Below are 455,068 nucleotides of genomic sequence, written 5' to 3' on the forward strand. Positions count from 1 at the left end.
ACAGAGGAGAAATCCTCGATGCGGATGTAGCGCAGTTGGTAGCGCATCACCTTGCCAAGGTGAGGGTCGCGAGTTCGAGTCTCGTCATCCGCTCCATTTTCTTTTTTCGGGGGCACTGCGGGGTATTAGTGTGCAGGGCATGGATCTTGATACCCTCCTCGGCCCCACCCTCCCCCTCGGCGACGCCGAGCTGCGCGCCATCGCCATCAGCGGCGCGGTGGGGACCGCCTCCCTCGGCGGCACCTCCGGTGCCCTGGGCAACGCGCTCGACGCCAGCCTCCTCCAGCGCCTGCGGCAGTGGTCCGACGCGGTGCTGTGCGCGGCGGGCACCGTCCGCGCCGAGGGCTACTCCGGGGTTCGCCTGAGCGAGCGGGCGCAGGCCGAGCGGCTGCGCGAGTCGCGGCCCCCGCTGCCGCCCATCGCCACGCTGAGCGCCTCGCTCGACCTCGACCCGCGCGGCGCGTTCTTCACCGAGGCCTCGGTGCCCCCTCTGATCTTCACCGCGCGCGAGCACTCCGGTTCGGCGCGGGCGCGCGGGCTCGTCCGCGCCGGGGCCGAGCTGTTCTACCTCGACGACCTCACGGCCCGAGGCGTCGTGCACCGGCTGCGCGCGCTGGGGTACCCCCGGATCTCCTGCGAGGGCGGCCCCCACCTCTACGGCGACCTCCTGGCCTCCCGCGCCATCGACGTGTTTCACCTCACCCTGGCCCCGTTCTTCGGCCCCCGGGTGGAGCGCCCGCTCGTCGAGGGCCCTCCGGGCGAGGCCGCCCGCTGGACGCTGGAGCACGCCTACCCGCACCCGGACTCCACGCTCTTCCTGCGCTACCGCCGCGCCGCCCCGGGAAAAGGGGTAAAGGGGCCCGGGCCGGGTACCATGATTGGGTGATTCCTTCGTTGCGCGATCGCCTGGCCACCACCTGGGTCTCCCCCGCCGCCCTCGGCACGCATCGCGCACACCCGCTTGGCCCCGCGGACCGGGTGCTAGGCCGCGTCCTGTGGCCCCTGGCCCTGCTCTCCATGCTGCACCTCGTGGCCTTCCCCGCCGCCACCGGGGCCGTCACCGATGACTTCGGCACGGTGTACAGGGCCGTGGGGCGCTTTCTGCGCGGCGAGGTGGTGTACAACGAGGCCTACTCGCAGGTGGACCCGCACTACCTCTACAACCCCGGGGCCACCCTGCTGCTCGCCCCGCTGGGAATGCCCAGCGACCTCGCCTCCGCGCGCATGGCGTTCATCGTGGTCAACGCGCTTGCCATCGTCGCGGGGCTGGCGCTGCTCACCCGCCTCAGCGGGCATCGCCTCCGCGGCTGGCTCCTGCCCGCCTCCGTCCTGGCGGCCTCCGCCACGGAGGCCGTGCGCAGCACCCTCATCTTTTCCAACATCAACGGGCTGCTCTTCCTCGCCCTGGCGGGCTTCCTCACGCTGCTGCTGGGCGGGCGGCCGGGGTGGGCGGGCGTGGTGCTCGGCCTGGCCATCGTGGTCAAGCCGTTCTTCGCGCCCCTGCTCCTGCTGCCGCTGGCCACGGCCCGGTGGCGCGCCGTGGCCTCGGCGGTGGCCCTGCCCCTGGCGCTCAACGCCACCGCCTGGCCGCTGATGAACCAGCCGGGGCGGTATTTCACGGTGGTGGCTCCCTACCTGGGCGAGGTACGCGATTACTCCAACCCCTCACTAGCCGGGCAGGCGGTGTACTTTGGCATGCCCGGCCTCCTCCACGGGGCCCTGGCCTGCTACTTCTACGGCTGCGTTCTCGTCGGCGTGGTGGCGCTGCTGCGCTGGCGCTACAGCGACGCCTACCTGTGGGCCATCACCACCTCCTCGGTGCTGCTCGCCGGGGTGTTCCTGCTCTCCTCGCTGGGGCAAAAGTATTACTCCCTGCTGCTGTTTCCCCTCTTCTTCACCGCCACGCAGGAGCGCGGGGTGGCGCGCCAGCCGCTGGTATGGGTCGCCGCGTACCTCTGCTTCACCCCGCTGGGCTTCCCCTCCCCCTCCTGGCACACGGAATACGTGCTCTCCACGCTCACGGCCACCCTGGGGTGGGCGCTGCTGCTCTGCGTAGTCGCGGGCAGCGCGATCGGCTGGTGGCGCGACGAGCCGCGCGCCCCGAGTCCCCGCCGCCCCGCCCCGGACGGCACGAGCCAGTCCCCGCGCACCCGGCACACCCGCCGGAGCGCGCGCCGGGGCCTCAACCCCCACCGGGGCAATAATCGGCGCGCCGCGCGTGTTATGAAGAACAGGACGATCCCCCAGACCCCGATCAAGGAGCACAACCGTGACGGATTTCAAGCTCATCAGCGATGACCAGTGGCGCGAGCGCCTCAGCTCGGAGGAATACCGGGTGCTGCGGCAGGCGGGAACGGAGGCCCCCCACGTGGGCGAGTACACCGACACCACCACCGAGGGGGTGTACTCCTGCAAGGGCTGCGGGGAGGAGCTGTTCCGCTCCACGGAGAAGTTCGACTCCCACTGCGGGTGGCCCTCCTTCTTCTCCCCTAAGGACTCCGACCGCGTGATCGAGCGCGAGGATCACTCGCTCGGCATGACGCGCACCGAGGTGCTGTGCGCCTCCTGCGGCTCCCACCTCGGCCACGTGTTCTCCGGCGAGGGCTACGCCACCCCCACGGACCTGCGCTACTGCATCAACTCCATCTGCCTCACGCTGGAGGAAAAGCCCGTAGAGTAGCGGGGCCTTAGCGCCCCCGCCGGGCCGATCAAGGCCCGGGCGGGGCGAGGCGACGAGGCGCGGCTAGGCGAGGCCCTCGAGCAGCTCGGCGGCGGTGTCCACGCGCAGCCCGCTGTAGAAGGGCACCTCCTCGCGCACGTGCAGGCGGGCCTCCGTGTAGCGCATCTTGTGCATGAGGTCCACGATGCGGTCCATGCTGCCCGCCTCGAAGGCCAGCATCCACTCGTAGTCGCCCAGCGCAAAGGCCGCGGTGGTGTTGGCGCGGACGTCCTTGAAGCTGGCGGCGGCGCGGCCGTGCTCCGCGAGGATGCGGCGCCGGTCGGCGGGGTCGAGCACGTACCAGTCGTAGGAGCGGACGAAGGGATAGACCGTCATCCAGCGCTCCGCCGCCTCGCCCATGATGAAGGAGGGCAGGTGCGCCTTGTTGAACTCAGACGGCCGGTGCAGCCCGTTGCCGCACCACACCAGTTCGGAGACCTGACCCAGGGTGGTCTCCCGGCGGAAGGCGTTCAGGGCCGCCTGGAGGTCGCTGAACTCCTCGGCGTGCCACCAGATGATGAAGTCCGCCTCCGCCTTGAACCCGGAGGCCAGGTAGACGCCGCGCACGGTCACCTTCCCGGCGTCGGCAAGCCGATCGAGGAGGCCCTGCACCTGCGCGGCCGCCTCCCCGCGCTCCCCGCCCAGCGCGCCGGGGGCGGTGCGGAAGACCGCCCACTGCGTGTAGCGCTGTACTTTGTTCAGTTCCTCCAGGTCAAGCTCTGCCATGATCCCGTGGCCTTTCCTTCCTTGTTGAGCCCACGATGTGCCTCGCGGGCGCGTACTCCCCCATCATAAGTTGTAGGCGCGCCGCATGGTTAACCCCCGTTCCTCGGCGCGCCTTCACAGGAAGGCACTGCGTAGTGTCTACCTTGGTGTGCGTGATCAATTCCGATTCCTCCCCGCAGCCGCAGCAGGACGCAGAGGCCTGGCCCGCTGATTTTTCCGCCGCGGTGGAATCCATGCACGCCGCCCGGCTACGCCCGGAGCTGTCCTTGGGTACCATCCGCCCACCTCAGCGCCTGGCACCGTACAGCCACGCCATCGGCCTGGAGGTTGATCCCGGCGAGGCGGACGTGGTCCCCCGCGACTCCGAGGGCGACGCCTTCGGTCGGCTCATCCTCCTGCACGACCCGAAGGCGGAGGACACCTGGGAGGGCTCCATGCGCCTGGTCGCCTACATCCAGGCGGACATGGACGACGAGGTGGCGGCCGATCCCCTGCTCCCCGAGGTGGCCTGGCAGTGGCTCACCGAGGGGCTCGAGGGGCAGAAGGCCGAGCTGAGCAACCTCGGCGGCACCGTGACCTCCACCTCCTCCGTGCGCTACGGGGACATCGGCGGCCCACCGCGCGCCTACCAGCTCGAGCTGCGCGCCTCGTGGACCGCCAGCTCCCTGAACCTGGCGCCCCACGTCCAGGCCTTCGCCCGGGTGCTGGCCAACGTCGCAGGTCTCCCCCCGGAGGGGGTCACCCCGCTCGCGCGCACGCGCACCCCATGACCGCCGCCGCGCTGCTCGCCCCGCGCGAGGGCACGCCCGATCTCGCGTCCTCGCCCCAAGACTTCGCCCGCGCGGCCGAGGCCCTGTCCCGGGGACGGGGCCCCTTCGCTATCGACACCGAGCGCGCCTCCGCCTACCGCTACGACGATCGCGTGTTCCTGCTTCAGGTGCGCCGCGCGGGGGCGGGCACCTTCCTCTTCGCCCCGGAGGGCCACCGCGCGGAGCTGCGCCGGGCCCTGGAACCCGTGCTCGGCGGCGCGGAGTGGGTGCTGCACGCCGCGCCGCCGACCTGCCCAGCCTCCACGCCCTCGGGCTGCGCCCCGCCACCCTCTTCGACACGGAGCTGGCCGGACGCCTGGCGGGCTTCGAGCGCGTCAACCTGGCCGCGATGGTGGAGGAGCTGTGCGGCTACGCGCTGGCCAAGGGGCACGGCGCGGAGGATTGGTCGCGCACCCCGCTGCCCCAGGCCTGGCTCGACTACGCCGCCCTGGACGTGGAGCTCCTGCTCGACCTCGCGGAGGCCCTCGCGGAGATCCTCGACCGGCAGGGAAAGCTCTCCTGGCTGGAGCAGGACTGCGCCGCCATGCTGGCCGCTCCCGCCCCACAGCGCGGCTGGTCCTCCCTCAAGGGGCTCGGCCGCCTGCGCCAGCCGCGCCAGCGGGCCCAGGCGCGCGGCCTCTGGCGGGCCCGCGAGGCACTGGCGGCGCGCCTGGACGCCGCCCCCGGCACCCTGCTGCCGGACAGGGTGCTGCTGGCCCTGGCCGCCGATCCCCCGGCCACCCCGGGCCGCCTGTGGCAGGTTCCCGGCTACTCCCGGCGGCACGACGCCCACCGGCGCATCTGGATGACGGCGCTCGCGGAGGGCCGAGCCCTAGGCCCGGCGGACTATCCCCCGGACCCGGCACCCTCCCCGGTTCCGCCTCACGGGCGCTGGCCGCAGGTGGCCCCGGCCGCCGCCGAGGCCCTCGCGGCGGCCAAGGAGGCCTACCGCCTGCGCGGCCGGGAGCTGGGAACGCCCCCGGAAAACCTCCTGCGCCCCAGGACGCTGCGCGCGGTGACCTGGGCGGCGGTGGAGGAGGGCCGCCTGCACGACGCCGCCGACCTGCGCCGGGCGCTGCGGGAAGAGGGCGCGCGGCCCTGGCAGGCGGACCTGGCCTGCGCGGTGCTCGGGCCGCTGTGGTGGGCCTAGCCCGCCCGTTCTAGTCCGCCTCGGGATACAGGGCGGCAAGCCACCCCTCGATGCTCGCGGTCATGCCCGCCGCGTCCAGCCCCACCTCGCTCAGTAGCTCGCCCCGGGAGGAGTGCGTGGGAAAGACGTCGGGGAAGGCCAGGTGGCGCACCGGGGTATCCACCTCGGCGGCGGCCAGCACCTCGCTGAGCTGCGCGCCGATCCCCCCGCGGATCACCCCGTCCTCCACCGTGACCACCAGGTCGTGGTCGCCGGCCAGGCCCACGAGGGACCCCGGGATCGGGGACACCCAGCGGGGATCCACCACGGTGACGCCCGCTCCCTGATCGGCCAGGGCTTCGGCGGCGGCCAGCGCCTCGCCCGCCAGCGCCCCGATGCTCACCAGCAGCACGCTCACCCCGTCCTCGGCGGCGTCGGCGTAGCGCAGCACGTCCACGCCGTCGGCCAGCGTGCCCACGGCGGGAAGATCCTCGGGCAGCTCCCCCTTGGGAAAGCGCACCACCGTGGGGCCGTCCTCCACGTCGAGCGCCTCCCGGAACAGCTCCTCGAGCCGCCGCCCGTCGCGGGGCGCGGCCAGCGCCAGGCCCGGCACGATGGAGGCCAGCGCGAGGTCCCACACGCCGTTGTGGCTAGGGCCGTCGGAGCCGGTGACCCCGGAGCGGTCCAGCACCAGAGTCACGGGCTGGTGGAGCAGTCCCACGTCCATGAGGAGCTGATCGAAGGCGCGGTTGAGAAAGGTGGAGTACAGCGCCACCACGGGGTGCAGGCCGCCCAGGGCCAGGCCTGCCGCCGAGGTCAGCGCGTGCTGCTCCGCGATGCCCACGTCGAAGAAGCGCTCCGGGTACTTTTCCCCGAAGGCCGCCAGCCCCGTGGGCCCCGCCATCGCCGCGGTGATGGCTACCACGTCCTCGCGCTCCGCGCCCACCCGCAGCAGCTCGCGGGAGAACACCGAGGTCCAGCTCGGCCCCTTGGCCGCGCCCACGGCCCGGCCCGTGGCCGGATCGATCACCCCGGTGGAGTGCATGAGGTCCGCCGACTCCGTGGCGGCCGGGGCGTAGCCGCGCCCCTTCTCCGTGACCACGTGAACGATGATGGGCCCCTCGTGGTCCCGGGCGTACTCCAGGGCGGTGTCCAGGGCCTTGAGGTTGTGGCCGTTGACCGGGCCCACGTACTTCATGCCCAGCTCCGGGAACATCTCCATGGGCAGCACCGAGGACTTCACGCCCTCCTTGAAGGCGTGCAGGGCCTCGAAGGCGCGCTCACCCACCCACCCGAGGGACTTCAGGGTGCTCTTGCCCTGCTCCATCACCCGGTCGTAGGTGCGCATCATGCGCAGCTCCGCGAGGTTTTCCGCGAAGCCGCCGATGGTGGGGGAATAACTGCGCCCGTTATCGTTGACCACGATCACCACGTTGCGCGTCTTGTCCCCCGCGATGTTGTTCAGCGCCTCCCAGCACATGCCGCCGGTCATCGCGCCGTCGCCCACCACGGCCACCACGGCGCGGTCGTCCTGCCCGCGCAGGCGGAACGCCTTGGCCAGGCCGTCCGCGTAGGACAGCGCGGCGGAGGCGTGGGAGGACTCGGTCCAGTCGTGCTCGCTCTCCCCGCGATCGGTGTAGCCGGACAGGCCGCCCTTCTTGCGCAGGGTGTCAAAGCGATCGCGGCGACCGGTGAGGATCTTGTGCACGTAGGACTGGTGCGAGGTGTCGAAGATCAGGGGGTCCTTGGGGGAATCAAACACCCGGTGGAGGGCAACGGTGAGTTCCACCACCCCCAGATTGGGGCCGAGGTGCCCCCCGGTGGCGGAGACCTTGGCCACCAGGAAGTCCCGTATCTCCTGGCACAACCGCTCCAATTGCTCGGCATCCAGCGCCTTTAGGTCTGCGGGCGACGATACGGCATGGAGAATATCCATCAGTCTGCTCGGCTCCTTCCGCCTCACACCGGCGATTAGCGTTTGTTCTACTTTACCCCCGCAGCCCGCCCCGGCAGCAGCAGGGCCAGCACTTCGCAGTGGTGCGTGCCGGGGAAGGCGTTGATGAGTTCCATCGCGCCCACCCGGTATCCGCCGTCCACCCAGGCGCGCAGGTCGCGGGCGAAGGTCGCCGGATCGCACCCGATGTGCACCACGGCCTCCGGGGCGGCCTGGGCGATGCCCCGCACCACCTCCGCGCCCGCGCCCGTGCGCGGGGGATCGAGCACCACCGCCCGCGGGGCGGGCAGGGTGCCCAGGCAGCGCTCCACCCGGGATCCGCGCACCACCACGTCGTACGGGCTAAGGCAGTCCTGCGGTGAGGCGGTGGCCGCGTGGGAGGCGTCCACGGAGTACACCCGGGCACCCTCGCCCAGCGCCGCCGCGAGCGGGGGCACGAACAGCCCCACCCCGCCGTAGAGGTCCCAGCCGACCCCGCCCGCGCCCTCGCCGCCGAGGGCCTCCGCGAGCCATTGCTGAATCCGCTGGCTGTAGGCCTCCGGCGCGCGCCGGTGCGCCTGCCAGAAGGCCGTCACGGGGAAGGAGAAGGCGTGCCCGCAAACGGTGTGGGTGACCTCCCGGTCCCCCTCCACGATCTTTTCGATGCGCTCCGTGCGGCGCCCGCGCGAGGCGCGCCGCGTCTCCACCACGTGGCGGCGTCCGTCGTCTCCCATCACGGCCACCACCTCCGCGCCGGGGCGGAAACGGCGGGCATCCGGGCCCACGAGGCCGTCGGTCAGCCCCGCCACCGGCTGCGCGCACGCGGCCTCGGTGACCAGCTCGTGCGAGCCCGCGCGGCGCACCCCCGCGCGGCCCTGCTCGTCCACGCCCAGGCGGGTGCGCGTGCGCCAGTGCCGCTGCGGCTCCAGGGACCGCGCCTCGAGGTTGTCCACGGTCAGGCCCGCGATGCGGGAGAGCTGGTCGCGCAGCACGGCCTCCTTGAGGCGCAGCTCCGCCTGCGGGGTGAGCGCGGCGAAGTCGCAGCAGCCCGCCCCGTGCTCCGCCGCCGCGCAGCGGGAGGTCTCCCCGCGCAGCTCGGAGGGCTCCAGGACCCGGTGCGTGGCGGCGCGCGCGAAGCTCTTTTTCACCTTGAGCACGCGGGCCTCCACGGTGTCCCCGGGGAAGGCCCCGGAGACGAACACCACGCGGCCCTCCACGGTGCCGATGCCCTCCCCGCCGTGCGCCATGCGGTCGATGGTCACGCGAACGAGGTCGCCCGCCCCCAGGGCGGATTCGGGGTGGTTGCTCGCACCAGCGTCAGTCATCGGTCGGCTCCTTTGGCTCGGGTTCGGTCGCCGCCACGGCGGCGTCGGCGCGGCGCACCATGAAGATAGTCAGCACGGTGACCGCCCCGGTCAGCGGCAGGCCCATGAGCAGGCGCGCGGTGGCCAGGGCCGTGGTGGAAAAGTGCTCGTAGAGGGCGTCCTGCACCAGGAAGCGGGCCAGGAACACCACGGCCCAGCCCGCCGTGGCCACCGCGTAGGCGCGGCGGGCGGGTGCCACGGAGCGCCAGCGCATGCCCTCCCCGTTGAGCCCCTTCCAGATCAGGCCCACCAGGGGCCACCGCGCCACGATGGAGACCAGCGACGCCACGGCCAGCACCAGCGAGACCCAGATGCCGTAGAGGAAGTACCCCTTGGCGTCGCCCACCGCCCAGGCGATGACCGCGCAGATGCCCACGCCGAGGAGCCCGGAGAAGGCGGGCTGAAGGGATTCCTTGCGCAGCAGCCGCCACACGAACACGAGCAGCGCCGCGCCCAGCGCCGCCACCAGGGCGGGGGTGAGGCCCCACGCCGCGTTGACCGGCACCAGCACCAGCACCGGGAGGGTCGAGGAGACCAGGCCCGTGACCCCGCCCATCTGATCGAGCAGGGTGGGCTCTGCGTTGTTCCGCTCTTCCACGAAGAGGCCTTACGCCTTCTGCTGCTTCTGCTGCTCGGCCCGCTGCTGCATGGCCTGATTCACCTGGTCCACGAGCTGCTTGGGCAGGGCCACCGGCAGGGAGTTACCGGCCAGGATGGGCTGCTCGCCGCGGTACACGAAGGTCCGGGCGGCCAGCTCGCGGCCGAGGGTGGCGAGGTCCTCCTCCACCTCCAGCGGACCGGCGAGGGTAAAGCGCAGCATCCAGCGCGGGCCGTCCACGCCGATGAGGCGGATCACGCCCGCCGAGCCCCGGGTGACCACCTCGCGGCCCCAGGGGCCGTCCTCCACCTCGGGATCGAGGCCGTCGCCGCGCATCTGATCCACGATCTCCGTGACGGCCTGCCGCCACTGGCTCCCGGAGCGCGGGGCGGCGAAGGCCACCGGGGTGATCCGGCCGTAGCGGGTGACCACGTGGAGCATGCGGGGCCCCTGCTCGCCCATCTCCACCTGCACCTGAGACTCGCTGGGCAGGGGCAGCTTCAGGGAGCCGAGGTTAAGGATTCCGCCGGCGAAGTCGGAGAAGTCGAAGTCCTCGATGTTCACGGAGTCCCCGTCGAAGGGGCCCGTGTCCCCGTTGATGGCGTCGTGCCGGACCCCCACGGAGGAAAAGCCCTCGCCGCGAGTCTCCGCCGCGCCCTGCGCTCCGGTCGGCTCCGGGGTAGACGCCGGGACGTGCTCCACCTCGGGACCGTTCGAAGGGGCCGCGGTGGCGGGCGCGGGCTGCCCTGCCTGCTCTTTTTCTTCCTTATCCTTCTTGCCAAACGGCCACAGCGCCATGCGTGGGTCACGTCCTTTCCTGTGCGGTGATGTGTTGCGAGGGGTCAACGATTTTCTTCAACGCCCCAGGATACCGATAAGAATGTCCCGGGCCGTCACCGGGAGCCACGGGGGTATCTTCAGCGGGTGCGCCCCGGCGATCCCGCGGGCCGCCGCTCACGCCCCGCTGCCCTACTCCAGGCCGGTAGAGCCGTAGCCGCCGTCCCCCCGGTCGGTGTCATCGAGGCTGTCTACCTCGCAAAACTCCGGCAGCTCCACCCGCTGCACCACGAGCTGCGCGATCCTCATGCCGCGCTCGATGCGGATCGCCTCGCGCGGATCGAGGTTAATAAGGCACACCTTGATCTCCCCGCGATACGCGGCGTCCACCGTGCCCGGGGTGTTCACGATGCTCAGGCCCTGACGGGCGGCGAGCCCCGAGCGGGGATGAATCAGGCCCACGGTGCCAGCCGGCAGCGCGATGGCGATCCCGGTGCCCACCGTGACCCGCTCCCCGGGAGCGATCTCCACGGACTCCGCGGCGTAGAGGTCCGCCCCGGCGTCGGTGGGAAAGGCGCGGCGCGGCAAGGGAAGCCCCGGATCGAGGCGCTTGACTTTGATGGCGTCGATAGGATTCACACGCACCAGCCTACGACCCACCCCCGAGCGGCGGTGCCGAGGGTTACGCATCGCCGCACGGGTTCCACCGCGCGGTGACGTAGGATTGAAAGCCGTGACTGACTCCGCTTCTTCCGCGCGCACTGTTCTCTATCGGGAACGCCAATGGGTGCCCCTGTACTGGTGGCTCCTCGCGTTCGGCCTGGTGGCCCTGCTCACCGCCCAGTTGGCGCACAACCGCTCCACGGTGTGGCTCGTCGCCCCCGCGATCGTCCTGTCCCTCCTGGCCGCGTGGTTCCTGGTGTGGCTCTCCTCCACCGTGATCCAGGTGGAGCGCGATTCCCAGGGGGTGCGGTGGCTGCTCGCGGGCGGGGCGATCCTCCCCGAGCACGCGGTGCAGCGCAGCCTGGCGGTGCCCGCCACCGCCAAGCGCAACGCCATGGGGCACCAGCTCGACCCGGCGGCCTTCGTGGTCTCCCACGGGTGGGTGCCCGAGATGGTCATGATCGTGCTGGACGACCCGGAGGACCCCACCCCCTACTGGCTGGTGGGCTCGAAGAACCCCGAGGCGCTGCTGGACGCCTTCCTGCCGGATGACCGCACCGCGCGCTAACCGCACCGGTGGTTCCAACGACGCCGCCGCTGCCGACAAAAGCCCCGGCGGCGATAGCAACGCCGACGCCGCCGTGTCCGCGTACTCCCGCCGCGCGGGCGAGTACGCCGCCGCCCTGGGGCACCACGGGGCCACCGCCGCGCCGGATCGCGCCTTCCTGCGCCGCTGGTGCTCCACCGTGGATGGCCCCCTCATAGACCTGGGCTGCGGGCCCGGGCACTGGACGGCTCTTCTCCACGATCTCCGCTCACGCGCCACGGGCGGGCACAACAAGGCCTCGGAGGTCTTCGGCCTGGGCCCCGTGCCGGAGTTCGTCGCGCACGCCCGCGCCGCCTACCCGGGGATACGCTACGAGGTCGGAGACGACGCCCACCTGCCGCGCGGCTGCGGCGGCGTCCTGGCCTGGTATAGCCTCATCCACCTCCCGCCGCCCCGCCTGGGGCTCGCCCTCGCGCGCATCGCGCGGGCGCTCCGGCCCGGCGGCTCCGTAGCGATGGGGTTCTTCGAGGCCCCGAGCCTCTCCCCCTTCGATCACACCATCGCCGTGGCCTGGCGCTGGCCGCTCGGGGCGATGAGCGAGGCCCTCGCGGCGGCGGGGCTGCGGGTAGAATACGCGGAGACCCGCCGGGATACCGGGAGCCGACCCCACGCCGCGCTCGTGGCGCGCAGGCCCCCGGGCTAGACCGGGCCACGGGGGCCCGGCGGGAAACCCCGCAGAAGGGAGGAAACCATGCACGCCTTTACCCAGCTCTCCACGCTGATCGGCGTGGTCGCGATGTGCGTGGTCATCCGGCTAATGTGCGGGGCGATCCGCAGGGGCTCGCTGCCCCGTCAGAGCCTAGTCGGCCTGCGCACCAACGAGACCATGCGCTCCGATCGCGCGTGGGACGCCGGGCACCGCGCGGCGCTGCCCGCGCTCATGGCCTGCGTCTACCTGGGCTACGCGGCGGTGGCGCTCGCGGTCGCCGCGTATCTGCTCTTCCCCGAGTCCCCGGCTCCCCTCATCCTCTCCCTCGGCGGGCTGCTCGCCCAGGGCGGAGCGGTGGTCTACGCCAAGGGACCGGCCGATCGGGCGGCCCGCAGCGTTACGTAGCCCCCCGACCGGGCCCACGGCCCGGCCCCTCCCCCGTGAAAGCCCCCGCTAGGCGCAGTCCTGGCAGATCACGGAGCCGTCGTCCTCCACGTGGGAGATGCGGTTCTTGCGCTGCACCAGGAAGCAACTGGAGCAGGTGAACTCGTCGGACTGCCGAGGCACCACCGTCACGTTGAGTTCCTCGCCGCTGAGGTCCATGGTGGGCGGCTCGAAGGAGTCCACGATCTCCCCGTCCTCGTTCATGGAGGAGTTCTCCGCCTCCGCGGCCTTGATCCCCTCGAGAGAATCGGTCTCGAGGTCGTCCTCGGCCCTGCGTCGCGGGGCGTCATAATCGGTAGCCATGCGGTTCACCTCTGGCGTCGTCGTTGTGCCACGCCAACCCCGTGCGGTTGGCAATGTGTTCTTGGACGCGCATATTAAACCACTCGCGCAGCCCTGTCATATCACCTGTACAGGCCGGTTTTCCCGGGCTCGGGCGGCGCCCTGAGGACTAGGCATGAAGGGACGTTCCCGCCCCTGCCTTATCCAGCAGCCGCGCCAGCTCCTCCGCCACGCCCGGGGTGGCGGCCAGGGTGCGGCGGCCCTCCTCCCCCGGCACCGAGAGCGCCGGGGCCTCCACCACCGCCCCGGCCTCCCGGGCGATCACCATGCCCGCCGCGTAGTCCCAGCAGTGGATGCCGTGCTCGTAGTAGGCGTCCACCCGACCCTGCGCCACTGCGCATAAGTCTAGGGCGGCGGAGCCCTGGCGCCGGATGTCGCGCACCTCGGGCAGCAGGCGCCCCAGCACACCGGCCTGCCGCGCGCGCCGCTCGGCCCGGTAGGAAAAGCCGGTGGCCACCAGCGCCCGATCAAGGCTGCTTGCCCCGGAGACGCGCAGCGGCTCGCCCGCCCCGGGCTCCCCGACGGCACGCACCCAGGCCCCGCAGCCGCGCGCGGCGTAATACAGGGAGCCGTCGGCCACGTTGATCACCGCGCCCGCCACCACCTCGCCGTCGATGGCCGCCGCCAGGGACACCGCGTAGTGCGGCAGCCCGTAGAGGAAGTTCACGGTGCCGTCAATGGGGTCGATGATCCAGGAGACGCCCGTGGTGGAGCGCTCCTGGGAGCCCTCCTCCGCGATGATGCCGTCGCCGGGGCGTCGGCGGCGGATCTCCGCCACGAGCATCTCCTCCGCCATCGTGTCCACCACGGTCACGGGGTCCACCGGGGAGGACTTGGTCAGGGCGTAGGCGCGCACGTCGCCCAGCTCCGCCCTCTTGGCGGCGATCGCGCGCGCGGCCCGCTCCACCCATTCCTGGGCGAGGCGGCACAGCGTCATTGGTTCGTGGTGATCCGTCATGATCCCCATTGTGCCGATTTTTGTACACTCTGAGGCTATGAGCAGCATCGGATTTGGCATAGACGTGGGCGGCTCCGGCGTCAAGGGCGCCCGCGTGGACCTGGGAAGCGGCGAGTTCGCCTCCGAGCGGATCAAGATTCTCACCCCCCGGCCCGCCACGCTGGAGGCCGTGGCCGCCGTGGTGGCGCAGATCGTGGAGCAGGCCGAGTGGGAGGGCCCCGTGGGCGTCACCGTGCCCGGCGTGGTGCGCAATCACGTGGTGGAAAGCGCCGCGAACATCGACGCCTCCTGGGTGGGCACCGACGCCCGCGCCCTGTTCTCCTCGCACCTGGGCGGGCGCGAGGTCGCGGTGCTCAACGACGCCGACGCCGCCGGGCTCGCCGAGGTCACCTACGGTATCCCGGAGGCCTCCCGGGGGCCGGTTATCTTTCTCACCCTCGGCACCGGCATCGGCTCCGCCCTGCTGATCGACGGCCGCCTCTACCCCAACAGCGAGCTGGGCCACCTGGAGGTGGGGGGCAAGGAGGCCGAGCGCCGCGCCTCCTCCGCCGTCAAGGAGCGCAAGGACCTGAGCTATAAGCAGTGGGCCAAGCGCGTGGATAAGGTGCTGCACGCCTACGAGGAGCTGTTCTCCCCGGAGCTGTTCATCGTGGGCGGCGGCATCTCGCGCAAGTCGGACAAGTGGGTGCCGCTGCTGACCTGCCGCACGAGGGTGCTTCCGGCCCGCCTGCTCAACACGGCGGGTATTGTGGGAGCGGCTATGGCCGCGCGGCGGGGCTCCACCCGTTAGCGCATTACCTGCTACACTGGGCGATCGTCTATTGTGGCCCGATCCCTAGCGGCCACGCAAACCCGCCCAGCGGCAGCGCCCGGCTTCAGCCCGGGCCACTGCCCGTTGTCCAGCGGGTATCATCCTTGGATGTTTGAGGAAAGCATAAGCAAGTCGAAAGGGCGTACGTGGTAGCCACCACTACTTCAGGAAACTCCGGTGCGGGAGACAACGAGGCGGGTCAGCCCGTGGCCGCCGCTACCGCGAAAAAGACTGCGAAGAAGACCGCACGCAAGGCCGCTCGCAAGGCGGCCCCGCGCAAGGCCGCCACCCCCGCCGCGGATACCGCGGGCGCGGCCGCCCCGGCCCCCACCGAGCCGACGCAGGCCGCCCAGGAGGCCCCCGCAGCCGAGGAGGCGAAGGCCCCGGCCAAGAAGGCCGCCACCAAGACGGCAAAGAAAGCCGCGAAGAAGACGGCCCGCAAGGCCACCAAGAGCGCGAAGAAGACCGCGAAAAAGACCACGCGCACCGCGGCCAAGAAGAGCCCCTCCCGCTCCAAGGCAAAGAAGGAGAAGGAGAAAACCCCGGCCCCCGTGGAGGAGGACGAGGCCCTCACCGAGGAGGAGCTGACCCCCCAGGACGAGGACCAGGACTTTGACCCCGTCCTGGATGACGAGGACGAGGACTTCGTAGACGCCGACGTGGACGATGTGGACGACGTCAGCGAGGACGAGGACCCGGACGCCGCCACGGACTCCGAGGACGACGACGAGGAGGACGAGGGGGCCTCGGTCTGGGACGAGGACGAGTCCGCCGCCCTGCGCCAGGCCCGCAAGGACGCCGAGCTCACCGCCTCCGCCGACTCCGTGCGCGCCTACCTCAAGCAGATCGGCAAGGTCGCCCTGCTCAACGCGGAGCAGGAGGTCTCCCTGGCCAAGCGCATCGAGGCGGGGCTCTACGCCACCTACCGCATGGAGCAGATGGACGAGGCCTTCGCCGCCGGGGACAAGGACGCCAAGCTCACCCCCGCCGTCAAGCGAGACCTGCGCTCCATCGCCCGCGACGGTCGCAAGGCCAAGAACCACCTGCTGGAGGCCAACCTGCGCCTCGTGGTCTCCCTGGCCAAGCGCTACACCGGGCGCGGCATGGCCTTCCTGGACCTCATCCAGGAGGGCAACCTGGGCCTGATCCGCGCGGTGGAGAAGTTCGACTACACCAAGGGCTACAAGTTCTCCACCTACGCCACCTGGTGGATTCGCCAGGCCATCACCCGCGCCATGGCCGACCAGGCGCGCACCATCCGCATTCCGGTGCACATGGTGGAGGTCATCAACAAGCTGGGCCGCATCCAGCGCGAGCTGCTGCAAGACCTGGGCCGGGAGCCCACCCCGCAGGAGCTGGCCAAGGAGATGGACATCACCGAGGAAAAGGTGTTGGAGATCCAGCAGTACGCGCGCGAGCCCATCTCCCTGGATCAGACCATCGGCGACGAGGGCGATAGCCAGCTCGGGGACTTCATCGAGGACTCCGAGGCCGTGGTGGCCGTGGACGCCGTGTCCTTTACCCTGCTGCAGGACCAGCTCCAGGACGTGCTGCACACCCTCTCCGACCGCGAGGCCGGGGTGGTCAAGCTGCGCTTTGGCCTGACCGACGGCATGCCGCGCACTTTAGACGAGATCGGCCAGGTCTACGGGGTCACCCGGGAGCGCATCCGCCAGATCGAGTCCAAGACCATGTCCAAGCTGCGCCACCCCTCGCGTTCCCAGGTGCTGCGCGACTACCTGGATTAGTACCCGCGCGCACAGAGCCGCAAAGGGCGGGGCCGGTCGCCCCCGAGAGGGAACCGGCCCCGCCCTTTGCGGCTATCGTGTGGGGTGATCCCTAGGCGGCAAAGGCGGTCTCGAGGACCTCCTGCACGCACTGGTCCAGCTCGCTGGAACCCTCGGGGTGCTGGTTGGCGCAGTCCATCACGTCGTTGGCGATGGGCGCCATGAACGCCACGAGCGCGATGGTCATCGCCACGCTGAGTACGAAGGACACGGCGGAGAGCACCAGGCCCGCCACGGACATCCCCATCCGGCGCCCCTGGGTGGTGTTCTTCTTGGCGCTGCGCACGGCCATGATGCCCAGGACGATACCCACCAGCCCCACCAGGAGGGGAAGAACAATGGTGAGCAGCAGCACCGCCGAGGCGATACCCAGGCCCAGCGCCCAGGCGGCCAGCTTGTTCTTCTCCTCGGCGGCCACCGTCCAGCCCTCGTCGGTCTCCTCGGCGGCCTGGAGCGCGGCGTCGGCCTCGGGATCGGTGCTCATGGGCACCGAGAGCAGGGCGGGCTCGTTGTTGTCCGCGCCCTCGGAGGAATTAGTGGGTTTCTTACCGTAGGGGTTGTCCGGGGAGGTCATCGCTCTTTATCCCTTTCACGCGATCGGCTTTTTAACACCAAAACCTTAACATTTTCCGGACGCTTCTTCGCCCCTTTCTTGTCGCTGCGGAGCCCACTGCTCCCGCAGGCCCTCCTTCCCGTAGCTCAGCCGCCGGTGCGCGCGCTCCAGGGGGCCGGGGCGGCCCAGGCGCTCCAGCACCACGGCGGCCAGGAGGGTGAGCGCCCACACCCCGCAGGCGATGAGGGACTTCCCGGCCGCGCCCATCCCCTCGGCCAGGTTGAGGGTAAAGGGCAGGATCACCACGAAGAAGATCAGGGACTGCCCCACGTAGCCGGACATGGAGCGCTTGCCCAGGGCCACCAGGGCGCCCACCACGGGGTTCAGGGATCCCTCGGCCTCCAGGCGGCGCTGCGCGGGCTGCGCCGCCAGCGCGATGAGGGCCACCAGGCCGGGGCCGGTGACGTACCCGGCGGCCTGGTTCAGGGCGTACAGCGGCGTGGCCCAGGACCCCGGCAGCACGCCGATCGTCGCCAGGCCCCAGGGCAGGCCCACGAGCAGGATGAAGGCCACGGCCACCCCGGCCCAAACGCGCAGCCCCCGGCGGTGCGCGGGGACGTCGTGCAGCACGAGCATCCGGGCCATGAGCAGGCCCACCAGCATCGGGGGCAGCAACTGCAGCAGCAGGAGGGGCGAGCCGATCAGGTAGGTGAGAATAGCCATCCCGCCCATGCCCAGGTAGTCCAGGTAGCTGTCGAAGATATAAACGGACATGCCCCGGCCGATGAGGCTCAACGGGAAGGACAGCAGCGCCCCCGCGCCCCAGAGCACCCCGGCGATCCACATGAGCTTCTTATTGTCGAGCCCGATGAGGAGGGTGAGCACGAGGCCGCACAGGCCGTAGGAGAGCATGATGTCCCCGTAGAAGAGGAAGAGCGCGTGGATCACGCCAAAGCCCGCGAGCCACCCATAGCGGCGCGCCAGCACCTTTTGCGCCTCGGCGCGCGGGTAGCCGCGCCGCAGCAGGCTCAGCGAGATCATGCCCACGCCAAAGCCCAGCAGGGTGCTAAACATCGGCAGCCCGCGCACGTGCACGAACATGGTTCCCAGCACCACCGCGACCTTGTCCGCCACGGAGCCGTCCCGTATCCCGCCGAGGCTCTCGGCGGACATGCCCTCGACCCCGGGCGCCCAGGCGGTGCCCACGTTGGCCAGGGCGATGGAAAGAAGCATGAGGCCCCGGGCGAGGTCCGGGGCGAGGAATCTGGTGCGCACGGCGCGCAGCGGTTGGCGTTCCACGGGCGTGGTCATACATCCCTTTCGCGGTAATATTCAAAGCGGCGATATTTAAATACGTAAAAGGTTGTGCTCCTTAAACGTCAATATAACCGCACCCAGGCCGCGTTCGCACAAGCTCGCATGAGCTCGCACGGGATACCCGCTACCACTTGCGCAGATAGGCGATCCGATCGCGCAACTGCTCCGCCGAGCACATCGCCGTGGGCGGCCCCCCGCAGACCCGGCGCGCCTCGTTGTGGATGGAGCCGTGGGGCCTGCCGGTGCGGGCCGCCGTGATGGACACGATGGCGTTGAGCTCCTTGCGCAGGGTGGGCAGCTCCTCGCTGCTCACCCGGTGGCGCGCGGCCTGGGCGCCCGCCGAGGCCTGCGCCTTCTCCTGGCGCTCCTTCTCCCGCTCGGCCTCGGCGCTGCGGGCGTCCAACTGGTCCTTCTCGCGCTTGCGCAGCAACGCCCGCATCTGCTCGGCGTCGAGCAGCCCCGGCAGCCCCAGGTAATCCGCCTCCTCCTCGGATCCGGCCAGGGTGCCGGTGCCGTAGGTGGAGCCGTCGTAGATCAGGGAGTCGAGTTCCGCCTCCGCGCCCAGGGATTGGTAGCTGCGGTCTACGTCCGGCTCGTTCTTTTCCTTGTTGGCGTCCGCGAGGAGGTCGTCGTCCAGCCCGTCGGAGGGCCGATCCGGCTTGCCCAGCACGTGGTCGCGGGACTTTTCCAGCTTGGCGGCCAGGTCCAGCAGCACGGGCACGGAGGGCAGGAACACCGAGGCGGTCTCCCCGGGGATGCGCGAGCGCACGAAGCGCCCGATGGCCTGGGCGAAGAACAGCGGCGTGGAGGCGGAGGTGGCGTACACCCCCACCGCCAGCCGGGGCACGTCCACGCCCTCGGAGACCATGCGCACGGCCACCATCCATTCGTCGGTGGAGGCGGAGAACTCCGCGATGCGCTCGGAGGCCCCGGCCTCGTCGGAGAGCACCACCGTCACGGGGCTGGAGGAGATGCGCTCCAGGATCTTGGCGTAGGCGCGGGCGGTCTTGGTGTCGGAGGCGATGACCAGCCCCCCGGCGTCCGGCATGTTCTGGCGCAACTGCTTGAGGCGGGTGTGCGCGGCGGATAACACTGCGGGTATCCACTCCCCCTTGGGGTCGAGCGCGGTGCGCCAGGCCCGCGCGGTCTGCTCGGCGTTGAGCGGCTCGCCCAGGCGTGCGGCGTACTCCTCGCCCGCGCTGTCGCGCCACCGGGCCTCCCCGGAGTAGGCCAGGAACACCACGGGGCGCACCACGCCGTCGGCCAGCGCGTCCGAGTAGCCGTAGGTGTGGTCCGCCTGGCTGACCAGGTGCCCCTCCCCGTCCTCGGCGTAGCGCACGAAGGGGATGGCGGAGTCGTCCGAGCGGAAGGGCGTTCCGGTCAGGGCCAGGCGGTGCGTGGCGTCCGCGTAGGCCTCGCGGATGCCGTCGCCCCAGCTCTTGGCGTCACCGCCGTGGTGGATCTCGTCGAGGATCACCAGGGTGCGCCGCGCCGTGGACACGGAGTAGTGCTTGAAGGGGTGCAGGGCCACCTGGGCGTAGGTGACCACGATGCCGTCGTAGGCGGGGTTGACGGCGTCGGAGTTGCGGAAGTGGGGGTCCAGGGAGATCCCCACGCGCGCCGCGGACAGCGACCACTGCACCTTGAGGTGCTCGGTGGGCACCACCACGATCACGCGGTCCACCGTGCGGTTGTCCAGCAGCTCCGTGGCCACGCGGAGGGCAAAGGTGGTCTTGCCCGCCCCGGGGGTGGCCACCGCCAGGAAATCCTTGGGCTTGCGCACCAGGTAGGTGGTCAGCGCCTTGCGCTGCCACTCGCGGAGCTGCCCCTTGACGCGTCCCGTCACTTTTTACGCAGGCCCTTGTACACCCGCTCGCAGTCGGGGCACACCGGAGAGCCGGGCTTGGCCTGCTTGGTCACCGGAAAGGTCTCCCCGCACAGCGCCACCACCATGGAGCCGTTCACGGCGGACTCCACGATCTGGTTCTTCTTCACGTAGTGGAAGAACTTGGGGGTGTCGTTGTCGGTGGTCGTTTCTTCCCTGATCTCTGGGCGATCAATCGTCGTCGTGCTCGTACTCACCTGACCCATCATGCCCCACACCCGCCGGCGCTTGCTACACGTGGGGCTACCCTGGGCTCATGGCTTCTGACGGTGACGGATCGCGGGCGCGCGCGGGAGCGCACGCCGAGGTGTACGAGGCCTCCGAGACGATCGGGGCGTCGGCCCCCTCCCCCACCCGCCCGGCGCGGGCGCGCCCCCTGAGGCGGGGCGGGCGCCGGGGCGTGGCGCTGATTACCGACGCCCACCGCACCCCCGAGCAGGACCGCCGCCACCGCGAGCGCGTGTACGGCGCCCTGCAGGCGGCGCGCCTGCCGATGATCGCCGTGGCGCTGACCACCCTGGTGGCGTGGGAGAATTGGTGGATTGCCGGTACATTGTTCTGCGTCTCCATTCCCATGCCGTGGATCGCCGTGGTGCTGGCCAACACCCGCGGGGAGCCCCGCGATTCCCGCGCCCAGCAGGTGTACAAGCCCGCGCTGATGCGGCAACAGGCCGCCACGGCGCAAGCCCTCGAGACCGCCACGTACCAGGCCCTTACTGAACCCGAGCCACCGAAGGATCTCTAACTCCATGCCTGTTTCCCGTCTTGCCGACGCCGCCCGCGCCCTGGTGCCCCTGCTCCGTCGTGCCGGGTGGACCGCCGCGGGCCTCCGCGAGCACCTGGGGGAGGCGGCCACCGCCGCCCTGTACCGCGGGGAGCCCGCCGCCGTGCGCCGGGCCGTCTCCGACGACTCCCCCCTGTCCTTCCTGACCCGCCTGCTGGTGCTGCGCGAGGAGGTGCCCTGGCGGCGCTGCGCGGAGGCACTGGGAGAGGACCTGGCCCGCGCCCTGGTCTCCGCCGAGGCCCTGGAGCGCCGCGAGGACCGGGCCCGCATGCTCATCGACGTGCGCCCGCACGTCCTCGCCGGGGTGGACCGCTGGGTGTTCTCCGACGCCGACGCCTCGATGACCTCCCACGTCCCCGGCCCGGATCACGTCCTCGGGGTGGGCTCGGCCAGCGTCTCCCTCATGCAGTCCGTGCCCGACTCCCCGGTGGATACCCTGCTCGACCTGGGCACCGGCTCCGGGGTGCAGGCCCTCGCCCAGTTCCCCCTTGCCCGACGCGTGGTGGCCACCGACGTCCACCCCCGCGCCCTGGACTTCGCCCGGGCCACCTTCGCCGGGGCGCTCGCCGACCCGGCGGGCTCGCCCGACGCCGTGCCCGGGGTGCCCGGTGTACCCGAGGTGCCCGAGGTGGAGGTGGCCGCCGGGGCCTGGTTCGAGCCGGTGGCCGGGCGGCGCTTCGACCGCATCGTGAGCAATCCCCCGTTCGTGGTGGGCCCGCCCGCCGTGGGGCACGTCTACCGGGACTCCGGCCTGGCCCTCGACGGCGCCTCCGAGCTGGTGCTGTCCCAGATGCCGCGCCACCTCAACCCGGGCGGCACCGGGCACGCGGTGGCCGCCTGGGTGCACCGCGAGGATCAGCCGTGGCAGGCGCGGGTGGCCTCCTGGCTGCCCTCCCACGGCGTGCGCGCCTGGGTGCTCCAGCGCGACGTGGCCGATCCCGCCCTGTACGTGGGCACCTGGCTGCGGGACGAATCGCTCGATCCCCGAGGCCCCGAGGCGGATCGCCGCACCCGCGAGTGGCTGGACTTCTTCGAGCGCGAGGGGGTCACCGGCGTGGGCTTTGGCTTCGTGGCCCTCACCCGCCTGGGCGACGACGAGCCCAGCGAGGTCGTGGCGGAGGAGCTAACCCAGGAGTTCAGCGATCCGCTGGGGCCCGAGGTGGAGGAGTACTTCCTGCGCGCCGCCTGGCTCGCTCACGCCCAGGGGCACGGGGAGATCCTTGCCTGCCGCTTCGGCCTGCGCCCCGGCGTGGCGCGCGAGCGCGTGGACGTGGCCGACGCCGCCACCGGGATGGGCTTTCGCCCCGCCGTGCAGCGGCTGAGCCGCACGGACGGCCCCCGGTTTAGCCACGAGGTGGACGAGCACATCGGCGCGATCGTCGCCGGGTTGCACCCGGAGGGGCTGTGCCTGGGCGAGGTGGTCCACCTCTACTGCGCGGCCCGGGATCTCGACGCCGCCGAGGTGGGCCCGCAGGTCAGCGCCGCGGTGGTGGACCTCGTGCGCCACGGCCTGCTGCTGCCCGCGGACCTGCTGGAGGGCGGCTCCCCGCTCGCACCGGCGGAGGCTGCCGTCTCGACGCGCCCGGCGGGCGCCGACGCCGAGGGGGCGCGATGAGGGCGGTGCTGAGCCGGGTCACCCGGGCCAGCGTGCGGGTGGACGGCGCCGTGGTGGGCGCCATCGAGGGCCCGGGCGTGCTCGCCCTGGTGGGGGTGCACCGCGAGGACTCCGCCGGGGACGTGGCCACGATGGTGCGCAAGATCGCGGAGCTGCGCCTGCTCGACGGCGAGGTGAGCGCGCAGGACTCGGGTGCACCCGTGCTGCTGGTGAGCCAATTCACCCTGCAGGGGCGCACCGCCCGGGGGCGGCGGCCCTCGTGGTCGCAGGCCGCCCCGGCCGAGGCCGCGCGCCCGCTCATCGAGGCCGTGGCCGAGGGGCTGCGCGCCCGGGGCATCCCCGTGGAGCAGGGCAGGTTTGGCGCCCACATGGAGGTGGAATCCGTCAACGACGGCCCCTTTACCCTCCTGGTGGAGACCCGGGGGAACTAATCTCCTCGCCCGCGCGTTGTACGTGGCAGCATCGGTGAGAACGAGGAGGCTTTCATGACACAGGCGTCGGTGACCGAGTTGGACTCTGAGGAGCAGGACCGCGGCAGCCGCCGAAATCAGACCAACGACAATCCCTCCGCCGACCTCGTTCGCGTGTACCTCAACGGCATCGGCAAGACCGCCCTGCTCTCCGCCGAGGACGAGGTGGAGCTGGCCCAGCAGATCGAGGTGGGCCTCTACGCCGAGCACCTGCTCGTGCACTCCGAGGAGCCGCTCACCCGCGCCAAGAAGCGCGACCTCAAGGTCCTGGCCCGCGAGGGCAAGAAGGCGCGCAGCCACCTGCTGGAGGCCAACCTGCGCCTCGTGGTCTCCCTGGCCAAGCGCTACACCGGGCGCGGCATGCCGCTTCTGGATCTCATCCAGGAGGGCAACCTGGGCCTGATCCGCGCGATGGAAAAGTTCGACTACGCCAAGGGCTTTAAGTTCTCCACCTACGCCACCTGGTGGATTCGCCAGGCCATCACCCGGGGCATGGCGGATCAGTCGCGCACCATCCGCCTGCCCGTGCACCTGGTCGAGCAGGTCAACAAGCTCTCGCGGATCAAGCGCGAGCTGTACCAGCACCTGGGCCGCGAGGCCACCAACGAGGAGCTGGCGGAGGAGTCCGGCATCGACGAGTCCAAGATCGAGATGCTGCTGCGCCAGTCGCGCGACCCGGTGAGCCTGGACATGCCCGTGGGCGCGGACGAGGAGGCCCCCCTGGGGGACTTCATCGAGGACGCCGAGGCCGCGGACGCGGAGAGCGCCGTGGTGGCCTCGCTGCGCCACTCCGACATCCGCTCCGTGCTGTCCACCCTGGAGGAGCGCGAGCAGGACGTCATCCGCCTGCGCTACGGCCTCGACGACGGCGTGCCGCGCACCCTCGACCAGATCGGCCGCCGCTTTGGTCTATCCCGCGAGCGGGTGCGCCAGATAGAGCGCGAGGTCATGAGCAAGCTTCGCGACGGCGAGCGGGCCAACCGGCTGCGCGATTACGCCCAGTAAAACGTCGCGTCCCCGCCCCCGCGCCCGCCTGATGGCGGCGGAGGGCATGCCGTGCGGGTATTGTGATGGTCACTTCCTTAGCGCGAACACACAACAAATGAGGTAACAGTGAAGGATCTCGTCGATACCACCGAGATGTATCTGCGCACCATTTACGAGCTCGAGGAGGAGGGGATTGTCCCCCTGCGGGCCCGTATCGTGGAGCGCCTGGAGCAGTCCGGCCCCACGGTGAGCCAGACCGTGGCCCGCATGGAGCGCGACGGCCTCCTCCACGTGCGCCCGGATCGCAGCCTGCAGCTCACGGAGGAGGGGCGGGCCCGCGCCACCGCCGTGATGCGCAAGCACCGCCTCGCCGAGCGCCTGCTCACCGACATCCTCCACCTCGACCTCAACCAGGTGCACGACGAGGCCTGCCGCTGGGAGCACGTGATGAGCGACGAGGTGGAGCGCCGCGTGATCGACGTCCTCGACGACGCCTCCTACTCCCCCTTCGGAAACCCCATTCCCGGGCTCAAGGCCCTGGGCGTGGACCGGGAATCCCCCGGGGAGCGCGGGGTGCGGCCGGTGGACCTGCCCGAGGGCAAGGAGATCCCGGCCCTGTTGCTCCAGGTCAACGAGATCGTGCAGATGGAGGGGCGCCAGCTGCGCGCCCTGGCCGAGGCCGGCATCACCGTGGGCTCCGAGGTCATGGTGCGCCACGACAACAGCGTGGTGACCATCGCCAAGGACGGCGCGGCCATCGAGCTGGCCGACGACCTCGGCCACGCCATCCGCGTCGAGCCGGTGGAGGGGTAAGCGATGAAGCTACTGGTCACCGGCGGCGCGGGCTACGTGGGCAGCGTGTGCTCCCAGGTGCTCATCGAGGCGGGACACGACGTCACCGTCGTGGATAACTTCTCCACCGGCAACCGGGACGCCGTGCCCTCCCGCGCCCGCCTGGTGGAGGGAGACGTGGCCGAGGTGGCGGACGCCGTGTTTGCCGAGGGCGGCTTTGACGGCGTCCTGCACTTTGCCGCCCGCTCCCTGGTGGGCGAGTCCATGGAGAAGCCGGACGAGTACTGGCGGGACAACGTGGGCACCACCCTGAGCCTGCTGGACGCCATGCGCCGCCACGGGGTGAACAGCCTCGTGTTCTCCTCCACCGCCGCCACCTACGGGGAGCCGGACAGCGTGCCCATCACGGAGGAGGCCCACACCTGCCCCACCAACACCTACGGGGCCACCAAGCTCTCCATCGACTACGCCATTACCTCCTACGCCTCCGCCTACGGCCTGGCGGCCACCAGCCTGCGCTACTTCAACGTGGCGGGCGCCTACGGCGGGCTGGGCGAGCACCGGGAGGTGGAGACCCACCTGATCCCCCTGATCCTGCAGGTGGCCCTGGGCCGCCGCGAGAAGATCCTCGTGTTCGGCAACGACTGGCCCACCCCGGACGGCACGGCGGTGCGCGATTACATCCACATCCGCGACCTCGCCCAGGCGCACCTGCTGGCCCTGGAGTCCAACCGGCCCGGGGTGCACCGCGTCTACAACCTCGGTTCCGGGGCCGGTAACTCCGTGCAGGAGGTCATCGACGCCTGCCGCGAGGTCACCGGGCACCCCATCCCCTCCGAGCTGGCTCCCCGCCGCGCCGGGGACCCCGCGGTGCTCATCGCCTCCTCGGAGAAGATCATCCGGGAGCTGGGCTGGAACCCCACCCGCACGGACATCCGCACCATCGTCTCCGACGCCTGGGAGTACACCCGCAACGCCTAGTAGCGCACCGGGTCCGCGCCCTGCGCCCCCTCCCGCACCGCGTCCAGCATGGCCTCGATCCCGCAGCGGACGGCCATCGCGTGCAGCAGGCGCGCCAGGTTGTGCCCCGGAGCCTCCTCCTGGGCCGCCTGCAGCGCGAACGGCACCCGCCATCGCCTGCCGCTTTGCGCGGCCGCGAGCGCGTAGAGGCACAGGGCGTTGGCCCGCACCTCTCCCCTGGTCTTACGCGCCACCTCCAGCATGGTCCGGTGCGCACCCTCCGCGTGCTCGAGGACCTGCGGGATCAGGGCGTCGCGCACAACGTGATGGCCCAGCAGGATCGCCAGGTGCCGCGCCTCCCCCTCGCCCTCCAGCAGCGCACCGGCCTCCGCCATGACCTCGGCAAACCCCTCCGGGCGGCGGCGGATCTCGCTCACCAGCGCCAGGCAGTCGCGGGCGTCCACCGGCCACGGCGCGCCCTGTGGGTCGAAGAAGGCCCGGGCCTCCCGCCGGTTGATCTCCGGCAGCTCCCCTCGCTCGATAAGGCACCCCATGGTGGGGCTGGCCGCAACCGATTCGATCACCCCGGCGCGCCACTGCTCCGGGACCGGGACCCCGCGCACCGCGGCGTAGCGCTCCCCGGTGGCGATGCCGGGGGCGTGCCAGCAGCCCCAGCAGAAGGGCGGGGACCCCTCGTCCCGCGCCCAGTCCCGCAGCACCGCGCGCAACCCCTCGGGCGGCGGCGCGCCGACGACGAACGCCACGAAGGCGCCGCTTCCCTCCGCCGCCAGGAGGGATCGCCCCTGGGCGAGAACGCCCGGCGGGGCGGAGGCGTCGGTGCGCAGCACCTGTCCCAGGGCGTAGGTGCCGCGCTCGGGGCGGCGCCCGAGGCTGGCCGGGGCGGATAGGCCGCGCCCGTGCGGCTCCAACCCCATGAGGACCACGGAGTCCTGGGGATAGAACCCGAGGAGGGCGGGAATGGTGGCAAAGAGGTAGCCCGGTATGCGGGCGAAGCTCGGCGTGCTCATGGCGTCGAATATGCCGGGTCGCCGCCGGCGAGGCGAGCGGGCGGCGCCGGGGGCTGTGGATAACGGGCGTTGTCCACAACCCGCCCTCCCGGCGCGTGCTGCGGGCGTGCGCGCGGGGTTGGTTAGAATGGCGGTCACTACCTCGCGGAAGCACCACTGATGACCCCTAGGGGAATGATCCCGGGGGTTGCGTCGTTACACCGGGTAGACCAACAAAGGAGGACGATCGTGCCGGAAGAATACCGCCGCATGTATGAGCTGGAGTATCCGTCGCCGGAGGTGTCCTCGGAGGGGGCCGAGGGCCCCACCCTTATCGTGGCCCTGCACGGGTACGCGGACGCGGGCCAGGCCGTGAGCGCCAGCGCGGATCACCTCATGGCGGCCCTGGAGAACCGCCTGGTGGCGTCCTTTAACACGGACGAGCTCATCGACTACCGTTCCCGTCGCCCCACCGTGACCATGGAGAATCACGAGGTGACCAAGATCGAGAAGCTCTCCCTGGACATGCGGGTCCTCCGCGACATTCAGGGGCGGCACTTCCTGCTGCTCAGCGGGCCGGAGCCGGACCTGCGCTGGGACGCCTTTACCCAGGCGGTGGCGGGACTGGTGCGCAAGTACAACGTGGCCAAGGTGATCTGCCTGTACTCCGCGCCCATGACGGTCCCGCACACCCGCCCGCTGGTGGTCTCCGCGCACGGCAACAACGCTGAGCTGATGCAGGATTTGTTCCGCTTTGACGGCTCGGTGGTGCTGCCGGGCTCGGCGGCCCTGCAGCTCGAGTCCGTCCTGGGCGAGCAGCGCACGGCGGTGGCGGGCTTTACCGCGCACGTCCCGCACTACGTCTCCTCCTCGCCCTACCCGGAGGCCACGCTGAAGCTGCTGCGCTCCGTGGCCCACAACGCGCACCTGGACCTGCCCCTGCAAACCCTGGAGCGGGACTGGGAGCGGGTGTCCCAGCAGCTCACGGAGCAGATGGAGGACTCCGCAGAGATTCAGCACGTGGTGGGCGCGCTGGAACAGCAGTACGACGAGGAGCTGGAGCAGTACCGCTCCCGGCACCCCAAGGCCATGCTTCCCGGCGAGGAGGACCTGCCCAGCGGCGAGGAGATCGGCCAGGAGTTCGAGCGCTTCCTCGCGGATCTGGACGAGGAGGACTAGCCCCTCCCGGGGGCCGAGCGCGCCCCGACCCGCGCGCCGGAGGTCTACTAGGGTGGGACGGGTGAACCTCTCCCAGATGCTCCCAGACCTCAGCGAAGTACCGGAATCGCTCTTCGACGAGTCCATCTTCGACTCCTTTAGCGCCTGGACCCGCGAGCGGGGCATCACCCTCTACCCGGCGCAGGAGGAGGCGGCCCTGGGCATCCTCGCCGGGGACAACGTCATCCTGGCCACCCCCACGGGCTCGGGCAAGTCCATGGTGGCCATCGCCGCGCACTTCATCGCCATGGCGCGCGGGCAGCGCAGCTTTTATACCGCCCCCATCAAGGCGCTGGTGAGCGAGAAGTTCTTTGCCCTGTGCGACATCTTCGGCCCCGATAACGTGGGCATGATGACGGGCGACGCCACCGTCAACGGCAACGCCCCCATCATCTGCGCCACGGCGGAGATCGTGGCCAACGTGGCCCTGCGCGACGGCGACCGGGCGCGCATCGACCAGGTGGTGATGGACGAGTTCCACTACTACTCCGACCCCGAGCGCGGCTGGGCCTGGCAGGTGCCCCTCCTGGAGCTGCCCCAGGCGCAGTTCCTCCTCATGTCCGCCACTCTCGGTGACACGGAGGCGTTGCAAAAGGACCTCACCGCCCGCACCGGGCGCACCACCTCCCTGGTCGCCGGGGCCGCCCGCCCGGTGCCGCTGGATTTCTCCTACGTCTACACCCCGGTGCACGAGACGATCGAGGAGCTGCTTGAGCAGGGCAAGTCCCCCATCTACGTGGTGCACTTTACCCAGCGGGAGGCCACCGAGCGCGCCCAGGCGCTGACCTCCATGCCGATGATCACCCCGGAGGAAAAGGAAGGCATCGTCGCAGAGATCGGCTCCTTCCGCTTCAGCACGGCCTTTGGCAGCCAGCTCTCCCGGCTGCTGCGCAAGGGCATCGGCGTGCACCACGCCGGCATGCTGCCCAAGTACCGCCGCCTGGTGGAGCGCCTGGCCCAAAAGGGACTGCTGAAGGTCATCTGCGGCACGGACACCCTGGGGGTGGGGATCAACGTGCCGATCCGCACCGTGCTCATGACGGGTCTGGCCAAGTTCGACGGCACCCGGCAGCGCATCATGAAGTCCCGGGAGTTCCACCAGATCGCCGGGCGCGCGGGCCGCGCCGGGTTTGATACGGAGGGCACCGTGGTGGTGCAGGCCCCGGAGCACGAGATCGAGAACTGGCGGCTGCGCCAGCGCGCCGGGAGCGACCCGAAGAAGCTCAAGAAGCTGCGCAAGAAGCACGCCCGGGAGGGGGAGGTGAGTTGGGGCGAGCGCACCTTTGACAGGCTCACTCAGGCCGAGCCCGAGCAGATGGCCTCGCAGTTTAAGGTGTCCAACTCCATGGTGATCAACCTGGTGTCCCGCCCCGGGGACACCTACGCGCACTTCGAGCGCCTCCTGCGCGGCAATCACGACCCGCGCGCCAAGCAGAACAAGGACATCCTGACCACCCTGGAGCTGGGGCGGGGCCTGCTGCGCGCCGGGATCGTGGAAAAGCATAAGGAGGGCTACCGGCTGACCCGCGAGATGCAGCGGGACTTCGCCCTCAACCAGCCGCTCTCCCCCTTCGCCCTGGCCGCGCTGAGCCTGCTCGATCCCGAGTCCGATACCTACACCCTGGATCTCATCAGCACCTTCGAGGCGATCCTCGACGACCCCCGCCCCATCCTGATCGCCCAGCAAAAGGCGGCACGCGGGGAACGCATCGCCGCGCTCAAGGCCGAGGGGGTGGACTACACCGAGCGCATGGCCATCGTGGAGGAGGTCACCTGGCCCATGCCGCTGGCCGAGGAGCTAGAGGAGGCCTACGAGACGTTCAGCGAGGGCGCGCCGTGGGCCAAGGAGTTCCGGCTGAGCCCCAAGTCCATCGTGCGCGACATGATCGAGCACGCCATGACGTTCTCCGACCTGGTGGCCACCTACTCCCTGGCGCGCTCGGAGGGCGTGGTGCTGCGCTACCTCACCGACGCCTGGCGCACGCTGCAGCACTCCGTCCCCGCGGAGTACCGCACGGACGAGCTGGAGGACATCGAGGTGTGGCTGGGCGAGCTGATCCGCCAGGTGGACTCCTCGCTGGTGGACGAGTGGGCGCACATGGCCGACCCCGACGCCCCCGTCTCCCAGGCCGTGGTGGACCAGGAGCTGGCCTTCGGGGTGGAGGACCCCACGGCGCTGACCGCCAACCGCCGGGCCTTTATCATCATGGTGCGCAACGCCATGTTCCGCCTGGTGGAGCTGTTCGCCTGGGAGAAGGAGGAGCGCCTGGCCGAGCTGACGGACTATCTCGACGACGCCCCGGACTTCCCCGCCGCGATGGACGAGTACTTCGACCAGTACGACGACCTGGATACCGGACCCCAGGCGCGCGGGCCGGAGTACTTCCGGCTGGAGACCTCCGGGCGGGCCTGGGCGGTGCGGCAGGTGTTCAAGGACCCCGAGGACGATCGCTCGTTTGCCTACGAGGCGGTGGTGGACCTGGACGCCTCCGACGAGGCCGGGGAGGTGCGCTTCTCCTCGCTGCGCATCGACGCCCACTGAGGGCGGGCCGAGGCGGCGTCGTGGAAGGTCACCGGGGTCAAGGGTGGAGTTATTAATGGCTCCCGCGCCGTCTCATAGGTTATGGTAATAACCATGCACAACAAGGAGTACCGGCCGACTCTTGCCCAGCTTCGCACCTTCGTGACCATCGCGGACAACAGGCACTTTGGCACCGCCGCGGCAAAGCTCAACATCTCTCAGCCCTCCCTCTCCCAGGCGCTCTCCGCCCTGGAAAACGGGATCGGCGTGCAACTCATCGAGCGCTCCACCCGCAAGGTCATCGTCACCCCCATCGGGGAGCGCCTGCTGCCCTACGCCAAGGCCGCCCTCGACGCCACCGACATCTTCGTGGCGCACTCGCGCGGCTCCTACGGCCAGCTCATCGGCCCGCTCTCCCTCGGCGTGATCCCCACCATCGCGCCCTACCTGCTGCCCACGCTGCTGCCGCTGCTGCGCCAGGAATACCCGGAGCTCGAGCCGCGCATCGTGGAGGACCGCACCACCCAGCTCCTGGAGATGCTGCGCGACGGCCGCATCGACGTCGCCCTCCTCGCGCTGCCCTCCGAGTCTCCCGGCGCGGTCGATATCCCCCTTTACCAGGAGGACTTCGTGGTGGTGGTGCCCTCCACGCACCCCCTCGCCGGGCGCCACGACCTCTCCCTCCAGGCCCTCGACGAGCTTCAGCTCCTGCTGCTCAACGACGGCCACTGCCTGCACGATCAGATCGTGGACCTGTGCCGCAAGGCGGACCTGAACCCGAGCGAGGCCGCCAGCGCCGTCACCCGGGCCTCCTCCCTGACCACCATCGTGCAGCTCGTGGCCGGGGGCCTGGGCGCCACGCTCGTTCCCGTCAGCGCGGTCGGCGCGGAGTGCCGCCGCCCGGGGCTGAGCACCGCCACCTTTGCCCCCGGCGTGAGCGCGGAGCGGCACGTGGGGCTGGTGCACCGCTCCTCAAGCTCCCGCACCCCGGAGTTCACCAAGCTGGGGGCGGTGATCACCAAGGCGTACCGGGCCACCACGCCCCACGAGTTTAGGCCGGTAATTGGCCGCCGCTAGCCTGGCGGTAGATGTGGGCGATCGCCAGGTAGCAGGCCGGGGTGAGGATCAACAGCCCCAGGCCGAGGGTCAGCAGGCCACCCACGAGGATCACGAGGGTGCTCAGGAAGGAAAACAGCAGAAGCTGCGGGTAGTTGCGCTTTCCGGCGGCAACGCCCAGCTTGATGGACTCCCCCACGCCGTGGCCGTCCGCCGCGTACCAGGTCCACAGGCTAAACAGGGGACCCAGCAGCCACACAGCGAGCAGGAGGCCGAGGATACAAAGTAGCCCTATAAACGTCGCTTCAGGAGCGATCATGTGCCCGACCCGCGAAAATACGATCAGCAGCACTACGAGGAACAACACGGTCCCCACAAGAAGAATGCCTTGAAGGATGGACACCCCCAGCACCTTGAAGTACGGGACGTTACGGAAGAAGTCCGCCAGGGAGATGCGCCGCTTGGTCACCTGCGCCAGCAGCCCCACCAAGAGGAACGGGGTAAGGAAAAACTGAGCGAGACCAACTGCGCCGTTGGCCACTGAATTAGCGTTCATGGAATAGTCCACGGCCTCCGCGTCGGACATCACTGAGTAATCGGGACCAGCAAGGTAAAAGCTCACCCCGGCGACCACGCCGATGACCAGGCCGATCGCCAGCGTTCCGAGGATCCAGATGTACCAGCTCGCAAAGACTGCCTTGAACGCCCACCTCACGGCGTCCATCACGTTGGCCTTCCCCGTTCCCACCGCGGGGGCGGTCCTGGCCCACTCCGGGGTCTCCGGCTGCTCGGGGCTGGCGTACGTCGGGTAGGCGTCAAAGCCCGAGGAGCCCTCGGGGTAGTTCGGGGGATTCGTCATTACTCCCTCTTCTCCTTAAAATCTACGTGCGCATCGGTATGTTTCCCGCGCCCATCATACCGGAGTTTTCACCCCGGATTCTTTCCCGTTAATTCCGCGCAGGCAACGGGCCGCCAAATGCCTGGCGCGCCATGTGGGCGTTGGCGAGAAGGTACACCGCCGGGAACACGAAAAGCCCCAACCCCAGGGTGAATACGATCGCGAAAACCATCACCATCGGGGCGATGAGTCCATAGAGCAGCAGCGCCCAGTAGTTGCGCTTCCCGGCGGTCAGGCCCCGGGATATTGCGGCCTTGGCGCTCTGCCCCTCGGCGGCAAACCACTCCCAGAAGAACACCAGAGGGGAAAGAAAAAAGGTGAGCAGGCCGCCGATCCCGAGCGCGAGGAGCACGAGCACCGCCTGAATATCGTCGTCGAACGCCTCCCCGGTGAGTCCCCCGACGAGGGCCAAAAGATAGGGAAGAAGACTGGTGACGGCGTAGCTCGCCAGCGCGGCGAGGAACACAGCGCCGTAGTTGAGGTTCTGGAAGAAGTACGCCCACTGCCCCTTTTTCTTGCTCACCTGCGCCAGGGCCCCGGCGCAGAGGAAGGGGGTGAGAAGGAGCATGGAGAGCCCCGAGACCAGGTTGGGCGTCAGGTTCTTCCATCCCTGCGGCAACGCGTCGATGGCCACCTCGGCGGAGCCGCCGCCCAGGCCAAAAACGGAGAAGGCCACGGCAAAGCCGAGGGCCCCGATGATGAACATCATCAAAAACGATCCCAAGATCCACACTCGTTTGTTGGAAAAGACCGCGCGGAAGGCCCATCCCACGGCCTCTAGCACGTCCACCTTGCCTCCGGGCCGAGCGGGCTGTTCCTCCGCCCATTGCGGGGTTTCCTGCACGTAACGGGGGTAGCCCTCGAATCCGGGAGAATCTTCCGGATGGGGCGTAGAGGGATACGTCATTGTTTCCTCTTATCTCTCGGAAATACGGAACCTCTCCCCATGCTACCTAGCCATTGGACTGCGGCCCGCTATCCCCTAAAATCGTCCCCTAGCATGGAAAAACTGAAAGACCACATCGCCTCCCGCCTCAGCTCCGTCCCCCTCGCCCGCGAGCGCGCCCTGCGCCGTCGCTTCCGCGAGGCCTCCTCCGAGCGCGACTGGGAGGCCCTGGCCCGGGACGTCGATACCGCCGTGGGCGAGGTGGAGCGCAGGGCGAGCGCCATCCCGGAGATCACCTTCCCCGAGGAGCTTCCGGTGAGCGCGCGGCACGACGACATCGCGCAGGCCATCCGGGATCACCAGGTGGTGGTGATCGCCGGGGAGACCGGCTCCGGCAAGACCACGCAGATCCCCAAGATCTGCCTGGAGCTGGGCTTCGGGCGGCGCGGGCTCATCGGGCACACCCAGCCCCGGCGGCTCGCCGCGCGCACGGTGGCCGAGCGGATCGCGGACGAGCTGGGCCAGGACATCGGCCAGTCCGTGGGCTACGCCATCCGCTTCGACGACCGCGTGAGCCCCAGCACCTCCGTGAAGCTGATGACCGACGGCATCCTGCTCGCGGAGATGCAGCGCGACCGCTTCTTCAACGCCTACGACGTCATCATCATCGACGAGGCCCACGAGCGCTCGCTCAACATCGACTTCCTCCTGGGCTACCTCAAGAGGCTGCTCCCCCAGCGCCCGGACCTCAAGGTCATCATCACCTCCGCCACCATCGACCCCGAGCGCTTCGCCCGGCACTTCTGCAACGCCCAGGGCGAGCCCGCGCCCATCGTGGAGGTCTCCGGGCGCACCTACCCGGTGGAGATCCGCTACCGCCCCGAGGAGGAGGACCCCGACGCCCTCGTCCACGCCATCGAGGAGCTCATGGCGGAGGGGCCGGGGGACATCCTGTGCTTCTTCCCCAGCGAGCGCGACATCCGCGACGCCATGGAGGTGCTCGAGGCCAAGAAGTGGCGCGCCACCCACATCCTCCCCCTGTTCGGGCGGCTGTCCAACCAGGAGCAGCACCGCGTCTTTTCCCCCCACTCGGGGCGGCGCATCGTGCTGTCCACGAACATCGCGGAGACCTCCCTGACCGTGCCCGGCATCCACTACGTGGTGGACACCGGCACCGCGCGCATCTCCCGCTACTCCACCCGCACCAAGGTGCAGCGGCTGCCCATCGAGCCCGTCTCCCAGGCCAGCGCCAACCAGCGCTCCGGCCGCTGCGGGCGCATCGCGGACGGCGTGGCCATCCGCCTGTACTCGGAGGAGGACTTCGCCTCCCGCCCGGAGTTCACCGACCCCGAGATCCTGCGCACCAACCTCGCCAGCGTGATCCTCCAGATGGCCTCGCTGCGCCTGGGGGACATCGCCCGCTTCCCCTTCGTGCAGCCCCCGGAGGCGCGCCACATCCGCGACGGCCTGCACCTGCTCCACGAGCTCGGCGCCATCACCCAGCGGCACAACGAGGGGCAGCCCAAGCTCACCCGCATCGGGCGCGACCTCGCGCGCATCCCCGTGGACCCCCGCCTGGCCCGCATGCTGGTCGAGGCCCACCGCCTGGGCTGCCTGCACGAGGTCATCGTGATCGTGGCGGCACTGACCACCCAGGACATCCGGGAACGCCCCCTCGACCACCAGGCCAAGGCGGATCAGTTGCACGCCCGGTTCCGCGATAAGCGCAGCGACTTCCTCAGCTACCTCAAGCTCTGGGAATACCTTGGCGCCAAGCGCTCGGAGCTCAGCGGCAACGGCCTGCGCAGGCTGATGAAGGCGGAGTTCTTGCACTACATGCGCTCGCGCGAGTGGCGCGACCTGGTGCGCCAACTGCGCGACGTGGCCAAGCAACTCGGGTGGAACATCCCCGACCCCACCGGCAACGCCGAGGCGATTCACTGCAGCCTGCTCGCCGGGCTGCTGATGAACATCGGCCAGCGCGACGGTTCCTCCAAGGAGTTCCGGGGCACCCGCAACACCCGCTTCATGGTCTTCCCCGGCTCCGCCCTGGCCAAGAAGCCGCCGGAGTTCCTCATGGCCGCGGAACTCGTGGAGACCTCGCGGCTGTGGGCCCGGGACGTGGCCGCCATCGACCCCGCCTGGGTGGAACGCCTGGCGGGCGACCTGCTCAAGCGCCAGCACTCCGATCCCTCGTGGTCGCGCTCCAAGGGAGCGGCGATGGTCCGGGAAAAGGGCACCCTGTACGGGGTCCCGCTCTACGCGGACAGGCCGGTGCCGTATCACCGGGTCGATCCCGAGGCCGCCCGCGCGATGTTCATCCGGCACGCGCTCATCGAGGGGGACTGGCACACCCGGCATCACTTCTTCCACGACAACGCCGCCAAGCTCGCCCAGGCCGCCGAGGTGGAGGACAAGGCCCGCCGCCGCGGCCTCGTGGCCGACGAGGACGCGCTCTTTGACTTCTACGATCAGCGCCTGCCCGACTCCATCACCACCGGGGCGCACTTCGACTCCTGGTGGAAGAAGAAGCGCCGGGATAGCCCCCATCACCTGGACTTTTCCCCCGAGGCCCTGCTGGACGACGCCGCGCGGGAGGTGACCGAGGAGCTGTTCCCCGACCGCTGGGGAAAGTTCCGCCTGGAATACACCTTCGAGCCGGGTGCCAAGGACGACGGCGTGCGCGTGCTCGTTCCCGTGCCCATGCTCGCCAGCGTGGACCCCGCGCCCTTCCGGTGGCTCGTGCCCGGCATGCGCGAGGAACTCGTCACGGAGATGATCCGCGGCCTGCCCAAGGGCCTGCGGCGCAGCGTGGTTCCCGCGCCGGACTTTGCCCGCCGGATTCTCCCCCTCCTTGACCCCGAGGAGGACCTGTGCGAGTCCGTGGCGGCGGCCCTGCGCCGGGTGGGCGGAACCGGCATCAACGCCTCCGACTTCTCCCCCGCCGCCCTGCCCGCGCACCTGCGGATGACCTTCGCGGCGGTGAACAAGCGCGGCAAGATCGTCGATTCCGACAAGGACGTGCGCGCGCTGCGCACGCGGCAGTCCGCGCAGATCCACTCCTCCATGGACCGGCTGAGCAACTACGCGGAGACCACCGAGGCCGCGGAGTGGCGCGAGGACACCCTGGGGGCCATTCCCGAGACCGTGGAGACCAGCGTGGACGGGCACACGGTCACCGCGTACCCGGCGCTGAGCCTGCCCAAGCAGGGCGTGGCGGTGGTGGTCTTTCCCACCAAGGCCGCGGCCGATCAGTCCATGTTCACCAGCACGCTCACCCTGCTCATGCGCGGGGTCTCCCTCAGCGCCAAGCAGATGGTCAAGGGGCTGCCCCTGCAGCAGCGGGTGGCCGTGGAGCACTACCCGCACGGCGGCATGGAGGGCCTCGTGGAGGAGGCGCGCGTGGCCGCCATCCGGGACCTTCTTGTGACCGCCGGGGGCCCGGCCCGGACCCCCGAGGGCTTCTCCCGGCTCCGGGCCGCCGTGGAACCGAAGGTGGCCGGGGAGGTGCGCCGCACGATCGTGGCGCTGGCCCCGGGGCTGGTGGCCTACCAGCGGCTCTCCGAGGAGCTCCAGGGCTGGGAGGGCCCCGCCATCGAGGACATGCAGGGCGAGCTGGCCTTCCTGCTTCCCCCCAAGGCCCTCATCGTGCACGGCACCGAGCGGCTCAAGCACCTCCCCCGGTACCTCCAGGCGATGTCGCTGCGCCTGGAGGAGATGCCCCGCGACCCGGACAAGGACGCCGACCGGCAGGACGAGGTGGACGCCGTGCGCGGGCAGCTCGACAAGGTGCTCAAGGCCAAGCCTCGGGGCTTCGAGAAGACGCGGGCGGTCAAGGACGTGCTCTGGATGATCCAGGAGCTCCGGGTGAGCCTGTTCGCGCAGCGCCTGGGCACCGCGCAGCCGGTCTCGCGCAAGCGGATCACCCGGGCCATCGACAAGCTGTGAGCGGCGTCGGCGGGACCTAGTCCTCGTGCGGGGCAGCCTCCCGGAGGCGGCGCCGCATCAACCGGATCTCCTTTTCAAAGTCCTCCGCGCAGTCGAAGGACTTATACACCGAGGCGAAGCGCAGGTAGGCCACCTCGTCGAGTTCCCGCAGCGGCTCCAGGATGGCCAACCCGATGGCGTTGGCGTTGATCTGGGAGCTGCCGTGGCTGCGCACGGTCTCCTCCACCTGCTGCGCCAGGCGCTTGAGCGCGTCGTCGGATACGTCCCGCCCCTGGCAGGCGCGGCGCACGCCCACGATCACCTTCTCGCGGCTAAAGGGCTCGGTGACTCCGTTGCGCTTGACCACCAGGAGTATCGCCTTTTCCACCGTGGTGAACCTTCCCGAGCAACTGCTGCACTCGCGGCGTCGCCTGATGGCGGCCCCGGCGTCGATCACGCGGGAATCAATGACCCGGGAATGCGCGTGGTGGCAAAAAGGGCAATACACGGGGGAACCTTCTCCTGGGGAGGAATCGTCTAGGGATGACCGCACCCCATTGTAGGAAAGCCCACCCCGGCGCCGTCATCGGGAGGCCGAGGCAACCGAGGCCCCGGAGGCCCCCGCGTGCACGCTCGGCGCCGGTTCCACCGAGGCGTCCGCGCCCTCCGTGAGAAACATCGTCCCCAGCACCATGCTGAGCCCGAACAATCCCCCGACGAGGTACGTGGTCAGGCGGTCCGCGGCGCTGCGTCGCGCGGGTGTTCCACTGCTCCACCGAGGCACATCGTACCCCCTCGATCCGCCCTCGCCGTGGGCCTCATTCGAAAATGTCAGCGTTCGAACATCGCCCTCGAAGAAGGCTCCGGAACGCCCCCGGTTGGGCTCCCATATGGCTGCGCTCGCAGGAGTGGCAGCGGGGAAAGAAGCGTTCTTAACAGGAAAAAGAGAGATCGTCATAGCCATTCCTTTCACCATCGCCCGCCAGGATAGGCTGCGGGCGCGACACTATCGAACACGACCACCGAAATCTTAGATCACCTGTTCGACTCCGATGTTCTGATCCCGTTATAGCACCCTCCCGTGGGAGTGTCTAGCCCCGCCGGGTATTTTTTCGAACACCCGTCCCAAACCCCGGCCCGGGTTGTGTAGAGTGAGGGGCAACGGAGTCACACAGGCACGAAGGAGTCCACGCATGCCGCGCACCTCGCACCGCCCCGACCGGGACGACGACACCCCGAATCTCGCCGACCTCTCCCCGCGTCAGCGGCGCATCCTCGAGGTCATCCGCGACGCCGTCGTGCTACGCGGCTATCCCCCGAGCATCCGCGAGATCGGGGACGCCGCGGGCCTCCAGTCCACCTCCTCGGTGGCCTACCAGCTCAAGGAGCTGGAGAAGAAGGGGTTCCTACGGCGCGATCCCAACAAGCCCCGCGCGGTGGACGTCCGGCACCTGCCCGGGGATTCCGCGCCCAAGAAGGCCCCCGCGCCCGCGACTATCCCGCCGGAGGCCTCCGCCACGTCCTACGTGCCCATCGTGGGCAGCATCGCCGCGGGCTCTCCCATCCTGGCGGAAGAAAACGTGGACGACTACTTCCCGCTGCCCAGCGACGTCGTGGGCGACGGCGAGCTGTACATGCTCAAGGTATCCGGCGACTCCATGCGGGACGCCGGCATCCTGCACGGGGACTGGATCGTGGTGCGCTCCCAGCCCGTGGCCGAGGAGGGGGAGTTCGTGGCGGCGCTCATCGACGGCGAGGCCACCGTCAAGGAGTTCCACAAGGACGCCACCGGCGTGTGGCTCCTCCCGCACAACGACGCCTACGATCCCATCGACGGCACGCACGCGCAGATCATGGGGAAGGTGGTATCGGTTATGCGCAAACTCTAGCGGCCGCCACCCCCACATTGAGGGGAACCGCGCGCGGCCTCCACCCGTTTCCCACTTTCTGACCTCACCTTTTGGCCCGAGCCCACACGAGGTCAACAAAAACCACAGAGACCATGTGGCTTTTATGGAAGAATGGGGAACACGCCGGGATCTGATGACCCGAATGTGCCCGATTGGAAAGGACAACCGCCGTGTATGCAGAGGAGCGCCGCCGCCAAATCGCCGCCCAGACTGCCGTTGAGGGCAGGGTGAATGTGACGGAGCTTTCCCGAAAGTTCAAGGTCACAGCAGAGACGATCCGGCGCGACCTCGCGGTGCTCGACCGCGACGGCATCGTGCACCGCGTGCACGGCGGTGCCGTGGCCACGCAGTCCTTCCAGACCACGGAGCTTTCCCTCGACGCCCGCCTGCGCTCCGCCCCCAACGCCAAGTCCGCCATCGCGCGCGCGGCCCTGGACTTCCTGCCGGACTCCCCCGGCGGCGGGCTCTTCCTCGACGCCGGAACCACGGTCACCGCCCTGGCGGATCTCATCGCGGACACCCCCCAGGCGCACCAGTGGTCCATCGTGACCAACAGCCTCCCGATCGCCCTGACCATGGCCAACAAGGGGCTCAGCGAGATCCAGCTCCTCGGCGGCTCGGTGCGCGCCATCACCCAGGCCGTGGTGGGAGACACCGCCCTGCGCACCCTGGCGCTCATGCGCGCGGACGTCGCCTTCATCGGCACCAACGCGCTGACCCTCGATCACGGGCTGTCCACCGCGGACGCCCAGGAGGCCGCCATCAAGTCCGCGATGGTCACCAACGCCCACCGCGTGGTGGTGCTGTGCGATTCCAGCAAGATCGGCAACGACTACCTGGTGAGCTTCGCCGGCATCACCGACATCGACGTGGTCATCACCGACGCCAACGCCCCGGAGTCCTACGTGCGCAGCCTCCGGGACCGGGACATCGAAGTCGTGCTCGCCTCGTAACCCCCTGCCCCACCCCCGTCCCGCGCTGCGGCACCGTGCCCTGGGGCGGGGCGGCCCCTACCGGCGGCCTACCGCTCTAGCGCCGCGCGCACCGCGTCCCTGGCCTCGGAGGCGCCCTCGGAGGCCAGGGCGGCCGTCGCCGCCGCCTGGCACTGCTCAAGGGTGACCTCCGCCAACTGCGCGCCCACCCCGGCCACCGCCGTGGAGGCGGCGGACAGGGAGTTCACGCCCAGGCCGGTGAGCACGCAGGCGAGCATGGGATCGGCGGCGGCCTCGCCGCACACGCCCACGGCGGTGTTGGTATCGCGGCCTACCACGCAGGTGTGCTGGATCAGCCGCAGCACGGCGGGCTGCCACGGGTCCGTGAGGTAGGCGAGCTGCGAGGAGAGGCGATCCGCCGCCATCGTGTACTGGGTGAGGTCGTTGGTGCCGATGGAGACGAAGTCGAGGTGCGGCATGATCTTATCCGCCATGAGCGCGGCGGCGGGCACCTCGATCATCGCGCCCGGGGTCAGCCCCCGCTCCTTGCACAGGGAGGCGAACCACTCCGCCTCGCGCGCGGTGGAGACCATCGGGGCCATCACCCAGGTGGGGGCCTGCTCGCCGCGCCCCTGCGCGGCCTGCGCGATGGCGTCGAGCTGGCGGGTGAGCAGGGCCTCGTTGTCGCGCGCGATGCGCAGGCCGCGCACGCCCAGGGCGGGGTTTTCCTCCTCGCTCATGTTGGCGTAGGCGATGGGCTTATCGGACCCCGCGTCCAGCGTGCGCACCACGACCTTGGACTCCGGGAAGGCCGCAAAGACCTTGCCGTAGAGCGCGGCCTGCTCCTCTACCGAGGGCTCCTCGGTGGCGGAGAGGAAGCTCATCTCGGTGCGGTAGAGGCCGATGCCCTCGGCCTGCGTCTCGGCGGCGATGCGCGCGGCGTTGGCGTCCTGCACGTTGGCCAGGAGCTGCACCCGGTGATCGTCCCGGGTGCGGGCCGGTCCCGTCCACCGGGCGATCGCGGCGGCGCGCTCCTGAGACTCCTTGACCAGGCGCGCGGACTCCTCGGGGTCGGCCCCGCTGCGCACCACGCCCAGGGCGCCGTCCACGAGCACCTTGTCCCCGGGACGGAAGTCCCGCACGGCGGCACCCGCCGCCACGATGCAGGGCAGGTTGAGCTGCCGGGCGATGATCGCCGTGTGGCTGGTGGGGCCGCCCAGCTCGGTCACCAGGGCGCGATAGTGGTCGGTGTCCAGGGCGGCGGTGTCCGCCGGGGAGAGGTCGTCCGCGAACAGCACGGCCTCGCCCTCAATCGCGGGCAGGCCCGGCTCCTCCTCGCCGCGCAACTGGGCGATCACGCGGTCCCTAATGTCCTTCAGGTCCGTGGTGCGCTCGGCCATCACGCCCCCGGCGGCGTTGAACATGGCCACGAACTTGGCGGTGGCCTCCACCACGGCCACGGCGGCGTCCGTGCCCGACCGGACGTTCTTGCGCACCGTCTTGCGCCAGCCGCGATCCCGCACCATGCCCGCGGTGGCCGTCAACACCTCGGCGGCGGCGCCCTCCGCGGCCCCGGCGCGGCCGTCGAGGCGCTCGGCCACGGCGTCGGCGGCGGCCACGAACCTCTCGTATTCGGCGTCGCGCTCCTCCTCCGGGATCGCGGGGCCGTTCGTGGGAAGCTCGGGTCGGGGTCGGACCCACACGACGTCGGCATACGCGATGCCCGAGACCACGCCGGTGCCCTTCACGGTGAGGCGATCAGAAGTGTTGTTTCCAGAACCTTCGGTCATGCGCCCCACTCTAGCCGGGGCTGCGCGCACCATGCCACAGCAGGCTGCCCGAACATCCCACATATTCACCGTAATCGGACATATGATCTGTTGACTTTTCGGGCACTAGGCGAAAGAATCAAAACATAATCAAACATCGACAGTGACCCTCATCCCACACCATCGAGGAACCCCGTGATCCTGACCTTCACCCCGAACCCCAGCGTCGATGCCACCCTGACGCTTCCCGAGCCCCTCGCCCCCGGCTCCGTGCAGCGGCTCAGCGCGCTCACCCACGTGGCCGGGGGCAAGGGCGTGAACGTCGCCCACGCCGCCCACCTCGCCGGGCACCCCGCCCTGGCGCTGTTCCCCGCGGGGCCGCAGGACCCCTTCGTGGACCTCGCGGCGCAGGAGTCCATTCCCTCCCTGGCCGTCCCCATGCAGCCGCGGGTGCGCACCAACACCACCATCACCCAGCCGGACGGCACCACCACCAAGCTCAACGGCCCCGGCCCCACCGTCGACACCGAGCTGCGCGAGCGCCTCGCCCGCGCGCTCGTGGAGGCGATCCGCGAGCACGACGCCCCCTGGGTGGCCATGTCCGGCTCCCTTCCCCCCGGCGTCCCGGTGGGCTGGTATGGGGAGCTCGTGGACCTGCTGCGCCGCGAGGCCCCCGCCACGCGCATCGCGGTGGACACCTCGGACGCCGCCATGATCGCGCTGGGCCGCTCCTTCGAGGCCGCCGCGCCCCACCTCATCAAGCCCAACGGGCTGGAGCTGGGCCAGCTGGTGGGCGCCGACGGCGCCGACCTGGAGGCGCGGGCCGACCACGGCGACTACGCCCCGGTGATCCGAGCGGCGCGCGAGATCGTGGGCCAGGGCGTGGAATCCGTGCTGGTGACCCTGGGCGGCGCCGGGGCGGTGCTGGTCACCGCCGGGGGCGCGTGGAAGGCCACCCCGCCGCCCACCACGGTGGTCTCCACCGTGGGCGCGGGCGATAGCTCCCTGGCCGGGTACCTGTTGGCGCACATCGAGGGCCTAGGCCCCGACCAGTGCCTCCGGCGGGCCGTGGCCTACGGCAGCGCCGCCGCCGGCCTGCCCGGTACCACCCTGCCGCGCCCGGAACAAGTGGACACAGAGCGCACCGAGGTCACCGCCCTGGACTAGCCGCACGGCGAGCCCCCAGGGGCGCCGCGATTTTTTCACCCACAAGTACATAGGAAGGACCCTCCATGTCTTCCCCCATCATCACCGCCGACCTCGTCGGCCTGGACGTGGACTACGGCGGGGACCCCGCCGCCGTGATCGACCACCTCGCCCGCCTCGTGGCCGCCACCGGGCGCGCCACGGACGCCTCCGTGCTCGGCGCCGACGCCCGCGCGCGCGAGGAGAAGTCGGGCACCGGGGTGCCCGGCGGCGTGGCCATCCCCCACTGCCGCTCCGAGGCCGTCACCGAGCCGACCCTCGCGTTCGCCCGGCTGAGCCGCCCCGTGGACTTCTCCGGCCCAGACGGGGACGCCTCCCTGGTGTTCCTCATCGCGGCGCCGGCCGGGGGCGGAAAAGAACACCTCAAGATCCTCTCCAAGCTCGCCCGCGCGCTGGTGCGCAAGGACTTCCTGGAGGGGCTGCGCCAGGCCGCCACCGCCGAGGAGATCGTCGCGCTGGTCACCGAGGTGGTCAACGCCGCGCCGAAGAAGAAGGCCGCCAGCGCCCCGGCGCCCGCCACGAGCGCCCCCCAGGCAAGCCAGTCCGCCCCCGAGGCGGCGCGCCCCGAGGTGACCCGCGTGGTGGCCATCACCGCCTGCCCCACCGGCATCGCCCACACGTACATGGCGGCCGACGCCCTCACCCAGACCGCGCAGGAGCGCCCGGACCTGGAGCTGGCGGTGGAGACCCAGGGCTCCTCCGCCGTGACGCCCCTGCCCGCCGCCACCATCGAGGCCGCCGACGCCGTCATCTTTGCCACCGACGTGGGCGTGAAGGACCGGGAGCGCTTCGCGGGCAAGCCGGTGATCGAGTCCGGCGTCAAGCGCGCCATCAACGAGCCCGGCGCGATGCTGGACGAGGCCGTGGCCGCCGCCCGCAACCCCCGCGCCCGCCGCGTGGCGGGTGCCTCGGATGCCTCAGGCGCCCGGGGCGCCCAGGCAGCCTCGGCCGCCGAGGCCGAGGGGCAGGGCCTGAGCTGGGGCAAGCGCATCCAGCAGGCCGTGATGACCGGGGTGTCCTACATGGTGCCCTTCGTGGCCGCCGGGGGCCTGCTGCTCGCCCTGGGGTTCCTCCTGGGCGGCAAGGAGGTGGGCAACCACTGGCAGGTGCTGGTCACCCAGTTCTCCTTAAGCAACCTGCCCGAGCAGCTCATGGCCGTCAACGGGCAGCTCGTGGAGTTCGACCAGTCCGGCCTGGTCCTGTACCTCGCGGCCGTGTTCTTTGCCACGGGGCAGGCGGCCATGACCTTCGTGGTGCCCGCCCTGTCCGGCTACATCGCCTACGCCCTGGCCAACCGCCCCGGCATCGCCCCCGGGTTCGTGGGCGGGGCGATCTCCGTCTCCCTGGGCGCCGGGTTCATCGGCGGCCTGGTCACCGGCGTCCTCGCCGGGTTGGTGGCCATGTGGATCGGCTCCTGGCGGGTACCCCGCTGGATCGGCTCGCTCATGCCGGTGGTGATCATCCCGCTGCTCACCTCCGCGATCGTGGGCCTGAGCATGTTCCTGATCCTGGGCCGCCCCCTGGAGGCCGTGATGACGGGCCTGCAGGATTGGCTCAACTCCATGTCCGGCTCCTCCGCCGTGCTGCTGGGGATCATCCTGGGCCTGATGATGTGCTTTGACCTGGGCGGCCCGGTGAACAAGGCGGCCTACCTCTTTGCCACGGCCGGGCTGTCCACCGGCGACGCCTCCTCCATGAAGATCATGGCGGCCGTCATGGCCGCGGGCATGGTGCCGCCCATCGCGCTCTCCCTGGCCACCTTCCTGCGCAAGGGGCTGTTTACCCCGGCAGAGCAGGAAAACGGCAAGTCCTCCTGGCTGCTGGGGCTCTCCTTCGTCTCCGAGGGGGCCATCCCCTTCGCGGCAGCGGACCCGCTGCGCGTGATCCCCTCGATGATGGCCGGGGGCGCGGTCACCGGCGCGCTGAGCATGGGCCTGGGGGTGACCGCCAGCGCCCCGCACGGCGGCATCTTCGTCATCGCCGCCATCTCCCCGGCCTGGGCGTGGCTGCTCTCCCTGCTGGCGGGCATCCTCGTCTCCACCGTGGCCGTGCTCGCCCTCAAGCGGCTCTGGCCCAACCGGGCCGTGGAGAAGGAGGCCGCCAGGGCTGCGACGGCTGCGGCGGCCCAGGAGAACAACCGGGGCAACAACCTGGCACCTCAGCCCGAGCGCGCCTAAAATTACAGTAAGAGTATTTTCTCACTCCGACCATGCCCCCGCGCATGGAAGAAAGGACAATCATGGCCTCTAAGACCGTCACCGTTGGTTCCGCCGTTGGGCTGCACGCCCGCCCCGCCTCCATCATCGCCGACGCCGCCGGCGACTACGACGAGGACATCTTCCTCACCCTGGTGGGCGGCGACGATGACGACGAGACCGACGCCGCCTCCTCCCTCATGATCATGGCCCTGGGCGCCGAGAAGGGCGATCAGGTCACCGTGACCTCCGAGAACGCCGAGGCAGTGGAGAAGATCGCCGCGCTCATCGAGAAGGACCTGGACTCCGAGTAAGTCCCGGCCTCCCCCTCCGCCCCGCCCGAGCACCTCGGCGGGGCGTTTTTCCTGCGCGCCTACCGCGCGCCCTCGCCCGCGTGGCGGTACAGCCACATCAGGATCGGGTACCCCACCATGATCCCCACGGACCCCCAGGCGATCCCCTCCAGCTCCACCGAGCCCACGCTCAGGGTGAGGTTGCCGATGCCCGCCACCAGGGCCACCGCCGCGGCGGTGAGGTTGACCGGGTGGCTGAAGTTCACCGCGTTGTCCTGCCAGATGCGCACCCCGAGCATCCCGATGAGCCCGTAGAGCACCATCGTGGCCCCGCCGAGCACGCCGGTGGGAATGGTCAGGATCAGCGCGCCGAACTTGGGGATGAAGGCCAGCGCCACCGCCGTGAGCGCCGCCACCCAGTAGGCGGCGGTGGAGTACACCCGGGTGGCCGCCATCACGCCTACGTTCTCCGCGTAGGTGGTGGTGCCGGAGCCGCCGCACCCGCCCGCCAGCGTGGTGGCCAGGCCGTCCGCGAGCAGGGCGTCACCGGCGAGGTCGTCGAGGTCGCGCCCCGTCATGGCGGACACCGCCTTTACGTGGCCCACGTTCTCCGCGATCAGCACGATGACCACCGGCAGCGTCACGCCGATGGCGGCGAGCCGGAACTCGGGGGCGTGAAGCTGCGGCGCGCCCAGCCAGGCGGCCTCGTCGATGGCCCGCCGCGCGCCCTCGGCCAGATCGCCGGTGGCGGCCGCGAAGCACCACCCCACCAGCACCCCGAGCAGAATCCCCAGGCGGGCCACCATGCCCCGCCCCGCCACGGTAAACAGCAGGATGCTCAGCAGCGTCACCCCGGCCACGGCGGGCTGCGACTCCACGTTCCGCGCCGCGGTGGGGGCGAGGTTGAGCCCGATGAGCGCCACGATCGCCCCGGTGACCGCGGGCGGCATCACGGCGTCGAGCACCGCGCGGCCCGCCGCCTTGACTACCGCGCCCACCGCCACGAGCGCCAGGCCCGCGACCATCACCCCGCCGAGCTGCACCGCGATGCCCTGGCCCTGCGTGGCCGCCAGCGGCGCGATGAAGGCGAAGGAACTGCCCAGGTAGCTCGGCAGCCGGTTGCGGGTGATAAGCAGGAAGAGCATGGTGCCCACGCCGGAGAACAGCAGCGTGGTGTTGACCGGGAAGCCGGTGAGGGTGGGGACCAGCAGCGTGGCCCCGAACATCGCTATCACGTGCTGCATGCCGATGCCCACGGTGCGCGGCCAGCTCAGCCGCTCCTCGGGGAACACCACCGCGCCGGGCAGCACCTTCTTGCCGTCTCCGTGGACGGCCCATCTCATGGAACTCACGGCATTGAGTATGCTCCACGAGGGGTCAGACGGTGAACTCCCGCAACTCCTCGGCCAGGCGGCGCGGCAGGCGCACGTCGATGCGCGTGCCCCCGGAGGTGTATTCCTCCCCCAGCACCGTGCCGAACTCGTGGACGCGGGATACCAGATCGCCCCGGGTGAAGGGGATCTCCAGCACCACGTGGCTGTCCAGGGTGTTCAAGAACAGCTCGATGCGCGACTCCAGCTCCCCGATGCCCTCCCCCGTGACGGCGGAGACGAACACCACGTCCTCCAGCACGTGCCGCAGCTCCGCCAGCGCCACGGGATCGGCGGCGTCGATCTTGTTCACCACGATCACCTCGGGCGGGGCCTGCGCCCCCGTCTCCCGGACGATGTCCGCGATAACCTTGTTCACGGCCTGGATCTGCTTGAGCGGGAAGGGGTCGGAGCCGTCCACCACGTGCAGCATGAGGTCCGCCTCCACCACCTCCTCCAGGGTGGACTTGAAGGCCTCCACGAGTTGTGTGGGTAGGTGCCGCACGAAGCCCACCGTGTCGGTGAAGATGATCGAGCGCCCGTCCGCGAGCTGCGCCTTGCGGGTGGTGGGGTCGAGCGTGGCGAACAGCGCGTCCTCCACCAGCACCCCGGCGCCGGTCAGGGCGTTGATGAGGGAGGACTTCCCGGCGTTGGTGTACCCGGCGATGGCGATCTTCGGCGTCAGGGAGACGCTGCGCCGGGAGCGCTTGACCTCGCGGGAGGTCTTCATGGCCGCCAGTTCCTTGCGCAGCCGCGCCATGTCCGCGCGCAGGCGGCGGCGATCCGCCTCGATCTTGGTCTCGCCGGGGCCGCGCAGCCCCACGCCGCCGTTCGACCCGGCGCGCCCGCCCGCCTGGCGGGAGAGGTTGCCGCCCCAGCCGCGCACGCGGGTGATGAGGTACTCCATCTGCGCCAGGGACACCTGCGCCTTGCCCTCCTTGGACTTGGCGTGCTGGGCAAAGATGTCCAGGATGAGCATGGTGCGGTCGATGACCTTGGTGTTGAGCGCGTTCTCCAGGGCCACGAGCTGACCGGGGTTGAGCTCGCCGTCGCAGATCACGGTGTCCGCCTCCGTGGCGGCCACGATGTCGCGCAGCTCCGCGACCTTGCCCGAGCCCACGTAGGTGCCGGCGTCCGGCTTGTCGCGGCGCTGGTAGAGCATCTCGATGACCTCGGCGCCGGCGGTCTGGGCCAGCGCGGACAGCTCGCCCATGGCGGCCTCCACCTCCGCCGCCGTGCCCTCGGTCCACACCCCCACCAGGATCACCCGCTCCAGGCGCAGCTTGCGGTACTCCACCTCGTACCCGTCCGCCTGCTCCTCGGCGTGGATCGTGGTGCGGCTGCCCACCCTGCGCAGGGAGTTGCGCTCGGCGAGGTCGAGGTCACCCAGGGTGGGGTTCTCCTCGTCCACGGGGCGATCGGCGGTGCGGCCAAAGGCCTGAGAAAGCAGCTCCTCGTGGTCTCGGGAGGCTGCGGAATCCATTGGGTTGTTCATCGCCGTCTATTCTGACACGGGGCGGCCCGTTGCCCCACATTCCGTGCCCGGTGCCGCCCGGTACTAGAGTTTGAGCCATGAGCACGGATCTCAAAAGCATAGGCCTGGGTTTTTCTACGTGGCAGGACGCCGTGGAGGCCGCGATCGCCTCCCAGTCCCTCTCCGTGACCGGGGAGGTGCGCGGCGGGCAGCTCATCCAGTTCTCGGATCGCTCCGGGGCGCGGATCAACATCCTGGCGGTGGAGCCCTTTGCCACGTTCGCGGGGTTTGACTCCGTAACCCAGACGTTTGCGCACGTGGACATGCTCACGGACGTGGTGGCGCTGTGCGAGGTGGTGGACCCGATGGGCAACCCGCTGGCCACCATCACCTGCAACCTCGCCCAGGGGCCGCTGCTCGCGGAGGACGGCCAGCAGCAGTTCCAGCAGATCGCCCTCACCGCCCTGGGCATCGACGCCGCCGTGTACCCCTCGGCGGTGGAGTACGAGAACGCCACCGGCGGCGTCCTCGGGGTGATCGAGTCCGACAGCGCCCGCGCCGTGGCCGAGGGCACCGGGGCCGCCGCGCCGGACGCCTCGGCCCGGTTCTCCGCCAGGGTGCTCGAGGCCGAGTACCGCACCACCGAGCTGACCGGGCAGCGCTTCATCCACGCCACCGTGGACGGCCCCTTCCCCTTCGACGTGTGCCTGCCCGACGCCCCCGAGCTTCCCCGGCGCGACGAGGTCCTCGCCGGGACCTTCGTGTTCGCGGGCTCCCTCACCGCCCCCGTGGGCGGCGGGTGCTGCGGAGGCAGCGGCTCCTGCGGGTGCGGGGGCCACTAGCCCCTCGACGCGCCCCTTACAAGACGGTGCGCCCGGTGGCGACGATCTCCGAGGGGCCGGTGAGGGTGGCGGCCTCCTCCTCGATGCGCACCGTGACCTCTCCCCCGGGCACGCGCACGGTGACCTCCCCGGTGGTCAGGGCGGCGTCGGCAAGCGCCGCCGTGGCGGCGGCCACCGTGCCGGTGCCGCAGGAGAGGGTCTCGCCCACCCCGCGCTCCCACACGCGCATGTCCACCGCTCCGTCCCGCAGGGGGGTCAGGATCTCCACATTGACGCCCTCGGGGAAAAACTCCTCGTCCCACTGCGGGCGCACGAGCGGCCACTGCGCCAGGCCCGGGGCGTCGAGCCCCGGGATCACCGCCGCCAGGTGCGGGTTGCCCACGTTGATCCCCAGCCCGGCGAAGGAGCGGTCCCCCATGCGGGCGGTGGACAGGCCATCCACCCGCGCCCGGCCCATGCCCACGGAGGCCACCGCGCGCCGGTCGGTGGCCTCGTGGACCTCCACCTCGCGCAGGCCCGCGCGCGTCTCCACGAGGAAGCGCGGGGCGTCCACGAGCCCCCGGGAATACAGCCAGTGCGCGAACACCCGCACCCCATTGCCGCACATCTCCGCCACGGAGCCGTCCGCGTTGCGGTAATCCATGAACCAATGCTCGCGCCCGCGCGCCACGCGCAGGATGCCGTCCGCCCCCAGGCCCCGGTGGCGATCGGCCAGGAGCGCCACGCGCTCGGGGGAAAGCTCGATCTCCCCGCGCTCGTCCGGGATGATGAGGAAGTCATTCCCCGTGCCGTGGCCCTTGGCGTAGAACAAACCTTCTTGAGTACTCACCCGAGCCAGTCTAGCGCCTGCGCAAGCGTGTCCCCCGCCGCGTCGATCCAGTGCACGCGCGGGTCGCGCCGGAACCAGGCGCGCTGCCTGCGCACGTAGCGGCGGGTGCCCGTCACCGTGCGCTCCCGGGCCTCCGTCCAGGTCAGCTCGCCCGCCAGGGCGTCGAGCACCTGCGCGTAGCCGATGGCGCGCCCCGCCGTGGAATCCCGGCGCAGGCCCCGGTGGCGCACCAGGTGTTCCGTCTCCTCCACCAGGCCGAGGTCGAACATCTCCCGCGTGCGCCGCTCGATGCGCGGGTTCAGCCACTCCGCCTGCGTGCGCAGGCCCAGGATGCGGGTGCCCCACCTCGGCGGGGCGCCGATGGGCGGCTGGCTGGCCTGGTAGGGCCGCCCGGTCAGCTCGATGACCTCCAGGGCCCGCACGGTGCGGCGCGGGTCCTTGTCCTCGATGATCCGCGCCGCCTGCGGGTCGCGCCTAGCCAGCTCCGCGTGCAGGGCCTCCACGCCGACCTCCTCGAGGCGCTCCTGCCACCGCCGCCGCACCGCAGGATCGGTGGGGGGAAACTGCCAGTCGTCCAGGAGCGACTGCGCGTACAGCATGGAGCCGCCCACCAGGATCGGGGTGCGGCCCCGCGCCCGGATGGCCTCCACGTCCGCCACCGCCGCGCGCTGGTAGCGCGCCACCGAGGCCGTCTCCGTGACCTCCCAGACGTCGAGCTGGTGGTGCGGTATGCCCCGGCGCTGCTCCACCGTGAGCTTGGCGGTGCCGATGTCCATGCCCCGGTAGAGCTGCATGGAATCCACGTTGACGATCTCCCCGCCGCAGCGCTGCGCCAGCGCCAGGCCCAGGGCGGACTTCCCGGAGGCCGTGGGGCCCACCACGGCGATGGGGGTGGGCGGCGCGGGGGGCGTCATAGCAGCCACTCCGCCACGTAGCGCCCCACCCCGGCGGTGGCGTCCGCGTCCACGAGGCAGGCGTGGCGGGGGGTCAGCGCCGCCAGCTCGCACCACAGCGCGGGCTCGATCACCCCGGCGGCCCGCAGCCGCCCCGCGTCCGCCTCCTCGCCCATCTCCTCGCCTGTCCGCTCGCCCGGCCGGTGGCGCCCGGCCAGCAGGTCCCGGCACCACTGATCGGCCCAGGAGGCGCCGTCGAGCAGCGAGAGCGGGGCGCGGGGGGTCAGCCCCGCCGAGCCGTCCAGGGCCACCACGGTGAGTACCCCCTCACGGGGGTGCCCCAGGCGATCCCGGGCCTCCACCACCTCGGCGGCCTCGAGGACGTAGCGCATCACCAACTCCGGGAGATAGTTCCCTCCGCCCACCCGCACCTGCGGGGCGCCCCAGGCGCGAAAGCTGCCCGTGTGGGCGGTAAACCAGCGGGGATCACGGCTGCCCACGAGGTGCACGGGCAGCTCCTCGTACTTCCGTGCCGTCCGGCGCGCGAGCGCGCACAGCCGCCGCGCCGCCTCGTCCCGGGGGGCCAGCGGGGCCACCAAAGCGGGGCTTCCCGGCATCACCAACATCTGAGCTGTCACACGCCCTAGGTTAGTGGGTTGACCATGACGCGCCGGGGCTGGCCCTGTACATTGGATAAGTGTGACGTGTGATGGTCGCGCGTAGCGCGGCGTGATACTAAACCAAAGGACGTGCTTTTCCGATATGACCAATCAGCCTGTTCCGAGCCCGGCGCAACTAGCCAAGAAGAAACCCACGCCAGGCCCCCGGCCTGCGGCTCAGGCACCCGCCGCGCCCTCCGCTCCCAGCGATCCCTCCCGGTGGGGGCGCGTGGAGGCCGACGGCACCGCGTGGGTGCACACCGGAGACGGTGAGCGGCGCATCGGCCAGTACAAGGCGGGCACCCCGGAGGAGGGGCTCGCCCACTTTGGCGCCCGCTACGACGACCTCGCCACGGAGGTGACCCTCCTCGAGAACCGCCTGCGGCTGCACCCCGAGGACGCCGAGGCGATCCGCGCCCAGGCCCAGGAGGTGCGCTCGCAGCTCGACACCGCCGCCGTGATCGGCGACCTTGACGCCCTCGACACCCGCCTGATGGGCATCGTCGCGGACTCGGACACCGCACAGGCCCAGGTGAGCCAGGAGCGGCAGCGCCGCCGCTCCGAGGCCATCGCCGCCAAGGAGAAGCTCGCCGCCGAGGCGGAGGACATCGCCGCGCGCTCCACGGACTGGAAGGCCGCCGGGGACCGCATCCGCGAGATCCTCGCGGAGTGGAAGACCATCCACGGGATCGACCGCAAGACGGACGATCAGCTCTGGAAGCGCTACTCCCGCGCCCGCGACTCCTTCAACCGACGCCGCGGCTCCCACTTTGCCGAGCTGGACCGCGCCCGCGCCCAGGCCAAGCGAGCCAAGGAGGAGCTGGTGGAGCGCGCCCGCGCCCTCCAGGACTCCACCGACTGGGCCGAGACCGCCCGCGCCTTCCGCGACCTCATGAAGGAGTGGAAGGCCGCCGGGCGCGCCCCCCGCGAGGCCGACGACGCCCTGTGGGAGCAGTTCCGGGGCGCCCAGGATCACTTCTTTGACGCCCGCACCGCCGCCAACAACGCGCGCGACAAGGAGTATGCCGACAACGCCGCCGCCAAGGACGCGCTGCTGGCGGAGTACGGGCCGCAGATCAACCCCGAGGAGAACCTGGAGGCCGCCCGCGACAAGCTCGCGGAGCTGCAGGAGAAGTGGGAGCAGATCGGCTACGTGCCCCGGGGGCGGGTGCGCGAGTACGAGGACAAGATCGCCGCCGTGGAGCGCTCCGTGAAGGAGGCCGCGGAGAGCAAGTGGCGGCGCACCGACCCCGCCGCCCAGGCGCGGGCCGCGCAGTTCCAGGCCAAGGTGGACGACTTTAACGCCCAGGCCGAGCAGGCCGCCGCCAAGGGCGACCAGAAGCGCGCCGAGCAGCTCCGCGCGCAAGCCGCCCAGTGGTCCGAGTGGGCCAGCGCCGCGGCCCAGGCCGTGGAGGATCGCTAGGGCTTAGCGGCCCCTCGAAGGGCCTCAAAAAAGGCTCGGGCACCTAGTGCCTGAGCCTTTCTCTGTGCGCGCTCTCCGCCCCCGCACCGGGGAACACGGGGAGCGTCGCCTGGCGCTGCCCCGCCCCCGTTCTACCGCGGCTCGCCGCGCTGCTCGCCCCTCGGAGCGGAACGCCGGGCCGCGCGCTCGCGGCGATCGTCCACGAGCAGGGGGTTCTCCCCGCCGCGCCGCTGCTGGCGCACCAGGGCCGCGCGCTGGGCGTAGCCCACCTCGTCGAGGTCGTCCGCCCGGGCGCGCTCCCGCGCGAGGCGCTCCTGCTCCGGGGAGCGGCGCAGGGCGATCAGCGAGTACACCACCACCGCCGCGAGCACCGCGAGGATCGCCAGGTACGCCCCCACCCCGGCGCCGGTGGCCTCCTCCCCGCCCGGGCGCGTCTGGCGCAGCCACATGGCCAGCAGGGACTCCACCAGCGCCACGGTGCTGAACATCCAGGCGATCAGCGCAAAGGCCGTGCGCCGCAGCGCGAGCGTCAGGCCGGTAAAAAGCCCCACCCCGGCGAAGGCGCACACCGCGAAGATGTACTCCGTGATCTTCACCCCGGCCTGCGCGGCGGCGTCGCTGAACAAGAGCACCTTGTAGCCCGGCACCCCCGTGACCTGGGGGAGAAACAGCGAGACCACGTAGAACACGAAGGCCCCCGCCAGCACGTAGCCAGGGGTGCCCAGCCACAGGCGCGAGGAGGCCGTGCGCTCCATCTCCGCGAGCTGCGCCGCCGAATACTTTTCCTGCTCCTGCGTCATCCTTAAGTTCCTTATGTAGGTCGTTGTGGCAGCGGGCTTAAGCGCCCGCCCTATCCGCGCGGGCGCAGGCCCGGCATGCCCAGCCCCACCCCCACCGGGGCGGTGGTCGGGGTGCGCCCGGCCTCCGCCATGTCCCCCGCCCGGGTGCGGCGGTGGCTGCTTACCCCGGAGTCCGCGATGAGGAAGAAGGGGGTGGAATCCGTGACGGTCACCTCCACCACGTCGCCGGGCCGCACCGGCTCGGCGGCGCCGACGGGGTCGAAGTGCACCAGGCGCCCGTCCCGCGCCCGCCCGGACATCCGGTGGGTGCGGTGGTTCTTGCGGCCCGCCTGATCCTGCACGATCAGCTCCACCGACGTGCCCACCAGCGCCGCGTTGTCCTCGGCGCTGATGCGCTCCTGCAGGGCGATCAGGCGCTCGTAGCGCTCCTGCACGACCTCCTTGGGCACCTGGTTGTCCATCTCCGCTGCCGGGGTCCCGGGGCGGGGGGAATACTGGAAGGTAAAGGCCGAGCTGAAGCGGGCCTTTTCCACCACGTCCAGGGTGGCCTGGAAGTCCTCCTCCGTCTCCCCGGGGAAGCCCACGATGATGTCCGTGGTGATCGCGGCGTGCGGGAACTTGGCGCGCACCTCCTCCAGGATGCCCAGGAACTTCCTGGTGCGGTAGGAGCGCCGCATGGCCTTGAGCACGCGGTCGGAGCCGGACTGCAGCGGCATGTGCAACTGGGGGCACACGTTGGGGGTCTGCGCCATCGCGTCGATCACGTCCGAGGTGAACTCCGCGGGGTGCGGGCTGGTAAAGCGCACCCGCTCCAGGCCCTCGATGGAGCCGCAGGCGCGCAGCAGCTTGGAGAAGGCGGAGCGATCCCGCTCCATCTCCGGGTCCGCGAAGTGCACCCCGTAGGCGTTGACGTTCTGCCCCAGCAGGGTGACCTCCATGACGCCCTGTTCCACCAGGGCCTGCACCTCCGCCAGGATGTCTCCGGGGCGGCGGTCCGCCTCCCTGCCGCGCAGGGAGGGAACGATGCAGAAGGTGCAGGTGTTGTTGCAACCCACCGAGATGGACACCCAGCCCGCGTAGGCGGACTCGCGCTTGGCGGGCAGCACCGAGGGGAACTCCTCGAGGGCCTCCACGATCTCCACCTCGGCGCGCTCGTTGTGCTGGGCGCGGTCCAGCAGGGCGGGCAGCGCCCCGATGTTGTGGGTGCCAAAGACCACGTCCACCCATGGGGCCTTGTCCACCACCACGGAGCGGTCCTTCTGCGCCAGGCAGCCGCCCACCGCGATCTGCATGCCGGGGTGCTGGTCCTTGACCTTTTTGAGCTGGCCCAGGGAGCCATAGAGGCGGTTATCCGCGTTCTCCCGCACCGCGCAGGTGTTAAACACCACCAGGTCCGCCTGCGCCTCCGCGTCCGCCGGGACGTAGCCCGCCTCCTCCAGCAGGCCCGCCAGGCGCTCGGAATCGTGGACGTTCATCTGGCACCCGAAGGTCTTGACCTCGTAGGTGCGGGGGTGGGTTTGTTGCTGCATCACGGTGCCACATTCTAGTGGCCCATGCGGGGCGGAACCCAAATGCGCCCGCCCGGCCTCCTCGGCATTCTCGCCGTGGTTTCCCTGGGCGTGTCCCGGGCGGAACTAGGCGGCGCGCAGCTCCGCGTAGCGCTCCTCGACGGCCTCCCTGGCCAGCGCCAGCGACATCCCCTCGGGGAAGCCGCGCCGGGCCAGGGCGCCGAGCACGCGCCGCACGTCCTTGTCGCGCTCGTGACGGCCCTCCGGCACGCCCCTGATGCCGCGCGCCTTCTTCCGAGCCACGGCCCGGGCGGTGGCCTCCTCCTCGGCCTCGCTGATCTGGTCGAGCGCCTCGCGGCGCTCCGTGGCCCCGACCCCCTTGTCCCGCAGCTCCCGGGCCAGCACCCGCGTGGACTTTCCCCGCCGGCGGGCGCGCTGGCTCACCCACTCCTGGGCAAAGGCGGCGTCATCGAGCAGACCCACCTCCTGCAGGTCGTCAAGCACCTCCTCCACCGTCTCCGGCTCGTACTCGGCCTTGAGCAGGCGCTGCCGCAGCTCGTGGCGGGACCGCGCCCGGTAATCCAGCAGTCTCAGCGCGCGCTCGCGCACCTTGGCCTTGGCCTTTTCCCGCTCCGGGTCCACCAACCCTGTGGGCTGGTAGTTGGCTATCGCGCTGCGCAGGCGCTCCAGCACCTCGTCCTGAGACAACAGCTCCCCCTAGTCCTCATCGTCGAAGTCCACGTTGGGCACCACGTCCACCGGGTCGTCGCTGAGCGCGTCCTCCCCGGCGCCCTCCTCCGGGGCGTCGCCCATGCCGAGCTTGGCCAGGATCTTCTTCTCGATCTCGTCCGCGAGCGGGGTGTTGTCCTTCAGGTTCAGGCGCACCTTCTCCTTGCCCTGCCCCAACTGCTCGCCCTCGTAGGTGAACCAGGAGCCGGACTTCTTGATCACTCCGTTCTCCACGCCCATGTCGATGAGCGAGGACTCTCGGGAGATGCCCTCGCCGTAGATGATGTCAAACTCCGCGACCTTGAACGGCGGCGAGACCTTGTTCTTGACGATCTTGATCTTGGTGCGGTTGCCCACCGCGTCCTGGCCGTCCTTGAGCGTCTGGATGCGGCGCACGTCGCAGCGCACGGAGGCGTAGAACTTCAGAGCCTTGCCGCCCGTGGTGGTCTCGGGGGAGCCGAACATCACGCCGATCTTCTCGCGGAGCTGGTTGATGAAGATGGCAGTGGTGCCGGAGTTGTACAGCGCGCCGGTCATCTTGCGCAGGGCCTGGCTCATCAGGCGCGCCTGCAGGCCCACATGGCTATCGCCCATCTCGCCCTCGATCTCCGCCTTCGGGGTCAAAGCCGCCACGGAGTCCACCACGATGATATCGATCGCCCCGGAGCGCACGAGCATGTCCGCGATCTCCAGGGCCTGCTCGCCGGTGTCCGGCTGGGACACCAGCAGGGCGTCCGTGTCCACGCCCAGCTTGCGGGCGTACTCGGGATCGAGGGCGTGCTCGGCGTCGATAAAGGCGGCGATGCCGCCCTCCTTCTGCGCCGAGGCGATGGCGTGCAGCGCCACCGTGGTCTTACCGGAGGACTCCTGACCGTAGATCTCCACGATGCGGCCGCGCGGGAAGCCGCCCACGCCGAGGGCGACGTCGATCGCGGTATTGCCGGAGGAGATGGCGCGCACCGGCGGGCGCTTGTCCTCCCCCAGCCGCATCACGGCGCCCTTGCCGAAGTCCTTCTCGATCATCGCCAGGGCGGCGTCGAGAGCCTTCTGGCGGTCCTCCCCGCTCCCCTTGGCGTTGGTGGTCTTTTTCTTCGCTGCCATGTCGCTTATTCCTTCAATGAGTAACGGTTCCACATCATGAGACCGCCGCGAGTGACCGATGGTTCCCCGCGTGGCGATCGGCTTCCACCCTAAGCGTCCGCCGTGACAGCTTCGAACATACACGCACGCATGTTCGAAAGCCAATCGCCGCCGGGCCGCGATTTGCCCACTTGAACACCGTTCAAGGTAGGTTTTTACCATGAACTCTTCGCTTCGATCCCTCACCGACCTCGCCCTGGCGGCGGTCTTTGCCGCGCTCATCATCGTGCTGGCCTTCGTCTCCATCCCCGTGGGCACCGCCGGGGTGCCCATCGTGCTGCAAAACGCCGCCTTCATCCTCACCGGCCTGGTCCTCGGCGCCCGCCGCGGCCTGCTGACAGTGCTCATCTTCTTCGTGCTCGGCCTCGCCCTGCCCGTGCTCGCCGGCGGCCGCAGCATCACCGCCGCGCTCAGCGGACCCACCGTGGGCTACATCGTGGGCTACATCGTCTCCACCGCCCTGGCCGGGCTCCTCGCCTACCACCTGCGGGGCAACCGCTACCTCGCCCTCTCCGTTGCCGCCGTGGTGGCCCTGGCCTCCCAGTACCTCTGCGGCGCGGTGGGCCTGATCCTGCGCGCGGACATGACCGTGGGCGCCGCCCTGGCCGCCCAGGGCCCCTTCCTGCTCATCGACGCCCTCAAGCTCGCGGTGGTGGTCCTCGCGGCCGCGGCGATCCACACCGCGCTGCCCCACCTGCTGCGTCCCGCCGCCTCCCCTGCGGCCCCCGCCTCCTCCACCGCGACCCCGGGCGGCCATGCCTAGCGTCGCCTTCCGGGACGTCTGCCTCGACCTGGGCTCCGGCCCCATCCTCAGCAACGTCACCGCCACCATCGACGAGCACCGCGTGGGCATCATCGGCGCCAACGGCTCCGGCAAGTCCACGCTGGCCCGCATGATCAACGGCCTGGCCACCCCCACCGGCGGCGAGGTGGAGGTGGACGGTCTCAGCGTGCGGCGCGAGGGCAGGCGGGTGCGCGAGCTGGTGGGATTCATCTTCTCCGACGCGGACAACCAGATCATCATGCCCAGCGTGCGCGACGACGTCGCCTTCTCGCTGCGCAGGCGCCGGGACCTGGCCAAGAAGGAGCGCCTGGACCGGGCGGACCGCGCGCTGGCCGCGATGGGCCTGCGGGGCCACGAGGAGCAGTCGCCCCACGTCCTCTCCGGCGGGCAGAAGCAGCTACTCGCCCTGACCTCCGTGCTCATCGCCCAGCCCCGCCTGATCGTGGCCGACGAGCCCACCACCCTGCTCGACCTGCGCAACCGCCGCCGGATTCAGCGGCGCTTCGCGGAGCTGGAGCAGCAGCTCATCGTGGTCACCCACGACCTCGACCTCCTCGACGGCTTCGACAGGGTGCTGTGCATCGACCGGGGGCGCATCGTTGACGACGGCCCCCCGGACGCCGTCATCCCCGCCTACGTCGAGCGCATCGAGGACGAGCAGGGCTAACCGATGGCTCCTCCCTCCCCGCGCATCCCCCTGGGCACCTACGTGCCCGGCTCCTCCCCCGTGCACCGGGCCGGGGTGGGGCTCAAGCTCCTCGTCCTGCTCGGCTACGTGATCCTCGGCGTCCTCGCCGTGGGCTCCCCGGCGCAGGCCGCCGCCTACGCGCTGCCCTGCGCGCTGCTCTACCTGCTGGCGCGCGTCCCCCCGGCGGTGGCGTGGTCGCAGTTCTGGCCGCCGCTGCCCGTGCTGCTGCTGCTCGGCGCCTTCCAGTGGTGGCAGGCCGGCCCCGCCCACGCCGCCACCCTGGTCATCACCCTGTGCGCCTCCCTCATGGCCGCCGCCCTGCTCACCCTGACCACCACCATCGCGGACCTCATGGAGGGGCTGGAGCGCAGGCTCGCGCCGCTGGGGCGCTGGGGCTTTCCCGCCGAGCGATTCTCCCTCGCCCTCTCCCTCACGCTGCGCATGATCCCGGTGCAGATGCGCACCGTGGGCGAGGTGCTCGAGGCGCGCAGGGCGCGCGGGGCCGGGTGGAGCGCGCGGGCCTTCGTCGTCCCCGTGCTGATCCGCTCCCTCAACCGCGCGCAGGCCATCGCCGAGGCCCTCTGGGCGCGCGGGGCCGGGGACGAGGCAGACGACGAACCCGCCCCCGATCCGCGCCGCGCGGAGGACTAGCCCCCTCTCCTGGCCGCGCTAGGCCTCGCCGCGCAGCTCGCGCATCCGCTGCTGCACCGCGTCGTCCACGGGGGCGCCGGTGGCACCCCCGGCGTCGATCGCCTTGGGCGCGGAGCCGGAGTTCATCTCGCTGCGGATCTGCTCCAGGCGCGAGTGGCCCGCCATCTGGATCCCCGCCTGCTGCACCTCCGCCATGCGCGCCTCCACGGAGTTCTCCGCCAGCTCCGCCTGACCCAGGGCGTTGGCGTAGCGCCGCTCGATCTTGTCCCGCACCTGGTCCAGGTTGGGGCCGGACCCGGAGGTCAGGGAGTTCATGGACTTGACGGACTCCGCCACCTTCTCCTGCATCTTGGCCTGCTCTAGCTGGCTGAGCAGCTTGGAGCGCTCGGCCACCTGCTGCTGGAGCTTGGCGGAGTTGCGCTCCACGGCCTGCTTGGCCTGCTGGGCCTGCTTGATGGCCTGGTCGTGGAGCTGCTTGGTGTCCTCCACGGACTGCTCGGCGGTCACGAGCTGCGCGGCAAAGGCCTCTGCGGCGTTCTCATACTCCACGGCCTTGCGCTCATCGCCCTGGGAGCGCGCCTTGTCCGCGAGCTGAAGCGCCTGCTTGGTGTTGGCCTGGAGCTTCTCGATCTCCTCCAGGCGGCGGTTGAGCTGCATCTCGAGCTGGCGCTGGTTGCCGATCACCGCGGCGGCCTGGCGGGAGAGCTCCTGGTGCTGGCGCTGCGCCTCCTCCATCGCCTGCTGGATCTGCACCTTGGGGTCGGCGTTCTCCTCGATCTTGCTATCGAAGAGCGCCATGAGGTACTTCCATGCCTTGCTAAACGGGTTTGCCATCGTGGGGGTCCTCCTTTTGCGTTGTCAGTGTGCATGGTACCGCGTTGCCCGCCGCGCACACGGCGCGCCGGGCCCGGGAACAAAAAGGCCCCCCGGGGAGTTACACACCATGATGGGTACACACACCGCTATCTTGGACACACGCCCCTCAGCAGGCAGCCTGGCCCCGCGCCCGGAGCCGCTCCTGCGGGAGGCCCTGGGAGACGCCCTACGCGCGTTCCGCTCCGAGCGCCGCATCACCCTCCGCGAGCTCGCGGAGGCCGCCCGCGTTTCCCCCGGCTACATCTCCGAGCTGGAGCGCGGGCGCAAGGAGGTCTCCTCGGAGCTGCTGGCCGCCGTCTGCCACGCCCTCGGGGTCACGGTGGCCGACGTCCTCATCGAGGCCGCCGGCTCGATGGCGCTCAGCGACGTGGCCGAGGAGCTGGCCACCGGGGATCTCTCCGCCCCCGCCGAGGCCTAGCGGGGAGCGCACAGGCGCAAGCCGCGCTACTCCTCCCCCGCGGCGGCCAGCAGGCCGCGCAGCGCCCGGCGCACCGACTCCTCCCGGATCGCGGCGCGATCCCCGCTCAGGCACAGGTTCCGCGCCTCGCGCACCCCGGGGCCGCACACCCCCAGCCACACCTCCCCCACCGGGTGCCCGTCCTGGGGCTCCGGCCCGGCCACGCCGGTCAGCGCCACCGCCCAGGTGCCGCCCAGCCGGGAGCGGGCGCCCTCCGCCATGCACAGCGCGGTTTTCCGCGCCACCGGGCCGTGCTCCCGCAGCACCTCGGCGGGCACCCCCGCCAGCGTCTCCTTGAGGTCGGTGGCGTAGACCACCAGGCCGCCACGCAGCACCGCCGAGGCCCCCGGTACCCCCGCCAGCGTGGCGCTCAGCAGACCCGCGGTGAGCGACTCGCAGCAGACGATCGTCTCTGCCCGGGCCGTCCAGCGCGCCACCACGCGCGCGGCCAGGGCCTGGGTGTTGTCCCCCATCCGATCAGCGCACGCGCGGAGTAGCGGCGGGCCGGGGCGCGGTGCCCTGACGGCGCCCGTCGAGGATGTACTGCACGCCCGTGACCACCGTGACGGCCACCGCCACCCCCATCACCGCGTGGGTGGGCCACGTCATCCACCCGGGCAGCGGGCACAGGTACATGGCCACCGCCAGGGACTGCAGCACGGTCTTGAGCTTGCCCCCCTTACTCGCCGGAACCACCCGGCCCCGGCGCAGCAGCATCATGCGCCACAGGGTGATGCCCAGCTCGCGCACCACGATCACCGCGGTGACCCACGCGGGCATAGCCCCCACGAGGTTGAGGCACACCAGCGCGGTGATCATGAGGGCCTTGTCCGCGATGGGATCGGCGATCTTGCCAAAGTCCGTGACGATCCCCCGGGCGCGGGCGATGTCCCCGTCGAGCTTGTCGGTGACCATGAGGGCCGCGAAGAGGCCGAAGGCCGCCCACATCCACCCCGTGTGGGTGTTATCCGCGCGCAGCGCCAGCCACGCAAAGACCGGCACGAAAACGATGCGCAGGCAGGTCAGGAAGTTGGGCAGGTTCCAGTTGGAGGAAGCCCGCGCGGGCGACCCGCCGCTCGTCGTCGATGCGTTCACGCCCATCACTGTACCCGCTACGGGCGCGCGGGTGTCCCCGAGGCCTGATCCTTTTTATTCTTCCACAGCGAGGCCACCACGGTGACCACCAGCACGCCCACGATGACGAGCAGGGAGGTCTCCGTCTGGATCTCCGGGACGCCGTGGACGGGCTGGCCGCCGTTGAGGAAGGGCAGCTTGTTCTCGTGCAGCGCGTGCAGGATGAGCTTGATGCCGATGAAGCCCAGGATCACCGACAGGCCGTAGGAGAGGTAGCCCAGGCGATCCAGCAGGCCGTCCAGGAGGAAGTAGAGCTGACGCAGACCCAGCAGGGAGAAGGCGTTCGTGGTAAACACCAGGTAGGCCTCCTGGGTGACTCCGTAGATGGCGGGGATGGAGTCCAGGGCAAACATCACGTCCACCATGCCGATGGCCACGAGCGCCACCATGAGCGGGGTGAAGTAGCGCTTGCCGTTCTTCTTCAGGGTCAGGTGATCGGACTCGTAGGTCTCCGTCACCGGCACCACCTTGCGCACCAGCTTAATCACCAGCATGTCCTGGGGGTCGGTGGGCGGGGCGTCGCGCACCTCGTCCGCGATCATCTTGGCGGCGGTAAACAGCAGGAACAGGCCGAAGAGGTAGAACACGTCCGACCAGGCGTTGATGATGGACGCGCCCAGGAGGATAAAGACCAGGCGGAACACCAGGGCCAGCGCGATGCCGATGAGCAGCACCTTCTGCTGGTACTTGCGGGGGATCTGGAAGGCTCCCATGATGAGCGCGAACACGAAGAGGTTGTCCACGGACAGGGCCTTCTCCGTGACGTAGCCGGTGAAGTACTCCATGCCGTGCTGGTGGTCCCACACGGCGTAGACGAAGCCGCCGAAGACCAGCGCCAGGAGCACGTAGATCACGGACCACCAGGCGGATTCCTTGATGGTGGGCTCGTGCGGCGTGCGCACGTGGGAATAGAAGTCAAAGATAAAGAGTCCGAGGATCACCGCGAAGGTGACCGCCCAGATCCAGAAGGGAACAGTCATGCCGCCTCAACCTCCGGTTCGATGGGAAAAATAACCGGAGGTCTCCCCCACTCGCTGATGGCCGAGCCGACATGACCGGGGGCACCTCGGTGCCAGCCGTGTTGACGATCGATGTCGTGGGCGGGGTACTCCCCTCCAATGCGTGATTACTCTAGCACTAGAAGGCCCCACCCGTGGGATTGTAGGCGGCCTCCACCGCGCGCGGCTCCTCCTCCGGCCCGGCGTCGCCTGGCTCCTCCTTGGGCGCCTCGGCGGGGTCGGCCCCCTTGATCATCCAGACGATCGTGTCCAGCTCCTCGGGCTTGACCAGCACCTCCCGGGCCTTGGACCCCTCGGAGGGGCCCACCACCCCGCGCGTCTCCATGAGGTCCATCAGGCGCCCCGCCTTGGCAAAGCCGATGCGCAGCTTGCGCTGCAGCATGGAGGTGGAGCCGAGCTGCGAGGTCACCACCAGCTCCACGGCCTCCAGCAGGTCGTCCATGTCCTTTCCGATGTCCTCGTCGATCTCCTTCTTCTCCGGGGCCTTCTCCTCGGTGACCCCCTCGGTGTAGTCCGGCTCCGCCTGCTCCTTGGCGGCCTCGACCACCCGCTGGATCTCCTCGTCGGTGACAAAGGACCCCTGGAGGCGCTGCGGCTTGCCCGCGCCCTGGGGGATAAAGAGGGCGTCGCCCATGCCGATGAGCTTCTCCGCGCCGCCCTGATCCAGGATCACGCGGGAGTCCGTGAGCGAGGAGGTGGCAAAGGCCAGGCGGGAGGGGACGTTCGTCTTAATCAGGCCGGTGACCACGTCCACCGAGGGGCGCTGGGTGGCCAGCACGAGGTGGATGCCCGCGGCGCGCGCCTTCTGGGTGATGCGCACGATGGACTCCTCGATCTCCTTCGGCGCGGTCATCATCAGGTCCGCCAGCTCGTCCACCACGCACACGATGAAGGGATAGGGGTGATACTCGCGCTGCGAGCCCGCCGGGGCCTGGATCTCCCCGGAGCGCACCTTGCGGTTGAAGTCCTTGATGTGGCGCACCCGGGCGGCCTTCATGTCCATGTAGCGCTGCTCCATCTCCTCCACGAGCCACTGCAGCGCGGCGGAGGCCTTCTTGGGCTGCGTGATGATGGGGGTAATCAGGTGCGGAATCCCCTCGTAGGGGGTCAGCTCCACCATCTTGGGGTCCACCAGGATCAGGCGCACCTCCTCCGGGGTGGCGCGGGTGAGCAGAGAGACGAGCATGGAGTTCACAAACGCGGACTTGCCCGAGCCGGTGGAGCCCGCCACCAGCAGGTGCGGCATCTTCTGCACGGAGGCGGAGATGAAGTCGCCCTCGATGTCCTTGCCCAGGCCGATGAGCATGGGGTCCTTGTTCTCCACGGTGGCGGGCGCGTTGAGCACGTCCGCCAGGCGCACCATCTCGCGGTCCGTGTTGGGCACCTCGATGCCCACGGCGGACTTGCCCGGGATGGGCGTGAGCAGGCGCACGTTATCGGTGGCCACCGCGTAGGCGAGGTTGGACTGCAGGTTGGTGATCTTGGAGACCTTCACGCCGGGGCCCAGCTCCACCTCGTAGCGGGTGACCGTGGGCCCCCGGGAAAACCCGGTGACCGCCGCGTTGACCTTGAACTCCTCGAACACCGCCGTGATCGCCTCGATCATGCGGTCGTTGGCCTCGGAGCGCTCACGCGGCGGGTCGCCCGCGATGAGCAGCCCGGTGGAGGGCACGCGGTAGTCGCCCCCGGGCTCCCCCATCGCCTCGGGCACGGAGAAGTCCTCGTCCATCCCCTCGTCCGTCCCCTCGTCCGCCGCGCTCGCACCGGCTGGGGCCGACGGCACGGACGACGCAGGCGGGCTGGACGGGGCGGGCGGGGTAGGCACGGCCTCCGGGGTCCGCCGGGAGGCATCCACCCCGGAGCGCGCGATGATCGCCTGGCGGATGGACTCGCGGCTGGTGCTCACGGCGTCGCGCGCGGGGGCCTCCTCGGGCTCCGGGTAGTCCGGCTCCTCGTCCACCACGGGGAACTCGTCCGTATCGTCCACGGCGGGTGCCACGGGCGCCTCCGGCTCGGGGCGCGCGGCCCGCTTCGGGCGCTTCGGCGCGGCGGGGCGGCGGGTCGGGGCGGCCGACGCCCCGGCAAAGAGGCCGTCGGGGGCGGGGCCCTCGTCCAGCTCCTCCCCCGGGGTCTCCTCGTCGTACCCGCGCGGGGCGGGGCGTCGGCGGCGCGGGGTAGTGCGGCGCGGCTCCTCCCCGCGCACGCGGTGCTCCAGCTCCTCGTCCACGTGGGCGTAGGCGTCCTCCGGGTCCTCGTCCTCCCGGTCCGCGTTGGCGGAGCTGCGGATCAGCTCCACCAGGTAGTCGTAGCCCTGGCGCACCGTGATCCCGGTGACCTTCAGCGCGCCGTAGAAGATCACGAGCGCCAGGATGGGGATGGCGAGGTAGCGGCTGAAGCCCATCGCCAGCACGCCCCCGGTGTAGGCCCCCACGATACCCCCGGCGGCGTCCCTGCCCGCCGCGTGGTGGGGCGCCCCGGCCAGCAGGTGAATGAGCCCGAGCATGGCCACCGCGATCAGGGCGGTCCCGCCCGAGACGCGCGCCACCGTCTCGCGGGGCTGGCTGGCCCCCATCATGAGCGCCACCGCCAGGGCCACCAGGGCCACGGGCAGCACGAAGGCCCCCGCGCCGATCACGGCGTGCACGCCCCGGGCGATGAACTCCCCGATGGGCCCCGCGATGTCGAACCACACCGAGGCCCCCAGCACCACGGCCACGCCGATCAGGCTCAGGCCGATGCCGTCGGAATGCTCGCGCACCCCTTCCATCAGGGAGGCGGACTCCTCCGGGGCCTCGTCCTCCTCGTAGCGTTCCCGCGCTGCCTTTTTCCTTGGCTTGCTGCTCATATCCTCCGTTTTCTCATCGTCGTCTCGCGCCCCACCCAGGCGTCGGGTCAGGCCCCCCACGCCCGCGGCGGCGGCGCCGAACAGGGACTTTATCCCCCCGCTCACGGCCCCCACGGCGCTGCCGGTGCGCTCCTGCGAGGTCTCCGCGGCCCGGAAGGCGGCCGTGGCGGGCACCGCGCCCCCCTCCCGGTGCAGCACGGTGGTGCGCTCCTCGGAGCGGCGTCGCGTCTCGCTGGGTCGGGTGCCGGAGCGGCGCGGCTTCCGGGGGGAGGAACTCGTGGCAGGCATGCGCACAAGAATACTTGTTCTAACCCCACGTTTCACATGCGCCACACCGGAACCCGGAAAAACGCACCGGGCCCCGCCAGTCAGCGCTACAGGCTTGACCGAACGACGCTGCCCTCCGGGCCCTCCACCTCGACCTCCACGGCGGTGCGCCCGCAGCACCACAGAAGGATCTCCCCCGGCTCCCCCTTGACCCGCACCACGTCGTCCCCGCGCTCGGCCACGCCCCGGCGATCCGCCGCCACCAGGGGGCGCATCCCGGCGCCCTCCAGCACCACGGGGCGCCCGCTGCGCCGCAGCAGCAGGGCCGACATCCGCCCGCACTGCCGCCACAGCGCCTCGTTGACCCGCCGGGAGAAGTCCCTCGGGGCCGCCTCCCCCGCCCCCCGACGCACGTCCTCGTGGTGGATGAAGTGCTCCGCCGTGTTCATCGCGGCGTCGAGGAAGCGCACCGGGGAGGCCTTGCCCGGGCCGGAGCCCCACTCCCGCACCACGGCCTCGTAGGGCCGGGCCTGCACCCGGCGGGTGAGGCTATTGAGGTGCCCCTCCAACGGGGAGACGAACATCCCCAGCGCCGCGTCCGGGCGGCGCTCCCGCAGCCAGAGGTGTGCCGCCATGTCCCGCGTGGCCCACCCCTCGCACAGCGTGGGGGCCTGCGGCCCCACCTCCAACAACAAATCGCGCAGCCTGGCCCGCTCGGTAGCAACAAAAGACATGCGCCCCAGCATAGCCGCCGGGGCGCATGGTCCTCGCCGCGCGGGCGCGGCGGGGGCGTATTTACAGGGACTCGCGCGCGGAGTCCACGTCCTCGTCGTCCGCCGGGCCATCCTGGTCCGAGGACATCGGGATGACCGTGGGCAGGATCATCGGCTCGCGGCGCCACTTCTGCTCCACAAAGCGCGAAACCTTGCGGCGCAGCTGCTGCACCATGCGGTAGGGATCGTTCTCGCCCTCGGCGGCCAGGTCGTCCATGGTCGTCTGGGCCAGCTCGCGCACCTGGGGCACCATGGAGCGGTCGTCCTCGGCAAAGCCCTTGGTCTGCACCGTGGGCGCCTCCAGCAGGCGGCCCGTGCGGTTGTCGATCACGGCGGTGATGCTCACGATGCCGCCCTCGCCCAGGGAGGTGCGGTCCGCCAGCACGTCCGAGTCCACCTCGCCCATGGTCACGCCATCGACGTAGAGGTGGCCCACCGGCACCTGGCCCACCACGCTGGCGCGGCCGTTGACCAGGTCCACCACCACGCCGTTTTGGGCCAGCACGGTGCGGTCCTCCGGCACGCCGGTGGCGATCGCCAGCTCCTTGTTGGCGCGCAGGTGGCGCCACTCGCCGTGCACCGGCATGGCGTTGCGGGGGCGCGCGGCGTTCCACAGGAACAGCAGCTCGCCCGCGTAGCCGTGGCCGGAGGTGTGCACCTTGGCGTCGCGGCCGGTGATCACCGTGGCGCCGATCTGAGAGAGCATGTTGATGACCCCGAACACCGCCTCCTCGTTGCCCGGCACCAGGGAGGAGGACAGGATGATGAGATCGCCGTCGCGCACCGTGATCTGGCGGTGCTCGCGGCGGGCCATGCGGGACAGGGCCGCCATCGGCTCGCCCTGGGTGCCCGTGGTAATCAGGAGCACCTTGTGCGGGGCCATCTTGGCGGCGTCGTCCATGGACACGATGGTCCCGCGCGGGGCCTTGAGGTAGCCGAGCTTCTCCGCGATTTCCATGTTGCGGATCATGGAGCGCCCGTTGAAGGCCACCTTGCGCCCCGCCGCCACGGCGGCGTCCACGGCGGCCTGCACCCGGTACACGTTGGAGGCAAAGGAGGCCAGGATCACGCGCTGCTTGGCCTCGCTGATCAAGCGGCGCAGCGTGGGGGCGATCTCCGCCTCCGAGCCGGAGACGCCGGGCGTGGTGGCGTTGGTGGAATCGCAGAGCATGAGGTCCACGCCCTCGTCGCCAAAGCGCGAGAGCGCAGGCAGGTCCGTGGGGCGGCCGTCCGTGGGGGTCTGGTCCACCTTGATGTCGCCGGTGTGGATCACCAGGCCCGCGCCCGTCTTGATGGCGATGCCCAGGCAGTCCGGCACCGAGTGGTTGACGTGCCAGAAGCGCAGGTTGAAGGGGCCGCGATTCTCGTTCGAGTCCTCGTTGACCTCGATGAGCTTGGGCCGCTGGCGGTGCTCCTTGCACTTGGCGGCGATGAGCGCCACCGTGAAGCGCGAGGCCAGGATCGGAATGTCCGGGCGCAGCTTGAGCAGCCACGGGATGGCACCGATGTGGTCCTCGTGTCCGTGGGTAATCACCAGGGCGTCCACGCGGTCCAGGTGCTTTTCGATGGGCCCGAAGTCCGGGAGGATCAGGTCCACGCCCGGCTCGCTCGACGTCGGGAACAGCACGCCACAGTCCACGATGAGGAGGCGGTTGTTGTACTCAAAGACGGTCATGTTGCGGCCGATCTCGGAGATGCCGCCGAGGGCGTAGATGCGCAGGCCGTTCTTGGGGGCCTTGGGCGGGGCGGGCAGGCGCTTGGTGAGGTCCGCGCCCTGCATGGACTTAACCACGTTGCGGCGGTTGCCGCCGCCCCCGTTCCCGGAGTTGTTGCGGCCGCCGCGGCGGCCCTTGCCGCCGCGCTTACCACCGTTGTTGCCGCCCTGGGCGCGGCCCTGGGGGGCGTCGTTCTTGGCGCCGTTGCCGTTTCCGTTGTTCTTCTCCGGGGCCTGAAACACCGGGGCTTCCTCCGGGGGCCCGGCCTTGCGGGTTACCTTGCGGGAACGGTTTCGGGTTTCGCTCATATTTATAGGACTCCAGCTTTCTGCATGTCACGGCGGAGCTCCTCCACCTGCTCCGGGGTCGGTGCGACCACGGGCAGGCGGGGATCCCCCACCTCGATGCCCTGCAGGCGCAGGGCTGCCTTTGCGAAGCTGACGCCGCCCAGGCGGGCGTGGGCGGCCATCAGCGGGTTCAGTGCGGCGTTGATTTCTCTGGCTCGAACGAGGTCGCCTTCCTCGAAACTGGTGTGCAGTAAGCGAAGCTGCGGCGCGGCCACGTGACCGATCACGGAGATGAACCCGCTGGCCCCCAGGGAGAGCCACGGGAGGTTCAGCGGGTCATCGCCCGAATACCAGGCCAGGCCCGTCTCCCGGATCAGGGGCGCGGCCGCGCCCAGGTCTCCCTTGGCATCCTTGACCGCCATCACGGTGGGAAGCTCCGCCAGCCTGCGGATGGTCTCCGGGGCGATCGGCGTGCCGGTGCGCCCCGGGATGTCGTACAGGCAGATCGGCAGGTCCGTCGCCTCAGCGACGGCCTCGAAGTGCCGGTACACGCCCTCCTGGCTGGGCTTGGAGTAGTAGGGAGTGACCACGAGCAGCGCGTCCGCGCCCGCCTCGGCCGAGGCCTGAGCGAGGCGGATGGACGCCCGGGTGTCGTAGGTCCCCGCGCCCGCGATCACGCGCGCCCGGGAACCCACCTCTTGCTTTACTGCCGTGAGCAGGCGCAGCTTTTCCGCCACGTCCACCGTGGGGGATTCCCCCGTGGTGCCGCCGAGAACGAGGGAGTCACATCCGCTGTCCACCAGGTGGGAGGCCAGCCGACGGCCGGCGTCAACGTCAAGGTTCCCCTCCCCGTCGAGGGGGGTCACCATCGCGACGCTGATCGCGCCGAAGTGCTCGACTCCCGCTTTCGCTGTCAAACCTGTGCTCATGCCCCTAAACACTACAGTCTCAGGGGCGCGAACGCGGCAACGCCCCGCCTTAGTCCAGGCCGTAGGCGCTTTCCACCCCGGCGGGCCCCTCCGCCGCCGGGACCTCCTCCAGGTCCACGAACAGCGCGGGCGCCACCGGGCGCAGGGCGCGCAGCAGGGCCACCGCCAGGGCCCGCCACTCCGAGTCCGCGTGCTCCGCCCCGCAGCCCAGGATCACCCCCCGCCACGCCTGGAGCGAGGCGGTGACCACCAGCGAGGTAGCCACCGCCGCCGGGGCCACCGCGCGCGCCGCCTGCCGGGCCTGGCGGGCGGCCCACACGGCGTCGCGGTCGCCGCCCCGGCCGTCCTCGTGCTCCCCCAGCGCCTGCACGAACTGCTCGTAGGCGAAGCGCGCCTCGCCCATCGCCCGCACGAACAGCCCGCGCAGCGCCTCGTCCCCCGCGATCTCCGGGGGGATGACCACCTCCAGCTCCTCCCCGTGCAGCGGTGCCGTGGCGCGGGTGATGGTGAGGTCGCCGCGCCCGGCCAGCGTCTCGGCGCAGCGGCGCGAGAGCCCCGTGATGTACACCGTGGCGGTGGCGTGCGCCGCGAGGTCCCACCGGGCCACCTCCTGGAGGTGCCGCAGGTAGGCCGCCGTTCCCCGGGTGCGGGGGCGGGGCCGCTCCAGGCTCTCCGATTCCAGACGGCCCGCGAACTCCACCACCGCCTCCGCCGCCGTGGCGCCCTCCCCAGGGGCCCAGGCGGTATCCCCCGGCGCCGCGAAGGCGGGCCGGGCGAGCACCTGCACCCGCAGCCGGGCCTGGCGTATCACGCTAGAGCCCCAGGTAGGAGTCGAGTCCCACCGTCAGCCCGGGGTGCTGGGCCACCTTGCGGACCCCCACCACCACGCCGGGGACAAAGGAGGTGCGGTCGTAGGAGTCCTGGCGGATCGTCAGCGTCTGCCCCTGGGTACCAAAGATAATCTCCTCGTGCGCGTTCATGCCCTGCATGCGCACCGCGTGCACCGGGATGCCCTCCACGCTGGCCCCGCGGGAGCCCTCGAGGGCCTTCTCCGTGGCGTCCGGGGCGGGCTCCATGCCCGCCTCTCGACGCGCCCGTGCGATCCCCTGCGCGGTGTGCACCGCCGTGCCCGAGGGGGCGTCCAGCTTATTCGGGTGGTGGTACTCCACCACCTCGGCGGACTCGAAGTAGGTGGCGGCCTGCCGGGCGAACGCCATGGCGAGCACCGCCGAGATGGCAAAGTTCGGGGCGATGAGCACGCCCACCCCCGGGTTCTCCTCGCACCAGGAGCGCACCTGGGCCAGGCGCTCCTCGTCGAAGCCGGTGGTGCCCACCACGCAGTGGATGCCGCGCTCGATGCAGAACTCCAAGTTGCCCATCACCTGATCGGGGACGGTGAAGTCCACGATCACCTCCGCGCCGGACTCCACCAGCCTGTTCTTATCGTCCCCGTGGTCCAGCGCGGCCACCAGCTCCACGCCCTCGACACCCTCTAGCCCCGCCACGATCGTGGAGCCCACGCGGCCCCGGGCACCCAGCACGCCTACCTTGATGCTCACCGTCATTCTCCTTCGCTCTAAGGGGTGCTAAAAATACGTGTTCCACGCTAGCGCAGCCGCGCTCGGGGCGCGTCTGCGGGGACGACGAAAACCCCGCCGCGCCCCGTACGGGGCGCGGCGGGGTGGTTGCGGGGTAGCTCCGGAGGGCCTACTCCTCCACGGGCACGAGGGAGAGCTTGCCGCGGTTGTCGATGTCCGCGATCTCCACCTCCACCTTGTCGCCCACGTTGATGACGTCCTCCACCTTGTCGATCCGCTTGTTGCCGCCCAGGTTGGAGATGTGGATCAGCCCGTCGCGGCCCGGGGCGATGGAGACGAAGGCTCCGAAGGCCACCGTCTTGACCACGGTGCCCAGGAAGCGCTCGCCCACCTTGGGCAGCTGCGGGTTGGCGATGCCGTTGATCTTCTCCACCGCGGCGTCGGCGGCGTCGCCGCTGGTGGCCGAGACGTACACGGTGCCGTCCTCCTCGATGGAGATCTCCGCGCCCGTCTCCTCCGTGATGGCGTTGATGGTCTTGCCCTTGGGGCCGATCAGCTCGCCGATCTTGCTCACCGGGACGGTCACGGTCACGATCTTGGGGGCCAGGCCGCTCATCTCGTCGGGGCCGTCGATGACCTCCATCATGGTGTCCAGGATGGTCAGGCGCGCCTCGCGGGCCTGGTCCAGCGCGGAGGCCAGCACCTTGGAGGGGATGCCGTCGAGCTTGGTGTCCAGTTGCAGGGCGGTGATGAACTCGCCGGTGCCCGCCACCTTGAAGTCCATGTCCCCGAACGCGTCCTCCGCGCCCAGGATGTCCGTGAGCGCCACGTACTGCGTCTTGCCCTCGACCTCGCCGGAAACCAGCCCCATCGCGATGCCCGCCACGGGGGCCTTCAGCGGCACGCCGGCGTTGTACAGGGACAGCACGGAGGCGCACACCGAGCCCATGGAGGTGGAACCGTTGGAGCCCAGGGCCTCGGAGACCTGGCGGATGGTGTAGGGGAACTCCTCGCGGGAGGGGATCACCGGGGACACCGCGCGCTCGGCCAGCGCACCGTGGCCGATCTCGCGGCGCTTGGGCGAGCCCACGCGGCCCGTCTCGCCCGTGGAATAGGGCGGGAAGTTGTAGTGGTGGATGTAGCGCTTGGACTTCACCGGGGTCAGCGAGTCGATCTGCTGCTCCATCTTGAGCATGTCCAGCGTGGTCACGCCCAGGATCTGCGTCTCGCCGCGCTCGAAGAGCGAGGAGCCGTGGGCGCGCGGCACCAGGTCCACCTCCACCCCGAGGTCGCGGATGTCCGTCAGGCCGCGGCCGTCGATGCGGAAGCCGTCGGTGAGGATCATCTCGCGCACGATGTCCTTCATCACCGCGCCGTAGGCCGCCTTGATCTGCTTGGCGGCGGCCTCCTCGTCCTCGTCCTGGGCGAGGCGATCCAGGAGCTGCTCCTCCACCTCGGCGTAGAAGGCATCCGTGGCCTCGTCGCGCTCCTGCTTGCCCGCGATGGTCAGCAGCTTGCGCAGCTTCTTGGCCGCCTTCTTCTCCACCGCCGAGCGAATCTCCTCGGTGTAGGAGGGGAACAGCGGGAACTCGCGCTCCTCCTTGGCGGCGCGCTCGGCCAGGCCCTCCTGGGCGCGGCAGAGGGTGGCCAGGAAGGGCTTGGCGGCCTCGATACCCTCGGCCACCACGGACTCCGTGGGGGCGGGCGCACCCTGGGCAATGCGGTCCACCACCGTCTCGCCCGCGCCGGCCTCCACCATCATGATCGCCACGTCCTCGACCGTGCGGCGGCCCTGGCGACGCTTGACGATGCGCCCGGCCACCACCAGCTCGAACAGGGCCTCCTCGTGCTGCTGCGCCGTGGGGAAGGCCACCCACTGCCCCTTGGGGTGGTCCTCGTCCGCGATGAGCGCCATGCGCACGCCCGCGACCGCGCCGGAGACCGGCAGGCCGGAGAGCTGGGTGGCGGCGGAGGCGCCGTTGATGGCCACCACGTCGTAAAAGTCCTCGGGGTCCTGGGACATCACGGTGATGACGATCTGCACCTCGTTGCGCAGGCCCTTGGTGAAGGTGGGGCGCAGCGGGCGGTCGATCAGGCGACAGGCCAGGATCGCGTCGGTGCTGGGGCGGCCCTCGCGGCGGAAGAAGGAGCCGGGGATGCGCCCGGCGGCGTACATCCGCTCCTCCACGTCCACGGTGAGCGGGAAGAAGTCCAGGCCCTCGCGGGGCTTGCTGGAGGCCGTGGTGGTGGCCAGCAGCATCGTGTCCTCGTCGAGGTACGTGGTCACCGCGCCGTCGGCCTGGCGGGCGAGCTGGCCCGTCTCGAACCGCACCTCGCGGGTGCCAAAGTCGCCGTTGTCGATGGTGGCGATGGCCTCGGTGATGCCGTACTCCTCGTCGAAGTTAAACTCGAGGTTCTTCTCGACGTTCTTCAGGGGGTTGGCGTCGTTCTTCCGGCCAGAATTGCTCTTCCCGGACTGAGATTTTCTAGGCAAAGGGGTGCCCTCCTATAGGCGCGTAGCAGCCTGGCGATCGTCGGTGCCGCCTTCTTCTTCATTTCTGCTACGAACAGCCCCAACCCTAACACGCCCGGGCGGCGCGGGCGCGGCGCCACCCCAGCCCCGCCCCTGCAACACCCCGACGGCACCGCCCCCACACCCCCACCTACGCCAACGGCCCCGCCTCGCCCCTGTGAGAGGGGAAGGCGGGGCCGGGAAACGCCCTGTGGGCCCTGCGGCCTAGCGGCGCAGGCCCAGGCGGGAGATCAGGTCGCGGTAGCGATCGATGTTCGTCTCCGAGAGGTAGTTGAGCAGGCCACGGCGACGACCGACCATCAGCAGCAGGCCGCGGCGGGAGTGGTGATCGTGCTTGTGGGTCTTCAGGTGCTCGGTCAGGTTAGAGATGCGCTCCGTGAGCAGCGCCACCTGCGCCTCGGGGGAGCCCGTATCGGTCTCGTGGAGGCCGTACTGGGACAGGATTTCCTTCTTCTTCTCAGCGCCCAGGGACATTGAGATCATCACCTCTTGGTTATTTCAGTCCACACGAAAAAGAACATACGGAGGCAACTACTGTGGACCGCAGTTGCCAGGCCGACGTACAGGATAACAGGAACTAGGCCTCCTGGGAAACCCTGCCCCAGGCATCCGGGTACAGGCGCGACTTCACCGCGAAGAACCACGCCAGGCCCGCCAGGAACACCCCGCCGAGCAGCAGGAAGATCGCGGAGTAGGTGGCCGCGGGGCCCTGGGTGGCCCCGGCGACGGTCACCGAGCTCAGCGCCGTGCCGTTCATCAGGCTGCCCACGATGGCCACGCCGATGGAGGGCGAGACGTTCATGGCGAGGTCGTTGAGCCCCACCACGCGCCCGGACTCCGAGACGTCCACCGTGCCCACCACGGTGTCCACCACCGGGGAGTACAGCATGGCCAGCCCGGCGAAGAACACCACCGCGCACAGCCCCACAGCCCAGATCCCCGCCTCGAGGGCAAAGGCCGCCGCGAAGCAACTAAGCGCCATGAGGCCTGCGGCCACCACGATGCCCAGCCCGCGCCCGATCCAGCCCACGATCCGCCCGGAGAGCATGCCCATCACCCCGCCCACCAGGTTGGCCCAGATGAGCACGAAGGACATGGCGGTCAGGCCGTAGCCGTAGAGCTGGGCGCCCACCGCGTTAAACAGCGGGGTCATGGCGTACTGGCCCAGGTAGAACACCAGGATCAGGGAGACGGCCATAAGGTAGGAGCGGTTGGCAAAGAAGGCGGGGGTGACAAAGGCGTGCGGCACCCGGGAGATGTACGCCCAGAAGGCCACCGCGAGCACCCCGCAGCCCAGCAGCCACCACCAGGACTGGGTGGTAAAGAACATCACCAGGCTGCCCACCGTCACCCCGGCCAGGAGGAAGCCCGGGATGTCCACCCTCCTGCCCCGCCCGCGCGCGTCCGGCAGGTTCCGGTACAGGGAGGGGGCGAACAGGACCGAGAGCAGCGGGATGGCAAAGAACCACAGCCAGTGCACCTGCCCGGCCACCACCACGCCGATGGCGGTGGAGAACTGGTAGGCCGCGGTGAACACGCCAAAGTACACCACCTTCTTGGGCCCCGGGACGTACTTGGTGGCCACCACCAGGTACACCGAGGCCGCCACCTGGCAGCCCCCGGTCTGAATCGCGCGGGCCGCGATCACCAGCCAGATCGACGCCCCGGAGGCAAAGCCCAGCACCGAGCCCACCAGGATCAGCCCCAGGCCCACCATCATCATGCGGCGCAGGGAGACGAAGTCCCCCAGCGAGCCGTAGATCACGCTCACCACGCCCAGCACCACGCCGGGAATCGCGGTGATCAGCGCGGCCTGCGCGGGGGCGCCCAGCTCCCGGCCGATGTCGTTGAACACAAAGTTAAAGGCGTGCAGGCACACGATGCCGAGCATGAAGATGAACACCAGGCCCGGCAGCGCCCGCACCGCGTTGCGGCGCGCCCGCTCCTCCTCGCTCGGCCCCGCGCCGAGCCCCACGGCTCCCACCGTCCCCGCGCTCACCGGAGCACCGACCCGATGCGCTCCATCAGCTCGCGCACGAAGCGCGGCGCGTCCACGGCCACCGCCGCGCGCGAGGTGCGCTCCGCGTCGTTGAGGCGCCGCTCGTCACCGATGGTGCGCCCCCGCGTGGGCCCCTCGAGGTCCACCTTGAGGTTGATGGGCAGCAGCGTGACCAGGCTCGGGTCCACCGCCACGGCCACCGCCAGGGGGTCGTGCAGCCCGCAGCCGCCCAGGTAGGGGGCGGTGGTCTCGTAGGCCTTGATGTAGTAGTCCGTGATGTCCGCCAGCGCCGCGCCCGCCTCGGTGCCCAGCGCGCGCCACCGCGCGGTCTCCTCGTAGGTGAGCAGCGTCTGCAGGGTCACGTCCAGCCCAATCATGGTGACGTCCGCCCCGGAGCGCAGCAGCACGTCCGCCGCCTCCGGGTCCTGGCTGATGTTCGCCTCCGTCCAGGCGTTGACGTTGCCGGGTACGGTCAGCGCGCCGCCCATGATGACGATGTGTGCGTTCCGGGCAAACTCCGGGTCGCGGTCGATGGCGACGGCCAGGTTGGTCATGGGGCCGGTGGCCACGATTACCAGGTCCTCCCCGTGCTCGCGCACGGACTCCACCAGGAAGTCCACCGCGCCGCGCTCCGAGACCGCTCGCTGCGAGGCCGGGATCTCCACCTCCCCGATGCCGTTCTTGCCGTGGATGAAGGCGGAGATGTCCAGCACCTCGAAGCCCTCCTTGGCCCGGGCGTGCGGCTCGCCCAGGAACACGGGCACCTCCCCGTGGCCGAGCAGGTCCAGCAGCGCGAGGTCGTTGGCCGCCCCCTGCTCCACGAGCACGTTGCCGTAGGTACAGGTCACGCCGATGAGTTCCAGCTCCGGGGAGCCCAGCGCGTAGGCAAGGGCAAGGGCGTCGTCCACGCCGGTGTCCAGGTCGAGGATGATTTTGCGGGTCACGGGTGATTCTCCTTATCGCCGGTTATGAGGCCGCGTCACCCCCACACTTTATCTCCCCAGGATCTCCCGGGCGCGCTGTACGTCGTCCCCCATCGCGTCGAGAAGCTCCTGCACCCCGTGGAACTTCACCATCGGGCGCAGGCGCTCCACGAACTCCACGGTGGCGGTGTGCCCGTACAGGTTGGCCTCCCGGTCGATCACGAAGGACTCCACGCTGCGCGGCTCGTCCCCAAAGGTCGGGTTGGTGCCCACGGAGATGGCCGCCGGGTAGCGCCGCTCCGCCACCATGTCCCCCGCGATGGGCCCGGAGTCCACCACCGTGAGCCACCCCGCGTACACGCCGTCCGCGGGCAGCGCCATGGACTCGGGAAAGTACTGGTTTGCGGTGGGATAGCCCAGCTCCTTGCCGCCGCGCCCGGCGCCGTGCACCACCTTGCCGGTGACCCTAAACGGGCGGCCCAGGACCCAGTTGGCCCCCTCGATGTCCCCCTCCGCCAGGTAGCGGCGCACCAGGGAGGAACACAGGCGCTGCCCTCGGTCGTGGTACAGCCCCACCACGATGTCCTCCACGCCGTACTCATCGCACAGACGGTGCAGCGTCTCCACGGTGCCCTCGGCGTCCCGGCCAAAGGTGAAGTTCTCCCCCACCAGCACCGCAACGGCCTTGAGCGTGTCCACCAGCAGGGAGGAGAAGTAGTGCCGGGGGCTCAGCCCCGCCAGCTCGCAGGTGAAGTTCACCACGAGCACCGCGTCCACCCCCTGCTCCCCGGCCAGCCGCAGGCGCTCCTCCAGGGAGGTCAGGCGCGCCGGGGCGCGCTCCGGGAGGAACACGGAGACGGGGTGGGGGTCAAAGGTCACCATCACGCACGGCACCCCGCGCCGGGTGGCCTCCGCCACCGCGCGGCGAAGCAGGTGCTGATGCCCCCGGTGTACCCCGTCGAACACTCCGATGGTCACCACCGATTCCGCGAGGTCGGAGGGGACCGCTGCAAGCCCGTGCCAAATATCCACGCACCTAAGACTACGACATAGACTACTGGGCATGACTGATCCCCTCGCGCGCTCCGGAATAGTAGTGGTGGACAAGCCCCGGGGGCTGACCTCGCACGACGTGGTCTCCCGGCTCCGCAGGGCCCTGGGCACCAGGAAGGTGGGGCACGCCGGCACCCTCGACCCGATGGCCACCGGGGTGCTGGTGGCAGGGATCGAGCGGGGAACCAAGTTCCTCGCCCACATGACCGCCGCCACCAAGGCCTACCGCGCCACCATCCGCCTCGGCCAGTCCACCGCCACGGACGACGCCGAGGGCGAGGTCACCGCCACCGCTCCCCCCGCCCGGGTGGAGGCGCTCGATAGCGCCGCGATCGAGGCCGGGCTGGACGCCCTGCGCGGGGACATCATGCAGCGCCCCTCCAGCTTCTCCGCGATCAAGGTGGACGGCCAGCGCGCCTACGCCCGCGCGCGTGCCGGGGAGGAGGTGGAGCTTCCCGCCCGCCCGGTGACGGTCTCCCGCCTCGCCGTGCTCGACCGCCGGGGCGCCGACCTCGACGTGGAGGTGTGCTGCTCGTCCGGCACCTACGTGCGCGCCCTGGCCCGCGACCTCGGGGCCGCCCTGGGGGTGGGCGGGCACCTGACCGCCCTGCGCCGCACCGAGGTGGGCCCCTTTGGCCTTAACGACGCCCTCGACCTAGAGGATCTGGCCGAGAACCCGCGCCTGAGCCTGAGCCTGGACGAGGCCCTGCGGCGATGCTATCCCCGCCTGGACGTCACCGAGGCCGAGGCCGCCGCCCTGGCCAAGGGGCAGTGGCTGGAGCCGCGTGGCCTGCGCGGCACCCACGCCGCCGTGGACCCCGCCGGGCGCAGCATCGCCCTCGTCCGGGAAAAGGGCGCGCGCCTGGCCACCGTGTTCGTGGCCCGGCCCTCCACGCTCTAGACCCCGCCCGGCACGGCGATGGCCGCGTAGCAGTGCCCCTCCCGGCACAGCCACCGCCCCTGGAACAGGGGCACCGGCGCGGGGCGGGCCAGGAGGCACGAGGTGAAGGTGCCGTCGCGGCGCAGCCGGATCTCCGCCTGGTCAAAGTCCAGCCAGCGCCCGGTGAGCGGGAACCACGCCTTGTATGTGGCCTCCTTGGCGCAAAACAGCAGGCGGTCGGCCCACTCCACGCCGTCGGCGCGCCACTCATCCACCGCGTCCACCTCCCGGGACAGGGCGATGCTGCCGAGCACCCCGGCGGGCAGCGGCTGGGCGGGCTCCACGTCCAAGCCCAGCGCCCTGACCGGGCCCAGCGGGGCCACAACGGCGGCCCGTAGCCCCTCGGTGTGGCTCAGCGACCCGGTGAAGCCCTCCGGCCACAGCGGCATGCCCTTCGGGCCGCGCAGGATGGGCGTGCTGGCCGCAACCCCGAACCCCTCCAGGGCGCGGTGCGCGCACCAGCGGGCGTCGCCAAACTCCGCCTTGCGCTTGTCCACCGCCCGGGCCACGATCTCCCGTTCCTCGGCGGGAAGCCGCAGGTAGCGCTCCAGGGAGGCGCCCTCGGCGCGGAGGACCTGGCACCGGACCGAGGGGGGAAACAGCTCGGAGATCACGCGGCCTCGCCCCCCAGCACCGGGTAGGGCCACGGCTGCGCGGCGGGACCACCCGGGCGCGCCCGCCACTCCCTGGGGTAGCCCAGGGAGGCCTCGATGTGCCGCACCCCGTCCACCTCGTAGGTGCCCGGGAGGTGCAGGTGCCCGTGGACCACCGCGCGCGCCCGGTAGCGACGCGCCCACTGGCGGGTGTGCGCGGTGCCGCACCACAGGGCCAGCTCCGGCAGGCCAAGGCGGTCCACCGGCTCGCGCACCAGGGGCCAGTGGTTGACCAGCACGGTGGGGGCGCCGCCCAGCTCCGCCAGGCGCCGCGCGCCGTAGAACAGGCACTCGCGGCACCACGCGGGGACGTCCGCGAAGGGGGCGAGGGCGAGGTCGTCGATCAGCGTGCGCCCCGCGCGCCGCGCCCGGGCCAGCGTCACCCCCGGCGGGGCGAGGGTGTGGTCGTAAAGCGTCAGCAAGGGGGCCACCACCGTGCCGAAGAAGGAGGGGTAGGCGTCCTCCGGGGTGTCCACGCCCACCTCGCGGCAGCGCCGAATCAGCTCCGCGTAGCGCTCCCGCCCCCGGTAGCGCTCCGTGGCTCGGCTGAGCAGCTCGTGGTTCCCCGGCGCCCACACCACGCGGGCAAAGCGGCCGCGCAGCCGCTCCAGGGTGGACACCACGACCTCCATGTTTTCCGCCACGTCCCCGGCCACGATCAGCCAATCCCCGGGATGGCGCGGGCGCAACCCCTCCACCCACCGGCGGTTGGCAGGCACCGCCGCGTGCAGGTCGGACACCGCCCACAGCGTGGGGGCGCTCACGTGCGCGCCCACCTCATCGAGCGGAACCGCCACACCACCGCCGCAAGGCGCAGGCCGATGAAGGCCACCAGCCCGCACCACACGCCCACCAGGCCGCCGCCGAGCGCGTAGGACAGCCACACCCCAGGCAGGAAGCCGCACAACACCGAGGCCACCGTGGCGTTGCGCAGGAAGGCGGCGTCCGAGGCCCCCAGCAGCACGCCGTCGAGGGCAAAGAGCACCCCGCCCATGAGCACCATGCCCACCATGAGCCACCAGGGGCCGCGCACCTGCGCCAGGACCTCCGGGTCCGAGCTAAACAGGCGCGGGATGAGGCCCGCGCCCAGGGCAAACACCGCCGCGAGGGCGCAGGCGAAGAGCGCGGAATACCGGGTGATCGCCCGCCCCACCGCGCGCGCCTGCGCGGCGGTGCCCCGGCCCAGGGCCGCCCCGGTGAGGCTCTGCGCCGCGATCGCCAGGGAGTCGAGCACCAGGGCGAGGAAGTTCCAGAGCTGCAGCATGATCTGGTGGGCCGCCAAGGCCGCCACGCCGAAGCGCCCCGCCACCCCCGCGGCGGAAAGAAACGCCACCTGGAAGGCCGCCGAGCGCACGATGAGGTCGCGCCCCAGCACCAACTGCTCGCGGATGATCCGCCACTGCGGGCGCCACGGGCCGCGATGCTCCCGGATAAGCGCCCAGGCAAAGAGCGAGGCCGCGATGCTCACCCCCACGAGGTTGGCCACGGCGGAGCCCACCAGGCCCATCCGCGCCACCAGGACGGGCACCAGGATCGCCCCCGGTATCACCCCGGCCAGGGTGAAGTAGAAGGGGCGGCGGGTATCCTGCACCCCGCGCAGCCAGCCGTTTCCGGCCATGATGACCAGCGTGAGCGGTATGCTCACTGCCGCCACGCGCATCCACCCGGCGGCCTCCCGCGCCACCGCCGCGTCCCCGGCAAGCCACCCCGCCAGGGTGGGCGCACACCCGGCCACGGCGAGCGCCAGGGCCACGCCCACCGCCAGGGCCACCCAGGTGGCCTGCACCCCCTCGGCCACGGCCAGGGGGCGCCTGCCCTGCCCGTAGAGCCGGGAGGCCCGCGCGGTGGTGCCGTAGGAGAGGAAGGTGAGCTGGGTGGTCACCTGGGACTGGATGGCCGCGCCCACGGCCAGGGCCGCCTGGGCCCCACCGCCCAGCCGCCCCACCACGGCGGTATCCAGCAGCAGGTACAGCGGGGTGGCCGCCAGCACGCCGAGGGCGGGCAGCGCCAGGGCGAAGATCTCGCGCGCGCTGACCGACTCCGCCGAACCGACCGCACCGGCCCGCGCTCTGCCGCTCCCCCGGGCGGTCACGGGGCCTCGCCGTGCTCGCGCAGCACCGCGATGAGGGAGTCGATGACCTCCTGGCGCGGCCCCTCGGTCGTGTACCCTGCGGCCGGGCGATGCCCGCCGCCGCCCAGCGCCACGGCGATGCGGGAGACGTCCAGGCTCTCGCTGCGCAGCGAGACCGCCCAGGTCCGCGCGGAGGTGGCCTTGAATACCACCCCGAGCTGGCACCCCTGCACCGAATGAACGAAGTCCACCAGGGACTCCACCGCGGAGGCCGAGTGGCCCACCACGGCCTCGTGCTCCGCCACGAGCAGCGCCAGGCTCAGCCCGTCGATGTGTAGCACCTCGATGCCCGCCAGCACCCCGCCGACCATCTTGAGGTCGTGCGCCGAGGCCCGGTCGATGAGGTCCAGGGCAATCTGCCTGCCGTCCACCCCCCTGCTCAGCAGCTCGGCGGCGATGGTGTGCATGCGGGTGCTGCCCCAGCGGAAGCTGCCGGTGTCCGTGACCAGCCCCGCGTACAGGCAGTGCGCGATCTGGGGATCAAGCTCCACGCCCATGAGGTGAAAGAGGTCGTAGAGGATCACCGTGGTGGACTCCGCCCGCACCGCCACGTGGTTCAGCGCCCCGAAGCCCGGGTTGGAGGCGTGGTGATCCAGCACGATGAGCCGGTCCGCCGCCTTTTCCACCTGCCCGCTGAGCAGGCCGGTGCGGTCGATCGAGCCGCAGTCCACCGCCACGTACACGTCCGCCTCGGGCAGGCTATCGCCCCGGCCGATCTCCTCCGCCCCGGGAATGGTATAGAGGTTTTCCGCGAAGCGCTGCTCCTGCCCGATCATGCCCCGGGCGGAGATCCCCCGCTGCCGCAGCGCCGCCACCAGGGCCGTGACCGACCCGATGGCGTCCGCGTCCGGCCTGAGATGCCCGAGCACCACCACGCTGCGCGCGGTTTTCAGCCACGCGGCTACCTGCTCTAGCTCCGCCACCGGCCCTAGCGCTCCTCTTCGGTATCGCTGTTCTTGTAGGGGTTGGCCTCCCCCGCCGGGGTCGCGGTGGCCTTGAGCCGGGCCAGCTCCGCGTCGCGGGCCCGGGCACGCGCCAGCACCTCCTCCATGTGCGCGGAGGTCTCCGGCACCGTGTCCAGGGAAAAGCTCAGCGTGGGGGTAAAGCGCACGCCCAGCTCCTCGCCCACGATCTTGCGGAGCTGCCCCTTGATCCGCTCCAGGGTCTGCGCCGCGGCCTCCTCGTCCGGCTGCGCGCCGATCTCCTCGCCACGCACGGTGTAGTACACGGTGGCGTCGTGCAGGTCCCCGGTGAGGCGGGCGTCGGTGATCGTAATGAGCTCCACGCGAGGGGCCTTAATCTGCCGTTCCAGCGCGGTGGCCACGATGGTCTGGATGCGCTTAGCCATCCGTCCGGCGCGTGCCTGATCGGCCATGACCATTCCCCTTTCTCTACGTATCCGTACGTATCTATGCGTACTTTCAGTAATTCCACGGAATTGTACCCCGGTGCCACCACGGGAAAAAGAGCGGGCCCGCCGTGGCACAAAGCTCACGGCGGGCCCGCTCCAAGGGAGCACGCGCTCTGGGGCCTTAGGCCTCGCGCGGCACCTCGACCATCTCGTAGACCTGGATCTGATCGCCCACCGCGATGTCCGGGTACGAGAGCACCATACCGCACTCGTAGCCCGCCGACACCTCGGTGGCGTCGTCCTTGCCACGGCGCAGGGACTCGATGGTGGTGCTGTCCGCGATCACGTTGCCGTCGCGCACCAGGCGCGCCTTGGCGTTGCGGCGGACCTTGCCCGACTCCACCATGCAGCCCGCGATCAGGCCCACGGCGGAGGCCTTGAAGATCTGGCGGATCTCCGCGGAGCCGACCTCGCGCTCCTCGTAGATGGGCTTGAGCATGCCCTTGAGGGCGGACTCGACCTCGTCGATGGCCTGGTAGATCACCGTGTAGTAACGGATGTCCACGCCCTCGGCGTTGGCCTCCTCCGTGGCCTTGCCCTCGGAGCGGACGTTGAACGCGATGATGATCGCGTCCGACGCCGCCGCCAGCGTCACGTTGGTCTGCGTGACGGCGCCCACGCCGCGGTCGATGATGTTGAGCTGCACCTCATCGTCCACCTCGATCTTGAGCAGGGCGTCCTCCAGGGCCTCCACCGAACCGGCGTTATCGCCCTTGAGGATGAGGTTGAGGGTGGAGTGCTCCTTGAGCACCTCGTCCAGATCCTCCAGGGAGACGCGCTTGCGCTTGCGGGCGGCCTCCGCGCTGCGGCGGCGGGCGTCGCGCTGGTTGGCGATCTGGCGCGCCACGCGGTCGTCCTCCACCACCAGCAGGTTGTCGCCGGCGCCGGGCACGCCGTTGAGGCCCTGCACCTGCACCGGGCGGGAGGGACCGGCCTCCTCGACGTCCTCGCCGTACTCGTCCACCATGCGGCGCACGCGACCGTAGGTATCGCCCACCACGATGGAATCGCCCACGCGGAGGGTACCGCGCTGCACGATCACCGAGGCCACCGGGCCGCGACCGCGATCCAGGTGCGCCTCGATGGAGGTGCCCTGCGCGTCCATCTCCGGGTTGGCCCGCAGGTCCAGCGCGGCATCCGCCGTGAGCAACACGGCCTCCAGCAGGGACTCGATGTTCTGCCCCTGGCGGGCGGAGATGTCCACGAACATCGTGTCTCCGCCGTACTCCTCGGGCACCAGGCCGTACTCGGTGAGCTGGCCTCGGATCTTCTCCGGCTGCGCCTCCGGCTTATCGATCTTGTTCACCGCCACCACGATCGGCACGTCGGCCGCCTTGGCGTGGTTGATCGCCTCCACCGTCTGCGGCATCACGCCGTCGTCCGCGGCCACCACCAGGATGGCGATGTCCGTGGACTTCGCGCCACGGGCACGCATGGCCGTGAAGGCCTCGTGACCCGGGGTGTCGATGAAGGTGATCGTGCGATCGCCGCCCTCGGCCTCCACGTTGACCTGGTACGCGCCGATGCCCTGCGTGATGCCGCCGGCCTCGCGCCCGCCCACGTTCGCGTTGCGGATGGTATCCAGCAGGCGGGTCTTACCGTGATCCACGTGGCCCATGACCGTGACCACCGGGGGACGCTGGGCGAGGTCCTCCTCGCCGCCCTCGTCCTCACCGAACTGCAGGTCAAAGGACTCCAGCAGCTCGCGGTCCTCGTCCTCGGGGGAGACGACCTCGACCGTGTAGTTCATCTCCTCGCCCAGGAGCTTCAGGGTCTCCTCCGACACCGAGGCGGTGGCCGTGACCATCTCGCCCAGGTTAAAGAGGGCCTGCACCAGCGACGAGGCGTCGGTGCCGATCTTCTCCGCGAAGTCCGAGAGCGAGGCGCCCCGGCGCAGCCGCAGCTTCTTGCCGCCGCCGTCCGGCAGATGCACGCCGCCGATGACGTTCGGCGCCTTCATCGCCTCGAACTCGTTGCGCTTCTGCCGCTTGGACTTGCGACCCCTGCGCGGTGCGCCGCCCGGACGCCCGAAGGCACCGGCCGTGCCGCCGCGACGCCCGCCGCGACCGCCACGGAACCCGCCGCCGGCCGGACCGCTGCCGCGGTTGTTGCCGCCGCGACCCCCGCGACCCCCGTTGGAGGAGGTGGCGGGCATCTGGTTCGGGTTCGGGTGCGCGGGCATCATCGCCGGGGTCGGGGCCTTGCCCGATCCGCCCGGACGCGGGGAGCCGCCGGAGCGCTTGGCCTGCTGGCCGGGGCGCGGTGCCCCGCCGCGATGGCCCGCGCTGCCGCCGGGACGCGGCGCGGGGCGATCGTTGCCGCCCGTGGAGAACGGGTTGTTGGCCACGCGGGGCGCACGCCCGCCCGGCTTCGGGCCGGGCTTGGGCATGGAGCGCGGCGTCGGGCGGTCCCCGCCCTGCTTGGCGCGCTGCTGCCCCGGCTTGGGCATGGCCTGACCGGCCTGGTTCTGCCCCGTCTGGCCGGGCTTGGGCGCGGCGGGCTTCTTCGCCGCCGGACCCGGCTTCGGCCCCGGCTTGGCCGCCTGGGCGCCTCGGGCGCCCTGAGCCGCCTGCCCGCCCTGGGCGGACTGGAAGGCCGGACCTGCCTGGTTCTGAGCGGCCTGGCCGGGCTTGGGCGCGGCGGGCTTCTTCGCCGCCGGACCCGGCTTCGGGCCGGGCTTGGCGGGCGCGGGCTGCTGCGCGGCGGCCCCCTGCCCCGGCTTCGGCGCCGCGGGCTTCTTCGCCGCCGGACCCGGCTTCGGCCCCGGCTTGGCGGCGGGCTTGCCCTGGCCCGCGGGCGCGGCCCCGGCGTCGCCGGAGGCGGCCTCGTAATGAGCGCGCATCTTCTTGACCACCGGGGGTTCGATGGTGGAGGAGGCAGTCTTGACGAACTCGCCCTGCTCCTTGAGCGTGGCGAGCAATTCCTTACTGGTAATACCGAGTTGCTTGGCTAGCTCGTGTACACGTAGCTTTCCGGGCACTTCTCTCCTTAGCTGTTTGTGCTAGGAACCGAGGAAGTACCCGCTTACCGCAGGGAACCCGTCAGTTCCTAGACGCGTTTCTTGACGTTCATCGCTGATGCTTCATCGTGTGCTCATCAGTGTTCGGTCTTCTTTCCTTGTTTCCGTTCCGTTCCGCGAACCCCGGGCGACGCCGCGAGGCGTTCCAGGAAGGCGCGAACTTCACTCGTGTCCGTATCCACGGGCACCTTCAGCGCGCGCGGAATAGCGCGGCGCTTCTCAGCAAGCTCCAATGCCGCAAGGTCCGGGGTGATCCACGCGCCGCGCCCAGGGGCTGTGCGGTGCGGATCGGGAACGATCCGCCGCCCGCCCTGGGGGCACACGACCATGCGCAGTAACTCAGAATCGGGGTGACGCCGCCGGGTGGCAACGCAGGTGCGGATTGGCCTTGTTCGCGTCAATCCCATCCCTTTCGCCTGATTCTTCCATGCACAACCGGACCCCGTAGGTACCAGGGCCGGGATACAGTGTACGCGACGATGGGGGGAAACTGTAGTTAGGCGGCTCTTTCCCTCGCCGCTCCCCGGCCGTCCTCCGCCCTGGGACGCTACCGCCCCCGGTGCCCCAGGTAGGCTCTTCTCGACCACGGCGGCCGAGGGCCGCCCCGGGCCACCTCAAGAACGAACCCCACGGCGAGGCACATCGCCGTGGGGTTCCACCATGAACATGCGCGAACTACTTGACGATCGCGTCCTGCTTGATCCAGAAGCGACCCTGATCGTCCTTGTAGATCGTGTCCCCGGACTCGGCGGTCTCAAACTCGTTGACCTTGAGCTCCCGCAGGTCGCGCGTCTCGATCTCGGGCTGCACGAACTCACCACCGGCGAACCACTCCTGGAAGGCCGCCACCGAGGTGGAGGACCCGGTGAACAGGTGCTCCTCGTAACCGGCTGCGCTCTCCTCCGCAGAGGCGGCGGAGGCCACGCCGAGGGCCATCACGGAGGCGCAGGCGGCGGCGATGCCGCCGCGAATGAACTTAGACATATTCCTTCACTCCTATCAATCATCGGAGATATGTTGATATCGAAGATAAAAAGCGGCACGGGGACTGTCAACCCCCTCATGAGGCCGGGTACCCTCGGCCGATACCCCCGCCACCGGGGCTCCGGGGGAGGATATGCAGGGCCCTCCGGCGACACCCAGCGGACAACAACCCCTCCACCGCACAGCCCTTACCTTCCCCTCCTCTACCAGCCTCCGATTCACCACAGTGCCCTTATTTTAAGTACAAGGCGACCCACACCCCACCCCCTGCCATGTGGCACATTCCCACGCGATAGCAATAGGATTCACAGTAAAGCGTGCCCAATAGACAAACGGAGGTAACCGTGCCCACCCGAAAGCCGCAAGGCGCACTCGCCCTGCTCGCCGGTACCCTACTGCTTACCGCATGCAGCCCCGGGGACACCGAAACCACCCCCACCACCAGCGCCACCGCGGCGGCCACGACGACGAGCAGCGCCGCGACCACCACCGCCACGCCCCGCCCGGAGGAGGAACCAGGGGCCACCGCCGACGCGCCGACCGGCGAGAGCACCAGCCCGGGCGAGCAGGGGGCGGCCCCACGGGGACGCGCCGTGATACCGGCCGATCCCGCCGCACCCGCCACGCCCATCGCTGGGCCCCTCGGTGACACCACCGCAGTGCAACCCCAGGCTCCGGCGGCGGAGCAGCCCGAGGCGGAACAGCTCGTACACCCCATTCCCGCACCGCAGCCCGCGCCCGCCCCGGCCCCTGTTCCGCAGCAACAGCACACCCCGGCACCCGCCCCTCCCGCCGCAGCGCCCGCTGTTGCGCCGAACCCCGCCCCCGCACCCGAGGAGGTGCCGGTCGAGTGCATCCACATCCCCGCCCGCGACGGGGACACGCCCCCGCAGTTCCCCGCCACCTGCCCCACCACCATCCCGGCGGACCTCAGCGACCCCAACGGGCACGAGGCCAGCGCCCGGCAGCGCAACATGACCGCCGAACCGACCGTTCCAGCAGAGCAATAGCACAGCACACTACCTCACCTAGGAAAGATTAACCGTGAGCCAGACTTATAACGTTTCCCCAAAAGGGAGAAAATTTGATATTGAATTGGCAGGGACGTTCGCATATAAGCGAAATATATCCCTCCTCATTAAAGAAAAGAAAATTAAAGAGTACGAGGAGGAATTTGTTGAGGTTGATCTGGTTTTAGAGCCCGATAATCCCCACGGGGACCGTGGTCATGCCATCTCCGTTCGATGGAAGGACCGTATAATCGGTTATCTTCCACAAGAAGAGGCTCATGATTACTGGCAGTTAGGCCGACTCGTTGCCAGTGGAATTACCCCTACTGCCAATTGTCGGGTTTGGTACCGTCAAGACGAGAGGAATAAAATCCATTCATGGATTAGACTCTCGCTCAAATCTCCACACCTCCTTTTCCCCCTGAACGACCCGCCATATGGGGACTATGCGGTTCTTCCAGACGTTTCCCGAATCCAAGTAACAAAGGAATCGGACCACCTTAACACCCTCCTTGACCATCTCCCACCAAGCGGGTATGGCCTACTTATTACAACCCTGCACGCCTTTGAGGGCGGCGTGCGGAAGAAATTTCCCCTGGTTGAAGTTCGTATTGACGGGGAGCGGGTAGGGGAATTGACACGCGGAATGAGCGAGAAAATCGTTCCCGTAGTGAGACATTTCAATGATCTTGGCGCAGATGCCGTAGCCCTGGCGATCATTAAGGGCTCCTCTGTCGCTATCGAGTTGGTTCTCAGCGCAGCAAAAGCGCATGAACTATCGGAAGAGCACCTGATAGTTCCCGACACCCCGCCCCTTCCCAGGCTTGTGAACTATGAGGCTGACCCCGATTTTTACGATATCCCCGACGCTTATCAGGGGATAACCAAAAAGAAAGCCATAACGGCCATAAATAAGATTGCCGAAAAAATGGAAAAAGGTAATGATGCCGAACCTCACACAGTAGAGAAAGCGGTAGAACTTACTCGATCTGCACCATCAGCACCAAAGTCTCCCCCTCAACCCGTCCATACTCCCTCAGAGCCGAAAATTACGACACCACCCACGCCTCAACACGAACCAGAGTCCACTCCACCAGAGCCGGAATCCTCTACATGGGAGTGGCCTATAACCGCGCAAGCCCAGCGGAAATCCGCACCTAAGCGGCAAATTAAAAGCCCAGCGCAACCCACCTCTACCCCAGGTTCCCCACAGGTCCAGGAGGCTCCACCGCGCCCCCCAAAGCAAGAAGCAGCGCAAGTGGAACGCTCAGCCACACCTCCGATAAAGAGTAAAACTTCCGAGAAGGAAGAACTTACACCTGAGTCCGTCAGAATCCTGGTCAATGCGTTCCTGTGGAGTGGAATTTTCGTAGGCGTGCTTTTGGCTTTCATCGGGGCAATATTGCTAGGCAACTCGCCGCTCTTTAGCCTTGGCTGGGTCATGATCGCGCTAAGCCATTTCGTTGGCTGCGGCTGGATTTTGCGGTGCCGAACCAAGGATCACGAAGATCGCAAAAGGGTACAGAAACACAATCGTCAGAATAATGAACTTTCTAAAGTTCTCGGTAACAAAGACGAAATAATACGCTCTGACCTTACCCCACTTCCTGAACCAGAAAAAACTCCACGTCATTGGGCAGCACTAATCGCTATCTCAATGGGCCTAGCTTTCCTCGGGTTTGTGTTTGTCGGAATAGGTGTCCCATCGCCCACGACTGGGTAATCCAACACATTGAAAAGAGCAAGGCGACCGCCCCGCGCATGAGAATGCCCCCGCAGTCCATCACTACTGCGGGGGCTGACCCATCTCTCCACCAGATACCACGAGAAAGGCACCCTAAAAATATCATGGCCCAGAAGAAAAAGACCGCTGCGGGCGCAACCCGGTGGGTAGGCCGCTACCGCGACCACCAGGGCAAAGAGCACTCCAAGAGCTTCAGCACGCAACGCGAGGCGAAAGCCTGGGAGGCGGAGCAGCAGCGCGCCATGCGGCGCGGGGAGTGGATAGACCCTGCTACTCACAAGACCACTGTCGCGGAGGCTTTAGAGCGTTGGGCTACTCGTCCGAGCCTCCGTGATACCAGCAAGACTGTCTACAGCACCGTAGCGGCCAACCTTGGCCCCATCGCAGACATCCCCCTTGTGGCGCTTCGCAGACGTGACGTAGATGATTGGGCGGCCATACTCACCAAGGCTCGCCCGTGGAAAGGAGGAAGGAGCATCACGGACAGCACACAAGGCGGTGGGTGCTCATCGTCTCTGCGGCCCTAAGCCTCGCTGTCGAGGACGGGCTGATGGCGCGCAACCCTATACGCGCTCCCCGAGCAAAGGCTTCGCGGAGTATATCCCGCGCTCAGATCCCCACCAGTGGGCAAATCTCGGCCCTGGTGGAGCAACTGGAGGTAGGCGGCGCGGAGTACATCGAGAAGGGGTCCATCCATACCCAGAAGCCGCGTCCTGACGTGGCTGACATGGTGCGCACGGCGGTGGGTACCGGTATGCGTGTCTCGGAGCTGTGTGGGCTGCGGGTTCAAGATGTGGATTTTCTGCGGCGGGTAGTGCGTGTGGAGTGGCAGGCTACTCCGAATGGGCAGGAGCTGCGTCCGCTAAAGACTCGGGCTTCTCGGAGGGAGATTGCCGTGGCCGATGATCTGCTAGAGGTGCTGGATCGGTGGTGTGTGGGGCAGTCCCCTACGGATCGGGTATTTAGGCGGGCTGATGGAGCTCCGCTGGGGCATACCCGCGCCGGAGAGGCACTGAGGGTCGCCGCGCAGGGCCTTGGGCTGTCGTTCACGTTCCACTCGCTGCGGCACTACTACGCCTCCCTGCTGATTGATAGCGGGGTTTCGGTGGTGGGTGTGCAGCACGCTTTGGGCCATGAGTCCGCGGCGATGACGCTGGAGGTCTATACGCACCTTTGGCCGGGTGCCGAGGATCAAACTCGTGCGACTATTTCCGGAGCGGTTTCTCGTGCGGGATTTTTGCGGGATCGCAGCCCCTCCCCCTCCGGGGGCATTTCTATTTCCGCAGTTCAATCGGGGTAAAGGTGGCGCTTTACTCCGCGTCCGAGTGGATGTCGATCTTCCAGCCCGTGAGCCGCGCCGCCAGGCGGGCGTTCTGCCCCTCCTTGCCGATGGCCAGGGAGAGCTGGTAGTCCGGCACCACCACGCGCGCGGACTGCTCCTCGGCGTCGAGGATCTCCACGCGCACCACCTTGGACGGGGAGAGCGCGTTGGCCACGAACTTCTTGGGGTCCGGGGAGTAGTCGATGATGTCGATCTTCTCCCCTCCCAGGGCCTCCATGATGTTGCGCACGCGCTGCCCGCGCGGCCCGATGCAGGCGCCCTTGGCGTTGAGCCCCTTGGAGCGGGCCTTGACCGCCACCTTGGAGCGGTGCCCGGCCTCGCGCGCGATGCCCACGATCTCCACGGAGCCCTCCACGATCTCCGGGACCTCGAGCTCAAAGAGACCTCGGACGAGTTCCGGGTGCGTGCGCGAGAGGTTGATCTGGAGGTTGCGCGGGCCTCGGTTCACGCCCACCACGTAGGCCTTCACGCGGTCGCCGTGGGTGAGCTTTTCGCCGGGGAGCTGCTCTGCGGGCAGCAGGATGCCGTCCTGGGAGTCCAGCTCGGTGCCCAGCTCCACCACCACGATGCCCTTCTGGTTAGCGTAGGCGTCGCGCTGCACCACGCCAGAGACCACGGTGCCCTGAATCTGCTGGTAGTTGCCGTAGGCCACGCCGGTCTCGGCCTCGCGCAGGCGTCGGATCAGGGAGGTGCGCACGGCGGGGGCGGCCACGCCCGCAAAGCCCTCGGGGGTGTCGTCGTACTCGGAGGAGACGGTGCCGTCCTCCTCGTATTCGGTGACGATGACGGTGACCGCGCCGGTGGTGGCGTCGATGTCCACGCGGGCGCGCTCGGTGTCGCTGGGCTCGGTCCCGCGATAGGCGCGGTAGGCCCCGAGCAACGCCTCGGCAACGGTGCGGAGGAGGTCGTCTACCTCGATGCCCCGGTCGTTCTCGATCGCCTTGAGCGCGCCCAGATCAATATTCACTTGTTCTCCTCCTGCCACCGCGTGGCGTCCTCGAATGAAAGCTCGGTGAGCGCCGTCTGCTCCGACGGCGGCTGTGCGAACTCAATTTGTACCACCGCCGTGAGTTCCTGATCCAATCGCAGCCGCTCGACCCGCAGCCTCTTGTCCCGCTTGCGCACCAGGATCACCTCGGACTCGTCCTCGGAGAGCGCGCCGATGCGCCCCTCTCGCTCCTCGGCAGCACCATCCGACCCCTCAGAGCCGCCCTCAGCGCCCTCCGCGCCGCGCACCCGCACCAGGCGGTGCCGGTTGCGCCGCCAGTGTCGCGGCGCGCTCAAGGGGGTGTCCACGCCGGGGGTGCTGACCTCAAGCGTGTAGCCGGGGCCAAAGCTGCACTCCCCGGCCTCCTCGGCGGCGTCGAGAACCCCCGAGAGCTCGTTGGAGATGGCCTCCAGGGCGTCGGAATCGGCGTCCACCAGCACCGCCACCAGGGACTTCTTGCCCGCGCGATTGATCCGCACGCCCTCCAGGGGGTATCCGTGCGCCTCCACCACGGGGCGGGACAACTCGATAATTTGCTCAGCGCTTGGGAATGGCATGGTCCAAGCCTAGCGCGGGACCGGTATGGTCGATTCACGTGTCTTTCGAGTTTCCCTCCCGCGCCAGCCTCGTCCTCGTTCTTTCCCTCAGCTCAGCCCCGCTGCTCGGCGGCTGCGAGGTCGATGAGTTCTTCGGCCCGCGCCCCAACGCGGCGGTGAGCGCGCTGGCCGCGGGCGCGCGGGAGGACGCCGAGACCCTCGCGGAGACCAACCCGGAGATCTCGGCCCTGCGCGCGGAGCAGGCCGAGACGTTCGACGCCGAGGTGGCCCGGCTCTGCGGCACCCTGGAGGACGGCTCCACCCCGGCCTCCTGCAAGCAGGACGAGGCTGACTCCGAGCCGCCGGAGACCACGGGGCTGGACCAGATGGTGGCGACCTTTGGCGAGATCCCGGAGGAATCCCGGCCCCTGGTGGCGCAGCAGGCCGTGATCCTCGCGGAGGCCGCGGGCAGGGTGGACGTGGCGGCCGCCGCCGAGCAGACCGACCTCGCCGGGGACCCCGAGGCCGCCGAGGCCGCCCGCGAGGTCCTGCGCCGCGAGCACGCGCTGGCCTACGGGGTGGGGGTGGCCAAGGCCTTCGGGGCCCAGGGGCTGGGCGATCTCACCGAGGCCATCAACGAGCGCATCGCCGCGCTGACCACGGCGCTGGACCCCACCGGGGACGTCCCCGTGGCCGAGGCGGGCTACGAGATCACGGGGACCCAAGCCCCCTCCGATCCCGAGTCCGCCCAGGCCTTCGTGGAGGCCGCCGCTTCCCAGGCGGCGGACGCCTGGCTCTCCGCCGCCGCCTCCGCGCGCGGGGAGCAGCACGGCTGGCTGCGGCTGGCCATCACCGGGGCCGCCCACGCGGAGCGCTTTCGCTAGACCCCGGGCACCCCACGGTGCCCCTAAAAAACGGTAGCTAGCCGCGCACCCACTCCACCAGCGTGGCAACGGCCTCGCCCGCCGGCACCTCCACGGACTCTCCCCCGCGCCTGCGCAGCTCGATCACGCCCTGCGCGTAGCCGCGCCCCAGCACGGCGGCAAAGGGCATGCCCAGCAGCTCCGCGTCCTTGAACTTCACCCCGGGGCTGACCTTGGGGCGATCGTCAAAGAGCACGTCCAGGCCTGCCTGGGAGAGTTCCTCGGCCAGGGTCCCGGCGGCCTCCACCGCGGCGGCGTCCTTGTTGGCCGCCACCACGTGCACCTGGTACGGGGCCACCTCCACGGGCCAGCGCAGGCCCTTCTCGTCGTGCATCTGCTCCGCCAGCACCGCCATGACGCGGGAGACCCCCACGCCGTAGGAGCCCATCGTGGGCACGGAGCGCTTGCCGTTGACGTCGAGGATCTGCACGTCGAAGGCCTCGGTGTACTTGCGGCCGAGCTGGAAGATGTGCCCGATCTCGATGCCGCGCTGCAGCGTCAGCGTGCCCTGGCCCTCCGGGGCTGGGTCGCCCTCCTTGATCTGGGCGGCCTCCACAAAGCCGTCCGGGGTGAAGTCGCGCCCGCACACCATGTTTGCCACGTGGCGGTTCTTCTCGTCCGCCCCGGTGATCCAGCGGGTGCCGCGCACCACGCGCGGGTCGGCCAGCACGCGCACGCCGTTCTCCGCGAGGCCGCGCGGGCCGATGTAGCCCTTGACCAGGAAGGGGTTGTTCTTGAAGTCCTCCTCCTCGGCCAGCTCCACCGTGGCGGGTTCCACGGCGGCCTCCAGGCGCTTCATGTCCGCCTCGCGGTCGCCCGGCAGCAGCACGCCGACGAGCTCGGGCTCCTCGGCACCCGGCTGGGTGAGTTTGACCATCAGGCACTTGAGGGTGTCGGAGAGCTGCACCTCGCGGCCGTCGATAGTCAGGCCCTCCGCGCGCGCCCACTGCACGAGGGAGTCCATCGTGGGGGCGTCCGGGGTGGCGTACTCCTGCGCCTCGGGCTGCCCCTCGATCTCGCGCTCCTGCCCCGGCTGGGTGACCACGGCCTCCACGTTGGCCGCGTAGTCGCCCTGCGTGGCGCGCACAAAGGTGTCCTCGCCGTTGGGGGAGATCGCCAGGAACTCCTCGGAGGCCGAGCCGCCCATGGCCCCGGAGGTGGCCGCGCAGATCACGTAGTCCAGGCCCAGGCGGTCGAAGATGCGCTGGTAGGCGCCCCGGTGGCGCTGGTAGGACTCCTCCAGCCCGGCGTCGTCCATGTCGAAGGAATAGGAATCCTTCATCACGAACTCGCGCCCGCGCAGGATGCCCGCGCGGGGGCGCTCCTCGTCGCGGTACTTGGTCTGGATCTGGTAGAGGGTCACCGGGAAGTCCTTGTACGAGGAGTACAGGTCCTTCACGGCGGTGGTAAACATCTCCTCGTGGGTGGGCCCGAGCAGCATGTCCGCGCCCTTGCGGTCCTTCAGGCGCAGCAGCGAGGAGCCATACTCCGTCCAACGCCGCGTGGTCTCGTAGGGCTCGCGCGGCAGCAGCGCCGGGAAGAGCAGCTCCTGGGCGCCGATGCCGTCCATCTCCTCGCGCACGATCGTCTCGATCCTGCGCAGCGTGCGCAGCCCCAGGGGCAGCCACGAGTAGATACCGGGGGCGACGCGGCGGATGTACCCGGCGCGCACCAGCAGCTTATGGCTGGGAACCTCCGCGTCGGCGGGGTCTTCGCGCAGCGTGCGGAGGAAAAGCGTGGACAAGCGAGTGATCATGGCCCCTGACTTTACCCGTTAGGCTAGTGCGCATGTTGATCGTCCTACCCCCATCGGAAACCAAGGCCCACGGGGGCGATTCCGGGCCGCTGCGCTGGGACTGCCTCTCCTTCCCCTCGCTCACCCCGCAGCGCCGCGCCATCGCCGCGGACCTCGCCCGCCTGCCCGTGGATAAGGCCCTGGGCGTGCTGGGAATATCGGAGCGGCTGCGCCCCGAGGCGGAACTCAACGCCCGGCTCCTCAGCGCACCGACGATGCCCGCGCTCGAGCGCTACACCGGGGTGCTCTACGACGCCCTCGACGCCCCCACCCTGCCCCCGCAAGCCCGCGCCCGCCTGGCCGTGGGCTCGGCCCTCTTCGGCCTGCTGCGTGCCGACGACCCCATCCCCCACTACCGGCTCTCCGCCTCCACCAAGCTGCCCGACGCCGCCGGGGCCACCCCCACGATGAAGGCCCGGTGGGGCGCGGCCATCACCGAGGCCCTGGGCGAGGTGGACGGGCTGGTGGTGGACCTGCGCTCGGGCGGGTACCAGCATCTCGGCCGCCTCCCCGGCGCGCTGACGGTGCGGGTGGAGTCCGTGCGCGAGGACGGCAGCCGCAAGGTGGTCAGCCACTTCAACAAGCACTACAAGGGGCAGCTGGCCCGGGTGCTGGCGCTCAGCGACGCCGCGCCCGCCGACGCCCCCGGGGTGGCCGAGGTGGCGCGGGCGGCGGGCATGACCGTGGAGGAGAACTCCCCCACGGAGCTGACGCTGGTGGTGTAGGGGCCTTTACCGCCACTCCTCGGGCATACCCTCGGCCAGCACGGCGTCCCAGGCCTCCCCGTAGGCGGTCGCGGTATCCTCCACCAGGGTACCGACGTAGTCGGCGGTCTCCACGGCGTTGTTGACCACGGCGCCCGCCTGGGTGGGGTCCTCGGCGAGCATTCCCACGGCGTCCTGGACCTGGAGCCGCACCTCGCCCACTCCAGCCTCCAGGTTGTCGTAGGCCCGCGCGTGGGCGTCGTCCAGGGTCGGCGGCTCCTGCGGGACGAACTCCTCCTCGGGGAGATTCTGCTCCGCCCACTCGACTGCCTGCCCTAGGTCCTCGACCAGGGTGTAGGCCGGGGTGTGCGGCTGCGTGGACTCCGGGAGCGCGAAGCGCTCGTTGACCTGGCCGTCCGGGATGCCGTAGGCCTGCTCCAGGGCCACGTCCATGGGCTGCGCGCGGCCCAGAAGACCTGCAAATCCCATCGAGGTCACGCCGATGGCCTCGCCGGTGGTGGGGTCGAAGTTCACGCCGCCGGAATCGCCGGGCTGGGAGAGGTTGGTGTGCCAGACGCCGTTGCTGGTGCGCATGAGCTGTATCCCGCAGGTGCGCCCGGAGGTCTGCCCGTCCTTGCAGATGGGCTGGCCGAGGTTGTCAAAGTCCACCTCCCACGGACCGAGGTCCCGGTAATCGCGCACCCCGGTGAGCACCACCGGGTCGCCGTGCCTGCGCCCGTACTGATCCACGGAATCGGCCACGCGGGTCATCTCCGCGCCATCGACCACCTCGGCGGTGGCCCAGTCCGGGCCGTCAAACTGCCGGATCACCGACTCCACGCCGCCGTCCTGCGTGGCCGGATACACCTTGTCCCCGTGCTCCCGCTGGGCAATGAGCCTCCGGCCCTCGGGCAGCGCCGCGTACACCTCGGGGTATGTTTCCACGCCCTCCCCCTCGATGCCGTAGAGGCAGTGCCCGGCGCTTACCAGCACGTCCCGCTGGGAACCGTCCGCGAGCGTGACCGTGCCCGGCACCCCCTGGGAGCACGCGGCCGTGGTCATCACCTCCAGCGGCACCTCCTCGGCCAGGCCCTCGAAGCTGTCCGTGGCCATGCGCATCGGCGCGCCCGGAGCCACCTCGGCGGCGGTGGCGGGAGCGACCAGCCCCGCCGTCGCACCCGCCACCAGGGCTGCCACCGTCACGTATCCCCTGCGGCGCATTACTCTTCCTCCTCACCGAACACGAGGTTGGCCAGGGCCTCGTCGTAGGCCTGCGCCGTCTCCTGCGCCAGGCCGCCGAGGATCTCCGCGCCCGTCGCGGCGTTCTCCGCCACGGCGTCCACACGCGTGGGGTCCTGGGCGAGGATGTTCGCCGCGTCCTGCGCCTGGCCCCGCAGCTCCCCCACGGCGTACATGGTGTTGCCCAGGGCCACCTGCTCGGCGTCCTCCATGGTGAGCGGCTCGGCGGGCTGCTGCGTCTGCTCCGGCATCTCCTGCTGCGCCCAGTCCTCCACGCGCTGCCCGTACTCTGTGGTGGTCAGCATCGGGTCGTGGGCCTCGGTGGACTCCGGCAGGCTGAAGCGCTCGTTGACCTGGCCGTCCGGGATGTCGTAGGCCTCCTCCAGGGCGACGTCGAAGGGCTGGGTGGCCATCATCAGCCCCAGCAGGGACTGTGTGGAGGCGCCCAGGGCCTCGCCGGTGGTGGGATCGAAGTTCACGCCGCCGGAGTCTCCGGGAAGGCCCACGTTGGTGGACCACAGGGTGTTGCGCGTGCGCATGAACTGGATGCCGCAGGTGCGCCCGCTGGTGGCGCCGTCCTTGCAGATGGGCTGGCCGAGGTTGTCAAAGGACACCTCGCCCTCCTCCAGGTCGCGGTAGTCGCGCACCCCGGTGAGCACCACGGGCTCGCCGTGTCTGCGCCCGTACTGATCCACGGAGTCCGCCACGCGGGTCATCTCCGCGTCCGGGGCGAGGTCGGCGGTGGCCCAGTCGGGGGTGGTATCAAACCAGTAGTCGGGGTCGAGGGGGTGATCGCCCTCGGTGAAGGTGGCCTTCTCTCCCCGATCCGGCAGCGCGATGAGGCGGTTTCCGTCCTCCATCGGGACGTAGAGGGAGGCAACGTCGCCCTCCACGCCCTCGGTGCCCTTGAGGCAGTGGGCCGCGCTGACCATCACGCGGCGCTGCTCCCCGTCCGGGAGCCTGACGGTGCCGGGCAGGCCCTGGGAGCAGGTGCCTGTGGCGTCGTATCCCGGCGGCACCTCGACGGGCAGGTCCTCGGCGGTGCCATCCTCCACCGTGAGCATCAGGGCTCCCGGCGCCACCTCGGCGGCGGTGGCCTGGGCCACGAACGCGGCGGGCAGGCCGGCCAGGGAGGCCGCGAGCACCAGGCGAATAGACTTCTTCATGGTTGTTCCTTTCAATGATTGCTGCTTATTCATCGTTTCTAGTTCACGCGCCCGGCGCGCGCCGGTGGCGGGTGGGAGCGCCACCCCCGTCGGCCGGGTAGTCCTTATGAGGACAGCGCCTCCGCGCTGTCTCTCACCGTCACCTGCGCTACCTCGATCAGATGGTTACCGATGCCCTGCTCGCGTTCGAGGATTCCCGGAATATGATCCACATCAAAATCCCCCTCGACCATGTCGTCAAGCATATGCCCGGAGAACCCCCGGAGTTCCCTTTCCACTACCTGAGCCATGTGACGTGTATTTGCCCTGATCACCGCCAGCGCGCCCTCGATCCCCTCGGGAGTATCCTCCCTGAGCACGGGGTTCCCCGTCAGTTCCGTGGGGGCCTCGGCTGCGGTGGCGGCCGGGGCCGCAAGCCCCAGGGCGGCGGTCAGGCATAGGGCCAAACCAATACGTGCTTTCTTCATGATCCTTTTCCTTTCGTAGGTGTGTGAAGATGGTGCCTAGTTCACGGCGCGACGGTTCACGGCCCGCCAGGCCAACAGCCCCAGCACCCCGACCGTGGCGACGACGATCCCCGCCGCGGCCGCCTGCCCAACGTCGGTTCCCATGCCCGCGGCCTCGACTCCCTGCACCGCAACGACGCTGTTGCGCAGGGGCAGGAACTGCGCCAACATCTCCGCCCAGTCCTTGCCCAGCAGCGGAAGGCTCACCTCGAGGACGAGCGTGTCCAGGATCATCAGCAGGGAGGCATAGACGGCGCGCCCCAGGATGTAGGTGAGCAGCAGCGCGATGGCGCCCAGCACGATCCACTGGGAATACACGGCGGCGACGTTCGCCCAGTCCTCCCCGCTCAGCCCAAAGTCCACGCGGAAGCCCAGGGCAAAGACCCCCAAGACCCCCACGGCCACGCCCAGGCTCGCCGCCGCGAGAAAGGCCGCCAGCAGCAGCGCCGCCTGCGCCACCACCAGGGCAAAGCGGTTCTTATGGGAGAGGTAGCACCACGCCGTGGCCCCCTTGGTCAGGTCCGAACCCGGGATCATCGTGGCCCCGAAGAGGACCACGATGAGCACGAGCTGCCCGGACTCGAAGAATCCGCTGAAGGGCAGGGAGTCCTCTCGGCTTGACCCAATGGTGAACAACATCGGGAGGGCGGCCATGCTCGCGGCGATGATCGCCATGTAGATCCAGGTGACGCGCAGGGAGAACAGGGCGCGCGCCTGGCTGTGAATGTGCAACATGCGGGTGGTTCCTTTCTGAGATGACTTACGCGGCGCGATATTCGGTGGCGTCGGCGGTGGCGGCGAGGAAGGCCTCCTCCAGGGAGGGGGTGCGGCGCTGCAACCCCGCCACGGTGAGGTCCAGGGCCCGGCACACGGCCCCCACCTCGATGGGGTCCTCCAGGCCAAAGACGCGCAGCAGGTTATCCGGCCCGCGCTCCACCCGGATGCCGTTGCCCGCCAGGGCGTCCTCAAGCTCGTTGGGGCGATCCACCCGCACCTCGATCGCGGCCTCCCCGCTCGCGCCCACGAACTCCTCCACGGTGCCCTCGCGCACGAGCTGCCCGCGCCCGATGACCACCAGGCGATCCGCCGTCAGCGCCATCTCGGAGAGCAGGTGGGAGGACACGAGCACGGAGCGTCCCTCGGCGGCCAGCTCCCGGATCCGATCGCGCATCCAGTGCACGCCCTCCGGGTCGAGGCCGTTGACGGGCTCGTCGAGCAGCAGGTGCTTGGGATCGCCCAGCAGGGCGCAGGCCAGGCCGAAGCGCTGCTTCATGCCCAGCGAGTAGCCGCCCACCTTCTTGTGCGCCACGCTGGCGATGCCCACGCGCTCCAGGACGTCGTCCACGCGGCTCATGGGCACCTGCTGCAGGGCCGCCATCATGCCCAGGTGCGCCCGCGCGCTGCGGCCGGGGCGGAACCAGGTGGCGTCGAGAAGCGTGCCCACCGTCCTTCCGGGGTGGGCGAGCCTGCGAAACTCCGTGCCGTCGAAGGTCGCGGTGCCCGAAGTGGGGCACTCCAGGCCCACCGCCATGCGCATGGTGGTGGACTTTCCGGCGCCGTTGGGCCCGAGGAAGCCGGTGACCACGCCGTCCGGCACGGTGAAGGAGAGATCGTCCACCGCCCGCTTGTCCTTGTACGTCTTGGTGAGGTTCTTGATTTCAAGCATGACCTCATCATCGCCGCGCGCACCCCCGCCCCACATCGCCCCGGGGGCTGAAAACTTGGATCAGCCTTGGGGATGATTGAGCAGTTCCTGTGGGCTGACCACCCCGCGCCGGTACGCGAACAGCACCGCCTGCACCCGATCCCGCGAGCGGGTCTTCATCAGAATGTGGCGCACGTGCGTCTTGACCGTGGCCATGGACACCACCTCGCGCTCCGCGATCTCCTGATTATTCAGCCCCAGCGCCATCAGGCGCAGCACATGCAACTCCCGGCGCGTCAGCTCCTCCACCGGCTCCAGATTGCTTGCCGACGCCTCCGGCCTCGGGATCGGAGGATCGGTGGGGCGCTGCGCTACCAGGTCCCGCAGGATATTGGCGGTGACCTTGGGCGCCAGGACGGCCTCGCCGGAATGCACCACCCGCACCGCGCGCAGCAGCTCCTCCGGCTGGGCGTCCTTGAGCAGAAAGCCGCTGGCCCCGGCGTCCACCGCGCCGCGCACAAAGCCGTGATCGTCAAAGGTGGTGAGCATGATGACCCTGGTCTGCGGGTGCTGCTCTATGAGCCGCTGCGCGGCGGTGATGCCGTCCACCCGCGCCATCTGCACGTCCATGAGCACCACGTCCACGGGGCCCTGCCCCGGCACCTGATCGCCGTCGCTAACGTCCCAGGCCACGCGCATATCGTCCTGGGAGTTCACCAGCATGGCAAAGCCCGTGCGCACCAGGGGCTGATCGTCCACCAGGCCCACCGCAATCTTTTCGCTCACCACGCCACCCTTGCTTCCACTAGGAACTCGCCGTCTTTTCTGTTCACGTCCAGGACCCCACCCTGGGTATGCAGGCGTTCCTGCATACCCACCAGGCCAAGACCTCCGGGAGAGTCTCCGTCCTCCGTGGGATTGCGCGAGTAGAGGGAGATGGTGCGCCCCGCCCTCTCCACCCTGATGCTGCCCGTCCTCGTGGAGGAGTACTTGAGCATATTGGTCAGCAACTCCTGCACCGTGCGGTAAAGGGTAAATTGCAGCAGGGGCGGAAGATCATCGGGAAGAGAGTCCAATCCGGTGACCATGAGTTCCAGACCATTACGGCGCGCGTCGCTCACCAGTGCCGAAATATCGGTGACTCCGGGGGCCGAGTGACGATCCCTCCCCTCTCCCTCTCGCAGCACCGAGAGCAACCCCCGGATCTGATGGAGTGCGTCGCGGGACGTCTCCGAGATCACCTCCAAGGTGTCCACCGCCACCTGCGGGTTGCGGACCGCGCTATACCGGGCTCCGTCGGCTAAGGCGATCACGCCGGAAAGATTGTGCGCGATAATGTCGTGCATCTCGCGGGCGATGCGGTTGCGCTCCAGGGTCCCGGCGAGTTCGGCCTTCTCGGAAAGGATAGCGAGCCTATTCTCCCGTTGGCGAAGCATTACGCCCATCAACCAAAAAGAAAATAAAGGAGAAAACCTTCCAACAAAAAGGCCGATAATCCAGTTGGCGTCATTAGTACCATAAAACCGAATCACACATGCGGCCAGAATGATGATCCCCATGGCAACGATGTAGTACAGAGAGAATCGAACCCTACACCGCGTGGATACAGACCAAGAAACAAACATCATGACGATGCCGATCAGGCTATCCCACCCAAAATGGCCAGAGAAAAGGAAGGCTGCGATAAGCAAAAACATGACCGACGCAAAAAAGTGCGGAAAAGACCATAGCCCTAGAATGGTGGCCACCATACACGCGACCACCACACTCCGCAGAGGACTATCGTCCCAATAACTAGCACTACCAGAAATACCTAAAAAGATGACTAACGGTACCCGCGCAAAGAACCAGAATCTTCTGAGAAAAGAAAAACACCGCTGCACCTTCATAATTCCCCCACGCTACCCCCGGAGCGTCCGGGCGCGCCTCATCCCCAGGGCTGATCCGCGCTCAGCCCGGCCACCTCCCCGATCACGTACACCGCCGGGGAACGCACGTCGTTGTCTCGCATGGCCTCCGCCAGGCCCCCCAGGTCGCACCGCACCACGCGCTGATTCTCCGTGCTGCCCTCCTGCACGATCACGCAGGGCGTGGCGGGGTCCAGGGCGGCGTCGATAAGCGCTCGCGCGATCGGCCCGGCCTGGCGCACCCCCATGATCACCACGATGGTGCCGCCGCTGCGCGCCAGCGCGGACCAATCCACCTCGGAGCGCGGATGACCGGGCGGGAGGTGCCCCGAGACCACGTGAAAGGAATGCACCATGCCGCGCTGCGTGAGCGGCACCCCCGCCAGCGCGGGGACCGACACCGCCGAGGTCACGCCCGGGACCACCTCGCAGGGCACGCCGTGGCGCAGGCAGTACTCGTACTCCTCGAACCCCCGGCCGAACACGTAGGGGTCGCCGCCCTTGAGGCGCACCACCTCCCGGCCTCGCCGGGCGTGCTCCACCAGCAGCTCGTTGATCCGCTCCTGGCTGGTCTGGCGCTCGTAGGGCAGCTTGGCCACGTCGATGATCTCCTTGGCGGAGGCGTCGCAGAGCATGTCCAGCTCCCCCACCGGGCCGAGGTGATCGGTGAGGATTACGTCCGCGCGTTGCAGGGCGCGCATCCCCCGCACGGTGATGAGGTCCCAGGCGCCCGGTCCCCCTCCCACCAGGTGCACGGTGCCAAGAGTTAAGTCGCGCTGCGCTGCCGTCATGGGGCACGAGTGTACCCGGAGGGGCCGGTCGCGCGGCGGTTTATATGCCGCCGTGGGACGCGGGTGATTCACTCCCGCACCAGCGCGGAATGACCACATTCTTTCATTCCGCACCGGTGGGGCCGAGCGCCCCACCCGTCACGCCGTGGCATGGAAACAACGTCGCGCGCACCACCCCACCCCGCACCCCCGAACGCGGACAAGCCGCGAGCCCTCCAAGGGCCCGCGGCTTGGCGAAGCGATCTCTGCGGCTAGTCCTCCAGCCGCAGCGTGCGCTGGGTATCCTCCCACACCCGGGCGAACATGTCCGGCTCCCCGGCGAGCTTGTGGCCGTAGGAGGGGATCATCTCGATGAGCTTGTCCGCCCAGTCGATCATGCGCTCGCCAAAGCAGCGCTCCAGCAGCTCCACCATCGCCGCCGGGGCGATGGAGGCACCCGGGGAGGCGCCCAGGAGGCCCGCGATGGAGCCGTCGGTGTCGTTGACCAGGGCGGTGCCGAACTCCAGGGAGCCGAAGCGGGGGGCGGCCGTCGGCTGGATCACCTGCACGCGCTGGCCCGCGATCACCGTCTCCCAGTCCTTGCCGTCCGCCTGGGGCATGTACTCGCGCAGGGAGTCCACGCGGCTGTCAAAGTTCTTCATCACCTCGGTGACCAGGTACTTGGTCAGTCCGAACTCCTGGACGGCCACGCCCAGGTAGGAGGGGATGTTATCCGGGCGGATGGACTTGAACAGGTCCAGGTAGGAGCCCTTCTTGAGGAACTTGGGCGTCCACCCGGCGAAGGGGCCAAAGAGCAGGCCGCGCTTGCCGTCGATCACGCGGGTGTCCAGGTGCGGCACGGACATCGGCGGGGCGCCCACGCGGGCCTTGCCGTACACCTTGGCCTGGTGCTGCTCGATGAGTTCCTCGTTGGTGCAGCGCAGCCACATGCCGGAGATGGGGAACCCGGCGATGCCGCGCACGTCCGCAACCCCGGCCTTGCGCAGCAGGTCGAGGGCGTAGCCGCCGGCGCCCACGAACACGAAGTTGGCCCGCACCACGGAGGTGTCCCCCGTGTGGAGGTTCTTCACCGTGATCCGCCACTTCTTGCCCTCGCGCTTGAGCGCCTTGACCTCGTGCCCATAGCGGAACTCGGTGCCCGCGCGCTGGCCGGCGTCGAAGAACTGGCGGGTCAGGGAGCCGTAGTTGATGTCCGTGCCCGCGTCCGTCCAGGAGATCGCCACGTCCTCGGAGTAGTCGCGCCCGGCGGCCATGAGGGGGAGCTTCTGGGCGAACTCGTCGCGGTCGGCGGTGAACTTCATGTCCGGGAAGAGCGGGTGGTTAGCCAGCACCTCGTAGCGGCGGCGCAGGTAGCTCACCTGGTCCTCGCCCTGGGCGAGCGAGACGTGCGGCACGGGGTTGATGAAGTCCCTCGGGGAGGGCAGCACGCCGCTGGTGACCTGGTGGGACCAGAACTGGCGGGACACCTGGAACTTCTCGTTAATCGCCACGGCCTTGGTGACGTCGATCTTGCCGTTCTTCTCCGGCGTGTAGTTGAGTTCGCACAGTGCGGAGTGGCCGGTACCGGCGTTGTTCCAGGGGGAGGAGGATTCCATCGCGGCGCCGTCGAGGCGCTCGAACACCATCTGCGTCCACGTCGGCTCCAGCTCCCTCAGCATCGCGCCCAGGGTGGCGCTCATGATGCCGGCGCCGATGAGTGCGACATCCACCTCGTCGCTGATCTTTGGATTCTCAGACACTTGCTCTTTACCTCTTCATCTTTATTGCGCTGGCGGCTGCCTCACTTGGCTCATGCAAGCCCGCGCGAGCCTCCATGTGCTCACGCGGGCCACAGTCAGTGACCTACACCTTACGCCCCCTGGGGTCCGGGTTCCGCACCGTGCCACGGTTTTTTACCCGAAAACGGGTGTTATTCCATGCCACGGCTGCCGAATACCACCCCCGGCCCCTCCCCCTGCTCGACGCCCGCCGATCTGTCTACACTGGCACAACATGGATGACTTCTCCGAGACAGACCTGAGTTGGGACGAGGACATACTGGGGGCCGGGTACCGCGCCGCGACCCTGAATCTTGGCGAAGACCCCGACGGCGAGGGAACAGCGGTGGCCACGCTCGTGCGGGCCGATCACGCCGTTCAGGCCACCGGCGACGATCCCACCGCCAGGCCCGCGCTGCTGTGGGTCCACGGCATGTCCGATTACTTCTTTCACACCCACGTGGCCGAGCGCTGCGCCGAGGAGGGCTACCCCCTCTACGCCCTGGACCTGCGCAAGTGCGGGCGCTCCCACCGCCCCGGCCAGCACTGGCACTACACCAGCGACCTCGCCCACTACTACCCCGAGCTGACCGCCGCCGCGCGGCTGCTGGCGCGCCAGCACGGCGCGGTGGTGCCGCTCGCGCACTCCACGGGGGGCCTCGTGGCGGCGCTGTGGCTGGACCACCTGCGCCGCACGGACCCGGAGCTGCTAGCACGCATCCCCGCCGCGATCCTCAACAGCCCCTGGCTGGACATGCCCTTCCCCCGCCCCGTGGTGGTGGGCACCAAGGCGCTGACCACCACGGTGGGCAGGCTGCGTCCCTTCCTCTCCCTGCCGCAGAAGGAGATCAGCGCCTACGGGCAGTCTCTGCACCGCTCCCACGGCGGCGAGTGGGACTACGACACCACCATGAAGCCGTTGAGCGGGCACCGGAAGTACTACGGCTGGATCGAGGCGATCTTCCAGGGGCAGGCGGCCCTGCGCGCGCAGCCCCCGCTGGAGCTGCCCATGCTCACCCTGTGCTCCTCCCGCTCCTGGCTGGGCCACGAGTACTCCGCCGCCTCCGATAGCGCCGATACCGTCCTGGACGTGGAGCAGATCCGGCGCCTGGCCCCGGACCTGAGCACCCGCTCCACCGTCCTCGCCCTGGACTCCGCGCGGCACGACGTCTTTCTTTCCACCCCGCTGGTGCGCGAGGAGGCCTTCGCCGCGACCTTCGACTGGCTGGCCGAGGCCCTGGGGCCCGAGGACGCCGACGCCGCCGACGCCTCAGAGGGACCGGCCCGCTAACCCGCCGCCACTCCCCGGCGCAATAAAAACCACCCGCAGGAGGTTAGTACCACCATGAGCACCCCGACCAAGCACTACGACCTCATCGTCATCGGCACCGGGTCCGGCAACAGCCTGCCCCCGGAGTTCGACGACCTCTCCATCGCCCTCGTGGAGGAGGGCCGCTTCGGCGGCACCTGCCTCAACGTGGGCTGCATCCCCACCAAGATGTACGTGTACGCGGCGGACCTGGCGCTGGCCACCCGGCACGCCTCTGCCCTGGGCGTGGACGCCCAGGTCAGCTCCGTGGACTGGCCCGGCATCGTCTCCCGCGTCTTTGACCGGCGCATCGACCCCATCGCGCGCGGCGGCGAGGAGTACCGGCGCGGCCCCAAGACTCCCAACATCGACGTCTACGACCGCCACGCGGTGTTCGTGGGCGAGCGCACGCTGCGCACCGGCCGGGGCGATGAGGAGGCCGTCATCTCCGCCGATAACGTGGTGATCGCCGCCGGGTCGCGCCCCATGATCCCCGGTGTGATCGCGGAGTCCGGGGTGCCCTATCAGACCAACGAGACGATCATGCGCCTGCCCGAGCAGCCCGAGTCCCTCATCATCGTGGGCGGGGGCTACATCGCCATGGAGTTCGCGCATGTCTTTGACGCCCTGGGCACCACGGTGACCGTGATCAACCGCTCGGACGCCCTGCTGCGGCACCTGGACGAGGAAATCAGCCAGCGCTTCACCGAGCTGGCCGCCGAGCGCTACGACGTCCGCTTCAACTCGGAGATCGCGTCCCTCACCCGGGAGCCCGACGGCACCATCGCCGCCTCCTTAAGCGACGGCTCCATCGTGCGCGCCACGCACCTGCTGGTGGCCACGGGGCGCGTGCCCAACGGGGATCGCCTGGAGGCGCAGGCCGGCGGCGTGGCGGTGACCAAGGGCCGCGTGGAGGTGGACGAGTACGGCCGCTCCACCACCGCGCCGGGGGTGTGGGCCCTGGGCGACGTCTCCTCGCCCTACCTGCTCAAGCACGTGGCCAACGCCGAGGCCCGCGCCGTGTGGCACAACCTGCTTCACCCCGAGGACCTGCGCCCGCTGCCCCACCGGCACGTCCCGGCGGCCGTGTTTACCCACCCGCAGATCGCCACCGTGGGCATGACGGAAAAGGAGGCCCGCGAGTCCGGGGCGGACGTGACCGTCAAGGTGCAAAAGTACGCCGACGTGGCCTACGGCTGGGCGATGGAGGACACCACCGGCGTGGTCAAGCTCGTGGCGGATCGCGCCACCGGCAGGCTGCTGGGCGCGCACCTGATGGGGCCGCAGGCCTCCACGCTCATCCAGCAGATCGTCACCCTCATGGCCTTCGACATCGACGTGCGCGACGCCGCGCGCGGGGAATACTGGATTCACCCGGCGCTGCCCGAGGTGGTGGAGAACGCGCTGCTGGGCCTCGACCTCCCCGCCCGGGCCGAGGGCTAGGGGCTACTCGGAGGGCCGCTCCGTGGGCAGCGTGAGGATCTCGTTGCCCTCCTCGGTGATCACGATGGTGTGCTCGAACTGCGCGGTGAACTTGCCGTCGCGGTTCTGCACGGTCCAGCCGTCCTCCCAGATGTCGTAGTCCAGCGAGCCCAGGTTAATCATGGGCTCCACCGTCAGCGTCATCCCGGGCTCCAGCACGTCGCGGTAGGCGTCGGAGTCGTAGTGCAGCACGATCAGCCCGTTGTGGAAGGTGGTGCCCACGCCGTGCCCGGTGAAGTCCGTGACCACGTTGTAGCCAAAGCGCTTGGCGTAGGACTCAATCACCCGGCCGATCACGTTGATCTCCCGGCCCGGCTTGGCCGCCCTGATGCCGCGCATGGTGGCCTCGTAGGTGCGCTCCACCAGCAGGCGGTGCTCCTCGGATACCTCCCCGGCCAAGAACGTGGCGTTGGTGTCCCCATGCACGCCGTTCTTGTAGGCGGTGACGTCGATATTCACGATGTCCCCCTCCTGGATCACGGTGCTATCCGGGATGCCGTGGCACACGATCTCGTTGAGGGATACGCAGCAGGACTTGGGAAAGTGCATGTAGCCCAGGGTGGAGGGGTAGGCGCCGTGCGCCACCATGTACTCGTGGGCGATGCGGTCGATCTCGTCGGTGGTCACGCCCGGGCGCACGGCGGCCCCGGCGGCGGCCAGGGCGTTCGCGGCGATGGTGGATGCCTCGCGCATGGCCTCGATCGTCTCCGGGGTCTGCACGAAGGGCTCCCCGATGTTCTCTTGCACCTCGTCCTTCCAGGCGTACTCCGGGCGCGCGATGTGCTCGGGCACGGTACGGATGGGGGTGGGTTTTCCGGGGGTCAGCTTTGCACGGGTTGCAGACATGCTGCCCATGCTAGCGGTTTCCCTCCCCACAGACTAGAATAGCACCAAACATAGGAGGAAAAATGAAGCCAAAACATAGACTAACAAAGAAGACAGACCCGAAGAGCAGGGTAGATTTTATAAACAATAAACTCATTCCAAAAAACAATCTAACAATAATAAAATTATCAAAGTCAATATCGGAACCGACGGAAGTTAACTACATTAATAAAATAAAAAATTCACTAGTGTATGCCGATGAAGTTAATGTAATAGACATACAAATGTCTATACTATTACTCCTAGATTCCACGCAGAGGACGGACGCTAAGACCTTCAATTCGGTTCTAAAATTACTATATGGAAGCCTATCCAACAGAAGAGACCAGAGCATACTAAATACATCAATAGAAATAAACTCATTGCCTGATAATATCGGAAATTTACTACGCCTTGTAAAATCAAATTTGGATCAAGTACTGCACCCGGTTAGGGATATTTTAACACCACAAACACCCTTAGTACTTGTTGAAAGAATTGTTGATTCATTTTTGGATGGGGTTGAAAAATGCTCAACTTTTGACCCGAACTCAAGTTTTCAAGAAGACTTTGCAGTTAATCAGACTAAGATGATAAATTCATTTAAGGAGAAACTTCTTCCTCAAACAATAAGATCTGCATTTCAGTCGAAAATAGTAAGGATAGACACACCTCACCCTCCTGTGGAAAATATAACCGGCTGCCTAGAAAATGACTTCTCAAAATTCATTGAATCCGTATATCGAAAAACAAACACTACTATATCATTCACTGATCAGGCTGAGATTTCTTTTAATAAATACAAAAATGAAAACATCGAAGAATTATCATCGATTAAACTATTGACAAAACTGCCAAACCTAGATACAAATAGTTTAATAGACTTCCGGAGAGAAAACCGTGAACTTAGAAGTCTATACTGGTCAACAATCAGAGAATACGCCCAAATATTAAGATCGAGCGAAAACGAAACCTCTGCAGAGCTAGTGGCAGACCGTATAGAAAAAGAGTACATTAAAAAGTACTCAGAATTTTTTTCCATAAAAAAAGATTCGGTATTTAATTCTTTATATAATTTATCCCTGTTTACATCCGAGGCTATGTCAGAATCTTTTACTATGCATTCTGAGATTTTCACACCCCAAGATGATTATATCCAAGCTTTTAGTAATGTCTTTAGGATAATGTTCACCTTCGGCGATAATGTAAGAAAAATAAATACAGCACGGAATAATATCCCTCCAGAAATAAAATACTATCATAAAATGATCTCCTTATAACAAAGTACAGAGTTCACCCGGCCTTAACCCGCTCGCCACGTCGGCGCGTTAGCCTCTCGCCATGACCTCACCGCAGCCCCTGCCCCGCCGCCGCTTCCTCTCCCTGGGCGCCCTCGCCCTGGGCACCGCCGCGCTCTGCCACCCCGCGCTGGCCCGCGCCCGGGCCAGCGCCGCCGACGGCTCCGGCTTTAGCCTCGGCGTGCTGCCGGACACCCAGTTTTATTCCCGCTACGCCACCCCGGATACCGGCAACCTGTACCGCGCCCGCTACGGCTCGGAGCCCTACGAGGAGCAGGTCCGCTGGCTCATCAAGCACCGCGAGGAGCTGGGCATCGCCTTTGTTGCCCACCTGGGCGACGTGGTGGACCAGGCCGAGGTCATCCAGGAATGGGAGGTGGCCAGCGCCGCCATGGGCCTGCTCGACCGCGCCGGCCTGCCGTACTCCATCCTGCCCGGCAACCACGACCTCTCCGAGGCCGCGCCGACGCACTTTGGCGAGTTCTTCCCGGCGTCGAGAAGCGCCTGCCGCGAGCGCTACGCCGCGCCGAACAACGAGTGCGAGTACCACCTCGTGCGCGCCGCCGGGCGGGAGTTCCTGGTGCTCGCCCTGGCCTGGCGGGCCGACGACGCCGCGCTGGCCTGGGCGCGAGGCGTCCTGGACGCCCACCCCCGGGTGCCCACCATCGTGACCTCCCACGAGATCACCGGCATCCGCCCCGACGGCGAGGTCTTTCTCACCGAGGAGTACGGCGAACGCCTGTGGCGGGACCTCATCGCCCCGCGCGACCAGGTGTTTCTCACCCTCGCCGGGCACCACCACGGGGCCGGGTACACCGTGCGCCGCAACGATCGCGGCAACGAGGTGATCCACGTGCTGCAGGACTACCAGATGGCCTACCAGGGCGGCAACGGGCTGCTGGGGCTGCTGCACCTCGACCTCGCCGCGGGAACGCTCAGCATGACGGCGCTTTCCCCCTGGGTGGCCGCCAAGCCCGCCGAGGCGCTCACCCGCTACGACGAGGCCCTGCTGGGCGAGCCGGACTCCTGGACCCACCCCCTGCCCCCGCGCGTGGCCTCCCCCGGTTCACCCGGCCCGGATTACGCCGAGCGGGCCCGCAGCATCATCTCCGCCGGGTACACCCCCGCCGCGATCGACCCCGGCCGGGCTCCCCGGGGCGTGGAGGACTACCCCCGCGTGCCCGCCGCCGCGCACTGGCGGCCCAGCGCCTCCCGGCCCGGGGTGCTGGTGGACGTCTCCGGCAACGGCAACCACGCCACCACGACAGGGCGCGCCGCCCCGCGCATCGCCCCCGAGGCGCACCCGCTCTCCGCCGACGGCTCGGCCCTCGTGTGGCCCGCCGGGCACCGCGCCTGGCTGCGCACCGCGCCGCACGCCCCGCTGAACTCGATGACCTTCGACGAGGGCTACACCCTGGAGACCTTCCTGTTCATCGACCCCGCCTTTGGCGAGGAGAACTTCTGGATGGGGGCGCTCGGCAGGCTGGGAAGGCGCGGCGGAGAGGAGCCGGACGAGCCGCCCGCGGTGCTCGCGATCTCCTCGCTGCGCGAGGTGCAGTGGTCGGCGGTGGCCACCCGGGGCGATACCTCGGGCACCTCCAACTGGTCCCACGAGGTCCCGCTGGACCAGTGGTTCCACGTGGCCGTGGTAGGCGACGCCGCCGCGAACACCATCGAGATGTTCATCGACGGCGCGCCCATCCTGCGTGACGTCCTGGGCGCCAGCGGGCTGGCCACCGCCGGGGAGCCGTGGCTGATCGGCGCGTCCGTGTGGGCGGGGCGGCCCGATACCCCGTGGGTGGGCGGCATCGGGGAGACGCGCCTGGTGGCCCGGCCGCTGGGCAGCCACGAGTGGCTGACCGCGCGGGGCTGACGCGACCGCGCCGGGGTGTGACGGGTGGGGTTTACCCGCGCCCCGGCGCGGAATGAAAGAATCCCGCCACGCCGGGGCGTGACGGGATTGATGCACTCCCCGCCCCCACCGGGGCGGAAGGGTATCAGGAGAACACGGCCACCAGCGCGGCGATGCCCGCGCACACCGCCACGGAGAGCGCCAGCCCCCGCCGGTGCGCTTCCACCCGTGCTGGACCAGGTCGTTGGCCACGATAGCGGGCAGGATGCAGAAGATGATGTTCTCCGCGCCGCCCACGCGGTGGCCGGTGAGCGCCACCACCAGCGCCTCCAGGGCGATGACGGTGAGGATGGACAGGGCGCACAGCACGATGAAGCGGTCCTTGCCAAACAGCGGCACCCGGCGCGCGTACGCGCTGTAGATCGCCCACACCACCACGGCGGACAGGGCCAGCACCGCGATGTAGCGGGGGTTGATGCTGCTGGCCACCAGCAGCCCCGCGGTGATGTACCCGCCGGTGCGCAGGCGGAGGTTCTTGAGCAGGCCGTCCTGGATCAGGATGGCGCACAGCACCGAGGCCGCCGCGAGGCCAAAGAACGTGGGCTCGGAGCGGGGGATCTGCTCGAAGAGCGCGCTGGAAAAGGACAAAGGCAGCGCCACGCTGGTGAGCCAGGTGATGCCCACGCCGATGAGCCCGGACAGCGGCACCATCCACGCCAGCGGCAGCAGGGTGTGGCGCGGCCCCTGCTTGACCAGGGAGTTGCACAGCATGCCGGGCACGATCACGCCGATGAGCGCGAACTCCATGCCGTGCACCTGGGTGCCAAAGAGGTACTCGCTGCCCACCACCCACAGCGCGCCGCAGACCACGCCCACGAAGAGCCCGATGGCAAAGATCTGCCGGGGGCGCGGTAGCCAGATCTTGAGCACCACGTACTTGATGAGCAGCCACGCCACCACGGAGACTAGGACGGTGAACACCACGTTCCACGGCATGTACAGGGAGGCCGCCAGGTATCCCACCGTCAGCGAGCCGCCCACGGAGACCTGCCGGGAGCGGAAGTAGAGGTAGCTCACCACCAGGCCCACGAGGAAGGTGACGTGGATGAGGTCCACCAGGAAGTAGTAGGAGCCAAAGTTGACGCTGATCACTGTGCCGCCGCCTCGCTCTCGCTGTCCGACGCCGCGGCCGGGAGCGGGGTGTGCTCCACCACGTGGGAGATGTAGCGCCGCATGGCGGTGACGTGGTCGGTGTGGATGTTGACCATGCCGAAGATGGCCACGTCGTGCCCCTCGAAGCCACGCCGGGCGCGGTCCACCAGCTCGCGGCCGTCCTCGTGGGCGTCCTCCACCTCGCAGTCGGCGGTGGTGATGATCCCCTCGTCCGGGAAGCCCTGGTCGATCAGGCGCTGGCGCACCACCTCCTGGAGGTCGCCGTAGAGCACCACGCGGTCGATCTCCTTGCGCAGGTCGGTGGAGACGAGGTCGATGAACATGGCGGCGCGGTCCGTGCGGTCGGAGCGGTTGTTGAGCGCCACCACGCGGCGGCAGGTATCCGGGAGGAAGGTCTCGGAGACGCTGTCAAACACGCGCACGGTGGATTCCCAGTCGTTCACGGCGAACATGGGCACCCAGAACATGGAGTCCGCGCCCTCCTGGATCTCCGTCACGGAGGTGGTGCCGGGGTCCGGGGCGGCCTTGAGCATGCCGCGCACCGCCACCTCGGTGTCCACGCCCAGCTCCTCGGCCACCGCCAGGGCCACGGCGATGTTCTCCTCGAACTGCTGGTAGCTAAAGCGCGGCACCAGCGAGTGCGAAAGCTCCGTCTCCTGCGCCACGATCAGGCGGCTGCCGCGCGCCTCGGCGTGCTGACGGATGATCTCCACCAGCTTGGGCGAGCGCTCCCCGGTAATCACCACGCCGTTGTGCGGCACGGTGTTGCACAGGGAGGCGGCGATCTCCTCCAGGGTGTCGCCCATGTCCTCCTGGTGGTCCAGGCGCACGTTGGTAATCACGGTGATCGGGGAGCGCAGGATCGTGGACTGGCAGATGTGCTGGTACTTGGGCTTGACCGCCATGCACTCCACCACCAGGGCGTCGATCTCCTCGGTGATCCATTCCTTGACAAAGCGGTACTGCTCGTTGATGTTCGCCGGGCCGGTGCGGCGGATGGGGTGCTCCCCGGCCTGGCCGTCGATGACGCAGGCGTAGGTGCCGGTGGTCTTGGCGATGGTGTTGTGCCCGGCCTCGCGCAGCACCCCGCCGATCATGCGCGTGAGCGTGGACTTGCCTCGGATCCCGTTGACGTGGACGTTGTAGCGCAGGCCGTCGAGGCGGGCGCGGTGTTGGCGTTCGTGGCGATGAAAGTAGGTCATGGACGTTCCGGCAAGGGCGCCGGACATCGCGAGGAAAGCAAGCATGTATCCGTTTCTCTCGTAGAGGAATCTCAGGGGTTGGTATCGGGTACGGTGTGCGCTGTTGTTATCCGCCGGCCACGGCACCCCCGCGGCGATGATCGGCGCCGCCCTCCCATTCGTCCGCAAGGCGGCGCACCACGCCCGCCCCGCTATCGGCCTCGGCCACGCTCAGCGGCTGGCCCCACTCGCGCAGCAGCCGCTGCAGGGAGCCCTGGTGGGTCAGCTCCTCCGTTCCGTACATCGTCTCCGCGTAGGCGCCGTTGCGGTTATCCGCGCCGAAGTTGGGCATGGCGATGGCCTCCGCCGGGCTCAGGCCCCACTGGGTCATGGCCACCAGGTTCTTGAGGTTGTAGGAGGGGATCTTGCGCCCGCCCGGGGAGCCGAGCGCCAGCACGGAATCCCCGGAGCGGGCGACGAGCGGAGCCATCATGGTCTTGGGCGTGGCGGCGTCCCGGCGCGCGTTGGGGGCCTCGGGGGCCACCCCCGAGGCGAAGTTGTCCAGGGAGTTGTTGAGGAAGAATCCCTGCACCATCAGCCCGCTGCCAAAGTTGCGCTGCAGGGTGGTGGTCATGGAGGCCACGTTGCCCTGGCTATCGGCCACGGTGATCTGGGCGGTGCCCTCCTCCTGGGAGTCCCGGTAGCCGCCGTGGCTGAAGCCCTCCAGGTCGGCGGGCTGCGGGTCCTCCACGCTGCTCTTTTGGTGCACCTCGCCCGCCTTGGCCTCCAGGTAGGCGTCGTTGGTCACCACCTGGTCCAGGTAGGCACGGGCGCGCTCGGGGTCGTGCTGCGGATCGTCCATCCAGGTGTTGGCGTCGGTAAAGGCCAGCCGCTCGGCCTCCGTCATCAGGTGCGCCGCCGTGGCCCGGGCCACCTCCGTGCCCTCCTCGGAGTAGGGGTCGAGCCGCCCCAGGTCGAGGTGGCGCATGATGCCCAGGGCCTGGGCCACCACCATCGTTCCGGTGGCGGTGGACGGGCTGCCGCAGGCGCTCATCCCGGCGAAGTCCGTGCACAGGGCCTCCCGGGAGGCCACCGGCTCGGCGGCCTCGCGCCGCCACTGCTCCACCAGGGAGTCCGCGTAGTCCCCGCCCTCGGTCTGCTCCCGCAGCTCGGAGCGGATCTTCTCGGCCGTCTCCTGGCTCAGCGCGCCGCCGTTGCCCGCCCAGTCCCGCAGGAACTCCGCGTAGGGCTTGTTGGTCAGCTCGTCGCCCTCGGCGGGGCGCTCCCCGCTCGCGTTGCGCAGCACCGCGCCGGGCTGGGAGAGGCGGAAGGGGCGCTGGTTGCCGTCGATGGCCCCGGCCAGGCGGGCGCTGGCGGCAAAGCCGGAGGTGCCCAGCCGGTAGGCCGGGTCCACCAGATCGGAGAGGTCCCGGGTGCCGTGATCCTCGTGCAGCTGGCGCAGCAGCCGCAGCGTCTGGGGGACGCCGATGCTCCCGGTGGCGGCGTCGGCCCCCTCGGCGGCGGAGGAGTCGTTCTCCAGGCTGTGCACCACGGCGTCGTAGGAGCGCACCTGATCCGTGGCGGCGTCGTAGTACACCGCCAGCGCCCCGCCGCCCGGCCCGGAGGACTGCGGCTCCACCAGCCCGAGCACCGCCTGGGCCGCCACGAGGGCGTCCGCGGCGCTGCCGCCCTCGGCCAGCACGTCGCAGGCGGCGCGGCTAGCCTCGGGGTGGGTGGTGGCCGCCATGTAGGAGGAGGCGGTGGCGGAGGTATCCCCCTCCCCCACCTCGCACTGGGAGTGCTGCGCTATGGCAGCGGGGCCGTCCCCGCTCGTGGAGCAGGCGCTCACCCCCGCGCCGAATACGAGGGTGCCGAGTGTGAGCGCGAGGGCGCGTCGCCCGCTGTGGCGCACAAAAATCTCTCCTTGAAGTTTCCCTAATAAAACATGTGAGGTCACGGAGATCGTCCGCGCCAACAGTTATCCGAACTTAGCAACGCCCGGGAGGTGCGACAACCCCCTCCGGCGCGCCGTCCTGGGCTTATAGGGAAAAAACCGGAAACTCGGTACTAAAGTACCTCCTCCTGCTCCGGGTGCTTGTACTTGTCCAAGGTATTAAAGAAGTGATCGGTGATCTGCACGGAGACCTCGGAGCCGCCGCCGAGCACCACGAGCGTGGCAAAGGCGATGTCGTCGCGGTATCCGGCGAACCAGGCGTGGGAGCCCTCGTTGATCTCGGCCTCGCCCGTCTTGCCGTACACCTCGCCCTCGGCCTGCATGCCGCGCGCCGTGCCCTGGGTGACCACGCTGCGCATGGAGCGGCGCAACTGCGCGATCGCCTCCGGGGCGGGCGCCTCCACCTTCTCGCTCACCGTGGTCTCGTGCCCGGTGATGAGCGTGGGCACCGGGGTGCGCCCGGCGGCGGCCGTGGCGGCGCTGAGCGCCAGGCCGAAGGGGCTGGCCAGGTCCAGGCCCTGCCCGTACCCGGCCTCCGTGCGGTCCAGCTCCGTCTCCCCCTCCGGCACGGAGCCGGTGATCGTGTCCAGCCCCGGGATCTCGTAGTCCACCCCCAGCCCAAACTGCTTGGCCGTGGCCTTCAGCTCGCCGGGCGCGAGGTTGGTGGAGATGTCCGCGAAGCTGGTGTTGCAGGACTGCGCGAACGCCTGCTCCAGGGGCACGCTGCCCAGGGAGAACTCGTTGTAGTTGACCACCGTGCGCCCGTAGATGTTCATCGTCCCGGGGCAGGGCACGATGGAGTCCGCGCTGAGCCCCTGGTGCTCGAAGCCGGCGGTGGCGGTGATCATCTTGAACACCGACCCCGGGGGGTACTGCCCGCTCAGCGCGATGTCGCCGTCCTTGTCCGCCTCGGCGGTCTGCGCCACCGCCAGGATCTCGCCGCTCGACGGCCTGATCGCCACCAGCATGGCCTTATCCCCCGCGCGGGTATTCACAGCCTCCTCCGCCGCGCGCTGCACGTCGTAGTCGATGCTCACGCCCACCGAGGGCGCCACCTGCGGGGCGTGGTACTCCACGTCGTCCAGCGCGGAGCCCTCCTCGTTGACCACGGACACCCGCCAGCCCGCCGCGCCGTCGAGGTCGTCCTCCACGATGGAGCGCACGCGGGACATGATGTCCGGGGCAAAGCCCGGCTTGGGCGTGACCATCGCCGCCTCCGGGTTAAGGCGCACCGACGCTTCCCCGGACAGCGCCTGGGACACCTGCTGCGCGACGGCGTCCGGCACCGTGGTCACCGAGTAGTCCCCCCGCGCGCCGCGCAGCGTCCCGGCCAGGGAGGCCGCCTCCACCGTGGGCACGCTGGGGTCCGCCTCCTTGGCCTTCTTCAGGGCCGCCTCGATGCTGCGGGCCGTGCGGGCGGGGTCCGTCAACTCCTCGGTGTTGACCAGCACGCGCTGGCGCACGCCGGGGGTGAGCAGGGCCACCCCGTCCGAGCTGACCACGCTGGCCCGCTCGGCGGCCACCGGGCGCAGCTCCAGGTGCTGATGCGCCCCGAGGGTGGGATGCACGATGGTGGGCTGCCAGCGCACCGACCACTGCTCCCCCTGACGGGTCAGCATCATGGAGGACTCGTAGGACAGCGTGCGCTCCCGGGGCAGCTTCCACTCCATGCGGTAGCGGGCGGTGGCCGACTGCTCCGAAAGGTCCACGCCCTCCACCGTGGCCTCCAGCCCCTCGGCCTGGAGTCCCTCCACGCTGGCCTGGATCAGCGGAAGCGCGGCCTCGGGGTCGTCCACGCGGCTTTCCACCGCCTCCCAGTCCCGCTCCGCGATGGCCTCCAGGAACTCCTGCGCCACCGGGCGGGCGTCCGCCGGCTTAGGGGTGCAGGCCACCACGCCCGACAACGCCATGACCAGCACCGAAAGCAGAGCGGGCAACCTTTTCATAGCGCCCAAGACTAGCAGCGCCCGGCCGCGCGGCTACTGAGTGACGCGCACCTTCGATCCCACCCCGGCGGCCTGCGCGGCCGCGAGCTCCTCGGGATCCATCTGCTCGACGATACGCATGGCCTCCTCGATCAGCGTCTCCACGATCTGGGACTCCGGCACCGTCTTGATGACCTCCCCCTTGACAAAGATCTGCCCCTTGCCGTTGCCCGAGGCCACGCCGAGGTCGGCGTCGCGCGCCTCGCCCGGGCCGTTGACCACGCACCCCATCACGGCCACGCGCAGCGGCACGTCCATGCCCTCCAGGGCGGCGGTGACCTCCTCGGCCAGGGTGTACACGTCCACCTGGGCGCGCCCGCAGGAGGGGCAGGAGACGATCTCCAGGCCCCGGGGGCGCAGGTTGAGCGACTGCAGGATCTGGTCGCCCACCTTCACCTCCTCCTTGGGGTCCGCCGACAGGGAGACGCGGATGGTATCCCCGATCCCGTCCGCCAGCAGGGAGCCGAAGGCCACGGCGGACTTGATGGTGCCCTGGAAGGCCGGGCCGGCCTCCGTCACGCCCAGGTGCAGCGGGTAGTCCGTCTTGGCGGCGAGCTGGCGGTAGGCCTCCACCATTACCACCGGGTCGTTGTGCTTGACCGAGATGGCGATGTCCCCGTAGCCGTGCTCCTCGAAGAGGCTGGCCTCCCACACCGCGGACTCCACCAGCGCCTCCGGGGTGGCCTTGCCGTACTTCTCCAGCATCCGCCGGTCCAGGGAGCCCGCGTTCACGCCGATGCGGATGGGGATGCCCGCGTCTCCGGCGGCCTTGGCCACCTCCTTGACGCGCCCGTCGAACTCCCGGATGTTGCCCGGGTTCACGCGCACCGCCGCGCACCCGGCGTCGATGGCCGCGAAGATGTACTTGGGCTGGAAGTGAATGTCCGCGATCACCGGGATGGGGGACTTCTTGGCGATGGCCGGGAGGGCCTCCGCGTCCACCGTCTTGGGGCAGGCCACGCGCACGATGTCGCAGCCGGACGCCGTGAGCTGCGCGATCTGCTGCAGCGTGGCGTTGACGTCGTGCGTCTTGGTGGTGGTCATCGACTGCACGGAGATCGGGTAATCCGACCCCACCCCCACCGAACCGACCATGAGCTGGCGCGTCGTGCGGCGCGGCGCCAGGGTGGCGGGCGGGGCTTCGGGCATACCTAGTCCGACGGGAATGGACAAGTTCTCATACTCCTTGAAAGGCAGCGCGCGGGCCGATCCACCCGCCACGCCGCCGTCGAATCAACACTCTGGGGCTTAATCTGCCAACACCACGAGCATACACCGGCGGGGATCAGCCGAAGAGCCTCACGGGGTTGACCACGTCGGCCACCACGAACACCAGGCCCAGGGTGAGCAGCGCCGCGCCCATCGCGTAGGTCAGCGGCATCAGGCGGGTGTAATCTGCGGGCCCGGCCGGGGCCAGGCCGCGCAGCCGACGCACCGCGTCGCGCGCCTTCTCGTAGAGCACCACCGCCACGTGCCCGCCGTCGAAGGGCGGCAGCGGGATCAGGTTGAACACCGCGAGGAAGAAGTTGAGGCTGGCCAGCAGCATCCAGAACATGCCCCAGTACGAGCGCTCCACCAGCTCCCCGCCCGCGCGCGAGGCCCCCACCACGCTCATCGGGCTATCGGCGGCGCGCTCCGCGCCGAAGATGGACGCCACCACGCCCGGCACCTTGGCGGGCAGCTGGCCGAGCGCCTGCACCGTGGAGACCACCAGGTCCTTGGTGTAGGAGGCGGTCACGCCTATGGCCTCCACCGGGCCGAAGGTGGCGATGGCGTCCTCCACCGGCGCGGAGGCCACGCCGATCACGCCCTGGCCCTGCTCCCCGCGCGCCACCGGCACCGCCATCTCGGTGCGCTGCCCGTGGCGCTCCACGGTCAGGGTGATCGTCTCACCTGGGCGCTGGCGGATGTCCTGCGCCATCTGGCCGAAGCTCTGGGTCTCCTGGCCGTCGAGCGCCACGATCCGATCCCCCGGCACCAGGCCCGCCTCGCGGGCGGGGCCCGCCGTTACCTCCGCCACCGTAGGCGTGAGATCCGCGTTGGGGTTGGGCAGCCCGGAGGTCATGGCCACCCCATAGAGGATGAGCACCCCCACGATCAGGTTCATGGTGATCCCGCCGAGCAGCACCGCGATCCGCTTCCACCACGCCTTCTTGTACATGGCGTGCGGCTCCTCCTGCCGGGTCAGCGCCGGGTCCTGGGCCGTCATGCCCGCGATGTCGCAGAATCCGCCGAAGGGCAGGGCCTTGATCCCGTACTCGGTATCGCCACGCCGGAAGGAGCACACCCTCGGCCCGAACCCGATGAAGTAGCGCCGCACCCGCATCCCGCAGGCGCGCGCCACCGCCAGGTGGCCCCACTCGTGCAACGCGATGGTCACCGCGATACCCAGCGCAAACAGCGCGATCCCCAGCAAGCCTGCCACGTCGGTCCTTTCCGCTCGGACGGCGCGGGGAGGGCTCGCCCCGCGCCGGAATACAAATCAGCCCGCCAGGGTAGCGAGAATCTCCCGGGCGCGCCGCCGGGCCTCCCCCTCCACGGCCAGCACGTCCTCCACGTCGCGCGGCTCCCCCGCCCAGCCCTCGCACCGGCCCAGCACGTCCCCGACCACGTCCACGATCTGCGGGAAGCGGATGCCGCCCGTAAGAAACACCGCCGCGGCCTCCTCGTTGGCCGCGTTGTACACCGCGGGATGGGTGCCGCCGCGGCGCGCCGCGGCGCGCGCCAGCTCCACGGCGGGGAATGCCTCGTTATCCACCGGCTCGAAGTCCCAGGAAAACGCCTCGCGGAAGTCCAGGGGCGGCTCCGCGCCCGCCACGCGGTGCGGCCACCCCAGCGCCAGGGCGATGGGGAGCTTCATGGAGGGCGGCGAGGCCTGGGCGATGGTCGCGCCGTCGCTAAAGGTCACCATCGAGTGCACGATGGACTGCCGGTGAACGGTGACGTCGATGACGTCCGGGTCCACGCCGAGGAGAAGGGAGGCCTCGATCAGCTCCAGGCCCTTGTTCACCAGGGTGGCGGAGTTCAGGGTGTTCATCTGCCCCATCGACCACGTGGGGTGCGCCGCCGCCTGCCGCGGGGTGACCTCCCACATCTGCTCCCGGGTGCGCCCCCGGAAGGGACCCCCGGAGGCGGTGAGCACCAGGCGCGCCACCTCGGACGAGGCGCCCGAGCGCAGGCACTGGGCCATCGCGGAGTGCTCCGAGTCCACGGGCACGAGCTGGCCGGGGGCGGCGGCCTCGATCACCAGGCGCCCCCCGGCCACGAGCGATTCCTTATTAGCCAGGGCCAGCCGTGCCCCGGAGCGCAGTGCGGCCATGGTGGCGGCCAGGCCCATCGATCCCACCAGGGCGTTGAGCACCACGTCCACCACGCCCTCCGCGTCAAGCGCACGGACCAGGTCGCGGGCGGCGTCGGGGCCGTCGAGCACCGCGCCCCCTAGCCCCCGGGAGACCTCCCGCGCGGCCTCCGGGCGGGCCACCGCCACCCTGCCCGCGGGCAGGCCCAGGGCGCGGGCCTGCCGGACCACCAGGTCCGGCGAGGACCCCCCGGCGGCGATGCCCACCACCTCGAAGAGATCCGGGTTCTGCGCGATGACCTCGAGGGCCTGCGTGCCGATGGAACCCGTGGAACCAAGAATAAGAATGCGCTGTGCCACGGCCTCCATTGTTCCCCATGCCCCGGCCGGGGCGGGCGGGGACGCGCCGCCGCGCCCGTGCATGCCGGTGGCGCGCCGGGGTCGGGGCCAGCGGTGGGCCGTGGTAGCCGTGGTGTGCCGCACCGTACGACGCCGTGCCCTACCGCGCCGCGCGCCAGGGGCAACCAAAAGATGGATTTGCCGATCGCGCCGGTGACGTGCGGAACCGCGAGTTCTCCCGGCGCGGCGCCTATGGCAGAATAAGGGGCAGTGTTCACCGCGCCTACCCCGGCGCCACACCCGCAGCATGTGTATGAAGGAGAGATACCGTGGCCGGTTCCCACCACCTCGAGCCTGAGATTCACAATGGCGTGTCCACCCTGGACGAGCCCTCGGCCGCCTGGGGATGGCACGACATCGGATTCCGTGCCACCCAGCTCGCCGGCTGGGTCTCCGTCATCATTCTGCTGGGGTACAACTTTGGCAACCACAAGGGCCACGTGGAGACGATCTGGCTGTTCACCCTGGCCGCCGTCATCGCCCTGGGGCTGCTGATCCACGCCTTCCGCCCCAAGCTCAGCCAGGTGCGCACCCTCAGCTCCCACAACAAGCCCGTGGGCCACAAGGAGCCGGAGTGGGCCTACCTGCAGGCCACCCTTCAGGGCCCCTACGCGGAGCTGAGCGATAAGGAGCTGCGCGCCCTCAACATCGAGCCCTCCCGCGTGGAGCACCTGCGCGCCCTGCCGCAGAACTAACCGCCGCCCGCGAAGAAAAGGGGCGCGCTCCGCACGGGGCGCGCCCCTTTTTTTTGCGTTTTTGCGCCCCGACTCGCCCCCGCTCCTAGCGCTCCCGGCCCGGCCGCCGGGGGTTCGCACGAGCGGCCCCACCCCGACGCCCCCTCATCGCGCCGGGGCCACCCCTGCCCCAGCACTAACCCCCTAGTTGCCCCTAATTCACCCAGGAACGGACCTTGGCGTAGATCTCGGGCCACTGCTGCTCCACCCGGCGGACGCTGCGGCGCAGGATCACCGCGTAGGCCACCGCGGGGATCGCCACGCAGGTCAGGCAGCCCAGCGCGGTGAGCCAGGCCCCCACGCCGTGGTATCCCACCAGGATCATCACCACGCCGGGGACGACGGGAATCCAGCCCAGGAACATGAAGCCCAGGCCGCTGACCATCGCCGCCGAGGAATACCCTGAGCGATCCGACCAGGAGTTGGTGCCCGGCCTGGAGGTGGCATAGGGGTTATAGGCGGTGAACATGAGGCCCGCCGCGGCACCCGAGATGAGGTATCCCAGCGCCGCCACGATCACCAGCAGGGCGATCGAGCGGTCCGGAAAGAGCAGGAGCACCAGCGCGGCGTAGAGGAGCCCGAAGATCGTCAGGGGCACCGCGGAGGCTGCGTGGCGGGCCAGCACCAGGGTTCGCGGGCTCACCCCGCTGGTCAGGTGCAGCCAGCCGCCGGGGCCGTCGTAGCCGAAGTCGTTGGAGCACATCGCGGAGACCATGATCCCCGTCACGAACAGCCCGTAATACCCCACGAAGGAGCCGGAGCTGACGCCCTGGAACAGGAAGATCGCGCACAAGAACGGCAGGGGGATGAACGATACCAGCATGCGGCTATCGCGGCGCAGGTAGCGCACGGCGCGGGAGAAGATCGCCGCCGCCGGGGTGTACGGCAGGCCGGGAAAGAGGATGGAGGGGAAGGAATCGCCGTCCTTCCGCGCCTTCTGCTTCCGCGTGACCGCCGCGCCGTGCATCTGCGGCTCCTCCATGTCCGCGCGCACCCCGCGCAGCCACAGCCAGCCGAGAATGACCAGCGTGGCCAGGGCGATCGCCGCCTGCGCGGCCGCGACGCCCCACCGCCCGCCGAGCACGGCCCCGATGACCCCGCCCGTGGCTCCCAGGGGCGTCCAGGCCAGGATCGCGCCGAGAGCATCGAGGGGGATTCCCTCCCCGTAGTTGACAAAGAGGTTAAAGGCCAGGATCACCAGGAGAAAGGCCAGGCCGCTGAGCACCGCCTTGCGGTCCTTGCTCCCGGAGGATCCCCGGCCCACCGCGCGGGCGATCACGTCCCCCGCCAGCACCGTGGTGCACAGGGAGAGCACGAGCAGGGGCAGCGCCACGATCGCCGTGGTGGCCGAGGGCGCGGCGACGCACAGGATCACCCCCGTGATGACGGTGCACAGGAGGGCCACCACGGGCCTGCTCTGCAGGAAAGTCACGCCCAGCAGGCCCGCGCGCACCTGTTCCGGGCGCACCGGCAGGGTGGCAAAGTCCCGCGCGCTCACCTGCTGCTCGCCGGAGGGCATGAGCGCCATGAGCGTGATGTAGCCCAGCACGCCCGCGGCGATGACGCAGGCGATATAGGAGTGCGGCCCGCCGTGGGCCCCGGTGTAGAGGAAGAAGCCACTAGAGGCCAGGCCGATGAGCCCGTAGAAACCCACGAAGCACATCATCACCAGCACGGCCGGGTTGGCCCGCACCATGCGGCGCCACAGGGTGAGATGAAGCCTGATCACCATGCCCGTCATGCTCACCGCTCCCCTCCCAGCCAGTCCAGGGAGTCGCCGCTGTAGGCGCCGCCCACGGCCTCCACGAAGGCGTCGCTGAGCGAGCGCCCGCCGCGGACCTCCTCCACGGGCCCGGAGGCCTGCACGCGGCCCTTGTTGATGATGGCCACGTGGGTGCACAGGCCCTCCACCAGCTCCATCACGTGGGAGCTGATCACCACGGTTCCCCCGGCGGCGGCGTAGCTGCGCAGGAGGTTCTGGATGGTCCGCCCGGAGACGGGGTCCACGGCCTCCAGGGGCTCGTCCAGGATCAGCACGGCGGGGTTGTGCAGCAGGGCCAGGGCGAGCAGGATCTTCTTGGTCATGCCCGCGGAGTAGTCCACCACCCGCTTGTCCCCGGCCTCCTCCAGGCCCAGGGCCGCCAGCAGCTCACGGCTGCGTTCCTCCACCACGGCGGCGTCCATGCCGCGCAGCCCGCCCACGTAGCTGAGCAGCTCCGGGGCGCTGAGGCGATCGAACACCGGCACCCCGTCCGCCAGCAGGCCCATCGCCCGCTTCATCTCCAGGGGCTGCTCCCAGGTGTGGTAGCCCGCCACCCAGGTATCGCCCCGGTCCGGGCGCAGGAGCCCCGCCGCCATGGAGATCATGGTGGTCTTTCCCGCGCCGTTGGGCCCCACTATTCCGTAAATGGATCCCCGGGGGATGTCCAGATCAATGTCATTCACGGCCACCGCGCCGTCAAAGGCCTTGCATAGCCCGCGCACCGCGAGGGCCTGCGTCGTGGGATCGTGGTGAAGCATAAAAGGGCACGTCCTTTCCCTGAAGAAGTATCGTGCCCTTAATCCTATGACCGGAAGGTAAACAAAAGATCACGCCATATCTATTGTGATTCTCTTTCCTCGGCCGCCAACTGCCCGCAGGCCGCCGCGATCTCCGAGCCCTTGGTATCGCGCACCGTGCAGGGCACTCCCTGGGCGATCACCCTGCGCACAAACTCCTGCTGGCGGGGCTTGGGCGAGGCGTCCCACTCCGATCCCGGCGTGGGATTAAGCGGAATCACGTTGACGTGAACCTTGGAGCCGAGGGCGTCGTGCAATTTCTTGCCCAACATATCCGCGCGCCAATCCTGATCGTTCTTATCGCGGATAAGGGCGTATTCCACGGACACCCTTCTTCCCGATTTATCAGCGTAATAACGCGCGGCATCCAGAACCTCCGCCACCGGCCAGCGGTTGTTCACCGGCACCAGGGTGTCGCGCAGCTCGTCGTCCGGTGTGTGCAGGGAGATCGCCAGGGTAACGGACATGTCCTCGTCGGCCAGCTTGCGAATGGCCGGGGCCAGGCCCACGGTGGAGACCGTGACGTTGCGCTGGGAGATGCCGAAGCCCTCCGGCACCGGGCTGGTGATCTGCCGCACCGCCGAGACCACCCGCTTGTAGTTGGCCAGCGGCTCCCCCATGCCCATGAACACCACGTTGGACAGTCGCCCGCCCTCAGCCTCCATCGTGGCCGCGGCGGCCCGCACCTGATCCACGATCTCCCCGGTGGAGAGGTTGCGGTCCAGCCCGCCCTGCCCCGTGGCGCAGAACGGGCAGTTCATGCCGCACCCCGCCTGGGAGGAGATGCACAGGGTGGCGCGGTCCGGGTAGCGCATGAGCACGGACTCCAGCAGCGTGCCGTCGTGCAGCCGCCACAGCGTCTTTTGCGTCTCGCCCTCGTCCGTGGCCGTCTGCGTCACCGGGCGCATCAGGGGCGGGAAAAGCGCCTCGCGCACCCGCTCGCGGGCCTCGGCCGGGAGGTCCGTCATCGTTCCCGGGTCGGCCTCGTACCTGCCGTAGTAGTGCCGGGCAATCTGATTCACCCGGAACTTCGGCAGCCCAAGATCCGTGACGGCGGCCACGCGGGCCTCGGCGTCGAGATCGGCAAAGTGCTTGGGCGGCATGCCGCGCTTGGGCGCGGCGAACTGGAGCTTGATTGGTTCAGCCATGATGGGCACCATTGTTCCACCTCGGGGACGGTGAATCTAATCCTGCGCCACCCCCTGTGGACCGCGCGGCACCGGGCACGATTGAATAGAGGGCATGACTACACCGAATGATCCCACGGCACGCGGCGACCTTGCCGACCCCACCTCCCCCGCAGCGGGCACGGAGCCGACGCCCGCGCCGGAGGCGTCGCGACGCACCGGCTCGAAGCCGCAGCGCACCTTCGCCGCCACCACCTGGGCCGCCCTCATCGTCGGGGCCCTGCTGCTGATCCTGCTGCTCGTGTTCATCATGCAGAACCAGCAATCCGTGGAGCTGACGCTCTTCGCCTGGAAGTTCAGCTTCCCCGCCGGGGTGGGCTTCCTCCTCGCCGCCATCGCGGGCGCCCTCATCATGGCCCTGGTGGGCGGGGTGAGGATGCTGGAGCTGCGCCGCCTGGCAAAGAAGAACTCCCGCTAGGACAGCCCCTGGGTGACCAGGCTGAGCAGCAGCCAGGTCACCATCGCCGCGGGCAACAGCCCGTCGAGCCGGTCCATCATGCCGCCGTGCCCCGGCAGCATGCCGGACATGTCCTTGATGCCGAGGTCTCGCTTGAACTGGGACTCCACGAGGTCGCCCAGGGTGGCGCACACCGCCATGAGCAGGCCCATGGCCACGCCCAGCCACCACGGCTGGTTGAGCAGCAGCACCACGCAGGCCAGGCCCACCCCCGCGCCGCCCAGCAGGGAACCCGCGAAGCCCTCCCAGGACTTCTTGGGGCTCACCGCCGGGGCCATCGGGTGCGAACCGAAGAACACCCCGGCGACGTACCCGCCGGTATCCGAGGCCACCACGCACGCCACGAAGGTGACGATGAACAGCGGGGCCGCCGCCACGTCGGACTCGATGCGGGAGATGAGCGCGGCGAAGGCCCCGAACATGGGTATCCAGGTGAGCACGAACAGCGAGATCGCCACGTCCCGCACGTAGTTGCGCGCCCGCACGCTATCCACCTGGACAAAGAGCCTGCCGTACATGACCACCAGGGCCACCGCCACGTAGGCGGCCGCCATGCCGCCCACCCCCCACGGCCAGGTGAGCCACACCAGGAACTGGCCGCCCACGAGGAGCACCAGGCGGCTAATCACGTAGTCCGCCTCCATGAGACGCGTGCTGACCTCCCAGGTGCCCAGGCCCACCGCCGCGCTCACCAGGAGGTACCAGCCGAGCGGGCCGAGGAGCACCCCGGCGATGACCAGGGCCCCCAGCCCCACACCCACGCCCACCGCTACCGGCAGGTTGCGCCCTGCGCTGTTCTTCGGCTTGAATCGCTCGGCGCTGCGGGTGACGCCCACAATGTGCTCCTTTCGGCTGGGGTGATAACGATCGAGGGCGCTAGACCTCCATCAACTCCGTCTCCTTGTTGGATACCACCTCGTCCACCTTGGCCACGTACTCCTGGGTGGTCTTATCCAGCTCCTTCTCCGCCGCGATCACCTCGTCCTCGCCGGCGTCGCCGTCCTTCTGCAACTTCTTGAGCTGCTCCATGCCCTTGCGGCGCACGTTGCGAATGGCGATCTTGCCGTCCTCGCCCTTGGACTTGGCGAGCTTAACCATCTCCTTGCGGCGCTCCTCCGTGAGCTGCGGCACCGTCACGCGCAGCACGTGGCCGTCGTTGGTGGGGTTCACGCCCAGGTCGGAGTTGCGGATGGCGTCCTCGATCTCCCCCATGATGGAGGGCTCGTAGGGCTTGATGAGCAGCATGCGCGGCTCCGGTACGGAGATGGAGGCCATCTGCGTGATGGGGGTGGGCACCCCGTAGTACTCCGCGATCACGCCGTTAAACATGGAGGGGTTGGCGCGCCCCGTGCGGATGGTGGTGAGGTCCTCGCGGGTGTGCTCCACCGTGTTGCCCATGCGCTCTTCGGCTTCCATCAAAATCTCGTCGATCATGCTCTTGTCACTCCTCCGCCACTCATGCGTGGCCGCTTATGCGTAAATTAAGGTAAAAATGCTGCCGGCCCCTTGGGGCCTTAATGTAGCAGGAGCGAGGCGTCCCCGAGGGACGACGCCCCGCCTCCCGCGCGCCACCAGGCTTCGCGGCTAGGACTTCACCAGCGTGCCGATGCGCTGCCCCGCCACCGCGCGGGCGATGTTGCCCTCGGTGAGCAGGTTAAAGACCAGGATCGGCATGTCGTTATCCATGCACAGGCTAAAGGCCGTGGCGTCCGCCACCTTGAGGTTCTTCTCGATGACCTCGCGCGGGGTGATCTGGTCGTAGAGGGTGGCCTCGGGGTTGGTGCGCGGGTCGTCCGAGTACACGCCGTCCACCGCCTTGGCCATGAGCAACACCTCGCAGCCGATCTCCAGGGCGCGCTGCGCGGCGGTGGTGTCCGTGGAAAAGTACGGCATGCCCATGCCCGCGCCGAAGATCACCACGCGCCCCTTCTCCAGGTGGCGGGCGGCCCGCAGCGGCAGGTAGGGCTCGGAGATCTGCGCCATGTTGATGGCGGTCTGCACGCGGCACTCCACGCCCTCCTGCAGGAGGAAGTCCTGCAGGGCCAGGCAGTTCATCACGGTGCCCAGCATGCCCATGTAGTCCGAGCGCGCCCGGTCCATGCCGCGCTGCTGAAGCTGCGCGCCCCGGAAGAAGTTGCCCCCGCCGATGACCACCGCGATCTCGGCCCCCGTGCTGGCCACCTCCGCGATCTGCCGCGCGACGTTTTCCACCACGTCGGGGTCGATGCCCACCTGGCCCCCGCCAAACATCTCCCCGCCAAGCTTCAGCATGACGCGGCGGTATCCTTCGCTTCTGGCGCTATCCTGCTCAGAGGTCACCGGGCAACTCCTTCTTTAGTACGTGTGCGGCTGGCTCGTCTCCGGCCTAGTCTACCGTGCGCCCCGGCGATCGCCCCGCTGCGGCACAGGCCCGGGGTGATCCGCGGTGCACACGCCGGGCGCATAGCGGGCGGGCGCGCGGCGGACAGCAAAAACCCGCGCCGCATCCTTCACGGATGCCGCGCGGGTTTGCCCGGGTATCCCCGGGTACGTCTCGGCGTGCGCCGGTGGCTACTGCTGGCCCACCTCAAAGCGGGCGAAGCCGGTCACGGTGATGCCGGCCTCCTTGGCCACGTCGCCCACGGACTTCTTGCCGTCCGCCACGGAGGCCTGCTCCAGCAGCACGACGTCCTTGTAGAAGCCGTTGAGGCGGCCCTCCACGATCTTCGGGATGGCCTGCTCCGGCTTGCCCTCCTCGCGGGTGATCTGCTCGGCGATGGAGCGCTCCTTCTCCACGACCTCGGCCGGGACGGACTCGCGGTTGAGGTAACGCGCCTTCAGCGCCGCCACCTGCATGGCCACCGCGTGGGCGGCCTTCTCGTCCTCGCCCTCGTAGGCCACCAGCACGCCCACGGCCGGGGGCAGGTCGGCGGAGCGCTGGTGCAGGTACACGGAGGTCTTCTCGGCGTCCAGGGTGACCGCGCGGCGCAGCTCCAGCTTCTCGCCGATCTTCGCGGACAGCTCCTGCAGCACCTCGGAGGCGGGCTTGCCGTCCACGTCGGCGGCGGCCAGCTCCTCGGCGGAGTTCGCCTTCACCGCGGCGGCGGCGTCTGCGATCTTCGCGGCGAGCTCCTTGAACTCGGCGTTCTTGGCAACGAAGTCCGTCTCGGAGTTGACCTCGATCATGGTGTTGCCGGAGACGGCGATCAGGCCCTCAAGCGCGTTGCGCTCGGCGCGCTTTCCGACGTCCTTGGCGCCCTTGATGCGCAGGTTCTCCACGGCCTTCTCGAAGTCGCCGTCGGTCTCGTCGAGAGCCTTCTTGCAGTCGAGCATCCCGGAGCCGGTGATCTCGCGCAGCTTCTTCACGTCAGCAGCAGTGTAGTTCGCCATTGTTGGGGCGATCCTCCTTGTGTAGAAACGGTTACCGTTGAAAATCGTAGCCGAGAAACGGCCTCGCCGTGGGCTACGGTTCCCCAGCGGCGTGATAGGGGGAAACTAAAGCGATAGGCCCTCGCGTGCGCCACCGATACAACCGGCGTTCACCCGAGGGCCTTACGCTTGAGCGGGCTGAGCACCCGGAGGGGTTAGGCCTCCTTGGATGCCTCGGCGGCGTCGGCCTCCTGGGCCTTCTGCGCGTCCTGGGCTTCCTTCTCCTGGGTGTCGCCAGCGGCCTCCTTGGCGGCGGCGAGCTGACGCTCCTCGCGGGACTTCTTGCCCTCGATGACCGCCTCGCCCACCACGTGGGTGAGGATGTTCACGGAGCGGATGGCGTCGTCGTTGCCCGGGATCGGGTAGGCCACGTCGTCGGGGTCGCAGTTGGTGTCCAGGATGGCCACCACCGGGATGTTGAGCTTGTGCGCCTCGTGAACGGCGATGTGCTCCTTGTTGGTGTCCACGATCCACAGGGCCGAGGGCACCTTGGTCATCTCAGAGATGCCGCCCAGCACGCGCTCCAGCTTGACGCGCTCGCGGGTGAGCATGAGGGCTTCCTTCTTGGTGCGGCCCTTGTAGCCGTCCTCGGCCGCGTCCATCGCCTGCAGCTCCTTCATGCGGGCGAGGCGCTTGGAGACGGTCTGGAAGTTGGTCAGCATGCCGCCGAGCCAGCGGTGGTTCACGTAGGGCATGCCCACGCGCTCCGCCTCGGTCTGGATGGCCTCCTGAGCCTGCTTCTTGGTGCCCACGAAGAGGATGTTGCCGCCGTGCGCGACGGTCTCCTTGATGAACTCGTAGGCCTCATCGATGTAGGTCAGCGTCTGCTGCAGATCGATGATGTAGATGCCGTTGCGATCGGTGAAGATGAAGCGACGCATCTTCGGGTTCCAGCGACGAGTCTGGTGCCCGAAGTGGACGCCAGCATCGAGAAGCTCGCGCATGGTCACGACTGCCATGGTGTGCTCCCTTTCTTGTTATGGTCTTTCGGTTTTAAAAGTGCAACAGGTTTTGTGTTTTTGTCCTGCGCCCTGGCGGCATAGCACCGCGCCTTCCAACACCCGAGCCTGTGGGATCGGGACCGCGTCGGAGGCACCGCATATGCCGCGCGTAGTCAGCGGCCCGGGCGTAAAACACGCCCAGACACACTGCTGGGAGCAAGCATATAGCCTTCCACCCCCGGCTTCAAACCGCGGCGGGGGCTTATCCACAGGTAAACACCACCTTTCACATTCACACCACCATCCACAGGCCGGGGAGATCGACCTCGCGGAACCGGCGGCGCGCCGCGCAGAGTTGTTCCCATGAACACCCGCAACCGCCTCCCCCTCGCCGCGCTCGTAGTCCTGATCGCCCTCATTGCCCTAGCCTCGGTGCTCTTTCTGGCGCCGCCGACCCACGCCTGGGTCTCCCCCGCCACGGGCACGCCCGCGCCCGGCGCCGTGCTTCGGCCCTTCGATCCCCCGTCGCGCGACTGGCTGCCCGGCCACCGCGGCGTGGACCTGCACGCCCCGCCGGGGACCCCGATCCGCGCCGCCGGGCGCGGGACCGTGACGTTCGCGGGCGCGGTGGCGGGCAGCCCCACCGTCTCCCTCGAACACGGGGAGGGAATACTCACCACGTACCAGCCGGTCCTCCCCCGCGTGAGCGCGGGGGACGCCGTGGAGGAGGGACAGATAATAGGGGTGCTGGCCGAGGCACCCGCCTCCCACCACCAGCCGGGCACCGGGCTGCACTGGGGAGCGCGCCCCCTGCCGGACAAGGACCGCTACCTCAACCCGCTGCTCCTGCTGCCCGCCCCGGCGATCCGGCTCAAGCCCGTGGATGCGCCTGCTCGTAGACCTTCCGCAGGCGGCTGGCGCTGACGTGCGTGTAGATCTGCGTGGTCTGCATCGAGGAGTGACCAAGCAGCTCCTGCACCTCGCGCAGGTCCGCCCCGCCCTCCAGCAGGTGGGTGGCCGCGCTATGGCGCAGGCCGTGGGGGCTCAGGCCCTCCGCCTCGATCCCGCGCGCCGCCACCTCCACGATGCGGCGCACCTGGCGGGGGTTGATCCTGCCGCCCCGGCTGCCCAGAAAGACCGCGTCCCGGCCGCTCCCGGCCTGGGTGGGGGCCGCCTTGCGCACCAGCTCCGGGCGCCCCTCCCCCAGCCACCTCGCCAGGGCCTCCCTGGCGGGCTGGCCGAAGGGGGCCACGCGCTCCTTGTTCCCCTTGCCCACCACGCGCACGGTGCAGCCGCGCATGTCCAGGCGGCCAAGGTCCAGGCCGCACAGCTCGGAGACGCGGATGCCCGTGGCGTAGAGCAGCTCCACCATCGCCCTGTTGCGCAGGGCCTCCGGGGTCCGCTCCTCCCCCACGGGCCCGCCGCCCACGGCCCTGCCCGCGCTCGTCCCCGCGCCCGCGCTCGCTCCCGCGCCGTGCGGCTCCGCAGGCGCACCGCCCACCCCCAGCGGCGCCGGGGAGGCGGCCCCCACGGCCTCGGCACGCTCGGGGGCGGGGGCGTCATGCCCCGGCCCCTCGATGAGGGCCCGCGCCTGCTCCTGGCTGAGCACCTTGGGCAGGGCGCGATGAATCTTGGGGGTCTTTAACCGCACCGACACGTCCACGCTCAGGTGCCCCTGGTCAAAGGCCCACCGGCAAAACGCCCGCGCGGCGGCGGTGCGCCGGGCGATGGTGGACCTGCTCAGCCCCCTTTCCACCGCGGCCCCCAGCCACATGCGGAGGCTATTGAGGTTCAGCTCCGCGAACACGGGAACGTGCTCCGCAAGGTCCGCAAGGTCGGTGCGGTAGGCCCGGATCGTGGCTTCCGCGCGCCCCAACACGAAGTGTTGATAGTCCGCGAAATCCTCTACCGCCTCACCGACCTGCGTCGCTGCCGCCTCGCTCATGGTGCCCTATGTTATTCCCCCTTCGCGCCTCCTTCCACACGAAGCCATTGGTCTCCTTCCAGGCTGACCAGGTTTTTTGCGGCGAGTTCCACCAGCAGGTGCACCGTTAGCGGAACCGAGAAACCGGCGCCGCGAGCAATGGTCTGAGTGTCCACCGCGCCCGCAACCGGAAGGGCGTCGAACACCCGCAGCTCGTTTCTGCTCAACCCCTGTATGGCGTCCGGCGCGTAACACAGCTCGTACTGCTCGGTCACGTCCAGCGCCCCGACGGCGCCGAGCAGACCCCGGACGTCGTCCGGGCCCGTGACCAACTGCGCCCGGCCCTCCTTGATCCGCTGATGACATCCGAGGGACCCCGCCCCGGTGATCGGCCCCGGCACCGCCATGGCGATCCTGCCCAGCCCCTCCGCCCAGCTCAGGGTGTTCAGCGCCCCGGAGCGCCAGGCGGCCTCCATCACCACCGTGCCCCGCGTAAGAGCCGCCACCAGGCGGTTGCGGGTGAGAAAGCGATGCCGCTGCGGGGTGACCTCCGGCGGGTACTCCGTGACCACCGCCCCCTGCCGCGCCACGGCGTCAAAGAGCCGCGCGTGCCGCGCCGGATAGGCGCGGTCGATCCCGCAGGCGGAGACCACCACGGTGGTACCGCCCGCCTCCAGCGCCGCGCGGTGGGCCTCCGCGTCGATCCCCAGCGCGCCGCCCGAGACGATCGCCCACTGGTGCTGCACCAGGCCCCGCACGAGGCACGCGGTGGCCTCCGCCCCGTAACGGGACTGCGCCCTGGTTCCCACCACGGCCACGGCCTGCGCGCACAGGTGCCGCAGGTTCCCGCCGCGCACCCACAGGGCGTGCGGGGGCACGGCGTCCGCCTGGTAGGTGCGCGCGTGCGGGCTCATGCCGCTGCGGGCAAAGCCGAAGGCGTGTTCCAACTGCTCGGCGGGCCATTCCTCGTGCCCCGGGTAGATCAGCCTCGCCCCGTGCTCGCGGGCGATCTCCAGGTCTCGCCGGGGCCTGTCCCAGTCGTAGCGCGTGGCGGTCTGCCCAAGAAGATCGCCCAGCCACCGCTTGCGGCCCCGGATGGCCTCCGCGATCTCCGGGGCCTCCCTCCCCCGTTCCAAGAACTCGGACAGCGCCCGCGAGGGGCCCTCCACCACGCGGGAAAGATAGGCAAAGGCCAGCTCCTCCCGGCTCCATTCCCCGTCACTCATGGTTCCTCCCATCCCGCCGCGCCCAGCTCTAAGGCCCCGGCGATCTCTCCCATGCCCGGGCGCTTTCTTCCCTCCAGGTCCGCGAGCGTCCAGGCGATCCTGAGTAGTCGATCCGCCCCGCGCTGGCTCGCCTCTCCCCGCGCGAGGTACGCCTCGATCAGGGCCATCGCCTCGTCCGACGCGGGGAACTCCTTGCGCAGCAGCGGCCCTGGTATATCCGCGTTGCGCGGAGGTGCTAACCCCTCCTTGTGCCACCGGTACCGCGCCCTGTCCCGGGCCTGCGCCACCGCCTCCGCGAGCTCGGCGCTGGCGGGGGCGAAGCCGGTGCGCAGCCGCGCGCCCGCAGCGTGGGTGCGCGCCACGATGTCGATGCGGTCGCGCAGCGGGCCGGAGATGTTGCTCAGGTAGGCGGCCCGCTCGCGGGCCCCGCACCGGCACAGGCTGGGCTCGCTGGCCGCACACCGGCAGGGGTTGGCGGCCAGCACGAGCTGGAACCGCGCCGGAAACACGTAGGAGCGGTGGGAGCGCACCAGCCTCACCCGCCCCTCGTCCAAGGGGGTGCGCAGCCCGTCCAGCACGCTCGCCGGGATCTCCGAGGCCTCGTCGAGGAAGAGCAGCCCGTGGTGGGCCAGGCTCACGGCGCCGGGGCGGGGAATTCCGCTGCCGCCGCCGAGCAGCCCGGCGGCGGTCACGCTGTGGTGGGGCGCGACGAAGGGCGCCCGGCGCACCGGGCCGCGAAAGGAGTCCGCGGCCACGGAGTGCACCGCCGTGGCCTCCATCGTCTGCTCCCGCGTCAGCGGGGGCAGGATCGTGGGCATGCGCGCGGCGATCATGGACTTGCCCGAGCCCGGCGGCCCCAGGAGCATGAGGTGGTGCCCGCCGGCGGCCGCGACCTGCGCCGCGCGCACCGCCCGGCGCTGCCCGGCGATGTCCGCGAAGTCCCCCGGTGCGGGTTCCTCGCCGCCCGGCTCGTCCGGCTCCGGGCCCCGCAGCGCGGCCTCTCCCGCCAGCCACCGCGCGGCGTCCCCCAGGGTCGGCGCGATCAGCACCGTAAGCCGGGAGGCCAGCGCGGCCTCGCGGGCGTTGCCCGGGGGCACCACCGCGTGCGTCATTCCCCGGCGGCGCGCGCACAGCAGGGCCGGAAGCAGTCCGCGAACCGGGCGCAGCGAGCCGTCGAGCGCCACCTCGCCTAGCAGCAGCGTGGACCCCAGCGCCGTGCGCGCGTGCCGGGCGCGGTCGCCCTCCCAGGCCGCGCCGAGGATCGCGGCGGTAATCGCCAGGTCAAAGTGTCCGCCGGACTTGGGCAGGCAGGCCGGGGAGAGCGAGACCACGATCTTTGTGCGGGGCCATCCCAGGCCGCTGTTGGTCACGGCCGTGCGGATGCGCTCCCGCGATTCGCGCACGGAGGCGTCTCCGAGGCCCACCACACGCATGCCCGGCAGCCCCGGCCCGATGTTGGCCTCCACCCGCACGGGATGCGCCCGCACCCCGTGCAGCGCCACGGTGTGGGCCACCCCCAGGCGGGCGCCGTGCTCCTCAGCAGGCACCCTGATCCACCCCCTCGTAGCGCTCCACATCGAACAGGACATGCTCCCTGCCCTCCCGGCGCTCGCGCCCCACCACCGTCAGCGCCAGGACGTCGAGACGCACCGGGGAGTACGGCCTTCCCCGCAGCCAGCGGGCCGCCGCCCTGCGCATGCGGGCCACCTTGCGCGCATCCACGGCCTCCGCCGCGCCACAGCCCCGCCCGCTGCGCGTCTTGACCTCCACGAACACGAGGGTGCCGGTGGGCTCGCGCACGATGAGGTCGATCTCGTCGCGCCCGCAGCGCGCGTTCATCCCCACCAGCCGGGCACCCCGGTCCCGGTAGTAGGCGGCCGCGAAGGCCTCTCCCTGGCGGCCCAGCTCCATCCCCGATGTCATCGTCCCCTGAGTCATGCCCCTTATCGTGCCCGCTCAGGCAGCGGGGCCGCGACGCGCGCACGGCCGGGGTGTGGATAACCCCCGCTATCCACACCCCGGCCGCATCGGGCTTGCCACGGGGCTAGCCCCGTTACTCCGGCATGATGAGGTCCGGCTTGTCCAGCTCCTCGATGTTGACGTCCTTGAACGTAATCACCCGCACGTAGCGCACGAAGCGCGCGGGCCGGTACATGTCCCACACCCAGGCGTCGGACATGCGCACCTCGTAATACACGTCGGCCCCGCTGCCGTGCGGGATCAGCTCCACCGCGTTGGCCAGGTAAAAGCGCCGTTCCGTTTCCACCACGTAGGAGAACTGGCTTACCACGTCGCGGTACTCGCGGTAGAGGGACAGCTCCGCCTCGGCCTCGTAGTTCTCGAGCTCTTCGGCACTCATCGCCCTGCCCTTCCTTTCCTCGTTCGTCCACCGGGATCGCCGGGTGTTCCCCCGCTCGCGGCCCACTGCCGGTGGGCGGCGATCACATTGGAGTAAGTGTATCTATGCTCCGGGCTCGCGCCGTGACGGCGCACCGCATCCATGTGGGCCTTTGTCCCGTAGCCCTTGTGCCCGGCAAAGCCGTACTCCGGGTGCCTCTCGCCCAGCTCCACCATCATGCGATCGCGCGTGACCTTGGCCAGCACGCTGGCCGCCGCGATGCAGCGGGCGGCGGCGTCCCCGCCGATGATCGGCAGGTGCGGCTGGCGCAGGCCGGGGACGCGCACGGCGTCGCTGAGCACGTATCCGGGGGCGTGATCCAGGGCCACCACGGCCCGGCGCATGCCGGACACATTGGCCCGCTGAATCCCCTCGGCGTCGATCTCCCGGGCGCCGACCACCACCACGGACCACGCCAGGGCGTGCCGCTTAATCAGCGGGAACAGCCGCTCGCGCGCGGCGGGGGTGAGCTTCTTGGAATCCGTGAGGCGATCCAGGTCCGCGATGGTGCCCTCCGGGAGCACGCATGCGCCAATGGTCAGCGGCCCGGCGCAGGCGCCGCGCCCGGCCTCGTCCACCCCGGCCACCGGGCCCAGGCCCGCCCGCGCGAGCGCCACCTCGAGGGTGCGCAACTGCGTCAGCCGACGCATGGGCTAGGCGGCGGGGTCCTGCACGTCCAGGGAATCCACCAGGCCGATGCGGTCGAGCGGCCAGATGCGCGCCACCGTCTTGCCCCGGATGTTCTCCACGGGGATGGTGCCCTGGTACTGGTCGCCCATGTGCGCGCGGGAGTCGCCGGAGTTGGTGCGGTTATCCCCCATCACCCACACGTTGCCCTCCGGCACAGTCACCGGGCCGAAGTACTCGCCGCCGCAGGCCTCGGAGCCATCCTCCTGACTCACAGGAATCTGCGGCGGGTCGAGCACAAAGGACTGATCGGTGGGCTTGCCGTCCACCATCACGGCCGGGTCGCCCTCCTGGCAGGAGACGGTCTGCCCCCCGGTGGCGATCACGCGCTTGACCAGGTTGTTCTCGTTCGGGGCCACCAGGCCCACGTAGGAACCCAGCTCCTGCATTCCGCGCAGCACCGGGTTCTCGGAGCGCGGGGACACAAACGCCCCGTTCCACGAGGGCGGCCCGGCAAAGACCACCACGTCGCCCGGCTCCGGGTCGGAGAAGTAGTAGGAGACCTTCTCCACCGCGATGCGGTCCCCCGTGCAGCCCGTGCACCCGTGCAGGGTGGGCTCCATCGAGCCGCTGGGGATCATGTACACGCGCCCGATGAAGGTCTGGAACACAAAGACGATGAGGAAGGTCACGCCGATGATCAGCGGGATCTCCAGGTACCAGGGCAGTTCCTTCTTGCCCTTCTTCTCTTTCTGCGCGGCAGCGGCGGGGGTATCGGCAGAGCCGGAGCCGTCGGGATTGAGGGAGGCGTTCGCGGAATCAGTCACGGCACCTGACTCTAGCAGCCGCGCGGGGCGGCCCACGGCGCGACGCCCGCTGTCGCCGGGCATATTCCGCGTCCCCCGCGCGGGGCGGCCCTTCCCCCGGTCCCCCGCACCGGCCCCGGAACGCCACGACGCCCCCGCCCGCCCGAGCAGTCACGGGCAAACGGGGGCGCCGAAAGCGGCAGCGACTAGCGGCGCTCCTTGATGCGGGCGGCCTTACCGCGCAGGTTGCGCAGGTAGTACAGCTTGGCGCGACGCACGCGACCGCGGCGGGTGACCTCGATGGAGGCGATGTTCGGGGAGTGCACCGGGAAGGTACGCTCCACGCCGATGCCGAAGGACACCTTGCGCACGGTGAAGGTTTCGCGGATGCCGGAACCCTGGCGGCGGATCACCACGCCGGTGAACAGCTGGGTGCGCTCGTTGGAGCCCTCGATCACCTTGACGTTGACGCCGAGGGTATCGCCGGGGCGGAAATCCGGGATGTCGTTACGCAGCTGGGCTGCATCAACCTTGTCGAGAATGTTCATCAGAAACAATCCTTCTTCTTCGGGACAGAGGACCCTGGCGGCTCTTCCCACTGCTGGGCGCTCGGCCGGTTCATCATCCGTGACATATTCGTGCCGCGTGCTCGCGGGAGCAGGCAACTAGAGCATTGTTCCACGCGCGGGAGGGAACGCAAAATCGCCGGCGGTGCCGCTCCCTCCGCGCGCTGCCGCGCTACACTGGGGCGCACCCTCACGGGAGCCCGGGGAACGCGGGCTGAGAACGCGCATACGCCGCGCGGACCGTCGAACCTGCCCGGGTCATACCGGCGAAGGAAGCAAGGAGAACCATGCTCGATCTGCGTTGTTACCTGGTCACCGGCCCCGGGAACGCCCCCGAGGTCGCGGCGGCCGCCGCGCGCGGCGGGGCGGGGATCGTCCAGGTGCGCAGCAAGCCCATCGGCACCCGCGCGCTGCTTAGCCTGGCCACCGAGGTGGCCCGGGCCGTGGCGCGGGCCAACCCCGCCACCAGGGTGCTCATCGACGACCGCGCGGACGTGGCCACCGCCCTCATGCGGCGCGGCGAGCACGTCCACGGGGTTCACCTGGGCCAGGAGGATCTGCCGCCGCGCGACGCCCGCCGCCTGCTCGGCCCGGGGGCGATCATCGGCCTGACCACGGGCACCCTCGACCTGGTGCGGCGGGCCAACAAGGAGGCGGACGTGATCGACTACGTCGGCGCGGGCCCCTTCCGCCCCACCCCCACCAAGGACTCCGGGCGCCCGCCGCTGGGCGTTGCGGGCTACCCGGCGCTGGTGCGGGCCTCGCGGGTGCCGGTGGTGGCCATCGGGGATGTCACCGCCGCGGACGCCCCCGCGCTGGCCGCCACGGGGGTGGCCGGGGTGGCGCTGAGCCGGGCGCTCATGGGTGCGGCGGACCCCGAGGCCACGGCGCGCGCGATCGTGGGGGCCTTCGCATGACTCTCGGGGTGGTCGTGGTGGGCGCCGGGCTCGTGGGACTGTGCACCGCCTTCGAGATCACGGAGATCTCGGAGGGCACGATGCCCGTCTCGGTGATCGACCCCGCCCCCGTCGGCGGGGCCACCCGGCACGCGGGCGGGATGCTCGCCCCGGTGGCGGAGGTGCAGTACCGCCAGGAGGCCCTGTACCCGCTCATGGCGGAATCCGCCCGCCTCTACCCCGACCTGGTGCGCCGGGTGGCCCGGGCCACGGACCTGCCCACCGGCTACCGCGACGAGGGCACGCTGGTGGTGGCCGCCGACCGGGCGGACGCCCACCACCTGCGCGACCTCACCGACTACCAGGAGGCCCACGGGTTCCGCGCGGAGCGGCTCACGGTGCGGCAGGCCCGCAGGCTGGAGCCCGCGCTCTCCCCGCTGCTGGCGGGGGCGGTGTCCATCCCCGGGGACACCCAGGTGGCCCCGCGGGTGTTCGCGGCGGCGCTCATCGACGCCCTCAAGCGGCGCGGCGTGAACTTCATCCCCACCAGCGTCACCGGCATCGAGGACGGCTGCCTGCGCACCGGCATCGGGGACCTGTGCACCATCGACGGCCAGGTGGTGCTCGCGGCGGGGCTGGGGGCGTCCGCGCTGCACCCCGGCCTGCGGCTGCGCCCCGTGTACGGGGACATCCTCCTTACCCGCTGCCCCGGCGTGCTGGACCGGGTGGTGCGCGGCTTCGTGGAGGATCGGCCCATCTACCTGATACCGCGCGGCGAGACGCTGGCCATCGGCGCCACCTCCCGGGAGGACCGACGCCCGGACATGCCCCTAAGCTCCGTGCGCGACCTGGTGCGCGACGCCTGCCGGGTGGTGCCCGCCGTGGAGGAGGCCGGGCTGCTGGAGTGGGGCACCGGGGCGCGCCCGGGCACCCCGGACGACCTGCCCTACCTGGGACGCGTGGGCCCCGGCCTGGTGGTCTCCACCGGGTACTTCCGCCACGGCATCCTGCTGGCCGCCCTGGCCGGGCGCGCGGGCGCGCGGCTCGCCCTGGGCGAGGACCCCGGCCTGGACCTCTCCGCCTGCGATCCCCAACGTCACAAGGAGTAATAGAGCATGATCGCCTACACCGTGAACAACGAGCCCCGCACCGGACCGGCCCCCAGCGTGGCGCGGCTCATCGACGCCGAGGTCGGCGCGCGCGAGGGGGTGGCCGTGGCGATCAACGCCCGCGTGGTGCCCGCCTCCCGGTGGGATCGGCTGATCGCCGAGGGCGACGAGGTGGACATCCTCACCGCCGTGCAGGGAGGTTAGCGTGCTGACCATCGCGGATCGCTCCTTCGACTCCCACCTCATCATGGGCACCGGCGGCGCCACCTCGCAGTCCCTCCTCGAGGAGGCGCTGGTGGCCTCGGGCACGCGGCTGACCACCGTGGCCATGCGCCGCCACTCCGCGCGCACCGCCACGGGCGGGGAATCCATCTTTGAGCTGCTGCGCCGCCTGGACATCGAGCCGCTGCCCAACACGGCGGGCTGCCGCACGGCGCGCGACGCCCTGCTCACCGCCCAGCTCGCCCGCGAGGCCCTGGGCACTTCCTGGGTCAAGGCGGAGGTGATCGCGGACGAGCGCACGCTGCTGCCCGACGTCCCCGAGCTCATCGAGGCCTGCGAGCTGCTCGTTGCCCACGGCTTCACCGTGCTGGCCTACACCTCCGACGATCCCGTGGCCGCCCGCCGCCTCGAGGACGTCGGCGTCGCCGCCGTCATGCCCTTGGGCTCGCCCATCGGCACGGGGCTGGGCATCCTCAACCCGCACAACATCGAACTGATCTGCCGCCGCGCGAGCGTGCCCGTTCTCCTGGACGCCGGGGTGGGCACCGCCTCGGACGCCGCCCTGGCGATGGAGCTGGGGTGCTCCGGGGTGCTGCTGGCCAGCGCCGTCAACCGCTGCCAAGACCCGACCCGCATGGCGCGCGCCATGCGCCTGGCCGTGGAGTCCGGGCGGCTGGCGCGCGAGTCCGGGCGCATCCCGCGGCGTCGCCACGCCCAGGCATCCTCCCCCTTCGAGGGCCTGGCGGACTGGGCGGATCGGGTGCTGTAAGCCCATGGACGCACAAGAACTGCGCCGGGTGGCCCGCCAGCTCTCCCTGCCCGGCTTTGGCCCGGAGCGGCAGGAGCGCCTGCACCGAGCGCGGGTGCTGGTGATCGGGGCGGGCGGGCTGGGCTGCCCGCTGCTGCAATCCCTGGCCGCCGCCGGGGTGGGCGGCCTCACCATCGCGGACGACGACGCCGTGGACATCACCAACATCCACCGGCAGATCCTCTTCGGCGCCTCCGACGTGGGCCGCCCCAAGGTGGAGGTGGCCGCCGAGCGCCTGCGCGCGCTGCAGCCCGGCGTGCGCGTCACCGCGCTCAACGAGCGGGTCACCGTGGACAACGCCCTGCGGCTCTTCCGCGAGGCGGACCTGGTGATCGACGGCTCCGACTCCTTTGCCACCAAGTACCTCAGCGCGGACGCCGCCGAGGTCACCGGCACTCCCCTGCTCTGGGGAACGGTGCTGCGCTTTGCCGGGCAGGTGGCCCTGTGGCACTCCGGGCCGGGCGTCCCCGCGCCGGGCGTGGGGCTGCGCGACCTCTTCCCCACCCAGCCCGGCCCCGGCTTCGCCCCCGACTGCGCCACCGCCGGGGTACTCGGCGCCACCACGGCGGTGGTGGGAAACCTCATGGCCACGGAGGCCATCAAGCACCTCAGCGGCCTGCACCCCGTGACTCCGGGGCGCGTGACCTCCTACGACGCCCTGGCAGGCACGCTGCGCGCCGTGACCGTGGCCGCCGACCCGGCGCGCCCCCGGGTGCGGGAGCTGGGGGCCTCCTACGAGGCCACGACCTGCTCCGCCTCCTCCCCAGACGAGGGCGCTCTCGCCCGCGAGCTGCTCGACGCGCTGCGGGCGGGCACCGCCACCGCGCTCGACGTGCGCGAGCCGCACGAGGCCCTGCTGGCCGACCTGCCCGAGCCGATCCGCCCCCGGCGGCTGCCGCTGAGCGCCCTGGCCGACCCCGATTCCTCGGCCGCCGGGGACCCGGCGGACCCCGGGGGCAGGGTCCGCGGGGCCTTGGACGCGCTGCCCACCCGGCGCGTGGTGGTCTACTGCGCCTCAGGAAAGCGCAGCGCGGACTTTGTGCGCCGCTACGCCGACCTCGCGGGCCCGGGGAAAGAACTGGTGAGCCTGCCGGGAGGGGTGGCGGGGCTGCCCGCGCCTCCGGCATAATCGATAAGCAAGAGACGAGACGTGCAATCGGGGGTGTGCGGTGTTTTCTTTGTCCTTGGCGTTCACGGAGGGATGGAACTGGGATCTCGTTTGGCGCGGGGTGCAGGCGGCGGTGTCCCTGCTGGGCTTCGCGGGCCTGGTCTGGGGCATCCGGCTTAACACCCAGGCCCATGTTCACCGGGCGGCGGCCGATAATCGCGCCGAGTGGTGGCGTCAGTTCGTGTGGGCGGTGGATAAGACCCGGGACGAGTGCGATCAGATGAGGATTCTTGGGTGCGGTGCCCTCGCGGACCTCAGCACCAGCGAACTGATTACGACCACGGAGCTATACTTAATCCAAGCAGCCATCGATGCCACCGCTCCTCCCTCGTCGCTCTGGTTACCAACGCATAGCACGCCAACGAACAGGAACAAGCAAGCATATCCCGATGCTCCCGGCTCATCACCCGCCCCGTAGGGAAAGGAACACGCAACCATGACCAGGCCTCTCCCTCCGGAAGCCCGCCACTTCCTCGCTCTCGCGAGGGTCACCGTGGCCGACCGAATCGGGGAACCCGTCGAGGATCGTTACTACTACGAGGTGGGCCGCACCCCTCCGCGCCTGCTGCCTCCAGAACCGCGATGGCGCAGACTCTGGGGCTTCCTGCCTTTTCCCGCGAGGCGGAACCGAGCGCGGTACCCCCTCCCCGCCCGCGAGCCTCGGGGGCTGGGCCCTACCCGCCAAACCCGGCGCGCTTGAGGGCGTCGGCCATCGACCCTCCGGAGGAGTTAGCCTCCCCGCCGCGCTGGCGGCGCCCGCGCTGCCGCGAGTCCTTCCCCGCCCGCGCGGGCTTCCCGCCCCGGCCTCCGCGCCGCCCCTTGCCTGCGGGCTTCCCGCCGGGTGCGCCGCCGGGCTCGTCGTCGAGCCGCAGCGAGAGAGAGATGCGCTTGCGCTGCACGTCCACCTCCAGCACCTTGACGCGCACGACCTGCCCGGAGCGCACCACGTCGCGGGGGTCGGAGACGTAGCTCTTGGACATGGCGGAGACGTGCACCAGGCCGTCCTGGTGAACGCCGACGTCCACGAAGGCGCCGAAGGCCGCAACGTTGGAGACGGTGCCCTCGAGGATCATGCCGGGTTGCAGGTCGGAGACCTTCTCCACGCCCTCCTTGAAGGTGGCGGTGGCGAACTCGGGGCGGGGGTCGCGGCCCGGCTTGTCCAGCTCCGCGATGATGTCCGTGACGGTGGGGATGCCGAAGGTATCGTCCGCGTAGTCCTGCGGGCGCAGCCCCTTGAGCAGGCGGGTGTTGCCGATGAGGTCGGCCACCGCGCAGCCCTGGGCGGCGGCGATGCGCTCAACCACGGGGTAGGCCTCGGGGTGCACGGCGGAGGCGTCGAGGGGCTCCGGGCCGTCGCCGATGCGCAGGAACCCGGCGCACTGCTGGAAGGCCTTGGGCCCCAGGCGGGGCACCTTGCCCAGCTCCTTGCGGGTGCTAAAGGCCCCGTGCTCGTCCCGGTAGGCCACGATGTTGCCGGCCACGGTGGCCGAGACCCCCGCCACCCTGGTCAGCAGCGGGGCGGAGGCGGAGTTGAGGTCCACGCCCACCCCGTTGACGGCGTCCTCCACCACGGCGTCGAGGGTGCGGGCCAGGGCGGTCTGGTTGACGTCGTGCTGATACTGGCCCACCCCGATGGACTTGGGGTCGATCTTGACCAGCTCGGCGAGCGGATCCTGCAGACGGCGCGCGATGGACACCGCGCCGCGCAGCGAGACGTCCATGTCGGGGAACTCCTGGGCGGCCAGCTCCGAGGCGGAGTACACGGAGGCCCCCGATTCCGAGACCACCACGGGGGTGGGCCGCGCCGCGCCCGCCTCGGCCGCGGCCTGCGCGATCTCCCGGGCGAGCTTTTCGGTCTCCCGGGAGGCCGTGCCGTTGCCCACGGCCATGAGCTCCACGCCATAGGCGGCGCACAGCCCGGCGAGGGCGTCGCGCGCCTGGTCCCAGCGGTTCTGCGGCTGGTGCGGGTAGACGATGGCGGTGTCGAGCACCTTGCCGGTGGCGTCCACCACGGCGCACTTCACCCCGTTGCGGTAGCCGGGGTCCAGGCCCAGCACCGGCCGGTGCCCGGCGGGGGCTGCCAGGAGGACGTCGCGCAGGTTGGCCCCGAAGACCTCCAGGGCGCCCTGCTCGGCGCGCTCCTTGAGCCGGGCGCGCGCGTCCAGCCCGGAGGAGACCTCGAGCTTGGTGCGCCAGCCCCAGCGCACGGCCTCGGCCAGCCAGGAGGAGGCCCGGGTGTCCAGGTCGAAGGCCCGGGCGATCATGCTCTCGTAGAGCTCGTCCTCCCCGGCGTCCAGGTCGAGGCTAAGCACCCCCTCGGTCTCGCCGCGCAGCAGCGCCAGGATCCGGTGGCTGGGCAGCTCGCGCAGCGGCTCGGAGAACTCGAAGTAGTCCTTGTACTTTGCCCCCTCGGCCTCCTTGCCCTCGATCACCCCGGCGCGCAGCGTGCCGCGCCGGAACACCTCCTCGCGCACCTCGCCCACGAGGTCGGCGTCGAGGGAGAAGCGGTCGATGAGGATGGCGCGGGCGCCGTCGAGGGCCGCCTTGGCGTCGGCGTAGCCCTCGGTGAGGTAGGCGGTGGCGGCGCGCTCGGGGTCGAGCGCGGGGTTAGCCACCAGGGCGTCCGTCAGCGGTTCCAGGCCCGCCTCCCGGGCCTTGTCCGCCTTGGTCTTGCGGCGCTTTTTAAAGGGGGCGTAGAGGTCCTCCAGGCGGGCCTTGGTGGTGCACTCCGCGATGAGGGCGCGCAGGGTATCGTCCAGCTTCCCCCGCTCCTCGATGGCGGTCAGCACGGCCTCCTTGCGGTCCTGTAGCTCCCGCAGGTAGGTGGCGCGTTCCTCGATGGTGCGCAGGGCGGTGTCGTCGAGTCCGCCGGTGGCCTCCTTGCGGTAGCGCGCGATGAAGGGCACGGTGTTGCCCTCCCCGAGGAGGCGCAGGACGGCCTCCACCTGGGCGTCGCGCGCCCCGATCTCCTGGGCAATGGTGGCTGCAATCATTCGGTTCATTGTAGCGGTAGCCACCCCGGCGGCATTGTGCTAGTTTTACTAGTTGTGCTAGTTCTTATCGACCCCCAGGACCCCCAGCCGATCTACGAGCAGATCGCCGCGCAGGTGACGCGGCAGATCCGCGACGGGCGCATCACCCCCGGCCAGCGCCTGCCTGCGGCCACGGAACTAGCCGCCTCGCTGGGGCTCAACCGCAACACCGTGCTGCAGGCCTACCGCCTGCTGCGCGATCGCGGGCTCGTGGAGCTGCGGCGCGGGCGCGGCGCGGTGGCACTCTCCCCGCCCCGGCCCGGCCCCGACGAGGAGGTGCGGCGCAGCGTCCAGGCGCTCATCGACGCCGCCCGGCGCCACCGCCTCTCCCTGGCCGACGTCACCGAACTACTCTCCCAAGGAGGTCTGCAATGACCCGCTTTCTTCTCAGCACCGCCCTGCCCATCGGCCTGATCAGCACCGCCCTGCTGATCTGGTCGCTCTTCCTGATGGACGGGGCACCCGACCCCGTGGCCGTGCACTTCTCCGGCTCCGCCCCCGACGGCTACGCCGCCCCGTGGGTGCTCTGGGGCTGCGCCGCCGTCCTCGCCGCCGCCCTGCTCGGCCTCTTCTGCTGGTTCTCCGCGCGCGGGCTGGCCCAGGGGCACATGGCCCGCTTCCACGCCACGGCGGTGGCCTTCGGCTGCCTCCTGGTCACGGGCACGGCGTTCCTGCTGCTGCGCCTCAACCAGGGCGCCCCGGACGCCGAGCATGTCTCCCTGCGCGCCGCCCACGTGGCGGCCCTCTGCGGCGGGGCGCTGCTCGGTGCCGCCCTCGTCGCGCTCCTCGCGCGCCCCGCGCCCCGCGGCGCCGCCGCCCCGGTGGTGCCCGGCTCGCTGAGCATCCCCGCAGGTGGAGCCGCCGCCTGGGTGGGCACCGCCTCCCTGCCGCTGCCCCTGCTGCTGATCCTGGGCGCCGCCACGGCGGCCCTGCTGCTGTGCGGGGCCCTCTGGGCCCCGTGGCTCCTGCCCGCCGGGCTGCTCGTGTTCCTGCTCGCCCTCGCCACCGCCTCCTGGCAGGTGCGCGCCGACGCCCAGGGCCTGACCGTGCGCTCCCTGATGGGGTGGCCGCGCCTGCGCGTCGCGGCCCGCGAGATCGAGCGCGCCGAGGTGGCCGACCTCAGCCCGGCGGACTGGGGCGGCTGGGGCTGGCGCGTCTCCCCGCGCGGGCGCGCCCTCATGCTGCGCGGCGGCCCCGGGCTGCGCGTGCGGCACGCCGGCGGCGCGGTGACGGAGGTGAGCTGCCCGGACGCGGAGCAGGCCGCCGCGGTTCTCAACTCCTACGCGGGTTCTCCCCGGGAGGCGGCCACGCGCACGCCCCGCTGATCCCCGGCTCCAGGTGCCCCGCCACGGAGGTGCCGTACCAGTACGTGCCCTCCGGCAGGCAAGCCACCACCGCGGCGGTGGCCGCGCGCAGGTCGAGGTCGCCGTAGCCGTTAATCACGATGCGGTGCAGCACCTCCGCAATGGGCGGGTGCCCCTCCACCTGGGCGTACTGGGTGACCAGCATGTTGTCCGGCTCGCAGGAAAGGTCCGCCTCCTGCGCCCACACCCGCTCCGCCTCGTAACCGCGCTCCCGCAGCGCGCCCGGAAGCTCGGCGGCGCACCGCCGCCACTCCGTGGGCAGCAGCAGCGCCTGAATGTCCGTGGCGACCCTAGGCACCCGGCCACCCCCGCTGCGCGAGGAAGGCGAGGTCCGCCTCGCTCAGCTCCGCGCCCTCCAGCAGCTCCGGGCGCACCTCGAGGGTGCGCAGCAGGGACTGCTCCCTGCGCCAGCGGTCCACGCGCGCGTGGTTCCCGGAGAGCAGCACCTCCGGGATCTCCAGGTCCCGCCACACGCGGGGCTTGGTGTAGCACGGCCCCTCCAGCAGGCCGTCGGAGAAACTGTCCTCCTCGTGGCTGCGCCGGTTGCCCAGCACGCCGGGGATCAACCGCACCACCGCCTCCGCGATCACCAGCACGGCCACCTCCCCGCCGATGAGCACGTAGTCCCCGATGGACACCTCGCGCACGCGGTAGCGGCGGGAGGCGTCGGCAAGCACGCGCTGGTCGATGCCCTCGTAGCGCCCGCAGGCGAACACGATGTGCTCCTCGCGGGACCAGGCGCGCGCGTCCTCCTGGGTAAAGGGCCTGCCCGCCGGGGTGGGCACCAGCAGCAGCGGCAGCCCGGTGTCCTCCTCGCGCCCGGCGTAGCGATGCTCCGCCACGCCCGCCAGCTCGTCGTGCCGGGCGCGATCCAGGTGCGGCAGCGCGCTCTCTAGCGTGGGGGCGCTGACGGCGCCGCTGGCGACGTCGTCCAGCGCCGGGCCCCAGACCTGCGGCTTCATCACCATGCCGGGCCCGCCCCCGGCCGGGGCGGAGTCTACGGACTTGTGCCCGTCCGTGGCCCAGGCGCGCAGGTCGTGCACGCCCACCTCCAGGCGGCCCTCCTCGATGGCCTTGCCCAGCAGGGCGTGGCGCAGGGGGTCGAGGTACTCGGGGAAGATCGTGAGGACGTCGAGGCGCATCAGAGATCCAGCAACCCCTCGGGCGGGGTGATCGTCAGCGTCCCGGCCCCCAGGTCCACCTCGGGCACGATGGCCTCCACGAAGGGCACCAGGGCCTGCCTGCCCGAGGCCAGAGTGACCTCGAGGAGGTTGCGGTGCGGGCCGTGCGTGATCCCGGTGACCTCCCCGATGTCCTCGCCGCCGTGGAGCACCCGCAGGCCCTCCAGCTCGTGGTCGTAGAAGCCCTCGTCGTCCTCGTCCTCCCGGGGCTCGGCAAAGAACTGCATCCCGCGCAGCGAGTCCGCCGCCGTGCGATCCGCGATCTCCTCGAAGGTCAGCAGCAGCCGCCCCTTGTGCGGGCGCACCGCGCTCACGGTCAGCTCCCGGTCCTTCTTGTTCTGCCGCCCGGTGAGCACCCGCCCCACCGCAAAGCGCTCCTCCGGCTCGTCCGTGGTGGCCTCCACCGACACCTCGCCCCGGATACCGTGGGACTTGATCACCCGACCGATCATTAACTCCATGACCAAGCAGTGTAATCGGTGGCCCCGCCGAGGCCGCCTCGGCGGGCCCGCGCAACACCCGTGCGCCCCGCCCCGGTGGCGGTATCCTGATCCCTGAAACCACCCCAGCCTCCCAAGGAGAACGCCCATGCCCGCCACCACGGCCTCGACCCCGCACATCCAACCCCACGGCGCGCCCATCGCGCAGACCGTGCTGCTGCCCGGCGATCCGCTGCGCGCCAAGTTCATCGCGGACACCTACCTGGACAACGTGGTGCAGTTCAACTCCGTGCGCAACATGCTCGGCTTCACCGGCACCTACCGGGGCCAGGAGGTCTCCGTGATGGGCTCCGGCATGGGCATCCCCTCCATCTCCCTGTACGCCCACGAGCTCATCGAGTTCTTCGGCGCCACCAAGCTCATCCGCGTGGGCTCCTGCGGCGCCCTGCGCAAAGACCTCAAGCCCTACGACGTCATCGTGGCCCAGGGCGCGTGCACGGACTCCCGCTTCCTGGAGCAATACCGGGTGCCCGGCACCTTCGCCCCCATCGCCTCCTGGCGGCTGCTCTCCGCGATCCAGCGCGAGGCCGAGCACCAGAACGTGACCACGCACGTGGGCAACATCCTGTCCAGCGACGTCTTCTACGGCGACGACGACACCGCGCTGGAGCGCTGGGCGCGCATGGGCGTGCTCGGCGTGGAGATGGAATCCGCGGGCCTCTACGCCGTGGCGGCCCGCGCGGGCGTGGACGCCCTGGGGGTGTTTACCGTCTCCGACAACATCCTCACCGGGGCGGCGCTCACGCCCGAGGAGCGCAAGACCTCCTTTACCGCCATGGTGGAGCTGGCGCTGCCGCTGGCCCTGGCGTAGGGGCGCCGAGCCGTTCGCGGGTAAGCGTTACGACGCCCCCGCTATGCCTAGATCGGTGGCCGCCGATCCGGGCTTTATTCATGGTGCCTTTTCGACAACCTATCCGGCTTCTCCTATTGCCCCGAGGGCTCCCCGGGAAGTCCTAACATTGGCGCTAGTGCGGCCTTTCACAGCCATTGTTCTAGGGGCTTAACCATGAGGGCTGCCGCGTGTTCGCGGAGGTATTCACGCAGATAGGGCAGGGAAAAATCAATCTCCCCCGGGCTGGTCTCTACGATCATCTCCGCGTCGAGAAGGCGGCGTCGATAGTTCCAGGCATAGGAAGGGGACACCCCCATGCGCTCGGCTATCTCGCTGGTTTTGGAGGGGGCATCATCCTGAGCCATGCACACCAGGAACGTGCGGTCCACCTCGGAAAGATCGGAAAGGGCCGGTTCGTGAACGAGCTGGCCCAGTTTCCTTTGCGCCATCTCCACGCCGGATTGCGCGGCGGCCACGGTAATGCAGTTTCCCTCTCGTCGGCGGAAGGAATACTGCCCCACCAACTGGATCATGAAGGGATAGCCCCGGCAGGCTTTCACCGCTATCGCCAGGGCCTCCTTGTCCCACGCGATCCCCATATCCGTGAGAGGAAAACCGAGCGCTTCTGCCACTGCGGCATCGGAAACGCGATCGAGTTCTATGCGCTCCGCACGGCGCAGGAACGTCACGGGATTCGCGGTTTCTTTGTCCGCCAGCAGCGGCTTGATGGCCGAGGGAATGCCCGCCATGGCCACGGCGATCTCCTCCCCCTCCCGCACGAGGTGTTGAACCGTGGCGCCGAACTCGACGATCTCCTCGCTGCGCTGGTGGTGCATCTCATCGAGGGTGATGAGCACGCCCGTAGGCGGCTGGCCGAGGCGTCGGTCCTCCTCGCGCTGGTAGGCAAAAAGATCCTTGAGCGCTTCGCGCAACGTGTAGGTGGGGTTATCGAGCACCGCGGATTCCCAGTTCACCCCGCCACCAATTCCAAAGATCGTGAGCTGCACTCCCCGCACCCGGGTCTTGTTCTGGGCCAGGATACGGACGATGTGGCTGCGTATGCGCTGCACAAAGCCGGTGGTAGCGGTCTCATTGATCACCGTCCAGCCCCGCTCGGCCGCCGCCTCATCGTCAAAGGCGTTGAGCAGGACCGTCTTCCCTACCCCGCGCGGCCCCACGACGAGGGAAACGCGCTCGTGCGCACCGGGGCCGTCATCGAGCGCATGGCCAAAGTTCTCCACCACCTCATCACGCCCCACCAGGAGGGGCGGCGTGGCACCCAGGGTGGCCTTGAACGGGTTCCGCTGAGGATTCATGCTTACGACCATAGCGGAGCGGGCTTATGAATCGGTATGAATCTTATGAATCGTTGTGAATCCTTGTGAACGCGACGGCCCCGATGGCGCGAAGCCACGTTGTGTTTTCCGAACCTAGCCGGCCTCCCGGACAGCGCAGTGGGCTTTCCTCGACGCGACCAGAAGCATGGCGACCACCAGGGCGGCTACCGGAATACCTATCCCACCAATAAGAGCGTCATCCCCCACCAGGCAGAGGGCACTACCCACGAACAAAGGAATGCTGCTCATGCTTATATACCTTGCCGCAGCCTTATGCCCCTTGATCCACGATTCATCGCTGGAAAGCAAAATGGGCGTTCTTATTCCCACCCACGTGTTTTTCGGAAGCGTTCCCCTGCCCGACTTCATGCCGATAGATAGGACCCCGATTCCGGCCGCGAGCCACACGATTGCCATGATGGCGGCAAAAAGCGTCACCTCAACCTCTCCTTAACGTATTTGCTTCAGTACACCCACAACAGGGGACGCGCTACCCTTGCCCATTGTCGCGCGGGTTTCTGGCTTGCCCCACCCCCAGCAGCCCCGCCACCTGCGCGCATAGCGCGTCTAGCCGGTCGAGCGCCTGGGCGCGCTCGGGCCGGATCGCCTCGACGTAGCACTTGAGCTTGGGCTCGGTGCCCGAGGGGCGCAGGATCACCCGGTCCTCGTCCTCCGTGCGCAGCACCGCACCGGGGGTGGCGGGCAGGCCCCGGTAGCCCGCCCCGAGGTCGGCCACCTCGCGCACCTGCGCCCCGGCCAGGCGGGCCGGTGGATGATCCAGCAGGCGGCGGATCGCGGCGCGGGCCTCCTCCGGGGAGTCCACGCGCACCGTCAGCGGGCGGGTGCGGTAGCAGCCGTAGGTGGCGTCGATCCGCTCGCCCAGCGCGCGCAGGTCGCACCGCGCGGCCAGCTCCGCCACGCGCAGGCAGGCGGAGATTCCGTCCTTGTCCCGCACCGCCTGGGGGTCCGTGCAGTAGCCGATGGCCTCCTCGTAGCCGAAGGCCAGCCCCGGCACCCGGCCGATCCACTTGAAGCCGGTGAGCGTGGGGGCAAAGCCCAGGCCGTGTCGGTGCGCGATGCGCTCGAGCAGGCGGGAGCTGACCACGGAGCACGCCAGGGTTCCGCCGCCGGGGCCCAGCCGCCGCGCGGCGTCCTCCCCCAGCAGCGCGCCCACGCGGTCCCCGCTAAGGCGGGTCCACCCGCCCCCACCGTCGGGGATGGCCACCGCGCAGCGGTCCGCGTCCGGGTCCAGGGCCAGCACCAGCCGCGCCCCGGCCTCGGTGGCGGCGGCGTAGGCCAGGTCGAGCGCCCCGGGCTCCTCGGGGTTGGGGAACTCAACGGTGGGAAAGTCCGGGTCGGGTCGCTGCTGGGCGGCCACCGGGGTTACGGATGCAAAGCCCGCCTCGCGCAGCACGCGGACCAGGAGGTCCCCGCCCACGCCGTGCATGGCGGTGACCACGATGGGCAGGTCGCGGCGGGCCGCCGCGTCCGCCCCGCCCGGCCCCGTCCCGGCGGCGGACAGCGCCGCGACCACCCGGCGCGCGTAGCGCTCCACGATCTCCCCGCCCAGCTCCGTGACGTCCTCGCTCGCGCGCGGCACCTCGTCCGCGTGGCCCACGGCGGCGATCTCGCGGGCGATCTGCGCGTCCGCCGGGGCGATGAGCTGCACGCCCCGCGCCTCGTCCGAGTCCACCGCGCGCCCGCCCAGGTACACCTTGTAGCCGTTATCGCGCGGCGGGTTATGCGAGGCGGTGATCATCACCCCGGCCTCACAGGCCAGCTCGCGCACGGCGTAGGCGGTCACGGGCGTGGGCTGGCGCGGCGGCAGCGCCAGGACCTCGCAGCCCGCCGCCGCCAGCACCTGGGCCGCGGCGCGGGCGAACTCTGCGGAGCCGTGCCGGGCGTCGCAGCCCACGACCACGCGCGGGCGCTCCACCTGGGAGACCAGCCAGCGGGCCAGCCCGGCGCTGGTGCGGATCACGGTGGCCAGGTTCATCCGGCTCTCCCCCGCGCCGAGCGGCGCGCGCAGCCCGGCGGTGCCGAACTCCGGCGGCCCGGCGAAGCGCTCGCTCAGCTCCGGGGAGCGCCGCGCAAGGAGCGCGTCGATCTCCGCGCGGGTGCGGGGGTCGGGGTCGTGGTCGCGCCAGCGGCGCGCCCGGTCCAGCACCTCAGAGCTAGGGTTCCGCGTGCCGCTCGGCATCGGCCTACCCCTCCACCACGGCGCGGCTGGACGAGCAGCCCAGGCGGGTGGCCCCGGCGTCGATCATGGCGCGCGCCGTGGCGGCGTCGCGGATGCCGCCGGAGGCCTTGACCCCCAGGCGCTCCCCCACGGTCTCCCGCATGAGGCGCACGGCGTGCTCGGTGGCCCCGCCCGCCGGGTGGAAGCCCGTGGAGGTTTTGACGAAGTCCGCCTCGGCGGCCTCGGCGGCGCGGCAGGCGCCCACGATCTGGGCGTCCTCCAGCGCGGCGGACTCGATGATGACCTTGAGCACCACGCCGGGGGCCGCCCGGCGCACGGCGCGGATCTCCTCCTCTACCAGGTCCATGCGCCCCTGGCGGGCGGCGGAGACGTTGATGACCATGTCGATCTCCTCCGCGCCCTGGGCGGCGGCCAGGGCGGCCTCGGCGGCCTTGACCTGGCCGTGGTGCGCGCCGGAGGGGAAGCCGCACACCACCGCCAGGTGCAGCCCCTCGGGCACCTCCAGGGGAAGCTGGGAGGGCGAGACGCACACGGAGTAGCAGCCGAGGTCCGCGGCCTCGGCCACGAGCTCCGCGACCTGCTCGGCGGTGGCCTCCGGCTTGAGCAGGGTGTGGTCGATCATGCGGGCGATGCTGGTCATGAGGTGAGGGCTCCTTAGCGTAGGCAACTTATGCGCCGGGGTGGGCGTCGATGGTCTCGTAGATCAGGGTGCGCGCGGCGGGTTGCTGCGGGCCGACGCCCAGCCCCGGCAGCACCGCCTCCAGGGCGCGATCCATGCGCTCCGGGGTGTCGGTGTGCAGGGTGAGCAGCGGCTGCCCCGGCGTCACGCGCTGCCCGTGCTCCACGTGCAGCTCGATGCCCGCCGCGGCCTGCACCGCGTCCTCCTTGCGCGCCCGCCCGGCGCCCAGGCGCCACGATCCTACCCCCAGGGCGAGGGCGTCGAGCGTATCGACGTACCCCTCCCGCCGCGCGCGCACCTGATGGGTGTGCCGGGCGGTGGGCAGCGGGGCGTCCGGGTCCCCGCCCTGGGCGCGCACCATGCGCCGCCAGGTGTCCATCGCGCGGCCGTCGTCCAGCGCCTCCTCCACCTCGGCGTCGGGGATGCCCGCGATCTCCAGCATGGCCCGGGCCAGCGCGCAGGTCAGCTCCCGCACGTCGCTCGGCCCGCCCCCGCCGAGCACCTCCACGGCCTCGCGCACCTCCAGGGCGTTGCCGATGGTGCGGCCCAGCGGCACGTCCATGTTGGTGAGCAGGGCGCGGGTGGCCACCCCGGCGTCCGCGCCGATGTCCACCATCGTGCGCGCCAGCTCCCGGGCCGAGTCCACGGTGCGCATGAACGCCCCCGACCCCACCTTGACGTCCAGCACCAGCCCGGAGGTGCCCTCCGCGATCTTCTTGCTCATGATCGAGCTGGCGATCAGGGGGATGCTGTCCACCGTGCCGGTGACGTCCCGCAGCGCGTAGAGCTTCCTATCCGCCGGGGCCAGGTCCGCGCTGGCGGCGGCCACCACCGCGCCCACCTCGCCCAGGATGGTGCGCATGCACGGGGCGCTCAGCTCGGGCGACCAGCCGGGAATGGACTCGAGCTTGTCCAGGGTGCCGCCGGTGTGTCCCAGGCCGCGCCCGGAGAGCTGCGGCACCGCCACCCCGAAGCTCGCCACCAGGGGCCCGAGCGCAAGCGTGATCTTATCGCCCACCCCGCCCGTGGAGTGCTTGTCCACCGTGGGCCTGGGCAGCGCGCCCAGGTCCAGGGTGGTGCCGCTGGCGATCATCGCCTCCGTCCAACGGGCCACCTCGCGGCGGCTCATGCCACGCAGGAAGATCGCCATCGCCAGCGCCGCCATCTGCTCCTCGCTGACTACCCCGCGCGTGTAGGCATCCACCACCCACGCGATGTGGGAATCCTCCCACTGCCCGCCGTCGCGTTTGATACGGATAATGTCCACCGCGTCGAAGCGCTCGGTGCTGCTCATGATCCCTGACGTACCCCTTCCAGCGTGGGAATATGCGGCCCGGGAAAGTTGTCCGGCTCCCGCGTCAAAGCCTATCATCAGAAAAAACTCAGGGAACCGCATGCGTATCCCTGTGACCTCCCCCGATAGCCCCGGAGACCACGCCCATGACCACCCCCGCACCCCCACCCTCCCCCGAGCCCGCCGAGCCCGCTAGGGTCGCTCCCCGGCTCCTGGCCGCCGCGCGCGAGGCCGCCCGCCGCGCCTGGGCCCCGTACAGCGCCTTCCCCGTGGGGGCGGCGGTGCTGACCTCCGAGGGCGAGATCGTCCTCGGGTGCAACGTGGAAAACGCCGCCTACGGCGAGGCGATCTGCGCCGAGCGCAACGCCGTGACCAGCATGGTGGCCACCGGGGCGCGCCCGGGCCGCGACGCGACAGACGACGGGGACGCGGGGGCCGCCGCCGGGGCGTCGAAAGCCCCCTTCCCCGAGGTCGGCCCGCCGCCCACCGTCGTTGCCGTGGCGGTCGTGGGCCTCAAGGCCGCCCCCTGCTGGCCCTGCGGCGCCTGCCGCCAGGTGCTGCGCGAGTTCCACTGCCAGCACGTCATCGTCGAGGACGAGTCCGGCCGACCGCTCATCCTCCCCTTCGACCAGATCCTGCCTCACTCCTTCGGCCCGGAGGCACTGGATACCCCCGCCCCGCACGCACCCGGAGAGTAACGTCATGGATCGCTTTCAAGGCCTCATCGGCATCGCCTGCATCTTTGCCCTCATCGTCGCCTTTTCCAGCAGCCGCCGCAACATCAAGTGGCGCACCCTCGGCGTGGGCTTCGGGCTCCAGGCCCTCTTCGCGCTCCTCGTGCTCAAGTGGGAGCCCGGCTTCCAGGCCCTCAAGGCCACCGCCAACGGAGTATCCCGGCTCATCGACTTCACCAACGAGGGCACCAGCTTTGTCTTTGGCTCCCTCTTTGACACCGAGGGCAACTCCTTCGTGTTTGCCCTCAACGTCCTGCCCATCATCGTGTTCTTGGGGGCGATCATCGGCGCGCTGTACTACCTGCGCGTGCTCCAATGGTTCGTGGAGATCGTGGGCACCGCGCTCAACAAGATCCTGGGCACCTCCAAGCTGGAATCCGTGTGGGCCTCCACCGTGATCTTCCTCGGCCAGTCCGAGGCTCCCCTCGTGATTAAGCCCTGGCTGCCCAAGCTCACCCGCTCCGAGCTCTTCGCCTGCATGACCGGCGGCTTCGCCTCCGTGGCCGGGTCCACCCTCATCGGCTACTCCCTGCTCGGCGCGCCCCTGGAATACCTGCTGGCCGCCTCCGTCATGAACGCCCCCGGCTCCCTCATCGTGGCCAAGGGCCTCATGCCGGAGACCGAGCAGTCCGTGGCCAGCGCCAACGTGCGCGACATCCGGGACGCCGAGAACCGCAACCTCATCGACGCCCTCGGCGCCGGGGCCCTCTCCGGCGGGCGCATCGCCGTGACTGTGGCCTGCCTGCTCGTGGCCTTCATCGCGCTCATCGCCATGGCCTCCGCCGCGCTCGGCGGCATCGGGCACCTCTTTGGGCAGGAGAACTGGTCCCTCGACGGCCTCTTCGGCCTCCTGTTTAGCCCCGTGGCCTGGGCGATCGGTGTGCCCTGGGACGAGGCCTCGCTGGTGGGCAACTTCATCGGCCAAAAGACCATCCTCAACGAGTTTGTGGGCTACACCAGCTTCTCCGAGCACGTGGACACCATGAGCGCCAAGGCCGTGATGCTCAGCACCTTTGCGCTGGCGGGCTTTGCCAACCTCGCCTCCATCGCCATCCAGATCGGCTCCTTCGGCGCGATATGCCCGGAGCGGCGTTCCGACGTCGCGGAGCTAGGGCTACGCGCGCTCTTCGCCGGGTTCCTCACCAACATGCTCAACGCGGCGATCGTGGGGGTTATCGCTTTTTAGGGAGGGGTGACACGTGCACTCACCCCTCCCCCTCCGAAGGCTCAATCCTTTATCACGTCAATAAAGTAGGCCATCATGGAGAAGTCCGGGTCCTGCGAGGCGACCTCCTCGATCACCGCCTCCACATCTGCCTCGCCCGGGGTAAACACCTTTTTGATAACAGGGTTCACCAGCATGATCTTCAGCTTTCCCGTGGCGAATATCGCGTTGATGGACGCGGCGATCTCCTCCCGGGTAGGAGCAAAGGGATCGTAGCCAAAGAAGCGGTACACATCGTACAGGGAGGGCCAGTCCCTATCCTCTTCAATGTACTCTTCTACCCAAGAGTAAAAGTCTTCCCTCATATCAGCTCCTCCGCTGTTCCTCCGTATTACTTTGCTAAAGCAGGAGCCGCCCGCACGCAGAACTGCCTCCACGTCGCTTCCGCCACGCTCGGGGTGAGGAGTTCAAAGGCCTCCGCCAGCCGCAGGGGCGTGAACTGCTTGCACCGCACCACGGTACTGTCCCCCTTCGAGTTCCTCACCCGGTACGGAATATGTGCGGCGCTGTCCGAAATATCCTGGAAGATCAGGCTAGGGTCCGCGTCCCGGTAAGAATGAGAGCGGATCAGATACTCCGGGCGGAGGGGCTGCCAGCCCCCACCACCCCGGCTGCCAACGCTCATGGCGAGGGACGTGGGAGCCACCGGGGTGAGGGCGGCAAGAACGAGCGACCACACCGCAAAAAGCGGGCGGAGGGGAAGGCGGTCCCCCGTCACCGCCACCGTGAGCAGGAATGTGGCACACTCCCTCTCCTCCGGCGCCTCCACCGACGTCGCGGGCAGATTGTAGTAATCGTGCACCTCCCAGAGCGCCGCGGAGGCGGCGGGGGCCGCGCTGATGCTCCACTCGGATTCCCCGGTGCACGAAAACCCTAAAATCCTTTCGCAGTCCCGAAAATCCCGTAGCGGGTCTACACCCTCATTCAGACCCGTTCCCTGCGGGTAGGAGGCGGCCAACTCCATGCTGGCGGACAGGCTATCCCCGCCGATTAACAGGGGTTTCCTTAGCCCCGCGTATTGCTCATCGTGCATATCTGACCCCGCCTGCTCACGCGCCGAGAACGCCCATCGGATGTAGCGCAGCTCCCCTCGCGGAGGTGCGCTGCGTAGAAATATATCCTCCCGTTCACCCACCCGCCATACCCCATTCACCTCCTCCCCCTACCATCGCCCCCATGCCTGTTTCCCGTCGCCTCTTCCTGGCCTCCTCCGGCCTCGCCACCGCCGGTGCCCTGCTCCCCGCCTCGCTCCCTTCCCCAGCCACCGCAACCGCCTCGGCCCAGAACCCCTCCCCGCTGTCCTCCTTCGGCGGCCTCATCCCGGAGCGCCCGCGCCTGACCCACGGCGTCGCCTCGGGCGACGTGCGCCCGGACGGCGCCCTGATCTGGACGCGCGCGGATCGCCCCAGCCGCCTCATCGTGGAGGCCTCCCCCACCGAGTCCTTCCGCAATCCCCGCCGCTTCACCGGCATGACCATGACCCCGGAAACCGATCACACAGGCAAGCTGCGCCTGGTGGGCCTGGACACCGATTCGGACGTGCACTACCGGGCCTTTGCCCAGGACCTCGATACCGGCCTGCTCTCCGAGCCGGTGCTGGGGACGCTGCGCACGGCGCCGTCGGCAAGCAGGAACATCCGCTTCCAGTGGTCGGGCGACGTGGCGGGCCAGGGCTACGGCATCAACCCTGAGCTCGGGGGCTGGACGGCGTGGTCGCAGATGGCGCAGCGCAACCCGGACTTCTTCCTGCACTCCGGGGACACCATCTACGCGGACAACCCCATCGAGGAGTCGGTGACACTGCCCGATGGCCGCGTGTGGCGCAACGTGGTCACGGAGGCGAAGTCCCGCGTGGCGCAGAGCCTGGAGGATTATCGCGGCAACTACGCCTATAACCTCATGGACTCCCACTACCGGGACTTCCAAGCCCGGGTTCCGCAGATCGTGCAGTGGGACGACCACGAGACGGTGAACAACTGGTACCCGGGCGAGGTGCTGGACCTGCCGGAGTACGCGGTCAAGGACGTCAACACCCTGGCCGGGTGGGCGCACCGGGCGTTCCACGAGTGGCAGCCCACGGATCAGAGCATGGCGGTGGACGGGCGCATCTACCGCAAGATCTCCTACGGCCCGCTGCTGGACGTCTTCGTGCTGGACATGCGCTCCTACAAGGACGATAACGAGCTAAACCATCGCGGCACCAGGGCCGACGGCGCGATCCTGGGCGAGCGGCAGGAGAAGTGGCTGATCCAGGGGCTGCAATCCTCCACCGCAACGTGGAAGGTGGTGGCCAACGACCTCCCCCTGGGGATCGTGGTGCCGGACGGGAAGTCCGGCAACCAGGAGGGCGTGGCCAACGGCGGGCCGGGGGCGCCGGTGGGGCGGGAATCGGAGATCGCCCGCGTGCTCCACGCCATCCGCGAGGTGCGCAACGTGGTGTGGCTGACCGCCGACGTCCACTACACCGCTGCCCACCACTATCACCCGGATCGCGCGGCGTTCCAGGAGTTCTCCCCGTTCTGGGAGTTCGTCTCCGGGCCTCTGCAGGCCGGGGCCTTTGGGCCCAACGAGATGGACCCCACCTTTGGCCCCGAGGTGGTGTACGTGCACGCCCCGGAGGAGCCCAACCAGTCCCCGCTGGACGAGTTCCAGCACTTTGGCGAGGTGGACATCGACGGCCAGACGCGGGAGATGACCGTCAAGCTGCTCACCACCCGGGGAACGGAGCTATACCGGGTGACGCTGCCCGCCGAGTAGCGCCCCGGCGCGCATGAAAAAGGCCGCCCCGGGTGGTTCCTCGGACCCCTCGGGGCGGCCTTCTCTATGCTTTCCGCGCTTTCCGTACTACTCGTGCGCGCGAGCGGGGAATTACTCGGCGGACTCCGCCTCGGCATCCTGCTCGCCGGCCTCGGCGGCGGCCTTCTCGGCGGCCAGCTTCTCGGCGGCGGCCTTGGCCTCCTTCTCCTCCTTGGCCTTGCGCTTCTTCTCCACCACGTCGTCCACGGAGGGGCCGTTGTTGGCCTCGGCCAGGGCCTCGTTGAACAGGTCCAGCTTGGACTTCTTCTCCGGGGCCACCTTGAGGGTGCCCTCGGCGCCCTCGATGCCCTTGAACTTCTGCCAGTCGCCGGTGACCTTGAGCAGGGCCAGCACGGGCTCGGTGGGCTGGGCGCCCACGCCCAGCCAGTACTGGGCGCGCTCGGAGTCGATCTTGATCACGGAGGGATCTTCCTTCGGCTCGTAGATGCCGATGTTCTCGATCACCTTGCCGTCGCGGCGGGTGCGGGCGTCCGCGATCACCACGCGGTAGTGCGGGGTGCGGATCTTGCCGAGGCGCTGGAGCTTGATCTTGACAGCCATGCTGGTGTGTCCTTTTCTGTGGTCACTGGGCAGTTCTGGCGCCCGCCCGGGGTGGGCGGGCCGGTTCAACCCTTAGGTTTAGCCTGCGTGTGAGCCTGCTGGCCGGCCGTGGCCGGGAACAGCGTGACGCAGGAACGTATCTGTGTGCTGCCCACGCGGGGCAACCCGCAAAATATTACTACAGCGGGCGCACCCGGCGCCAGTTTCCCCTACTTGCCCTTGCCCTGGCCGAAGTCCAGGTTGTTGAGGTCGATGTTCTCCATGCCCTTGGGCATCTTCGGCATCCCCTTGGCCAGCTTGCCCAGCCCGCCCAGGCCGGGCATGCCGCCCCCGGCCTCCATCTGCTGCTGCAACTGCTGGAGCTGCGCCATGTCCGGCATCCCCCCGCCCATGCCGGGCATCTTCGGCGGGGTCGGCCCCTTCTTCGCGGGCTTGCGCTTGCCGTTCTTGCCCTTGCGGCCCTTGGGCTTCTTCTTCGTGGCCGAGCGCATGGGCCCGCCCATGCCGAACTGCCCGGCCATCTTGCCCATCATCTTCTTGGCCTCGAAGAAACGCTCCACGAGCTGGTTGACGTCGGAGACCTGCACGCCGGAGCCCGCCGCGATGCGCTTGCGGCGCGAGGCGTTGAGGATCTTGGGGTTCTCCCGCTCGGCGGGGGTCATGCCGCGGATGATGGCCTGGATGCGATCCAGTTGTTTCTCGTCCACCATGTCCGCCATCTGGTTCATCTGCTTGCCGCCGGGCAGCATCTTGAGCAGGTTGCCGATCGGCCCCATGCGGCGGATCATGAGCATCTGATCCAGGAAGTCCTCCAGGGTCAGCTCCCCGGTGCCGATCTTCTGCGCGGTGGCCTCCGCCTGCTGCTGGTCAAAGACAGTCTCCGCCTGCTCGATCAGGGAGAGCATGTCGCCCATGCCCAGGATGCGGCTGGCCATGCGCTCGGGGTGGAAGACGTCGAAGTCCTCCAGCTTCTCGCCCGTGGAGGCGAACAGGATCGGCTTGCCGGTGACCTCGCGGATGGACAGCGCCGCGCCGCCTCGGGCGTCGCCGTCGAGCTTGGTCAGCACCACGCCGGTGAAGTCCACGCCGTCGCGGAAGGCCTCGGCGGTGCTCACGGCGTCCTGGCCGATCATGGAGTCGATGACAAAGAGCACCTCGTCCGGCTGCACGGCGTCGCGGATGTTGCGCGCCTGCGTCATCAGCTCCTCGTCGATGCCCAGGCGGCCCGCGGTATCCACGATCACCACGTCGTGCTGCGCGCGGCGCGCCTCCTCGATGCCCGCCTGGGCCACCGCCACGGGATCCCCGTGGGAGGTGCCCATCTCGTGCTCCGAGGAGTCCAGGGAGGTGCCGGGGTCCGGGGCGAAGGTGGGCACGCCCGCGCGCTCGCCCACGATCTGGAGCTGCTGCACGGCGCCGGGGCGCTGGAGATCGCAGGCCACCAGCATGGGGGTGTGGCCCTGCTTTTCCAGGTGCTTGGCCAGCTTGCCCGCCAGGGTGGTCTTACCCGCGCCCTGGAGGCCCGCGAGCATGATCACGGTGGGCGGGTTCTTGGCGAGGTTGAGTCTGCGGGTCTCCCCGCCGAGGATGCCCGTGAGCTCCTCGTTGACGATCTTGATGACCTGCTGGGCCGGGTTGAGCGCCTGGGAGACCTCCGCGCCGCCCGCGCGTTCCTTGATCCTCTTGATGAAGCCGCGCACCACGGGCAGGGAGACGTCCGCCTCCAGCAGCGCCAGGCGGATCTCCCGGGCCGTGGAATTGATGTCTGCCTCGGTGAGTTTTCCCTTGCCGCGGATGCCGCTGAGCGCTCCGGAAAGGCGATCGGACAAAGACTCAAACACTGTGGTGCCGCTCCCTCGTAGAACTACGGGTTGTTCACTGCTTCAAGTAGTCTACGTTACCGCCCACGGCCCGGGCGACGCCGCGTTCCACCTCGCCGCGATCCACCCCGGGAGGCATCTGGGCCTGCACGATCATCGTCCCCCCGACGTTGCGCATGGTCAGCCACCGGGCCGCCACCAGCGCCCCGGCCACCGCCGCGAGCGCGCCCACGCTATCGACGGTGCGCACCTCCACCACCGATCCGCGCCAGTACGTCGCGGCGGGGGCGGGCGCGATCGCGGGCAGCTCCCGGTACACCCCGGAGCGGTAGGCGCGCACCAGCCCCTGGGCGTCGAGCGCCGGGCGCACCGTGGAGCGCACCTCGAACTCCGCGTGCACCTCGCCGTTGGCCCGGGCGCGGATGCGGGCGGCGTCGATGGTCCAGGCCTTCGCCGCGATCACGGCCAGCACGCGCGGGAGGCGGCCCGGCCCCTCGGCCCGCCAGTACACCGTGGTGCCCCTCATGCCCACCTCCCCCGGCGCGCTGACCAGGGGCGGGCCGGGGGTTACCTCGCTGAGCTGCCTGCGCGCCCGGGTCACAAGCTCCGCGATGCCTCGCTCCAGGCGGAGGCTCCACACCCCGGGCCCGGTGGCCTGGGCGTCCGCCGGGGCCAGGGCCGCCAGGAGCTCCAGGGTGAGCAGGTCGTAGTGCACGGCGCCCAGCAGCTCGTCCACGGTGGACTCCGCCCCCGGGTCGCGGGTGGCGGCCAGGCGCGGCAGCGTGGTGTGCTCGGCCACCACCGTCTGCACGCAGCTTCGCTCGCGCAGGTTCAGCCCCAGGCGGGTGCCCATGCGCGCCACCAGCTCCGCGCCCACCTGCTCGTGCGGGCGGCCCCTCCCCTTGCCGATGTCGTGGTACAGCGCCGTGAGCAGCAGCAGGTCGGGGCGGGCCACGGTGGTCGTGGCCGAGGCGCAGCGGGCCAGCACCCGCAGCGTGTGCTCGTCGATGGTGTGGGCGTGGCTGGGCTCGGCGGGCATCCTGCCCCGGATGTGCCCCCACTCCGGGATCAGCGGCTGCCACAGGCCGTGCTCGTCGAGCTCCCGGATCACGCGCGCGCTATGGCGCGGGGAGTTCAGCAGGGAGAGGAAGTCCAGGGCCGCCTGGCGCGGCAGGCGCTCGGGCAGCGGCGGCAGCTCAGCCAGCCGCGCCCAGGTGCGCTCCGTGACCGGCAGCCCCGTGCGGGCGGCGGAGGCCGCCACGCGCAGCAGCAGGCCGGGATCGTCCAGGCGGGGCTGGCGGGCGAGCGCGATCCGCCCGTTATCCTCCACCACGTCCACGTCCAGGGGGCGGCGGGCGTGGCGGCGGGTGCGCCCGTGCAGCAGGTCCCGGGCCTGGGCCAGGGCTGCGGTCAGCTCGGCATCCACGCGCCGGGCGTTGGTGGCAAGCTGACGGGCCAGGGCGTAGCGGTCCACCATGCCCAGGTCCAGGGCGATGTCCGCCGCAAACTCCGGGTCGAGCACGTCCCGACGCCGCCGCGCGTACCGGTGCAGCAGGCGGCGGACGTCGAGCAGCAGCGCGCGCTCCGCGCTCAGATCCGGCATGTTGCACACGTGCCCGAGCGCCAGCGCGCGCAGCAGCTCGATGTCTCGCAGGCCGCCGCGCCCGTGCTTGAGATCCGGGCGCGTCATGGTCACCAGGGAGCCGGAGCGACGCCACCGCGCGATCGCGGTATCCACCACCGCGTTGAAGTTGCGGCTGAGCTCCCTGCGCCAGGTGCGCAGCACCAGGTCGCGGCAGCGCCGGGTAAGCTCCGCGTCCCCGGAGAGGTGGCGCAGGTCCAGCAGGGCGAGCGCCGCCGTGGCCTCCCCGGTAATCAGCGCGGCGCAGTCGTCGGGGCTGCGCACCGAGTGATCCAGGCGCCTGCCCGCGTCCCAGACCGGGTACCACAGCCGCTCCGCCTCCTCGCGGCTCGGCGGGCGATCCTGGGGGTGCAGCAGGAGCAGATCCACGTCGGAATGCTCCGTGGATTCGCCCCGCGCCACCGAGCCGGTGGCGGCCAGGGCGCACCCCGGCGGCACGGGCAGGCTGGCGAGCAGGTCCTTCACAGGGCGTCGCGGTCGCGCTCCCCGGTGCGCACGCGCACCACCTGCTCCACCGGGCTGACCCACACCTTGCCGTCGCCCACCTTGCCGGTGTAGGCGGCCTCGGTGATCGCGGCCACCACCTCGTCGAGGGATTCGTCGTTGACCAGCACCTCCACCTTGACCTTGGGCACGAACTCGGTGGCGTATTCCGCGCCCCGGTACAGCTCCGTGTGCCCGCGCTGCTGGCCAAAGCCCTGGGTCTCCGTGACCGTCATGCCATAGATGCCCAGCGCATCCAGGCCCTCCCGAATATCGGACAGGGTAAAGGGCTTGACCACTGCCGTTACCAGTTTCATCTTCCGCGTCCTTCCGCTGCTTGATGGCTTGTTCTTCGTACCTCTCGGCGTGCGCGGCCTCCACTGCGCTCCCGCTGGCTCATCCTACTGGCCCGCGGGCTTACGGCCGCCGTTGCTTCCTACCGGGCCCCGGCGGAGTCGTAGGCGGACTCCGCGTGCAGGGCGTAGTCGATGCCGTTGTACTCGTCCTCCCTGTCCACGCGCCATCCCATCGCCGCCTTGAGCGCCACGGCGATGATCGCGGTGACGGCCCCGGAGAAGAGCACGGCGGCCAGCGCGATGAGGACCTGCACCACGGTGAGCCGAATATCGCCCAGCAGGATGCCCACGCCCACGGTGCCCCACAGCCCGGCCACCAGGTGCACGCCCACCACATCGAGGGAGTCGTCATACCCAAAGCGGAACTTCAGGCCCACCGCCAGGCAGGCGAGCACCCCGCCCACCGCGCCGAGGATCAGGGAGGTCACCGGGGTCAGCGCCCCGGCCGCCGGGGTGATCGCCACGAGCCCGGCCACCAGGCCGGACGCCGCGCCCAGCGAGGTGGCGTGCCCGTCGCGCGCCTTCTCCGTGGCCAGCCAGGCCAGCAGTCCCGCCGCCGCGGCGGCCGCGGTGTTCACCCAGGCCAGGGCCGCCGTGGCGTCCGGGGCCAGGGCCGAGCCCGCGTTGAACCCGCACCAGCCGAACCACAGCAAGGCCGCGCCCAGCATCACCATCGGCAGGTTGTGCGGGCGGGAGACCCGGCGGGGAAAGCCCTGCCGCTTGCCCACCACGAGGGCCAGCACCAGGGCCGCCGCGCCCGCCGAGATGTGCACCACCGTGCCCCCGGCGAAGTCGATGGGCGCCACGGCGGCCTCCCCCTCGGCGGTGGTGCCGAAGATCCAGGCGGAGATCGAGTCCCCGCCCTCGGAGAGCAGGCCGCCGCCCCACACCATGTGCGCCAGCGGGAAGTACACCAGGGTGGGCCAGGCCGCGCTGAACACCAGCCAGGTGGAGAACTTCACGCGCCCCGCCAGCGCCCCGGAGATGATCGCCGTGGAGATCACCGCGAAGGTGAGCTGGAAGGCCACGTCCACCAGAGCGGGATAGCCGTTGCCCCCGGCGGTGGCGGCGTCGATGCCGCGCAGCCCGAAGAACTCCACCGGCGAGGCCACCACCCCGCCGAGGGAATGGGTGCCGTAGGACATGGACCAGCCCCAGAGCAGGTACACCACGGTGACCACGCCGAGCGAGCTAAAGCTCATCATCATCATGTTGAGCACCGCGCGGCGGCCCGCCATTCCCCCGTAGAACAACGCCAGGGCCGGCGTCATGAGGAGCACGAGCGTGGCCGCCACCAGCACCCAGGCCGCGTTGGCGGCGAGCGATTCTGTGACCATGAGGCACCTACCTTTCGTATTTTCTATCGGAATACAGGTAAGCCTAGACCAAAGGGGCCCTTTTTGGTTGTTCTACAGAAAATAATATGGCGTAGATCACAAGATCTACGCCATGCGCCGCTCCGGACGAGCGAACCCTACGCGGACTCCCCCAGCAGGGCGTCCACGAAGCCCTCCACCTCGAAGGGAGCCAGGTCATCCGAGCCCTCGCCCAGGCCCACGAGCTTCACCGGAACCCCCAGCTCCTCCTGCACCTTAAACACGATGCCGCCCTTGGCCGTGCCGTCGAGCTTGGTGAGCACCACGCCGGTGATGTCCACGACCTCGCTGAAGGTGCGCGCCTGCATCAGGCCGTTCTGCCCCACGGTGGCGTCCAGCACCAGCAGCACCTCGTCCACCTTGGCCTTCTTCTCCACCACGCGCTTGACCTTGCCGAGCTGATCCATCAGCCCCACGGAGGTGTGCAGGCGACCGGCCGTGTCCACCAGCACCACGTCCGCCTGCGTGGACACGCCGTGGGCCACGGCGTCGAAGGCCACCGAGGCCGGGTCCGCCCCCTCGGCGCCCCGCACGGTCTGCGCGCCCACGCGACGGCCCCACGTCTCGAGCTGGTCGGCGGCTGCGGCGCGGAAGGTATCCGCCGCGCCCAGCACCACCTTGTGGCCCATCGACACCAGCACGCGGGCCAGCTTGCCCGTGGTGGTGGTCTTGCCCGTGCCGTTGACGCCCACCACCAGCACCACCGCCGGCTTGCCCTCATAGGGCATGGCCTTGATCGAACGGTCCAGGCCCGGCTGGCAGGCCTCGATGAGCGTCTCGCGCAGCATCGCGCGCGCCTCCGCCTCGGAGGCCACGCCGCGCTCCGCGATCTTCTCGCGCAGATCCTCCACCACCCTGGTGGTCACCGTGGTGCCCAGGTCCGCCATGACCAGGGTGTCCTCGATCTCCTCCCAGGCGTCCTCGTCCAGGTCGCCCGCCGAGAGGATGCCCAGCACGGACTTGCCGATCATGTTCTGCGAGCGCGAGAGCCGCCCGCGCAGGCGGCCCAGGCGGCCCGCCGCCGGGGCGATCTCCTCCTGCGGCTCCTCCGGCTCCTGCGCCTGAGCCGGGGGCTGCTGGGGCTGCGGGGCCTCGGCGGGGCGCTCCGCCTCGGGCTCCGGCGCCGGGGTCTGCTCCAGCGCCTCCTCGGCGCCCCGGGCCGTCGCGGCGGCCGCGGCTGCGGCCTCCTGAGCCTTCTCGGCTTCCTCGGCCTCCCGCTGCGGCTCGGGGGTGGCCGGGGGCGCGGTGTCCTCGGTGGGTTCGGCGGACTCCGCCGCCTCGGGGGTCTCGACCGCCTCGACTACATCGGCCGCCTCGGGCTCGGCGTCCTCGCGGGCCTCTGTTGCCTCTGTTGCCTCTGTTTCCTCGTCTACCTTCGGCTTCTCCTCCTCGGGCGCCTCCGGGGCGATCTCCTGCGCCGGGGCCGGGACCACCGACTCCTCCGGGGCCTGCTCCGCCACGGGCTGCGGGGCCTCCGGCCGGGCGGTCTCAGGCTCGGCGGGCCGCGCAGGCTCCGCCGCCTCCCCCGCCTCGTCGCTGGGGCGCGGCGGCACGGTCGGCTCGATCGGCTCGGTCACGCGGGGCGTGGGCCGCTCGCTCGCAGCCGGGGCCGCGTGCTTCTCGGACGGCGCGGGCTGCGGCGCGGGGGCCTGCTTCTTCGGCTCCTCACGCGGCACCGGCTGCTTTTCCGGTTGCCCGGCGCGCCCCCCGGTGAAGGCCGCCACGCTGGCGTCCGCCGCGCCCCCGGGGGCGAAGTTAAACCCGCCCTTGGCCTGGTAATTGCCGGATTTTTCTTGCTGAGTAAGCTGCTTGGGCTCCTCGTCCTCCTTCTTGTCAAAGCTCACCGTCTTAGAGGCCGCGTGCTTGCGGCCAATAACCACGAGAATCGCCACCAACAGGAGGATGACGAGGAGCGCGATCCCACCAATGATCCAAAAATCCGTAGACATGGTTTCCATCATGGCAGGGCACACCCCCGTTGACCACCCCGCCTCCCCCCCTGGGCGGCCTCGCCCTGCCGACGCCACCACGGCGCAGCGTGACTGGTGGGGCTACCGCGCGCACGGAAGCGGAATGAAAAGATCTTCTCAGGCCGCGCTGTGGCGGATGTGATTCACACCCGCCACACTCAGACGCCCCCCGGGCTGGCCTCCTAGCCGCGCGCCGCCGAGGCGGCCAGGGCCATGGCCTCGGCCGAGATCACGTCCCCGGTGACCAGGTCCGGCACCACGTCCGCGAGCTGGGACCAGCCCTGGGCGGCGGCGTCGAGGGTCTTGGACTTCCCCATCAGCCCGTGCGCGTGCATGCGCGCGGACAGCGCGAACACCAGGGAGACCACCGGGGCCAGCGCCCACGCGTTGTCCTTGTCCTCGGTGTTCACGCCCTCGAGCTTGTCAAAGCGCACGCGCGCGGCGGAATACAGGGCGCGGTGTGTACTGCGCAGGGCGCGCAGCAGGGAGACTGCGGGCTTGACCAGCCCCTCCGAGGTCAGCAGGCGGTTGAGTTCCTCGCGCTTGCGGAACGTCTCGAACACCGCCATCAGGCGGGGGCCGTCCTCCATGATGGGGCCGGGCACGATGTCCGCGTTGGCAAAGAACATGCTCATGAGCTGCTCCTGCTGCGCGGAGTCCATGTGCGCGATGCGCACGGTGGAGGCGTCGATGCAGGCGGAGTCCAGCGTGGAGTCCCGACCCGTGAGCAGGGTGTTGACCAGGGTGGGCCCGGCGGTCTTTTTCAGCTCCGCCAGCAGCGCCTTGAGTTCCTTGGTGCTCTCCGCGCCGAGCGCGCCGCCCACCTGGCCGAGCTGCATCATGATGGTGATCCAGGGGCTGCGGTGATCCTCCGCGGCGGCGGCCTGCCCCTCCTCGAGGTTGAAGGAGTGGTTGACCAGGCCGGTCACGATCATCCGCCCCGGCTGGAGGTGCGCGGGCACCAGCGAGCCGGACAGCCCGCGCAGGGCCTCGCGCGGCGACTCCGCGAAGATCGCGTGCGCGACGTCGCGCTCGCGGCTGGTGGAGCCGAAGTGATCCCAGATCACCGGCAGCACCTCCGCGCTCGAGGGCGGGGTCTCCTCCTGCCCGGCGAGGAAGGCGGACAGGCGCGTCAGCTCCTCCGGCTGATCGGAGAAGTACCCGGGCTGCTCCACGCGGAAGGCCGTCTCCCCCGGGTGCTGCGGGGCGCGCAGGGTGCCAAACGGGTCCCCGGCGTAGAGCTGCACCACGAGCTCCCCGGCGTCCACGAGGGATTCGGGCAGCGGGGTGACCTCCTCCACCCGGCGCACGTGGCGGGCCGCGGACCAGGGGGCCGTGGCGGGCCACACCCAGGCCGCGAGGCCGCGCGATTCCGCGAGGTCCTCGAAGTGCAGGGCGCCGCCCTCCACCCGCACCCCGGTGGCGTGTGGGGTGGAGCTCATCACGGCCAGGGTCACGGACACGCGGTTGTTGCTGGCGGGGTCAGTCCACTCGAACTCCAGGCGCCCCTCCGGCATCACGGCCACGGACTGCGCGATGGCCGCCACCGAGGCGGAATACGTCACCGCGTCCTCCCGCTCGAGCGCCACGGTGCGCACCGGGGACCCGTGGTGGTTGCGCACGCTGACCCGGGGGCGGCCCAGCTCGCCGGTGGCCCGCACGCGGATGCGCCCCGCCGGGTCGATGTGGCGGGTGCCGAGGTAGAGGCGGCTGGTGCGCCACCGGGGCTGGTAGGTGGTCATGCCCAGCTCGAAGGAGAGCGCCGGGGGACTAAAGCGCAGCGGCAGGCTATCGCCCTCGTCCGTGCTCACCACGAAGTCCGCGCCCGCCTCGTGCGGGGCCACCGCGATCCGGCGCGGGGAGACGGAAAAGTCCTTCTCGCCGTGGCCCACGGCCAGGGTGGCCGGGGACAGCCCGCCCTGGGCCGGGATGCGCACGCTGCGCGAGGCGGCGTCGATGGTGGTCTCCCCGACCATGCCCTCCACGATGGCGTAGCGGTGGCGGAAGGACTCGTTGCGCGGGCCGCGCAGGCGCACGAGGTACTCGCCCACCCAGGGGGCGTCGTACGCCTCGGGGTCAAAGATCTGGAAGGCGCCGCCCTCGGCGGGCACCTCCAGCGGCTCCAGCTCCGCGATCTCCTCGGCGGTCTCCCCCACCCCGGAGTAGGCGGAGATGGAGAGGTACCAGATCTCCTCGCGCCCGGAGACGGTGGCCGGGAAATCCGCCACCAGGGATTCCGCGTGCACCGGCAGCCTGTTGAGGGTACGCACGTGCGGCACCGGTTCCGCCGGGTGGACGAAGCGCACGCGCTGGCGCGGGTCCACGCTGCGCAGGTGCGCCATCGCCGAGGGGGCCTGGCCCACGCGCACCACCTGGAGCGAGGCGATGCCCGAGGCGTCCACCCGCCGGTACTCCCAGCCCTCCCAGCCCAGGACCGGGTGGGCGTCGAGCACCGGCACGGGCTGCCCGGAGACCACGTCCACGAGCTGGGCGTCATCGGGCACCACCGCGAACAACTCCGAGTGGTGCAGGGAGGCCTTGTCGGTGAGGTTCTGGCCGTTGGCCGCGAAGAGGAGCACCGGGTCCTCGGCGTCCACCACCGGCACCACCCAGGTGATCCCGTTGGTGGTGTCCAGCACCGTGGCCTCGCGCACCTGGCTCTCCACCGCCACGTCCAGGGCCTCCGCGTAGGTGGGCTCGCCCCAGGGGCGCTCCGTGCGAAAGACCCGGGTGGTGCCCGCCAGACTCACGCGCCACGACACCTCCGCGTGCGCGCCCTCCCCCACGTACTGCGTGGCCACCCGCTGCTCGGGCAGGCGCAGGCACACCCGGCCGCGCCGGGTATCCAGCACCAGGCGGGGGCGCACCTCGCGGGGGGCCACGCCCACGGCGGTGGCGCGTTCCGGGGTGCCCACGGGCCGCTCGCGCAGCTCCGCCACCACGGCCTCCTCCACGAGGAGCGGCAGGGCGGGCCGCAGGTGGGAGCGGTCCCTATCCAGCCAGGAGGTGGGGTGCTGCACGGAAAAGGCCCGCACCTCCTGGATGCCCCGGATCAGCTCCTCCGCGCGCTGGGGGGCGTGCCGGGCGGTGACGGCGGCGCTGGGCAGGTCCTCCCCGCCCGCGATCTCCGCCACGGCCCGTTGCGCTAGGTCCTCGGCGCCCGCGCCCTCGGGGTCCAGCCCATCGAGCAGCTCGAGCACCCCGGCCACCTCGCCGTGGATCACCCCGGCGTGGTGGCACAGCAGGTCCACGCTGCTCATGCCCTCCGGGGTGTCCAGGCCCGCGCGCGCCAGCAGGCCGGGCGTGGCGGCCTCCAGGGCGCTCACCCACTCCGGGTGGGGGCTGAGCCCCAGGCCCGCGAAGTACTCGGTATAAAAGTCCGAGCGATCCAGCAGGCGGGTGGCCCGGAAGATCAGCGTCACCGAGGTCATCACCGGGGTCACCTCCCACAGGCCCGGCAGGTCCGCCCCGGCGGTGGCCTGGCGGGACAGGAAGATGCCAAAGAGCCTGTCGTAGCGCTCCAGCTCGTCGCCGCTGAGCCCGGCCTCGGGGAAATACGGGTGCCGAGCGAACCTCTCGGCGAGCTGTAGTTCCCCCTGCGAGGCCCAGCCCAGCAGGGAATCCGACATGTCGGCAAAGGGAGTACCCGCCTGCGCGCCCGTACCGTGCTCACTCATAACCGTGCTGTGTCCCCTTTTTGTCTCTCCGATGGGGCCGCGCCGCCCTTGTAGCGACACGACTGTGCCCATTTAGCCTAGAGCAGAAGCGGGCTCCGCGGTGTCGTCGGGCTGCATCCGCTGGCTGAGCACCCTGGTGACGCCGTCGCCGCGCATGGTCACCCCGTAGAGCACGTTGGCCACGTCCATCGTGGGCTTCTGGTGGGTAATCACGATGAGCTGGGAATCCCGGCGCAGCTCCCGGAAGAGGTTGATGAGGCGGCGCAGGTTGACGTCGTCGAGCGCCGCCTCCACCTCGTCCATCACGTAGAAGGGGCTGGGCCGGGCCCGGAAGATCGCCACCAGCAGGGCCAGCGCCGTGAGCGACTTCTCCCCGCCGGAGAGCAGGGAGAGCCGCTTGACCCTCTTGCCCGGCGGGCGCGCCTCCAGCTCGATGCCGGTGGCCAGCATGTCCTCCGGCTCCGTGAGCACCAGGCGGCCCTGCCCGCCGGGGAAGAGCGTGTGAAAAACCTTGGGGAACTCCGCCTCCACGTCCCGCCACGCCTCCGTGAAAAGCTGCAGGATGCGCGCGTCCACCTCCTCGATCACCCCCTCCAGGTCCTCCCGGGCCTCCTCCACGTCCGCCAGTTGGGTGGAAAGGAACTGGTAGCGCTCCTCGAGCGCCTTATACTCCTCCAGGGCCAGGGGGTTGACCTTGCCCAGGGCGCTGAGGTCCTTCTCCGCCTGCCGCAGCCGCGCCTGCTGCGCCTTGCGGTCAAAGCCGGGCCCCGGGGCGTAGCCCTCCAGCAGGTCCGCGATCGGCAGGCCCGTCTGCTCCACGACCTTGGCCTCCGCCTCGTCCAGCCGCACCTGCGCCTGGCCTCGCGCGACCTCCGAGGCGTGGGCGGAATCGCTCAGGCGGCCAAGCTGCTGGCGCACCGCGCTCACGGCGTCCTTGGCCCGAGACAGCCGGGTAGTAACCCCAGCCTTCTCCCGCTGGATCGCGTCGCGGTCTCCCGTGGCCTCCTCCAGGGCGCGCTCCACGCGCCGCGCCACCTGCGCCGCGCCCTCCATCACCGCGCGCGCCAGCTCGGCCTCGGCCCGCCGCCGGGCCACCGCCTGCTCGTGCCTAGCCTTGGCCTTGCGCTCGTGGGCCGCCTGGCGGCGCAACTGCTGGGCCTTGCCGCGGGCCTGCTCCACGCGGTCCTCGGCGGTGCGCGCGCTCAGCCGCGCCTCCATCTCCATGGCCTTGGCCTGGGCCAGCTCCGCCGCGGCCTCGTCCCGGGCCTGGGTGGAGGGCTCCTGCGCCGTGGCGTCCTCCGCGTCCACCTGATCCAGGCGCGCGCGCACGGCCGCCAGCTCCGCCTCGGCCTGGGCCAGGCGCCGCTCGACCTCGCCTACGCGCCGCCGCGCGCGCTCGTGGGCCTCCCGGCGCTCGCCCACCTCGCGCTCCAGGCGGCGCGCCTCGCGCTGCCACCCCTCGGCCTGGCCGTCGTGCTCGCGGAGCGCCGCGGTGGCGGAGGCCGCCTCGATGCGGGCCTCCTGGGCCGCCAGGCCCGCCCCCTCTACCGTGCCGGACAGCTCCCCCAGCCGGGCCCGCGCGGCGGCCAATTCCTCCTCGGCCCGCGCGATCGCGCCCGCCACCTCCACCGAGCTCGCGGCGGCGTGCCCCACCTGAGCCCAGCCCTGGCCCACCAGGTCCCCCTCGGGGGTCACGGCCCGCACGCGAGGGTCGGCCTCCACCGCCGCGCGCGCGGCCTCCCAGTCCGGCACCAGGGCCACGTCCGCCAGCAGGCGGTTGATCGCCACCGCCACGCTGGGCTCCACGGAGAGGCGATCGAGCAGCCACTGCGCGCCCTCCGGGAGGTCCGCCTCCAGGCGCCACCGGCTCTCGCGCCCGGCGTCCTCCATCACCACGGTGCGCTCCACCTCGGCCCCGCGCAGCCCGCGCAGCGCCTCTTCGGAGGCCGGGCCCACCACGGCCTCCGCGTGCGCGCCCAGGGCCGCCGCCACGGCCGCCTCGCAGCCCGGGTCCGGGTGCACCTCGCCGCTCAACCCCCGCCACCCCTGGCCGCTCAGCAGCTCCGAGGCCGAGGCCCTCGGCGCGGCCTGCCGCAGCGTCTCGATCCGCGATTCCAGCGTGTACACCTCGCGCTCGTGCTCCCGCTGCTCGGCGCGCACCTGCTCCAGCCGCTCCTCGGCGGCGCGCTGCTCCGCACCCGCGCGCTCGCCGGCCTCCTCCAGCGGGGCGCGCTGCCGCCGGGCCTGCTCCTGGCGGTCCTTGGCCTCCTCCCATTCCCCCTCGGCCTGCCGCAGCCGCGCCTGGGCCTCCGCCTCCGCGCCGCGCTGCCGCTCCAGTTCCTCGGCGGCGCCGCGCGCCGTGGCCGCGTGGTTCTCCTCGGCGGCCAGCAGGCGCACCACGCCCTCGCGGTGATCGGCCAGCGCCTTGATCTGGGCCAGGTGCTCCCGCTCGGTGCGCCGGGCGGTGTCCTCCCGCTGGGCCACCTCCTCGAGCAGCACCTCCAGGCGCTCCCGGGCGATCTCGGCGGCCTCCTCCAGGGCCTCGAACTGCGCGTCCGCCTCCTGGGCCCGCAGCTCGAGCGCCTCCGGGTCCGCCCCCGAGTACGGCACCTCGTGCCCGCTGGTCCTGGCGCGCTCGGCCGCGATCCGCGAGGTGGCGTGCACCCGCTCGGCCAGGGTGGACAGCCGGAACCACAACTTTTGTGCGGCCTCCTCCCTCGGGACGATCCGCGCCAGGTCCTCCTCCCAACCCATCTGCTCCGCGCCGCGCTCCTCCGCCTCCTCGGTCAGGGCCGCCACCCGTTCCTTCAGCGCCTCCGCCTGGCGGTCGGCGTCCTCCCACTCGGCGCGCAGGGTCACGATGCGATCCCCGGCCAGGCGCAGGCGGGCGTCGCGCAGCGTGGCCTGCACCGTGGCGGCCCGCTGGGCGGCCTCGGCCTGGCGGGCCAGGGGCTTGAGCTGGCGGCTCAGCTCCTCGGTGAGGTCGCGCAGCCGGTCCAGGTTCCCCTGCATCCCGGCGAGCTTGCGCTGCGCCTTCTCCTTGCGCCGCCGGTGCTTGAGCACCCCGGCGGCCTCCTCGATGTAGGCGCGGCGCTCCTCCGGGCGGGACTCCAGGATCTCCGAGAGCTTGCCCTGGCCCACGATGATGTGCATCTCGCGCCCGATGCCGGAGTCGGAGAGCAGCTCCTGGATGTCCATCAGCCGGGCCTTGGCCCCGTTGATCTCGTACTCGCTGGCGCCGTCGCGGAACATGCGGCGCGTCACCGATACCTCGGAGTACTCGATGGGCAGCTTGCCGTCGCTGTTGTCGATGGTGAGGGTGACCTCCGCGCGGCCCAGGGGCTTGCGGTCCCCCGCCCCCGCGAAGATCACGTCCTGCATCTTGCCCCCGCGCAGCGTCTTGGCGCCCTGCTCCCCCATCACCCACGCCAGGGCGTCCACCACGTTGGACTTGCCCGAGCCGTTGGGGCCCACCACCGCGCAGATGCCCGGCTCGAACTTCAGGGTGGTCGCGGACGCGAAGGACTTAAAGCCCTTGAGCGTCAACGATTTCAGGTGCATGATGGCAGGATTCTAGCAGGTCTGATCTGTGCGCCCTCGGCATCGCGCCTAGCGCTCCACAAAGCCGCTCTCGCCCTTGGGCTCGGCCCACTGCTCCACCACCGCGTCCACCCGGCCCGGGGTGGTTCCCCCGCGCAGCAGCCCGAGGAGTTCCTCGCACTGGGCGCGGGTGCCCTCCGCCACCACGCACACGCGGCCGTCGCGCAGGTTGGTGGCCGAGCCGCTCAGCCCGATCTCCAGCGCCCGGCTGCGCGTCCACCAGCGAAAGCCCACGCCCTGCACGCGCCCGTGGACAAAGGCCGTGAGGCGGGTATCTACTTGTGCCACTGGTAGTCCAGCTCCTCGTAGCGCGCGTCGCGTCGGGTGAGCGGGTCCTGCCCGTCCCAGGACTGCATGTACTTCCAGCCCCGGATGGAGCGCGGCATGTCATCCCGGTGGAACACGGGGTTGAGCCCGGCGCGGCGCTGCACGGCGTAGTGGCGCAGCACCGCCACCGCCACTCCGCTCAGGGGGATCAGGGCGATGAGGTTGATGGAGGCCATGACACCGCTGAACACGTCCGCCAGCGCCCACACCAGCGGCACCGAGCCGACGGCCCCGCCGAACACGCACAGGGCCACCAGCACGCGGAAGGCGGTGAGCCAGCGCTTGCTGCGGCGCGGCCCCGCCAGGTACTCGATGTTGGATTCCCCGTAGTAGTAGTTGCCGATGATGGAGGAGTAGGCCAGGAAGATGATGATGAAGGTGAGGAAGTGGATGCCCCACTGCCCCACGGAGGCCGCCAGGGAGGTCTGGGTGAGCTCCATGCCGCCCTCGGAGTTGTGGAGGTCCTGGCCCGCCAGCAGGATGATGAAGGCCGTCATGGAGCACACCACCAGGGTGTCAAAGTAGACGCCGAGGGTCTGGATGAGCCCCTGCTTGGCGGGGTGGGAGACGGACGCGGTGGCCGCGGCGTTGGGCACCGAGCCCATGCCCGCCTCGTTGGAGAACAGCCCGCGCCGCACGCCCTGGATGAACACCGTGCCCAGGGCGGCGCCGGCGAACTCGCGGATGCCAAAGGCGTGGGCCACGATGTCCACCACCATCCCCGGCACCTTGTCCACGTTGAGCCCGATGACCACGAAGGCCAGCACGATGTAGAGCACCGCCATGAGCGGCACCACCGTCTGGGTAAAGGAGGCGATGCGCTGCACGCCGCCGAACACGATGGCCAGGGTGATGGCCGCGAGCACCAGACCGATGATCGCGTTGGTGTTCGCCCCGCCCGCGTCCTCGCCCAGGGAGGTGGACACGGCGGCGCTGATCGAGTTGGACTGCACGGCGTTGAACACAAAGCCGTAGGTGACGCAGATGATCACGGCGAACAGCACCGCCAGGGGCTTCCACCCCAGCGCCCGGGACATGTAGTAGGCGGGGCCGCCACGGTAGGAGTCCTTGTCCCGCACCTTGTACACCTGCGCCAGGGTGGACTCGATGAAGGAGGTGGCGCCGCCCACGATGGCCAGGCACCACATCCAGAACACCGCGCCCGGGCCGCCGGTGGCCACGGCCAGGGCCACGCCCGCCACGTTGCCCGTGCCCACGCGCGAGGCCGCGGACATGGTGAAGGCCTTGAACGCCGAGATCCCCTTGGTTCCCTCGGAGATCTCGGAGGGCTTCTCCACCACCGAGCGGAACATGTCCGGCAGGAAGCGGATCTGCACCAGGGCGGTGATGATGCAGTAGCCCAGGCCGGAGAGAATCAGCAGCGGGACGACCCCCCACCGCCAGAAAAGAGTATTGAATGCCTCGACGGCCTCCACCACAAAATCCATGGACAGAAGATTACCGTTTTCCTTAGCCCGAATAACAACCTCGGCAAAAGTGAGGGGTACCACACGGGGGTACGCCGCCGCGCCGCGCCCCGGGCGCCGCCCCTAGCATGGGGTGCATGCACCCGAAGCCGCCCGCGCAGGCCGCGCAGCCGCTGTGCGACGGCCCCCGAGGCCGCCGCTTCCTTATCGAATACGCGCTGGAATCCGAGGCCCGCCGTCGCCCGCGCCACGGCGACCGCGACCTGTACGGGGCGGTCTTTGCCGCCGCCCATCACCTCGGGGAGGGATTCGGCTCCCCCGGCATCCCCGCCGTGCCGCCCGCTCGAGTGGCCCGGTTGGTCACAGCCCTCGCGGAGACGCAGCTCCTGCCCCCTGAGCCCACAACGATCCTGCGGTGCCTCCAGGCCGCCTCCGAGGAGGCCGCCTACTGGCAGCCCCCGAGCGGGATGGACAACCTCACCGCCACGGCCCCGGTCCGGGCCGCGCTCCGGCGCGTGGCACGGCACCTCTCCGCATGCGGCATGGACCCCCTCTGGTCCAGCCCGCTCGAGCCCACGAACCAGTGGGCCCTGGGCTGGGGCGATCACCCCCTGCCCGCCCCGCTGCGTGAGGACCGCGCCGCGCTCCGCGAGCGCCGGGCCGAGCTGCGCGCGGCGAGCCGCCACGGCGGCATGTGGTGGTCCATCCCCTCCCCCGCGATCCCCTCAAGCACCCCGCCGGTGTGCGGCCCGGCGCCCCTCGGGCTGTGGTGCGTGGAGGACTCCCTGGGGTGGACCCGCGCCCAGGCCGCGCGGCTGGTGGCACCCGAGGGCCTCCGCGTCTACGAGGTGGGCTCCGCCGCGGACTGGGCGCACCTCTGCGCGCGCTTTCCCCTGGACGTCACCCGGGCGGCGGGCCGCTCCTGGCGCCTGGCCACGGGGCGTCGCGGCCGGTGGGTGCTGCCCGACTGGGTGCGCGTGGCCCGCGAGTACGACGCCGTCCACCTCCAGCCCGGCGCGTACCTCGCCGCCGCGGGGACCGCCATCGAGGTCGGCGGCGGCGCGGCGAGCGTGATCGGCGGGTGGGACCCGCACGTCACCTACTGGTTCCACCCACGGGTCTGCTACTTCAGGGCGGCCGAACGCTGGGAATGGGCGGAGCGCGCGGGCGAGGGCGGCTGGGTGCGCGCCCCGCACCACCCTCAGTACCGCCGCTGGCACGCCGGGCAGTAGTGACTGCCCCGGTTCATGAAGCTCTCGCGCACGATGGGCTCCCCGCAGCGGGAACAGGGCCGCCCCTGCTGGCCGTAAGCGTGCAGGCTCAGGTCGAAGTACCCGGACTCCCCGTTGACGTTCACGTACAGCGAGTCGAAGGACGTCCCGCCCTGGTCCAGGGCCCGGCGCATGACCTCCCGGCCCGCCCACAGCAGCTCCTCCAGGCGGGCCAGGGCGATCCGGTCGGCGGCCTGCCTGCCGTGGATCCGCGCGGCCCACAGCATCTCGTCTGCGTAGATGTTGCCGATCCCGGAGACCACCTCCTGGTTCAGCAGCACCCGCTTGATCTCGGTGGGGCGGGCCTTGATCCGGCGCGCGAGCGCGGGCACGTCCAGCCGGGGGTCCAGCAGGTCGCGGGCGATGTGCGCCACCGGGAGGGGCACCCCCTCGACGTCGCAGGCGGTGGCCCGCCAGTACCCGAAAGTGCGCTGGTCGTGGAAGCGCAGCCAGGTCTCCGCCGGGGCGGCGCCCCCGGTTTCCCCTCCGGTCAGGCGGGCGCTGGCGCGCAGGTGGGGGTGGCGCAGCGGGGCGTCCTGGACGAGCATCTGCCCGCTCATGCCCAGGTGCACCAGCAGGTGCTGCGGGCCGTCGGTGCGCAGCCACAGGAACTTTCCCCGGCGGTGCGCCCCCTCGATCCGGGCGCCCTCGAGCGAGGCCTCCAGCTCCCACGCCCCGCCCGGCTGGTTGCGCGCCGCGCGCGGATGGTGGACGCGCACCTCCTCCAGCACGCGCCCCACGGCGTGGCGCTCGAGGCCGCGCCGCACCACCTCGACCTCCGGCAGCTCAGGCATCGCCCGATTCCGCGCTCACGGCGGCGCGCACCTGGGGATCGCTCAGCGCCAGGCACGCCCGGTGGGCGGCCTCCTGCTCCGCGATCTTCTTGTTCTGCCCGGTGCCGGTGCCCACCACCCGCCCGTTGAGCAGGGCCTGGGCGGTAAAGAGCAGGTCGTGCTCGGGGCCGGTGGAGGTGGACTCGTAGGAGGCCATGGGCAGCTTCAGCCCCGCCAGGCGCTCCTGCAGCACCGTCTTCCAGTCCTCGTGGCGCCCCTTGGCCGTGGCGGTGTCGATCTTGTGGCCGAACAGCCGCAGGATCACGTCGCGGGCCACCTCGAAGCCGTGCTCCCGGTAGATGATCCCCAGGATGGCCTCGGTGGTATCGGCCAGGATGGAGTCCTTGTTCCGGCCGCCGGTGGCCAGCTCGCCCTTGCCCAGCAGGACGTACTCGCCCAGCCGGATGTCCCGGGCCACGTCCGCGCAGCCGTAGCGGGAGACGATGCCCGCGCGCATCTTGGAGATCTCCGACTCCGGGCTGGAGGGGTACTGCGCGTAGAGCTGGGTGGCCACCGAGAGCCCCAGGACCGCGTCGCCCAGGAACTCGAGGCGCTCGTTGTTGGGCAGCGAGCCGTTCTCGTTGGCAAAGGAGCGGTGCGTCAGGGCCAGCCGCAGCCCCTCCTCGCTGATGTGCACCCCCAGCCGCTCCAGCAGCGGGGCGTGATTCATGGCGCTAAACGCCGCGTGGAGCGCCTCCTGGCCGCTCAACCTCCTGCGCCTGGTCACAGGAACTTCTCCAGGCCCGCCCAGCGGGGGTCCGGCAGGGAGCCCTCGTCCTGCCCCGAGACCCCGTCCGGGGCGGGGGCCGCCTCCGCGTTGTCCTCGGGGTCCTGCTCGCAGCCCTCCGGGCAGGTGGGGTTGAAGGGAAGGGACAGTCCCACCTCGTCGATCACCGCCTGCTGGATGTCCACCCGGTCGTCCACGATCTGCGGGGTGTCGTCCTCCTCCCCGTCCCCGTCGAGGTCGGTGATGAAGTCCTGCGACCCCGCGAAGGCCTGGCTGATGTGGAAGGACCCCTCCTGGCTCAGCTCCGCCAGGCAGCGCACGCACTGCCCGCGCAGGGCGGCGGTGACGTCGGCGTCCACGAGAATACCGCTGCCCAGGGGGGTCAGCACGGCCTCCACGGTGACCCGCTCCCCCTCCGGGATGGCGATCATGGCGGCGCCGATGCGCAGCGGGGCGGGGCCGGTCAGGGTGCGTCGCTCGGCCGTGGCCGAGGAATGGGAAAGGCCCGAGACATCAAAAACAAAAGGTGAATTCATAGCGTGCCCAGCCTACCTCCGCACCGATTAATCCTCGTAGCCGTAGGAATCGCGGGGCTGTCCGCCCAGCCCCGCCGCGCCCGCGCCCCGGCGCAGGGCGGCGCGGTCCCGCGAGACGGTGCGCAGCACCCCGGAGAGGGTCTCCTCGAAGTCCGCCAGCTTGCCGTCCACGAACTGATCGCACTCGCTGCGCAGCTTCTTGGAGTCCGCGTGGGCGGCGTCCACCACCCGGTGCGCCTCCTCGTTGGCCCGGCGCACCACCTCGGACTCGGAGACCAGGCGGTTCTGCTCCGCCAGGCCCTCGTCCACGCTGCGCTGGTAGGAGTCGTTGCCGTCCGCGATGAGGCGGTCGGCCTCCGCCTGCGCGCGGGAGAGCGTGTCCTCGGCCTCCGCGCGGGCGCGGCTGACCGTCTGGTGGGCGTCCTCCTCGGCGCGGGAGACCACGGTGGTGGCGCGGTGCTGGGCGTCGGAGACCATCTCCTCCGCCTCGCGGTGGGCACCCTCGACGATCTCCGAGGCCTGGGCGTCGGCGTCCGCCACGATGGTGCTGGCGCGCTCCTCCGCGCCGCGCAGGATCTCGTCCTGCTTGTCGAGCACGTCCTGGGCGTCGTCGATCTCGATGGGCAGGGCGTTGCGCAGATCGTCGAGGAGCGCGAGCACGTCGTTGCGCGGCACCATGCAGTTGGAGGTCATCGGCACGCCGTAAGCCTGCTCTACTGTTTGGACCAGTTCATCCAGGGCTTCGAATACGCGGTACATGCAAAAAATGCTACCCGTTGCCCCGCCGCCCTATCATTACCGCAGGTCACGCCGCCCACGAGGGGATTCCCGCGTCTCCTAGCGGTATCCCCGGCGCATGTCCTCCACGATGAAGGGCCGATCCAGGGTGGAGGGCGCAAGCTCACGAGGCTGATTGTCCCGCCCGAACACGGTGGCCGCCGCCAGGACCTCGTTACTCGCGTAGCGCAGCGGCGGCGCGCCCGGCGGCACCCGCAGGGGCTCCCCCTCGGGGGCGCAGAACTGAAAGCCCCAGTCCCCGAAGGTGGGCACCAGCACGTGATAGGGCACCACCTCCTCGCAGCCCGCCGCCCTCAGCGTGGAGTGGACCCGCCAGAACACCTCCGGGGTGGAGTATGCCGAGGAGGCCTGCACCGTCATGCGCCCCTCGGGGGCCAGCACCGACCGCGCCAGGGCGTAGAACTCCTCGGAGTACAGCCGCGCCATCGTCTCGTTATCGGGATCGGGGAGGTCGATGATGACCGCGTCGAAGGCGGTGCCGTCGCCGCCCCCGCGCAGCCAGGTAAAGGCGTCGTCCACGATGAGCGTCACGTTCTCCCCCTCCAGCGCGCCGCCGTTGTCCTCGCGCAGCACCGTGTTGGCCACCTCGATGACCTCCGGGTCCAGCTCCACCTGCACCACCTGGGCGTCCATGCGCGCCAGCTCCCGGGCCGCCAGGCCGTCGCCGCCGCCGATGACCAGCACGCGCTCGCCCCTGCCCCGCAGCACCGGGTACACCAGGGACTCCGTGTAGCGGTGCTCGTCGCGCGTGGAATACTGCAGCCCGCCGTTGAGGTAGAGGCGGCGGTCCCCGCCCCGCTGGGTCACCACGATGTCCTGGTATGGGGACTGGTGCGCGTACACCACGGGGTCCGCGTAAAGCTGCTGGCGGGCGGTGACCACCCAGGACGGGGAGAAAAAGATCAACCCGAGGATCATGGCGATGCCCACGAGCAGGCCGCCCCCGGCCACCCACATCCGACGCCGCGACAGCCGCGAGCGCAGCACCACGCACGCCAGAAAGAGCGCGGCCACGAGGTTGCACAGGCCCGCCGCCGCGGTGCCCCGGATCAGGCCGAACAGCGGCAGCAGCAGGAACGGCCAGGCCAGGCCGCCCAGCAGCGCCCCCGCGTAGTCGGCCACGTTCAGCGTGGCCACCACCCGCCCGGCGCCCCGGGCGTCCACCGTCTTGCCCTGCTGCACCAGCGTGAGCAGCAGGGGCAGCTCGGCGCCCACCAGGACGCCGATGAGCGCGGTAGCCGCCACGAGCAGGAGCAGGGACTGCCCCACCACCGCGAAGGACGCGTACAGGATCATCGCGGAGAAGCCCCCGACGATCCCCAGCACCGCCTCCACGCCCAGGAAGGCCTCCGCGGGCCAGCGCAGCAGCGGGCGGGCCGCCACCGCGCCCAGGCCCAGGGCCGCCACGTACCCGGCCACGATGAGGGAGGTCTCCACGATTCCCCCTCCGCCCGTGGAGGTGGCCAGGGAGATCAGGGCCAGCTCGTAGACCAGCCCGCAGGCGGCGCAGATCCCCACCGAGATCAGCAGCAGGAGGCGCCAGAGGCGGTGCCCGCCCCGCGTCATGACATGCAGGCGGCGTTGATGGCGGCCACCACCACGAGGGTCACGCAGATCACCACCGTGGCCGGGCGCAGGCGTCGGTCCTCCACCAGCCCGCGCAGCCGCACCGGGATGAGGACCTCCATGACCACCAGCGCCACGGCCTGGAGCACGAGCCCCACCCCGGCGTAGGCGGCCGTGGTGGCCAGGCCCGGGCCCAGCTCCGCAGGGGAATGCGCGATGGCAGCGCAGACGATGATCCCCAGGGACACCTGCTGCGCGCCCGCGATCATCGCCGCGTTGGGCAGGTGGTGCTCGAACACCAGGCGCACCAGCTTGCCCGGGGTCAAAAGATCAAGGATGCCGAACCCCACCAGGAGGATCGCGCAGGACAGCGCGAAGTAGGCCACGCTGCCCACCAGGCCGCTCATCAACATTGCCGTGTCCTTTCTACTTCCTACTTCACCGATCCCGCCCCGGAACCGGAGCCGGAGGAACCGCTCGAGGAGTTACTGGGGGCGCCGGGGGTAAAGCCCGGGCCGAGGTAGATAAAGGAGCCGCCGTGAACCCGGGAGAGATCCTCCACCGTGATCCGGCAGTCCCGGCCCTGGCCGGAGATTCTCACCAGGTTGTCCTTGTAGCGCAGGTACACGGTGCCCTTGTCCGTGGCCCGCGCCTGCGCGGTCCCGGCGAGGCGCTCCACCTCGTCGGCCGTGGCCTCCGGGTCCTCCTCGCAGTAGTACGTGTTATCCGAGGCGTGCTCGAAGTTCTTGGATATGGTCTGCACGCCCGAGTTGATCCCGGTGACCTTGATGGCCAGGATCAGGACCGCCAGCACCGCGCAGCACAGGGCCGCCAGGTAATAATGCACCGATCTCACAACGTCACCTCACTCCGCGTGGCCACGATGGTACTTTGCTCCGGATAGTAGTGCCGGGTTGCCCACCACCAGCGGTGGCCCTCCCCTCCGCAGCGCAGGGCGGTGAGGTGATACTCGCCGGCCCCCGGAAAGCGCACCACCAGCCACTCCTCCTCCGCCAGCAGGTCGCGGGCCTCCCGCGCGCAGTCCGCCCCGCGCGCGATGTCCACCTCCAGCCGATAGCCGCCCCGCCGCCACGCGGAGGGAAGCGGGCGCACGCCCTGGGGCGCGCTGGTGGAGATCTCCTCGCGCAGCACCAGGCCGCCGGGCCCGTACAGGCTCGCAGCGTGCGAGGCCCCCAGCACCGCGAGGTGCAGCCGGTGCTCGCCCCGGCGCACCACGCGCTCGGCGAGCGCCTCGGGCGGCGGGCCGTCAAGGCGCAGCGCGAGGTCCTCCGCCCGCACGTCGGCCGGGGCGATCTCGGCGTCCAGCACCCGGCTCATGCGCGCGGGGCGGGGTACACCGTGACCTCGCCCGGGGTGATGGGCTCGCCCAGGGAGGCCTCCCAGGCCCCGAGGCCGAAGCGCTCCAGGCCGAGGAGCTTGGCGCCGGATTCGTCGGCGTAATCGTAGAACTCCACGCGCCCGGTCTCCGGCAGCCCGGTGGTGCCCTCGCTGCCGAAGTCCGCCACCCCGCTTTCCCGGTAGCGGTACTGCACCTCCCCCAGGGTGTGCCCGTGGTCCGGCTTGAGGGCGAGGTCCTCGCGGGTGCGCCACCAGGAGAGCTTGAGCTGGCCCTCGTCGTGCTCCACGGAGAGCCATTCCCCGCCCTCGCCGCCGTCGAGCAGGTGCTCGTGCCACTCGTAGTATCCCTGGCGCACGGTGATGGTGCCGCGCACCACGTAGTCCACTCCGCCGCGCGCCACGATGGCGCCGGGACCCAGGGACTCGATGCCGAAGGAGCGGCGGTCCTGCGCCACGGTGTCCGCGAAGGGGTCGCGCCGCGCCGTCGGCCGCTCCGGCTGCTGCCGGGACTTCTGCCAGCCCAGGTACGCAAACAGGGCGGCCAGGAGAAGCAGCAGGATAACTACCACAACGAGAAGGTCCATCGGGAAAACGTCCTCACTGAATTACAGAATCACTAGATCACGGAATCACGGAAGGATGTGCGGCAAGGCCCGTGGCGGGCCGGAGCACGCCGGGGCGCGGCATAACGATGCCCCCACCCAGCGTATCGCACGGCCGGGAGGGGGCGCCGCCGCGTGGCCCCGGGGTCAGCGGCTATTCCCCGAACGTGGTCTCCGGGGAGGCGATCAGATCGTCGGAGGAGATGTAGTAGGTGTCCATCGTCCCGTTGAGCATCACCATCTGACCGGAAAGGGCGTCGGGCACGCCCACCCCCAGGGTGTGCAGCGCCTCCTTCAGCTCCTCCGGGGGCATGTCCGCGCTGAGGCTCAGCGGGACGGGCGAGGTCAGCCCCGCCACCTGGGGGGTTACCTCGAGGGCGTGCACGATGATGTGGAAGTTCCCGTTGAGCGTGGTGATCACGCCCGGGCCGCTGCGCTTCCACACGTCGGGAACGCCCGAGGCGTCGCCGGGGAAGCGCACGGAGAGGTTGTCCAGGATGGCGTGGTCCGCGTCGATCCTGATGCCCTGCCGGGGCCCCTGGGCGGTGTCGATGGTCACGTACGAGAACTTCACGTTGCCCACCAGCGAGGTCTTGTCCGTCATCACCGTGTAGCTGTTGCCGCTCGGGGGCACGGTCCAGCCGATGGGCTCCGGGGCGGCGAGGTCGATGCCGGGGATCGGCGGCAGCGGGGTCTTGCCGATCTCCTCGAGGAAGTCCCCGTTGAGGATGCCCTCCCCGCGCTCGCGCAGCTCGTCGAGGCTCGGCAGGCCGGGGATCCCCGGCAGGCCCGGGGCCGCGCTGCCCGGCTGCGGGGCCGGGGACTCCGGGGCGGCGGGCGGCGCGGGCTGCTCCGGCGGGCGCTCCTCCTCCTTGGGCAGGAAGGGGATCACGTCCTCGAGGCGCGGCAGGGACACCGGGTTGGCCTCCGCCTCGGGGGGCTGCGTCACCGCGCCGCCGACCATGGTCACCGCCACGGCCACAGCCACAGCCGCCGCGGCGGCACCGCCTCCCGCGGCGCGGCGGCGTCGCCTCCTGCGCTCGCGCGGCTCCTTCTCCTCCTCCGTCCAGGAGAGCGCCAGGGCCCCGCCGATTAAGGCCAGGAAGGTGCCCAGGCCGAAGCCCCCGAAGTTGGAGGTGGGCAGGGCCACGATGCCCAGCAGCAGGGAGACCACGCCGGTGAGGATGCGCCCCTCTCCCCTAAACCAGGTGAGAAAGCCGCACACGATGAGCAGCACGCCGATGATCAGCGTGGACACCCCGGAGATGGTGGAGATCTGCACCTGGATGTTGGAGATCTCAAAGGCCAGGTAGGCGGGGGTCATGATCACGGCCCCGGCGAACATCATCACCAGGCCCGCCCCGAAGGGGCGCTTCCTGCGCCACGCGGTGAAGCGCCTGTTCTTCTTCTCCAGGGACTCGCCCGTGCTCTCCCGGGGCGCGGCCTTCTCCATGCCCTCCTCCCCGGCGGCGCGCGACGCGCCCGACTCCCCGGAAACAGACGCGGGCACGCCCGAGGCCGCCTCCCGGCCCCGCCCGCGTTCCTCGCCGCCGAGGGGCTCGGAGGTACCAAGAACGGGCCCGAGGTCCCGGGTGACCTCGGCGGGCCCTTCCGCGTCCTCGCGCTTAGCAGGCACCCTTATCCCCGTCCTCGATCGTGATCTTGGCCCCCGCCGCGGTGAGCTTGTCCGCAGAGACGGAGGCCGCCTTGATCTTCTGCCCGTTGGCCACCAGGCCCTGGGCCACGATGGCGCTGGCGCCGGGCTCCGCCTTGTCGGAGAGCTGCTGGGCGTCCACGCCGATCTGCGGCTTGATCATGGTGAGCGAGCCGTCGAGGTTCTTGGCGCCGATGACCAGGTTGGACGCCGTGGTGCTGGGGCCGTTGGCCACCATCTGGAACTTGCGCTGCCCCAGGCCCGGCACGTTGACGGGCATGGACATGCACATGTCGCTGATCGTGGCGTCGTCCAGGCGCAGGCGAGTCACGCCGATCTCGCCGTCCTTCATCTGCTCGTTGTCCACGAAGAGGCTCATGCCCTGCGCGTCCAGGTTTCCCACCTGCATGGAAAAGATCGTGTTGGACAGGGCGAGGTTGGCGGAGAGCCCGCCCTGCGCCATCGCTACCCCCATGCCCGCCGTCACGAGCGCGCTCCCAGCCATGATGGCCGCGAACCGAATCTTCCTGATGTGCCCCATGGCTTTCTCCTCACCGAGCATTAGTGACTCATAACCCCTAGACCAAGCAAGGGTGACATGAATCATGGCATAGTTTCCTTTTACTATCAAACGGGATAGTAGCACCCCACCCCGCCCCCCACACAAGTTTCCCGGTAAAACATACCCGCCCGACAAGAGGGCCCGGCCACCACCCAAGGCGACCGGGCCTTACATCCCTAAGGAAAAGCTATCGGCTAGATGATCCCCTGGGCCAGCATGGCGTCGGCCACCTTCTTGAAGCCCGCGATGTTGGCGCCCACCACGTAGTCGCCCTCGTGCCCGTATTCCTTGGCCGTGCGGTCGGCGGCCTTGAAGATATTGGACATGATCTTGTGCAGGCGCTCGTCAGTGTACTCAAAGCTCCAGGAGTCGCGCGAGGCGTTCTGCTGCATCTCCAGGGCCGAGGTGGCCACGCCGCCGGCGTTGGCCGCCTTGCCCGGGGCAAAGTGCACGCCCTCCTTACGGAACACCTCGATGGCCTCCGCCGTGGAGGGCATGTTGGCACCCTCGGCCACGTAGCGGCAGCCGTTGGCCGCCAGCGTGCGGGCGTGCTCGCCGTCCAGCTCGTTCTGCGTGGCGCACGGCAGGGCGACGTCGCAGGCCAGGTCCCAGAGGCTGCCGTCGGTGTGCAGCACGGCACCCTCGGCCTCCTCCACGTACTCGTTCACGCGGGCGCGGCGCACCTCCTTGATCTCCTTGAGCAGCTCCACGTCCACGCCGTTGGGGGTCTCCACCCATGCCGAGGAATCGGAGAAGGCGATCACGGTGGCGCCCAGCTCCTGGGCCTTCTCGATGGCGTAGATCGCCACGTTGCCGGAGCCGGACACCACGACCTTGGCGCCGTCGAGCTTCTCCCCGTGAGCCTTCATCATCTCCTCGGTGAGGTACACCGCGCCGTAGCCGGTGGCCTCGGTGCGCACCAGGGACCCGCCCCAGGTCAGGCCCTTGCCGGTGAGCACGCCGGACTCGTGCTGGTTGGCCAGGCGGCGGTACTGCCCGAAGAGGTAGCCGATCTCGCGGCCGCCCACGCCGATGTCCCCGGCCGGGACGTCGCGGTACTCTCCGATGTGGCGGTGCAGCTCCGTCATGAAGGACTGGCAGAAGCGCATGACCTCTCCGTCGCTCTTGCCCTTGGGGTCGAAGTCGGAGCCGCCCTTGCCGCCGCCGATGGGCAAGCCGGTCAGGGAGTTCTTGAAGATCTGCTCGAAGCCCAGGAACTTGATGATGCCCAGGTTCACCGAGGGGTGGAAGCGCAGCCCGCCCTTGTACGGGCCCAGCGCGGAGTTGAACTGCACGCGGAAGCCCCGGTTGACCTGCACCACGCCCTCGTCGTCCACCCAGGGGACGCGGAAGATGAGCTGCCGCTCCGGCTCGCAGAGGCGCTGGATCAGGCCGTAGTCGGCGTAGTGGGGATCCTTCTCCAGCACGATCTTGAGGGAGTCCAGCACCTCCGCCACGGCCTGGTGAAACTCCGGCTCGCCGGCGTTGCGCTTGAGCAGCATGTCGTAGTAGCTGGATACCTGTTCTTCGATGGACACGGGGGTTCCTTCCTCTCGTGGCGCCTCCCTCCGGGAGCGGCACCGTGGTCTCAACGACATTTCAATTAAAGCACAGGTATTCCCCTCGCGCGGCACAGCCTCGACCCCAACCCTGCGTTTCCCATGCTCAGGGCGGGTAAGTACCATTGGTCGCGTGACCGAAAATAACAGCCCGCGCATCGTCATCGCACCCGATTCCTACAAGGGACGCGCCACCGCCGCCCAGGCCGCCGAATACCTCGGGGAGGGCGTGCGGCAGGTGCTCCCCCACGCGGAGATCACCCTGGCCCCGATGGCCGACGGCGGGGAGGGCACGGCGGCGTCGTTTAGCGGACGCACCATCACCCTGCCCACCACGGACGCCGCCGGCCGGCTCACCGAGGCCAGCTACGTCTACGACGACGCCTCCGCCACCGCCTACATCGACGTGGCCGCCGCCTCCGGCCTGCCCGCCGTGGCCGACCGCCCCGTGCCGCTGACCGGCGATACCTACGGCACCGGCGTGCTCATCGCAGACGCGCAGACGCGCGGGGCGCGCACCATCACCCTGGCGCTCGGCGGCAGCGCCACCATCGACGGCGGCACCGGCATCCTCGTGGCGCTCGGCGCCACCCCCCTTAACCCGCGCGGCTACGCGGTGCCCAAGGGCGGCGGCTACCTCTCCGCCGTGGCCAGCATCGACACCGCGCAGCTCAACATCCCCGCCGCCGCCAGCGAGTGGGTGCTGCTGTGCGACGTCCGCTGCCCCGCCACCGGCCCCCGGGGGGCCGCCGCCGTGTTCGGCCCCCAAAAGGGCGCGGAGCCGGAGGACGTAGAAATCCTCGAGCGGGGGCTGAGCCACCTCTGCGCGCTGCTCGGCGTCGATCCCGCCACCCCCGGCATGGGCGCGGCCGGGGGCCTGGGAATCGGCCTGACCTGGCTCTCGCGCACCCTCCACGGGGACGATTCCCACATCCGCCTGCTGCCGGGCGCGCCCGTGGTGGCCGCCTCCCTGGGACTGCCGGAGCTGGCCGCCAAGGCGGACCTCATCGTCACCGGCGAGGGGCGCCTGGACGCACAATCCACCGAGGGCAAGGTGGTGGGCACCCTGCTCGACCTCGCCCGGCCGCACCGCGTTCCGGTGGCCGTGGCCGCCGGGTCCGTGGACGGCCCCGTCCCCGAGGGCGCGCGGGTCACCGTGCTCTCCGAGGACCCGGACGATCGCGCCCAGCTTCTCGACGCCGGGCGGCGCATCGCGCAGGACTACCTGCGCACCTCCACCGTCCAGGGGTAGCGCGCGGGGCGCTCGTGCGCGGCCTCGTTGGCCAGCAGCACCGGGTCCTGCGGCAGCTCCGCTGGCGGGGTGAGCATCCGCGACAGGCTCATGGTCAGCTCGTTGACGGAGCCCTCCAGCCCGTCCACATCCAGGATGTAGCGGCGCACGCAAGCACCCTCGAGGTCGCGGCCCTCGTGCTCCTCCCGGAAGATCTCCCGGAGCTGCTCCACGACCTCCGCGGGCACCGCCGGGTCCGGGTCAAAGGACGCCTCGGCGCCGCGGGCACGCCCGGAGGAGCGCAGCTTGTCCGCCGCGGCGTCGAAGGCCGCGCGGAGGCGTTCGGCGCGGTCGTCGGGGATCAACACATCAAACTGAATCTGAGGCATGAGGCAAGCCTAACTAGAAAAACGAGCGAATGGTTCTATGATGGTGGGAACCCATATTTTTTCATAGGAGTGAAGCGACACCGATGGGCACCATCGCTCAGTTCTTGCAGTCCAATTCCGTCGATCTCAGTTTCCAGCGCGCCTTCTACGAGGACCTCCACGAGCACCCCGAGCTCTCCGGGCTGGAACGCGCCACCGCGCAGCGCATCGAGGCCATGCTCGAGCGGTTCCGCTGCGAGGTCATCACCCAGATCGGCGGCTTCGGCATCGTCGCCATCTTCCGCAACGGCGAGGGGCCCACCGCGCTCATGCGCGCGGACTTCGACGCCCTCCCCGTCAAGGAGGACACCGGCGTCCCCTACGCCTCCACCCGCGTGCAGGCCCGCCCCGACGGCTCCACCACCCCCGTGATGCACGCCTGCGGGCACGACATGCACACCACCGCCCTGATGGGCGTGTGCGCGCTCCTCGACGCCTCCCGCGAGCACTGGAAGGGCACCTTCATCGCCCTGTTCCAGCCCGCCGAGGAGACCGGCACCGGCGCGGACGCGATGGTGGCCGACGGCCTGGCCCGCCACATCCCCAAGCCCGACGTCTGCTTCGGCCAGCACGTCATGCCCGGCCGCGCCGGGGAGGTGCAGACCATGCCCGGCCCCCAGCTCGCCGCCGCGAACTCCATCCGTATCACCGTCACCGGGCGCAGCGCCCACGGCTCCATGCCCCACCGCGCCATCGACCCCTCCTACCTGGCCGCCATGATCGTGGTGCGCCTCCAGGGCATCGTGGGCCGGGAAGTCGATCCCAACGAGTTCGCGGTGGTCACCGTGGGCTCCCTGCGCTCCGGCACCACCAACAACATCATCCCGGACACCGCCGAGATCGTGCTCAACTGCCGCTTTTACAACGAGGACGTCAAGCGGCACGTGCTGCGTGCCATCCGCCGCGTGGTCACCGCCGAGTGCGAGGCCTCCGGCTCCCCGGTGCCGCCGCAGTTCGAGTTCTTCTCCCACGGGGAACTCACGGACAACTCCCCCACCGTGTACGAGCGGGTGCGGCCCGTGTTTGACGACGTCTTTGGGGCCGACTCCGTGGACTCCGCCCGCTCCACCGTGTCCGAGGACTTCTCCCACATCCCCCGAGCCCTCGGCGTGCCCTACCTCTTCTGGCTGGTGGGCTGCACCCCGCGCGGGGTGTGGGACACCGCCGTGGCCAACAACACCGTGGGGCAGGACGTGCCCGTCAACCACATGCCCACCTTCCTGCCGGACTACGAGCCCACGGTGGCGGCCGCCACCCGGGCGGGCGCGGCGGCGGTGCTGTCCTACCTGGGGGCGTAGGACCGAAAAACCAGAAGGGGTTCGCCCATGCGTGCCATAAGGCAGAGGCAACGGAGCGAACCCCACCGCGTGACCAAAAGCCAGAGGCGGTACGTCCCGCAATGGTACCATCTATCTATGTCACGGAAGATATCCTGGGTCTCACCTGCGCATTTCGAGCCTTTTTACCGTGTCATGACCCCACCTTCAATAAAAAAGACCCCCGCCTAGAGCGGGAGTCTTAAGAAAAGCGCGGAGCCTACTCGGCGCCCCGGGCGGACTGCGCCTCGGCCTTGCTGAAGCTATCGCCCAGCAGGTGCACGTGGATCATGTTGGTGTTGCCCTGGATTCCGGGGGGCGTACCGGCCACGACCACCACCATGTCATCCCGGGAGTACTCCTTCATCTCCAGCAGCTCCGCGTTGACCTCCTCCATCATGCGGTCCGTGGAGTCCACGTCGTCCACCAGGAATGTCTGCGCGCCCCAGGTGAGGGCGAGCTGGGAGCGCACGGACTCGTTGGGGGTGAACACCAGCAGCGGCAGGTGGGAGTGCAGGCGCGCCACGCGGCGGGCGGTATCGCCCGAGGTGGTGAAGGCCACGAGGGCCTTGGCGCTGAGCCGCTCCGCGATGTCGCGGGCGGAGTAGGAGATCACGCCGCGCTTGGTGCGCGGGATGTGGGAGAGCGGGGGCACCACGCCGTCGGACTCCGCCTGACGCACGATGCGCGCCATGGTGCGCACCACGTTGTGCGGGTCCACGCCCACGGAGGTCTCGCCGGAGAGCATGACGGCGTCCGCGCCGTCGAGCACCGCGTTGGCCACGTCGGAGGCCTCGGCGCGGGTGGGGCGAGAGTTCTGGATCATGGAGTCGAGCATCTGGGTGGCCACGATCACGGGCTTGGCGTTCTCGCGGGCGATCTGGATGGCGCGCTTCTGGAAGAGCGGCACCTGCTCCAGGGGGACCTCCACGCCGAGGTCGCCGCGGGCGATCATGATGCCGTCGAAGGCCAGGACGATGGACTCCAGGGCGTCCACGGCCTCGGGCTTCTCCAGCTTGGCCACCACCGGCACGCGGCGACCCACCTCGTCCATGACCTCGTGTACCAGGTCCACGTCGCCCGGGGAGCGGACGAAGGACAGGGCGATGATGTCCACGCCCAGCTCGAGGGCGAAGCGAAGGTCGCGGATGTCCTTCTCGGACAGGGCCGGGACGGAGACGTCCATGCCCGGCAGGGAGACGCCCTTGTGGTCGGAGACGGGACCGCCCTCGACCACCTCGCACACCACGTCGTTGCCGTCCACCTCCAGGCAGACCAGGCCCACCTTGCCGTCGTCCACCAGCAGGCGGTCGCCGGCCTTGGCGTCGTTGGCCAGGCCCTTGTAGGTGGTGGACACGCGGTCGTGGGTGCCCTCCACGTCCTCGGTGGTGATGCGGATAATCTCGCCGTTCTCCCAGCGGGTGGCGCCCTCGGCAAAGGTGCCCAGGCGGATCTTGGGGCCCTGGAGGTCGGCCAGGATGCCCACGGCCTTGCCGGTCTGCTTGGCGGCCTGGCGCACCCAGGCGTAGTTCTGCGCGTGATCCTCGTGGGAGCCGTGCGAGAAGTTCATGCGCGCCACGTTCATGCCGTCGTTGACAAGATCCAGGATGGCGGTCTCGCTCGCCACCGCCGGACCAAGGGTACAAACAATCTTTGTTCTTCTATCCACGTCTTCCACCCTACTGCTAATCTCTTCCGATCTCCACGGATGTATGCCCGAATGTGCCCACTCGTGTGGGTTTCCTCGCGGCCCATTCCTCACGCCAATCTACCCGCAGCGCACCCATCGCGCCGCCCGATCGGGGCGAACGTGACCGTTCCCGCATCGCGGCGATCACGCTGGCTCCCCCACGTCCCCGGCGGGCCTCGCCCCGGCGCGGCGCCGCATGGCGAAAAATACCGCCACCGCGCCGAGGAACACCACGGTGGAGACGATGGTGTTCACGCGCAGGCCCAGGACCATCGTGGCGGCGTCGTCGCGCATGAGCTCCACGCCGAAGCGCCCCAGCGTGTACCCGGCCACGTAGAGGACAAAGAGCTGGCCCTCGCGCAGGCGGAACCTGCGATCCAGCCACAGCAGCAGGGCAAAGACCAGCAGGTTCCACAGCATCTCGTAGAGGAACGTCGGGTGCACCGAGGTCAGCACCTCGCCCGTGGAGGTGCCGGTGACCGGCGCGTAGTTACCCTGCTCGTCCACGCGGCGGTAGATGTCCAGCGCCCAGGGCAGGTCCGTGGGCCTGCCGTACAACTCCTGGTTGAACCAGTTGCCCAGGCGGCCGATGGCCTGCGCCAGGATCACCCCGGGCGCGGCGGCGTCCGCGAACGGCCCCAGCGGCACCCCCCGGTGGCGCAGGTAGAGCCACACGGCCAGCCCGCCGAGGGCCACCGCGCCCCAGATGCCCAGGCCGCCGTTGGTAATCTTGAGCGCGTCGAGGGGGTTGGCGCCGGGCCCAAAGTACTTGGGCCAGTCCGTGAGCACGTGGTACAGCCGCCCGCCCACGATCCCGGCGGGGATGGCCACGAGCGCCACGTCCCACACCAGGTCCGGGTCGCCCCCGCGCGCCGCGTAGCGGCGTCCGGTCAGCCACAGCGCCACCACGATTCCGGCGATGATGCACAGCGCGTAGGCGCGCAGCGGCAGCGGGCCGAGGTGCCACACGCCTCGCGGCGGGGAGGGGATGTTCGCTAAGTAATCAACACGCACGCCTATCAGTCTGCCTCATCGCGCCGATCCACGCCGCCCCTCCATAGAGAGCGTCAGGTGGCCTTGCGGCCCGCGCAGGCCGGATGCTGCCCCGCCGCCGTGAACGCGCGCAGGCTCTGGCGCGCGTCGGCGTGGGGGCTCAGGGCGCGCCCCACCACCACGGCGTCCGCGCCGTTGGCGGCGTAGGCCAGCAGGTCCACCGGGTCAAGCACCCCGGTCAGCCCCACGCACACGGCGGACTCCGGGAGCCCGGCGGCGATCTCCGCGAAGACCTCGGCGTCGGCCGCCCCGGTGGCGCGGTCGCGGGCGTCGATCCCCAGCACCCGGAGCCCGGCGTCCAGGGCTCGCCCGGCCTCCTCCGGGGTGCGCACCTCCGCCAGCGCGGTCATGCCCAGCGACTCCACGCGATCCGCCAGCGCCACCAGGCGGTGCTCGTCGAGGTAGCCCAGCCGCAGGGGGATGGCGTCCGCGCCGAAGAGCCGGGCCTCGTGGATCTGGTACGGATCGAAGAACAAGCCCCGGGCCATCACCGGGACGCCGACCGCCGCACGCACCTGCGACATGAGGGAGAGCGCGCCGAGGAAGCGCTGCGGCTCCGCGTGGCAGGCGATCAGGTGCGCGCCCTCCGCCTCGAAGGCCCGGGCGTACCGGGCGGCCGCGTCCCCGCCGTCGTGGCGCTGCGGTATCCCCTTGATCTCCGGGATCACCCCGCAGCCGCGCCGCAGCAGGGCCGCCAGGGCGTCGCGCGCGGGCGCGGCCTCCCGGGAACGGGCCTTGACCTCGGAAAAGGGAAGGCGGGCCTCGCGCAGGGCCAGGTGGTGCCGGGCGAGGGCGGGGATGGGATCGACCGCCGTTGATAGGGTCATGGTCTCCTCCTCCCCTGGGCCCGAGCGTGACTCATACCACCAGTAGATTCCCTCCCGAGGGTAATGCCTGCCGCAAGAAAAGAGAAACGCACAGAGCACAGGGGTGTTTCTAGCTGGCGCCCCCGCCCGGGCGCCGCCCGTCGGCGTCCGGTTCACCCTCCTCGGTGGGGTCGATGTCCGCGTCCAGGGCGTCCCACAGCACCCGGCCGGAGTCCGGGGCCGCCTCGAGGTCGTGGCGCAGGCGCTGAGCCCGGCTCTCCTTGCGCTCGTAGCGGTTCATCGTCGCGGCGTCCGCCCCGGGCCGCAGCGCCAGCACCAGGCCCGCCACGAGGGCGAGGGCCGCCCCGGCGACGCTCAGGGCGGGGCCCGCGTAGTGGATGGTCACCGCGGAGATCTCCGCCCACTCGGACAGCCCCGCCGCCGCGCCGTGGCCGCCCGTGGCGGTGCCCGCCCCGCCCTCCGGGGTGCTGCTGAGCAGGCTGTGCACGCGCTGGGCGTCCACCCCCCGCACCAGGGCCTGCACCGGCACCCAGGCCAGGGCGGCGCCCGCCGCCGCGCACACCGCCCCCACCGCGCGCCGACCCACGCGCCGCAGCGCCAGGCCCGCCACGCACCCCGCGCACAGCAGCAGCGCCACGGCGGTCAGCTCCTTGGACCAGGTGCCGCCCGTCACGGAGGCGGTGGCGGCCCCGGACTTGTCGTCGAACGCCTCCACGCCGATCCACGTCATGCGCGAGGAGGCCCACTCCACCGCGCCCGCCAGCGCCAGGCCCAGGGCGGCGACGCGCCCGGGGCGCCGGGAGTCCGGGGCGCTCACCGCTCCTCCCCCAGCAGCACGTCGGCGTCGAAGCAGGTGCGATCCCCGGTGTGGCAGGCCCCGCCGCGCTGCTCCACCGCGAGCAGCACGGTATCGCCGTCGCAATCCAGGCGCACTTCCCGCACCCGCTGGGTGTGCCCGGAGGTGGCCCCCTTGATCCAGTAGTCTGCCCGCGAGCGGGACCAATACGTGCCCTGCCGCGTGGCCAGGGTGTGCGCGAGGGCCGGGGCGTCCATCCAGGCCAGCATGAGCACCGCCCCGGAGTCCGCGTCCTGGGCCACGGCGGGCACGAGGCCCTGCTCATTAAAGCGCACCCGGCGGGCGATCTCCGGGTCCAGCTCGCAGTCCCGCACGCTCATCGACGCACCTCCCGCCCGTCCCGGGCCAGGGCCTCCTTGACCTCCGGGATGGAGGTCACCCCGAAGTGGAAGATGGAGGCCGCCAGCACGGCGTCCGCGCCGGCGGCCACCGCCGGGGGAAAGTGCGCGGCAGCCCCGGCCCCGCCGGAGGCGATGACGGGGATGGTCACGGCGGCGCGCACGGCCTCGATGAGCTCCAGGTCGAAGCCGTCCCGGGTGCCGTCGGCGTCCATGGAGTTCAGCAGGATCTCCCCCACCCCGAGCTCCTGGGCGCGACGCGCCCACGCCACGGCGTCCACGCCCGCGCTGCGGCGTCCCCCGTGCGTGGTCACCTCGAACCCGGAGGGCTGCTCCCCGCTGCGGCGGGCGTCCACGGAGAGCACGATGCACTGGGCGCCGAACTGGGTGGACAGCTCCCGCAGCAGCTCCGGGCGGGCCAGCGCGGCGGTGTTCACCGAGACCTTGTCCGCCCCGGCGCGCAGCAGCTCCCGCACGTCCTCGGCGCTGCGCACCCCGCCGCCCACGGTCAGGGGGATAAAAAGCTCGTCCGCGGTGCGGCGGACCACCTCGATCATGGTGCCCCGCCCGGCGGCCGAGGCGCTGACGTCGAGGAAGGTGACCTCGTCCGCCCCCTCGCGCCCATAGCGCGCGGCCAGCTCCACCGGGTCACCGGCGTCCTTGAGATCGGTGAAGTTCACGCCCTTCACCACGCGCCCCTCGTCCACGTCCAGGCAGGGGATCACCCGCACCGCCAGCGCCATGATTCACCTCTTTTACGTATCGCCTCGTGCCGCGCTCGTTACCGCAGCGTCCTTATCGTACTCATCAGTATGGCGTGGGTGGCCGCGTCGCCCGCCACCAGCCCGGGGGCCTCCGGGGTCCAGGGGTTGCCCTCGGTGTCCGTGACCACGCCCCCGGCCTCGCGCACCAGCAGCGCCCCGGCGGCGTTGTCCCAGGCGTGGGGGGAAAAGGAGACGGCCCCGGCAAAGATCCCCTGGGCCGCAAAGGCCAGGTCCACGCCCACGGACCCGGTGACCCTGGGCCGCAGGTAGGTGTGGGACAGCGCGGCGAGCAGGTCGTGGCGCTGCCGGGTGGAGTATTCGCAGCGCGTCTGGGAGGACAGGGAGGAGAACCCCACCTGGGCGATGTCCTCGTCCTTGCCGCGCAGCGGCGCGGCCGGGCGGCCGTCCACGAACAGCCCGCCGCCCTCCCAGGCCGCGATGCGGCGGCCCAGCAGCGGCATGGAGCACAGCGCCAGCACCGGACGCTTGCCCACCAGGAGGCTCAGCAGGATGGAACACAAGGGGTTGCCCACCGCGTAGTTGGCGGTGCCGTCGATGGGGTCGATCACCCACACCGGCTCCTGCTCGAGGCGCCCGCCGCGCTCCTCCCCGTACACGGGAATGCCGGTGAGCTGGATGAGCGTGGTGCGCAGGTACTCCTCGATGCGCAGGTCCACCGCCGTCACGTACTCCCCCGGGGCCTTCTCGTGGCGCTCCTCGGCGCCCACCCCGGCCACAAAGAGGCCCTCCGCCTCGTCCATCGCCGCCTGGGCGATGGCCAGCAACTCCTGGGCGTCCACGGGTGCCTCCTTTTTATCCGGTCAGCCTATCCGGTCAGCGTGTATTGTCTCGGCGGCCTCGCGCCGCGTCAATCCGGGGTCAACCCCTCGCGCCGCGCAGCGCCCCAAGGGCGTCGCGCAGGCTAAACGCCCCCTCGTAGAGGGCCTTGCCCACGATGGCGGAGTCGATGCCCTCCTCCTGCCCGCCGAGCCGGGAGAGCGCCTCGATGTCCGCGAGACTGGCGATCCCCCCGGAGGCGGTCACCGCCGCGTCCGTGGCGGCGGCCACCTCCAGCAGCAGGTCCAGGTTCGGGCCGTCGAGGGTGCCGTCGCGGGAGACGTCGGTGACCACCAGGCGGCGGCACCCGGCGGCGTCCAGCCGCTCCAGGACCTCCCAGAGATCGCCCGCGTCGTGCGCCCAGCCGCGCGTCTTGGCCCGCCACTCCCCCTCGACCTCCTGGGCCGCGAGGTCCACCGCGATGAGGTCCCCGTAACGCTCCACCACGCGGGCGATCCACTCCGGGTTCTCGATCGCCGCCGTGCCGATGTTGATCCTCGAGACCCCCGTGGCCACGGCGCGCTCCAGGGAGTCCTCGTCCCTGATCCCGCCCGCAAGGTCTACCCTGACGTCCAGGGTCCCGGCGATCTCCGCGAGCGCCTCGTGGTTGCTGCCGCGCCCGAAGGCGGCGTCGATGTCCACCAGGTGAATCCACTGCGCGCCCTGCTCCTGCCAGGCCAGCGCCGCCTCCAGGGGGCTGCCGTAGGACTTCTCCGTGCCGGCCTCCCCCCGATGCAGGCGCACGGCCTTGCCGTCGGAAATGTCTACTGCGGGCAGGAGTGTGAGCGTCATAGGCACACAGTGTAGCCGCGCCCGCGGCGCAATAGCTATCGGCGGACTGAAAGCAATCTACAGCCGCCGCACCCAGTTGCGCAGCAGGTGCAGCCCCGCCTCCCCGGACTTTTCCGGGTGGAACTGGGTGGCCCACAGCGGCCCGTTTTCCACGGCGGCCACGAAGCGGTCTCCCCCGTGGCTAGCCCAGGTCACCCGGGGCGGCTCGGTGAGGTCGTCCCCCTCGAACTCCCAGGCGCGCACGCCGAAGGAATGAACGAAGTAAAAGCGCTCCCGCGGGGACAGACCCTCGAACATCGCGGAGCCCTCGGGGGCCTCCACGGTGTTCCACCCCACGTGGGGCAGCACGGGGGCCTGCAGCTCCTCGACCACCCCCGGCCACTGGCCGCAGCCGGGGGTGTCCACGCCGTGCTCCACGCCCCGATCGAAGAGGATCTGGTGCCCCACGCAGATCCCCAGCACCGGGCGGCCCCCGGCGAGGCGCTGGCCGATGATGCGCGGCCCGTAGATGGCGCGCAGCCCCTCCATGCAGTAGGAAAAGGCGCCCACGCCGGGCACCACCAGGCCGTCGGCCTGCGTGGCGATCTCCGCGTCCGAGGTCACGCTCACCCGCGCGCCCACGTGTTCGAGGGCGCGCTGCGCCGAGCGGAGGTTACCGGCGCCGTAATCCAAAAGAGCCACATGAGCACACATGCGGCCCATTCTAGCCCGCGCGCGGGCGCGCCTATCGACGCCACCGCACCCAGCGCCACGCGCGGCGCGCCGCGGGTATCCGGCGCAGGCGGGCCCGTGTGTTGTGCAGCTCCGTGAGCCGGTGCCGGCCCGCCACGGCGTCCGCTGCGGTGACCGCAACGCCCACGGCGATGAGCGCGGCCGCCGTGGCGAAGGCCCCCGAGTAGGCGGCGCGCGCGGCCACCGCGCCCAGCAGGAAGGAGCCGAGCCCGGTGCCGGAATCGTAGGCGATGTTCCAGATCGCGGAGGCCTCCGAGACCCGCGAGCGCGGCAGGCGCAGGAACATGGACAGCAGCGCCTCGTTTTGCACCACGCCGAATCCCCCGCCGAAGGCGGCCGCGCCCAGCGCGAGCCACCACACGGAGCCCTCCGCGAACAGCGCGGCGGCGATCAGCGCCACGCCCGCCCCCGCCAACACCTGGCCCGGGATCATGGTGGCCCCGGGGCGACCCCGGCGGTCCGCCACGGCCCCGGAGAGAAACCGAAAGACCATGGCGGCCCCGCCCGTGATCGAGAGCATGAAGCCCGCCAGGAGGGCGCCAAGCTCCGCGTCCAGGGCAGTGGAGGCCGCGGGGAGGAAGGAGGACACCGCCCCGAAGCTCATGGAGATGCTGGCCACCGCCAGCGCCGGGACCGTGACCAGCTTCCAGGTGGAGGCGCGGGGCACGGCGTGCTCGGCGGCGGTGCCGTCTGTGTCCCCGGAGCCGTCGGCGGCCTTAGTCCCCGCCCTACCCGCCGGGGCCGGGGAGGGCCGCAGGCGCGGGATGCGCAGGCACATCGCGCCCGCCAGCGCCCCCACCGCCGCCGCGAGCGCGTACACGCCGGGGTACCCCAGGGGCGTGTGCGCCAGCGCCAGGCCCAGCGGCAGGAAGATCATCTGCGCCAGGCCCACGAACACCCCGAGCATGCCCGAGGCCTTGCCCAGGAAGCGCACGGGCACCAGCTCCGCGACCAGGGCCGACTCCGCCACCGTCAGGGCGCCAAAGCCCACGCCGCGAATGGCGGAAAACAGCAGGGCCGGGGCGGCATCCATGCCCAGCAGGTACCCCAGGGAGGGAACGCCCAGGACCAGCGCGGCGGCCACCATCACCGGGTTATAGCCAAAGCGGCGCAGCAGCCCCGGCGTGCACACCTGGGTGACCACGGTGGCCGCCATGAAGATGCCGGTGGTGGCTCCCGCGAGCAGCTCCCCGCCGCCGCCGTCCAGGACCGCCGAAGGCACCACGGGGAGCAGCAGCGACCACGAGCCGAAGGCGCAGGCCACCGCCATCAGGGTGGGGATATACCCCGGGGCCTGCCACATGCTGTCGATCCGACGCTGCTCGCGCCCTCCCGCGTGGGCCTGCCCCTGGGATGCCACCTATCTCATTCCTCCTATCAGCCATAACACCGCGCCCGCAAGGGCGAGGGCAGCGAGAATACCACACAGGACGGTGAGTTTTCTTGCGCCGTTTTGATAGGCGGACCATGTGCCGCCCACCAGGATCCCCGCCACGGCGAACATGAGGTAGATGAACCAACTGGTCCCCGCCGCGTTCTGATCCGCCTGAGCCGCCATTGCTATCGTCTCCATGCTTTTACAGCGCCCCCTTGGTCGAGGGGATGTCCCGCACGCGGGGATCGGGCTCCCAGGCCTGGCGCAGCGCCCGGGCCACGGCCTTGTACTCGGCCTCCGTGATGTGATGGGGATCGCGGCCGTAGTGGCACACCAGGTGCAGGGTGACCTGCGCGTGGGTCGCCAGCGTCTCAAAGAAGTGCCGGTTGATCACCGTGGCGTAGTGCCCGCCGATGATCTGGTGCAGCATGTGATCCGGCTCCCCGCGCATCTCAAAGTAGGGGCGCCCGGAGATGTCCGCCACGGCCTCCACCAGGGCCTCGTCCATGGGAAGCTGCTGGGAGCCAAAGCGGCGGATACCCGCCTTGGTCCCCAGCGCCTGGGCGATGGCCCGCCCCAGCACGATGGCGGTGTCCTCCACCGTGTGGTGGGCGTCCACCTCCACGTCCCCGTCCGCGCGCACCGCGAGGTCCACGCAGCCGTGGGTGGCAAAGGCGGTGAGCATGTGATCGAAGAAGGGCAGGCCCGTGCTAATCCGCGCGGCCCCGGTTCCGTCGAGGTCGATCTCCACGCAGATGCGGGATTCGCTGGTGGCGCGCTCGGCGCGCCCCTTTCGGTGCGTTGTCGGGTCGGTCATCTCGGCGTCGTCCTTTCTCATTCTGCACAGACCTTCGCGGCGGCGGCCAGGAAGGCGTCGTTTTCCTCCGGCTTGCCGATGGTCACCCGCAGGTGCCCCGGGATGCCCACGTCCCGGATGAGCACGCCCTGGTCCAGGAACCGCTGCCAGGCCCGCGCGGCGTCGCCGGGCACCCCGAACAGCAGGAAGTTGGCCTCGCTCGGCGCCACGCTCAGCCCCAGGTCGGCCAGCCCGGCGCGCACCCGCTCGCGCTCGGCCACGATGCGCCGCACCGTGGCCAGGGTGTCCCCCGCGTGCCCGAGCGCCGCCAGCGCCGCCGCCTGGCTCAGCGTGGACAGGTGGTACGGCAGGCGCACCAGCATGATCGCCTCGATCACCGCCGGGGCGGCCACCAGGTAGCCCAGGCGCCCGCCCGCGAAGTCGAAGGCCTTGGACATGGTGCGCGAGACCACCACCTTGGTCGGGTACTCCTCGATCAGCCCCACCGCCGAGGGGCTCTCGGAGAACTCCATGTAGGCCTCGTCCACGATGACCACCCCGGGGGCCGCCTCCACCAGGCGGCGCAGCTCCGGCAGCGGCAGCACCGAGCCGGTGGGGTTGTTGGGCGTGGTGATGAACACCACCTCGGGGCGGCGCTCGCGCAGCTCCGCCAGCGCCGCCTCCACGTCGATCTGGAAGGAGGAGTCGCGCGGCACGCTCACCCACGCCGTCTGGGTGCCCTCACTGAGGATCGGGTGCATGGAGTAGCTGGGGGTAAAGCTTAAGGCGGTGCGCCCCGGCCCGCCGAAGGCCTGAAGCAACTGCTGGAGCACCTCGTTGGAGCCGTTGGCCGCCCAGAGGTTATCGGCGCTCACGCGCACCCCGGTCTGCGCGCTCACGTAGTCCGCCAGGGCCCGGCGCAGGAGCGTGGCGTCGCGGTCCGGGTAGCGGTTCAGGCCCGTGGCCAGCTCCCCCACCCGCCGGGTCAGCTCCTCCACCAGCGCCGGGGAGGGCTCGTAGGGGTTCTCGTTGGTGTTCAGCCGCACCGGGACGTCGAGCTGCGGGGCGCCGTAGGCGTGCTTGCCGCGCAGCTCCTCGCGCAGGGGAAGGTCCTCCAGCCGCGCCCGCGCGGCCACGGTTCCGGGGGCGTACCCGGGTTGAGGGGCAGGCATTACTTCTCCTCCTTGCTCTCGAAGCGGGCGCGGATGGCCTCGCCGTGGGCGGGCAGCCGCTCGGCCTCGGCCAGGGCGATGATCGCCGGGGCGATCTCCTCCAGCGCCGGGCGGTCGTAGGAAACGATGTTCACCGGGCGCAGGAAGGTGTGGGTGGACAGGCCCGGGCTAAAACGCGCGGTGCCCGAGGTGGGCAGCACGTGGTTGGAGCCCGCCGCGTAGTCGCCCAGGGGCACCGGGGAGTACGGCCCCACGAAGATGGCCCCGGCGTGGCGGATCGTCTCGGCGTCCCGCTGGGCGTTGCGGGTGTGGATCTCCAGGTGCTCCGCCGCGTAGGCGTCCGCCGTGGCCAGGGCGATCTCCGGGGAGTCCACGAGCACGATCCCGGACTGCTCGCCGCCCAGGGCCTGCGCCACGCGCTCGGCGTGCTCCGTCACGGTGTAGCGGGCCTCCACCTCTCTATCCACGGCGTCGGCCAGCTCGGCGGAGTGGGTAATCAGGACGCTGGCGGCCATCGGATCGTGCTCGGCCTGGCTGATGAGGTCGTAGGCGAGGTACACCGGATCGGCGTCCTCGTCCGCCACGATGGCGATCTCCGTGGGCCCGGCCTCCGCGTCCGTGCCCACCACGCCGCGCACCAGGCGCTTGGCCGCCGTGACAAAGATGTTCCCCGGGCCGGTGATCATGTCCACCGGGATCAGCCCCTCGGCGTCGTCGCCGTAGGCCATGAGCGCCACCGCCTGCGCGCCGCCCACGGCCCACACCTCCTTAACCCCCAGCAGCGCGCAGGCCGCCAGGATCGTGGGGTGCGGCCAGCCGTGGTTATCCGGCTGGGGCGGGGAGGCCACCACCATCGACGCCGCCCCCGCCTCCTGGGCCGGGACCACGTTCATGATGACGCTGGAGGGGTACACCGCCCTGCCGCCGGGAACGTAGAGGCCCACCCGCTCGATGGGGAGGAACCGCTCGGTGACCCGGGCACCGGGGGCCAGCTCGGTGGTGTGCGGCGCGGGCACCTGATCGGCGTGCACCCGCCGCACCCGGGCGATGGCCTCCTCCAAGGCCGCGCGCACCCTGGGGTCCGCCTCCCCGAGCGCGGCGTCGATCGCCTCGGCGGGCACCCGCACGGCCCGGGGGCGCACCCCGTCGAAGCGCTCGCCATAGTCCAGCGCCGCCGCCGCGCCGCGCCCGCGCACCTCCTCCAGGATGGGGGCCACGGCCTCGGCCACCGCCGCGACGTCGGTGCGCCCCCGGGGCAGGCGGCGGCGAAGCTGGGCCGCCGTGGGCCGGCCCCCGGTGAGATCAATCCTGTGCATCATGGGGCTGGCGCCGCCTTTCTGGATCGGAGTGCATCCTCAGAGCTGAGTTTCTGCTCCCCGATTGTAATCCCTGGGTGTGGCCGGGGCCTCAGCGCGACGCTCCTCCGCGTCCCCGGGCGCGACCACAAGGCAGCTCCAGTAGGCCAGCGCCGCCATGAACGCGGGAAACAGCAGGGACACCGGCGCCCCCAGCCCCACGGCGGCCAGCACCTCCACCGTGTCCCCCGGGCCCACCGCCTGCGGGTCCGGGATGGGGGTGCGCCAGCGCGCCAGCCCCACGCCGCACTCGTAGGCGATAAGGCCTCCCGCGCCGGAGACGAGGGCCAGCCACACCTGCATGGTCACGCCCCGCGCCCGGCCCAGGCGCAGGAAGAAGCCGATCGCCAGCGCCGCCGCCAGCGCACCCGCGCCCAGCACGAGGGCGATCCACGAGGAGAACTCCCCGCCCTGGGGCGCGGCGACGGAGACGGCCCCGCCGGTCAACAGCGTCCCCCGGTAGGTGGGATAGGCCATCCCCCACGCCGCGCCCAGCGCCAGAAAGAGCGGCACCGCCAGCGCCACCACGGCGCTGGCGGAACTCACCGCAGAGCGCACGCGCCCCGCCCGCCCCGGGGGTTGCCGGTTGCCGCGGCGAACGGCGCCCTCGGCACCTTCAGCGCCCTCAGTGCCCGCCATTTAGTTGCAGAACGTCCACTGGCCGTTTTCGCGGCTGAAGCGCTGCGTGGCCTCCGAGGGGCCGTTGTTGGTGGTGGCCACCACGGTGGCGGAGGCCTGATCGCCGTCCACCACGATGTCGCGCACCTCGGTCACCGTGGAGTCGTACTGCTCGCCGCCGGGCATCTCGTCCAGGTTCACGTCCGGGATGGCGGAGAAGTCGAAGGCCTCGGGCCCGCCGTTTTCCTGGATCACCCGCGAGCAGGTGTGCGCGGGGAGGTACTCCATCTTGCGGCGCATCGACTTCTCGTTGTTGAAGCCCGTCACCAGGGTGCGGATGGCCTCGGAGTCCTGGCCGTTGGCGGGCTGGCCGCCCGGGATGGGGTCCACGGTGGCAATCGGCAGGCCGCTGTTATCGCCCTGCGGGGGCAGCGGCTGGCCCTGCTGGCCCTCCTTGTTCTGCTCCCCCTGCGCCTGCACGCCCGCAGGCGGCGCGGCCTGCGGGGCGGGCGCGGAGGAGGGCGCCTGCTGCGGGGCCGCCGGGGTGGCCGAGGCCGTGTTCGCGGGGGCGGGCTGCGGAGCGCTCGTCGGGGCGCCCGACGTCGGCGCCGCAGGGGCGGAGGCGGAGGTCGTGGCGGCACCGGAGCCGTCCGTGGACTCCCCCGAATCCTTGCTGCACCCGCTGAGGATGAGCGGGGTGGCCACGGTAGCGACGATCAAGGCCTTGGTGGAAGCGGAAAGGTTCACCACGGGGCATTCTCCTTATGTGGTTGCGTCGGTGCATGCTGCCTGACTACGTCTCAACTCTATCAAGCACTATCGGCGCGCTCGGGCCCCGGCGTTACATGCTCTCGAGCGCGCCGCGCGGGGCGGGCGGGTGTACCGCCCGGCTAGGCTGGCACGGGTGCACCTTCACCGCAACGACATCGTGGCCGCCAGCCTGGAGATCGTGGACGCCTACGGCCTGGGCGACCTCTCCATGCGCCGCCTGGCCCGGCAGCTCGGCGTCACCCCCGGCGCGCTGTACTGGCACGTGGAGAGCAAGCAGCACCTCATCGAGATGCTCGCCCGCCGCATCCTGGCCCCCGCGCTCGAGCCCGAGGGGCCGCCCGCCGCGGGGCTGAGCGCCCCCGGCGCCCTGCGCCACGCCCGGCTGCTGCGCTCGTGCCTGCTGCGCCACCGCGACGGCGCGGAGATCATCATCGCCGGGCTGTCCATGCCCGCCCTGCACGGGGAGGTGGTGGCGTCCTGCCGCAGCGCGGCGGGCCTGGCCGAGGAGGACGCCGCCACGTTCCTGGCCTTCGTCCTCGGCACCGCCACCCTGGAGCAGGCGCGCAGGCAGCTCCGCGACCTCGCGGGCGGGCCCGCAGCCCCGCCCCCGGAGCCCGAGCCCGAATCCGCGCGCCGCTTCGAGCGGGGCGTGCGCGCGGTGCTCGCCGGGATCGAGGCCACCACGAGCGGGGCGAGCCCGGCGGACCCGCACCGTCCGAGCGATCCGGGCGAGGGGGACTAGGTCCCAGGGGCTGGCCCGCCCGGGCGGGGCGCAACCGGGGCCGCCGCCCGCACCGCCGGAGCCCCGGGGGCGGGGCCACGGGGGCCGGGTAGGCTATCCCGCGTGGGGCCACATCGGTCCCCTGGTCTGACGAGAGGATAGGGTTTCCAGGTGATTCCGGCGCATGGTGCACAGGTGAGCGTCTCCCCTAACGAGGTACTTATTACGTATTCCGACCTCGCCGCGGCGCTCGCCGGAGCCCCCTCCCGCGCGGTGCCGATCGCGCAGGTCTCCGGCGTGGACCTCACCGCGCCCACCGCCTACCGCGAGGGCTGGGTGGAGCTGCAGGGGGTGCGTCCCCCGGCGCGCCTGCGCTTTGCCCCCAACCAGGAGGACGCCGCCCGGCGGTGCGCCCGCGCCGTGGAGGCCGCCCTGCGCGGCGAGGACCCGGGCGCGGCGAAGATCCCAGGACTGAGCTTCGTGGCGCTGGACGTGGAGACCGCCAACGCGGACTGGGGCTCCATCTGCCAGGTCGGCGCGGTGCGCTTTATCGACGGCGCGGAGGCCGACTCCGCCTCGTGGCTGTGCCAGCCGCCGGTTCCGGGGTTTGACCCCCGCAACGTTGGCATTCACGGCATCGAGGAGCGGGACGTGGCGCAGGCCGCGCCCTTCGCGGACGTCCTGCCCGAATTTACCGCTTTCCTCGGGGACCTCCCCGTGGTGGCGCACAACGCCCAGTTCGACGTCACCGCGCTGCACCGCGCGAGCGTCGCCGCGGGCGTCGAGCCCCCCGCGCTGCGGTTCGGCTGCTCACTGGCCCTGGCCCGGGCGCACTCGCTCGACGTGCGCAACCATCGCCTCCCCACCGTGGCCGAGGCCCTGGGGGTGGACCTGGAGCGGCATCACGACGCCCTCGCGGACGCCCGCGCCTGCGGCGCGATCGTGGCCGCGCTGGCTGCGCGCGCGGGCTTCGACGGCGGCAAGGAAGGTTCGGTCATGGCCTTCTTTCATTCCCAGGGCTTTACCCTGGGGAGCCTGGGCGCCGGGGGCGTGTATCCGGTGCTCAAGGACCGGACCGGGGCGGGCATCGCCGCCCAGCGGCGCGAGCTCGGCGGCGGGCGCGCGGGCTCGGCGGCCGGGGCGGCGCGGGCCACCGAGGGCAAGGGCCGAGCGAAGCCCAAGGAGAAGCCCGCCCGGGCGCCGTGGCGCGCGGTTTCCACCCCCGAGGTGATCCCCGAGCCCAACCCCGACGCCGCCCCGGACCACCTGCTGTACGGCCACCACGTCACGCTCTCCGGGGACTTCGAGCCCTTTGACAAGGGCACCCTGTGGCAGCGGATCGCGGACCACGGGGCACACGTGGGCAAGAACGTGACCAAAAAGACCACGGTGCTGGTGACCGGGGCCTGGACCACCAAGACCTCCAAGCACAAGCGCGCGGAGGAGCTGCGCAGCCAGGGGCACCCCATCGAGATCTGGTCTCAGGAGGAGCTGCTCGCGGCCCTGGGGCTCGACGAGCAGCCGCCCTTCTAGGCCCCTCTGAAAACGATCCCCCGCCTGCGGAACCGAGGCGGCGGGAGCGGAGTCTAAGTAGACGTCTCGCCTCCCGCCGCCGAGAGAAGGGTCCGCCATGTCCGCACCGTGCGTCACCGCTCCTCCCCTGCTGCTGCCCGCGCTGATCACCCGCCGCCCGCAGCGCGACCCGCGCCTGGACGAGAGCTACCCGGACGCGCAGGCGGTGGTGCTGCTCTCTAGGGACTTCGCCGCCGGGCTGTGCCTGGACGGGGCCCCGCTCACCCACGACGCCATCGCGCGCCTGGGGTTGAGCCTGCACCAGGCGTGGGATAGAACCGCGGCGGAGCTGCTCACCGCCGCGCAGTCCGAGCGCGGCACGCGGTTTCGCACGCGCGCGGCCACCGCCCTGCACCCGGGCTTTCGCGGCCAGCCGGTGTGGCAGGTGGATTGCCCCGGCGCCCCGGCGGCGTCGTGGCTGGCCCACCCCTATCCCTTCACCGTCCTGCATCGCCACCTGACCTCCCTGGGGCGCGGCCAGGAGCCCTGGTACTACGCCCCGCGCCCCGACCTGCTGCTGGCCGCCCCGCGCGGGTACAGGGCGGACGTTTCCTTCGTCCCCGCCCGGATCTCCTCGCTGCCCATCGCCTACCGGCACGGCTTTCCCACCCTCCTCGGGGCGCGGGTATGATCGGGCACCACGATGTCCGATGCCGTTATCGCCCGCCTGGGCACCACGTACCACGAGTGGGTCCGCTCCCACCCCGACGCCGCGGATCGCTTTATCGATACCATCGAGGAACTGCTTGCCGACGCCGGCGTGACCTACGACCGCGTGGTGGCCCGGGTCAAGGCCTGGCCCTCGCTCAAGGCCAAGGCCCGCAAGCGCACCGCCGACGGCAGCCCGCTGTACCCGGAGCCCTGGAAGAACATCCACGACCTCGTGGGGGTGCGGGTAACCACCTTCCATTCCACCGAGATCCCGGTGGCGGTCAACGTGCTCGCGCAGTCCTTCCACGTCCTGCGCTCGGTGGACAAGGCCGCGGAGACCCGCGTGTCCGGGGACTTCGGCTACGGCTCCCACCACCTGGTGCTGCGGGTGGAGGACGATTCCGACGAGCTGGAGGACTACCGGGGCATGGTCTTTGAGGTGCAGGTACGCACCGTGTTGCAGCACGCCTGGGCGGAGTTTGAGCACGACATCCGGTACAAGAGGGGCACCGGCGCCCTCGACCCGCAGGTGGACCGGGCCTTTACCCTCGCGGCGGGGCTCATCGAGCTGGCCGACCAGCAGTTCGACCAGATCGCCGCGCTCAAGGGCAGCCGCCTGGAGGCGGGCGACGAGGCGGAGCTGACCCCGGAGACGCTGCCCGGCGTGCTCACGGTGCTGCTGGAATCGCGCTTCCCGCGCTCGCGCTCGGACCACTACCGCTGGCTGCAGGAGCTGCTGAGCGCGCACGGGATCGTGCGCGTGGCGGAGCTGCGGGACCTGCTTAACGAGGCGGACGTGCGGGCCGTGCGCGCGGCCATGCAGTACCGGTACCGCCCCAGCCAGGTGCGCATCATCGACGACCTGCTCCTGCGCCGCTATGGCCGGGAACACATCGCGCTGACGGGGCGTAGCGGCAACCGCGCGCAGCAGCGGCCGCAGCGCCTGGCCCGCAGGCTCAAGGCCATGCGCTCCGCGGGATAGCGCGCGGGCGCGGTCTTGCCGTTAGTATGGTTCCTACCGCCCGTTCCCCTGCCGAAAGGTTCGATAATGTCTTTTCTTTCCACTACCTCGGAGCGCCTCTCGGACTTCGTCCACGTGTGGGGCCTGAGCCTGACGGAGCTGCTGCGCCAGTTCGGCCTCTAAGCTCCCCTCGGCCCCCTCAGCGGCGTCAGCCCCGCCCGCGCAGGCGGTCGAGCTGGCGCCGCTCCTTCTTGGTGGGGCGCCCGGCGCCGCGTTCGCGCTGCGGGAGCCGCACGAAGGCCTCGCGCGGCGGGGGCGGCGGGGTGTGATCCACGTAGCACCGGGCGGCCACCGCCGCGCCCACCCGCTTGCGCACGGTGGCGGTGACCTCCACGTCCACCTCGCGGTGGTGCGCCCACACGCGCACCCGGTCCCCCGGCACCACCTGCTGGGAGGGCTTGACGCTCTCCCCGTTGATCTTCACGTGCCCGGCGCGGCAGGCGGTGGCGGCCTCGGAGCGGGTCTTGAGCAGGCGCACGGCCCACACCCAGGCGTCGATGCGCACCGGCCCGCCGGCGGGGGTGGTATCGGACTGCGCCATCAGTACTCGTCCCGGTGGTTGAGGATCCGCTTCACCTGCCGCTGGTGGTAGAACGCGGCCACCAGCGCCACGAGCACGATGGGCAGAACCAGCCACCGCGCCTCGGCGGCGAAGAGGATAACCCCCAGCGCCGCGACGCCGCCACCGCAGGACCACAGGATCATGCTGCGCAGGTGCGCCCGCACGGCCTGCTTGCGGGCCTCGATGGGGTTGGAGGGGCTCGGCTGCATAGTCATGCTGACCAGTGTACTTAGCTGTACTCAGCCCTCCACCCACGTGGTTCCGGCCGCCCTCGGGGCGGCGGCGCCGGAGGTCACGGCGGCGATGGTCTGAGCCAGGTCCGCGCCGCGCCCGGGGTCCGCGGCCAGGGTGAGGGTGACCTGCGCCCCGTAGTCCACCTGGGTGACCGCCACGCCCCGGGCGCGCAGCTCCGCCTCGTAGCGCCCGGCGTGGGCGTGGGGAAGATCCAGGCGCCACAGCTCCTTGCGGGCGCGGGTGGTGCGGGTGACCAGGGGCAGGGCCTCCCCCACGGAGTTGGAGTAGGCGTGCACCAGGCCCCCTGCGCCCAGCTTGATCCCGCCGAAGTAGCGCACCACCACGGCGGCGACGTCGAGCATCCCGGAGCCGCGAAGCTGCTCCAGCATGGGGGTTCCGGCCGTGCCGGAGGGCTCGCCGTCGTCGGAGGAGCGCTCCACCGGGTTGGAGCCCTCCACGTGGTAGATGTAGGCGCTGCAGTGGTGCCGGGCGTCCGGGTAGGTGGCGCGCACGGAATCCACGAAGGCGCGCGCCGAGGGCTCGTCGGTCACGCGGGTGAGGTGGGTGATAAAGCGCGAGCGCTTGATCTCCAGGGTGTGCGTGACGGTCTCTGCGGCGGGGCGGGTGTACATATCAGATGAGGAACTCGTACTCCGGGCTGCCCGGGTGCAACTGCCGGCAGTCCAGGCGCGACTTCTCCATGCGCCCCAGCAGGGGCTCGAGGTCCGCGGCGGCGCCCAGTTGCAGGCCCACCAGCGCGGTACCGGTCTCCCGGTTGTTGCGCTTGAGGTACTCGAAGCGGGTGATGTCATCCCCCGGGCCCAGCACCTCCTCCAGGAAGTGCCGCAACTGCCCGGGCTCCTGGGGGAAGCTCACCAGGAAGTAGTGCTTGAGGCCCCGGTGCACCAGGGAGCGCTCCATGATCTCGTTGTAGCGCAGGACGTCGTTGTTCCCGCCGGAGATGATGCACACCACCACCTCGCCCGGCTTGAAGCGCAGCTCGCGCAGGGCCGCCACGGAGAGCGCTCCCGCGGGCTCCGCGATGATCCCCTCGTTTTGGTACAGGTCCAGCATCTCGGTGCACACGGCGCCCTCGGAGACGTCCATCGCGTGCAGGCGCCCCAGGTTGGCCTCCACGACCTCCCAGTTGGACTGCCCCAGGCGCTTAACGGCGGCACCGTCCACGAAGGGGTCCACGCTGTCCAGCGTCACGGGGCCGTCGTTGCGGATGGCCGCCTGGAGGGAGGCCGCGCCCCGGGGCTCCACCCCGATCACGGCGGTGCGCGGGGCCATGTCCGCGACGTAGCTGAGCACCCCGGAGAGCAGGCCCGCCCCGCCCACGGGCACCACGATGGTGTCCAGGGCCTTGCCCTCGACGGTGAGCTGGGAGAGCACCTCGGCGGCCACGGTGCCCTGCCCGACGATGGTGGAGCGGTTGTCGAAGGGCTCGACCACCACGGCCCCCCGGGCGGCGGCGTCGGCGCGCGCGGCCTGGGCGGCCTCGTCGAAGCTATCGCCGGTGACCACCAGCTCCACGGCGTCGCCCCCGTGCACCCGGATGCGGTCCCGCTTCTGGGCGGGCGTTTGGCGGGGCACGAAGATCTTTCCCTGGATGCCCATCGTGCGGCAGGCGTAGGCCACGCCCTGGGCGTGGTTGCCCGCGGAGGCCGCCACGATGCCCGCCGCACGATCCTCCGCGCTGAGCTGGCTCACCGCGTTCATCGCCCCGCGGATCTTGTAGGAGCGCACGTCCTGAAGATCCTCGCGCTTGAGGTAGACCCGGGCGCCCGTCGCCTCGGAGAGGCGGGGGCAGTACTGCAGGGGGGTCTGGGCGATCGTCGAGGAGATCCTCGCCTGGGCGAGCTGGATGTCCGAGGCGTGGATGGGATCGGCGGACCGCGTGCTACTCATGCTCAGGGATTCTAACCCGTCGGCGCGATACCTCCATACGGGTGGTCACTTTGGTACTTTCCGCATTGCGTCATTTATATTCCTTTAGTCAATCTGTTATCAAGAAAGGTTATGGTTCGCATGAAGCGCACAGCGCTAGGCATTACCCTCGCCACCTTCGCCGCAACCCTCGCCGCACCCGGCGTGGCCCACGCCGCCCCCTCCTCGAGCGACCTGCCCACCCCGGATCACAACATCACGCTGCCGGTTCCCGAGGACCTGGCGGCCCAGGGCAGCACCGGCGTGGTGGCCACGGCCCCCTACGACGAGCCCGCTGGCGCCATCCGCACCGCCTTCGGCCAGGTCGGCCCGCACCCCGTGGCCGCCACGGCGGAGACCCACGAGTGCACCGACCTCGTGTTCTCCACCTACAACCAGATCCTGCGCTTCCAGCACGGCGTCCCCGACGGCGCCCCCTGCTACGACACCTTCCCCGCCGGGGAGGAGTCCCCCATCGGCCACAAGTTCATCTACCCGGCGGACATCGCCTCGATGGACAAGGCCCCGCTGGTGATCTTAAGCCCCGGCATCGGCGCCGAGCCCGGCCTGGTCTCCCGCCAGGCCGAGCTGTACGCCTCCCACGGCTACGTGGTGGCCCTGGGTTACTCCTTTGTGAACTGGTTTGGCTACCAGGTGGAGCGCGCCGCCGCCGAGACCATCGCCGCCAACCAGGACGCCTCCTCTCCCCTGTTCGGCAAGGTGGACACCTCGCGGACCACCCTGGTGGGCCACTCCGCCGGCGGCGGCGCCGTGGTGCGCGTCTCCGAGACCCTGGAGCAGGGCGCACAGGCCGCCGGGGATCCGAACTTCCGCGTCACCGGCGTGGTGGCCGTCAACCCCGGCCCCGCGGACTTCGGCCTGGCCTCCCCGGCCACCACCAAGCCGGTGCTCTTCGCCCTGGCCGAGAACGAGTCCCTGGTGCCCTACCCGCTGTCCCGGATGCTCTACGACCGCGCCACCGGGCCCAAGTGGTGGGGCGTGGTCAACGGCTCCTACCACGGCACCTTCACCGGGGACCCCAGCACCAACGTGCTCGGCGGCCTGGTGCTCTCCTTCGCGGAGTACACCACCACCCACAGCCCGCGCAGCACCGAGGTCTACGAGGGCAACGGCCTGGCCTCCGACTCCGAGCTGCACGGCGTGGAGCGCGCGGGGGTCTAGGCCCTCCCCCACCGCCCGCGCCACACCCCGCCGGGGGATCACCGACCACGGTGCCTCCTGGCGGGTTTTTTCTTGCAGGCGGCGGTAGGCTGCACACCGATGCCCTTTACACCCGTACCGTTCAAGCATGCGCTCGCGGGGGCGCTCACCCTGGCGCCCCTCAATGGGCTGTGCACCCTCATCGCCGCCGGGATAATCGACCGGCTCTGCCCACGCCGCCGCCTCGCGCCACGGCAGCGCCGCCTGCTCGGCCTGGCCTCGGGAGTGGGCGGCTCCCTCCTCCTCGCGCTGCTCACCCGCCCGCTGGTGCATCTCCAAGGCAAGCACTCCCCGCACGGGGCGGCGTCCACGGCCGCCCACCTCCTCGGCCCCGCGGCGGCGGGCGGGACGGCCGGGCTGGCCATCGCGGGCCCTCCCGCCTGGGCCGGGGCGCGCTGTGTGCCCTGCTCGGATTCCTTCCCCAGGCCTGCCTCGTCGAGCCGTGGAAGGACACCAACGAAACGCCCGAGGAGTCCGCGCGCAGGAAGCAGGAGATCTCCGAGCTGACCAGGCAGACCGTGGCGGACATCGAGGAGCACAAGCGGCAGGCGCGCAGGGAGTACCGCCGCAGGCTCGCGGAGAGGGAACGGGAGCGCCAGCGGCGCTACCGGCCTAAGAACCGGCCCCGGGTGGATATTCGGCTCTCCGAGGAGTTCTTCGAGGACTAAGCCCGACGCTCGGGACCGCGCGATCAGCGGCCCCGCCCCGGGCCTCCTAGCCCAGGATCCCCGTGCCCATCGTGGCCTTGAGGTCCCCCATCAGAGAGGCGGAGCGCTCCACCCGCAGGTGCTCGCCCAGCACCATGAGGGTGGACTCCTCCCCGTTGACCAGCTTGAGGTAAACGTCGGACTCGCCCCGGTTGGCCACCAGCACGTCCTTGAGCTTCTTGATGTTCATGGGCGTGCACTGGTCGGTGCGCATGGTCAGCCGCAGGGGCAGGCCGCTGCCGTTGCCCGCGCCCAGCTCCGGGACCTTGAGGTCGTCGCAGAACAGGCTCGTGCGCTCGTCCCGGATGGAGACGTGCGCCTTGGCCAGGATGATGTTGTCCTCCACGATCTGCGAGCTGACCAGGGCGTAGACTTTGTTGAACACCAGCAGGTCCGTCTGCGCGCCGTTGTGATCCTCCAGCGTGACGATGGCCCAGGGCGAGCCGTCCTTCTTGGAAAAGCGCCGGTCCACGCCGGAGATGATGCCGCCGATGGTCACCTCCTGGCCGTGGCGCAGCTCGCCGCCCAGGATGGTGGTGATCGCGGTGTCCGTCTGGGCCGCCAGGGCCTCCTCGAAGCCGTCCAGGGGGTGCCCGGAGACGTAGAGGCCCAGCATCTCGCGCTCCAGCGCGAGCTTGTGCTTGCGGTCCCACTCGGCGTCGGGAACCTCGATGGCAAAGACGTTGTCCATCGCCTCGTCCTGCCCGCCGAGGCCCGCGAAGAGGTCGAACTGCCCCTTGTCCGCCGCCTTCTTGGTGGCCGTCACGGCGTCCACGGCGTCCTCGTGGATCAGCGTCAGGCCCTTGCGCGGCAGGCCGAGGGAGTCGAAGGCCCCGGCCCGGATGAGGGACTCCGTGATGCGCTTGTTGCAGGGCAACAGCTCGATCTTTTCCAGGTAGTCCCCGAAGTCCTTGTACGCGCCCTTGCTCTCCCTGGTGCGCACGATGGAGTCCACCACGTCCTTGCCCACGTTGCGGATGGCCCCCAGGCCAAAGCGGATGTCCTCGCCCACGGCCATGAAGTCGTTGTGGGACTCGTTGACGTCCGGGGAGAGCACCCTGATACCCAGGTGGCGGCAATCCGCGAGGTAGATGGCGGACTTGTCCTTCTTGTCCGCCACCGAGGAGAGCAGGGCCGCCATATACTCCGGGGCGTAGTGGGCCTTGAGGTAGGCCGTCCAGAAGGACACCAACCCGTAGCCCGCGGCGTGGGACTTGTTGAAGGCGTAGGAGGCGAAGGGCTCGATGGTGCCCCACAGGGCGTCCACCGCGGCCTTGGAGTAGCCGTTGTCCTTCATGCCCCCGGCGAACTTCTCGTACTGCTTGGCCAGCACCTCCGGTTTCTTCTTGCCCATCGCCTTGCGGAAGTTATCGGCCTCGCCGGCGGTGTAGTTGGCCACCTTCTGCGAGATGCGCATGATCTGCTCCTGGTACACGATCAGGCCGTAGGTCTCGTCCAGGATCTCGCGCAGCGGCTCCTCCAGCTCCGGGTGGATGGGGGTAATCGGCTTGCGCCCGTTCTTGCGGTCCGCGTAGTCCCAGTGGGCGTTCACGCCCATCGGGCCGGGGCGGTACAGCGCCAGGGAGGCCACGATGTCCTTGAATCCGGTGGGCTGCATGCGCTTGAGCAGCTCCTGCATGCCGCCGCTATCGAGCTGGAACACGCCCAGGGTGTCGCCCCGGCTCAGCAGCTTGTAGACCTCCTCGTCCTCCGTCTCCAGGGACTCCAGCAGCACCTCCTCGCCCCGGTTGGCCTTGATGTTCTCGATGGCGTCCCCGATCACGGTGAGGTTGCGCAGGCCCAGGAAGTCCATCTTCAGCAGGCCGATGGCCTCGCAGGCGGGGTAGTCCCAGCCGGTGATCAGCGCGCCGTCGGCCGCGCGCTTCCACATGGGGATGTGATCCAGCAGGGGCACGGAGGCCATGATCACCGCGCAGGCGTGCACGCCCGCCTGGCGCACCACGCCCTCCAGGCCACGGGCCGTCTCGTAGATCTGCTTGATGTCCGGGTCCGTCTCGATGAGCGAGCGCACCTCGCCCGCCTCGTTGTAGCGCTCGTGCTCGGGGTCGGTGATGCCGGAGAGCGGGATGTCCTTGGCCATGATCGCCGGGGGCAGGGCCTTGGTGATGCGGTCTGCGATCTGGTAGCCGGGCTGGCCGAACTGCACGCGGGCCGAGTCCTTGATGGCCTGCTTGGTTTTGACCGTGCCGAAGGTAATCACCTGGGCGATCTTGTCCTCGCCCCAGCGGTCCGAGGCGTAGCGGATCATCTCGCCGCGCCTGCGATCGTCGAAGTCGATATCGATATCGGGGGCCGAGGGGCGCTCCGGGTTGAGGAATCGCTCGAAAAGGAGATCGTGCTCCATCGGGTCGATGTTGGTGATCGTCAGGGCGTAGGCCACCAGGGCCCCGGCGGCGGAGCCACGGCCCGGCCCCACGCGGATGCCCACCGAGCGGGCGTGCTTGATCAGCTCCGCCACGATGAGGAAGTACGAGGGGTAGCCCTTCATGTCGATCACGCTGATCTCGTACTTGGCGCGGTCAATGTACTCCTGGGGCACCTCCCCGCCGGAGAAGCGCTCCTTGAGGCCCTCCATCACCTCGTGGGTCAGCCAGGAGGTCGGGGTCTCCCCCTCCGGCACGTCCGCAATCGGCATGCGGTCGTGGGGGTGGTCCTCCCACAGCTCGCCGTAGTCCCCCACGCGCTCCGCGATCCACAGGGTGTTATCGCAGCCGTCGGGCACCATCTCGTCCCACAGCTCGCGCATCTGCGCGGCGGACTTGATGTAGTAGCCGTCCCCGCCGAACTTGAAGCGATCGGGGTCGTGCAGGGTCTTGCCGGTTTGCACGCACAGCATGGCCTCGTGCGGCTGGGACTGGGATTGCAGCACGTAGTGGCAGTCGTTGGTCACCAGCGGGGGCAGGCCCAGCTTGCGCCCGATCTCCAGCAGCTCGGAGCGCACCCTGGTCTCGATGTCCAGGCCGTGGTCCATCAGCTCCAGGAAGTAGTTGTCCTTGCCGTAGATGTCCTGCCACATCGCGGCGGCCTCGAGGGCCTTGTCGAACTGCCCCAGGCGCAGGCGCGTCTGCACGTCCCCCGAGGGGCAGCCCGTGGTGGCGATGATGCCGTCGGCGTGCTCCGCGATGAGGTCGGCGTCCATGCGCGGCCACTTGCCCAACTGCCCCTCGTAGGAGGCCATCGAGGACAGATAGAAGAGGTTGCGCAGGCCGGTGGCGTTCTCCGCGAGCATGGTCTGGTGCAGGTACGCGCCGGAGGCGGAGACGTCGTCGGACTTCTGGTGCGGCTCGCCCCAGCGCACGCGGGTCTTGTTGAAGCGCGACTCCGGGGCCATGTACGCCTCGATGCCGATGATGGGCTTGATTCCTGTTTCCACCATCTTGCGGTAAAAGGCGTTCGAGCCGAACATGTTGCCGTGGTCGGTGATCCCCACCGCCGGCATCCCCTGGCGCTTGACCTCGTCGGCCAGCATGTCCACCTTGGCCATCCCGTCCAGCATGGAGTATTCCGTGTGATTATGCAGGTGCACGAAGGAGGAGTTCTTGGCCATGCCGCTCAGTCTATCGGCTAGGGCAAATCTCCCCGCCCCGCCGCGGCAGGGGCTACAGTAACCGCATGATCTACGGTATTTTGGCGTATCTCCTGTGGGGACTTTTCCCGGCCTTCTTCCCGCTGCTGGAGCCCGCCGGCGCCGTGGAGATCCTGGCCCACCGCATCCTCTGGGCGGCGCTGCTCATGGCGCTCGTGCTCACCGTCACGCGCGGCTGGGCGGAGCTGCGCGCGGCGCACCGGGCCACCTGGGCGCACATGGGCGGGGCCGGGCTGCTCATCGCCGCCAACTGGCTCATCTACATCGTGGCGGTCAACTCCGGGCACGTGGCGGACGCCGCCCTGGGCTACTTCATCAACCCGCTGGTCAGCGTGCTGCTGGGGGTGCTCATCCTGGGGGAAAGGCTGCGCCGCCTCCAGCTCATGGCGGTGCTCCTGGCCGCCGCGGCCGTGGCGTGGCTCACACTCCTCGGCGGGCAACCCCCGGTGCTGGCCCTGGGCCTAGCGCTCTCCTTCGGCCTCTACGGGCTGCTCAAGAAGCAGATCCCCGTCTCCGGGCCCGCCGGGCTGGCCGCCGAGACCCTCGTCCTGGTGCCGCTGGCGCTGGGCTACCTCGCCTGGCTGGAGGCCACGGGGCGGGGCACGGCGCTGAGCATGGGGGCCGGGCACGCGGGGCTGCTCATGGCCTCCGGGGCGATCACGGTGGTCCCGCTGCTGCTGTTCGCCCGGGCCACCAAGGTCATCACGCTGTCCACCGTGGGCATGCTGCAGTACCTCACCCCCACCATGCAGATGCTCTGGGCGCTCTTCGTGGTCCACGAGCACGTCTCACCGCAGCGGTGGGTGGGCTTCCTACTCATCTGGGCGGCGGTGGCGCTCTTTATCCTCGACGCTACACGGCGCCGGGCTCGGCGGGCGCAGAGGGGGCAGAGGGGGCAGAGGGGGCAGAATCCTCGGCAGCCTCGGCGTCGGCCGCAGCGGCCTCGGGGAGCGTGAGCCGTATCCCGAAACCCTCCCAGGGGGCGTCCGGGGGCAGCACCTCCACCGCCGCGAGGACGTCCTCCTGCTCGGCGGCCCAGGCCCGCAGACGCTCCCCGGTATCGCGCACGATCGCCCCGCTCAGCCTCGGCTGCAACCCGGAGGTGGCCGCCAGCTCGCGCTCCATCCCCGTGGCGAGCACCTCGCCGCGGGTGGAACCTGCCACCGGCTCCGGCAGCGGGCGTATCCGCACGGCGTCGATCAGCCCCGCGTCCACCCTAGACAAGGGTTCGAGCCACGGCCCCGCCTGCTCCGGGGTGGCCCAGTCGCGGAACACCACCAGCGCGTAGGCCTCCCGGTCCGCCGGGGCCTCGTCCAGGGTTTCCCGGGCGCGCCGCTGGTAGTCGGCGTAGGACTCCCCGGCCTCGATGCCCACGGTGTCCCCGTTGAGCGGCAGCCCCTCGCGGTCCCGCTCGCTGGCCCACGTGCCCAGCAAGAGCACCACCCCCAGCAGCAGCACCAGCGCCACGGAGGGCGCGACCATGCGCACCACCCGGGCGGTCATGCCCGCACCCGTTCCAGGGCCGTCTCAAGGTCCTGCGGATAGGGGGCCTCGATCTCCATCCAGCGGCCGTCGGCGGGGTGGTGAAAGCCCAGCCGCACCGCGTGCAGCCACTGGCGGATCAGCCCCAGGCGGCGGGCCAGCTCCGGGTCCGAGCCGTACATCGGGTCCCCGCAGCAGGGGTGATGGATGGCGGACATGTGCACCCGGATCTGGTGGGTGCGGCCCGTCTCCAGGTGCACCTCCAGCAGGGTGGCCTCGGGGAAGGCCTCGATCGTCTCGTAGTGCGTGACCGCCGGTTTGCCGTCGGTGGTCACCGCGAAGCGCCAGCCCGAGGACGGGTGCCGCCCGATGGGGGCGTCGATGGTGCCGGTGAAGGGATCCGGGTGGCCCTGCACGAGCGCGTGGTACGTCTTGGTCACGGTGCGCTCCTTGAACGCCCTTTTGAGCACGGAGTACCCCCGCTCCGAGGCGGCCACCACCATCACCCCGGAGGTGCCCACGTCCAGGCGCTGGACGATGCCCTGGCGCTCGGGCGGGCCGGAGGTGGAGATGCGAAAGCCCGCCCCGGCCAGCCCGCCCACCACCGTGGGCCCCTCCCAGCCCACGGTGGGATGCGCCGCCACGCCCACGGGCTTGTGCACGGCGATGAGGTCGGAATCGTAGTAGAGGATGTCCATGCCCTCGACGTGCTCGGGCCGGGGCTCCGCGGAGGCCGGCGGCGCGGGGAGGGTGACCATGAGCAGGCCCCCCGCGTGCAGCCGCGCGGACTTGCCCACCGCCGCGCCGTCCACGAGCACGTCGCCGGACTCCGCGAGGTCCGCCACCGCGCTGCGGGAGAGCCCCAGCAGCTTGGACAGGGCGGCGTCCACGCGCATACCCACCAGGCCCTCCGGCACGGGGAGGGTGCGTACCTCGCGCGACATCAGCCCTCCTCCCCGGCGCGGGCGGCCGCGCGGTCGTCCAGGAGCATACCAATGATGAAGATCACCACACCGACGCTAATACACGCGTCCGCGATATTAAATACCGCGAAGCCCCCCACGGAGATGTAGTCCACCACATGCCCCAGGAAGAACTGGGGGGCGCGAAACAGCCGGTCGATGAGGTTGCCCAGCGCTCCCCCGCCCACCAGGGCCAGGCCCAGGGCCGTCCACGGGTCGCGCACCCTGGGGGCCGCCACGGCCACGCCCGCGATGAAGGCGATCTGGAAGCAGGTGAAAAGCCAGGTGGAGCCCTGCCCCATGGAGAAGGCCGCGCCGGGATTAAACAGCAGGAGGAAGCGGAACCAGTCCCCCAGCACCGGCTGCGGCACCCCCGGCTCCAGCCAGGAGACCATGAGCGCCTTGACCGCCTGGTCCAGCGCGGCCACCGCCAGCACGATGGCCGCCATGAATGCCACGAAGGGGCGTTTTTTCTCCGTTGCGCGCTGCGTCACGGGCTCCATTGTTCCTCATCCCCCGCGCGGCTGTCATACCGCGCGGGCGGTAGATTGGAACCCGTGCGTGTATTTTCCCTCCCGCCCCGTCCCCGGCTCCTTGCGGCCAGCCTCCTGGGGGCCTGCGCGCTCGGCCTGGCCTCCTGCTCCGCCGAGGACTCCTCCCCCACCCAGGTGGAGGCGCCCGTGGATCTCAAGGTGGACCCGGCCCGCGTGCTGCTCCAGGACCCCGGCCAGGACCCCCACCGCACCCTGCGCTACGCCGACCGGCAGGCCGAGCAGCGGGTGACCGTGGAGATCGGCAGCGGCTTTGACCAGCAGGTCATGCGCGCCGACGCCGTGCGGACCCAGGCCCCCGAGGCCACCGACAGCGTGGGCGAGGCCTCCACCCTCACCCTGCCGCTGCGGGCGTCGAGCAGCGCCACCGACCCGGACGGGGACTCCGCCGACGAGCGCGAGGTCACCACCGTCCTCGGCCAGCCCACCGCCGAGCCCGCGCGCGCCGAGGACCTGGAGGGGACGCGGGACTTTAAGCTCGGGTGGAGCGGGGACCACAGCGGGCGCGTATCCTCCGTGAACCTCGCCGCCCCCGCCGAGGCCAGCGACGAGGGCCGCGCGCTGGTGGAGCAGGCCCTGATGAAGCTGCTCTCCCTGCCCGTGATCTTCCCCGAGGAGCCCGTGGGCGTGGGCGCCGTGTGGAGCGTGGACTCGCGGGTGACCGGCGAGGCCACCCTGCTGCAAACCGCCACCTACACCCTCACCGCCCTCGACGGCGACGACGTGGAGCTGGCCGTGAGCGTGCAGCAGCGCCCGGCGCAGGGCGCGCTCACCCTCGACGCCCCCGAGGAGCAGGGCACCCAGACCCTGGACGTCATGAACGCCAACACCGCCAGCTCCGGGAGCCTGCGACTCAACCTCGGGGAGCCGCTGCCGCGCGCCGGGGAGGTGGCCCTGACCACCCGCGTGGTCTACGGGCAGGACGACTCCGAGGTGCGGGTGGTGCAGGACTCCTCCACCAGGGTGGGCTTTAGCGCCGCCTCCTAGAGGAGCGTGTAGGTGGTGCCGCGCACTCCCCAGCCACCGTTGCGCCGCACCAGCCCAGCACTCATAAGTTTTTCCACGGCGTAACGGACCTGCCCCTCGGTGAGATTCGTGCTGGCAACAAGCTGATCGAGGTCTGTCTCGGAACCATGGGCGGTAAGCGCCTTCATGATGGCGTCGCCGTTCTTTGTTACGACGCGGGCGGAGTTGTTCCGAGCGCGGAGTGGCCGCTTCTGTGGCGCCTTCTCGGTGAGTGGTAACGCTGGGGAGGCGGGACCATTCTCCTCCCCCGCTGGGGTGCCATACATGATCGCGGTGAACTGCACGCCAGTATCAATAAGAGTCGGCTTAGGCAGACCCGCTTCACGCGCCTGAGCAAAGACCTCCTGCACCCCAGCACCCTCCCCCTCGATCACACGGCTGCCGGAAACGGAGCGAACACGCTTAGCGATGTCGTATAACCGGGGATTCACGGCGTTTTTGGCAAGAGCGGCGCTTTCTAACTGCTGTGTAGAGACCCCACGCAGCCCACCCGGGTTAGTAATAATCAGCCGGTCTCCTTTAATGCGAATCTCCACCCACTTCCCCTCGGAGTTGGGGCTAAGATCCCGGTGTACCAAGGCATTAGCGATCAACTCACGCACCGCGCCAAGGGGATAAACGCACTCCTCCACCATGTTTCCGCTGCTCACATAGCGCCCGTACCTGGGGGCGTTTTCCCCTACCCAGGCGACGGCGTCCTCCAACAGGTCCGGCAGAGGGCCATCGAAGTCTCGCCGATTACGGTTGCGTATCCCTCTTCCGTTATGATCCGTCTGCACCGCCGCCGTAATCCGGAGTTGTGGGGCCTTAGCCTGCGGATACATACCAAGCGCGTACAACCCGGAAAGCGTTACCTCGTCGTCCCCGGTGACGATATTGAGCATCTCCAATAACGCAGAGTCGCTACCGACCCGGGAAAGGCGCTGGCTCTGAGCACGGGCGCTGCTCAAAAACTTTCCTACGGCGTCGGAATCCAGATCCTGCCGCCCGGAGTTGAACACCGGGGCAACATCAAAGCGATAGTGCTCCGAGTGTGCCAATTTTTGGATCTCAATGAGCGCAAGATCCGAGTCATTCATGACGTAATCGCCATCGGACTGCCGCAGATAAGCTCGGTTTTTATAACGAGCAGGGCGCACGGACAGCGGCACAGAAGCGACGTGAACCACCACCACGTCCTTGCCGTTCAGGGTAAAAACTTTCGCCTCGAGCTGCGGTGCCGGTACCACACAGGTGCGGGTTTGACTGATAACCGCATCCAGCATTGCCGGGGCATCCTCGATCCCCTCCACGGAGAAGTTATCCTCTTCCGAAATACCGAGAATAACCGTTCCCCCATCAGGCATATTCGCAAAAGCGCATATGCTTTCGGGCAGATTCTCCGGGAGACGCGAGGCACGCTTTACCTCCACCTCGGTGGTATCGCGATTGAGGTGCCGAAGTTCCGTGAGCCGCCGCTCCAGTTCCTCCAGAGTCCAAGTCACACCTCAGAGTGTAAAAATCCCCCGCCCAGAGTGCAACAGTGCAACTTTGTGCGCCCCACAGTTTCACACTCTTGAAAAACCGCGCCACCAGCGCCTCTCCCCAACAGTTAGGACAAAACCAAAGCGCAGTGCCTCACAGAGTCCCACAGTGCAACTTTCTCCCCGTACCCGCTGTTGCACTGTGGGACTCTGACTGTCTCCCCCTCCCCCCCCCCCCCCCGGAGAACGCCCCTAGGGCGCGGGCGCCTCGGCGGGTGCCTCCGGGGCCGCGGGAACCGGAGCCTCGGCCGGAGCGGGCGCCGGGGCCGGGGCGTCGGCGGGCGCGGGGTCGGGAACCGGGTTCGAGGGCACCTGATCCGCGCACATCGCGGGCGCCTGGTCCGGCACCACGCGGGTCACCAGCGTGCAGGCCCAGTCCTTGGAGAGCTTCCAGGAGCCGTTCTCATACACGAAGGTCACGTTGTCCGCCATCTGCTCGGGCTCGTTCGGGCGCAGGAACTGCACGCTGGTGAGCACCTCGTTGGCCGCGTACCCGGCGAGCACCGGGTCCACCACCTGGAAGTCCGCGCCGGACTCCTCCTTGGAGCGCGCCATCACGTCGAACAGCTCGGGCGCGGTCTCCCCGCCCTGCACCGTGGCGATCTTCTCCTCGATGGGCCGGTGGGCGTCGGTGGCCACGGCGAGGACCTGGTTGAGCTCGGCGGCGGTGGGCAGGGCGGGGGCCACCTCCTGGGCCGACGTCGAGGCCGGAGTCTTCGAGGTCACCTCCGCCTTCTCGTTCCCCTCATCGCTGGAACAGGCGACCACGCCGAGGCCGAGCCCCAGGGCGATCGTGGCGGCGGCGATCTTCTGCAACTTCACGGTGTCTCCTCCATAACGTCGGCGGCCCGCGCGGCATGGGAAGGCGCGCGAACGCCCAGCAGTTACTCTTGGGAAAGATGTTACACCTGTTGCTTTTGTGAGCATACCCGCCCCGCGCGCCCCGCCCCGGCGACCGCCTACAATGACCCCATCATGGATACCCCGCAGATCGTCTCCCTGCTCACCACCGGCGGCACCATCGCCTGCACCACCGACGCCGCCGGGGCGCTCGTCCCCACCCTGTCCGGGGAGGACCTCGCCGCCGGGCTGCGCCCGCGCCTGCACCCGGACCGCGTGCGTCTCCGGGTGCGCGAGCTGGGCCGCCTCGACTCCTCCTCCCTGCGCCCGCGCGACGTGGACGAGATCGTGGCCGCCGCGCACCGCGAGCTCGAGGATCCCGCCGTGGCCGGGGTGGTCATCACCCACGGCACCGACTCCCTGGAGGAGACCGCGCTCGCCCTCGACGCCTTCCACGGCGACGACCGCCCGGTGATCCTCACCGGGGCCATGCGCCCCAGCGACGCCGCCGCACCCGACGGCCCCGACAACCTCTTCGACGCCTGCACCATCGCGCTCGACCCCGCCGCCCGGGGCATGGGGGTGCTCGTGGTCCTCGGCCATAAGGTCCTGCCCGCCCGGGGCACCGTCAAGGAGCACACCTCGGATCTCGCGGCCTTCGCCTACCGGGGCCCGCAGGAGCCCACCCGCCCCGCCGCCCTGCCGGTGGCACCCCTCGACGGGCACCGGGTGGACGTCATCGCCGCCTACCCCGGCGCGCCGCGCGACGCGATCGACGCCGCCCTGGACGCCGGGGCCCAGGGCATCGTGGTGGAGGCCCTGGGCGCGGGCAACATCGGCACGGACCTGGCGCGTGGCGTGGAGGAGGCCCTGCGCCGGGGCATTCCGGTGGTGGTGACCACCCGCGCGGCCCACGGTGAGGTGCGCTTTGACTACGGCGGCCCCGGCGGCGGGGCCAGCCTGGGCGCGCTCGGGGCCATCGGCTCGGGCCACCTGCGCGCGGGGCAGGCGCGCGCGGCCCTGCTGGTGGCGCTGGCCACGGGCACGGACCCGCGCGCGTTGTTCTAGCCCTCGTCCTCCCGCCCCTCCAGCCAGTCTCCCCAGTCCAGGCTATCCACCGGGTCGGCGGGGCGCAGGGCGGGGTCGTCGTGGGCGAAGGTGCGGGTGCGCCCCGCCCGCGTGGTGCGCGTTTCAAAGCGCACCGTCACGATCCCGTGCCCGCTGCCCTGCACCCACCCGTGCCCGTAGTCGGGGTGGTAGACGTCCTCGGTGGCGCGCCACCCGGAGGGGGGCTCCTCGATCAGCACGCTCTGCGCCGCCCCCTCCTCCGTCGGGCCCGCCACCCCCACCTCGTAGTCGTTGTCCCCCTGGTCGGGCGGGGAGAGCCGCCGCTCCAGCTCGGGAAAGAGCACGTCCTGGCGAGCCGCCTCCAGCCCGGAGTAGCCCACGCCCACGAGGCGGATGGGGCCGACCTCCCCGGGATAGCGCGCCAGGCGACGCGCGGTGGACAGCAGCGTCTCCGGGTTATCGGTGGCGTACGGCAGCGTGGCGGAGCGGGACTCCACGTGAAAGTCCGCCATGCGCAGCTTCACGGTGACGGTGCGCGCGCCGCGGCCGTCGCGCAGCAGGCGCCGGTGCGCGCCCTGGGCGGCGCGCTCGATCGCGGCGTCCACCTCCGCCCTGGTGAGCAGGTCGCGGGGATAGGTGTGCTCGGCGGAGATCTGCTTGGCCTCCGCGCGCGGCTGCACCGGGCGGTCGTCGTGCCCGCGCGCGAGCTGCCACAACTGTATCCCCAGCGTGGAGCCCAGGGTGATCTCCACCTCGCGCTGGGTCATGGCGGCCAGGTCCCCGATGGTCTGCACGCCCACCGCCCGCAGCTTGCTCTGGGTCACGGGCCCGGCGCCCCACAGCTTGCCCACGTCCAGCGGGTGCAGCATGGCGATCTGCTTTTCCACGGGGATCACGCACATGCCGTCCGGCTTGGCCTCCCCGGAGCCGATCTTGGCGTACTGCTTGCCCGATCCCGCCCCGATCGAGGAGGGCAGGCCCGTCTCCCGGCGGATCGCCTCGCGCAACCGCTGCCCCCACTCCTCGACCTCGCCGGGGCTGGCCCCCGCCAGCTCCGGGGGCTCGAGGAAGGCCTCGTCCACGGAGAGCTGCTCGATCACCCCGGCGTGGCGCTGCACGATCTCAAAGACCCGGCGCGAGGCCGTGGCGTACACGGCGCGGCGCGGCTTGACCAGCACCGCGCGGTAGCCCACCAGCGCGGCGGCCCGATGGGTGGGCATGGCGGAGTGCGCCCCGTAGCGACGCGCCTCGTAGGAGGCCCCCGCCACCACCCCGCGGCCGTCCACGCCCGCCACCAGCACCGGGCGCCCCCGCAGCGTGGGGCGGGTGAGCTGCTCGCAGGAGGCGTAGAAGGCGTCCATGTCGATGTGAAGAACCCACCGCTGCATGTCCTTAAGGATACGTCCCCGGCACCGCTTTGTCGATCAGGTGTGCGAATGATAGCGGGGCAGGGGCGCTACTCCCACCCCTCGGTGGCGTCGCGCAGCCGCGCGTAGCGCCGGACCACCTCGGCCTGGTATTCGCCCTCGTAGGTGCGGGACTCCACCCCACCCCACCGGGGCGGGGCCTCCCCGCCCGCCAGCGCCCACGCGGCCTGCCGGGCCGCGCCCAGGGCCACGTACTCCGCGGGCCGGGGCACCGCCACGGGCAGGCCAAAGATCGTGGGCGCCACGGCCCGGATCGCCTCGGAGCGCGCCGCGCCCCCGATGAGCAGCAGCCGCCGCGCGCGCTCGCCCGTGGCGCGCTCCAGGGCCAGCACCGCGTCGCGCAGCGAGCACAGCAGCCCCTCCACGGCGGCGCGGGCGATGTGGGCGCGGGTGGTCGCGGTGGTCAGGCCCCGGAACACGCCCGTGGCCCGGGGCCGGTTGGGGGTGCGCTCCCCGTCCAGGTACGGCAGCAGGCACGCGCCCCGCGCGCCCGGCTCCGACGAGAGCGCCAGCCGGGAAAGCTCGGCGTGATCCACGCCCATCGTGCTGGCCGCGAAGTCCAGCACCCGCACCCCGTTGAGCGTGCAGGCCAGGGGCAGGTAGCGGCCCGTGGCGTCGCAAAAGCCGGCCACCATCCCGGTGCCGTCGTGCACGGAGGCCTCCACCACGGCGCTGGCCACCCCGGAGGTTCCCAGAGATACGCACACGTCCCCCGGGTGTAGGTCCAGCCCCAGGGCGGCGGCCATGTTGTCCCCGGTGCCCGCCCCCACCAGGGCGCCACCGGGGGTGCGGCCCACCGCCTCCGCGGGCTCGGCCAGGCGGGGCAGCCGCACCGCGCGCCCCAGGTACAGCTCCGCCAGGTCGCCGCGCAGCTCCCGGCGCGCCGTGGAGTAGTACCCGGTGCCGGAGGCGTCCCCGTGATCCGTGACGTACTCCCCGGAGCCCCCGCGCAGCCGCCAGGTGAGGTAGTCGTGCGGCAGGAGCACCGCCGAGGTCGCCTCGGCGGTGCGGGGCTCCCGATCGCGCAGCCAGCGCAGCTTGGCCCCGGTGAAGGAGGCCACCATCACGCTGCCCACCTCGCGGGCGCAGGCCTGCGGCCCGCCCAGCTCCTCCACCAGCCGCTCCGCCTGGGGCGCGGCGGAGGTATCGTTCCACAGCATCGCGGGGCGCACGGGCTCGCCCCGCTCGTTCACGGCCACCATGCCGTGCTGCTGGCCCGCCACCGCCACCGCGTCGGCGCGCTCGATCAGCCCCGAGGCGGCACGCCCCAGCGCGCGCTCCCACTCCCGGGGGTCCACCTGGGTTCCGGCCGGGTGGTCGGCCCGGCCCTGATCCACCACGCGGCCCGTTTCCGCCTCCACCAGCAGGGCCTTGCAGGATTGGGTGGAGGAATCGATGCCCAGCACCAGGCTCATGCGCGTTGTCCTTTCTCGTGTTCCGCCGGGGCTTCCGGCGCCGGGGCGTCCACCACGTGCACCCGGGCCCCGGTGGCCTCCATGAGCGCCAGCGTATCGCCGCTGACGTGGCAGTCCACCACGATCTCGTGGAACTCCTCTAAACCTGCCACGCGGTGCACCCCCGGCGCGCCGTCCTTGGAGGAGTCCCACACCAGCACCCGGCGCTGCCCCAGGCGCGCGCACGCGGTCTTGGTGCGGGCGGCCTCCTCGTCCGGGTGGTAGAGCGCGCCCGAGCGCACGCTCGTGGTGGACACGAGGGAGACGTCCGCGCTCAGCCCGGACATCTGGCGGCAGGTGGCCGCCCCCAGGAAGGAATCGGTGGTGGGCACGTAGCGCCCACCCAGGCCGATGAGCGGCGTGCCCGGCATGGCGCCGGAGAGCGCGCGCAGCAGCCCCAGAGAGTGGGTCATCACGGCCCCCGGGCTCAGCCCCGGAAGCAGGGGCGCCAGCGCCCCCACGGTGGTGGAGTCGTCGAGCGCCAGCACCTCCCCCTCTCCGAGCAGCTCCGCGACCCGGCGCGCCAGGGCCGCCTTGACCTCCGCGTTGGCGCAGCGGCGCACCGCCACGTCCCGCTCCACGAAGGGCCGCTCGATCAGGCGCACCCCGCCGCGCACCCGCTCCACCCGCCCCTGCCCGGCCAGGGCGTCGAGGTCGCGGTGCATGGTCATCGCGCTCACGGAGAAGCGCCGCGCGAGGTCGTCGAGCCGCGCGGTGCCCGCGCCCGCGGCGAGGCTGCTCAAGATGGCGGCGCGCCGGGCCTCGGGGCCGCCCACCGGTTGCTCCATCGCGGACCTCCTGTGTCCGTTGCGTGGGGCGGCGCGGGCGGAACCGGAGGAGACCGGCCCGCCGCGACGCCGCAAAACACCACATTTCCTAACAACAAAATGTTGACTTTTGTGAGATTCATGTTAGATCATGGGCGCGCGGTCATCCACATCACGCGCCGCCCCGACCCGGAAAGGTGACCGGAATGACTCATTCCCCCGCAGGAGCCCGCCGCGGGCTCGTCGAGCGCCTCCAGATACCCCGCCCCCTGCTCTGGGGATTCGTGGGGCTGACCATCTTCATGATCGGCGACGGCGTGGAGACCAACATCCTGGAGCCCTTCCTCAGCGACGAGCACGGCTTCACCGTCAGCTCCGCGAGCAGGCTGGTCACCGTCTACGGCGTGGCCGTGGCCATCGCGGCCTTCTTCGCCGCCGCCCTGTCCGACCTGTGGGGACCCCGCAGGGTGATGATCCTCGGCGCGGCGGTCTGGGTGACGTTCCAGATCGGGTTCCTCTGCCTGGCGCTCACCACGGACAACACCGCGCTGATCTTCCTGTGCTACGGGCTGCGCGGCTTCGGCTACCCCCTCTTCGCCTACGGCTTCCTGGTATGGATCACCGCCACCGCGCCCGCCCGCCAGCTCGCCAGCGGCGTGGGCTGGTTCTACGTGGCCTTCTCCGCCGGGCTGCCCACCCTGGGCGCGCTGACCGCCACGGTCTCCATGAGCCTGTTCGACCTCACCTACTACCAGACGCTCTGGGTCTCCCTCGTCCTCGTGGTGCTCGGCTCCCTCGTGGTGTTCCTCGGCGTCAAGGAGCGGCGCGGGCGCGGCCCCCTGGTGGCCAACGCCTCCGACGTCGGGGCCACCCTCGCCCGGGGCCTCCGCCTGCTGTGGACGGATCGCCGCGCGCGGTTCGTCACCTACATCCGCACCATCAACTCCATCCCCACCTACGCCATGGCGGTGTTCTTCCCCGCCTACTTCCACGAGGACCTGGACTGGCCCCGCTCCTGGTTCCTCCTGCTCACCGCCACCATCTACGCCGTCAACCTGCCCTTCAACCCCATCTACGGCCGCCTGGGAGATCGCTTCGGCTGGTGGCGCACCATGATCTGGGCGGGGCCGGTGTGCTGCACCATCACCCTGGGCCTGGTGTACTTCACCCCGCTGCTCGCCCTGGACGCGGGGCTGAGCGACCGCACCGCCTTCGGCCTCACGCTGGTGGCGGGCGCGCTCTTCGGGGTGGCCCTGGCCGGGTACGTGCCGCTGTCCCCCATCGCCGTGGCGCTCGACCCCACCCACCCCGGCGCGGCCATGTCCGCCTACAACCTGGGCGTGGGCGGGGCCGTGGCCGCGGGGCCCGCCCTGGTGGCGCTGCTGTACCCCCTCATCGGGGCCACCGGCCTAGTCCTGGTGATGATGGGCCTCTTCGTCCTCGCGGGCGCCATGTGCCTGGCCTTCAAGGGCCTGCAGCCGGGCTTCGACGGCGTGCCCGCCACCGCCACCCTTGCTTCTTCCTCCCCTTCCTAAGCAATCTTTCCAAGGAGAATCATCATGTCCCTCCCTCGTCTGGGTTCCTCCGTCCTCGACTCCCTGAACGGCACCGAGGTCGCCGTGCCCGCCTACGACCGCTCCCGCGTCACCCCCGGCATCGTGCACTTCGGCGTGGGCGGCTTCCACCGCGCGCACCAGGCCCGCTACCTCGACGACCTGATGAATCAGGGAAAGGCGATGGACTTCGGGATCGTGGGCATGGGTGTCATGCCCTCCGACGCCCGGATGCGCGACGCCCTCGCGGGCCAGGACCACCTCTACACCCTGGTGGAGAAGGCCCCCTCCGGCAGGCAACGCGCCCGCGTCATCGGCTCCCTCATCGACTACGTCTTTGCCCCCGACGACCCCCGCGCCGCCGTGGCCCGACTGGCGGACCCCGCCATCAAGATCGTGTCCCTCACCGTCACCGAGGGCGGCTACGCGCTGGATGCCAACCCCCACGTCCCGGCGGACGTCGCCGCGCTGCGCGCGGGTCAGACGGGAGACCTGCGCACCTTCTTCGGTCTCATCACCGCAGCCCTGGCGCGGCGCCGCCGCGAGGAAACGCCGCCCTTTACCATCATGAGCTGCGATAACATCCAGGGCAACGGGGACATGGCGCGCGAGATGTTCCTCCGCTTTGCCCGCGAGGCGGACGCGGACCTGGCTGGCTGGGTGGAGGAGAAGGTGGCCTTCCCCAACTCCATGGTGGACCGCATCACCCCGGAGACCACGGACGCCGACCGCGCCGAGGTAGCCTCCCGCCACGGCTACGCCGACGCCTGGCCGGTGGTGTGTGAGGACTTCAGCCAGTGGGTGATCGAGGATCGCTTCCCCCTGGGCCGCCCGCCCTACGAGGACGCCGGGGCGCAGATGGTGCGCGACGTCATGCCCTACGAGCTGATGAAGCTGCGCCTGCTCAACGCCTCCCACCAGGGCCTGTGCTACTTCGGCTACCTCGCCGGGCACCGCCTGGTGCACGAGGTGGTGCGCGACGAGCGCTTCTCCCGCTTCCTGCTGGCCTACATGGAACAGGAGGCCACCCCCTCGCTGCGCCCCGTGCCCGGCATGGACCTGGACGCCTACCGCCATCGGCTCATCGCCCGCTTTGGCAACGAGGCCGTGCGGGACACCGTGGCGCGCCTGTGCGCGGAGTCCTCCGACCGCATCCCCACCTGGCTTATCCCCGTGATCCGGGAGAACATGGCGGCGGGCCGCCCCGTGCGGCTCAGCGCCGCCATCGTGGCCAGTTGGGCGCGCTACGCCGAGGGCACGGACGAGCAGGGCGAACCCATCGCGGTGGTGGACCGCCTCGCGGATTCCCTGCGCGAGCACGCCGCCGGGAACCGCGAGGACGCCCTGGCGTTCCTGCGCTACCGCGAGGTGTTCGGGGACCTCATCGACCACCCCGAGTTCACCGAGCCCTACGCGGAGGCGCTGCGCAGCCTGCACTCCCGGGGCGCGCTGGCCACCGTGGCCGCGCTGGCGGACTCCGCCCGCTAGCGCAGCCTGGGTGAGCGAGGCCCCTAGCCCAGGAGCGCGTTAAACACCTCGGAGCTGCTGGGGTGGGTGTAGATGCCCGCCCCCAGCTCCGAGGCGGGCACGCCGTGGCGCATCGCCACCGCCACGGTGTTAATCAGCTCCTGGGAGTCCACGCAGTACAGCGTGGCGCCCAGGATGCGGTCCTCCTCCTCGTCCACCAGGAACTTCGCCCGGCCCTGCGACTGCCCCAGGATCTTGGGCCGGGGCATGATCGCGATGTCCGCGATGTCCTGGGCCCGCACCGCGAGGGTGTGCCCGCGCCGGGCCGCCTCCTCGCGGGCCTCCCGCTCCCCCATGCCGATCTGGGAGAGCGGCGGGTTGAGGAACGTGGTGGTGGGAAAGAGCCGCCCGGCGGCAGAGCGCGGCGCCGCGCCGGCGCCCCAGCGGTCCTCCAGGATGATCCGGTGGTCGTCGTAGGAGATGTAGGTGAACTGCGGGCCGCCCGCGACGTCCCCGGCGGCGTAGATCCCCGGCGCCGAGGTGCGCAAGTGCTCGTCCACCCGCACCGCGCCGCGCTCGGTCACCTCCACGCCCGCCGCCTGGAGGTTCAGGCCCTCGGTGTTCGGGCGCCGCCCGATCGCCAGCAGCGCGTAGTCCGCCTCCACCGTCTCCACCGGACCCGCCCCGCCGCCACCGCCGTAGCGCACGCTCACCCCGCCGCCCTCCATGGCCGCAAAACCCGTCACCCGCGCCCCGCCGACGATCTCCACGCCCTGGGCCTCCAGGTCCGCCCGCGCTACCCCGGCGATGTCCCGGTCGTAGCGGCCCAGGAAGGCCTCGGAGCCGTCGAGCACCGTGACGCGGCTGCCAAACTGGGCGAACATCGTGGCAAACTCCAGGCCGATGGGCCCGCCGCCCACCACCGCCAGGCGGTCGGGCAGCTCCGGCAGGCGCTGCACGGCGGTGGAGTCCACCACGCGGTCCAGATCCACCCCGGGGACGTCCGGGCGCACCGGCACGGCGCCGGTGTTGATGACGATGGTCGGCGCCGTGAGGGTGAGCGCCTCCGCTCCCCCGGTGACCTCCACGGTGTTCGGCCCGGTAAAGCGTCCGTGGCCGTCGATGACCCGCACGCCGCTGTCCACCGCCATCTCCTTGTTGGCGGCGTTGAGCCGGGCGACGAACTCGTCGCGGTGGCGCCGGGCCTCGGCGAAGGCCCCCGCGTGGTCCTCGCCGCCGCCGATCCGGTGCCGGTGGGCGGCGGTGAGCAGGGTCTTGGTGGGCACGCATCCCACGTTGATGCAGGTGCCGCCGTACATCTGCGGCGACTGCTCCACGATGGCCACGCGGTCTCCCGCGCGGCCCCGCTTCATGGCGATGGTCTTGCCGGCCTTGCCAAAGCCGAGAACGATCACGTCCAGCTCGATGTTCCTCATACCCGGTACAAGGCCGCGGCGGCGGCTTCTATTCCGCGCATGCCCCGCCACCGCTCCGCGCCACCCGAGGCCGCTCTCCACCGCTCGAGGCGGCTTGAGGCCGCTAGGCCCGGCGCACGGCGGCCCGCACGCCCTTGAGCACCTCGTGGGTCCGCTCCCCCTCCGGCAGCTCCCCGGTGGTGATCTCCATCGCGGTGGCCAGCACCTCGCCCGCGATGAGGTCGCGGTGGCGCCGGGCCCAGTCCTCCTTGTCCTGCGGCACCGCGAGCGCGACCTCGATGCGGTCCGAGACCTCGAAGTCCTCCGCCTTGCGGGCGTCCTGGAGCCCGCGGATCACGTCCGCCGCCCAGCCCTCGGCCTCGAGCTCCTCGGTGACCGTCATGTCCAGGGACACCAGGCCGCCCAGGCCCTCGATCCGGGCGGTGGACTCCGGGTTGGCGGCCACCAGGCGCTCGGTGAACTCCTCCGGGCCCAGCTCGATGCCGTCGGCCACCACGGTCTGCCCGGCGCGCTCGTAGTCGCCCGCCTTGACCGCCTTGATGGCGCGCTGCACGTCGCGGCCCAGGCGGGGGCCCGCGACCTTGGCGTTGACCACCACCTCGAAGCGGCCCACGGCGTCCACGTCGTCGCTTAAGCGCACGTCCTTCACGTTGACCTCGTCGCGGATGATCGCGGCGAAGTCCGCCAGGGAATCCGAGCCCGGCATCGCCACGGTCAGCGCCGGGAGCGGCAGGCGGTTGCGCAGCTTGTGAGCCTTGCGCACCGAGGAGGCCGCCGAGCACACGCCGCGCACCGCGTCCATGGCGGCCACGAGGTCCGCGTCCGCCGGGAAGTCCTCGGCCCGCGGGTAGTCGGTGAGGTGCACCGAGCGCTCGCCGGTCAACCCGCGCCAGATCACCTCGCTGATGTAGGGCAGCAGCGGGGCCGCCACGCGGGTCAGCGTCTCCAGCACGGTGTACAGGGTGTTGAAGGCCTCCGGGTGGGCCTCGTCGCCCGCCCAGAAGCGCTCGCGGGAGCGGCGCACGTACCAGTTGGTCAGGGCGTCGCAGAACCACCGCACCTGGTCGCAGGCGGCGGCGATGTCCGTGGCGTCCAGGCAGGCCTCCACCCCCGCCACGAGGTCGTGCAGCTTGGCCAGGATGTAGCGGTCCAGCACGTCCGTGGAGTCCACCGACCACCGGGCGGGCTTGGAGGAGTAGAGCTGGAGGAAGGAGTAGGCGTTCCACATCGGCAGCAGGGCCTGACGCACGCCCTCCCGGATGCCGCGCTCGGTGACGATGAGGTTGCCGCCGCGCAGGATCGGGGAGCTCATGAGGAACCAGCGCATGGCGTCCGAGCCGTCCCGGTCAAAGACCTCGTTGACGTCCGGGTAGTTGCCCTTGGACTTGGACATCTTCAGGCCGTCGTCGCCCAGCACGATGCCGTGGGCCACCACCTTCTTGAAGGCCGGGCGGTCAAAGAGCCCGGTGGAGAGCACGTGCAGCAGGTAGAACCAGCCGCGCGTCTGCCCGATGTACTCCACGATGAAGTCCGCCGGGGCGTGGGACTCGAACCACTCCTTGTTCTCGAAGGGGTAGTGGAACTGCGCGAAGGGCATCGAGCCGGAGTCGAACCACACGTCCAGGACGTCGGGCACGCGGCGCATGGTGGACCTGCCCGTGGGGTCGTCCGGGTTGGGGCGGGTCAGCTCGTCGATGTCGGGGCGGTGCAGCGAGGCGGGCCGCACCCCGAAGTCCCGCTCGAGCTCGTCGAGCGAGCCGTAGACGTCCACGCGCGGGTACTCGTCGTCGTCGGACACCCACACGGGGATGGGCGAGCCCCAGTAGCGCGAGCGCGAGATGTTCCAGTCGCGCGCGCCCTCCAGCCACTTGCCAAACTGCCCGTCGCGCACGTGCTCCGGCATCCACTCGATGCCCTCGTGGTTGAGCTCCACCATGCGGTCCCGGATCTTCGTCACGGAGACGAACCAGCTCGGCAGGGCCATGTAGATCAGCGGCTCCCCGGAGCGCCAGGAGTGCGGGTAGGAGTGCACGATGGTCTGGTGGCGCAGCACCCGGCCCGTGGCCTTGAGGTCCTTGATGATGCTCTTGTTGGCGTCAAAGACGAGCTGCCCCTCGTACTCGGGCACCAGGGAGGTGAACTTACCGTCCATGTCCACCGGCAGCACCATCGGCACGCCCTCCGCCTGGCAGGTGTTCATGTCGTCCTCACCGAAGGCCGGGGCCTGGTGGACGATGCCGGTGCCGTCCTCGGTGGTCACGTAGTCCGCGCCCAGGATGCGGAAGGCGCCCTCCTCGGCCTTGTCCGCAAAATGCGGGAAGATGGGCCGGTAGGTCAGGCCCACCAGGTCCGCGCCCCGGAAGGTGCCGAGGACCTCCGCGTCCTCGCCCAGCTCCTTGGCGTAGGCCCCGCGCAGGCCCTCGGCCAGCAGCAGCGTGGCGCCCGCGAAGCCCTCGGCGCCCTGTTGGCCCACCCGCACCAGCGCGTAATCCACCTCCGGGTTGACCGCCAGCGCCATGTTGGAGGGCAGCGTCCAGGGGGTGGTGGTCCAGGCGATCGCGGCGGCCTCGCCCAGCTCCGGGTGCTCCGCCAGCGTGGCCTGGGCCGGGGTGCCCTCCCGCGCGCCGGTGAGCGGCATGGTCACCGTCAGCGTGGGGTCCTGGCGCTCCTTGTAGGAATCGTCCAGGCGCGTCTCCTGATTGGACAGCGGCGTGTGCTCCGCCCAGGAGTACGGCAGCACGCGGAAGCCCTGGTAGATCAGGCCCTTATCGTAGAGCTGCTTGAAGGCCCAGATCACGGACTCCATGTAGGAAAGGTCCATGGTCTTGTAGCCGTTGTCAAAGTCCACCCAGCGGGCCTGGCGGGTGACGTACTCCTTCCACTCCTCGGTGTAGCGCAGCACGGAGGAGGCGCAGTACTCGTTGAACTTGGCCAGGCCCATGGCCTCGATCTCGCCCTTGTCCTTGATGCCGAGCTGCTTCTCCGCCTCCAGCTCGGCGGGCAGGCCGTGGGTGTCCCAACCAAAGACGCGGGGCACGCGGTAGCCGCGCATCGTCTTGAAGCGCGGCACGATGTCCTTGACGTAGCCGGTGAGCAGGTGCCCGTAGTGCGGCAGGCCGTTGGCGAAGGGGGGGCCGTCGTAAAAGACGTACTCCGGGCACCCCTCGCGACGGCTCAGGGACTCCTGGAAGGTATCGTCCCGCTGCCAATAGGACAGCACCTGCCGCTCCATGTCGGGAAACCTCGTCGATCCCCCGGTGAGGTCCACCCGGGGGTACACCGACCCCACGGAGGCGTTCTTCTGCTCGCTCACTGCGCGTTACTCCTTCACCGTCATCCAACACGACCGCAGGGACGCGGCGACGCCGCGCGGTACCACCCTGCTTGCCGCCCCGGCGGGATTCCCCGCCGCACGGGCGACCACTTCATTGGTGTAGTGAAGGCGATGACGAGCCTTAGCCGTTCGGTTCTACTAAGCGGTCCGCCCCGCCGTTCTTCCGAATGCTCCCCGGTGATGGCCGGATCGACGCATATGCACCACAGTATAGCGCTACCCGGTGGCCCCGCGCTCCACCGAATCCCCCGGCTCCGCGTGCCGCCCCGCCGGGTGCCGCTTGGCGCTGATGTCGATCACCAGCAGCGCGGCCGCCACCGCCACGAGCAGGAACATCGCCACCAGCCCCACGGTGTACCCCGTCACGATGACAACGACGAAGCTGACCAGGGCCAGGGCGGTGCAGATCAAGGCGGCGACGAGCATGGCCCCCAGTGTAGCCCCCGAGGCATAGCGACGCCCCCACCGCCAAAGGGTGTGGCGATGGGAGCGTGAGCCGGGAAACTACGCGAAGAAACCCGTGGCGTTCTTAGCTCTCGGTGGAGTTGGTCACGGTGGAACCGCGGGACTCCAGCTCCTCGAGCTGGCTCTGCAGCATGGTCTTGAGGCGGGTGCGGTACTCGCGCTCGAAGGTGCGCAGCTCCGCGATGCGGGACTCCAGCGCCGTCTGCTGCTGCTTGACGGTGGACATGATCTCGGAGTGCTTGCGCTCCGCGTCCTGCTTGAGGGCCGTGGCCTTCTCCTCCGCCTGGCGCACCTGGGCCTCGGCGCGGCTGTGAGCGTCGGCAAGCGTGCGCTCGGACTTCTTCTCCGCGTCCGCCACCATCGTGCGGGCCTTCAGGTCCGCCTCGTTGATCTGCTTCTCGGCGGCCTGGCGGGCCTCGTCCAGCATGGACTTGGACTCCATCTGGGCCTCGGTGGTGAGGCGGTCGGCCATCTCCTGCGCCATGCCCAGGACCTTGGCGGCCTGGACGTGGGAGTCCGCCGTGGCGTCCACGGTGGCGGCCTGCGCCGGCTGCGCGGGGGCGGACGCCGTGGTGGACTTGGCCTCGGCGGCCTCCTTGCGGGCCCGCTCGGCCTCCTCGCGCGCGGCCTTGATGTCCGCCTCGGCCTTCTGCGTGGCCTTCTTGGCCTGGGTGAGCTGGGACTCGTACTCGGAACGCAGCTCCGCCTCGATCTCGCGTCGCAGCGCGGCCTCGTCCGTGGAGGAGGCGGCAGAAGAGGAGCGGGACGCGGTGGCGGCGCCGGAGGAGGAGCCCTTCAGCTCGTCCACGCGCTGGCGCAGGTCCTCGTTCTCGTCCTGCAACTGTGCGAGGGTGTCCTCCACCAAGTCGAGGAACTGATCCACCTCGTCCTCGTTGTAGCCACGCTTGCCGATCGGCGGCTTGCTAAAAGCTACGTTGTGCACATCTGCTGGTGTCAGCGGCATCGGAGATCCCTTCGAGTTTGTCGCCCCGATGGGGCTAGGCGCGAGGCACGGGGGCGCCTCACGGTTGCGTTCTTAAGTTACATGCGGTTCTTCGCAGCCAGTGTAGCTGATTCCACACTGTCACCGAGTATAGTACCTGACCTAATTCTTTAGTTGATCTTCCGTACTTCCGTCAATCAGGAGGCCAATCACAAGGCAAAACATCCACGCCTCTCCGGCCTGGTTATCGGGCTATTAGCGGCCCCGGACTTACACGAAGAAGACCGCCCGAATGATGAGCTCCAGCACCAAGCAGAGGAGAAACAGCACGATCACCGAAAGGTCCAGCGCCACTCCGCCCATGTTCAGCGGGGGTATCGCCCGGCGCAGCGCCTTGATCGGCGGGTCCGTCACGCGGAAAAGAGGCTCCGCCACCAGATAAAAGGCGCGCGGGGGGCGAAAGCTGCGGGAAAACGATTGGATCATTTCCACCACGATTCTCACGATGAGCAAGAGCGTGAAAATGCGCAGCGCGATCAGGAGTATGTAGCCAACGTCAGTCACGGTGCACCAGTTTAATGGAAACCGCGCACGCGGGCGGTTGCGGGCGGTCGCAGGCACGGCAGCCCCCACGGCATCACAGCACAGCGCCCCCGCCTCGGATCACCGGGCAGGGGCGCGGGCGCCGGGGGAAGGGCGGCCTAGCGCAGCCGGGCGGCCTCCTCCAGCTCCCGCGTGGAGATGGTGGCGCCGTCGGGGACGATGGCAAACACGCGCGGAACCAGCTTCTTCATCTGCCCGCGCAGCGCGAAGCACAGCCCGGAGGCAAAGTCCAGCACCCGCTTGGCCTCGTCGAGATCCATCCCGCTGAGGTCGAACACCACGGCGTCGCCGTCGCGGAAGGGCTCCCCCACCTCGGCGGACTGCGTGAAGGAGGTCAGACGCACGGGCACCACGGCCGGGGTGTAGGAATCCATCGCCGGGCGCGCCACCGCACCCCGGCTCACGGGCTCGTGGCGGCTGGGCGCGGGCGTGCGCTCCCGCCCGTAGTCCGCGCCGTACTCGTAGCCCTGCTCCCGGCGGGGCTGGTAGGCGGCGCTGCCCTGCGCCTCATAGTGAACGTCCTCGCCGTAGTAGGCGTCGTCGTGGTAGGCGTCCGCCGGCGCCAGGCCGAAGAACTCCTTGGCATTCTTGATGATCGACATCTCTCACGTCCCCTTCGCTCGCGTCGGCGTCTGTTCCGCCGCGATGGCCAACTTGAATGCTCACTAGGCTAACGGGCGCGCGCCCATGATGCCCGTTCCGACACGCACAATATCCGTTCCCGCCGCGATGGCCTCGCTCATATCGGAGGACATCCCGGCGGACAGCCGCAGCCCGCGCCCCCACCGCCGCTCCTGCTCGGCGCGGATCTCGTGGGCACGGGCAAAGACCTCCGCCGGATCGCCGCCCACGGGCGGGACGCACATGATCCCATCGAGGCGCAGGTGCTCCGCCTGGACGATCAGCTCGCACAGCGGGGCGACGTCGCCCGCACCTCCCCTGTGGGGGTCGCCGTCGGCGCTCCACTGAACAAAGCAGGGCAGCGGGCCGGGGCGCTCGCCGCGCTCGCGCGCCCGCCCGGCACCGCGATCCAGGGCCGCGACGAGCCTCGGGGAGTCCACCGAGTGCACGCTGGCCGCCCACCGCGCCACGGCGTTGGCCTTCTTCGTCTGCACCTGCCCGATCATGTGAAAGCGCACCCGCGGCAGCTCCTCGGCCTTGGCGCGCGCCTCCTGCTCCCGATTTTCCCCGACGTCGGTCACCCCCAGCTCGGCCAGCAGCGCCACGTCCGAGGCGGGGTGGAACTTGGTCACCGGCAGCAGGGCGATCCCCTCGGGGTCTCGCCCGGCGGCCCGGGCCGCGCGCGCTATCTCCCCGCGCACCCCGGCCAGGTTGGCCGCCAGCGCCTCTTTCCGCTCTTGCTGTTCCTGCTGTTCCTTTTGCATCATCGCGTTTCCTCCGGGTTCAGCCACACCAGGCCCGCCTGGCGCCCCGTGACGCCCTCGCGGCGGTGCGAGAAGAAGTCCCGGTCCGCGATGGTATCGCGGGGATCAACATCCACGGCCCGCACGCCCGCCTCGCGGAGCTGACGCTCCAGGCCCGCGCGCAGGTCCAGGCCCGGGGTGCCCGCCTGCGTGCGGGCGTAGGAGCCGGGCAGGCGCTTGTCCACGTCCCGGGCCATCTCCTCGGGAACCTCGTAGGACTCCCCCGACGCCGCGGGTCCTAAGAGGGCGTGGATGTTGCCCGGGGTGGCACCGCAGCGCCGCATGGCCTCCACGGTGCGCGCGAGGATGCCGTTGCGCGCACCGAGGCGGCCCGCATGGACCGCCGCCACCACCCCGGCCGTGGCGTCCGAGAGGAGCACAGGCACGCAGTCCGCCACCAGCACCGCCAGCACCAGGTTGGGGGTGGTGGTGACCAGGGCGTCCGTGGCCGCCACCGGCTCCCGCGCCGGCTCCGAGACCACGGTCACGGTGTTCGTGTGGAGCTGCTCCATCCACACGAACCGCTCGGCGGGCACCCCCACCACCCGAGCCAGGCGCCGCCTGTTCGCGCGGACGGACTGGGGATCATCTCCCACGTGCAGGCCAAGGTTGAAGGACTCGTAGGGGGCAGCGGAAACCCCGCCCGCACGGGTGGTAAACACCTTGCGGACGGGGCGGGGGCTCTCGGTCAGGGGCATGCCTTCGGAATCTAGCGCAGGAAGTCCGGGACGTCGAGTTCGTCCCCGTCGTCCTCGCGGCGTCGCCAATCCCGGTCGCGGTCCTCCTGCCGGTGGGTGAACAGGCCGCTGCCGCCCTCGCGGCGGCGCGGGAAGTCCAGGCGGTGCCGCGCCTCGCGGGGCTCCGCCTCCTCCTCGCGGCGGTCGTAACGGTCGCGCTCGCCGCGATCCCGCTCCGCGAAGAGCGCGCCGCGCTCGCTCGGGGCCGGGGTGGGGTCCTCCGCCGGGGCGGCGGGGGCCTGCTGCTCGCGCTGCGGCTCCGCCACCGCGTTGGTGGCGGCGTCGAAGCCGGTGGCCACGATGGTCACGCGCACCTCGTCGCCCAGGTTGTCGTCGATGATCGTGCCCCAGATGAGGTTCACGTCCTCGTCCGCCTTGTCCTCCACCATGGAGTTGGCCTCGTAGACCTCGTGCAGGCCGAGGTCGGAGCCGCCCGCCACGGAGAGCAGCACGCCGGTGGCGCCCTCCATCGTGGACTCGAGCAGCGGGGAGTTGATGGCCTGCTCGGCGGCGTTCATCACCCTGTTATCGCCGCGCGCGGAGCCCACGCCCATGAGGGCGGAGCCCGCGTCCGCCATCACGGAGCGCACGTCGGCAAAGTCCACGTTGATCACGCCGGGGGTGGTGATGAGGTTGGTAATGCCCTGCACGCCGTTGTGCAGCACCTCGTCGGCCGCGCGGAAGGCCTCCATCATGGACAGCGTGGCGTCGCCCAGCTCCATGAGGCGGTCGTTGGGGATCACGATGACGGTGTCGCAGACCTCCTTGAGGGCGTCGATGCCCTCGAGCGCCTGGCGGGTGCGCCGCTTGCCCTCGAACTTGAAGGGGCGGGTGACCACGCCGATGGTCAGGGCGCCCATCTTCTTGGCGATGCCCGCCACCACCGGGGCCGCGCCGGTGCCGGTGCCACCGCCCTCGCCCGCGGTCACGAACACCATGTCCGCGCCCTTGAGGGACTCCTCGATCTCCGACTTATGATCCTCCGCGGAGGCGCGGCCCACCTCGGGGTTGGCGCCGGCGCCCAGGCCGCGGGTGGCCTCGCGTCCGATGTCGAGCTTGACGTCGGCGTCCGAGAACATTAACGCCTGCGAGTCGGTGTTCACCGCAATAAACTCGACGCCCTTGAGGCCCTCCTCGATCATGCGGTTGACGGCGTTAACGCCACCGCCGCCGACGCCGACGACCTTGATGACGGCGAGGTAGTTATTCGGAGAGGTCATAGGATGCGGCTCGCCTTTCAAAAGAGTTATTGAGGTCTATAAAAATCTTCTTGTCCATCATGAGTGAAAACCCCGCCGGAGTGGCGGACATTTTCGGCGGCGTGTCGGAACCCTCAAGTGCAACTAGAGGGTTGCGAACAGCGCCCGGTTCCCCAACCTAGCGCACCGTCACGAGCCTCGGGTTGGAGACGTCCCAGTGCTCGCCCGCGCGGGTGAGCACGGTGCGCATGGCCAGGGCCTTGTCCCTGGCGTCCTCCAGGGAACCCCAGTACACCACGCGCCCGTCCGCGAGGCGGAACTCCACCTCCCACTGGTGCGGGACAGACACGGACGCCACCTGGGCGCGCACGCCGGGGTCGATCTCGTTGACCGCCCGCACCAGCTCGCCCATCACCGCGGGGTCGTTGGTGGCCTCGCCGGTGGCCTCCATCGTGCCCTCCGGGGGATCCCCGTAGGCGAAGGCCTCGCCGTGCTCGTCGATGAGCAGCGGCTGCCCGTCCTTCCGGGTAAAAAGCACCGGGGTGTGCTCGGTGACCCGGATACTCACCGTAGAGGGCAGGGACCGCGCCACGGTCACGCTTTCCACCCACTCGAGCTGGGCCACCGCCGTGGCGGCCGCGGCCTCGTTCACGCGCACCAGGTTCTGGCCCTCGCTGATCCCGCTGGCCTCGTGCACCTCGGCGGGCTGGAGATGGCTCGTCCCGGTGACCTCCACCGTGGCGACCTTGAGCACGGGCCGCGTCCACAGCACCGCCCCGGCCGCCACCACCAGCGCCAGGAACACCGCCAGGCCCACGAGCACGGCCTTGCGGCTTATCCTCGGCAGGCGTCGCGTCCAACTCAGGGTGGGCATGGCGGCTCAGCTCCCCAGCGCGTCGAGGATGCGCGGACCCAGGGTGGTCACGGACCCCGCGCCCATGGTCAGCACCATGTCCCCCGGCTCGGCCAGCCCCGCCACGCGGGCGGGCACGGCCCCCAGGTCCCCCTCGCGCGCGACCACGCCGGGGTCCAGGTGCCGGGCGATCAGCCCGGAGTCCACCCCCGGCACCGGCCGCTCCCGCGCGCCAAAGACCTCCAGGAGGATCACCGCGTCCGCGAGGCTCAGCGCGCGGGCGAACTCCTCCGCGAACTGCCGGGTGCGCGAGTACAGGTGCGGCTGGAACACCGCGATCACCCGGCCGCGCCGCCGCCCGTCTCCCCGCGCGTCCCGGTTGGACCGGGCCGCCCGCAGCACGGCCTCCACCTCGGTGGGATGGTGGGCGTAGTCGTCAAAGACCTCCACCCCCGCTGCGGTGCCCTTGTGCTCGAAGCGGCGCCGCACCCCGTCGAAGGTGGACACGCCCCGGGCCACCTCCTCGGCGCGGCCCCCGGCGAGCACGCCCGCGCACAGCGCCGCCGTGGCGTTGAGCATCATGTGCTTGCCGGGAATCGCCAGCTCGATGGTCACTGAGGCACCCTCGATCTCCACCTCGGCCCGCGTGCCCTCGGCGGTGGGCTCCATGCTTAACACGGTGGCCAGCATCGGCACCTCCGGGTGGCGGCGCGCGGCCTGCGCCGTGCCGTAGCCGCGCACGGTCACCCCGCGCTCCCTGGCCCGCAGCCCCACCGATGCCGCGTGATCGTCGTCCACGCACACCACCAGGCAGCCCCCCGGAACGATCCGGGCGGCAAAGTCCTCGAACACCCGGAAATAGGCCTCGGCGCTGCCGAAGAAGTCCAGGTGATCCGGCTCCACGTTGGTGAGCACCGCGATCTCCGGGGAGTAGCGCAGCAGGGAGGCATCCGACTCGTCCGCCTCCGCCACGAACACCGCCCCGGCGCCGTGATGGGCGCCCAGGCCGTCACGGTTGAGCTGCCCGCCGATGGCGTAGCTGGGGTCCAGGCCCGCCTCCCGCATGGCCACCACGGTCATCGAGGTGGTGGAGGTCTTGCCGTGCGTGCCCGCGATGAGCACCTGGCGGGAGCCCTCCATCAGCAGCGCCAACAGGTCGGAGCGCCGGATGACCTCCACACCCCGGGAACGCGCGGCGATCAGCTCCGGGTTGTCCTTGGGGATGGCGGCAAAGGAGGTGACTACCACGTCCGGCAGGCCGCCGGCGAGGTCGAGGTTCTCGGCGGCGTGCCCCACCGCGATCCGGGCGCCCGCCTCCCGCAGCGCGGCCACCACGGCGGAGTCCGCCACGTCCGAGCCCGTGACCGTCACCCCGCGATCCAGCAGTATCCGCGCCAGGCCGGACATGCCGGCGCCGCCGATGCCCACCATGTGCACGCGCTCGGGGAAGGTGCTCGGGGAGGTCATGGAAGAGGATTCCTTTCTCGTGGGAAAAGCGGTGCGGCTGCGGGCCCGCATCAGGCCAGGGCGGCGGCCACCCTATCGGCGATGATCTCCGCCGCGTTGTTGCTCGCGCGCGCCGCCGCGGCGCGGCGCATCTCCTGGTGCGTGTGCGGGTTGGAGAGGATGTCGAGCACCTCCCGCGCCAGGACCTCGCCGGTGAGATCGCCATCGGCGATGGTACGCGCCGCCCCGGCCGCGATCACGTCCTTGGCGTTGAGCCCCTGCTCGCCGTTGCCGTGCGGCAGCGGCACGTACACCGCGGGCAGCTCGGCGGCGGTCACCTCGGCCACCGTCATCGCCCCGGAGCGGCACACGATGAGGTCGGCCACCGCGTAGGCGGCCGCCATGTCCGTGATGAAGGGCAGGCTCACGTAGCCCTCGTGGGGCTCGGGGGCGTCGTTCTTCTTGCCGTAGGCGTGGAGCACCTGGATGCCCTCCCCGGTGATCCGGTCCAGGGCCTGCGCCAGCGCCTTGTTGAGGCTCACCGCGCCCTGGGACCCTCCGGTGACCAGCACCGTGGAGCGGTCCACCTCGAGCCCCCAGGCGGCGCGCCCGCGCTCGGCGGCCTCGCCCTCGCGGTCCGCGGACAGGGAGGAGCGGATGGGGATGCCCACCACGTCGCCCTTCATGCCGGAGCCGGACACCGCGTTGAAGCCGGTGCCGCCCAGGCGCACGCCCAGCTTGTTGGCCAGGCCCGCCTTGGCGTTGGCCTCGTGCACGTAAAAGGGCAGCCCCAGGCTCGCGGCGGCCAGGTACGCGGGGGCGGCGACGTATCCGCCGAAGCCCACCAGCGCCTCGGCGGAGACCTCCCGCAGCACCGCGCGGGTATCGCGCACCGCGCCGCGCACCCGCAGGGGCAGGCGCGCGAGGTCGAGATTGAGCTTGCGGGGCACCGGCACCGGGGGAATCATCTTGAGATCGAAGCCCCGCGCGGGAACCAGGTCCTTTTCCAGGCCGCGCTCGGTGCCCAGCGCCGTCACCCTGAACCCGTGGCGATCCCGCAGCGCCTCCGCCACCGCCAGGGCCGGCTCGATATGCCCCGCCGTGCCGCCACCGGCCACCACCACGGATGGCCTCTCCGAATCATGCGCCATGTCTTACTTGTTTCTCCTTGGTCGTGCCTGCCGTGGCGCCCTGGGGCCGCCACCAGAAGCAGATCCTCGCGGGCGAGGATCGCGCGTAGAAAAACCATCGTAATCCCGCGGCGCCCGCCCCGAACGCACAGGGGCACCCGATCCCCTCGCCCCCTCGGGCGCTGCGGCGGAGCGCCTGGGGCGGCCGGTCACCGGCGCGCCGAACCGCGCCTGCCGATCCTCCGGGGCCCGCCCCCTGCGCACCCCGTGGGGGCGCCGAACGGTACCCGAGGGCTCCTCCGCGTCCGGCTCCGCGATCATGAGGATGCGGTCGAACATCGGGCGGCCGTAGGACTTCACCGCCGAGACCGCCTCCGGCTCGTGCCGGGCCACGTTGGCCAGCAGGCCCATCGAGGTGAGCGTGATGATGGCCGAGGTGCCGCCCGCGGAGATCATGGGAAGCTGGATGCCCGTGACCGGCAGCACGCCCACCACGTAGCCGATGTTGATGAACGCCTGGGACACCACGCCGGCGGTCAGGGTGGCCGCCAGCAGGGACTGGTAGTTATCGCGGGCGCGCAGCGCCGTGCGGAAGCCAAAGAAGCCGAGGACGCCGAAGAGGAGGATCACCACGGTGCCGCCCCACAGGCCCAGCTCCTCTCCGATGATCGCAAAGATGAAGTCGTTGCGCGCCTCCGGCAGGTAGAACCACTTGGCGCGCGACTGACCCAGCCCCACGCCGCCCACGGAGCCATCCGCCAGCGAGAGGAAGCCCTGGTAGGACTGGAACGCCGTGCCGCGCGTGTCCTCGAAGTGCCCGAAGAGGGCGTCGAAGTACACGTGGAAGCGGTGCGAGCGGAAGCCGCCGAGCAGCAGCACCCCCAGCATGCCGAGGAAGCCAAAGATGAAGGCCGCCACGACCCAGCGGTGCGAGATGCCCGCGAAGATGAGCACGAAGAGCACCACGATGCCAAAGGACACCGCCATGCCGAGGTCGCCCTCCGCCATGATGAGGAAGGCCAGGAGGGTGGCCACGCCCACAAAGACCGTGTAGGGGCTGCGCAGCCCGGAGTTGTCCACCCGGCGGTTGGCCAGGAAGTGGGAGCCGAAGATGGCGATGGCCACCTTGGCGAACTCCGAGGGTTGCAGGCGCAGGGGGCCCACCACGATCCAGGACTGGGAGCCCACCTCCTCGCGCCCGGTGCCCACGCCGGGGATGAGCACCGCCACGAGCAGCAGCACCGCGATCCCCAGCACCCACCAGGAGCAGCGGCGCACCGTCTGCGGGGGGATCTTCAGGCACACCCAGAACATGATGAGGCCCGCCGCCACCATGCTGCCCTGGCGCAGCGCGGTGCTCCAGACCGTGGCGCCCTCGATGATGGACCACGTCATCGAGGAGGACATCACCATCACCAGGCCGATGCCCGTGAGGAGGAACACCGTGATGCGCAGCATCAGGTAGTCCAGCCCCGGCTGCGCGTCCATGGCCCGCGTGAGGCGACGGATCGCCTGCGCCACCCGCGAGGGCGGCTCCGTGGGTACGGTCGGTGCAGTGGTGGCGCTCATCGTAGTTCCTCCCTCATCCTGCCGTTGCCGCCTGGCGTCGGATCATCGGCCCGCGCCCTCGGCGGAGTCGCGCGCCGCCACGCGCAGCGCGGCGGCGGCGAACATGTCTCCACGCTGCCCCATCCCCGCGTACATGTCGAGCGAGGCCGCCGCCGGGGCCAGCAGCACCGCATCGCCCGGCCGGGCGGCGTCCCCGGCCAGCTCGGCCACCCGCGTCATCGCGGCGCGCGGGTCCGCCTCCTCCACCAGGTGCACCGGCACCCGGGGGGCATGGCGCTCGAGCGCCCGCGCGATGATCGCGCGATCCTGGCCCAGCACGATCGCCGCGCGCATGCGGTGCCCGTGCTCCCGGACAAGGTCGCTCACGTCCGCGCCCTTGAGCTGCCCCCCAGCCACCCACACCACCGATTCCTCGGCGGCCAGCGCGGCCTCGGCGGCGTGCGGGTTGGTGGCCTTGGAGTTATCCACCCAGCGCACCCCGCCATGCTCGCTAACCACCTGGCCCCGGTGTCCGGCCACCTGGAAGTCGCCCAGCGCCTCCGCGATCGCCTCCGGGGAGACCCCCCGGCTGCGGGCGATCGCCGCGGCCGCCAGGGCGTCGAGCACCCCGGCCGGCCCGGGGGGCTGAATCCCCCGCGCCGGGGCCAGCCGCACGGGCTCGCCCCCCGTGGCGTCCACGAGGTATCCGTCCGCCACGCCCAGGCCGCCCGCCTCCGGGGCCCCCAGGCTAAAGGGCACGACGGCCGCGCCCAGGCCCAGGTCGTGGACCAGGCGGCGCACCTCCGCGTCGTCCATCCCGGCCACGGCCACCTCGCCGCGCAGCGCCTTGGCCTTGGCCAAGGCGTAGGCCTCGTAGGAACCGTGCCAGTCCAGGTGGTCCTCGGCCAGGTTGAGCAGCACCCCGGCGTCGGGGGTCAGCCGCTGGGACCAGTGGAGCTGGAAGCTGGAGAGCTCGGCCACCAACACGTCCACCCGGGGCTGGGCGTGCAGGGCGTCGCTGACGGCCGTGCCGATGTTGCCCACCGCCTCCGCCCGGTGCCCCCCGCGCCGCATCATCGCGGCCAGCATGGCGGTGGTGGTGGTCTTGCCGTTGGTGCCCGTGACCACCAGCCAGGTGCGGCGGGGGCCAAAGACCTCGGCCTCGTCCAGCCGCCAGGCCAGCTCCACGTCGCCCATCACGGGGATCCCGCGCCGCCGGGCCGCCGCCAGCAGCTCCGCCTCGGGGTTCCACCCCGGGGAGGTCACCACCAGCGCGTAGTGGTCCAGGCGAGAGATCGCGGTGGCCACGTCCAGAGCGTGCGGCGCCCGGTCGTCCACGAGGGTGTAGTCCACGCCGATGGCGTCCAGCATCCGGGCGGTGGCCATGCCGGACACCCCGGCCCCGGCCACCGCGATAGGCCCGGCCAGTTCCCCGGGCACGGGATTGGTGGGCACGGGGTTGGCGGGCGCGGCCCCCTCGGGGACCGCCGACGCCTCGGGGGTTCCCGACATTGCAGAAGCGGAGTTCCTCTCCCGGCTCATCGCGCCAGCACCCCCTGCGCCACCACGGTGTATTCGTCGGAGACGGCGATCCACTCCCCGTAGAACAGCGCCATGCCCACGGCCACGGCCAGGGCGGCGATGATCCAGAAGCGGATGACCACGGTGGTCTCCGCCCATCCGCCGTTTTCAAAGTGGTGGTGGATGGGCGCCATGCGGAAGAACCGCTTGCCGGTGGACTTAAACACCGCCACCTGGATGACCACGGAGGAGACCTCCATGACAAAGAGCACGCCGAAGAGGATCATGAGCAGCTCGGTGTGGGACACCACGGACAGGCCCGCCACGAGCCCGCCGAGGGCCAGGGAGCCGGTATCGCCCATGAAGATCTTGGCCGGGGCGGCGTTCCACCACAGAAAGCCCAGGCACGCGCCCAGGGCAGCGGCGCAGATCACGGCGAGGTCCAGCGGATCGCGCACCGAGTAGCAGCCCGAGGCGACCTCCTGGGAGCAGGAGTTGCGGTACTGCCAGAAGGTCAGCACCATGTAGCCGCCCATCACCAGCGCGGTGGTGCCCGCGGCCAGGCCGTCCAGGCCATCGGTGAGGTTCACCGCGTTGGACCACGCGGAGATCAGCACCACCATGAAGACCACGAAGAACAGCAGGCCGATGCCCCCGCCGAAGGCGAGGTCCACGGTGGAGATGTCGCGGATGAAGGAGAGGTTGGTGGAGCCCGGGGTGATCCCGTCCTCATTGGGGAAGCGCAGGATGAGCACGGCGAACAGGATGCCCAGGAGGAGCTGGCCCACGAGCTTGCCCGTCTTGTTCAGGCCCAGGTTGCGGGCCTTAAAGAGCTTGATGGCGTCGTCCGCGAAGCCCAGCCCGCCCAGGCCCAGGGTGAGGGCGAGGACCAGGAGGCCGGAGGCCGTAAAGCCCCGCGACCCCGTCTGGGTGACCATGCCGTAGAGCCCGGACGCCCCGTAGCCCACCAGGATGCCCAGGATGAGGGCGATGCCCCCCATCGTGGGGGTGCCGCGCTTGCGCAGGTGCGACTGCGGACCGTCCTCGCGGATCTCCTGCCCCAGCCCCTCGCTGCTGAAGCGCCTGATGAGGACGGGGGTAGTCACGACGGAGACGAGGAAGCTAACGATTCCTGCGATGATGATGTGGGTCACGGGGGTCCTTCGCCTTATGTCCTACTGATATTTAAGGGATGTTGTCTAAGAGTTGTCCTGCGCCACCAGGCGCTGCGCCACCGCCCAGAGGCCCTGGGAGTGGGAGGCCTTGACCAGCACGGCGTCGCCCCGGCCCAGGCGGGCCTGAAGCTGCGTCACCGCCTCCTCGATGCCGGGCACCACACTGGTGGATACCCCGCCGGCGGCGGCCTCCCGCGCCATCGCGCGGCACGAGGGGCTTTCCCCCACCACCAGCAGCGAGCCGATGTGGTAGCGGGCCACCTCCCGGCCCAGCTCGCCGTGGGCGGCCTCGCTCTCCGCGCCGAGTTCGCTCATCTCGCCCAGCACGGCAAAGGACGCGGCCTCGGGCCGCGCGGCGGCCGTGTAGGCCAGGGCCGCGATGCCCGCCCGCATGGAGTCAGGATTCGCATTATAGGCGTCGTTGATCACGGTCACGCCATCGGCGCGCGTGTGCACGTCCATGCGGTGCGCGGACGCCGTGACGTGCTCAGAGAGCGCCCGCGCCACCCGCGGCAGCGGTATCCCGCTCTCCAGGCCCACCGCCGCCGCGGCCAGGGCGTTGGACACCTGGTGCGCGCCAAAGACCTGAAGGTTCACGCGCTCGCGCTCGCCGCGCCAGTCCAGGGTGAAGGAGGCGCGGGCCACGTCGTCCAGCTCCACGTCCACGGCCCGCAGGTCCGCGTCCGGGCGGCCCTCGGCGGAGAAGGTGCGCACCGCGGCCCGGGTGCGCCCCGCCATCGCCGCCACGTAGGCGTCGTCGGCGTTGAGGATGGCCACCCCGGCGGGCGGCAGCGCCTCCACCAGCTCGCCCTTTGCCCGTGCGATGTTCTCCCGGGAGCCGAACTCCCCGAGGTGGGCGCTGCCCACGTTGAGTTCCACCCCGATCTGCGGCGGGGCGATGCGGGCGAGGTGGGCCACGTGCCCGATGCCGCGCGCGCTCATCTCCGCCACGAGGAACCTCGTCTCCTCCTCGCAGCGCAGGGCGGTGTACGGGTGGCCGATCTCGTTGTTGAAGGAACCCGGGGGCGCCACGGTGGGGCCCGCCTGGGAGAGCACCGAGGCGATGAGGTCCTTGGTGGACGTCTTGCCCGCCGACCCGGTCACGCCGATGACCCTCAGGCCGTGATCCCGGCTCAGGCGCGTGATCACCTCGCGGGCTAGGGCGGACAGCGCCTCCACCACGGCCTCCGCCGAGCCGTCCTCGTCGTGGGAAAACACCTCCGCGCCGCCCTGGCCCTTGCCGCGCGGGGGCACCACGATCGCGGGCACCCCCACCGGGCGGGCGGCCAGCACGGCCACCGCGCCAGCCGCCACGGCGGTGCGGGCAAAGTCGTGCCCGTCCACGCGCGCCCCGGGCAGGGCCACGAACAGCCCGCCCTCGGTGATCTTGCGGGAGTCGAACTCCACGAATCCCGTCACCCGGGCGGAGGGGTCGGGGACGTCGTGCAGCCGCCCGCCCACGGCCTCGGCTATCTGCTCCAGCGAAAGCGCTATCATGCCTGCTTCTCCAGTGCTCGTCGCAGTTCCTCGCGGTCGTCAAAGGGGTGGTTTATGCCCCGGATGAGCTGGCCGTTCTCGTGGCCCTTGCCGGCCACCACGATCGCGTCCCCGGGCCGCGCCCAGCGCGCCAGCGCCTCGATGGCCTCCCGGCGATCCCCGATCTCCAGGATCTCGACGTCCCGGCCCTCCTGCTCGGCCGCGTCGCGCGCGCCCTGTGCCACGGCCGCGCGGATCGGACCCGGCTCCTCGTCCCGGGGGTTATCGTCCGTAATCACCACGAGGTCCGCCCGGCGCGCCGCCTCCGCGCCCATGATGGGGCGCTTGGAGTGGTCGCGGTTTCCGCCCGCGCCCACCGCGATGCCCACCCGGCCGGGCACCTGATGGCGCAGCGTGTCCAGGATCTCCGCGACGGCTGCGGGCTTGTGCGCGTAGTCCACCACCGCGATGAACCGCTGTCCGGCGTCCACGCGCTCCATGCGCCCCGGCACCGCCACCCGCTCCAGCGCCCGCACAAAGGACGCAAAGGCCTCACCCTCCACGCCCGCCGCGCGCGCGATCGCCACGGCCAGGGCGGCGTTGGCCACGTTAAAGCGCCCGGGCAGAGGCAGCCGCACCTGCAGGCTGCCCTCCTCGGTGTCCAGGGCAAACCGCTGCGCGCCGCTGTCCTCCACCTGGACGTCGCGCGCCCGCACCCGGGCGTCCTCCCCCCGGGTGGACACCGTCAGGGCGCCTTGTCCCGCGATCTCGGCCATGCGAAGGCCCCAGGCGTCGTCCACGCAGATCACGGCGTGCTCGGCCCGCAGCCCGGAGTCCTCCCGGAAGAACAGGGCCTTGGTGTCAAAGTAGTCCTGCATGGTCGGGTGGAAATCCAGGTGGTCCTGGGAGAGGTTGCTAAAGGCCCCCACGGCAAAGCGCGTGCCCTGCACCCGGCGCAGGGCCAGGGCGTGGCTGGATACCTCCATCACCACGTGGGTTACCCCCTCGGCCACCATGCGCGCGAGGAGCGCCTGGAGCATGGGGGCCTCGGGCGTGGTCAAAGAGGAGGGCACGGGGTTGCCGTTGATCCGGGTTCCAGTGGTGCCGATCAGCCCCACCGAGCAGCCCGCCGCCATCAGGCCCGCCTCCACCAGGTAGCTGGTGGTGGTCTTGCCGGAGGTGCCGGTGATCCCGATGACGGTCAGTTCGGAGCTGGGGTGCCCGTACACCTCGGCGGCCGCGAGTCCAAGCACCTCGCGCACGTCCGGAACCTCGATCACCGGGCGGGTCTCCCCTGCCTCCCGCAGGATCTCCACGCCGGCCTCGTCGGTGAGGATCGCCCCGGCCTCGGTGCCCTGAGCAAAGGAGGCGCCGTGGGCGCGGGTGCCCGGCAGCGCGGCGAACAGCGCCCCCGGCTCCAGGCTCGTCGAGTCCAACCCCATCTGGACGAAGGAAAGCTCGGCCCCGTCCCCGCCGGGGCGCCCCAGCGCTATTGTGCCCTTGGTCACGTCCACGATCGTCGTCAGTGTCGCTGCCATGTTCTTCCCAAACTCCTTTTGCTCCCGTGGTTCCTTGGACCCGCTGCCTTATTGTCTAGTTGTAGGCTATCCGCGCCTATCCCGCTTGGAGAGTCAACAACCCCTCCATCGGGTCCGAGGTGGGCACGTTATCCCGATCCATCAGCCACGAGGCCACGTCGCGGAACACCGGGGCCGCAGACTGCCCGCCCTGGCCGCCGGGCTCCACGCCGCGATCGGGGTCGTCGAGCATGACAGCGATGACGTAGCGGGGATCGTCGGCCGGGGCCACCCCGGCGAAGGTGATCCAGAAGTCGCTCATGGAGTACGCCCCGGTGTTGGGGTCCACCTGCTGCGCGGTGCCCGTCTTGCCGGAGGTCTGGTAGCCCTCGATCGCGCCGCCGGGGCCGGTGCCCGACTGCACCCCGGTAGGGTCGGACTGGGTGACCGCCCGGAACATGTCCACCACGGTGCGGGCCGTCTCCGGGCGCACCACCTGCGTGCGCTTCGGCTCCGGCAGCTTCTCCTCCGTGCCGTCCGGGTTGGTCACGGAGCTGATGATCCGTGGCTCCACGCGCTCGCCGCCGTTGGCCAGCGCCTGATACACACTGGCCATCTGCAGCGTGGTCCAGGACATGCCCTGGCCGATGGGCAGGTTGGCGAACGTGCCGCCGGACCACTGCTCCGGGGAGGGCAGCAGGCCCGCGGACTCGTTGGGCAGCTCCACACCCGTGGGCTGGCCGATGCCGAACTTCTCCAGGTACCGCGCGTATTTCTCCTCCCCCAGGCGCTGGGCCAGCATGAGGGTGCCCACGTTGGAGGACTTACCGAAGATGCCGGTGGTGGTGTACGGAACCGTGCCGTGCTCCCAGGCGTCGTTGACCGTCACCCCGGACATGCTGATCGCTCCGGGGACCTGCAGCACCTCGTCCGGCGTGGTCAGGCCCTCCTCGAGGACGCCCGCCGCGGTGATGATCTTTGCCACCGAGCCCGGCTCGTAGGGGGCGCTGATGGCGGGGTTATCGAAGTCCTTGCCCCGCTCGAGCTGCTTCTCGATGTCCCCGTTGGGGTCGATGGTGCCGGTGTTGGCCATCGCCACCACCTCGCCCGTGCGGGCGTCCAGAACCACCGCCTCGGCGTCCTTGGCCCCGGAGTTCTCCCGGGCCTGCTCCACCTTCTGCTGAAGGTAGTTCTGCACGTCCAGGTCCACCGTCAGCCGCACGCTCTTGCCGTCGATGGCCGGGACCTGATCGCGCAGGGTGCCGGGGATCACCTGACCGTCGGTGGAGACGTCCTCCGTCATGCGGCCGTTGATCCCGGACAGGAGCGCGTCGCCGGAGGCCTCGAAGCCAAACTGCCCCTGGCCGTCCATGGACACCTTGCCCAGGATGTTCTCGCCCACCGCCCCGTTGGGGTACTGGCGGATGTCCTGGTGGTCCGCCGCCACCCCGTGGTACTTCTCCGCGATCTCCGCCGCGACGTCGGGGTCCACGTTGCGCACCAGCACCTCGTAGTGGGTGTCCGCGCGCAGCTTCTCCTCGATCTCCTTGGCGTCCACCTCATCGGTGGAGGCGCCGGCGTCCTTGATCATCTGCGGGATGCCCCGGGCCATCTCCTTGAGGGTCTCCTCCACCCGCTCGTCCAGGTAGGCGTCGCGGTTCTCCGGCGCGGCGTCCGCCCCCGGGGAGTCCGCCATGCGCAGCTCGAGGTCCGCCTGCTCGCGCAGCTCGCGGCGCAGCAGATCGGGGGAGACAGTCAGCGACCGCGCCTGCATCGTGTACGCCATCTCGCGGCCGTCCCGGTCCGCGATCTCCCCGCGCCGCGCGGGCTCCACGTAGATGCGGGCGCGCTGCTCCTCGGCCTTGGCCGAAAGCTCCGGCCCCCACACCACCTGCACCCAGGCGAGGCGGGTCACCAGCACCAGCGCCGTCACCAGCACGATGACCAGCACCATGCTCAGGCGGCGGCGCATCACCTGCTGCTGCGTCCGGGGCGGCCGCTGCGGCGCGGCCGGGCCCGGACGGTACGACGCCCCGGCAGAGTACCGGGGGCCCGCCGGGGCGCGGCGATCATGCGACGGATTCACTACCCAGTGCCACCTTCCCTCGTGGAGATCCCAAGTTAGCGCAGGTAAGGCGGCGTCGCCTGCCCCGCGGCGGGGGCGGACGGCTGCGGAGCCTGCTGCCCCTGCGGAAGGGCCTCGAGGTTATCGCCCAGCTCCTCGGTCTTGGCCGGGTTGCTCGACGCCGCGTTGGGCTTAACCCGCGCGTCGTTGACGTCGATGATGGGGCGCGAATCCCCTTCCGCCGGGCGACGCTCCGTCACCTCACCGTTTTCTTCTACGGCCAGGATACCGGGCTGCTGCGGCACCACCATCCTGCTCTCGTTGGCGCGTCGCACGGCCTCGGAGGAGCTGCGCGCCGTCTCCACGTCCCGGTTCAGGGTCTCGATCTGGTTATCGAGCTGCTTTTCCTGCGCGGTGAGCTGCTGCAGCCTAAAGGTCTGCTGGGTGGAGATGCCCGAGAGGCTCATGGCAAGCGCCACGCCGCCCACGAGCAGCACGATGGCCACCAGGCTGATGCGCGTGAGCCGCGAGGACTGGCGCGCCGTGGCCACGCGACGCCCCCGCACGGACACCACCTGGCGCGAGCCCAGCCGCCCCACCGTGGGCTTGGGCACCACCCGGCGCACGGGGTTGCCGCGTGCGCGGTGCGGGGCCCGGGGTGCGGTGCGCACGCCGCTCGCGCGGCCCTCGCGCTCGAGCACCGCCGTGGACGCCGCGCGCGCGGTGCCCTCCATGCTCATGTCCCTGCTGCGTCGAGCGCTCGTTGCGTTATGGGGGTTCATCGCTTTCCTCCGGGAATCGTGCTCTCAGCGTGGGTGTGGATTCTCTCAATGGCTCGGACCCGCACCGGGGCGGCGCGGGGGTTATCCTCTATCTCCTGCTCCGTGGCCTTCTCCGCGCCCCGGGTCACCACCCGGAAGCCCGGCTGCGTGCCCGGCAGGTCCACCGGCAGGCCCTGCGGGGTGCGGGAGGCGCTAAGCTCCGCAAAAGCGCGCTTGACCAGGCGATCCTCGTGGGACTGGTAGCTCATGAACACCGCGCGCCCGCCCTGGGCGAGGCTCGAGGTGATCGCGGGGACGGCCGCCCTGAGGGAGTCCAGCTCCGCGTTCACCTCCACCCGCAGCGCCTGGAACGTGCGCTTGGCGGGGTGCCCGCCGGTGCGCCGGGCCGCCGCGGGGATGGTGGCGTACAGCACCTCCACCAGGCGGGCGGAGGTGCTAAAGGGCTCCTTCTCCCGCTCGCGCACCACGGCGCTGGCGATCTTGCCCGCAAAGCGCTCGTCGCCATAGGTCTTGAGCACCCTGGCCAGCTCCCCGTGGGTGTAGGTGTTGAGCACGTCCGCAGCGGTGATCCCCGAGGTGGGGTTCATCCGCATGTCCAGGGGGGCGTCCGTCCGGTAGGCAAAGCCGCGCTCCGCCTGATCGAGCTGCATGGAGGAGACGCCGAGGTCGTAGAGAGCCCCGGCGACGCCGTGCGCCCGCGCCCGCTCCATGACCGGCCCCTCTCCCCGCTCCAGGGCGCGCTCCACCTCGTCGTAGCGGGCGTGCACGCCGCAGAAGCGCTCCCCCAGGCCCGCCTCGCGGATCCTGGCGGTGGCGTTGGCCAGCGCCTGGGGGTCCCGGTCGAAGCCGATGAGCACCGCGCGCGGGAAGGTCCGCAGGAGGTGCTCCGCGTGGCCACCCGCGCCCAGGGTCCCGTCCACGATCACGGCCTGGTCCCCGGCGCGCTCCACGGCCGGGGAGAGAAGATCGGTCACCCGGTCGCGCAGCACGGGAACGTGCCCGTGGTGCTCGTGGAGCCGATGGGCGTAGTCCTCGCGGCTCCTCGCCTCGTTAACCTCGCTGTCGCTCATGGGGCCGGTCATCCCCCTCTCCTGCCAATCGCGCTCGTTGATCCTTCGTGCTCGCGGGGCATGCGCCCGCAGCGCAGTGGGTGCAGGGCCCTGCCCGGGCGGATGTGGGTTCTGATGTCGGGGAAGTACACCAGAACAACCACCACGCCCGGGCAGAGTCCTTCACTCACTCCGCCGGGATGCCTCTCCCGCCGCCTACAAAAGGCCACCGAGGACGTCGTCGGCGTCCGCCGCCGAGAATGCCTCTTCCGTTTCCTTCTGGTAGGCCGCCCAGGATTCCGCATCCCAGATCTCCAGGAAGTCCACCGACCCGATCACCACGCACTCCTTGGTGAGGCCCGCGTAGCTGCGATGCGCCGCAGAGAGCGTGATACGCCCGTGTCCGTCGGGACGCTGCTCATCGGCGCTCGCGGCCAAGTTACGGATAAAGGCGCGAGCCTCGGGGTTCGTGCGGGACACCGCCGCAGCCTTGCGCGCCCGCTCCGCGAACTCCTCGCGCGGATAGACCGCCAGGCTGTGATCCTGTCCCTTCGTGACCATCAACCCGCCCGCCAGTTCGTCTCGGAACTTTGCCGGGAGGGTGAGTCGCCCCTTGTCGTCGAGCTTCGGAGTATAGGTACCGAGAAACACCCGGAACCACCTTCCTTCACTCGCCGCCGCGGGACCGGTTTCCTTCCCCTGTCCGGTGCCGCGCGGAGCCCGAGGCCCCACCGCATCGTCCAGTGCGCCCCACTCTACCCCACTTTGCCCCACCAAAACTAGCCATCGCGCCCCACCAATCACAGAGGCCCCACAAAAGCGCAGCTCACGGGGGAATTATCCGGTGGGGGAATTACCCCGGGCCCCACCCGGAGGTATTCACAATAATAACTTCAGTAACACTACCCGCCCCTAGCCTCACCACCCCAAGGGCCCACATGGGCCACTCTCTGCACCTATTACCCCAGGAAAAACCGCGGTCACGCCGAGGCCCCGCCCGCGCCGCCAGCTAAGACCCCGATCAGCCGGGCCGCGCCTCCCCAAGGGGGCCGGGTGGGAGAAAGTGGGGGAACCTCGCCGCCGCCAGCGCTACGGCTCGCCCCCCGCCCCGGCAACGGACGACGACACCCCGGTCTCGCGCCACCGTCACGCGCCACCCCTCGCGGAGGAGCCGGCGAGCGCCCCGCGCCCCGGCCACCCCCATGCTGAGGCCTGCGGCAGCCCGCCAAAGCACGGGACACCGCCACGGAGACGCAACAAGGGCCGCGCCCACACCCTAATGGATGCGACGCGGCCCCGACTCACGGCGCGGGCGCCCTCGGCGCCCCGCCGTCATGCGATCCGGCGCCTACTCGAAGCGGCGGCGAAAGTCCTGTTCCATGCGCTCGGCCACGGAGGAGCCCGCCCCGGAGCTGCGCCGCCCCCCGGCCCCGCCGGAGCCACGGCCGTGGGAACCCCGCGCGGCGGCCACAGAGCCGCCCGGCCCGGCCGAGGACCCGCGCAGCACCCACACGCCCGCGCCGAACATGAGCAAGAACCCCGCCACGCTCAGGGCGATGAACCACAGCGAGACCTGGGCCAGGGCCACACCCCCGACGAGCATGACCAGGCCGAGAACACCCAGGGCCACGCCGCGCAGCACGAGCACCGGCGAGGCGCCCAGACCGGACCCCCCGGAGACGCTCGCCCCAAACCGGGGATCCTCCGCAAGGAGAGACTGCTCGATCTCCCGCAGCGCCCGCTGCTCCTGCTCCGATAACGACACGATTCCTCCCAAGGTTTGGCTCTCTCGCTGCCTATCCGTAGGGTCTAACGACCCACCTCGCGGCAATGTTCCCACCCCGCTAGGCGGCAGCGGCAACGCCGAGAACGTCGCCCTCCACCTCCCCCAGAAACTCCGAGACGAGGAGGAGCAGGCGCCGCACCACGGCGTCCTCCACCCGCGATTCTAGCCCGGAGTTCAGGCGCGAGCGCAGCCGCGAAAAGGACTGAAACTCCTCGGCCCAGCGCCGTTCCCGGGGCCCCAGCGCGCCGAGCCGCGCCCACGCGCTCGCCGTCCCTCTCCGGCGCCGCCCGCCTTCCCTGGCGGCCAGCACCGCCCCCGCCACCCGCAGGGAACACCGGTAGGCGCACTCCAGGGCCTCGTCGCCGCGCCCCCGCTCGCTCTCCCTCGCGGCCTGTGCCAACAGAACCCGCGCCTTGTTCAGGAACTCCTCCGGGGAATGGGCGGAGGGCCGCGCCACCCGGGCCCCCGCGCCGCCCCGGTAGGCCCCCAACGCCGTAGCGGAAATCACCTGAGCCATCGCCGCGCCTCCTCAGTCCTTACTCGCCTCGGATGGGCGCTCCGGCGCCCCTCCCTTACGTGCCCCTCACGCTAAAACACGCCCGGGACCACACCCCGCCCCCATTCGAAAATATATTCGATAGACCTCCCCCGCCCTCCCTCGCGCGCCCGGCGTGGTTCCATAGAGACATGACCGTCCGCATCGTCCCCCTCACCGCCGCCGAGTTTGGCGCGGCCGCCCCCGCCCTCGTGGAGGTGTACATCGCCGCGATGGGCTACCCCACCCGCATTCACGCACACCGGGTGGCCGCGTGGCGGAGGGATAGCGCGCGCCCGGGCTTTCGGGCCTTCTGCGCCGTGCGGTCCCCCGCCGCGGATTCCCCGGCGGCCCTTCGGCCCGGTTCCCCTTCCAGCTCCCCGGCCGGGTCCGACGCCCGCGTCCTCGGCGTGGCCTACGGTTTCCACGGCTCGCCCCACACCTGGTGGCACCAGCAGGTGCAGCGCGGGGTGACGTATCGCCGCCTGCCCGCCGCGCTGCTGGACAGCTACTTCGAGGTCGCGGAGGTCCAGGTCTCCCCCGAGCGCCAGGGCCGAGGGCTGGGGCGTCGGCTCCTGCGGGCGCTGCTCGATGTCCGCGCTGCCAGCCCCGCGCACGGGACGGCCCCGGAGACCCACGCCCTGCTGTCCACCCCCGAGGTTCCCGGGGAGGACAATCGCGCCTTTCGGCTGTACCGCTCCCTGGGCTTCCGCGACGTGCTGCGCACCTTCTACTTCCCCGGGGACTCCCGCCCCTTCGCCGTGCTGGGCGCGCCCCTACCCCTCCCGGACCCGTAGCCGCACCCCCTCTGGGTATCGTGTGAGTATCACTGCGCGCTTCCCGGGAAGGTTTTTACAGCATCGTGGCCCATGACGTATATGACGCTCGCTCCCTGACCCTCCGCGATATTCCCGCGGCCACCCACCACATCCTCGAGGATTACCTCGATTCCCGCCTCCCGGAGGTCGCGGCCATCGGGGAGCCGGTGTCCCGGGCCGTGGAGCGCCTCCGCGCCTTCATTCTCAACGGCGGCAAGCGCATCCGCCCCCTGTACGGCTGGGCGGGCTTCCTCGGCTCGGCCGGGCTGGAGGGGGACGAGGACCCACGGGCCGTGCTCCGCGCGGTCAGCGCCCTGGAGTTCATCCAGGCGTGCGCGCTCATCCACGATGACATCATCGACGCCTCCGATACCCGCCGGGGCGCCGCCACCGTCCACCGGAGCATGGAACATCAACACCGCGCGCAGCGGTGGCTGGGCGCCAGCGATCACTTTGGCCGGTCCGTGGCCATCCTCATCGGAGACCTGGCCCTCACGTGGGCCGAGGACATGCTCAACGATTCCGGGCTTTCCGACGCCGCCCTCGCCCGCGCCCGCGCCCCGTGGCGCGCCATGCGCACGGAGGTCATCGGCGGGCAGCTCCTGGACGTGACCCTGGAGGCCACCGCCAGCGAGGACATCGCCCTGGCGGAGTCCGTCAACAGGTTCAAGACGGCCGCCTATACCGTCGAGCGCCCCCTGCACCTCGGCGCCGCCATCGCCGGCGCCGCCCCGGAGCTGACCCAGGCGTTTCGCCGCTACGGGCGCGACGTGGGGATGGCCTTTCAGCTCCGCGACGACGTGCTGGGGGTGTTCGGGGACCCCGCCGTGACCGGCAAGCCCGCCGGGGATGACCTGCGCGAGGGCAAGCGCACCGTTTTGCTCGCCCTCGCGCTGGCCGCCACCGACGAGAACGACCCCGAGGCGGCCGGCGCGCTGCGCGCGGGGGTGGGCACGGATCTCACCCCGGCCCGCCTCACGGAGCTGACCTCCATCATCTCCGAGTCCGGGGCGCTCGCGGCGGTGGAGGAGCGCATCGGCGCGCTCGTGGATTCCGGCCTTGCCCACCTGGACGCCGCCGACATCGCCCCGGGCGTGCGCGCGGCCCTGGCGGACCTCGCGGTGCGCTCCACCGCCCGGAAGAAGTAGGCCGGGGGCAGCATGGCTCTTCGCTTTTCCGATCTCCGCCCCGTGCCCCTGGGTGCTGCGGCCACCGCGCTGATCGCCGTGGGTTCCTTCGGCGCGGGCGCCACGCGCAACCGAGGCGGCGTGCTGCGGTCCCTGGGGCTTGACTTCTTCTCCTACGGGCACGGGGCCGGGATCGCCAACACCCTGCTGTGGCTGGGCATCATCCTCCTCGTGGGCGCCTGGGTTCTCGCGGGCCGCGGCGTCCTTTCCCGCCGCCCGGATAGCGCGGACTCCCTGCGCCTGATTCAGCGCTGCCTCGTGGCCTGGGTCGCCCCGCTGGTGCTCGCCGCGCCCATCCTCTCGCGCGACGTCTACTCCTACCTCATGCAGGGCGCCATGCTCCGCGACGGCTTCGATCCCTACACCCAGGGGGCGGCGATCAACCCCGGCCCGATGCTGCTCGAGGTGTCTCACGACTGGCGCAATACCACCACCCCCTACGGACCCCTGCACCTGTGGATCGGTGAGGGCATCACCCGGATCGTGGGCGATAACATCACGGCCGGGCTGCTGCTGTACAAGGTGCTGTCCATCCTCGGCTTCGCCGCCATGGCGTGGTCCATCCCCCTGCTCGCCCGCCACCTGGGCGCCTCCCCGGCGCTCGCGCTCTGGATCGGCGCGGCCAATCCCGTGATGCTGCTGCACCTGGTGGGCGGCATGCACAACGAGTCCATGATGGTGGGGCTCGTGAGCGTGGGGCTGGTGTGCGCCACCCGCCACCGCTACGGCGCGGCGATCTTCTTCATCGCGGTGGCGGTCTCCCTCAAGGCCACGGCGGCCTTCACGCTGCCCTTCGTGGTCTGGATGGCGCTGCGCCGCCACACCACCGAGGCCACCTCCCTCCCCCGGCGCGTGGGCGCCTTCCTCGGCATCGCCGCCCTCGGCGCCGCGCTCACCGTCGCGGTGGTGGCCGCCATCACCTGGGCCTCCCGCTCCTCCTGGGGGTGGCTGGCGGAAATATCCGGCAACTCCAAGGTCATCAACCCGCTGGCCCTGCCGTCCCTGCTCGCGGGCGTGGTCACGGACTTCCTGCTGCTCTTCGACGGCTCTTTGACCTTCAACGTGCCCCTGGGGTTCCTGCGGTCCGCCTCCATGCTCTGCATGGCGCTGGGCCTGGTGGCCGCGTGGTGGCTGTTCCGCTCCTCTGCGGCCCAGGCGATGCGCGGGATCGCGGCGGCCTACTGCGTGGCCTTCCTCTTTAACTCGGTGACCCTGCCCTGGTACTACGCCAGCCTACTGTCCGTCCTGGCCGTCACCCCCATCCCCCGGTGGGCGCTGGGCTGGGCCACGGGGCTGTCCATCGTGGTCACCCTCGCCTTCACCGGCTCCGGCAACCACCAGCTCTACAACCCCGCGTGGATGCTGTGCTCCGCGCTGGCGGCCTGGGCGCTGACCTCCTGGCTCATGCGGCCGCTCGAGTGGGAGGGCCGGAAGGCATCCGCGGCGGAGGCTACAGCGCCATCGCCTGCGCCCGCCGCATGACCTCGCGGGCCAGGTGGCCGTGCAGGGCGTCCACGGGGCGGCCGGGCAGGGTGTCGTCCTCCGTGAAGAGGTAGCGGATGATCTCCTCGTCGCTGTAGCCGCCGTCGGAAAGCAGCGCGATCACGCCCGGCACGAAGCGATTGACCGTGTTCTTCTCCCCCAGGAAGATCTCAGGGATCATGCGCACCCCGCGGCGGCGCACCGCGATGATCTTGTGGTCCCGGATCATGTCGATCACCCGGGTGACCACGATGCCGAGGCGCTCGGAGGTCTCCTCGAGGGTCAGCAATCCCTCGGAGACGGGAAGGACATCGGCGGAAACGGTTTGAAGGCTCACGGCACCCGATCTTAGACCATCCGGCTACCACTCCCCCTGCGGCTTCCGCCATACTGGGGGCCATGGCTCAACTTCAGGTGGGAGACGTCCTAGAGGGTCGGTATCAGATAGACCACCCGATCGCTCGCGGCGGCATGTCCACCGTGTACCGCTGCGTGGATCTGCGCCTGGGGCGCGCCGTGGCGGTGAAGGTGATGGACGACCGCTACGTGGATGACCCGGTGTTTCGCCAGCGCTTCCGCCGGGAGGCCCGCGCGATGGCCCGCATCAACCACCCGCACATCGTGGGCGTGTATGACTTCGGCTCGGATGGCCACCACGTATTCCTCGTCATGGAGCTGATTACGGGCGGCACGCTGCGCGAGCTCATCGCGGAGCGCGGACCCATGCCCCCGCACGCGGCGCTCGCCGTGATGCGCGCGGTGCTCACCGGCCTGGCCGCCGCGCACCGCGACGGCCTCATTCACCGGGACGTCAAGCCGGATAACGTCCTCATCAGCGCCGATCGCGCGGTCAAGATCGCGGACTTTGGCCTGGTGCGCGCCACCGACTCCGAGCAGCACACCACCGCCCACATCGTGGGCACCGCGGCGTATCTCTCGCCCGAGCAGGTGCGCGGCACCGAGCTTGGCCCGGCCAGCGACGTCTACTCCGCCGGGGTGCTGCTCTTCGAGCTGCTCACGGGGGAAACGCCCTTCACCGGCGCCACCGACCTCGACCGCGCCTACCAGCGCCTCGAGCGCAGCGTTCCCGCCCCCTCCTCCGTGATCGAGGGGGTGCCCCCGGAGATCGACGCCCTCGTGGCCCAGGCCACCCGGCGCGATCCCGCCGAGCGCTACGCCGACGCCACGGACTTCCTGGAGGCGGTGGAGGCAACCGTGAGCGACCTTTCCCTGCCGGGCTTCACCGTCCCGGTGCCCCGCAACTCCGCCGCCCACCGCGCGGCCGCCGTGCCCACGGACACCAGCTCCCTGCCCACCGAGATGATGGCCACCGGCGTCATCGCCCCGCCACCGGAGCCCGAGGATCGCACCTCGGTGCTCCCCGAGGTGGCCTCCCCACCCCCCGTGCCCCCCGCGATCGCCGCCGCCCCAGTACCCCAGGAGCCGGCGCAGGCGCAGCCTCCAGCCCCCGCCCCGGAGCCGCGCGTGCCCGCCTACTCCAACCGCTCCCCGGTGCGCCTCGCCGCGTGGATCACCGTGGTGGTGCTGCTCATCGGAGCGGTGGCCCTGGGCGGCTGGTGGCTGGGCTCCGGGCGCTACGGGGAGATCCCGGAGATCATCGGATCGGAGAAGATTGAGGCCCTAGCCCAGGTGGAGGAGGCCGGGTTCGAGGCCACCTCCCGCGGCGTGTACAGCGACGACGTGGCCGAGGACCGCGTGGTGGACACCGATCCCCCGGGGCGCCGCGCCGTGCGGGGCTCCGAGGTGACCCTGCTGGTCTCCCAGGGGCGCCCCACCGTCCCCGCGATCCCGCAGGAGGCCGAGGTCGAGCGCTACGAGCAGCTCCTCGGTGAGCGCACCCTGCGCGCGGAGGTCGCGGAGCGCCGCTACTCGGACGACGTCCCCGCCGGGGGCGTGATCGACACGCGGCCTGCGGCGGGCGAGGCCGTGGACACCGGCAGCACCGTCGCCCTCACCGTGAGCAAGGGTCCCGCCCCGGTGCGCGTGCCCGACGTCTCCGGGATGAGCGAGGAGGAGGCACGCACCACCCTCGCCGCCGCCGGGCTGGAGGTCAGCGGGGTGGACTGGGAGTACAGCCCCGAGCACGATCGCGGGGAGGCCGCCGCCACCGTGCCAAAGGCCCGCAGCGAGGCCGCGCGCGGCGACGGGGTCCGGCTGGTGCTCTCCACCGCCCGAACGGTGCCCGACCTCTCCGGGATGACCACCGAGGAGGCCGCCGCCGCGCTGACGGAGGCCGGACTGAGCCTAGCCTCCGTGGAGCGGGACGAGCAGGCCACCGGCAGGGCCGGGGAGGTCGAGAGCTCGGAGCCCCGGGCGGGCAGCCGCGTGGACCCCGAGGCCGAGGCGGTGACCCTGTACCTCCCGGGGCGCGTCTCCACCCCCCTGCTGCTGGGCAAGACGGTCTCCGAGGCCGAGCGGATCGCCGAGGAGCAGGGCCTGACCCTCGACGCCGGGCGGTCTGCCTCCGGCAACGCCCGGATCCTCACCCAATCCCCCCTGCCCGGCAAGGCCCTTTCGCTGGGTTCCCCCGTGACGGTGACGGCCCTCGGGTAGGGGCCGCCCCGCCCGCGGGGGCTAGCGGCGCAGCATCTCCGCGACGAGGAAGGCCAGCTCCAGGGACTGCTGGGTGTTGAGGCGAGGGTCCACCGCGGACTCGTAGCGGCCGGGCAGGTCCACGTCCGTGATGTCCTGGGCGCCGCCGAGGCACTCGGTGACGTCCTCGCCGGTCAGCTCGATGTGCAGGCCGCCCGGGTGCGTGCCCAGCGCGCGGTGCACCTCGAAGAAGCCCTGAACCTCGTCGATGATCTTGTCAAAGTGGCGCGTCTTGTAGCCGTTGGAGGCGGTGAAGGTGTTGCCGTGCATGGGGTCGCACTGCCACACCACCTTGTGCCCCGCGCTCTCCACGGCGCGCACCACGCCCGGCAGCACCTCGCGCACCTTGCCGTAGCCCATGCGGGAGACGAAGGTCAGGCGGCCCGGCTCGCGCTCGGGATCGAGCTTCTCCGCGTACGCCACGGCCTCCTCGGGGGTCACCGAGGGGCCGATCTTGAGCCCCACGGGGTTGGAGATCATGGCGGCGAAGTTGATGTGGAAGTCGTCGATGCCCCGGGTGCGCTCGCCGATCCACAGTTGGTGCGCGGAGAGGTCGTACAGGCGCGTCGTGTCGTTCTCGTCCTTGCCCAGGCGGAGCATGCCGCGCTCGTAGTCCGCCAGCAGCGCCTCGTGCGAGCAGTACACCGTGGCGCTGCTCAGGGAGTCGTCCCGCACCTGGCAGGCCTCCATGAACTTCAGGCCGCGCTCGATCTCCTTGGCCAGGGCCTCGTAACGCGCGCCCGCCGCCGAGGTGGCCACGAAGTTGCGGTTCCACTCCGTCACGCGGTGCAGGTCCGCCGTGCCGGAGGCGGTCAGGGCGCGCACCAGGTTCATCGCGGCGGAGGAGTTCGCGTAGGCGCGGATCATGCGGGCCGGGTCGTGCTGGCGGGCGGCCTCCGTGGGCTCCACGCCGTTGACGATGTCCCCTCGGTAGTTGAGCAGGCCGTTGCCGTCCCTGTCCGAGGAGCGCGGCTTGGCGTACTGCCCGGCGATGCGGGCCAGCTTCACCACCGGCGTGGAGGCGCCGTAGGTCAGCACCACCGCCATCTGCAGCAGAGTCTTGATGTTCGCGCGGATGTGCGGCTCGTTATTGGACTCGAAGGTCTCGGCGCAGTCTCCGCCCTGCAGCAGGAAGGCCTTGCCCAGGGCGACGTCGGCAAGCTGCCGCTGGAGGTCCCTGACCTCCGGGGCCACCACCACCGGGGGGACGGATTCCAGGATCTTGCGCACGTTATCCGCGCTCACGCGATCCCAGGTGGGCTGCTGATGCGCGGGCCGGGAAATAACATCCTCAAATACCTCTTGGATGCCGTCCGGCAGCGGGGGAAGATCGGGAAGGGCTTCTTTAGGAATATCTACGGTCCAACTCACACCCACAGTGTAGTCAGAAAGGCCCACCGCACGTGATTATTCTTTCATCGCTCCCCCGCGCGGTAACGCACGCGGTTGTTCTCGTCGAGCCCAAGGCGCTCCTGGCAGACGCGGAACTTCACCAGGTTGTGCCGGGCGTCCACGAGCGCGTCGTGCACCCCGGCGGGGGTGGCCGGTAGCTCGGGTCGGCCCGCCATCTCCCATAGCTGCTTGAGCTCCCTGGTGTAGCGCGGGATCTCCCGGGGCAGGCCCGCCATGTCCCCCCAGAGCTGGGCCAATACCACGTGGTCGTAGGCCCCCACCCACGCCCACAGCTCGGCGGGCCCCGCCCCGGCGGTCACAAAGTCAAAGACCTCCCGGCGGATCTGCCGTTGCGGCTTCCACTCCCGCGCGTGCGGGCTGGGCAGCTTGCTCAGCACGTGCTCGCGCACCCAGGGGTTGGCCCGGCGGGCGTCAAAGTCGGTAGATACCGCGTAATATTCCCGTCCGTCCTCGGCCACGATACCGATGGAGACCAGTTCGATCGTGCGGCCATCCTCCATAAACTCGGTGTCATAGAAATACCGCACGGATAGTCCTCATTCCCCTTCGAGCCGGTTCCTTGAAAGCGCGGGCGGCGCCCTTTTCCTCGTCGAGCCTAGCCGGTATCCCCCGCCCGCTAAACCTTGGGTTACGTAAACAGAGGATGCCTATAATATGTGAGTGCTCAACGATAACGCCCAGGCGACGCCCGGGCCCGCGCGTCGCTTTTCCTCCCCGCCGCGCTGGGCGCGGTGGGCCGGGCTCGTCCTCTCCCTGGTCCTCGCCGCCGCCTACATTCTCAAGGGCGGGACTCACCTGCGCTACTTCCTCGACCTCGAGGTCTACCGCGCCGGAGCGCAGGCCTTCCTCCACGGCGAGGCCATCTACGAGCGCGACTACGACATGGGGATCATCACCCTCCCCTTCACCTACCCGCCGCTGGCGGCACTCCTGTTCGCCCCGCTCGCGTGGCTGCCCTCCGCCCCGGCGGCCATCGTATTCCTCCTGCTCAATGTGGCCTGCGCGTGGTGGGTCATGGTGCTGGTCCTGCGCCGCTGCGCCCCGCACGCCTCCGCCGAGGGCTGGGCCGCGTGCCTGCTGCCCCTCGCCCTGCTCTTCGAGCCGGTGCGAGAGACCATCTTCTTCGGGCAGATCAACCTCATCCTCATGGCCCTGGTCTGCACGGACGTGCTGGGACGCCCCCGAGGCCTCCCCCGGGGCGCGCTGGTGGGGCTGGCCGCCGCCATCAAGCTCACCCCCGCGGTATTCGGGCTGTACTTCCTGCTCAACAGGGACTGGAAGGCCGCCGCCTGGGCCACCGGGAGCGGGCTTGGGTACACGCTCCTGGCCGCCGCGATCAGCCCCGGCAACTCGGCCACGTACTGGCTGGACACGCTGGCCAACACCGGGCGGATCGGCACCCCCTCCTACGTCTCAAACCAGTCCCTCCAGGGGCTCTTCTACCGCCTCGCGCTGGAGCCGCCCGCGCTCACCGCGCTGTGGCTCGCCGCGAGCCTGCTGTTCGTCGCGCTCATCGCGTGGGCCATGCACCGGCTCCTGCGCGCGCACGCCGCCCCCGTCGCCCTCGTGGCCAACTCCCTGATCGCCCTGCTGTGCTCCCCGATCTCCTGGACCCATCACTGGGTGTGGCTGGTTCCCGCCTGCCTCGTCGCCGCCAGCGCGGCGGCGCAGGCGGCCCTTACTGCGCGGGCGGCGCACGGCCCCGGGCACGCGCGGCGTTCCCGGGGCGGGCGGGCAGCGGGGGCACTCTGCGCGGCGATCGCCGCCGCCGCACTGATCAGCCCGCACTGGCTGCTGCCCAACGATCAGGGGCGCGAGCTGGACTGGCCGCTGTGGGCGCTGCCGCTGGGCAACGCCTACCTGCTGCTGGGCGCGGCGTTCCTTGCCTTGGTGCTGCTCACGCCCCGGTCCTTTGCCACGCCACGCGCGCGAACGGCCCCGCACCCCACCGCGACCTAACGCCGCTCTCCCCGAGAACCCCAGGCCGCTCTCCCTGCCCGAGCGCCGCGCTTATCCCTCCGAGCCCTCGGGCCCCTTCGCCGCCTCGACCGCCTTGGCACCGGGCAGCGGCACGAACATCACCAGCCCGATGAGCACAAAGAACACCGGCCCGGCCTCCAGGTGGTGGAACTCCAGGGCGGCCATGACCAGGTAGGCCGCGATGAGCACCATCGCGGCCACCATGCGCCCCACGAGAATCTTCTTCATAGCGCCATGCTCCTTACATCAGCCTTGCTCCGCCACTGCCACGGTACGCCTGGGAGCAGCATACTCCTTCTCCCCCGGTGTCCCGGCACCCGTGAAGCCCCGGAGCCGCCCCGCGCGCGCAGCGCGCAACCCCGCGCCCGCTGGGGGAGAGAAAGAAGGGCGGCGCCCGGCGGCGCGGCCCCCTCGTTGTCCCTAGCCCTCGCGTCCGGCGCGCCCGCTGTCCCCGCCGCGCTTGCCGTGCCCGCCGCGCTTGCCGTGCCACAGCCCACGCAGCCGCGCCGGTATCCCGGCCACCGGGGGCGGCTTGAGCGTCCACCCGATGATCGGAACCCGCTGCAGCGCCCACATCGCCAGGCCGCCGAGGGCGCTAAACACCAGGCAGGCGGCCACCCACAGGTGGGTGCTCTGCGCCCACCCCTCCGCTTCCAGGGCGATCTCCATCCCGCCGAGGCGAGCCATGGGCACGTGGAAGAGCAGCGTCAGGGCGAGCGGGTGGCCCAGGTAGATGGGCAGGGTGTGCCTGCCGAGGAACTGCAACGCCGGGGAGAGGTACCGCACCCGCGAGAGCCCCACCGCGGCCAGGATGGCGATGGGCAGCATGAGGATCTGCCCCACCATGCGGACCAGCGTCCACACGTCGTTGGCCTCCACGGTGGCGCCGGGCCACAGGGGCCAGCCCATCGTCTCGGGGCCGTCGGCGGAGATGAGGTACCACAGCGCGTAGGCGGCAAAGCCCGCCACATAGGCGGTGGTGGCCCCCACGATCCTCGGGGGCGTCACGGAGCTGCTGGCAAAGCCGCGCACCAGGCGGGAGAAGTGGGCCCCGGCCAGGAAGATCGGCAGGTACATCACGAACTTGCCCACCGTGTCGCAGTAGCTGTTGAGGGGAAGCGCGAGGATCGTGGAGAAGGAGGCCGCCACCGCCGCCCAGGGGGAAAGGCGCCGCGTGGCCCACAGCACCAGGTTGAAGGCCACCAGCACGTAGAGGAACCAGTACATGTTCTGCCCCAGCGCGAGCGTCTCCACGTAAAAGCCGATGTCCGCGGTGTCCGCCCCCTCGTAGGAGGCCCGGTGCCAGTCCATGAGCCCTACCTCGATGGGGGTCCACAGCACGTAGGGCACGAGGAAGAACCAGAGCCTGCGGCTGAAGAGCTGCCACAGGCTCATGCGCAGGACCTTGGTGGAGAACATGCCGCTGACCAGGAAGAAGAGCGGCATCCGCAGGGGGTCGAGGATGTGGTTGACCTGGGCGGCCAGCGTCTCCATGCCGAAGGGCACCGCCAGGCAGACGTGCAGCACCACGACCCCCACGATGGACACGCCCTTGGCCACGTCCGGCCACGCCAGGCGCTCGTGCCGAGACGCGCGCACGGGCGCGGAGGCGGAGAGATGCGGGGCCATCAACATCGGGGAAACGGAAAACCTATCGTGGGGGAACTAAAGCTTCAACCAGGTTCACCCTACAGTGAACGCCGTCTGGGAACGAACTCCCCGCCCGCGCACCGCCGCCGCATATTCCTCTGATTAGGGCGCTACAACGCGCCCCGGGAAGGCCCTAGGAAAAGCGCGGCTCCGCGCCGCGCGGGTAGCCCTTGCCCGCCTCCAGGGACTTCTTCACCTCCGAGGCGTACACATCCACGTAGTCGTAGCCGGTGAGTTCCACCAGCACGCTCATCACGTGATCGGTGAGCACGCGCACCGCCTCCTGGGAATCCGGCTGGAGCCCCTGGGCCTTGACAAACGCGATGGGGTCGATGGCCTCGCCCACCCGCATCCGCACCTTGCGCGGGCGCAACAGCCACGAGCCGATGGGGTTGGCGTCCCGGGAGCCGATCATGCCCACCGGAACGATCTTCTCCCCGGTGGACAGGGCGATGCGCGCCATCCCCGTCCGGCCCCGGTAGATGCGCCCGTCGGGGGAACGCGTCCCCTCCGGGTAGATGCCAAACAGGTCTCCCCGGTCAAAGACCTCCTGGGCGGCCTTGCTCATGGCCTCCGCCGCCCCGGCCTCGTTGCGGTTGATGGGCACCTGCCCCACCGAGGTAAAAAACCAGCTCTGGAGGCGGCCCACCACGCCGGGCGTGGTGAAGTACTCGGACTTGGCGGGGAAGGTGATCTGGCGCGGGCACATCAGGGGGAAGAAAAAGGAGTCCATCACGGACTGGTGCGAGGACGCGAGGATGGCCGAGCCCTTGGCGGGGATGTTCTCCAGCCCCTCGATCTCGGGCCGGTTCCAGGCCCGCAAAAACGGACCCACCAGGATGTACTTGAAGGTCCAGTACCACTTATTCTGCATTACTCATCCTCCGCGATGGGATCGGTTTTTTCTTCGGCTGCTACCCGGCCACGAGCCCCCGGGCCAAATCGGCTACGCCAATCATACCCGCATCGGGGCCCAGCTCGGCGGTGGCCACCCTCGCCAGGGGGCGGTACCCCGTGCCCACGATCTGGGAGGAAAACTGCTCCGTGGCCTGCTCCAGGTAGAGGTCCGCGTCCCGGGAGACTCCGCCGCCCAGGAGGATCAGCTCGGGGTCCAGGATGTCGGACACGATGGAAAGCCCCCGGCCCAGCCAGGAGGCGAACTCCTCCACCACCGCCAGGCCCGCGGCGTCGCCCTGCCGGGCGGCCTGCATGATCTGCAGGCCGTCCACGGAGGAGGGGTCGCGGCGCACCCGGGCCGCCAGGGCCGAGCCGGAGAAGCGACGCCGGTGCACCATCTCCACGGCGGAGTCCGTCAGGGCCGTCCCCGAGCAGTAGCGCTCGAGGCAGCCGAGCTTCCCGCACGGGCAGGGCCGTCCCCCCGGCACCACGGTGAGGTGCCCGAACTCGGGGGCCGTCCCGTAGGCCCCCCGAAAGATCTCGCCCCCCGTCATCAGGGTGGCGCCGATCCCGGTCCCCACCGCGAAGAGCACCCACGTGTCCACGCCGCGCGCGGCCCCAAAGCGATACTCGCCCCACGCCGCGGAGTTGGCGTCGTGCTCCAGGCGCACCGGCAGGCCCAGCTTCTCCTCCAGCGCGGCGCGCACCGGGGCGTCGCGCCACGGCAGGTGCGGGGCAAAGCGCACGACCTCGCAGGCGGGGTCCAGGAATCCCGCCACCGCCACCCCCACGGCGACGATCTCGTGATCGCGGCTCAACAGGTCCACGAGGCGCGCGATCCCCTCGCCCATGCCGTCGGCGTCGCGCGGGGAGCGCAGCGAGCGGGAGTCCACGATCCGCCCGTCTCCGTCCACCACGGCGGCGCGCATATTGGTGCCGCCGATGTCGAAGCCCACGGTGAGGCTGTTCGACGTCTCGGTCATGGCTCTCGCCTCCGTCAAACCGGGTTCACAATAACCGTCTCAGTATAGGGGACTCCCCGAGGCATCCAGAACCCGCCGCAGCCTCTCCCCCATGACCTCCCAGGTCCAGGACTCCTCCACGTAGCGACGCCCCGCCGCCCCCATCTCCGCGCGCCGCTGCCGCGACCCCAGCACCTCGACGAGCGCCCCCGCCAGGTCCTCCGCGTCGTCGCCCCGCACCACGCGGCCCGACGCCGGGGTCACCGTCTCCGGGGCGCCGCCGGAATCGCCCGCGATGACGGGCACCCCGCACGCCTGCGCCTCCAGGTACACGATGCCCAGGCCCTCCACGTCCAACCCGCCGCCGCGCGTGCGCGCCGGAACGGCGGCGACGTCCGCGGCGGCCAGCAGGGCCACCATATCCTCGAAGTCGAGGCCGCCGGTAAAGATCGCCGTGGGGTCGTAGCGGCCCGCCAGCGCCCGCAGCGTCGCCTCGTACCGCCCCTGGCCCACGATCACCAGCCGCGCCTCCCCCAGGGCGGCCCGCACGCGGGGCATGGCGCGCAGCAGCTGGTCCTGCCCCTTGCGCGGCACCAGGCGGGACACGCAGACGATCAAGGGCACCCCCTCCTCGATCCCCCACCGACGCCGCACCGCGCTCCGCTGGCCCTCCTCGATCGGGTGGAAGGCGTCCACGTCCACGCCCGAGGGCAGGTGGACGAAGTCCGGGCGCGTGCCGAACGCGCGCCGGAAGCGCCGCAGCGTGTAGTCCGAGATGTAGGTGACCACGTCCGCGTTGCGCCCGATGAGGCCCAGCACCTGGCGGGCCCCGGGGATCATGGACCAGCCCACCTCGTGCCCGTGCGTGGTGGCGATGATCCGCCGCGCCCCCGCGCGCCGCGCGGCTCCCCCCATCACGGCCAGCGGGGCCGCGGCCCCAAACCACACCGTGCTGATCCCGCGCTCCCGGATGATTCCCTGCATCCTCCGGGCGGTGGCCGGGGTGGGCAGCATCGTGGAGCGCGGCCATCGCACCACCTCATAGGGCACCGAGGCGTCGTGCTCGCGCGCCGCCGCCGCGTCCTGCGTGGAGGCAAAGACCACCACGTCCCGGGGATCGAGGAGGGAGACAAAATCCCGCAGATACGACTGAATCCCGCCCACTCGGGGCGGGAAGTCGTTTGTTACCAGCAGCGTCGTGGGCATGATCCCCACTGTAGCCCGTGGGCTAGAAGCGCACGGCGCCCGCCCACGGCATCGAATCCACGTCCACCACCTGCACCGGGATGCCGTAGTCGGAGGCGTGCACGATCTTGCCGTCCCCGATGTACATGCCCACGTGCGTGACGCCGGGGTAGTAACCCACCACGTCGCCCGGCTGGAGCTGATCGCGGCTCACCGGGGTGCCGCCGGCCAACTGGGACTGCGAGGTGCGCGGCACCGTCATCCCCTGCTGCTGGTAGGCCCAGTAGATGAGGCCGGAGCAGTCGAAGGCATCCGGACCCGTGGCACCCCAGCTATACGGCGCGCCGATCTTGGACAGGGCGGCCTGCACCGCTCCCGACGCCGAGCCGGAGCCCGCAGGCACGGAGGACGAGGAGGGACGGGAGGGGCCGCTGCTCGACGGCTGCGGGGTGGGCGTCGGCGTCTCCTCCGCCGAGCCCTCGGCCGCCGGGGTCGCGTCCTCGATCGCGGAGGAGGTCTCGGGCTCCACCGGGATCTCCTCCTGAACCGTCTCCACCGTCTCCTCGACGGTCTCGCGCAGACGCTGGGCGATGGCGTCCAGGTTAATCACCTGCGGCTGGTTCTTGCCCTCCCAGCGCTCGCGCTCCTCCTCGGTGAGGGCGTCGATGCGCTCCTTCACCTCGGCCACCTTGGCCTCCAGCTCCTCCTTCTCCTTGCGCAGCCCCTCGAGGGAATCCTCAAGCTTGGCGTGCTCGTACTTGGCGGTGGCGGCCTCCTCCTCCGCGTCCTTCTGGGCGGCCATGGCCTCCCGGGTGGCGTCGCTCAGCTTCTTGATCACCTGGTCCGCGTTGCGGGAGAGGGTGCCGAGGTAGGAGGCGCGGTCGATCGCGTGCTGGGGGTCGTCGGCGCCCAGCGTGGTGACCTCGCGGTTGAGGTTGGAGAGGCGGTAGCGGGAGCCCGCCAGCTTATCGAACTCCTTCTTCGCCTGCTCCCGCTTGCGCTGAGCCTCCTCCGCGAGATCATGCGCCTTTTCCGCGGCCTCCTGGAGCTTGTCCACCTCCTCGGATTCCTGTTCCAGCTCCTCCTCGAGGCCCTTAACCTCCTCGTTCTTGGCGGCCGCGTCGCGGGAAAGCTGCTCCATGGAGGCGATCAGGTCGTCCGTCTCATCCGCATGAACCACGGAGGATCCCCCCACGGTGAGGGCCAGAACGGTACCAGTGCCGATGAGGAGGCGCTGAGTATAACTCACGGCGCGGTGCGACTTGAACACTCTTGTACTCCAGGTGACGAGAAGGAAACAGAAGGATAACGAATAAAGACTATAGCGGTCCGCATGCCTTTCTGCCTAGCGGAATCTGAAAAAAGTTTGGGAGGTTACCCCCTACCGCCCAAAAGTCGACCTCACGAGGCACAAAAGAAGCCCCGTTCCCCCACGCAGCGGGGAGACGGGGCCGCAAGGGCGATTAGACGTTAGACGACCGATCACCTATTCCTTAAGCGCAATTAGAAACGCACGGCGGAGTGGAAGGGCATCATGTCCAGGGGGCGCTCGGCCACCGGGCTGCCGGAGTTCAGGGCGTCGATGATCATGCCGTTGCCCGCATAGATCCCCACGTGGGAGGCGCCGCCGTAGAAGGCCACGATGTCGCCCGGCTGCAGATCCTCGTAGGCAACCGGGGTGCCCGCAGAGGCCTGGGCCTGGGAGGTACGCGGGATGGCCTTACCCACCTGGGAGTAGACCCAGGAGGTGAAGCCGGAGCAATCGAAGGCGTTGGGGCCCGCAGCGCCGTACACGTAGGGGGAGCCGATCTTGGTGCGGGCGACGTCCACGATGCTCTGCCCGTTGGAGGAGGACGGGGCGACCGGGGCCGCGGAGTTCTGACCCTCCGCAGCAGCGGGCGAGGACAGCTCGGAGACCGCCGCGGGGGTGAACGTGGGGTTCACCTCGGAGCTCTGCGCGCCCTGACCGAAGGAAGTGAAGCTCTGGAGATACTCGTAGCCGGGGGCGTTCTCCAGGCCCGGGACGTCCACGGAGAGGTCCGTGGTGGGAACGTTCAGCGTGGCGGCGTTGGCGGCCACCGGGGCCACCACGGTGGCACCCACGGCGAGGGCAGAAGCGGCGGCGAAACGGCGGGCGGTGCGGTTCTCCTGCCGGCTGTGCTTAGTCACGAATGATCTCCAAATCTTCCTGTCCATGCCTACCGAGTTAGCTGTCGAGTGAGGAAACGGAAGGCTCCTCCCCTCAGTCCATCCGGCGGGGCAACGAGAACGCTGCGTCCGCCCGACTCTCCCGAGGGGTAAACCCCAGAAGCGAGTGGTTCCTCGGCCCTCCACGGCCCACGGGCCACGGAGGTTCGGCTTTTAGTTTTCAGTTCATGTACTTGCCCCAGGGCCCTGCCCCGCTGCAATGTCTCAATTAGGTTACGAAACGGCCACAAACCTTGTCCAACCGCCACGCCTCCCCACGGACGTTATCGAACCGTTATCAAAAAGATACTGAAAGTTTCCCTAGAACCCGCCGGACACCGGCACCCCACAGGGTCACCCACCATACCGGGGCGTCGCCGCAGGTCAAGCCGCACAAATCGCCCCCTCCGGCACATCGCAAGATCAGACCTCCCCCACCCGGCCCCCAGAAAGAATTAAGGGCGCAGCATTATTTGTGACCTTAGACACATAGGCTCCGCGAGGGGCATTCCTCGCCCCATCCGCCACACTCGTTACGCGCTCCGAGAGTGTCACGGGAGCGCTCCGAAACCCCTCTCGGCACGATCTTCGGACCGCCCCGCTCCCCCACTCGATCAGCCCGGTTTTTTGGGGCGCCACCGGCGATACGCACCCACCGCGCCAAGTATTCCCTTCCCTCGGCAGTCGGGCCCCTTACGCGCTTCGTATATATAGGGCTGCACCCGCAGGCCTCTCTCACGGCCCGGCTGGGAACCACCGAGCACGTGCCCTCCCCCAGCCGGGGCCACCCCGCCGCGCCGCCAATCCCGGCCAGAGGTCGCGCGACCGGGACGGCGCGCCCTACCGACGCAGGATGTGCGGATCTGCGCGCGCCCGCCCCGTGCCCGTCGCGCGCTCGCCCACCGCGCGCAAAAAAGGGGATGGCCGTCGTTACGACGGCCATCCCCTCAACCAAGGCGCTCATCGCTCCCGCGTGGCACCCGGGGAACGACTACTCGGACTGAGCGTCGTTCTCCTTGTTCGCGCGATTGAGGTTGTCCAGCATCTGGGCCTCCTCATGGTGGTTCTCGTGAGCGATCTTGCGCTTCCGCTCCTGGATGCCCTCCGGGTCCGCGGAGAACACGCCGTAGGACTCGGAATCCGCGAAGCCCAGCTCGTTGAGCTGCTTGGGCACCTTGGCACCCGCGTACGGCAGCGGAATCGCATGGCCGTGCTCGTCGACCCCGCCCAGCGGCTGGTGCACCTCGATGAAGGCACCGTTGGGAAGCTGCTTGATGATGCCCGTCTCGATGCCGTGCTCGAGCACCTCGCGGTCGGAGCGCTGCAGGCCCAGGCACATGCGGTAGGTGATGAAGTACGCCAGCGGGGGCAGGACCAGCAGACCGATGCGACCCACCCAGGTCATCGCGTTCAGCGAGATCTGGAAGTGGTAGGCGATCAGATCGTTACCGCCGGACAGCGTGAGCAGGATGAAGAAGGTCAGGCCCATGGCGCCCAGGCCGGAACGCACCGGCACGTCGCGGGGACGCTGCAGGAGGTTGTGGTGCGCGTCATCGCCCGTGATGGCCTTCTCGATGAAGGGGTAGGTGAACAGCAGCACCACCATCAGGCCCGCGAGCAGGGCCACCCAGAACACGCCCGGGATCGTGTAGTTACCCAGGTACAGCTCCCAGGCGGGCATGACGCGGGCCGCGCCGTCGGTCCAGAGCATGTAGATGTCCGGCTGCGACCCGGCGGAAACCTGCGAGGGATTGTAGGGGCCGAGCAACCAAATGGCGTTGATGGTGGTCAGGCCGGCCATCAGCGCGAGCACGCCGGCGGTCAGCAGGCCGAAGGCCATGCCCTTGAGCGCGAACACCGGCATGATGCGCACGCCCACCACGTTCTGCTCGGTGCGCCCGGCACCCGGGAACTGCGTGTGCTTCTGGTACCACACCAGGGCCAGGTGGGCAGCGATGAGTCCCAGCAGGATGCCCGGGATGATGAGCACGTGGGCGATGTAGAAGCGATCCAGCATGATCTCGGAGGGGAAGTCCCCGCCGAAGATCAGCCAGTGCAGCCAGGTGCCGATGATCGGCAGGCCCACGATGATCGCGGACATAATCCGCAGGCCCACGCCGGAGAGCAGGTCGTCCGGCAGGGAGTAGCCAAGGAAGCCCTCGGCCATGCCGAGCACCAGCAGGGTGCAGCCGATGATCCAGTTGGCCTCACGGGGGCGGCGGAACGCGCCGGTGAAGAAGATGCGCAGCATGTGCGCCACCATGGAGAACATGAACATCAGGGCGGCCCAGTGGTGCATCTGACGCACGAACAAGCCGCCGCGCACCTCGAAGGAGATGTTCAGCGCGGTTTCGTAGGCGCGGGACATCTCCACGCCCTTGAGCGGGAGGTACGCGCCGTCATAGATCACCTTCGTAATGGAGGGATCGAAGAACAGGGTGAGGTACACGCCCGTGAGCAGCAGAATGATGAAGCTATACAGGGCAATCTCACCGAGCATGAAGGACCAGTGAGTCGGGAAGACCTTGTTAATCTGCGGGCGGATGAGGCCCGAGATTGTGTACCTCTCATCAACGTTATTGCCGATGTGGGCAAGTTTATTACTCATTATGACTTACGCTCCCAGAATGCCGGGCCAACGGGCTCAACAAAGTTGTCCTTGGCGATGAGGTAGCCTTCCTCGTCCACCGTGATCGGCAGCTGCGGCAACGCGCGAGCGGCGGGTCCGAACACTGGCTTACCGTAGTGAAGGGCGTCGAACTGCGACTGGTGGCAGGGGCAAAGGATACGGTTGGTCTGCGCCTCGTACAGCGAGGTGGGGCAGCCAATGTGGGTACAAATCTTGGAGTAGGCGTAGTAGTCACCGTAGTGGAAGTCCTCCTGCCCCTCGCGCTCGACCACCTTGGTGGCGTCCGCGGAGCGCAGGCGGATCAGCATCACGGCGTTGCGCGGGCCGTGGATGGAGTGCATGTGGTTGGTGTACACGTCCCGCTTGGGGTCGTAGCGATCACCATCGTTCACGTCCTCATCGGCAAGGGGGAACACCGTCTCCATGGCCGCCGCGTCCAGGTCCTCCGGGCGCATACGCACCAGGCGGGAGACACCCTCGGTGGTCATGTGGGTGCCGGTAGCGCCCTTGTGTTCCTCGGCCACCGCACCGGTGTCACGACCAAGGTAGAGCTTCACACCGTTCTCGTGCAGTGTCCACCCGGAGGTCCACAGAGTTCCGTCACCGTTATAGTTAAGCTCGTGCCTCTTCCAGGGGTTCTTCACCATTCCGCCGAGCGGAGCGACGACCACAAGGCCCGCGAACACCGCGCCGGCACCCAGCAGGCCCTGGATGGCCTTGCGGCGCCCCAGCGTGGAGGTGGTCCAGGCGTCGTTCAAGAGGGCCGTCACCGTGCGACGATCCAGCTCATCCGAGGGGCCGTCGTGGCGCTTCTGTACGGAGATCTCCTCCGGGATGAAGTTCTTGACGTACTGGACCGCAAAGATACCAAGGCTAAGGATGCACAGCCCGGCGGTCACGCCGAGGATCGGGGTGTAGAAGGTGTACATCCACAGGCCCTCGTCCCCGAGGCCCTTGTACTGCCACGGCCAGAACAGGTAGGTGGCCAGGAAGCCGATGCCCGCGAGAATGGCGATGACCAGCCAGGCGCCGGCCACGCGGGCCGCGCGCTTCTCGGCGGGGTCGTTGGGCACGGGGAAGCGCTCCTTGCGGTAGGCCACCGTCACCTCGTCGAGCTCCGTGCCCAGGCGGGCGAGCTCCTCATTGCTCATGGACTTGAGCTGTTGTTCCGTATATTCGTGATGCTTTGCGTTACTCATGAGCGCGTTCCAATCCAGATAGCAGCGGCGATGAGCGCCACGATGCCGACGAACCACACGAAGAAGCCCTCAGAAACCGGGCCGAGGCCGCCCAGGGACCAGCCGCCGGGGCTCGGGGTTTCCTTCGCCGACTTGATGAAGGCGATGATGTCCTTCTTCTCGTCCGCGGAAAGCTGCCTGTCGGAGAACTTGGGCATGTTCTGCGGCCCCGTCAGCATAGCCTGGTAGATCTCCTGCTCGTTGGCGGGATCCAGCACGGGTGCGTACTTACCAGAGGACAGAGCCCCGCCCCTGCCGGTGAAGTTGTGGCAGGAGGCGCAGTTGAGGCGGAACAACTCGGACCCGCGGGCCACGTCCGCCGGGTTGATCTTTCCGTCGTAGTTGGCGCCGCGCAGCTCCTCCATCGCGATGGTGCCGTCGTCGTTGTACACGATCTCCGGCCCGCCGCCGTTGGCCGCAACGTAAGCAGCCATGGCGAGCGCCTGCTGCTCCGTGTAGCGGGGACGCTTGCGCTCCGCCTGCGCGTCGTTGGACATCATGGGCATGCGGCCAGAGTGCACCTGGAAGTACACGGAGCCCTCGCCCACGCCGATCAGGGAGGGGCCTCGATCCTCCACTCCCTGGAGGTTGGCGCCGTGGCAGGTAATGCACGCGACGTCGTAAAGATCCTTACCCTCCTGAATGAGGGCCTGATCGTCGCGGCTGGCGGACGCCGTCTGAGCATCGGGGGTGAGCGCGCTAGCCAACACACCAGCGCTGGTGAGCCCGAGGGTAAGGGCCAGCGCACCGCCCGCGGTCCGGCGCACCTTGCGGCGGTTGCGAACCTTCTTACCCGAGGCGGCGGACTCCCGCCGTTCGGTGTTCTTTGGGTTGGTATCCATCATTTCCCTTTATTCTTTGTGCGGGTCGTGGAGAGGTGAACAATCCGGGCTCGTGGCCGGATCGTCGCCCCTAGTGGATCACGTACACGACCACGAACAGACCGATCCAGACGACATCAACGAAGTGCCAGTAGTAGGACACCACCATGGCCGCCGTTGCCTGCGCGGGCGTGAACTTCGACTTCGCCACGCGCAGGAGGATCACCACGAAGGCCAGCACGCCGGCCAGCACGTGTGCGGCGTGGAAGCCCGTGGTGATGTAGAAGACGGAAGCGAACACGCTGCTCGGAATGGTCACACCATTCATGATGAGGTGCGTGTACTCGTACCCTTGGAGGCAGAGGAAGATCACGCCCAGCAAGATCGTCAGCGTGTACCACTTGCGCAGCCCATATACGTCACCCCTTTCCGCTGCAAACACGCCGAACTGCGAGGTCACGGAGGAGGTCACCAGCACGACGGTAATCATCAACGCGTACCACACGTTGAGATGCTCGGCCTGGTGTGCCCAGTCCCCAGACTGGCCATTAGCACGCGACGTAAAGTACATCGCGAACAGTCCGGCGAAGAACATCAATTCCTGCGACAGGAACACAATCGTGCCGACGCTGACCATGTTGGGGCGGTTCAGCGTGGGAACACGTTGCGGTGCTGCCGTACCTGAGTTTGAAATTGCGCTCGTCACGCCTATTAGTATGACTGCTCCAAGCCTGGAAGTCACTTCGGCTCCCCCTCCGAATTGTGCGGTTTTCCTGGAAAAAATCCAGGAACCAGACCCACCGCCCCCTCGCGGCGCCCGCCCACCCGCCCCGGCATCCCGAACGCACGGCTCCCCCGCGATATTTTCGCAGGTCATAGCCTCGACCAAAAAGGAAACCAGAAGGTTGAAACGTCAGCTTGAGCTACCCCCAAGAAGCTAGTGGTCGCACGCGCCCGTCCCACAGTTCCCGACAGTGGCACAACTCACATATAGGCCAGGCCCCCGCCGGCCGGTATCAAACTTTCGGATAACCCCCGCGGCTCATCCTTTTTACCGAATCCGATTCACCGCACGAGAAAAGGTCGAAAGGGAAATATAAAAGGCAAAAGAGAATTACCCACCCATTTATGCGGTGGGTAATTCTCTTCTACTCAAGGATTAGTGCTTTTCCTTGGGCTGCCCGTACTGCAGGCTCAGCTTGGTGGTGGTGTAGATCAGGAGCACGGCCCCCAGGGCGATCATCCACCAGTGCAGGTAGATGATGCCCAGGCCCAGCACCAGGATGGCGCCGGACATGGCGGCGGGCCAGATGGAGTTGGGACTGAAGAAGCCCAGGGTCCCCGCCTTGTCGGCCACCTCGGCCTCCTCCCAATCCTCGGGGAGGATGTCGGTGCGGCGCTCGGTGATGTGCAGGTACCCGGCCAACATCGCGGTCAGGCCGGAGGCCAGCACCAGGCCCACCACGCCGGCCCACTCGGTGCCGTACTGATAACCATCGTCCTGCACGTAGGTCGTCGCCAGGATGTAGATCACCGCCATGACCACCAAAAAGACGGTCATCGAGTACATGATCTTTGTACTTGGTTTCATGATGTTGCTCCTGAGCCTTTAGGCGTTGTTATCCACGTAGTTATCGCCGTCGCGGGTGCCCGCGCGATCGGAGTTGAACGGATGGGTGCTCGTCGCGTAGGGCTCCTCGCCAATCGCCTTCAGGGCGTCGGAGTTCGGGGCGCCGGGATTCGCCGTGCGGAAGGCCATGTAGTCGCGGAACTGCTCCGGGGTAACCACGCGCAGCTCGAAGTTCATCATCGCGTGATAGGTACCGCACATCTCGGCGCAGCGCCCCACGAAAGCGCCTTCCTTCTCAATCTTTTCCACCTGGAAGGCGCGCTGCTGCTGGTTGGCCTCCGGGTGCGCGTAGGCGTCGCGCTTGAACAGGAACTCGGGGATCCAGAAGGAGTGGGCCACGTCGCCGGAGGCGAGGCGGAACTCGATGGGGGTCTGGCTGGGAAGCACGAGCACCGGAACCTCCTCGGTGGTGCCCAGCGTCTCTACCGTGTTGTAGTTCAGGTAGGACATGTCGCGCTTGGACTTGCCGTGGATCGGGTTATCGCCGTTCGGGTTCACCTGGGTCTCGTCGGCAAGGCGCTGGCGCTCCTCGTTGACGCCCACGTAGTCCTGCCCGTTGGGCATCAGGGAGCCGTCCACCGCGGCGTAGCCGAACTTCCAGTTCCACTGGAAGGCCGTCACGTCCACGGTCACCTCGGGATCCTTGTCCAGCGCGGTCACCTTCTGCTGCGTCTGCACGGTGAAGAAGAAGATCACCATGACGATCACGATGGGAAGCGTGGTCAGCACCAGCTCAACGGGGATGTTGTACTGCGTCTGACGGGGGAACTCCCCCTTGCCATTCTTGGCGGCGCGCTTGGCGCCCCACCGGAAAATGGCGGTGAGGAACAGGCCCCACATGATGAGACCAATGATCCACGCCGCAACCCAGACCCAAACCCAGAAGTTGCCCATGGCCGTGGCCTCCGGGGTGATGCCCTCCGGCCAGCCCATGCGCAGCAACCGATCAACGGCCTCCGGCGGAGCAACATCGCAGCCAGACAAGGCGAGACCTGCGGCGGCAACGATGCCCCCCAGGGCCACCTTCCGGCCGAGGCCTGCTCGATTTCGCTGTTCCACGTGTGTCTGCCTTTCCTTCCACACAGCTTCTAAGAACACTGCGGTTCCATTCCTAACCAGCAGGATAGCCGATGTGAGCCCCGAAACCACGCCGAGCCCCTCCCCTCCTTCCCACAGGCGCGCCACAGAATATCCCCACCTGGGACTAACCTTACTGGCCTCGGCGTTTTTCGCCCGATCGGGCGCCTCCCGCACTGTGGCGCAGCCCTCAGCGGACATCCATCGAAAGTTGTCACCCGTTCGGGGAGAGGGTTAGGGAGCCCACGCGCGCCGGTGAGGGGCACGAATGAACATTTGTGCCATCATTCCTATAGTATTTCGCCATCCCTTCCCCCACCGTTAAGGAGTAGTCAAAGGATATGTGCGGGCTTCTTGGTTTTCTGTCCGCTGATGGGAAGGCTGCTGACTTCGTCAGCACCGTCTCCGCCGCCCTTCCCTGCCAGCGCCACCGCGGCCCCGATGACTCCGAGTCGTGGTCGGATAGCGACATCGTCCTCGGTTTCAACCGACTCTCCATCGTCGATCTCGAGCACTCGCACCAGCCCCTGCGCTGGGGCCCGGAGGAGAACCCCGAGCGCTACACCCTGACCTTTAACGGCGAGATCTACAACTACGTGGAGCTGCGCGAGGAGCTGCAGGCCGCCGGGTACGCCTTCCACACCACCGGGGACTCCGAGACGATCGTCGTGGGCTACCACCACTGGGGTGCCCGGGTGGTCGAGCACCTGCGCGGCATGTTCGCCTTCGGCGTGTGGGACTCGCAGGAGCGCAGCCTGTTCCTCGCGCGGGATCAGTTTGGCATCAAGCCGATGTTCCTTGCCACCACGGCCCGGGGCACGGCCTTCTCCTCCGAGAAGAAGTCCATCCTGGAGATGGCCTCCGCCCTCGATCTAGGCCTGGAGCTTGACCAGCGGGCCATCGAGCACTACGTGGACCTCCAGTACGTGCCGGAGCCGGAGTCCCTCCACCGCCAGATCTGGCGCCTGGAGTCCGGCTGCTACGCCACCGTACGCCCCGGGCAGGAGCCCCAGGTGCAGCGCTACTTCCGCCCGGAGTTCCGCACCACCGCCGTGTCGCAGGACCGCGAGCAGCAGCTCTTTGACAGCATCGCGCGCGTGCTTGAGGACAGCGTGGAAAAGCACATGCGCGCCGACGTCACCGTGGGTTCCTTCCTCTCCGGGGGCATTGACTCCACCGCCATCGCGGCCCTGGCCAAGCGGCACAACCCCGACCTGCTCACCTTCACCACCGGCTTCGAGCGCGAGGGCTACTCCGAGGTGGACGTGGCGGCCGAATCCGCCGCCGCGATCGGCGCGGAGCACATCGTCAAGATCGTGTCCCCCGAGGAATACGCCACCGCCATCCCCAAGATCATGTGGTACCTGGACGACCCGGTGGCCGACCCCTCCCTGGTCCCCCTGTACTTCGTGGCGGCCGAGGCCCGCAAGCACGTCAAGGTGGTGCTCTCCGGCGAGGGGGCGGACGAGCTCTTCGGCGGCTACACCATCTACAAGGAGCCGCTGTCCCTCGCGCCCTTCGAGAAGGTGCCCTCTCCCCTGCGTAAGGGGCTGCGCCGCCTGGGGGCCGTGCTCCCCGACGGCATGAAGGGCAAGTCCCTGCTCGAGCGGGGAACCATGAGCATGGAGGAGCGCTACTACGGCAACGCGCGCTCCTTCAACTTCGAGCAGATGCGGCGGGTCATTCCCTGGGCCACCCGGGAATGGGACCACCGCGAGGTCACCGCCCCGATCTACGCCCAGTCTCGCCACATGGACCCGGTGGCGCGCATGCAGCACCTCGACCTCTTTACCTGGATGCGCGGGGACATCCTGGTCAAGGCCGACAAGATCAACATGGCCAACTCCCTGGAGCTGCGCGTGCCGTTCCTGGACAAGGAGGTGTTCCGGGTCGCGGAGTCTATCCCCCACGAGCTCAAGATCTCCCACGGCACCACCAAGTACGCCCTGCGCAAGGCGATGGAGCAGATCGTTCCCCCGCACGTGCTGCACCGCAAGAAGCTCGGCTTCCCCGTGCCCATGCGGCACTGGCTCGCCGGGGACGAGCTGTACGGCTGGGCGCAGGACACGATCAGGGACTCCCAGACGGAGGAGATCTTTGACAAGAACGCGGTGCTCGAGATGCTCAAGGAGCACCGGGACGGCGTCTCCGATCACTCGCGCCGCCTGTGGACGGTGCTGGCCTTCATGATCTGGCACGGCATCTTCGTGGAGGGCCGGATCGACCCGCAGATCGAGCACAAGGACTACCCGGTGGACGTCTAGGCCCGGGTGGCGGCCCCACATGCATGAAGGGGAGGAGCGGATCCCGCTCCTCCCCTTTTTCACGAACAACGCATCAGTTGAAGGAATCGCCGCAGGCGCAGGACCCGCTCGCGTTAGGGTTATCGATGGTAAAGCCCTGCTGCTCGATGGTATCGGCGAAGTCGATGGTGGCGCCCATGAGGTAGGGCACGGACATCTTATCCACCACCAGCCGAACCCCGCCGAACTCGTCGGCCTTATCGCCGTCCAGGGTTCGGTCGTCGAAGTAAAGCTGGTAGCGCAGCCCGGCGCAGCCTCCCGGCTGCACGGCGATGCGCAGCGAAAGATCGTCGCGGCCCTCCTGGTCCAGCAGCGCCTTGGCCTTGGCCGCGGCGGCGGCGGAAAGCGTCACTCCGGTCTCGGTGGACGGTGCAGTCATCTCGGTCATCTCCTTGGGTGTTCTACGAGCTCCGTGCGCGGTTACTATGCCCCACACCCTACCCACGAACGCGGCGCGCGGTGGTGGCGCTAAGCACGGCCCTGACGAGTGTAACCGCGCGAGGAGGGCGATCATTCCCGGTGCGCCACGGACTGCTTGTAAGGTTGTACCCGTGAAATTACCGTGGCACAGCACCAGCGATAGCACACCGGCGGCCACAGCCCGCCCCGTGGGCGGCAGCGCCAAGGGCGCTAAGGACGCCAAGGATTCCGCGACCCCCGCCGCCCCCGAGAAGTCCGGGGCACCGAGCGCACGCCTGCCCAAGGGTTATACCGCCCCCAAAGGGCGCCCCACGCCCAAGCGCAAGGACGTGGAGATGGAGCGCGGCGTGATCCGGGGGTCCGGCATGGCTCCCACCACCCCGCAGCAGCAGCGCCAAAAGCGCAAGGAGCTCAAGGCCTCCATGACCAAGGAGGAGTGGAAGAGCTACAAGCGCAAGGAGCGCGAGGAGTCCCGCAGGCGGCAGCGCGAGGCGCAGGCCGCCATGGATCGCGGCGAGGAGCAGTATCTCCTTCCCCGGGACAAGGGCCCGGAGCGGGCCTTCGTCCGGGACTGGGTGGACGCGCGCCGCTTCATCAACAACTTCGTCATGCCCTTCGCGCTGGTGCTGCTGGTCTCCATGTTCATCACCAACGGCATCCCCGAGGCCGCGGCAGTCGTCTCGATCGTGTCCATGGTCTTCATCGTGGTCTTTGCCACGGAGGCCATCTTCATCGGCCGCCGCGCCAACCGGGCGGTGCGCGCGGAGTTCCCCAACACCACGCAGGCGGGCCTTGGGCTCGGCTTCTACGCCTACTCCCGTGCCATGCAACCGCGCCGCTGGCGCAGCCCCAAGGCGCGCGTCGCCGTCGGTTCCCCGGTGGGGCGGGGCACGAACAAGTAGGCGCGCCACCCCAGCAACCAACCCAGGTACGAGGTCATCGTGGAGTTACTGAGCACCATCGCCCCCCCGCCGGGCAGCACCGACCGCCTGCCCGCACCCCTTCCCGAGGACGCCGCGGGGCGGCTGCTCGACGTCGCCTCCTTCTTCGCCGCGGCGCAGGGGGCCTCGCCCGAGGCGCCGCTGCGCCCCGTCCGTCAGCCCCGCATGACGCTGTGGTCCGGGGAGCGCCCCGCCGCCGGGGCGAGCCTTCTCAGCCCGGAGCGCGCCGACGCCCTGCGCCGGGACTTCGAGCGGGGTGCGGGCCCCACGCGGGCCTTCGCGGAGTCGGCGGGAGTACCCGCCGAGGCGGTGGAGGTCTCCCCCGGGCTGGCTCTTGAGGAGGCCCTGTCCCTGGGCATCCGCACGGCGGACGCGCAGGCGGATAGCGAGGTGGACCTGGCGCTGCCCGCCTCCCTGGGGGCGGGCGACGAGGAGGAGGCCCTCGCCCTCCTCGGGCTGCTCACCGGCAAGGAACCCGTGGCCGTCCTGGGATTCCACGGCACCGCGGACGCCGCGTGGTCCGAGCGCGTGGCGCTCGTGCGCGACCTCATGTTCGCGGCCAGGGGGCATCGCTCCTCGGCGGAGAACACCCTGCGCCATCACGCGAGCGCCGCGATGGTGGCGCTGGTGGGGTACATCGCGCAGTCGGCCGCGCGGCGCACCCCCGTTCTCCTGGACACCACGGTGACCTGCGTGGCCGCCTGCTACGCGGAGGCCCTCGCCCCCGGCGCCAAGGCATGGCTGCTGGCGGGCCAGCTCACCCCGCACGCCGGGCACCTGATCGCCACCCGTCACCTGGGGATCACCCCCCTGCTCGCCCTGAACATGCCGCTGGGGATGGGCACCGGGGCGGCGACCACGCTCCCCCTGGTGCGCGCCGCCACCGCCCTCTACGCCCACGACCGGGACTAAGAACCAGGACCGCGAGCGGGGGCGTCGATAAGCCCTCGGTCGGGCCTAGCCCTCGGCGGGGACGAGCTGGTGCATCCAGCCGTGCGTGTCCTCCGCCGTCCCGTGCTGGATGTCCGTGAGGCGCTGCCGGAGCCTCATGGTCACCGCGCCCGCCTGGTTGTTTCCCACCACAAACTCGCCCTCGTTGGACTTGACCCGCCCCACCGGGGTCACCACGGCGGCCGTTCCGCAGGCCAGCGTCTCCGTCAGCGCGCCGGATGCGGCGTCCCGGCGCCACTCGTCCTTGGAGAAGCGCCGCTGCTCGGTGGCGTACCCGAGGTCGCGCGCCACGTGCAAGAGGGAATCCCGGGTGATCCCCGGCAGCAGGGAGCCGCTGAGCTTGGGGGTCACCAGCGTGACCCCCTCCGGGGAGTCCTCCGCCCCGTACACGAACATCAGGTTCATGCCGCCCATCTCCTCGATGTACTCGCGCTCGATGGCGTCCAGCCACACCACCTGATCGCAGCCCTTCTCGCTGGCCTGGGCCTGCGCCAGCAGGGAGGCCGCGTAGTTGCCCGCGAACTTGGCGGCCCCCGTGCCGCCCGGGGCGGCGCGGACGTAGTCCTCGGAGAGCCACACGCTCACGGGCTTCACGCCCCCGGCAAAGTAGGCGCCGGAGGGGGAGGCCATGAGCAGGAACGTATAGGAGCCGGAGGGGTGCACGCCCAGGGTGGCCTCGGTGGCAAACATGAGGGGACGCAGGTAGAGGGCGGCCTCTCCCCCGGCCTCGGGGACCCACTGCCGGTCCACGTCCACCAGCACCCGCACCGCCTCGAGGAAGTCCGCCACCGGCAGCTCGGGCATGGCCAGGCGGCGCGCGGAGTCCTGCATGCGCTGGGCGTTGCGCTCGGGACGGAAGGTCGCGATCGAGCCGTCCGGCATCCGGTAGGCCTTGATCCCCTCGAAGATCGCCTGGCCGTAGTGCAGCACCGAGGCGGCCGGGGAAAGCTCCAGGGGACCAAAGGGAACCACGCGGGCGTCGTGCCAGCCGCGCTCCTGGCTCCACTCGATGCGCACCATGTGGTCGGTAAACTGCTGACCAAAGGCGGGATTCCTCAGGATTTCCTCGCGGCGCTCGTCGCTGACCGGGTGGGTGCTTCGATCGATGGTAAAGGTGAGAGACGTCATTCTTTTACCGTACACTTCCCGCCGCAGGCGATAGCCTTATTAAGGATCAGTCTTTAATCTCTCGTTTCAGGAGGTCTCATGCTCAGTGGTTTGCCCGCGCGCGGCGCTCTCGCGGCCGCCAGGATCGCCAAGAAGGTACCCGAGGACGCCCGCGTCATCCTCCTGCCCGTGTTTCGCGGGGAGGAGGGGCCGGAGCTTCCCCTGACCGGGCTGCTGGACGCCGCCGCGGCCCGCGACGTCCTCTCCGCCGCCGAGGCGATCTCCTTCGAGGCCAAGCCCGAAAGCCTCGCCCTCCTCCCCCTCCCGGATTCCCTGCCCGCCCCGGGCGCGTCCTGCCTCGCGCTCGTGGGCCTAGGGGAGGCCTCGGACTTCGACGCCGAGGTGCTGCGCCGCGCGATGGGCGCCGCGGCCCGGCGGCTCCGGGATCGCGGCCCCGTGGTGGCCTCGCTCGGGGACCTGGGCGAGGGCACCGCCGAGGCCGCCGTGGAGGGCTACCTGCTGGGCTCCTACTCCTACGCGGGGCACCGCAGCGACGCCACGGAGCCCGGTGCCCTCACGCTGCTTGCCTCGGGAAAGAAGAACAAGACTGCAGCCGCAGTCCGGGCCGCCACGGTGCGGGCGGAGGCCGTGGCCCTCGCCCGCGACCTCACCAACACCTCCGCGCGGGATCTCTACCCCGCCTCCTACGCCGACGCCCTCGCCGCGCTGGCCTCCGAGCACGGCGTGGAGTCGGAGATCTACGACGCCTACCGGCTGTCCGCCGAGGGCTTCGGCGGCATCCTGGCCGTGGGGTCCGGCTCACAGCGCGCCCCGCGCCTGGTCCGCCTACACTGGGCGCCCGCGGACCGGGAGCCGCGAGCGCGCGTGGCGCTGGTGGGCAAGGGCATCACCTTTGACACCGGCGGTATCTCCCTCAAGCCGGCGGCCAACATGGAGGTCATGATCTCCGACATGGGCGGCTCCGCAGCCGTGGCGGCCAGCGTGTTTGCCGCCGCGCGCCTGGAACTCCCCGTGGAGGTCACCGCGTGGCTCCCGCTGGCGGAGAACATGCCGTCCGGCGCGGCCACCCGCCCGGGCGACGTGATCACGCACTACGGCGGCATCACCTCGGAGATCCTCAACACCGACGCCGAGGGGCGGCTCGTGCTTGCCGACGCCCTCGCCCGGGCCGCCGAGGACCGGCCCGACGCGATCCTGGAGGCATCCACCCTCACCGGCGGGCAGCTCGTGGCCCTGGGTACCCGCACCACCGGCGTCATGGGCTCCCCCGAGCTGCGCGACCTCGTGGCGCGATCCGGGCGCGAGGTGGGCGAGTCCGCCTGGGCCATGCCGCTGCTGGAGGAGCACGAGGAGGCGCTGCGCTCCCCCGTGGCGGACATCCGCAACACCCACAACTCCCGCAACGGGCAGATGCTCTTTGCCGGGTCCTACCTCTCCCGGTTCGTCCCGGACGGCATCGAATGGGCGCACCTCGACGTGGCGGGGCCGTCCTGGAACGAGGGGGCCGCCTACGGCTACACCCCGCAGCGGGCCACCGGGGCCCCGGTGCGCACCCTGCTTGAGGTCCTCTCCGCCATCGCGCGGCGGGAAACCCCCTCCGGCGAGTCCTGATCGCGCGCCCTCGCGCGTGCGATCAGCGCGGCCCGCCCGCCTCTCCGCGCTCCCACTGGGCGCGCCGCTCCCGCTGCTCCTCGCGCTTGCGCACTATCCGATCCCGCTCGATGCGCTCGCGCATGCGCTGCGGGTACCCCGTCTCCTCCACGTCGTAGACCGGGCAGTCGAGGAGCCGCACCAGGGCGTCGATCCCCTTCGGCCCCCCGATGCGCCGCCGGATGAAGGCGCCGGACTCGTCCACCACCACGGCGGACATCTCGTTGATGAACGTCTCCGGCTCCACGAACGCCTCCACGCAGGCCCGCCCCTGGGCCCACTCGCGCAGTTCCCGCGCGTCCTCGGGCCGGATCGTGGCCCCCGGGGCGCGCGGGGGCCGCGGGCCCGTCTTGCTCTTGCGGCGACCAAAGATATTGAACACGGCCTACAATTGTAGGTGTATGTGCCGCCATCCCGTAGCGATATATCGCGCAGATCGTGCCGCCGTATCGCTTCCCCGTGCGCGGGGGCACCTCCGGTGCGCGCCGTGAGCGGCAGGCGGGTACGGTTAACGTATTAGATCCACCTACACGATTATCGAGGAGTCTGACACACATGGCGTTCTCAGTAGAGATGCCCGAACTGGGCGAGTCCGTCACCGAAGGAACCATCACCCAGTGGCTGAAGTCCGTGGGCGATACCGTGGAGGCCGACGAGCCCTTGCTCGAGGTCTCTACCGACAAGGTCGATACCGAAGTCCCCTCCCCCGCCTCCGGCGTTCTCCTCGAGATCAAGGCGGAGGAGGATGACACGGTGGATGTGGGATCGGTGATCGCCGTGATCGGTGACGCCGACGAGGCTCCCTCCGGCTCCGACGATGCCGGGGCAGCCCAGGAGGAGGCCAGCTCCTCCGACTCCGCCCCCGCCGAGCCCAAGGAGCCCGAGGACGCCCCCCAGGAGGCCGCCGAGGAGCCCGCTGGCTCCAACGCCTCCGGGGCCGCCTCCGAGGTCACCATGCCGGAGCTGGGCGAGTCCGTCACCGAGGGAACCATCACCCAGTGGTTGAAGTCCGTGGGCGATACCGTGGAGGCCGACGAGCCCTTGCTCGAGGTCTCTACCGACAAGGTCGATACCGAAGTCCCCTCCCCCGTGGCGGGCACCCTGCTGGAGATCCTGGCAGAGGAGGACGAGACGGTGGACGTCGGCGCCGCGATCGCGCGCATCGGCGATAAGAGCGCCGCCCCGGCGAAGCCCGCGGAGGAGAAGAAGCCCGCGCAGCAGGAGGAGCCCAAGCAGGAGGCCCCCGCCAAGGAGGAGCCTGCGGAGGAGGAGCCTGCGGAGGAGAAGCCCGCCGAGGCACCCAAGCCCTCCGCCACGTCCGGCAACCTCCCCTACGTCACCCCGCTGGTGCGCAAGCTCGCGGAGAAGCACTCCGTGGACCTGAACTCCATCAAGGGCACCGGCGTGGGCGGGCGCATCCGCAAGCAGGACGTGCTGGCCGCCGCCGAGGGTTCCACCGAGGACGCCGCCCCGGCGCAGCAGTCCGCGGGCAGCCCCGCCAAGGCCCCGGGCGCGGCCTCCACCAAGTCCGTGGACCCGGAGAAGGCCAAGCTGCGCGGCACGGTGCAGAAGGCCAACCGCATCCGCCAGATCACCGCCACCAAGACGGTGGAGGCGCTGCAGACCTCCGCCCAGCTCACGCAGGTGCAAGAGGTGGACATGACCAAGGTGGCGCAGCTCCGCAAGGCCAACAAGCCCGCCTTCGCGGAAAAGCACGGCGCCAACCTCACCTACCTGCCGTTCTTTGCCAAGGCTGTCGTGGAGGCCCTGGTCTCCCACCCGAACGTCAACGCGTCCTACAACGCGGAGACCAAGGAGATCACTTACCACGAGGACGTGAACCTCTCCATCGCCGTGGATACCCCCGCCGGGCTGCTGACGCCGGTGATCCACCACGCTCAGGACAAGACCCTGCCGGAGCTGGCCCAGGCGATCGCGGAGCTGGCCGAGCGCGCGCGCAACAACAAGCTCAAGCCGAACGACCTGGTGGGCGGCACGTTCACCATCACCAACATCGGCTCCGAGGGCGCCCTGACCGACACCCCGATCCTCGTCCCGCCGCAGGCGGGCATCCTGGGCACGGGCGTGATTACCAAGCGCCCGGTGGTGGTCAACCAGGACGGCCTGGACGCCATCGCCATCCGCCAGATGGTGTTCCTCCCGCTGACCTACGATCACCAGTTGGTGGACGGGGCCGACGCCGGGCGCTTCCTCACCACCGTGAAGGATCGCCTGGAGACGGCCGACTTCGAGGGGGATCTCCTCCTCTAGGAACAGCACCCCCGCAGCCGGGTATTCTCCCCCGGCGCGACGCCGCGAGGCCCTAGCCCCATTCGGGGCTAGGGCCTCGTTGTTATGCACCTCGCAGCGTTTATAATGCGGCTAGATATCTCACGCATCCTGTGTTTAAGGAGACACCTCACTTGACGCATCTCACCCCCACGTCCAATCCCTCCTCCTACCCCGCCCGGCACCTCGGCCCCGACGCCGCGGAGGCCGCCACCATGCTCGACGCCCTGGGGTTCTCCACCCTGGACGAGCTCATCGACGCCGCGCTGCCGCCCAGCATCCGGGCGAGCAATCCCCCGGCGCTCCCCGCCCCCCTGTCCGAGCACCGGGCCCAGGAGCGGCTGCGCGAGCTGGCGGCAAAGAACGTGGTGCTCACCCCCCTCTACGGGCAGGGCTATTACGAGACCATCACGCCCCCGGTGATCCGGCGGGGTGTGCTGGAGGACCCGGGCTGGTACACCGCCTACACCCCCTACCAGCCGGAGATCTCCCAGGGGCGCCTCGAGGCGCTGCTGAACTTCCAGACGCTCATCTCCGAGCTGACGGGGCTGCCCATCGCCGGGGCCTCCCTGCTGGACGAGGCCAGCGCCGTGGCGGAGGCCGTGGGGCTCATGGCCCGGGCGAAGAAGAAGGGGCGGCGCGTTCTCCTCGACGCCCGGCTGCACCCGCAGGTCCTCGCGGTGGCGGCCGAGCGCGCCCGCGCCATCGAGCTCGAGGTGGAGATCGAGAACCTGTGCGGCCCCATCGTGGGCGAGGATTACGTGGGCGTGGTCATCGCCTACCCCGGCACCGAGGGGGACATCGTCGATCCGCGCGCGATCGTGGAGGACATGCACACCCGAGGCGGCCTGGCGGCGGTGGCCTGCGACCTCATGGCCCTGCAGCTCCTGGAGTCCCCCGGCGCGCTGGGGGCGGACATCGCGGTGGGGTCCTCCCAGCGCTTCGGCGTGCCGCTGTTCTTCGGCGGCCCCCACGCCGCCTTCATCTCCGTCACGGATAAGCTCAAGCGGCAGCTTCCCGGCCGCGTGGTGGGCGTGTCCAAGGACGCCTCCGGGGCCCCCGCCTACCGCCTGGCCCTGCAGACCCGCGAGCAGCACATCCGCCGGGAAAAGGCCACCTCCAACATCTGCACGGCGCAGGCGTTGCTGGCTGTCACGGCCTCCATGTACGCCGTGTATCACGGCGCGGAGGGGCTCCGCCGCATCGCGCGGGGCATCCACAGCCGCGCGGCGCTGCTGGCGCGCGCGGTGCGTCAGGCCCCCGGCCTGGAGCTGGAGCACGATACCTTCTTTGACACGCTGACCATCCGCGTGGCCGACGCCAAGGACAGCGCCGAGGCCCTCGCCCGGGCGGGTTACCTGGTCCGCACCATCGGGGCCGATAGGGTCTCGATCTCCTTCGGAGAGTCCACCACGGAGGCCGACGTCGCGGCGATCGCGCGCGCCCTCGGCGCCCCCGAGGCGTCCTCCGAGGCCTCCGGCGAGGGGTCCACGGATGGGGAGGGGCTGCCGGAGGCCCTGCTGCGCCGCACGGAGACGCTGACCCACCCGATCTTCTCGCGGATTCATTCCGAGACCCAGATGCTGCGCTACCTGCGCGAGCTGTCGGACAAGGACCTCGCGCTCGATCGCACCATGATCCCCCTGGGCTCCTGCACGATGAAGCTCAACCCCACCGCGGGCATGGAGCCGATCAGCTGGCCGGAGTTCGCCAACATCCACCCCTTCGCCCCCGAGGAGCACACGCGGGGCTGGCGCGAGCTCATCGAGGAAATCGAGGCGTGGCTGGCCGAGATCACCGGGTACGCCAAGGTCTCGGTGCAGCCCAACGCCGGTTCCCAGGGCGAGCTGGCGGGCCTGCTGGCCATTCGCCGCTACCACGTCTCCCGGGGCGACCTGGCCCGGGACATCTGCCTGATCCCGCAGTCCGCGCACGGCACCAACGCCGCGTCGGCCACCCTGGCCAACCTCCGCGTGGTCGTGGTGTCCACCGCGGAGGACGGCTCCATCGACCTGGCGGACCTTAAGGCCAAGCTGGAGCAGCACGGGCCCCACGTCGCGGCCATCATGATCACCTACCCCTCCACCCACGGGGTGTTCGAGCCCCAGGTGCGCGAGGTGTGCGAGAAGGTGCACGCGGTGGGCGGGCAGGTCTACATCGACGGCGCCAACATGAACGCCCTCGCGGGACTGGCCCGCCCCGGCGAGTTCGGCGGCGACGTCAGCCACCTGAACCTGCACAAGACGTTCACCATCCCGCACGGCGGAGGAGGCCCCGGCGTGGGCCCCGTGGCGGTGCGCGAGCACCTGGTGCCCTTCCTGCCCACGGACCCCAACGCCACCGATCCGAGGCGTCCCGCCCCCGAGGAGACCGGCGTCCCGGTGACCGCCACCCGCTACGGGTCGGCGGGCGTGCTGCCGATCTCGTGGTCCTACCTGGCCATGATGGGCGGGGAGGGCCTGGCGCGGGCCACGGCCCACGCCGTCCTCGGGGCCAACTACGTGGCGGCGCGGCTGCGGGAGGATTACCCGATCCTCTACACCGGCGAGACCGGCCTGGTGGCCCACGAGTGCATCGTGGACCTGCGCGCCCTCACGGACGCCTCCGGTGTCACCGCCGCGGACGTGTGCAAGCGGCTGGTGGATTACGGCTTCCACGCCCCCACCCTGGCCTTCCCCGTGGCGGGCACCCTCATGGTGGAGCCCACGGAGTCCGAGGACATCGCGGAGCTGGATCGCTTCATCGAGGCCATGCGCTCCATCCGCCGGGAGATCCAGGCGGTGATCGACGGCGCTGTGGCCTACCAGGATTCCGTGCTCCACCACGCGCCCTTCACCGCGCGCAGCGTCTCCGGCGACGACTGGCCTTACGCCTTCACCCGGGAGGAGGCCGCCTGGCCGGTGGCCTCCCTGGGCCGGACCAAGTACTTCCCGCCGGTGCGGCGCATCGACGAGGCCTACGGGGACAGGAACCTCGTGTGCTCCTGCCCACCCCCGGAGGCCTTTGCCCTCACCGACCCCACCAACCACACCTCTCAGGACGGAGCCACCCATGCCTAATTCCGATTCCCTGCGGCACTCCCCCCTCCACGCCGAGCACGAGGGGCTAGGGGCCACCTTCACCCCCTTCGGGGAGTGGTCCATGCCGCTGAAGTACGGCAAGGAGCTCGACGAGCACCGCGCGGTGCGCCAGGCGGCCGGGCTCTTTGACCTCTCCCACATGGGCGAGGTGCGGGTGAGCGGCCCCCAGGCGGCGGACTTCCTGGACTACGCCCTCGTCTCCCACCTCTCGGCCCTGGCGGTGGGCAAGGCGAAGTACTCCATGATCGTGCGCCCGGACGGCGGCATCCTGGACGACCTCATCACCTACCGCCTCGGGGACGAGGAGTTCCTCGTGGTCCCCAACGCCGCCAACACCGGCACCGTCGTGGCCGCCCTGCGCGAGCGGGCGGAGGGCTTCGACGTCACGCTTGCGGACGAGTCCACGCAGACCGCGCTCGTCGCGGTGCAGGGCCCCCGAGCCGAGGAGATCCTGCTCTCCCTCCTCGAGGAGCAGGACCGGGAGGCGCTGCGGTCGCTGAAGTACTACGCGGCCCTGACCGCCACCGTGGCGGGCGTGGCGGACGTGCTCATCGCGCGCACCGGCTACACCGGGGAGGACGGCTTCGAGCTGTTTACCCCCAACGCCAACGCCTCCACGCTGTGGGACGCCGCGCTTAAGGCGGGCCGGGAGCACGGCATCCGGCCCGCGGGGCTGGCGGCCCGGGACTCGCTGCGCCTGGAGGCGGCCATGCCCCTCTACGGCAACGAGCTCTCCGAGGACCTCACCCCCATCGACGCGGGCCTGGGCGTGCTCGTGTCCAAGAAGAAGGAGGGGGACTTCGTGGGTCGCGCCGCGCTGAGCGCCGTGGAGCAGCCCTCGCGGATCCTCGTGGGGATCGCCTCCGACGGCAAGCGGGCCGCGCGCGCCGGGGCCACGCTCTTTTCCCCGGACGGGGCGGAGATCGGCGTGGTGACCTCCGGACAGCCCTCCCCCACGCTGGGGCACCCCATCGCCCTGGCCTACGTGGACCGCACGGCGGCTACCCCCGGAACGGACGTCGTGGTGGACATTCGCGGCAAGCAGTACCCCTTCCGCATCGTGGAGACCCCGTTTTACAAGCGCGCCCGATAAGATCTTCCCAACCCTCACTGTATGAAAGGAGCCGTCATGGCCAACCTTCCCGATTCCTTCTCCTACTCCGACGAGCACGAGTGGATCAACGCCGCGGCGCAGGACGCGGTGGGAACCACCGTGCGCGTGGGCATCACCTCCGTGGCCACCGAGCGCCTCGGCGAGGTCGTGTTCGCCGAGCTGCCCGAGGTGGGTGACACCGTGACCGCGGGCGATACCTGCGGCGAGGTGGAGTCTACCAAGTCCGTGTCCGACCTCTACGCCCCGGTGAGCGGCACCGTGACCGCCGTCAACGAGGACATCGAGGACAACTACGAGGTCATCAACGAGGAACCCTTCGGCGCCGGGTGGCTCTACGAGGTCGAGGTCACCGAGGTCGGGGAGCTGATGACCGCCGCGGAATACGCGGCGGCCAACGGGGTGGAGTAACCGCTCGGGGGCTATGATGTAGCCACTATGACTGCACCGCGAGCCCCCTTCTTTCCCGCCCACCGCTCCATCCGCGCCGCGAGCGATCCCCTGCACATCCGCCACCTGGGGGTGGTGGACTACCAGGAGGCGTGGGATCTCCAGGCCAACCTCGCGGCGCGGCGCTATCGGGGGGAAGTGGGCGATACCGTGCTGGTGGTGGAGCACCCCAACGTCTATACGGCGGGCAAGCGCACCCAGCCGGAGGATCGCCCGCACAACGGGCTCCCCGTGATCGACGTGGATCGCGGCGGCCGCATCACCTGGCACGGCAGGGGGCAGCTCGTGGTGTACCCCATCGTCCAGTTGGCCGATCCCGTGGACGTGGTGGACTACGTGCGACGCCTGGAGGAGGCCATCATCCAGGCGGTGCGCGGGGCCGGGGTGACCAAGGCCGGGCGCATCGACGGCCGCTCCGGGGTCTGGGTGCCCGCCTCCGGGGTGCAGCCGGACCGCAAGGTGGCGGCCATCGGCATCCGCATCACCCACGGGGTGACCATGCACGGGATCTCCCTGAACTGCTCGAACACCCTGGACTACTACCAGCACATCATCCCGTGCGGGATCACGGACGCCGGGGTGACCACCATGAGCCGGGAGCTGGGGCGCGAGGTCACCGTCGAGGACATGACCGATCCCCTGCTGCACAGCCTCACCGAGGCCCTGGAGGGGCGGCTCACGGTGGCGGACCATTCCTTCGGCTCCGCGCCCGACCCCACCAAGGGCTTACCCCGTCAGCGCTGAGGTTTTAACGCCTGGTGCGATTCGGCTGTAAGGTGACGGACGTGACTATCGCACCTGAAGGCCGTAAGTTACTGCGCATTGAAAAGCGCAATGCGCAGACTCCGATTGAGCATAAACCTCGCTGGATCCGGAACCAGGTGAAAAATGGCCCGGAATACCAGGACATGAAGAAGCGCGTCTCCGGGGCCTCCCTGCACACGGTGTGCCAGGAGGCCGGTTGCCCCAACATCCACGAGTGCTGGGAGTCCCGCGAGGCCACCTTCCTCATCGGCGGCGCCAACTGCTCGCGCCGGTGCGACTTCTGCCAGATCAACTCCGCGCGGCCCGAGCCCCTGGACGTGGACGAGCCGCGCCGCGTGGCGGAGTCCGTGCGCGAGATGGGCCTGAACTACTCCACCATCACCGGGGTGACCCGCGACGACCTGGAGGACGAGGGCGCCTGGCTCTACGCCGAGGTGGTCCGGCAGATCCACGCGCTCAACCCGCGCACCGGCGTGGAGAACCTGGTGCCAGACTTCTCCGGCAAGCCGGACCTGCTCCAGGAGGTCTTTGAGTCCCGCCCCGAGGTGTTTGCGCACAACGTGGAGACCGTCCCGCGCATCTTCCGCAGGATCCGCCCGGCGTTCCGCTACGAGCGCTCCCTGGACGTTATCCGCCAGGCCCGCGACTTCGGCCTGATTACCAAGTCCAACCTCATCCTGGGCATGGGAGAGAACCAGGACGAGGTGCTCGAGGCCCTCTCCGACCTGCACGAGGCGGGCTGCGACATCATCACGATCACCCAGTACCTGCGCCCCGGCCCCATGTACCACCCCATCGACCGCTGGGTGAAGCCGGAGGAGTTCGTGGAGTACGCCACCGCGGCGGAGGAGATGGGCTTTGGCGCCGTCATGTCCGGCCCGCTGGTGCGCTCCTCCTACCGGGCGGGCCGCCTGTACGCGCAGGCGATGGCCGCCCGGGGCCTGGAGCTGCCGGAGAACCTCCGCCACCTGGAGGAGACCTCCCAGGGCTCCACGGCGCAGGAGGCCTCCACCCTGCTCTCCAAGTACGGCCCCTCGCAGGACACCCCCGTGGTGTCCGCGCTGGCGCGCTAAAGCGCGCTTATCCCCTTCGGATGGCCATCCCCTATCATGAGGGGCATGGCTGATCCGAACAAGCAGGCCGCCAAGGCGGCGAAGAAGGAAGAGCGCGCGGCCAAACGCGCCAAGCGCAAGCAGAATTATTCTCAGATCTGGCAGGCATTCAACCTCCAGCGCAAGCAGGATAAGGCGCTCATCCCCCTCATGCTCGCCGCCGTGGTGGGCGTGCCCCTCGTGCTCTTCCTCGTAGGCATGATCTTTAACGGCCAGTGGATCATGCTGCCCATCGGCCTCCTCCTCGGCGTGGTGCTGGCCATGTGGATCTTCTCCCGCCGCATCGAGGCCTCCATGTACGACCGCGCGGGGAACTCCCCCGGCGCGGCCGGGTGGGCGCTGGAGAACATGCGCAACACCGTAGGCGTGGTGTGGTTTACCAAGACCGCCGTGGGCGCCACCACCCAGATGGACGCCGTGCACCGCGTGGTGGGCGTGCCCGGCATCGTGCTGGTGGCCGAGGGGTCGCGCCACCGCGTGCGCCCCATCATGGAACAGCAGAAGAAGCGCCTGAACCGGCTCGTGGGTGGGGTGCCGATCTACGAGATCTACACCGGCGACGGCGAGGGCGAGGTTCCGCTCAAGCGCCTCCAGCGCGAGCTGCTCAAGCTGCCGCGTAATTACAAGAAGAACGACGTGTACCCCATCAACGCCCGGATCGAGGCGATGGATAACACCGTGGCGGGCGCGCCCGCAGGCATGCCCAAGGGTCCCCTGCCCAAGGGCGCCAAGGTCTCCGGCGTGAACCGCCGCGCCCGCCGCTCGGCGGAGCGCTCCAAGAAGGGCTAGCCGCTAGGCCCTAATCACGGCCGTGCCGGTGGCGCGGTCGTGCATCCCCCGGCCGTCCGCGTCCACGAGGGCCGCCGGGAAGATCAGGCAGGTCAGCAGCGTGCGCAGGGCCGCGCGCCACAGGCCCACGCGCTCGGGGGCGTCGATACGCGCAATCCCCATGCCCAGGACCGCCTGCCCCGGGGTGCGGGCGAAGAGCCACCCCGTGACGATCCCCAGCAGGGCAAAGAACAGGTACGCCATGGTGGCGACCCCGCCCAGCTCGCTGGTGAACATGTGGATAAAGCCGGCGAGGATCCAGGCGATCAGCCAGTCGATGCACACGCCCCCGGCGCGGCGTGCCACCGTGGCCAGGGAGCCCGCCCCGCTGCGCGGCAGCCCAAGATTGGCCCCCGGGTAGGCTCCGGGCCCCTCGGGGCCGTCGAACTGCGAGGGGATCTGGGGGCCGTCGAGCCAGCTACGCTTGGGGGTATCCATATCCACAATCTATCGCACGCGGCGCGGTACACTACAAGGTGTTTGGTGGCACGAGTTTTTGGTAGCCCTATAGTTATTGGGCTACACTGCCTGCCATACCCCTAGCCGCGAGGAACTCAGGAGCAGACCATGGCTTTCGCCTCCCACGAAGAACTACTCAAGTACATCAAGGACGAGGGGGTGGAGTTCATCGACGTGCGGTTTACCGACGTCCCCGGCACCGAGCAGCACTTTTCCATCCCCGCCAGCGCCCTTGACGAGGACGCCCTCGAGGAGGGCCTCGCCTTCGACGGCTCCTCCATCCGCGGCTTTACCACCATCGACGAGTCGGACATGAACCTGCTGCCAGACGTCGCCACCGCCGGGATCGACCCCTTCCGCCGCGCCAAGACCCTCAACATGAAGTTCTTCGTGCACGATCCCTTCACCCGCGAGCCCTTCTCCCGCGATCCCCGCAACGTAGCCCGCAAGGCCGAGGAGTACCTGGCCTCCACCGGCATCGCCGATACCTGTAGCTTTGGCCTCGAGGCCGAGTTCTACGTCTTTGACTCCGTACGCTACACCGCCGAGACCAACCACGCCTTCTACGAGCTGGACTCCAACGAGGGCTGGTGGAACCGCGGCGAGCTGGAAAACCTCGACGGCTCCCCCAACACCGGCTACAAGAACCGCCTCAAGGGCGGCTACTTCCCCGTGGCCCCCTACGACCAGACGGTGGAGCTGCGCGACCGCATGGTGCACACCCTCGCCGAGGCGGGATTCGAGATCGAGCGCTTCCACCACGAGGTGGGCACCGGCGGCCAGCAGGAGATCAACTACAAGTTCAACACCCTGCTGCACGCCGCGGACGACCTGCAGACCTTCAAGTACCTCATCAAGAACACCGCCGCCCAGGAGGGCAAGAGCGTGACGTTCATGCCCAAGCCGCTCGCGGGCGACAACGGCTCCGGCATGCACGCGCACCAGTCCCTGTGGAAGGACGGCAAGCCCCTCTTCCACGACGAGTCCGGCTACGCGGGGCTGTCCGACATCGCCCGCTACTACATCGGCGGCATCCTCCACCACGCGGGCGCCGTGCTGGCCTTTACCAACCCCACCCTGAACTCCTACCACCGCCTGGTGCCCGGCTTCGAGGCCCCCATCAACCTCGTGTACTCCCAGCGCAACCGCTCCGCCGCCGTGCGCATCCCGATCACCGGCTCCAACCCCAAGGCCAAGCGCATCGAGTTCCGCGCCCCGGACCCCAGCGGCAACCCCTACCTGGGCCTGGCCGCCATGATGCTGGCCGGCCTGGACGGCATCAAGAACCGCATCGAGCCGCACGCCCCGGTGGACAAGGACCTCTACGAGCTGCCCCCGGAGGAGGCCGCCTCCATCCCGCAGGCCCCCACCTCCCTGGACGCCTCCCTGCGCGCGCTGGAGGCCGACAACGAGTTCCTCACCGAGGGCGACGTGTTCACCGAGGATCTCATCGAGACCTACATCCAGTACAAGTACGACAACGAGATCACCCCCGCGCGCCTGCGCCCCACCCCGCTGGAGTTCGAGATGTACTACGACTGCTAGTTTCCAGCGCCCCACGCCTCACCTGCGGGTGGGGCGTTTTTCGTGCCGCTGGAGGTCATGCGCGGGCCATGCGCCCGCGCGGGGGTGCTCACGCGGGATTGGCGCGGGATCGCCGCACCGGGCCCCGCCCCGCCCAGGCGATCCCTCCCAGCACCGTCCCCGCCGCGACTGTCACCAGGAGGATCGCCACCACCGCGCCCCAGCCCTCCTCCGCGTACCAGCCACCCGGGGCCACAGCGCCGAGGGCGCCGCCCAGGTAATAGCCGGAGAGGTACCACCCCACCGCCGCCGACCTGGACCCCGGCAGTAGCCGTCCCGCCATCGAGGTGCCCGCCGCCTGCCCGGCGAATACGCCCACGCAGGACAGCGCCAAGCCGCACAGCATCGCCGGGAGCGCGGGGATAAGGGTCACGGCGATGCCCACGGCACCCACGAGCTGGAAAAACACAAAGACCCTCAGCTCGCCCCACCGCTGCATCATCCTCCCGCTCAGCGGGGTGGTGACCATCGGCAGCAGGAACACCAGAAAGACCATTCCGATCGCGCTGGTGGAAAGCGAAAAGGGCGGCTCGCCCAGGCGCAGGGAGGCGAAGGTAAAGGAGGCGGTCTGCTGGAACAGCAGCGTCGCCCCCACGAGGATGGTGCACAGCAGGCGCCATCGGGAGAGGAACCCTCCCGGCGAGAGGCCCGTGGCCGCTCCCCTCTCACCCCGCCGCCGGGGCACGAACCGGCGCTCGGGAGGCAAGAAGAACCACGCCACCGCCCAGGTAACCAGGAGGACCACCGTGTTGGCGAGGAAGGAAAGCCGCCACTGCCCCGTCCAGTCGCTCACCAGGGCGGACACCATGCGCCCGGCGAATCCGCCCAGGGCCGTGCCCGCAATGTAGAGCGCGTTGAGGCTTGCCGCCTGCCTCGCCGCGTATTCCTCCCCGAGGTAGGCCACCACCACCGCGAAGATGAACGGGCAGCACATCCCCTGGGCAAACCTCATGGCAAGCAGCAGCCAGAAGCTCGTGACCACGAGCCCCGGCAGCCCGAGCAGCGCCATCGCCAGCACGGCGGACAGGATGACCCGGCGACGCCCCCCAGGCGTCGGAGAGCATTCCCGCCCAGGGCGCCACGAGGGCCACCCCCGCGGTGGTGGCGCTCACCGTCCACGCGGCGGTCTCCACCCCCACGCCCGCCCACCGCGCCACCTCGCCCAGGATGGGCTGCGTGGAGTACATGTTGAGCAGGGCGCTCATGCCCAGCATCACCAGGGCTATCCGCGTGGCCGCTCCCGCGCTCGTCCTCGCCTCGCTCATCGGTGGCCTCCTTAGCAGTAGACACCACCGTACCCCCTGCGCATAGCGACGAGGAAGAGTAATCGACGCCATCGTAGATGAGGAAAAGCGATCCGGTTTCTCCGTGCGGCCGAGGATACGAGGAAATATCCTCTTGTCGTGGGCGCTCCGTGCACGCAAGGGACGACCTTATCCCCTCGTGTCAGCCCCGCCCGCAGCCCCTGGATACACCAGTGCCCGGTGTTCGGCCATCACGCGAACACCGGGCACTGCCTCTTCTGCCGTTTAGCTCTTGGCCCCGTTCAAGGTAGCGGGGTCGATCCCCTTCTCCGGGGCCTTGGGCTCGGCGGGAGCGGCCTCGCCAGGCTCCGCGGGAGCGGGCTGCTCGGCACCCTGGGCTCCGGGCTTCTCCGCCTCCGGGGCCTGCGTCTCGGGCCGCTGCGGGGCGTCCGTGGGCTGCCCGGCCGGGGCGGCGGGTTCCGTGGACTCCGTGGGCGCAGCGGGCTCCGTCGGCTCCGTCGGCGCGGTCGGCTCGACGGGGGCGACCTCGGCCTTCTCCTCCGCCGGGATGTCCCCCTCCGCGGCGGTGACCAGCTCGCCCATCACCGGGGCGATGTTGCCGCCGCCACCGGAGTGCAGCACGGTGATGATCTCACCGGCCAGGTTCGGGTTGGAGCTGGTGGTGGCGAAGGGGCCGCCGCTGGAGCCGCCGCCGACCCAGCACTCGCGCTCGCCCTCCACACGGCGGATCTGGCTGTTGCCGCCGCCCTGGTACTTGGTGTAGTTACCCACGCACACGGACTGGGACTTCCCGTGGAAGGGCGCGGGGCCGGGGTAGCCGATGAGGGAGGCCTGAACGACCTCGCCCTGCTGCAGCTCGGGGTGGATGCCAAAGGCGCCGGTGACGTCCTGGATCTTGCGCCCCTGATCGTCCGGGGCGATCTCCAGCACCGCCACGTCCACGCCGGAGGTCTCGGAGACGTGGGCGTCCGCAATCTTCCACGAGCCGAACGGCACGCGCTGCGCGGGCTCCTGCGCCACGCCGTCGAACGCCGGGGTAAAGAAGGACTTTCCGGCGGCGATGGAGTCGCGGGTGCCCTGGGAGATCTGCCACTTGCCGTCCTGCCACTTGCCCAGGCAGTGCGCGGCGGTGACCACAAGGGTGCGCGAGGCGCTGTCGATCACGGAACCGGTGCACAGGGAGCCCGCGTTCACGATCTGCCCCACCGCGCGCGAGGCGGCCTGCTCCGCGTACGGGGTCTCGGCAAAGTACGCACCCTTGTCGTTGATCTCGGAGAGGTGCCCGTCCAGCACGGAGCCCGCCGGGTTCGGCTGCGGCAGCCGGGAGCCGTCATCGGCCACGGCCATCGGGGCGAGGTGGCTCGCGGCGGCAAAGGCGGCGCTTAGGGCCAGCACTACAGATTTCTTCACAATCCCAGGTCCTTTCCAGGGGTCGGGTGCTTTATTCAGCGAAAATTAATCATACCTTATTTCGCCCGTTCGCCGCCTTTTCCACTGCTAAGGGCCCGTTATCGCAGGGCCTCTTCCAGAGGCACCACGCCGTCGTTAAACCGAACAAAACGGCGGATCGCCACTCCCCGCACGGCCTCCACGATGGCCTTCGCCACGTTCTCCCTGGAGGCGGTGGAGCCCTTTTCCCGCCAGTCGTCATCCTCCGCGAGCACCTCCACGCGCCCGTCCCCGGGCTCCCCGCTCAGGGTGCTCGGGCCCAGGATCGTCCAGTCCAAATCGGTGCCGCGAAGGTGCTCATCCGCCTGCAGCTTGGCGTCCGCGTAGGCGAAGAAGTCCTCGCTCTGGGGCACGCCGTGCTCCGGCACCGACCCCACCCAGCTCACCATCACGTACCGACGCACCCCGGCCCGCTCGGCGGCCTCCATGCTGCGGATGGCGGCGTCGCGGTCCACCGCGTACGTGCGCTCGGGGGAGCCCCCGCCCGCGCCGGCGGACCACACGATCGTGTCCTGCCCGGCGAACAGCTCCGCCAGCTCCTCGACGCCGAGGCTCTGAACGTCCGCCACCACGGGCGTGGCCCCGGCCTCGCGGACGTCGTCCTCCTGCCCCGCCGACCGGATCACGGAGCTCACCCGATAGCCCTGCGCCGCGAGCAGCGGGGCCGCCAGCAGCGCCACCTTGCCGTGTCCCCCAATGATCATCACGCTCTTGTTCACGGACATACCTGTTCCCTACCTTCTATCGATTTCGCGTACACCCCTCGCAACATTGGGGTATCTCCGAGTATTCCGGGCGGCGCGGGCGGAACATCAAAACTCCTGCTCATAGCGGGGGATGAAAATAAATACCGCTGTTTCCTAGGAAAATCTCGTCGAGCCCTTCCCCGGGGACCATTTTGCTGCTATCTTTACTTTCAGGTAGCGCGCGTACCCCGCATGAGCTACTGACATGTCGATACTAGTGAGAGGAAAGAGCGCATGAAGCTCTCCCGCAAGCTGGCCGTTTCCGTGGCCACCGTGTCCATCGCCGCCAGCACCGCCGTTGCCCCCGCCATGGCCGCTACCCCCGCCGTGAAGCCCGGCAAGACCTACGAGGAGCAGGTTCAGCAGGCCGAGCTGACCGGCAAGCGCCTCGACAACGCCAAGAAGGGCGTGGAGACCGCCAAGGGCATCGTGGACACCCTGGGTGGCCTCGGCGGCCTGTTCGGCGTGAGCGGTGGCGGCGAGAAGTAATTCTCCCCTTACCACAGGCTCCATCCTCCCCCGGTAATCCGGGGGAGGATTTTTCTATTACGCTAGGCGGATCCGCGCTTGTGATACCCCAGGCGGGGACGGAAGCCCGCGGGATGCCGCAACTGCGCCACGGCGTCCGCGCACAGCAGGCGGAAGCGCGGCTGCATCGGCGGGAGCTGCGCGACCTCGAACCAGCCCACGTCCGTGGATTCCTCGTCCCCCACGAACGGATCGCCGTTCCCGGAGACGGAGAGGCGGATCGCCGTGTCCACGTAGCTCACCACGTCGCCGTTGGGATAGGTCACCGGGCCCACCGCGCCCACGCCCAGCAGCGCCTCCACCCTGGCCTCCACGCCCGTCTCCTCCCGCACCTCGCGCACGGCGGCGTCGTGAGGCTGCTCGTCCGGGTCCACGATGCCCGTCACCGGGGTCCACTGGCCGTCGTCGGCGCGCCGGACCAGCAACACCGACGGGGTGGTCCACAGCGGGGCGTCCTCCGGCCTATCGCGCACCACCACTGCGGTGACACCCGGGAGCCACAGCGGGGCGTGGCCGATCTTCTCTCGCAGTTCCACAATGAAATCGGGAGTAGCCATGCGTGCCTTCCTCAACGCTCTCTACGCCGTCAACGGGTCAACCCCCACCCTCAGCGAGGATGGGGGTTATATCGCGCTGGTCCTAGTTCCGCTCTTGGCTCTCTCGCCAGGAGCGCAGCCAGTCGCTGAACTTAAAGCCCTCCGGATCGTCCGCGGGGCGATCCAGGGGGTCGGGGCTAATAACCTTGCCACCGCTCGACGCGTTGTCCGCCGCCTTGCCGGGGGCGGGTCGAACGCTGGCGGGAGCCTGCCCCTTGGCCTGCTGCGGCACCGCGCTGCGCTGCTCCGGCTTCGGGGCGGGTGGTGCAAAGCCACCGCCCGCCTTGACCACCTCAGAAGGCTTGGCATAGAAGCGATTCTGAGGAGCCGAAGAAACCGGCTTCTTCTCCGCAGGGGTATTCACGTATGCGGCCGGCATGGCCTGCGCCACGTTGCTCTGCGGCCGCGCCGCCTGCACGGGCTTCGGCGCGGGCGCGCTGGGTTGTGACGAGCCCGAGGATACGCTTATCTTTTCCTTGCTGAGACGATTAGCGCCCTCGTCCCGCCGCGCCCTTCAACTCTGCAGGGCGTTGACGTAGCGGTTCACCACGGAGCGCAGCATGGCCAGGTTGGTGCCCTGACGGGAAACCGCGACGTAGATGAACTCGGTGTTGCTGAGCATGCGAATGAGGTGGAGCTGATCCGAAAGGGTAAGCAGCATATCCTCGAGCCCGGAGTCCAGGTTCAGGGCGGCGATGGTCTTGAACTTGGCCTTGACCATCTCGCTGTTGTAGGCGGAGGCCACGTCCAGGTCAAAGTTGTTCAGGCGGGAAATGCTGGCCAGGGACATGCCGGTGTCGAGGTCCACCACGGAGGCACCCAGGAAACCGTCCAGGTCGCCTGCGATGTCGTTGAGCATGGTATTCAGATCAGTTTGGCGGGACATGTAAGAGAGAACCTTTCTCACGCGTTTAGAATCTACCGACCCCCGCCGCAGGGGCGCGGCGCGAGGAGTCCGGTGCCACAACATTCGTCGTCAGTGCCGTCCGTTGTAACGACACTATATTTACCAGAATTATCGGAAAGAATCATGTATACCTTCCCCCTTACACCCCCTGGCACGCATTTTTGGCGGATTCCCTATACAATGCCCATGCAAAGAACAGCAGCGGCTCCGCGTTCGTCTCGACCACAGAAGGAACGACCATGACACCTCGCCATCAGCTCATGAAGGATGGCTCCCCCGTGACCGGCACCGCGCATTCCCCCGACAATCTCTTTATCGGCTCCCCCACCTCCCATGAAGTAGTTTTCATCGGCCCGGTGGGGGTGGGAAAGACCACCGCCGTGGAGACACTATCGAGTATCCCCACGATTAATACCGAGGCCAGGCTCTCCTCCCACGCCGACCTCTCCCCCGAGCACACCCCCCTCAAGCAATCCACCACCGTGGGCCTGGACATCGGGCTGTGGGAGCGCCCCGACGGAACGCTCGTGGGCCTCTACGGCACCCCCGGTCAGGACCGCTTTGTCGCCTGCCGCACCCCCATGCTCAACCCCCAGGCCGGCATCGTGATCTGGCTCTACGGCAACTCGGCCACCCTCATGGACGACCTCTACCACTGGCTCGACGTGGCCGGCGGGTCCGAGCAGGCGCATCGCCTCACCGTGGCCCTGAACTACGCCACCACGTCGAGCCTTGCCGACGTCCAAGGCAGCCTGCGCAAGCACGGTTACCGGGGCGTGCCGGTGCACCTGGTCGATCCCCGGCGCGAGGAAGAAGTGCGCCAGCTCGTTACCACCGCTATTACCCGCCAAGGACTTCACGCATGATTACCCCCCACTCCCGCATTCGCACCACCGACTTCGACTCCAACCCCCTCGCCCAGGCGGCGACGCCCATCCTCAAGGACATCTTCGAGGCGCTCGAGGGCGCCAACTCCGTGGTGCTGGGCACCGGCGACGGCCTCCACATCTGCTCCATGGGCCTGGCCTCCGAGGTCGAAGGCGCGCAGCTCGCCGCGCTCAACGCCTCCATGGCGGGCGTCTCCGCGGCGCAGTCGGTGCTGCTGGGGCACAAGGACGACGAGAGCGCGGGCACCATCGTGGCCATGACCCTGCCCGACGAGAACCTCGTGATCGCCAGCGTGGCCTTCCCCGAGGTGCACGACCTGCTGCTGGGCGTCTCGGCCAAGGAATCCCAGATCGGCGTGGTCATCCAGCAGACCCGCAAGGCCGCCAAGCGCCTGTCCAAGTGGCTCAATAAGTAAGCCACCGGGGTTTAACCGGGACGAGCCCGGGCCTCCTGGGGCGCTAGCTATCCGCCGCGTCCCGCTCCTCTTCCTGCCGCTGCGGCTTTCCCTCCGCCTTGGCGTCCTGCCGGATCTGCTCGATCCACTTCGTGGGGTCAAAGGCCGCGTAGTGCTCGAGGCCCGCGAAGCGTTCCTGCGCCATGGCTTACTCCTTGACCTCGACGAGCTGGATGAGGTTGCCGCAGCTATCGTCGAGCACCGCGATCACGGCGCTACCCACGTCCGTGGGCTCCTGGGTAAAGCGCACCGATCGCCCGCTGAGCCTCCGGTACTCCTCGTCCACGCTGTCCACCTCGAACTGGGTAAAGGGGATGCCGTCCCGGTACAGGGCCGCGCGGAAATCGCGCGCCGCCGGGTGCGCGGCGGGCTCGAGAAGAAGCTCCGGGCCCTGCGGTCGATCCGGGGAGACGAGCGTAAGCCAGCGGTTGCCCGCCTCGTCCACCACCTGGTCCTTGGACACCTCAAAGCCCAGGACATCCCGGTAAAACGCCAGCGCCTCCTCCTGGTCATCCACGAAGATGCTTGCGATGCTGATGCGCATAAAAACCTCTCTAGCTGTTCGACCGGTCTTCTTACTCCACGTGCCGTGCGATCACGTCCTTGACCTCCTCCACGCTACGGGAAACGCTCAGCACCCGCCGAGGGGCGTCCATGATGCCCGCAAAGCGCTCGGGAACCGGTGGCTCCGTGCCCGTGGCCTCCCTGATCGTGTCCGCGAACTTCACCGGCAGGGCCGTCTCCAGGCACACGATCGGCCCCTGCACCTCCCGGCGCCAGCGGCGGGCCACCACCAGGCCGTCGGCGGTGTGCGGGTCCACGAGCACCCCCAGCCTGCGGTGCAGGTCCCCGATCTCGCGCACCCGGTCCTCGTGGGTCGAGGCCCCCGAGGCGAAGCCGTAACGCCCAGCAACCAGGGCGAACGCCTCCTCGCCCCCGAGGTCGAAGCCACCCTCCTTCACCCTCGCGCCAAAGAGGTCCCGCGTGCGCTCGGCGTCCCGGCCGAGGAGATCAAAGACGAACCTCTCGAAGTTGGAGGCGCGGGAAATGTCCATGGAGGGGCTGGACGTCTCCCGCGTCTCCTCCGAGGAGCGCACGCGGTACCGCCCGGTGCGGAAGAACTCGTCCAGCACGTCGTTTTCATTGGTGGCCACGATGAGGCGGTCGATGGGCACGCCCATCTGGCGGGCCACGTGCCCCGCGCAGATGTCGCCGAAGTTCCCGGTGGGAACGCTGAAGCTCACCTTCTGGTCGTTGCGCTCGGTCACCCGCAGCCAGCAGGACACGTAGTACACCACCTGCGCCATGAGGCGGGCCCAGTTGATGGAGTTCACCGCGCCGATGTGATATTTGCTCTTGAAGTCCGCGTCGGCGGAGATGGCCTTCACCACGTCCTGGCAGTCGTCGAATACGCCGTTGAGGGCCATGTTCACGATGTTGTCATCGTCAAGGCCAAACATCTGCGCCTGCTGGAAGGGGGTCATGCGCCCCGCCGGGGTGAGCATAAACACGCTCACGCGCCTGCGGCCCCGCATGGCGTATTCCGCGGAGGAGCCGGTATCCCCGGAGGTGGCGCCGAGGATGTTCAGCGGCCGATCCCTCCGTCCCAGCTCGTACTCGAACAGCTCGCCCAAAAGCTGCATCGCCATGTCCTTAAACGCCGCCGTGGGGCCCTGGGAGAGGTGCCCGATGTAGAGGTCGTCCTCCAGGGCGCTGACCGGCACGATCTGCTCATCGTCGAACACGGGGTAGCGGTAGGCGCGCGCGGCGATGGCATCGATGTCTGCCTCGGGGATGTCGTCGATAAAGAGCTTGAGGATCTCCGCCGCCAGGGCGGCGTAGCCCTCCTCGTTCAGAACGCCGCGCAGCCGGGCCAGGTCTGCCTCCGCCAGGCGGGGGTATTCCTCGGGCACGTAGAGCCCGCCGTCCGGGGCAAGACCGCCCAGCAAAATATCGGTGAAGCGGGCGGGGCGTGCGGTGCAGTCGCGGGTAGATATGTAGCGCATGGGCGCCAATTCTAGCCTGTTTGCACCGCTTAGGTCCCCTTTTTCTCCCTCGTTTTCCGTGCTCCGCCGCGCGCCGGAGAATCCGCCGATCTCAGCGCGGGTGCGCGCCCCCGCCTAGTCAGCCGCCTCCGCGACGCCGAGCGGCAGCATCCCCAGGTCCTCGTTGAGGCTGCGCCAGGTGCTCATCTGCCGCCGAAAGGGGATGGAATACTCGCGGCGCCACTCCTCCACCGTCAGCGCGGAGTCCTTGTCCTTCTCCTCCCCGCCCACGGCAAGCACCAACCCCATCGCCAGCGCTCCGGCCAGCCCGCCTCCCACGAGCGTCCTTGTCTGCACGATCCTCATCGCAGTCCTCCTTTCCTCTCCCCCGGGGATGCTACGGAGGAAAGATCCCCGTTGCGTGTCCGGCGCCTGGGATAGTCGTGGGAGTGTGCTTTATCGTCGCGGTGGTTCCTGGCGGCCCGTTAAAATATCGATCACGCTGCGCACGGCCGCCTCCCCCACCCCGTTGTGGGGCGCACCGGTGGCCTCCGGCGCGCTACGGCGCGGGCTGTGCGCGCGCACGGAGAGCGTCAGGTTCTGCGTATCGACGTCGATGGCGCTGCTGTCCTCCGCTCCCGCGCTACGCGCCGCAGACACGAGGGCCTCCAGGTCACCGAGGGTGGCGCCGTGCAGGTCGAGGGCGAGATGAAGGGCCACGGGTTTGCCTCCTTGGGGTATGCGCGCGGGATTGCTCGCGCGGGGCGGATGGTATCCAGGGCCCAGCCTAACCGCCGCGCGCTCCTACCGCATGGAGGGCTCACCCCAGAACACCTCGTCCACCACCCTGCGCGCCCTGCGCGTTTTGCGCAGGTAATCCTCCAGAAAGCTCTGGTACTGCGCGGGCTCCCACCCGGCCGCACCGGCCACCTGGGCCAACTGCGGGCCCGGCTGGGGAATCTGATCCGTGCGCTTGCCCCGGACCAAAACCAGGGCGTTGCGCACGTTGGTGGCCTCCAGCCACGCCTCCCGGAGCACGCGCACCTGCTCGGGTGGGATGATCTCCTCGGTCTCCAGCACGTCCAGCACCTCCAGCGTGGAGGTATTGTGCAGCGCCGGATGCTCGTGCGCGTGCATCATGATGAGAAGCTGCACCGTCCACTCGATGTCCGTGAGCGCGCCTCGCCCCAGCTTGGTGTGTGTGTTGCGGTCCGCGCCGCGCGGCAGCCTCTCCTCGTCCACCCGCGCCTTCATCCTGCGCACCTCGCGGATGGCGGCCGGGGACATGCCCTCCTCGGGGTACCGGAACTGGTCGATCATGTGCAGGAACTCCGTTCCCACCTCCCGGTCCCCCGCGACCACCGTGGCCCGCAGGAGCGCCTGGGTCTCCCACACCTGGCCCCAGGACGAGTAGTACCGCCGGTACGACTCGATGGAGCGCACCACCGCTCCGCTACGCCCCTCCGGACGCAGCCCGAGGTCCACCTCCAAGGGGGGATCGCCCGAGGGCTTGGACAGGCGGGAGCGCATGGCCTCGCACACGCCCGCCGCCCACCGCAGGGCCTCGTGCTCCTCGTGCCCCGGCTGGGGCTGGGCCACGAACATCACGTCCGCGTCCGAGCCAAAGCCCAGCTCCGCGCCGCCGAGGCGCCCCATGCCGATCACCGCGATGCGCGCCGGAGCCTCGCAGTCCCCCACGGGCGCGTCCTGCCGGTCGCACTCGGCGGACTCCCCCGCCCCGTCGGCCTGCGTGGGCTCATCCCCGGTCCCCTGCTGGGCACGACGGGCAAGGCTGCTGCGGATCTCCGCGCGCAGCGCCGCCTCCAACACGGCGTTCCAGACCATCGACAACCCCCGGCACACCGAGCGCACGTCCATCATGCCCAGCAGGTCGGCGGCGGCCAGGCGGGCCAGTTCGGTGCGCCGCAGCGAGCGGGCCACCGCGATGGCCTTGTCCGGATCGCGCTGCCTCCCGGCCGCCGCGACCAGGGACTTCGACACCGTTCCCGGCCCCTTGTCCAGGAGCTTGGGCCCGCTGGCGCCGTCGCCCAAGGACTTGACGAACTCCGGCGCCGCGATGATCAAGTCCGCCGTGTAGGGGGACGATCCCAGGATCATCATGAGGCGCTGACCTACCACTCCCTCATCGCGCAGGAGCCGGAGGAACCAGGTGCGCTCGTAGGCGGCGTCGGAAAGCTTACGGTAGTTCAGCAACCCCGCGTCCGGGTCCGCCGTCTGCGAGAGCCAGTCCATGAGCGTGGGCAGCAGCATCGCCTGGATCTTCGATTTCCTGCTGCTCCCCGAGGCCAGCGCGGTGAGGTGCTCGAAGGCCCGATCCGGAAAGCGGTACCCCAGCGCCGCGAGCTGCAGCTTGGCCGCGTCCGGGGAGAGCTTGAGGGTGTCCACGGACATGTTGACCACGGAGTTGAGCAGCGGCCGATAGAACAGCTTGGAATGCAGCTCCGAGATGAGGAACCGCACCCGGCGCAGGGTGATGCGCAGGTGCTGCACCGCGGACTTTCCCTCGCCCGCCGCGTAGCCGGAGGTCAGGGCCAGGCGGGACATCGCCGCGTGGTCCTCCTCCTCGGGCAGGGTGTGGGTGCGGCGCAGCCGATGAAGCTGCAGGCGGTGCTCCAGCAGCCGCAGGAACTCATAGGCGTGGATCAGCCCCTGGCCGTCCTCTCGCCCGATGGCGCCCGCCGCGACCAGCGCGCGCAGCGCCCCCACGGTGGAGGGAACGCGCAGCGACTCGTCGGAGCGCCCGTGCACGAGCTGGAGGAGCTGCACGGCAAACTCCACGTCACGCAGACCGCCACGGCCCAGCTTGAGCTCCCTGTCCCGCATCTCCGCAGGCACGTTGTCCAGCACCCTGCGGCGCATGGCCTGCACGTCCTCCACGAAGGACTCCCGCTGGCTGGCCACCCACACCAGCGGGTCGAGGGTGTCCTTGTATTCCTGCCCGAGGGGGAGATGCCCCGTCTGCGGACGCGCCTTGAGCAGCGCCTGAAACTCCCACGTCTCCGCCCACCGCCGGTAGTAGGAGAAATGCGATTCCACGGTGCGTACCAGGGAACCGGACCTTCCCTCCGGGCGCAGGTTGGCGTCCACCTCAAAAAACAGCCGGGACCCCACGCGCGCGCACTCGCCCGCCACGCGGGTGATCCGGGGGGTCACGGCGCTGCCCACGAAGATGACGTCCACGTCGGAAATGTAATTAAGCTCCCGGGCCCCGCACTTGCCCAGGGCCATCACCGCCAGCCGCGCGTCCAGGGGGGACTCCCCGTACACGTTGTCCACCGCGATGGCCAGGCTGGCGGTGAGCGCGGCGTCGGCAAGGTCGGACAGCAGCTCAGCGACCAGGCTGAAGGAAACCTGCTCGAGGCCCCGCTGGCGCTTGGTGGAGGGATAGGTCCCCGCCAGGTCGTGCGCGGCGATGCGCATGAGAAAGAGCCGGTACTGCTCCTTTAGCCGGCGCTGCGTGTCCGCCCCCGTCGCGCGCGCCCTGTACGTGCCCACGCGGGTGCGATCCCCGCAGGCGGGGTCCGCAGGGCGGTCCCGCGCCGCCTCCTCGTCCTCCCCGCGCTCCTCGTACTCCGCCGGGACGGCGTCTACCGCGTCCAGGAGCCCGCGAATCATCTCCACGCGGGTGGGCAGCTCCTTGGTCAGCTCCCGCCACCGCTGGGGGTGCGCGGCCAGTTCGTCGCCCAGGGCCATCGAGCCCCCCACCAGGGCCATGAGGCGAATGCGGAAGGCATGATCGGCCCGCAGCGCCCGATGAAAGTCCTCCGCGCCACCACGCTCCCGCAGGCCCGCCACCACGCGCACGAGGATGTTGAGGGCCTGGTCCGGGCAGCCGCAGCCCGCCAGCGCCCACAGAACGTCAACGAACTCCGGGGAGTCCCAGCCCAGATCCCGAATATCTGCGGCCGCGCGCTCACCCCCCAGCCCGAGCACGGCCGGGGTGGGAATGCCTCCGCGAGATTCCGATAAAGCCATACCGTCCCCCTGTTTTAGTAGTTAAGGTTGGTGCGCAATTCCCAGGGCGTGATCTGCTCCTGGTAATCGTGCCATTCCCGCCACTTGGAGCGGAGGAAAAACTCATACACCCGCTCCCCCAAGATCTCCGCCATGAGCTCGGATTCCTCCAGCCGGTGCAGCGCCTGATCCAGGCTGGACGGCAGATCGACGTAGCCCATCGCCCGGCGCTCCCGGCGTGTGAGCTGCGAGATGTTATCCTCCGCCGGGTCGCCCAGCTCGTAGCCCTCTCGGATGCCCTTCAGCCCGGCGCCCAGCAGCACCGCGTAGGAAAGATATGGGTTGCATCCGCTGTCCACGCTGCGCACCTCGACGCGGCGAGACTCCTCCTTGGTCAGGCGATAGGTGGGAACCCGCACCATCGCCGACCTGTTGGAGACCCCCCAGGTGGCGGCGGTGGGGGCCTCGTCGCCAAAGATGATGCGCTTATAGGAATTGGCCCACTGGTTTGTCACCGCGGAGATCTCCGGGGCGTGCCGCAGGATGCCCGCGATGAACTGCTTGGCAGTATCCGAAAGGGAATACTCCGCGTCGGGATCGTGGAAGGCGTTATTGTCCCCCTCGAACAGGGAGATGTGGCTGTGCATGGCCGAGCCCGCCCATTGCTGGAAGGGCTTAGGCATGAAGGTCGCCTGCGCGCCGTTATGCAGGGCCACCTGCTTCATCAGGTAGCGGAACGTCATGATGTTATCCGCCATCGTCAGCGCCTCCGCGTGGCGCAGATCGATCTCCTGCTGGCCCGGGGCGGTCTCGTGGTGCGAGAACTCCGTGGCGATGCCCACGGCCTCCAGGGCGAGCATGGCCTGCCTGCGGAACTTCGGGGTGTCGTTCCGGGTGGATTGGTCGAAGTATCCGCCGTTATCCGTGGGCTTGGGCTTGGGGTCCTCCCCCTCCGCCGCCGTGTTGGTGTACAGGTAGAACTCGATCTCCGGGGAGATCATGCAGGTAAAACCCTCGTCGGCGGCCTGCTCCACCTGCCTGCGCAGCACCTGGCGCGGGTCGTTCCACGAGGGCTGACCGTCCGGCATGGAAATATCGCAGAACATCCGCGCGGTCTGAACCTCCGCCCCCTCGTCAAAGGGCAGGATTTGGAACGTGGAGGGATCGGGTAAGGCGATGGTGTCCGCCTCCGAGATGCGGGAAAAACCCTCGATCGCGGAGCCGTCAAACCCCACCCCCTCCTCGAAGGCGCTTTCTAGCTCGGAGGGGGACATCATGACGGATTTAAGGTAGCCCAGAATGTCCGTGAACCAGAGCCGGATGAACTTAATATCCCGCTCTTCCACCGTGCGCAGGACGAACTCTTGCTGACTGTTCATGCCACCACCTTAGCCGCCCGCCCCGCGCGCGGACGGGTGATCCGGCGGCGGCGGGGGTGGGGGCTGACCGGGGCAGCGCTCCCACCACCAGCGATAGGAACAAATTTTCGAACATATGGGGGTAATGGCCCCGAGGCCTCGAGGCTACGCTCGGCACATCATCAAGATTCGAACAGGCGATCACCCCGGCACCGCGCGGCCATGCCGCGCGAGGAGCGACGCCGCCGCGACAAGGAGCCCGCCATGAGCATACCGCCACCACCCCTCCCAGGCCCCGCCCATCACGCCCTCACGCCCCATATCCCCCGCCGCCTACCGAGACGCCCGGACGCGTGCTGCTCCCCGGCACCCGCGGCGGGGGCATGGCCCAATCCCCGGGCGCCACGCACCGCCCGGACGCGGTGGTGCCCACACACGCCGCCCGCAGCCCAGGCGGAGGCACCACGCCTCTCCCCGCATCGTCCTTCCGATCCGGCACGCGTGCGGTGGTCCACGCCCGCCCCGCCCCCGCCGCTTACCCCCTCCCTCCTGCGCCTGCGCGCCCCCTGGGTCCGCCAGCAGTTCCTTCTGCTCCGCGTGGTGGCCCATTCTCGTGGCGCTGAGGCGCTCCTGCTTCACCCCAACGGGATCACGGCGCTGCTCGCCCCGCCCGGGGATCACGCACTCCTCCTCCGCGCCTTCGCCCGCCTGAACAGGTATCAGAAGCGAACGCTCAACGCGGTTCCCCCACGCCGCTATCCGCGTTCCTATCGCCCCAGCTTCATGTTGGGCTACGCGCAGCGCCTCAACCAGCTCCTTAACCCGTCCCGCCCCTGCCCGCTGCCCCAGCGCCCCGCGCACCGGGAGGGCTATACCCAGGGACGCCACGCCGCCGAGGCCGCGTGCCGTCTCCTCGGGCTACCCTAGAGCCAGCACGCGCCGTAGATGAAAGAACCACGCCGACAGGAAAAACCCATGAGCACCGAGCAGTTTATCGAGGTAGAGACCAAGTATTCCGTGGAGCCGGAGGCCGCCACCCCGGACCTCACCCGAATCCTGAACGTCCACTCCGCGGAGCCGACGCGGGAATACGAGCTTTCCGCCATCTATTACGACACCCGCGACCTGCGCCTCACCCGGGCCAAGATAACCCTGCGCCGCCGCACGGGGGGCAAGGACGACGGATGGCACCTCAAACTTCCCGACGTCGGCGGCGGTCGCCTGGAACTCAGCGCGCCGATCGCCTCCCCCGGTTCCGATGGCGAGCAGGTTCCCGAGGCGCTGCTGAGCCAGGTGCGCGCCGTGGTGCGCGGGCACCGCCTCTCACCCATTGCGCAGGTGGATAACCTGCGCGCGGAGTCCACCCTGGTGGCGGAAAACGGCGACCCCGTGGCGGACTTCTGCGACGATCGCGTCACCGCATGGTCGCTGCTGCCGGAGGCCTCCCCGACCCCGCAGCAGTGGCGCGAGTGGGAGTTCGAGCTGGCGGAACCCGTGGCCCATACCAAGCTCGGGCGCCAGATCTTAGAGTCCGCCGACGAGCAGCTCACCACGGCGGGTGCCGTGGATTCCCGCTCCCCCTCCAAGCTGCTCACCGCCCTCGGGGAGAGCTTTGCCCTCGCCCCCACCCCGCCGACCCCCCTGGTGTTCCGCAAGTATGACGACCGCGACGAGGCCTTCGCCGGCGTGCTGCACGCGATCATCGCCACCAGGGACTCCCTCATCGAGCAGGACCCCGGCGCGCGCCGGGGCGATCGCCGCTGCGTGTCCGCCATGCTCAATGCCGTGCGAGACCTGCGCAGCGTGCTCGCCATGTTCATCGAGCTTTTCGATCACGAGCGGTGGGACAACCGCATCGCCACGGTCGCCTCCCTCGAAGCGGAACTAAAGCAGCTCACCGGCGTTCTTCATCGCGCCGGGGACGCGGACGCGGTGGCCCGTCAGGTCCACGCCCTCCTGGACTCCGACGCCACCAATCTCGTGGACGAGCGCGCGCGCCAGCGGCTCATTCACGACGTCGATTCCCGCAAGCGGCGTTCCTACTACCGGGTCGCCGCGGCCCTGGAGTCCGAGCGCTACCTCACCATGCTCGATACCCTCGACGAGTTTCTGGCCGATCCCCCTTTGCCGGGCAGGATGGAGCGGAGAAAGACCACCGCGATCATCGTTCGTGCGGTCAAGCGCGCCTACGTGGACTTTAAAAAGCTGCGCCGCTCGGCCCTCGATGTCTTCGACGACCCCGAGGTCACGGAGGCGGAATACGAGGAGCACCTGTCCCAGATGCACAAGGTCGCGGAGCGCCTGCGCACCGTGTCCCGCGTGGCGCTGGAGTTTACCCCCTACGATTCCGCCAGGCTGTCCAAGGAGTCGAAGAAGCTGGTGGAAACCCTGTTGGAGGCGCAGTACTCCGTGTCCGTGTGCGAGCTGATTCTCAAGCGCGCGCGGCAGGCGGCGGGCAGAAACGAGGACGCCTTCGCCTACGGCCTGCTGTACCAGGCGGAGCGGGAGCGCTCACGGAAGGTGCTGCGCACCATCGACCGGCGCCATCGCTCGGTGAAGTCCGCCTATAAGAGGTTCAAGCGCTCCATCGCCTGATCGCGCCTCGCCGTCGCGCACGGGGCGAGCCCCCGCTGGCTAAGACCAGTCCTCGTCCTGGGCGTCGTAGGCGTTGTTCCGCTGGGCGGCGATCTCCAGGGCGTGCTCCGCCTCGTGCTTCGTCGCGTAAGGGCCCATGCGGTCCTCCCAGCCGCCCTGCACCCCCTGCGTGACCTCCCCGGTGCGGGGGTGATAAAACCACTGCGCGTTCTGATCCTGGGCGTCCTTCATCGTGTCCTCCTCGCGTTAGGGAACATGCCGTCCGCCTCCTTACTCTACTGCGGCTATTAGAATATTCGTGTTCACCTCCCCTCGTTGTCAGGAGTCACCGCGATCGTGTCGAAGCCCCCCGCATCGTCCCTCATGGACCGCGCCTGCGCTGCCCACCTCGGCGCTGTGGGCAGCAACCCGAGCCTGCGGGGCCGGGCCCCCGGGACGTGGCCCGTCGTGGGCGAGCACACCGACGAGTACGGCGGCGTGGTCGCCCTGCTCCCGCTCGGGCTGCACACCGCGGTGGTGGCCTCGCCGCGCGGGGACCGCTCGATCACGGTTCGGGGGGACTTCGCCGGCACCGAGGTGCGCGCCCACGAGGCCGCCCTGGGGGAGGCACCCGGGTTCGGGCAGGTCACGCTGGCGCAGCGCGCGGCGCACCTCGTGTCTTCCTTCGTGCAGCGGCAGTTGCTCAGCCGGGAGACCTCCGGCTTCGACCTCACCGTGTGTTCGGACGTGCCGCTGGGTTCGGGCCTGGGGGCGCTCCACTCCTTCGACGCCGCCCTGGGCCTGGCCCTGTACCCGGAGGCGCGCGAAACGGACGAGGCTCCCCTGCGTGCCCGGCTGGCCTCGGTGTGCTCCGGCGCGGTGTCGGCCCTGCCCGGCTCCACGACGCTGCGCTCCCGGCACATCGCCGCGCTGCGCGGCACCGCGGGCAGCCTGTGCGTGGTGGATTACGCCGACGGCTCCGTGACCACCGCGCCGCTGCCCCTCGCGGCGGCGCACCAGGTTGCCGGTTCCTCGGACCCCCGGATCGCGGCCTATGCCCTCGGATACCCCGGCGCGCACCGCGATCCGACCGCGCCTACCGAGCCGAGCGCCCCGCCCCACGCCGAGGAAAGGCAGCAGCGCGCGCGCCTCATCGCGCAGGCGACGCGCGACTTCGGAACGGACTCCCTCCGGGTGCTTCCGGACGCCACCCCCCGCGTCCTGGAGTGGTTGCAGGCGGCGCGCTCCTTCCACGGCCCCGCCGGGTACCCCACCATCGCCACGGCGGCGTCCTGGCTGCAGTTCTGGGAGGAGGAAACCGCGCGCGGCCAGCGGGTCGTCTCGCTGCTGCGCGGGCGGCACCACGGGGAGATCCCCCGGCTGCTCGGGGAGTCCCAGCGCGCCCTGGCCGGGATCTACGGGGATAGCACCGGGGAGCTCGTCGAGCTGTGCCACGAGCACGGGGCCTCCAGCGCGCACGCCACGTGGGCGGGCTCCTCGGCCTGGGTGGCGGCGCTGGTCGCCCCCGGCGAGGCCGATAGGTTCCGCGCGGCGATGCGGGAACGCGGCCTCACCGTGGTGCCGCTGCTTCCCGGCCAGCCGGGGCGCGCCGAGGAGGCGTAAAAAAGGGCGAACGAGTCGATCTATGAGCCGGATTCTGTCCCTCCCCCGCTCCACGCGGGGGAGGCGGTGAACATCCATCTGGGTCGGCCATCGCTGACCGCCTCAAGCAGCTACCTGCGGACTCGGGCGGGCAGCCCTCATGCATCCGCTCCCGGCGCACGCGGTGGTGCGCCTCGTTGCCTTGCTCCCGGTGGGGTTTACCTGGCCGGGGCAGTCGCCTGCCCCGCCGGTGCGCTCTTACCGCACCCTTTCACCCTTACCCGCGCCTGCGCGCGGGCGGTCTACTTTCTGTTGCACTTTCCCGCGGGTCGCCCCGGGTTGCCGTTAGCAACCACCGCGCCCTGTGGAGTCCGGACTTTCCTCGGCGCCGCGCCTGCCGCATGGCTGCGGAGGTTCGCCGCGCCGCGTCCACCCGATCGGCTCGTTCGCGAGGCCTAAGAGTACCCCGCCCCCGGTGAGAAGGAAAACCGAAAACTAGCCCGCCGGCTGCCCCATGTTGATCCCGCGCACCACGCCGCGCTCCCCCATGAACTCCACCACGGACACCGAGGCCACGTCGAGGAACAGCCGGTGAAAGCACTCCGGGCCGCCGCCGAGGGCCTGCCGCAGGAAGGACTTGATGGGGTTGACGTGGCTGACCAGCACCAGCGTGGCTCCCTCGTGCTCCCGGCGGAGGCGCCGCCCCAGCCCCTCCACCCTCCGGTGCAGGTCGTCGAGGGATTCCCCGCCGGGAGGGGCCACCGAGGTGTCCCCCAGCCACGCGGCGTGCAGCCTCGGGTTTTCCTCCCGCGCGCGGGAGAACTCCTTGCCGTCCCAGTCCCCGAAGTCCACCTCGATCAGGTCCTGCTCCACCTGCACCGAGGCCCCCAGCTCCCTGGCCACCTCGCGCGCGGTGTCCCGCGCCCGGCGCAGCGGCGAGCTGAGAACCACCGGGGCGGCGCCGTCGATCATGCCCCGCACCAGGCGCGCGGCCCGGCGGGCCTGCTCGGTGCCCGCGTCCGTGAGCCCCGGGTCCGCGTGCCCGGAGAAGCACCCGCGCGCGGTGTGCTCGGTCTGCCCGTGGCGCACCAGGATGATCCTGGTCGTGGGCTCGCCCTCCGGGTTGAACACCCGGGCGGGGTCCGAGGCCGTGGCTGCCTGCTCCGCCTCCTCGGGCGCGGGGTTCGCGTCCCGGGTGAGAGCACCCGTATCGTGCACCATCCCCGGCGCGGCGCCGGAGGCGGCGGCGTCCATCGCCACGTTGGAGAGCTCGTCCGCCTTCTTGTTCTGGGCGCGGGGAACCCACTGGAAGGTGACCTCGTCAAAGTCCGCCATGATCCGGCGGGCGCGCAGCGCCAGCTCCTGCATGTCGGGGTGCTTGATGCGCCACCGCCCGGACATCTGCTCCACCACGAGCTTGGAGTCCATGTACACGGCCACCTCCGTGGCCCCGTACTCGCGCGCGGCCTCCAGGCCGGTAATCAGCCCGTAGTATTCCGCCACGTTGTTCGTGGCGGAGGCGCCCACCACGTAGGCCTGCTCGCGCAGGATCGTGGTGCGCTGGGCGTCGTAGAGCACGCTGCCGGAGCCCGCGATGCCGGGGTTGCCCCGCGAGCCGCCGTCGGCCTCCACGCATACCCTCATTCCTGCCCTCCCCGGCGCACCAGGTAGGAGCCGCAGTTGGGGCACTGGGGCACCCGATCGGCGGGGGCGGCGCCGATGGCGGAGCGGTCGGCCGCGGGCAGCACGATGAAACACCCGCCGCAGGATCGCCCGTTGAAGGCCGCCACTCCCACGCCGTTTTCCTCGCGCTGCCGGCGGTACTCCGCCAGCGCCTCCCCGCTGAGCAGGCCCTCGATCTCCTCGATCCGGGCCTTCCGGCCCGCGTCCTCGTCGGTGTTTGCGGACCCGGCAGCCTGCCGGGCGGCCTCGATCCTGCGGTCGAGGTCCCGAAGCCGCTCCTCGTGCAGGTCCCTGTTGGAGCGCAGCGCGTGGACCTCGTTGTGGGCCTCCTGTAGCTCGCTCATCAGGTCCGCGATGCGGGACTTTGCCGAGTACAGGTCGTGCTCCAGGTCGCGCCGGTGCTCCGGGTCCTCGGTGGCCCCCAGCTCCCGCTTGTCCTCGCGCTCCCGCTTGCGCAGCTTGCGCTCGTCCTCCTGGATGCGCAGGATCTCCGCCTCGATGTCGTCTACGGCCATGCGCGCGCTGGCCGCCGCGGACTGGAGGCGGGCGCGCTCGGCCCGGAGGCGATCCAGCTCCTCCGCCTCCGGGGACGCCGCGCTCCGGGTGCCCGCTATGTCTGCGGCCCGGTGCAGGGTGGAGAGTTCCAGCAGGGCGCGTTGTTCGGATGTGCTGAGCTTCATGCTGTCCTTTCTACCCGCGCGGGTGGGCGGAGATCGTCCACGGGTCGGTGCGGATGTCGATGACCTCGGTGTTCAACCCGGTGGCCCGCCGCACGATCCGGGCGGCCTGGCCGGTCCAGGGGAACTCGCTGGCCCAGTGCGCGGTGTCGATCACGGCGGGGCCGCCGGCCCGCAGGTGCTCGTCCACCGGGTGATGGCGCAGATCGGACGTCACGTAGGCGTCCACCCCCAGCTCCCGAGCGGCGTCGAGGAAGCCGTCCCCCGCGCCGGAGGACACCGCCACGGTGCTCACCATCGCCTCGGGGTCTCCCGCCGCGCGCACCCCCCATTCCGTGACGGGGAGGGCGTCGGCCACCCGCTGCACGAAGTCCCGCAGCCGCATGGGCGGCTCGAGCCGCCCCACCCGCCCCAGGCCGGTGGCCTCCTCGAGCGGCCCCCGGTACCCCTCGGTGGGCTTCAGGGGGCGACCCGGGACGATGCCCACCAGCTCGGCCAGGCGATCGTTCACGCCCGGGCGCGCGGAATCCGCGTTGGTGTGGGCGGCCATGAGCGCCACCCCGCCGGTGATCAGCGTGTGCAGCACCCTGCCCTTGGGGGTATCGGCGGCCACGCTGTGCGCCCCGCGCAGCAGCAGCGGGTGGTGCACCACCAGCATCTGCGCGCCGATCTCCACCGCGCGCTCGGCCACGGCCTGGGTGCAGTCCAGGGCGAAGGCCACCGTGCTCACCGCCGCCTGCGGGTCGCCGCAGATCAGCCCCACCTGGTCCCAGCTCTCCGCCAGTTCCGGGGGATAGGCGGCCTCGATGACCTCTCGAACCTCCCCCACTGTGTATTCGGTGTGACCGCTGCTCATTGCGTCCCCTTTCCCGGAGCTTGCCTGCTTGGCGCCTTGAATCTCCCCTAGTCTAGGCATTGTCTGCCACACTGGAACACACCGGAATCCACAAGCCCCGACCGCACCGATGGGAGCGCCATGACGTCACGCCTTCACCTGGACTTTGTATGCACCGGCAACATCTGCCGCTCCCCCATGGGGGAGGTGCTGCTGCGCGACGCCGCCCTGGCCGCCGGCATGGGCGATCTGATTGCGGTGACCTCCTGCGGCCTCGGGGGCTGGCACGTGGGCGACCCGGCCGATCCCCGCACCCTCGCGGAGCTGGCCGCCCACGGGCACGACGGCTCCGCCCTCCGGGCCAGCCAGTTCGGCCCCCAGGACGCCCGGGCCGACCTGCTCCTGGCCCTGGACACCGGGCACCGCTCCCGCCTCATCGCGGAGCACGGCGTGCCCGAGGAGCGGGTGCGCCTGGTGCGCAGCTTTGATCCCCACGCGCCCGAGGAGGCCTCCGTGGCCGACCCCTACTACGGCGGCCCGGAGGGGTTCCGCGCGTGCTACGAGCAGATCACCGCCGCCCTGGACGGCATCCTGGACTGGGCGCGTACCCGGATCGACGGCGGCCTGAACTAGGCTTGGGTGCTGTGAGTTCGACTGTGCACGACCGCTACGGCACCCGACGCCGCCGCTCCCCCTGGCGGGCCTTTCTCAAGCCGGGGTGGATCGTCTCCGCGCTGATCATCGTCGTATTCTCCTACTTTGCATTCACCCTCCTGGCCCCCTGGCAGCTCAACAAGGACTCGGACATCGTGGAGCGCAACGAGCGCATCTCCGAGGCCTTCGACCACGATCCCCTTCCCGTGGGCGAGGTCTTTGACGGCGGCGTCCTGGGGGACACCGGGGAGTGGCGGCGGGTGAGCCTCACCGGGCGCTATCTCCCCGAGGCCGAGGCGGTGCTGCGCATGCGCCCCAGCGACTCCGGCCCCGCCGTGCAGGTGCTCACCGCCTTTGCCGCCACGGACGGCACCACGTACCTCGTCAACCGGGGCTACGAGCCCACCACCGGGGCGGACGTTCCCTCCTACGACCCCGCCCCCGAGGGCGAGGTGAGCATCGTCGGCGTGGCCCGCCTGGGCGAGGCCCCTCCCGAGCGGGCCTCCTTTACCGAGGACGGACACCTGCAGGTCTACGGGATCAACACCGAGCTCATCGGTCAGGACCTGGGCACCCCCCTGGCCCGGGACTACATCCAGCTCTCGGAGGGGCAGCCGGGCGAGGTGACGGCCATGCCGATCCCCCAGCTCGACCGGGGCTCTCACCTCTCCTACGGCCTGCAGTGGATCGCCTTTGGCATCATGGCCCCGCTGGGGCTGGGGTACTTCGTCTACGCCGAGGTGCGGGAGCGCCGCCGCGCCCGCAGCGAGCAGGAGGAGCTGGCGGCGGTCTCCGCCGACGCAGCCCCGCAGGACCTGCCGACGCCCCCGAGCCCGGCGCGGCGCTCCCGGCGCGAGGAGCGCAAGCACTTCCAGGAGGCGCTCTGGGACGACGCCCCGCAGCGCCCCGCCCACCCGCACGGTCGCTACGGGCGCTAGCCGCTACCCCTGCCGACCCGCGGCGAGGTACTCCAAGATCGCCTTGACGCGGCGGTTCTCCTCCGAGGGGGCCAGGCCCAGCTTGCTAAAGATGTTGGAGACGTGCTTGGCCACGGCGGCCCCCGAGAGGCACAGCCCCGCCGCGATATCCCGATTGGACTGGCCCCGGGACATCAGCTCGAGGACCTCCCGCTCCCTGGGCGTAAGCTCCGCGATCCCGCTGCGCCCCGAGGCCATCAGGGCGCGGGCCACGGTGGGGTCGATCACGGTGCCGCCCTGCGCCACCAGCGCGAGAGAGCGCAGAAAGTCGGCCACCTCGGAAACGCGATCCTTCAGCAGGTATCCCGTTCCGCTGGCGGCGTGGGCAAAAAGCTCCACCGCGTACGCCGGGGCCACGTACTGGCTGAGCACCATCACCGCCAGCTCCGGGTACCGGCCGCGCAGCGCCACCGCCGCCTTGAGGCCGTCGTCCGCCATGTTCGGCGGCATGCGCACGTCGGTGATCAGCACGTCCGGCAGCGGGTTGCCCTCGATGAGCCCGCGTAGCTGATCCGCGCTGGACGCCTGGCCCACGACGCGGTGCCCGCGCCGCTCCAACAGCCCCGCCACCCCCTCGCGCAGCAGCGCGGAATCGTCCGCGATCACGATGGAGAGGCTCATCATCCCTCTCCTCCCAGGGCGCTGTGTCCCCGCTCCAGCAGCAGGGGGATGGAGCACGCCACCCGCGTGGGTCCCCCGGGCGGCGAGACCACCGTGAGGTCCCCACCGAAAGCGGCGAGGCGCTCCCGCATCCCCCACAGCCCGTGGCCGGGCCTAAGCGTAGCGCCGCCGCCTCCCTCGTCCACCACGGCGATGCGCAGGCTCTCGTCCGAGGAGAGGAGCACGCTCACGGCCGCGCCCGGCGCGTGCTTGGCGGCGTTGGTCAGCGCCTCCGCGGTAAAGAAGTACCCCGCCGCCACCACGCTGGGGGAAAGCCTCGGCAGCGGATGCGGGGCGCGCACCCGCACGTGCGGCCCGTACCCCGCCGCGGCGTCGCGCACCGCGGCCTCCAGCCCGTGATCGCTGAGCACCTGGGGATGCACGCCGCGCACGATGGTGCGCAGGGAATCCAGCCCGGCGTCGAGGTCGCCCTTGGCCGCACGCACGAGGTCGAGCACCATGCCCTCGGCGTCGAGGGCCGCCTCCCCCAGCTTGATGGAGGCGGCCACGAGGTACTGCTGCGCGCCGTCGTGCAGGTCCCGCTCGATGCGCTGACGCTCCACCTCGTAGGCGTCCGCGATGGCCCGGCGCGAGGCGGTGAGCTCCGCGATCCGCGCGGCCTGGCGCTCCTCGCGGCTGCCCCGCGTCTCCTCCTCCGGCTGCCTGCGCTCCCGGAACCACCGCATGCGTCCTCCCTCGTCCCTTCCGGCCGGTACCTACCCCGCGCCAGCCTAATGCGAGGGTAAAAACGGGGGTAGCGCTGGCACTACCACAAAGACTATCCCCAGCCCCCTCGAAAACGGCGCTCCCACCAGGTGAAATAACGGCTATGACCCACGTACTTCAACTCACAGACATCGCCAAGGACTTCGGCGCGAGCCCGGTCCTATCCGGCATTTCCCTGACCGTCCGCCCCGGGGAGACCGTGGCGATCATGGGGCCCTCCGGCTCCGGCAAGTCCACGCTGCTGCACTGCATGTCCGGCGTGCTCACCCCCACCCACGGGACGGTGCAGTTTGGTTCCCAGACCCTGTCCGCGCTGCCCGACTCCGCCCGCTCCCGCCTGCGCCTGCGCAACTTCGGGTTCGTGTTTCAGGACGGCCAGCTCATGCCGGAGCTGTCCAACCTGGACAACGTGGCCCTGCCCTGCCTCCTGACCGGGGTGGCCCGCGGCACGGCCGCCAAGCGCGCCCGGCACCTCCTGGATCAGCTCGGGCTGGGCGACCTTGCGGAGCGGCGCCCCAGCGAGATCTCCGGCGGGCAGGCCCAGCGCGTGGCCATCGCCCGCGCGCTCGCCGCCGAGCCCAGCGTCATCTTTGCCGACGAGCCCACCGGCGCGCTGGACCAAAGCACCGGGCACGAGGTCATGCAGATGCTCAGCACGCTGATCAAGCACTCCGGGGCCAGCCTGGTGATGGTGACCCACGACCTCCAGGTGGCCCAGTGGATGGAGCGGCTCGTGGAGATCCGCGACGGCATCATCCACGCCGATCGCCCGCTGCGGGGTGCGCGATGAGCACCACTCGCCTCGTCTGGGATCTGCACACGGCCAGCCTGCGCGCGCGTACCGGCACCGGAACCGTGAGCCTGCTCGCCGTTATCAGCCTCACCGTCAGCTCCACCATCGCCTTCCTCGTGGCGGGCGGCACCTGGATGTTCTACCAGCGCGCCCGGCACCCCGAGGACGCCTCCGCGCACGTCCAAGAGCAGCTAGGGCAATACGGCCTGCTGCTCAACATGTGGTTCTTCTACGCCCTCATCGCCTGCGCGTTCATCCTGCCCGCGCTCTTTAGCCTCATCTCCCAGTCCGCCGTGCTGGGGGCCTCCGGGCGGGAGCGCCGCCTCGCCCTGCTCCGGCTGCTGGGGCTTTCCTCCCGCGACATCACCCGCATGACCACCGTGGAGACGGGCCTGCAGGCGGTCCTCGGGATCGGGCTGGGCCTATGCCTCAGCGTTCTCCTCGCCCCGGCCTTTACCTCCCTCGAGTTCCAGGAGCGCCGCATCGCGCTCTCGGAGATCCTGCTGCCCTGGTGGGGCTACCTCGCGGTCGTGGGAATCCTCCTCGCGCTCGCGCTCTCCGCGTCCTTCTTTGGCATGCGGCGGGTGCGGGTGACCCCGCTGGGCGTGGCGCGCCGCACCATGCCGCCCGCTCTCAGGCGCTGGCGATTCTTCGCGTTCCTCGCCGTGTTCCTCGTAGGCACCCTGGCGCTGCGCAGGATCGATCCCACCACCTCCGAGGCCGGGGCCCTACTCGCCATCGCCGGGTTCCTCTTCCTCATCGTCAGCGCCATCAACCTGGCGGCCCCGTACCTGCTCCAGATCGGCGCCCGGTGCGCCGCCCTTCTCCCCGGAACGGCGCACCTGGTGGCCTGCCGCCGCATCTCCGGCGATAGCCGCGCCTCCTGGCGGCGCAGCTCGGCCATCGCCTTCTTCGGCTTCCTCTCCGGCTACCTCGTGCTCTCCCCCATCGGAGACGACGAGCTCTCGCGCCTCTACGAGGAGGAGGAAGGCTTCTCCCTCATCTTCCGGGACGTGACCACCGGGGCGATGCTCACCCTCCTCTTCGGCTTCATCATCGCCGGGACCGCCATCTTCCTCGGCCAGGCGAGCGAGGTCTTCGAGTCCGCGGAGCTGTCCCGCTCCTTCCAGCTCCTCGGGGTGCCCCGGCGGTTCTTCACCGCCGTGGCCTTCATCGAGATCATGCTGCCGATCCTGCTCGTGAGCCTCTTCGGCTTCGCCTGCGGGTCCTCGCTGTGCCTGGCGATGTTCCAGGCGGGCGCCGAGGTGGACATGCTCGGGCGCGTCCTCTCCGCCCTCGCCGTACTGGGGGCGGGATGGCTGCTCACCGCCCTGGCGATCCTGGCCGCCGAGCCCCTGCGCTCCCGCACCCTTGCCACTCACCGGCGCAGGAACGACTAACGCCCGCCCCTGGGCGAGCCCGAAGCGGTGGGGCCCGCAGGCACGGGGCATGAGAAAGGCGCCCGGGAATCTTCCCGGGCGCCTTACGCTTGAGCGGGGATTAGCCCACGAAGCGCGCGACGGTGTCGGCGATCACCTTGACCACCTTGGCGAAGATGTCCACGCCCTTGTCGGCGTTCTCCAGGCGCTGCTTCTGGGCATCGGCCTGGTCCTTCTCGGAGGCCGGCTTGACGTCCGTGGCCACGACGTCCTTGTCCGCCACGGTGGTGGCGGTCGCCGGGGCGATGGCCGTGGTGGCGGCGATGGCCACGGTGGCGGCGGACAGAGCGAACTTACGCTTCAGGTTCATGAGAGATCCTTCCCAACAAAGAGGCGAAACGGACTAGGTGGAGAGGCGTCCCGTCGGCCCCCGGCCTGCGGTCGAAGATTCAGGGACGTACTCACCGTGTGGGCCAAGAATAACCGAAGCGCCAGGGAAGAAAAAGGGTTGTAAGGGTACCGTATCCTTTCGTCTACTCCGCCCACGGCGACGCAGTTGTTTGGGCCGAGAAATGCGGAGAATATCAGGATCGGCGCGCGAGGCTGTGGAGCATGTAACAGAATCCCGGCGGCCCCAAAACCCGCCGCACCGGCCCTCCGGGGCGAATGCGCGGGGTACGAAAGCACAGGCGCGGCGCCGTGGCGCGGCCCCTCGGAGACGAGCCGCCCACTCCGCGCCCCGCATGTGAAATGACCCATAGGCGCGGCGGGGCGGCCGCGACGGGCTGAGCGGTCCCCCACCCCGCACGCCGGAAACGGGAAGCACGCAGGCGGCGGAAGGCCCATGCGGGGCCGGGGCGCCGCCCCGCGAGAAGCGCAGGGGCGCCGAACGCCCCCGCACAATAAGAAAACCCCAGACCCGATAACCGAATCCGAGGATGTATCCGTGCGTCCTGACGGGCTCGAACCGCCGACCTGCTGGGTGTAAACCAGCTGCTCTCCCAACTGAGCTAAAGACGCAAAACCCACCGAGAGGCGCCCGTGCGGCGCGCCGCATCACGCAGGCAACTCGAAAAACTATAGCACAGGGTTCACTTGCGCGTGGAACCGCGCTGCACCAGGCAGGACCCCTGCCACTGCCCCAGGCGCTCCGCCTTAGTCTGCACCAGCCCGGCGAGCTGCGCGGACTCCGCGATCACGCCCGGCTCGATGGTCCCGGGGCGCCCCGCCCCCGGGGTGAGCAGCCAGACCCGCCCGTTCTCGGCCAGCGGACGCACGGCGTCCACCAGACCGTCCACGAGGTCCCCGTCCTCTTCCCGCCACCACAGCAGCACGACGTCGCAGATGTCGTCGGTCTCCTCGTCCAGCAACGCCTCGTCCAGGAAATCCTCGATGGACTCGGAGATGGCGCTATCGCAATCCTCGTCCCAGCCCACTTCCTGAACAACGTTGCCCCGCTGAATGCCGAGGCGCTGTGCATAGTCCTGGACGTCTTTACCGATAACGTCCGGAGCGTCCACCACTGTGATGTTCCTCCCGTTCCTGCTTCCCCGTGCGCCACCGCCAGCGTTGTCGGCGGGACGTCGCCGGGCACAATCTCTTCCTTGCAAGCAGGATACAGGCTTTCAGGGATTTTCTCCCCATTTTCAGCCCCGGCCCCAACCCCCGCGCCAGCCCCATCCCCGGTGCAGCGGGCGGCCCCCGTTGTCACTAGACTCGGCTACGTTGCGCGCGGTGTATCCGCCTATGAGGTCATACCCAACGTGGGCCGCGCCCGGATATAACCTGAACAAACCAGGAGGTTTACCTATGGCTGAGGGCAATCTCAGCGGAAATCCGACGGAGGACACCAACTTCGCCCTCATCCGAGACGGCGTGGCGTCCTACCTGAACGACTCCGATCCGGAGGAGACCCGCGAGTGGATGGACTCCCTTGACGGGCTTCTCGATAACTCCAGCTCCGATCGGGCCCGTTACCTCATGCTGCGCCTCTTGGAGCGGGCGTCGGCAAAGCGCGTGCCGCTGCCCCCGCTGCTGTCCACGGACTTCGTCAACACCATCCCCACCTCCTCGGAGCCCGAGTTCCCCGGCGACGAGGAGGTGGAGAAGCGCTACCGGCGGTGGATTCGCTGGAACGCCGCCATCATGGTGCACCGCGCGCAGCGCCCCGAGATCGGCGTCGGCGGGCACATCTCCACCTACGCGGGCGCGGCCCCGCTGTACGAGGTGGGCTTTAACCACTTCTTCCGGGGCAAGGACCACCCCGGCGGCGGCGACCAGGTGTTCTTCCAGGGCCACGCCTCCCCCGGCATGTACGCGCGCGCCTTCCTTGAGGGGCGCCTGAGCGAGGACGACCTGGACGGCTTCCGCCAGGAGGTATCCCGCGAGCAGGGCGGCCTGCCCAGCTACCCGCACCCCCACGGCATGAAGGACTTCTGGGAGTTCCCCACCGTGTCCATGGGCCTGGGCCCGATGGACGCGATCTACCAGGCGCGCTTCAACCGCTACCTGCACAACCGAGGTATCAAGGACACCTCCCAGCAGCACGTGTGGGCGTTCCTGGGCGACGGCGAGATGGACGAGCCGGAGTCCCGCGGCCTGCTGCAGCAGGCGGCGCTGAACAACCTGGACAACCTGACCTTCGTGGTCAACTGCAACCTGCAGCGCCTGGACGGCCCGGTGCGCGGCAACACGCAGATCATCCAGGAGCTGGAGTCCTTCTTCCGGGGCGCGGGCTGGTCCGTCATCAAGGTCGTGTGGGGCCGCGAGTGGGACGAGCTGCTCGAGAAGGACAAGGACGGCGCCCTCGTGGAGATCATGAACAAGACGCCGGATGGGGACTACCAGACCTTCAAGGCGAACGACGGCGCGTACGTGCGCGAGCACTTCTTCGGGCGCGACCCGCGCACCCTGAAGCTCGTGGAGGACATGACCGACGACGAGATCTGGGCGCTGCGCCGGGGCGGCCACGACTACCGCAAGATCTACGCCGCCTACAAGCGCGCGCTGGAGACCACGGATCGCCCCACCGTGATCCTGGCGCACACCATCAAGGGCTACGGGCTGGGCCACAACTTCGAGGGCCGCAACGCCACCCACCAGATGAAGAAGCTCACGCTGGACGACCTCAAGCTCTTCCGCGACAAGCAGGGTATCCCGATCTCCGACGAGGAGCTGGAGAAGAACCCCAAGCTGCCCCCGTACTTCCACCCCGGCGAGGACTCCCCGGAGATCAAGTACATGAAGGAGCGCCGCCGCGAGCTGGGCGGGTTCCTCCCGGAGCGCCGCGAGAAGTACGAGCCGCTTGAGGTCCCCGCCATCGACAAGCTGCGCTCCGTACGCAAGGGCTCGGGCAAGCAGACCGTGGCCACCACGATGGCCCTGGTGCGCACCTTCAAGGAGCTCATGCGCGATAAGGGGCTGAAGGATCGCCTGGTCCCGATCATCCCGGACGAGGCCCGCACCTTCGGCATGGACTCCTGGTTCCCCACCATGAAGATCTACAACCCGCACGGCCAGAACTACGTGCCGGTGGATCACGACCTCATGCTCTCCTACCGCGAGGCCACCGACGGCCACATCCTGCACGAGGGCATCAACGAGGCCGGTTCCATGGCGTCATTCATCGCCGCGGGCACCAGCTACGCCACCCAGGGCGTGGCGATGATCCCGCTGTACATCTTCTACTCGATGTTCGGCTTCCAGCGCACCGGCGACTCCATCTGGGCCGCCGCCGACCAGATGGCGCGCGGCTTCCTGCTGGGCGCCACCGCGGGCCGCACCACGCTGACCGGCGAGGGCCTGCAGCACATGGACGGCCACTCCCAGATCCTGGCCTCCACCAACCCCGGGGTGGTCTCCTACGACCCGGCCTTTGCCTACGAGGTGGCGCACCTGGTGCGCGAGGGCATCGACCGCATGTACGGCCCCGGCCGGGGCGAGAACGTGATCTACTACCTGACGATCTACAACGAGCCGATCCCCCAGCCCGCGGAGCCGGAGAACCTGGACGTGGAGGGCCTGCACAAGGGCATCTACCTCTACGACGGCGGCTCCCGGGGCTCGCTGGACGCCTCCATCCTGGCCTCCGGCATCGGCATGCAGGCCGCCCTGCGCGCCCAGGAGATCCTGGCCGAGGACTTCGACGTCAAGGCGTCCATCTTCTCCGTGACCTCCTGGGTGGAGCTGGCCCGCGACGGCGCCAGGATCAACAAGGAGACGCTGCGCAACCCCGGCGGGGATCACCCCGAGCCCTTTGCCACCGCGCAGCTCAAGAAGGGCTCCGGGCCCTACGTGGCGGTCTCCGACTTTGCCACGGACCTCCAGGAGCAGATTCGCGCCTACGTGCCCGGCGAGTACATCGTCCTCGGCGCGGACGGCTTCGGGTTCTCCGATACCCGCCCGGCGGCGCGTCGCCACTTCAACATCGACGCGGAGTCCGTGGTGGTCGCGGTGCTCATCGGCCTGGCCCGGGAGGGCAAGATCGACATGCAGGTGGCGGCCGACGCCGCCAAGCGCTTCCACTTGGACGATCCCACCCAGGCGTAAGCCCGCCTGCGCTCCCCTCGGGGGAGGCCTCCCGCGCGGGGCCTCCCCCGTTTTTCTTGTGCGCGCCGCCCCGCGCCCCTTCGCGCGCTATGCTGGGGACCATCATGGGAAACCTCGCGGACCAGCTCGCCGCCAAGTTCGGCGCGGAAGAACAGCACGACGACCAGCCGGAGGGCACCCTGGCGCGGCTGGCGCGCATCGTGGCGGACGTCACGGGCGCGGACCCCCAGGGCATCGACGCCGCCACCCCGCTGCGCGACGGCACGGCCGCCACCTCCCTCGACGTCGTGGAGATCACCGTGCGGGCGGAGGAGGCCTTCGGGGTGCGCCTGGACGGGCAGACCGTGGCGAACTTCTCCACCGTGGGGGACCTCGTGGAGTTCCTGGATACCACTTCCGCCTGAAAAGGGAGCAGAATGGGGGCATGACTGCCCACATTTCCTACCTCTCCGACATGGACGGCGTGCTCATCAAGGAAGGCGAGATGATCCCCGGCGCGGATCGCTTCCTGCGTGCCCTGTACGAGAACGACATCAGCTTCATGGTGCTCACCAACAACTCCATCCACACCCCGCGCGACCTCTCGGCCCGCCTCCGCAACACGGGCCTGGACATCCCTGCGGAGCGGATCTGGACGTCGGCCACCGCCACCGCGCACTTCCTCAAGAGCCAGGAGGACGAGGGCACCGCCTACGTGATCGGGGAATCCGGGCTGACCACCGGGCTGCACGAGGCGGGCTGGATACTCACCGATAACGACCCGGAGTTTGTGGTCCTGGGCGAGACGCGCACCTACTCCTTCGAGGCCATCACCACCGCCATCAACCTCATCCTGGGCGGGGCGCGCTTCATCTGCACCAACCCGGACGTCACCGGCCCCGCCCCGCAGGGCCTGCTCCCGGCGGCGGGCTCGGTGGCGGCCCTCATCACCGCCGCCACCGGGCAGGAGCCCTACTACGTGGGCAAGCCCAACCCGGTGATGATGCGCTCCGCGCTCAACACCATCGGCGCGCACTCGGAGCGCACGGTGATGATCGGCGACCGGATGGACACGGACATGAAGTCCGGGCTCGAGGCGGGCATGCGGACCATCCTGGTGCGCTCGGGCATCTCCGACAACGCGGAGATCAACCGCTACCCCTACCGCCCCACCCGGGTGCTGGACTCCGTGGCGGACCTGGTGGACTGCTGGGACGACCCCTTCGGGGACGGCAGCTTCGCCTCCTCGGAGGAGACCTCTTCCACCGAGGCGTAAAACCCCTCGGCCTCGGCGCGCTCGCGCAGGGCGGCGGCGAAGCGGCGCAGCTCCGCGCGGGGCGCGGCGAGCACCTCGCGGCACCCGGTGAGGCCCCGCCCGGCGCGCTCCCACCGGGTGCACCAGTGGGCGGCGAGGGGGTCAGCGCCCGGGAGGGCCGGCAGCGGCTGGCTGGGCACGCACAGCACCATGAGCGCCTCCACACCGGCCCGGAGGGCGGTGGGCATGCGCTCGATGGTGAGCACGCAGTAGCACACCTCCGCGTCCGCGCCAACCGAGGAGTCCACGGGGTGGTCAAGCAACAATGTGGTCATGGGTGGGTTCCTTCGGCACAACAAGCGCCGCCCGACGGGGCGGGCGGCGCAAGACGAGTCTCGTCTTCCCCAACGGTCTCGTGGCTTGCCACCATTCACACTGAATACGAGTGTGTACCGCACGCCGTCGGGGCGGCAACTCTCAAGTGCCGGTTTATCCCCCACTCATTCAAGCTCTAGTTCAGGCTTAATCGGCCAGCGCCCGCCACACCCGCTCGTTGGTCTCCGCCCACAGCGGCACCGCCCAGGGGCCGAACTCGCGGTCCGTGAGCGCCACCATCGCCGCCCCCTGCCTCGGGGCGCACCACAGGAAGGTGCCCGCCATGCCGAAGTGCCCCACCACGTCGGCGGGCATGGAGGCACCCAGCCAATGCGGCTCCTTCTCCCCGCGAATCTCAAAGCCCAGGCCCCAGGGGCAGGGCTTGTGCATCCCATAGCCCGGAACCACGCCGCGCAGCTCCGGAAACTGCGGGGTGAAGGCCTCGGCCAGGGTCTGCCGGCTGAGCAGGCTCGGGGACAGCAGCTCCCGGGCAAAGAGCAGCAGATCGCTCAGCGTGGACACCGCCCCGTGCCCGGCGGAGCCGCGCAGGTGGGTCGAGCGCATTCCCAGCGGCTCGCACACGGCCTCCCGCAGGTACTCGGGGAAGGGGATCTCGGTGAGGCCCTCCAGGGCCTCGGCAAGCCACTCGTAGCCCGCGGAGGAGTAGACGCGCCGCCGCCCCACCGGCTTGGCCTGCTCGCGGGAATCGAAGGCCACCCCCGAGGCGTGGGCAAGGAGGTGGCGCACGGTGGATCCCTGGGGGCCGAGCGGCTGGTCTAGCTCCCAGGCCCCCTCCTCCACCGCGATCAGCGCCGCGTAGGCGGTCAGAAGCTTGGTCACGCTGGCAAGGGCGAAGGAACGGTCCGCCTCCCCCACGGTGCGGGTGCCCCCGGGGTGGATCACCCCGGCGCAGGCGTGCCCGACGGGCCAATCCTCAAGGGAACCAAGGGCGGAATCAAGCGCGGTAGCAGGCATAGGGCCATGCTACTAGCCCAGGGTGACCCCGCCGTCCGGGCTCACCACCGGGCGGGCGTTCCACGCCGCCGCCAGGTTCAGGCGCTGCCAGGACCCCTCCGGCCCGCTCTTATCCAGCGGGTAGCCGGAGTCCTGGGCCGTAAGCTCCAGCACCCGCGCCCGCTGCTCCCAGCTCAGCTCCGGGAACCGGGCCGCGAGCAGGGCCGGGGCCGCCTGCGGGACCACCATCGGCTGGCCCGGCTGCCCCACCGGCTCGAAGCCGTAGTTCATCCGCTGCGTGAACGCCTCCTGGGCCTGCGCGGCGTCGAGGTACTGCCCGCCGCGCGCCGCGCACTCCGCCACGGAGGCCCCGCAGCGCCACTCCAGCTCCGCGCGCAGCTCCTCCCCGGCCTCCCGGACGAGCCCGGCGAACTCGGGGTCCCCGAGGCGATCGGCCGCGGCGGCCATGCCCGTCATGCGCCCGCCGATGACGTCCAGCGGGTAGTGCACGCCCACCACCAGGCGGTTGTAGCCCACCTCGGAGCCGCGCGCGAGCATCTGCGCCCCCAGCTCGGGCAGCAGGGACGCCATCACCGCGGACTTCCACGTGGCCATGTTCGTGTGCCCCGACGGGAAGGAGGGCGTGGTGGAGTACTCATCGTCCCCACCCTCGCGGTGGTAGCGGGTGATGCGGTCCGGGGCCACCACGAAGGGGCGGTCATAGCCAAACCAGTACTTCTCCGCGTAGGTGGCCGAGGCCAGCCCGCCGCCCCGGGCCAGGAAGCCCGAGAGGAGCTGGGTGGTCTTGGGCAGGCGGTGCTCCGCCAGGGCGTCCCTAAACGCCCCGCCCAGCTCCTCCCCCCAGGCGTCGGACATGGTCACCATGAGGTCGTCGTGGTCGTCGCCGAGCGCCCGCTCCAGGCGCTGCGGATCGCCCGCCGCCGCGTTGTTGATGGCCACCACGTCCTCGAGGTTCTGCGCCATCACCTCGGGGTGCTCGCGCCGCAGGGCGCTAAACCCCTCCACCACGGGAAAATAGAACCCGCCGTGCGAGGACGCGTCCGACTCGTACCAGCGGGCGATGCGCTCCGGGCCAAACGGCACCGGGCGCGGGGCACCCTCGTGCTGCACCGGGGCGGGCTGGATCACCGGGTTGGGCGGCAGCTCCTCCGCCGCGCGTGCCGACGCCGCCGAGGACAGCTCGGACAGCTCCGGGGCCTGCGGCTGCGCCACGGCGGGCCCCGGCGCCGCGACGCCCACCGCCGCCACCAGGCCGGAAACCAGCAGTGCCCGCCGCACCGAGGGATTATTCATAGTTGCGCACTCTCCGTTCCTCACCGGCCCCGCGCCGAGGCGTTGTTATCCGCCTACAGCCTGCCCCCTCCCCGTGAACGCCGGGTTACGCCGCCGTGAACTCTGCGGCAACTTTCCTTCGCGGTCACAAACACGAAAAGGCCCCGCCTTTCGGCGGGGCCTCATCTGCTCCTCCAACTGGGCTCGAACCAGTGACCCTTCGATTAACAGTCGAATGCTCTGCCAACTGAGCTATGGAGGATTGCGTTGTTCAGGGCTACCCCTGCGGCAACAAAGACTTACTATAGCGCCACCCCAAAAGCAGGGGCAAATCTCCTGTTCAAAAGGGTTTTCCGCGAGGCGGGAGGGGCCGGGCGGGTGGCGCCTTGGGGCGCGCGCCGGTGCTGTATATACTGATACCCGCCGTGGTGCTCGCAGCGCACGACGGCGGAGGGGCTATAGCTCAGTCGGTTAGAGCTACGGACTCATAATCCGCAGGTCCCGGGTTCGAGCCCCGGTGGCCCCACCACACTGCGTCGCCTTCCACGGCGGCGGCCGCGTCCCCGGCTCCCCTGTAGAATCGGTGTCCTTGCCCTGTCCCCCGCGATCAGTTAGGACGTTGAACACTCCATGATCCAGCTCGTCATCGGCGCCGCCGCCGGTTATGTCCTTGGCACCAAGGCCGGGCGCAAGCGCTACGCACAGATCAAGAAGGGCTACCAGGCCGCCGTGAACTCCCCCGTCACCCAGAACGCGGTGAAGGCCGGGCGCAAGGCCCTGGCGGATCGCCTGGACCCCCAGCCCCGCATGAAGGAAGTCAAGAACCTGCGCAAGGACGGCCCCACCGTCCTGGAGCCCGACGAGGACTAGCCCCTCCCTACCCCCTCAACCGCGCAGCGCCCGCTCCTGCAGGTCGCGCCGCGCCTTTTCCAGGGCCACCAGGTCCTCGAACAGGGAGTTGTAGGTCATCTCGTCGTCCGAGGGCCGCATGCGCTGCAACTGCCCCTTCAGCTCCGCGATGTGGTTGCCCACCTGCACCTCCTGGAGGCGGGAGAGCACCGAGTCCGCGTAGCCGCTCATCTGGGACTCCTCCATGCGCAGGTCCTCCACCGCCAGCTCGGACACCAGGGAGCGCCCGGTGAGGTCGGCCATGCGGTCGGACACCCCCGCGATCCACCGGGACCCGGACTCCGCCGCCGCGCAGCCGCCCGCCTCCGCGATCGCGGTGCGCACCGCGCGGTAGGCGGGGTGCGTGTAGGCCTCCTTGCCCATGCCGTCGAAGTACGCGCCGGTCAACTCCGGGTATTGCAGGGCCAGCTTGAGGGATTCCCGCTCCGGCCACAGCGCCGGGTTGCGCGGGTTGGGCATCTCGAGCGACGCCGCCTGGGGCACCGGCTCGCTGCTGGCGGCGTCAAAGCGCCGGGCCCGGCGCGGCTCCGCCTTCTTGGGGCGGGCGGCCTCCTGGCGCACCTGCCGGAGCACCTCGCCGGGGTCGGACCAGCCGATCCACCCCGCGAGCAGGCGGGCGTACTCGCCCTGGAGCACGCGGTCCCGGATTCCCGCCACCACGGGCACGGTCCGGCGCAGGGCCTGCAGGCGCCCCTCGACCGTATCCAGGGCAAACTGGGAGAGCATGGAGCGCACCACGAACTCGAACATGGGCACCCGGTTGGCCACGAGGTCGCGCACGGCGGCGTCGCCCTTGTCCAGGCGCAGGTCGCAGGGGTCCATGCCGTCGGGGGCCACGGAGACGAAGGACTGCCCGGTGAACTTCTGGTCCCCCTCGAAGGCCCTCATCGCGGCCTTCTGCCCGGCCTCGTCGCCGTCGAAGGTGTAGATCAGCTCGCCGCGAAAGTAGTTATCGTCCAGCATGAGGCGGCGCAGCATCTGCAGGTGGTCGTCGCCAAAGGCCGTGCCGCAGGAGGCCACGGCGGTGGTCACCCCCGCCGCGTGCATGGCCATGACGTCCGTGTAGCCCTCGACCACCACCGCCTGGTGCCCGGTGGCGATGCTCTTCTTGGCCTGATCCAGGCCGAAGAGCACCTTGGACTTGTGGTACAGCAGGGTCTCCGGGGTGTTCATGTACTTGCCCAGCTTGTCGTCGTCGAAGAGCTTGCGCGCCCCGAAGCCGATGACGTCGCCGGACATGTTCTTGATCGGCCACAGCAGCCTGCGATGAAACTGGTCGATGGGCCCGCGCTTGCCCATCTTGGACACACCTGCGGCCTCCAGCTCCTTGAAGCTAAACCCCTTGCCCAGCAGCACCTTGGTGGTGGTATCCCACCCCTCCGGGGCGTAACCGCACTCGAAGGCGTAGATGTGCTCCTGGGAAAAGCCGCGATCCAGCAGGAACTGCCGCGCGGTGGCCGCCTGAGGCGTCTCCAACTGCTCCCGGTAGAACTGGTGCGCGGCCTTGTTCACCGCGATCAGGCGCTGGCGCGTGCCCGGTTCCTCCCGGCGGCCCGGCCCGCCGCCCTGGTAGTTGATCTGATAGCCGATCTTCTCCGCGCAGTACTCCACCGCCTCGGGAAAGGTGATGTGCTCCATCTCCATGAGGAAAGAAAAGACATCCCCGCCCTTCCCCGTGGAAAAGCAGTGATAGTACCCGCGATTGGGACGCACGTGGAAGGAGGGCGTCTTTTCATCCTTGAACGGGGAAAGGCCCTTGAGCGAATCCGATCCCCCGGGTTTGAGCTGCACGTATTCCCCCACGATCTCCTCGATGGGCGTGCGCTCGCGGATCGCCTGAATATCGCTCTCCGGTATGCGTCCCTTTGCCATGCCTCCAACTTACCGGCGCGGTCAAACCGCAGGCCCCCACGCCCGGACGCGCGAACGGGCGTGCCAAGATAGACCCATGAGTGCTCGCCCCCGCGCCCGATGGCGCACCGCCTTGACCTCCCTCGGCGGCATCGCGCTGGCGGCCGCGGCCGCCTGGTTCGGCCTGGACCTCGGCGATTCCTCCCCCTCGGGGTCCGCGAACCCCGACAACCCCACGGGCACCGCCGCCGCGCCCCGGGGCTCCTCGGGCTCGGAATCCTGCCCCCTGGGCAGCCTGCCGCCGGAGGCGGACGAGGTCGTGGGGGACATCCTCGCCGGGGGCCCCTTCGAGTACCCCGACAACGACGGCGTGCGCTTTGGCAACTACGAGGGCCGCCTGCCCCAGCAGGGGCGCGACTACTACCGCGAATACACCGTGGAGACCCCTAACCTGGGCCATCGCGGCGCGCGGCGCATCGTCACCGGCGGGCCCGACGCCGCCGACCCCGACGTGTGGTACTACACCTCCGATCACTACGAGACCTTCTGCGAAATACCCGATGCCGAATAACCCCCTGCTCATTACCGGCCGCCTCGCCTCCCGCCAGGACCTCTACCGCGCGCTGGCCTGCTGCCTGCTCCCCCGACACCGACCCGCGCCCACCAACCTCGACGGCATGGCGGACCTCCTGCGCGAGGCCCGCGTCCGCACCGTCATCTGCGCGCAGTGGGAGCTGCCCGCGGCGGACAGCCGCGCGGTGCGCGCGGTGCTCGGCGACCTCGGCATCACCCTGCAGCGCTGACCCCAGAAACATCATGGCGCAAAGGCGCCACGGGGGAGGCGAGGAGTGCTAATGTGGGTGGTGGCAGCCACCCCGGGGCTGCTATGCGGGAAGCCCCCACGGTCTGCCAAGAACGCGTGAGGGCTTTTGTGAGACTAGCTGAGCAGGTTGGTCATCGCTTCGACGATAAGCTTGGCGATGACGTTCTCTGCCAGCCGCCCCAGGAACCGCCGCACGGAGCTGCTACTCCCGCGGCGGTTCCTTATATCTCCGCATACACGGCGATGGCGGGCCATTCATCTCACCTCCTCCCAGCAAGGTCGAAGGCACGGCGATGCGCACCCCCGCCAGGCGGTGGAGACACGCACCACCAGGAGGAACCAGGGAAAAAGGACAACAACCCCCGCCCCCGGCAACATCAAAGCATAGCCCGGCCTACCCCCTTATATCCGGGGAATCACACAAAAAGTGGGGTCTCTCCCCTATCCCCAGAAGTCCGCGAGATTGGCCGCCCGGCGCGCCAGCCGCTCCAACCGGGATTCCGTCATGGAGGCGATCTGGTCCACCACCACCCGCTGCCGCGCGGCCTCGCTCTCCGCCTCGTGCCACCACTGCCGGAACATCGGATCGAGCGCCCCCGGCGCGCCCGCGCAGAGGTAATCAAAGACGCGGTAGATGCGGTCGCGCTGCTGGTCCTGCCGCACCATGTGGCGCCGCTCGTCCATCACGTAGAGCACGGCGATGGTCTTGAGCAGCATGACCTCGGCGCGGGCCTGCCCCGGCACCGCCAGGCGCCCCCGAGTCCGCCCCAGCCACTGCGCGCCTCCCGGATTGGCCTCCAGGGTGGCCTCGATAGTGGAGGAGACGTAGCGCCCCACCAGCTCGCTGGTGAGCTTTTTCAGGGTGGCGTGCGCGCGCAGCGAGGCGTCGTACTCCGCGCAGGCCGCCACGAGCGGCAGCCGCCGCAGCTCGTCCGCGGCGGCCACGAGGTCGTCCCGGTTGCCCCCGAAGGCGCGGGCCCCCTTCTCCGCGAGCTTGGCCAGCTCCACGAAGTCCCAGAGCACGCCCAGGGAGATGCGCCCGGAGACGATGCCGTCCTCCACGTCGTGCACGGAGTAGGCCACGTCGTCCGCCCAGTCCATGACCTGGGCCTCCATCGCCGGGGTGTCGTCCTCGTGGCCCTTACGCACCCAGGCGAGCACGTCCGCGTCCTCGTCGTAGCAGCCGTACTTGGGGCGGTGGGTGCCATCTGGCCGGGTGCGCACGCGGGGGTACTTGCAGGTGGCGTCCAGGGCGGCGCGGGTGAGGTTGAGGCCAAAGCTGTTCCCGCGCTCGTCGAGCACCTTGGGCTCGAGCCGGGTGAGGATCCGCAGCGTCTGGGCGTTGCCCTCGAATCCCCCGCAGTCCTGGGCCACGTCGTCGAGCGCGCGCTCCCCGTTGTGCCCGTAGGGCGGGTGGCCGATGTCGTGCGTGAGGCCCGCCAGCTCCGCGATGTGCGGGTCCAGCCCCAGCCCGGTGCCCATGCCCCGGGCGATCTGGGCGACCTCCAGGGAGTGGGTGAGGCGCGTGCGCGGGGTGTCGCCGTCGCGGGGGCGGACCACCTGGGTCTTGTCTGCCAGCCGGCGCAGCGCGGCGGAGTGGAGCACGCGGTCGCGGTCCCGGGAGAAGGCGCTGCGCTGCTCGTGCCCCTGCGCCCCCAGCGCGCTGCCCTTGCGGGCCTCGGGCCATCGGCGCTCCTCGTCGGCGCGGGTGTAGTGGTGTGTCTGCCTCGTGCTCATCGCCCCTATCCTATCCAGTTCAGTATCCTGGCCCCATGATCGTTGCCTCCCCGCTCACCCGCTCCCTTGCCGCTGCGGCCTGCGCCGCCCTGCTCCTGCCCGCCGCCGCTGCGGCCCACGAGGCCGAGGCGGCGAGCCCTACCCCGGATTATCAGGTGCTCGCGGCCGCGCCGGAGGCGTTCGGAGAGGCCATTAACGACGACGCCGGGGTGCTCACCGACGAGCAGATCACGGAGCTGGAGCAGGCCATATCCCAGTTCGAGAAGTCCCATCAGCGCACGCTCAAGATCGCCTTCGTGACCAGCTTCGAGGGGATGGACCACCGGGAGTGGGCGGAGAGGTCCCTGAGCGCCAACGGCGGCGGGAACCTCGCCCTGCTCGCCGTGAACCTCGGCCCCGAGGAGCACAAGTACGACGTGGCCGTGGGGCAGGCGTGGAGCGCCTCGGAGCGGGACGCCCTGCGCAAGGCCGTGCGCCCCCACCTATCCGGCAAGGACTGGTACGGGGCCGCGAGGGCCTTCATCGACACCGCCGAGTCCACCGGGCAGGTCTCCGGCGGTTCCGTGGCGTGGCTGGGTGCCGGTGCCGTGGCCGCCGTGGGTGCGGGCGGCGGGATCTGGTTCCTCAGCCGCAGGCGCCGCAGGGAGGAGGACAAGCAGGTGGTGGAGAGCGCCCGGCGGGTGGACCCCTCCGATACCGCCACGCTCTCCCGGCTCCCCATCCCGGCGCTGGGTCAGGTGGCCGAGGACTACTTTGTGGCCACGGACGAGTCCATCCGGCGCGGCGAGGAGGAGCTGGCCACCGCCGTGGCCGAGTTCGGCCCGGCCCGCACGCGCCCCTTCCGGCGCGCCCTGGACAAGGCGCAGTCCGCCATGCGCCGCGCCTACGACATCCAGGATCAGCTCGGGGACGCCATCCCGGAGACCAACGAGGAGAAGCGCACGCTGCTCATGGAGGTCATCACCTCGTGCTCCGCCGCGCAGCGGGAGCTGGATAAGCAGGCCAAGGACTTTGCCGAGATGCGCAACCTGCTGCTCAACGCGGAGGGAAAGATCGCTGAGATCACCCAGCGCACCGTGGACATCCGCGCCCGCCTGCCCAAGGCGGAGGACACGCTGGCCAACCTCGGCAGGCGCTACCCCGAGCCCACGCTGGCCTCCGTGCGGGACAACCCGCAGCTCGCGGCGGCCAGCCTCGACTCCGCCGAGGACTCCCTGAGCGCCGCCCGCTCCCTGGCTGCCAAGCCCGCCGGACGGCAGGGCGGGCTGGTGATGGTGCTGCGCGACGCGGAGCACGCCGTGGAGGTGGCCGACCGCATGCTCACCGCCCTCGAGCACGCGGACGACAACATCGCCACCGCCCGGGCCTCGCTGGGCCCGCTGATCGAGGAGGTCGAGGAGGAGATCGCGGAGGCCGAGGAGCTGCGCGCCCGCGGCACCGCCAACGGCGCCGAGGCCGACTGGGAGCGCCTAGACGCCCTGGTGCGCGAGGCCCGGGAACTCCTCGCCACGGCCCGCGAGCGCGGCGAGAGCGACCCCCTCGGGGCCTACACTCGGCTCAACGACCTGGATGCCCGGCTGGACGAGCGGCTCGACGCGCTGCGCGAGACCACCGCCACGCGAGATCGCCTGCTGCGCATGTATCGCCAGCAGATCGACTCCGCCCGCACCACCATCCAGGGCGCGGAGGACCTGATCTCCTCGCGCGGCCGCCTCGTGGGCATCCAGGCGCGCACCTACCTCTCCGAGGCGGACCAGCTCTCCCGCCGCGCCCAGGAGCTCGAGGGCAGCGACCTGCGCGGGGCCATCGAGACCGCCCGCCGGGCCGCCCAGCGGGCCCAGGCCGCGGTGCAGGCGGCGCAGGAAGACGTGGACGAGCACTACCGGCGCCAGCGCCGCCAGGAGATCGGCTCGGGCGCGGGCACGCTACTCACGGGCATGGTGATCGGCAACATCCTGGGCGGCGGCCACCACGGGGGCGGCTTTGGCGGGGGCTTCGGCGGCGGCGACGACTTCTTCGACGGGAGCTTCTAGGCCCGGCCGAGCCGGGGGCGCCGCACCGGGGAGTCCACCAGCACGCAGCCCCAGGACATGAACACCGCGTCGAGGGGGACCAGGCTGTCCTGGGCGCCGGGGGTCTCCGAGATCTCCACCCGCCCGCTAATCAGCGGGCGCACCACCGCCACGGGCGCGCCCTTGCTGCTGATGAGCCGCTGCTTGCGCCACAGGCTGCTGCGCACCAGGTCGTATTCCCTGTCCATGCAGCGCGCGTGCAGGCGATGCACGGTCAGGCCGGTCTGGACTATGGTGAACACCCCGCCGGTCATGGAGGTGGCGCGAGCGCGGAAGCGCGGCCCCTCCGCCGCGCACTCGATGAGCAGCCGCTCCTCCCCGAAGTGCAGCACGTCCGAGCGCACGGAGGCCAGGCAGGCGCCGTTGGCGTCGATCAGCTCGTTGCCCTGCCACACCCACACGCCGGTACCCTCGCGCTCCACCATCCCTGGCTCCCTACAGCAGTATCGTCAACACCGCGATGAGGGTAGCGGCAAGCAGCGTGACGATCAACACCGTGGAGGAGGCGCCCAGGCGGGCCTCCAGGATCAGGCGCACGAACCAGCTCAGGGCGGCCACCTCGTCCTCGCTCATCCGGGCGTCCTCCTCCAGCTCCAGCACGCAGCGGCGCACGCCGTTGTTGCCGCCGGAGAACTGGGCCACCTTCGCGCCCCGGGCATCCTCCACGATCCAATCGTTGCGGGCCTCGTTGGTCAGCGTCATCGCCGTGCCCGCGAGGTCCACCCGCACGCTCTTGTCCCGCGCCAGCCGCCCCGAGGCGCGGAACTCGCGGCCGTCGTCCGTGGTGGCGGACGCGCCCCGCTTGCCGGTGCTCAGCCGCCAGGAATGCCCGCCCACGGTGGCGCGCTCCACCCCGAAGGTGCCGAGCACCTCCGGCCCCTCCTCCACCAGCAGGGGCGTGGTGGCTGCGCGCTCGCCCCAGGAGGTGTAACGGGCCCGGTACGTCATCTCAGCACCCCAGCAGGCGCTGGGCCAGGTAGGCCTTAAGGTCGGCGATCTTCACGCGCTCCTGCTCCATCGTGTCGCGCTCGCGCACCGTCACGGACTCGTCCTCCAGGGTGTCAAAGTCCACGGTCACGCAGAAGGGCGTGCCGATCTCGTCCTGTCGGCGGTACCGGCGGCCGATGGCGCCGGAGGTGTCAAAGTCCACGTTCCAGTAGGAGCGCAGGGCGTCGGCCAGCTCCCTGGCCTTGCCCGCCAGCGGCTCCTTCTTGGACAGCGGCAGCACCGCGACCTTGACCGGGGAGAGCCGGTAGTCCAGCTTGAGCACCACGCGCTTGTCCACCCCGCCCTTGGCGTTGGGGGCCTCGTCCTCCGTGTAGGCGTCCACCAGGAAGGCCATCATGGAGCGCCCCAGGCCCGCGGCGGGCTCGATGCAATAGGGAATCCAGCGCTCGTCGGCCTCCTGGTCGTAGAAGCTCAGGTCCTCGCCGGAGCTTTCCGCGTGCACGCGGAGGTCGTAGTCCGTGCGGTTGGCCACGCCCTCCAGCTCGCCCCACTTGGATCCGGCGAAGCCGAAGGCGTACTCCACGTCCACCGTGCGCTTGGAGTAGTGCGAGAGCTTCTCCTTGGGGTGCTCGTAGAGCCGCAGGTTCTCCGGCTTGATGCCCAGGTCCACGTACCACTGGTAGCGGTCGTCGATCCAGTACTGGTGCCACTGCTCGTCCTCGCCGGGCTTGACGAAGAACTCCATCTCCATCTGCTCGAACTCGCGGGTGCGGAAGATGAAGTTGCCGGGGGTGATCTCGTTGCGGAAGGACTTGCCGATGTTGGCGATGCCGAACGGGGGCTTCATGCGCGCGGAGTTCATCACGTTCTTGAAGTTGATGAAGATGCCCTGCGCCGTCTCCGGGCGCAGGTAGTGCAGCCCCTCCTCGTCGTCCACCGGGCCGAGGAAGGTCTTGAGCAGGCCGGAGAAGGCCCTGGGCTCCGTCCAGTTGCCCGGCTGCCCGGTCTCAGGGTCGTTGATGTCCGCCAGGCCGTTCTCCGGCGGGTGACCGTGCTTTTCCTCGTAGGCCTCCAGCAGGTGATCCGCGCGGTAGCGCTTGTGGGTGTACAGGGACTCCACCAGCGGGTCCGTGAACACCTCCACGTGCCCGGAAGCCACCCACACCTGGCGCGGCTGGATCACGGAGGTGTCCACGCCCACCACGTCCGCGCGGGAGGTGACCATGTGGCGCCACCACTGCCGCTTGATGTTTTCCTTCAGCTCCACGCCCAGCGGGCCGTAGTCCCAGGCGGAGCGGGTGCCGCCGTAGATCTCACCGGCGGGATAGACCAGGCCGCGCCGCTTGCACAGGTTGACCACGGTATCAATGACGGACTGCTGCGCCATAAGGGGAGATTCCTCCTAGTAGTAATAGCCGGTTCGCCTTCTCCCGGAAGGCACGCGCCCTCCCACGCCCCGGCGCGCGGCAGGGGGCTGGGCCGGGTCCGGCCCCTCCTGCGCCAGGGCGCTCGCGGCCGCCCCGATCGACGGTCACCGCCAACGCCCTGCCGACGCCCTCGCGCGGGCGGAAGAAGATTCCTCGCCATTCTAGCCCCTCGCCGCGCGCGGACACGGGGCGCACCCCCGATCGGCCCCTCCCCAAGAGCAAGGGGCGTCTCTATCGAAAATAACTCTCCGCACACCCAGCCCGGTGACTAGAATCATTCAGGTAACTCTCATCTGTGCTGCAAAACACTAGGTTTTGGTCTATCATTTTTGGTTATCTCTTACTGGACGATTTATAAACGAGTAACGACATGCGAGAAAACCCCGATGAGACACGCATCCCCTCGGCCTGCAGCCAGGCCGCCAGCACGATCATCAATGCGATCGACTCGGAGATCCGCATTAGCATCCTCGGGCTCCTCATCGAGCGCGAGTACCTCGTGAGCGAACTCGTCGCCCAGCTCAAGCGCCCCCAGCCGCTGATCAGCCAGCACCTGCGGGTGCTCAAGAACGCGGGCATCGTGGTCTCCCGCCCGCAGGGACGCAGCCGCTACTACAAGCTCAGCGTGCCCGAGCTCGGGGAGCTGTTCCGAGACATCATCTCCCTTGCCGCCACCGCCCACGCCCGCCTCGTGGAGCGCAAGCCCGCCCCGGAGGCCGCGCCCGCCCAGTGCTAAGGCCCCTCCCCGGGCCTGTAGTACGCTGCCACCAGAACCCCGGGGAAGGAACACGGAGCATGAACAACAGATCCACCGCACGCGCGCCCAAGCTCGGCCCCCGCAAGACCAAGCAGCGGGAGGCGGTGGTGGACGTTCTGATCGCCCTCAACAACTTCTCCTCCGCAAAGACCATCCACCACGAGCTCGCGCGGCGCGGCACCCCGGTGGGGCTGTCCACCGTATACCGCACGCTGCAGTCCCTCGCGGACGTGCAGGCGGTGGACGTGCTCAGCGTCGCCGGCGGGGAGAGCCTGTACCGCCACTGCCTCAGCGAGGAGCACCACCATCACCTGGTGTGCACCCGCTGCGGCTGCACCAAGGAGATCGACGGCGGCCCCGTGGAGCACTGGGCCAAGGAGATCGCCGCGCGCTACGGATTCAGCCTCACGGGGCACGACGCCGAGGTGTACGGCCTGTGCCCGGCCTGCCGGGCGGAACAGGAGCGGCACCGGCCCGAGGACGCGGGGGCCGCGCCAAGCGCCGAGGCGGATTAACTACTTCACCTTCCGTTCACCGCCTTTTCATCTGCGCGGGTTCCGGTAGCCACGTGCCGTTTACGCGCGCCCCCTAGCTTTTCCAGTGAGCAACGCTCGTTTTGTCCACTTTGGTTCGATCCCGTCTGGAAGAGTAACTATGTCACACAGCCTCCGTACCGCCCTCCGCCACCGCGTCCTGCCCGTGGCGGCCACCATGACGAGCGTCGCGCTCCTCGCCGCCTGCTCCAGCGCCGACGGCTCCGCGGAGGCCGAGGGCCCCGCGCCCCACGCCACCCACGACATCGCCCCCATGGCCGACGCCGAGGCCGCCCCCCGCGCCGCCGCCGGAGACGTGGCGCAGCACGGCGGGGCGCGGCGCATCGCGGGCGATCAGGCCCAGGGCCTCCAGGAGGCGATCACCAAGACGGGCGCCAAGAACGTGATCCTGCTCATCGGCGACGGCATGGGAGACTCCGAGATCACCGCCGCGCGCAACTACGCCGAGGGCGCGGGCGGGGCGTTCAAGGGACTCGACGCCCTCCCCGTGAGCGGCCAGTACACCCACTACTCCGTGGACAAGGAGGGCAAGCCGGACTACGTGACCGACTCCGCCGCCTCCGGCTCCGCCTGGGCCACCGGCACCAAGACCTACAACGGCGCCATCTCCGTGGACATCCACGGCAAGGACCAGGAGAGCCTGCTGGAGCGCGCGAAGAAGGCGGGGCTGGCCACGGGCAACGTCTCCACCGCGGAGATCCAGGACGCCACCCCCGCCGTGCAGGCCGCGCACGTGACCGAGCGCAAGTGCTACGGCCCGGAGGCCACCTCCACGACCTGCCCGGACAACGCCCTGGAAAACGGCGGGCGCGGCTCCATCTCCGAGCAGATCCTGGAGACCCGCGCGGACGTGACCCTCGGCGGCGGCGCCAAGAGCTTCGCGGAGAAGGCCAAGGCCGGGCAGTACAAGGACGCCACGCTGAGGGACCAGGCCCGCGAGCGCGGCTACCAACTGCCCACCAACGCCGAGGAGCTGGCCGCCATCACGGAGGCCAACCAGGACAAGCCGGTGCTGGGGCTCTTCTCCGAGGGGAACATGCCGGTGCGCTGGGAGGGCCCCAAGGCCGCCAAGGGCGGGTACCTGGAGGAGGCCGCCACCTGCACCGATAACCCCGAGCGCACCGCCGAGGTGCCGCGGCTGGCGGACATGACCTCCAAGGCCATCGACCTGCTCAAGGACAAGGAGGAGGGCTTCTTCCTCCAGGTGGAGGGGGCCTCCATCGACAAGCAGGATCACGCCGCCAACCCCTGCGGGCAGATCGGGGAGACCGTGGACCTGGACGAGGCCGTGCAGCGCGCCCTCGACTTTGCCAAGCAGGACGGGGAGACCCTGGTGGTGGTCACCGCCGATCACGCCCACTCCAGCCAGATCGTGCCCACCCTGGACGAGGAGGAGCCGGGGCGCTACCCCGGGCTGACCCGCAAGCTGCGCACCACCGAGGGCTCCGAGATGACCATGAGCTACGCCACCAGCGAGGACCCCGAGTCCTCCCAGGAGCACACCGGCACCCAGCTCCGCGTGGCCGCCTACGGCCCGAACTCCGCCAACGTGGTCGGCCTGACCGATCAGACCGACCTCTTCTTCACCGTCAGCGAGGCCCTCGGGCTCTAGCCAGCATGGCTCGCTCCCCCTCGCCCCAGGAGCCCACCAGGGTTCCCGGCGTCGGGTCCCCCTCCGCCGCCTCCGGCTCGAGGAGGAGGTCGAACTCGGCGCCTTGCGGGGCACCGGGCGCGGCCTCCAGGCGCACCTGCGGCGGCTGCGTCTCCCCGGTGCGGGGATCGCGCTCCCGCGGGGGCTGAGCGCCCTCGCGCAGCGCCGCCGCCAGCAGCGGCGGGAAGGCCGGGTCGCGGCGGGCGTCGTAGACGTAGCGGGTGCCCAGCACGGAGTGCTCCATCTCCCCCAGCAGGCCCTCGCCGCCCTCCAGCGGACGCGGCCGGTAGGTCAGCGGGGCCTGCACGAGCCGCGCGTTCGCGCGCAGCACGGCGATCTCCACCCCCACCCGCCCCTCCGGGTCGAGCAGCCGCCAGGAGGCCTGGGGCTCAAGCTCCTCGCCGTCCGCGATGAGCCCCTCGCGCAGCAGCACCAGGCGCCGGAAGTGCTCCTTGCCCGGGTTGAGCGCGGCGTCCATGTACACCTCTGCCGTGTTCTGATTCCGCTTCTCGCTCATGCCCACCAGGATGCCACAGCCCGGCGGACCCTCGACCGCCTAGCCCAGGATTCCGCCGAAGAGCACGCCCAGGAGGTAGGTCACCGCCGTGGCCCCCATCCCCACCAGCCACTGGCGCAGCGCGCGGGGGGCGGGCGGCTTGCCGGAGAGCACGCCGGTGAGCGCCCCGGTGCACAACAGGGCCACCGAGACCATCGCCAGGGAGACCAGCCCGCCCGCCAGGGCCGACGCCCCGAAGCAGAAGGGCAGCACCGGGACGAGCGCCCCGGCGGCAAAGCACAGGAAGCTCGACACCGCCGCCGACCACGCGCCGTCGCCCGCCTGCTCCTCCGCGTCCTCGCCCGCCTGCTCCTCCGCCCCGTGAACCTGGGCGAAGGCCCGGCGCGCCCGCTCCTCGGCCTCCTGCTCGCCGTAGCCCCGGGCCCGGAACACCAGGGCCAGCTCGTTGGCGTTGACGTCCAGATCCGGCAGCAGCGTGGCGGTGTCCCCCTGCGGGGTGGAGGCGTCCAGCAGCTCCGACTGGGACTTCACCGAGATGTACTCCCCCGCCGCCATGGACAGCGCCCCGGCCAGCAGCCCGGAGACGCCGGTGAGCAGGATCATCGAGGAGGACACCCCGGAGCCCATCACCCCGATCACGAGGGCCAGGTTGGACACCAGGCCGTCGTTGGCGCCAAAGACGGCGGCCCGAAACGCCCCGGACATCCGCTCCCGGCTGCGCGCCGCCAGGCCCTTGACCACCTCGGAGTGCACCTGCTCGTCCGCCGCGATCTGGCTGGGGGCGTCGGCGTCGCTGCTATAGGGGTTGCGGGCCTCCGCGCTTTGCATCATGGCTAGCACGAACACCGAGCCGAAGCGCTGGGCCAGCCAGCCCGTAAAGCGCGTGCGCAGGCCGGGGCGCTGCGGCATGCCCACCTCATCGCCCAACTTCTCCCGCCAGTAGGCCTCGTGCCGGGACTCCGCCTCCGCCAGCTTGAGCAGGATCTCGCGCTCCTCCCCGGACCTCTTGCGCGCCAGCTCGCGGTACACCGCCGCCTCGGCGCGCTCATCCGCCAGGTACTGTCGCCAGCGGTTGATCTGCTTACGGGTGGGGGGAGGATAGGTATTCACTCGTGCTCTTTCGTGCGAGGGGAAAAATCTCCGATCATGCTACGCGCAGGAGGCCCCCAGGGGAAGGGGTCAGGCGGTGCCGCCGAAGCGCCGATCCCGGCGAGCGTACTCCTCCACCGCCGCGAAGAGATCTGCCGCGCGGAAGTCCGGAAACAGCGTGTCCTGGTAGATCATCTCCGCGTAGGCCGATTCCCAGAGCAGGAAGTTGGAGGTGCGCTTTTCCCCCGAGGGCCGCAGGAAGAGGTCCACGTCCGGCATGGCCGGGTCGTAGAGCCAGCGGGCAAAGCTCTTCTCCGTGATCTCCTCCGGGCGCAGGCGACCCGCCGCCGCCTCGGCCGCGATGCGGCGGGTGGCGTCCACGATCTCCGCGCGCCCGCCGTAGTTCACGCACATCACCAGGGTCATGCGGGTGTTCTCACGGGTCAGGTCCTCGGCGGCCTCCAGCTCGCGGATCACCGAGCGCCACAGGCGCGGGCGGCGCCCGGCCCACACCACGCGCACGCCCTTATCGTGCAGGACGTCGCGCTGGCGGCGCAGCACGTCGCGGGAAAAGCCCATGAGAAAGCGCACCTCGTCCGCGGCGCGCCGCCAGTTCTCCGTGGAAAAGGCGTAGGCCGAAAGGTAAGGCACGCCCATGGCGAGGCAGGCGTCCACGCACTCCATGAGCACCGCCTCGCCGCGCCGGTGCCCCTCGGTGCGCCTCATGCCGCGCTCCTGCGCCCAGCGCCCGTTGCCGTCCATCACCAGGGCGATATGCCGGGGCAGGAACTCCGCAGGAATCTGCGGGGGCTGAAGTTTCTGGCTCTCAGACATCACCCGGCCATTCTACGCGGACGCGCCCCGCCACCACCCCACCGCCGCCTCACGCCGAGGGCAGCAGCGTGGCGATGCGCTGCTCCATGTGATGCTGCAGGTGCGCGCTGGTGAGCCGGTGGATCGCGGGGGCCAGGTCGTGCGCCTCGATGATCTCGTCCGCCGCACGGCGGTGCCCCCGCTCCAAGAGCCACATGGCGTGCAGGGTCTCCGCGGGCACGTCCGCCGAGCCGGGCGGGCGGCAGCGCACGCACACCGCGCCCCCGGCCATCGGGTGAAAGGCGTGGTGGGGGCCGGGCTCGGCGCACTGAGCGCAGGCGAACAGGCTCGGGGCCCACCCGGCGTGGCCCATCGCCTTGAGCAGGAAGGCGTCCAGACACAGGTCCGGGTTGTCCTCCCGGCGCATTGCGGCCAGCGCCTCCACCACGGCGTCGAAGAGGAAGGGGTCCTCCCCCGTCTCCGCCGCGCTGAGCCGCTCGGCGCAATCCACCACCGCGCAGGCCGCCGTGTAGCGGGCATAGTCCTCGATGATGCCCGAGGCGTAGTACGCCACCGTGTCCGCCCCGGTGAGGGTGGCCAGGTTGCGCCCGGGATACAGGTGCACGTCCAGCTCCACAAAGAGCTGCACGCGCGAGCCGAAACGGGACTGGGAGCGGCGCACCCCCTTGGCCACCGCGCGCACCACCCCGTGCCCACGGGTCAGCAGCACCACGATGCGGTCCGCCTCCCCGAAGTCATAGGTGCGCGCCACCACCGCGCGATCCCGGTAGCTGGGCCTGCGCACCTAAAAGCCCAATCGTCCGAGCGCCTTGGGGTCGGACTGCCAGTTCTTGAGCACCTTGATCCGCAGATCCAGGTAGATGTTCTGGCCCAGCAGGGCGATGATGGAGCGGCGGGCGTTGTGGACGATCCGCCCCATGCGCCGCCCCTTGTAGCCGGTGATGATGGCCTTCTGCCCGGGGCGCTCCACGTACACGATGGCGTGCACGTCCAGCACCCCCTCGCGCTCCTGGTTGGGCAGGATCTCGTCCACCTCCACCGCCACGGAGTGCGGCAGCTCGTCCTTCAGCCCGTCCAGCGCGGCCTCACGGATCAGCTCCGCGATGCGGGTGTCGCGGTCGTCGTCGGTGACGTGATCGTCCGGGTACAGCTTGGGCCCCTCCGGGAGGTAGCCGGTGACGACCTCGCTGAGCACGTCGAGCTGGATGCCGTCGGTGGCGGACACCGGCACCACGTCCGCGTCCGGGCCCAGCAGCTCGTGCAGGGCCAACAGCTGCGCGCCCACCTGGTCCTTGGAGACGGCGTCGATCTTGGTGACCACGCCCACGATGGGGGTGCGCGGGGCCACCGCCCGCACGTTGTCCAGGATCCAGCGGTCGCCGGGGCCGATCTTCTCGTTGGCCGGGATGGTCAGCGCGATCACGTCCACGTCCGCGTAGGTGTCCTTCACCGCCGCGTTGAGGCGCTCGCCGAGCAGGGTGCGGGGGCGGTGCAGCCCGGGGGTGTCCACCACCACGATCTGCGCGCCCTCCCGGTGCACGATGCCGCGAATGGGGTGGCGGGTGGTCTCCGGCTGATCGGCGGTGATGGCGATCTTCTCCCCCACCAGCGCGTTGGTCAGGGTGGACTTGCCCGTGTTGGGGCGCCCGACGAAACTCAAAAACCCGGAGCGAAAACCCTCGGGGGTATCTGCAAAGCTCACCTATCTCCTTAATCGTTGGCCATCGTTGGCCATCATTGGCCGCCGCGAAGCCGCGTGCCCGGCGGCAGACGATACCTTCAATATAGGCCGCTACAGCGCCCGCACCTCAAACTGACACCGGGGATGGGCGTAATAATCCTGCGCCGCCACCAGCTCCAGCTCCCGGCTCTGGGCCTCGAAGGTCACCCGCAGCAGGTCGAACACGCTCGACGCCGTGCGGGCCAGGGCCTGCTTGGCGTCCCGCGCGGCCGCGTAGTGCCCGGTGAACAGCGCCGCCGCGACGTCCCCGGAGCCGTTGCGCTTGAAGGGCAGGTAGGGGGTCTGCACCAGCCACGCCCCGGCGTCGTCCACCGCCAACATCTCGATGGTGCCCTCCGGGCGATCCGGGCGTTCCACCGAGGTCACCAGCACGGTCGAGGGGCCCATCTCGCGGGCCGCCGCCACCGCCGCCAGCGTGGAGTCCAGGTCCCCCACGGCGCGCCCCGTGAGGTATCCCAGCTCGAACTGGTTGGGGGTGATAATGTCCGCCGCCGGCACCACCACGTCGCGCAGCAGCGGCGGGATGGCGTCGTCCACGTGGCAGCCGGACTTGGCGTTGCCCATCACCGGGTCGCAGGCGTACAGGGCTCGCGGGTTCTCCTCCTTGACCCGCGCCACCGCCTCCACGATCACCCGCGCGATGTCCGCCCCGCCCTGATACCCCGAGAGCACCGCGTCCACCTGCGCCAGCGCCCCGCGCTCGGCCATGCCCTCGATCACCTCGGCCACCTGGGCCGCCGGGATCACCGGGCCGCGCCAGGAGCCGTAGCCGGTGTGGTTGGAAAAGTTCACCGTGTGCACCGGCCACACCTCGTGGCCCAGGCGCTGCAGGGGGAATACCGCCGCGGAGTTACCCACGTGCCCGTAGGCCACGGCGGACTGGATGGAAAGGATGTTCATGCCCTCTATCGTGCGGCATGGATCACCCGGAGACAACCTCGGGGTCCTCGCCCTCCCCGGGGGAGGGCACCTCCACCACCACGTGGCGCACCCGCACGCGGCCCCGGCGGTCGTGCCCGCCCTCGGTGCGCAGGCGCAGCCCCGCCACCTCCACGGTGGAGCCGGGCAGCGGCACCCGCCCCATGCCGTAGGCCACCAGGCCCGCCACGGTGTCCACCTGGTCCTGGATCTCCTCGTCGAAGTCGAGCTTCTCCCCCAGGCACTCGTCCACCTCCTCCGCGAGGTCCTCCAGCGAGACCCTGGCCACCAGGCGGAAGGCGCGCGGCCCGATCCGCTCGATGGGAACCTCCTCCGCGGAGTCGTACTCGTCGGTGATCTCGCCCACGATCTCCTCCAGCACGTCCTCCATCGAGATCATGCCGGCGATGCCCCCGTACTCGTCCACCAGCATGGCCAGGTGGTTGTGGGTGCGCTGCATGTCGTGCAGGGTGGCGTCTAGGGGCTTGGAGTCCGGGATGAACACCGCCTCGCGCATGATCTCCCCCACCGTCACCGAGCGCCCGCCGTCGGTCATGTGGTACGTGCGGGCCACCAGGTCCTTGAGGTAGACCACGCCCACGATGTCGTCGATGTTCTCCCCCACCACGGGGATGCGGGAGTGGCCCGAGCGCACGCACAGCGTGGTGGCCTGCCCGGCCGTCTTGGTGCCCTCGATCCAGATCATCTCCGGGCGCGGCACCATCACCTGCCGGGCGGTGGTGCTGGCCAGGTCGAAGATGTTCTGGATCATGCGGCGCTCCTCCACCTCCACCACGCCGTGCTCCTGGGCCATGTCCACCATCTCGCGCAGCTCCACCTCGGTGGCGTACGGCCCGTCGCGGAAGCCCCGGCCCGGGGCGAGCAGGTTGCCCAGGCCGATGAGCAGGCGGGTCACCGGGCCGAGCACCGTGCCCACGATGCCCAGCACGAGCGCGGCCCGCAGCGAGATGGAGTACGGGTTCTGCCGCCCCGCGGTGCGGGAAAACACCCCCACCACCACGAAGCTCACCAGGGCCACCCCGCCGATGGCCGCCGCAAACGCCCACGCCCGAGACTCCACGAGGCTAAAGGCCAGGGAGGCGGCAAAGACCGCCGCCGTGGCGTCGAGAAGCGTGTGCAGCAGCACCAGGAGGTTGATGTGATCGGCGCGGCGATCCAGCACCGCGAGCAGGCGCGCCGCGCCCGGGCGCTCCTCGCTGACCAGTTGCTCCACGCGCGCCCGGGAGATGGAGGTCAGCGCGGACTCCAGGGTGCCCAGCAGCCCCGCGAGCAGCAGCGCGACCAGGGTGGCGCAGGCCAAGAGAACCGGGGTCATGCGTCCCTGGGCTCCCCTATCGCGGGGATGCCGCCGCCGGGCACCTCCTTATCCAGGGCGGCACGATCGGCCGCCGTGGGAAAGGCCCCCGAGCCGCTGGGCTTCGGCTGGTATTCCACGCCCCGGGCCGCCGCGTCGTCGTACCAGTCCGCCAGCAGCTCGTTTTGCAGCGCGAACATCTCGCGCTCCTCGGCGGCGGTGGCGTGATCGTAGCCCAGCAGGTGCAGGCACCCGTGGGTGGTCAGCAGGGCCAGCTCGTGGCCCAGGTCGTGCCCGGCCACCTCCGCCTGCCGCAGGGCGAACTCGGGGCATAGCACGATGTCCCCCAGCATCTGCGGGCCGGGCTCCGCCGCGTCCGGGCGCTGCCCGCGCTGCCCCGGGGTCAGCTCGTCCATGGGGAAGCTCATCACGTCCGTGGGGCCCTCCAAGTCCATCCACCTCACGTGCAGGTCCGCGATGGTCTCCAGGTCCACGATGGTGATGGTCAGCTCCGCGTCCGGGTGAATGTCCATCCGCCCCAGCGCGAAGGAGGCGACGTCGATCAGCATCTCCTCGTTGACCCCCGGGTACCCGGACTCGTTAAAGACCTCAATGCTCATCGGCTCTGCCTTTCCTCGTGCTCCTGATACGCCTCCACGATCCTGCCCACCAGGGCGTGCCGCACCACGTCGGCGCTGCCCAGCTCCGCGAAGAACACGTCCGGCACCCCGCGCAGGATCTCCCGGACCCCGCGCAGCCCGGAGCGCTGCCCGCCCGGCAGGTCCACCTGGGTGACGTCCCCGGTGACCACCATCGTGGACCCAAAGCCCAGGCGGGTGAGGAACATCTTCATCTGCTCCCGGGTGGTGTTCTGGGCCTCGTCGAGGATCACGAAGGAGTTGCTCAGCGTGCGCCCGCGCATGTAGGCCAGGGGCGCGACCTCGATGACCCCGGCCTCCATGAGCCTCGGAATGCTCTCCGGCTCCACCATGTCCCGCAGGGCGTCGTGCAGCGGGCGCAGGTAGGGGTCGATCTTCTCCCCCAGCGTGCCGGGGAGGAAGCCGAGCTTCTCCCCCGCCTCCACGGCCGGGCGGGTCAGGATGATGCGGTTGACCTCCTTGGCTTGCAGGGCCTGCACCGCCTTGGCCATCGCCAGGTACGTCTTGCCGGAGCCCGCCGGGCCGATGCCGAAGGTGATGGTGTGGGCGTCGATGGCGTCCACGTAGGCCTTCTGGCCCAGCGTCTTGGGGCGAATGATCTTGCCGCGCCGGGCCACGATCTCCGCGCCCGCCAACTGCGCCGCGGACTCCGGGGCCTCCGCGGAGACGATGTTCACGGTGTGCCGCACGCTGTCCGGGGTGATCACCACCCCGCGCCGCGCGGTGGCCTGCAGCTCCGCGAGCGCGCGCTTGGCGCGCTGCACCTCGGGCCCCGGTCCCGTGAGGCTTACCTCGTTGCCGCGCGCAAAGAAATCGCAGTCGATGAGGTCGCCCAGCACCCGGACGTGCTGGTCATTGACCCCCAGGACGTAGGGGGCCACGGTATCGTCCAGGCTCACGCGGGCCGTGACCACGGGAACCGCCTGCCTGTGCTTCGAGGTACTTCCTGCCACGGCGCACCAGCCTACCAGCGCGGGGTGAGCACCCCGAGGGCGGCAAGAGCCACCATCGCCGCGCTGGCGGTGCGCACCACCTCGGGCCCCAGGCGCACCGGCTCGGCCCCGGCCTCGCGCAGCCGCTCCGCCTCGCCCTCCCCGACGCCGCCCTCCGGCCCCACGATGAGGTACAGGTGCTCCGCGTCCAGGTCGCAGGAGGCCAGGGGCGTGGCGGCCTCCTCGTGCAGCAGCAGCGCCCGGGCGGCGTCCTCGGCGCGCAGCATGCGCACCAGGCCGTCCGTGTCCACCGGCTCGGCCACCAGCGGCACCCGCGCCCGCCGCGCCTGCTTGGCCGCCTCGCGGGCGGCAGCCTGCCACTTGGCGCGCCCCTTGGCCTCCTTGGCCCCCGCCCAGTGGGCCACGCAGCGCTCCGCCTGCCAGGGCACGAAGGCGTCCGCCCCGGCCTGGGTGGCCAGGTCGATGGCCAGCTCGGAGCGCTCCGCCTTGGGCAGGGCCTGCACCACGGTCACCCGGGGCCGGGGCGCGGGCTCCACCGACACGGATTCGGCCTCCGCCAGCAGGCGCGCCTTGCCCTCCACCGCGCGGACCACGGCGGTGGCCCGCGTTCCCCGACCGTCCACCAGCTCCACGCGCTCGCCCACCCGGATGCGCTTCACGGTCACCGCGTGGCGGCCCTCCGCGCCGTCGAGGGCGAGCGTCTCGCCGGGCCGGGTGAGGTCGGTCAACACCTCGCACAGGAAAACGGGAAGGGACATGGCTCTCCTCCTACCGGCGGAACTTGTTGCGCAGGCGGCTAAAAAGGCTCTCCTCGCCGTCGTCACTGCGCTGCACCTTGGCCGCGTCGCGGCAGCGCTCGCGCACCTGGGTGAGCAGCTCGCGGGTGCGGTCGTCGAGGTGGGTGGGCACCGTGACGTCCACGTGGGCGAGCATGTCCCCGTGGCCCTCGCGGCGAAGGCGCGGCATGCCCGCGCCCTCCAGGCGAATGCGCTCGGCGGGCTGCGTTCCCGGGTTAATCACCAGCTCGCGCTCCTGGCCGTCCAGGCCCTGAATGGCTATCGACGCCCCCAGGGCGGCGTCCACCATCGGCACCCGCACCGTGAGGTGGAGGTCGTCGCCCTCCCGCTCAAAGACCGGGTGATCCCGGACGCTGATCTCCACGTAGAGATCGCCCGCGGGCCCGCCGCCGTGGCCCACCTCGCCCGCCCCGGACATGCGGATGCGCATGCCGTGGGCGATGCCGGCGGGCACCGCCACCGTGATGTCGCGGCGGGAGCGCACACGCCCCTCGCCGTCGCAGGTGTGGCACGGATCCTTGATCGTCTCCCCGTAGCCGTGGCAGGCCGGGCACTCGCGGGTGGTCATCACGTTGCCGAGGAAGGAGCGCTGGACCTCCTGCACCTCGCCCATGCCTCGGCAGTGCTCGCAGGTCACCGCGTCCGCCTTGGACTCCGAGCCGGTGCCCTGGCAGGTCTCGCACAGCACCGCGGTGTCCACGGTGACCTCGCGGCGCACCCCCGCGTAGGCGTCCTCCAGGGAAATGTCCATGCGCAAAAGGGCGTCGCTGCCGGGCTGCACTCGGGAGCGCGGCCCCCGGGAGGCCGCGCCGCCGCCGAAGAACGCCTCGAAGATGTCTCCCAGGCCGCCGCCGGGAAAGCCTCCCGCGCCGGGGCCCGGCGCGCCACCCTGGGCCAGCGGGTCCCCGCCCATGTCCACGATCCGGCGCTTCTCCGGGTCCGTGAGCACCTCGTAGGCGGTGGAGACCTCCTTGAACTTCTCGGCCGCCTCCTCCGAGGGATTCACATCCGGGTGGTACTTGCGCGCCAAGGAGCGGTAGGCCTTTTTAATTTCCTGCTCGGACGCAGAGGAGCTTACGCCCAGGATGCCGTAGTAATCGCGAGCCACAGTTATACAGTGCTTCCTAGTTGATGCCAGTACATACCCGAGACAGTGTAATAGGGCACCTACTGGACCGCGAGCACCCTGCTGACGTACCGCGCCACCGCCGAGACCTTGGACATCGTGCCCGTGTAATCCATGTACGTGGGGCCCACCACGCCCAGCCCGCCCAGGGAGGCGCCGTCCGCGCCGTAGGCGGTGGTGACCACCGACGCCCCGTGGAACTCCTCGTTCTCGTTCTCCTCCCCGATGCGCACGTTGACGTAGCCCAATTCCGGCGTGTCCGCGAGCAGGCGCAGCACCACCACCTGCTCCTCCAGGGCGTCGAGCACCATCGGCAGGCTCTCCGGGAGGCCGTAGGACATGCGGGTCAGATGGGAGGTGCCCGCCAGGATGAGGCGGTCCGTCGGCTGCTCCACCAGCGTCTCGATGAGCACCGTGCAGGTGCGGGTGAGCGCGCCGCGCAGGTCGTCCGGCCCCTGGGCCATCAGGTTGCTCAGGCCCACCGAGGCGTCCGCAAACTTCTGCCCCTCCAGCACCGAGTTGAGCACCTGGCGCAGGCGCAGCACCTGCTCCTCGTCCACGGCCTCCACGAGCGCCACGTTGCGCTGCTCCACTCGGCCGGTGTCCGTGATGAGCACCAGCAGCAGCCGCACCGGGGAGAGCGCCACCACCTCGCAGTGCTTGATCCGGGAGACGGTGAGGGTGGGAAGCTGCACCATCGCCACCTGGCGGGTGAGCTGGCTTAAGAGCTGCACCGAGCGGCGCAGCACGTCCTCCAGGTCGATCCCGGCCTCCAGGAAGCTTAAGATGGCGCGCCGCTCGGGCGCGGACAGCGGCGCGAGTTCGTGGATGGAATCCACGAACTGCCGGTAGCCCTTCTCCGTGGGGATGCGCCCGGAGCTGGCGTGCTGCTGCTGGATGTAGCCCTCGGACTCCAGCACCGCCATGTCGTTGCGGATGGTGGCCGAGGAGACGTTGAGCGTGTGGCGCTCCAGGAGCGCCTTGGAGCCCACCGGCTCCTGCGAGGCGATGTAATCGGCCACAATGGCGCGCAATACCTCGCGGCGGCGCTGATCGGTGGCCCCGGCCATAGTCCTGCACCTCCGTGATCGGTCAACATCGTGCTACTTCACCGGATCATTCTACGTGTTTTCCGGGCGTTCCCGGCGCTCCGCGCCCGTCTCCCCGCCCGTCTCCTCAGCCACCAGCAGGTCGGTGACGATGCCATCGGCAAAGAGCCGGCCCCTGTCCGTCAGCGCCACGCGCGCGCCCTCCCGCGCGGGGGCCGCGAGCCCGGCGCTCACGGCGTCGGCGCGCGCGGGAGCGTTGCCGCGCGGGTCATCCCCCGGGACGCACCGCAGCAGGCCCCTGGCCCGGTAGTCCTCCACCACCGGCCACGCCCGAGGGCCGATCCACTCGGCGGGCACGCCCCGACGCATGCGCATGCCCAGCATGAGGCGCTCCGTGCGGTGCTCCTGCGGGGTGATCTCCTCCCTCTCCTTGATCGGCAGCACCCCCTGCGCCACCATGCCCGCGTACCGCGCGGGGTGCTTGACGTGGTAGAAGCGCTCGCTGCCGATGTGGGAGTGCGCCCCCGGGCCCGCTCCCCACCACTGGCCGTCGCGCCAGTAGATCTCGTTGTGGCGGCACTCCCCGCCGGGCCGCGCCCAGTTGGAGACCTCGTACCACCGCATGCCCGAGGAGCGCAGGGCGGAGTCGATCATCTCGTAGCGCTCGGCCAGCACGTCCTCGTCCGGGGCCGGTAGCTCGCCGCGCCGCACCTTGCGTGCCATGCGCGTGCCGTCCTCCACGATGAGCGAGTACGCCGAGACGTGGTCTACCCCGGCGCCGAGGACGGCCTCCACCGTGGCCTCCACGTCCGCGTTGGTCTCCGTGGGGGTGCCGTAGATCATGTCCAGGTTCACGTGCGCAAAGCCCGCCTCCTGGGCCTCGCGCGCCGCCTGCACCGCCCGGCCCGGCGTGTGCGCCCGCTCCAGGATCGCCAGCACGTGCGGGGCCGCGGACTGCATGCCCAGCGAGACGCGGGTAAAGCCCGCGCGGAGCAGCCCCTCGAAGAACTCCGGCGAGGTGGACTCCGGGTTGGACTCCGTGGTCACCTCCGCGCCCGCCTCGATGCCAAAGGCACCGCGCACCGCGTCCAGCACGCGGCCCAGGCCCCGCTCCCCCAGCAGGGAGGGGGTTCCCCCGCCCACAAAGACCGTCTGCGCCGGGCGCAGCAGCCCCCGCTCGCCCAGGTGGCGGGCCGCAAGCTCCAGCTCCCGCTCCAGCGCGTCCAGGTAGCCCTCCGGGGAGGCCGAGGTTCCCAGCTCCCCGGGGGTGTACGTGTTGAAGTCGCAGTAGCCGCAGCGCGTGGCGCAGAAGGGCACGTGCACGTACACGCCGAAGGGATCGTCCTGACTCATGGACACCACCCTAGCCAGGCCCGGCTAGCTCGCCGCGCCCGACCCCGCGGCCTCTCGACGCCGCTGCGCCACCCGGGCCACCACGGCGTCGATCCGCGCGCGCTCCACCAGGAACTGCGGCGGATTCCCGCCCCTCTTGGCCTTGGCATACGCCGGGTGCTCCCGCGCCACGCACTCCAGCCACGCCTCGGTGGCCCCGACCACGGCCGCCCGCACGCGCTGGTAAAAGTGCGGGAGGCTCAGGGCGTCGAGGTCGTTGGCCACCACGTCGGTGCGCTCCAGCACCCAGCGCACGCACTGCTCGAGGGTCTCCTGCACTGCCTCCGTGCGGGCGTCGAGCGCCCCGGCCAGCTCCGCCACGATAATGGGCGAGGAGTGCAGGGGGTGCAGCGCGCGCAGGCCAGGGGCGTCCACGAGCGCGGGCTCCGCGCCGGGAGCGGGGCCGCTGCGGGCGCTCAGCCGCCCCGAGCGCAGGCCCGAGGTCAGGGCCTGGCGCAGCCCCATCAGCTCGCCCACGGTCACGCGGGCGTCCACGCGGGCGTCCTCCACGATCTCCTCGAACTCCGCGAGGCAGTCCTGCACCAGCTCCGCGTCCCAGTCCGCGATGGCCTGGCCGATGTGCTCGATGTACTCCGCGACCTCGTCTCCGATGTCGTAGATCTCCTGGGTCAGCTCACGGTGGCGCAGCTCTGCGGCGATGCGTTGCATGGTGGTGCGCTGCTCCCTTCCGTGGATCGTGGGCCCGCCGCGACCGTGCGCAGCGATCACCCTCAATGGCTACTTGAGGGTTCATGACGCTCACGACTTTATGGCACGGGGCTGAAAAATCCGGCGCGGCGCGCCGGGGCCTTACCGCTCGCGCACCGCGCGCCCCTCNCCCCCCCCCCGCAGGCGCGGGTAGGGCGGCATGGTCGTTGTTGCCGCTGCCGCCCCACCCGCGTGCCCCCTTCCCCCTATCCCCTTTTCCCCCTGACCCCGGGAGGCCGGGCACCCGGCCTAGCGGCGGTAGATGCGCTCGATCTCCTCGGCGTAGCGCTCGGTGACCACGTTGCGCTTGACCTTCATCGTGGGGGTCAGCTCGTTCTCCTCCTCGGTGAGGTCGCGGTCGAGGATGTGGAACTTCTTAATCCCCTCCGCGTGGGAGACGGTGGCGTTGGCGGTGTTGATGGCGTCCTGAATCTCCGCCCGCAGCACCGGGTCCGCCGCCACCTCGCGCACCGGGCGGGAGTCCGGGATGTTGCGCCCGTGCTTCCAGCGAGCCAGCTCCTCCTCGTCCAGGGTCAGCAGCACGCCGATGAAGGGCTTGCCGTCCCCGACCACCATCGCCTGGCTGATCAGCGGGTGCGAGCGCAGCAGGTCCTCCATCGGGGCGGGCGAGACGTTCTTGCCGCCCGCGGTGACGATGAGATCCTTCTTGCGCCCGGTGATGCGGATGTGCCCGCTCTCGTCCAGCTCGCCGAGGTCGCCGGTGTTGTACCAGCCCTCCTCGTCGAAGGCGTCCCGGGTGGCCTCCTCGTTGTTCCAGTAGCCGGAGAACAGCACGTTGCCCCGGAACATGATCTCGCCCTCCTCGCTGATCTTCACGGACATGCCGCCCACCGGCTTGCCCACCGTGCCGATCTTTTGGTCCTCGAAGTCCACGGCGGCGGCGGCGCAGGTCTCCGTCAGCCCGTAGCCCTCGTACACCGGCACGCCCACGCCCCGGAAGAAGTGCAGCAGGTCGTGGCTCATGGGGGAACCACCCGTGATGCAGTAGCCCACCTCGCCGCCGATGGCGGCCTTGAGCTTGGAATACACCAGGCGGTCATACAGGCGGCGCTGGGTATCCAGAAAGCGCGTGGGACCCTCGGGGGTGTCGAGTGCCTTGGAGTACTCGATGGCCACCTTCTCCGCGCGCCTGAACAGCGCGGCGCCCACGTTGCCCTTGGCGGCGGCCTGGCTCGCGGCCGCGTTGCGCACCTTCTCGAACACGCGCGGCACGCCCAGCAGCAGGTTCGGGCGGGAGCGCGGCAGCTCCACGGTGAGGGTGGAGGGGTCGGACCAGTGGGACTGCGTGGCACCGGCGATGGACACCGCCAGGCACACGGCGCGCGCCAGCACGTGGGCCAGGGGCAGGTAGGTGAGCACCCGACGCCCCGGCGCGGCAAAGGCCCCGATGGGGTTGGTCAGCACCGCGCGCACCTCGCTCAGCCAGGCGTAATGGGTGAGGATGCACCCCTTGGGGCGGCCGGTGGTGCCGGAGGTGTACACCAGGGAGGCCAGGTCGCTGCTCTTGGTGCCGCGGATGCGCTCCCACACCGCGTCGTCGCTCACGTCGCGCCCCTCGAAGCGCAGCGTGTCCACCGCCGAGGAGTTGATCTCCAGCACCCGCGCCAGCTTGGAGGAGGAGCCGGAGAGCATGGGGTGGCCCTCGTCGTCGAGCACGAGGTGGTTGAGCATCTCCGTGTGGGACTGGGTCTCCGTGATGGCAAAGACCGCCCCGGAGTCCTCCACGATCCATTCCACCTGGCTCATGGAGGAGGAGGGGTAGATGGGAACCGACGCCGCCCCGGCCGCCCAGATGGCGTAGTCGAAGAGGGTCCACTCGTAGCGGGTGTTGGAGAGCAGGACCACGCGGTCGCCCTTCTTCACGCCGGCGGCGATGAAGCCCTTGGCCACGTCAAAGACCTGCTCGATAAACTCCGTGGCCGTGACGTTGACCCACTCGTAGTTCGCGGGGCGGGAGAACAGGATGCTGTAGGGGCGCGACTGCGCCTGGTCGATGAGCGCCGTCAAGCAGGTCTCCCCCTCCTTGACCTCGTACTTGGCGGGGCTGGTGTACTCCTTGAGAGCTTGGGTTTCCATCTCACACTCCTCGTTTTGTGGCGTGGATAACTTTAGCGAACCTTCGCGTTCCACCAAACTTACCCGCCCCGGAGCCATCGCGCGCACAAAAATCTCGCATTTTATAGATTTGCCCCAAAAATATCGACGATCACACGAGCCTTTATGTCTTTGATCGTGGCCCTTGGGGCGCGCTGCGGGGTGCCCGCGCCCCGGGGCGCACGCGCTAGATCGACGCCGCGCTAGATCAGGGAGACCAGCCAGGCCACCAGCACGAGCGCCAGCAGAATCCACAACGACTGCGTGACCCAGGAAGCCGGGTACCGCCGCCTCGACTTGGGCAGCCGCCGGTCCTGCTTGCGTAGTTCCTCCGGATTAGGCATCGAGAGCTGGCTCCTTACTCGTGTTTGCGCGATCGCCGGTCCGCACCAGCCGCTCCACCCCATAGGCCGCGCCGTCCACGGCACGCTGCAAGAATAGCGCCGCCACCGCACAGGCCGGTAGCGCGATCCCCAGCACCACGGCTATTTGCACCGCCAACGGCGCGGCCACCAGGGCTTGCACGAGCCAGTCATACAGCGCAGTCATGCCCACCATCGTAGAACGGCAAAGTTGCTATGGTTCAACCATGCCTACCGCGCCCGCCCCCGTGACCGTCTCCACCCCCGAGGGACGCTTCCGAGGCACAGCCCACGCCACGCACGCGGAGTTCAGCTCCATCGAGTTCTGCACCATCCCCGGCCCCTTCCAGGACTCCCGCCCCCGGCGCGGCACCCCGGAGGAGCGTATCGACGCCACCACCGCGCACCCCGAGCGCGTCGCCCTGAGCGTGACCACCCCACCGGGCGCGGCCTTTGGCGACGATCTCCCCGTCATCGTGTACATCCACGGCGGCTCCTACGACTCCGGAAGCCACGAGGAGGAGGACTACCAGGGCCCGGCCATGAGCCGGGCCGGGATCATCGTGGTGCGCCTGGGCTACCGCACCGGCCTGCCCGGCTTCGCCCAGTTCAGCGACGACGAGTCCCAGCACTACCGGGGCGTGGCGGACTGCCAGTGGGGCCTGGAATGGGTGCAGCGCTGCATCGAGTACTTCGGCGGGGACCCCACCAACATCACCCTGGTGGGGCAGTCCGCCGGGGCCGGGATCGCCCTGTGGCTGACCCGGCGCGACCACTATCGGGGCGCCTTCCGGCGCGTCGTCGCCATGTCCCCCGCCTACCCCCGCAGGCCCTTCGCCCAGCGCAAAGGCTCCCTGCGCCGCCTGCTGTTTACCCCCATCACCCGCAGGCACCTCACGGAGCTGCACCGCACCAAGCCGGAGGCGCTCGCGCGCGGCTACCGACGCCTGCGCACGCGCTACTTCCACGACCTCGCCCTGGGGCCGTGCCCCTTCGCCGCCAACGAGCTATCCAACATCCCCATCCTCGTAACCTGCACCCGGGAGGAGTGCTTCGAGTTTGTTCCCGCCGTGCGGCGCCTCGACGCCCGGGGCCACGGCGGGATGGCGGTGCGGGTGATGGCAAAGACCATGGGGCTGGAGGTACCCGCCTCCTCCTACCTGCGATCCGCCCGGGAGGTCTACCGGCGCCGGGAGATGTCCCAGCTCATCAGCGACGCCTCCATCAGGCGCTGGGTGTCCGATACCGCCGAGAACGCCCCCGCCCAGTGCTGGGTGCTGCAATACGAGGGCTCCGACGACGAGCCCATGCTGCACTGCGACGACCTCCCGCTCGTGTTCCGCCCGGAACCAACCCGGCGCTCCATCCACCGGATCGTGGTGGACTTTGCACGGGGCACCATGCCGGCGTGGCCGCGCTACCAGCGCACCGACGGCAGGAAGGTACGCATCTACGACGCCACGAGCGGCGAGCTGCGCACCGAGTCTGATCCGCTGAAGCCTGTGCGGCTGGCCTTTACCCACCACATCCCGTGGAAGTCCGCGGGCGCGCGCTAGGAACGCCCGCGCAGCGGCCCACGGAGCAGGGCCTCTCCCAGCTCCCGATGCCCGAGCTGCTTGACCATCCACGGGGAGAACACGCCGGGTAGGGAGTCCACCGCGCGCAGCAGGTTCTCCGGGGCCACCCACTCCCAGGCATCCACCTCCTCCGGGGAGGGTTCAAGCGCGGTGCCACCGGCGAGCGCGACCACGAATACCGGGCAGATCTCGTGCTCCACGACACCCGAGGAATCCCTCGCCCAGTAGCGGAAGTCCGGCAGGACCTCCTCCACCGACTCCACACGCCCCTCGCCCACGCCCAGCTCCTGGCCAAGGCGGCGCACGATCGCCTCCCGAACAGGCTCCCCGGGGCCGGGGTGCCCGCAAAAGCTATTCGTCCACACGCCCGGCCACGTCTTTTTCCCCAGCGCGCGGCGGGTAAGCAGCACGCCACCGGAGGCGTGGAGAAGGTACGCGGAGAAGGCCAGGTGCAAGGGGGTATCGTCCGTGTGCACCGTGGCCTTGGGCGCGACGCCGATGGGCCGCCCCTCCTCATCGCTGAGCACGACAAGCTCCGTTCCGGCGCTGTTACCCGTGGAGATCATGCGCTCACCCTACCGCCACCGAGCATTTCCTCACTAACCCCTAGCCCAGCTACCGATCACCCCCGGCACCACGGGCGGGCGATCCCCGAGCAGGGCCCGCAGGTTCTCGTTCTCCTCTACCGAGGACGTGATGGTCTTGATCTTCTTGTTCCGCTGGCCTCCCCCACCGCCAGCCCCGGCGGAACCCGCCATCGGCCCCATGAAGGTATGCGACCGCATGCCCTGCGCCGCCGCTACTCCCCCGCCGCCCGGGCGCAGCCCCGCCCCCGGAGAGGCTGCCGCAGAAAGGCCGCCGGGAACGGTGCCCGGGGACAACACCCCGCTCACCCCACCGACGGGAGACAAACCACCCGAAGCCGACGAGGCCGCCCCTACAGGAAGCACCGGCAATGCCGAGCCCCCGTACCCCGCGCCCACGGGGGCCGCCACGGGATACTGCGACAGCGACGAGGCCCGGGTAGAAACCTCATCCATCGTGAGGAGGGGAAGAGACGAATCCCCTCCCGCGCGCTGTCCTCCTGCCTGACGAGACATGCCGGGCTCCTGGCCACGCCCCATCACGCCGGGGCTCATCATCGCCGCCCCGGGCGACCCCATCATGCCGGACGCGGCCGAGGCGGCGGTTGCGGATGCCCCGGAAACCGGAGCCCCACTGCCAGAAGCCACCGGGGCGCCACCGCCGGGAACCACGGGAACCGAGGCCGCGGCGGACTGCGCGTTACCCGCGGCGGCGCTCACCGTGCCCACGCTTTCGACCGACACGTCCCGAGCATCCGGGGTGCGGGCGAGGGCCTCCTCGAAGGTGGCCCCTCCTCGTTCCCCGACCTGCCGCGCCGCGTGAATGATCCTCCGCAGCGCGGCCTCCCCCTCCGGGTGCAACCCCGAGGGATCGTGTGGACGCCCCTTGCCCGGCACGGCCCCCATTCCCGTGGGAACGAGGGAACCAAGCGAAAGAGAAAAGGAAGGATCGGTCAAGGAACGCACTATGGGAACGCTGGGCAGCAGCATGGGTGTATAGGCCGCCGGAAAGGCCTGGAGGAAGGCCGCCTCTGCGGCCTGGCGCTCCTGCGGATCGGGCATTGCGTTAAGGGCGTTCTGCATAGAAAACACCAACTGAGCGCCCTGCTGCTGGGCGGGGGTAAGGCTCATGGTGCTGCTCACCATCAAAGCGGCATTGCGGGCGAACGCCTTACCCGTATCCGCCACGTCCACAATCTGCTTAATGGCGGAATCCACAACCTCACCGTAATTGTGCACCCTGAGGTCGGCGGCGACCGCCACCAGACCGGCGGCGACCGCACCAATGCTCGACGCCATTTTCCCCCAGAGTCCGGCGGCCTGGTGCGACTGCGCAAGCTGAGTAGCGCCGAAGGCCGCCGCCAACTGGGCGACCGAGGAGGCAGGCCCCACGACGGGCGCGGGGAAGGCAAACGGCTCATAGCGCGGCGCGGGCCGGGGCGGAAACGCCACCACTCCCACCTCGCCCACGGCCCCCTCGTCCGCCCTGTCCAGGCTGCGGGCAAAGGCGTCATTCTGCTCCGTCAACGCCTGCACGCTGGCCCGCAGCGCATCGCGCAGCCATTCCACCTGCTCGGCGTAGGACTCCAAGACGCTGCGCGCCGAACCCAGGCCACCCATGAGAACAACCCCGTGATAGTTGCCCAACTGGTCCAAGCCCGAGACGGCGGAGAAACTGCCGTTGATGGTGGCTCGTAATGGAGTAGCAGCAGCAGTTTTAGCAATTCTAGAGAGAGAAGATATTTTACCTACCGCTCCAACAAGATTATCTTTCCGCAAGCTCAACATATCAAACATCCAACCTTTCAATTATGGAATTATGAATAGAGAGCGCAATCTTACACTCATCTTTCTCCACACCGTCACCGCTATAAGAAACTAGAACTCCCCACCGCCCCCTACTGGTATCCATAGAAGTAGAGCAACTGCCTCCATCGTCCACAAGATATACCCCTCTCTGATCAGACTCAGACAAAATCCTCAGACCAGTCGAACTGTATCTATCTTCCGATATCAGGTCAGAGAAGAGAGTAACTTCTGTGTCAGGAAAATAATCCCCTCCATCAGATAAAGAAAAATAACAGTTGGAATACCTACCTTCTTCGAAGAGGAAATTACCTTCCATCTCCCCCAACCCCGCCTCCGCAAAGACCTCGGCGGGTATCTCCGCGCAGGGATCAAAGAAGCGGAAGTTCGGATCGCTCGCATCCCAGGGCCCCACCTCGAAGGGCAGCCCACCGCTCTCGTTTTCTCCCCCTCCCCGCTTCTCCTCCCGAGCCGCCGATCCTGCGGCGGAGCCCACGGTTTCCGCGCCGCTCACGCCCACCGCCTCGTGGGCTATGATCCCCGTGTCCGTCGAGGAGCACGCCGCCGTCCCCGCGAGCAGAGCAACCCACAGGGGGATGAGGGCGCGCGTCGATAAGCGAACTGTCATGGATACCTCCCGGTGCAGCCGATAGAGCCAGCGAGCACCGTGCGCTCTGTGTGCCCGCGTTTTCTTTAGACTCCACCACGGGCCGCGCGGTTCCCGGTAGATATTCTTTCGATAGAAACGCCAAAGGCCCGTTGGCCACCCTCGCCAACGGGCCTCCCGCAGCCCAACCTTTAGAGGCTGCCCTCGAACTTCACGTTGCCGATCTCAAACTCGGCGTCGTAGAGGTTCCCCGGGGCCACGTCGAAGGCGTAGCGGAGGTTCGTGGTGGCGTGCGCGCCCAGCGGTCGGTCCAGCCCATCCTGCCCGGCCACGCCGGAGGCCTCGGCGTCCAGGCGGTCCACGGTGGTGCCCCCGTTGATGGTCAGGATCGGGTCTCCGATGGCGTCCTGCGGGATCGCCACGTCGTTGAGGTTGGTCACCTCGACGGTGAGGATGGACCCGCCGGCGTTGCCGCTGGCGGTGGCCTGGAGGTGCCAGCGCACGTTGAGCCCGGTGTCCACCACGGGCTCCCACCTGTTTTCGGCAACGATGGTCTCCACGTCCTCCGGCTGGAATACCGGAGTCTCCGAGGTGGTCACCTCGATGGACCCCTCCGGGTCGCCCACCTGGCCGTCGCCCTGGGAGCAGGCCGTGAGTACCAGGGCGCAGCCGCATGCCGCGCCCACGAGGGCGATCGTTTGCTTCGTTTTCACTTCGGCCCTTGCGCCTTCCTGCCGTGGCTGTCTTGATCCGTATTGCCGCCCAATTGTAGCCGCGCCACTGGCGGCGCTGGCAACCGATGGCATAATGGTTGCCCTGGCGCGCCCGCGCCGGTTTCCCATCACCTTATCTTTTCCGGAAGGCTTTTGCGTGCAATCGTTGTCCCGCATTCTGCGCAGCACCTCGGCACTGTGGCCGTACTATCTGGGCATCATCCTCACCGCGATCACCCGCGCGGCGTTGTCCCTGGCGTTTCCCTTCATCCTCAAGCACGCCACGGACACCATCGTGGGGGCCGTGGGAGGGGCGGGACCCACGGATGGCGTGGTGCGCACCCTGCTGTGGCTTTCCGCCGCCCTGTTCGTGGCGGAGCTGAGCTACACGGTGATGAACAACGTGGGCGGGTACGTCGGGGACGTGATGGCGGCGCGCATGCGCCAGATCCTGTCCACCCGGTACTTTGCCAAGCTGCTCGCCATGCCGCAGGGCTACTTTGATACCCAAGCCACGGGCGCGATTATCGCCCGGCTGGATCGCTCCATCTCCTCCATCACGCAGTTCCTGCAGTCCTTCTCCAATAACTTCTTTCCCATGCTGGCCACCACGGCGGCGGTGCTGACCATCTGCGGGTGGTACTACTGGCCGCTGGCGATCCTGCTGGCCGCGCTGTTCCCGCTGTACATGTGGCTCACGGCGCTGACCAGCTCGCGGTGGCAGCGCATCGAGCAGGAAAAGAACGAGCAGGTGGATCACGCGGGCGGGCGCTTTGCCGAGGTGGTGGGCCAGGTGAAGGTGGCCAAGTCCTTTGTGTCCGAGGCCCGCGAGCTGGATTCCTTCTCCCGGCGCTACGGGCGCACGATCTCGCTCACCCGGCGGCAGTCCCGGTTCTGGCATTCCATGGACACACTGCGCGGGGCGGCGATGAACGCCCTCTTCCTCGCCATCTACCTGGTGATCTTCTATCGCACGCTGCACGGCATGTTCTCGCTCGGTGACATGGTGATGCTGATTCAACTGGTGAACATGGCCCGCCAGCCGGTGTTCATGATGAGCTGGATCGTGGACACCGCGCAGCGCGCCATCGCGGGGTCGCGCGATTACTTCGCGGTGATGGGGCACGCCACGGAGGCCACCGCGCACCCGGAGATCGTCGCGGCGACCTCCGCCAATGACGTTCCCCGCCTCGATCTCTCCCCCGCCCCGGCGCTCGCGCCGGTTAAGGGCCGCCCCATGATCGAGTTCGACGACGTCTCCTTCGCCTACGAGGAGAACAAGCCGGTGTTAAAGGGCATGCCCTTCCGAGTGCGCGCGGGCGAGCGGGTGGCGCTGGTGGGCGAGTCCGGCGGCGGCAAGTCCACCATCGTGAATCTGCTGCTGGGCCTGTACCGCCCCACCTCGGGACGGCTGTCCGTGTGCGGGCACGACGTGGCCGATCTCCACAGCGCGCAGCTCAGGGCGTCGGTGGGCGTGGTGTTCCAGGAGCCCAACCTGTTTTCCGGGACGATCCGGGAGAACATCGCCTACGGCATGCCCGGGGCCAGCGAGGAGCGGATCATAGACGTGGCCCGGCGCGCCAACGCACACGGCTTCATCATGGCCTTCCCGGACGGGTATGACACGGTGATTGGCGAGCGCGGCCTGCGCCTGTCCGGCGGGCAGAAGCAGCGGATCGCGGTGGCCCGCGCCATGCTCAAGGACGCCCCGGTGCTGGTGCTCGACGAGGCCACCTCCGCGCTGGACACCAAGGCCGAGCGCGCGGTGCAGGCGGGGCTGGACGCCCTGATGGCGCACCGCACCACCCTGATGATCGCGCACAGGCTTTCCACCATCGCGGACGTGGATACCATCATCACCATCGACAAGGGCCGCATCGACGAGGTGGGCTCCCCCGCCGAGCTGGCGGTCTCCGGCGGCATCTATAGCCAGTTGCTGGCTTTGACCTCTTCTACCTCCGAGGCGGACCGCAAGCGCCTCGAGCGCTTTGGCTTCCGCGATCACGCCCGCGCCGGGGAGGATGAGGCCGAGGCCGAGGAATAAATAGACCACATTGTCTATGTAGCCGCCTCCCGACGCGCTACGCTGGGGAGTCATGCACACACCCGATCTCGATGCCCTGCGCTCCCGAGGCACGCGCAAGTGGACCGCCTACCCCCAGGACGTCCTCCCGGCGTGGATCGCGGAGTCGGACTTTGCCACCTGTTCCCCGGTCAAGGAGGCCATCCTGCGCCACGCCGAGGCGGAGTCCTTCGGCTACACGCCCGCCTCCTCGGACCTGCCGGAGGCCCTCTCCGAGTTTTCCGCCCGCCGCTACGGCTGGCGGCCCGACCCCGCCCACATCGTGGAGGTGGCCGACGTGGTGCGCGGGCTCACGCTCGCCGTGCAGTTTTTCACCCGCCCCGGCTCCCCGGTGGTGGTCCCCGTGCCCGCCTACCCGCCGTTCCTGAGCATCCCCGACGCCGCCGGGCGCGGGCGCATCGACGTCGGCGCCGGGGGCGGCATGGACCTCGACGAGATCGAGCGCGCCTTCGCCCGGGGCGCGGGCTCCATCCTGCTGTGCTCCCCGCACAACCCCCTGGGCTACGCCCTGGACGAGGACTTCCTGCACGGCCTGGTAGCGCTGGCCCAGCGCTACCACGCGCGCGTGCTGGTGGACGAGATTCACGCCCCCCTGGTGCTCGACGGCACCCACGTGGCGGCGGCCGGGCTCTCCGAGGCCGCGGGCCTTGCCTGCGTCACCGTCACCGCCACGTCCAAGGCGTGGAACATCGCGGGGCTCAAATGCGCGCAGATGATCCTGACCAACCCGGAGGATCGCCGCACCTGGAGCGGCCTCAACCCGGTGGTCAAGGACGGCGTGGGCACCCTGGGCGTGTTCGCGGCCGCCGCCTGCTACCGCCACGGCGGCCCCTTCCTCGACGAGCAGGTGGAGTACCTGCGCGCCAACCGCGACTGGCTGGCGCGCGAGCTGCCCGCGCGGGTGCCCGGCCTGCGCGTCACCCGCCCGCAGGCCACTTACCTGATGTGGCTGGACTTCCGCGATACCGCCCTGGCCGCCGATCCCGCCGGGCACCTGCTGCGCCACGGCAAGGTGGCGCTCAACGACGGCCGCCTCTTCGGTAAGGGCGGCCAGGGCCACGCGCGGCTGAACTTTGCCACCTCGCGGGGAAACCTGGAGGAAATTGTGCGCCGCATTGCACGGGGAGCCCACGCACGCGGGTAGTGTTGGTCTCTAATCTTTTGTTCCCTGCTCAAGGTACAGGTGACCCTATGACTAGAGAAAAGTCCTCCCCGATGCTGCTCATCGTCACGGCCTTCATGCTGTTCTCGATGTTCTTTGGGGCCGGAAACCTCATCTTCCCCGCCATGCTGGGCGTGGAGGCCGGCACGAGCTTTACCCCCGCGATCCTCGGCTTCCTCGCCACCAGCGTGGTGCTGCCGGTGCTCGCCATCATCGCCATCGCCATTTCCGGGCGCAACGTGCGCGACCTCGCCAACCGCGGCGGCGTGGTGTTCGGCCTGGTGTTTTCGGTGCTGGCGTACCTCTCCATCGGGGCCTTCTACGCCCTGCCGCGCACCGGGGCGGTGAGCTACTCCACCGCCATCCAGCCGCTCACGGGGTGGAACTCGCTGGCGTCCTCCGCGATCTTCAACGCCATCTTCTTCGGCATCGCGCTGGCGCTGGCGTACAAGCCCGGCAAGATCGTGGACAACCTGGGCAAGTACCTCACCCCCCTGCTGCTGATCCTGCTGGTGGTGCTGGTGGCGCTCTCGCTGACCACCTTCCACGGCGAGGTACTGGCCCCGACGGAAAAGTACGCGTCCACCCCCGCCACCACGGGGCTGCTGGAGGGCTACCTCACGATGGACTCCATCGCCGCGCTGGCCTTCGGCATCGTGGTGATCTCCGCCCTGCGGTACAAGGGCGTTCAGGAGGGCGCCCCCCTCGTGCGCGGCACCATCCTCGCGGGCCTGGGCGCGGGCGGCCTGCTCGCGGCCATCTACATCGGGCTCGGCCTGATCGGCCACACCATCCCCGATCCCGTCTCCTACACCGACGGCGCGGGGCTGCTGTCCGACGCCGCCCGGCTGACCATGGGCACCCCCGGCCAGGTGCTCTTCGGCGCGATCGTGCTGCTCGCCTGCATGACCACGGCGGTGGGGCTCATCGCCGCCACCAGCGAGTTCTTCGAGTTCCTCATGCCGGGCGTGCGCTACCACGTGTGGGCGGTGATCTTCTCCGTGATGTCCTTCGGCATGGCCACCATGGGGCTGGAGACGGTGCTCACCGTGGCGGCGCCCATCATCACCTTCATCTATCCCCCGGCGATCACGCTCATCCTGCTCACCCTCGTCGAGCCGCTGCTGCGCCGCCGGGTGCACCTCGTGCGCACCTTCCTCATCGCCATCTGGGTGTCCGTGGTGTGGTCCGCGCTGACCACGCTGGCGGACCTGGGCGTGGCGGGAGTCTCGCCCCTGGTGAGCTGGGCGCCGCTGTCCGATCAGAGCCTGGGCTGGGTGCTGCCCACCCTCGCGGGCGCGGTCGTCGGCGTTGCCATCGACCTCGCCAAGCCCCGCAAGGCCTCCTGGGTGGAATGATTCCCCGGGGCTCGCTGTTGCACGGGAGCAGTAAGCAACCTCCGCCCTAAGGAAGGACCGCTCCCGTGGCACCCGCCGTTCCCCTTTCCCTCATCGACTTCTGCACCGTGCACGAGGGCGAACGCCCCGGAGCCTCCATGGCCCGCTCGGTGGAACTGGCCCAGCGCGCGGAGGCGCTGGGCTTTTATCGCATGTGGTACGCCGAGCACCACAACATGCCCGGCATCTCCTCCTCCGCGCCCGCCGTGCTCATCGCGCACGTGGGCGCCCACACCTCCACGATCCGGCTGGGTGCGGGCGGGGTCATGCTGCCCAACCACTCCCCCTACGTGGTGGCCGAGCAGTTCGGCATGCTCGCGGAGCTCTACCCCGACCGCATCGACCTCGGCCTGGGGCGCGCCCCGGGCACGGACATGAACACCCTGGGCAGGGCGCTGCGGCGCGATCCCCACGCCGCCGAGAACTTCCCCGGCGACGTGATGGAGCTGGCCGGGTTCCTCTCGGAGAACTCCCCCGTTCCGGGCGTGCAGGCCGTGCCCGGCAGGGGCACCAACGTGCCCCTCTACATCCTGGGCTCCTCCATGTTCGGCGCCTCCCTGGCCGCCAAGCTCGGCCTGCCCTACGCCTTCGCCTCGCACTTTGCCCCCACGCACCTCACGCAGGCCACCGCGTACTACCGCGAGAACTTCCAGCCCTCGCAGCGCCACCCCGAGCCCTACGTGATCGCGGCCGTGAACGTCACCGCCGCGGAGAGCCACGAGGACGCCGAGCGCCAGACCCGCCTGGTGCGCCGGGAACGGGTGCGCGCCCTGGCCGCGCGCGGCAACCGCGACATCAGCGACGCCAACCTCGACCAGCTCGTTGCTTCCCCCGCCGGGCAGCAGATCGTCGAGATGCTGCACTACAGCGCCGTGGGCACGGGCGACGAGGTGCGCGAGTACCTCGACGGCTTCGCCCACCTGGCCCAGGCCGACGAGTTGATGGTCTCCGTGCTGGCCCCCACGGGGGAGGAGAGCTTCCGCGCCATGGAGATCCTGGCCCGGGTGTGGGGCCTCGGCTAGGAGTTTTCCTCCCACTCCCGGGCGGTCTGCGGGCGGGACTGCTCGATGAGCCGGAAGCGGGGCTGGGCCTCCCCTCCCTCGCCGGGCTCGTCCGTCATCTCGCCCTTGACCCCCAGGTCTCCGCCGATGACCACGTTGCCCGGCAGCACGATGTTGCCCTCCTCGTCGCGCTCCAGCGTGGGCGTGGGCAGCGCGTTGCCCTGCTCGTCGTAGCCGGGGGCGGGGCGCGCCTCGTGCTCCTGAAGCTTCTCGGGGCTGTCGGTGCGCTCCCAGCGGCGGGTGCGCACCCGCCGCGTCGCGGCGGCGTCGTCGCTCATGCCCTTGAGCAGGGAGTACATCATCACGAACTGCATGAGGAAGAAGGGGAAGGCCACGATAATCACCACCTCCTGCAGGGAGGCGATGCCCGTGTCCGGGGAGATCAGCAGCAGCGCCGTGCACACCGCGCCGATCATCACCGCCCAAAACACGCGGTACCAGGTGGGGGTCTTGTCCTCCTCGCCCGTGGCGAACATGTCGTTAACCAGGGCGGCGGAGTCGATGGAGGTGATAAAGAAGATCACGATGATCACCAGCGCGAAGCCCGAGACCACCCCGGCCAGCGGGTACTGGGACAGGAAGTTAAAGAGCGCGGCGGGGACGTCCCCCTCCTCCACCGCCGGGGTGGTGAGAAAGCCCGGGCGGCGCAGCTCCAGCTCGATCCCGGCGCGCCCGAACACGCTGAACCAGATCACCACGAAGATCGTGGGCAGGGCCAGCACCCCGGCGATGTACTCGCGCACCGTGCGCCCCCGGGAGATGCGCGCCACGAACATGCCCACGTAGGGCGACCAGCAGATGGTCCAGGCCCAGTAAAAGACCGTCCACTTGCCCTGCCAGCCGGGGTTGTCCTGGTAGGAGTCCGACCAGAACATGATGTCCGGCAGCCACGCGGCGTAGATGCCAAAGGATTCCACCGTGTGCCGCAGCAGGGTGAGCGTGGGGCCGGTGAACAGGATGAACAGCATGAGCGCCACGGCCACCGCGATGTTGAGGTTGGAGAGTACCTTGATACCTTTATCCAGCCCGGAGGCCACGGACAGGCAGCCCACGGCGGTGATGACCACGATGATGAGAAGCTGCACCCAGCTCACGATCGGGGTGCCCCACAGGGTGTGCATGCCCGCGTTGATCTGCAGCACGCCCAGGCCCACGGACACCGCGATGCCAAAGGTGGTGCCCACGATGGCCAGGACGTCGATGAGTCTGCCCGGCGCGGAGTAGATGCGCCCGCCCAGCACGGGGGCAAAGACCGAGGACAGGCGCGGCGGGAGCTTGCGCTTGTAGATGAAGTAGCCCAGGGCCAGGCCGGGCAGCGCCATGATGACCCACATGTGGATGCCAAAGTGGTAGAAGGTGAAGGCGAAGGCCTCCGTGATGGCCTCCGGGGACATCCGCGCGTGATCGGCCCTGGGCACGTTGTAGGCATGGTTGATGGGCTCGGCCACGCCCCAGAACATCAGCACCGCGCCCACCCCGCCGGCGAACAACATGCAGAACCAGGCCACCAGGCTGTGCTCCGGCTCCTCGTCGTCGTCCCCCAGGCGCACCCGCCCGTAGCGGGAGGCGAAGACCCCCAGGAGGAAGATCAGCATGAGGGAGACGCCGCCGATGTACATCCACCCGAGGTTGTCCAGCAGCCATCCGGCGGTGCGGGAGAAGGCGTCCCGGGCCACGGGGCCGAGCGCGAGGGTGAGGATCACGAAGGCCACGATGATCCCGGCCGCGGGGAGGAAGATGAGGGGATCGGATTGCAGCCGCCTGCGGGCGCGCGCCCTCGGCGCGGCGGGGTGCGCGCCGGGGCGCGCGTGCTGGGTGTCCTGGCTCATGGGGTACCGCCTCCTTGCTCGTGGAGAAATCCCGTTAAGGGTACCCGCGGCGAGCACCGGAGTGTGCCCTGCCCCACTTTTCGGCGTCGCGCCGACGCCCGTGCAGAGACGCCCGTGCAGAGAAAAGCCCCGGTCGCCGCGCGGCGACCGGGGCGTACGGCGTGCGCCGCCCGGTTAGGCGATGCGGAACTGCCCGTCGGCGTCCTTGACGATCACGTCCCCGCCGTGGGCCACCTGGCCGTTGGGCAGAGTCAGGGGGCGGTAGTCCTTTGTCCCGGCGTCGGGCTCCACGAAGTCCCCTCCCTCGAACCACGCGGTAAAGGCCTCCACGGAGGTGCCGGAACCGGAGAACAGGTGGGCCTCCCCCAGGGCCTCGGCGTGGACGGGCTCGCCCACGGCGGTCTGGGGCGCCTCGGGCACCACGGAGGCCTCGGGCACAGCGATCGGCTGGGGTTCGATGGGTTCCTGGTACACCGGGGCGTGCAGGGCGGTGGCGGAGAGCATGAGAGCGCTCAGCAGCATGGGGCCTCCTCGTAAGGCTCGTCGGGCGATGCTGAAAACACCTTTGATCCTACCAACCCGCAACCGGTTGGCACCCGCCCGGCCCGCGGCTCTTTTTCTGTTACTCTGCTCTGCATGCTTCTGCGGCATCCCGCCCGGCCCCTGGCGGCCCTCGTCCTCGGCGCCCTTCTGCTCGGCGCGACTGGCTGCTCCGCCGGGTCCACCGCGCTGACCGGCGCCGCCGGCAACGACCCCGCCCCCCACGGTTCCGCGCGGGAGGGCCGGGAGGGCACCGTGGTGCTGGCCGCCGGGGCCGCCCCCGCCTCCCTGGACTTCACCACCACCTCCGGGGCCGCCATCCCGCAGGCCCTGATGGGCAACGTGTACGAGACGCTGGTGACCATCGACTCCGCCGGGGAGATCCGCCCGGGGCTGGCCTCCTCCTGGGAGGTCTCCCCGGACGGCACCGTGTACACCTTCCACCTGCGCCCCGGCGTGCGCTTTAGCAACGGGGACGCCTTCACCGCCCACACCGCGCAGTTCTCCCTGGATCGGGTGCGCGGCGGCGCGTGGACCAACGGGCTCAAGGCGCAGATGGACCCGGTGGCCGATACCCGCGCCCTGGACGACCTCACCCTGGAGGTGCGCCTGCACCGGCGCTCGGTCTCCTGGCTGTGGAACATGGGGACGCTGGTGGGGGCCATGATGACCCCCAGCGGCGTGGATGACCTCGCGGCGCACCCGGTGGGCACCGGACCCTACGAGGTGGAGGCGTGGGCGGTGGGCAGCGCCCTGCGCCTGCGCGCTCGCCCGGACTACTGGGGCCCGGCCCCCGCCAACCGGGCGGCGGAGATCCGCTACTTTCCCGACGCCGTCTCCGCCGCCAACGCCCTGGAATCCGGGGACGTGGACGTGCTGTGGGCGCTGCAGTCCCCCGAGCTGCTGGACCCCCTGCGGGCGCGCGGGCGGTGGAACATCGACGTCGGCACCACCAACGGCGAGGTGTTGTTCTCCATGAACAACCGCCGGGAGCCCTTCGACCGCGTGGAGGTGCGCCAGGCGGTGCTCCACGCGGTGGACCGCCAGGCCGTGATCGACACGGTGTGGGAGGGTTACGGAGTGGACACCGGCGGCGCCCCGGTTCCCCCCACCGACCCCTGGTATCGGCCCTCCGGGCGCTACCCCTTCGACCCGGACCGGGCGCGCGACCGGCTGCGCCGGGCCGGCTTTGCCACGGACGGGAGCGACCCCCGCCTCGACGTCACGATCACCGTGCCCTCCCTGCCCTATGCCCAGGCCACCTCGGAGCTGGTGTACTCCCAGCTCCGCGACGTCGGCTTCCGGGTGACCCTCCAGTCCGCGGAGTTTCCCGCGGTGTGGCTGGCGCAGGTGCTCAAGGGGCACGACTACGACGCCTCCCTCATCGCGCACGTCGAGCCCCGGGACGTCCCCACCCTCTTCGGCAACCCGGACTACTACCTGGGCTTTGACTCCCCGCGCACGCGGGAGCTGCTGGACGCCGCCGACGCAGCGGCACCGGAGGACAACGCCGCGCTCATGGAACAGGCCGTGGATACCCTCATGGCGGAGGCCGCCGCCGATACCCTGATGAACCTGCCGAACATCGTGGTATCGCGCCCGGAGATCGGCGGCATCGAGCCCACCGCGGCGGTGGACTCCCTCCCGCTCGCGCGCATGGCAAAGGGGCGAGGCTGATGCTGCGGATCGTCTGCGGGCACGTCCTGCGCTTCGCGCTTCTCCTGGTCCTCGGGAGCCTCGCCATCTTCGGAATGCTGCGCGTGGTCCCCGGCAACCCGGCCGAGGTGGCCCTCGGGGTCACCGCCACGGATTCCGCCGTGGCGGAGCTCTCCGCCCGGATGGGCACGGACCGGCCGCTGCCCGAGCAGTACGCGCGCTGGGTGGCGGGCATGATCCGGGGGGACTTCGGCTCCTCCCTCGCCAGCGGCCAGCCCATCGGCCCGCTGCTGCTGGATCGCGGGGCGGTCTCCCTGATCCTCTGCGGCAGCGCCCTCGCCCTCTCCCTCCTCCTCGCCGTGGGGCTGGGCATACTCGCCACCCGCCGCCCCTGGGGCGGGATCGTCGCGGCGCTGAGCCAGGTGGGCATCGCCGTGCCCAGCTTCCTGGCCGCCATCGCGCTGGTGATGGTGTTCTCGCTGCGGCTGGGGTGGTTCCCGGCCAACGGCTGGGTGCCCCCGGGGGAGGACGTCGCGGGCTTCCTCTCCCGGCTGGTGCTGCCGGTGCTCTCCCTCACCGCCGTGCAGGCGGCCATCCTCACCCGCTACGTGCGCTCGGCCCTGCTCGAGGCGCTGCACCAGGACTACATGCGCACGGCCTACGCCACCGGCCGGGGCCGCGCTCGGGCGCTGATCGACCACGGCCTGCGCAACGCCGCCGTCCCCGTGCTCACCGTCACCGGGCTGCAGCTCACCTCGCTGGTGGTGGGCGCGGTGGTCATCGAGAAGGTTTTTGTCATTCCCGGGCTGGGTTCCCTGCTCTTAAGCGCCGTCAACGGACGGGATCTGCTGCTGGTGCAGGGCATTGTGATGGTGCTGGTGTTCTTCGTGCTGCTGGTCAACCTCGCGGTGGACGTGACCACTACCCTCATCGACCCCCGCCTGCGCCCCGCGCGCCGCGCCGCCGAGGAAGGACCCCCCGCATGATGCGCCGCCTCACCGCCCCCGGATGGGCGGGCCTGCTGCTGGTGGGCGCCGTGGTCGCCATGGCCCTGGTCTCCCTGGCGTGGACCCCGCACGATCCCCTGGCCGTCTCCCCGGATCATCGCCTCGAGGGCTCCTCCGCGCACCACCTGCTGGGCACGGATCGCTTCGGGCGCGACGTCCTCTCCCGCGTCATGGTCGGCTCCCAGATCACGCTGCTGGTGGGGCTGGTGTCCGTGGGCATATCCCTCGCCCTCGGCGTGCCCCTGGGCCTGTGGGCGGCGCTGCGCGGCGGGATCGTGCAGGCCGCCGTGATGCGCGGCGCAGACCTCCTGCTGGCCTTCCCCGCGCTGCTCCTGGCCATCCTCGCCGGGGCCGTGGTGGGCCCCTCCACGTGGTCCGCCATGGTGGCCATCGGCATAGCCGGGGTGCCCGGCTTTCTTCGCGTCACCCGCGCCGGGGCCCTCCAGGTGCTCACCCAGGACTACATCGCCGCCGCCCGCATCGCCGGGCGCAGCAACCCCGCCTTGGCCGTGGTGCACGTCCTGCCCAACATCGCGGCCACCCTGATCGTCCAGTGCTCCGTGGCGTTCGCCCTGGCGATCCTCGCGGAGGCGGCGCTGAGCTTCCTCGGCCTGGGCACCCCTCCCCCGGATGCCTCCTGGGGCCGCATGCTGGGCGACGCCCAGGCCTCCCTCGCCTCCGCGCCGCACCTGGCGCTGTGGCCGGGGGCGGCGGTGGCCCTCACCGTGCTGGGATTCAACCTCCTGGGCGACGGCCTGCGCGACGCCCTCGACCCCCGCGAGAGGAGGGCCTGACGTGACCGACAACGCCGCCGCGCTGCGCGTGGACAACCTCACCGTCGCCGGGCTCGTGCACGACGTGTGCTTCACGCTGCGCTCCGGGGAAACCCTGGGGCTCATCGGGGAGTCCGGCTCCGGGAAGTCCCTCACCGCCCTGGCCCTCATGGCCCTGTGCCCCCTGCCGGTGCGCGGCAGCATCCGCCTGGGTCAGGAGGAGCTGGTGGGGATGCCGGAGCGCCGCGCGCGCCGCCTGCGCGGCAGCCGCATAGCGATGGTGTTCCAGGAGCCCATGACGGCGCTCGACCCCCTCATGACCGTGGGCAACCAGCTGGGCAAGGCCATGCCCGGGCTGGACCGCCGCCGGGCCCAAAGCCGCGCCGCCGAGCTGTTCTCAGACGTCGGGCTTTCCCCGGAGCACCTGCGCGCCTACCCCCACCAGCTCTCCGGGGGACAGCGCCAGCGCGTGCTCATCGCCATGGCGCTGGCCCAGGACCCGGAGGTGCTCGTCTGCGACGAGCCCACCACCGCGCTCGACGCCACCGTGCAGCGCCAGATCGTCGAGGTCATCCGCGCGGTGACCGCGCGGCGCGGCATCTCCGTGATCTTCATCAGCCACGACGTCTCCCTGGTCGCCTCGCTGTGCCAGCGGCTGCTGGTGATGGACTCGGGCCGCATCGTGGAATCCGGGACCGCCCAGGAGGTGCTGGGCAGCCCCCGGCACCCGCGCACCCGCGCGCTGATAGCGGCCACGCGGCTGCCCGCGCTTGCCCGCCGCAACGGGGCCGACCACGGTGACCACAGTGACCACGGTGACCACAGCGGCGTCGAGAGCCCGGCGGTGGAGGTGCGCGGCCTCACGCGCACCTTCCGCTCCTCCGGGCGCACGGTGCGGGCCCTGCGCGGGATCGACCTCACCGTGCCGCGCGGCGCCCGGCTGGGCATCGTGGGCGGCTCGGGCTCCGGCAAGACCACCCTGCTGCGGGTCCTGGCCGGCCTGGAGCAGGCGGACTCCGGCGAGGCGCGGCTGCACGGGCGCGCCCACATGGTGTTCCAGGACCCCTTCTCCTCCTTCAACCCCCGGATGCGGGTGGGGGCGGCCATCACCGAGGCGCTGCCGCGCACAGGCCGAGGCCACCGCCGCGAGCGCGCCGCCGAGCTCATGGAGAAGGTGGGGCTGGACCCCTCGGCGGCCCGCCGCCTGCCCCACGAGTTCTCCGGCGGGCAGCGCCAGCGGCTCTCGCTGGCCCGGGCGCTGTCCACCCAACCCGAGGTGCTGCTGGCCGACGAGGCGGTCTCCGCCCTCGACGTCACGGTGCGCGCGCGCATCCTGGACCTGCTCGACGAGGTGGTCACCCCGGACCGCAGCCTCGTCTTTGTCACCCACGACCTCGCCGTGGTGCGCCGGTTGTGCACCGAGGTGGCGGTGATGCGCGCGGGGAGGATCGTGGAGCACGGTCCCGTGGAGCGGGTGTGGGAGGACCCCCAGGACCCCTACACCCGGGAGCTTCTTTCTGCGGTGCCGCCACCCCTCGGGTAGTGTGTGATAGTTCACGTCAAGCGCGTATGCCTTAGCGCTCGGGCACTGGGATAAACTTACGTGGAGAAGATTATTTCCAACAAGGAGTGCCGCCGTAATCATGGCAAAAATCCCACGCCAAGTACCCAATCCCACCGAGATCTTTGATCTGCTGAAGTTCAAGACGCCCGACCTGAACCTCAAGCGCGCGCGGCTGAGCAAGGCCCAGACGATCGACGACCTGCGCGCCATCGCCAAGCGCCGCACCCCCGCCGCCGCCTTCGACTACACCGACGGCGCCGCGGACGACGAGATCTCCATGAACCGCGCCCGCCAGGCGTTCAAGGACGTGGAGTTCCACCCCTCCATCCTCAAGGACGTCTCCCACCTGGACACCTCCTGCGAGATCTTCGGCGGCCCCTCCTCCCTGCCCTTCGGCATCGCCCCCACGGGCTTTACCCGCCTCATGCAGACCGAGGGCGAGGTGGCCGGGGCCAGCGCCGCGGGCCGCGCGGGCATCCCCTTCGCCCTGTCCACCCTGGGCACCACGTCCATCGAGGACGTGAAGAAGGCCAACCCGCACGGGCGCAACATGTTCCAGCTCTACGTGATGCGGGACCGCTCCATCTCCTACGGGCTGGTGGAGCGCGCCGCCAAGGCGGGCTTTGACACCCTCTTCTTCACCGTGGACACCCCGGTGGCCGGCGCCCGCCTGCGCGACGCCCGCAACGGCTTCTCCATCCCCCCGCAGATCTCCCTGGGCACCGTGCTCAACGCCATCCCGCGCCCCTGGTGGTGGTGGGACTTCCTGACCACCCCGCCGCTGGAGTTCGCCTCCCTGACCACCACCGGCGGCACCGTGGGCGAGCTGCTCAACAACGCGATGGACCCCACCATCAAGTTCGACGACCTCGACGAGATCCGCGCCCTGTGGCCCGGCAAGCTCGTGGTCAAGGGCGTGCAGAACCTCGAGGACTCCAAGAAGCTCGCGGACCTGGGCGTGGACGGCATCATCCTGTCCAACCACGGCGGCCGCCAGCTCGACCGCGCCCCCGTGCCCTTCCACCTCCTGCCCGAGGTGGTGCGCGAGGTGGGCAAGGACCTCGACGTGGCGATGGACACCGGCATCATGCACGGCGCGGACATCGTGGCGGCCCTGGCGATGGGCGCGAAGTTCACCTTCATCGGTCGCGCCTACCTCTACGGCCTCATGGCCGGCGGCGAGGCGGGCGTGGACCGCACCATCGAGATCCTGGCCGGGCAGGTGCGCCGCACCATGCAGCTCCTCCAGGTGGCCTCGGTGGACGAGCTGGGCCCGGAGCACGTGACGCAGCTCAACCGCCTGAACCCGCGTCAGATCGACTTTGACGTCCGCGAGGATCGCGGCGGCTTCGTCTAAGAAGCGCCGAGGGTTACGCGCTGGTGGGCACCGAGGTGCCCACCAGTTTTTTATGCCTCCGGGGGCGTTGAGGCCGCGCGGCGGTGGGGCGGGCGGGTGGCGTCGGCTGGTGCGGCCGGGCGGGAGTGACGGGGCGACGCCATGGTGTGGCGGGAGTGATTCCCCCGCGTCACGCCGAGGCATGAAAAGACGCTTTCATTCCGCTGTGGGGCCGGTGTGCATCACTCTGGCCCCAGCACGGCATCGCGCGATAGCCTCATTCCACGGTGTTACCCGTGGGAACCACACCAGCCCCAGCGCGGCGGGGACAACTCCCCCACCGGCTAGGCTGTGCATTATCCGCCCATCCGAAGGGAGAACCGCCCATGCCCAACCGGGTCGTCGTCGTCGGCTCCATCAACGCCGACCTCACCGTTCACGTCCACCGCCACCCCCGGCCCGGGGAGACCCTGCCCGGCAGCGGCGGGGCGATCTCCGCAGGGGGCAAGGGCGCGAACCAGGCCGTGGCCGCCGCGCTCCAGGGCGCGGAGGTGGCGCTCATCGGCGCGGTGGGGCGCGACCCCTACGCAGCCCCCGCCACCGAGCGCCTGCGCAGCAGCGGGGTGGACTGCTCCGGGGTGGCCGAGGTGGACGGCCCCACGGGCCTGGCCGTGATCACCGTCTCCCGCGACGGTGAGAACTCCATCATCGTGGTGCCCGGTGCCAACGCCTCGGTGACCGGGGAGTACGTGGAACGCCACGCCGACGCCCTGCGCGAGGCCGCCGTGATCCTGCTTCAGGGCGAGATTCCCGCCGAGGGCTTCGCCCGCGCCGTGGCAGGCGCCGGGCCGTGCACCCGGGTGGTCGTTAACCTCGCCCCCGTGGTGCCCGTGCCCAGGGAGGCGCTGCTGCGCGCCGATCCCCTCATGGCCAACGAGCACGAGGCCGGGCTGATCCTCGACCAGCTCGGGCACCCGCTGGACTCCGACGCCCCCGAGGACCTCGCCCGCGCCCTGATCGCGGAGGGCTTTGCCTCCGTGGTGCTCACGCTGGGCAAGCGCGGCGCCCTGGTGGCCCGGGGCGAGGAGGTCACCCCGATCCCCACCCCCACGATCACGCCCGTGGATACCACCGGCGCGGGCGACGCCTTCGCCGGTGCCTGCGCGGCCCGGCTGGCCGAGGGGGCGTCGCTCATCGACGCCGCCCGCCACGCCGCGCGCGTGGGAGCCTACGCCGCCACGGGGCACGGCGCGCAGGCATCCTACCCCGGGTTGGGGGACGAGCTGCCGAGGTAGCCTACGGCCGCAGGCACGCCAGGGGGATCACGTACACGCCGTCGGGGCGTCGATAAGCGGCCCGGCCACCGGTGACCACGGCCAGAAAGGAGGGCGCACCCATGCGCGCGCTGTCCACTCTGTTGGCTAGCTTGTTCAGGTTCGCCGCGGCCTCGTCCACCTGGCGTTCCCCGAGCTTGATCTCTATTGGCGCCCAGCTACCGTCCGCGAGCACGAGCACCGCGTCCGCCTCCAGGCCGGTCTTGTCCCGGTAGTGCAGGAGCGTTCCGTCGATCGCCTCGGCGTACACGCGCAGGTCGCGCACGCACAGGGACTCGAAGAGGAGCCCGTAGGCCTCCATGTCTCGCAACAGGTCCGCAGGGTTGGCGCGCATCAGGGCAGTTCCCACCGAGGGGTCCACGAAATGCCTGGTGGGACTGGTACGCACCACCGTCTTGGAACGCAACGCCGGGTTCCACGCCTCAACCTCGTCGGTGATATACGCGCGAGCCAGGGCGTCAAGGTAATCACTCACGGTATTGGGCGACATCGCCTCGTCGTTGACGGCCAGGTCCGCCGCTATGGTCGCCTGCGACGCCTGCGTGGATACGTGGCGCGCATACGAGCGCATGAGGGCACGCATCCGCGTGGCGTTGCGGTTGACCCCATCGACGCGAGAAATATCCGATTCAATGAGCCCATCCACGTATGCCTGGGCAAGCCGCGCCCCTTGATCGTGCGCCGAGGCGATCCCCGCGGGCCACCCGCCCCGGCACAGGACATGTGCTAAGTCCTCCACGTCCAGGGTGGAGATGCCGCCTATGCCCTCACCGGGGTCCGAAAAAAGATCACCGAGCGAGACGTCCCCGCTGGATTCCCGCGACTCGTGCAGCGTCATGGGGCGCATCACCAGGCTCGTGATCCGCCCGACCCCAGAGTGCGCCGGGGTGACGGTCGGCGTGCTCGATCCGGTGAGAATGAACTGCCCGGGCTCGCCCCTGCGGTCCACGGCAAAGCGAACGGCGTCCCACAGCCGAGGCGCCATCTGCCACTCGTCAATGAGCCTGGGCACCTCCCCCTCCAAAAGCTTGGAGGGCTTCGCCTCCGCCAAGGCCAGATACGAGGCCGAATAGTCGGGGTCTTGCAGATACATCACGCTGCCCGCCTGCTGCAGCGCCGTGGCCGTCTTGCCGCACCACTTGGGCCCCTTGATCTGTACCGCCCCGCTCTCCGCCAGGGCGCGCGCCAGCCTCGCGTCGGCGATTCTAGGCAGATAGTGAGCCACCACGGCACTACCCCTTCCCTACCTCGTTTTCCCAGTTGAGGATAGCACACTGAGTGATATGGCCGGTTTTTATTGCGTCATATGGCTCGTTTTTATTGCGTCATATGGCTCGTTTTTATTGAGTGATATGGCCGGTTTCCGTTGAGGCATATGGCCGCCCGCGTTTACCCGGTGTTCCGCCAACGCTCATCTCCGCTCCTCCCTCCGTTCATCGGGGCGTCGCGCACGGCTGCGATAATGCGGGCCGTCCCCGCACCGCGACCGTTAAGCACCGCCCCCGGAGGTTTTCCCGTGAAGCGCCGTACCGTCCTCAAGGCCGCCGCCGCGTCCGGTCTGCTGCCCCTGCTCGGCCGCGCCGCGCCCGCCGTGTCCGCACCCGCCGGGGAGGCCGCGCGGCCCCGCCCGCACCTGCTGTTCTGGGAGGGCTTCGACGCCGTGCCCAACCCCGCCGCCTTTACCCACCGACTCCCCGAGGGGTGGACGAGCGCGGTAGAGGGCGTGACCTCCGGGGAAAAGCGCTGGGAGGGCTGGACCCTGACCACCATCCGCGACTGGGCCTGGGCCTGCGGCACGGACAAGCGGCACTGGTTCACGCGCGGGCACCGGCAGGTGGCCATCGTGGAGTCCCGGCAGCAGCGCCTCAACGCCACGGACTCGATGGACGCCCGCCTCCTCTCCCCGGAGATCGCCGTATCCGGGCACACCGCGGTGGTGGTGGAGTTCGACTCCCACTACCGCCAGGGCAGGCCCGGGCAGCGCGCGGCGGTCACCGCGGAGATCGACGGCCGCGAGCGCGAGATCCTGCGCCTGGAATCGGATCGCTTCTCCTCCCGCGAGTCCCTGACCGTGGAGCTGCCCGCCGGGGCAACCACCCTGCGCCTGGGATTTCGCTACCTCGGCGGCAACGATGACTGGTTCTGGGCCATCGACAACGTCGCGGTCACCGTCCCCCTGCCCGAGCCAGCGGGCCCTCCCCTGGCGATCGTAGACGTGCTTTCCGACGTCCAGGGGGACATCGAGGGCTACGAGGACGCCGTGCGCCAGCTCAACGCCATGCCTGAGCCCGCGCACGCGCTGGTCATCAACGGCGACGCCGTGGACAACGGCAGCGCGCGCCTGTGGGAGGAGTTCTCCGCCGCCTCCGCACGCACCCCGCACGCTTCCGGGCGCACGATCATGACGGCGGGCAACCACGAGATGTACGGCGACGAGGGCTCCGAGGCCTACATCCGCCGGTTCCTCGAGCGCTCCGGCAACCGGGAACTCTGGGGCGAGACCCTGGTGGCGGGCGTTCCCCTGCTCACCCTCAACTCGGAGTATTACTCCGACGTGGACCGCGACGGCAAGGAGCCCTTCGTGCGCATGTCCCCCGAGCAGCTCGCCTGGCTCGACGAGCGCCTGGCCCACTGGGCCGCGCGCGATACCCCCGTGCTGCTGTTTGCGCATTACCTGCTGCCCAACACCGTGTCCATGTCCCACAGCGCCTGGTATCAGAACGACTACGAGGACATCGAGGCCCTCTCCGAGGTGCTGGGCCGCTACACCCACCAGGTAATGTTCACCTCCCACAGCCACACCTCGCTGCTGCACCAGCACGACTGGTGGGGCGTGCGCCGCTACGCCGGCACCGGGGAGGCCGGGGAGAGAGGGTTTCCGGTGGTCAACACCGGGGCCATCCTCAACGCCTACATGCCCGAGGGCGACCACGACGAGACGATCCTCGACGGCCCGGCGGCCTCCGGGCTGCGGGTGCGCGTGTACGAGGACCGCGTGCGGGTGGAGGCCTGGGACTTTGTGGGGAAGAAGCGGGTGAGGGTGCGGGATTTCCAATAGGAAAATTAGGAAAATAACCTATCGACGATAGTATCAAACGTTCCTTTTCCGTTCTGAAAATCTAGCGACCCCTTAGTAAAACGAACAGCCCGTGATGGCGTATACCTAATAAAATTAGAAACTTCCCCAAAAATATCATTCAAGGAACGGACATTGCAGAACCAGTGCTCTACAGGACGAACAACCACAATAGATGCTTCCCCTCGCTCCGCCTTCTCAACAGCCTTAGCAGCAAGATCAAACTGCCACTCCTGACTAGGGATAATATCCGCCTTGCATTTCTTTTGAGAATCCCTACACTCCCCATCCCCCTTAAGACGACCATGAGAGGCCTTCGAGCGGTACGGAAAGAGATCGATATGCATGATATTTTTATAGAAAATATCCAAAACCTCCCGCTGTCGACCTTCACCCAAATCATCAAAAGATCTAACCCCAGGGAAAATTCCAGAAATTCCCGCATTTATAATCTGATTATAAACCCTCTTAGCCCACATTCCCCCGGGAAGGTCTACCGTTTCTGGAGTAAAGTAATAAAAACCTCCATCACGCCCTCCCGAATGAATACACTTTTCATACTCATTCAAGAATGCAGGGGATTCAAGTATGGCCTTATCCTCTTCAGAAAAGCCCGGATTACACAATAAAACTATCAGCTTAGACGTATTAATGTTGCCAATAAAAGGTTCCGGAGGAAGATCCAACTGAAGTCGGGTATCCTTACCTTTCCACAGATTCTTAAGGTCAACACATTCGTCAGCTTCTGAGATAAAGACCTTCTCCTTTAGAGAAATATTACCCCAGGGATTATCCATAGTTTTACTACCTACTCTCACAAGGAATCAAGATTACCCCTCCCCCGAGATATAGCTAGTCAAGCCCCTCCACCGCCTGCACCACGAGATCCCAGAACCGCCCGTGGTCGAGCTTCACCGCCACCGAGGTCGTGCACCCCGGGGGCGCGGGCGCCCTGAAATCCGCCACCGTCATACCCGTGGTCAGCGCCCCGTGCAGCTCCACGTCCAGGGGAACCCGCACTGTGCTCACCACCGAGGGGTCGATGAGGTAGGCGACGGTGCAGGGGTCGTGCACCGGGGGGTCGTCGAAGCCCTGGGCCTGCCGGTAGGCCTCGCGGAAGAAGCCGCACAGCCCCACCACGAAGTCCCCCGCCCGGGTGCCCAGCGCGGCAAAGCGCGCCTCGACCTCGCGGGTGGCCAGGGCCTGGTGGGTGAGGTCGAGGCCCACCATCACCAGGGGCCAGGGCTCGTGGAACACGATGTGCGCGGCCTCGGGGTCCACGGAGATGTTGAACTCCGCCGTGGCGGTCTTGTTGCCTTCGTGGTAGCCGCCGCCCATGAGCACCACCTCGCGCACGCGCTCGGCGATGCGCGGCTCCTTGCGCACGGCCAGGGCGATGTTGGTCAGCGGGCCGGTGGGGACCAGGGTGACCTCGCCGGGCTCGTGCGCCATCACGGTGTCGATGATGTAGTCCACCGCGTGCCCGGGGGACACCTCCACGGCGGGGTCGGGCAGGTCAAAGCCGTGGATCTCCATGCCGGAGTCCCCGTGGACGTCGGCGGCCACCTCCACCGGGCGCACCAGGGGTCGGGTGCACCCGGCGTGCAGGGGGACGTCGGTCAGCCCGGCGATGGTCATCACCTGCCGGGCGTTGTGGGTGACCTTGCCGAGGGTCTGGTTGCCGCCCACGGTGGTGATGCCCAGCAGGTCGATCTCGGGGCTGCCCGCGGCCAGCAGGATGGCCACGGCGTCGTCGTGGCCGGGGTCGCAGTCCAGGATGATCTTTCGCGCCATCGGGCTCCCCTAGCTGGAGTAGATGCGTGGCAGCAGGGAAAGATCCAGCAGGTGCTCCTCGGGCACCTCGAAGATCCCCATCATCTGGTCAAACTCGTGGGCTTCCGCGCCGGAGAGCAGCACCTGCTCCCGATCCATCCAGGGCTCCATAGTCCAGAGTGTAACCCACATGCCCGGCGCGCCACCTCCCCACGCCGGGGTCGTACCCCCGAGGTCGCCCGCCCGCTACGCGCCCTTGCGCACGGTGATGCTCCACCCGGCCTCGCCGCGCTCGGTAAACTCCACCACCTCGTGGCCGTCCTCGGCCGCCCAGCGCGGTATGGAGTCCGTGGCCTGGGTGCAGTCGAAGTCGATCACCAGCTCCTCCCCCGGCGCGAGCCGCCTCATGGCCTCCTTGGCCTCGATGAGGGGGAAGGGGCACACGGCGCCGAAGGTGTCCAGGCGGTAGCGCCCCGGCGCGAGCGTGGCCACCCCGCCGCCCGGCTGGTCACGCCGCTCCGGGACCGCGCCGCCCAGGGAGATCAGCCCTCCGACGGAGGGCACGGCGGGCAGGACCGACGCCGCCCCCGCCACGGCCCCCTCCCCACGGGCCTGCGCCGCGGGCTCTCCGGGCTCCCCGGGCCGCACGGGCCGCACAGACTCCTGCCCCGCGAGGCGCGGGGCGGCGGGCCGCAGCCACAGGCGCGTGCCCAGCCCCACCCCCAGGGCGATGAACAGCAGGGCCAGCCAGCCCTGGTAGGTGAACAGGGAGGTCTGCACCATGCCGTTGCCCACGGTGCAACCCCCGGCGAGCGAGGCCCCCACGCCCATGGCCAGGCCGCCGAGCACCGCGCGGCAGGCGGTGGTGGCGTCGGGCACGCGCACGCGGAACTCCCCGGTGGCCTTGGCCGCCGCGAAGGCGCCGAGGAACAGCCCGAGCACGAGCATGACGCCCCAGTCCACGCGCTCGGTGTCGCCGGTGACAAGGTAGCGCAGCACGTTGGAGGAGGGGGTGGTGATCCCCAGGCCGTCGTTGCGGCCGGTGGCGGCGGAGAGCGGCCAGGCCAGCACCCCGAGCAGGCCGACGATCACGGCGGCGGCGTACAGGTGCAGCGGGCGCCGCCAGGGCTGGCGGCGCAGCGTGGCCACCGGCTTCTCGGCGGCGAGGTAGCGGCGCGCCAGCGCGGCGGTGAGCCCGCCGAGGGCCAGGGCGAACCACCAGGGAGAGACGCCGAGGCTCTGTGGGAGGCTGCGCAGGGGCAGCGTGGGCGCGTGGAGGGCGTCGTTGAGGCCGCGCAGGGCCCCGCTTTTCATCGCGGCGGCGGACAGGGCGTAGGTGCCCAGGGCGATCCACGATCCCACCAGCCCCTCGGCCGAGCGGTACCAGGTGCCGGAGGCGCAGCCGCCGGCCAGCACGATGCCCAGGCCGAAGAGCACGCCGCCCACGACCACGGCCACCGGGGCGAGGTCGCTGTATTCCGGGGCGATGATCCCCGCGCTGGTCAGCGCCGCCAGGCCCACGGCGTGCACGGAGATCACGATGAGCAGGGCGGTGAAGCCGCGCCAGGAGCGCTGGAGGAAGATGTCGCGCAGCATGCCCGTCACGCAGAAGCGCCCGCGCTGCATCACGGCGCCGAGCGCTGCCCCGAGGGCGAGTCCGGTAAGGATCATGGCGGCCTTTCATGCCGAGGTGGGTACGGATTCACCACAGTATAGACGTACCTGTCTAGAACTCATATACAACCCTGTTTCTACACCGGGTGCCGCTCCCGAGGAGATGCGTTAGCCTGGCGGCATGCCGGGATCAATACTGAGCAAGGGACTCTCCGCTTCCGCCGTCGCCGCCACGCTCGTGGGCGTCGGCGCCGGGATGGCCGTGTGGAACGCCCAGGACGCCCCCGTGCCCGGCCACCAGCTCACCGCCTCGCGCGAGCAGCTCGATCCCCACGCGGGCGTGCCCGTGGAGATCGACGACCCGCAGGACGTGCTCAGCGCTGAGGACGAGGCCCGCATGCGCCGCGACGCCGAGCGCCTGGAGATGCCAGGCGTGGTCACCGGCCTGTACTACGTGGTGTTCGAGGAAAACGAGGACAACGTGCTGGACTCCCTCGAGGAACACGTGCGCGAGCACCGCCCGGGCCTCATCGCCCCGGACGACGACCACTACTCCGACGGCGCGCTGATCGTGGGCGTGGGGCTCGACCCCCGGAACGCCTTTGTGGGCTGCGGCAACGACGTGTGCGACGCGCTGCACCTGTGGAGGGGCACCGCGCTCGACGCCGCGCTGGACGCCATGAAGCCCGGCGTCAAGGACGGCGACATCCCGGCGGGCCTGCTCAGCGCCACCCGCACCGCCACGGACATCCCGGCGCTCAAGCGGCGCCTGTACGACGACGCCGTGAGCGACCGCACCGCCGCCGGTATCGGCGCGGGAGTGGGCGCCGGAGCGGTGACCGGGGGCGTGGGCGGTTCCCTCACCCTCGTGCGGCACGGCCGCAGGAAGAAGGCCGCGCAGGCCCGCGCGGACCTCGACCTCGTACTGAATAACTACGGAAAGATCGCCGGGCGCCTCCCCGACATCGACGTGCGCGCCCACTCCTTAAGCAGCCCCCTTGCCGACGATCACCTGCGCGGCCAGTGGACGCGGGTGCGCGATCGCTTCCTCGCTCTTAACGATCAGGTATCCGGCGCGCGCGGGCTCGGCTCCCTGGACACCGGCGACGACAAGGCCATGGCGGGCCAGCACGAGGCCCTCTCCCGGGCCGCCGCCACGATCACCCAGATAGAGACCGCCGAGGGCAACGTCAACCGCCTCTTTGACATCGAGCGCGGCGACGAGTCCGCCCGCCGGGCGGACGTGGAGAAGCTGCGGGCCGACGTGCGCGCGGCCGCGCTGGGCACCAGGAACGGGGAACTGAAGGCCGAACTGAGAGCCATTCAGCGGCGCGTGGAGGACCTTTCCGCGCGGGTGCTCGACGCGGACTTCCTGCCCTCCCTGGTGCGGGTGATCGAGGACTACCAGGCCACGCTGGAGGAGGTCAGGCGCCGGGAGCTCTCCGACGTCAAGGAGTACAAGAAGTTGCGCCGCCCCTCCCTCTACGAGCCGGACTACCGCTACAGCAACGTGGTGACCTACGTGATGCTGACGAACTGGCACAGCAGCAACGTGGAGGCGCACGAGGCCGCGCAGGCGCAGTCCTCCACCAACACCACGTACTCCTCCGGGTTCAGCGGCGGGGGCGGGTCCTCCAGCTTCTAGCACGGGGATACTGCCCTGCCTCTTGGGCGAGCACTGGCGGCGCGCGCCCATCCATGACACCCTGGTGCACCATGTCCACCAGCACCCCGCCCTCACCCACCCGCCCCCGCATCGACGGCTTCGACCTCGCCCGCGCCCTGGCGATCATCGGCATGATGACCTCTCACCTCGGCCCCGATCTCCCCTGGGTCAACGCCGCCAGCAACGGGTTCCCCTCCGCGCTCTTTGCCGTGCTCGCCGGGGTCTCGCTCTGCCTCATGCACGCCCGCGCCGACGCCGAGGGCGGACCGGCCCTCGCGCGCGCCCGGCACCGCACCCTGATCCGGGGCGTGATCCTCGTGGGCACGGGCATGGTGCTCTCCACCGCGCAGGCGATCATCGCCGTGGTGCTCGGCTCCATCGGGGCCATCTACCTGGTGTTGGGGCCGTGCACCCGGTGGCGCACCCGCTGGCTGCTGGCGGGCGCGGTGGCGCTGCCGCTCGCCGGGATCGCCCTGAGTTTTTATCTGCACCGGGGAGGCCCCATGGCCATGTCCCCGCTCCTGGAGGGCGCCTACCCCATCCTCAACTGGCTGGCCTACGGGCTCTTCGGCATGGTGCTGCTGCGCGCCTTCCGCGCCGGGGCCCGCGTCGCCACGGCGGTCACCCTCGCCGGGATCGCCGTGGGCGGGTACGCGCTGTGGCAGCGCCACCTCACCGGGGAGCTGGGACACGGGGAGAACCCCCTGGACGTGGTGTATTCCTACGGCTTCTCCGCCGGGGTGATCGGGCTGTGCCTGCTGCTCACCCGCCCGCGCGCGCTGAGCGCCGCACTCTACCCGCTGCGCAGCATGGGGATCATGGCGCTCACGGTGTACGCGGCCCACGTGCTCACCGCCGCGATCCCGCTGAACGGGTACCCCTTCCAGCACTCGGGGGCGGAGTCCGGGTACTCCCGGTCCGCCGAGGATCCCTTCCCCAACGTGGACTTTAAGGAGTTCCGATCCCGGATCTCCCAGGCCCAGGACTGGGAGGACTACATGAGCACGCAGACCGAGATGCTGTACCAGCCGATGAAGGAGAAGGCCGAGTCCGCCCCCGCCGCGCCGGAGACCGGCCACACGGGGTGGTGGCTGGGCTCCATCGCGGGGGCGCTGCTGTTCTGCTCGGCGTGGCGGGCCTGGAGGCCGCGCGGCCCCCTGGAGGAGGCGCTGCGCCGCGCGGCGTATCGGGGCAGCGGGGGCGGCGGCGCGGAGGCGTCGCGGCCTCGGACCGACTGACCCCGAGACCGCCGGGGGTCGTCGAGAGGCGGCGTCGATAAGCGGCATCGAGAGGCGGCATCCGGGCGGCCCGACCCTCCGCCTATGTGTGCGCGGGTCAAAAAGGTATCTTCAACAAATAGTCTTTCGTCGTCTTTCCCGAGGAGCATTGTGACCGAATCATCCCCCGCGCCTGCGCCCTACGCCACCTCCGCCGGTGATTTCACGCTCAAAGTGCTCAACGGCATCTCCATCGCCGTGGTGGTCTCCCTGGTGCCCCAGGCACTCCTGGGAGAGCTCTTCAAGGCCCTGCTGCCGGTGTTCCCCCAGGGGATCAACATCATCAACATGGTCAGCCTCACCGCGTCCATGATGCCGCTCATCATCGGCGTCATGGTGGCCATGCAGTTCAAGCTCACCCCCATTCAGACGGCCGCCGTGGGCATCGCCGCCATGCTGGGCTCCGGCGTGGCCGCCCCGGACCCCGAGGGCGGCTTCCACGTCCAGGGCACCGGGCTGGTCATCAACTCCGGCCTCACCGCCGCCATCGCGGTGGGCGTGGTGGCCCTCATCGGGCAGCGGCTGAAGAACTACACGATCCTCCTGCTCTCCATGATCGTGGTGCTCATCGCCGGCGGCATCGGCTCCATGGTCACCTACCCCGCCGTGAAGGTGCTCACCCAGTGGCTGGGCTCCGTGGTCAACGGCGCCACCGGGTTCCAGCCCGTCCTCATGGGGCTGGTGCTGGCCGTGTTCTTCTCCGTCATGATCGTCTCCCCCATCTCCACCGTGGGCATCGCCACCGCGATCTTCATGGAGGGGGTCTCCTCCGGCACCGCCAACCTGGGCGTGACCGCCGCCGGATTCGGCCTCATGATCGCCGGATGGAAGGTCAACGGCTTTGGCACCTCCATCCTGCACGTGCTCGGCTCGCCCAAGGTGCAGATGGCCAACCTGTGGTCCCGCCCCATCACCATGCTCCCCATGATCTGCACGGCGGCCATCGTGGGCGCGCTCGGCGGCCTGCTGGGCGTCTCCGGCACGCCGATCTCCGCCGGGTTCGGCGTGTCCGGGCTCATGGGCCCGCTGGCCGCCCTCAACTACGAGGGCTGGGGCTGGACCGCCACCAACCTGCTCATCGTGGGCGCGCTCTTCTTCGCGCTGCCGCTGGTGCTCTCCATCGCCTTTAGCAAGCTCTTCGAGAAGATCGGCTGGGTACGCCCGGAGAACTACAAGCTGGACTTCGAGTAGGCCGTGATCCGGCGGGCGGGGTGTCGCCGCACCCCGCCCTTTTTGTGCTTATCGACGGCCCCGGTGCCACGGGAAGTCGATACACTCAAGTTCGTACAGATCGTACAGCGGAAGGAAGTTCGTACAGGGTGCTATAGTTCGTACAGATCGTACAAGGAGCAGGCATGGCACCGCGTAATCCCTTCCGCCCCACCTTCGGCATCGTCCCCGAGGTCGTCGCCGGGCGCACCGGCACCGTGGCGCAGGTATCGCTGGCGCTCGACGAGGGCCCCGGCTCCCCGTACCGCTTCACCCTCATCAGCGGGGCACGCGGCTCCGGCAAGACCGTGCTGCTCAACCTCCTGGAAAAGGAATCCCGCGAGCGCGGCTGGACTCCCCTGCGCGTCACCGCCTCCACCGCGATGCTCGATAAGCTCCTTCACACGGACCTTCCCAAGCTGCTCGCCCAGGCCACCGACTCCCCGCACCGCACCCAGATCACCGGGGGCTCGCTCGCCGGACTCGGCTCCGTCACCGTGGAGCGCGCCCGGCGCTACCCGTATCAAGAATCCCTCCACAGCCTGCTGCGCGAGGCGGTGAGCCTCCTTGACTCCCGGGGCGGGGGCCTGTTCCTCTCGCTCGACGAGCTGCAATCGGCTTCCCCTGAGCACCTTCACGTCCTCACCGACGCCATCCAGGACCTGGTGCGCGACGAACTCCCCATCGCCCTCACCGTGGCCGGGCTTCCCTTCGAGATCGCGGAACTCCTCGACCACCCCGGAACCACCTTCCTGCGCCGCGCCGTACCCGTGCCGCTCACCGCGCTCTCCCGCGACGAGGTGGAGAGCACCCTGCGCGATACCGCCCTTCGCGGCAGCAAGCGCTTCGACGACGCCGCAGCCCGCCTTGCCGCCGAGGCCACCCAGGGCTACCCGTACCTGGTGCAGCTTCTCGGCTCGGTGGCGTGGGCCCTCGCCGGGGAGGAGATCACCGCCGAGACCATCGACGCCGCCCTCCCCCTGGTCAAGGACCGCATGGGGTTGCAGGTCCACGCCCCCGCGCTGCGCGGGATACCCGGGCGGGAGCTGGAATACCTGCTCCGCATGGCGCGGGGAACTCGCCCCACGCCTACCGGGGAGATCGCGGAAGCGATGGGCATACCTGCTAACCAGCAGTCCACCTATCGACGCCGCCTCATCGAGCGCGGGCTCATCGCTCCCGCCGGGTACGGGCGCGTGGACTTTGCGCTGCCCTATCTTGGCGAGTACCTGCGCGAGCGCGAGGCATAGGGAAAGACCATCGCCGCCACACGGGACTACTGCCCTAAAGTCCTAGACACCGTACCAAAGGGTGCGGTACCCTGAGCGGCAGCAGTGAAACAGCGCTGAGTAATCGGGGGAACGTACGTGAAGCATCCATCATCCTCATCGCAAGGAGCAGCCGTGGCGCACGTGAACGATGTGGCTCGATACATCCTCGAACGCAACGAGGGGCGCATGAGCACGATGAAGCTGCACAAGCTCGCCTACTACTCGCAAGCATGGAGCCTGGTCTGGGACGAGAAGCCACTCTTTCCCTCCCGAATCGAGGCCTGGGCCAACGGCCCCGTCACGCGCGATCTCTACGCTGCTCATCGCGGCCATTTCGACGCCACCGCGAGCATGTTCCCAGGCGACTCAGGGAACCTGAGCAGCGATGAGAAAGAGACCATCGACGCCGTCCTCCGCGCGTACGGCCACCTCTCCGGCAGCAGCTCAGCGACCTCTCCCACAGCGAGCGTCCGTGGCGGGAGGCCCGCACGCACGTTCCCGAGGGCGAGCCCTCCACGAACGAGGTAAGCCCCGAGGTCATGCAGGATTTCTACAGCGCCATGTACTCGTCCGACGCGGTATAGATATAACAACGGGCGGGAAACGGTGGACAAGCGCCACACGTAGGCGCGTAGCGGCACGCCCTCCTAGATCCCCCGCCCCGGGGAAAGAATGCCGCGCGGGTCCAGGACCGCCTTGATCGCGTGCTGGGCCGCGAGCGTGGCGGCGTCGTACTGGCGGTGCAGCTCGTGCTGCTTAAGCAGGCCGATCCCGTGCTCCCCGGAGATCACCCCGTCCAGCTCCACGGCGGCGGCCACGATGCGGTCCATCACCGCCTGCGCCTCCTCCCGACGCCCCGGCTCCACCTGCACCATCGGGTGCAGGTTGCCGTCGCCCGCGTGGGCCACGATCCGCACCGCGCGGCCGGACTCCTCCTCGATGCGGCCGATGGCCTCGATCATGGCGGGCAGGTTGGGCACCGGCACGCCCACGTCCCCCATCACCCACTCGCCGCGTGCCTGCATGGCGGGCAGCGCGAGGCGGCGGGCCTCCAGCAGGGCGTCGCCCTCGCCCGTCTCCGCCCGCGCGGCCCCGTTCTTCCGGCACAACTCGGCGGCCTCCGCCACAGACTCGGCCGCCTGCGGGCCCAGCGCCTGCCCGATGAGCAGCGCGGCCTGGGGCTGCGGCAGACCGCTGGGCCGGTACTGCTCCACCATGGCGGCGATGGGGGCGTCGATAAGCTCGAGCGTTTCCAGCCCCACGGAGCGCACGACGTCCACCACGGCGCGCCCGGCGTCCTGGATGGCGTCGAAGCCGGCCATGAACGTGTGCGCCGGCCCCTCGGGCGCGGGGGTGAGCCACACGGTGGCCTCGGTGATCACGCCGAGGGTGCCCTCGGATCCGACGAAGAGCTGGGTGAGGTTCAGGCCCGTGGAGTTCTTCACGGTGCGCGCGCCGGTGGTGATGACCTCGCCGGTGGCCAGCACCACCTTCAGCGCGGCCACGGCCTTGGCGGTGTCCCCGTGGGCGAGGCAGCGCAGGCCCCCGGCGTTGGTGGCGATGTTGCCGCCCACGGTGGAGATCTCGGCGCTGGCGGGGTCCGGGGCGAAGAAGAGCCCGTACCTGCGGGCCTCGGCGTCCAGGTCGGCGGTGAGTACCCCGGCCTCCACGGTGGCCAGGCGGGCCGGGACGTCGAGGTCGAGGATGCGATTCATCTCGTGCAGGGCCAGCACCAGACCGCCCTCGTAGGCCAGCGCCCCGCCGGAGACGCCGCTGCCGCCCGCGCGCACGGAGACCTTGACGCGGTGCTCGTGCGCCCAGCGCAGGGCGGCGGAGACGTCCTCGGTGGAACGCGCCACCGCAACGGCCCGGGGCAGGCCCTCCGGAGGCACCTGGGAGGCGTCGGTAAGAAAGGGCCGCATCTCCTGCTCGGCGGTGAGCACGCGGCCGTGGGGAAGGTTCAGGGAGGTCATTCCCCTAGTGTAGGAGCGCCCGCCCGACCGGGGAGGCGTTTCCAGGGAAAAGGTCTGTCCCTTCTTGCGGATCCTACGCCTCGTCCGTAGACAGCGCCGCCACGAAGGCCTCCTGCGGCACGTTGACCGAGCCGATGGACTTCATGCGCTTCTTGCCTTCCTTCTGCTTCTCCAACAGCTTGCGCTTACGCGAGATGTCTCCGCCGTAGCACTTGGAGAGGACGTCCTTGCGCAGGGCCTTGATGTTCTCGCGGGAGATGATCTTGGCGCCGATGGCCGCCTGCACGGGCACCTCGAACTGCTGGCGGGGGATGATCTCCTTGAGCTTCTTGGTCATCTTGTTGCCGTACCACTGGGCGTTGTCCCGGTGCACGATGGCGCTAAAAGCGTCCACGGGATCGCCCTGGAGCAGGATGTCCACCTTGACCAGGTCCGCCTCCTGTTCCCCGGCGTCCTCGTAGTTGAGGGAGGCGTAGCCCTTGGTGCGGGACTTAAGCATGTCGAAGAAGTCGAAGATGATCTCGCCCAGGGGCATCACGTAGCGCAGCTCCACGCGGTCCTCGGAGAGGTAGTCCATGTTCTTCATCTGCCCGCGTCGGGCCTGGCACAGCTCCATCGTGGGGCCCACGTAGTCGGAGGGCACGATGATGGTCATGTCCACGATGGGCTCGTAGACCTCGCGCAGCTTGCCGCCCGGCCAGTCCGCGGGGTTGTGCACCACGTGCTCCTCGCCGTCCTCGGCCACCACGCGGTAGGTGACCGAGGGCGCGGTGGAGATGAGGTTGAGGTCGAACTCGCGCTCCAGGCGGGCGCGGGTGATCTCCATGTGCAGCAGGCCGAGGAAGCCGCAGCGGAAGCCGAAGCCCAGGGCCACGGACGTCTCCGGCTCGAAGGTCAGGGAGGCGTCGTTGAGCTGCAGCTTGTCCAGGGCGTCGCGCAGCGCGGGGAAGTCCTCCTGGGAGATGGGGAACAGCCCGGAGTAGACCATCGGGGCGGGGTCCTCGTATCCCTGCAGCGGCTCCTCCGCGCCCTTCGACGCCCAGGTGACAGTGTCGCCCACCTTGGTCTCGCGCACGTCCTTCACGCCGGTAATCAGGTAGCCCACCTCTCCGGGGCCGAGCCCCTGGCACTTCTTCGGCGTGGGGGAGACGATGCCGATCTCCAAGAGCTCGTGCAGCGCGCCGGTGGACATCATGCGGACCTTCTGGCGCGGGGTGAGCTTGCCGTCCACCATGCGGATGTAGGTGACCACGCCCCGGTAGGTGTCGTAGACGGAGTCGAAGATCATGGCGCGGGCCGGGGCGTCGGCGGGGTGCTCGGTGGCCGGGGGCGGCACCATCTCGCACACGCGATCCAGCAGGGCCTCCACGCCCTCGCCGGTCTTGCCGGACACGCGCAGCACGTCGTCCGGCTCGCAGCCGATGATGTTGGCGATCTCCAGGGCGTACTTCTCCGGGTCCGCGGCGGGCAGGTCGATCTTGTTGAGGACCGGGATGATCTCCAGGTCCTTCTCCATCGCCAGGTAGAGGTTGGCCAGGGTCTGCGCCTCGATTCCCTGGGCGGCGTCCACGAGCAGGATCGCGCCCTCGCAGGCGGCGAGCGCGCGGGAGACCTCGTAGGTGAAGTCCACGTGGCCGGGGGTGTCGATCATCTGGAGCACGATCTCCTGGCCCTGGGCCGCCCCCGAGCGCGGCACCCACGGCAGGCGCACGTTCTGGGCCTTGATGGTGATGCCGCGCTCGCGCTCGATGTCCATGTTGTCCAGGTACTGATCGCGCATGTCGCGCTCCTCCACCACCTTGGACAACTGCAGAATACGGTCCGCCAGCGTGGACTTGCCGTGATCGATGTGGGCGATGATGCAGAAGTTACGGATGCGATCCAGGTCCGTAAAGGTGGCTTCTGCGAAGTTTGCTGGCGTGCTGGCCATGAACGTGGAGACCCCTTCCGTCGAACTAACCCCTGACACTCTACCCAACGAGGCGGTATATTCTAAGCCATGTAACAGAGGTGACGGGTGAGGCAATAGCCCGTGCGACGCGCCCCGCCCCCCACCCACGCACCCATCCCCGGGACTGATGCACATGAGCAAATCCGCCACGGCACGAGAGCTTGCCACCCTGGTCAAAAAGATCCTGCCCGGAAGCAAGGTGCCGCCCCTGCAGGCCGGGCTCGACCGGATCAACTCCCGGCTGGGCCTGTGCGACGCCCCCTCCCCCGCCGCACGGTGCCTGCCCAGCACCATCCACGTGACCGCCACCGCCGCCAAGGCCCGCAGCATCTACTACGCCCCGGACATGGACGGCCAGCCCGAGCCCGGCGAGGTGGTGTGGGTGTGGGCCCCCTCCGACGGCCCGGACCGCCCCCTGCGCGACCGCGCCGTGCTGGTGATCAGCCACGGGCGCGACACCGTGCTGGGCCTGCTCATCTCCCCCAACCCGCGCCACGCCAACGAGAAGGAATGGCTCGACATCGGCTCCGGGGAATGGGACGAGAAGGGCCGCCAGTGTTGGGTGCGCCTGGACCGCGTGCTGGAGATCCCGCACCTGGGCATCCGGCGCCAGGGGGTGCTGTTCCCCCGCCGCCGCTTCGACCGCATCGCCAGCAAGCTGCGCAACCGCTACGGGTGGACGTAATTCCTCTCCTGGCACGAGCGGCGATCGGGGCGGCGGAGCGCCTTTGTCTCGGCGCGCTCCCCCTGCTAAAATCTCTCGGGTTGTCCTTTACGGGTTGTACCGAACACGGCGGGCAGGACCTTGGGTTCGCCAGAGTCGGCACCAACGGCGACGCCACGGGATGCCTACGCAGGCCCCGCGTCGCCCCGGCAGACACCAGGTAGAGGACGCGCGATACGTCCTAAAGCAGTTTTCAGACATCAAGAGGGAACCTTTTATGGCTAACATCAAGTCCAAGAAGAAGCGCATCATCACCAACGAGAAGAGCCGCCAGCGCAACCAGGCCGTGCGCTCCCGCGTGCGCACCGAGATCCGCAAGTTCCGCGAGGCCGTGGCCGAGGGCGACAAGACCGCCGCCGAGGCCCAGCTCCGCGTGGCCTCCCGCGTGCTGGACAAGTCCGTGTCCAAGGGCGTGCTGCACCGCAACAACGCCGCCAATAAGAAGTCCGGCATGGCGCACCTGTTCAACAAGATGAGCTAATCCAGCCTCATCGTACAAAAGCCCCCGGTGGAAAGCCGGGGGCTTTTGCGTTGTGCGGTTTGCCTTCCCGTCGTGCGGCCAGGGCGGTCGGGCGCGGCGTCGGCAGCGCGCGGACGCATTCCCGGAGGTCTTAGGCCAGGACCTCCATCGCTCCCCTGACCACGAGCACCGCGCCGAAGATCAGGAAGAGCGCCCCGGCCCCGAGGTCGATGAACGGCCCCGCCCGCAGCGCCCGGCGCTGCACCGCGCGGGTGGAAAGCGCCGTGGCCACCACCAGAAAGTACGCCAGGGAACTCAGCCACAGGCAGGCGATGATCGCCAGCGCCGAGCCCCAGGACGGATCGGCGGGCATGACCGGGGCGATGATCGAGGTCAAAAAGAGCACGATCTTCGGGTTGGAGAGGTTGGTCAGCACGCCCTGGCGGGCGCACTGCGCGGAGGTGGCCCGCGTCGCGGCGGGCACGTCCGCCGCGCCGTAACGGCGCAGCCGCCACCCCACGCGCGCCATCGCCGCGCCCATGTACGCCAGGTACGCCCCGCCCACGAGCTGCACCGCCCCCACGAGCACCGGGTAGCGTCCCAACACCGCGGCGGCCCCCAGCACCGTGAGCGCCATCCACCACAGCACGCCCACGTGGATGCCCGCCACCGTGGCGTAGGCGTGGCGGCGAGAACGAGTGGCGGCGCGCATGACCAGGATCGTGTCCGGGCCTGGCGCCGCCACCCCCACGAGGTTGAGGACGGTCAGGGAAAGAAGCGCCCGGGGCGTCATCGCAGGCGGTCCACGAGGTCCTCCCGGCCAAACATGCGGGCCGTGTCCACGGCGGTGGGCTGCCCTCGGTGGGGGTCGGCGTGCGCCGCGAGGAGCGCCTCCACCACGGCGTCCTCCTTCTTAAAGATCGCCCCGGCCAGCGGGGACTGGCCGCGATCGTTGAGCCTATTCACGTCCGCCCCGCGCTCGATGAGCGCGCCGACCAGGTCGGCGTGCCCCGCGTATGCGGCGAGCATGAGAAAGCTGTTGCCCTCCTGGTTCACCATGTCCACGGCCACCCCGTGATCGACGTACTCCACCAGCCGCTCGTCGCCGCTGCGGGCCATGTCAAAGAGCCGGGTGGCTAGTTCCTGCACGTCCTGGGGAATATCCGGAGAAGTCATGGTGAGTAGTCTAACCAGCCAGCCGCGCCACGCGCTGGACGGCGGACTCGATGGCAAAGAGCGGGTCCCCGCCCTGCCCCTTCACGGTGGCGTCCAGGTCCGCCATGAGGATCACGGCGCGGCTCACGGAATCGCTCGACCACCTCCGGGCCACCTTGGAGGTCTTTTCGATCACGAAGGGGTGCGCGCCGAGCTGCCCGGCCAGGCGGCGCGAGTCCACGCGCCCGGAGGTGGAATACAGCCGCGCGATCATGCCTACCTTGGAACTCAGCGCGGCGGCGATCACCACGGGGCTCATCCCCAACTGCAGGGCCCGGCGGGTGGCGGCCACCGCCCGCGCGGTCTGCCCGGTGACGGCCCAGTCCGCGATGTCGAAGGCCGAGACCTCCGCCACCCCGGAGTAGTAGGCGCGCACGGTGGCCACGGTGATGTCCCCCTGCGCGTCGGCCACAAGCTGCGCCACCGCGGAGGCCAGCTCGCGCAGGTCCGAACCCACCCCCTCCAGCAGCGCGTGCACCACGTCCGGGGTGATGCGCACCCCGTGGGAGCGGAACTCCTGGGTCACCCATCCCGGCAGCTCCCGCTGCTTGACCTCGTCCGCGCGGTGCGCGGTGGCCAGCTTTTCCAGCTTGGGCACCAGCGCCTTGGTCCGCCCGCCGCCGGAGTGTTCCACGATGAGGTAGATCCCCGGCCCCGGATCGCGGGCGGCCTGCACCAGCAGCTCCGCCGGTTCCTTGCCCGCCACCTCCGTGTTCTTGATGACCACCACGCGGTCGTCCCCAAACAGCGAGGGAGAGAGCACCTCCAAGACCTCGGAGGCCGTAAGTTCCCCGGCGTTCATGGGGGTGACCGTGACCTCGGGGCGGCCGTCCTTGATCTGCTCGATGATGGCGCGGCGCTGGCGTTCCACGAGGAAGGCCTCCGTGCCAACGATGAGGTGCACCTGGGAATCCATGTGCTCTATCGTGCCACAGGCGGCCCCAGCCCCAGGCGGAAGCAGAGGCTGCGCACCGCCGCCGGTGGCGCCCCGCGTTCGAACGAACCCACACAGTGCTAAAACCTGCCGTCGGCCGCGCGCTGGGTGCCGTCGTTGCGCAGGCTCACCGGGCCATCGCGCGCGGGAAAGAGCACGGGAACCCCGGCGGCGGTTTGGCTGGGGTACTGCGCCGGGCGGCCCGAGGGGTCCCGGACCACGATCGCCTGCGCGCCCGGGGGCACCCGCAGCGCCTCCTCCTCCGTGTCCACCACCGCCACCCGCAGCCGGGACAGGTCCGCCTCCGGGGCGGCCCGCGAGGACCAGGCGGCCGTAAGGAGCGCTCCCGCCAGCGCGCCCATGAGGAGAAGAAAGCGACGTCCGCGCAGCGCCAGGGCGAGGTAAAGCAGCCAGGCGTAGCCCAGGATCACCCACTCGGGCCGAGCCTCCACCGTGGCATAGGGCAGGGAGGAGGCGTACCGGGCCACCCGGTGTATCCACCAGGTGCAGGGCTCCATGAGGTGCAGCGGTATGCCCTGCCCGGGAAGCCGCAGGCAGCCCCACGCCACGGCCACCAGTCCGAGCACGGTAACCGGGGCCACCGCCGCCCCCACGGCCACGTTCGCGCAGACGGACACCAGGGAGACCCGTCCGCTCATCGCCGCCACCAGCGGCGCCGTGGCGAGGTCCGCCGCCGCTGCCACCGCCACGGCGCGCGCCACCACATCCGGCAGGCGGGTGCGCGCGCACAGCCGATAGAAGATCCGATAGCAGGCGACGATGCCCGCCGTGGCCCCCACCGAGAGGGCAAAGCCCCACCGGCAGGCGAGGTCGGAATCGTAGAGCACCAGCGCGATCACGGAGACGCTCAGCGCGTGCAGCGGAGGAAAGGTGGCGGACCGCGCCACGGCCGCCAGCCCCACCAGGCCCGTGACGGTGGCGCGCAGCACGGAGGGCTCCGGGCCGACGAGGAGGAAGAACAGCGCCACCAGCGCTCCCGCCGAGGCCACCTGCACGCGCGGTCCCAGCCCGCACAGGCGACACAGCAGGAAGGCACAGGTGGCCACGATGGTGACGTTGGCCCCGCTGACGGCGGAGAGGTGGGAAAGGCCGCTGGCGAGGTAGGCGGCGCGCTCATCCTGCGCCTGCAGCGAGGTATCGCCCAGCACCATGCCCGGAGCGATGCCCTGGGAGGAGGCACCCATGTGCCGCACGACCGCCTCGCGGAACTCCTCGTGCACCCGATTGACCCAGGCATGGACCCCGGCGGGTTCCTCGGCCTCCCACCACCGCACGGTGCCCACCCATCTGCCCACCCCGGCGCGCTCGCTGCCCGCCCAGTCCACCGCCGCGCTGAGGGTGCCCCCGCGCGGCAGGGAAGGCTCTTCCTGGCCGCGGATAAAGAGGGGAACCTCCGCCGGGTAGCCCGGAACGCGGACCCGCACCAGCCAGGAACCACCGGGCAGTGACTTCGGCTCGCCGAGCACCGTGGCCCGCAGGAGTCCCGGCAGCGCGCGCCGCCCCTCGGTCACCCTCTCTGCCGCCACCGCGAGGGAGGCCGCGCCGCACGATCCCGTGACAAGTGCCTGGCCCCAGGAGCCCAGCAGCAGGCACACGGCGGCGACCACCCCGACGAGGCACGCCCCCAGCGGCGCGTGCCCGTGGATCGCCGCGAGGGCGACCGCCCAGGTCAGCGCCGCCGCCGGGACCAGGCGCAGCTCGCTCACGGGACCACCCGGTCCTTGAGCGCGGCGAACTTGGCCGGGCCGATCCCCCGCACCTCCTGGAGCTGATCGACCTCGCTAAAGCCCCCGTGGGCCTCCCGATAGTCCACGATGGCCCGCGCGGTCACCTCCCCCACCCCATCGAGTTCCATGAGTTCCTGCGCGCTCGCGGAGTTGAGGGAGACCTTTCCGGCGCCTCCCCCACCTCCCGCGCCTCCGCCCGGTGCGGGGGCGCCCACCGCGCCGGGTGCCTGGACCACGTCCTCGCCCGGGCCGGGGACGTGGATCTGTTCGCCATCGCTGAGCAGCCGGGCCAGGTTGAGCGCGAGGGTGTTGGCGTCCCCGTGGGGCACCGCCGCGTCCAGGGCGTCGGCCACCCGCGAGCCCGGCGGCAGGCGGATCAGGCCGGGGCGCTCCACCCGCCCCACCACCGAGACCACGATCTCCCGCTCCCCCGACGGCTCCGAGGCGGTGGTCTCCTCCGTAAGCGGCGCGGGCACCGCGGTGACGAGACCCTCCGCAGAGATAGCGGCGGTGGGTTCCACTGAGGGGCGCGGCCAGGCCAACCACAGCGCCACCGCCGCCAGCAGCACCGCCGCGCACGCGGCCCCCTGCCTGGGCGTGATCTGCCAGCGCGGGCGCGGGTAGCGCACCCGCATCAGGTCCTCCTCCCCGGTGGGACGCAGGAGGTCCTTGAGCCTTTCGTGTACCTGCATACGGGGCAGGCTAGGCGGGTCCTTTCGGCCCGCGCAGCCGCGCGCGGCGGGGGCTGTGGATAACGCGCGTTACCCACAAGAGGGCCGCTGCCGCGCTCGCCTCTGCACCCCCACGGCGCTATAGTTTGAGATCACGCACATAAGACAGCTCCGACGTGTGGCTATAAGTTTTCCCTTATAAAAGATCCCTTCGCGGTATGGTGGTGAGAATGATCCAGTATGAGGCCGTCACCAAGGCGTATCCGGGCGGAACCACGGCGGTCTCGGAGTTCTCCCTCACCGTGCCGCAGGGCACCATCACCGCACTGGTCGGCTCCTCCGGCTCCGGCAAGACCACCCTGCTGCGCATGGTCAACAGGATGGTGGAGCCCAGCGGCGGGCGGGTGCTCGTGGGCGGAACGGACGTGCGCGAGGTCGATCCCGTGGCGCTGCGCCGCTCCATCGGGTACGTGCTCCAACACGGCGGGTTGCTTCCGCACCGCACGGTGGCCGATAACGTGGCCACCGTGCCCGTCCTCCAGGGAACCCCGCGCAAGGCCGCCCGGCTGCGCGCCGCGGAACTGCTCGAACGAGTGGGGCTCGATCCCCGCCTGGGAACCCGCTATCCGGCCCACCTCTCCGGGGGCCAGCAGCAGCGAGTGGGCGTGGCCCGCGCGCTGGCGGCGGACCCGGATGTGCTCCTCATGGACGAGCCCTTCGGGGCCGTGGACCCCATCGTCCGCAGGGAGCTGCAGGCGGAGCTGCTGCGCCTGCAGGAGGACCTGGGCAAGACCATCCTCTTTGTCACCCACGACGTGGACGAGGCCTTCCGCCTCGGGGACGAGGTGGTGGTGCTCCGGGAGGGCGGGGTGATCGCCCAGCGCGGCACGCCCGCCGAGATCCTTGCCGCCCCCGCGGATGGCTTCGTTCGGGACTTCGTAGGCTCCGATCGCCAGGATCGCCGCCTCACGGTGCGCACGGTGGGAGATCGCGCGGTGGCGGTGGATGCGTACGGCGCGCCGGTGGGGGTGATCCGCCCGTGACCTGGCTGAGATTCAACTGGCAGTACGCCCTCGACCTCGCCGGGCAACACCTTCTTTTGTGCCTGCCCGCCATCGTCATCAGCGCGCTCATCGCCACGCCCCTGGGCTGGTACGCGTGGTCGCAACCCCGCTGGGGGCGCCCCCTCGTCCTCGCCGCCACGCTGCTGTATGCCATCCCCGCCCTCCCGCTGCTCATCGTGATTCCCCTGCTCATCGGCACGCCGCTGCGCTCTCCGGCCACGATGATCGCCGCGTTGAGCGTGTACGGCGTGGCCCTGCTCGCGGGCACGGCGCGGGACGCCTTCGCCTCGGTGGACCCACGGGTCCGCGAGGCCGCCGTGGCGCTGGGCCACACCCCGCGCAGCGCCCTGTGGAGGGTGGAGCTTCCGCTGGCGCTGCCGGTGCTCCTTTCCGGGCTGCGCGTGGTCGTGGTCTCCACCATCGGGCTGGTCACCATGGGGGCGCTGGTCGGCGTTCCCAGCCTCGGCACCCTGCTCACGGACGGCTTCCAGCGCGGGATCGCCGCCGAGGTGGCCGTCGGAATGCTCGCCACGGTGATCCTCGCCCTGCTCTTGGACTCCCTCGTGCTCGCCGCCTCGCGGCTCCTGCTGCCCTGGCGCCGCGCCGTCTCGAAGGCAACCGCATGAACTTTCTCCTCGACGCCCTAACCTGGCTTGCGGACCCGGCCCAGTGGAACGCCGCCTCGGGGATTCCCGCCCGACTGACCCAGCACGTCGCGCTCACCGTGGCCGCCGTGGCCCTCGCCTGCGCAGCGGCGCTGCCGCTGGGCATGGCGCTCGGGCACACGGGGCGCTGGGCGGGGCTGGTGGGCGCGATCACCGGGGCGGCGCGCGCCATTCCCACGCTCGGGCTCATCACGGTCTTTGGCCTGGCCCTGGGCATCGGCTACGCCGCTCCCCTCTGGGCGCTCGTGGTGCTGGCCGTCCCCTCGATTCTCGCCGGCGCCTACTCCGGCGTCCAGGCGATCGACCGGGACGTCCTGGCCGCCTCGCGCGCCCTCGGCATGAGCACGAGGCAGCTCGTCCTCCGAGTGGAGCTACCCCTCGCGTTGCCCCTCATCATCGGGGGCCTGCGCGCGGCCACCCTGCAGGTGGTGTCCACGGCGACCCTGGCGGCCTACGTCTCGGACTACGGCCTGGGGCGCTACCTGTTTACGGGGTTAAAAACCCGGGACTACACGCAGATGCTCGGCGGGGCGCTCCTGGTCATCGCAGTGGCGCTGCTCTTCGAGGCCCTGCTCGCCGCCGCGCAGCGCCTGGCCCGCACCCGCCTTGCCGACCCCGCCTCCCGCACCAAGTAAAAAGGACCCAGCAGCCATGCCCGCGCACCCACCGCTCCTCTCCCGCCGCGCCTTCCTCGGGGTCGGCGCCCTGGCCGCCGCAGCGCTCGGCGGCTGCGCCACCGCCGATCCCCTGCGCAGCGGCGGGGGCGCGGGCAGCATCGTTGTGGGCAGCCAGGACTACTACTCCAACGAGATCATCGCGGAGGTCTACGCGCAGGCCCTGGAACGGGGCGGCTACCGGGTGGACCGGCAGTTCCGCATCGGGCAGCGGGAGGCCTACCTGCCCGAGATCGAGGCCGGGGGCATCGACCTCTTCCCCGAATACACCGGCCCCCTCCTGCAATACTGGCGGCCCGATACCGAGGCGCGGCGCGCGGAGGACGTCTACCGGGCGCTGCGGGAGGCCGTGCCCGAGGGGCTGCGCGTGCTGGATCAGGCGGCCGCCACCGATCAAAACTCCTACAACGTCACCCGGGACTTCGCCCGCAGGTGGGGCCTGAGCACCATCGGGGACCTGGCCACGGTCACCGAGCCGATCACGCTGGGCAGCAACTCCGAGAACTACGGCCGCCCCGACGGCCCCCGGGGGCTGGAGAGCCGCTACGGAGTCTCCGTGCGCTTTACCCCCATCGAGGACGGCGGCGGACCGCTGACGGTGCAGGCGCTGGAGAGCGATGACATCCAGCTCGCGGTGCTCTACACCGCCGACCCCGCCATCGGACGGCACCACCTGGTGCCCCTCGAGGACCCCGACGGTTTCTTCCTCGCCTCGCACGTGGTCCCGCTGGCCAGCCCGGCCATTGACGCCCCGGCGGCGGAGGCCATCAACCGGATCAGCGCCGCCCTGGGGCCGGAAGACCTGGTGGAGCTGAATCGACGCAGCGTGGAGGAGCAGCGGCCCGCCGCCTCCATCGCCGCCGACTGGCTGGAGCGGCGCTGAGCCACCGGCTAGATCTTCCCGCGCACCACCGACACCGCGATGGAGCCCGGCCCGGCGTGCACCGCGAGCGCCTCGGAGAGCGGGTAGGTGCGCACACGCGATCCCTGCGGCAGGGCCTCCTCGAGCAGCGCGGCGAGCTTCCTCGAGGCCTCGCGGGCCTCGTGCTCCTGGAGGTACACGCTCACCGGCTCCCCCGCCGAGGCCTCGGAGGCGAGCTGCGCCAGGCGCTCGAAGGCCTTGGACTGGGTGCGGGTCTTGACCGCCAGCTCCACCCGCCCCTCGCGCAGCCGCATGATCGGCTTGCTGGCCAGGGCCGTGGAGATCATCACCGTTCCGGCGGAGACCCGCCCGGAGCGGCACAGCTCGTCGAGGCGGTGCACGTAGAGGAAGGTGGCGGAGGAGTCGAGAACCCCCACGGCCGCCTCGTAGCAGGCCGCGAGATCCCCGCCCGCCCGCGACGTGCGCGCGGCGGCCACGGCGGCGCTGCCCAGGGCCATGCCCACGGCCCCTGTGTCCACCACGCGCACGGTGTCGTGGAAGATCGCGGCGGCCTCCACGGCCGCGGACCAGGTGGAGGAGAGTTCCTTGGGCACGTGCAGGGCCACCACGCCGTCGTCCCCGCCGCGCTCGAGCTGGCGGGCGTAGCAGGCGCACAGTTCCAGCGCGCCCAGCCCGGCGGTGCCGCCGCCGGTGAGGTGCATGTCCACCACCGCGATCCCGTGCCGCTCGGCAACCTCGGGCGGCAGGCTCGCCAAGGAATCCACCACCACGCGCACCGCCATCTACGCCCCCATGTTCCAGGCGTCGAGGTACCACTGCGCCCGCGCAACCGTGCGCGGATCAAAGCGCGGGGCCGTGCCGGGGTCGAGGGCGTCCGTGCTGCCGGGGCTGAAATGCGGGCGCGCCGTGAGCTGCGCCCAGTGGGCGTTGTTCAACCCGGAGAGCAGCGGATACTGGTGATCGCCCAGCCCCAGCAGATTGCCGGTGAGCGCGGAGATCGTGCCGCCGTGGGCCACCAGGAGCACCGCGGCGTCGTCCCAGCCCTCGTAGCCCGCCATGAGTTCCTCCACCACCGGGCGCGCCCTGCGGGCCACCTCGAGGCGGGATTCCCCTCCGGGCGGCGCCCAGGAGGCGTTGTGGCGCCACACCGCCCGGGAGCCGGGGTGCGCGCCGTCCACCTCCTGGTGGGTCTTGCCCTGCCACTGGCCCAGGTGCGTCTCGCGCAGGCGGGCGTCGGTAGTAACCCCCAGGCCCAGGTGGTCCCCGATGATCCGGGCGGTGTTCGCGGCGCGCTCCAGGTCGGAGGCCACGATGCGGGCTATCCCGCGCCCCTCCAGGAGGCGGGCGGCCTCCCGCGCCTGGCGCACCCCCTCCTCGGACAGCGACGTATCGAGCTGGCCCTGCATGCGCCGGGTGGCGTTGTACACCGTCTGCCCGTGGCGGGCCATGATGAGGCGTCGCGTCATGGCCGGGTCAGGCGTCGTCCTCGTCGGGGGCCGGGGCCGCCAGCGGGATCTCCTCCAGGGACTGCACCTGGCGCAGGTCCACCTCCTCGGACCACTCGCCGGGGCGCTGCGGGGTCTCGATGCCCTCGATCTCCACGAGGGGGCAGTCGCGGTACAGGCGGTCCAGGCCGTAGAACTCGCGCTCCTGCTCGCGCTGGACGTGCACCACCAGGGAGCCGTAGTCCAGCAGCACCCAGCGGTTCTCGCGGTTGCCCTCGCGGCGCAGCGGCTCCATCTTGTTGCTGGTCAGGGCGTCCTCGATCTCCTCGACGATGGAGCGCACCTGGCGCTCGTTATCGGCGGAGGCGATCACAAAGACGTCGCTGATGGCCATGACGTCGGAGACGTCGATGACCGCGATGTTGCTGGCCTGCTTCTCGTCGGCGGCCAGGGCCGCGATGCCGGCCAGGCGGCGGGATTGTTCAGATACAGTCACGCAAATCCTTCATTGCTCGTGGGCTGCTCGTCATGAGCGACGCATACTGGCCCTATCATTCCATAACTTGCAGGTCACAGGCCAACGCCGGGACGAGCCGGGGACTATCCGAGAACTAGGCGGCACCGGGGTCCGGGGCCCGACCCGCCACGGGATCGGTGACCTCCTCGGGCCCCGCGCCGGAGTACAGCCGCCGCTTGGCGATGTACTGCACCACGCCCTCGGGCACGAGGTACCACAGGGGGCGGCCGTCGCGGCGGCGTCGGCGGCAATCCGTGGAGGAGATCGCCATCGCGGGCACCTGCACCAGGGACACCCGCTCCCGGTGCACCTCGGGGATGACCTCCTCGTGCAGCTCGTAGCCCGGCCGGGTCACCCCAATGAAGTGCGCGAGCGCGAACATGTCCTCCCAGTCCCGCCACGTCACGATGCTGCGCATCGCGTCCGCCCCGGTGATGAAGAACAGTTCCGCCTCGGGGAACTGGCGGCGGACGTCGTGCAGGGTGTCGATCGTGTAGGTCGCGCCCCCGCGCTCGATGTCCACGCGGCTCACGGAGAAGCGCTCGTTGGAGGCCGTGGCGATCACCGTCATGAGGTAGCGATCCTCGGCGTCGGAGACCTCCCGGCCCGCCTTCTGCCAGGGCTGGCCGGTGGGCACGAAGATCACCGTGTCCAGCGCAAAGCGGTGCGCCACCTCGCTGGCGGCCACCAGGTGCCCGTTGTGGATGGGGTCAAAGGTGCCGCCCATGATGCCGATGCGGGCGGGCGCGGGCCGGGAGGTGCTCATGGGTGGCCATTCTACGGGTCGCGGGGGGCGCCCGCCGCGTGACGACGCCCCACCCCGCCTCCCCCATCGAGGGGCCGCGCCGCGCCTATCCCAGGGAGCCCAGGCGCGCGACGTCGCTCACGAGGGGCAGGGCCGCGTCCTCCACCGGGGAGTCGATGACCTCCATCGCGGACGGCGTGACCTTGAGGTACACCTGGTGGAAGCGCTCGCCGTCGAGGTATCCCTCGAGAAACGCCGCCAGGGCGGGATCGGCGGCGGCCTGCGCGCGGGTCTCCTCCGGCACCTCGAGGGCCGCCATGTAGTTGCGCGGCACGCCCTCCGCCAGGCCCGCCGGGCGCGAGCCGAACTCCCCCTCCCCCGGAAGCATGCGCATGGACAGCGGCGTGCCCAGTCGGCCATCCACGGTGTGCAGCACCAGGCGGTAGTCGCGCTCGCCCACGCGCAGCGTCACGTCCCGCTTGGGCGAGGCGTAGGCGAACTCCCCCACCTCCAGGCGCACCCCGGGGCGCAGCTCGCCCGCGTATCCGAAGGGCGAGGGCTCCGCGAGGGTTTCGGCGCTGCGATCCTGCGGGGAGTTCTCCAGCTCCGTTCCCGCCGGGGGCTGGCCGGTGGGCACGAACTCCCACCGCTCGCCCAGCAGCTCCTTGCGCCAGAACCCGGTCTCTCCCCGCTCGTTCCAGCCCTCCACCCGCAGCTCGCGGTTGTTCGAGCCCGGAGCGGTGGAGTGGAGGGAGATGCGGTCGGTGATCCGGCCCAGGATCTTGGGCTGGTGGTGCCAGTCGTCCGCGGGCAGGCCGATGGGGGCCGTGGACTCGTCCAGGCGGTGCTGGGCGGCGCCCTCGGCGGCGGGGCGGGAGTCCTCTCCCCAGCCGTAGCGGAACTGCGCGGGGTCGGAGCCGTTGATGTCAAAGTCCGAGAGCCGGGTGTACATGTCCCCGTACTTGTTGGTGATGAACATCATGGACCCGGAGGCGGAGATCGCCCGCGCCTGAAAGCGCGAGTTCCACGGCGTGCCCATCTCGTAGGAATAGTCCCGCGCCAGCCAGGGGTCGAGGGAATAGATGCGCGAGCCGTCCTCGCTCAACGCCACCACCTGCGTGACCTTGGCCAGGGATACGGGCTGCTGCTTGCCGTCCGGGGTGTCATACACCCGGTCCGTGTGGGTGCCGATCAGGCTCAGCGCCCAGGCGCCGGGCCGCGTGGTGGGCGATTGCAGCCCCTTGCCCAGCCACACCGGGCCGCCCCACGCCCTGATCCAGCCCCAGCGGTCCGGGCTGGACTGCAGGTTGGACAGGGTGTACATCCAGCCGTCGGCGTCGAGAGCCACCAGGGCGTCGTCGTTGAGCGAGATCCCCGCGATCTGCCCGCGCAGGCACTCCGGCGTGGGCAGGTCGCGCCACTGGGTCTCTCCCACGCGGCGCACCACCAGGCTCCCCTCGCGCAGCGCCACCTCCACCTGCTCGTTGAAGCCCTGGGTGTTATCGCGCAGGTCCACCCGGCGCGGCAGGGACTCCTGGTTGGGGCTCACCGGCAGGTCCTCGTACCCCCGAGCCCCGTAGTCCGGCGGGACGAGGCCCAGCGGGAACTGGCCGTTGCCCTTGAGCAGGTCACCCAGGTAGGGCACGCATTCCTTGGGCCCGGGGGAGGACGGGATCGCCGGCTGCGGGGAGTCCGCGGGAACGGCCGTGGCGGCGGGGGCCGCGGGGGTCAGCCACGCCCCCGCGAGCGCGCTCGCCGTAAGGAGCGCGCAGGCCGCCGCCGCGCGTGCGCGCCGCGCCCTGGGCAGCGGCCCGGCGGGGTTTGCGGGACCCGTATGGTTCCCGGGGATCGGGGAAATGCTACCCGAGGTGTGGCCCATGATCGTTACTGTCCTCTCCTTATTGTTCTTTTACGTTGTACAGCTGGAAAGCGTTCCGGGCGGCCCGCCTATCCCTCCGCCGCGCCCCCGCGCGCCTCGTCCACCCATCGGGCGAAGGCATCCGCCATCGCGTTCTCCGCGTCGCTGGCCGAGGCGGGGTCGGCGGCGGCCCCGAGGAAGTACAGCGCGTGGGTGCCGCCGCCACCGGAGAGCGCCTTCGAGGCGGACTCCCATCCGGCGTCGCACACAAAGTCATCCCGCAGGCAGTAGTTCAGGCGGTGGTCCTCGTCCACGGCCGCCAGGGTGCGCGAGTTCAGCGGGGACAGGCCCAGCAGGCCCACGCCGTTCTTGGGGTCGCCCACCAGGGAGGGATCGCCCCAGGCCAGCATGGGATTGCCGATGTAGAGGGTGCCCGCGAGCCGCCCGCCCAGGGACTCCTGCATGTCCCGCTCCCTCGCGGAGAGCAGCGCCGCGCCCTGGGAGTAACCAAAGAACACGTACTGGGGCTGGCAACCGGTCTCCGCCTCGTGCTCGCCCACCACGTCGTCCACGCTCAGGGTCCCGCGCACCACGGACTCGAGGAAGCCACGCGCCGCGTTCCCGGCGATCTCGTGCGCCGGGGTCTCGCGCAGCAGGGCGCCGATGCGCCGCATGGTCTCCAGCGGGGTCATCTCCTCCCCCACCTCCGCGATGCGCGGCACGTGCAGGGAGGCCGGGTACACGGAGGCGTCCAGCGGCAGCACCTCCACGTCGCTCATCAGGGACCCACCCGTGCGCTCCCGGTAGCGCTGCTCGGAGAACCGCAGGAAGGCCCGGATGTTCTCCTCCTCGTAGCCGTTGGACACCCACGGGGCCTCCGGGGAGTAGCGGGTGGGCTCCAGGTTCTCGTTCTGCTCGGAGCCGCGCGCGGCGATCACCGTGACCGCCGGGCAGCGCGGGGCCGAGCGCTCGGGCTCCTCCGCCCGGGCCGGGGCGTGGCCGCCCACGCTTATCGACGCCGCCAGGGCGACGGTGAGGGCGGACAAAGAGACGAGACGGCGCGCAAGCGTCATGGGGGCTCCTACCCGAGAGATACTGGTGCGTTTTCAAAAACCTGGCCCTCATAATACCCAGGAAGAAACACACGAGTACGCACATCCGAAGCGGAACACGCGCTTGCTCGGCGCTGCGCGCAACGTCCTCTTTGCCCCGCCACCGCCCGCCTTATACTCGGATTATGAGAATCCCCCTCCGCACCGTCGCGGCGCTCGCGGCCGCCCTCGGGCTGCTCACCGCCTGCTCCCACTCCTCCGATTCCGCCCCTGGCGACCACGAGGCCCAGGCCCAGGACCTCGCCGGGCGCGTGGTGGTCCTCACCACCGGCGGCACCATCGCCAGCACCGCCGACGAGACGGGAGCCCTGGTGCCCACCGTCTCCGGCGCACAGCTCATCGACTCCGTGCGCGACCGCCTCGGCCCCGACCTCGACGTCCAGGTGCGCGAGATCGCCCAACTGGACTCCTCCGCCATGACCTTCCGGGACACGGACACCATCCTGCGCTCCATCCACGAGGCGCTGCGCGACCCGGAGGTCAGCGGCGTGGTGGTCACCCACGGCACCGACTCCATGGAGGAGACCGCCGTGGCCGCCGATGCCTTCCGCCCCGACACCCGGCCCATCGTGCTCACCGGCGCGATGAAGCCCGCCGACGATCCCCGCCCCGACGGCCCCGATAACCTCGCCCAGGCGATCCGGCTGGCGGCTAACAAGGAGACCGAGCCCGGGGCGCACATCGCCTTCGGCGGCGCCACCTACCCGGCGCGCGCCACGTACAAGTCCCACACCACCGACGTGGACGGCTTCGCCCGCAACACCCCCGAGTCCTCCTCCCATCCCGCCCCACTGCCGCTGACCCCGCTGGAGTCCACGCACGTGGAGATCGTGGCGGCCTACCCCGGCGCGCCCCGCGCGCTCATCGACTCCGCCGTGGAACGCGGCGCGCAGGGCCTGGTGATCCAGGGCATGGGCGCGGGCAACGTGGGCGGGGAACTCGCCGCCGCGATGACCGACGCCCTAGCGCGGGGCGTGGCCGTGGTGATGAGCACCCGCGTACCGGAGGGCAGCGTGGAGGCCGCCTACGGGGGCGCGGGCGGCGGGGCCACCCTGCAGTCCCAGGGCGTGATCAGCTCCGGGTACCTGCGGCCCGCCCAGGCCCGCGTGCTGCTCGCGGCGGCCCTGGCCACCGGCACGGACCCGGCGGTGCTGTTCTCCTAGGGGCGCACCTGGCCGTTGCCCTCGAGGATCCACTTGGTGCTGGTGAGCTCCGGCAGCGCCATGGGTCCGCGGGCGTGGAGCTTCTGGGTGGAGATGCCGATCTCCGCGCCCATGCCGTACACCTCGCCGTCGGTAAAGGCGGTGGAGGCGTTGACCATCACGGCGGCGGCGTCCACCTCCTGCGCAAAGCGCTGCGCGGTGGCGTAGTTCTGGGTGGCAATGGCCTCGGTGTGCCCGGAGGACCAGCGCGCGATGTGGGCGATCGCGCCCGCCACGCCGTCCACCACGGCGGCCGCGATGTCCATGCTCAGGTACTCCTCTCCCCAGTCCTCGTCGGTGGCGGGAACCACGCCGTCGATCTGCTCGGGGTCGCCGTGGAGGGTCACCCCGGCGTCGCGGAAGGCGTCCAGGATGCGGCGCTGGGCCTCGGGGGCCAGGGCGGCGTCGATCAGCACCGTCTCGGTGGCGTTGCACACCGAGGGGCGGCGAGTCTTGCCGTTGAGCGCCATCTCGATCGCGGAGTCCAGGTCGGCCTCCGCGTCGATGTAGAAGTGGCAGTTGCCGGTGCCCGTCTCGATGGTGGGCACCGTGGCCCCGGTGACCACGGCGTCGATCAGGCGGGCGGAGCCGCGCGGGATCACCACGTCCACCAGCCCCCGGGCGGTGATGAGGTCCTGCACGGAGTCGTGGCTCTCGCAGGGCAGAAGCTGCACGGCCTCGCGGGGCAGGCCGTGGGCCACCGCCACCTCCTGCAGGATCTCCACCAGGGCGGCGTTGGAGTGGCGGGCGGACTTCGAGCCGCGCAGCAGCGCCACGTTGCCGGACTTGAGCGCCAGGCCAAAGGCGTCCACGGTGACGTTGGGGCGGGCCTCATACACCATGCCCATCACGCCCAGCGGCACGCGCACCTGGCGCATCCTGATGCCGTTGGGCATCACGCTGCCGCGCAGCACCTCCCCCACCGGGTCGGGCAGGCCCGCCACCTGGCGCAGGCCCCCCGCGATGCCCGCGATCCGATCCCCATCCAGGCGCAGGCGATCCAGCAGGGAATCCCCCATGCCCGCCTCACGCCCGGCGCGCACGTCGCGCTCGTTGGCCTGGATGACGCGCTCGGCCCCCTCCTCGACCGCCCGCGCGGCGGCCAGCAGGACCTCGTTCTTCTGCGCGGAGGTCAGCCCGGCGATCTTCGGGGCGGCCTCCTTGGCCGCCCGTGCCTTGGCGAGGACCTCTGCGCGCTCTGACTCACGAGTATTGGGTTCCATGCCACGCGAGTGTACCGAAGCCCCGGGCTACTCCTCGGCGCGGCGAGCCTCCCCGCCCGGATCGGCGCCGCCCCGCTCCGGCCGCCCCGGCCGCGCCACCGGGGTATCGTCCTCGCGCGGCGTGAGGCGACCGCCCTCGCTCCTCCAGCGCTGCCGGGTGCGACGCGCCTTGCGGGCCCGGCGCAGCGAGACGACGCCCACCACCAGGCCCACGAGTATGGGAAACCAGATCTTCTCGTGCTCCACGATCACCTTGACCCAGTCCGGCACCGTGATGGACGGCCAGGGAATGTCCGGCCACGGTATCCGGGGCAGGGAAATATCGGGCCAGGGGATGGACACCGAGGGCAAGGAGACGTCCGGCCAGGGAATGCTGGGCAGCGAGTAGTCCGGGAGCAGGCTCAGCAGCCACTCGATGATCTTGCCTATCAGCGGCCCGATTACCAGCACCGCCACGGCCCACCCCGCCTTGCCCATGCCGCCCACCAGGGGATACACCAGGCGCTTCCACGAGGACTTCTCCATCGCCCGGTAATACTTCTCCGCCCTGGAACCGGCCGGGGGAATGATGTCCACGGTGCCGCCGTCGGCGTCCTCCACGTAGGCGGCCTTGAGCCAGCGGTCGAAGAACCCCGTCTCTATCCGCAGCCGGGGCCGCGAGGGGGCGAGCAGGATGGTGGTGTACTCCTCGTCCTTGGGGGCTTTCCCGGTGACCAGGGAGATCTTCTTCTCGTTCATGCTCTTCAGGCGGGCCACCACCACGCCCTCGCGGCGCACCACGATGCCGGGGAACATCGCGTCAACCTTCTCCTTCAGCTCCGCCTCGGAGCCGTCCCCGTCCCCGGAATCCTCCTCATCGTCCGAGTCCTTCGCGGCGGGGAACCCCGGGTCCACCTCCCGCAGTTGTTGCTCCGACCCCACGTACACTCGAATCTCCCCCAGCTCCGGGTGGTCGAGGCTCCACTCCTCCGGGCCCTGGGCGGGTTCCTCGCTGTTCTCGACGCTCTCCGGGCTGCTCATGCGGGCAGGGTAACACAGCCCACAGGAGGGCGCCGGGTGGAGTCGTTGTGGGGCGAGGGGCGCAGAGGCCTCAGTACCCCGCCTCCGGGTCGAACTCCGTCTCCATGCGCTCCCCCGCCTCGTACCGCTCGGCGTTGCGCACCGCCAGCGCCCCCAGGCGCTCCTTCATGATGGGGATCGTGTTCGTGGTGTGCGGGGTGATCAGGCAGTTGTCCAGCCCCCACAGCGGGTGGTCGTCCGGCAGCGGCTCCGGCTCCATGACGTCCAGGCCCGCCCCGGCGATGCTTCCCTTACGCAGGGCGGCCACGAGGTCGTCGGTGACCACCAGTCCGCCGCGCCCGGCGTTGACGAGGAAGGCGGTGGGCCTCATGCGCTCCAGCACGGCGGCGTCGATCATGCCGTGGGTCTGCTCGGTGAGCGGCGCGAGGAGCGCCACGAAGTCCGCGCGGCCCCACTGGGAGGGGTCGGCGCGCAGGTCGTCGATGGGGAGCGTCTCGTGTGCCCCGGGCACGGGGCGCCCGGACCTGTTCACCGCGATCACGCGGCACCCGAAGGGCTCCAGCATCTCGATGAGGCGCGCGCCGATGCCCCCGGCCCCCACGATCATCACGGTCTTGTCCGCGTAGAGGAACTGGGATTCTTACTGCATCGTCTTCGCGGCGCTCCACGAGGCACGCGCGGTGACCAGCTTGTACATGTGCGCCGCCCCGAGCATGAGGCCCAGGGTTCCCTCCGCCACGGAGTCGGCGTAGAGCCCCGCCGCGTTCGCCCACCGCACCCGGGGGCTCAGCAGCCCGGCCTCGCGCAGGCCGTCCACACCGGCCATGGCCGTCTGCACGTAGCGCACCGTGGGCGGCAGGTCCGGGAAATCCTCGGGCCCGCCGTTGAACACCAGGCACTCCGCGCGGTCGAGGTCGGTGTGCTCGTGCCCGGCGCCCGTCAGGGCCTCCACGACCGCCTCCCAGGGCCTGGGCAGCATGGTAAATTTCATGGCTTCCTCCTCTTCCGCTTCTAACCGCGCGCCGCGAAGTAGGAGAGGTAGTCTGTGTGCACCACGGCCCTGCGCTGCTCCTCCGCCAGCTCCGAGGTCTTTTTCCCGATCATCCCCTGCAGGCTAGACGCGGGGTAGCCCACCTCGCCGCGCCCCACGATCTCGTCGGACTCGTCCACGATGTCCACGATCTGCCCGGCGTCGAAGTCCCCCAGCACCTCGGTGATGCCCACCGGCAGCAGGGAGGTGCCGCCGGAGCGCACGGCCTGGGCCGCCCCGGCGTCGATACGCAGCTTGCCCGCGGTGTCCGCCGCGTAGAGCGCCCAGAACTTCCACGCGGAGAGCCGGTTGTCCTTGGGGTGAAAGACCGTGCCCACCTGGGCGGTGTCCAGTGCCTGGCTTATCGACGCCGTGGAGGCCATCAGCACCGGGACCCCGCCCCGGGAGGCCAGGCGCGCGGCGGAGAGCTTGGAGGCCATGCCCCCGGTGCCCACGGAGCCGCCGTCTCCCGCGTCGATCCCCTCCAGGTCTGCGGCGCTGCGCACCTCCGGGATGAACCGCGCCCCCGGCTCCGCGGGGTTGCGGTCGTACAGGCCGTCCACGTCCGAGAGCAGGATCAGCGCGTCCGCCCACACGAGGTGGGCCACCAGGGCGGAGAGGCGGTCGTTGTCCCCGAAGTGAAACTCCGAGGTGGCCACGGTGTCGTTCTCATTGATGATCGGCACGGTGCCCATCTGCCGCAGGCGGTCGATGGTGCGCTGGGCGTTGCGGGCGCGGTCGCGCACCCCGATGTCCCCCGCGGTGAGCAGCACCTGGGCCACCGTCCGGCCGTAGCGGGCAAAGGACTTCCCCCACTCGTGGGCCAGCTCCACCTGCCCCACGGCGGCGGCGGCCTGCTTGGTGGCCAGGTCGGTGGGGCGCTGCTTGAGGCCCAGCGGCCCCATGCCCGCCGCCACGGCACCGGAGGACACCACGATCACGTCCGTGTCCCGCCCCATGCGGGCGGTGAGAGCATCCACGATCTCGTCCAACCGGGACGTGTCCACGGTGTGGGCCTCATTGGTGAGGGACGAAGACCCAATCTTGACTACGATGCGCTTGGCGTTAGCAAGATATTGTCTCATGGGCACCCCATGGTACACGCCCGCGCCACGGTGTCACCGCGCCCCGGGGAAGGCACCAACGCTGCGCTAACCCTGCCAGCGCTCGCGCTCCGAGGGGCCCTCGTCCTCGTAATGGTATTCATCGATGAGGCCACGACGCGCCTGCGAGGCGCGCTTGCGCTCCGCGGCGGAGGCGCGGTGCGAGCGGTCCAGGCGCGGGTCGGTGCCGCGCGCCGTCATCACCATCTCGTCTCCCGCCGTGGTCAGCGGCTCCCACTCGAAGCTGACCTCACCGATGGTCACGGTCGCGCCCTCGTGCGCCCCGGCCTTGTACAGGGCGTCCTCCACCCCGGCGCGGGCCAGGCGGTCCGCCAGATAGCCCACGGCCTCGTCGTTTTCAAAGTCCGTCTGGGCGATCCAGCGCTGCGGCTTGCGGCCCAGCACGATGAACGCGCCCGGCTCCTCCGGGTCCGCCACGACCTCAAAGTCCTTGGTGCCCTTGCCCGCTCGGCCGCGCGCGTCCACCGCCTGGGGCCGGATGATCGCCTCCTGCTTCTTCTCCTTGGGGCGGGCCTTGCGGTCCGCCTCCACGATCTCCAGCAGCGCGTACTTCAGGGGGTCCAGGCCGCGCCGGGCCACCGCCGAGATGATGAACACGAGCCAGCCGAAGCGCTCCTCCAGCTCGGGCTTGACGAACTCCGCCAGCTCCTCCGCCTCGGGGACGTCCGCCTTGTTGAGCACCACGATGCGCGGGCGCTGGCGCAGATCGCCCAGGCCGGTATCCTGATCCAGCGCGGACTGGTAGGCGGCCAGCTCCTCCTCCAGCGCCTCGATGTCGGACACCGGATCGCGGCCCGACTCCAACGTGGCGGCGTCCACCACGTGCACCAGCACGGCGGTGCGCTCGATGTGGCGCAAAAAGTCCAACCCCAGGCCCTTGCCCTGGCTGGCGCCGGGGATCAGACCGGGAACGTCCGCCATGGTGAAGGTCTGATTGCCCACGTTAACCACGCCGAGGTTGGGTTGCAGCGTGGTAAAGGGGTAGTCACCGATCTTGGGGCGCGCCGCGGACAGCACGGAGATCAGCGAGGACTTGCCCGCCGAGGGAAAGCCCACCAGCCCCACGTCCGCCACGGACTTCAGCTCCAGGATGAGGTCGCGCTCCTCCCCCGGCTCCCCCTTCAGAGCAAAGCCGGGGGCCTTGCGGTTGCGGCTGGCCAGGGCCGCGTTGCCCAGGCCGCCGTAGCCGCCGGTGGCGGCGATGAAACGCGAGCCCGGCGCGGTGAGGTCCGCCAGGGCCTCGCCGTCCTCGTCCAGCACCACGGTGCCCACCGGGACCTCCAGCACCAGGTCCTCGCCGCGCGCGCCGTTGCGGTGATCCCCCGCCCCGTTGGCCCCGCGCTTGGCCTTCAGGTGGGGGTGGAAGTGAAAGTCGAGGAGGGTGTGTACCTGCGTGGAGACCTCCAGCACGATGTCCCCGCCGTGGCCGCCGTTGCCGCCGTCCGGGCCGCCCAGCGGCTTGAACTTCTCCCGGTGCACCGAGGCGGCACCGTGGCCGCCGTCGCCTGCGGAGCAGTGCAGGACCACACGGTCAATAAAGCGAGCCATAAGAATCGGTACCCCTTGGTATAGTGCGCAAACTAAAGCACTCCGATGCTACCACCCCGCGCCGCGGGCCCCTCGCCCCTCCTGTCAGGATGCTTGCGCCCCGTAACGCGGCGGTACTGTTCTCTGGCAATCCCACGCCGACCCTTGTCCCGCCTCCCCTGCGGCCCCTAGCGTGGGACACGCACTGAACGCTTCAACTTCCGAAGGGACATGAGAACTTATGAAGAAGACGACGCGACTCTTTGCCTCCGCCACTGCGGCGGCCGCCCTGAGCACCGGCGCCCTGGCCACCACCGCCTTGGCCGCGGAGGACGCCGCGACCGCTGAGAAGACGAACACCGCCGCGACCGCCACCACGGCGGACACGACCCCGAAGAAGGCCTCCCCCGCCTCCGAACAGGAGCAGGCCGAGCTGACCGGCAAGCGCCTGGACAACGCCAAGAAGGGCGTGGACACCGCCAAGGGCATCACCGACACCCTCGGCGGGCTGAAGGATCTGACCCTGGGCAACGCGGATGCCGAGGAGGACGAGACCGCCGAGGCCTAAGCACTCACCCGCCGCAACCCCGCCTGGTGCTCACTACCCGAAGCCCCGGGCGGGGTTTTGCTCTGCCCCCTTTCAAGGGGCCGCGCGTCCACGCCCCCATGTCCGTGCTCGTTGCTCGACCGTCAGCCACGGTCTCTCGCTGCACTTGAGCGGCCCGGCGTAGCGGCGACGCGGGCGGGAGGCGGCCATGCGACGCACGGCCTCCCACCGCCGCCTTCCCTATCGCGCAGAAAGGGACCCCGCCCGAAGGCGAGGCCCCTTTGCCGGAAGGTATCCCTTACGCGGACGCGGCGGCCGGCTGCTCGGCCTCCACGATGTTCACCATGCGGCGGTTGCGCTTGATGGAGAACTGCACCGCACCCTCCTTGAGGGCGAAGAGCGTGTCGTCGCCACCGCGACCCACGTTCTCGCCGGGGTGGAACTTGGTGCCGCGCTGGCGCACCAGGATCTCGCCGGCGTTGACCTTCTGGCCGCCGAAACGCTTCACGCCGAGGCGCTTGGCATTTGAATCGCGACCGTTACTAGAGCTAGATGCACCCTTCTTGTGTGCCATGTGGGTTTGCCTCCCTCGCTAAAAGCTTGATTACTTGACGCCGGTGACCTTGAGCACGGTCAGCTGCTGGCGGTGACCCTGACGGACCTTGTAGCCGGTCTTGTTCTTGTACTTCAGAATCTTGATCTTCGGGCCCTTGGTGTGCTCGACGATCTCCGCGGAGACCTGCACGCCCTCAAGCTCGGAAGCGTTGGACTTAATATCGGCGCCATCGACGAGCAGAATCGGGGTGAGAGCCACGGACGAACCCGGCTCACCCTCGATCTTCTCGACCTTGACGAGGTCACCTTCGGCAACCTTGTACTGCTTTCCGCCGGTCTTGACGATCGCGTACATCGGAGGGCTACCCCTTATCTGGTATCTCGGCTCAGGCCCTGGCGGGCCTGACATGGACAGGTACTCAATTGCTTCGGAGCGCTGACATCACACAGACAGGTGGAAAAGGCCCCAAAACAGCGACTGTGAAAGGTTACCCTGCCACAGCCGCCGAACACAAACCGGCCTACCCGCGCCGCCGCGTCACGCGACGGCGACCGCGTCGGCGCGGCGCCGAGGACGAGGCCGCCTCCTCCCGCCCGGTGGACCCGGTGAGCTCAGTGGATTCGGGGGACGCGGCGCCGCGCCTCGGCTGCGCGGTCTGCCGCCGCGAACCGGACTCGGCGGTGCGCCGCCCCGCCGCCCGGCGCACCGCGCGGCGGCGATGGCGGCGTCGGATGGCGTCGCTGCGCTCCGAGGCCTCGGAGCGCCCGCTATCGGCAGGCTCCTCGCTCCCCGGCTCCTTAGCGGGGGTCTGCGGTGCGGGGGCGAAGTCCTCCGGGCGGGGACGCCGATCCGAGCGGGAGTTGCCGCGCGTGCGGCGCTTGCGGCGCGGGGAGGCCTCGAACTCCGCCACGGCCTGCTCGTAGTGCGCGCCGTTGGGCTCGTGCGGATCCAGCTCGTCGGCGGTCTCCACGGCGGCAGCGGCGATCTTCTCCACCTCGGAGACGGGCTCCTCCTCCGTGGTCTTCGTGGCCTCTGCGGGTACCACGGCGGAGGCCAGCTCCTCGATGGAGCGGCGGGGCTCCTTGGCGGGCTTGTCCTGCTTCTTGCCCTTGCGCTTGCGGTCGGCCTCCGCGTACTTCTCGGCCTTCTCCCCGGCCCCATGCTCCACGGGGTCGTCGTGCAGCAGCAGGCCCCTGCCCTCGCAGGTGGGGCACTCGGTGGAGAAGGTCTCCACCAGCCCGGTGCCCAGCCGCTTGCGGGTGAGCTGCACCAGGCCCAGCGAGGTGACCTCGGAGACCTGGTGGCGCGTGCGATCCCGGCCCAGGGCCTCCTTGAGGCGGCGCAGCACCAGGTCGCGGTTCTCCGGCAGCACCATGTCGATGAAGTCGATGACGATCATCCCGCCCACGTCGCGCAGGCGGAGCTGGCGCACGATCTCCTCTGCGGCCTCCAGGTTGTTGCGGGTGACCGTCTCCTCCAGGTTGCCGCCGGAGCCGGTGAAGCGCCCGGTGTTGACGTCGATGACCGTCATGGCCTCCGTGCGATCCATGACCAGGGAGCCCCCGGAGGGCAGCCACACCATGCGGGCCAGGGCCTTCTGAAGCTGCTCCTCCACGCGGTACGCCTCAAAGACGTCCGTGCCGCCGTGCTCCTCGCGGTCGTAGTAGGTCAGGCGGTCCTCAAGGTCCGGGGCCACGGACTGCACGTAGGCGTGCACCGTGTTCCAGGCGCGGCGGCCCTCCACCACCAGCGCGCCGAAGTCCTCGTTGAAGAGGTCGCGCACCACCTTGACCAGCATGTCCGGCTCCTCGTACAGGGTCACCGGGGTGGCGCCTCGGGAGGCCTTCTCCTGCTCCGCGCGCTCCTGAATGTCCTCCCACAGGCCGTGCAGGCGGCGGACGTCGGCGGCGATGGCCTCCTCCGGCACCCCCTCGGCGGCGGTGCGGATGATGGCGCCGCCCTGGTTGGGCACCACCTCCTTGAGGATCTCCTTGAGGCGCTTGCGCTCCGGCCCGGGCAGCTTGCGGGAGATGCCCGCGCTGCGCCCGCCGGGCACGTACACCAAAAACCGCCCGGCCAGGGACACCTGCGTGGTCAGGCGCGCGCCCTTGTGCCCCACCGGATCCTTGGTCACCTGCACCAGCACCTGGTCCCCGGCGCGCAGCGCCTGCTCGATCTTGCGGGAGCGCCCGCCCAGGCCGGCGGCCTTCCAGTCCACCTCGCCCGCGTAGAGCACGCCGTTGCGCCCCTTGCCGATGTCGATGAAGGCGGCCTCCATGGAGGGCAGGACGTTTTGCACCCTTCCCAGGTAGATGTTGCCAATCATGGAGGTCTGCTGGTCGGAGGTCACAAAGTGCTCCACCAGCAGGTCATCCTCCAGCACGCCCACCTGGGTGACCACGCCGTGGTGATCGTGGCGGTCCCGCTCGCGCACCACCATCGTGCGCTCCACGGACTCCCGGCGCGCCAGGAACTCCGCCTGCGAGATCACGTGGCGCTTCCTGCGGGCCTCGTCGCTGCGCTCGCTGCGCCGACGCCGCTGCGCCTCCAGGCGCGTGGAGCCCTTCAGCGCCACGGGCTCCTGAATCTCCTCCTTGGGCTCGGCGTCGGTCCGCTCCGGCTCCTCCGGGTCGGTCTCCTGGGGGCGCTCCTCGGCCTCGGGGGCAGGCTCGGTGGTCTGCTCGGCGGCGTCCGTCTCCGCGCCGCGACCCCGTCGCGTGCCGCGACGCCCCCGGCGCCGGGGCTTCTTGGCCTCCGGGGCCTCCTCGTCCTCGCGGGGCTCCGCCTCCTTGTCCCGGGTCGGCTCGTCCTGGCTCGGTTCGCTGGTAGTGCGGCGAACGGCCCGGCGGTGCCGACGCCGTCCCCGGCCCTTCTCGCCGTCCTCCTCGGCGCGCTCCCGGGGGGCGTCCTGCGCGGGGGCCTCGTCCTCGCTGCCCACGCGCCCCCGCTCCTCAGCGGTCTCGGAGGCCTCCGGGGCCTCCTCGGGCTCGGCGGATTCCTTGGCCGCCCGGGCCGCCTTACCCGAACTGGTCTTGCCCGATCCCGTCTTGCGCGCGCGGCGGCGGGGCTTCGCGGCGGGCTCGTCCTGCTCCTCATGCGCCGGGGCGGGCTCCTCCTGGGCGGCCTCGGCCTGCGCCACCTGCTCGGAGAGGTCCTTGTCCACCTTCTCCTCGATCTGGTGGATCTCGTTGGCCACGTTCTTTTCCACGCGGTGGCGGATGCGCTCCACGGACTCTTCCTCCGCGCGCTCCGGCTCCGGGCCGGGCTCCGGCCGGGCCTGCTCGTCCGCCTGCGCGGCGTCCTTGCCCTCGACCTTGCTCTCCTCCGGCTTCGCGCGCTTGCGGGAGCGGCGGGGCTTCTTCTCCTTTTCCTCCGCGGCCTCGTCCTTCTTCTGCGGCTTCTTCTCCGCCTTCGGTGCCTTCTCCGCGCGCTTCTTCGCGCCCTTCGCCGGGGTCGTCTGCGCCTCGCCCGCCAGGTGATCCAGCAGCGCGGTCGCCTCCTCCTGGCTCAGGGTGGACTGGGCCACCTTATTCCATCCCAGGTCCTTCAGGGCCCCCACCAGTTCCTTCGAGGTTCCCCCCAGCATCTTCGCCAGGGCGTGCACCCTGGTCTTGGCCCCGAGCTGGCCGCGATCAAATCCCCTGGCCGCTTCCGCCAGCGTGGGTTCGGCGGCCTTCTTCTTTTGGCTCTCTGCCACGTCTATTCACTCCTTGAAATTATGAGTCTCCCCGGGCGCTGGTGCCTCCTGCGTCGTCTCTTTGCGAGAATCAGTCTCTGTGCCAGGCGCACCGCCGCCGCACGGGGTCGGTAAACATACTCCCCCATCTTTGCATACCCTGAGTGCTATGACACCCACACGCGCTTTGGACCGCCTCGCCCTCCCCTGGCCGCTCTCGCTGTTGTTCGGCGCAGGGATGGGGCTCGCCTGCTTCCTCACCACCATCGACCACCCGTTCTGGGCCATGGTGCCGATGACCCTCGCCGCCATTCCGGTCATCGCCGCCGCGCAGCGTTCCCCGCTCAGCAACACCAACAACTGGGATCACCGGGACCTCTACTCCTCCAGAACGAGCTGGCTCTACCTGATCCCGCTGCTCCTCTGGCTCTTCGTAGTCCCCCTTTTCCCCGAGACCCTCGCCACGGGCGCGGTCGTGGGCGTCCTCGCCTTCGCGTTCTGCGTGTTCCTGGGGCGCTACTCCCACCGCCTCGCCGGGGCCGACGGCCGCAGGCACGCCCGCGAGCTGCTGGACAAGGACGTGGCACTCAGCGAGGAGCAGATCGACGTAGCCCGCGAGCACCGCGACGTGCTCTCCGCCCTCTATGCCCTCGGCGCCGTGGAGGGCATCCGGGTGCGCACCCACCTGGCGGCCCACGTCCTGAACACGAATGCCACCATGACCCTGCGCAAGGCCCGCAAGCCGCAGTCCGCGGGGCTGCTTTACACCAGCGCCGTGGACGCCGGGGATGACCCGGACAGGAGGCTCATCGCGCTGACCCCGGAGGGGGTGCACGCCCTGTCCCGCGTCACGCAGGGCGCGCCGCAGCCCGCCTGACGCCCCGCACGCCGCCCCCGGCACGGCAGTGCGGTAATGCGGGCGCGCCTCGAACGCGCACAAAGGCCGGAGCGCGGGCCCCACACAGCCCCGCGCTCCGGCCTGAAAAGTCCCTACAGGTTGGGGAACCAGATGGCGATCTCGCGCTCGGCGGACTCCGGGGAATCCGAGCCGTGCACCACGTTCTCCGCCACGGAGAGGCCAAAGTCGCCGCGGATGGTGCCGGGGGTGGCCTTGGAGACGGGGTCGGTGCCCCCGGCGAGCTGGCGCCACGCCTCGATGGCGCGCTCGCCCTCCACCACGCCCGCGATCAGCGGCGCGGAGGTGATGAAGTCCACCAGCTCCCCGAAGAAGGGCTTGTCCTGGTGCTCGGCGTAGTGCTTCTCCGCCGTCTCGCGGTCCGCCACGCGCAGGTCCAGGGCGGTAAACTTCAGGCCCTTGGCCTCGATGCGGGCGAGGATGTTGCCCACCACGCCACGGGCCACGCCGTCCGGCTTAATCAGAATTAAAGTGCGTTCAGTCATGCCCGTTACTGTACCGGACTTATCGCGCGGGGGCCGGACCCGCCCCGTACCCCCGTTTAGGGGGCGGGCCGGGCCCACGGCGCACCGGAGCCCCCGGCGCCCCCTAGTCCCGCACGGGAGCCCACGCCCCGGCGAGGCGTGCCAGCCCGCTACATGTGCTGCGTGGTGAGCAACCCGCGCTTCATCCTGGCGATCAGGCTGGAGCGCAGGTGCAGCACGTACCACCACACGGCGATGAACACGCAGGCCACGATGCCCAGGGAGTAGTGGAAGAAGAACCCTCCCAGCGCCACCGCCTGCAGGGCGAGGTTGACGGGGATGGACCACCGATACCGCTGGAGGAAGGACACCACGAGCATCACCGTGGCCATGATGGTGACGTACGCGGCGCTGGCGGCGCTCCAATGCGCTCCCCCGTCCACGCGGGCGATCACGGTAAGCGCCAGGTAGAAGGTGATGGCCTCCATGCACATGGTGGCGGACATCACCCCGGCGATCCCCTTCATGGGGTCCTTTTCCGGGGCGTGCCCCGGCCCCAGGGGGCCGTACTGCGGGTCGCGGTCCTTGCGGCGTGACGTTCCGGTCATGCGGGTTCCTTTCCAAACAGCGTGCGGGCCTCCCCCGCCGTGACCACCGATCCGGTGATCACGATGCCCGCCCCCGATTGCACCTCGGCCTCCTCCGCCAGCTCCACGGCGAGCTCCACCGCGCCCGGCAGGGTATCCATCGCGTGCACGCGCTCCTCTCCGAAGATCTCGCGGGCGTAGCCCGCCAACTCCTCGGCGTCGAGGCAGCGCGGCGAGGAGTTGCGCGTGCACACCACCTCCGCGACGTGGGGTTCTAGCTCCCGCAGCACGCCGGGGGCGTCCTTGTCCCCCAGCACGGCCACCACGCCCACCAGGCGCTCGAAGCGGAAGTCCCGCTCCAGGGCCCTGCCCAGCGCGCGCATGCCGTGGGGGTTGTGCGCGGAGTCGAGGAAGATGGTGGGCGCCGAGCGCACCCGCTCCAGGCGGCCCGGGGAGGCGACGTCCGCGAAACCCCGGCGCACGGTGTCCTCGTCGAGCTGGCGCCCGGCGCCGGCGCCGAAGAACGCCTCCACGGCGGCCAGCGCCACCGCGGCGTTGCGCGCCTGGTGCTCCCCGGACAGCGGCAGGAAGATGTCCGTGTACTCCCCGCCCAGCCCTCGGATGCTCAGGCGCTGCCCGCCCACGGCCACCGTGGACTCCAGCACCCCGAACTCCACCCCGGCGCGCGCCACGGCGGCGTCCACCTCCACGGCGCGGGCCAGGATCGCCTCGGCGGCCTCCGGCTCCTGCTCCGCCACGATCGCCACGTTGTCCGGCGGGGTGAGCAGGTCGTCCTTGTCCCACCGGGAGGTGATGATCCCGGCCTTCTCCCCGGCGATCTCGGTCAGCGTGGTGCCCAGGTAGTCGGTGTGGTCCAGGCCCACGGGGGTCACCACGGCCACCTGCGCCCCGAGCACGTTGGTGGCGTCCCAGCGCCCGCCGAGGCCCACCTCCACCACGGCCACGTCCACGGGGGCGTCGGCAAAGGCCACGAAGGCCATGGCGGTGAGCACCTCGAACTTGGACATGGGCGTCCCGTGCCGCTCGTCCACCATCTCCACGTAGGGCCTGATCTCCTCCCAGGTGCGCACGTAGTCGGCGGGGTGGATCGGGGCGCCGTCGAGGGCGATGCGCTCGGTGACCGTCTGCAGGTGCGGGGAGGTGGTGCGCCCGGTGCGGCGGTGGAAGGCCCGCAGCAGCGCCTCGATCATGCGCACGGTGGAGGTCTTGCCGTTGGTGCCCGCCACGTGGATCGCCGGGTAGGACCGCTGGGGCGAGCCCAAAAGGTCCATCAGGGCCTCCATACGCTCGGTGGAGGGGTCGATCTTGGTTTCCGGCCAGCGCTGGTCAAGCTGGGCCTCCACCTCCGCCAGCGCGCGCAGGTCCTCCGGGGTCACCGGGCGGGCCTGCGGCTGGTCGGGCTTCTCCCCCGCCATGTCGATGGGCAGGGTCAGGCCGGTATCGTCCAACCGGACGCCGCTGTCCTCGCTCACCGCAGCCCCTCCAGGCGCGCGGTGAGGCGCTCGACCTCCTGGGTGGCGATCTGCTGGCGCTCGCGGATCTTTTCCACCACCTCCGCCGGCGCCCTATCCACAAAGTTGGGGTTGCCCAGCTTCTTGCCCGTGGTGTCCAGCTCCTTGTGCGCCGCCGCCAGCTCCTTTTCCAGGCGCTTGCGCTCGGCCTCCTTGTCCACGGTGCCCGAGGTATCCAGGGCCACCTCCACCGTGGCCCGGGAGAGCCGCACCTCGATGCTTGCCGACGCCTCGAAGCCCTCCTCCGGGGGCGTGACCCGGGCCATGGAGCGCACCAGGTCCTCCTGCTGCGCCAGGTCCGCCGCGGCGCAGTCGATCCGGGCGGGCACCGGCTGGGAGGGCTTCACGCCCTGGTCGGAGCGGAAGCGGCGCAGCTCGGTGATGAGCTTGGCGGCGTCCTCGATGCGGCGGGCGGCGGCCTCGTCCGGCTCCGCGCCGCCGTTGGTGTCCTCCTGGGTGGGCCAGGGGGCGATCACGATGGATTCCTCCTCCGTGAGCGCGGTCCACAGCACCTCCGTGACAAAGGGCATGGCCGGGTGCAGCAGCCGCAGCACCACGTCCAGCACGCGCCCGAGCACGAAGCGGGTGGGCTCGGGGGCCTGCGTCTTGGCGATCTCCAGGTACCAGTCGCAGAACTCGTCCCAGGTAAAGTGGTACAGCTCCTCGTTGGCCTTGGCGAACTGGTAGTCCTCCAGGTAGGCGTCCACGCGGGAGCGCACCTGCTCCAGGCGGTCCAGGATCCAGCGATCGGCGTCCGTGAGTTCCCCGCGCTCCACCGGGCCCACCTGCGCGCCCTTCATCAGCGCGAAGCGGGTGGCGTTGAAGAGCTTGGTGGCAAAGTTCCGGGAGCTCTGGGCGTGGTCCTCGCCCACGGGCAGGTCCACGCCGGGGTTGGCGCCGCGCGCCAGGGTAAAGCGCAGGGCGTCCGCGCCGAAGCGCTCCACCCACTCCATCGGGTCGATGCCGTTGCCCAGGGACTTGGACATCTTGCGGCCCTTTTCGTCTCGCACCAGGCCGTGCAGGAAGAGGTCCGTGAAGGGCACCGTGTCCTTCATCTCCGGGGTGATGGTGGCGGCAAAGGTGCCGAACATCATCATGCGGGCCACCCAGAAGAAGAGGATGTCATAGGCCGTGACCAGCACCGAGGTGGGATAGAACTTTGCCAGGTCCGGGGTGGACTCCGGCCAGCCGAGCGTGGAGAAGGGCCACAGCGCGGAGCTAAACCAGGTGTCCAGCACGTCCGGGTCCTGCTCGTAGCCCGCCGGGGGCTCCTCGTCCGGGCCCACGCAGACGACCTCGCCCTCCGGGCCGTACCAGATGGGGATGCGGTGGCCCCACCAGAGCTGGCGGGAGATGCACCAATCGTGCATGTCGTCCACCCAGTCGAAGTAGCGCGGCTCCAGGCTCTTCGGGTGCAGGGTGGTATCGCCCTGGCGGATGGCGTCGCCCGCCATGCGCGCGAGGTCCTCCACCTTCACCCACCACTGGAGGGAGAGGCGCGGCTCGATGGCCTCCCCGGAGCGCTCCGAGTGCCCCACGGAGTGCACGTAGGGGCGCACCTCCTTGACGATGCGCCCCTGCTCGCGCAGGGCCTCGCGCAGCGCCTCGCGGGCGTCCTCCCGGCTGAGGCCGTCGAAGCGGGTGCCGGTGCCCGCGATGTGGCCGGTCTCATCCATGATGGTGGGCATGTCCAGGCCGTGGCGCTGGCCCATCGCGTAGTCGTTGGGGTCGTGCGCCGGGGTGATCTTCACGGCGCCGGTGCCAAACTCCGGGTCCACGTAGCTGTCCGCGATCACCCGGATCGTCAGGTCCTCGCGGAAGGGGTGCGGGAGGACCTTGCCCACCATGTGCGTGTAGCGCTCGTCGTCCGGGTGCACCGCGATGGCCACGTCGCCCAGCATCGTCTCGATGCGGGTGGTGGCCACCACCAGGGAGTCCTCGCCGTCGCCGTAGCGGAAGCTCACCAGCTCGCCCTCGACGTCCTTGTACACCACCTCGATGTCGGAGACGGCGGTGCGCAGGGCGGGCGACCAGTTGACCAGGCGGTTGGCGCGGTAGATCAGGCCCCGATCGAACAGCTCCTTGAAGATGGTCTGCACGGCGCGAGAGAGCCCCTCGTCCAGGGTGAAGCGCTCGCGGGACCAATCCACGGAGTCCCCGATGGCGCGCATCTGGCCGAGGATCGTGCCGCCGTACTGGCGCTTCCACTCCCACACACGCTCCACGAAGGCCTCGCGGCCGAGGTCGTAGCGCGAGACCCCCTCCTTCTCCTTGAGCTGGGCCTCCACCTTGGTCTGGGTAGCGATGCCGGCGTGGTCCATGCCCGGCAGCCACAGCACCTCGTAGCCCTGCATGCGCTTGCGGCGCACGATGGCGTCGATGAGCGTGTGGTCCAGGGCGTGCCCCATGTGGAGCTGGCCCGTGACGTTGGGCGGGGGCAGCACCACGGAGAAGGCGGGCTTGGCGCTGGAGGGATCGGCCTGGAAGTAGCCCCGATCGATCCAGCGCTGGTACAACTCCGCCTCCACGGCGTGGGGGTCCCAACTCTTGGGCAGGTTCTCGGCGCGGTTCTCAATCACGCCGCCTATCTTAGCGGCCCCGCCTAGCCCGCCAGCAGGTGCGCCACCGCCCGCCGCTCCTGCTGCAACTCGGCCACGTTCGCCGCGATCCGCTGCCGCTGGAACTCGCTGAGATCCAGCCCCTGCACGATCTCCCAGCGCCCCTCGCGGGCCACCGTGGGAAAGCCGAACACCAGCCCCTCCTCCACGCCGTAGGACCCGTCGGAGACCACGGCCGCCGTGGCCCAGCCCCGGGAGCCCTGAACCCAATCGCGCATGTGGTCCACCGCCGCCGAGGCGGCAGACGCCGCGGACGAGCGCCCACGCACCTCGATGATCTCCGCGCCGCGCTTGGCCACCCGGGGCATGAACTCCTCGCGGTACCAGGCGCCTTCCACCCGGTCCGCCACGGGCTCCCCGGCGAGGGTGGCGTAGGAGAGGTCCGGGAACTGCGTGGCGGAGTGGTTGCCCCACACCACCATCTTCTCCAGCTCCGCGCTGGGACGCTCCAGCTTCTGCGCCACCTGGGCCAGGGCGCGGTTGTGGTCCAGGCGCATGAGCGCGGTGAAGCGCTCCGCGGGCACGTCCGGCGCGGCCTGCTGGGCGATCAGGGCGTTGGTGTTGGCCGGGTTGCCCACCACCACCACGCGCACGTCCTGCGCGGCGTGCTCGTTGATCGCCGCCCCCTGCGGGCCGAAGATCGTGCCGTTGGCGGCGAGCAGATCCCCGCGCTCCTGCCCCTTCGTGCGCGGCTTAGCGCCCACGAGGAAGGCGGCAGAGACGCCGTCGAAGGCCGTGGCGAGGTCATCCGTCACGGTCAGACCGCGCAGCAGCGGGAAGGCGGAGTCCATCAGCTCCATGGCCACGCCCTCGGCGGCGCGCAGCGCGTCCGGGATGTCCACCAGGCGCAGGGCCACCGGGGTATCGGGCCCATAGACCTCGCCGCTGGCAATGCGCCACAGCAGGGAGTAGGCGATGTTTCCGGCGGCGCCGGTGACGGCGATGTTCTTCACGGCCTGGGAGGCGTGTGCCATGGTGTGATCCTTTCGGCCTTGCGGCACGGAGACGGAGATCGGTACGCCCCCAAGGATACTCCTCCCTGGTGTTCAGATAATACCCCCAAAAGGGAGAAAAATAACCCTTTTCACCTGGATTTTTCTTTGTATCGCCGCGCAAAAATCACCCCCTCGGCGCCCGACACCATTACTCTAGTAATGGCTTAACAACGCCCCCTAAGAAATGTAGATGGCGGGCAGTACCAAATAGGTGTGGACAAGGAGGGAATTGGATGGTGCGCGACGATCTTGAACCGGCGTTTGATCCGCAATCGCCGGAGGCCCAGTCCATGGAACGAGTCATTGAGGTTGCCATGGAGCGCTTCTCCCTCAAACCCTTCTCCGATGCCAAGCTCGACGGCATCGCCAAGGAGGCCTCGGTGTCCAAGCGCATGATCCACTATCACTTCGGCAACAAGAAGGGGCTCTACCAGGCGGTGCTCTCCCGCGCCGTCGAGCGGCTACATCCCCCCGCCGAGCGCCTGGTGATCGACTCCGCCATCCCCGTGGACGGCGTGCGCACCGTGGTGGAAGCCATGTACGCGCAGATCGCGGAGAACCCGGTGCCCACGCGGATGCTGCACATGGAGTCGCTGCAGCACGTCCTGCCGCTGCGGGACATCGCGCCGCTATTCGACCACGCCGAGGTCATCCTGCACCTCGACAAGCTGCTCATGCTCGGCCAGGACGCCGGGGTGTTCCGCCCCGGCATCTCCGCCTACGACGTGTTCTACCTGATCGTGGCGCTCTCCTTCTACCGGACCGAGCAGCGGGACCTGGCCATCAACGTCTTTGGCATCGACCTCGCGGACGAGGCCAACACCGAGGGCACGCGCCGCATGACCATCGACGCCGTGCTGGCCTTCCTGACCTCCAACATCCCCCACTCCGGGCACAACTCCTACCTCAGCGTCACGCACTCGGTGGACGACGAGCCGGAGTCCGCCCAGTCCATCTACGAGTAGGCGCGCCTCGCGCCCGAGGCACCGCCGCATGCCGCGCGGGCCGCGCTCGGAGCGCGAGGGCGGCGGCTAGGCGGAACGCTCCGCCACCCGGTCCTCCACCATGAGGTCCTCCTCCCCGCGCACCATCGCGCCGGTGACGGTCAGCGTGCCCTCGCCCTCGCGGTCGGGGATCTCGTACATCACGGGCACGAGCAGGTCCTCCATGATGGCGCGCAGGCCGCGCGCCCCGGTGCCGCGCTCCAGCGCCTTGTCCGCGATGGCCTGCAGGGCCTCCGGCTCGAAGCGCAGGTCCACGCCGTCGATGTCAAAGAGCCGCTGGTACTGGCGCACCAGCGCGTTCTTGGGCTCGGTGAGCACCTGCACCAGCGAGGCCTGATCCAGGTTGCCCACCGTGGCCACCACGGGCAGGCGCCCGATGAACTCGGGGATGAGGCCAAAGCGCACCAGGTCCTCGGGCTGCACCTGGGCGAAAACATCCGCCTGGGCCGCCTCGTGCAGGCTCTCCACCCGCGCGCCGAAGCCCAGGCCGCGCTTGCCCACCCGCTCCTGGATCACCCGGTCGAGCCCGGCGAAGGCGCCCGCCACGATGAAGAGGATGTTGGAGGTATCGAGCTGGATCAGGTCCTGGTTGGGGTGCTTGCGCCCGCCCTGCGGGGGGATGGAGGCGGTGGTGCCCTCCAGGATCTTCAGCAGGGCCTGCTGCACCCCCTCGCCGGAGACGTCGCGGGTGATGGAGGGGTTCTCGGACTTGCGCGAGATCTTGTCCACCTCGTCCACGTAGATGATGCCGCGCTGGGCGCGCTGCACGTCAAAGTCCGCCGCGTGCAGGAGCTTGAGCAGGATGTTCTCCACGTCCTCGCCCACGTAGCCCGCCTCGGTGAGGCTGGTGGCGTCCGCGATGGCGAAGGGCACGTCCAGCAGGCGCGCCAGGGTCTGGGCGAGGTAGGTCTTGCCCGAGCCCGTGGGGCCGAGCATGAGGATGTTGGACTTGGCGATCTCCACGTCCTCGTCCCGCTTGATGAGGGAGGAGGACTCCGCCTCCCGAATGCGCTTGTAATGGTTGTACACCGCCACGGCCAGCACGCGCTTGGCCTCGTCCTGCCCGATCACGTACTCGTCAAGGAAGGCCCGGATCTCGGAGGGCTTGGGCAGCGCGCCGGACTGCTCCTGCTGGGCGGCGCGGGCCGCGCCCATCTCCTCCTCGATGATCTCGTTGCACAGCTCGATGCACTCGTCGCAGATGTACACCCCTCCGCCGGCGATGAGCTTTTTCACCTGCTTCTGGGACTTCCCGCAGAAGGAGCACTTGAGCAGGTCCGCACTTTCTTGCATACGTGCCATGAGCTGGTTCGATCTCGTTTCTGGTTGGGGCCGGGGTTCACCTTCCCTCCACTTTAGCGCGTGGGTCAATCGACTCCACCGCCCGGATCACCGCGCGCACCTCGCCCAGCAGCTCCCGCGTGCGGTCCAGGCTGTAGGCGCCGATCCCCAGCACGATCCCGCTGCGCTGGGGGCTGCTCCAGTACTCGGAGAGCGCCTGCACCACCAGGCCCCGGCGCGCGCACCGTCGCACCACCGCGCGCTCCTGCTCCTGCCCCTCCAGGTACACCACCGCGTGCAGGCCGCCGTCCATGGGGGCGGCCCGCCGCTGGCCGAACACCTCCACGAACACCTGGCGGCGGCGCCGGTACTCCCGGCGCATCCGCGCCAGGTGGTGGCGGAACCCGTCCGCCTCCATGAAGTGGATCATGGCGTCCTGCACCATGCCGGAGGCCGGGGTGGCCCGGGCGCACATCCGCTCGCGCAGCGCCTCCGGCATGAGCACGAAGCCCAGGCCCAGGCCCGGCGCGACGGTCTTGGAGAAGGACCCCAGGGTGGCCACCCTGCCCCTGCTGTCCACGCCCGCCAGCGCCGGGTGGGGTTGGCCCACGTAGCGCAGCTCGGAGTCGTAGTCGTCCTCCACCACGATGGCGCCGTGGCGCGCGGCGTAGTCGAGCAGCCGGTGCCGCCGCGGCGCGCTCATCGTGGCGCCCAGGGGGTACTGGTGCGAGGGGGTGACGAGCACCACCTGGGGGTTGACCTCCTCCAGCGCGGCGATCTCCATGCCCTCGGCGTCCACGGGCACGGGCACCACGCGGTGCCCGTGGTCGCGCAGCACCGCGCGCAGGGAGGGGTAGCCGGGGTCCTCCACCGCCACCACGCTGCCCGGCCCCACCGCGCCCAGCAGCGTGCGCAGGCCGTCGCGCGCGCCCGAGGTGATGAGGACGTCCTCCGCCGTGGCGGGGGCCGAGCGGGTGACGCGCAGGTGCTCGGCCACCAGCTCGCGCAGCCGATAGGCGCCCTGCGCCGGATAGCCCAGGCTGGGGCGGGCGGCGGCGGCCCGCCAGGCGGCCCGCCAGGCGGTGCCGGTGAGCGCCTCCGTATTCGGGATGCCGGGGCGCAGGTCCGCGCGGCGGCGCACCGGCGCGGGCGGCCTCCGGCGGGGCTCCGGAGGACGGAGGCGTTCCGCGGGCAGCTCCGGGTTGACCCGGGTGCCGCCGCGCCCGCTGGCGAGGTAGCCCTCGCCCACGAGCTGGGTGTAGGCGGCCACCACGGTGCCGCGCGAGACCCCGAGGTCGCCCGCCAGTACCCGGGTGGAGGGCACCGGGTCGCCGGGGGCGAGCCTGCCCTGGTCGATGAGGCCCCGAAGCTGCCGGGTGATCTGGTGCGGCAGGCTCCCCGCGCCGGGTTCGAGAGAGAGCACTCCCCGCCCCCTACGCCGGGGTTTCAGCCGGATCGGGCGTTCCGGCGCGCACGCCGCGCAGCGCCATGTCCGCGTAGATCCGGCCCAGCTCCTCGGCGCTGTAGCGCGCCTGCGGGTCGAACCACAGGCACACGCCCAGGCCCATGTCGATCAGCGCGTAGGCGGCGACCTTGACGTCGCCCACCGCGAACTCCCCCGCCTCCACCCCGGCGGCGAGGATCTCCTGCCAGTAGCGCACGTAGCGCCTGCGCAGCTTCGTGGCCTGCGCCCGCGAGGGGGCGTCCAGGTGCGCGATCTCGTTGTTGACCACGCGGGTGGCTCGGGCGTGCTCGGCGTGGTAGCGCACGTGCAGGCTCATCGCGGCGTGCAGCCGGGTACTGGGGCTATCCAGCCCCTCCGTGCCCCGGCGGTGGTGCTCCAGCAGCCCGCTCAGGGTGGAGAGCACGATGTCCTTGAGCAGTTCCCGCTTGGAGCCCACGTGGTTGTACAGGCTCGAGGTGGCCATGCCCACCGCCGCCGCGATGTCCTCCATCCCGGTGGCGTTGTATCCCCGCTGGCCGAAGAGTTCCAGGGCGGCGTCGGCAATCTGGGCCCTGCGTTGCTGGTTTGCCATGCGCACAATGCTACTTCCCTCCTCCCCGCCTCCCGAGCGGACCGGCGCGTTCACCCCGCTCAGCGGGCCGACCACCGGCCCTTCGCCCCCACAGATTCACCCCGCCGAACCCCCGCGGCTTGACGTATGGTGCGCCACACATCACACTGGTTAAACGAACGGCAATTCGTTCGCGGATAGTCCTAATTGAAAGGTAGGTCACTATCATGTCCACTCCGCTGAGCAACAGCACCGCAGATTTCTACCAGATCTTCGCCGATGTGGACGGCGCGGACCTGGACTACTGGAACGCCACCCGCGCCTACGCGGACGAGGTACGCGACCAGGTCAACGACGCCTGGGAGAAGGCCGAATACCGCATCCCCCTCGTCAAGCGCGCCTCCGACTACGGCCTGGTGCGCGACGGGATCGACATCCCCGGCTTCGAGCCCATGAGCATCCGGGCCAACCGCCTCATCACCATGGAGCTGGGCCGCCTGGACGGCTCCATCGGCACCGCCGTGGTGGTGCAGTCCGGCCTGGCCATGCGCTCCATCGCCGCCTGCGGCTCCGAGGAGCAGAAGGAAAAGTACCTCGCGCCCATGGCCCGCTGTGAGATCTTGGGCGCCTTCGCCCTCACCGAGCCCGATCACGGCTCCGACTCCATCGGCCTGGAGACCACCGCCGTGCGCGACGGCGACGAGTGGGTCATCAACGGCGCCAAGAAGTGGATCGGCCAGGGCAGCGTGGGCCACATCACCGTGGTGTGGGCCCGCATGGAGGACGGCCAGGTGGGCGGCTTCATCGTCCCGCAGGACACCCCCGGCTACAACGCCACCACCATCACGGGGAAGGCCTCGCTGCGCGCCATCTTCCAAGCGGAGATCGAGCTGGACAACGTGCGCATCCCGCTGGAGAACCGCCTGCCGCACGCCCACAGCTTCCGCGACACCGCAGAGATCCTCTCCGGCACGCGCATCGCCGTGGCCTGGGCCGCCCTGGGCCTGGGCATCGCCTGCTACGAGAAGGCGCTCTCCTACGCCCAGGAGCGCGTGCAGTTTGGCAAGCCGCTGGTGAGCTTCCAGATCATCCAGCAGCGCCTGTCCGACATGCTGCAGGACGTGGTCTCCATGGGCCTGTACTGCCGCCGCCTGCTGGAGATGGAGGAGGCCGGAAACCTCTCCGACAAGCAGGCCGCCCTGGCCAAGGTGCACAACACCCGCAAGGCGCGGGCGATTGCCGCCAACGCGCGCGACATGCTCGGCGGCGTGGGCATCCTGCTGGAAAACGACGTGATCCGGCACATGGTGGACATCGAGGCCCTGCACACCTACGAGGGCACGGACACCATGCAGTCCCTCATCGTGGGCAAGACCATCACCGGCGTGAGCGCCTACCGCTAAGCCAACCCCCAGAAACCCCGCCGCCCGCACACCAGCCAGGGCGGCGGGGTTTTCTTACCCCCCCCCCGGACCAGCGCACGCGAACGGCGCGCCGGGCGAGGACACCGCGATCCCCGCCCGGCGCGCCGCCGTGGCCCCTAGTTATTCAGCGGCTTGCGCGTCTTGGCCATGTGCATGGCGCGCTCCGCGTTCTTGGGCCGCACCAGCACGGCGGAGGCCTCCTTGCTTTCCCGCAGCCCCAGCTCGTGGGCGGAGATGGTGCCCTCGCCCGCGTACTCCCGGGCCAGGGCGTCTCCGATGGCCTTGTCCGTCTCGCTGCCCTCGGTGAAGCTCAGCTCGCCGGGGTACAGCGGCAGCTCGCGCGCCGCCGGGGGCGCGTAGCCCTCCGCCAGCTCCCCGGCCAGCTCCACGGCCTCCGCGATCACGTGGTCCGGGGAGAGGATCACCCGGTCCGCCTCGCGCAGCAGAGGGAAGTTCACCGCCGGGAGGAGCTTGACGTTGAGCAGCGCGGAGAAGGCCCGCTCGTGCGGGTTCTCCACCCCCAGGTCCACCAGGCGCTCCAGCACCCGGACGGTGCCGCCCCAGCCCGGGTAGAGGCCCACGGAGCGCTCCGGGAAGCCCACCCGGGTCTCCGCGTGGATCACGGAGGCGTCGGTGTGCAGCAGCAGCTCCAGCCCGCCGCCGAGCGCCACGCCGCGCACCGCGCCCACCACCGGGAAGGGGGCGTCGCGCAGCGCCTGAAGGGACTCCGCCCCGGCGCGCACCACCTCGTAGGCGGCCTCCGCCTCGCCGGTGGCGGCCAGGCGCGCGATGGTGGGCAGGTCGGCCCCCGCGCAGAAGGCGGTGGGGTTGTCCGAGGCGATCACCAGGGCGCGCACGTCGGTGCGCTGCGCCACCTCCCGCATCACCGCCAGGGCCTCCACGCTGCACGCGTTCATCGGCGTGGTGAAGGTGAACAGCGCGACGCCGTCCGCGCGCCGGTACACGGTGGCCGCCTCGTTGCCCGCGATCTTCTCCGCGCCCTTGACCAGCTCGGCCACCGTGACCACGCCCGCGCGCTCGCGCGGCGCCTGCGGGGTGCCGTCGCTGCCCAGCACGGTGTCGGCGCCGTAGAAGCCGCCCGCGCGCACCGCGGCCTGGAGCAGGGAGGGGGCCTCGCCCTCGTACAGGTCGGCCACCCACTCCACGCCGAGGGAGTCCGCCAGGGCGAAGGGCCCCTTCTTCCAGCCGTAGCCCAGCTCCATGGCGGAGTCGATGGCGTCCACGGCGTCGCAGATCTCCGGGGCGGTGTCGCAGCAGTAGGTCAGGGTGGTCAACAGCACGTCCCTGGCGTAGCGACCCTCGGGGCTATCCGCCGTGAGCAGCTCGCGGGCGTCGCGCGGCACCTCGTACTTTTCCCGGGGGCGGTAGTCCCCGGCGGCGAAGTCAAAGACCTCGTCGCGGCCTCGGTAGAAGCCGGACTCCGCCGTGCGGCCCGTGAGCCCCTTGTCCAGCAGGGTGGTGAACTCCGGGCGCCGGGTGATGTCGAAGCGGTGGTAGGCGTCGGTCTCCGGCAGCGCGGAGAGCAGGGAGCCCCAGATGGCGGGGACGAGCTGCAGGCCCACGTAGTCGAAGAGGCCGAAGATCCCGGTGCGCGGGATGCCGAAGGCGCGCCCGAAGGCGGTGTCCGCCTGCTCCGGGGCGATGCCCTGCTCGAAGGCGAGGTGCGCGCCCGCCGCCATCCAGAAGTTGCCGATGCGGTTGGCGATGAACCCGGGGGTGTCGCGGCAGTCCACGATCACCTTGCCCATCTGGCGCTCCAGCACCTGCGTGAGGGAGTCGATCACCTCCGGGCGGGTGTCCGGCCCTGCCACCAGCTCCACCAGGCGCATCACGCGCGGGGGGTTGAAGAAGTGGGTGATGGCGAAGTCCCGGCGGAAGCCCTCGTCCAGCCCGCCGAGCAGCTCCGCGAGGGGGATCGTGGAGGTGTTGGAGCTAACCGGGGTGCCGGGGGCGCGGTGGGCGTCGATGCGGCGGAAGGTGTCCTGCTTGACCTTGAGGTCCTCAAAGACCGCCTCCACGATCCACTCGGCCTCCCCCAGGCGGTCGAGGTGATCCTCCACGTTGCCGGGGATCACGTTCTCGGCATACTCGGGCCGCATGAAGCCCCGGCGCTTGAGCTGCAGCTCGATGCCCTTCTTGGCGCGGGCGTCGCGGTCCTCCCCCTCGGCGGGGATGTCCAGCAGGTGGACCCGCACCCCTGCGTTGGCGAGGTGGGCGGCGATGCCCGCGCCCATGGAGCCGGCCCCGAAGACGGCGGCCGTGCGGATGGGCTCGGCGGTGGTGTGCGTAGCAGACATGGGTTAAACCTCCAGGATGAGAGCGATGCCCTGGCCGCCGCCGATGCACAGCGTGACCAGGCCGTAGCGGCCGCCGGTGGCGCGCAGCCGGGCGATGAGCTTGGTGGTCAGGATGACGCCGGTGGCCCCGATGGGGTGGCCCAGGGCGATGGCCCCGCCGTCCACGTTGGTCTTGTCCGGGTCGAAGCCGAGCTGGTCGGAGACCGCCAGGCACTGGGCGGCGAAGGCCTCGTTGGACTCGATGAGGTCGATGTCCCCCAGGCTCAGCCCGGCCTTCTTCAGGGCCTTGGGCACGGCCTGCACCGGCCCCAGCCCCATGTACTTCGGGTCGCACCCGGCGATGCCCCAGCTCACCACGCGGGCCTGGGGGTTCAGGCCGTGCTCGTCCACGGCCGCCTGGCTGGCCATGACGGTCACGGCGGCGGCGTCGTTGATGCCCGAGGAGTTACCGGCGGTGACGGTGCCGTCCTTGCGGAAGGTGGGGCGCAGCGCGCCCAGCTTGTCCAGGGAGGTCTCGCGCGGGTGCTCGTCGATGGTGAACTCGCCGCCGCGCACCGGCACGGGCACAATCTGGTCGGCAAAGCGGCCCTCCTCGATGGCGGCGCGGGCGCGGCGCTGGGACTCCAGGGCGTACTCGTCCTGCCGCTCGCGGCTGATCCCGTAGCGCTCCGCGATGTTTTCCGCCGTGATACCCATGATGCCGTTGCCCATCGGGTCCGTGAGCGCGCCGGTGAGCCAGTCGTCCAGGGTGCCGTCGCCCATCTTGATGCCCTTGCGCATGCCGGGGATGGAGTACGGGGCCGCGCTCATAACCTCGGTGCCGCCCACCAGGGCCAGCGAGCTATCGCCGGTGACCATCTGCTGCGCGGCGCTCACGATGGCCTGCACCCCGGAGCCGCAGAGGCGGTTGACCGCGTAGGCGTGGCTGCCCTGGGGCAGGCCCGCTTGGAGGGCCACGGCGCGCGGGGTGTAGACGTCGCGGGGGCGCGAGGTCACCACGTTGGCAAAGACCGAGGCGTCGAAGGCGTCCGCCGGTGCCCCCGAGCGCTCGATCACGGCCTTGGCCACGTGGGTGCCGAGGTCGATCGGTGTGTAGGAGGACAGGGAACCGAGGAAGGTTCCGATGGGGGATCGCGCGGACTCAACGATGTAAACGGATTCCGTCATGTTTTGCTCCTTCATTCTGGGGTGCCGTGCCACGGCATACGAATGACGATTCGCGGCAGCCCCCACCACTGTAATGGGGGTCACCGCGACGGCGCAATGACAAACCACACCACAGCCGGGTGGTACAAAAAAATGATCCAAATATGGCACTACCGCTGTACCAGACGGCGCGGCCATAATGGTCCGCATGACTGAATCCACCACTGGTTCCCCCCTGGTCAAGCGCGGCTTGGCCGACATGCTCAAAGGCGGCGTCATCATGGACGTGGTCACCCCCGACCAGGCCAAGATCGCCGAGGACGCCGGCGCCGTGGCCGTCATGGCCCTCGAGCGCGTGCCCGCCGACATCCGTGCCCAGGGCGGCGTGGCCCGCATGTCCGACCCCGACCTCATCGAGGGCATCATCGAGGCGGTGAGCATCCCCGTGATGGCCAAGGCCCGCATCGGGCACTTCGTGGAGGCCCAGGTGCTGGAGTCCCTGAAGGTGGACTTCATCGACGAGTCCGAGGTGCTCTCCCCCGCCGACTACACCCACCACATCAACAAGCAGCCCTTCACCGTGCCCTTCGTGTGCGGGGCCACCAACCTGGGCGAGGCGCTGCGCCGCATCGCGGAGGGCGCGGCCATGATCCGCTCGAAGGGCGAGGCCGGCACGGGCGACGTCTCCGAGGCCACCCGCCACATCCGCACCATCACCGAGGAGATCGCGGCCCTGCGCCACCTGCGCGAGGAGGAGCTGTACGTGGCCGCCAAGGAGCTTTCCGCCCCCTACGACCTCGTGGCCGAGGTGGCGCGCACCGGCGCGCTTCCCGTGGTCATGTTCACCGCGGGCGGCGTGGCCACCCCCGCCGACGCCGCCATGATGATGCAGCTCGGCGCGGACGGCGTGTTCGTGGGCTCGGGCATCTTCAAGTCCGGGGACCCCGCCGCCCGGGCGGCCGCCATCGTCAAGGCCACCGCCGCCTACGACGACCCCGCCGTGATCGCCGAGGCCTCCCGGGGCCTGGGCGAGGCCATGGTGGGCATCAACGTGGCCGACCTGCCCGCCCCGCACCGGCTGGCCGAGCGCGGCTGGTAGGCGCCGTGACCACGGTAGGAGTGCTGGCCGTTCAGGGCGGGGTGGCGGAGCACGCGGAGATGATCGAGGCCCTCGGCGCCCGGGTGCGGCTGCTGCGCCGCCCCGCCGACGCCGCCGACATCCCCGCCCTGGACGCCTTCGTGCTCCCCGGCGGGGAGTCCGGCCCCATCGACCGCCTGGCGGGCATGTTCGGCCTGCGCCGTCCCCTCGCGGAGGCCATCGAGCGGGACGCGCCGGTGCTAGGCACCTGCGCCGGGCTGATCCTGCTGAGCCGCTGGGGGCTGCTGGACGTCTCCGTGGAGCGCAACGCCTTCGGCCCGCAGGTGTGCTCCGCGCACGCCCGCGTGGACTGGGAGGGCACCCCCATCGACGCCGCCTTCATCCGCGGCCCCAAGGTCACCGAGGTGGGCCCGCTGGCCGTGGCCTGCGCGCGGCACGAGGGGGCCATCGTGGGCGTGCGCCAGGGCAACCGCCTGGGCTGCTCCTTCCACCCGGAGCTCACGGGGGACGCCACCCTGCATCGTCGGCTGCTGGAGGCTGCCGCACAATAGAGGGGTGCATTCCCCCATCACCCAGGAGATCCTGTCCGGCGGCGCCCCGGAGCGCCCGGCGCTGAGCGACCCCCGAGGCCGCCTCGCCTTCCGCGAGCTGCGCGCCCTCATCGAGGCCAGCACCCTGGCCCTGCGCGAGCGCGGCGTGCGCCCCAGCGAGGCGGTGGCGCTGCAAACGCCCAGCTCCGTGGAGTTCGCCACCGCCTTTCACGGCATCCTCGGCGCCGGGGCCACCGTGGTGCCGCTCAATCCGCTGCTCACCGAGGAGGAGACGCGGCGGGCCATGCAGCGCACCGGGGCCCGGAGGCGCATCGACGCCGCCGCGGCCCGGGCGCTCCACGCGGGCGCCAGCCGCCCCCTGTCCCCCTCCCCCGCCACGGAGGACCCGGAGGCCACCGCCGTGCTCGCGCTCTCCTCCGGCACCACGGCGGAACCCAAGCCGGTGATGCTCAGCCATCGCGCGCTGAGCGCGAACATCCGCCAGACGGTGGCCGCCCTGCGCGGCAACGGACTCGACCCGGGCTGGAGCGTGCTCGCTCCCCTGCCGCTGAGCCACATCTACGGGCTGAATGTGCTGCTGCACAGCTCCTTAGCCAACGGCAACCACGTGGTGCTCATGCCGCGCTTTACCCCCCGCGCCTTCGCCCGCCTGCACGCGCAGCACCGCATCGGGTGGAGCTACGTGGCCCCGCCCATCGTGGCCGCCCTGGACTCCGAGGACTACTCGGCGGACTACTCGGCCGAGGACTTCCGCCACACCCGCGTCATGCTCTCCGGGGCGGCGGACCTGCGTCCCGACCTCGCCCGCCGCGTGGGCGAGCGCCTGGACGTGGAGATCATCCAGGGCTACGGCATGACGGAGGCATCCCCCGTGACCCACATGATGCGCCGGGGCGATCCCCTGGGGATCGGCCGCCCGGTGGACGGCACGGAGACCAGGATCGTGGACGGCGAGCTCTGGGTGCGCGGCCCGCAGCTCTGCTCCGGATACCTCGACGCCCCCGGCCCGCTGGTGGAGGGCTGGCTGCCCACGGGCGACCTGGTGGCCCCCACCCCGGACGGCGGGCTGCGCGTGACCGGGCGCACCAAGGAGATCATCAAGTACCGGGGCTACCAGGTCAGCCCGGCGGAGCTGGAGGAGGTCATCGCCTCCTGCCCCGGGGTGCGCGACGTGGCCGTCACGCGCGGCACCCTCCGGGGCGAGGAGGTGCCCCACGCCTTCGTGGTGGGCACCGCCGCACCCGCCGAGGTCCGCGAGTGGGTGGCGCGGCGGGTGGCCCCCTACAAGAAGGTGCGGCGGGTCACCGTGGTGGAGTCCATCCCCCGGGCCGCCACCGGCAAGATCCTGCGGCGCCGCCTCCACGGCCACGCGGGGGACGCGGACGAGTAGGGGCTAGTCGTTGAGCTTGCGGTACTGGAACACCTGATCCGCGATGCCGTACTCCACCGCCTCCTCGGCGGTGAGGATCTTGTCTCGATCCGTGTCGATGCGGATCTGCTCGGCGGTGCGCCCGGTGTGGGCCGCCAGCGTCTTTTCCATCAGGGTGCGCATGCGCTCGATCTCGGCGGCCTGGATCTCCAGGTCGGAGACCTGCCCCTGGGTGCCCTGAGTGGCCGGCTGGTGGATGAGCACGCGGGAGTTGGGCAGCACCGCGCGCTTGCCCTTGGCACCGGCGGCCAACAGCACCGCCGCCGCCGAGGCTGCCTGGCCCAGGCACACCGTCTGCACGTCCGGGCGCACGTACTGCATCGTGTCGTAGATGGCCATGAGCGCGGTAAACGAGCCGCCCGGGGAGTTGATGTACATGGTGATGTCCCGGTCCGGGTCCAGGCCCTCCAGCACCAAAAGCTGCGCCATGATGTCGTTGGCCGAGGTGTCGTCCACCTGGGTGCCCAGGAAGATGATGCGCTCCTCGAAGAGCTTGGCGTAGGGGTTGGTCTCCTTGGTGCCGTAGGCGGACTGCTCGATGAAGGAAGGCAGCACGTAGCGGGCCGAGGGCATCTGGAAAGCGTTATTCATGGGATCGTCTCCTCTTGTATCAGTATTCTTCGATTACTCGCCTGCTAGTTGCTGACCGACCCCTGGGCGGTGGTAATCACGTGATCCACCAGCCCGTACTCCTTGGCCTGCGCGGCGGTGAACCAGCGGTCGCGGTCGGAATCCTTGGTGATCTGCTCGAAGGTCTGCCCCGAGTGCTCCGCGATGAGCTGCGCCATCTCCTTCTTGGTGGCCGCAAACTGCTCGGCCTGGATGGCGATGTCCGCCGCCGTGCCGCCCACGCCCGCCGAGGGCTGGTGCATCATAATCCGGGCGTGCGGCAGGGCGAAGCGCTTGCCGGGGGTGCCCGCCGTGAGCAGGAACTGCCCCATCGACGCCGCCAGGCCCATGCCGTAGGTGGCCACGTCGCAGGGGGAATACTTCATCGTGTCATAAATGGCCATGCCCGCCGTCACGGAGCCGCCCGGGGAGTTGATGTAAAGGGAGATGTCCCGGGTGGGGTCCTCCGCGGAGAGCAGCAGGATCTGGGCGCACAGCTTATTGGCGATCTCGTCGTCCACCTGGCTGCCCAGGAAGATGATCCGCTCCCGCAGCAGGCGCTCGTACACGGAGTCGCTCAGGTTGAGGCCCTGGGCCTCCGCCGCCATCGTGGTAGGTACGTTCATGGTTTCCTCTCCTTGGTTCTTTGTCATTCCTCGATACCTCCCACAGGCTACCCGCGCGCCCGGGCAAAAGGCCCGCTGTTCGCTCACAGCGTTGAAGCCGGCTTAAGACCTTCCGGCGGCAATGGGAAAGGCCCGGCTCCGCGGAGCCGGGCCTCGACGAGGGGTGTGTAAGGATTACTCCTTATCCTCGGCCTCGTCCTCCTCGCCGAAGTACTCGGTGGGGTCCACCGCGTTGCCCTCGGAGTCCTTCACCTGGGTGCGGCAGATGGCGGCGGCCAGGGCCTTGCCTCGGCGCACGTCGGAGAACAGGTTGGCGATCTGCCCGGACTGGGAGAGCTGCTGCACGAACTGGTTGGGGTCCATGCCGTAGGCCTGGGCCGTGAACATGATGTGATCGGTCAGCTCCTGCTGGGAGACCTCGGGGGACTCCTGCTCCGCCAGGGCGTCGAGGAAGAGCTGCGTGCGCACGGCCTCCTCGGCGCTCTTGCGCTGCTCCTTATCGAACTCCTCGCGGCTGGTGCCCTGCTGCTCCAGGGCGGAGTTCAGCGCGGCCTCGTCGTGGGCAAGCTGGCCGAGGAGCTGGTGGAGCTGGTTGTGTACCTGCTCGTTGACCACGCCCTCGGGCAGGGGGAAGGAGGCGTCGGCCAGGGCCTTCTCCAGCACGGCGTCGCGGATGGCGGTGGCCTGCTCGGCCTTCTTGGACTCCTCCACCTGGCTCTTGGTGGACTCGCGCAGCTCCTCCACCGTGTCAAACTCGGAGGCCATCTGCACGAACTCCTCGTCCAGCTCCGGGAGCTTGCGCTCCTTGGTCTGCTGGACGTGGACGGAGATGGTGGCCTCCTCGTCCTTGTGCTCGCCGCTGCGGATCGTGGCGGTGAACTCGTTGTCCTCGCCGGTCTTCATGCCGCGCAGGGCGGTGTCCAGGCCGTCAATGAGGTCGCCCTGGCCGATCTCGTAGGACAGGCCCTCGGTGGTGGCCTCGTCCACGACCTCGCCGTCGATGGTGGCCTTGAGGTCGATGACGGCAAAGTCGCCGGTCTTGAGCTTGCGCTTGGTGTCCTTCATCTCACCGAAGCGGCCGCGAAGCTGGTCGATGGCCTCGTCCACGGCCTTCTCGTCCACCTCGAGCGCGGGCACGGTGACCTCGATGCCCGAGAAGTCCGGCACCTCGATCTCGGGTCGCACGTCCACCTCGGCGGTGAACTCCACGTACTCCTTGTCCTTGATCTCGGTGACGTCCACGTCCGGCTGGCCCAGCGGGTTCAGCTCGTTCTCGCCCAGGGCGGCCTCGTAGCGGGAGGGCAGCATGTCGTTGACCACCTGCTCCAGGATGGGGCCGCGCCCGAAGCGGGCGTCGATAAGCTGGCGAGGAGCCTTCCCCTTGCGGAAACCGGGGATGGTCACCTGCTGGGCAATGGCGGCGTAGGCCTGGTCAAGCTCGCCCTTCAGCTCATCGAAGGGAACATTCACAGTGAGCTTGACACGGGTGTCGCTCAGCTTCTCGACGGAACTCTTCACGAGTCACTCTCCTGGATTCGGCAATAATGATGTACGTCGGGGCGACAGGATTTGAACCTGCGACCCCCTGCTCCCAAAGCAGGTGCGCTACCAAGCTGCGCCACGCCCCGTACGAGCCGCCACTTTACCGGCCCCGCTACACCCCCGGCCACACCGGGGTAGGTTAAAGGCCCCGCCGCTTGAGCGACGGGGCCTTGAAGATACTGGAGGGAACGACGGGAATCGAACCCGCGTCTTCAGCTTGGAAGGCTGAGGTATTAGCCACTATACGACGTTCCCCTGGTGCGATAGGCAGTGTATCGCACCCCGTGCACGACGCCAAACGCCTCGAGGGCCCCTCCCCTCCCCGCCCCTTACGCGGTGGGCGCTATCCCCGTGCGCTCGTAATCCGCCAGGATGTCGATGCGGCGCTGGTGGCGCTCCGCCTGGGACCACTCCTGATCCAGGAAGGCGTCCACGATCTTCAGCGCGTCCTCCGGGGAGTGCATACGCCCGCCGATGCCGATGAGCTGCGCGTTGTTGTGCTCCCGCGCCAACCGGGCCGTCTCCTCCGACCAGGCCAGGGCGCACCGCGCGCCCTTGACCTTGTTGGCCGCGATCTGCTCGCCGTTGCCGGAGCCGCCCAGCACGATGCCGAGCGAGCCCGGATCGTTCACCGTGCGCTGCGCGGCCTCGATGCAAAACGCCGGGTAGTCATCCTCCGGGTCGTAGTCGTGGGCGCCGCAGTCAATGACCTCGTGGCCCGCGCCACGCAGGTGCTCGGCGATGGTGTTCTTCAGCTCAAATCCGGCGTGGTCCGCCCCTAGATATACGCGCATGGAACCAATCCTATCGGAGAAGCCCCGCCCGCGCGGCCCGGGAACGGGGCGCTAGGATCGGCACCGAAAAGGGTACGAGAACGTTTCCTACTGGCCCTCCGGGGCCGCCGAAAGGAGAAAACATGACCGACACCCCCGCAGACGAACCCCGGGCGGACGATTCCCGCGACGAGTCCCCCGATTCCCCGGGCACCGCCACGAAGGTGGCCGGCGCCGCCGCGCTGGCCGCCGCCCCCGTGGCCGCCGCGGCCAACTCGCTCGGCGACGCCCCCGAGGCCGAGGCCGCCGACGCCACCCTGCTCCAGGAGGAGGCCGGACCCGCCCAGGAGGTGCAGGAGGAAAAGGTCACCGACGAGGCCAACCCGGCCGCCGAGGACGTCACCGAGGACTCCACCGCCCAGGACATCGTGGACCTGACCAACCAGGCCCGCGCGGACCACGGGCTCGACCCCCTGACGGTCAACGCCTCCCTGGCCGAGGAGTCCGCGCAGTGGGCCAAGACCATGAGCACCACCGGAATGTTCGATCACGCCGAGGGGGACTTCTCCGAGAACATCCACTTCCTGGGCACCACGGCGAGCGCCGAGGAGATCGTGAAGGACTGGATGGAATCGGACGGGCACCGCGCCAACATCCTCGACCCGGAGATCACGGAGATCGGGGTGGGGGTCTCGCACGAGTCCAACGGAACCTACTCCGTGCAGCGCTTTTCCTAGATCCCCCTAGGATCTTTCTCGATTTTCTCGCCTGCGGCAGCCCCGATTAAGGACAACCCCGATTAAGGCAGGCGCATTTGCGCGCGATGGCCGCGCAAATGCGTAACCTTCACCAAATATAGACCTTAAATATTTCGCAACACCCGGACCCCCACCCGCCCGCCGCCCGAGAGTGACATCGGGGCCGTTCAACCGCCTCAGCGGGGCTTTTTTAAAAATGACATCAAATATTTACCGCATTGTAACCTTTTAAATTAGCCCCGCCCCGGGCCGGGGGTTATACTGTCCCCCTGCGGCACGAAATACAATTTCCTCGCCGCGCGACATGTCAGAGACAACGAAAGGGAACACAGAGATGAAGCTTTCTCGTAAGTTCGCCGTGAGCGCCGCCGCCGTGGCGGTGGCCGCCTCCGCCTCCATCGCCCCGGCGATGGCCGACGAGCGCCCCTCCTTCCTGCCCGGCCAGACCCTCTCCCCCGAGGCCGCCGCCGCGCAGAAGGAGGACAAGAAGACCTCCGAGATGGAGAAGGCCGAGCTGACCGGCAAGCGCCTGGACAACGCCCAGAAGGGCGTGGACACCGCCAAGGGCATCGTGGACACCCTCGGTGGCCTGGGTGGCCTCTTCGGTGGCGCCGGCAACGGCGGTGGCGACGACGCCGAGGCCGAGGCCGACTGCTAATCCCCGGCGATCCGGCGGCACCCGCGCGGGTGCCGAATAGCGCGTGAGACCCGCTCCCCGTCTTTTCGGAGGGCGGGCCTCACGCGCTTTTGCGCTGCTTATATAGGGTGCCCGTGCGTGCGGGCAGCGAGCATCCGGGCATGACGGCGAGGAGGCTTGTCACCGCCTACCCGGTGCTACCGCAAGAAAACATCCCCCGCACCCGCCGATACCCCGTGTATCATTAAGTGCGGAATATCACTCAGAAGGGAGACACCCATGCGGCAATCCATCGCACTACACGCCCTGGCCGCCGTTGCCACCGGCGGCCTCCTCGCGGCCTGCGGCAGCCAGGTCGAGCCGACGCCCGCCGCAGAGGCCGCCAGCCCCTCGACCACCGACGCGCCCTCCGCCGACCCGGTGACCAGCGCGCCCTCCATCCAGGACCCGGCCGACCCCAACTCCCCCTCCCCCACACCCACCCCGGGCAGGATCTACGACCCCAACCCCCGCGACGCCCAAGGCGTAGCCCTCGGCGAAACCTACTACTCCAACTGCGGACAAGCCGAAGCCGCGCTCGCCCTCCCCCTCCACGAAGGCCAACCCGGCTACCGCCCCGCCCTTGACCGAGACGGCGACGGCATCGCCTGCGAACCCGAAAACTGGTCGGAACCCGGAGTATGGCCCAGCCCCACCCAGGTACCCAAGGCCTTCGGTTGGGAAGACGTCGAACGCCTCAAGAACGACCCCACCATCGACTACGACCCCAGCGAATACCCCGGCGGCCACGACTCAGAGAACTAACCACAACCCCGGGACGTGAAGGGGTTGCGGGGGGCGGCACGCCTCGCGGGGGCGAGGCTATGCACAGCGCGCCGCCCACCTCGATTTCCGTAGGCAAACAGGACCCTTGTTACGCGCATAAGATGTATGCCGCCTACCGCCGATTCACAATTCCCCATGTAACGTTTGTCACGCATATCGATATAGTGCCTACAGACTATCCACTACGAAAGGGAGGCCCTTATGCCTAGCGCATCTGTTCCCCGCATGCTCGCAGTGCTCTCCACCGGCGCGATCTTTCTTACCGCCTGCAGCGCAGGCGACAAGGAAACCCAGCCCACCACCAGCAGCGCCACAAGCACCACCACGGTGACCAGCACCACCGCTCCCTCGACGTCCACCTCCAGCAGCGCGGAGGAACTCGACGCCTCCGCCAGCGCCCTGGCCCGCCAGGCGGAGCAGCTCAGCGCCGAGGCACAGGCGAAGGAACCCCGCGACCCCTCCGCGCCCGCCGCAGCGCAGGGCAACCCGACGAAGGTCAACCTCGCGCATTCGGGCTCCCCCAACCAGGGCCAGGGCGGCAGCCAGACCAATCAGGCCGCGTCGCAGGGTGCCGCCGCGCAGGGCAACCCGACGCCCCCTGCGCAGCAAGATACTGGTGCCGCCGCCGAAGGCGAGGAGGATCCCAACGTCTACGCGAACACTGACATCTACGACCCCAATCCCGTGGATGCGCAGGGGGTGCCCGTGGGGCAGCTCTACTACTCCAACTGCGGGCAGGCGAAGGCCGACGGCGCGCTCCCGCTCCGCGAGGGCGACCCCGGCTACCGCCCGGCCCTTGACCGGGATGGCGACGGGCTCGCCTGCGAGCCGGAAAACTGGCCCGAGCCCAAGGCCTGGCCCACCCCGACCAAGACTCCGCAGGCGTACAGCGGGGAAGAAATCGCGAGGCTGAACGATGATCCGAACATCGACTACGAGCCGGACCCAGGCGTGCCCGCCCCTTAAGAGGGCCTGTTAACCGGAGGCTTCCCTTAACTCGGGAAGCCTCCTTTCCATTTATAGAAGCGCCCGGCGCACAGAACACCATAAAGGATTCATTCCAGATACCGCTGGCGGCACCTCTCCTATACAACAATGGAGGTGGGAGACGCCGTCGCGTCTCCCACCTCCATTAGGTTCCCACGATCCCCTCGGACACGAGAGCATGAAGCCAGGCTCATTCCACCCCGATAGAGCCGCCTCGGGAACAGTGAACAAGCCCCCAGCCTTCGAATATGCTCGATGAGCATCGAGGCTCGCTCACTACCGCTGGGTTGCCCGCTCTTAGCGCTTCTTCAGGGCGGTCACGTCTGCGCGCAGAGCCTTCACCTCGGAAGCCAGAGA

The 455,068-nt window shown here is 70.0% G+C and carries 426 protein-coding genes, 6 tRNA genes, 1 other RNA gene, 2 pseudogenes and 1 riboswitch (1 of these 436 cut by a window edge); of the genes and pseudogenes, 145 read left to right on the forward strand and 290 right to left on the reverse strand.

Features of this window, described 5'->3' with window-relative positions; translation table 11 throughout:
* Positions 1–20 precede the first annotated feature (20 nt).
* The 4 genes from B140_RS0100005 (at position 21) to msrB (ending at position 2,680) form a co-directional block, all read left to right on the forward strand.
* A tRNA-Gly gene (locus B140_RS0100005) sits at positions 21–96 on the forward strand.
* Between the two features lie 43 nt (positions 97–139).
* A complete protein-coding gene (locus B140_RS11420) occupies positions 140–886 on the forward strand; it encodes a pyrimidine reductase family protein (RefSeq protein WP_051069197.1) in 747 nt (248 codons plus the stop codon).
* Positions 883–2,298, forward strand: coding sequence for a glycosyltransferase family 87 protein (locus tag B140_RS11425; RefSeq protein ID WP_211208134.1), 1,416 nt, complete (start codon positions 883–885; stop codon positions 2,296–2,298). The genes B140_RS11420 and B140_RS11425 overlap by 4 nt, the downstream gene beginning before the upstream one ends.
* The gene (gene msrB / locus B140_RS0100020) at positions 2,270–2,680 is read left to right on the forward strand and encodes a peptide-methionine (R)-S-oxide reductase MsrB (RefSeq protein WP_018117294.1); all 411 of its coding nucleotides are present in this window, start codon (positions 2,270–2,272) and stop codon (positions 2,678–2,680) included. The genes B140_RS11425 and msrB overlap by 29 nt, the downstream gene beginning before the upstream one ends.
* Positions 2,681–2,743: 63 nt before the next feature.
* On the opposite strand, the gene hemQ is transcribed toward msrB, so the two are convergent.
* Complete coding sequence (gene hemQ / locus B140_RS0100025; RefSeq protein WP_018117295.1) at positions 2,744–3,445, reverse strand: hydrogen peroxide-dependent heme synthase; 702 nt, start codon at positions 3,443–3,445, stop codon at positions 2,744–2,746.
* A 152-nt stretch (positions 3,446–3,597) separates the two neighbouring features.
* Between hemQ and B140_RS0100030 the strand changes: the two genes are divergently transcribed.
* Positions 3,598–4,215, forward strand: a complete 618-nt coding sequence (locus tag B140_RS0100030; protein WP_026165791.1) for a DUF3000 domain-containing protein — start codon at positions 3,598–3,600, stop codon at positions 4,213–4,215.
* Positions 4,216–4,477: 262 nt separating this feature from the next.
* Positions 4,478–5,404, forward strand: coding sequence for an HRDC domain-containing protein (locus B140_RS11430; RefSeq protein ID WP_244874358.1), 927 nt, complete (start codon positions 4,478–4,480; stop codon positions 5,402–5,404).
* Positions 5,405–5,414: 10 nt separating this feature from the next.
* Here B140_RS11430 and dxs read toward each other — a convergent pair whose 3' ends face one another.
* The 5 genes from dxs to dut all read right to left on the reverse strand — a co-directional run bounded on the left by dxs (position 5,415) and on the right by dut (position 10,694).
* Positions 5,415–7,319, reverse strand: coding sequence for a 1-deoxy-D-xylulose-5-phosphate synthase (gene dxs, locus B140_RS0100040; RefSeq protein ID WP_026165792.1), 1,905 nt, complete (start codon positions 7,317–7,319; stop codon positions 5,415–5,417).
* Between the two features lie 47 nt (positions 7,320–7,366).
* Positions 7,367–8,641: a class I SAM-dependent RNA methyltransferase gene (locus B140_RS0100045; protein WP_018117298.1), complete on the reverse strand. Its 1,275-nt coding sequence runs from the start codon at positions 8,639–8,641 to the stop codon at positions 7,367–7,369.
* Positions 8,634–9,236, reverse strand: coding sequence for a DUF3159 domain-containing protein (locus B140_RS13595; protein ID WP_101173270.1), 603 nt, complete (start codon positions 9,234–9,236; stop codon positions 8,634–8,636). The genes B140_RS0100045 and B140_RS13595 overlap by 8 nt, the downstream gene beginning before the upstream one ends.
* A 51-nt stretch (positions 9,237–9,287) precedes the next feature.
* Positions 9,288–10,076, reverse strand: a complete 789-nt coding sequence (locus B140_RS13600) for a DUF3710 domain-containing protein (RefSeq protein ID WP_018117300.1) — start codon at positions 10,074–10,076, stop codon at positions 9,288–9,290.
* Positions 10,077–10,247: 171 nt separating this feature from the next.
* Positions 10,248–10,694: a dUTP diphosphatase gene (dut, locus tag B140_RS0100060; protein ID WP_018117301.1), complete on the reverse strand. Its 447-nt coding sequence runs from the start codon at positions 10,692–10,694 to the stop codon at positions 10,248–10,250.
* 94 nt (positions 10,695–10,788) lie between these two features.
* Between dut and B140_RS0100065 the strand changes: the two genes are divergently transcribed.
* Genes B140_RS0100065 through B140_RS11445 form a run of 3 tightly spaced genes read left to right on the forward strand, consistent with a single transcriptional unit; the run spans position 10,789 to position 12,379 of the window.
* Positions 10,789–11,286: a DUF3093 domain-containing protein gene (locus B140_RS0100065; RefSeq protein WP_040425672.1), complete on the forward strand. Its 498-nt coding sequence runs from the start codon at positions 10,789–10,791 to the stop codon at positions 11,284–11,286.
* Positions 11,267–11,968, forward strand: a complete 702-nt coding sequence (locus tag B140_RS0100070) for a class I SAM-dependent methyltransferase (protein WP_018117303.1) — start codon at positions 11,267–11,269, stop codon at positions 11,966–11,968. Before B140_RS0100065 ends, B140_RS0100070 begins: the two co-directional genes overlap by 20 nt.
* A 48-nt stretch (positions 11,969–12,016) precedes the next feature.
* The gene (locus B140_RS11445) at positions 12,017–12,379 is read left to right on the forward strand and encodes an SdpI family protein (protein ID WP_018117304.1); all 363 of its coding nucleotides are present in this window, start codon (positions 12,017–12,019) and stop codon (positions 12,377–12,379) included.
* Between the two features lie 48 nt (positions 12,380–12,427).
* Here the strand turns inward: B140_RS11445 and B140_RS0100085 are convergent, their stop codons facing one another.
* Together B140_RS0100085 and B140_RS0100090 are read right to left on the reverse strand one after the other, a co-directional pair.
* Positions 12,428–12,721, reverse strand: coding sequence for a DUF4193 domain-containing protein (locus tag B140_RS0100085; RefSeq protein ID WP_018117305.1), 294 nt, complete (start codon positions 12,719–12,721; stop codon positions 12,428–12,430).
* 148 nt (positions 12,722–12,869) lie between these two features.
* Positions 12,870–13,718: an inositol monophosphatase family protein gene (locus tag B140_RS0100090; protein ID WP_425304654.1), complete on the reverse strand. Its 849-nt coding sequence runs from the start codon at positions 13,716–13,718 to the stop codon at positions 12,870–12,872.
* A 37-nt stretch (positions 13,719–13,755) separates the two neighbouring features.
* Here B140_RS0100090 and ppgK point away from each other — a divergent pair, with 37 nt between their 5' ends.
* Together ppgK and B140_RS0100100 are read left to right on the forward strand one after the other, a co-directional pair.
* Positions 13,756–14,508 carry a polyphosphate--glucose phosphotransferase gene (gene ppgK, locus B140_RS0100095; RefSeq protein ID WP_018117307.1) on the forward strand — a complete coding sequence of 251 codons (753 nt, stop codon included), beginning with the start codon at positions 13,756–13,758 and terminating at the stop codon, positions 14,506–14,508.
* Between the two features lie 167 nt (positions 14,509–14,675).
* Positions 14,676–16,277, forward strand: coding sequence for an RNA polymerase sigma factor (locus B140_RS0100100; protein WP_026165795.1), 1,602 nt, complete (start codon positions 14,676–14,678; stop codon positions 16,275–16,277).
* A gap of 91 nt (positions 16,278–16,368) precedes the next feature.
* Here the strand turns inward: B140_RS0100100 and B140_RS12810 are convergent, their stop codons facing one another.
* The 4 genes from B140_RS12810 to B140_RS0100120 all read right to left on the reverse strand — a co-directional run bounded on the left by B140_RS12810 (position 16,369) and on the right by B140_RS0100120 (position 20,268).
* The gene (locus B140_RS12810) at positions 16,369–16,890 is read right to left on the reverse strand and encodes a DUF4190 domain-containing protein (RefSeq protein WP_018117309.1); all 522 of its coding nucleotides are present in this window, start codon (positions 16,888–16,890) and stop codon (positions 16,369–16,371) included.
* Between the two features lie 45 nt (positions 16,891–16,935).
* Positions 16,936–18,168 carry a DUF418 domain-containing protein gene (locus B140_RS11455; protein WP_244874359.1) on the reverse strand — a complete coding sequence of 411 codons (1,233 nt, stop codon included), beginning with the start codon at positions 18,166–18,168 and terminating at the stop codon, positions 16,936–16,938.
* A 142-nt stretch (positions 18,169–18,310) separates the two neighbouring features.
* Positions 18,311–20,032 carry a DEAD/DEAH box helicase gene (locus B140_RS0100115; RefSeq protein ID WP_018117311.1) on the reverse strand — a complete coding sequence of 574 codons (1,722 nt, stop codon included), beginning with the start codon at positions 20,030–20,032 and terminating at the stop codon, positions 18,311–18,313.
* Positions 20,029–20,268 (reverse strand): DUF3039 domain-containing protein, encoded by a 240-nt coding sequence (locus tag B140_RS0100120; RefSeq protein WP_026165796.1) that lies wholly within the window; start codon positions 20,266–20,268, stop codon positions 20,029–20,031. The genes B140_RS0100115 and B140_RS0100120 overlap by 4 nt, the downstream gene beginning before the upstream one ends.
* A 59-nt stretch (positions 20,269–20,327) precedes the next feature.
* Here B140_RS0100120 and B140_RS11460 point away from each other — a divergent pair, with 59 nt between their 5' ends.
* From B140_RS11460 to galE, 6 genes are all read left to right on the forward strand, one after another.
* Complete coding sequence (locus B140_RS11460) at positions 20,328–20,816, forward strand: DUF3099 domain-containing protein (protein ID WP_083912175.1); 489 nt, start codon at positions 20,328–20,330, stop codon at positions 20,814–20,816.
* A gap of 4 nt (positions 20,817–20,820) precedes the next feature.
* Positions 20,821–22,470, forward strand: a complete 1,650-nt coding sequence (locus B140_RS0100130; RefSeq protein WP_018117314.1) for a N5-glutamine methyltransferase family protein — start codon at positions 20,821–20,823, stop codon at positions 22,468–22,470.
* On the forward strand, positions 22,467–22,901 hold the full coding sequence (gene dtd, locus B140_RS0100135) for a D-aminoacyl-tRNA deacylase (RefSeq protein WP_026165797.1): 435 nt from the start codon (positions 22,467–22,469) through the stop codon (positions 22,899–22,901). The genes B140_RS0100130 and dtd overlap by 4 nt, the downstream gene beginning before the upstream one ends.
* A 54-nt stretch (positions 22,902–22,955) precedes the next feature.
* The gene (locus tag B140_RS0100140; protein ID WP_018117316.1) at positions 22,956–23,945 is read left to right on the forward strand and encodes a sigma-70 family RNA polymerase sigma factor; all 990 of its coding nucleotides are present in this window, start codon (positions 22,956–22,958) and stop codon (positions 23,943–23,945) included.
* Between the two features lie 108 nt (positions 23,946–24,053).
* Positions 24,054–24,740, forward strand: coding sequence for a metal-dependent transcriptional regulator (locus B140_RS0100145; protein WP_018117317.1), 687 nt, complete (start codon positions 24,054–24,056; stop codon positions 24,738–24,740).
* 3 nt (positions 24,741–24,743) lie between these two features.
* Complete coding sequence (gene galE, locus B140_RS0100150) at positions 24,744–25,700, forward strand: UDP-glucose 4-epimerase GalE (RefSeq protein ID WP_018117318.1); 957 nt, start codon at positions 24,744–24,746, stop codon at positions 25,698–25,700.
* Here galE and B140_RS0100155 read toward each other — a convergent pair.
* Positions 25,697–26,707 (reverse strand): DUF4192 domain-containing protein, encoded by a 1,011-nt coding sequence (locus B140_RS0100155; protein ID WP_018117319.1) that lies wholly within the window; start codon positions 26,705–26,707, stop codon positions 25,697–25,699. The genes galE and B140_RS0100155 overlap by 4 nt on opposite strands.
* A 228-nt stretch (positions 26,708–26,935) precedes the next feature.
* Here B140_RS0100155 and B140_RS0100160 point away from each other — a divergent pair, with 228 nt between their 5' ends.
* The 3 genes from B140_RS0100160 to B140_RS11465 all read left to right on the forward strand — a co-directional run bounded on the left by B140_RS0100160 (position 26,936) and on the right by B140_RS11465 (position 31,502).
* Positions 26,936–27,865 carry a proteasome assembly chaperone family protein gene (locus B140_RS0100160; protein WP_026165798.1) on the forward strand — a complete coding sequence of 310 codons (930 nt, stop codon included), beginning with the start codon at positions 26,936–26,938 and terminating at the stop codon, positions 27,863–27,865.
* A 61-nt stretch (positions 27,866–27,926) separates the two neighbouring features.
* On the forward strand, positions 27,927–30,446 hold the full coding sequence (locus B140_RS0100165; RefSeq protein WP_018117321.1) for a DEAD/DEAH box helicase: 2,520 nt from the start codon (positions 27,927–27,929) through the stop codon (positions 30,444–30,446).
* A gap of 93 nt (positions 30,447–30,539) precedes the next feature.
* Positions 30,540–31,502: a hydrogen peroxide-inducible genes activator gene (locus B140_RS11465; RefSeq protein WP_018117322.1), complete on the forward strand. Its 963-nt coding sequence runs from the start codon at positions 30,540–30,542 to the stop codon at positions 31,500–31,502.
* On the opposite strand, the gene B140_RS0100175 is transcribed toward B140_RS11465, so the two are convergent.
* Together B140_RS0100175 and B140_RS0100180 are read right to left on the reverse strand one after the other, a co-directional pair.
* A complete protein-coding gene (locus B140_RS0100175) occupies positions 31,477–32,340 on the reverse strand; it encodes a hypothetical protein (protein ID WP_018117323.1) in 864 nt (287 codons plus the stop codon). The genes B140_RS11465 and B140_RS0100175 overlap by 26 nt on opposite strands.
* A gap of 88 nt (positions 32,341–32,428) precedes the next feature.
* Positions 32,429–33,286, reverse strand: coding sequence for a hypothetical protein (locus tag B140_RS0100180; protein ID WP_156801585.1), 858 nt, complete (start codon positions 33,284–33,286; stop codon positions 32,429–32,431).
* Positions 33,287–33,379: 93 nt separating this feature from the next.
* Here B140_RS0100180 and hrpA point away from each other — a divergent pair, with 93 nt between their 5' ends.
* Positions 33,380–37,213, forward strand: coding sequence for an ATP-dependent RNA helicase HrpA (gene hrpA, locus B140_RS0100185; RefSeq protein WP_018117325.1), 3,834 nt, complete (start codon positions 33,380–33,382; stop codon positions 37,211–37,213).
* A 16-nt stretch (positions 37,214–37,229) separates the two neighbouring features.
* Here hrpA and nrdR read toward each other — a convergent pair whose 3' ends face one another.
* Positions 37,230–37,700, reverse strand: a complete 471-nt coding sequence (gene nrdR, locus B140_RS0100190; protein ID WP_026165799.1) for a transcriptional regulator NrdR — start codon at positions 37,698–37,700, stop codon at positions 37,230–37,232.
* 75 nt (positions 37,701–37,775) lie between these two features.
* Positions 37,776–37,976 (reverse strand): hypothetical protein, encoded by a 201-nt coding sequence (locus B140_RS0100195; protein ID WP_026165800.1) that lies wholly within the window; start codon positions 37,974–37,976, stop codon positions 37,776–37,778.
* A 409-nt stretch (positions 37,977–38,385) separates the two neighbouring features.
* Here B140_RS0100195 and lexA point away from each other — a divergent pair, with 409 nt between their 5' ends.
* On the forward strand, positions 38,386–39,081 hold the full coding sequence (gene lexA, locus B140_RS0100200) for a transcriptional repressor LexA (protein WP_018117328.1): 696 nt from the start codon (positions 38,386–38,388) through the stop codon (positions 39,079–39,081).
* A 191-nt stretch (positions 39,082–39,272) separates the two neighbouring features.
* On the forward strand, positions 39,273–40,055 hold the full coding sequence (locus B140_RS0100205) for a DeoR/GlpR family DNA-binding transcription regulator (RefSeq protein ID WP_026165801.1): 783 nt from the start codon (positions 39,273–39,275) through the stop codon (positions 40,053–40,055).
* A gap of 68 nt (positions 40,056–40,123) precedes the next feature.
* Here the strand turns inward: B140_RS0100205 and ptsP are convergent, their stop codons facing one another.
* Positions 40,124–41,824: a phosphoenolpyruvate--protein phosphotransferase gene (ptsP, locus tag B140_RS0100210; protein ID WP_051069200.1), complete on the reverse strand. Its 1,701-nt coding sequence runs from the start codon at positions 41,822–41,824 to the stop codon at positions 40,124–40,126.
* Between the two features lie 174 nt (positions 41,825–41,998).
* Here ptsP and B140_RS0100215 point away from each other — a divergent pair, with 174 nt between their 5' ends.
* From B140_RS0100215 to B140_RS0100225, 3 genes are all read left to right on the forward strand, one after another.
* Complete coding sequence (locus tag B140_RS0100215; protein WP_018117331.1) at positions 41,999–42,970, forward strand: 1-phosphofructokinase family hexose kinase; 972 nt, start codon at positions 41,999–42,001, stop codon at positions 42,968–42,970.
* Positions 42,971–43,035: 65 nt separating this feature from the next.
* Positions 43,036–45,186, forward strand: a complete 2,151-nt coding sequence (locus tag B140_RS11470) for a PTS fructose transporter subunit IIABC (RefSeq protein ID WP_018117332.1) — start codon at positions 43,036–43,038, stop codon at positions 45,184–45,186.
* A gap of 62 nt (positions 45,187–45,248) precedes the next feature.
* Entirely contained in the window at positions 45,249–45,518 is a 270-nt protein-coding gene (locus B140_RS0100225) for an HPr family phosphocarrier protein (protein ID WP_018117333.1), read from the forward strand.
* A 59-nt stretch (positions 45,519–45,577) separates the two neighbouring features.
* Here B140_RS0100225 and B140_RS0100230 read toward each other — a convergent pair whose 3' ends face one another.
* Both B140_RS0100230 and hflX read right to left on the reverse strand, forming a co-directional pair.
* Positions 45,578–46,840 carry a uracil-xanthine permease family protein gene (locus B140_RS0100230; protein ID WP_018117334.1) on the reverse strand — a complete coding sequence of 421 codons (1,263 nt, stop codon included), beginning with the start codon at positions 46,838–46,840 and terminating at the stop codon, positions 45,578–45,580.
* Between the two features lie 34 nt (positions 46,841–46,874).
* On the reverse strand, positions 46,875–48,350 hold the full coding sequence (gene hflX, locus B140_RS0100235; protein WP_018117335.1) for a GTPase HflX: 1,476 nt from the start codon (positions 48,348–48,350) through the stop codon (positions 46,875–46,877).
* 89 nt (positions 48,351–48,439) lie between these two features.
* Here hflX and B140_RS0100240 point away from each other — a divergent pair, with 89 nt between their 5' ends.
* A complete protein-coding gene (locus B140_RS0100240) occupies positions 48,440–49,183 on the forward strand; it encodes a hypothetical protein (protein ID WP_018117336.1) in 744 nt (247 codons plus the stop codon).
* A gap of 16 nt (positions 49,184–49,199) precedes the next feature.
* On the opposite strand, the gene dapF is transcribed toward B140_RS0100240, so the two are convergent.
* Genes dapF through B140_RS0100255 form a run of 3 tightly spaced genes read right to left on the reverse strand, consistent with a single transcriptional unit; the run spans position 49,200 to position 51,543 of the window.
* Positions 49,200–49,994: a diaminopimelate epimerase gene (dapF, locus tag B140_RS0100245; protein ID WP_018117337.1), complete on the reverse strand. Its 795-nt coding sequence runs from the start codon at positions 49,992–49,994 to the stop codon at positions 49,200–49,202.
* Positions 49,995–50,008: 14 nt separating this feature from the next.
* Positions 50,009–50,926, reverse strand: coding sequence for a tRNA (adenosine(37)-N6)-dimethylallyltransferase MiaA (gene miaA, locus B140_RS0100250; protein WP_018117338.1), 918 nt, complete (start codon positions 50,924–50,926; stop codon positions 50,009–50,011).
* Entirely contained in the window at positions 50,923–51,543 is a 621-nt protein-coding gene (locus B140_RS0100255) for a hypothetical protein (RefSeq protein ID WP_026165803.1), read from the reverse strand. The genes miaA and B140_RS0100255 overlap by 4 nt, the downstream gene beginning before the upstream one ends.
* Before the next feature lie 124 nt (positions 51,544–51,667).
* Here B140_RS0100255 and B140_RS0100260 point away from each other — a divergent pair, with 124 nt between their 5' ends.
* Positions 51,668–52,987 carry a DUF349 domain-containing protein gene (locus tag B140_RS0100260; RefSeq protein ID WP_026165804.1) on the forward strand — a complete coding sequence of 440 codons (1,320 nt, stop codon included), beginning with the start codon at positions 51,668–51,670 and terminating at the stop codon, positions 52,985–52,987.
* 131 nt (positions 52,988–53,118) lie between these two features.
* On the opposite strand, the gene B140_RS0100265 is transcribed toward B140_RS0100260, so the two are convergent.
* The 4 genes from B140_RS0100265 to recA all read right to left on the reverse strand — a co-directional run bounded on the left by B140_RS0100265 (position 53,119) and on the right by recA (position 57,125).
* Positions 53,119–53,787 (reverse strand): Rv2732c family membrane protein, encoded by a 669-nt coding sequence (locus B140_RS0100265; RefSeq protein WP_018117341.1) that lies wholly within the window; start codon positions 53,785–53,787, stop codon positions 53,119–53,121.
* A gap of 50 nt (positions 53,788–53,837) precedes the next feature.
* The gene (gene miaB / locus B140_RS0100270) at positions 53,838–55,316 is read right to left on the reverse strand and encodes a tRNA (N6-isopentenyl adenosine(37)-C2)-methylthiotransferase MiaB (protein ID WP_018117342.1); all 1,479 of its coding nucleotides are present in this window, start codon (positions 55,314–55,316) and stop codon (positions 53,838–53,840) included.
* Between the two features lie 105 nt (positions 55,317–55,421).
* Entirely contained in the window at positions 55,422–56,003 is a 582-nt protein-coding gene (locus B140_RS0100275) for a regulatory protein RecX (protein WP_018117343.1), read from the reverse strand.
* 9 nt (positions 56,004–56,012) lie between these two features.
* On the reverse strand, positions 56,013–57,125 hold the full coding sequence (recA, locus tag B140_RS0100280; RefSeq protein WP_018117344.1) for a recombinase RecA: 1,113 nt from the start codon (positions 57,123–57,125) through the stop codon (positions 56,013–56,015).
* A 199-nt stretch (positions 57,126–57,324) separates the two neighbouring features.
* On the opposite strand from recA, the gene B140_RS0100285 reads away from it, so the two are divergent.
* The 3 genes from B140_RS0100285 to B140_RS0100295 are packed head-to-tail and all read left to right on the forward strand — an operon-like array spanning position 57,325 to position 59,287.
* Positions 57,325–57,927 carry a biotin transporter BioY gene (locus B140_RS0100285; protein ID WP_018117345.1) on the forward strand — a complete coding sequence of 201 codons (603 nt, stop codon included), beginning with the start codon at positions 57,325–57,327 and terminating at the stop codon, positions 57,925–57,927.
* The gene (locus tag B140_RS0100290; protein WP_018117346.1) at positions 57,920–58,615 is read left to right on the forward strand and encodes an energy-coupling factor ABC transporter ATP-binding protein; all 696 of its coding nucleotides are present in this window, start codon (positions 57,920–57,922) and stop codon (positions 58,613–58,615) included. The genes B140_RS0100285 and B140_RS0100290 overlap by 8 nt, the downstream gene beginning before the upstream one ends.
* A 3-nt stretch (positions 58,616–58,618) precedes the next feature.
* Positions 58,619–59,287, forward strand: a complete 669-nt coding sequence (locus B140_RS0100295) for a CbiQ family ECF transporter T component (RefSeq protein WP_018117347.1) — start codon at positions 58,619–58,621, stop codon at positions 59,285–59,287.
* An 18-nt stretch (positions 59,288–59,305) separates the two neighbouring features.
* Here B140_RS0100295 and B140_RS0100300 read toward each other — a convergent pair whose 3' ends face one another.
* Positions 59,306–60,121 carry a PspA/IM30 family protein gene (locus B140_RS0100300; protein ID WP_018117348.1) on the reverse strand — a complete coding sequence of 272 codons (816 nt, stop codon included), beginning with the start codon at positions 60,119–60,121 and terminating at the stop codon, positions 59,306–59,308.
* Positions 60,122–60,233: 112 nt separating this feature from the next.
* On the opposite strand from B140_RS0100300, the gene B140_RS0100305 reads away from it, so the two are divergent.
* Positions 60,234–60,581, forward strand: a complete 348-nt coding sequence (locus B140_RS0100305; RefSeq protein WP_026165805.1) for a helix-turn-helix domain-containing protein — start codon at positions 60,234–60,236, stop codon at positions 60,579–60,581.
* 26 nt (positions 60,582–60,607) lie between these two features.
* Here the strand turns inward: B140_RS0100305 and B140_RS0100310 are convergent, their stop codons facing one another.
* The 14 genes from B140_RS0100310 to B140_RS0100375 all read right to left on the reverse strand — a co-directional run bounded on the left by B140_RS0100310 (position 60,608) and on the right by B140_RS0100375 (position 77,614).
* Entirely contained in the window at positions 60,608–61,093 is a 486-nt protein-coding gene (locus B140_RS0100310) for a CinA family protein (RefSeq protein WP_018117350.1), read from the reverse strand.
* A gap of 4 nt (positions 61,094–61,097) precedes the next feature.
* On the reverse strand, positions 61,098–61,721 hold the full coding sequence (gene pgsA, locus B140_RS0100315; protein ID WP_018117351.1) for a CDP-diacylglycerol--glycerol-3-phosphate 3-phosphatidyltransferase: 624 nt from the start codon (positions 61,719–61,721) through the stop codon (positions 61,098–61,100).
* An 11-nt stretch (positions 61,722–61,732) separates the two neighbouring features.
* The gene (locus B140_RS0100320) at positions 61,733–62,734 is read right to left on the reverse strand and encodes a TerC/Alx family metal homeostasis membrane protein (RefSeq protein WP_018117352.1); all 1,002 of its coding nucleotides are present in this window, start codon (positions 62,732–62,734) and stop codon (positions 61,733–61,735) included.
* Positions 62,735–62,891: 157 nt separating this feature from the next.
* Positions 62,892–65,906, reverse strand: coding sequence for a DNA translocase FtsK (locus B140_RS0100325; RefSeq protein ID WP_083912176.1), 3,015 nt, complete (start codon positions 65,904–65,906; stop codon positions 62,892–62,894).
* Between the two features lie 86 nt (positions 65,907–65,992).
* The gene (locus B140_RS0100330; RefSeq protein WP_244874361.1) at positions 65,993–66,619 is read right to left on the reverse strand and encodes a TIGR03085 family metal-binding protein; all 627 of its coding nucleotides are present in this window, start codon (positions 66,617–66,619) and stop codon (positions 65,993–65,995) included.
* Between the two features lie 61 nt (positions 66,620–66,680).
* Positions 66,681–68,681, reverse strand: coding sequence for a ribonuclease J (locus tag B140_RS0100335; protein ID WP_026165808.1), 2,001 nt, complete (start codon positions 68,679–68,681; stop codon positions 66,681–66,683).
* Positions 68,682–68,683: 2 nt separating this feature from the next.
* Entirely contained in the window at positions 68,684–69,589 is a 906-nt protein-coding gene (gene dapA / locus B140_RS0100340) for a 4-hydroxy-tetrahydrodipicolinate synthase (protein ID WP_026165809.1), read from the reverse strand.
* 49 nt (positions 69,590–69,638) lie between these two features.
* Positions 69,639–70,400, reverse strand: a complete 762-nt coding sequence (locus B140_RS11475; protein WP_018117357.1) for an FAD-dependent thymidylate synthase — start codon at positions 70,398–70,400, stop codon at positions 69,639–69,641.
* Between the two features lies 1 nt (position 70,401).
* Complete coding sequence (dapB, locus tag B140_RS0100350; RefSeq protein ID WP_026165810.1) at positions 70,402–71,148, reverse strand: 4-hydroxy-tetrahydrodipicolinate reductase; 747 nt, start codon at positions 71,146–71,148, stop codon at positions 70,402–70,404.
* Between the two features lie 148 nt (positions 71,149–71,296).
* Positions 71,297–73,561 carry a polyribonucleotide nucleotidyltransferase gene (locus B140_RS0100355; RefSeq protein ID WP_026165811.1) on the reverse strand — a complete coding sequence of 755 codons (2,265 nt, stop codon included), beginning with the start codon at positions 73,559–73,561 and terminating at the stop codon, positions 71,297–71,299.
* A 303-nt stretch (positions 73,562–73,864) separates the two neighbouring features.
* Positions 73,865–74,134, reverse strand: coding sequence for a 30S ribosomal protein S15 (rpsO, locus tag B140_RS0100360; RefSeq protein WP_018117360.1), 270 nt, complete (start codon positions 74,132–74,134; stop codon positions 73,865–73,867).
* 103 nt (positions 74,135–74,237) lie between these two features.
* The gene (locus B140_RS0100365; protein WP_018117361.1) at positions 74,238–75,659 is read right to left on the reverse strand and encodes an MFS transporter; all 1,422 of its coding nucleotides are present in this window, start codon (positions 75,657–75,659) and stop codon (positions 74,238–74,240) included.
* Positions 75,656–76,603 carry a nucleoside hydrolase gene (locus tag B140_RS0100370; protein WP_018117362.1) on the reverse strand — a complete coding sequence of 316 codons (948 nt, stop codon included), beginning with the start codon at positions 76,601–76,603 and terminating at the stop codon, positions 75,656–75,658. The genes B140_RS0100365 and B140_RS0100370 overlap by 4 nt, the downstream gene beginning before the upstream one ends.
* 48 nt (positions 76,604–76,651) lie before the next feature.
* A complete protein-coding gene (locus B140_RS0100375; protein WP_026165812.1) occupies positions 76,652–77,614 on the reverse strand; it encodes a bifunctional riboflavin kinase/FAD synthetase in 963 nt (320 codons plus the stop codon).
* Positions 77,615–77,645: 31 nt separating this feature from the next.
* On the opposite strand from B140_RS0100375, the gene truB reads away from it, so the two are divergent.
* A complete protein-coding gene (gene truB, locus B140_RS0100380; RefSeq protein ID WP_026165813.1) occupies positions 77,646–78,536 on the forward strand; it encodes a tRNA pseudouridine(55) synthase TruB in 891 nt (296 codons plus the stop codon).
* Here the strand turns inward: truB and B140_RS0100385 are convergent.
* The 8 genes from B140_RS0100385 to B140_RS11480 form a co-directional block, all read right to left on the reverse strand.
* On the reverse strand, positions 78,533–79,189 hold the full coding sequence (locus B140_RS0100385; RefSeq protein ID WP_018117365.1) for a 4'-phosphopantetheinyl transferase family protein: 657 nt from the start codon (positions 79,187–79,189) through the stop codon (positions 78,533–78,535). The two genes, truB and B140_RS0100385, sit on opposite strands and share 4 nt — an antisense overlap.
* Complete coding sequence (locus B140_RS0100390; protein ID WP_040425736.1) at positions 79,186–79,992, reverse strand: metallophosphoesterase family protein; 807 nt, start codon at positions 79,990–79,992, stop codon at positions 79,186–79,188. Before B140_RS0100390 ends, B140_RS0100385 begins: the two co-directional genes overlap by 4 nt.
* Entirely contained in the window at positions 79,989–81,320 is a 1,332-nt protein-coding gene (locus B140_RS0100395; RefSeq protein ID WP_018117367.1) for an MATE family efflux transporter, read from the reverse strand. Before B140_RS0100395 ends, B140_RS0100390 begins: the two co-directional genes overlap by 4 nt.
* Positions 81,317–82,282 carry a DHH family phosphoesterase gene (locus tag B140_RS0100400; RefSeq protein ID WP_018117368.1) on the reverse strand — a complete coding sequence of 322 codons (966 nt, stop codon included), beginning with the start codon at positions 82,280–82,282 and terminating at the stop codon, positions 81,317–81,319. Before B140_RS0100400 ends, B140_RS0100395 begins: the two co-directional genes overlap by 4 nt.
* Before the next feature lie 5 nt (positions 82,283–82,287).
* The gene (gene rbfA, locus B140_RS0100405) at positions 82,288–82,734 is read right to left on the reverse strand and encodes a 30S ribosome-binding factor RbfA (protein WP_026165814.1); all 447 of its coding nucleotides are present in this window, start codon (positions 82,732–82,734) and stop codon (positions 82,288–82,290) included.
* Positions 82,735–82,891: 157 nt separating this feature from the next.
* Positions 82,892–85,750 carry a translation initiation factor IF-2 gene (infB, locus tag B140_RS0100410; RefSeq protein ID WP_026165815.1) on the reverse strand — a complete coding sequence of 953 codons (2,859 nt, stop codon included), beginning with the start codon at positions 85,748–85,750 and terminating at the stop codon, positions 82,892–82,894.
* A gap of 116 nt (positions 85,751–85,866) precedes the next feature.
* Positions 85,867–86,196 carry a YlxR family protein gene (locus B140_RS13125; RefSeq protein WP_083912177.1) on the reverse strand — a complete coding sequence of 110 codons (330 nt, stop codon included), beginning with the start codon at positions 86,194–86,196 and terminating at the stop codon, positions 85,867–85,869.
* A 268-nt stretch (positions 86,197–86,464) separates the two neighbouring features.
* Entirely contained in the window at positions 86,465–86,773 is a 309-nt protein-coding gene (locus tag B140_RS11480; protein ID WP_018117371.1) for a hypothetical protein, read from the reverse strand.
* Positions 86,774–87,117: 344 nt separating this feature from the next.
* On the opposite strand from B140_RS11480, the gene B140_RS14165 reads away from it, so the two are divergent.
* The 3 genes from B140_RS14165 (at position 87,118) to B140_RS12820 (ending at position 90,827) form a co-directional block, all read left to right on the forward strand.
* A complete protein-coding gene (locus B140_RS14165; protein WP_026165816.1) occupies positions 87,118–87,783 on the forward strand; it encodes a hypothetical protein in 666 nt (221 codons plus the stop codon).
* Positions 87,784–87,817: 34 nt separating this feature from the next.
* Complete coding sequence (locus tag B140_RS13610) at positions 87,818–89,506, forward strand: HIRAN domain-containing protein (protein WP_156801586.1); 1,689 nt, start codon at positions 87,818–87,820, stop codon at positions 89,504–89,506.
* Positions 89,507–90,254: 748 nt separating this feature from the next.
* A complete protein-coding gene (locus B140_RS12820) occupies positions 90,255–90,827 on the forward strand; it encodes a site-specific integrase (protein ID WP_280512651.1) in 573 nt (190 codons plus the stop codon).
* Between the two features lie 10 nt (positions 90,828–90,837).
* On the opposite strand, the gene nusA is transcribed toward B140_RS12820, so the two are convergent.
* Both nusA and rimP read right to left on the reverse strand, forming a co-directional pair.
* On the reverse strand, positions 90,838–91,836 hold the full coding sequence (gene nusA, locus B140_RS0100430) for a transcription termination factor NusA (protein ID WP_018117373.1): 999 nt from the start codon (positions 91,834–91,836) through the stop codon (positions 90,838–90,840).
* Positions 91,833–92,414 carry a ribosome maturation factor RimP gene (rimP, locus tag B140_RS0100435; protein ID WP_026165817.1) on the reverse strand — a complete coding sequence of 194 codons (582 nt, stop codon included), beginning with the start codon at positions 92,412–92,414 and terminating at the stop codon, positions 91,833–91,835. The genes nusA and rimP overlap by 4 nt, the downstream gene beginning before the upstream one ends.
* 38 nt (positions 92,415–92,452) lie before the next feature.
* Here rimP and B140_RS0100440 point away from each other — a divergent pair, with 38 nt between their 5' ends.
* Positions 92,453–93,277 (forward strand): hypothetical protein, encoded by an 825-nt coding sequence (locus B140_RS0100440; protein WP_018117375.1) that lies wholly within the window; start codon positions 92,453–92,455, stop codon positions 93,275–93,277.
* A 37-nt stretch (positions 93,278–93,314) separates the two neighbouring features.
* On the opposite strand, the gene B140_RS0100445 is transcribed toward B140_RS0100440, so the two are convergent.
* Positions 93,315–95,072 carry a proline--tRNA ligase gene (locus tag B140_RS0100445; protein ID WP_026165819.1) on the reverse strand — a complete coding sequence of 586 codons (1,758 nt, stop codon included), beginning with the start codon at positions 95,070–95,072 and terminating at the stop codon, positions 93,315–93,317.
* A gap of 32 nt (positions 95,073–95,104) precedes the next feature.
* On the opposite strand from B140_RS0100445, the gene yaaA reads away from it, so the two are divergent.
* On the forward strand, positions 95,105–95,836 hold the full coding sequence (yaaA, locus tag B140_RS0100450) for a peroxide stress protein YaaA (RefSeq protein WP_018117377.1): 732 nt from the start codon (positions 95,105–95,107) through the stop codon (positions 95,834–95,836).
* Positions 95,837–95,842: 6 nt separating this feature from the next.
* On the opposite strand, the gene B140_RS14260 is transcribed toward yaaA, so the two are convergent.
* The 9 genes from B140_RS14260 to mqo form a co-directional block, all read right to left on the reverse strand.
* Positions 95,843–97,036 carry a chymotrypsin family serine protease gene (locus B140_RS14260; RefSeq protein ID WP_018117378.1) on the reverse strand — a complete coding sequence of 398 codons (1,194 nt, stop codon included), beginning with the start codon at positions 97,034–97,036 and terminating at the stop codon, positions 95,843–95,845.
* Positions 97,036–98,220, reverse strand: a complete 1,185-nt coding sequence (locus B140_RS13135; protein WP_018117379.1) for a chymotrypsin family serine protease — start codon at positions 98,218–98,220, stop codon at positions 97,036–97,038. The genes B140_RS14260 and B140_RS13135 overlap by 1 nt, the downstream gene beginning before the upstream one ends.
* Before the next feature lie 104 nt (positions 98,221–98,324).
* Entirely contained in the window at positions 98,325–98,687 is a 363-nt protein-coding gene (locus B140_RS0100465; RefSeq protein WP_018117380.1) for a hypothetical protein, read from the reverse strand.
* Between the two features lie 36 nt (positions 98,688–98,723).
* Entirely contained in the window at positions 98,724–99,461 is a 738-nt protein-coding gene (locus B140_RS0100470) for a hypothetical protein (protein WP_018117381.1), read from the reverse strand.
* A 25-nt stretch (positions 99,462–99,486) separates the two neighbouring features.
* Complete coding sequence (locus tag B140_RS0100475) at positions 99,487–100,392, reverse strand: ABC transporter ATP-binding protein (protein ID WP_018117382.1); 906 nt, start codon at positions 100,390–100,392, stop codon at positions 99,487–99,489.
* A 60-nt stretch (positions 100,393–100,452) separates the two neighbouring features.
* Positions 100,453–101,094: a response regulator transcription factor gene (locus B140_RS0100480; protein WP_156801611.1), complete on the reverse strand. Its 642-nt coding sequence runs from the start codon at positions 101,092–101,094 to the stop codon at positions 100,453–100,455.
* Between the two features lie 59 nt (positions 101,095–101,153).
* A complete protein-coding gene (locus B140_RS11505; protein ID WP_083912178.1) occupies positions 101,154–102,260 on the reverse strand; it encodes a sensor histidine kinase in 1,107 nt (368 codons plus the stop codon).
* 38 nt (positions 102,261–102,298) lie between these two features.
* Entirely contained in the window at positions 102,299–103,069 is a 771-nt protein-coding gene (gene cobA / locus B140_RS11510) for a uroporphyrinogen-III C-methyltransferase (protein WP_083912179.1), read from the reverse strand.
* Positions 103,070–103,320: 251 nt separating this feature from the next.
* Entirely contained in the window at positions 103,321–104,808 is a 1,488-nt protein-coding gene (gene mqo / locus B140_RS0100495) for a malate dehydrogenase (quinone) (RefSeq protein ID WP_018117386.1), read from the reverse strand.
* A gap of 253 nt (positions 104,809–105,061) precedes the next feature.
* On the opposite strand from mqo, the gene B140_RS11515 reads away from it, so the two are divergent.
* Together B140_RS11515 and mtr are read left to right on the forward strand one after the other, a co-directional pair.
* Positions 105,062–106,117, forward strand: a complete 1,056-nt coding sequence (locus B140_RS11515) for an alpha/beta hydrolase (protein ID WP_051069201.1) — start codon at positions 105,062–105,064, stop codon at positions 106,115–106,117.
* Between the two features lie 54 nt (positions 106,118–106,171).
* Positions 106,172–107,578 (forward strand): mycothione reductase, encoded by a 1,407-nt coding sequence (gene mtr / locus B140_RS0100505; RefSeq protein WP_018117388.1) that lies wholly within the window; start codon positions 106,172–106,174, stop codon positions 107,576–107,578.
* A 3-nt stretch (positions 107,579–107,581) separates the two neighbouring features.
* Here the strand turns inward: mtr and map are convergent, their stop codons facing one another.
* A complete protein-coding gene (gene map, locus B140_RS0100510; protein WP_026165820.1) occupies positions 107,582–108,472 on the reverse strand; it encodes a type I methionyl aminopeptidase in 891 nt (296 codons plus the stop codon).
* A 53-nt stretch (positions 108,473–108,525) separates the two neighbouring features.
* Here map and B140_RS13620 point away from each other — a divergent pair, with 53 nt between their 5' ends.
* Together B140_RS13620 and B140_RS0100515 are read left to right on the forward strand one after the other, a co-directional pair.
* Positions 108,526–109,761 carry a hypothetical protein gene (locus tag B140_RS13620; protein WP_156801587.1) on the forward strand — a complete coding sequence of 412 codons (1,236 nt, stop codon included), beginning with the start codon at positions 108,526–108,528 and terminating at the stop codon, positions 109,759–109,761.
* Between the two features lie 61 nt (positions 109,762–109,822).
* Positions 109,823–111,652: a LamG-like jellyroll fold domain-containing protein gene (locus B140_RS0100515; protein ID WP_018117390.1), complete on the forward strand. Its 1,830-nt coding sequence runs from the start codon at positions 109,823–109,825 to the stop codon at positions 111,650–111,652.
* A gap of 252 nt (positions 111,653–111,904) precedes the next feature.
* Here the strand turns inward: B140_RS0100515 and B140_RS13140 are convergent.
* From B140_RS13140 to dxr, 7 genes and pseudogenes are all read right to left on the reverse strand, one after another.
* Positions 111,905–112,783: pseudogene (locus B140_RS13140) on the reverse strand (poly-gamma-glutamate biosynthesis protein PgsC/CapC); the annotation flags it as partial.
* Positions 112,780–114,051 carry a poly-gamma-glutamate synthase PgsB gene (gene pgsB / locus B140_RS0100530; RefSeq protein ID WP_051069202.1) on the reverse strand — a complete coding sequence of 424 codons (1,272 nt, stop codon included), beginning with the start codon at positions 114,049–114,051 and terminating at the stop codon, positions 112,780–112,782. The gene pgsB and the pseudogene B140_RS13140, both read right to left, overlap by 4 nt.
* Before the next feature lie 61 nt (positions 114,052–114,112).
* Complete coding sequence (locus B140_RS0100535; RefSeq protein ID WP_018117394.1) at positions 114,113–115,897, reverse strand: gamma-glutamyltransferase; 1,785 nt, start codon at positions 115,895–115,897, stop codon at positions 114,113–114,115.
* Positions 115,898–116,052: 155 nt separating this feature from the next.
* Positions 116,053–117,885 carry a penicillin-binding transpeptidase domain-containing protein gene (locus B140_RS0100540; RefSeq protein WP_026165822.1) on the reverse strand — a complete coding sequence of 611 codons (1,833 nt, stop codon included), beginning with the start codon at positions 117,883–117,885 and terminating at the stop codon, positions 116,053–116,055.
* A gap of 33 nt (positions 117,886–117,918) precedes the next feature.
* Positions 117,919–119,073, reverse strand: a complete 1,155-nt coding sequence (gene ispG / locus B140_RS0100545) for a flavodoxin-dependent (E)-4-hydroxy-3-methylbut-2-enyl-diphosphate synthase (protein WP_018117396.1) — start codon at positions 119,071–119,073, stop codon at positions 117,919–117,921.
* A 136-nt stretch (positions 119,074–119,209) separates the two neighbouring features.
* The gene (locus tag B140_RS0100550) at positions 119,210–120,349 is read right to left on the reverse strand and encodes a M50 family metallopeptidase (RefSeq protein ID WP_026165824.1); all 1,140 of its coding nucleotides are present in this window, start codon (positions 120,347–120,349) and stop codon (positions 119,210–119,212) included.
* A gap of 57 nt (positions 120,350–120,406) precedes the next feature.
* Positions 120,407–121,591 (reverse strand): 1-deoxy-D-xylulose-5-phosphate reductoisomerase, encoded by a 1,185-nt coding sequence (gene dxr / locus B140_RS0100555; RefSeq protein ID WP_018117398.1) that lies wholly within the window; start codon positions 121,589–121,591, stop codon positions 120,407–120,409.
* Positions 121,592–121,890: 299 nt separating this feature from the next.
* Between dxr and B140_RS0100560 the strand changes: the two genes are divergently transcribed.
* Positions 121,891–122,316: a DUF2631 domain-containing protein gene (locus B140_RS0100560; protein ID WP_018117399.1), complete on the forward strand. Its 426-nt coding sequence runs from the start codon at positions 121,891–121,893 to the stop codon at positions 122,314–122,316.
* Between the two features lie 193 nt (positions 122,317–122,509).
* On the opposite strand, the gene B140_RS0100565 is transcribed toward B140_RS0100560, so the two are convergent.
* The 3 genes from B140_RS0100565 to rlmN form a co-directional block, all read right to left on the reverse strand.
* Entirely contained in the window at positions 122,510–124,096 is a 1,587-nt protein-coding gene (locus tag B140_RS0100565) for a hypothetical protein (protein ID WP_018117400.1), read from the reverse strand.
* Between the two features lie 2 nt (positions 124,097–124,098).
* The gene (locus B140_RS0100570) at positions 124,099–124,875 is read right to left on the reverse strand and encodes an ABC transporter ATP-binding protein (RefSeq protein ID WP_018117401.1); all 777 of its coding nucleotides are present in this window, start codon (positions 124,873–124,875) and stop codon (positions 124,099–124,101) included.
* Positions 124,876–124,955: 80 nt separating this feature from the next.
* Positions 124,956–126,062, reverse strand: a complete 1,107-nt coding sequence (rlmN, locus tag B140_RS0100575) for a dual-specificity RNA methyltransferase RlmN (RefSeq protein WP_026165825.1) — start codon at positions 126,060–126,062, stop codon at positions 124,956–124,958.
* A 94-nt stretch (positions 126,063–126,156) separates the two neighbouring features.
* On the opposite strand from rlmN, the gene B140_RS13145 reads away from it, so the two are divergent.
* Complete coding sequence (locus B140_RS13145; RefSeq protein WP_018117403.1) at positions 126,157–126,519, forward strand: LapA family protein; 363 nt, start codon at positions 126,157–126,159, stop codon at positions 126,517–126,519.
* Here the strand turns inward: B140_RS13145 and B140_RS0100585 are convergent.
* The 5 genes from B140_RS0100585 to rpsB form a co-directional block, all read right to left on the reverse strand.
* Positions 126,516–127,394 (reverse strand): phosphatidate cytidylyltransferase, encoded by an 879-nt coding sequence (locus B140_RS0100585; RefSeq protein WP_018117404.1) that lies wholly within the window; start codon positions 127,392–127,394, stop codon positions 126,516–126,518. The two genes, B140_RS13145 and B140_RS0100585, sit on opposite strands and share 4 nt — an antisense overlap.
* A gap of 40 nt (positions 127,395–127,434) precedes the next feature.
* Entirely contained in the window at positions 127,435–127,992 is a 558-nt protein-coding gene (frr, locus tag B140_RS0100590; protein WP_018117405.1) for a ribosome recycling factor, read from the reverse strand.
* Between the two features lie 150 nt (positions 127,993–128,142).
* Positions 128,143–128,829 (reverse strand): UMP kinase, encoded by a 687-nt coding sequence (gene pyrH / locus B140_RS0100595; RefSeq protein WP_018117406.1) that lies wholly within the window; start codon positions 128,827–128,829, stop codon positions 128,143–128,145.
* A 279-nt stretch (positions 128,830–129,108) separates the two neighbouring features.
* Positions 129,109–129,927, reverse strand: coding sequence for a translation elongation factor Ts (gene tsf, locus B140_RS0100600; RefSeq protein WP_026165828.1), 819 nt, complete (start codon positions 129,925–129,927; stop codon positions 129,109–129,111).
* A gap of 194 nt (positions 129,928–130,121) precedes the next feature.
* Positions 130,122–130,925 carry a 30S ribosomal protein S2 gene (rpsB, locus tag B140_RS0100605; protein WP_026165829.1) on the reverse strand — a complete coding sequence of 268 codons (804 nt, stop codon included), beginning with the start codon at positions 130,923–130,925 and terminating at the stop codon, positions 130,122–130,124.
* Between the two features lie 345 nt (positions 130,926–131,270).
* On the opposite strand from rpsB, the gene B140_RS0100610 reads away from it, so the two are divergent.
* Entirely contained in the window at positions 131,271–131,831 is a 561-nt protein-coding gene (locus B140_RS0100610) for a murein hydrolase activator EnvC family protein (protein ID WP_018117409.1), read from the forward strand.
* On the opposite strand, the gene B140_RS0100615 is transcribed toward B140_RS0100610, so the two are convergent.
* The 8 genes from B140_RS0100615 to rplS all read right to left on the reverse strand — a co-directional run bounded on the left by B140_RS0100615 (position 131,779) and on the right by rplS (position 138,436).
* The gene (locus B140_RS0100615; RefSeq protein WP_018117410.1) at positions 131,779–132,852 is read right to left on the reverse strand and encodes a tyrosine recombinase XerC; all 1,074 of its coding nucleotides are present in this window, start codon (positions 132,850–132,852) and stop codon (positions 131,779–131,781) included. The two genes, B140_RS0100610 and B140_RS0100615, sit on opposite strands and share 53 nt — an antisense overlap.
* An 11-nt stretch (positions 132,853–132,863) precedes the next feature.
* The gene (gene dprA / locus B140_RS0100620) at positions 132,864–134,057 is read right to left on the reverse strand and encodes a DNA-processing protein DprA (RefSeq protein WP_018117411.1); all 1,194 of its coding nucleotides are present in this window, start codon (positions 134,055–134,057) and stop codon (positions 132,864–132,866) included.
* Entirely contained in the window at positions 134,054–135,604 is a 1,551-nt protein-coding gene (locus B140_RS0100625) for a YifB family Mg chelatase-like AAA ATPase (protein ID WP_018117412.1), read from the reverse strand. The genes dprA and B140_RS0100625 overlap by 4 nt, the downstream gene beginning before the upstream one ends.
* Complete coding sequence (locus B140_RS0100630; RefSeq protein ID WP_026165831.1) at positions 135,594–135,995, reverse strand: YraN family protein; 402 nt, start codon at positions 135,993–135,995, stop codon at positions 135,594–135,596. The genes B140_RS0100625 and B140_RS0100630 overlap by 11 nt, the downstream gene beginning before the upstream one ends.
* 115 nt (positions 135,996–136,110) lie before the next feature.
* Entirely contained in the window at positions 136,111–136,416 is a 306-nt protein-coding gene (locus B140_RS0100635; RefSeq protein ID WP_018117414.1) for a DUF2469 domain-containing protein, read from the reverse strand.
* The gene (locus tag B140_RS0100640; RefSeq protein WP_018117415.1) at positions 136,413–137,105 is read right to left on the reverse strand and encodes a ribonuclease HII; all 693 of its coding nucleotides are present in this window, start codon (positions 137,103–137,105) and stop codon (positions 136,413–136,415) included. Before B140_RS0100640 ends, B140_RS0100635 begins: the two co-directional genes overlap by 4 nt.
* 3 nt (positions 137,106–137,108) lie before the next feature.
* Positions 137,109–137,909, reverse strand: coding sequence for a signal peptidase I (gene lepB, locus B140_RS0100645; protein WP_018117416.1), 801 nt, complete (start codon positions 137,907–137,909; stop codon positions 137,109–137,111).
* Between the two features lie 185 nt (positions 137,910–138,094).
* Positions 138,095–138,436, reverse strand: a complete 342-nt coding sequence (rplS, locus tag B140_RS0100650) for a 50S ribosomal protein L19 (RefSeq protein ID WP_018117417.1) — start codon at positions 138,434–138,436, stop codon at positions 138,095–138,097.
* A 305-nt stretch (positions 138,437–138,741) separates the two neighbouring features.
* On the opposite strand from rplS, the gene B140_RS0100655 reads away from it, so the two are divergent.
* The 6 genes from B140_RS0100655 to B140_RS0100680 are packed head-to-tail and all read left to right on the forward strand — an operon-like array spanning position 138,742 to position 143,075.
* Positions 138,742–139,371, forward strand: a complete 630-nt coding sequence (locus B140_RS0100655; protein WP_018117418.1) for a thiamine phosphate synthase — start codon at positions 138,742–138,744, stop codon at positions 139,369–139,371.
* Entirely contained in the window at positions 139,368–140,459 is a 1,092-nt protein-coding gene (gene thiO, locus B140_RS0100660) for a glycine oxidase ThiO (protein WP_026165832.1), read from the forward strand. The genes B140_RS0100655 and thiO overlap by 4 nt, the downstream gene beginning before the upstream one ends.
* A 6-nt stretch (positions 140,460–140,465) precedes the next feature.
* Complete coding sequence (thiS, locus tag B140_RS0100665; protein ID WP_018117420.1) at positions 140,466–140,663, forward strand: sulfur carrier protein ThiS; 198 nt, start codon at positions 140,466–140,468, stop codon at positions 140,661–140,663.
* Between the two features lies 1 nt (position 140,664).
* Positions 140,665–141,450: a thiazole synthase gene (locus tag B140_RS0100670; protein ID WP_018117421.1), complete on the forward strand. Its 786-nt coding sequence runs from the start codon at positions 140,665–140,667 to the stop codon at positions 141,448–141,450.
* A gap of 4 nt (positions 141,451–141,454) precedes the next feature.
* Positions 141,455–142,618, forward strand: coding sequence for a ThiF family adenylyltransferase (locus B140_RS0100675; protein WP_051069204.1), 1,164 nt, complete (start codon positions 141,455–141,457; stop codon positions 142,616–142,618).
* 55 nt (positions 142,619–142,673) lie between these two features.
* The gene (locus B140_RS0100680) at positions 142,674–143,075 is read left to right on the forward strand and encodes a hypothetical protein (protein WP_156801588.1); all 402 of its coding nucleotides are present in this window, start codon (positions 142,674–142,676) and stop codon (positions 143,073–143,075) included.
* A gap of 256 nt (positions 143,076–143,331) precedes the next feature.
* On the opposite strand, the gene B140_RS0100685 is transcribed toward B140_RS0100680, so the two are convergent.
* Positions 143,332–145,650, reverse strand: a complete 2,319-nt coding sequence (locus B140_RS0100685) for a Tex family protein (protein ID WP_018117424.1) — start codon at positions 145,648–145,650, stop codon at positions 143,332–143,334.
* Between the two features lie 54 nt (positions 145,651–145,704).
* On the opposite strand from B140_RS0100685, the gene B140_RS0100690 reads away from it, so the two are divergent.
* Positions 145,705–146,064: a GntR family transcriptional regulator gene (locus B140_RS0100690; protein ID WP_018117425.1), complete on the forward strand. Its 360-nt coding sequence runs from the start codon at positions 145,705–145,707 to the stop codon at positions 146,062–146,064.
* Positions 146,061–147,014: a hypothetical protein gene (locus B140_RS12840; RefSeq protein ID WP_018117426.1), complete on the forward strand. Its 954-nt coding sequence runs from the start codon at positions 146,061–146,063 to the stop codon at positions 147,012–147,014. Before B140_RS0100690 ends, B140_RS12840 begins: the two co-directional genes overlap by 4 nt.
* Here the strand turns inward: B140_RS12840 and B140_RS0100705 are convergent.
* From B140_RS0100705 to rimM, 3 genes are read right to left on the reverse strand one after another with little or no spacing between them, the layout of a single operon-like run.
* A complete protein-coding gene (locus B140_RS0100705) occupies positions 146,962–147,351 on the reverse strand; it encodes a hypothetical protein (RefSeq protein ID WP_018117427.1) in 390 nt (129 codons plus the stop codon). The genes B140_RS12840 and B140_RS0100705 overlap by 53 nt on opposite strands.
* Complete coding sequence (gene trmD / locus B140_RS0100710; protein WP_018117428.1) at positions 147,344–148,195, reverse strand: tRNA (guanosine(37)-N1)-methyltransferase TrmD; 852 nt, start codon at positions 148,193–148,195, stop codon at positions 147,344–147,346. Before trmD ends, B140_RS0100705 begins: the two co-directional genes overlap by 8 nt.
* Positions 148,195–148,695 (reverse strand): ribosome maturation factor RimM, encoded by a 501-nt coding sequence (gene rimM / locus B140_RS0100715; RefSeq protein WP_026165835.1) that lies wholly within the window; start codon positions 148,693–148,695, stop codon positions 148,195–148,197. Before rimM ends, trmD begins: the two co-directional genes overlap by 1 nt.
* Before the next feature lie 127 nt (positions 148,696–148,822).
* Between rimM and deoD the strand changes: the two genes are divergently transcribed.
* Positions 148,823–149,545: a purine-nucleoside phosphorylase gene (deoD, locus tag B140_RS0100720; protein WP_018117430.1), complete on the forward strand. Its 723-nt coding sequence runs from the start codon at positions 148,823–148,825 to the stop codon at positions 149,543–149,545.
* Between the two features lie 167 nt (positions 149,546–149,712).
* On the opposite strand, the gene B140_RS0100725 is transcribed toward deoD, so the two are convergent.
* From B140_RS0100725 to B140_RS0100745, 5 genes are all read right to left on the reverse strand, one after another.
* Positions 149,713–150,882: an ATP-binding protein gene (locus B140_RS0100725; protein ID WP_051069218.1), complete on the reverse strand. Its 1,170-nt coding sequence runs from the start codon at positions 150,880–150,882 to the stop codon at positions 149,713–149,715.
* A 114-nt stretch (positions 150,883–150,996) separates the two neighbouring features.
* Positions 150,997–151,341, reverse strand: coding sequence for an SdpI family protein (locus B140_RS0100730; protein ID WP_018117432.1), 345 nt, complete (start codon positions 151,339–151,341; stop codon positions 150,997–150,999).
* A gap of 52 nt (positions 151,342–151,393) precedes the next feature.
* Positions 151,394–153,103, reverse strand: coding sequence for a phospho-sugar mutase (locus B140_RS0100735; RefSeq protein ID WP_051069205.1), 1,710 nt, complete (start codon positions 153,101–153,103; stop codon positions 151,394–151,396).
* 4 nt (positions 153,104–153,107) lie between these two features.
* Positions 153,108–153,743, reverse strand: a complete 636-nt coding sequence (gene deoC, locus B140_RS0100740) for a deoxyribose-phosphate aldolase (RefSeq protein WP_018117434.1) — start codon at positions 153,741–153,743, stop codon at positions 153,108–153,110.
* A 28-nt stretch (positions 153,744–153,771) separates the two neighbouring features.
* On the reverse strand, positions 153,772–155,076 hold the full coding sequence (locus B140_RS0100745) for a thymidine phosphorylase (protein WP_018117435.1): 1,305 nt from the start codon (positions 155,074–155,076) through the stop codon (positions 153,772–153,774).
* 146 nt (positions 155,077–155,222) lie between these two features.
* Between B140_RS0100745 and B140_RS0100750 the strand changes: the two genes are divergently transcribed.
* Both B140_RS0100750 and B140_RS0100755 read left to right on the forward strand, forming a co-directional pair.
* On the forward strand, positions 155,223–155,774 hold the full coding sequence (locus B140_RS0100750) for a cytidine deaminase (RefSeq protein ID WP_018117436.1): 552 nt from the start codon (positions 155,223–155,225) through the stop codon (positions 155,772–155,774).
* A gap of 4 nt (positions 155,775–155,778) precedes the next feature.
* Complete coding sequence (locus tag B140_RS0100755; protein ID WP_018117437.1) at positions 155,779–156,996, forward strand: NupC/NupG family nucleoside CNT transporter; 1,218 nt, start codon at positions 155,779–155,781, stop codon at positions 156,994–156,996.
* Between the two features lie 41 nt (positions 156,997–157,037).
* Here B140_RS0100755 and B140_RS0100760 read toward each other — a convergent pair whose 3' ends face one another.
* Positions 157,038–157,340: a hypothetical protein gene (locus B140_RS0100760; RefSeq protein ID WP_156801589.1), complete on the reverse strand. Its 303-nt coding sequence runs from the start codon at positions 157,338–157,340 to the stop codon at positions 157,038–157,040.
* A gap of 26 nt (positions 157,341–157,366) precedes the next feature.
* Positions 157,367–158,068 carry a hypothetical protein gene (locus B140_RS0100765; RefSeq protein ID WP_018117439.1) on the reverse strand — a complete coding sequence of 234 codons (702 nt, stop codon included), beginning with the start codon at positions 158,066–158,068 and terminating at the stop codon, positions 157,367–157,369.
* Between the two features lie 143 nt (positions 158,069–158,211).
* On the opposite strand from B140_RS0100765, the gene B140_RS0100770 reads away from it, so the two are divergent.
* On the forward strand, positions 158,212–159,792 hold the full coding sequence (locus B140_RS0100770) for an alkaline phosphatase D family protein (RefSeq protein ID WP_018117440.1): 1,581 nt from the start codon (positions 158,212–158,214) through the stop codon (positions 159,790–159,792).
* A gap of 111 nt (positions 159,793–159,903) precedes the next feature.
* On the opposite strand, the gene rpsP is transcribed toward B140_RS0100770, so the two are convergent.
* From rpsP to B140_RS0100820, 10 genes are all read right to left on the reverse strand, one after another.
* The gene (rpsP, locus tag B140_RS0100775) at positions 159,904–160,392 is read right to left on the reverse strand and encodes a 30S ribosomal protein S16 (RefSeq protein WP_018117441.1); all 489 of its coding nucleotides are present in this window, start codon (positions 160,390–160,392) and stop codon (positions 159,904–159,906) included.
* A gap of 209 nt (positions 160,393–160,601) precedes the next feature.
* Positions 160,602–162,233, reverse strand: a complete 1,632-nt coding sequence (gene ffh / locus B140_RS0100780; RefSeq protein ID WP_026165837.1) for a signal recognition particle protein — start codon at positions 162,231–162,233, stop codon at positions 160,602–160,604.
* A 34-nt stretch (positions 162,234–162,267) separates the two neighbouring features.
* Positions 162,268–164,319, reverse strand: a complete 2,052-nt coding sequence (locus B140_RS0100785) for a [protein-PII] uridylyltransferase (RefSeq protein ID WP_018117443.1) — start codon at positions 164,317–164,319, stop codon at positions 162,268–162,270.
* The gene (locus B140_RS0100790; protein WP_026165838.1) at positions 164,316–164,654 is read right to left on the reverse strand and encodes a P-II family nitrogen regulator; all 339 of its coding nucleotides are present in this window, start codon (positions 164,652–164,654) and stop codon (positions 164,316–164,318) included. The genes B140_RS0100785 and B140_RS0100790 overlap by 4 nt, the downstream gene beginning before the upstream one ends.
* A 119-nt stretch (positions 164,655–164,773) precedes the next feature.
* A complete protein-coding gene (locus tag B140_RS0100795; protein WP_018117445.1) occupies positions 164,774–166,030 on the reverse strand; it encodes an ammonium transporter in 1,257 nt (418 codons plus the stop codon).
* A gap of 137 nt (positions 166,031–166,167) precedes the next feature.
* Positions 166,168–168,018: a signal recognition particle-docking protein FtsY gene (gene ftsY, locus B140_RS0100800; protein WP_018117446.1), complete on the reverse strand. Its 1,851-nt coding sequence runs from the start codon at positions 168,016–168,018 to the stop codon at positions 166,168–166,170.
* Between the two features lie 203 nt (positions 168,019–168,221).
* Positions 168,222–171,716, reverse strand: coding sequence for a hypothetical protein (locus B140_RS0100805; protein ID WP_051069206.1), 3,495 nt, complete (start codon positions 171,714–171,716; stop codon positions 168,222–168,224).
* A 72-nt stretch (positions 171,717–171,788) separates the two neighbouring features.
* Positions 171,789–175,277, reverse strand: a complete 3,489-nt coding sequence (gene smc / locus B140_RS0100810; RefSeq protein WP_018117448.1) for a chromosome segregation protein SMC — start codon at positions 175,275–175,277, stop codon at positions 171,789–171,791.
* Positions 175,278–175,325: 48 nt separating this feature from the next.
* Positions 175,326–175,604 carry an acylphosphatase gene (locus tag B140_RS0100815; protein ID WP_018117449.1) on the reverse strand — a complete coding sequence of 93 codons (279 nt, stop codon included), beginning with the start codon at positions 175,602–175,604 and terminating at the stop codon, positions 175,326–175,328.
* Positions 175,592–177,091: an alanine/glycine:cation symporter family protein gene (locus B140_RS0100820; protein WP_018117450.1), complete on the reverse strand. Its 1,500-nt coding sequence runs from the start codon at positions 177,089–177,091 to the stop codon at positions 175,592–175,594. Before B140_RS0100820 ends, B140_RS0100815 begins: the two co-directional genes overlap by 13 nt.
* Before the next feature lie 116 nt (positions 177,092–177,207).
* Here B140_RS0100820 and B140_RS11525 point away from each other — a divergent pair, with 116 nt between their 5' ends.
* The gene (locus B140_RS11525; protein WP_018117451.1) at positions 177,208–178,302 is read left to right on the forward strand and encodes a hypothetical protein; all 1,095 of its coding nucleotides are present in this window, start codon (positions 177,208–177,210) and stop codon (positions 178,300–178,302) included.
* Here B140_RS11525 and mutM read toward each other — a convergent pair.
* The 12 genes from mutM to gdhA all read right to left on the reverse strand — a co-directional run bounded on the left by mutM (position 178,272) and on the right by gdhA (position 188,516).
* On the reverse strand, positions 178,272–179,135 hold the full coding sequence (gene mutM / locus B140_RS0100830) for a bifunctional DNA-formamidopyrimidine glycosylase/DNA-(apurinic or apyrimidinic site) lyase (RefSeq protein WP_018117452.1): 864 nt from the start codon (positions 179,133–179,135) through the stop codon (positions 178,272–178,274). The two genes, B140_RS11525 and mutM, sit on opposite strands and share 31 nt — an antisense overlap.
* Positions 179,128–179,901 carry a ribonuclease III gene (gene rnc / locus B140_RS0100835; protein ID WP_026165839.1) on the reverse strand — a complete coding sequence of 258 codons (774 nt, stop codon included), beginning with the start codon at positions 179,899–179,901 and terminating at the stop codon, positions 179,128–179,130. The genes mutM and rnc overlap by 8 nt, the downstream gene beginning before the upstream one ends.
* Positions 179,898–180,437: a YceD family protein gene (locus B140_RS0100840; protein WP_018117454.1), complete on the reverse strand. Its 540-nt coding sequence runs from the start codon at positions 180,435–180,437 to the stop codon at positions 179,898–179,900. The genes rnc and B140_RS0100840 overlap by 4 nt, the downstream gene beginning before the upstream one ends.
* A 27-nt stretch (positions 180,438–180,464) precedes the next feature.
* Positions 180,465–181,196: a DivIVA domain-containing protein gene (locus tag B140_RS0100845; protein ID WP_026165840.1), complete on the reverse strand. Its 732-nt coding sequence runs from the start codon at positions 181,194–181,196 to the stop codon at positions 180,465–180,467.
* Between the two features lie 78 nt (positions 181,197–181,274).
* A complete protein-coding gene (locus B140_RS0100850; protein ID WP_018117456.1) occupies positions 181,275–182,801 on the reverse strand; it encodes a polyamine aminopropyltransferase in 1,527 nt (508 codons plus the stop codon).
* Positions 182,798–183,208, reverse strand: coding sequence for a DUF350 domain-containing protein (locus B140_RS0100855; protein ID WP_018117457.1), 411 nt, complete (start codon positions 183,206–183,208; stop codon positions 182,798–182,800). Before B140_RS0100855 ends, B140_RS0100850 begins: the two co-directional genes overlap by 4 nt.
* A gap of 26 nt (positions 183,209–183,234) precedes the next feature.
* Entirely contained in the window at positions 183,235–183,657 is a 423-nt protein-coding gene (locus B140_RS0100860; protein ID WP_018117458.1) for a DUF4247 domain-containing protein, read from the reverse strand.
* Complete coding sequence (locus B140_RS0100865) at positions 183,654–184,139, reverse strand: DUF2617 family protein (RefSeq protein ID WP_026165841.1); 486 nt, start codon at positions 184,137–184,139, stop codon at positions 183,654–183,656. The genes B140_RS0100860 and B140_RS0100865 overlap by 4 nt, the downstream gene beginning before the upstream one ends.
* Positions 184,136–184,744, reverse strand: a complete 609-nt coding sequence (locus B140_RS0100870; protein ID WP_018117460.1) for a DUF4178 domain-containing protein — start codon at positions 184,742–184,744, stop codon at positions 184,136–184,138. Before B140_RS0100870 ends, B140_RS0100865 begins: the two co-directional genes overlap by 4 nt.
* Positions 184,745–184,916: 172 nt before the next feature.
* Complete coding sequence (locus tag B140_RS13625; RefSeq protein WP_156801591.1) at positions 184,917–186,398, reverse strand: DUF6114 domain-containing protein; 1,482 nt, start codon at positions 186,396–186,398, stop codon at positions 184,917–184,919.
* A complete protein-coding gene (locus B140_RS0100885) occupies positions 186,388–186,957 on the reverse strand; it encodes a DUF6230 family protein (protein WP_018117461.1) in 570 nt (189 codons plus the stop codon). Before B140_RS0100885 ends, B140_RS13625 begins: the two co-directional genes overlap by 11 nt.
* Before the next feature lie 215 nt (positions 186,958–187,172).
* A complete protein-coding gene (gdhA, locus tag B140_RS0100890; RefSeq protein ID WP_018117462.1) occupies positions 187,173–188,516 on the reverse strand; it encodes an NADP-specific glutamate dehydrogenase in 1,344 nt (447 codons plus the stop codon).
* Between the two features lie 154 nt (positions 188,517–188,670).
* Between gdhA and B140_RS0100895 the strand changes: the two genes are divergently transcribed.
* Positions 188,671–189,789, forward strand: coding sequence for a glycerate kinase family protein (locus B140_RS0100895; protein ID WP_018117463.1), 1,119 nt, complete (start codon positions 188,671–188,673; stop codon positions 189,787–189,789).
* Here B140_RS0100895 and B140_RS0100900 read toward each other — a convergent pair.
* The gene (locus tag B140_RS0100900; RefSeq protein ID WP_018117464.1) at positions 189,759–190,157 is read right to left on the reverse strand and encodes a hypothetical protein; all 399 of its coding nucleotides are present in this window, start codon (positions 190,155–190,157) and stop codon (positions 189,759–189,761) included. The genes B140_RS0100895 and B140_RS0100900 overlap by 31 nt on opposite strands.
* An 83-nt stretch (positions 190,158–190,240) precedes the next feature.
* Here B140_RS0100900 and B140_RS0100905 point away from each other — a divergent pair, with 83 nt between their 5' ends.
* Positions 190,241–191,494 (forward strand): amidohydrolase, encoded by a 1,254-nt coding sequence (locus B140_RS0100905; RefSeq protein ID WP_018117465.1) that lies wholly within the window; start codon positions 190,241–190,243, stop codon positions 191,492–191,494.
* 238 nt (positions 191,495–191,732) lie between these two features.
* On the opposite strand, the gene pyk is transcribed toward B140_RS0100905, so the two are convergent.
* The 16 genes from pyk to B140_RS12845 all read right to left on the reverse strand — a co-directional run bounded on the left by pyk (position 191,733) and on the right by B140_RS12845 (position 205,464).
* On the reverse strand, positions 191,733–193,181 hold the full coding sequence (pyk, locus tag B140_RS11535; protein ID WP_051069219.1) for a pyruvate kinase: 1,449 nt from the start codon (positions 193,179–193,181) through the stop codon (positions 191,733–191,735).
* Between the two features lie 165 nt (positions 193,182–193,346).
* Positions 193,347–194,216, reverse strand: a complete 870-nt coding sequence (gene lgt / locus B140_RS11540; RefSeq protein WP_051069207.1) for a prolipoprotein diacylglyceryl transferase — start codon at positions 194,214–194,216, stop codon at positions 193,347–193,349.
* A 53-nt stretch (positions 194,217–194,269) separates the two neighbouring features.
* Positions 194,270–195,082: an indole-3-glycerol phosphate synthase TrpC gene (locus B140_RS0100920; protein ID WP_018117468.1), complete on the reverse strand. Its 813-nt coding sequence runs from the start codon at positions 195,080–195,082 to the stop codon at positions 194,270–194,272.
* 109 nt (positions 195,083–195,191) lie between these two features.
* Positions 195,192–195,899: a TIGR02234 family membrane protein gene (locus tag B140_RS0100925; protein WP_018117469.1), complete on the reverse strand. Its 708-nt coding sequence runs from the start codon at positions 195,897–195,899 to the stop codon at positions 195,192–195,194.
* Complete coding sequence (hisI, locus tag B140_RS0100930; RefSeq protein ID WP_018117470.1) at positions 195,896–196,258, reverse strand: phosphoribosyl-AMP cyclohydrolase; 363 nt, start codon at positions 196,256–196,258, stop codon at positions 195,896–195,898. The genes B140_RS0100925 and hisI overlap by 4 nt, the downstream gene beginning before the upstream one ends.
* The gene (hisF, locus tag B140_RS0100935; protein ID WP_018117471.1) at positions 196,255–197,019 is read right to left on the reverse strand and encodes an imidazole glycerol phosphate synthase subunit HisF; all 765 of its coding nucleotides are present in this window, start codon (positions 197,017–197,019) and stop codon (positions 196,255–196,257) included. The genes hisI and hisF overlap by 4 nt, the downstream gene beginning before the upstream one ends.
* Before the next feature lie 38 nt (positions 197,020–197,057).
* The gene (locus B140_RS0100940; protein WP_018117472.1) at positions 197,058–197,840 is read right to left on the reverse strand and encodes an inositol monophosphatase family protein; all 783 of its coding nucleotides are present in this window, start codon (positions 197,838–197,840) and stop codon (positions 197,058–197,060) included.
* 79 nt (positions 197,841–197,919) lie between these two features.
* The gene (gene priA, locus B140_RS0100945; RefSeq protein WP_018117473.1) at positions 197,920–198,669 is read right to left on the reverse strand and encodes a bifunctional 1-(5-phosphoribosyl)-5-((5-phosphoribosylamino)methylideneamino)imidazole-4-carboxamide isomerase/phosphoribosylanthranilate isomerase PriA; all 750 of its coding nucleotides are present in this window, start codon (positions 198,667–198,669) and stop codon (positions 197,920–197,922) included.
* A 57-nt stretch (positions 198,670–198,726) separates the two neighbouring features.
* Complete coding sequence (gene hisH / locus B140_RS0100950) at positions 198,727–199,362, reverse strand: imidazole glycerol phosphate synthase subunit HisH (protein ID WP_026165843.1); 636 nt, start codon at positions 199,360–199,362, stop codon at positions 198,727–198,729.
* 31 nt (positions 199,363–199,393) lie between these two features.
* The gene (locus tag B140_RS0100955; protein WP_026165844.1) at positions 199,394–200,704 is read right to left on the reverse strand and encodes an MFS transporter; all 1,311 of its coding nucleotides are present in this window, start codon (positions 200,702–200,704) and stop codon (positions 199,394–199,396) included.
* A gap of 57 nt (positions 200,705–200,761) precedes the next feature.
* Complete coding sequence (locus tag B140_RS0100960) at positions 200,762–200,959, reverse strand: hypothetical protein (RefSeq protein WP_018117476.1); 198 nt, start codon at positions 200,957–200,959, stop codon at positions 200,762–200,764.
* Between the two features lie 19 nt (positions 200,960–200,978).
* Positions 200,979–201,593 carry an imidazoleglycerol-phosphate dehydratase HisB gene (hisB, locus tag B140_RS0100965; protein ID WP_026165845.1) on the reverse strand — a complete coding sequence of 205 codons (615 nt, stop codon included), beginning with the start codon at positions 201,591–201,593 and terminating at the stop codon, positions 200,979–200,981.
* Positions 201,594–201,610: 17 nt separating this feature from the next.
* Complete coding sequence (locus tag B140_RS0100970) at positions 201,611–202,744, reverse strand: histidinol-phosphate transaminase (protein WP_018117478.1); 1,134 nt, start codon at positions 202,742–202,744, stop codon at positions 201,611–201,613.
* Positions 202,744–204,063, reverse strand: coding sequence for a histidinol dehydrogenase (gene hisD, locus B140_RS0100975; protein WP_018117479.1), 1,320 nt, complete (start codon positions 204,061–204,063; stop codon positions 202,744–202,746). The genes B140_RS0100970 and hisD overlap by 1 nt, the downstream gene beginning before the upstream one ends.
* Positions 204,064–204,099: 36 nt before the next feature.
* Entirely contained in the window at positions 204,100–204,645 is a 546-nt protein-coding gene (locus tag B140_RS0100980) for a hypothetical protein (protein ID WP_156801592.1), read from the reverse strand.
* Positions 204,646–204,738: 93 nt separating this feature from the next.
* On the reverse strand, positions 204,739–205,464 hold the full coding sequence (locus B140_RS12845; protein ID WP_156801593.1) for an Rv0361 family membrane protein: 726 nt from the start codon (positions 205,462–205,464) through the stop codon (positions 204,739–204,741).
* Positions 205,465–205,621: 157 nt separating this feature from the next.
* Between B140_RS12845 and B140_RS11550 the strand changes: the two genes are divergently transcribed.
* The 4 genes from B140_RS11550 to B140_RS0101005 all read left to right on the forward strand — a co-directional run bounded on the left by B140_RS11550 (position 205,622) and on the right by B140_RS0101005 (position 209,414).
* Complete coding sequence (locus B140_RS11550; RefSeq protein WP_018117482.1) at positions 205,622–206,230, forward strand: TetR family transcriptional regulator; 609 nt, start codon at positions 205,622–205,624, stop codon at positions 206,228–206,230.
* Positions 206,231–206,404: 174 nt separating this feature from the next.
* Positions 206,405–207,742 (forward strand): exonuclease domain-containing protein, encoded by a 1,338-nt coding sequence (locus B140_RS0100995; protein WP_018117483.1) that lies wholly within the window; start codon positions 206,405–206,407, stop codon positions 207,740–207,742.
* A gap of 97 nt (positions 207,743–207,839) precedes the next feature.
* Positions 207,840–208,412: a hypothetical protein gene (locus B140_RS12850; protein ID WP_018117484.1), complete on the forward strand. Its 573-nt coding sequence runs from the start codon at positions 207,840–207,842 to the stop codon at positions 208,410–208,412.
* A gap of 12 nt (positions 208,413–208,424) precedes the next feature.
* The gene (locus B140_RS0101005) at positions 208,425–209,414 is read left to right on the forward strand and encodes a GTP pyrophosphokinase (RefSeq protein ID WP_018117485.1); all 990 of its coding nucleotides are present in this window, start codon (positions 208,425–208,427) and stop codon (positions 209,412–209,414) included.
* A gap of 187 nt (positions 209,415–209,601) precedes the next feature.
* Here the strand turns inward: B140_RS0101005 and B140_RS0101015 are convergent, their stop codons facing one another.
* From B140_RS0101015 to ilvA, 4 genes are read right to left on the reverse strand one after another with little or no spacing between them, the layout of a single operon-like run.
* Positions 209,602–209,994 carry an RNA-binding S4 domain-containing protein gene (locus tag B140_RS0101015; protein WP_018117487.1) on the reverse strand — a complete coding sequence of 131 codons (393 nt, stop codon included), beginning with the start codon at positions 209,992–209,994 and terminating at the stop codon, positions 209,602–209,604.
* Positions 209,994–210,230, reverse strand: coding sequence for a hypothetical protein (locus tag B140_RS0101020; RefSeq protein ID WP_026165848.1), 237 nt, complete (start codon positions 210,228–210,230; stop codon positions 209,994–209,996). The genes B140_RS0101015 and B140_RS0101020 overlap by 1 nt, the downstream gene beginning before the upstream one ends.
* A 24-nt stretch (positions 210,231–210,254) precedes the next feature.
* Positions 210,255–210,881 carry an IMPACT family protein gene (locus B140_RS0101025; RefSeq protein WP_018117489.1) on the reverse strand — a complete coding sequence of 209 codons (627 nt, stop codon included), beginning with the start codon at positions 210,879–210,881 and terminating at the stop codon, positions 210,255–210,257.
* Between the two features lies 1 nt (position 210,882).
* Entirely contained in the window at positions 210,883–212,160 is a 1,278-nt protein-coding gene (gene ilvA, locus B140_RS0101030) for a threonine ammonia-lyase IlvA (RefSeq protein WP_018117490.1), read from the reverse strand.
* Positions 212,161–212,280: 120 nt separating this feature from the next.
* On the opposite strand from ilvA, the gene B140_RS0101035 reads away from it, so the two are divergent.
* The 3 genes from B140_RS0101035 (at position 212,281) to B140_RS13635 (ending at position 214,067) form a co-directional block, all read left to right on the forward strand.
* Complete coding sequence (locus B140_RS0101035; protein ID WP_018117491.1) at positions 212,281–213,360, forward strand: poly(ethylene terephthalate) hydrolase family protein; 1,080 nt, start codon at positions 212,281–212,283, stop codon at positions 213,358–213,360.
* A 99-nt stretch (positions 213,361–213,459) separates the two neighbouring features.
* Positions 213,460–213,906, forward strand: a complete 447-nt coding sequence (locus B140_RS13630) for a hypothetical protein (RefSeq protein WP_156801594.1) — start codon at positions 213,460–213,462, stop codon at positions 213,904–213,906.
* Positions 213,907–213,917: 11 nt separating this feature from the next.
* A complete protein-coding gene (locus tag B140_RS13635; RefSeq protein ID WP_018117492.1) occupies positions 213,918–214,067 on the forward strand; it encodes a hypothetical protein in 150 nt (49 codons plus the stop codon).
* 46 nt (positions 214,068–214,113) lie between these two features.
* Here B140_RS13635 and dnaE read toward each other — a convergent pair whose 3' ends face one another.
* On the reverse strand, positions 214,114–217,674 hold the full coding sequence (gene dnaE / locus B140_RS0101045) for a DNA polymerase III subunit alpha (RefSeq protein ID WP_018117493.1): 3,561 nt from the start codon (positions 217,672–217,674) through the stop codon (positions 214,114–214,116).
* 65 nt (positions 217,675–217,739) lie between these two features.
* Here dnaE and rarD point away from each other — a divergent pair, with 65 nt between their 5' ends.
* Positions 217,740–218,669, forward strand: a complete 930-nt coding sequence (rarD, locus tag B140_RS11560) for an EamA family transporter RarD (protein WP_040425692.1) — start codon at positions 217,740–217,742, stop codon at positions 218,667–218,669.
* Here rarD and B140_RS13640 read toward each other — a convergent pair.
* The 3 genes from B140_RS13640 to lspA are packed head-to-tail and all read right to left on the reverse strand — an operon-like array spanning position 218,566 to position 220,660.
* Positions 218,566–219,216 carry a hypothetical protein gene (locus B140_RS13640; protein WP_018117495.1) on the reverse strand — a complete coding sequence of 217 codons (651 nt, stop codon included), beginning with the start codon at positions 219,214–219,216 and terminating at the stop codon, positions 218,566–218,568. The two genes, rarD and B140_RS13640, sit on opposite strands and share 104 nt — an antisense overlap.
* Complete coding sequence (locus B140_RS0101060) at positions 219,213–220,139, reverse strand: RluA family pseudouridine synthase (protein WP_018117496.1); 927 nt, start codon at positions 220,137–220,139, stop codon at positions 219,213–219,215. Before B140_RS0101060 ends, B140_RS13640 begins: the two co-directional genes overlap by 4 nt.
* On the reverse strand, positions 220,139–220,660 hold the full coding sequence (gene lspA / locus B140_RS0101065; RefSeq protein ID WP_018117497.1) for a signal peptidase II: 522 nt from the start codon (positions 220,658–220,660) through the stop codon (positions 220,139–220,141). The genes B140_RS0101060 and lspA overlap by 1 nt, the downstream gene beginning before the upstream one ends.
* A gap of 54 nt (positions 220,661–220,714) precedes the next feature.
* Between lspA and B140_RS0101070 the strand changes: the two genes are divergently transcribed.
* Positions 220,715–221,695 (forward strand): hypothetical protein, encoded by a 981-nt coding sequence (locus tag B140_RS0101070; protein WP_018117498.1) that lies wholly within the window; start codon positions 220,715–220,717, stop codon positions 221,693–221,695.
* Here B140_RS0101070 and B140_RS0101075 read toward each other — a convergent pair.
* Both B140_RS0101075 and B140_RS0101080 read right to left on the reverse strand, forming a co-directional pair.
* Positions 221,692–223,218 carry an ATP-binding protein gene (locus B140_RS0101075; RefSeq protein ID WP_026165849.1) on the reverse strand — a complete coding sequence of 509 codons (1,527 nt, stop codon included), beginning with the start codon at positions 223,216–223,218 and terminating at the stop codon, positions 221,692–221,694. The genes B140_RS0101070 and B140_RS0101075 overlap by 4 nt on opposite strands.
* 231 nt (positions 223,219–223,449) lie before the next feature.
* On the reverse strand, positions 223,450–224,079 hold the full coding sequence (locus B140_RS0101080) for a WKL family lipoprotein (RefSeq protein ID WP_018117500.1): 630 nt from the start codon (positions 224,077–224,079) through the stop codon (positions 223,450–223,452).
* Between the two features lie 153 nt (positions 224,080–224,232).
* Here B140_RS0101080 and B140_RS0101085 point away from each other — a divergent pair, with 153 nt between their 5' ends.
* Complete coding sequence (locus tag B140_RS0101085) at positions 224,233–225,165, forward strand: asparaginase (protein ID WP_018117501.1); 933 nt, start codon at positions 224,233–224,235, stop codon at positions 225,163–225,165.
* Here the strand turns inward: B140_RS0101085 and B140_RS0101090 are convergent.
* From B140_RS0101090 to B140_RS0101100, 3 genes are all read right to left on the reverse strand, one after another.
* The gene (locus tag B140_RS0101090) at positions 225,162–226,553 is read right to left on the reverse strand and encodes a DNA polymerase IV (RefSeq protein ID WP_026165850.1); all 1,392 of its coding nucleotides are present in this window, start codon (positions 226,551–226,553) and stop codon (positions 225,162–225,164) included. The two genes, B140_RS0101085 and B140_RS0101090, sit on opposite strands and share 4 nt — an antisense overlap.
* A gap of 68 nt (positions 226,554–226,621) precedes the next feature.
* Complete coding sequence (gene xylB, locus B140_RS0101095) at positions 226,622–228,007, reverse strand: xylulokinase (RefSeq protein WP_018117503.1); 1,386 nt, start codon at positions 228,005–228,007, stop codon at positions 226,622–226,624.
* Positions 228,004–228,834, reverse strand: coding sequence for a DeoR/GlpR family DNA-binding transcription regulator (locus tag B140_RS0101100; protein ID WP_018117504.1), 831 nt, complete (start codon positions 228,832–228,834; stop codon positions 228,004–228,006). Before B140_RS0101100 ends, xylB begins: the two co-directional genes overlap by 4 nt.
* 185 nt (positions 228,835–229,019) lie before the next feature.
* Between B140_RS0101100 and B140_RS0101105 the strand changes: the two genes are divergently transcribed.
* Both B140_RS0101105 and B140_RS0101110 read left to right on the forward strand, forming a co-directional pair.
* Positions 229,020–230,348 (forward strand): RbtT/DalT/CsbX family MFS transporter, encoded by a 1,329-nt coding sequence (locus B140_RS0101105; protein WP_018117505.1) that lies wholly within the window; start codon positions 229,020–229,022, stop codon positions 230,346–230,348.
* A gap of 24 nt (positions 230,349–230,372) precedes the next feature.
* On the forward strand, positions 230,373–231,854 hold the full coding sequence (locus B140_RS0101110; RefSeq protein WP_018117506.1) for a mannitol dehydrogenase family protein: 1,482 nt from the start codon (positions 230,373–230,375) through the stop codon (positions 231,852–231,854).
* Between the two features lie 23 nt (positions 231,855–231,877).
* Here the strand turns inward: B140_RS0101110 and B140_RS0101115 are convergent, their stop codons facing one another.
* The 23 genes from B140_RS0101115 to B140_RS0101225 form a co-directional block, all read right to left on the reverse strand.
* Positions 231,878–233,269: an FAD-dependent oxidoreductase gene (locus B140_RS0101115; RefSeq protein WP_018117507.1), complete on the reverse strand. Its 1,392-nt coding sequence runs from the start codon at positions 233,267–233,269 to the stop codon at positions 231,878–231,880.
* 103 nt (positions 233,270–233,372) lie between these two features.
* A complete protein-coding gene (gene ileS / locus B140_RS0101120; protein WP_018117508.1) occupies positions 233,373–236,582 on the reverse strand; it encodes an isoleucine--tRNA ligase in 3,210 nt (1,069 codons plus the stop codon).
* 237 nt (positions 236,583–236,819) lie between these two features.
* Positions 236,820–237,029 carry a hypothetical protein gene (locus tag B140_RS0101125; protein WP_018117509.1) on the reverse strand — a complete coding sequence of 70 codons (210 nt, stop codon included), beginning with the start codon at positions 237,027–237,029 and terminating at the stop codon, positions 236,820–236,822.
* Positions 237,030–237,132: 103 nt separating this feature from the next.
* Positions 237,133–238,032: a DivIVA domain-containing protein gene (locus tag B140_RS0101130; protein ID WP_026165851.1), complete on the reverse strand. Its 900-nt coding sequence runs from the start codon at positions 238,030–238,032 to the stop codon at positions 237,133–237,135.
* A gap of 249 nt (positions 238,033–238,281) precedes the next feature.
* On the reverse strand, positions 238,282–238,575 hold the full coding sequence (locus tag B140_RS0101135) for a YggT family protein (protein ID WP_018117511.1): 294 nt from the start codon (positions 238,573–238,575) through the stop codon (positions 238,282–238,284).
* A 137-nt stretch (positions 238,576–238,712) separates the two neighbouring features.
* On the reverse strand, positions 238,713–239,216 hold the full coding sequence (locus B140_RS0101140) for a cell division protein SepF (RefSeq protein WP_018117512.1): 504 nt from the start codon (positions 239,214–239,216) through the stop codon (positions 238,713–238,715).
* 63 nt (positions 239,217–239,279) lie between these two features.
* Positions 239,280–240,002 carry a YggS family pyridoxal phosphate-dependent enzyme gene (locus B140_RS0101145; protein WP_018117513.1) on the reverse strand — a complete coding sequence of 241 codons (723 nt, stop codon included), beginning with the start codon at positions 240,000–240,002 and terminating at the stop codon, positions 239,280–239,282.
* On the reverse strand, positions 239,999–240,736 hold the full coding sequence (pgeF, locus tag B140_RS0101150; RefSeq protein ID WP_018117514.1) for a peptidoglycan editing factor PgeF: 738 nt from the start codon (positions 240,734–240,736) through the stop codon (positions 239,999–240,001). The genes B140_RS0101145 and pgeF overlap by 4 nt, the downstream gene beginning before the upstream one ends.
* A gap of 11 nt (positions 240,737–240,747) precedes the next feature.
* Positions 240,748–241,995 (reverse strand): cell division protein FtsZ, encoded by a 1,248-nt coding sequence (gene ftsZ, locus B140_RS0101155; protein WP_018117515.1) that lies wholly within the window; start codon positions 241,993–241,995, stop codon positions 240,748–240,750.
* A 157-nt stretch (positions 241,996–242,152) separates the two neighbouring features.
* Positions 242,153–242,848: a cell division protein FtsQ/DivIB gene (locus B140_RS0101160; protein WP_051069208.1), complete on the reverse strand. Its 696-nt coding sequence runs from the start codon at positions 242,846–242,848 to the stop codon at positions 242,153–242,155.
* Between the two features lie 6 nt (positions 242,849–242,854).
* Positions 242,855–244,294, reverse strand: a complete 1,440-nt coding sequence (gene murC, locus B140_RS0101165; protein ID WP_018117517.1) for a UDP-N-acetylmuramate--L-alanine ligase — start codon at positions 244,292–244,294, stop codon at positions 242,855–242,857.
* Between the two features lie 50 nt (positions 244,295–244,344).
* Entirely contained in the window at positions 244,345–245,424 is a 1,080-nt protein-coding gene (murG, locus tag B140_RS0101170; RefSeq protein WP_018117518.1) for an undecaprenyldiphospho-muramoylpentapeptide beta-N-acetylglucosaminyltransferase, read from the reverse strand.
* A gap of 3 nt (positions 245,425–245,427) precedes the next feature.
* Positions 245,428–246,972 (reverse strand): FtsW/RodA/SpoVE family cell cycle protein, encoded by a 1,545-nt coding sequence (locus B140_RS0101175; protein WP_018117519.1) that lies wholly within the window; start codon positions 246,970–246,972, stop codon positions 245,428–245,430.
* Positions 246,973–247,014: 42 nt separating this feature from the next.
* On the reverse strand, positions 247,015–248,463 hold the full coding sequence (gene murD / locus B140_RS0101180; protein ID WP_018117520.1) for a UDP-N-acetylmuramoyl-L-alanine--D-glutamate ligase: 1,449 nt from the start codon (positions 248,461–248,463) through the stop codon (positions 247,015–247,017).
* A gap of 26 nt (positions 248,464–248,489) precedes the next feature.
* Positions 248,490–249,626, reverse strand: coding sequence for a phospho-N-acetylmuramoyl-pentapeptide-transferase (gene mraY / locus B140_RS0101185; protein WP_018117521.1), 1,137 nt, complete (start codon positions 249,624–249,626; stop codon positions 248,490–248,492).
* A 45-nt stretch (positions 249,627–249,671) separates the two neighbouring features.
* Positions 249,672–251,144 (reverse strand): UDP-N-acetylmuramoyl-tripeptide--D-alanyl-D-alanine ligase, encoded by a 1,473-nt coding sequence (locus tag B140_RS0101190; protein WP_018117522.1) that lies wholly within the window; start codon positions 251,142–251,144, stop codon positions 249,672–249,674.
* A complete protein-coding gene (locus tag B140_RS0101195; protein WP_018117523.1) occupies positions 251,141–252,661 on the reverse strand; it encodes a UDP-N-acetylmuramoyl-L-alanyl-D-glutamate--2,6-diaminopimelate ligase in 1,521 nt (506 codons plus the stop codon). Before B140_RS0101195 ends, B140_RS0101190 begins: the two co-directional genes overlap by 4 nt.
* 76 nt (positions 252,662–252,737) lie before the next feature.
* Complete coding sequence (locus tag B140_RS0101200) at positions 252,738–254,612, reverse strand: peptidoglycan D,D-transpeptidase FtsI family protein (RefSeq protein WP_018117524.1); 1,875 nt, start codon at positions 254,610–254,612, stop codon at positions 252,738–252,740.
* Between the two features lie 149 nt (positions 254,613–254,761).
* Positions 254,762–255,487 carry a cell division protein FtsL gene (gene ftsL / locus B140_RS11570; RefSeq protein WP_083912184.1) on the reverse strand — a complete coding sequence of 242 codons (726 nt, stop codon included), beginning with the start codon at positions 255,485–255,487 and terminating at the stop codon, positions 254,762–254,764.
* On the reverse strand, positions 255,484–256,557 hold the full coding sequence (gene rsmH / locus B140_RS0101210) for a 16S rRNA (cytosine(1402)-N(4))-methyltransferase RsmH (protein ID WP_026165854.1): 1,074 nt from the start codon (positions 256,555–256,557) through the stop codon (positions 255,484–255,486). Before rsmH ends, ftsL begins: the two co-directional genes overlap by 4 nt.
* A 195-nt stretch (positions 256,558–256,752) precedes the next feature.
* On the reverse strand, positions 256,753–257,187 hold the full coding sequence (mraZ, locus tag B140_RS0101215) for a division/cell wall cluster transcriptional repressor MraZ (RefSeq protein WP_018117527.1): 435 nt from the start codon (positions 257,185–257,187) through the stop codon (positions 256,753–256,755).
* Positions 257,188–257,884: 697 nt separating this feature from the next.
* Positions 257,885–258,301: a DUF3040 domain-containing protein gene (locus B140_RS0101220; RefSeq protein ID WP_018117528.1), complete on the reverse strand. Its 417-nt coding sequence runs from the start codon at positions 258,299–258,301 to the stop codon at positions 257,885–257,887.
* Between the two features lie 79 nt (positions 258,302–258,380).
* Positions 258,381–258,839, reverse strand: a complete 459-nt coding sequence (locus tag B140_RS0101225; protein WP_018117529.1) for an SAV_6107 family HEPN domain-containing protein — start codon at positions 258,837–258,839, stop codon at positions 258,381–258,383.
* Between the two features lie 170 nt (positions 258,840–259,009).
* Here B140_RS0101225 and B140_RS0101230 point away from each other — a divergent pair, with 170 nt between their 5' ends.
* The 3 genes from B140_RS0101230 to B140_RS0101240 all read left to right on the forward strand — a co-directional run bounded on the left by B140_RS0101230 (position 259,010) and on the right by B140_RS0101240 (position 262,344).
* Positions 259,010–259,654: a GNAT family N-acetyltransferase gene (locus B140_RS0101230; protein WP_018117530.1), complete on the forward strand. Its 645-nt coding sequence runs from the start codon at positions 259,010–259,012 to the stop codon at positions 259,652–259,654.
* A gap of 65 nt (positions 259,655–259,719) precedes the next feature.
* Positions 259,720–260,823, forward strand: coding sequence for a polyprenyl synthetase family protein (locus B140_RS0101235; RefSeq protein ID WP_018117531.1), 1,104 nt, complete (start codon positions 259,720–259,722; stop codon positions 260,821–260,823).
* Positions 260,824–260,835: 12 nt separating this feature from the next.
* Positions 260,836–262,344 carry an alpha-(1->6)-mannopyranosyltransferase A gene (locus B140_RS0101240; RefSeq protein WP_018117532.1) on the forward strand — a complete coding sequence of 503 codons (1,509 nt, stop codon included), beginning with the start codon at positions 260,836–260,838 and terminating at the stop codon, positions 262,342–262,344.
* Here the strand turns inward: B140_RS0101240 and B140_RS0101245 are convergent.
* On the reverse strand, positions 262,313–262,681 hold the full coding sequence (locus tag B140_RS0101245) for an Rv2175c family DNA-binding protein (protein WP_026165855.1): 369 nt from the start codon (positions 262,679–262,681) through the stop codon (positions 262,313–262,315). The two genes, B140_RS0101240 and B140_RS0101245, sit on opposite strands and share 32 nt — an antisense overlap.
* Positions 262,682–262,743: 62 nt before the next feature.
* Here B140_RS0101245 and pknB point away from each other — a divergent pair, with 62 nt between their 5' ends.
* Positions 262,744–264,918: a Stk1 family PASTA domain-containing Ser/Thr kinase gene (gene pknB, locus B140_RS0101250; RefSeq protein WP_026165856.1), complete on the forward strand. Its 2,175-nt coding sequence runs from the start codon at positions 262,744–262,746 to the stop codon at positions 264,916–264,918.
* Between the two features lie 21 nt (positions 264,919–264,939).
* Here the strand turns inward: pknB and B140_RS0101255 are convergent, their stop codons facing one another.
* Positions 264,940–266,328: a class II 3-deoxy-7-phosphoheptulonate synthase gene (locus tag B140_RS0101255; RefSeq protein ID WP_026165857.1), complete on the reverse strand. Its 1,389-nt coding sequence runs from the start codon at positions 266,326–266,328 to the stop codon at positions 264,940–264,942.
* Positions 266,329–266,372: 44 nt separating this feature from the next.
* Positions 266,373–266,897 carry a polyadenylate-specific 3'-exoribonuclease AS gene (locus tag B140_RS0101260; RefSeq protein WP_018117536.1) on the reverse strand — a complete coding sequence of 175 codons (525 nt, stop codon included), beginning with the start codon at positions 266,895–266,897 and terminating at the stop codon, positions 266,373–266,375.
* A 133-nt stretch (positions 266,898–267,030) separates the two neighbouring features.
* On the opposite strand from B140_RS0101260, the gene B140_RS11575 reads away from it, so the two are divergent.
* Positions 267,031–268,329, forward strand: a complete 1,299-nt coding sequence (locus B140_RS11575; RefSeq protein ID WP_018117537.1) for a glycosyltransferase 87 family protein — start codon at positions 267,031–267,033, stop codon at positions 268,327–268,329.
* A 51-nt stretch (positions 268,330–268,380) separates the two neighbouring features.
* Here B140_RS11575 and B140_RS0101270 read toward each other — a convergent pair whose 3' ends face one another.
* The 13 genes from B140_RS0101270 to ctaC all read right to left on the reverse strand — a co-directional run bounded on the left by B140_RS0101270 (position 268,381) and on the right by ctaC (position 282,608).
* Positions 268,381–268,578: a hypothetical protein gene (locus B140_RS0101270; protein WP_018117538.1), complete on the reverse strand. Its 198-nt coding sequence runs from the start codon at positions 268,576–268,578 to the stop codon at positions 268,381–268,383.
* Positions 268,579–268,770: 192 nt separating this feature from the next.
* On the reverse strand, positions 268,771–269,979 hold the full coding sequence (locus B140_RS11580) for an acyltransferase family protein (protein ID WP_018117539.1): 1,209 nt from the start codon (positions 269,977–269,979) through the stop codon (positions 268,771–268,773).
* A gap of 154 nt (positions 269,980–270,133) precedes the next feature.
* Positions 270,134–270,874 carry a lysophospholipid acyltransferase family protein gene (locus B140_RS0101280; RefSeq protein ID WP_018117540.1) on the reverse strand — a complete coding sequence of 247 codons (741 nt, stop codon included), beginning with the start codon at positions 270,872–270,874 and terminating at the stop codon, positions 270,134–270,136.
* 40 nt (positions 270,875–270,914) lie between these two features.
* Positions 270,915–271,880: an ROK family protein gene (locus B140_RS0101285; RefSeq protein ID WP_018117541.1), complete on the reverse strand. Its 966-nt coding sequence runs from the start codon at positions 271,878–271,880 to the stop codon at positions 270,915–270,917.
* 39 nt (positions 271,881–271,919) lie between these two features.
* Positions 271,920–273,065, reverse strand: coding sequence for a glycosyltransferase family 4 protein (locus B140_RS0101290; RefSeq protein ID WP_026165858.1), 1,146 nt, complete (start codon positions 273,063–273,065; stop codon positions 271,920–271,922).
* A gap of 22 nt (positions 273,066–273,087) precedes the next feature.
* On the reverse strand, positions 273,088–274,293 hold the full coding sequence (locus B140_RS14265; RefSeq protein ID WP_244874362.1) for an NlpC/P60 family protein: 1,206 nt from the start codon (positions 274,291–274,293) through the stop codon (positions 273,088–273,090).
* A 254-nt stretch (positions 274,294–274,547) separates the two neighbouring features.
* On the reverse strand, positions 274,548–275,213 hold the full coding sequence (locus tag B140_RS0101300; protein ID WP_018117544.1) for a C40 family peptidase: 666 nt from the start codon (positions 275,211–275,213) through the stop codon (positions 274,548–274,550).
* 11 nt (positions 275,214–275,224) lie between these two features.
* Positions 275,225–275,414: riboswitch (cyclic di-AMP (ydaO/yuaA leader) on the reverse strand.
* An 808-nt stretch (positions 275,415–276,222) separates the two neighbouring features.
* Positions 276,223–277,839 (reverse strand): cytochrome bc1 complex cytochrome b subunit, encoded by a 1,617-nt coding sequence (qcrB, locus tag B140_RS0101305; RefSeq protein WP_026165860.1) that lies wholly within the window; start codon positions 277,837–277,839, stop codon positions 276,223–276,225.
* Positions 277,839–279,059, reverse strand: a complete 1,221-nt coding sequence (qcrA, locus tag B140_RS0101310) for a cytochrome bc1 complex Rieske iron-sulfur subunit (RefSeq protein WP_026165861.1) — start codon at positions 279,057–279,059, stop codon at positions 277,839–277,841. The genes qcrB and qcrA overlap by 1 nt, the downstream gene beginning before the upstream one ends.
* Positions 279,056–279,943: a cytochrome bc1 complex diheme cytochrome c subunit gene (qcrC, locus tag B140_RS0101315; protein ID WP_018117547.1), complete on the reverse strand. Its 888-nt coding sequence runs from the start codon at positions 279,941–279,943 to the stop codon at positions 279,056–279,058. The genes qcrA and qcrC overlap by 4 nt, the downstream gene beginning before the upstream one ends.
* 67 nt (positions 279,944–280,010) lie before the next feature.
* Positions 280,011–280,625: an aa3-type cytochrome oxidase subunit III gene (gene ctaE, locus B140_RS0101320; RefSeq protein ID WP_026165863.1), complete on the reverse strand. Its 615-nt coding sequence runs from the start codon at positions 280,623–280,625 to the stop codon at positions 280,011–280,013.
* Between the two features lie 453 nt (positions 280,626–281,078).
* On the reverse strand, positions 281,079–281,510 hold the full coding sequence (gene ctaF / locus B140_RS0101325) for an aa3-type cytochrome oxidase subunit IV (RefSeq protein ID WP_026165864.1): 432 nt from the start codon (positions 281,508–281,510) through the stop codon (positions 281,079–281,081).
* A gap of 18 nt (positions 281,511–281,528) precedes the next feature.
* Positions 281,529–282,608, reverse strand: a complete 1,080-nt coding sequence (gene ctaC, locus B140_RS0101330) for an aa3-type cytochrome oxidase subunit II (protein ID WP_026165865.1) — start codon at positions 282,606–282,608, stop codon at positions 281,529–281,531.
* Between the two features lie 359 nt (positions 282,609–282,967).
* Here ctaC and asnB point away from each other — a divergent pair, with 359 nt between their 5' ends.
* Positions 282,968–284,890, forward strand: a complete 1,923-nt coding sequence (asnB, locus tag B140_RS0101335) for an asparagine synthase (glutamine-hydrolyzing) (protein WP_018117551.1) — start codon at positions 282,968–282,970, stop codon at positions 284,888–284,890.
* Positions 284,891–284,963: 73 nt separating this feature from the next.
* On the opposite strand, the gene B140_RS0101340 is transcribed toward asnB, so the two are convergent.
* Positions 284,964–285,308, reverse strand: a complete 345-nt coding sequence (locus B140_RS0101340; protein WP_026165866.1) for a HesB/IscA family protein — start codon at positions 285,306–285,308, stop codon at positions 284,964–284,966.
* Positions 285,309–285,480: 172 nt separating this feature from the next.
* On the opposite strand from B140_RS0101340, the gene B140_RS0101345 reads away from it, so the two are divergent.
* Positions 285,481–286,251, forward strand: coding sequence for a DUF3043 domain-containing protein (locus B140_RS0101345; protein ID WP_026165867.1), 771 nt, complete (start codon positions 285,481–285,483; stop codon positions 286,249–286,251).
* Positions 286,252–286,290: 39 nt separating this feature from the next.
* Positions 286,291–287,202 (forward strand): nicotinate-nucleotide--dimethylbenzimidazole phosphoribosyltransferase, encoded by a 912-nt coding sequence (locus B140_RS11585; protein WP_018117554.1) that lies wholly within the window; start codon positions 286,291–286,293, stop codon positions 287,200–287,202.
* A 45-nt stretch (positions 287,203–287,247) separates the two neighbouring features.
* Here the strand turns inward: B140_RS11585 and B140_RS0101355 are convergent, their stop codons facing one another.
* Positions 287,248–288,369 carry a branched-chain amino acid aminotransferase gene (locus B140_RS0101355; protein WP_018117555.1) on the reverse strand — a complete coding sequence of 374 codons (1,122 nt, stop codon included), beginning with the start codon at positions 288,367–288,369 and terminating at the stop codon, positions 287,248–287,250.
* Positions 288,370–288,447: 78 nt separating this feature from the next.
* On the opposite strand from B140_RS0101355, the gene B140_RS0101360 reads away from it, so the two are divergent.
* Positions 288,448–289,980: a leucyl aminopeptidase gene (locus B140_RS0101360; protein WP_040425694.1), complete on the forward strand. Its 1,533-nt coding sequence runs from the start codon at positions 288,448–288,450 to the stop codon at positions 289,978–289,980.
* A 22-nt stretch (positions 289,981–290,002) separates the two neighbouring features.
* Here B140_RS0101360 and B140_RS0101365 read toward each other — a convergent pair whose 3' ends face one another.
* Positions 290,003–290,401 carry a hypothetical protein gene (locus B140_RS0101365; RefSeq protein WP_018117557.1) on the reverse strand — a complete coding sequence of 133 codons (399 nt, stop codon included), beginning with the start codon at positions 290,399–290,401 and terminating at the stop codon, positions 290,003–290,005.
* Positions 290,402–290,574: 173 nt separating this feature from the next.
* Here B140_RS0101365 and sucB point away from each other — a divergent pair, with 173 nt between their 5' ends.
* The 7 genes from sucB (at position 290,575) to B140_RS0101400 (ending at position 299,615) form a co-directional block, all read left to right on the forward strand.
* Positions 290,575–292,290 (forward strand): 2-oxoglutarate dehydrogenase, E2 component, dihydrolipoamide succinyltransferase, encoded by a 1,716-nt coding sequence (gene sucB, locus B140_RS0101370; RefSeq protein WP_026165868.1) that lies wholly within the window; start codon positions 290,575–290,577, stop codon positions 292,288–292,290.
* Positions 292,291–292,523: 233 nt separating this feature from the next.
* Positions 292,524–295,367: an aminomethyl-transferring glycine dehydrogenase gene (gene gcvP / locus B140_RS0101375; protein ID WP_051069220.1), complete on the forward strand. Its 2,844-nt coding sequence runs from the start codon at positions 292,524–292,526 to the stop codon at positions 295,365–295,367.
* A complete protein-coding gene (gcvT, locus tag B140_RS0101380; protein WP_018117560.1) occupies positions 295,360–296,481 on the forward strand; it encodes a glycine cleavage system aminomethyltransferase GcvT in 1,122 nt (373 codons plus the stop codon). Before gcvP ends, gcvT begins: the two co-directional genes overlap by 8 nt.
* A gap of 36 nt (positions 296,482–296,517) precedes the next feature.
* On the forward strand, positions 296,518–296,910 hold the full coding sequence (gene gcvH / locus B140_RS0101385) for a glycine cleavage system protein GcvH (protein ID WP_018117561.1): 393 nt from the start codon (positions 296,518–296,520) through the stop codon (positions 296,908–296,910).
* A 27-nt stretch (positions 296,911–296,937) separates the two neighbouring features.
* Positions 296,938–297,693, forward strand: coding sequence for a lipoyl(octanoyl) transferase LipB (gene lipB, locus B140_RS0101390; protein ID WP_018117562.1), 756 nt, complete (start codon positions 296,938–296,940; stop codon positions 297,691–297,693).
* Between the two features lie 41 nt (positions 297,694–297,734).
* A complete protein-coding gene (lipA, locus tag B140_RS0101395) occupies positions 297,735–298,787 on the forward strand; it encodes a lipoyl synthase (protein ID WP_026165869.1) in 1,053 nt (350 codons plus the stop codon).
* Positions 298,788–298,832: 45 nt separating this feature from the next.
* Complete coding sequence (locus tag B140_RS0101400; protein WP_018117564.1) at positions 298,833–299,615, forward strand: DUF4191 domain-containing protein; 783 nt, start codon at positions 298,833–298,835, stop codon at positions 299,613–299,615.
* Positions 299,616–299,618: 3 nt separating this feature from the next.
* On the opposite strand, the gene B140_RS0101405 is transcribed toward B140_RS0101400, so the two are convergent.
* A complete protein-coding gene (locus tag B140_RS0101405; RefSeq protein ID WP_018117565.1) occupies positions 299,619–300,092 on the reverse strand; it encodes an RDD family protein in 474 nt (157 codons plus the stop codon).
* 129 nt (positions 300,093–300,221) lie between these two features.
* On the opposite strand from B140_RS0101405, the gene glnA (B140_RS0101410) reads away from it, so the two are divergent.
* Complete coding sequence (gene glnA, locus B140_RS0101410) at positions 300,222–301,658, forward strand: type I glutamate--ammonia ligase (RefSeq protein ID WP_018117566.1); 1,437 nt, start codon at positions 300,222–300,224, stop codon at positions 301,656–301,658.
* A gap of 88 nt (positions 301,659–301,746) precedes the next feature.
* Here the strand turns inward: glnA (B140_RS0101410) and B140_RS0101415 are convergent, their stop codons facing one another.
* The 3 genes from B140_RS0101415 to B140_RS0101430 form a co-directional block, all read right to left on the reverse strand.
* Positions 301,747–302,706: an MFS transporter gene (locus tag B140_RS0101415; protein ID WP_244874371.1), complete on the reverse strand. Its 960-nt coding sequence runs from the start codon at positions 302,704–302,706 to the stop codon at positions 301,747–301,749.
* Positions 302,707–303,226: 520 nt separating this feature from the next.
* On the reverse strand, positions 303,227–304,372 hold the full coding sequence (locus tag B140_RS12855) for a trypsin-like serine peptidase (protein ID WP_156801596.1): 1,146 nt from the start codon (positions 304,370–304,372) through the stop codon (positions 303,227–303,229).
* A 98-nt stretch (positions 304,373–304,470) separates the two neighbouring features.
* Positions 304,471–305,136: an SDR family oxidoreductase gene (locus B140_RS0101430; protein ID WP_018117570.1), complete on the reverse strand. Its 666-nt coding sequence runs from the start codon at positions 305,134–305,136 to the stop codon at positions 304,471–304,473.
* 255 nt (positions 305,137–305,391) lie between these two features.
* Here B140_RS0101430 and B140_RS0101435 point away from each other — a divergent pair, with 255 nt between their 5' ends.
* Positions 305,392–305,646 carry a hypothetical protein gene (locus B140_RS0101435; RefSeq protein WP_018117571.1) on the forward strand — a complete coding sequence of 85 codons (255 nt, stop codon included), beginning with the start codon at positions 305,392–305,394 and terminating at the stop codon, positions 305,644–305,646.
* Between the two features lie 62 nt (positions 305,647–305,708).
* Here the strand turns inward: B140_RS0101435 and B140_RS0101440 are convergent, their stop codons facing one another.
* The 3 genes from B140_RS0101440 to B140_RS0101445 all read right to left on the reverse strand — a co-directional run bounded on the left by B140_RS0101440 (position 305,709) and on the right by B140_RS0101445 (position 307,167).
* On the reverse strand, positions 305,709–306,242 hold the full coding sequence (locus B140_RS0101440) for an NUDIX hydrolase (RefSeq protein ID WP_018117572.1): 534 nt from the start codon (positions 306,240–306,242) through the stop codon (positions 305,709–305,711).
* A gap of 82 nt (positions 306,243–306,324) precedes the next feature.
* The gene (locus B140_RS13645; RefSeq protein WP_156801597.1) at positions 306,325–306,660 is read right to left on the reverse strand and encodes a hypothetical protein; all 336 of its coding nucleotides are present in this window, start codon (positions 306,658–306,660) and stop codon (positions 306,325–306,327) included.
* A gap of 135 nt (positions 306,661–306,795) precedes the next feature.
* Positions 306,796–307,167, reverse strand: coding sequence for a roadblock/LC7 domain-containing protein (locus B140_RS0101445; protein ID WP_018117573.1), 372 nt, complete (start codon positions 307,165–307,167; stop codon positions 306,796–306,798).
* Between the two features lie 260 nt (positions 307,168–307,427).
* Here B140_RS0101445 and B140_RS12860 point away from each other — a divergent pair, with 260 nt between their 5' ends.
* Positions 307,428–308,054, forward strand: a complete 627-nt coding sequence (locus B140_RS12860; RefSeq protein WP_156801598.1) for a hypothetical protein — start codon at positions 307,428–307,430, stop codon at positions 308,052–308,054.
* Positions 308,051–308,491 carry a roadblock/LC7 domain-containing protein gene (locus B140_RS0101455; protein ID WP_018117575.1) on the forward strand — a complete coding sequence of 147 codons (441 nt, stop codon included), beginning with the start codon at positions 308,051–308,053 and terminating at the stop codon, positions 308,489–308,491. The genes B140_RS12860 and B140_RS0101455 overlap by 4 nt, the downstream gene beginning before the upstream one ends.
* Before the next feature lie 43 nt (positions 308,492–308,534).
* Here the strand turns inward: B140_RS0101455 and B140_RS13650 are convergent, their stop codons facing one another.
* The 7 genes from B140_RS13650 to glnA (B140_RS0101490) all read right to left on the reverse strand — a co-directional run bounded on the left by B140_RS13650 (position 308,535) and on the right by glnA (B140_RS0101490) (position 315,869).
* On the reverse strand, positions 308,535–308,675 hold the full coding sequence (locus B140_RS13650; protein ID WP_018117576.1) for a hypothetical protein: 141 nt from the start codon (positions 308,673–308,675) through the stop codon (positions 308,535–308,537).
* Positions 308,676–308,678: 3 nt separating this feature from the next.
* Entirely contained in the window at positions 308,679–309,074 is a 396-nt protein-coding gene (locus B140_RS0101465) for a VOC family protein (RefSeq protein WP_018117577.1), read from the reverse strand.
* Positions 309,075–309,105: 31 nt separating this feature from the next.
* Complete coding sequence (gene thrC / locus B140_RS0101470; protein WP_018117578.1) at positions 309,106–310,536, reverse strand: threonine synthase; 1,431 nt, start codon at positions 310,534–310,536, stop codon at positions 309,106–309,108.
* A gap of 114 nt (positions 310,537–310,650) precedes the next feature.
* Complete coding sequence (locus B140_RS0101475; protein ID WP_018117579.1) at positions 310,651–310,881, reverse strand: hypothetical protein; 231 nt, start codon at positions 310,879–310,881, stop codon at positions 310,651–310,653.
* A 90-nt stretch (positions 310,882–310,971) separates the two neighbouring features.
* Positions 310,972–311,235: a hypothetical protein gene (locus tag B140_RS0101480; protein ID WP_018117580.1), complete on the reverse strand. Its 264-nt coding sequence runs from the start codon at positions 311,233–311,235 to the stop codon at positions 310,972–310,974.
* Positions 311,236–311,319: 84 nt separating this feature from the next.
* Entirely contained in the window at positions 311,320–314,511 is a 3,192-nt protein-coding gene (locus tag B140_RS0101485) for a bifunctional [glutamine synthetase] adenylyltransferase/[glutamine synthetase]-adenylyl-L-tyrosine phosphorylase (RefSeq protein ID WP_026165870.1), read from the reverse strand.
* A 14-nt stretch (positions 314,512–314,525) separates the two neighbouring features.
* Complete coding sequence (gene glnA, locus B140_RS0101490; RefSeq protein WP_018117582.1) at positions 314,526–315,869, reverse strand: type I glutamate--ammonia ligase; 1,344 nt, start codon at positions 315,867–315,869, stop codon at positions 314,526–314,528.
* A gap of 480 nt (positions 315,870–316,349) precedes the next feature.
* Between glnA (B140_RS0101490) and B140_RS0101495 the strand changes: the two genes are divergently transcribed.
* Entirely contained in the window at positions 316,350–316,775 is a 426-nt protein-coding gene (locus tag B140_RS0101495) for a hypothetical protein (RefSeq protein ID WP_018117583.1), read from the forward strand.
* Positions 316,776–316,823: 48 nt separating this feature from the next.
* A complete protein-coding gene (locus B140_RS11600; protein WP_018117584.1) occupies positions 316,824–318,443 on the forward strand; it encodes a CYTH and CHAD domain-containing protein in 1,620 nt (539 codons plus the stop codon).
* A 39-nt stretch (positions 318,444–318,482) separates the two neighbouring features.
* Here B140_RS11600 and B140_RS0101505 read toward each other — a convergent pair whose 3' ends face one another.
* On the reverse strand, positions 318,483–318,674 hold the full coding sequence (locus B140_RS0101505) for a hypothetical protein (protein ID WP_018117585.1): 192 nt from the start codon (positions 318,672–318,674) through the stop codon (positions 318,483–318,485).
* A 105-nt stretch (positions 318,675–318,779) separates the two neighbouring features.
* Between B140_RS0101505 and B140_RS0101510 the strand changes: the two genes are divergently transcribed.
* On the forward strand, positions 318,780–320,045 hold the full coding sequence (locus B140_RS0101510) for a galactokinase family protein (protein WP_156801599.1): 1,266 nt from the start codon (positions 318,780–318,782) through the stop codon (positions 320,043–320,045).
* Between the two features lie 7 nt (positions 320,046–320,052).
* Here B140_RS0101510 and rnpB read toward each other — a convergent pair.
* The 4 genes from rnpB to B140_RS0101525 all read right to left on the reverse strand — a co-directional run bounded on the left by rnpB (position 320,053) and on the right by B140_RS0101525 (position 323,240).
* Positions 320,053–320,469, reverse strand: an RNA gene (rnpB, locus tag B140_RS12885) — RNase P RNA component class A.
* Positions 320,470–320,519: 50 nt separating this feature from the next.
* Positions 320,520–321,668, reverse strand: coding sequence for a bifunctional RNase H/acid phosphatase (locus B140_RS0101515; RefSeq protein WP_026165872.1), 1,149 nt, complete (start codon positions 321,666–321,668; stop codon positions 320,520–320,522).
* Positions 321,665–322,387, reverse strand: coding sequence for a zinc ribbon domain-containing protein (locus B140_RS0101520; RefSeq protein ID WP_018117588.1), 723 nt, complete (start codon positions 322,385–322,387; stop codon positions 321,665–321,667). The genes B140_RS0101515 and B140_RS0101520 overlap by 4 nt, the downstream gene beginning before the upstream one ends.
* Before the next feature lie 10 nt (positions 322,388–322,397).
* Positions 322,398–323,240 (reverse strand): Nif3-like dinuclear metal center hexameric protein, encoded by an 843-nt coding sequence (locus B140_RS0101525; protein WP_040425698.1) that lies wholly within the window; start codon positions 323,238–323,240, stop codon positions 322,398–322,400.
* A gap of 120 nt (positions 323,241–323,360) precedes the next feature.
* On the opposite strand from B140_RS0101525, the gene B140_RS0101530 reads away from it, so the two are divergent.
* Both B140_RS0101530 and B140_RS11605 read left to right on the forward strand, forming a co-directional pair.
* Positions 323,361–323,852 carry a low molecular weight protein-tyrosine-phosphatase gene (locus B140_RS0101530; RefSeq protein WP_018117590.1) on the forward strand — a complete coding sequence of 164 codons (492 nt, stop codon included), beginning with the start codon at positions 323,361–323,363 and terminating at the stop codon, positions 323,850–323,852.
* 11 nt (positions 323,853–323,863) lie between these two features.
* On the forward strand, positions 323,864–324,811 hold the full coding sequence (locus tag B140_RS11605) for an SURF1 family cytochrome oxidase biogenesis protein (RefSeq protein WP_083912188.1): 948 nt from the start codon (positions 323,864–323,866) through the stop codon (positions 324,809–324,811).
* A 3-nt stretch (positions 324,812–324,814) separates the two neighbouring features.
* Here the strand turns inward: B140_RS11605 and B140_RS0101540 are convergent, their stop codons facing one another.
* Complete coding sequence (locus B140_RS0101540) at positions 324,815–325,471, reverse strand: response regulator (protein ID WP_018117591.1); 657 nt, start codon at positions 325,469–325,471, stop codon at positions 324,815–324,817.
* Positions 325,471–326,196 (reverse strand): sensor histidine kinase, encoded by a 726-nt coding sequence (locus B140_RS0101545; RefSeq protein WP_018117592.1) that lies wholly within the window; start codon positions 326,194–326,196, stop codon positions 325,471–325,473. The genes B140_RS0101540 and B140_RS0101545 overlap by 1 nt, the downstream gene beginning before the upstream one ends.
* A gap of 143 nt (positions 326,197–326,339) precedes the next feature.
* Here B140_RS0101545 and B140_RS0101550 point away from each other — a divergent pair, with 143 nt between their 5' ends.
* Entirely contained in the window at positions 326,340–327,026 is a 687-nt protein-coding gene (locus tag B140_RS0101550; protein WP_018117593.1) for an ABC transporter ATP-binding protein, read from the forward strand.
* Positions 327,023–328,429 carry an FtsX-like permease family protein gene (locus B140_RS0101555; protein ID WP_018117594.1) on the forward strand — a complete coding sequence of 469 codons (1,407 nt, stop codon included), beginning with the start codon at positions 327,023–327,025 and terminating at the stop codon, positions 328,427–328,429. The genes B140_RS0101550 and B140_RS0101555 overlap by 4 nt, the downstream gene beginning before the upstream one ends.
* Before the next feature lie 100 nt (positions 328,430–328,529).
* Here B140_RS0101555 and B140_RS0101560 read toward each other — a convergent pair whose 3' ends face one another.
* From B140_RS0101560 to B140_RS0101570, 3 genes are all read right to left on the reverse strand, one after another.
* Positions 328,530–328,778 (reverse strand): hypothetical protein, encoded by a 249-nt coding sequence (locus B140_RS0101560; protein WP_018117595.1) that lies wholly within the window; start codon positions 328,776–328,778, stop codon positions 328,530–328,532.
* A 577-nt stretch (positions 328,779–329,355) separates the two neighbouring features.
* Positions 329,356–329,428: transfer RNA gene (locus B140_RS0101565), tRNA-Val, on the reverse strand.
* A 71-nt stretch (positions 329,429–329,499) separates the two neighbouring features.
* Complete coding sequence (locus B140_RS0101570; protein WP_040425699.1) at positions 329,500–329,931, reverse strand: DUF3052 domain-containing protein; 432 nt, start codon at positions 329,929–329,931, stop codon at positions 329,500–329,502.
* 286 nt (positions 329,932–330,217) lie between these two features.
* Here B140_RS0101570 and aceE point away from each other — a divergent pair, with 286 nt between their 5' ends.
* The 3 genes from aceE (at position 330,218) to B140_RS0101585 (ending at position 334,211) form a co-directional block, all read left to right on the forward strand.
* The gene (gene aceE / locus B140_RS0101575; protein ID WP_018117597.1) at positions 330,218–332,956 is read left to right on the forward strand and encodes a pyruvate dehydrogenase (acetyl-transferring), homodimeric type; all 2,739 of its coding nucleotides are present in this window, start codon (positions 330,218–330,220) and stop codon (positions 332,954–332,956) included.
* A gap of 104 nt (positions 332,957–333,060) precedes the next feature.
* Positions 333,061–333,360: an acyl carrier protein gene (locus tag B140_RS0101580; RefSeq protein ID WP_244874363.1), complete on the forward strand. Its 300-nt coding sequence runs from the start codon at positions 333,061–333,063 to the stop codon at positions 333,358–333,360.
* A 20-nt stretch (positions 333,361–333,380) separates the two neighbouring features.
* Complete coding sequence (locus B140_RS0101585; protein ID WP_018117599.1) at positions 333,381–334,211, forward strand: HAD-IIA family hydrolase; 831 nt, start codon at positions 333,381–333,383, stop codon at positions 334,209–334,211.
* Here the strand turns inward: B140_RS0101585 and B140_RS13655 are convergent.
* The 4 genes from B140_RS13655 to B140_RS0101600 all read right to left on the reverse strand — a co-directional run bounded on the left by B140_RS13655 (position 334,097) and on the right by B140_RS0101600 (position 337,074).
* Positions 334,097–334,525 carry a hypothetical protein gene (locus tag B140_RS13655; protein ID WP_156801600.1) on the reverse strand — a complete coding sequence of 143 codons (429 nt, stop codon included), beginning with the start codon at positions 334,523–334,525 and terminating at the stop codon, positions 334,097–334,099. The two genes, B140_RS0101585 and B140_RS13655, sit on opposite strands and share 115 nt — an antisense overlap.
* Positions 334,526–334,712: 187 nt before the next feature.
* Complete coding sequence (locus B140_RS0101590) at positions 334,713–335,540, reverse strand: serine hydrolase domain-containing protein (protein ID WP_040425700.1); 828 nt, start codon at positions 335,538–335,540, stop codon at positions 334,713–334,715.
* 12 nt (positions 335,541–335,552) lie between these two features.
* Positions 335,553–336,833 carry an acid phosphatase gene (locus B140_RS0101595; protein WP_018117601.1) on the reverse strand — a complete coding sequence of 427 codons (1,281 nt, stop codon included), beginning with the start codon at positions 336,831–336,833 and terminating at the stop codon, positions 335,553–335,555.
* A 168-nt stretch (positions 336,834–337,001) separates the two neighbouring features.
* Positions 337,002–337,074 (reverse strand) — tRNA-Asn (locus B140_RS0101600).
* 190 nt (positions 337,075–337,264) lie between these two features.
* On the opposite strand from B140_RS0101600, the gene B140_RS0101605 reads away from it, so the two are divergent.
* Positions 337,265–337,341 (forward strand) — tRNA-Ile (locus B140_RS0101605).
* 101 nt (positions 337,342–337,442) lie between these two features.
* The gene (locus B140_RS0101610; RefSeq protein ID WP_018117602.1) at positions 337,443–337,682 is read left to right on the forward strand and encodes a hypothetical protein; all 240 of its coding nucleotides are present in this window, start codon (positions 337,443–337,445) and stop codon (positions 337,680–337,682) included.
* Positions 337,683–337,697: 15 nt separating this feature from the next.
* Here B140_RS0101610 and dnaG read toward each other — a convergent pair whose 3' ends face one another.
* Complete coding sequence (dnaG, locus tag B140_RS0101615) at positions 337,698–339,593, reverse strand: DNA primase (RefSeq protein WP_018117603.1); 1,896 nt, start codon at positions 339,591–339,593, stop codon at positions 337,698–337,700.
* Positions 339,594–339,669: 76 nt separating this feature from the next.
* Here dnaG and B140_RS0101620 point away from each other — a divergent pair, with 76 nt between their 5' ends.
* A complete protein-coding gene (locus B140_RS0101620; RefSeq protein ID WP_040425701.1) occupies positions 339,670–340,143 on the forward strand; it encodes a guanyl-specific ribonuclease in 474 nt (157 codons plus the stop codon).
* Positions 340,133–340,375 (forward strand): hypothetical protein, encoded by a 243-nt coding sequence (locus B140_RS0101625; protein ID WP_018117605.1) that lies wholly within the window; start codon positions 340,133–340,135, stop codon positions 340,373–340,375. Before B140_RS0101620 ends, B140_RS0101625 begins: the two co-directional genes overlap by 11 nt.
* A gap of 461 nt (positions 340,376–340,836) precedes the next feature.
* Here B140_RS0101625 and B140_RS0101635 read toward each other — a convergent pair whose 3' ends face one another.
* On the reverse strand, positions 340,837–342,132 hold the full coding sequence (locus B140_RS0101635; RefSeq protein WP_018117606.1) for a deoxyguanosinetriphosphate triphosphohydrolase: 1,296 nt from the start codon (positions 342,130–342,132) through the stop codon (positions 340,837–340,839).
* Positions 342,133–342,167: 35 nt separating this feature from the next.
* Here B140_RS0101635 and B140_RS0101640 point away from each other — a divergent pair, with 35 nt between their 5' ends.
* A complete protein-coding gene (locus B140_RS0101640; RefSeq protein ID WP_018117607.1) occupies positions 342,168–344,165 on the forward strand; it encodes a TPM domain-containing protein in 1,998 nt (665 codons plus the stop codon).
* On the opposite strand, the gene B140_RS0101645 is transcribed toward B140_RS0101640, so the two are convergent.
* The 3 genes from B140_RS0101645 to B140_RS0101655 are packed head-to-tail and all read right to left on the reverse strand — an operon-like array spanning position 344,162 to position 346,539.
* Positions 344,162–344,629, reverse strand: a complete 468-nt coding sequence (locus tag B140_RS0101645) for a hypothetical protein (RefSeq protein ID WP_018117608.1) — start codon at positions 344,627–344,629, stop codon at positions 344,162–344,164. The two genes, B140_RS0101640 and B140_RS0101645, sit on opposite strands and share 4 nt — an antisense overlap.
* Positions 344,630–344,639: 10 nt before the next feature.
* Complete coding sequence (locus B140_RS0101650) at positions 344,640–345,152, reverse strand: hypothetical protein (protein WP_018117609.1); 513 nt, start codon at positions 345,150–345,152, stop codon at positions 344,640–344,642.
* A gap of 1 nt (position 345,153) precedes the next feature.
* Entirely contained in the window at positions 345,154–346,539 is a 1,386-nt protein-coding gene (locus B140_RS0101655) for a glycine--tRNA ligase (protein ID WP_018117610.1), read from the reverse strand.
* Between the two features lie 410 nt (positions 346,540–346,949).
* Here B140_RS0101655 and B140_RS11610 point away from each other — a divergent pair, with 410 nt between their 5' ends.
* The 3 genes from B140_RS11610 to phoA all read left to right on the forward strand — a co-directional run bounded on the left by B140_RS11610 (position 346,950) and on the right by phoA (position 349,502).
* The gene (locus tag B140_RS11610; protein ID WP_018117611.1) at positions 346,950–347,315 is read left to right on the forward strand and encodes an ArsR/SmtB family transcription factor; all 366 of its coding nucleotides are present in this window, start codon (positions 346,950–346,952) and stop codon (positions 347,313–347,315) included.
* A gap of 59 nt (positions 347,316–347,374) precedes the next feature.
* Positions 347,375–347,851: a Fur family transcriptional regulator gene (locus tag B140_RS0101665; protein ID WP_018117612.1), complete on the forward strand. Its 477-nt coding sequence runs from the start codon at positions 347,375–347,377 to the stop codon at positions 347,849–347,851.
* A 139-nt stretch (positions 347,852–347,990) separates the two neighbouring features.
* The gene (gene phoA, locus B140_RS0101670) at positions 347,991–349,502 is read left to right on the forward strand and encodes an alkaline phosphatase (RefSeq protein WP_018117613.1); all 1,512 of its coding nucleotides are present in this window, start codon (positions 347,991–347,993) and stop codon (positions 349,500–349,502) included.
* Here phoA and B140_RS12865 read toward each other — a convergent pair.
* From B140_RS12865 to B140_RS11620, 17 genes are all read right to left on the reverse strand, one after another.
* Entirely contained in the window at positions 349,480–350,058 is a 579-nt protein-coding gene (locus tag B140_RS12865; protein ID WP_051069210.1) for a maltokinase N-terminal cap-like domain-containing protein, read from the reverse strand. The two genes, phoA and B140_RS12865, sit on opposite strands and share 23 nt — an antisense overlap.
* A 39-nt stretch (positions 350,059–350,097) precedes the next feature.
* A complete protein-coding gene (locus B140_RS0101680) occupies positions 350,098–351,168 on the reverse strand; it encodes a VIT1/CCC1 transporter family protein (RefSeq protein ID WP_018117615.1) in 1,071 nt (356 codons plus the stop codon).
* Positions 351,169–351,237: 69 nt separating this feature from the next.
* Entirely contained in the window at positions 351,238–351,981 is a 744-nt protein-coding gene (locus B140_RS0101685; RefSeq protein WP_018117616.1) for an isoprenyl transferase, read from the reverse strand.
* 49 nt (positions 351,982–352,030) lie between these two features.
* Positions 352,031–352,765 (reverse strand): DNA repair protein RecO, encoded by a 735-nt coding sequence (gene recO, locus B140_RS0101690; protein ID WP_018117617.1) that lies wholly within the window; start codon positions 352,763–352,765, stop codon positions 352,031–352,033.
* Entirely contained in the window at positions 352,766–353,683 is a 918-nt protein-coding gene (era, locus tag B140_RS0101695; protein WP_018117618.1) for a GTPase Era, read from the reverse strand. It abuts the gene before it with no gap.
* Positions 353,684–353,773: 90 nt separating this feature from the next.
* Positions 353,774–354,622, reverse strand: a complete 849-nt coding sequence (gene pdxY, locus B140_RS0101700; protein ID WP_018117619.1) for a pyridoxal kinase PdxY — start codon at positions 354,620–354,622, stop codon at positions 353,774–353,776.
* Positions 354,623–354,644: 22 nt separating this feature from the next.
* The gene (locus tag B140_RS0101705) at positions 354,645–355,976 is read right to left on the reverse strand and encodes a hemolysin family protein (RefSeq protein ID WP_018117620.1); all 1,332 of its coding nucleotides are present in this window, start codon (positions 355,974–355,976) and stop codon (positions 354,645–354,647) included.
* Positions 355,973–356,575 carry an rRNA maturation RNase YbeY gene (gene ybeY, locus B140_RS0101710; protein ID WP_018117621.1) on the reverse strand — a complete coding sequence of 201 codons (603 nt, stop codon included), beginning with the start codon at positions 356,573–356,575 and terminating at the stop codon, positions 355,973–355,975. Before ybeY ends, B140_RS0101705 begins: the two co-directional genes overlap by 4 nt.
* Complete coding sequence (locus tag B140_RS0101715) at positions 356,572–357,528, reverse strand: PhoH family protein (protein ID WP_018117622.1); 957 nt, start codon at positions 357,526–357,528, stop codon at positions 356,572–356,574. Before B140_RS0101715 ends, ybeY begins: the two co-directional genes overlap by 4 nt.
* 50 nt (positions 357,529–357,578) lie before the next feature.
* Complete coding sequence (locus B140_RS0101720) at positions 357,579–358,325, reverse strand: 16S rRNA (uracil(1498)-N(3))-methyltransferase (protein ID WP_018117623.1); 747 nt, start codon at positions 358,323–358,325, stop codon at positions 357,579–357,581.
* Between the two features lie 10 nt (positions 358,326–358,335).
* Positions 358,336–359,472 carry a molecular chaperone DnaJ gene (gene dnaJ / locus B140_RS0101725; protein ID WP_018117624.1) on the reverse strand — a complete coding sequence of 379 codons (1,137 nt, stop codon included), beginning with the start codon at positions 359,470–359,472 and terminating at the stop codon, positions 358,336–358,338.
* 59 nt (positions 359,473–359,531) lie between these two features.
* Positions 359,532–360,560, reverse strand: a complete 1,029-nt coding sequence (gene hrcA / locus B140_RS0101730) for a heat-inducible transcriptional repressor HrcA (RefSeq protein WP_018117625.1) — start codon at positions 360,558–360,560, stop codon at positions 359,532–359,534.
* 51 nt (positions 360,561–360,611) lie between these two features.
* Positions 360,612–361,892 (reverse strand): radical SAM family heme chaperone HemW, encoded by a 1,281-nt coding sequence (hemW, locus tag B140_RS0101735; protein WP_018117626.1) that lies wholly within the window; start codon positions 361,890–361,892, stop codon positions 360,612–360,614.
* Between the two features lie 24 nt (positions 361,893–361,916).
* On the reverse strand, positions 361,917–362,600 hold the full coding sequence (locus B140_RS0101740; protein ID WP_018117627.1) for a hypothetical protein: 684 nt from the start codon (positions 362,598–362,600) through the stop codon (positions 361,917–361,919).
* Between the two features lie 288 nt (positions 362,601–362,888).
* Positions 362,889–364,736 (reverse strand): AMP-dependent synthetase/ligase, encoded by a 1,848-nt coding sequence (locus tag B140_RS0101745; protein ID WP_018117628.1) that lies wholly within the window; start codon positions 364,734–364,736, stop codon positions 362,889–362,891.
* A gap of 221 nt (positions 364,737–364,957) precedes the next feature.
* Complete coding sequence (locus B140_RS14105) at positions 364,958–365,098, reverse strand: hypothetical protein (RefSeq protein WP_018117629.1); 141 nt, start codon at positions 365,096–365,098, stop codon at positions 364,958–364,960.
* Entirely contained in the window at positions 365,091–365,303 is a 213-nt protein-coding gene (locus B140_RS11620; RefSeq protein ID WP_083912189.1) for a hypothetical protein, read from the reverse strand. Before B140_RS11620 ends, B140_RS14105 begins: the two co-directional genes overlap by 8 nt.
* A gap of 40 nt (positions 365,304–365,343) precedes the next feature.
* On the opposite strand from B140_RS11620, the gene B140_RS11625 reads away from it, so the two are divergent.
* Complete coding sequence (locus tag B140_RS11625) at positions 365,344–366,672, forward strand: carboxylesterase family protein (protein WP_018117631.1); 1,329 nt, start codon at positions 365,344–365,346, stop codon at positions 366,670–366,672.
* On the opposite strand, the gene idi is transcribed toward B140_RS11625, so the two are convergent.
* The 4 genes from idi to B140_RS0101775 all read right to left on the reverse strand — a co-directional run bounded on the left by idi (position 366,669) and on the right by B140_RS0101775 (position 370,403).
* Positions 366,669–367,259: an isopentenyl-diphosphate Delta-isomerase gene (gene idi / locus B140_RS0101765; protein WP_018117632.1), complete on the reverse strand. Its 591-nt coding sequence runs from the start codon at positions 367,257–367,259 to the stop codon at positions 366,669–366,671. The genes B140_RS11625 and idi overlap by 4 nt on opposite strands.
* Positions 367,260–367,292: 33 nt before the next feature.
* Positions 367,293–368,897, reverse strand: a complete 1,605-nt coding sequence (locus tag B140_RS0101770; RefSeq protein ID WP_018117633.1) for a hypothetical protein — start codon at positions 368,895–368,897, stop codon at positions 367,293–367,295.
* Positions 368,898–369,066: 169 nt separating this feature from the next.
* Positions 369,067–369,711 (reverse strand): DUF3558 family protein, encoded by a 645-nt coding sequence (locus B140_RS13160; protein WP_083912191.1) that lies wholly within the window; start codon positions 369,709–369,711, stop codon positions 369,067–369,069.
* A gap of 170 nt (positions 369,712–369,881) precedes the next feature.
* The gene (locus B140_RS0101775) at positions 369,882–370,403 is read right to left on the reverse strand and encodes a hypothetical protein (protein WP_018117634.1); all 522 of its coding nucleotides are present in this window, start codon (positions 370,401–370,403) and stop codon (positions 369,882–369,884) included.
* 157 nt (positions 370,404–370,560) lie between these two features.
* Between B140_RS0101775 and B140_RS0101780 the strand changes: the two genes are divergently transcribed.
* The 4 genes from B140_RS0101780 (at position 370,561) to B140_RS0101795 (ending at position 376,067) form a co-directional block, all read left to right on the forward strand.
* On the forward strand, positions 370,561–372,447 hold the full coding sequence (locus tag B140_RS0101780) for an ABC transporter ATP-binding protein (protein WP_026165877.1): 1,887 nt from the start codon (positions 370,561–370,563) through the stop codon (positions 372,445–372,447).
* A 52-nt stretch (positions 372,448–372,499) separates the two neighbouring features.
* Positions 372,500–373,630, forward strand: coding sequence for a MalY/PatB family protein (locus B140_RS0101785; RefSeq protein WP_018117636.1), 1,131 nt, complete (start codon positions 372,500–372,502; stop codon positions 373,628–373,630).
* Between the two features lie 47 nt (positions 373,631–373,677).
* Positions 373,678–375,006, forward strand: coding sequence for a branched-chain amino acid transport system II carrier protein (brnQ, locus tag B140_RS0101790; RefSeq protein WP_026165878.1), 1,329 nt, complete (start codon positions 373,678–373,680; stop codon positions 375,004–375,006).
* Between the two features lie 65 nt (positions 375,007–375,071).
* Positions 375,072–376,067 carry an LLM class flavin-dependent oxidoreductase gene (locus tag B140_RS0101795; RefSeq protein WP_018117638.1) on the forward strand — a complete coding sequence of 332 codons (996 nt, stop codon included), beginning with the start codon at positions 375,072–375,074 and terminating at the stop codon, positions 376,065–376,067.
* Here B140_RS0101795 and B140_RS0101800 read toward each other — a convergent pair.
* Positions 376,064–377,935: a BCCT family transporter gene (locus tag B140_RS0101800; protein WP_018117639.1), complete on the reverse strand. Its 1,872-nt coding sequence runs from the start codon at positions 377,933–377,935 to the stop codon at positions 376,064–376,066. The two genes, B140_RS0101795 and B140_RS0101800, sit on opposite strands and share 4 nt — an antisense overlap.
* 174 nt (positions 377,936–378,109) lie before the next feature.
* Positions 378,110–378,457, reverse strand: coding sequence for a hypothetical protein (locus B140_RS12870; protein WP_018117640.1), 348 nt, complete (start codon positions 378,455–378,457; stop codon positions 378,110–378,112).
* Positions 378,458–378,571: 114 nt separating this feature from the next.
* Between B140_RS12870 and B140_RS0101810 the strand changes: the two genes are divergently transcribed.
* The 6 genes from B140_RS0101810 (at position 378,572) to B140_RS0101835 (ending at position 386,106) form a co-directional block, all read left to right on the forward strand.
* Positions 378,572–380,152: an ABC transporter substrate-binding protein gene (locus B140_RS0101810; protein ID WP_018117641.1), complete on the forward strand. Its 1,581-nt coding sequence runs from the start codon at positions 378,572–378,574 to the stop codon at positions 380,150–380,152.
* Positions 380,152–381,117, forward strand: coding sequence for an ABC transporter permease (locus B140_RS0101815; RefSeq protein WP_018117642.1), 966 nt, complete (start codon positions 380,152–380,154; stop codon positions 381,115–381,117). The genes B140_RS0101810 and B140_RS0101815 overlap by 1 nt, the downstream gene beginning before the upstream one ends.
* Entirely contained in the window at positions 381,114–381,932 is an 819-nt protein-coding gene (locus tag B140_RS0101820) for an ABC transporter permease (RefSeq protein WP_018117643.1), read from the forward strand. The genes B140_RS0101815 and B140_RS0101820 overlap by 4 nt, the downstream gene beginning before the upstream one ends.
* A gap of 1 nt (position 381,933) precedes the next feature.
* Complete coding sequence (locus B140_RS0101825; protein WP_018117644.1) at positions 381,934–383,454, forward strand: ATP-binding cassette domain-containing protein; 1,521 nt, start codon at positions 381,934–381,936, stop codon at positions 383,452–383,454.
* Positions 383,455–383,554: 100 nt separating this feature from the next.
* Positions 383,555–384,832 (forward strand): alpha-hydroxy acid oxidase, encoded by a 1,278-nt coding sequence (locus B140_RS0101830; protein WP_018117645.1) that lies wholly within the window; start codon positions 383,555–383,557, stop codon positions 384,830–384,832.
* A 365-nt stretch (positions 384,833–385,197) separates the two neighbouring features.
* Complete coding sequence (locus tag B140_RS0101835; protein WP_018117646.1) at positions 385,198–386,106, forward strand: ribokinase; 909 nt, start codon at positions 385,198–385,200, stop codon at positions 386,104–386,106.
* Position 386,107: 1 nt separating this feature from the next.
* Here the strand turns inward: B140_RS0101835 and B140_RS0101840 are convergent, their stop codons facing one another.
* Positions 386,108–387,370: an ATP-binding protein gene (locus B140_RS0101840; RefSeq protein WP_169332513.1), complete on the reverse strand. Its 1,263-nt coding sequence runs from the start codon at positions 387,368–387,370 to the stop codon at positions 386,108–386,110.
* A 291-nt stretch (positions 387,371–387,661) separates the two neighbouring features.
* Here B140_RS0101840 and B140_RS0101845 point away from each other — a divergent pair, with 291 nt between their 5' ends.
* On the forward strand, positions 387,662–389,203 hold the full coding sequence (locus B140_RS0101845) for a metallophosphoesterase family protein (protein ID WP_018117648.1): 1,542 nt from the start codon (positions 387,662–387,664) through the stop codon (positions 389,201–389,203).
* 5 nt (positions 389,204–389,208) lie between these two features.
* On the opposite strand, the gene B140_RS13660 is transcribed toward B140_RS0101845, so the two are convergent.
* From B140_RS13660 to B140_RS0101860, 4 genes are all read right to left on the reverse strand, one after another.
* The gene (locus B140_RS13660) at positions 389,209–390,018 is read right to left on the reverse strand and encodes a hypothetical protein (protein WP_156801601.1); all 810 of its coding nucleotides are present in this window, start codon (positions 390,016–390,018) and stop codon (positions 389,209–389,211) included.
* A gap of 55 nt (positions 390,019–390,073) precedes the next feature.
* Positions 390,074–391,015 (reverse strand): uridine-preferring nucleoside hydrolase UriH, encoded by a 942-nt coding sequence (gene uriH / locus B140_RS0101850; RefSeq protein ID WP_018117649.1) that lies wholly within the window; start codon positions 391,013–391,015, stop codon positions 390,074–390,076.
* Positions 391,016–391,024: 9 nt separating this feature from the next.
* A complete protein-coding gene (locus tag B140_RS14110; protein ID WP_169332514.1) occupies positions 391,025–391,165 on the reverse strand; it encodes a hypothetical protein in 141 nt (46 codons plus the stop codon).
* A 75-nt stretch (positions 391,166–391,240) separates the two neighbouring features.
* Positions 391,241–392,665 carry a YeeE/YedE thiosulfate transporter family protein gene (locus B140_RS0101860; protein ID WP_018117651.1) on the reverse strand — a complete coding sequence of 475 codons (1,425 nt, stop codon included), beginning with the start codon at positions 392,663–392,665 and terminating at the stop codon, positions 391,241–391,243.
* Positions 392,666–392,789: 124 nt separating this feature from the next.
* On the opposite strand from B140_RS0101860, the gene B140_RS0101865 reads away from it, so the two are divergent.
* The 5 genes from B140_RS0101865 (at position 392,790) to B140_RS11635 (ending at position 398,559) form a co-directional block, all read left to right on the forward strand.
* Positions 392,790–394,253 (forward strand): hypothetical protein, encoded by a 1,464-nt coding sequence (locus tag B140_RS0101865; RefSeq protein ID WP_018117652.1) that lies wholly within the window; start codon positions 392,790–392,792, stop codon positions 394,251–394,253.
* Positions 394,254–394,324: 71 nt separating this feature from the next.
* Positions 394,325–395,512 carry a heparan-alpha-glucosaminide N-acetyltransferase domain-containing protein gene (locus B140_RS0101870; RefSeq protein ID WP_018117653.1) on the forward strand — a complete coding sequence of 396 codons (1,188 nt, stop codon included), beginning with the start codon at positions 394,325–394,327 and terminating at the stop codon, positions 395,510–395,512.
* A 150-nt stretch (positions 395,513–395,662) separates the two neighbouring features.
* A complete protein-coding gene (locus B140_RS0101875; RefSeq protein ID WP_018117654.1) occupies positions 395,663–396,742 on the forward strand; it encodes a PTS sugar transporter subunit IIC in 1,080 nt (359 codons plus the stop codon).
* A gap of 164 nt (positions 396,743–396,906) precedes the next feature.
* Positions 396,907–398,010 (forward strand): ATP-binding protein, encoded by a 1,104-nt coding sequence (locus tag B140_RS0101880; RefSeq protein WP_018117655.1) that lies wholly within the window; start codon positions 396,907–396,909, stop codon positions 398,008–398,010.
* Between the two features lie 153 nt (positions 398,011–398,163).
* Positions 398,164–398,559, forward strand: coding sequence for a Panacea domain-containing protein (locus tag B140_RS11635; protein WP_244874365.1), 396 nt, complete (start codon positions 398,164–398,166; stop codon positions 398,557–398,559).
* Between the two features lie 119 nt (positions 398,560–398,678).
* On the opposite strand, the gene B140_RS0101890 is transcribed toward B140_RS11635, so the two are convergent.
* Positions 398,679–400,004 carry an FAD-binding oxidoreductase gene (locus B140_RS0101890; protein WP_018117656.1) on the reverse strand — a complete coding sequence of 442 codons (1,326 nt, stop codon included), beginning with the start codon at positions 400,002–400,004 and terminating at the stop codon, positions 398,679–398,681.
* A gap of 73 nt (positions 400,005–400,077) precedes the next feature.
* On the reverse strand, positions 400,078–401,934 hold the full coding sequence (lepA, locus tag B140_RS0101895; RefSeq protein WP_018117657.1) for a translation elongation factor 4: 1,857 nt from the start codon (positions 401,932–401,934) through the stop codon (positions 400,078–400,080).
* A 154-nt stretch (positions 401,935–402,088) separates the two neighbouring features.
* Here lepA and B140_RS0101900 point away from each other — a divergent pair, with 154 nt between their 5' ends.
* Both B140_RS0101900 and rpsT read left to right on the forward strand, forming a co-directional pair.
* On the forward strand, positions 402,089–402,640 hold the full coding sequence (locus B140_RS0101900) for a type II toxin-antitoxin system PemK/MazF family toxin (protein WP_018117658.1): 552 nt from the start codon (positions 402,089–402,091) through the stop codon (positions 402,638–402,640).
* A gap of 256 nt (positions 402,641–402,896) precedes the next feature.
* A complete protein-coding gene (gene rpsT / locus B140_RS0101905) occupies positions 402,897–403,160 on the forward strand; it encodes a 30S ribosomal protein S20 (RefSeq protein WP_018117659.1) in 264 nt (87 codons plus the stop codon).
* A 130-nt stretch (positions 403,161–403,290) separates the two neighbouring features.
* On the opposite strand, the gene B140_RS0101910 is transcribed toward rpsT, so the two are convergent.
* From B140_RS0101910 to B140_RS0101930, 5 genes are all read right to left on the reverse strand, one after another.
* Positions 403,291–403,932 (reverse strand): LysE family transporter, encoded by a 642-nt coding sequence (locus B140_RS0101910; RefSeq protein WP_018117660.1) that lies wholly within the window; start codon positions 403,930–403,932, stop codon positions 403,291–403,293.
* Complete coding sequence (locus tag B140_RS0101915; protein WP_026165883.1) at positions 403,929–404,315, reverse strand: ankyrin repeat domain-containing protein; 387 nt, start codon at positions 404,313–404,315, stop codon at positions 403,929–403,931. The genes B140_RS0101910 and B140_RS0101915 overlap by 4 nt, the downstream gene beginning before the upstream one ends.
* A gap of 10 nt (positions 404,316–404,325) precedes the next feature.
* A complete protein-coding gene (gene holA / locus B140_RS0101920; RefSeq protein ID WP_018117662.1) occupies positions 404,326–405,270 on the reverse strand; it encodes a DNA polymerase III subunit delta in 945 nt (314 codons plus the stop codon).
* 98 nt (positions 405,271–405,368) lie between these two features.
* Positions 405,369–407,015, reverse strand: coding sequence for a ComEC/Rec2 family competence protein (locus tag B140_RS0101925; RefSeq protein WP_018117663.1), 1,647 nt, complete (start codon positions 407,013–407,015; stop codon positions 405,369–405,371).
* A complete protein-coding gene (locus B140_RS0101930; protein ID WP_018117664.1) occupies positions 407,012–407,728 on the reverse strand; it encodes a ComEA family DNA-binding protein in 717 nt (238 codons plus the stop codon). The genes B140_RS0101925 and B140_RS0101930 overlap by 4 nt, the downstream gene beginning before the upstream one ends.
* A 209-nt stretch (positions 407,729–407,937) precedes the next feature.
* Between B140_RS0101930 and B140_RS0101935 the strand changes: the two genes are divergently transcribed.
* Genes B140_RS0101935 through B140_RS0101950 form a run of 4 tightly spaced genes read left to right on the forward strand, consistent with a single transcriptional unit; the run spans position 407,938 to position 410,993 of the window.
* The gene (locus B140_RS0101935) at positions 407,938–408,750 is read left to right on the forward strand and encodes an ABC transporter ATP-binding protein (protein ID WP_018117665.1); all 813 of its coding nucleotides are present in this window, start codon (positions 407,938–407,940) and stop codon (positions 408,748–408,750) included.
* Positions 408,747–409,397 (forward strand): ABC transporter permease, encoded by a 651-nt coding sequence (locus B140_RS0101940; protein ID WP_018117666.1) that lies wholly within the window; start codon positions 408,747–408,749, stop codon positions 409,395–409,397. Before B140_RS0101935 ends, B140_RS0101940 begins: the two co-directional genes overlap by 4 nt.
* Positions 409,394–410,071, forward strand: a complete 678-nt coding sequence (locus tag B140_RS0101945) for an ABC transporter permease (RefSeq protein WP_018117667.1) — start codon at positions 409,394–409,396, stop codon at positions 410,069–410,071. Before B140_RS0101940 ends, B140_RS0101945 begins: the two co-directional genes overlap by 4 nt.
* Positions 410,072–410,087: 16 nt before the next feature.
* Positions 410,088–410,993 carry an ABC transporter substrate-binding protein gene (locus B140_RS0101950; RefSeq protein ID WP_018117668.1) on the forward strand — a complete coding sequence of 302 codons (906 nt, stop codon included), beginning with the start codon at positions 410,088–410,090 and terminating at the stop codon, positions 410,991–410,993.
* An 8-nt stretch (positions 410,994–411,001) separates the two neighbouring features.
* Here B140_RS0101950 and B140_RS0101955 read toward each other — a convergent pair whose 3' ends face one another.
* The 6 genes from B140_RS0101955 to B140_RS0101980 form a co-directional block, all read right to left on the reverse strand.
* Entirely contained in the window at positions 411,002–411,775 is a 774-nt protein-coding gene (locus B140_RS0101955) for a DegV family protein (protein WP_018117669.1), read from the reverse strand.
* Positions 411,776–412,459, reverse strand: coding sequence for a histidine phosphatase family protein (locus tag B140_RS0101960; protein WP_018117670.1), 684 nt, complete (start codon positions 412,457–412,459; stop codon positions 411,776–411,778).
* 7 nt (positions 412,460–412,466) lie between these two features.
* Entirely contained in the window at positions 412,467–412,934 is a 468-nt protein-coding gene (gene rsfS, locus B140_RS0101965) for a ribosome silencing factor (protein ID WP_018117671.1), read from the reverse strand.
* A gap of 115 nt (positions 412,935–413,049) precedes the next feature.
* On the reverse strand, positions 413,050–413,721 hold the full coding sequence (gene nadD / locus B140_RS0101970) for a nicotinate-nucleotide adenylyltransferase (RefSeq protein ID WP_018117672.1): 672 nt from the start codon (positions 413,719–413,721) through the stop codon (positions 413,050–413,052).
* Positions 413,722–413,806: 85 nt separating this feature from the next.
* Positions 413,807–415,579 carry a hypothetical protein gene (locus B140_RS0101975; protein WP_018117673.1) on the reverse strand — a complete coding sequence of 591 codons (1,773 nt, stop codon included), beginning with the start codon at positions 415,577–415,579 and terminating at the stop codon, positions 413,807–413,809.
* 68 nt (positions 415,580–415,647) lie between these two features.
* Entirely contained in the window at positions 415,648–416,631 is a 984-nt protein-coding gene (locus tag B140_RS0101980) for a hypothetical protein (protein WP_026165885.1), read from the reverse strand.
* A 164-nt stretch (positions 416,632–416,795) separates the two neighbouring features.
* On the opposite strand from B140_RS0101980, the gene B140_RS0101985 reads away from it, so the two are divergent.
* Positions 416,796–417,833, forward strand: a complete 1,038-nt coding sequence (locus B140_RS0101985; protein ID WP_018117675.1) for an asparaginase — start codon at positions 416,796–416,798, stop codon at positions 417,831–417,833.
* On the opposite strand, the gene B140_RS0101990 is transcribed toward B140_RS0101985, so the two are convergent.
* From B140_RS0101990 to obgE, 5 genes and pseudogenes are all read right to left on the reverse strand, one after another.
* Positions 417,830–419,095, reverse strand: a complete 1,266-nt coding sequence (locus B140_RS0101990; RefSeq protein ID WP_018117676.1) for a glutamate-5-semialdehyde dehydrogenase — start codon at positions 419,093–419,095, stop codon at positions 417,830–417,832. The two genes, B140_RS0101985 and B140_RS0101990, sit on opposite strands and share 4 nt — an antisense overlap.
* Positions 419,096–419,122: 27 nt before the next feature.
* On the reverse strand, positions 419,123–420,115 hold the full coding sequence (locus B140_RS0101995; RefSeq protein WP_018117677.1) for a hypothetical protein: 993 nt from the start codon (positions 420,113–420,115) through the stop codon (positions 419,123–419,125).
* A gap of 70 nt (positions 420,116–420,185) precedes the next feature.
* Positions 420,186–421,106: pseudogene (locus B140_RS11640) on the reverse strand (D-isomer specific 2-hydroxyacid dehydrogenase family protein).
* A 20-nt stretch (positions 421,107–421,126) separates the two neighbouring features.
* A complete protein-coding gene (gene proB / locus B140_RS0102005) occupies positions 421,127–422,230 on the reverse strand; it encodes a glutamate 5-kinase (protein ID WP_026165886.1) in 1,104 nt (367 codons plus the stop codon).
* Between the two features lie 66 nt (positions 422,231–422,296).
* Positions 422,297–423,817, reverse strand: a complete 1,521-nt coding sequence (obgE, locus tag B140_RS0102010; RefSeq protein ID WP_026165887.1) for a GTPase ObgE — start codon at positions 423,815–423,817, stop codon at positions 422,297–422,299.
* A gap of 220 nt (positions 423,818–424,037) precedes the next feature.
* Here obgE and B140_RS0102015 point away from each other — a divergent pair, with 220 nt between their 5' ends.
* Positions 424,038–424,364 (forward strand): hypothetical protein, encoded by a 327-nt coding sequence (locus B140_RS0102015; RefSeq protein ID WP_018117682.1) that lies wholly within the window; start codon positions 424,038–424,040, stop codon positions 424,362–424,364.
* A 277-nt stretch (positions 424,365–424,641) separates the two neighbouring features.
* On the opposite strand, the gene rpmA is transcribed toward B140_RS0102015, so the two are convergent.
* From rpmA to B140_RS0102030, 3 genes are all read right to left on the reverse strand, one after another.
* A complete protein-coding gene (gene rpmA, locus B140_RS0102020; RefSeq protein WP_026165888.1) occupies positions 424,642–424,917 on the reverse strand; it encodes a 50S ribosomal protein L27 in 276 nt (91 codons plus the stop codon).
* 30 nt (positions 424,918–424,947) lie between these two features.
* Complete coding sequence (gene rplU, locus B140_RS0102025) at positions 424,948–425,253, reverse strand: 50S ribosomal protein L21 (protein ID WP_018117684.1); 306 nt, start codon at positions 425,251–425,253, stop codon at positions 424,948–424,950.
* A 166-nt stretch (positions 425,254–425,419) separates the two neighbouring features.
* Positions 425,420–428,596 (reverse strand): translation initiation factor IF-2 N-terminal domain-containing protein, encoded by a 3,177-nt coding sequence (locus B140_RS0102030; protein ID WP_018117685.1) that lies wholly within the window; start codon positions 428,594–428,596, stop codon positions 425,420–425,422.
* Positions 428,597–428,744: 148 nt separating this feature from the next.
* Between B140_RS0102030 and B140_RS0102035 the strand changes: the two genes are divergently transcribed.
* Positions 428,745–429,452, forward strand: a complete 708-nt coding sequence (locus B140_RS0102035; RefSeq protein WP_156801602.1) for a hypothetical protein — start codon at positions 428,745–428,747, stop codon at positions 429,450–429,452.
* Between the two features lie 113 nt (positions 429,453–429,565).
* Here B140_RS0102035 and ndk read toward each other — a convergent pair whose 3' ends face one another.
* The 5 genes from ndk to B140_RS0102060 form a co-directional block, all read right to left on the reverse strand.
* Positions 429,566–429,976 (reverse strand): nucleoside-diphosphate kinase, encoded by a 411-nt coding sequence (gene ndk / locus B140_RS0102040; protein ID WP_026165889.1) that lies wholly within the window; start codon positions 429,974–429,976, stop codon positions 429,566–429,568.
* A 149-nt stretch (positions 429,977–430,125) separates the two neighbouring features.
* Positions 430,126–430,563, reverse strand: a complete 438-nt coding sequence (locus B140_RS0102045) for a DUF4233 domain-containing protein (RefSeq protein ID WP_018117688.1) — start codon at positions 430,561–430,563, stop codon at positions 430,126–430,128.
* On the reverse strand, positions 430,560–431,978 hold the full coding sequence (gene folC / locus B140_RS0102050; protein ID WP_083912202.1) for a bifunctional tetrahydrofolate synthase/dihydrofolate synthase: 1,419 nt from the start codon (positions 431,976–431,978) through the stop codon (positions 430,560–430,562). Before folC ends, B140_RS0102045 begins: the two co-directional genes overlap by 4 nt.
* Before the next feature lie 53 nt (positions 431,979–432,031).
* Positions 432,032–434,650, reverse strand: coding sequence for a valine--tRNA ligase (locus B140_RS0102055; RefSeq protein ID WP_156801620.1), 2,619 nt, complete (start codon positions 434,648–434,650; stop codon positions 432,032–432,034).
* 26 nt (positions 434,651–434,676) lie between these two features.
* On the reverse strand, positions 434,677–435,666 hold the full coding sequence (locus B140_RS0102060; protein ID WP_018117691.1) for a malate dehydrogenase: 990 nt from the start codon (positions 435,664–435,666) through the stop codon (positions 434,677–434,679).
* Positions 435,667–435,977: 311 nt separating this feature from the next.
* Here B140_RS0102060 and B140_RS0102065 point away from each other — a divergent pair, with 311 nt between their 5' ends.
* Positions 435,978–436,652 (forward strand): TetR/AcrR family transcriptional regulator, encoded by a 675-nt coding sequence (locus B140_RS0102065; protein WP_169332515.1) that lies wholly within the window; start codon positions 435,978–435,980, stop codon positions 436,650–436,652.
* Positions 436,653–436,718: 66 nt separating this feature from the next.
* On the opposite strand, the gene clpX is transcribed toward B140_RS0102065, so the two are convergent.
* From clpX to B140_RS0102080, 3 genes are read right to left on the reverse strand one after another with little or no spacing between them, the layout of a single operon-like run.
* Positions 436,719–437,993 carry an ATP-dependent Clp protease ATP-binding subunit ClpX gene (clpX, locus tag B140_RS0102070; protein WP_026165890.1) on the reverse strand — a complete coding sequence of 425 codons (1,275 nt, stop codon included), beginning with the start codon at positions 437,991–437,993 and terminating at the stop codon, positions 436,719–436,721.
* Between the two features lie 37 nt (positions 437,994–438,030).
* Positions 438,031–439,395, reverse strand: coding sequence for a MocR-like pyridoxine biosynthesis transcription factor PdxR (gene pdxR, locus B140_RS0102075; RefSeq protein WP_018117694.1), 1,365 nt, complete (start codon positions 439,393–439,395; stop codon positions 438,031–438,033).
* A 10-nt stretch (positions 439,396–439,405) separates the two neighbouring features.
* Positions 439,406–440,008 (reverse strand): TetR/AcrR family transcriptional regulator, encoded by a 603-nt coding sequence (locus B140_RS0102080; protein WP_040425826.1) that lies wholly within the window; start codon positions 440,006–440,008, stop codon positions 439,406–439,408.
* A gap of 206 nt (positions 440,009–440,214) precedes the next feature.
* On the opposite strand from B140_RS0102080, the gene B140_RS0102085 reads away from it, so the two are divergent.
* Positions 440,215–441,390: an acyl-CoA dehydrogenase family protein gene (locus B140_RS0102085; RefSeq protein ID WP_018117696.1), complete on the forward strand. Its 1,176-nt coding sequence runs from the start codon at positions 440,215–440,217 to the stop codon at positions 441,388–441,390.
* 137 nt (positions 441,391–441,527) lie between these two features.
* Here the strand turns inward: B140_RS0102085 and B140_RS0102090 are convergent, their stop codons facing one another.
* Together B140_RS0102090 and B140_RS0102095 are read right to left on the reverse strand one after the other, a co-directional pair.
* A complete protein-coding gene (locus B140_RS0102090; RefSeq protein WP_018117697.1) occupies positions 441,528–443,729 on the reverse strand; it encodes a 3-hydroxyacyl-CoA dehydrogenase/enoyl-CoA hydratase family protein in 2,202 nt (733 codons plus the stop codon).
* A 3-nt stretch (positions 443,730–443,732) separates the two neighbouring features.
* The gene (locus B140_RS0102095) at positions 443,733–444,896 is read right to left on the reverse strand and encodes an acetyl-CoA C-acyltransferase (RefSeq protein ID WP_018117698.1); all 1,164 of its coding nucleotides are present in this window, start codon (positions 444,894–444,896) and stop codon (positions 443,733–443,735) included.
* A 187-nt stretch (positions 444,897–445,083) separates the two neighbouring features.
* Here B140_RS0102095 and pdxS point away from each other — a divergent pair, with 187 nt between their 5' ends.
* Genes pdxS through B140_RS0102110 form a run of 3 tightly spaced genes read left to right on the forward strand, consistent with a single transcriptional unit; the run spans position 445,084 to position 447,915 of the window.
* Complete coding sequence (pdxS, locus tag B140_RS0102100) at positions 445,084–445,974, forward strand: pyridoxal 5'-phosphate synthase lyase subunit PdxS (RefSeq protein WP_018117699.1); 891 nt, start codon at positions 445,084–445,086, stop codon at positions 445,972–445,974.
* A gap of 5 nt (positions 445,975–445,979) precedes the next feature.
* Positions 445,980–446,525: a pyridoxal 5'-phosphate synthase glutaminase subunit PdxT gene (gene pdxT, locus B140_RS0102105; protein ID WP_211208138.1), complete on the forward strand. Its 546-nt coding sequence runs from the start codon at positions 445,980–445,982 to the stop codon at positions 446,523–446,525.
* A 4-nt stretch (positions 446,526–446,529) separates the two neighbouring features.
* Positions 446,530–447,915: a class I adenylate-forming enzyme family protein gene (locus B140_RS0102110; RefSeq protein WP_018117701.1), complete on the forward strand. Its 1,386-nt coding sequence runs from the start codon at positions 446,530–446,532 to the stop codon at positions 447,913–447,915.
* A gap of 3 nt (positions 447,916–447,918) precedes the next feature.
* Here B140_RS0102110 and B140_RS0102115 read toward each other — a convergent pair whose 3' ends face one another.
* From B140_RS0102115 to B140_RS0102140, 6 genes are all read right to left on the reverse strand, one after another.
* Complete coding sequence (locus B140_RS0102115) at positions 447,919–448,545, reverse strand: ATP-dependent Clp protease proteolytic subunit (RefSeq protein WP_018117702.1); 627 nt, start codon at positions 448,543–448,545, stop codon at positions 447,919–447,921.
* A gap of 44 nt (positions 448,546–448,589) precedes the next feature.
* Positions 448,590–449,216, reverse strand: coding sequence for an ATP-dependent Clp protease proteolytic subunit (locus tag B140_RS0102120; protein WP_083912194.1), 627 nt, complete (start codon positions 449,214–449,216; stop codon positions 448,590–448,592).
* 147 nt (positions 449,217–449,363) lie between these two features.
* On the reverse strand, positions 449,364–450,707 hold the full coding sequence (gene tig, locus B140_RS0102125; RefSeq protein WP_018117704.1) for a trigger factor: 1,344 nt from the start codon (positions 450,705–450,707) through the stop codon (positions 449,364–449,366).
* 36 nt (positions 450,708–450,743) lie between these two features.
* Positions 450,744–450,817, reverse strand: a tRNA-Pro gene (locus B140_RS0102130).
* 94 nt (positions 450,818–450,911) lie between these two features.
* Positions 450,912–450,986, reverse strand: a tRNA-Gly gene (locus tag B140_RS0102135).
* A gap of 74 nt (positions 450,987–451,060) precedes the next feature.
* On the reverse strand, positions 451,061–451,525 hold the full coding sequence (locus tag B140_RS0102140) for a ribose-5-phosphate isomerase (protein WP_018117705.1): 465 nt from the start codon (positions 451,523–451,525) through the stop codon (positions 451,061–451,063).
* Between the two features lie 122 nt (positions 451,526–451,647).
* Between B140_RS0102140 and B140_RS0102145 the strand changes: the two genes are divergently transcribed.
* From B140_RS0102145 to B140_RS0102160, 4 genes are all read left to right on the forward strand, one after another.
* Positions 451,648–452,241 carry a CAP domain-containing protein gene (locus B140_RS0102145; protein ID WP_018117706.1) on the forward strand — a complete coding sequence of 198 codons (594 nt, stop codon included), beginning with the start codon at positions 451,648–451,650 and terminating at the stop codon, positions 452,239–452,241.
* Positions 452,242–452,596: 355 nt separating this feature from the next.
* A complete protein-coding gene (locus B140_RS0102150) occupies positions 452,597–452,920 on the forward strand; it encodes a hypothetical protein (RefSeq protein ID WP_018117707.1) in 324 nt (107 codons plus the stop codon).
* Between the two features lie 258 nt (positions 452,921–453,178).
* Positions 453,179–453,703, forward strand: a complete 525-nt coding sequence (locus tag B140_RS14600; RefSeq protein ID WP_018117708.1) for an excalibur calcium-binding domain-containing protein — start codon at positions 453,179–453,181, stop codon at positions 453,701–453,703.
* Positions 453,704–453,925: 222 nt separating this feature from the next.
* Entirely contained in the window at positions 453,926–454,690 is a 765-nt protein-coding gene (locus B140_RS0102160; RefSeq protein ID WP_156801603.1) for an excalibur calcium-binding domain-containing protein, read from the forward strand.
* Positions 454,691–455,008: 318 nt separating this feature from the next.
* Here B140_RS0102160 and B140_RS13165 read toward each other — a convergent pair whose 3' ends face one another.
* Positions 455,009–455,068, reverse strand: partial view of a peptidoglycan recognition protein family protein gene (locus B140_RS13165; protein WP_083912195.1) — the 3' end only. The gene runs 768 nt beyond the window's last position; 60 of the gene's 828 nt are visible here — the last part of the coding sequence; its start codon lies off the right edge, out of view; its stop codon occupies positions 455,009–455,011.

The organism is Corynebacterium mastitidis DSM 44356 (genome assembly GCF_000375365.1).
In the GTDB taxonomy this organism is placed as follows: domain Bacteria; phylum Actinomycetota; class Actinomycetes; order Mycobacteriales; family Mycobacteriaceae; genus Corynebacterium; species Corynebacterium mastitidis.

Bases quoted from the DNA above. Each gene is read 5' to 3' on its own strand.
- B140_RS11420 (WP_051069197.1), top strand. From the start codon at position 140: ATGGATCTTGATACCCTCCTCGGCCCCACCCTCCCCCTCGGCGACGCC.
- hemQ (WP_018117295.1), bottom strand. From the start codon at position 3,445: ATGGCAGAGCTTGACCTGGAGGAACTGAACAAAGTACAGCGCTACACG.
- dxs (WP_026165792.1), bottom strand. From the start codon at position 7,319: ATGGATATTCTCCATGCCGTATCGTCGCCCGCAGACCTAAAGGCGCTG.
- B140_RS0100045 (WP_018117298.1), bottom strand. From the start codon at position 8,641: ATGACTGACGCTGGTGCGAGCAACCACCCCGAATCCGCCCTGGGGGCG.
- B140_RS13595 (WP_101173270.1), bottom strand. From the start codon at position 9,236: ATGGGCGGGGTCACGGGCCTGGTCTCCTCGACCCTCCCGGTGCTGGTG.
- B140_RS13600 (WP_018117300.1), bottom strand. From the start codon at position 10,076: ATGGCGCTGTGGCCGTTTGGCAAGAAGGATAAGGAAGAAAAAGAGCAG.
- B140_RS0100070 (WP_018117303.1), top strand. From the start codon at position 11,267: ATGACCGCACCGCGCGCTAACCGCACCGGTGGTTCCAACGACGCCGCC.
- B140_RS11445 (WP_018117304.1), top strand. From the start codon at position 12,017: ATGCACGCCTTTACCCAGCTCTCCACGCTGATCGGCGTGGTCGCGATG.
- B140_RS0100085 (WP_018117305.1), bottom strand. From the start codon at position 12,721: ATGGCTACCGATTATGACGCCCCGCGACGCAGGGCCGAGGACGACCTC.
- B140_RS0100090 (WP_425304654.1), bottom strand. From the start codon at position 13,718: ATGACGGATCACCACGAACCAATGACGCTGTGCCGCCTCGCCCAGGAA.
- ppgK (WP_018117307.1), top strand. From the start codon at position 13,756: ATGAGCAGCATCGGATTTGGCATAGACGTGGGCGGCTCCGGCGTCAAG.
- B140_RS12810 (WP_018117309.1), bottom strand. From the start codon at position 16,890: ATGACCTCCCCGGACAACCCCTACGGTAAGAAACCCACTAATTCCTCC.
- B140_RS11460 (WP_083912175.1), top strand. From the start codon at position 20,328: ATGGCTTCTGACGGTGACGGATCGCGGGCGCGCGCGGGAGCGCACGCC.
- B140_RS0100130 (WP_018117314.1), top strand. From the start codon at position 20,821: ATGCCTGTTTCCCGTCTTGCCGACGCCGCCCGCGCCCTGGTGCCCCTG.
- dtd (WP_026165797.1), top strand. From the start codon at position 22,467: ATGAGGGCGGTGCTGAGCCGGGTCACCCGGGCCAGCGTGCGGGTGGAC.
- B140_RS0100140 (WP_018117316.1), top strand. From the start codon at position 22,956: ATGACACAGGCGTCGGTGACCGAGTTGGACTCTGAGGAGCAGGACCGC.
- galE (WP_018117318.1), top strand. From the start codon at position 24,744: ATGAAGCTACTGGTCACCGGCGGCGCGGGCTACGTGGGCAGCGTGTGC.
- B140_RS0100155 (WP_018117319.1), bottom strand. From the start codon at position 26,707: ATGAGCACGCCGAGCTTCGCCCGCATACCGGGCTACCTCTTTGCCACC.
- B140_RS11465 (WP_018117322.1), top strand. From the start codon at position 30,540: ATGCACAACAAGGAGTACCGGCCGACTCTTGCCCAGCTTCGCACCTTC.
- B140_RS0100175 (WP_018117323.1), bottom strand. From the start codon at position 32,340: ATGACGAATCCCCCGAACTACCCCGAGGGCTCCTCGGGCTTTGACGCC.
- B140_RS0100180 (WP_156801585.1), bottom strand. From the start codon at position 33,286: ATGACGTATCCCTCTACGCCCCATCCGGAAGATTCTCCCGGATTCGAG.
- hrpA (WP_018117325.1), top strand. From the start codon at position 33,380: ATGGAAAAACTGAAAGACCACATCGCCTCCCGCCTCAGCTCCGTCCCC.
- lexA (WP_018117328.1), top strand. From the start codon at position 38,386: ATGCCGCGCACCTCGCACCGCCCCGACCGGGACGACGACACCCCGAAT.
- ptsP (WP_051069200.1), bottom strand. From the start codon at position 41,824: ATGACCGAAGGTTCTGGAAACAACACTTCTGATCGCCTCACCGTGAAG.
- B140_RS11470 (WP_018117332.1), top strand. From the start codon at position 43,036: ATGTCTTCCCCCATCATCACCGCCGACCTCGTCGGCCTGGACGTGGAC.
- B140_RS0100225 (WP_018117333.1), top strand. From the start codon at position 45,249: ATGGCCTCTAAGACCGTCACCGTTGGTTCCGCCGTTGGGCTGCACGCC.
- B140_RS0100230 (WP_018117334.1), bottom strand. From the start codon at position 46,840: ATGAGATGGGCCGTCCACGGAGACGGCAAGAAGGTGCTGCCCGGCGCG.
- hflX (WP_018117335.1), bottom strand. From the start codon at position 48,350: ATGGATTCCGCAGCCTCCCGAGACCACGAGGAGCTGCTTTCTCAGGCC.
- B140_RS0100240 (WP_018117336.1), top strand. From the start codon at position 48,440: ATGAGCACGGATCTCAAAAGCATAGGCCTGGGTTTTTCTACGTGGCAG.
- miaA (WP_018117338.1), bottom strand. From the start codon at position 50,926: ATGACGCCCCCCGCGCCGCCCACCCCCATCGCCGTGGTGGGCCCCACG.
- B140_RS0100260 (WP_026165804.1), top strand. From the start codon at position 51,668: ATGACCAATCAGCCTGTTCCGAGCCCGGCGCAACTAGCCAAGAAGAAA.
- B140_RS0100265 (WP_018117341.1), bottom strand. From the start codon at position 53,787: ATGACGCAGGAGCAGGAAAAGTATTCGGCGGCGCAGCTCGCGGAGATG.
- miaB (WP_018117342.1), bottom strand. From the start codon at position 55,316: ATGCAGCAACAAACCCACCCCCGCACCTACGAGGTCAAGACCTTCGGG.
- recA (WP_018117344.1), bottom strand. From the start codon at position 57,125: ATGGCAGCGAAGAAAAAGACCACCAACGCCAAGGGGAGCGGGGAGGAC.
- B140_RS0100285 (WP_018117345.1), top strand. From the start codon at position 57,325: ATGAACTCTTCGCTTCGATCCCTCACCGACCTCGCCCTGGCGGCGGTC.
- B140_RS0100290 (WP_018117346.1), top strand. From the start codon at position 57,920: ATGCCTAGCGTCGCCTTCCGGGACGTCTGCCTCGACCTGGGCTCCGGC.
- B140_RS0100295 (WP_018117347.1), top strand. From the start codon at position 58,619: ATGGCTCCTCCCTCCCCGCGCATCCCCCTGGGCACCTACGTGCCCGGC.
- B140_RS0100300 (WP_018117348.1), bottom strand. From the start codon at position 60,121: ATGGCAAACCCGTTTAGCAAGGCATGGAAGTACCTCATGGCGCTCTTC.
- B140_RS0100305 (WP_026165805.1), top strand. From the start codon at position 60,234: ATGGGTACACACACCGCTATCTTGGACACACGCCCCTCAGCAGGCAGC.
- B140_RS0100310 (WP_018117350.1), bottom strand. From the start codon at position 61,093: ATGGGGGACAACACCCAGGCCCTGGCCGCGCGCGTGGTGGCGCGCTGG.
- pgsA (WP_018117351.1), bottom strand. From the start codon at position 61,721: ATGGGCGTGAACGCATCGACGACGAGCGGCGGGTCGCCCGCGCGGGCT.
- B140_RS0100320 (WP_018117352.1), bottom strand. From the start codon at position 62,734: ATGACTGTTCCCTTCTGGATCTGGGCGGTCACCTTCGCGGTGATCCTC.
- B140_RS0100325 (WP_083912176.1), bottom strand. From the start codon at position 65,906: ATGCCTGCCACGAGTTCCTCCCCCCGGAAGCCGCGCCGCTCCGGCACC.
- B140_RS0100330 (WP_244874361.1), bottom strand. From the start codon at position 66,619: ATGTCTTTTGTTGCTACCGAGCGGGCCAGGCTGCGCGATTTGTTGTTG.
- B140_RS0100335 (WP_026165808.1), bottom strand. From the start codon at position 68,681: ATGAGCGAAACCCGAAACCGTTCCCGCAAGGTAACCCGCAAGGCCGGG.
- dapA (WP_026165809.1), bottom strand. From the start codon at position 69,589: ATGAGCACAGGTTTGACAGCGAAAGCGGGAGTCGAGCACTTCGGCGCG.
- rpsO (WP_018117360.1), bottom strand. From the start codon at position 74,134: ATGTCCCTGGGCGCTGAGAAGAAGAAGGAAATCCTGTCCCAGTACGGC.
- truB (WP_026165813.1), top strand. From the start codon at position 77,646: ATGACTGATCCCCTCGCGCGCTCCGGAATAGTAGTGGTGGACAAGCCC.
- rbfA (WP_026165814.1), bottom strand. From the start codon at position 82,734: ATGGCCGATCAGGCACGCGCCGGACGGATGGCTAAGCGCATCCAGACC.
- B140_RS13125 (WP_083912177.1), bottom strand. From the start codon at position 86,196: ATGGGATTGACGCGAACAAGGCCAATCCGCACCTGCGTTGCCACCCGG.
- B140_RS11480 (WP_018117371.1), bottom strand. From the start codon at position 86,773: ATGTCTAAGTTCATTCGCGGCGGCATCGCCGCCGCCTGCGCCTCCGTG.
- B140_RS12820 (WP_280512651.1), top strand. From the start codon at position 90,255: ATGGTGCGCACGGCGGTGGGTACCGGTATGCGTGTCTCGGAGCTGTGT.
- rimP (WP_026165817.1), bottom strand. From the start codon at position 92,414: ATGCCATTCCCAAGCGCTGAGCAAATTATCGAGTTGTCCCGCCCCGTG.
- B140_RS0100445 (WP_026165819.1), bottom strand. From the start codon at position 95,072: ATGATCACTCGCTTGTCCACGCTTTTCCTCCGCACGCTGCGCGAAGAC.
- yaaA (WP_018117377.1), top strand. From the start codon at position 95,105: ATGTTGATCGTCCTACCCCCATCGGAAACCAAGGCCCACGGGGGCGAT.
- B140_RS14260 (WP_018117378.1), bottom strand. From the start codon at position 97,036: ATGCGCCGCAGGGGATACGTGACGGTGGCAGCCCTGGTGGCGGGTGCG.
- B140_RS13135 (WP_018117379.1), bottom strand. From the start codon at position 98,220: ATGAAGAAGTCTATTCGCCTGGTGCTCGCGGCCTCCCTGGCCGGCCTG.
- B140_RS0100465 (WP_018117380.1), bottom strand. From the start codon at position 98,687: ATGAAGAAAGCACGTATTGGTTTGGCCCTATGCCTGACCGCCGCCCTG.
- B140_RS0100470 (WP_018117381.1), bottom strand. From the start codon at position 99,461: ATGTTGCACATTCACAGCCAGGCGCGCGCCCTGTTCTCCCTGCGCGTC.
- B140_RS0100475 (WP_018117382.1), bottom strand. From the start codon at position 100,392: ATGCTTGAAATCAAGAACCTCACCAAGACGTACAAGGACAAGCGGGCG.
- B140_RS0100480 (WP_156801611.1), bottom strand. From the start codon at position 101,094: ATGCTGGTGAACTCCCAGGACGATATGCGCGTGGCCTGGGACGTTAGC.
- B140_RS11505 (WP_083912178.1), bottom strand. From the start codon at position 102,260: ATGAAGGTGCAGCGGTGTTTTTCTTTTCTCAGAAGATTCTGGTTCTTT.
- cobA (WP_083912179.1), bottom strand. From the start codon at position 103,069: ATGACGGCAGCGCAGCGCGACTTAACTCTTGGCACCGTGCACCTGGTG.
- B140_RS11515 (WP_051069201.1), top strand. From the start codon at position 105,062: ATGGATGACTTCTCCGAGACAGACCTGAGTTGGGACGAGGACATACTG.
- mtr (WP_018117388.1), top strand. From the start codon at position 106,172: ATGAGCACCCCGACCAAGCACTACGACCTCATCGTCATCGGCACCGGG.
- map (WP_026165820.1), bottom strand. From the start codon at position 108,472: ATGGGCAGCATGTCTGCAACCCGTGCAAAGCTGACCCCCGGAAAACCC.
- B140_RS13620 (WP_156801587.1), top strand. From the start codon at position 108,526: ATGAAGCCAAAACATAGACTAACAAAGAAGACAGACCCGAAGAGCAGG.
- B140_RS0100515 (WP_018117390.1), top strand. From the start codon at position 109,823: ATGACCTCACCGCAGCCCCTGCCCCGCCGCCGCTTCCTCTCCCTGGGC.
- pgsB (WP_051069202.1), bottom strand. From the start codon at position 114,051: ATGCTTGCTTTCCTCGCGATGTCCGGCGCCCTTGCCGGAACGTCCATG.
- B140_RS0100540 (WP_026165822.1), bottom strand. From the start codon at position 117,885: ATGAAAAGGTTGCCCGCTCTGCTTTCGGTGCTGGTCATGGCGTTGTCG.
- ispG (WP_018117396.1), bottom strand. From the start codon at position 119,073: ATGCCCGAAGCCCCGCCCGCCACCCTGGCGCCGCGCCGCACGACGCGC.
- dxr (WP_018117398.1), bottom strand. From the start codon at position 121,591: ATGGAGGCCGTGGCACAGCGCATTCTTATTCTTGGTTCCACGGGTTCC.
- B140_RS0100565 (WP_018117400.1), bottom strand. From the start codon at position 124,096: ATGACGGGCATGGTGATCAGGCTTCATCTCACCCTGTGGCGCCGCATG.
- B140_RS0100570 (WP_018117401.1), bottom strand. From the start codon at position 124,875: ATGCTTCACCACGATCCCACGACGCAGGCCCTCGCGGTGCGCGGGCTA.
- rlmN (WP_026165825.1), bottom strand. From the start codon at position 126,062: ATGGCTGAACCAATCAAGCTCCAGTTCGCCGCGCCCAAGCGCGGCATG.
- B140_RS13145 (WP_018117403.1), top strand. From the start codon at position 126,157: ATGACTACACCGAATGATCCCACGGCACGCGGCGACCTTGCCGACCCC.
- frr (WP_018117405.1), bottom strand. From the start codon at position 127,992: ATGATCGACGAGATTTTGATGGAAGCCGAAGAGCGCATGGGCAACACG.
- pyrH (WP_018117406.1), bottom strand. From the start codon at position 128,829: ATGCTGAAGCTTGGCGGGGAGATGTTTGGCGGGGGCCAGGTGGGCATC.
- tsf (WP_026165828.1), bottom strand. From the start codon at position 129,927: ATGGCGAACTACACTGCTGCTGACGTGAAGAAGCTGCGCGAGATCACC.
- rpsB (WP_026165829.1), bottom strand. From the start codon at position 130,925: ATGGCAGTCGTGACCATGCGCGAGCTTCTCGATGCTGGCGTCCACTTC.
- B140_RS0100610 (WP_018117409.1), top strand. From the start codon at position 131,271: ATGAACACCCGCAACCGCCTCCCCCTCGCCGCGCTCGTAGTCCTGATC.
- B140_RS0100615 (WP_018117410.1), bottom strand. From the start codon at position 132,852: ATGAGCGAGGCGGCAGCGACGCAGGTCGGTGAGGCGGTAGAGGATTTC.
- dprA (WP_018117411.1), bottom strand. From the start codon at position 134,057: ATGAGTGACGGGGAATGGAGCCGGGAGGAGCTGGCCTTTGCCTATCTT.
- B140_RS0100630 (WP_026165831.1), bottom strand. From the start codon at position 135,995: ATGACTCAGGGGACGATGACATCGGGGATGGAGCTGGGCCGCCAGGGA.
- B140_RS0100635 (WP_018117414.1), bottom strand. From the start codon at position 136,416: ATGAGTGCCGAAGAGCTCGAGAACTACGAGGCCGAGGCGGAGCTGTCC.
- B140_RS0100640 (WP_018117415.1), bottom strand. From the start codon at position 137,105: ATGCGTCGGCTGACGCAGTTGCGCACCCTCGAGGTGGCGCTCGCGCGG.
- rplS (WP_018117417.1), bottom strand. From the start codon at position 138,436: ATGAACATTCTCGACAAGGTTGATGCAGCCCAGCTGCGTAACGACATC.
- B140_RS0100655 (WP_018117418.1), top strand. From the start codon at position 138,742: ATGCTCGATCTGCGTTGTTACCTGGTCACCGGCCCCGGGAACGCCCCC.
- thiO (WP_026165832.1), top strand. From the start codon at position 139,368: ATGACTCTCGGGGTGGTCGTGGTGGGCGCCGGGCTCGTGGGACTGTGC.
- thiS (WP_018117420.1), top strand. From the start codon at position 140,466: ATGATCGCCTACACCGTGAACAACGAGCCCCGCACCGGACCGGCCCCC.
- B140_RS0100675 (WP_051069204.1), top strand. From the start codon at position 141,455: ATGGACGCACAAGAACTGCGCCGGGTGGCCCGCCAGCTCTCCCTGCCC.
- B140_RS0100685 (WP_018117424.1), bottom strand. From the start codon at position 145,650: ATGATTGCAGCCACCATTGCCCAGGAGATCGGGGCGCGCGACGCCCAG.
- B140_RS12840 (WP_018117426.1), top strand. From the start codon at position 146,061: ATGACCCGCTTTCTTCTCAGCACCGCCCTGCCCATCGGCCTGATCAGC.
- trmD (WP_018117428.1), bottom strand. From the start codon at position 148,195: ATGCGCCTCGACGTCCTCACGATCTTCCCCGAGTACCTCGACCCCCTG.
- rimM (WP_026165835.1), bottom strand. From the start codon at position 148,695: ATGGAGTTAATGATCGGTCGGGTGATCAAGTCCCACGGTATCCGGGGC.
- deoD (WP_018117430.1), top strand. From the start codon at position 148,823: ATGCCCGCCACCACGGCCTCGACCCCGCACATCCAACCCCACGGCGCG.
- B140_RS0100725 (WP_051069218.1), bottom strand. From the start codon at position 150,882: ATGAATCCTCAGCGGAACCCGTTCAAGGCCACCCTGGGTGCCACGCCG.
- B140_RS0100735 (WP_051069205.1), bottom strand. From the start codon at position 153,103: ATGCCGAGCGGCACGCGGAACCCTAGCTCTGAGGTGCTGGACCGGGCG.
- deoC (WP_018117434.1), bottom strand. From the start codon at position 153,743: ATGACCAGCATCGCCCGCATGATCGACCACACCCTGCTCAAGCCGGAG.
- B140_RS0100745 (WP_018117435.1), bottom strand. From the start codon at position 155,076: ATGAGCAGCACCGAGCGCTTCGACGCGGTGGACATTATCCGTATCAAA.
- B140_RS0100750 (WP_018117436.1), top strand. From the start codon at position 155,223: ATGACCACCCCCGCACCCCCACCCTCCCCCGAGCCCGCCGAGCCCGCT.
- B140_RS0100755 (WP_018117437.1), top strand. From the start codon at position 155,779: ATGGATCGCTTTCAAGGCCTCATCGGCATCGCCTGCATCTTTGCCCTC.
- B140_RS0100760 (WP_156801589.1), bottom strand. From the start codon at position 157,340: ATGAGGGAAGACTTTTACTCTTGGGTAGAAGAGTACATTGAAGAGGAT.
- B140_RS0100765 (WP_018117439.1), bottom strand. From the start codon at position 158,068: ATGCACGATGAGCAATACGCGGGGCTAAGGAAACCCCTGTTAATCGGC.
- B140_RS0100770 (WP_018117440.1), top strand. From the start codon at position 158,212: ATGCCTGTTTCCCGTCGCCTCTTCCTGGCCTCCTCCGGCCTCGCCACC.
- rpsP (WP_018117441.1), bottom strand. From the start codon at position 160,392: ATGGCTGTCAAGATCAAGCTCCAGCGCCTCGGCAAGATCCGCACCCCG.
- B140_RS0100790 (WP_026165838.1), bottom strand. From the start codon at position 164,654: ATGAAACTGGTAACGGCAGTGGTCAAGCCCTTTACCCTGTCCGATATT.
- B140_RS0100795 (WP_018117445.1), bottom strand. From the start codon at position 166,030: ATGGTCACAGAATCGCTCGCCGCCAACGCGGCCTGGGTGCTGGTGGCG.
- ftsY (WP_018117446.1), bottom strand. From the start codon at position 168,018: ATGTCTACGGATTTTTGGATCATTGGTGGGATCGCGCTCCTCGTCATC.
- B140_RS0100805 (WP_051069206.1), bottom strand. From the start codon at position 171,716: ATGAGTGAGCACGGTACGGGCGCGCAGGCGGGTACTCCCTTTGCCGAC.
- smc (WP_018117448.1), bottom strand. From the start codon at position 175,277: ATGCACCTGAAATCGTTGACGCTCAAGGGCTTTAAGTCCTTCGCGTCC.
- B140_RS0100820 (WP_018117450.1), bottom strand. From the start codon at position 177,091: ATGGATTTTGTGGTGGAGGCCGTCGAGGCATTCAATACTCTTTTCTGG.
- B140_RS11525 (WP_018117451.1), top strand. From the start codon at position 177,208: ATGCACCCGAAGCCGCCCGCGCAGGCCGCGCAGCCGCTGTGCGACGGC.
- mutM (WP_018117452.1), bottom strand. From the start codon at position 179,135: ATGCCTGAGCTGCCGGAGGTCGAGGTGGTGCGGCGCGGCCTCGAGCGC.
- B140_RS0100840 (WP_018117454.1), bottom strand. From the start codon at position 180,437: ATGAATTCACCTTTTGTTTTTGATGTCTCGGGCCTTTCCCATTCCTCG.
- B140_RS0100845 (WP_026165840.1), bottom strand. From the start codon at position 181,196: ATGTACCGCGTATTCGAAGCCCTGGATGAACTGGTCCAAACAGTAGAG.
- B140_RS0100850 (WP_018117456.1), bottom strand. From the start codon at position 182,801: ATGACGCGGGGCGGGCACCGCCTCTGGCGCCTCCTGCTGCTGATCTCG.
- B140_RS0100855 (WP_018117457.1), bottom strand. From the start codon at position 183,208: ATGAGCGGCCTGGTGGGCAGCGTGGCCTACTTCGCGCTGTCCTGCGCG.
- B140_RS0100865 (WP_026165841.1), bottom strand. From the start codon at position 184,139: ATGAGCCGGGTGCTGGACGCCGAGATCGCCCCGGCCGACGTGCGGGCG.
- B140_RS0100870 (WP_018117460.1), bottom strand. From the start codon at position 184,744: ATGGACCTTCTCGTTGTGGTAGTTATCCTGCTGCTTCTCCTGGCCGCC.
- B140_RS0100885 (WP_018117461.1), bottom strand. From the start codon at position 186,957: ATGGGGCACATCAGGAAGATTCGGTTCGCGGCCATCATGGCTGGGAGC.
- B140_RS0100900 (WP_018117464.1), bottom strand. From the start codon at position 190,157: ATGCCTCAGATTCAGTTTGATGTGTTGATCCCCGACGACCGCGCCGAA.
- B140_RS0100905 (WP_018117465.1), top strand. From the start codon at position 190,241: ATGGGCACCATCGCTCAGTTCTTGCAGTCCAATTCCGTCGATCTCAGT.
- B140_RS0100920 (WP_018117468.1), bottom strand. From the start codon at position 195,082: ATGACCCTATCAACGGCGGTCGATCCCATCCCCGCCCTCGCCCGGCAC.
- hisI (WP_018117470.1), bottom strand. From the start codon at position 196,258: ATGAGCGTGCGGGACTGCGAGCTGGACCCGGAGATCGCCCGCCGGGTG.
- hisF (WP_018117471.1), bottom strand. From the start codon at position 197,019: ATGGCGCTGGCGGTGCGGGTGATCCCCTGCCTGGACGTGGACGAGGGG.
- priA (WP_018117473.1), bottom strand. From the start codon at position 198,669: ATGACGCTCACACTCCTGCCCGCAGTAGACATTTCCGACGGCAAGGCC.
- hisH (WP_026165843.1), bottom strand. From the start codon at position 199,362: ATGTGTGCTCATGTGGCTCTTTTGGATTACGGCGCCGGTAACCTCCGC.
- B140_RS0100955 (WP_026165844.1), bottom strand. From the start codon at position 200,704: ATGTGGCAGGCCCCGGGGTATATCCCCACCCTGATGGCGGTGGCCTGC.
- B140_RS0100960 (WP_018117476.1), bottom strand. From the start codon at position 200,959: ATGGCGGCTCAGGCGGATCAGAACGCGGCGGGGACCAGTTGGTTCATC.
- hisB (WP_026165845.1), bottom strand. From the start codon at position 201,593: ATGACCGACCCGACAACGCACCGAAAGGGGCGCGCCGAGCGCGCCACC.
- B140_RS0100970 (WP_018117478.1), bottom strand. From the start codon at position 202,744: ATGCCTGCCCCTCAACCCGGGTACGCCCCCGGAACCGTGGCCGCGCGG.
- hisD (WP_018117479.1), bottom strand. From the start codon at position 204,063: ATGATGCACAGGATTGATCTCACCGGGGGCCGGCCCACGGCGGCCCAG.
- B140_RS12850 (WP_018117484.1), top strand. From the start codon at position 207,840: ATGTCCGCACCGTGCGTCACCGCTCCTCCCCTGCTGCTGCCCGCGCTG.
- B140_RS0101005 (WP_018117485.1), top strand. From the start codon at position 208,425: ATGTCCGATGCCGTTATCGCCCGCCTGGGCACCACGTACCACGAGTGG.
- B140_RS0101015 (WP_018117487.1), bottom strand. From the start codon at position 209,994: ATGGCGCAGTCCGATACCACCCCCGCCGGCGGGCCGGTGCGCATCGAC.
- B140_RS0101020 (WP_026165848.1), bottom strand. From the start codon at position 210,230: ATGACTATGCAGCCGAGCCCCTCCAACCCCATCGAGGCCCGCAAGCAG.
- B140_RS0101025 (WP_018117489.1), bottom strand. From the start codon at position 210,881: ATGTACACCCGCCCCGCCGCAGAGACCGTCACGCACACCCTGGAGATC.
- ilvA (WP_018117490.1), bottom strand. From the start codon at position 212,160: ATGAGTAGCACGCGGTCCGCCGATCCCATCCACGCCTCGGACATCCAG.
- B140_RS0101035 (WP_018117491.1), top strand. From the start codon at position 212,281: ATGAAGCGCACAGCGCTAGGCATTACCCTCGCCACCTTCGCCGCAACC.
- B140_RS13630 (WP_156801594.1), top strand. From the start codon at position 213,460: ATGCCCTTTACACCCGTACCGTTCAAGCATGCGCTCGCGGGGGCGCTC.
- dnaE (WP_018117493.1), bottom strand. From the start codon at position 217,674: ATGGCCAAGAACTCCTCCTTCGTGCACCTGCATAATCACACGGAATAC.
- rarD (WP_040425692.1), top strand. From the start codon at position 217,740: ATGATCTACGGTATTTTGGCGTATCTCCTGTGGGGACTTTTCCCGGCC.
- B140_RS13640 (WP_018117495.1), bottom strand. From the start codon at position 219,216: ATGACCGCCCGGGTGGTGCGCATGGTCGCGCCCTCCGTGGCGCTGGTG.
- B140_RS0101060 (WP_018117496.1), bottom strand. From the start codon at position 220,139: ATGTCGCGCGAGGTACGCACCCTCCCCGTGCCGGAGGGCCTGGTGGGT.
- lspA (WP_018117497.1), bottom strand. From the start codon at position 220,660: ATGGAGCCCGTGACGCAGCGCGCAACGGAGAAAAAACGCCCCTTCGTG.
- B140_RS0101085 (WP_018117501.1), top strand. From the start codon at position 224,233: ATGGATACCCCGCAGATCGTCTCCCTGCTCACCACCGGCGGCACCATC.
- B140_RS0101090 (WP_026165850.1), bottom strand. From the start codon at position 226,553: ATGCAGCGGTGGGTTCTTCACATCGACATGGACGCCTTCTACGCCTCC.
- xylB (WP_018117503.1), bottom strand. From the start codon at position 228,007: ATGAGCCTGGTGCTGGGCATCGATTCCTCCACCCAATCCTGCAAGGCC.
- B140_RS0101100 (WP_018117504.1), bottom strand. From the start codon at position 228,834: ATGGAGCAACCGGTGGGCGGCCCCGAGGCCCGGCGCGCCGCCATCTTG.
- B140_RS0101105 (WP_018117505.1), top strand. From the start codon at position 229,020: ATGACTCATTCCCCCGCAGGAGCCCGCCGCGGGCTCGTCGAGCGCCTC.
- B140_RS0101110 (WP_018117506.1), top strand. From the start codon at position 230,373: ATGTCCCTCCCTCGTCTGGGTTCCTCCGTCCTCGACTCCCTGAACGGC.
- B140_RS0101115 (WP_018117507.1), bottom strand. From the start codon at position 233,269: ATGAGGAACATCGAGCTGGACGTGATCGTTCTCGGCTTTGGCAAGGCC.
- B140_RS0101125 (WP_018117509.1), bottom strand. From the start codon at position 237,029: ATGCTCGTCGCCGCCTTGATCTGCACCGCCCTGGCCCTGGTCAGCTTC.
- B140_RS0101130 (WP_026165851.1), bottom strand. From the start codon at position 238,032: ATGCCGCTGACACCAGCAGATGTGCACAACGTAGCTTTTAGCAAGCCG.
- B140_RS0101140 (WP_018117512.1), bottom strand. From the start codon at position 239,216: ATGTCGATCATCAAGAATGCCAAGGAGTTCTTCGGCCTGGCGCCGGCG.
- B140_RS0101145 (WP_018117513.1), bottom strand. From the start codon at position 240,002: ATGATGCAAAAGGAACAGCAGGAACAGCAAGAGCGGAAAGAGGCGCTG.
- pgeF (WP_018117514.1), bottom strand. From the start codon at position 240,736: ATGCCCCTGACCGAGAGCCCCCGCCCCGTCCGCAAGGTGTTTACCACC.
- ftsZ (WP_018117515.1), bottom strand. From the start codon at position 241,995: ATGACCTCTCCGAATAACTACCTCGCCGTCATCAAGGTCGTCGGCGTC.
- B140_RS0101160 (WP_051069208.1), bottom strand. From the start codon at position 242,848: ATGCCCACCCTGAGTTGGACGCGACGCCTGCCGAGGATAAGCCGCAAG.
- murC (WP_018117517.1), bottom strand. From the start codon at position 244,294: ATGACCTCCCCGAGCACCTTCCCCGAGCGCGTGCACATGGTGGGCATC.
- murG (WP_018117518.1), bottom strand. From the start codon at position 245,424: ATGGCGCATGATTCGGAGAGGCCATCCGTGGTGGTGGCCGGTGGCGGC.
- B140_RS0101175 (WP_018117519.1), bottom strand. From the start codon at position 246,972: ATGAGCGCCACCACTGCACCGACCGTACCCACGGAGCCGCCCTCGCGG.
- murD (WP_018117520.1), bottom strand. From the start codon at position 248,463: ATGTCGGGAACCCCCGAGGCGTCGGCGGTCCCCGAGGGGGCCGCGCCC.
- B140_RS0101190 (WP_018117522.1), bottom strand. From the start codon at position 251,144: ATGATAGCGCTTTCGCTGGAGCAGATAGCCGAGGCCGTGGGCGGGCGG.
- B140_RS0101195 (WP_018117523.1), bottom strand. From the start codon at position 252,661: ATGGCAGCGACACTGACGACGATCGTGGACGTGACCAAGGGCACAATA.
- B140_RS0101200 (WP_018117524.1), bottom strand. From the start codon at position 254,612: ATGCGCCGCCGCCTGAGCATGGTGCTGGTCATCGTGCTGGTGACGGCG.
- ftsL (WP_083912184.1), bottom strand. From the start codon at position 255,487: ATGAACCCCCATAACGCAACGAGCGCTCGACGCAGCAGGGACATGAGC.
- rsmH (WP_026165854.1), bottom strand. From the start codon at position 256,557: ATGAGCGACAGCGAGGTTAACGAGGCGAGGAGCCGCGAGGACTACGCC.
- B140_RS0101225 (WP_018117529.1), bottom strand. From the start codon at position 258,839: ATGGCTCAGGTGATTTCCGCTACGGCGTTGGGGGCCTACCGGGGCGGC.
- B140_RS0101230 (WP_018117530.1), top strand. From the start codon at position 259,010: ATGACCGTCCGCATCGTCCCCCTCACCGCCGCCGAGTTTGGCGCGGCC.
- B140_RS0101240 (WP_018117532.1), top strand. From the start codon at position 260,836: ATGGCTCTTCGCTTTTCCGATCTCCGCCCCGTGCCCCTGGGTGCTGCG.
- pknB (WP_026165856.1), top strand. From the start codon at position 262,744: ATGGCTCAACTTCAGGTGGGAGACGTCCTAGAGGGTCGGTATCAGATA.
- B140_RS0101270 (WP_018117538.1), bottom strand. From the start codon at position 268,578: ATGAAGAAGATTCTCGTGGGGCGCATGGTGGCCGCGATGGTGCTCATC.
- B140_RS11580 (WP_018117539.1), bottom strand. From the start codon at position 269,979: ATGGCCCCGCATCTCTCCGCCTCCGCGCCCGTGCGCGCGTCTCGGCAC.
- B140_RS0101280 (WP_018117540.1), bottom strand. From the start codon at position 270,874: ATGCAGAATAAGTGGTACTGGACCTTCAAGTACATCCTGGTGGGTCCG.
- B140_RS0101285 (WP_018117541.1), bottom strand. From the start codon at position 271,880: ATGACCGAGACGTCGAACAGCCTCACCGTGGGCTTCGACATCGGCGGC.
- B140_RS0101290 (WP_026165858.1), bottom strand. From the start codon at position 273,065: ATGCCCACGACGCTGCTGGTAACAAACGACTTCCCGCCCCGAGTGGGC.
- qcrB (WP_026165860.1), bottom strand. From the start codon at position 277,839: ATGAGTAATAAACTTGCCCACATCGGCAATAACGTTGATGAGAGGTAC.
- qcrA (WP_026165861.1), bottom strand. From the start codon at position 279,059: ATGAGTAACGCAAAGCATCACGAATATACGGAACAACAGCTCAAGTCC.
- qcrC (WP_018117547.1), bottom strand. From the start codon at position 279,943: ATGATGGATACCAACCCAAAGAACACCGAACGGCGGGAGTCCGCCGCC.
- ctaF (WP_026165864.1), bottom strand. From the start codon at position 281,510: ATGAAACCAAGTACAAAGATCATGTACTCGATGACCGTCTTTTTGGTG.
- asnB (WP_018117551.1), top strand. From the start codon at position 282,968: ATGTGCGGGCTTCTTGGTTTTCTGTCCGCTGATGGGAAGGCTGCTGAC.
- B140_RS0101340 (WP_026165866.1), bottom strand. From the start codon at position 285,308: ATGACTGCACCGTCCACCGAGACCGGAGTGACGCTTTCCGCCGCCGCC.
- B140_RS0101355 (WP_018117555.1), bottom strand. From the start codon at position 288,369: ATGACGTCTCTCACCTTTACCATCGATCGAAGCACCCACCCGGTCAGC.
- B140_RS0101360 (WP_040425694.1), top strand. From the start codon at position 288,448: ATGCTCAGTGGTTTGCCCGCGCGCGGCGCTCTCGCGGCCGCCAGGATC.
- sucB (WP_026165868.1), top strand. From the start codon at position 290,575: ATGGCGTTCTCAGTAGAGATGCCCGAACTGGGCGAGTCCGTCACCGAA.
- gcvP (WP_051069220.1), top strand. From the start codon at position 292,524: ATGCTCGACGCCCTGGGGTTCTCCACCCTGGACGAGCTCATCGACGCC.
- gcvT (WP_018117560.1), top strand. From the start codon at position 295,360: ATGCCTAATTCCGATTCCCTGCGGCACTCCCCCCTCCACGCCGAGCAC.
- gcvH (WP_018117561.1), top strand. From the start codon at position 296,518: ATGGCCAACCTTCCCGATTCCTTCTCCTACTCCGACGAGCACGAGTGG.
- lipB (WP_018117562.1), top strand. From the start codon at position 296,938: ATGACTGCACCGCGAGCCCCCTTCTTTCCCGCCCACCGCTCCATCCGC.
- B140_RS0101400 (WP_018117564.1), top strand. From the start codon at position 298,833: ATGGCTGATCCGAACAAGCAGGCCGCCAAGGCGGCGAAGAAGGAAGAG.
- B140_RS0101405 (WP_018117565.1), bottom strand. From the start codon at position 300,092: ATGGATACCCCCAAGCGTAGCTGGCTCGACGGCCCCCAGATCCCCTCG.
- glnA (WP_018117566.1), top strand. From the start codon at position 300,222: ATGGCTTTCGCCTCCCACGAAGAACTACTCAAGTACATCAAGGACGAG.
- B140_RS0101415 (WP_244874371.1), bottom strand. From the start codon at position 302,706: ATGGCGCTGCTCGGGCTGCCGGGGCTCGTGGTCACGAGCTTCTGGCTG.
- B140_RS0101430 (WP_018117570.1), bottom strand. From the start codon at position 305,136: ATGTCCGTGAACAAGAGCGTGATGATCATTGGGGGACACGGCAAGGTG.
- B140_RS0101435 (WP_018117571.1), top strand. From the start codon at position 305,392: ATGAAGCTCTCCCGCAAGCTGGCCGTTTCCGTGGCCACCGTGTCCATC.
- B140_RS0101440 (WP_018117572.1), bottom strand. From the start codon at position 306,242: ATGGCTACTCCCGATTTCATTGTGGAACTGCGAGAGAAGATCGGCCAC.
- B140_RS13645 (WP_156801597.1), bottom strand. From the start codon at position 306,660: ATGCCGGCCGCATACGTGAATACCCCTGCGGAGAAGAAGCCGGTTTCT.
- B140_RS0101445 (WP_018117573.1), bottom strand. From the start codon at position 307,167: ATGTCCCGCCAAACTGATCTGAATACCATGCTCAACGACATCGCAGGC.
- B140_RS12860 (WP_156801598.1), top strand. From the start codon at position 307,428: ATGACACCTCGCCATCAGCTCATGAAGGATGGCTCCCCCGTGACCGGC.
- B140_RS0101455 (WP_018117575.1), top strand. From the start codon at position 308,051: ATGATTACCCCCCACTCCCGCATTCGCACCACCGACTTCGACTCCAAC.
- B140_RS13650 (WP_018117576.1), bottom strand. From the start codon at position 308,675: ATGGCGCAGGAACGCTTCGCGGGCCTCGAGCACTACGCGGCCTTTGAC.
- B140_RS0101465 (WP_018117577.1), bottom strand. From the start codon at position 309,074: ATGCGCATCAGCATCGCAAGCATCTTCGTGGATGACCAGGAGGAGGCG.
- thrC (WP_018117578.1), bottom strand. From the start codon at position 310,536: ATGCGCTACATATCTACCCGCGACTGCACCGCACGCCCCGCCCGCTTC.
- B140_RS0101475 (WP_018117579.1), bottom strand. From the start codon at position 310,881: ATGAGGATCGTGCAGACAAGGACGCTCGTGGGAGGCGGGCTGGCCGGA.
- B140_RS0101485 (WP_026165870.1), bottom strand. From the start codon at position 314,511: ATGGCTTTATCGGAATCTCGCGGAGGCATTCCCACCCCGGCCGTGCTC.
- glnA (WP_018117582.1), bottom strand. From the start codon at position 315,869: ATGAACAGTCAGCAAGAGTTCGTCCTGCGCACGGTGGAAGAGCGGGAT.
- B140_RS11600 (WP_018117584.1), top strand. From the start codon at position 316,824: ATGAGCACCGAGCAGTTTATCGAGGTAGAGACCAAGTATTCCGTGGAG.
- B140_RS0101505 (WP_018117585.1), bottom strand. From the start codon at position 318,674: ATGAAGGACGCCCAGGATCAGAACGCGCAGTGGTTTTATCACCCCCGC.
- B140_RS0101515 (WP_026165872.1), bottom strand. From the start codon at position 321,668: ATGAGGGTATGCGTGGAGGCCGACGGCGGCTCGCGGGGCAACCCCGGC.
- B140_RS0101520 (WP_018117588.1), bottom strand. From the start codon at position 322,387: ATGAAGCTCAGCACATCCGAACAACGCGCCCTGCTGGAACTCTCCACC.
- B140_RS0101525 (WP_040425698.1), bottom strand. From the start codon at position 323,240: ATGAGCAGCGGTCACACCGAATACACAGTGGGGGAGGTTCGAGAGGTC.
- B140_RS0101530 (WP_018117590.1), top strand. From the start codon at position 323,361: ATGACGTCACGCCTTCACCTGGACTTTGTATGCACCGGCAACATCTGC.
- B140_RS0101540 (WP_018117591.1), bottom strand. From the start codon at position 325,471: ATGAGCCTCTCCATCGTGATCGCGGACGATTCCGCGCTGCTGCGCGAG.
- B140_RS0101545 (WP_018117592.1), bottom strand. From the start codon at position 326,196: ATGCGGTGGTTCCGGGAGCGCAGGCAGCCGGAGGAGGAGACGCGGGGC.
- B140_RS0101550 (WP_018117593.1), top strand. From the start codon at position 326,340: ATGACCCACGTACTTCAACTCACAGACATCGCCAAGGACTTCGGCGCG.
- B140_RS0101555 (WP_018117594.1), top strand. From the start codon at position 327,023: ATGAGCACCACTCGCCTCGTCTGGGATCTGCACACGGCCAGCCTGCGC.
- B140_RS0101560 (WP_018117595.1), bottom strand. From the start codon at position 328,778: ATGAACCTGAAGCGTAAGTTCGCTCTGTCCGCCGCCACCGTGGCCATC.
- aceE (WP_018117597.1), top strand. From the start codon at position 330,218: ATGGCTGAGGGCAATCTCAGCGGAAATCCGACGGAGGACACCAACTTC.
- B140_RS0101580 (WP_244874363.1), top strand. From the start codon at position 333,061: ATGGGAAACCTCGCGGACCAGCTCGCCGCCAAGTTCGGCGCGGAAGAA.
- B140_RS0101585 (WP_018117599.1), top strand. From the start codon at position 333,381: ATGACTGCCCACATTTCCTACCTCTCCGACATGGACGGCGTGCTCATC.
- B140_RS13655 (WP_156801600.1), bottom strand. From the start codon at position 334,525: ATGACCACATTGTTGCTTGACCACCCCGTGGACTCCTCGGTTGGCGCG.
- B140_RS0101590 (WP_040425700.1), bottom strand. From the start codon at position 335,540: ATGCCTGCTACCGCGCTTGATTCCGCCCTTGGTTCCCTTGAGGATTGG.
- B140_RS0101595 (WP_018117601.1), bottom strand. From the start codon at position 336,833: ATGAATAATCCCTCGGTGCGGCGGGCACTGCTGGTTTCCGGCCTGGTG.
- B140_RS0101610 (WP_018117602.1), top strand. From the start codon at position 337,443: ATGATCCAGCTCGTCATCGGCGCCGCCGCCGGTTATGTCCTTGGCACC.
- dnaG (WP_018117603.1), bottom strand. From the start codon at position 339,593: ATGGCAAAGGGACGCATACCGGAGAGCGATATTCAGGCGATCCGCGAG.
- B140_RS0101620 (WP_040425701.1), top strand. From the start codon at position 339,670: ATGAGTGCTCGCCCCCGCGCCCGATGGCGCACCGCCTTGACCTCCCTC.
- B140_RS0101625 (WP_018117605.1), top strand. From the start codon at position 340,133: ATGCCGAATAACCCCCTGCTCATTACCGGCCGCCTCGCCTCCCGCCAG.
- B140_RS0101635 (WP_018117606.1), bottom strand. From the start codon at position 342,132: ATGAGCACGAGGCAGACACACCACTACACCCGCGCCGACGAGGAGCGC.
- B140_RS0101640 (WP_018117607.1), top strand. From the start codon at position 342,168: ATGATCGTTGCCTCCCCGCTCACCCGCTCCCTTGCCGCTGCGGCCTGC.
- B140_RS0101645 (WP_018117608.1), bottom strand. From the start codon at position 344,629: ATGGTGGAGCGCGAGGGTACCGGCGTGTGGGTGTGGCAGGGCAACGAG.
- B140_RS0101650 (WP_018117609.1), bottom strand. From the start codon at position 345,152: ATGACGTACCGGGCCCGTTACACCTCCTGGGGCGAGCGCGCAGCCACC.
- B140_RS0101655 (WP_018117610.1), bottom strand. From the start codon at position 346,539: ATGGCGCAGCAGTCCGTCATTGATACCGTGGTCAACCTGTGCAAGCGG.
- B140_RS11610 (WP_018117611.1), top strand. From the start codon at position 346,950: ATGCGAGAAAACCCCGATGAGACACGCATCCCCTCGGCCTGCAGCCAG.
- B140_RS0101665 (WP_018117612.1), top strand. From the start codon at position 347,375: ATGAACAACAGATCCACCGCACGCGCGCCCAAGCTCGGCCCCCGCAAG.
- phoA (WP_018117613.1), top strand. From the start codon at position 347,991: ATGTCACACAGCCTCCGTACCGCCCTCCGCCACCGCGTCCTGCCCGTG.
- B140_RS12865 (WP_051069210.1), bottom strand. From the start codon at position 350,058: ATGAGCGAGAAGCGGAATCAGAACACGGCAGAGGTGTACATGGACGCC.
- B140_RS0101685 (WP_018117616.1), bottom strand. From the start codon at position 351,981: ATGTCTGAGAGCCAGAAACTTCAGCCCCCGCAGATTCCTGCGGAGTTC.
- pdxY (WP_018117619.1), bottom strand. From the start codon at position 354,622: ATGAACATCCTTTCCATCCAGTCCGCCGTGGCCTACGGGCACGTGGGT.
- B140_RS0101705 (WP_018117620.1), bottom strand. From the start codon at position 355,976: ATGACCCCGGTTCTCTTGGCCTGCGCCACCCTGGTCGCGCTGCTGCTC.
- ybeY (WP_018117621.1), bottom strand. From the start codon at position 356,575: ATGAGCATTGAGGTCTTTAACGAGTCCGGGTACCCGGGGGTCAACGAG.
- B140_RS0101720 (WP_018117623.1), bottom strand. From the start codon at position 358,325: ATGTCCCTTCCCGTTTTCCTGTGCGAGGTGTTGACCGACCTCACCCGG.
- hrcA (WP_018117625.1), bottom strand. From the start codon at position 360,560: ATGGCCGGGGCCACCGATCAGCGCCGCCGCGAGGTATTGCGCGCCATT.
- hemW (WP_018117626.1), bottom strand. From the start codon at position 361,892: ATGAGTCAGGACGATCCCTTCGGCGTGTACGTGCACGTGCCCTTCTGC.
- B140_RS0101740 (WP_018117627.1), bottom strand. From the start codon at position 362,600: ATGCAACGCATCGCCGCAGAGCTGCGCCACCGTGAGCTGACCCAGGAG.
- B140_RS0101745 (WP_018117628.1), bottom strand. From the start codon at position 364,736: ATGGAAACCCAAGCTCTCAAGGAGTACACCAGCCCCGCCAAGTACGAG.
- B140_RS14105 (WP_018117629.1), bottom strand. From the start codon at position 365,098: ATGCCTAATCCGGAGGAACTACGCAAGCAGGACCGGCGGCTGCCCAAG.
- B140_RS11620 (WP_083912189.1), bottom strand. From the start codon at position 365,303: ATGACTGCGCTGTATGACTGGCTCGTGCAAGCCCTGGTGGCCGCGCCG.
- B140_RS11625 (WP_018117631.1), top strand. From the start codon at position 365,344: ATGCCTACCGCGCCCGCCCCCGTGACCGTCTCCACCCCCGAGGGACGC.
- idi (WP_018117632.1), bottom strand. From the start codon at position 367,259: ATGATCTCCACGGGTAACAGCGCCGGAACGGAGCTTGTCGTGCTCAGC.
- B140_RS0101770 (WP_018117633.1), bottom strand. From the start codon at position 368,897: ATGGGTGGCCTGGGTTCGGCGCGCAGCGTCTTGGAGTCCTACGCCGAG.
- B140_RS13160 (WP_083912191.1), bottom strand. From the start codon at position 369,711: ATGACAGTTCGCTTATCGACGCGCGCCCTCATCCCCCTGTGGGTTGCT.
- B140_RS0101785 (WP_018117636.1), top strand. From the start codon at position 372,500: ATGCACACACCCGATCTCGATGCCCTGCGCTCCCGAGGCACGCGCAAG.
- brnQ (WP_026165878.1), top strand. From the start codon at position 373,678: ATGACTAGAGAAAAGTCCTCCCCGATGCTGCTCATCGTCACGGCCTTC.
- B140_RS0101800 (WP_018117639.1), bottom strand. From the start codon at position 377,935: ATGAGCCAGGACACCCAGCACGCGCGCCCCGGCGCGCACCCCGCCGCG.
- B140_RS12870 (WP_018117640.1), bottom strand. From the start codon at position 378,457: ATGCTGCTGAGCGCTCTCATGCTCTCCGCCACCGCCCTGCACGCCCCG.
- B140_RS0101810 (WP_018117641.1), top strand. From the start codon at position 378,572: ATGCTTCTGCGGCATCCCGCCCGGCCCCTGGCGGCCCTCGTCCTCGGC.
- B140_RS0101815 (WP_018117642.1), top strand. From the start codon at position 380,152: ATGCTGCGGATCGTCTGCGGGCACGTCCTGCGCTTCGCGCTTCTCCTG.
- B140_RS0101820 (WP_018117643.1), top strand. From the start codon at position 381,114: ATGATGCGCCGCCTCACCGCCCCCGGATGGGCGGGCCTGCTGCTGGTG.
- B140_RS0101830 (WP_018117645.1), top strand. From the start codon at position 383,555: ATGGCAAAAATCCCACGCCAAGTACCCAATCCCACCGAGATCTTTGAT.
- B140_RS0101835 (WP_018117646.1), top strand. From the start codon at position 385,198: ATGCCCAACCGGGTCGTCGTCGTCGGCTCCATCAACGCCGACCTCACC.
- B140_RS13660 (WP_156801601.1), bottom strand. From the start codon at position 390,018: ATGGATAATCCCTGGGGTAATATTTCTCTAAAGGAGAAGGTCTTTATC.
- uriH (WP_018117649.1), bottom strand. From the start codon at position 391,015: ATGGCGCGAAAGATCATCCTGGACTGCGACCCCGGCCACGACGACGCC.
- B140_RS14110 (WP_169332514.1), bottom strand. From the start codon at position 391,165: ATGGAGCCCTGGATGGATCGGGAGCAGGTGCTGCTCTCCGGCGCGGAA.
- B140_RS0101860 (WP_018117651.1), bottom strand. From the start codon at position 392,665: ATGATCCTTACCGGACTCGCCCTCGGGGCAGCGCTCGGCGCCGTGATG.
- B140_RS0101865 (WP_018117652.1), top strand. From the start codon at position 392,790: ATGCCGGGATCAATACTGAGCAAGGGACTCTCCGCTTCCGCCGTCGCC.
- B140_RS0101870 (WP_018117653.1), top strand. From the start codon at position 394,325: ATGTCCACCAGCACCCCGCCCTCACCCACCCGCCCCCGCATCGACGGC.
- B140_RS0101880 (WP_018117655.1), top strand. From the start codon at position 396,907: ATGGCACCGCGTAATCCCTTCCGCCCCACCTTCGGCATCGTCCCCGAG.
- B140_RS0101890 (WP_018117656.1), bottom strand. From the start codon at position 400,004: ATGACCTCCCTGAACCTTCCCCACGGCCGCGTGCTCACCGCCGAGCAG.
- lepA (WP_018117657.1), bottom strand. From the start codon at position 401,934: ATGGCCAGCACGCCAGCAAACTTCGCAGAAGCCACCTTTACGGACCTG.
- B140_RS0101900 (WP_018117658.1), top strand. From the start codon at position 402,089: ATGAGCAAATCCGCCACGGCACGAGAGCTTGCCACCCTGGTCAAAAAG.
- rpsT (WP_018117659.1), top strand. From the start codon at position 402,897: ATGGCTAACATCAAGTCCAAGAAGAAGCGCATCATCACCAACGAGAAG.
- B140_RS0101910 (WP_018117660.1), bottom strand. From the start codon at position 403,932: ATGACGCCCCGGGCGCTTCTTTCCCTGACCGTCCTCAACCTCGTGGGG.
- B140_RS0101915 (WP_026165883.1), bottom strand. From the start codon at position 404,315: ATGACTTCTCCGGATATTCCCCAGGACGTGCAGGAACTAGCCACCCGG.
- holA (WP_018117662.1), bottom strand. From the start codon at position 405,270: ATGGATTCCCAGGTGCACCTCATCGTTGGCACGGAGGCCTTCCTCGTG.
- B140_RS0101930 (WP_018117664.1), bottom strand. From the start codon at position 407,728: ATGCAGGTACACGAAAGGCTCAAGGACCTCCTGCGTCCCACCGGGGAG.
- B140_RS0101935 (WP_018117665.1), top strand. From the start codon at position 407,938: ATGATCCAGTATGAGGCCGTCACCAAGGCGTATCCGGGCGGAACCACG.
- B140_RS0101945 (WP_018117667.1), top strand. From the start codon at position 409,394: ATGAACTTTCTCCTCGACGCCCTAACCTGGCTTGCGGACCCGGCCCAG.
- B140_RS0101950 (WP_018117668.1), top strand. From the start codon at position 410,088: ATGCCCGCGCACCCACCGCTCCTCTCCCGCCGCGCCTTCCTCGGGGTC.
- B140_RS0101955 (WP_018117669.1), bottom strand. From the start codon at position 411,775: ATGGCGGTGCGCGTGGTGGTGGATTCCTTGGCGAGCCTGCCGCCCGAG.
- B140_RS0101960 (WP_018117670.1), bottom strand. From the start codon at position 412,459: ATGACGCGACGCCTCATCATGGCCCGCCACGGGCAGACGGTGTACAAC.
- nadD (WP_018117672.1), bottom strand. From the start codon at position 413,721: ATGAGCACCTCCCGGCCCGCGCCCGCCCGCATCGGCATCATGGGCGGC.
- B140_RS0101975 (WP_018117673.1), bottom strand. From the start codon at position 415,579: ATGGGCCACACCTCGGGTAGCATTTCCCCGATCCCCGGGAACCATACG.
- B140_RS0101980 (WP_026165885.1), bottom strand. From the start codon at position 416,631: ATGACGCTTGCGCGCCGTCTCGTCTCTTTGTCCGCCCTCACCGTCGCC.
- B140_RS0101985 (WP_018117675.1), top strand. From the start codon at position 416,796: ATGAGAATCCCCCTCCGCACCGTCGCGGCGCTCGCGGCCGCCCTCGGG.
- B140_RS0101990 (WP_018117676.1), bottom strand. From the start codon at position 419,095: ATGGAACCCAATACTCGTGAGTCAGAGCGCGCAGAGGTCCTCGCCAAG.
- B140_RS0101995 (WP_018117677.1), bottom strand. From the start codon at position 420,115: ATGAGCAGCCCGGAGAGCGTCGAGAACAGCGAGGAACCCGCCCAGGGC.
- proB (WP_026165886.1), bottom strand. From the start codon at position 422,230: ATGAGACAATATCTTGCTAACGCCAAGCGCATCGTAGTCAAGATTGGG.
- obgE (WP_026165887.1), bottom strand. From the start codon at position 423,817: ATGGCTCGCTTTATTGACCGTGTGGTCCTGCACTGCTCCGCAGGCGAC.
- B140_RS0102015 (WP_018117682.1), top strand. From the start codon at position 424,038: ATGAAGAAGACGACGCGACTCTTTGCCTCCGCCACTGCGGCGGCCGCC.
- rpmA (WP_026165888.1), bottom strand. From the start codon at position 424,917: ATGGCACACAAGAAGGGTGCATCTAGCTCTAGTAACGGTCGCGATTCA.
- rplU (WP_018117684.1), bottom strand. From the start codon at position 425,253: ATGTACGCGATCGTCAAGACCGGCGGAAAGCAGTACAAGGTTGCCGAA.
- B140_RS0102035 (WP_156801602.1), top strand. From the start codon at position 428,745: ATGACACCCACACGCGCTTTGGACCGCCTCGCCCTCCCCTGGCCGCTC.
- ndk (WP_026165889.1), bottom strand. From the start codon at position 429,976: ATGACTGAACGCACTTTAATTCTGATTAAGCCGGACGGCGTGGCCCGT.
- B140_RS0102045 (WP_018117688.1), bottom strand. From the start codon at position 430,563: ATGACCGGAACGTCACGCCGCAAGGACCGCGACCCGCAGTACGGCCCC.
- folC (WP_083912202.1), bottom strand. From the start codon at position 431,978: ATGGCGGGGGAGAAGCCCGACCAGCCGCAGGCCCGCCCGGTGACCCCG.
- B140_RS0102060 (WP_018117691.1), bottom strand. From the start codon at position 435,666: ATGGCACACGCCTCCCAGGCCGTGAAGAACATCGCCGTCACCGGCGCC.
- B140_RS0102065 (WP_169332515.1), top strand. From the start codon at position 435,978: ATGGAACGAGTCATTGAGGTTGCCATGGAGCGCTTCTCCCTCAAACCC.
- clpX (WP_026165890.1), bottom strand. From the start codon at position 437,993: ATGGCACGTATGCAAGAAAGTGCGGACCTGCTCAAGTGCTCCTTCTGC.
- B140_RS0102080 (WP_040425826.1), bottom strand. From the start codon at position 440,008: ATGGCAAACCAGCAACGCAGGGCCCAGATTGCCGACGCCGCCCTGGAA.
- B140_RS0102085 (WP_018117696.1), top strand. From the start codon at position 440,215: ATGTCCACTCCGCTGAGCAACAGCACCGCAGATTTCTACCAGATCTTC.
- B140_RS0102090 (WP_018117697.1), bottom strand. From the start codon at position 443,729: ATGTCTGCTACGCACACCACCGCCGAGCCCATCCGCACGGCCGCCGTC.
- B140_RS0102095 (WP_018117698.1), bottom strand. From the start codon at position 444,896: ATGACGGAATCCGTTTACATCGTTGAGTCCGCGCGATCCCCCATCGGA.
- pdxS (WP_018117699.1), top strand. From the start codon at position 445,084: ATGACTGAATCCACCACTGGTTCCCCCCTGGTCAAGCGCGGCTTGGCC.
- B140_RS0102115 (WP_018117702.1), bottom strand. From the start codon at position 448,545: ATGAATAACGCTTTCCAGATGCCCTCGGCCCGCTACGTGCTGCCTTCC.
- B140_RS0102120 (WP_083912194.1), bottom strand. From the start codon at position 449,216: ATGACAAAGAACCAAGGAGAGGAAACCATGAACGTACCTACCACGATG.
- B140_RS0102140 (WP_018117705.1), bottom strand. From the start codon at position 451,525: ATGCGCGTATATCTAGGGGCGGACCACGCCGGATTTGAGCTGAAGAAC.
- B140_RS0102145 (WP_018117706.1), top strand. From the start codon at position 451,648: ATGACCGACACCCCCGCAGACGAACCCCGGGCGGACGATTCCCGCGAC.
- B140_RS0102150 (WP_018117707.1), top strand. From the start codon at position 452,597: ATGAAGCTTTCTCGTAAGTTCGCCGTGAGCGCCGCCGCCGTGGCGGTG.
- B140_RS14600 (WP_018117708.1), top strand. From the start codon at position 453,179: ATGCGGCAATCCATCGCACTACACGCCCTGGCCGCCGTTGCCACCGGC.
- B140_RS0102160 (WP_156801603.1), top strand. From the start codon at position 453,926: ATGCCTAGCGCATCTGTTCCCCGCATGCTCGCAGTGCTCTCCACCGGC.